Origin of the sequence: Dysosmobacter sp. Marseille-Q4140, assembly GCA_018228705.1 — a bacterium.
Taxonomy (GTDB): domain Bacteria; phylum Bacillota; class Clostridia; order Oscillospirales; family Oscillospiraceae; genus Oscillibacter.
In genome coordinates this window covers 1,644,015-2,097,122 of record CP073694.1, presented here as the reverse complement: position 1 = coordinate 2,097,122, position 453,108 = coordinate 1,644,015, and the positions used below count along the sequence as shown (strand labels likewise).

The window sequence follows — 453,108 nt, the reverse complement described above, 5'->3', positions numbered from 1 at the left end:
ACAAAAGCTGGACGTTCCTGCTGGAACACCACAACTCCCCCCTGGCAGACGAGGGCTCCACCCTCTATTTTGCCAGCATTGACGCCCTGCCCGGGGAGCGGCGCCGGCAGCTGCTGGCGGCTCTCACGGAGATGGACGTATGCCGCCGCAACCGGGTCATCTTCTCCTGCGTGTGTCAGCCGGGAGAGTATACCTCCGCCGCAGGCTCATTGTTTATGGACAGGCTGTGCTGCCTGTCGCTGTTCCTTCCGCCCCTGCGGTCGATGGCCGAGAAGATCCCCGCTCTGGTCAACCGGTCTTTGAGCCATCTCAACGCAGATCTCCCCCGGCAGCTGGTAGGCGCGGACCCGGAGGCCATGGCCCTGCTGCAATCCTTTCACTGGCCGCACAATTACACCCAGTTCCGCCGGGTCGTGGGCGAGCTGGCGGTGGTTGCCGCCGGTCAGATGATCTCAGGAGATGACGTGCGCCGCATCCTCCGCAAAGAGCGGCACATGGGCGCATTTTCTCCCCGGGCGGAGAACGCCTCCGCCCCTCTGGATCTGAACCGGACGCTGGAGCAGATCAGCCGGGACGTGGCCGTGCGGGTGCTGGAGGAAACCGGCGGCAACCAGACGGCAGCCGCCAAACGGCTGGGCATCAGCCGCACGACCTTGTGGCGCCTGCTGCAAAAGAAGGACTGATCGCTCCATAGCGCAGCACCCCCCGGCGGGAGATTCCCGCCGGGGGGTGCGATGCAATGGGCTGTGCTCCCATCAGGATGCCTCTACCAGATACGTCTTCAGATCCTGTGGCTGAGCCTGCAGCTCCGGCACAAACGTTTCGCCGCCCGCCGCCGTCACGGCATCGGACAGTTCCTGGGCCTGAGCGGCAATGGTCCGGGCATAGATCCGATCCGTCAGGGGTGCGATCTCCGCCAGCACCAGTCCCGCCGTCTCATCCCGGCCGGTGAGGATCGTCTCCGCCGGCAGTTCCACCGACAGCAGCACATCCTCGTACCCAGCCTGGTCCAAAGCGGCGCGCAGGGCCGTCAGCAGCCCGCTGAGGCTGGCCTCCATGCCCTCCTCCGGGTACTGGATCTTGTCCAGCTTGCCCACCGTGGGGAAGGAAACATCCGTCAGCAGGATCTCGTCAAAGCCCAGGGCGGCGCATTCCACCGCCAGCTGGCCCACATACGTCCGGGTCCCCTCCTTGGACGGATCCAGCCAGTTGAGGTTGTTGCCGTCATAGAAGATATAGCCGCCGGTGTTCTTCAGCCCCCGGCCCTCCACATCGGCGTTGGCGGCCCGGCTGTCCAGCAGGCAGGAGAGGCGCGCAATGGTGTGGACGCCGCTGCCGGTCAGGTCCGCCAGGGCCTTCGCCGTGGTATCGGCCGTCTTTCCGGCGGCGGGCAGCGCCGCCTGGGAGTCGTAGTACACGCTGCCAGAGCTGTCCTTCATAGTGACGGCCACGGCGTCATATCCGCTCTCCTCCAGACCCGCCGGGGCAGAGGCCGCCGTCAGGGGCGTATCCGTCAGCCACAGGACCTTGGCCCCGGCCGGAGTCTCCGGCTCCTGAATGACGATATCCACCTCTCCGGGCTCCTGGGGCAGTTCCTCCGTCTGTTCCGTGTCCTGCTGCCAGGGCAGTTCCAGCCGGGCGTTGCCGTCGGCGTCGTAGACCATGTACTCCTGCAGCACGATCACGGCCACAGCCGCCACGATCACCAGCACCAGCACCACGGCCAGGGCGATCTTCCCCTTGGGCGGACGGCCCCGGTAGCTGCGGTATCCCTTTGCGGCCCACATGGCGGCTCACCTCACTTCCGGTAATCTCGGCTTCCGCGGCGCGGAAGCTCAGGGCTGAATGGCGTTGAGCTTATCCACCCGGCGGGCGTGGCGCCCGCCCTCGAACTCGGTGGTCAAAAAGACCTCCACCATCCGCTCGGCCATGTTCTTGCCGGTGAAGCCCGCGCCAATGGCCATCATGTTGGCGTCGTTGTGGCGGCGGGTCATCTCCGCCTGAAGGGAGTCGGCGCAGTGGGCGCAGCGGATGCCCTTGACCTTGTTGGCGGCGATGGAGATGCCGATGCCGGTGGTGCAGATCACGATGCCCCGGTCACAGGTCCCGGCGGCCACGGCCCGGGCCGCCGCCTCGCCGAAGTCGGGGTAGTCGCAGCTCTCCGTGGAGTGGCAGCCGAAGTCCTCCACCTGGTGGCCCAGCTTCTCCAGCAGGGCCTTGATGTCGCATTTGAGGGCGTATCCGCCGTGATCGGAAGCCAGAGCGATCTTCATAGTATCCTTCTCCTTTTTTATGTCAGATGATGGATGAACGCGCCGCCCCGGCGGGCGGCGCAGGGTGCTCATGGGCCTATTATAAATCCTTCCGGGGGAAAATGCAAATCACAGGTCGTGCCAGACCGGCTGCCGCCGGTCAAAGGTGCAGAAGCGCCGGAAGCCGCATGCCCGCAGCAGCGCCTGTCCCTCCCGGATGGCGCAGCCCACGCCGTCGGTCCGGTGGGCGTCGGAGCCCAGGGTGATGATCTCGCCGCCCAGAGCGCGGTACATCCGCAGCCACTTTTCGTCCGGCAGGGGGGTGTTGCCGTGGTTGGTGTTGACCTCGATGCCCAGGCCCTGCTCCACCACCAGCCGCAAAATCGCCTCCAGCCGGTCCTCGAACCCGTCGAAGGTCAGGTGGAAGCCACGGCGCTCGTTGAGATACCGCAGAGGCAATGTCAGGTGGCCCACCACCTGGAACTTACCCCAGCGGACCATCCGCTCCACGCTGTCCAGGTAGTCCGCGAGGCCCGCCCGGGCCTCCGTCTCGTCGGCGGGCGGAAACAGGGCCAGGTTGCAGTCCGCCGGCGGGGGCAGGCTGTGGACGGAGCCGATGATAAAGTCCAGCTCCGGCGCCCGCTCCAGCTGCCGCTCCACCCAGTCGATGTTCCAGATGGCGTCGCCGATCTCGATGCCCAGCCGCAGCTGCACGCTCTCCGGCGCGGCGGAGCGGGCCTCGGCAAAGGCCCGCTTCAGGGGCGCCCAGTCGTGGTCCCCGGCCTTGGGCACGGTGCAGTTCCACTCCAGAGGCTCCACATGGTCGGTGAAGCAGATCTCCTGGAGCCCCGCGGCAGCGGCCGCGGCGGCCATCTCCGTCATGGTGTTCCGGGCATCCGGAGAGCAGGTGGTATGGGTGTGATAGTCCGCAAGGTACATGGCGGTCCCTCACTTCTTGAATTTCTTGAAGAATTTCTTCTGTTCCTCGTAGTTGTTGTCGCCCATGGTGTCGGCGAACTTCTTCAGCGCTTCCTTCTGCTCCTTGTTCAGGTTCCGGGGCGTCTCGATATAGACGGTGACGTACTGGTCGCCCCGGCCCCGGCCGTTGAGGGAGGGGATGCCCTTGCCCTTGAGGCGGAAGGTGGTGCCGGACTGGGTGCCCTCCGGCAGGGTGTACTTGACCTTGCCGTCGATGGTGGGGATCTCCAGCTCCGCGCCCAGGACCGCCTGGGCGAAGGTGATGGGCGCCTCGCAGAGGACGGAAGTACCCTCCCGCCGGAACAGCTCGTGGGGCCGGACGGTGATGGTGATGAGCAGGTCGCCGGCGGGGCCGCCGTTCTTGCCGGCGTGGCCCTGGCCGCGAATGGAGATGGTCTGGCCGTTGTCGATGCCGGCCGGGATGCTGGCCTGGATGGTCTTGCGCCGCCGGGTGAAGCCGGTGCCGTGGCAGTCCTTGCAGGGCTGGTGGATGATCTTGCCCTTGCCGCCGCAGCGGGCGCAGGGGGAGGAGGTGGCGAACACGCCCATGGGAGTCTGCCGCCGGACCTGGACGGTGCCGGTGCCGTGGCAGTCGGGACAGGTCTCCGGCGAGGTGCCGGGGGCGCAGCCGTTGCCGTGGCAGGTGTCGCAGGGCTCCATCCGCTCCACGGTCACGGACTTCTCACAGCCGAAGGCCGCCTCCTCAAAGCTGATGGCCACGGACAGCCGGATGCTCTCGCCCCGCTGGGGGGCGTTGGGGTTGGTGCGCCGTCCGCCGCCGAAGCCGCCGCCGAAGAAGCTGCCGAAGATGTCGCCCAGGTCGCCGAAGTCAAAGCTGCCGTCGAACCCACCGCCGCCGGCGCCGAAGTTGGGGTCCACGCCGGCGTGGCCGAACTGGTCGTACCGGGCCTTTTTGTCGGCGTCGGAGAGGACCTCGTAGGCCTCGTTGATCTCCTTGAACCGGGCCTCGGCATCCTTGTCGCCGGGGTGCAGATCCGGGTGGTTGGCCTTGGCCAGCTTCCGGTATGCCTTTTTGATCTCATCCTCAGAGGCGCCCCGGCCAACGCCCAGGACCTCGTAATAATCGCGTTTTTGCTCTGCCATAATGATACTCCTATCAGTCGGGAATCAGGGATCAGGACCGGGCCCCGGCGCCGGGGCCCCGTCCTCATATCTGATTTTCCGCCAAACGGTCCCAATGGGGCGGGGAAGCTCCCCGTCCCATTGGACCGTTTTGTTCGTTACTTCTTGTTGTTGTCGTCCTCGTCCACGACCTTGTAGTCGGCGTCGTAGTACTGGCCGCCCTGCTGGGCGTCGGGACCGGGGCCGGCCTGGGGGCCGACGTTCTGGGGATTGGCCTGCTGGTACAGCTTCTCGCTCACGGCGTAGAAGGCCTGGGTCAGCTCGTCGGTGGCGGCCTTGATGGCGGCGGTGTCCTGGCCCTTCAGGGTCTCCTTCAGCTTGTCGATACCGGCCTGGACCTTGCTCTTGTCATCGGCGGGGATCTTGTCGCCCATCTCGGAGAGGGTCTTTTCGCTCTGGTAAACCATCTGGTCGGCCTGGTTGCGGACCTCGACCTCCTCCTTCATCTTCTTGTCCTGGGCGGCATACTGCTCGGCCTCCTTGACGGCCTTCTCGATGTCCTCCTTGCTCATGTTGGAGGAGGAGGTGATGGTGATGTGCTGCTCCTTGCCGGTGCCCAGATCCTTGGCGGAGACGTTGACGATGCCGTTGGCGTCGATGTCGAAGGTCACCTCGATCTGGGGCACGCCGCGGCGGGCCGGGGCGATGCCGTCCAGGTGGAAGCGGCCCAGGCTCTTGTTGGCGGCGGCCATCTCACGCTCGCCCTGGAGGACGTTGACCTCAACGGAGGTCTGGTTGTCGGCGGCGGTGGAGAAGATCTGGCTCTTCTTCACGGGGATGGTGGTGTTGCGGTCGATCAGCTTGGTGAACACGCCGCCCATGGTCTCGATGCCCAGGGACAGCGGGGTCACGTCCAGCAGCAGCAATCCCTTGACGTCGCCGGTCAGCACGCCGGCCTGGAGGGCGGCGCCCATGGCCACGCACTCATCGGGGTTGATACCCTTGAAGGGCTCGTTGCCGGTGAAGTTCTTCACGGCCTCCTGCACGGCGGGGATCCGGCTGGAGCCGCCCACCAGCAGCACCTTGCTCAGGTCGCTGGGCTGCAGGCCGGCGTCGGACATGGCCTGGCGCACGGGGCCCATGGTGGCGTCCACCAGATGGGCGGTCAGCTCGTTGAACTTGGCCCGGGAGAGGGTCACGTCCAGGTGCTTGGGGCCGGTGGCGTCGGCGGTGATATAGGGCAGGTTGATGTTGGAGGTGGTCACGCCGGAGAGCTCGATCTTGGCCTTCTCGGCGGCCTCCTTCAGCCGCTGCATGGCCACCTTGTCGCCGGAGAGGTCCACGCCGTCGCTGCGCTTGAACTCATTGACCAGCCACTTCATGACGCACTCGTCGAAGTCGTCGCCGCCCAGGCGGTTGTTGCCGGCGGTGGCCAGGACCTCGATGACGCCGTCGTCGATCTCCAGGATGGAGACATCGAAGGTGCCGCCGCCCAGGTCGTAGACCATGATCTTCTGGCTCTGCTCCTTGTCCACGCCATAGGCCAGGGCCGCGGCGGTGGGCTCGTTGATGATGCGCTTGACGTCCAGGCCCGCGATCTTGCCGGCGTCCTTGGTGGCCTGGCGCTGGGAGTCGGTGAAGTAGGCGGGGACGGTGATGACCGCCTCGGTGACGGTGGAGCCCAGGTACGCCTCGGCGTCGGCCTTGAGCTTCTGGAGGATCATGGCGCTGATCTCCTGGGGGGTGTAGTTCTTGCCGTCGATGCTGACCTTGTGGTCGGAGCCCATCTCCCGCTTGATGGAGGTGATGGTGCGGTCGGGGTTGGTGATGGCCTGGCGCTTTGCCACCTGGCCCACCATGCGCTCGCCGGTCTTGGAGAAGGCCACCACGGACGGGGTGGTGCGGTTGCCCTCGGCGTTGGGGATGACGACGGCCTCGCCGCCCTCCATGACCGCCACGCAGGAGTTGGTGGTGCCCAGATCGATACCAATAACTTTAGACATAATGATTGCCTCCTAAAATCTATGGAAAAATTTTTATTACAAACAAATGGATCTTTGGAAATCCCAAATTCAAACCGGGCCAAAGGCCGCGGTCCCTGCCCGAGGGCCTCAGTTTGCCACCTGGACGATGGCGTGGCGGATCACTTTTCCGTTCATCTCAAAGCCCGCCTGGAACACCTGGGCCACTACGTTCTCGCCGTAGGCCTCGTCGTCGATGTGCATGACGGCGTTGTGCTTTTCCGGGTCGAAGGTCTCGCCCAGGGCCGGGATCTCGGTGACGCCCAGCTTGCTCAGGATCTCCTGATACTGGTGGAAGATCATCTCCAGCCCCTTCTTGTGGGGATCGTCCTCACCGCCCTCGGCGGCCGCGGCCCGCTCCAGATTGTCGTACACCGGCAAAAACGCCTTGATGGTGTCCAGCTGGGCGTCCTGGTAGATGGTCTCCTTCTCCTTGGCGGTGCGCTTGCGGTAGTTGTCGTACTCCGCCGTCAGCCGCACGAACTGGTCCTTGACGGAGTCCAGCTGCTTCACCGCCAGCTCCATCTGCTCCACCTGTTCCCGGGTGAAGGTGTAGCCCTTCTCCTTCTTCTTTTTGGCCTTGGGCGCCTTCTCCGGCTCCTGGGCGGCGGCTGCCGCCGCCGCCTGCTCTGCGTCTTTCTGCTCCTCCTGAGGGGCCTCCTGGGGCTCCTGGTCGGGCAGCTTGGTCTCTTCGCTCATTCCTCTGGTTCCTCCTTGGGCGGTAATTCCTGTTGTTTTCCGAACAGCCGCGTCAGCCCCTCGGCAAAGCCGGTGAGGCGGGCGGCCACTGTGGCGTAATCCATCCGGGTGGGGCCCACCACGCCGATCAGGCCCCGCATATCGTCGCCGATGTCATAGCTGGCCACCACCACGCTGGTATCCTTCAGCGCGTCGCTGACGTTTTCGGGCCCGATCAGGATCTTCATGGGGCCCTCCTCCGGCATGGGGAGACTCTCCTTGCTGTCGGTGAGGAAGCTCATGAGCTGGTGGGCCTTGTCGGCGTCCCGGAATTCCGGCAGCTTCAAAAGCTCCTTGGTGCCGGCGGTGACGATCTCCCGCTGGCCGGCCTCCTCCAGCGCGTCCACGGCGTAGGCCACGGTCTGGCTCAGCAGCAAAAACAGCTGCGGCGGCACCTGGTCGGCCACGTCCATGAGCCGCTGGTTCATGGTATCGGTGCCCACGTTGGTGAAGTGGGTGTTCAGCAGATTCACCAGGGTGGGCATCTGCTCCAGATCCACCTTCAGCTGCATCCGCAGCAGCTGGCTGCGCACCCGGTTGTCGCCCAGCATCATCACCACGATGCAGCTGCGCTCATCCACCGGCAGCAGGTCGAAGCGGCGGGCGGTGATCTTTTTCTTCCCGGCGGCGGCCACATAGGCGGGGTAGTTCACAAAGGAGCTGACCGCCCGGCCCGCCTGAGAGATCACCCGGTCCAGCTCCTCCATCTTCAGCTGGAGGGACTGGTTGATCTTCTCCGTCTCGGCCAGAGTCAGCCGCTGGCGCTCCATCAGCTCGTTGACATAGAGCCGGTAGCCCTTGGGGGAGGGAATGCGCCCGGCGGAGGTGTGGGGCTGCTCCAGATAGCCCAGCTCCACCAGATCCGCCAGCTCGTTGCGGATGGTGGCGGAGCTGACCTTGCCGCCCATCTCGCTGGCGATGCTGCGGGAGCCCACCGGCTCGGCGGTCTGGACGTAGTCCTCCACCACGATCTTCAATATCTGTTTTTTCCGGTCCGTCAGTTCCACAGTCCGCACCTCTGACGCTTCCGCGGGATGTTGTAAATTGGTTTAGCACTCTCTTTCCCGGAGTGCTAAAAGGAGTTTACCACCGTGCCCTCTCAATGTCAACGGGTGGATATAAACATTTTGTAAACAAAAGGAAACTGTTTTGAGAATCTTTTTCCCCTGGCAGCTGCTGCCCGCCCCAAACGCAAAAACGCGGGCTTTTCGCCCGCGTTTTTGAAACGATCCAGCTGCCGCGCCATGTCTCTCAGGATTCCGCGCCGTAGTTCAGCGCCGCTGCCGCCTGCCGGACGGCGCCGGACATATACAGCGAACCCAGGGCGCACACGGCGCCGCCGGGGCCCGCCGCCATGGCGGCCAGCTTCACGCCCTCCTCCACCGTGAGGCATGCGCAGCCGGGGGTGCCGTAGGGCAGCCGCCGGCGCAGGGCCTCGGCGTCCAGGGCCCGGGGGCTGGGCGGCGTCACGGTGACCACCGCCTCCGCCAGGGGCACCACCGCCTCCAGCACGCCCTCCACGTCCTTGTCCGCCAGCATCCCCAGCAGCAGCACGATCTTCCGCTCGGGGAACAGGGCCCGCAGGGTCTCCGCGGCGGCCGCGGCCCCCTGGGGGTTGTGGGCCCCCTCCAGCAAAATCACCGGGTCCGCCGGGCGGATCACCTCCATGCGGCCGGGCCAGCGGGCCTGCGCCAGTCCGCGGCGGATCGCCGTCTCCGGGACGGCCCAGCCCTTGTCCCGCAGGACCTCCGCCGCCGTCACCGCCAGTGCCGCGTTGTGCAGCTGATACCGGCCGATCAGGCCCAGGCGCAGCGGGCCGTAGGGGGTGAGGTCAAACTCCGTGCCGGAGAGGGTCACCCGACTGCTTCCCAGGCGGGCAAAATCCACCTCGGTCAGGACGGCGCCCCGCTCCCGGCAGACCCGGCGGAACACGGCGTCCGCCTCCGGGCAGTCCCCCAGGCTCACCACGGCGCCGCCGGGCTTGATGATGCCGGCCTTGGCAATGGCGATATCCGTCAGGGTGGGGCCCAGCACCGCCGTGTGGTCCAGGCCCATGGCCGCCAGCACGGCCGCCTCCGGCGTGTCGATGACGTTGGAGGCATCCAGGGCGCCGCCCAGACCCACCTCCAGCACGGCGATGTCGCACTGCTCCCGCCGGAAGTGCAGCAGGGCGATGGCGGTGATGAGCTCAAACTCCGTGGGGTGGTCCGCCATGGCCTCGGCGGCGGGGCGGATCTCCTCCACCAGGGCCGCCAGGGCCGCCTCCGGGATCATCTCGCCGTTGATCTGGATGCGCTCCCGGAAGTCCTCCAGATAGGGGGAGGTGTTCAAGCCCACCCGGTAGCCGGCAGCCTCCAAAATGGCGGCAATCATGGCGCAGGTGCTGCCCTTGCCGTTGGTACCGGCCACGTGGACGAACTTCATGCCCCGCTGGGGGTCTCCCAGGGCATGGAGCAGCGCCCGGATCCGATCCAGACCCGGCGCGTGGCACTGCCACTGAAAGCTGTGGATGTAGGCGACGGCCTCCTGACCGGTCATGGGCGTTCCCTCCTCAAAAGGTGATTCTGCCGTCGGTCAACTGCTGGGGTACCAGCCCCTGCCGCCGCAGAGCCGGCAGCACACAGCGCAGCACCAGAGCCAGCATCAGGATCTGAATCGGCAGATAAATGAGGTTCTTTACTGCGCTGGTAGTCATGTAATATAGGTAGCCCTTGCTGTACAGCATGGCGCTCCACAGGGATCCCAGAAAAACGTTTTGAATGTTGGTGAGCGTTTTAGCCAGGATAATCCGCCGCCAAGTGATCCTGGCTCGGTAAAAAAACAGCGCATAGGTCAGGCAGCCCAACAGAGTCGTCAGCGCATAGCCGGGAAAATAGGGATAACCGCCGGATGAGAGAAAAAAGCTGAGGGTATCCTCCGCCACGGCAAACACCATGGCCACAAGGGGGCCGCACACCAGGGCACACAAAGCCCGGGCCAGGAAGGTAACGCTGAGCGTCAGAGACTCATGGAGCGGAATATAAAAGCGTGAGAGGACGATGCAGGCGGCAATCATCACTGCCGAAAACACCACGGATCGCAGGCTGCGGAAACTGCGCAGCGTCTCCCGCCAATATCCGGGGACAAGAGGATGGGGGTACAGGGACATAAAAATACCTTCCTTCTGTGTATTTGGCAGTCCGTGACCGGAGATGCCGCACAGAGGAAGGGTTATTCTCGCTCCCATATGCGGCAGCGGGATGCGGAGCGCACACTGCGGGACTGAGCCCTTTCGTCCGGAAAACAACTCCCCGTTTTTCCGGCACTGGATGGACACGTGCGTTCCTACTCTGCCTGTTGGGTCCATTATATGCCTGCGGAGCAAAAATGCAAGCCCCCGGGAAAAAGTTCATAAAAAAGGCCCCGGACACACGGTCCGGGGCCTTAAACGGGATCGTTACTGGGGAGCGGTCTCGGCCTTTGCGGCATCAGCCGCAGCCTTGGCCTTCTCGGCCTGGGCCTTCTTGATGGCCTTGTACTTCTCCTTCTCCTCAGCGGTGGCGATGGGCAGAATGGCGTCTCTCGGGCAGACCTTGGTGCACAGCTTGCAGCCCTTGCACTTGTCGTAGTCGATGACGGCCACACCGTTCACCACATGGATGGCGTCGAACTTGCACTCCTTCTGGCACAGGCCGCAGCCGATGCAGGAGCTGGAACAGACGCTCATGGCGGCCTTGCCCTTGTCCTGGTTGGCGCAGGCCACATGGACCTTCTTGGAGGCGGGGACCTCCACGATCAGGTGGCGGGGGCAGGCGGCGGCGCAGGCCATGCAGTCGGTGCACTTTTCGGGATCCACCACGGCGGTGCCGTTGGGGCCGATGCTCATGGCGCCGAACTGGCAGGCCTTCACGCAGGAGCCGAAGCCCAGGCAGCCGAAGGCGCACTCCAGGGGGCTGCCGGCCACCTTGGTGGCGGAGATGCAGTCCTTGACGCCGCGGTACTCAAAGCGCTTGACGGCGTTGGTACCGCCGTTGCAGCGGACGAAGGCCACCTTCCGCTCGCCGGTGGGAGCGGCCTGGCCCATGATCTCGGCAATGGCAGCGGCGTTCTCAGGGCCGGCGGGAGCGCAGGCGGTGACAGGGGCCTCACCGGCCACGATGGCGGCGGCGCAGCCGGCGCAGCCGGGGTAGCCGCAGCCGCCGCAGTTGGCGCCGGCCAGGTGGCCCAGAATGGCCTCCTCACGGGGGTCCTTTTTCACCTCGAAGATCTTGGAGGCCACGGCCAGAACCAGACCGAACACGCCGCCCAGGATACCGAGGACCAGAATTGCAGCTAAAATATTCATATTCCCGGTTCCTCCTTACCAGACCTTCAGGCCGGAGAAGCCCATGAAAGCAAGGGCCATCAGACCGGCGGTAACCAATGCGATGGGGAAGCCCTCGAAGGCCTTGGGATAGTCGGCGAACACCAGGCGCTCCCGGATGCTGGCGAACAGCACGATAGCCAGCAGGAAGCCCAGGCCGCCGGTGATGCCGTAGACCACGGAGGAGATGAAGTTGTAGTTGTTCTGCACGTTCAGCAGCACCACGCCCAGCACGGCGCAGTTGGTGGTGATCAGAGGCAGGTAGATGCCCAGCGCGGTGTACAGGGAGGGCATGGACTTCTGCAGGAACATCTCGATAAACTGCACCAGGGAGGCGATGACCAGGATGAAGGTCACGGTCTGCATGTACTCCAGGTCAAAGCGGACCAGGACGAACTGGTTGACAGCGTAGCACACGGCGGAGGCCAGGCCCATGACGAAGGTCACGGCGATGCCCATGCCCACGGCGGTGTCGACCTTCTTGGAGACGCCCAGGAAGGGGCAGATGCCCAGGAACTGGGAGAAGATGAAGTTGTTCGCCAGAATGGCGCCCAGCATGATTGCCAGGAGTTCATAGATCTGATCCATTATTTGCTCTCCTCCTTATTCTTCTTGGGTCTGGACAGGGCCCACTGCATCAGGGCGATCAGGCAGCCCAGCACCAGGAAGCCGCCCACAGGCAGGGTCAGCATGCCGGCGGGGAACTGGGAGGGCAGGATCTGGATGCCCTTGAGATCGGGACCCAGGATGCCGCCGCCGAAGGTGCCGGCGCCCAGGAACTCGCGGATGATGCACATGACCAGCAGCACCAGGGTGTAGCCGATGCCCTGGAAGATGCCGTCAAAGAAGGAGGCACCGATGCCGTTCTTGTAGGAGAAGGCCTCGGCACGGCCCAGGATGATGCAGTTCACCACGATCAGGGGGATGAACACGCCCAGGGACGAGGACAGAGCAGGCACGAAGGCCTGGATCAGCAGGTCCACGCAGGTGACGAAGCCGGCGATCACCACGATGAACATGGCGATACGGATCTTGTCAGGGATGATCTTGCGGATGGCGGCGATGATGACGTTGGACAGCGTCAGGATCACGGTGACGGCCAGGCCCATGCCCAGGCCGTTGAAGAACGAGGTAGTGATGGCCATGGTGGAGCACATGCCCAGCACCTGCACCAGCACGGGGTTCTGGGTCAGCAGACCCTCCACAAACTGTTTTTTCAGATTCATAAAGCGTGCATCCTCCCTTCTCAGCCGATGGCGCCGGCCACGGCCAGCGCGGCGTTGACGCCGGTGGTCACGCCCTTGGTGGAAACGGTGGCGCCGGAGATGGCGTCCACGTTGGTGCCGACGGCCAGAGCGCCGTCCGCGGCGGACTTGCCGATGAACTGGTCCAGAACGCCGGTGCCGCTGGACAGAGGCTCATTGTTCATGACCTTGGAGCCGATGCCGGCGGTCTCGGCGTTGTCCACGATGGACACGCCGGTGACGGCGCCTTCGCCGTCCACGCCGACCATCATCTCAATGCTGCCCTGGGAGCCGGAGGCCACGACCTTGATGGCGTAGCCGGCGTTCTCGCCGCCCACCAGGACCTCATACACGGAGTCCAGGGTGCCGCCGGCGGAAGCCGCGGCGGCGGTCATGGCCTCGGTGTTCTCCAGCGCCTCGGAAAACTCGGTGCTGTCGGGATCGGCCACCACGGCCTTCATGGCGGTGACGGTGTTCTCCCAGTTGATGGCGGCGATCTTATCCTTCGTGATGGCGTTGACCCCGCCCAGCGCGGCGGCTACCACCAGGCAGCACAGCAGCAGCGTGACGGTCAGTTTGATGATGTACTTGGGGTCCATATCGACCTTTTCCTTGGTCTTGACTTCGGTGCTCATTTCGCGGCCGCCTCCTTCTTATCGGATTTTACGACGCCAAAACGAGCGGGACGGGTGTTCTTGTCGATCAGAGCCACGCACAGGTTCATGACCATGATGGAGTAGCACACGCCCTCGTTATAGGAGCCGAAGTAACGAATGAATACGGTGAACAGGCCGCAGCCGATGCCGAAGATCAGCTGGCCCTTCTTGGTGACGGGAGAGGTGGCGTAGTCGGTGGCCATGAAGAAGGCGCCCAGGAACAGTCCGCCGCCGGAGATGCTGTACAGCATCCACTCCAGGTTGGAGGCGCCGGCCTTGGGGAACAGGAAGGTCAGCACGGCCACGGTCAGGATGTAGGCCACGGGGGTATGCCAGTTGATGACCTTGCGCCAGAGCAGGTACAGCCCGCCGATCAGCAGCATCAGCACGGAGATCTCACCCAGGGAGCCGCCGATGTTGCCGATGAACATATCTCTGATGGAATAGTTGGCCAGCAGGCCCTCCATATCGCCGGTCTTCATGTAGGCCAGCGGGGTGGCGGCGGTGACCACGTCCACGGTGGAGCCGATCACGGGCACCTTGGTGCCGGGAGCGGCCCAGGAGGTCATGACGCCGGCGTAGCTGCCCAGCAGGAACGCACGGCCGGCCAGAGCGGGGTTGACGAAGTTCTTGCCGATGCCGCCGAAGAGCTGCTTGACGACCACGATGGCGAAGAAGTCGCCCACCAGGATCATCCAGTGGGGAGTGGTAACAGGGCTGACGAAGGCCAGCAGCATGCCGGTGACCACAGCGCTGAGGTCGCCCACGGACTGGGGCTTCTTCATGAGCTTGCGGTAGCCCCACTCGAAGAACACGCAGCCAGCCGCGGACACGGCGGTGAGGGTCAGGGCCTTAAAACCGAACATCCACACGGCCCAGGCCAGTGCCGGCAGCATGGCGATGATCACGTCCAGCATGATGGACCGGGTGTTCTCCGCTGCACGGATGTGGGGAGAAGAGGTGGCGATCAGCTTGAGATTCTTATAGTCAGTCATTACTTTACGGCCTCCTTCTTCTCTTCTGCGGCCTTTTTCTTTGCCTCGGCAGCGGCCTTGTCAGCGGCCGTCTTGTCCTTGACCAGCTGCTTGCCGGTCTTGAACATGTGGGTCAGGTGGACCCGGGCGGGGCAGACGTACGCGCAGGCGCCGCACTCCATGCAGTCCATGATGTGAGCGTCGTTGAGCTCATCCACCATGCCCTTGGAGGCGTACTGGTACATGAACAGGGGCTCCAGGTGCATGGGGCAGGCGGCCACACACTTGCCGCAGCGGATGCACTGGGGATTCTCAACGGTCTGCTCCTCATTCTCGCAGAAGGCCAGCATAGCGCCGGTGCCCTTGCCCACGGGAATATCGGCGGTGTACTGGGCCATGCCCATCATGGGGCCGCCGCACACCAGCTTGTAGGTGCCGTCCTTCAGACCGCCGCAGGCGTCGAACAGCAGGGAGACGGGGGTGCCGATGGGGCACTCGATGTTCTTGGGCTCCACCACACCAGAGCCGGAGACCGTGACGATCTTCTTCACCACGGGCATGCCCTGGGTGATGGCCCGGTAGATGGCGCAGGTGGTGTTGATGTTGAACACGGCGCAACCGATGTTGGAGGGCAGCCCTCCGGGAGGCACCTGCTTGCCGGTGATGGCCTGGCAGAGCTGCTTCTCACCGCCCTGGGGGTAACGGCAGCGCAGGGGCTCCACCACCACGGGGGCCTTCTTCTCGGCGATGACCTTGTTCATGGCGTCGATGCCGTTTTGCTTGTTGTCCTCCACGCCGATGATGACCTTGTCCACACCGAACATCTTGGCCAGATACACGCAGCCGCCGATGATCTCCTCGGGGCGCTCCAGCATGGTGCGGTGGTCGCCGGTGATGTAGGGCTCGCACTCGGCGCCGTTGATGATGACGGTGTCCACCTGCCCGATGCCGCCGGAGATCTTCACGTGGGTGGGGAAGGTCGCGCCGCCCATGCCGACGATGCCGGCGTTCTTCACGATCTCCACCATCTCCTGGACGCTGAGGGCGTCAGGATCGGCGGGGGCCTGGACCTCCTCGCTGAGGGTGTCCTGGAAATCGTTGTCGATCACCACGGACATCATGTTGCCGCCCATGGAATAGGGGCGGGGCTCCACTGCCTTGACCGTGCCGGAAACGCTGGCGTGGATCGGGGCGCCGAGGCCGCGGAATTCGCCGATCTTCTGGCCCACCTTCACATGATCGCCCACTTTGACCAGTGGCGTGCAAGGTGCGCCGAAGTGCATCGACATGGGAATGACCACCTGGGCCGGGGGTGCCAGCTGTTCGATGGCCTTCTCATTGGTCGCGGCCTTCATGTCATGGGGATGAACGCCGCCAAAGAAAGCTTGTGCCATTGTCTTCACCTCATTTTTACTCCTTGATAGCGGCCATAACATGGGGACGGTCCCATCCGCCGGCGGGGAGGGACCTCATGCCGTGGCGCATACTACCACATACTGCGCTTCATTCTACACCCAAAATTGAAAAATGTCCAGACTGTGAACGACGTTTTTTGCGAAAATTCGCCGGTTGTACTCTCCTTTTTTTGTGATTTTCCACATCTTTTGCAAGTCCTTCACGGCCTGCCGCTCTCTCCGGACCGCCCTTGTCTTTTCGTGGAAAACATGGTATGCTGTCTCCATAGCGGCCCGCTCCGGCGGGACTTCATGACACGGAGGCACGACTACCATGACGCCAAGACAGATCGACAGACCGCAGCTGAAAGCGCAGACGAGGGAGCTGCTGCGCTCCGCCCAGGTACGCCCCAAGGCCATGGCGGCGCTGTATCTGGGCCTGATCGCAGTCCTGAATCTGGCCGACACCCTGGCGGGCAGTGTCAGCCTCAGCCTCCTGGGCACCTTTGTGACCGTTCTGACCATGCTGCTGGGGACCGTCCTCAATGTGGGCTTCGTGCTGTACTGCATGGCCATCCGGCGGGGCGAGCGGGCGGAGTTTCTGACGCTCTTCGACGGGTTCTCCTTCGTGGGGAAGATCATTGGCCTGAGCATCCTGCAGTCGGTGTTCATCTTTTTGTGGTCGCTGCTGTTCGTCATCCCCGGCATCATCGCCGCCTACCGCTACCGCTTCGCCATGTACAATCTATGCGAGAATCCGGATTTGAGTATCGTGGAAGCGCTGGACATGAGCAAGCGCCAGACCGAGGGCTACAAGGGCCAGCTGTTCGTGCTGGACCTGAGCTACCTGGGCTGGGGAATCCTGGCGTCCCTGCCCTCCACGGTGGAGTTCTTCTATCTCTATCTCCAGATCCTTGAGGATCCCGCCGTCTTCATGGCAGACCCCACCCGGCTGGTGCCGCTGATCGGCTCCGGCCTCCTCATGTCGCTGATCATCTGGCTGTGGTCCCTGGCGGTACAGCTTTTCTACCTGCCCAACTATCAGTGCGTGGAGCTGGGCTATTTCGACATCGCCAAGGAGACCTCCGGCGTGGGCGCCGGTGCCCGGCCGCAGGAGGGCGGCTGGAGCGGCTGGAACGGCGGCCAGGACGGCTGGGGCGGCGGCCCCGACGACCTGGGCGGCTACTGAGCCCCCGCCCGCATATCCGCAGCAAAAGGCGCCCCGCGGACGATCGTCCGCGGGGCGCTTTTTGATGTCCGCCTCACAGGTGGGGGAACTCCCGGCACACAAAGGCGCTCTTCCGCAGGGCCGCCGCCAGCAGGGCGGAGGCCGCCGCGCCGAAGGCCGCCTGGACCAGATTGCCGGGGATGCCCGCCGCGGCGCCTGCCAGGGCCAGGGAGAAGTCCCGGCCCCCGAAGGACGCCAGCAGAGCGTCAAACAGCCAGTAGCCCAGCACCATGGGCACCTCCGCCGCCGCGCCGCACACCGCAAAGGTCCATCCGCCCCGGCGCCCCAGCAGCCGGTACAGCCCTGCCGCCAGGGCCGCCATGACCGCCTTGATGACCAGGGTGGCGGGCACGTACATGGGATAGCCCCCCAGCAGGTCCGCCAGAGCGGAGCCGATGCCCGCCGCCGCGGCGCCCCAGCCGGGGCCCAGCAGATAGGCCCCCAGCAGCACCACTGCGTCCCCCAGATTCACATATCCCCCGGTGGGGGTGGGCACCCGGATCGCCATGGTGGCCGCGCAGGCCATGGCCGCCAGCAGCGCCGTCAGCACCAGGGCCCGCACCTGCCGGGCGGACCGGTCCTCCCGCCGCTCCACTGTCTTTTCCATCGCTGTCGCCTCCTGTTCCGCCGGAGCGTTGCCCCGGCTGACTGTTGCCATCATACGGCGGATATGATATGATTGAAATACTCAATTTCGATCTTTTTTATAAGGTCAGAAGGAGGCGCGCCGTGCTGACCTACGCCATGGAGCAGCGGGGAGATCTGTCCCTGTACGAATATCTGTACCGGTGCATCCGCCGGGACATCCTCTCCGGCGCCCTGGCCGCCGGGGAGCGGCTGCCCTCCAAGCGGGCGCTGGCGGAGCATCTGCACCTGTCCGTCATCACCGTGGAGGGAGCCTACGCCCAGCTGGAGGCCGAGGGCTATGTCCACACCCTGCCCCGGCGGGGCTTTTTCGTCTCGCCGGTGGAGCGGACCGCCCCGGCCCCGGCGGTCCCGGCCCCGGCGGCGGAGCCGGAGGAACGGGCCTGGCGGCTGGACCTCAAGCGCAACCGGGTGGACATGGCCCGGTTCCCGGTGTCCACCTGGGCCCGGCTGACCCGGCGGGTGCTCTCCGAGGACGGGGCGGCGCTGCTGCGCCCCGTCCCTCACCAGGGCCTGCCCGCCCTGCGCCAGGCCATTGCCGACGACCTGCGCCACTTCCGGGGCATGGCGGCGGACCCGGCCCAGATCCTGGTGGGGGCCGGAGCGGAGTATTTGTACCTGCTGCTGGCCCAGCTGCTGGGGCGGGAGGCGGTAGTGGCCGTGGAGGACCCGGGCTATCCCAAGATCCGCCAGGTCTACGGCAGCCTGGGGCTGCCCTGCCGCCCGGTGCCCCTGGACGGCCAAGGCGTGGACCCTGCCGCTTTGGCGGCCTCCGGGGCCTCCGCGGCCCATCTGTCTCCCAACCACCACTATCCCACCGGCCTGGTGACCCCCATCGCCCGGCGGCAGGCCCTGCTGCGCTGGGCAGAGGACACCGGGGGGTATCTCATCGAGGACGACTACGACAGCGAGCTGCGCTTCACCGGCCGGCCCATCCCCACCCTCCAGAGCATCGACCGCGGCGGACGGGTGCTGTACATGAACACCTTCTCCCAGACCATCTCCCCCTCCATGCGGCTGGGGTTCGTGGTACTGCCGCCGGCGCTGCTGGCGGAATACCGCCGCCGGCTGGACTTTTACGCCTGCACCGTGCCGGCCCTGGAGCAGCACGTGCTGGCCCTGTTCCTCTCGGAGGGCCACTACGAGCGCCACCTCGCCCGGATGCGCAAGGAGTACCGCCTGCGCCGCGGCGCGGTGCTGGCGGCCTTCCGCGCCAGCCCCTTTGCCCATCGCATCGCCATCTCCGAACAGGGGGCGGGGCTGCACTTCCTGCTGCGGCTGGAGACAGGCCGGTCCGACGAAGCCCTGCGGCAGCGGGCGGAGGGCCTGGGGGTGCGGCTTGGCTTCCTCTCGGAGTACGCCGCGGTGCCGGACGGCGCCCACGCCCACACCCTGGTGGTCAACTACGGCGGGCTGGAGCCCGCCGCCCTGCCGGAGGCCATGGCGCTGCTGGCGGAGGTCTTTGCGGAATAAGGCGGGCGCCGGGCCCGTCCAAAAGCATTTTCCGGCGCTCCTGACAAGGGTTTTCAGCAGAGCCTGTGATAAAAAAACGAGAGGACCCCGGAGGGGCCCTCTCGTTTTCTCTTTCTGCCGCGCAGGATCCTGCTGTCAACGGAAAACACGGGCGCCCGGGCCATCTGGTCCGGGCGCCCCTTTCGTTGATACCGTTGATGCTCAGATGTCCCGGCGGCCCTCCAGCGCCCGCATCAGCGTGGCGTCGTCGGCGAACTCCAGGTGGCCGCCCACGGGGATGCCGTAGGCCAGGCGGGTCACCCGGACGCCGAAGGGCTTTAACAGCCGGGCAATGTACATGGCCGTGGCCTCGCCCTCGGTGTCGGGGTTGGTGGCCATGATGACCTCCTCCACGCCGCCCTTGGCCACCCGCTCCACCAGGGGTTTGATGGCCAGATCGTCGGGCCCCACATGGTTCATGGGGGAGATGACGCCGTGGAGCACGTGGTAGCGGCCATTGAACTCCCGGCTGCGCTCGATGGCGGCCACGTCCCGGGGGTCCGCCACCACGCAGATGACGGAGCCGTCCCGCTTGGGGGAGGCGCAGATGGGGCAAAGGCCCCCGGCGGTGAAGTTCTGGCACTCCGGGCAGCAGGTGACGCTGCGCTTGGCGTCCAGGATGGCCTCGGCGAATTCCCGGGCCTCCTCCTCCGGCAGGCCCAGCACATGGAAGGCCAGCCGCTGGGCGGACTTGCCGCCGATGCCCGGCAGCCGGGCAAACTGCTCCACCAGCTTTTCAAGGGGTGCGGGGAAGTATTCCATGGGTACGGTACGCTCCTTTTAGTTCGATGCTTCCGGCAGGTCCATGGCGAACAGGGCCGCGGCGCCGCCGGTGTGGAAAAAGACGATGTCACCCTCGCCCTCAAAGCCCCCGGCCTTCACCTGGGCCAGCAGGCCCGCCCAGGCCTTGCCGGTGTAGACCGGGTCCAGCAAAATGCCCTCAGTCCGGGCCAGCTCCAAAATGGCGGGGGTGGCCGCCGGATCGGGCACGGCGTAGCCGAGTCCGGCACAGTCCAGGATCTGAAGATCCTTCTCCTGGGGCTGGAAGGAGGCCTCCAGCAGCGCGGCGGCGCCGGCGGCCAGGTCCAGCACCGTCTCCCGGAAGGGCTGGGGATCCACCGCCATGCCGGTGACCCGGGCGCCGGGCAGGAACAGCCCCGCCCCCAGCAGCAGTCCGGCGGTGGTGCCGCCGGAGCCGGTGGCGCTGACCAGATGGCCCACCCGGATGCCGGCGGCCATGGCCTGGACGGCGCACTCCCGGGCGGCGGCGGCATAGCCCAGGGTCCCCAGAGGCGTGGACCCGCCCAGGGGGATCCGGCAGCAGCGGTGGCCCCGGGCCTCCAGCCCGGCAGCCTCCGCCTCCATCTCCCGGTAAATGTCCTGATAGTCGTCGGTGTCCACCAGCCGGACGGGGGCGCCGTAGATCTCATCGAGCACCAGGTTGCCCCGGCGGCCGGTGACACCCCGGTCCTTCAAAAACAGCTTGCAGTCCATGCCCAGCCGGGCGGCGCAGGCGGCGGTCAGCATGGCGTGGTTGGACTGGGCGCCGCCGGTGGTGAACACCGTGTCGCAGCCGTCGGCCTGGGCCTGGGCCAGCAGAAACTCCAGCTTGCGGACCTTGTTGCCGCCCAGGGCCACGCCGCACAGGTCATCCCGCTTGATCCAGATGTTCCGGCCGTACCTGGCGCTGATGGCCTCCAGCTTGTAAAAGGGGGTGGGGAAGAGGCCCAGGGAGACCCTGGGCACGCTGGCGATGTTCCGCATGGCCGTCCCTCAGCCCCGCAGAGCGGCGATCCGGGCGGGGATGTCCGCCGCCTTGTACACGGCGCTGCCCGCCACCAGCACGTTGGCCCCGGCGGCGATGCAGGTCTTGCAGGTCTCCGGGTCCACGCCGCCGTCCACCTCCAGTTCGCAGGCGGGGTTCTTCTCGTCGATCCAGGCGCGGATGGCGGAGACCTTGGGCATCATATCGGCCATGAACTTCTGGCCGCCGAAGCCCGGCTCCACCGTCATCACCAGGATCAGCTCCACCTTCTCCAGGTACGGCAGGGCCGCCTCGGCGGGGGTCTTGGGCTTGAGGACGATGCCCGCCTTCTTTCCCTTGGCGTGGATCTTGTCGATGGCGGCGTGGATGTTCTCCGGCGTGTCGGACTCCACATGGACCGTCACCAGGTCGGCGCCGGCATCGCAGAACTGCTCCACATACCGCACCGGCTCCACGATCATCAGATGCACGTCCAGCGGCAGCGCGGTGGTGGGCCGCAGGGACTTGACCACGGGGATGCCGATGGTGATGTTGGGGACGAACATGCCGTCCATCACGTCCACATGGACGTAATCGGCTGTGGAGATCCGCTGGATATCCCGCTCCAGATTTGCGAAATCGGCGGAGAGAATGCTGGGTGCGATCTTTACCATGGAAAACCCCTCTTTTCTTGAGATGGGAAGAGATGCCGCCCCCGGGACGGGCCGCCCGGGCCTGTGGCGGCGGAGAGCCGCGCCGCATAGGATACCCCAAGCGGCAGGCGCCCCCCAGTTGACTCTTCCGCGCAGCGTCCGCCCCTGGAGCGGAGCGCCGCCGCTTTTTTGAATAGGGGGCCGGTGGGATCTCCGCCGGCCCCCATTTGCCGTATAGGGCAAGTGTATCAAACTCCGGCGGCAAAAGCAACCGCCCGGGCCCCCTTTGCCGGGGATTTTCCCCCGCGGCGGAACCTCCGCCTGCTTTTGTCGTCTCCCTTTCCAGAATACTTCTCACAGAAGAGAGGGGATGACAGATATGCGCAGACGGCTGGTGCTCCTGGCATTGGTGCCGGGGCTGCTGTTCGGGCTGCGGCAGATCCGCAGCCTGCCCGCCACGGAGACCGACTACCCCTCCGCCCTGATGTGGAACGGCACCATCTACTATGCGTCCGTCCAGGCGGTGGACGAGCTCCCGGCGGACGCCGCCGTTGGGACCGTGTCCTCCGAGACGGACACCTTTCCCCGGAAAAACGGACAGGCCAATTTCTGCCCGCCGGGCACCCCCGTGGCGCAGACGGAGGAGGGAATGGCAGTCCTGCTGGACGGCGTGTGGTATCTGTGCAGGCCGAAAGAGATGGAAGTCGCCCAGGCGGACAGCTGACCCACTAAAAAATTTTTGGTTTTGTTGCAAAAACCACTTCTAAAATGAGAACATTATGATAATCTAATATTGAAAACACGATCAACACAGCAGGAGAGGACGGTGCGGCGAATGGATGTACAAATTGACTACGAGGAGCGGGCGGAGCTGCTGAAGGCCCTGTCCAACCCGGTCCGGCTGCGGATCGTCCACGGGCTGCTGCGCCGGGGCTGCCACAACGTCTCCTGCATGGAGCGGTCCACGGGCATGTCCCAGTCCTGCATCTCCCAGCACCTGCAGAAGCTGCGGGCCGCGGGGGTGGTGTCCACGGAGCGGTGCGGCAACGAAGTCATTTACCACGTCTCCTCGCCGGTGGCCGCCGGCCTGGTGGCGGTGTTGATGGAAGAGGAGGCGTCCAACTATGTCCTGTGACATTCTGGTGATCGGCGGGGGTCCCGCGGGCCTGTCCGCCGCGGTGAACGCCCGGGCCCGTGGCCGCAGCGTCCTGGTGGTCTCCAACCCTCTGGAGGAGAACCCCCTGTGGCCGGCGGAGCGGGTGGACAACTATCCGGGCCTGCCCGCCGTCTCCGGCGCGGAGCTGCTGACCCAGCTGCGCCGCCACGCGGAGCGCTCCGGCGCGGAGTTCCTGACGGGACGGGCGCTCACCTCCGTGCGGATGGGGGACGCCTGGTACGTCAGCGTGGGGCCCGACATGTACAACGCCAAAGCCGTGGTCCTGGCGGCGGGCGTGGCCCGGGGGAAGAAGTTCCCCGGCGAGGCGGAGTTTTTGGGCCGGGGCGTCAGCTACTGCGCCACCTGCGACGGGATGCTCTACCGGGGCAAGGCCGTGGCGGTGCTGGGATACAGCGACTCCGCCCGGCAGGAGGCCGAGTTCCTGGAGCGAATCGGCTGCCGCGTGACCTACTTCGACCGGCCCCGGACCTGCGAGATCCACGGGGAGGAGACGGTCCGCTCCGTCACCTGCGACGGGCAGAGCACCGATGTGGACTGCGTGTTCATCCTGCGGCCCGCCCTGGCCCCCACGGATCTGTTCCCGGGCCTGGAGACGGGGAAGGGCTTCGTGGCGGTGGACCGCCGCATGGCCACCAATCTGCAGGGCCTCTTTGCCGCCGGGGACTGCACCGGCGGACCCCTTCAGGCGGCCAAGGCCGCCGGAGAGGGCCTGATCGCCGGCCAGAGTGCCGCCGCCTATGTGGCCGATCTGGAGCGGCAGGCCCGCCAGGGATGAAATCCCGCCGGCGGGGCACCCTTTCAGCAGGGTTTTATGCACATACCGTGATTTCAAAATAAAAATATAAAGGAGAAATGAATTATGGCGATCCAGCATTTCAAGACTTCCGAATTCGACGCCGCCGTGGAGGCGGCCCCCCTGGCTATGGTGGACTTCTGGGCCTCCTGGTGCGGCCCCTGCAAGATGCTCTCCCCGGTGGTGGAGTCCATCGCGGAGCAGTTTGACGGCAAGGTCCTGGTGGGCAAGGTGAACGTGGACGAGGAGCCGGACCTGGCCCGGCGCTTCGGCGTCATGAGCATCCCCACCGTGGTGTTCCTGAAGAACGGCCGGGAGTTTGACCGCAAGGTGGGCGTCATGCCCCCCGAGGCCTTCACCTCCGTGCTGAACAGCAACCTGTGACGTCCCGCGGGCGCCCGGCGAAAGCTGGGCGCCTTTTCTTGCCCGGGGCAGAAGAAACTGGTATGATAAAGGGGAGATCGAAACTTGATCAAGGAGGTCTTTTCCATGGAAGAAGTGCTGGAATTTCTGAGAAAGTGCGGGACCTACTACCTCGCCACGGTGGACGGCGGGCAGGCCCGGGTGCGGCCCTTCGGCACCATCGACCTGTTTGACGGCCGCCTGACCGTCCAGACCGGCCGGAAGAAGGACGTGTCCCGGCAGATCCTGGCCAACCCCAGGGTGGAGCTGTGCGCCTTTGACGGGGAGCGGTGGCTGCGGCTGGCGGCCGCGGCGGTGGAGGACCCCCGGATCGAGGCCCAGGCCCATATGCTGGAGGCGTACCCCTCTCTCCAGGCCATGTACCAGCCCGGGGACGGCAACACCCAGATCTTCGCCCTGACGGAGGTCACGGCCACCTTCTCCTCCTTTACGGAGGCACCCCGGACCCTCACCTTCTGACGGACCCGGAAACGCCCGCGGACAGAGAACCGTCCGCGGGCGCTTTTATGGCCGCTTCGCCTCTTTTCCCGGGGAAAACCGGGGGCAGGCGGGGGCGTCCGCAGTCCGGTCCTTGAGCCGGGGGTGGACGCAGTGGCCCTGGGCGATGGGGGCATAGCCCCGGCCGCTCTTCACGTAGTGGCGGCGGAAATACCGGCATTCGGCACAGGTGTCTGTCATAATTTCACCTCCCCTTTCTATTTTAGATAATTTTTATCTAAAATGCAATAGACAATTTTTATCTATGCTACATTGATCCCGGTGATGGATATGACATTTGGTGAACGCCTGCGCTGTCTGCGGGAAGAACAGGAACCCCGCCTGACGCAGACCCAGCTGGCCTTGGAAACCGGCATTTCCCAGCGGAAGATCTCCTATCTGGAGCGGGGGGAGCTGGAGCCGTCTCTGGACGAGCTGCGGCGGCTGTGCCGGTATTATCAGGTGTCGGCGGACTACCTGCTGGACCTGCCGGCGGGGTTGTCCCGGCCCGAGCGGTGAATTTTTCGGGACGAGGTGAGGATATGCTCGGCCATTTGCGCGCCCTGCGGGAGGACCAGTCCCTGTCCCAAAAGCAGCTGGCGGACCTGCTGCAAGTCCACCAGACCACGTACTCTGACTACGAACGGGGCAATCTCAACATTCCCGTATCCGCTCTGATCCAGCTGGCGGCGTTCTATCACACCAGCATCGACTATCTGGTGGGATACACGGACGATCCGACGCCCTACCCCAGATCCCGTCCCCGGCGCTGAAACTGCGCAAAAGAGGACCCCGGCCAATGGCCGGGGTCCTCTCAGCGTGTCAAAAAGACCTTTTTGACACGCTGAGCAAGTTTTTTGAACCTCAAAAAGGTTCAAAAAACTCATGATTAAAAACGAAAGACACCCTTCCTGGGTTTCTTTCGTAACTATCTTCCTTCCCGTTGCGGAAGATTTCCACTTTTTCAACAAGAAAAAGAGGACCCCGGCCAATGGCCGGGGTCCTCTCGGTTTCTCAGGGATGTTCAGCAGGTGCTCAGCACTTCTCGAACACGGTGGCAGTGCCCTGGCCGCCGCCGATGCAGAGGGTAGCCAGGCCCTTCTTGGCGTCGGGCCGCTTCTGCATCTCGTGCAGCAGGGTGACGATGATGCGGGCGCCGGAAGCGCCGACGGGGTGGCCCAGGGAGATGGCGCCGCCGTTGACGTTGACCTTGCTCATGTCGAAGCCCAGCTCACGGGCAACGGCGATGGACTGGGCGGCAAAGGCCTCGTTGGCCTCCACCAGGTCGATGTCGTCGATGGTCACGCCGGCCTTGGCCATGGCCTGACGGGAGGCGGGCACGGGGCCCACGCCCATGATCTTGGGATCCACGCCGCCCTGGCCCCAGCCGATCAGCTTGGCCATGGGCTTCAGGCCGTACTTCTCCACGGCCTCGCCGGAGGCCAGGATGATAGCGGCGGCGCCGTCGTTGATGCCGGAGGCGTTGGCGGCGGTGACGCGCTGGGTGCCCTTGTCGGCGGTCTCCTTCAGACCCTTGGGCTCAAAGGTGTGCACGACCTCGGGGTTGGGGGACTCGGGGCCCACGGGGAAGGCGCCGCGCAGCTTGGAGATGCCCTCGGCGGTGACACCGGCGCGGGGGAACTCGTCCACCTTGAACTCCACGATGTCCTTCTTGACCTTCACGGGCACGGGAACGATCTCGTCCTCGAACTTGCCGGCCTTCTGAGCGGCCTCGGTCTTCTGCTGGGAGGAGGCGGCGAACTCGTCCATCTCCTGGCGGGTGATGCCCCAGATATCGGCGATGTTCTCAGCGGTGGTGCCCATGTGATAGTTGTGATAGGCGTCCCACAGACCGTCCTTGATCATGGTGTCGATCATCTGGGTGTGGCCCATCCGGGCGCCGTAACGACCGGTGGGAACGGCATAGGGAGCGGCGCTCATGTTCTCGGTGCCGCCGCAGACGATCACGTCGGCGTCGCCGGCCAGGATGGCGCGGGCGCCCTCGATGACGGACTTCATGCCGGAGCCGCAGACCATGCCCACGGTGTAAGCGGGAACGGAGTAGGGGATGCCGGCCTTCACAGCCACCTGGCGGGCCACGTTCTGGCCCTGGGCAGCGGTGAGGATGCAGCCGAACATGACCTCGTCCACCTGCTCGGGGGCGACGCCGGCGCGCTTGAGGGCTTCCTTCACCACGATGGCACCCAGCTCAGTGGCGGGGGTGTTCTTGAGGCTGCCGCCGAAAGAGCCGATAGCGGTTCTGCAGCAATTCACGACATAAAGATCTTTCATGATGTTCCTCCGTTTTTATAAAATGTAAGTCAGGTCTTGCAGCGGTCTGTGGACACCGGCCAAAGACCGCTGCCGCAGATGCCAACACACAATGACGGGAGGTGATACAGAAGTTGTCAAAAAATAAACAGGATTGCTAATTTTTTGACAAACGCCTGTCTGCCTCCCCTCGCAAGTTTGATTATAGTGGGTTTATCCGCCCCCGTCAATGGCAAAATGGCCGTTCGTCCCATTTTTGTTAAATCTTTGACAAAACCCCATCCAATTTCGTCACCTTGACGAAATTGGATGGGGCCGTCTCCCGGCGGTCACGTTTGCGGAGCGTCCTCCGCATCCATCAGGGCGCTCCAGAATTCTCCGGCGTCCAAGTCCTCCAGGGTGGAGGTCCACTTTACCTCCGCCGCTTCCGCAGCGGACTGGAGCCGCCAGTCGAACCACTCGGCAGCGGTGGCGGAGGCGTCCAGCGGCAACCGCAGCAGGATATAGAAGCTGCCGTCAGCCTCCACGATGCCGCTCCACTGGCCCTCCTCCAGGTCCAGGGCCGCCTCCTCCGCCGCCGCGGGCAGGGTGCCCTCCCCGGCGCGGAAGGTCCGGCCGTGGGGGTACTGGTCCCGGTCAGGGTCGTCGCTGTACGTGGCGGCCAGGACCGCGAAGTCGTTCTCCGGGGCGGCGGAGCCGTTGAGCTTGGAGAAGGCCTCTCCGGCCCGGGCACGGGCGGCCTCGGCGTCGTCCCCGGCGTCCACCCGGATGAAGTCCAGGGTAAGATAGCCGCTGTCGGCGCCGAAGGCGGCCAGGTCCTCCGCCGTGGGGTAGGCGCCGCTCTCCGGGTCACCGGCGCTCTGCCGCAGCCGGTCGTAGAGGTAGGCGGTAGCGGCCAGGGTCTCCGCCCGGGTCCGGTCCAGGCCCAGCCGTCCCAGATCGGTGAGGTAGGCGTCCTCGCCTCCGGCGGCCTCCGCCGCGGCGGTCCAGTCGGCCTCCATGGCGGCCCGGTCCTCCTCGGTCAGGGCGCAGTCCTGGTCCTCCGCCATGTTTTCCACCACGGCGTAGAGCACCGTGTCCGCCAGGGCCTGCTCCGCGGCGTAGTCCGCCAGGGTGCCCTCACCGAAGGCGGCGTCCCAGTCCAGCTCTGTGCCGGCGTCATCGTAGGCGGTCTGGATGCTGTCGCAGGTGTAGGCCAGCCAGTAGAGGTACCGCCAGGCCTCCACCTCCCGGCCGTCCACGGTCAGGCCCGGCTCATCGGAGGGGGTGCCGGAGGCCCGGGACAGCAGGTCGTCCCCCGGCGGGGTCCCTTTGCCGCCGCAGGCGGCCAGGGTCAGCAGCAAAGCGCAGGCGAGGGCAGCGGTGATGATCCTTCTCATGTACAAGGCTCCTCCCGTAGGATGTCCCTTCATCCTATGGGAGGAGCCGAACACATATGCCTTATTTTTCCGCGGCCAGGGTCAGGTCCTCCACCAGGGTCCTGGCGGCCTCCAGCACGTCCTCGCCGGGTTTGAGGGTCAGGGACAGGGCGGGCACCTCCCCCGCTGCCAGGGTCAGGCGGCGGCGGTACTTGGCCAGGCCGCACACGGCCGCCAGGGCCGCCGGGTGGAACAGGCCCAGCTGGAGACGCAGGACATTGCCCTTCTGGGAGATGTCCGACACGCCGGCCTTGGCGGCGGCGGCGCGGAGCAGGGCCACGTCCAGCAGCGCCAGCACGGCCTTGGGGGCCTCGCCGTAGCGGTCCAGCAGCTCGTCCAGCAGGTCCGAGGCGTCCTCGTCGGTGCGGATGGCGGCAATGCGGCGGTAGAGGTCCATCCGCTGCTCCGGGGAGGGCACGTACCGGTCGGGGATGTGGGCGTTGACGGTCAGGTCCGCGGCGCACTCGGTCTCCACCTGCTTCTCCTGGCCCTGCTCCTCCAAAACAGCCTCCTCCAGGAGCTTGAGGTACAGGTCGTAGCCCACGCTCATGAGGTAGCCGGACTGCTCCGGACCCAGCAGGTTGCCCGCGCCCCGGATCTCCAGGTCCCGCATGGCGATCTTGAAGCCGGAGCCGAACTCCACGTACTCCCGGATGGCGGCCAGGCGCTTGGCGGCGGTCTCCTGGAGGACCTTGCCCCGCCGGAAGGTGAGATAGGCGTAGGCCCGGCGGGCACTGCGGCCGATGCGGCCCCGGATCTGGTGGAGCTGGCTGAGGCCCATCTTGTCGGCGTCCTCGATGATGAGGGTGTTGACGTTGGGGATGTCGATGCCGGTCTCGATGATGGTGGTGCACACCAGGATGTCCGCCTCGCCGTCCACCATGGCCTGCATGACGGAGGACAGTTCCTGCTCGCTCATCTTGCCGTGGCCGGTGACGATGCGCGCCTCCGGCCCCAGTATCTTCTGGAGCCGGGCGGCGGTGAGGTCGATGGTCTCCACCCGGTTGTGGAGGTAGTAGACCTGGCCGCCCCGGCTCAGCTCCCGGCGAATAGCGTCCTCCAGGATGGCCCAGTCGTGCTCCAGCACATAGGTCTGGACCGGCTGGCGGTCCGCCGGGGGCTCCTCCAGGGTGGACATGTCCCTGAGGCCCGAGAGCGCCATGTTCAGCGTCCGGGGGATGGGGGTGGCGGAGAGGGTCAGGACGTCCACCTGGCGGCTGATCTCCTTGAGCCGCTCCTTGTGGGTGACGCCGAAGCGCTGCTCCTCGTCGATGATGAGCAGCCCCAGGTCCTTGAACTCCACGGTCTTTTGCAGCAGCTTGTGGGTGCCGATCAAAAGGTCCACCCCTCCGGCCTTCAGGGCCCCCAGGATGCGCTTTTGCTCCTTGGCGGTGGTGAAGCGGGAGAGGACCTCGATCTTCACCGGGAAGTCCCGGAACCGGTTCACCGCCGTGGCGTAGTGCTGCTGGGCCAGGACCGTGGTGGGCACCAAAATGGCGGATTGCTTACCGTCCAGCACGCACTTCATCACCGCCCGGAGGGCCACCTCGGTCTTGCCGTAGCCCACGTCGCCGCACAGCAGCCGGTCCATGGGCCGAGGCCGCTCCATGTCGGCCTTGATCTCGGCGATACAGCGGAGCTGGTCGTCGGTCTCGGCGTAGTCGAAGGCCTCCTCGAACTCCCGCTGCCAGGGGGAGTCCGGGGAGAAGGCGAAGCCCGGCCGCCGCTGCCGCTCGGCGTAGAGCTGGGTGAGGCCCTTGGCCAGGTCCTTCACCGCCTTTTTGGCCTTGGTTTTCTGCTTGGCCCACTCGGTGCCGCCCAGCTTGTTGAGGCGGGTCCGCTCCTGGTCCTCGCCGCCGCCGATGTATTTGCTGACCAGGTCCAGCTGGGTCACGGGGACGTACAGGCAGTCGCCCCCGGCGTAGTCGATCTTGATATAGTCCTTTTCCACGCCGTCCACCGGCATCCGCTGCAGCCCTGAGAACCGGCCCACGCCGTGGTGGACGTGGACCACCAGGTCCCCGGGGGAGAGGTCGGTGTAGGACTGGAGCTTCTGGCGGTTGGAGTCGGTTTTCAGCTTCTGCCGCCGGCGGACCGCCGGGGCGGACAGCTGTCCCTCCGTCAGCACCGCCAGGTGCAGCGCCGGCCACTCGCTGCCTGCGGAGAGGGCCCCCAGGGAGATCCGGACCTCCCCCGGCGCCGGCATAGCGGCGCCCTTGAGGTCCAGCGTGGCCGGAATGCCCCGGTCCTCCAGCATCCGCAGCAGGTTTCGGGCCCTCGTCTCCCCGCCGCAGAGCATCAGCACGGCGCTGCCGGCGGAGCGGTAGTGCTCCAGGTCCGTAACGGCGGTCTCCAGGCTTCCGCCGTAGGAGCTGAGCTGCTTGGCGTTGACGGCGGTGAGGTCCCTGGGCCGCAGGGGATAGCGGGAGGTAGGCAGGGCGTTTTCCATAATGACGGGGAAGTCCTCCAGCGCAGCGTAGAACTCCTCGGCCCCCAGGCACAGCCGGGCGTACTCCCCGGTCATCAGCCCGGCCTCCAGCAGCGCCTCCGTGTCCTGCTTGAGCCGCAGGAGGGTGTTTTTCACCCGCTCGTCCACCCGGCCGCTCTCGCTGAGGAACACCACCGCGTCGGCGGGCAGATAATGGACGCCGGCGGTGACCTCCTTGTACACGGCGGCCAGATACCGGTCCATGCCGCCGGGGACGGCCCCGGCCCTCAGCCGCTCGGCGTCCTCCCGGAGGGTCCGGACCTGGGCCTCCGCCTTCTGTTTTTTTTCCAGCCTGGCGGCCAGAGTCTCCAGGGCCTCCGCCAGGCCGGTAAGGCCCCCGGGGGCCGCGTGGGGCAGCACCTCCGCCGCCGGCAGCAGCAGCGCCGTCTCCAGGTTCCGGGTCCGGCGCTGGGTACCGGGGTCGAAGGCTCCCATGGAGTCGATCTCGTCGTCGAAGAACTCGCAGCGCACCGGCTGGTCCATCAGGGGGGAGAACACGTCCAGGATGCCGCCCCGCAGGGCGAACTGGCCCACGCCCTCCACCTGGTCGCAGCGGGCGTAGCCGCCGCGGAGCAGGCCCTCGGTCAGGGCCTTCAAATCCACCCGCTTCCCCGGCTCCAGCGTCACCGCCAGACCTTTCAGCAGCGCCGGCGGCAGCGTCCGCTCCAGCAGGGCGTCCGCCGTGGCCACCACCGTCTCCGCCCGGCCGGAGGCCAGGGCGTACAGGGCCGCAAGACGCCCCCGCTCCCAGTCCCGGGAGGCCACGGCGCCGGGGCGCAGCTGCCACTCCCGGCCCAGCAGGGTCACCGGACGGCTGCCCGTCAGGGTCTCCAGATCGGCGCAGAGGGTCTGGACCTCCCGCTCGTCGCCGCAGACGAACACCGCCGGACGCCCGGCGGCCCGGGCCACAGCGGCGCCCACGCAGGCCCGCTGCACCGGCTGCAGGCCGGTCACCGCCGCCGGGCAGCCGCCGGACTCCACCAGCTGCGCCAGCTGGGCCACCTGGGGGAGCGTATTGAGTGTTTCCAGAAAACGTTCCATAGGGTCCTCGCTATCTGTAAAAATATGGAAGCCAACGCCCCAATGCCCCCGCGCCGTCTGGCGGGGGGCCGGGATGGTCCGTGTCATATGGAGGGTATGCGCTTTCGGGCGGGAACTTTCCCGCCGGGGGTCAGTTGAAGTCGTTCATGGCCTTCTGGCAGCCGTTTTCAATGATGCACGCCGCCGCCTCGATGGCCCGCTCAAAGCTCTCCAGCAGGATCTTCCGGTCCGCCTGGGAGGGCACGCCGATGACCCAGTCGATCATGTCGCCGTCCTGGCCCGGGGCGCCGGTGCCGATCTTGATGCGGGGGAAGTCCTGGGTGCCCAGATGGGCGATGATGTTCTTGATGCCGTTGTGGCCGCCGGCGGAGCCGGTGGGCCGGACCCGCAGCTTGCCCACGGGCAGGGACACGTCGTCGTAGATCACCAGCACGTGGTCGGCGGGGATCTTGTAGAACTGGGCCGCCTCCCGCACCGCCTCGCCGGAGAGGTTCATATAGGTCTGGGGCTTCATCACCAGACACCGGGCCCCGGCGAAGGAGAGGATATTATAGGCGGACTTGAACTTGACCTTGTTGAGCTTCACGCCCTTTTGCTCCGCCAGCAGGTCCACGGTCAGAAAGCCCATGTTGTGGCGGGTGTTGGCGTACTTCTGGCCCGGATTGCCCAGGCCCACCACCAGCCACTCCGGGCCGGCGGTCTTGCTTGCAAACAGCAGGGGAACTCATCCTTTCCCAACGTCAGCCAAGGCGGGAAAGTTTCCTTCCCCGCCTGGCAGCGTATGCGATTTTGATTTCGGCGCAGAAAGAAGGCGCGCTCCGTATCAGCGGAACAGCTTGGAGATGGAGATCTCCTGATAGATGCGCTCGATGGCCTCGGAGAACATGGGGGCCACGGACAGGTACTTGATCTTGGGGCACTTGACCGGGTCCACGGCGGGGATGGTGTCCAGCAGAGCCAGCTCCTGGATGACGCTGTTGTTGACCCGCTCCAGGGCCGGGCCGGAGAGGACGCCGTGAGAGGCGCAGGCGTGGACGCTCTTGGCCCCGCCCACTTCGATCAGGGCCTGGGCGGCGTTGCACAGAGATCCGCCGGTATCCACCATGTCGTCGAAGAGGATGCAGTCCTTGTCCCGGACGTCGCCGATGACGTTCATGACCTCGCAGCTGTTGGCCTTCTGGCGGCGCTTGTCCACGATGGCCAGGTTCATGTGCAGCTTCTGGGCGAAGGCGCGGGCACGGGCCACGGAGCCCACGTCGGGGGAGACCACCATCATGTTCTCACACTCGGCGCCGAACTTCTTGGCGTAGTAGTCCACAAAGATGGGGTTGCCGGCCAGGTTGTCCACCGGGATGTCGAAGAAGCCCTGGATCTGGGCGGCGTGGAGGTCCATGGTCAGCACCCGGTCGGCGCCGGCGGCGGTGATCATGTTGGCCACCAGCTTGGCGGTGATGGGGTCGCGGGCCTTGGCCTTGCGGTCCTGACGGGCGTAGCCGAAGTAGGGGATCACCGCGGTGATCCGGCCGGCGGAGGCCCGCTTCAGGGCGTCGATCATGATGAGCAGCTCCATCAGATTGTTGTTGACGGCGCCGCAGGTGGACTGGACCACGAACACGTCGCTGCCGCGGACGGTCTCATACAGGGAGACGAATACCTCGCCGTCGGAGAAGGTGCCTACCTCAGCCTCACCCAGCTTGGTGCCCATGAGCTTGCAGATCTCATCCGCCAGTTTGGGGTTCGCGTTGCCGGAGAAAATTTTGACATCTTTGCCGTGAGAAATCATTTTCCAACGCCTTCTTTCTGTAATCTATCAATTTTTGTTTGTCTTTTCATTCAGGCCGGCGCTTATTTTCCGTGCATCTGCCGCCGGCGGCGGGCCCAGCCCTCTTTGTTCTCCTGCTTGGCCCGGGCCACGGCCAGGGCGTCCGCGGGGACATCTTTGGTGATGGTGGCGCCCGCGGCGATATAGGAGCCCTCGCCCACGGTCACCGGCGCCACCAGATTGGTGTTGCAGCCGATGAAGGCGTTGTCCCCGATGACGCAGCGGTGCTTTTCAAAGCCGTCGTAGTTGGTGGTGACGGTGCCGCAGCCGAAGTTGACGCCGCTGCCCACGTCGGCGTCGCCCACGTAGGTCAGGTGGCTCATCTTGGTGCCCTCGCCCAGCACGCAGTTTTTCAGCTGGACAAAGGCGCCCACATGGCACTTGGGTCCCACCTGGCAGCCGGGACGCACGTGGGCATAGGGCCCCACGTCGCAGCCGTCGGCCAGGGTGCTGCCGGTGACCTGGGAGGCGTTGATGGTCACGCCGTCGCCCACCTGGCAGCCGTCCACCATGGCCTGGGGCCCGATCTCGCAGCCGCAGCCGATGGCGCTCTCGCCCCGCAGAATGGTGCCGGGCAGCAAAGCAGTCCCCCGGCCCACCCGGACCCGGGGATCGATATAGACGGCGGAGGGATCCAGGATCCGGACGCCGTTTTGGATGTGGCGGCGGACGATCCGCTCCCGGAACAGGGGCTCCAGCTCCGTCAGGGTCTCCAGGCCGAACACCGGCAGCCAGCCCGGCAGCAGCCGGGCGCCGGAGACGGCGTTGGTCATCTTCTCCCGCCAGACCTCCGCCAGCTCATGGCCGGAGGCGGCATAGGCGAAGCCGGGGCCGGCCTCCGCCGCGGGCAGGGCGGCGTGGACAAAGACCGCCGTCTCCTCCTCCGTGTCCAGGAAGTCCAGCAGGTCCCGCTGCTGCTCCGACACAGTGACCGGAAGATCCTCCGGCAGGCAGGCGCGGGCCTCCCGGGCGAAGCGGGGTCCGCAAACGACAAAAAACCGCTGCACGCCATCGGCCAGCAACTGGTCACTCATCCATCTGAGGATCGGGCAAAACAGAACGGCTTCCAGCATCAGCGGTTTGGAGTGCGCCGGAACGGAAGAATCCTCCTCCAAAAAGAACACGGCGCGCTGCGGATGATCCATGGGTGATTTCCTCCTTAATGGTTCGTACGTTTATTATAACAAAGTTCTTAGGAAAATCCAGTGGTTCCAAAGAAATTATTGTGAAATTTTCCCCGAAAACGTTCCGGCTTTTTCCGGTTCTTTTGTGGCAGACGGCGGATTTGACGCCCCGCCGCGCAAATTTTTTCGTTTTTTTCGGCATTTTGCAGAAATTCCGCTTCTTTTGTCGTAATTTTTTCTGAAAATCCGAATTTCTTTACACATTACGGTTGAATTTGTGTGGGCAAAGGATTACAATAAACCCTGTTCGTATGAAAAAGGGGGGCAGTGGGCCATGCTGAATATCGTACTGGTGGAACCGGAGATCCCCCAGAACTGCGGAAACGTGGCCCGCACCTGCGCCGCCACCGGCAGCCGCCTCCACCTGGTCCGGCCTCTGGGATTCGACATTTCGGACCGGGCCGTGCGCCGGGCGGGGCTGGACTACTGGCACCTGGTGGAGGTCACCGCCTACGACAGTCTGGACGACCTCTTCGCCCGGCACCCTGAGGCCGCGGCGGAGGCCTGGCTCACCACCACCAAGGCCCCCCGGTCCTATGAGGCCGCCCGCTTCACGCCGGACAGCTGGCTGTTCTTCGGCAAGGAGACGGCGGGGCTGCCCCTGGACTTCCGGGAGCGGTTCCGCGACCGGTGCATCCGCCTCCCCATGATTTCCCAGGCAAGGAGCCTGAACCTCAGCAACACCGTGGCGGTGTGCGTCTACGAGGCCCTGCGGCAAACCGGCTTCCCCGGCCTGCAGGACACCGGCGAGATGGCGCTGCCCCGCGATCCCAACACAACTGACAAAACGGAGGAAACCCAATGAACTACAACAAAAAGACCGTTCGTGACGTGGATGTGGCCGGCAAGAAGGTCCTGCTGCGCTGCGACTTCAACGTGCCCCTGGCCAAGGACGGCAGCGGCGTCATCACCGACGACAAGCGCATCCGCGCCGCCCTGCCCACCATCCAGTACCTGCTGGACCAGGGCGCCGCCGTTATCGCCTGCTCTCACCTGGGCAAGCCCGCGGCCACCTTCGAGTCCTACGCCAAAAAGCAGGCGGAAAAGGGCAAGGAGGCCACCAAGGAGGCCTGGGAGAAATCCCTCAAGGCCCTGTCCCTGGCCCCTGTGGCCCAGCGTCTGAGCGAGCTGCTGGGCAAGCCCGTCATCATGGCTTCCGACGTGGTGGGCCCCGACGCCCAGGCCAAGGCCGCCGCGCTGAAGCCCGGCGAGATCCTGCTGCTGGAGAACACCCGCTTTGAAAAGGGCGAGACCAAGAACGACCCCGCCCTGGCAAAGGCCATGGCCGACATGGCGGAGGTCTATGTATCCGACGCCTTCGGCGCCGTCCACCGGGCCCATGCCTCCACCGCGGGCGTTGCCGACTACCTGCCCGCCGTCTCCGGCTTCCTGATCCAGAAGGAGCTGGACTTCGTCGGCGGCGCCCTGGCCAATCCCAAGCGGCCCCTGGTGGCCATCCTGGGCGGCAGCAAGGTCAGCTCCAAGATCGGCGTCATCAACAACCTCCTGGAGATCGCCGACACCATCATCATCGGCGGCGGCATGGCCTACACCTTCTCCGCCGCCCAGGGCGGCAAGGTGGGCGACAGCCTGCTGGAGGCCGACTGGGAAGACTACGCCAATGACATGGTGAAAAAGGCCGCCGACAAGGGCGTCAAGCTCCTGCTGCCGGTGGACACCGTCTGCGCCGACGCCTTCGCCCCCGACGCCAAGAGCCAGGTGGTCAAGGCCGGTGAGATCCCCGACGGCTGGCAGGGCCTGGACATCGGCCCCGAGACCGTGAAGCTGTACTGCGGCGCCGTGGCCGACGCCGGTACCGTCATCTGGAACGGCCCCATGGGCGTGTTTGAGTTCCCCGCCTTCGCCAAGGGCACCGAGGCCGTGGCCGAGGCCCTCAGCAAGACCGGCGCCATCACCATCATCGGCGGCGGCGACAGCGCGGCTGCCGTGCAGCAGCTGGGCTACGCCGACAAGATGACCCACATCTCCACCGGCGGCGGCGCCAGCCTGGAGTTCATGGAGGGCAAGGAGCTGCCGGGCGTGGCCTGCCTGCTGGACAAGTAAATTCCCCGGCCGCCGCCTATCCACCGTCGCGGCAAAACGATTCCCGGTCCCTGCCGGGACCGCCAATCGTGCCGCTTCCTCGACACAGCCTCGCTTCATCCGCCGCCGGCGGCGCTTCGGCTGTGTCCAGCGGCGCCAGAGGCGGAGTTCATGGAGGGCAAGGAGCTGCCCGGCGTGGCCTGCCTCCCGGACAAGTAAGTTCCCCGGCCGCCTATCCACCATCCCGGCAGCGCGATCCCCGATCCCTGGCGGATTTCCCGGATCGGTGCAGCCCGGATTTTTACCCTCGGCGCCCGTTTTTTCCGGATTTTTCCCGAAGGCGGCGTTATGCTTGACAAAGCGGGCGAAATCTTGTATAAATGAGTGGTTTTCTCCGTAAAAAACCGGATTTTCTTCAGCTCATCCCCCCCTATGGGTGTTTGAAGCAGATCTCTTTTCCAGAGAACGTACAGATCGGACCATCAGATATATAAAAGGAGACGAGAAAATTATGAATCGCAGATATCGCAAGACCGTCATCGCCGGCAACTGGAAGATGAACATGACCGCCACCGAGACCAAGAAGTTCGCTGAGGACATGAAGAAGATCATGCCCCGCGCCAAGTGGTGCGAGACGCTGATCTGCGTCCCCGCCTGCAACATCCAGACCGCCGTCAAGGCCTTCAAGGACCTGCGGATCTCCGTGGGCGCCGAGAACGTCTACTTCGAGGAGAAGGGCGCCTACACCGGCGAGGTCTCCGCCGACATGCTCAAGGACCTGGGCGTCAAGTACGTCATCGTGGGCCACAGCGAGCGGCGGCAGTATTTCTGCGAGACCGACACCACCGTCAACAAGAAGGTCCACGCCGTGCTGAACGCCGGCATGAACCCCATCATCTGCGTGGGCGAGAGCCTGGAGCAGCGTGAGACCGGCATCACCAACGAGTGGATCGCCCTGCAGGTCAAGAGCGCCCTCAACGGCGTGCCCGCCGACAAGCTGCGCCGCTGCATCATCGCCTATGAGCCCATCTGGGCCATCGGCACCGGCAAGACCGCCACTGCCGAGCAGGCCGGCGAGGTCTGCGGCAACATCCGCGCCACCATCCGTTCCCTGTACGGCGCCCGGGTGGCCCGCTCCATCACCATCCAGTACGGCGGCTCCATGAATCCCAAGAACGCCGCGGAGCTGCTGGCCCAGCCGGACATCGACGGCGGCCTCATCGGCGGCGCCGCCCTGAGGCCCGAGCAGTTCGTGGAGATCGTCAACGCCGCCAATCAGGACTGACCTGCGCGGCGCCCGCCCTGCCGGCGGGAGTCGATTGAAATGTGACCGAATCGAGGTTTCTATGAACAAAACACCCACTACACTTATCATCATGGACGGCTTCGGCATGGCGGGCTCCGGCCTGGGCAACGCCGTCCGCGCCGCCAAAACGCCCCGGCTGGACCGGTTCTTTCAGGAGTTCGCCCACACGGAGCTCCAGGCCTCCGGCCTGGACGTGGGCCTGCCGGAGGGGCAGATGGGCAACAGCGAGGTGGGCCACACCAACATCGGCGCCGGCCGGGTGGTGTTCCAGGACCTGCCCCGCATCACCAAGTCCATCGCCGACGGGGACTTTTTCACCAACCCCGCCTACTGCCACGCCATGGACGCCTGCAAGGAAAACGGCACCTCTTTGCACCTGATGGGCCTGCTGTCTGACGGCGGCGTCCACTCCCACCTCAGCCACCTATTCGCCCTGCTGAAAATGGCCAAAGAGCGGGGACTGGAAAAGGTCTACATCCACGCCTTCCTGGACGGGCGGGACGTGTCCCCCACCTCCGGCGTGGACTTTGTGTCCGAGACGGTGGAAAAATGCCGGGAGATCGGCGTGGGCAAGATCGCCACGGTCATGGGCCGGTACTACGCCATGGACCGGGACAAGCGCTGGGACCGGGTGGAGCAGGCCTATGACGCCATGGTCTACGGCGAGAGCGCCTCGTTCAACCCCGTGCCGGTGGCCGCGGTGAAGGACTCCTATGCCGCCGGGATCACCGACGAGTTCATGGAGCCGGTGGTCTGCGACGCCGACGGCACCATCTCCGACAACGACAGCGTCATCTTCTTCAACTTCCGCCCCGACCGGGCCCGGGAGATCACCCGGACGCTGGTGGATCCGGACTTTGACGGCTTCACCCGCCAGACCTTCCCTCTGACCTTCGTGTGCAACACGGAGTACGACGCCACCATGCCCAATGTGGAGGTGGCCTTCCCCCGGGTGTCCGTCCGCAACGGCCTGGGCGAGTACCTCAGTCAGATGGGCATGACCCAGCTGCGCATCGCCGAGACGGAGAAGTACGCCCACGTGACCTTCTTCTTCAACGGCGGCAGCGAGACCGTGTTCCCCGGCGAGGACCGGGTGCTGGTGCCCTCCCCCAAGGTGGCCACCTACGATCTCCAGCCGGAGATGAGCGCCCCGGAGGTCACCGCCAAGTGTGTGGAGCGGATCGAGTCCGGCGCCTATGACGTCATCATCCTGAACTTCGCCAACTGCGATATGGTGGGCCACACCGGCGTCTATGACGCTGCCGTCAAGGCCGTGGAGACCGTGGACACGTGCGTGGGCAAGGTGGTGGACGCCACGCTGAAGATGGGCGGCATCGCCATGATCACCGCCGACCACGGCAACGCCGAGCAGATGGCCGAGCCCGACGGCTCTCCCATGACCGCCCACACCACCAATCCGGTGCCCTTCATTCTCTGCGGCGCCGGCAGCGAGCTGCGCTCCGGCGGCCGTCTGGCGGACATCGCCCCCACCATCCTGGACGTGATGGGCCTGGCCTGTCCCGAGGAGATGGACGGCAAATCCCTCATCATCAAATAAGACCCCAAACGCCGGGAGGCGCTGCGGATAGCAGCGCCTCCCGTTTTTTATGTGGTTTTTCTTCCCCGCAGCGCATCCACCGTCAGAAGGACCAGCACCGCCATCGCCCCCCAGAGGATCTGCCGCAGAGGCGTCACTGTGTAGTCGGCCAACCCAAACACCGGATCCGCCAGAGCAAAGGGCAGCACCGCCGCCATGGTCAGCGCCGTCAGGATACCCAGACAGCTCAACTTTTCCCGGAGCGGCACCGGCCGCTCCAGCCGCAGGGCCATCGCCGCCAGCACCACCACCGCCAGCCAGGCGATCACCAGGGATAATCCCTCGGCTTTTTCGCTTAGCTCCGCCAAAAGCCGGTGCTGTTCCCAGACCTTCTGCATGCCCGCCTGTATCTGCCCCTCCTGTATGGGAAAAAAGCGGCTGGCGGTCCAGCGCAGTCCAGCCCAGAGGGCGTTGCATATCGGCAGGACCGCTCCCACCGTCCAGGCCGCCCGGCGCAGACGTCGGAGCTGCCGTTCCGAGCGGCTGCCGCCGTACAGGATCTCTTGGAGGGAGACGCCGTAAACCTCCCCATAGCGCGCCAGCGTCTCCAGATCCGGCTGGGTCCGACCGGACTCGTGGCTGGAAACAGCCTGCCGGGTCAATCCCATCTGACGGGCCACCGCCTCCTGGGTCAGCTCCCGAGCCCGGCGGAGTGCTTTCAAATGACTGTGAATATCCGTCATGCCACGTCACCTCTCTATCAGCATATCGGCAATCTCCGGAACCTGTCAAGCAAGGATCTGTTGCGGCGGGATTTTCCCGCCGGTTCTGTAAAATTTCCGGTGAATTCTGGAATAAACCCCGGAAAAACCGCCCATACTTCCCCCAGACCCAAACTTGAGGGAGGTATCCTTACATGGCAGACAAATTCAGATCCCTTCCGGGCGGTCCCGGATTTTACGCCGCGCTGGTGCTGTGTCTGGCGGTGGCGGGCGTGGGCGGCTATTTCCTGCTGATGGACCGGACGCCGGAGCCCGCGGTCCAGGAGGAACCGGCAGTCCAGAAAGAGGCCGCCGCCCCGGTGACGGACCTGCCGGCCCAGCTGCCGGAGCCGGAGACGGAGCCGGAGAGTGAGCCGGAGGCGGAGGAGGCAGAGGAGCAGCCGGTATCCATGCCGGAGACGGAGGTGGCCGTCCAGGCCCCGGTGACGGCGGAGGAGCCCCTGACAGTGGTCTCCCCCCTGGAGGGAGATGTGGTGGCGGCCTTTTCCATGGACCAGCTGCTCTATAACCCCACTTTGGAGGACTGGCGGACCCACGACGGCGTGGACATCGCCGCGGCGGAGGGGTCCTCTGTGTTGGCCGCCAGCGCCGGGACTGTGGTTGCGGTGGACGACGATGTGCTCATGGGCACCACTGTGGTCATCGAGCACAGCGGCGGCTACCACACGCTGTACGCCAATCTCCAGTCGCCGCCGGTGGTAAAGGCGGGCGACACCGTCTCCGCCGGGCAGCTGATCGGCACCGTGGGCACCAGCGCCGCAGCCGAGGCGGCCCAGGGGCCCCACCTGCACTTCTCCGTCACCCTGGACGGCGAGCCCGTGGACCCGGCCAGCTTTCTGAAAAAATAATCGCTGCGGAAAACGTGCGCCGGCGCGCAGATCCCGCCTTCGTATTCGCTTCCCATGGATGTTCGCCGGCCGGCAAAAAGGGGCAAGGTCTGTTTCGGCCCTGCCCCTTTTTGCCGATCCCTTCCGCACATTGGCATTTACTTGATCGGGGGAGCGGACGGGTTCCTTACCTCATAATAATGGCCGCCGGTGATCAAATACGCTTCGCCGCCCCTGTCCTCATAGGTAAACGCATCCTCTCCTTTCACCTGGAAGCTGTAGCTTTCCGCGCCCTCCACCGCCTCCGGCTCATCGCAGGCAGTGACCTCCAGGTTATAGAACCACACGATAACAGGTGCAGTGGACAAGTCCTTTGGGTCATAGTCCTCTGAGCCAATTTCAAATGCGGTTTCTTCTCCTTGAGAGCAGACAGTACCTGTAATCAGCATGGTCGGTTCCGGAAACGCGTACAGTTCTGAACCGCCAATGGTCTTTTTGCACCCGGCAAGGCACAGCACACAGGCAAACGCAAATACGGCGCACCTTCTCATATGAGTTCCCTCCTTTTAGATGATGGTTCTGCCTCTCAAGACGAAAAAAACAGAGAGGAGGGTTCGCCAGCGGCCGCGTCAGGATGATTTTATGCCCGCGCAAATTGCCTGTATGTTCTTCACCCCCTATTCAGCACAGAGGCAAAAAACAAAGCGGAGGCAGCTGCCTCCGCTTTGTTTCCGTTCGTCTCAGGCCTCCTGAGGAGGCAGCTGCTCCGCCTGGACGGCGCCCACCCGGGCCTCCGCCGAGCGGATGGTGCGCCGCAGGAACACGGCGCTGAGGGTCAGGGACATCAGCTCCGCCACCGGGAAGGCCACCCACACCAGCTCCAGCCGGCCCGTCTGGGACAGCAGCCACGCTACCGGCAGCAGCACCACCAGCTGACGGGCCACGGCCACGATCAGGCTGTAAAAGGGGTTGCCGATGGCCTGGCACACGGAGCCGGCGATGATGCAGAAGCCCGCCAGCAGGAAGGAGATGCTGATGATCCGCAGGGCCACGGAGCCGATGCGGAGCATCTCCTCCGAGGCGTCGAAGAAGCCCAGCAGCATCTCCGGGAACAGCTGGAACACGGCCAGGCCAAAGGCCATGATGCAGATGGCGGCGCAGACGGCCAGCTTCACGGTCCGCTTCACCCGGTCCATGCGGGCCGCGCCGAAGTTGTAGGCCACGATGGGCACCATGCCGTTGTTCAGGCCGAACACCGGCATGAACACGAAGCTCTGGAGCTTGAAGTAGGCGCCGAACACAGCGGTGGCGGTCTTGGTGAAGCCGAAGAGGATCTTGTTCATGCCGAACACCATCACCGAACCGATGGACTGCATGACGATGGAGGGCAGGCCCACCCGGTAGATCTCCCCGGCCACCTTGCCGTTCCAGCGAATCTCCCGCAGGCGGATGTTGACGTCGGGGTTGAACCGGAAGTTCATGAACACCGCCAGGGCCGCGGCAATGATCTGGCCCATGACCGTGGCGGCGGCGGCGCCGGCCACCTCCATCCGGGGTGCGCCCAGCAGGCCGAAGATCAGGATGGGGTCCATGATGATGTTGATGATGGCACCGGTGAGCTGGGTGACCATGGCCAGGGTGGTCCGGCCGGTGGACTGCAGCAGCCGCTCAAAGCAGAACTGGCTGAAAATGCCGATGGACAGCCCCAGGCAGATAGTGGCGTACTGGGTGCCGTACTCCACAATGACCGGCTCGCCGGCGGCCTGGACCTCAAAGAAGGGCCGGGAGAGGAAAATGCCGATCAGGGCAAAGACCACGAAGCTGCACAGGGACAGGAAAATGCCGGTGTTGGCGGCCCGGTCCGCCATGGCCTGGTTCTTCTCGCCCAGAGACCGGGACAGCAGGGCGTTGATGCCCACGGCGGTACCCGCGCCGAAGGCGATCATCAGGTTCTGCAGGGGGAAGGCCAGAGACACCGCGTTGAGGGCATCCTCGCTGAGCTGGGCCACGAAGATGCTGTCCACGATGTTGTAAAAGGCCTGTACCAGCATGGAGATCATCATGGGGATCGCCATGCCGGCCAGCAGCTTGCCTACGGGCTGGACACCCATTTTGTTTTCACGGGGGGCGGAGGGTCTCCGTTCCATTCTCTCGTTCATCCTTTCTTGTCTCTCTATGAATAACAAAAGCGCCTTGTTTTTTCCGCAAAAAGGACGTGGCTCCTGGCCACGCCTTTTTGTGAATCGTTTACTTCTTCAGTTCGCCGGTGGCCAGCTGGGTCAGATAGGCATTGATGAACCCATCCAGGTCGCCGTCCATCACATTGTCGATGTTGCCGGTCTCGTAGCCGGTGCGGGTGTCCTTGACCATTTGGTAGGGCATGAATACATAGGAGCGGATCTGGCTGCCCCACTCGATCTTCATCTGGACACCCTTGATATCGGAGATCTTCTCCGCGTGCTGCTGAGCCTTGAGCTCCATCAGCTTTGCCCGCAGCATCTTCATGCAGTTCTCCCGGTTCTGGACCTGGCTGCGCTCCTGCTGGCTGGCCACCACCACGCCGGTGGGCTTGTGGATCAGGCGGACGGCGGAGGAGGTCTTGTTGACGTGCTGGCCGCCGGCGCCGCTGGCCCGGTAGACCTGCATCTCGATGTCCTCCGGCCGGATCTCCACGGAGTTGTCGTCCTCGATCTCCGGCATGACCTCCACCGCGGCGAAGGAGGTCTGGCGGCGGGCGTTGGCGTCGAAGGGGGACACCCGGACCAGCCGGTGGACGCCGTTCTCGCTCTTCAAGAAGCCGTAGGCATTCTCACCTTCGATGGAGATGGTGGCGGACTTGATGCCGGCCTCGTCGCCCTCCTCATAGTCCAAGGTCTTCCACTCGAAGTCGTGGCGCTCGGCCCAGCGGGTGTACATTCGGTAGAGCATCTGGGCCCAGTCCTGGGCCTCGGTGCCGCCGGCGCCGGCATGGAAGGTCAGAATGACGCTGTTGGCGTCGTACTCGCCGGAGAGCAGGGTAGTCAGGCGGGTCTCCTCCACCTTCTCCTCCAGGGCGGCATAGCCCTCCTTCAGCTCGGCCAGCAGCTCCTCGTCCTCGGCCTCCTGGCCCATCTCGCACAGGGCGGTCAGATCCTCCCACTCGGCCATGAGCTTTTTGTGCCGGGCGATCTTGTTTTGCAGCTGCTTGAGCCGCTGCTGCACCTTCTGGGACCGCTCCAGGTCGTTCCAGAAGCCGTCCTGGGCGGTCTCGTCCTCCAGCTTGGCGGCCTCCGCCTGGGCGCCGTCCATGTCCAGGGCGGCGGAGAGCTTGTCCAGCTCCGGCCCCAGGTCCCGCAGTTTCTGCTTGTACTCGTCGTATTCGATCAAGGCCATGGCGATTTCTCCATCCGATAGATTTTCATTAGCCATAGTATTATACAGGAACCTTCGGCATTTGTAAAGAAAAACGCAGAAAATTCCGCCGAAACATACCGTTTTTTTCTTGCGGACAGATGCGGCCGGGGAGCGGAACGCATTTTTCCGCGGAAAGCGCTGTCCGGTCATGTTTTATTCACAATTTGTTCATGATTTACACAGGGCTTTTCGATATGTTACAAGAAGAGAGTTTTTGGTTTCCATAACGCCACTTACGCGTGATCGATGGAGGGAAGTATCATGAAGAGATTTTTCCACAAACGGCTGCCGGCCATGCTGCTGGCCCTGGTTTTGATGCTGGGGGCAGTGCCCCTGGCCGCGGCGGATGAGACGGGACAGCCGGGACACCAGCATACCTATCTGGATTCCTGGGTCGCGGACGGGGCGGAGTATCACTCCCGCACCTGTACCACATGCTCCACCAAGGAGTCCCAGCTTCACCAGTTCGGGCCGTGGGTCCCCGAGCGGCAGGCGACCTGTACTCAGCAGGGTCTGAATGTGCAGACCTGCAGTATCTGCGGCTACCGCAATGAGCAGCCCATCTCCAAGCTCAGCCATCGGTTCGGCCCATACAGCTACCGGGACAACACCTACCACGCACACACCTGCATCTCCTGCGGCACCTCCGAGACCCAGAAGCACTCCCCCAACGGGGCAGGCGCTGTCACCATCAGCCCCACCTGCACCACCGCCGGGCAGCAGACCTTCACCTGCGCCACCTGCAGCACACCCTACACAACAACGCTGGCTGCCCTGGGTCATATCGACGCTGACAACAACGGCGTGTGCGACCGCTGCGGCCTCACCACCGGCACCGGCACCCGGTTCACCGTGACGTTCTACACCCTCTCCGGTGCCACCTCCCAGTCCGTACCCATGGGCAGCTATCCCACGGTGCCCTCCATCCCCACCACCGTCGTCTCCGGCGGCAGGACCTACATCTTCCGGGGCTGGACCCGCGCCTATACCAGCGACTATATCTACACCAACCAGCAGTTGGTGACGCCCTCCAGCATCCCTGTCACCAACGGCAGCTATTCCTATTACGCCGTGTACTCTGTGAACGGCACCTCCGGCAGCTCCTTTACCTACTCTGTGACGCCAGGCGGCGTGAAATCCTTCAACGCCAGTGACTTCCTCAATGGCCTGGGCACTTTGTACTATGTGGAGTTCAGCACCAGCTCCAACGCATACTCCTCCTTTACGGGCTACGTTTATCTGGGCAACCGGATCCTCTCTGTCAATGAGTTGACCGGCTACCGCTTCTACGTCTCCAATTCCGGCTACGGCAGCTACGCCCTGTCTGATCTGACCCTGGCGGCGTACACCAACGCCCGGGAGAGCTCCGTGTCCCTGTCCTACACAGCCTACGGCAGCAACGGCACCGCCAGCGGCACGCTGACGCTGTCCGTCAGCAACAACGGCAACGGCGGCAGCATCTCCAAGGAGCTGGCCCCCGGCGGCACGCTGAAGCTAGACCAGGAGGATTTCGAGTCCTTCTTCCGCAAGGCCTATCCCGGCTATTCCCTTCAGTATGTGACCTTTGGCCTGCCTGCCCCCTCCGCCTTTAATGACGTCACCCTCTACTACCTGTACGGCAGCTGGGGCCAGACCACTCTGACTCGCTCCAACCTCAGCAACTACACCTTCTACTACGGCAATGTCAACTCCAGCCTCTACCGGCTGGACAGCCTGACCCTGGTAGCGGACAGCGACTTTGACGAGGAGATCCAGATCCCCTTCCGGGCCTCTTACAACTCCCAGTACTATGTGGACGGCACCCTGGTCATCAAGCCCACGGAGGTGGTCAAGGCCAACCTCTCCGGCGACATCCGCTACGCCGCCACCTACAACTCCAAAGTCCAAATCAACGCCTACGACATCGCCCGGTATTTCAACAAGAGCTATCCCGGCTACACCCTGCAATACGTGGTTCTGGGCGGCGTCCCCACCACCGGCAGCCTGTACTACAATTACTACGGCGCCAGCAAGTACGGCACCGCCAGCCCCTTGCAGCTGACCTCCTCCAACTATAACAGCCAGGTCCTGTATTTCAGCCCCTCCTCCACCGCCCAGTATGCCCTGACGGAGCTGACGTACGTCACCAGCGGCTACAACTACTGCGCCGCCATTCCCTTCACCGCTTACGGCAGCAACGCCCGCTCTGTCACCGGCACCATCCTGATCAGCGTGAACCCCAGCACTGTGTCGGAGGTCTACGGCGTGACCCAGCGCAACAACTCCGTGACCTTCCCCGCCAGTTCCATTTACAGCGCGGTGTCCACGGCCACCGGCGTCTCTCTCAGCAGTATCCAGCTGCTGAGCCTGCCCGCCGCCTCCAAGGGCACGGTGTATGTGGGGACCGGCACGGCCACCCGGGCCACCACCGACACCCTCTATGGCTACTCCACCGGCACCCAGCGGATGAGCCAGCTGCGCTTTGTGCCCGCCAGCACCTTCACCGGCTCTGTGGAGATCCCCTATGTGGCTTACAACAGCAGCGGCACCGCCTTTGCCGTGGGCCTGTTCTCCCTGGGCGTCCTCAATAATCCCAGAACCTTCAAGGACGTGTCCTCCTCCACCTGGTGCTACAAGTATGTGGTGGAGCTCAGCGACGCCAATGTCATCGACGGCTATGCCGACGGCTCCTTCAAGCCTGACAGCACCGTCACCTACGGCGCAGCGCTGAAGCTGATCATGCTGGCCGCCGGGTATCCCGAGCAGGCGCCGGTGAACGCCAACGTGTTCAGCGGCTATCTGGCCAAGGCCCGGGCCGAGGGCATCATCACCCGCAGCGACGTGGACCTGAGCAAGCCCATTACCCGGCTCCAGGTGGCCCAGATCGCCACCGGCGCCATGAAGCTCAACACCACCAACCTCACCAGCGTCCAGCCCTTTACCGATACCACTGATCCCGCCGTGCGGGCACTGAACGCCGCCGGCATCGTGGAGGGCTACTTCAACAACGGCACCAGCACCTACAAGCCCGGCAACACCCTGACCCGGGGTCAGCTGTCCGCCATTGTCTGGCGGATGGAGCAGTACCGCAAGTAACCATCTGAAAAACAGCCAGGGCGCGCCGCAAGGCGCGCCCTGGCTCTCTTATGCTTGAGGCGGATCCGCTCTCACACGCCGGCAGGACCGGCGTCCCTGCCGTCAAATGAGGAATTCCCGGATCCCGTCGTAGGGCCGTCCGAAGCCCTTCTTTTGATACACATGATTCTGCGCCATCCGGATCAGCACCCGCACCACGCAGAACAGCACAACGTCGTACAAAATCCACATCACTTCATGGTATATCCGGAAATACACAACATTTGCTGTGCCCAGCAGGAGCAGCCCGAACAGGATCTGGAGCCACAGCGCCTCCAGTCTGGCCTTGTCTCTCATGTCTCGCACCGCCTTCCGCGCACCGGCCCGCAGCCGGCCATTGTGTCTGTCTCAGCACTTCTTTGCATCTCCAGTATAGGCCGTCCACTTGTCTGTTGTCAATATATCACCGTTTTGTTCTCTCTTATTTTTTGTGCACTTTGACAGGTTCCGCATAGTTGCTTCTCTTCGGCGGGCCGTCAGAGCCGGCGCAGCCTCCGGGCGGCAGGGTTGAAAAAAAGGACACGACGGATGTCGTGTCCTTTTTCTGGAGCGGCTGATGGGAGTCGAACCCACCTATGCAGCTTGGGAAGCTGCCGTTCTACCGATGAACTACAGCCGCGGGTCTAGTGTATGATACCACACCCCTTTGTAAAATGCAACCGAAAAATTGCCGCCCCGGCATGAATGTCCCCCCGGAGACATACAGTATAGCAACGCTGCAAAGGGGGATCACCATGAAACGATTGATCGCGCTGCTGTGGGCGGTGGCGGTGCTGGCCACCAGCGCCGGGGCTCTGGAGGTGGAGGCGCCCTCGGCGCTGCTGATGGAGAAGGAGACCGGCACCGTCCTCTTCGCCAAGGACGAACATGCCAAGCTGGAACCCGCCAGCGTCACCAAGGTGATGACGCTGCTGCTGACCATGGAGGCCATTGACGCCGGGACCCTTCATTACGACGACATGGTCACCGCCTCCGCCCACGCCTGCTCCATGGGCGGCAGCCAGATCTGGCTGGAGGAGAACGAGCAGATGAGCGTGTCCGATATGCTCAAGGCGGTGTGCGTGGTCTCCGCCAACGACTGCGCCGTGGCCCTGGCGGAGGCCGTGGCCGGCAGCGAGGAGGCTTTTGTGGACCGGATGAACCAGCGGGCGGCGGAGCTGGGCATGGCGGACACCGTGTTCAAAAACGCCACGGGCCTGCCCGCCGAGGGCCACGTCACCTCCGCCCACGACATCGCCCTGATGAGCCGGGAGCTGATCCTCAACCACCCGGACATCCGCCAGTACACCACCATCTGGATGGACACCCTCCGGGACGGGGCGTCCTCCCTGGTGAACACCAACCGCCTGATCCGCTTCTACGAGGGGGCCACGGGCCTCAAGACCGGCTCCACCGACAGCGCGCTGTACTGCCTGTCCGCCACGGCGGAGCGGGACGGCATGGAGCTGATCGCCGTCATCATGAAGGGCTCCACCTCCGCCCAGCGCTTCGAGGACGCCCAGGCGCTGCTGAACTACGGCTTCGCCACCTACGCCCTGGCCTCCGCGGCGCCCCAGGCGCCCCTGGCGCCGGTGCCGGTGTCCCTGGGGACCCAGGCCACCGTCCAGCCGGTGCTGGGAGCAGGGGACCGGCTGCTGGTGGAAAAGGCCCAGGCGGGCAGCCTGACCCAGACCGTAGAGCTGGCGGAGTCGGTGGAGGCCCCGGTGGCCGAGGGCGATCCCCTGGGCACCATGACCGTTACCTGCGGGGAGGAGACCATCGCCCAGCTGCCCCTGGTGGCCGGGGAGGCGGTCCCGCGGATCACCTTCGGCCAGATGCTGCTGCGGATGCTGCGCATGGCGCTGCTGAGCGCCTGAGCCAATGCGGCGGATCCCGGTAAAGACAAGCGGCGCCCAAGGGCGCCGCTTTTTCCGCGAAGCGGAATCTTCGGCAGGAATTTCCAGAAATACCGTCAATGGATAATCTGAACAAAGTTTTTCTTTCAGTTTTTCCATTGTATTTTACCGGATCTTATGCTATGCTGAACATAACAGCCAACCGTTTTTCCCCGGCAATTCTAATTGACAGGAGTGATTTGATATGGTCAGATTGATTATGGGCGTGAAGGGCTCCGGCAAGACCAAGCAGCTCATTGAACTGATCAACAACGCGGCGAAGGATGAACCCGGCAACGTGGTTTGCATCGAGGCCAACCGCAATATGACCTATGACATCCACTACCACATCCGCCTGATCGACGCGCAGGAATATAAGCTGAACAACTACGATCTGTTCCGCGGCTTTATCAGCGGCCTGTACGCTGGCAACTACGACATCTCTCACGTGTTTATCGACAATCTGTGCAAGACCATCGGGCAGGACGTGGGGAAGGAGACCGAGGACTTCCTCCACTGGCTGGATGTGTTCGGCGAGCGCAACAACATCAAGTTCACCGTCACCATCAGCGCCGACATCTCCTCCGCCACCGACGGCATGCAGAAGTATCTGTAAATCCGTCCGCCTCACCGGAGGTATTTTTCAGAAAAAAAGAACCGCTCCCGTATACCGGGAGCGGTTCTTTTTTCTCTCAGGACAGGGCCTCCAGAACGGAGTAGCCCTCGTAATCGGCCACGGAGCGCAGATCGCTCAAACACACCTGGCCCACGCCGAAAAAGGCCGCCATCAGGACCCGCTGGGCCACGGACTCCTGGTCCAGGTACCACACCACCCGCTCCGCGGAGGCGGAGGCGTCCGTCAGGTAGGAGCAGGCGTACCGGCCGGAATAGTACGTCTCCGTGAAAATGGACTTGCGCAGAGTCTGGATCTGGGCCGCGGTCAGCGTCCCCTCCAGTCGCTTCTGGAGCCAGGAGGTGCCGGTGGTAGTCAGCATCAGGCTCAGCTTGCCGGGGTCCACCAGGCTCTTGATCTGGGCCAGGGCGTAATAGACCGCCTCCATGGGCTCCGGCGGCGCCACGGGGAAGCCGTCGGCGCTGTCCTCGCCCGCCGCCACCCGGACCACCAGCGTATCCGCCGCGGTCCCCAGAACGGCGTAGTCATAGCCGTTGGCCCTGCCGCCCTGGACCGGCGCCTCCGCCGTCAGGTACAGCAGCTTGCCCTCCATAGCCTCGTCCAGGGCCCGGGCCAGAGCGGAGAAGTCCTTTTTGTCCGTGCCGGTCAGGCCCGTCACATCCAGGAACAGCCCTGCGTAATCCCCGGCGTCCACCGCCTGGCGCAGCAGCGCGGCGGTGGTGTCTGCGTCTCCCCGGACTGAGGAGGCGGTGCCGGAGACATACAGCAGCGGCTGGACTCCGGCCTCTTCCGCCTGGGCCCGCAGGGCGGCGGCCTCCTCCGCCGGAGTGGTCTCCACCAGCCGGATCTCCCCGGCGTAGATCAGCTTGTAGGCAGCCACCGCCGCCGCGGCGCAGCCGGTCAGGACGGCCTCGTCCTCGCCGGGAGCCAGGATGCCGCTCCGGATGGGGGCGTCGGCGTGGCACTTGTCATACAGCCGCATCAGCATCACCGCCGCCTGCTCCCGGGTGGCCGCCTTGTCGGGGGAGAAGGCGGTCTTGGAAGTGCCGCTGACCAGGCCCAGGGTGTAGGCCATGGCAATATAGCCGGTGTTGGTCCGCACGTCCGTGAAGGGCATGGCCTGCTCCTGGGACAGCCCTGCCAGGGAACTGTACCCCAGGGCACGGATCAGCATGACGGCGATCTCCTCCCGGGTGACGGCGTCATTGGGGCGGAAGGTGTCCGTCTGGCCGGTGATGGCCCCGTGGGCGTAGGCGGTCTCCACGGCGCCGTAGTACCAGGCCGAGGGATCCTGGTTGTCGGTGTAGGAGCCCGTCTGGGGCTTGACGATCTCCCACTCGAAGAAGCGGCACAGCACCACCACAAAGGCGGCGCGGGTCATGGGCTTGCCCAGGCCGAAGCGGCCGGAGCTCTCCCCCTGGAACAGCCCCAGATCCACCGCCCGGCGAATCTCCTCCGCCGCCCAGTGGGAGGCGGGCACATCGGAAAAGCCGGTGGAGGCGGCCGCCGCGGGGGCGGGCAGCACCGTCAGCAGCAGGGCGCACAGCAGGGCACAGGAACACAGGCGTTTCAACTGTCGTTTCATATCTGTTTCACTTGCTCCTTTATCGTCCGTTTCATGTCTTTTTTCAGGGGTGTTTTCGGCCCGTTTGGGGTAAAATCCGTCATAGACGGCGCCGCAGAGGCCGATACACAGCGGCTATTGTACCAGAATTCCCCTTTCGCGTCAAATTATCCCCGTCGAATCCCGCCGCAAAGGCCGCTCCGCCCTGAAAGAAGGAGAATTTTTCTTTACCTTTTCCCCCGGCCCTGCTATAATAGTTTAGTTATTATGGCTTATTATGGCTGTCCGGCCGCAGAAGGGAGGAGGGCGCCCATGAAATTCAAAAAGTGGAACATCGGCGCCCCGGCGGAGCGGGATGTGGAGCGGCTGCGCGCCGCCGGATACCCCTATCTGCTCTCCACCGTGCTGGCAGCCCGGGGCGTGGTGACGGCGGAGGACGCCGCCGAGGCCCTGGAGCGGGAGCGGAGCCTGTCCCTGTCCCCCATGCTGATGCGGGACATGGACAAGGCCGTGGACCGGATCCAGCGGGCGCTGAACCAGGGGGAGACCATCGCCGTGTTCGGCGACTACGACGTGGACGGCATTACCTCCACAGTGCTGCTGATGGACTACCTGCGCCGCTGCGGCGCCCGGTGCCTGCGCTATATCCCCCGCCGGGTGGAGGACGGCTACGGCCTCAGCCGCGACGCCATCCAGTCCCTGCGCAACCAGGGGGCCACGCTGATGATCACCGTGGACTGCGGCATCACCGGCAACGAGGAGGTGGCCTTCGCCGCCTCGTTGGGCATGGACGTGGTGGTGACGGACCACCACGAGTGCAAGTCCGAGCTGCCCGCCGCCGCCGCGGTGGTGGACCCCCACCGGCCGGACTGCCCCTATCCATTCAAGCATCTGGCCGGCGTGGGCGTGGCGCTGAAGCTGGTGCTGGCCCTGGGGGGGCGCAGCCGGGAGGAGGCTCTCTTCGCCCGGTACTGCACCCTGGCCGCCATCGGCACCATCGCCGACGTGATGCGCATGGAGGGGGAGAACCGGACCATCGTCTCCTGCGGGCTGGAGGCCCTGCCCCACACGGACTTTGTGGGCATTCACGCCCTGCTGCGGGAGGCGGGCCTGGCCGGCAAGCCCATCTCCTCCATCCAGATCGGCTTCGTGCTCTCGCCCCGGATCAACGCCGCCGGCCGCATGGGCGCGGCGGATCTGGCCGCCGACCTGCTGGAGACCGACGACCCCGCCCGGGCGGAGGCCCTGGCCCGGCAGCTGTGTCAGCTCAACCGGGAGCGGCAGATGGTGGAACAGGCCATCTGCGCCGACGCCGTGGAGAAGATCGCCCGCCTGCCCGGCGACGAGCGCAGCGCCCTGGTGCTCTCCAGCGAGCGCTGGCACCAGGGGGTGGTGGGGATCGTGGCCTCCCGCCTCAGCGAGAAATACGCCTGCCCCAGCTTCATGATCCACCTGCGGGACGGCACCGGCAAGGGCTCCTGCCGCTCCTACGGCGGGTTTAACCTCTTTGCCGCCCTGGAGGCCTGCTCCGATCTGCTGGAGGGCTTCGGCGGCCACGAGCTGGCCGCGGGCTTCACCATCCAGGAGGGCAACATCGACGCCTTCCGTACCCGTATGAACCGCTATGTCCGCTCCGTCTCCGGCGGGGAGCGGCCGGTGGCCGCCCTGGACGTGGACGCCGCCATCACCGTCCCCGGCGCCGTGACGCTGCCGGAGGTGGAGCAGCTGGACCAGCTGGAGCCCTACGGCGCCGGCAACCCCCGCCCCGTGTTCGCCCTGCTGGGCGCCACGGTGGACGCCATCCAGAGCGTGGGCCAGGGCAAGCATCTGAAGCTGCGCCTGTCCAAGGGCTCCGCCCGGTTCGACGCCATCTTCTTCTCCATGACGGAGCAGGAGTGCGGCGTCATCGCCGGGATGCGGGTGGACGCCGCCTTCTACCTCCAGGCCAATACCTTCCGGGGCGCCACCACGCTGCAATTGCAGCTGATCGACCTGCGCCCCTCCCTGACCCCCAGCCGCCACGAGGCGGCGGATCTGGAGCTGATCGATCGCCTGGTGGCGGGCAGGGGCCTCTCCGCCCAGGAGATGGCCCGGCTCCGGGCCTCCCGGGGCCAGTTCGCCGCCTGCTGGACCGCTCTGGAGCGGCAGCTGCGCCACGGAAAGGCGGAGGAGAACACCCTGCCCTTCCTGCGGCGGCTGTCGGTGCTCTCCGGCGGCTGTGAGAGCTTTCTCCGCTCCGCCCTGGCCCTGGCCGTGTTCCACGAGCGGGGGCTGATCTCCCTGAACCGGGAGGGGGACCGGATACAGCTTTGTCTGATCCCCACCCAGGGGAAGGTGGACCTGTTCGCCTGCCCCTATCTCTCCCGGCTGCGGCCAGCTGCCGGGGAATCGAGAGGTGACCGCTGATGACCATTCAGGAACAGTACGAAAACCTGGAAAAGACCGTGCGGGGCTACAATCCCGCCGCCGACTTTGACCAGATCCGCGCCGCCTTTGAATTTGCGGAAAAGGCCCACGAGGGCCAGAAGCGCAAGAGCGGCGAGCCCTATATCATCCACCCCCTGGCGGTGGCCCAGATCGTGGCGGAGGAGCTGAAGCTGGACTCCGAGTCCATTATGGCCGCCCTGCTCCACGATGTCATCGAGGACACCGCCGCCACCCACGAGCAGATCAGCAAGCTCTTTTCCCCCACCATCGCCGACCTGGTGGAAGGCGTCAGCAAACTGACCCGGATCCAGTACGCCACCAAGGAAGACGAGCAGATGGAGAACCTGCGGAAAATGCTCATCGCCATGAGCAAGGACATCCGGGTGATCCTCATCAAGATCTCCGACCGGCTCCACAACATGCGGACCATGGAGTATCAGTCTCCCGCCAAGCAGAAGCAGAAGTCCCTGGAGACCATGGAGATCTACGCCCCCATCTCCCACCGGCTGGGCATGCAGCGGATCAAGTGGGAGCTGGAGGACCTGTCGCTGAAATACCTGGACCCCATCGGCTACCAGGAGATCGTCTCCAAGCTGGATGCGAAGCACCAGGAATACGAGGCCTTCATGCAGCGCACCCAGATCCAGATCGACGACCGGCTGACGGAGCTGGGCATCGGACACATCGTCTACGGCCGCATGAAGCACCCCTATTCCATCTACCGCAAGATGTTCAACCAGAACAAGTCCCTGGACGAGATCTTCGACCTGTTCGCCTTCCGGGTGATCGTGGAGAACGTGGGCGACTGCTACAACGTCCTGGGCGTGATCCACGACATCTACAAGCCCATCCTGGGCCGGTTTAAGGACTATATCGGCACCCCCAAGCCCAACGGCTACCAGTCCCTGCACACCACCGTCATGGGCACCGACGGCATCCCCTTCGAGGTGCAGATCCGCACCCGGGAGATGCACGAGATCGCCGAGTACGGCGTGGCCGCCCACTGGAAATACAAGCAGGGGGGCCAGGGCGCCGGCACCGAGGGCCGCTACGAGTGGGTCCGCCGCCTGCTGGAAAACCAGGAGGGCGCGGACGCCGAGGACTATATCCACTCTCTGAAGGTGGATATGTTTGCCGACGAGGTGTTCGTGTTCACCCCCAACGGCGACGTGCAGAACCTGCCCGCCGGCGCCACCCCCATCGACTTCGCCTACGCCATCCACTCCGCCGTGGGCAACCACATGGTGGGCGCCAAGGTCAACGGCCGCATCGTCACCTTTGACCATGTGCTCAAAAACGGCGACATCGTGGAGATCATGACCTCCAAGTCCGCCAAGGGCCCCAGCCGGGACTGGATGAAGATCGCCAAGTCCAGCGAGGCCCGCAGCAAGATCCGCCAGTGGTTCAAGAAGGAGAAGAAGGAGGAGAACATCGCCAACGGCCGCTCCGCCTTCGAGGCCGAGCTCAAGCACTGCGGCATCCCCATGAAGGATGTGCTGGATCCGGAGAACCTGCCGGGCCTTTTGAAAAAGGTGGCCTATGGCTCCCTGGACGATATGTACGCCGCCATCGGCTACGGCGGCTTTACCGCTCAGAAGGCCGTGAGCCGGATGCACGGGGAGCTGCAGCGGATCGCCAAGCAGCACCAGGTGGAAAAGCAGGCCACCGTGGCCCTGGAGGGCAAGCCCGACCAGACCCGGCCCGCGGTGCCCAAGCGGGTCAAGAGCGAGCAGGGCATCGTGGTGGAGGGCCTGGACAACTGCCTGGTCAAGTTCTCCAAGTGCTGCACCCCGGTCCCCGGCGACGAGATCATCGGCTTCATCACCCGGGGCTACGGCGTGTCCGTCCACCGGTGCGACTGCCCCAACGCCTCGCCGGAGCGGCGCTCCGCCCCCGGCCAGGAGGGCCGGTGGATCAAGGTCTCCTGGGGTGCCGACACCCTGGACAGCTATCCCACCTCTCTGGAGGTCATCTGCAAGGACCGGCGGAACCTGCTGCTGGACATCTCCGCAGCCCTGTCCACCACCAACACCAGCGTCACGGCGCTCAACTCCCGCAGCACCGAGGACAACTTCGCCATGATCCACCTGGAGATCAAGATTCGGGACAACTCCCAGCTGCTGACGGTCATGAACAAGCTCAACCAGATCTCCGGCGTGTTGAAGGTGAACCGGCCCGCGGGATGACCCCCCCTCGAGGGGGAGCAGGCTGGCACCGTTGCGGCATTGCGATTCCCGGCCCCGCTGGGGCCGCCAATCGCGCCGCTGCCTCGAAAGCGGCTTGCTGCATCCGCCGCAGGCGGCGCTTCGCCGCTTTCTCCTCGAACTCCCCTACCACCTCGTCAGAACAAGCTGCGCTTTCTTCGGCCCCGCTGGAAGCGAGGCCTCACCCCGCTCCGCTTGTTCTTCCTCTCCCCGCCAAAGCCGCTTTGCGACTTTGGCGGAGGCCCCGGTGCCGCTCACTGGTGTGTGCGCCCCAAGGGCGCACAGGTCGGGGAATTTTCGGCAAACACAGAAGGTGAATTGCCCCGCAGGGGCAAGAGAGGCCCCTCTGGAGGGTGTCCTGCCGAAAATGATTGGAAATGGTTGATTTGCCTGCGGCAAATCAACCGGGAAAACCTTAGGTTTTCCCTAGCCCCTTACCTCTTTTTCCCCAGACCTTTTCTTTTTTCCTAGGCCTTTTCCTCTTTTTCGCTGGCCCCCTTCCGCTTTTTTTAGAGGGGCTTTGCTACTTTACCTTTGAAAGGAGTGCCGCCCATGCGCGCAGTCGTGACCCGGGTGTCCCGGGCATCCGTGACCATCGGCGGAGAGGTCTCCGGCCGGATCGGCCGGGGCTTCCTGGTGCTGCTGGGGGTGGGTCCCCAGGACAGCGAGGAGACCGCCCGGAAGCTGGCCGAGAAGATCTGCAACCTGCGGGTCTTTGAGGATGAGAACGGCAAGATGAATTTGAGCCTGGAGCAGGCGGGCGGGGCGCTGCTGGTGGTAAGCCAGTTCACCCTCTACGCTGACACCTCCTCCCGCCGGCCCGGCTTCTCCGGCGCCGCCAAGCCGGACCTGGCCGTCCCCCTCTATGAGCACTTCATGACCTGCTGCCGCCAGCGGGGCTTCGAGGTGCAGCATGGGGAATTCGGCGCCGACATGCAGGTGGACTCCTGCAACGACGGCCCTGTGACCATCCTCTTTGACACCGATCAGCGCTGACGGAGCGGGAGGTGCTTGCCCATGCTGTTTTTCCACAAAAAGAATCCACCCGCCCGGCCCGCGGGCCTGAACTGGTACTGGACGCTGACGGTGGACGGGATGCCCGCCGCCGACTTTGACTGGCCGGACCTGCTGCGGGGCCTGGACCGGCTGCGCCCGGACCGGGACAGCTACGTGGCTCTGGAGCGGATGGATCCCAACGACCCCCGGGAGGCGGGGTTCCTCCAGTGTACCGCGACCCCGGAGGGCCGGTATCTGCTGGAGTGCGGCTATCCCGATCCGGAGGGACCGGTGCTGCGGCAGCGGGAGGTAAACTCCTCCGAGGCGGTCCGCGCCGCGTTCGAGACTGTATACCGGCAGAAGGGGACCGATTTCCCCGGCTTTTCCGACCTGTCCGACGCCCTCGGGCAGGACTGACCGTGAGGTGATACCATGAAGATCAAAACGCTTTGCGTGGGCCCCATCGGCACCAACTGCTACATTCTCTGCGACGAAGCGGCCAAGGTCTGCGCCGTTATCGATCCCGGCGGGGACGCAGAGGCGGTGGCCGCTGCCGTGAAGGAGACCGGCTGCACCCCCTGTTCCATTCTCCTGACCCACGGCCACTACGACCACACCGGCGCCGTGGCGGAGCTGCGGCAGCTCTGGCCGGAGATCCCCGTCTATCTCAACCGCCGGGACCGCTATGACGGCGATCCCTACATGGCCCAGCTGTTCCCGCCTGTGCCCAAGGCCGCGGACTACGACGAGGGGGACACCCTCTCCGTGGGCGGCCTGACGGTGGAGGTCCTGGCCACCCCCGGCCACTCCGAGGGGTCCGTGACCCTGCGCTGCGGCGAGGTCCTCTTCTGCGGGGACACCCTCTTCGCCGGCTCCTGCGGCCGGACGGACTTCCCCGGCGGCTCCTCCCGGAAGATCCTCCGCTCTCTGGCGCGGCTGGGCGCCCTGGGCGGGAACCCGGCGGTGTATCCCGGGCACATGGAGTCCTCCACTCTGGACCGGGAGCGGCGGAGCAATCCCTTTATGCTCCAGGCCCTGGCGGGGGACCGCCCATGAAGCTGGAATTTCACGGCCACGACGAGCGCTACGTGGTGGAGCAGAGCCTCATGAACCTCTTTCCCGGTGAGCTGCCCGTCTACGAGCCCATCGTCCCCGGCGACGGCGCCTGGGCAAAAATCACCTGCGACGAGGCGGGGGACTACCTGGTGGTGACCACCGATCTCTTTTTCCACGGTCAAAGCGGCGTCTACACCTACGGCGCCCCCCTCTCCGGCACGGACTTCGACCGGGAGGGCCAGCGGCGCCACGCCGTGGGCGCCTGCTTCTACCTGGCCCGGCGGGAGATGGGGCTGCCTGATCTGCCCTGGGGGATGCTGACCGGCGTCCGGCCCGACAAGCCCGTCACCTGGGCCCTGGAGCAGGGAAAGACGCCCCGGGAGGCTCAGGCGTTCCTGGAGAACGAGTATTTCGTCACGCCGGAGCGGGCGGCCCTGGCGGTGGAGACCGGCTCCGTGGCGGCTCAGGCCGCGGCGGGGCTGGGGGAGCGGGACATCGCCGTGTACGTGGGCATCCCCTTCTGTCCCACCCGCTGCGCCTACTGCTCCTTCGTGAGCCAGTCGGTGGAAAAGAGTTTTTCCCTGGTGCCGCCCTATGTGGACACCCTGGTGGATGAAATCCGCGCCGGCGGCGCCATGGCCCGGGAGCAGGACCTGCGGGTCCGGGCCTTCTACATGGGCGGCGGCACCCCCACCACCCTGACCGCGGAGCAGATGGACCGGGTGCTGACGGCCTTTGAGACCGCCTTCGACACCCGCTGGTGCAGCGAGATCACCGTGGAGGCCGGCCGCCCCGACACCATCACCGCCGAGAAGCTGGAGGTATTGAAGCGCCACGGCGTCACCCGGGTGTCCGTGAACCCCCAGACCATGGAGGACCACGTGCTGCGCGCCATCGGCCGCCGCCACAGCGCCGCCGAGATCGAGGACACCATGGCCCTGGTGGCCAAATACGGCTTCCCCCACGTGAACATGGACCTGATCGCAGGACTGCCCGAGGACACGGAGGCGGGCTTCCACCGGTCCCTGGAGCGGTGCCTGGACTTCGGCACCGACAACATCACCGTCCACACCCTGGCGCTGAAAAAGGGCAGCCGCATTCTGACGGAGGGCCTGGCGGTGCCGGAGGCCGAAGCGGTGGCCGCCATGCTGGGCTTCGCAGAGGGCGCCCTCCGGGGCGCGGGCTACGGGCCCTACTACCTCTACCGGCAGAAGTACATGTCCGGCAGCTTTGAGAACATCGGCTGGACCCGCCCCGGCGGCGTGTGCTGGTACAACGTGTATATCATGTCGGAGCTGTGCTCCATCTTGTCCTTCGGCGCCGGGGGCTCCACGAAAATGGTGGTGCCCGGCGCCAACCGCATCCAGCGGGTGTTCAACCTGAAATATCCCAAGGAGTATACGGAGCGGCCGGAAAAGGCCCTCGCCAACCTGGAGGCCTTTGCCGCCTTCTACGACCAGCTGTGAAAGGAGCGCGCTGTCCATGTCCTATTCCCTGAAAGCACTCAACGACGCTGTCCGCAGCGATCCCAAGGGCTACGCCGAGGAATGCGACGCCATCTTCGCCCAGAAGGTGGAAAACGCCGCCAAGCGCATCGCCGACCACCGGAGTGAGTCCCACGTGATTTTGCTCTCCGGCCCCTCCGGCTCCGGCAAGACCACCACCGCGCTGAAGATCGAGGAGGTCCTGGAGCGCATGGGGATCCAGACCCACACCATCTCCATGGACAATTACTTCAAGACCATCGACCCGGACACCGCGCCCCGGAACCGGGAGGGGCAGATCGACTACGAGTCCCCCTTCTGCCTGGACGTGGACCTTTTGAACCGGCACTTCTCCATGCTGGACCGGGGGGAGACCATCCACGTGCCCAAGTATGAGTTTGCCCGGCAGATGCGCTCCGACATCCTCTCCCAGCCCCTGCGGCTGGGCTCTGACGAGCTGGCCATCTTCGAGGGCATTCACGCCCTCAACGACATCATCGTGGGCAAGAACCCCCACGCCTTCAAGCTCTACATCGCCGCCCGCAGCAACCTGGTGGACGAGGACGGAACCGTGGTGTTTCAGCACGCATGGCTGCGGCTGTGCCGGCGGATCGTCCGGGACCACCTGTTCCGGGGCAGCGACGCCGCCTTCACATTGAAGATGTGGCCCAATGTTCACCGGGGCGAGCGGCTGTACATCTCCCCCTACAAGGAGAGCGCCGACATCATGTTCGACTCCTGCCTGCCCTTTGAGTTCTCCGTCCTCAAGCCCATCGTCACGCCCCTGCTGGAGGCCCTGCCCGCCGGCAAATTCCCGGAGGCCGACGCCATGCTGGCCGCCTTCCGGAAGATCGAGCACATGGACGAGGCATACGTGGCGCCGGAGTCCCTGGCCCGGGAGTTCATCGGCGGCAGCACCTACGACAACCACTGACCCCGCCGTCCCTTGGATCTGGCCGCGCACAGCGGCGGAAATGGAGGATTTTTCATGAACGAGAAAGTACAGGACCTGCTGGACAGCGTCCAGCGCACCGCCGTCCAGGTCAGCGACGCGGCGGTGGACGCCGCCTACGGCGTGGGGAAGAAGGCCGGGGAGCTGCTGTCCGTGGCCAAGCTGAACATCCGCCTGGTGGACCTGCGGGCGGAGGTGAACCTCCAGCTGCGGGAGGTGGGGGAGATGATCTACGCCACCCACACCGGCAGCCCCACCGAGTCCGAGGCCCTGCTGGCAAAGCTCCAGGAGATCGACGGTCTGAAGGAGCAGATCGCCGCCCTGGAGGCCGAGATCGGCCGCCAGCACGCCGCCGCGGGGGAGTGCCCCGTCTGCGGCAGCGAGGCCCGGGAGGGCGACCAGTTCTGCCGCCAGTGCGGCGAGAAGCTGTAAGGAGGCCCCGACATGGAATACACCTATGAACAGTATCAGGAAAGCGCCCGGGCCCTGGCGGACCGGCTGAGCGGCTTCCGTCCCCGGGTGCTGCTGATTTTGGGCTCGGGCCTCGGCTCCCTGGGCGAGGCGGTGGCGGACCCCATCGCCGTCCCCTATGACCAGGTGCCCCACATGAAGCGCTCCACCGCCCCGGACCACGCGGGCCGCTTTGTGTTCGGCCGTCTGGCGGGCCGGGAGGTGGCCGTCATGCAGGGCCGGCTCCACACCTACGAGGGCTGGTCCTTTGAGGACGTGACCTATCCGGTGCGGGTGCTGCGGCTGCTGGGGGCGGAGACCCTGGTGGTCACCAACGCCGCCGGGGCGGTGAACACCGCCTTCTCCGCCGGCGACATCATGCTCATCACCGACCACATCAAGCTCTTCGGCATGAGCCCCCTGCGGGGCCCCAACCTGGACGAGTTCGGCCCCCGGTTCCCCGACGTGAGCCACGTCTACACCCCGGCCCTCCAGGCCGTGGCCCGGCAGACGGCGGCGGAGCTGTCCATCCCCCTGCGGGAGGGCGTCTATATGTTCTTCCCCGGTCCCCAGTACGAGACCCCCGCCGAGGTCCGGGCCGCCCGGGTCTTAGGCGCCGGCGCGGTGGGCATGTCCACCGTGCCGGAGGCCATCGTGGCCGCCCACTGCGGCATGGCGGTGCTGGGCTTTACCCTGTGCACCAACATGGCCGCCGGCGTGCTGGATCAGCCCCTCAGCTCCGACGAGGTGCTCTCCGCAGCCGCCGAGGCCGGTCCCCGCTTCTCCGCCCTGGTCAAGGGCTGCCTCAGCCGGTTATAATGGGCCCGGCCCCGCCATAGGTATTTCTGTGGGGGGCCGGTCTTTGCCTCTCCGAATGAGGGCTCTGCGTATTTTTTTCAAGGATTCGAGGTATTCTTTTCATGTCCAACCAATCCAAAAAGTCATCCTTTATGGGCGGCGCGGCCATCCTGGCCTCCGCCGTGGCCATCGTCAAGATCCTGGGCGCCGTTTACAAGATCCCCTTCGGCAATATCGTCGGCAGCGAGGGCCAGACGTATTTCGACGTGGGCTACCGCATCTATAACATCCTGCTGACGGTGTCCACTGCCGGCCTGCCCCTGGCGATCTCCCGGCTGACCAGCCAGGCCCAGGCCCAGGGCCGGGAGAATGAAAAGCGCAAGATCTTCCGCACGGCCATCTGGCTGTTCTTCGCCCTGGGTCTGATCGGCTCGCTCCTGATGTACTTCAAGGCGGACTGGCTGGCGGGCCTGATGAACGAGCCCCTGGGCTTCTGGCCCATCCGGGCCCTGGCCCCGGCGGTGTTCTGCGTGTGCGTGCTGGCCTGCATCCGGGGTTACACCCAGGGCCAGGGCAACATGGTGCCCACCGCAGTCTCCCAGATCATCGAGGTCGTGTGCAAGCTGTTCGTGGGCCTGGCCCTGGCATGGCTGATCCTGCAGCAGTGCCAGCAGCCGGAGATCGCGCAGCAGCTGGCCCTGGCGGGAAGCACCGGCACGGAATACGTGGCCGCCGGCGCCATTTTAGGCGTCACGGTGGGCGAGGTGGCCGCGCTGATCTTCCTGCTGATCTATCTGTTCACCCACCGCACCCCCTCCGAGTCCCTGGATGTGCCTGAGAGCAGCGGCGCGCTGATCAAAAAGGTCCTGGCCATCGGCATCCCCATCACCCTGAGCAACTCCGCCATGAGCATCATCAACGTGGTGGACACCTCCATCGTCCTGGGCCGCCTCCAGGACATTCCCCAGCTGGCGGACGAGGCCGCCACCCTGTACGGTCAGTACTCCTTCGGCATGAACCTGATCAACCTGCCCCCGTCCTTTGTCTTTCCCGTCACCATGAGCCTGATCCCCTTCGCGGCGGCGGCCATGGCCAGGCACGACAACGCCCAGGCCAACCGCATCGTCTCCTCCGCCTTCCGGCTGATCGCCGCGCTGACCATTCCGGCGGGCGTGGGCCTGAGCGTTCTGGGCGGGCCCATCCTGGTGATGTTCTATCCCATGCAGCAGGAGGACGCCCTGGCTGCCGGCCCCCATATGCAGCTGCTGGGCATCGCCTGCATCTTCATCTGCCTCATGACCCTCACCAACGTGATCCTGCAGACCTACGGCAGGGAGATCATCCCCATCTGCACCGTCATTGCCGGCGGCGTCACCAAGGTGGTGTCCAACTATGTGCTGGTGGGCAATCCCGACATCAACATCTACGGCGCCCCCATCTCCACGCTGCTGTGCTACATGGTGATCGTGCTGCTGAACCTGTTCTTCGTGTGGAAATACTCTGCGGAAAAGCCCCGTTACCTGCAGCTGTTCACCAAGCCGGTGATCGCCTCGGTCCTGATGGGCGCCGCCGCCTGGGCCTCCTACGGCTTCCTGGACCGCGCCCTGGAGGGCAGCCTCTCCGCCTACAAGGCCAACGCCATCGCCGTTTTCGGCGGCATCCTGGTGGGCGTGATCGTCTACTTTGTACTGGTCATCACCATGCGGATCCTGCGGGCGGAGGACCTCAAGGGCGTGCCCCACGGGGGCAAAGTGATCCGGCTGCTGCACCTGAGATGAGCCGGAGAGGCCTCCAAATTCCCAAAAAATAAAAAAACCCTTGTTTTTCAAGGAGTTGCCAACGAATTTTCTTGCAAAGGCAGGCGCGTTATGGTAGATTTTCAATATAAGCCGCGTTACGGCTACGAGGACTTTCTGGAGATCATGCGGCTGCTGCGCGCCCCGGGGGGCTGCCCCTGGGACCGGGAGCAGACCCACGCCTCCATCCGCCGCAATTTTCTGGAGGAGACCTACGAGGTGCTGGACGCCATCGACCGGGACGATCCCCACGCCATGTGCGAGGAACTGGGGGACGTGCTGATGCAGGTGGTGTTCCACGCCCAGATCGAATCTGAGGCCGGCCGCTTCACCATGGAGGACGTGGTGGACGGCGTGGCCCAGAAGCTGGTCTACCGCCACCCCCACGTCTTTGGCGGCACCATGCAGGCCGACACCTCCGAGCAGGTGCTGGTGAACTGGGAGGCCCTCAAGCGCAAGGAGAAGGGCCAGCGGTCCACCGCCGACGCGGTGGAGGCCGTGCCCCACACCCTGCCCGCCCTGTGGCGGGCGGAGAAGATCCAGAGCAAGACCGCCAAGGCCGGCTTCGACTGGTCCGGCGTCCTCAGCGCCCTGGACAAGCTGGAGGAGGAGGTTCGGGAGCTGCGGGAGGCTCTGGAATCCGGCGCCGGCGCGGACAGTCCCCACGGCGTCCGGGAGGAGGTGGGCGACGCCCTCTTCATCGCAGCCAAGATCGCCCAGATGTCCGGCGTGGACCCGGAGGACGCCCTCCACCGCGCCTGTGACAAGTTCGACAGCCGCTTCCGCAAGGTGGAGCAGCTGGCGGACAAGCCCCTGGGAGAATACTCCGAGCCGGAACTGGTGGAGCTGTGGAAGGCCGCCAAGGAACAGGACCCGTCTTAATCGCGGAACTGACGCGCGTTAAGAAATAGAGCGAACTATCTTATTATTTCATAGGAGGACAACATCCATGAACAAATCCGAACTGATCAACGCCGTGGCCGTTTCTGCCGAGGTTTCCAAGAAAGAGGCCGAGGCTGTCATTACCGCCGCTCTGGACGCCATCACCGCCGCCCTGAAGGAGGGCGACAAGGTCCAGCTGGTGGGCTTCGGCTCCTTCGAGGTCAAGAAGCGCGCCGCCCGCGTGGGCCGCAACCCCAAAACCAAGGAGACCATCGAGATCCCCGCTTCCGTGGTGCCCGTGTTCAAGGCCGGCAAGGCCCTGAAGGACGCCGTCGGCCAGTAAGGCGGTCCATTTCCCGCTGAGGGAAAACTTCAGCGAGCACAGAGCTGCCGGCACGCACGTGCCGGCAGCCTTTTTCCCGCAGAAAGGAACTCATTTCTATGCGTCTGGACAAATATCTCAAGGTCTCCCGCCTCATCAAGCGGCGGACCGTGGCCAATGAGGCCTGCGACAACGGGCTTGTCACCGTCAACGGAAAGCCCGCCCGGGCCTCCTACGAGGTGAAGGTGGGAGACCAGATCTCCCTGCGCTTCGGCGTGCGCACCGTGACGGTGGAGGTGCTGTCGGTCCAGGAGACCGTGCGCCAGGCCGACGCCGCCGCGCTGTACCGGGAAGTGGGCCGGGCATAATCCGGTCCTCCCGCCCATATAGTGGGGACAGGGAGGGATCGGCACTATGAAAGACGACTACAACACCATGCCCCTGTCCGCCCACCGGCTGGAGCTGACGGGCCGGGAACGGCTGACGGTCTCCGGCGTGGAGGACGTGGAGCGCTTTGACGAGACCGGCATCGTCATGTCCACCGGCGCCGGCATGCTGGTGGTCACCGGGGAGAACCTGCACATCGGGAAGCTCTCCCTGGACGGCGGAGAGCTCCACGTGGACGGCCGCATCGACTCCATCTCCTACGAGGACGGCGGCGCCGAGCGGGGCGGCTTTTTCCAGCGGCTGTTCGGGTGAGCGGCCATGGAAAGCACCGTCTCCCAGCAGCTGCTGACCTTTCTCTGGTCCATTTTACTGGGCCTGGCGGCGGGATTGCTGTATGATCTGCTGCGTCCCTTCCGGCTGCGGCTGCCCCGGCTCACGGCGGCACTGGACCTGCTGTACTGCCTGACGGCGGGCAGCGCGGTCTTTTTGTTTCTGCTGCGCCGGACAGGGGAGCTGCGGCTGTACCTGCTGCTGGGCATCGCCGGCGGCGCGGTGGTGTTCTTCTGCGCCTTTTCGGCGGCGCTGCGGCCGGTGTGGGATTTTTGGGTGGATACCCTGGCCCAGCTGATCGCCCTTGGGGCGCTTCCGCTGCGCTGGCTGAAAAGTTTTTGCAAAAAAATCCGGATCCGCGGAAAAAATCTCTTTTATTTTGCGGCCAAATGTTATACAATAAGAAAAATCCCAGGAAAGCGGCATTTTTACAAAGGAGGGCGGTACCATGGCGGCACGCAAGGAAAAGACGCGCACCCGCGCAAGCCTGTTCACCAAGGTGCTGCTGGTGGTGCTGCTGGCGGCCATGGGGCTCCAGCTGCGCAGTCTCCACGCTCAGGTGCAGGAGGCCGAGGCGGAAAAGGACCAGCTGGCACAGCAGGTCCAGCTTCAGCAGCAGGAAAACGACGCCCTGTCCCAGGACATCGCCGAGGGAAACACCCGGGAAAAGATGCTGGAGATCGCCCGGGATGAGTTGGGCTATGTGGCACCCAACGAGATCGTCATTTACGATGTGAGCAACTGACCGGTGCCGGGCGGCGAGGGAGGTGCGTCCCGCCTCTCCCGCTTGCGCCAAGCCCCGGTCTTTTCCATTGTCTGTGTTCCGCCCCCGCGGGGCGGTGAAAAAATTACCCGGAAGGAGAAACATTACACCGTATGGAGCTTCAGGTTGGGAGCATTCTGGAAGGCAAAGTGACCTCCATCACCAAATTCGGCGCCTTTGTGGCGCTGGAGGGGGGGAGGTCCGGGTTGGTACATATCTCCGAGATCGCCAACACCTTTGTCAACGACGTACACGACTATTTGCAGGAGGGGCAGACCGTGAAGGTGCTGGTCCTCTCCACGGAGAACGGGAAGATCAACCTCTCCATCAAGCGGACCCTGCCCCAGCAGGAGCGGCCCGCCCCCAGAGGCCCCCGGCCCGGCGGCCCCCGTCCGGGTGCAGGCAGCGCGCCCCGGCCCGCCCAGGCGCCCCGGTTCACGCCCCGGGGCCAGCAGCCTCTGCCTCCCTCCGGGGACCAGTCCTTCGAGGACAAGCTCAAGCAGTTCCTCTCCTCCTCCGAGGGGAAGATGGCGGACCTCAACCGCAGCATTGACGGCAAGCGGGGCGGCCGCAGACGCAAATAAAGCCCTTCAGCGGAGACGCCGGTGCGTCTCCGCTTTTATCATAAAAAGGAGCCGCCCGGCGCGTTTCGCGCCACGGCGGCCCAAGCGGGTGGGATATTGGAAAGCTTCCTCAATTATCATACACCCGCCGGAGCATCCTTGTAAACAGGAGCTTTTGCCGCTTTTTCTCTCCTTTTGCCGAAGGGCGTCGAAGCCACTTTTGAACATTTTGCAAATCCGGCGCCGGACCCTTTTCAAAAGGGTCCGGCTGTGGTATACTAAATTAAAGAGAGGTACCCCGCACTCTCTTTCACACGAAAGGAGCGATTTCGATGAAGTGTACCTTCGCCTGCAAGAAAGTTCCCATGAACGATTCCATCAAAGCCTTTGCCGAGAAGAAGATCTCCAAGCTGGACCGTTATTTCCGGGAGGATACCACCGCATTTGTCACATTCTCGGTGGAGAAAGACCACTTGTGCACGGTGGAGATCACCATTCGCGGCGGCGGCACGCTGCTGCGGGCTCAGACGGAGGCTCCTGACGGAGATATGCGCGGCGCCATCGACGCCGCTGTCGGATACATCGAGCGCCAGATCCTGAAGAACAAGACCCGCCTGGCCAAGCGACTGCGCAGCGAGGGCTTCCCGCCGCCCGCTCCCACCGACGACTTTGAGGTCACGGAGGAGAAGGAGTTCCAGATCGTCCGCACCAAGCGCTTCGCCGTCAAGCCCATGAGCGCCGAGGAGGCTATTTTGCAGATGAACCTGCTGGACCACAGCTTCTTCGTGTTCCGCAACAGCGACGACGACAGCCTCTCCATCGTCTACCAGCGCAAGAACGGCGGCTACGGCCTGATCGTCACCGACGAGGAAGAATAAATCACCATCTCCGGGGGACCGCAGAGCGGTCCCCCTCAGCCTGTCGAAAGGGCGTTTCGACAGGCTGAGCAAGTTTTTCAGACCTTTAAAAAGGGCTGAAAAACGGATTATTGAAAACGAAAGACACCCCTCCTGGGTTTCTTTCGTAACTATCTTCCTTCCCGTTCCGGAAGGAGCCCTTCTCTTTCAGAGCGTCTCCGGGGGACCGCAGAGCGGTCCCCCTTTTTTCCGCTCCGCCTCCCCTTGTGCGTTTGGGAAACATCTGTTATACTAAAACCGGTCTTTGCGGAGGCAACGGCTAAAAACAACGAAAGAAAGTACAATTTCCATGAAAATGATTTTTTTGGTGGACGGCGACAACAACATCGGCACCGGCCTTCAGGGCATCGAGCTGCTGACGGAAGAGGACTCCGTCCTGGTCTTTTACGGCAGGGGCCAGTCCCTGGCCGGCATCCAGAAGCTCTGCGCCAACACCCGGGCCAAGGTCCAGTATCTGGAGAGCGTCAAGGGCGGCAAGAATTCCATCGACTTCCAGATCATCACGGAACTGGGGGTCCTGGTGGGCCGGGGTGAGGCGGACTTTGCCTATGTCATCAGCCAGGACAAGGGCTATGAGGCCGCCATCAGCGCCCTGTGGGTCCGCTACGCCGACACCTTCCGGGAGGTGGCCCTGCGTCCCTCCATCCAGAGCTGTCTGCGCGCGTCCTTCCTGATGCGCACCGCCAGCCGGGAGGAGCTGGCCCAGGCCCTGCGGCTGGAGTTCGGGCAGGTCCAGGGGGACCTGGCCTACGCCCATCTGGAGGAGCTGTTCGCCCCGCCGGCGCCGGCGGAGGAGAAAAAGCCCGCCGTCCGCCGCCGCGGCCGGTCCAAGGCCGCCAAGGCGGCCCAGAGCGAGGCGCCCGCCGCCGAGGTCCCCGCCGCGCCTGCGGAAAAGGCCCCGGCCGACCAGCCGGAGACGCCCCCCGCACCGGCCAAGTCCCGCTCCCACCGGGGCGGACGCCGCCGGAAAAAGCCGGCGGAACCGGCGGCCACCTGAGAAAAAAGCACGTCCTGTAAGGACGTGCTTTTTTGCGCTCGGTTTCAATCTCCGCTGTCCACGGCGTGCATGTGGGCCATCAGATCCAGGATCTTGTTGGTATAGCCCCACTCGTTGTCATACCAGGCGATGAGCTTGACGAAGTTGTCGTCCAGCATGATGCCCGCCGTCTCGTCAAAGATGCAGGTCTCGGAAAAGCCCGTCAGGTCCGAGGAGACCACCTGGTCGCAGGTGCAGGTGATGATGCCCTTCATGCTGTTCTTGGCGGCGTTTTCCATGGCCACGCACACGTCGTGGTAGCTGGCGGGCTGGATCAGCCGGGCCGTCAGATCCACCACGGAGACGTCGTTGGTGGGCACCCGGAAGCTCATGCCGGTCATCTTTCCCTTCAGCTCCGGGATCACCACGCCCACGGCCTTCGCCGCGCCGGTGGTGGAGGGGATGATGTTGCCCAGGACGCTGCGGCCCGTGCGCCAGTCCCGGCCCGCCCGGGCGTCCACCGCCTTCTGCTTGGCAGTGGCGGCGTGGATGGTGCTCATCAGTGCCTGGGAGATGCCGAAGGTGTCGTGGATGACCTTGGTCATGGGAGCCAGACAGTTGGTGGTGCAGGAGGCGTTGGACACCACGTCCATGTCCGTGGTGTACTTTTTATGGTTCACACCCATGACAAAGGTGGGCGTCACGTCGTCCTTGGCGGGGGCGGAGATGATGACCTTTTTTGCCCCGTGGACCAGATGGGCCGAGGCCCGCTCCGTGGTGCAGTAGGCGCCGGTGGACTCGATGATGTATTCCGCGCCGCAGTCGTCCCAGGGGATGTCGGCGGCGTTTTCCTCACTGTATACCCGGATCTTCCGGCCGTTGATGATCAGGTGGCGGTCGTCCCGCTCCACCGCGCCGGTAAAGGTGCGGAACACCGAGTCGTATTTCACCTGATAGACCATGTAGTCCAGGTCCGCGCTGCGCAGGTTGATGCCCCGGATGTCATAGCTGCCGCAGCCCCGCTCCACCATGCACCGCAGCGCCACCCGCCCGATCCGGCCAAAGCCGTTGATGCCCACTTTGATCGCCATACCGTTCCTCCAAATTCATGATCTTCGCCGTGGGATGCCCCCAACCGGCGGTGGCCCCATTATAGCATGTCTGAGAAAATTTTCTCATGTTATTTACGTAAAATTTACGTACTGTTTCGTAAATTTTCTTGTGAGTTTATCCAAGCGGTCCGCCGACACGATTCGACTTCATCTTCCAAAATTCGACAAACTTCTTGTTTTCCAGAGGGTTTTTTGCTATGCTGATGGTGCCGGAGCCAGGCTTTTCCACGATTTTGGGCCTATCCTCCGGCACATGCTACACCCATCGCGCCTCCGGCGCGGGAAAGGAGCCGCCATGGAACAGGACGAGCGCCAGCAGGCGCTTTTGTTTGCCAATATCGCCGCCCAGCTGCGGGGCGCCCTGAGCAACCTGCGCCTGGCGGCGTCTCAGCTGGTGCCTCCGGCCCAGCGGGAGCAGGACCCGGAGCTGGACGCCCGGGCGGCCCTGCTGGACCAGAGCTACTACCAGCTGCTGCGGCTGGTGAACGATCTGTCCGCGGCATCCCAGTACCTGGGCGGCGGCCAGCCCCTGCCCCTCCAGGACCGGGACATCGTGGACACCGTCCGGGAGCTGTGCGTTCAGGCGGAGGGCCCCGCGGCACTGCTGGGCCTGGAGCTCCGGTTTGTCTGCGCCGCGGACCAGCACGTGTGCGCCTTTCATCTGCCGGGCTTGGAGCTGCTGGTCCACCAGCTGCTATCCAACGCTCTCAAGTTCACGCCCGCCGGCGGCACCGTCACCGTGGAGCTGAAGTTCCACGCAAAGCGGGTGCTGCTGTCGGTGGAGGACACCGGCCGGGGCATTGCCCCGGAGCATCTGGAGGCCCTGTTCGACCGCTATCTCCACGGGGAGCCTCTGGCGCCCGCCCCCCAGGGCCTGGGCCTGGGCCTGCCCCTGTGCCGCCGCATCGCCGAGGGCCACGGCGGCACCATCATGGCCGAATCGTCCGTGGGGAAGGGCTCCCGGTTCACGTTGTCCATCCCGGACCGGCAGACCGGCACCCCGGGCCTGTCCGACGTGGCGCTGGACTACTCCGGCGGCTTCAACCGGACGCTGCTGGCCCTGGCGGACGCCCTGCCGGCCAAGGCCTTTCTGCTGCGCAATCAGGGCTGATCCCTCCGGTTCCGCTGCCCGGCGGACCGGGGGTTTTCTTTTGCCCGGAAATAGGGTACAATAAGGCGATTGACCAGAGGAGGTGGTTCCATGGCGAAGAAGGGGACCGTGGCCGTGGCCATGAGCGGCGGCGTGGACAGTGCCGCCGCCGCGCTGCTGCTGGCGGAGGCGGGATACGACGTGTGGGGCGTGACGCTGCGGCTCCAGAGCTGCCCCGGGGCGGTGGAGACCGCGGAGGCGGAAATCGCCTCCGCCCGCCGGGCGGCGGAGGCTTTGGGCATCCCACACCGGGTGCTGGACCTGCGGGAGCGGTTCCGCACCGCCGTCATGGACCGCTTCGTGTCGGAGTACCTGGCGGGCCGGACCCCCAACCCCTGCGTGGACTGCAACCGGGAGATCAAGTTCGGCGCCCTGCTGGACTGGGTCCTGGAGCAGGGGGCGGACTTCCTCTCCACCGGCCACTACGCCCGGGTGGACCGGGCGGAGGGCCGCTGGCGGCTGCTGCGGGGCGCCGACCGGCGCAAGGACCAGAGCTACGTCCTCTACCAGCTGACCCAGCGCCAGCTCTCCCACCTGCTGCTGCCCCTGGGGGACTACGACAAGCCCGCCATTCGGCAGATGGTGGAAGCCCGGGGCCTCGCCAACGCCCGGAAGGCGGACAGCCAGGACATCTGCTTCATCCCCGACGGGGACTACGCCGCCTTCCTGGCCGCCAGCGGCGCGGAGCTGGTGCCCGGGGACTTCGTGGACGAGACCGGCCGGGTGCTGGGCCGCCACAGGGGCCTGCCCTGCTACACTCCGGGCCAGCGGAAGGGCCTGGGCGTCAGCGCCGGGGAGCCGGTGTACGTGCTGCGCAAGGAGGCGGCGGGCAACCGGATCGTCCTGGGGCCGGACAGCGCCCTGTACACCACGGAGCTGACGGCCCAGCGGGTCAACTGGCTCTCCGTGCCTGCGCCGGAGGGCCCCCTGGCGGTGACCGCCAAGACCCGGTACACCCAGAGAGAGGCCGCCGCCATGGCGGAGGTCCTGCCGGACGGGCGGCTCCGCGTGACCTTTGCGGAGCCCCAGCGGGCCGTCACCGCCGGGCAGGCGGTGGTGCTGTACGTGGGAGAGGCGGTGGCCGGCGGCGGCACCATCTGCTGAGATACGCAAAAGGACGCCGCGAAAAGCGGCGTCCCGGGTCCTCAACGCTGGCTGATGCACCACGTGTCCTGAAAGATCAGATCGTCCACGTCGCCGCCGGCGGAAGGCTGTGTATGCATATGGGTTCCTCCTTTGCAAATGGGCTCCCCGCCAGTATACGCGGCAGAGGGCGAAAACTTGCGCGAAAGTCCGGCCCCGGCGGCGGAAAATTTCTCCCCCCGCCGGGGCGCCGTAAAAAATCCCGGAAAATCAAAAGAAAACAGTTGACAAACGGGTTTGTTTCGTGTATTTTATATATGTTCCGCTTCGGACGATTAGCTCAGCTGGCTAGAGCACCTGCTTGACGTGCAGGGGGTCACAGGTTCGAGTCCTGTATCGTCCACCACCGACAGCGCCTGCAACAGCAGGTGCTGTTTTTTTCTGCCGTGAGAAAGGAGACGCCCTTGAAAAAGCTGCTGAAAAAGCTGGTGCCCCTGGCGCTGCTGTGCTGCGCCGCCCTGACCGCCTACACCCAGCGGGACCTGTTCCTGCCCGCCCAGTCCTTTTCGCTGGAGGACGTGCCCGCCTTCTCCGGCGAGCCTTACGTGGTCCTGGAGGACAACCAGCCCTCCTTTGACCGGGAGGACCTGCCCACGGCCTCCTACGAGACATACAGCCCCCTGGACCTGCTGGGCCGCTGCGGCCCGGCGGAGGCCAATGTGGGCACCGACCTGATGCCCACGGAGGAGCGGGGGGAGATCGGTCAGGTGAAGCCCTCCGGCTGGCAGACAGTCAAATACGACTCTGTGGACGGCAAGTACCTCTACAACCGCTGCCACCTGATCGGCTACCAGCTGACCGGGGAGAACGCCAACGAAGAAAATCTCATCACCGGCACCCGCTATATGAACGTGGAGGGGATGCTGCCCTTTGAAAATGAGGTGGCGGACTACGTACAGGACACCGGCAACCACGTGCTCTACCGGGTGACGCCCGTCTTTTCCGGGACGGAGCTGGTGGCCCGGGGCGTCCAGATGGAGGCGCTGTCCGTGGAGGACGGCGGCGAGGGCGTTTGCTTCAACGTCTACGTCTACAACTGCCAGCCCGGCATCACCATCGACTACGCCACCGGGGACAGCTGGCTCACCGGGGAGGCGCCCAATACCTCCGACGCCGCCCCCTCCGACAGCGACGCCGACGCCAACTCCGGCGCCGCGGAAGCCGGGGAGGAGACCTACGTCCTCAACACCAGCTCCATGAAGTTCCACGACCCCGACTGCGCCGGCGCCGCCTCCATCAAGGAGGAGAACCGGCAGAGCTACACCGGCAGCCGGGAGGACCTGATCGCCGAGGGCTATGCCCCCTGCGGACAGTGCAATCCCTGATTTTCCGGCACCAGATCCCCTTTTTCGGGACGGAGCGGCACCATCCGCCTCCGTCCCGTGTTTTTTCCCTCGCTCCCTCCATTTTTTTCAAATTGTCGAGCTTCTCGACAAATTCAGACAGAATCTCTCCGAGCGTTTGTGTATGATATGGAAAGTTCCTACATCTTGTGCCGTATCAGAAAGGACGGATACCAAATGCTGAATATTCCGAGAGAATACTTGCTCCTCTTCAACGCCATCACCGACGCGGAGGAATCCCTGCGGCGGCTGCAGGTCAGCCTGATGGAGACCCAGAGGCGGGCGGAAGAGCTGTTTATCGAGGAGGAGGACGTCCCCGCGCACCCCACCCATCACCCTTGAGCGGCGCTGCGCCGCTTTTCTGCCTGTTCTCCCCCAGGGGCGGACCGGCTGTTGCATTTGCCGGTGACAGGGACGGCCGCCTGTGGTATGCTGAAAAAAACACCAAGGGAGGCCTGCCTCATGCACATCGGCTGTCACCTCTCCAGCTCCAAGGGCTTTGCCGCCATGGGCCGCCAGGCTCTGGAGCTGGGCGCCGACACCTTTCAGTTTTTCACCCGCAATCCCCGGGGCAGCCGGGCCAAGGACCTGGACGAGGCCGACGCGGCGGCGCTGACGGCGCTGATGGCGGAGCACCGCTTCGCCCCGGTGGTGGCCCATGCGCCCTACACCCTGAACCTCTGCGGCGCCAGGGAGGAAAACCGCGCCTTCGCCCTGGAGACCATGGCCGACGACCTGCGGCGGCTGGAGCACCTGCCGGGGCAGCTCTATAATTTCCACCCCGGCAGCCACGTGGGCCAGGGGGAGGAGACCGGCACGGCGCTGATCGCCGCGGGGCTCAACGCCCTGCTGCGGCCGGACCAGACCACCACCGTGCTGCTGGAGACCATGTCCGGCAAGGGCAGCGAGGTGGGCGGCAGCTTTGAATCGCTCCGCGCCATTTTGGACCGGGTGGAGCTGGGGGAGAAGGTGGGGGTCTGCCTGGACACCTGCCACGTCTGGGACGCGGGCTACGACATCGCCGCCGACCTTGACGGCGTGCTGGCGGAATTTGACCGCATTATCGGCCTGGACCGGCTTCGGGCCATCCACCTCAACGACAGCAAGAACCCCCTGGGCAGCCGCAAGGACCGCCATGCGTGCATTGGGAAAGGCTGTATCGGCCTGGAGGCCCTGGTGCGGGTGGTGCGGCACCCGGCCCTGCGGGACCTGCCCTTCTGCCTGGAGACCCCCAACGACCTTGCCGGCTACGCCCGGGAGATCGCCCTGCTGCGCCGGGCGGCGGAGGACTGACCCCGTCGCGCAGACCGCGCAGACCCGTCTCAAAACACAACAGCGCCGCCCCTTTCGGGGCGGCGCTGTGTCGTTCAGACCCTTGCAAACGCTCAGGGGATCTCCTTGAGGTGCTCCATATTCTTGCGGACGCCGTCGCAGCAGGCGTGGAATTTGGCCTGCTCCTCGGGGGTGAGGGGCAGCTCCACCACTTCCTCCACGCCGTTCTTGCCGATGACGCAGGGCACGCCCACGAACAGTCCGCTCTCTCCGTACTCGCCGCACAGCTCCGCGCTGGCGGGCATGATGGCCTTCTCGTCGTGGAGGACGATGCTGACCATCCGGGCGGCAGTGGTGGCGATGCCGTACTCGGTGCAGAACTTGCCGGAGAAGGTGACCCAGCCGCCGCCGATGGCCTCCTTCTGGAGGGCGTCGCCGTCAAAGCGGAACTTCTCGTCGGTCTTGGCCCAGTCGGCCAGGGGCTTGCCCCGGAAGCTGACGCAGGACCAGGGGGCGAACTGGTCGTTGCCGTGCTCGCCCAGCATGTAGGCGGTGATGGACTTGTGGTCGATGCCGGTCTGCCGGGCCAGGGCGGAGAGCAGGCGGGAGGTGTCCAGGCCCGTGCCGGTGCCGAAGACCCGGCCCTTGGGCAGGCCCAGACCCAGGCTCAGCTCCCGGGTGACGATGTCGCAGGGGTTGGTGATGTTCACCAGCACGCCGTCAAAGCCGCTGGCCTTGATCTTGTCCACATAGCCCCGGACGGCCCGGATGGTGAAGTCCATCTCGTCCACCCGGTTCTGGTTGGCCCGCAGAATGTCGATCTTGCCGGTGGAGTTGACGATGACGTCGCAGTCGCCCAGGTCCGCGAAGTCGCCCACGGCCACATGGACCCGGTGGGGCAGGTACGCGGCGGCGTCCCGCAGGTCCTGGCACTCGCTGGCCACCTTCTTCGCGTCCATATCCACCAGCACCAGCTCATCCGCGATGCCCTGGACGGCCAGGGCGTACGCCACGTGGGCACCCACATGGCCCAGACCCACAACGCCGACTTTTCTCGTTTTCATATCGCATTTCCTCCTGTTTGGGCGGGGGACCGGTCCGGTCCCCCGCGCCGCTTGAATTGTGTTGGTTTATCAGACAGAGGAGGCGGCTCTCCGTTGATGCCTCCGCGGCCCGCGGCCCCGGGATGGACCGCGGACCGCATCGGCGGAGAGAGGTCCGTCTCCAGACGGGATCACATGCCGAAATTGGGGAACAGGACCAGAGTGTAGAGCATGGCAAGCACCATGTACTCCACCAGGATCACGGCGAAGGCCACCAGGGTCTTGCGCATGACCTTGTTCTCGTTGCCCACCTCGCCCACGGTGGCGCAGGCGGCCACGGTGTTGTTGGGGCAGATCAGGTTGCCCAGGGAGGCGCCGGCGTTCTGCCCGGCGAACACGGTGATGGGGTTCATGCCCAGGGTCGCCGCGGCCTCGGTGTGCATGCCGGCGAACATGATGTTGGAGCCCAGGCCCGTGCCGGTGATGAAGGAGCCCAGGGAGCCGATCAGCACGGCGGCGGCGGGATAGAGGGTGCCGGCCAGGGCGGCGATGTCGCCGGCGATGAGGCTCATCATGCCGGTGCTCTCGGCCTGCATGATGTAGGCCAGGACCAACAGGCTGCCCATGGTGATCAGCACGGGCATCACATTGCGTGCGGTCATGCGGAAGACCTCGAAGAGCTCATCCTTCTTGACCCGCAGGGTCAGGGCGCCCAGAATGGCGCAGATGAAGATGACCACGTCCACCCAGACGATGTAGCCGAAGGTGCACAGCAGGGCGAAGCCGTTTTCCACGAACATGGGGACCAGATAGCGGACCGCCGGCAGCATGATGAGCATGTAGATGTAGGGAGACATGGCGCGGAAGGCGCTGTACTGCTGCCGGGCGTCCTTGTGGAACTGGTAGCGGTACTCCTCGGGCGTCTTGATGGGCACGAACTTCACATAGACCACGCTCAGCAGGATGGACAGAAGGCCGGTGCCCATGGAGGTGATCTCCGGACCCACGAAGTTGCTGATGAGGAACATGATGGCGCCGGAGGTGATGCCGGAGTAGAACAGATAGGGCACGATGCTGCGGAAGCCCTTGCGGCCGAAGGCCAGCGCCACCATCAGGAAGGGGATGATGAGCACGCCGAACATGTGGATGCGGCCCACCATGGCGGAGTTGAGGGCGTTGGTGGAGATCCCGGCCTCCACCAGGGCCGCGCCGCCGTTGATGGTGGTCAATCCCGCGCCGCCCCAGGAGCAGGGAGTGGCGTCGCCCAGCAGGGCCACGGCGATGGCGGTGATGGGGTCAAAGCCCAGAGCCACCAGGAAGGGGGCGGCGATGGCGGCAGGGGCGCCGGCGCCGGCGGCGCCCTCCAGGAAGATGGGCACCATCATGCCCACCACGATCAGCTGGACCCGGCGGTCCTGGCCGCTGACCCGGGCCACGGTGTTCTTCACGTCCTCAATGGCGCCGGTGCGCTTGAGGGTGTTGAGGATGACGAAGGCGCCAAAGACCATGGCCACGATCTTCAGGCCCTCCTTGATGCCCTTCCACAACAGGCCGTCCAGGACCACGACGTTCTCCTGGAAGGTCAGACCGCTGATGTTGAAATACGTGAACGCCAGCAGCATCGTCCACACCAGCGCCAGCGGCGCCACCTTCATGGCGGGCTTTTTGAACGCCAGGATGCCCACCAGCACGAATGCGATGGGGCTGATTGCCAACACGAAATTGATGAAACCCATAATGCAGACCTCTCTCTCCTTTGCTTTATACAAAAAGAAGGGGGCTCCGTCTGAAAGACGGGGCCCCCTTCTCTGTATACGAACGTATCAGCGAAAACGGGAACGCCGGTCTCTCGGACGGCGGGGCAGCGCCAGCAGCACTACCAGGGTAATCAGCAGCAGGCCAATCAGGCCCAGCAGGGAAACGGACAAAATCCCCAGAATAACAATAATGGACGCCATAATGATGGCGTCCAGCAGGATGGCGGTATGAGCGGCGCAGGAGGCGCCATTGGCACGGGCGCAGGAGAAGGCCTCCCCAGCGAATGCTGCGGCGGTCATGGGGGCAGCGGTAGCAACCTGACGCATGATCCCTTCTCCTTTCTCGTTGGCGTGTGTTTGTGATATTTACCATACGGGAGCGGCAGAAAAAAGTCAACCCGAAATCGTTGTCTGCAAATTTTTTTGGACCACCCGCAGAAATTTTTCCAAATGCTTTTTTTATTTTCTGTAAAAAACAGACAAAAAGGGGAGCAGACATCGCCAAGGCGTTGTCTGCTCTCCTTTATAAAGGTCATACAGCCGACCGGGTCCGGCGCAGGGCGTGGACCCCCAGACACAGCGCCACCGTCAGCACCATGTCCGCCAGGGTATAGCCCAGGAGGATGTCCGCCCGCATCAGCAGGCGATAGGCGGCGAAGCCCACCAGCCAGATGCCCAGGTTCCACCCGTCCACATCCTGCCGGAAGTGATCCTGCCGCAGAAGGAAGGTGTCGGCGATCTGAATGGCGATCATGGGGGCGAACACGGAGCCGATCAGATAGAGAAAATCGGTGATGTCGTCCATGGGGAAGAGGATGGCCCCCGCCACGCCGATCACCGTCACCGCCACGGCAGTCCACTTGCCGCTGAGCTTTTTGGACAGGGACTCGGCGGAAATGCCGGCGGACCAGGCGTCCAGGAAGGTGGTGGTCACGGTGGAGAGAATCAGAATCACCAAAGCCGCGATACCAAGGCCTGCCTTCACCATGATGGCGGCGATGTCGTACTCGCCGGTGTAGATGGCGGCGCCCATGCCGATGACGTACATCCAGCAGGACACCAGGCCGTACACCACCACGCTGGCTACGGTGGCCCGGACGGGCTTTTCCGCCTCCCGGGTGTAGTCGGAGATCAGCGGCAGCCAGCTCAGGGGCATAGCCACTGCCAGCTCCACCGCGGCGCCGAAGGTCATGGCCTCCCCCAGATCGCCGCCCGCCGGCGCGCCGGAGAAGAAGATCACCCTGCACAGCACCACCGTCAGGACGAGCAGCGCCGCCATGGCGATCTTGTTGAGAAGTCCCAGGTTGGTGACGCCCACCAGGATCCACACCACGATGAGCCCGCCGATCACCAGGCACCAGACCCAGCGGCCCACGTTGAAGATGCCGCCGATGGCCAGGGCCCCGTCGTAGATCATGATGGCGGTCCAGCCCAGCAGCTGCAAAACGTTCAAAAAGGCGAAGAGCAGTCCGCCCTTCTGACCGAAGGACATCTTCACCGTCTCCATGGCGCTGCGGCCGGTGCGGCCGCCGATGAGGCCCGCCAGCAGCATCATGGCGCAGCCGATCACATGGCCGACCACCACGGCGGCCAGACCCCTGGCCATGCCCAGGGGGGCGAAGTAGGTGCCGGTCAGGATCTCCGCCAGGGAGACGCCGGCGCCGAACCAGATGAGTGCGTTTTGAAAGGTCGAGGTCTTTTTCATATCTGCTCCTTTCTCCGCGGGCCGCTCAGTCCCGCTCCTCCCAGGCCATGTCCCAGAAGGATGCCTCGTACCGGGAACAGGCGGTGAAGATCTCCTCCAGACGGCGGAGCTGGGCTTCGGTGTAGTCCGCCGTCAGCCGCTCCAGCATGTCCTTCAGGATCACGTTGTTGCCGGTGTAGCGCTCGGTGATGTAGCCCCGGACCCACCGGCCGTACAGGGGGTGGTTGGGGGCGTCGGGCCGCTCGGCCACGATTTTGCGGGCGATGACCTCGTAGCTGTACGCGCAGGAGAAGATGGCGGTGAGCACCTCGGCCTCGCCGCCCTTGTAGGCCACGCTGAGCATGTAAGCGGTATAGGAGCGGTTGTCCTGGGCGATGGGCGTCCGGTCCAGTTCCTCCTGGGTGATGCCGAAATCGGCCATGTAGCCGTTGTGGACGTTGACCTCGCCGTCCAGAATGGCCTGGATGTACTTGGCGAAGAGCTTCATGACCTCCACGCTGTGGCTCTTGGCCACGCCCACGGCAAAGACCTTGGTGTAGTCCATGAGATACCAGTAGTCCTGGATGATGTAGCGGCGGAACTTCTTTACGTCCAGGGTGCCGTCACCCAGTCCCCGGACGAAGGGCTTGTCGTGATACCCCGCCCAGATGTCCTCCGTGGCCTTCAGCAGCCGTTCCACAGTGCTCATGCCGCACCTCCTTCTCTCAGCATGGTCCGCCGCAGCACCCGCAGCGGCAGGACCGATACGATCACGATGCTCAAAATGCCCTCCACCAGGCGGGGAGAGTTGTACACCAGGCTGTATCCCCAGGCACCCCAGCCGTCCCAGGCGTTCTGGGAGTAGAAGATCACGCCGCTGAGCACATGGCCCGCGCAGCGGATCGCCACGGCCAGCGCCATACCGCACACGGCCTTCCACCGCTTGTCCCCGCCGAAGACCCCGGCGTAGCCCAGGCAGGAAAAGCACACCAGCTGCTGCACGAAGATCTGGGCCCAGTGGACCGCCTCCCAGCCCGGAATAAGGATCATAGCCAGGATGCCGCACACCCAGCCCGTCACCATGGACAGGCGGTAGTCGTACACCAGCGCCGCCAGCATCAGGGGGATCCAGGACCCACAGGTGATGTTGGACCCGGTGGGCAGGGGGATGCGGATGGTAGCCAGCACCAGCGTCAGAGCGCAGAGCACGCCCCCCAGGCACAGCGCCCGGGCGTTCAGCCGCAGCCCCCGGCACAGCCACACCGTCACCGCCAGATAGACCACGGCGAACACCGCGGTGATGACAAGGGCGGTCATTCCACGAACGCCCCTTTCAGGTCAAACATGTGGTTCATGGGCCCCGCGCCCCTGCCCAGGTCCAGCTGGGCGCTCAGGGCGCCGGAGATGTACTCCTTGGCCCGCTCCACGGAGGTGTCCAGGTCATGGCCCTTGGCAAGGTTGGAGGCGATGGCGCTGGAGAGGGTGCAGCCGGTGCCGTGGGTGTTGGGGTTGTCGATCCGGCGGCCCCGGAACCACTTTCCGGTACCGTTGCGCCAGAGCAGGTCGTCGGCGTCGTTGATCTGGTGGCCGCCCTTGCACAGCACGGCGCAGCCGTAGCGCTCGCTGATGGCCCGGGCGGCGGCCTCCATCCCCTCGGGGCCGGTGATGGTCATGCCGGAGAGCAGCTCCGCCTCCGGAATGTTGGGGGTCAGGACTGTGGCCAGGGGCAGCAGCCGCTCCTTCAGCGTCTCCACCGCCGTCTCGGAGATCAGCCGGGCGCCGGAGGTGGCCACCATCACCGGGTCCACCACGATCCGCTCCGCGCCGTACTGGCGGAGTTTGTCGGCGATGACCTCGATCAGGGCGGAGGAGGAGACCATGCCGATCTTCACGGCGTCGGGATAGATGTCGGTGAACACCGCGTCCAGTTCCGCCGCCAGGAAGGCCGGGGTGGCCTCCAGGATGTCTGTGACGCCGGTGGTATTCTGGGCAGTGAGAGCCGTGACGGCGCTCATGGCGTATACGCCGTTGGCCGTCATGGTCTTGATGTCTGCCTGGATCCCGGCGCCTCCGCTGGAATCGCTTCCAGCAATGGTCAATGCTGTTTTCATATTCGTTTCTCCTTTCTTTTCAACAGCACAGTTTTATAAGGCGATACAAGGTGGTGCCCCCAATGTACCGCGCGTCGGAAATTTCCCTTCCCTCGACCGCGGAACGCTCCGCCGGACGGGAAATTTCCTCCTTCTCCGGCGAAAGCGATCTTTCGCCGGGTTGGGACAACTTCAGTTCCGGGCCATCTCCTCGGACAAGGCCAGCAGCTCCCTGGCCGCAGCCTTCACATCCGGTTGGGCGAACAGGGCGGAGACCACCGCCACGCCCGCAAGGCCGCAGCCGGAGAGCTGGGGCAGGTTCTCCCGGGTGATGCCGCCGATGGCCACCGCCGGGATGTCCACCGCCGCCGTGACGGCGCGGATGGTCTCCCGGGTGATGGGCTTGGCGTCGGTCTTGGTGCCGGTCGAAAAGGCGGCGCCCACGCCCAAATAGTCGGCTCCCGCCGCCTGGGCCGCCAGGGCCTCGGTCACATTGTGGGCGGAGACGCCCACGATCTTGTCCGGCCCCAGGACCTCCCGGGCCCGGCCGGCGGCCAGGTCCTCCTGGCCCACGTGGACGCCGTCGGCGTCCGCCGCCAGGGCGATGTCCACATCGTCGTTGATGATGCTGACGGCGCCCTTCTCCCGGCACAGCGCCACAAAGCGCTTCGCCTCCTTTAAAAAGGCATCGTGGTCCAGGTGCTTTTCCCGCAGCTGCACGATGCCCGCGCCGCCGTCGATGGCGGCGGCGATCTGGTCCATGAGGGCGTCCTCGTCCGCCGCCCAGGCCCGGTCGGTGACGGCATACAGCCGCAGCTGGCTTCCGTTGAGTTTCATATGGCTCCTCCTTATGACGCAAAAAACCGCGGACACACCAAAATCGGTCGTCCGCGGCGATACGCCCCATGATTTCCCTACGTTGGCATGATCCAAATCAGGTCAGGTCGGGACCTTGACGGTCCCCTCTCAGCCCGGCGATACGGACTCCCCTTTGTTTACTTATTGTTTAATATACGCCTCTTTTTTCCACATTGCAAGGGCAGTCCGTGGATTTTTTCACGATCTTTTTGCCGCCGCCCTTGACAACCCCGGTTGGCGGTGCCATAATAGACCTCGTAAAAACACAGGGGAGCCATTCGGCTGAGAGGAAGCGACCGCTTCGACCCTCCACCTGATGTGGGTAATGCCACCGTAGGAAGTCATCATCCGAGCTGACGCGGCGGGCGGCCCAGGTGGGTCCCCGCCGTTTTTTCCACTCTTTTGAGAAAGGAGCGTGGAGAGAAAACCGTTTTCCGGCGCCCCGGGCCATCCGGGAGCGGGCCGAGGGGGAGCGCCCTGGGTCCGGGCCGGCCAAGCAGCGATGGGAAGCCGTGTTCCGGCGTGAGAGGAGGCCAGTGAGCCTCGACCGCATTTCTCCGCAGGCGGAGGTGTATCCGCCTGTGCCTTGCCCTGCAAGGGGGAGACGCTGCCTTGGATCGCCGTTTTCTCCCTGCCATTCTTTCATCAAAGGAGTTTTTTGTCATGAGAAGCATTTCCACCAAGAAGCTGGCCCTGGCCGGCGTGCTGTGCGCCGTGGCCGTCGTGGGGAGCCTGTTCTCCTTCCCCGTCTTTTCCAGCAAGTGCGCCCCGGTGCAGCACATGGTGAACGTCCTGTGCGCCGTGTTCCTGGGTCCCTGGTACGGCGTGGCCGTGGCCTTCGTGGCCAGCCTCCTGCGCAACCTTCTGGGCCTGGGGTCCCTGCTGGCCTTCCCGGGCAGCATGTGCGGCGCGCTGCTGTGCGGCCTGGTGTACTGGAAGTCCAAGAACCTGCTGGGCACCCTGTGCGCCGAGGTGTTCGGCACCGGCATCATCGGCGGCCTGCTGTCCTACCCCATCGCCATCGCCTTCATGGGCGTGGTGGCCGGCTCCATTGGCTACACTGCCTATGTGGTGCCCTTCCTGGTGTCCACCGTGGGCGGGTCCATCATCGCCGGCGTGCTGGTGACCGCCCTGAAGAAGAGCGGCGCCCTGCACTCCATGCAGGCCACCCTGAGCCGCTGAGGCATTCTCTCCCAAGGAGCGTGTATCCATGATCGATTTCACCCGGCTGGAGGAGGTCCGGCAGCGCCGTCCCCTCATCCACTGCGTCAGCAACATCGTCACCGCGGGCGACTGCGCCAACCTTGCCCTGGCGGTGGGGGCCAGCCCCATGATGGCCCACGCGCCGGAGGAGATGGCGGACATCACCGCCCTCTCCGACGCCACGGTGCTCAACACCGGCACGCCGGATGAGATCCGCTTCGAGGTCTGCGCCCTGTGCGCCAAGGCGGCGGGCGCCGCTTCCCAGCCGGTGGTGCTGGACCCGGTGGGCGTGGGGGCCTCCCCCTGGCGCCTGCGGCGGGTCCGGGAGCTGCTGCACCTCGCCACGCCCTCCATCCTCCGGGTGAACCTGGGGGAGGCCCGGGCCCTGGCCGGGGAGAGCGGCCGGGAGCAGGGGGTGGACAGCCCCGATCCCGCCAGCCGGGACGCCCGCCTGGCCGCGGCGAAAGCCCTGGCCCTCCGCCGCCACACGGCGGTGCTGCTGAGCGGGCCGGAGGACATCGTCACCGACGGCGCCGCCGCCTGGTGCCTGCCCGGCGGCAGCGATCTCATGGCCTTTGTCACCGGCACGGGCTGTATGCTCTCGGTGCTGTGCGGCGTGTTCGCCGCTGTGGAGCCGGACCCCGCCAAGGCCGCCGTGCTGGCCTCCGCCTTCTGGAAGGTCTGCTCCCGCCGGGCGGAAGAGGCCGCCGCGGGAAGGGGCCCCGGCACCTTCCGCGCCGCCCTGATGGATGCCGCCGCCAGCCTCACCCCCGCCGACTTCGCCGCTCTGGCCCGGATCGAGCAGCTGTAAATCCCATCTTGTCCCAAACGGGAGCGCCTGCGGCGCTTCCGTTTTTTCCGGTCTACTTTGCCCCGGCGGCGCATAAGGTTGTCCCAGAGGTGAGACGAATGAAGCGACGGGCTTTTTTCTCCGGCGCCCTGCGGCGGGGCGGAGCGGTGTGCCTGGCGGCGGGAACGCTGTGGGCAGCGGCGGTCACCGCCGGCAGCGATACCTTTTCGGAGGCCTGGACGGCCCTGCGGGCCTCCGCGCCCCAGGGCATCCTCCACTGGGAGCTGGGGGACCTGTGGCAGGCCGACCAGCTCTCCGCCGCCGCGGCCCTGGCCATCGGGGAGTCGCCCCTGCTGCTGTCGGCCCGGCCGGCGGTGGCGGAGCTGTGGTCCTCGGACCGGGAAGAGCGACCGGAGGCGGAGGGGGAGACAGAGGAGATCGTCACCGAGCCGGTGACGGAGACGCCCCTGGAGGCCCCGGAGGCCGCCGACAACGGCGTGGCCGCCCGGACATTGGTCCCCACGGACCCCAGCGGCTACACGGTCTGCGGCTCCGTGTACATCAGCAACAGCACGGACCACGCCCTGACCGTGTCGGAGCTGACAGAGCCCTTTGACGCCCGGCTGGTGGACGGCTCGCCCCAGATCCTGATCCTCCACAGCCACGGCAGCGAGTCCTACACTCCCGCCGGGGACACGGAGGTGGTCTGGTCCGGGGACCACCGGACCACCGACACCCGCTACAACGTGGTGAAGGTGGGGGACGAGATGGCGGAGGAATTCACCGCGGCGGGGATCTCCGTCCTCCACGACCGGACCCTGTACGACTACCCCTCCTACTCCGGGGCCTACGACCGGTCCCTGGCGGCCATCGAGAGCTACCTGGCCCAGTACCCCTCCATCCGCTTTATCCTGGACATCCACCGGGACGCCATCGCCGACAGCGAGGGCAACCAGTACAAGGTGGTCTCCACCGTGGAGGGGGAGGGCACCGCCGCCCAGCTGACATTGGTCATGGGCAGCGACGGCAGCGGCCTTGCCCACCCGGACTGGATCGAGAATCTGAAGCTGGGAGTAGCCCTCCAGAGCCGGGTGCTGGAACAGTATCCCACGCTGATGCGGCCCATGCTGCTGCGCAACTCCCGGTACAACCAGCACGCCACCACCGGGTCGCTGCTGCTGGAGGTGGGCGCCGCCGGCAACTCCCCGGAGGAGGCCGCCCTGGCGGGCCGCCTCTTCGCCCGGCAGATGGCCCAGCTTCTGATCGAGCTGGGGAAGTGAGGGCGTCAGCCCCGGCCCGACGGGCCGGGGCTGACACGCGCTGTGGGCAGGGGAGCGGTCCGGCAGGGCGCCTTTCGTCTCCCGCGCCTCATCCCGTTCCCCTTGCGGGAAGCGGTGTCTCACGGAGTTCTGCCGCCCGAAGCCTCTTTTCCGCCGCCCACAGGCGGCGGAATCTTTTTGATCCCGTCATTTCCAGGGAAATCGAGTCCGCTTTGCCATGAAATCTTTCGTCTGAAAAGGCCATGGGCCTTTTCAGACGAAATAAAAATCCCGTCCCAAAAGCGGGACGGGATTTTTTAAGTGATTTACTCGGTCACGTAGGGCAGCAGAGCGATCTGACGGGCGCGCTTGATGGCCTCGGTCAGCTGGCGCTGATGCATGGCGCAGGTACCGGTGGTCCGGCGGGGCAGGATCTTGGACCGCTCGGACACGAAACGGCGCAGCTTGGCGGCGTCCTTGTAATCGATATACTCGCACTTGTCCGCGCAGAACTGGCAAACCTTACGGCGCTTGCCGCGGGCAGGGCGCGCGGGTCTGGCTTCACGATCAATGGCCATGTGAGGGTTCCTCCTTTATCAAAGTGTGATCAGCTTCCCGTAAAGGCGGGGCTGAGGAAAAGTGCCGGCAAACGGCACAGAAAATCAAAACGGCAGCTCGCCGTCCTCCTCGCCGATCTCGGCGAAGTCGGACATGCCTCCGGCGGGGGCGGCGCCGCGGCCAGCGGCGGGCGCTCCGTAGGAAGCGGGGGCTCCGTACGCGGGGGGCGCGCCGAAATCGCTGCCGCCGTCCCGCTTGGAATCACCGAAATAGACGTTGTCGGCCACGACTTCGGCGCTTCTGCGCTTTCCGCCGTCCCGGTCCGTCCAGTCGCGGATCTGCAGCCGGCCCTCCACCACGGCCATGCGGCCCTTGGTGAAGTACTTGCTGACGAACTCCGCGGTGCTGCGCCAGGCCACCACGTCGATGAAGTCGGTCTCCTTCTCGCCGCTCTGGGACTTGAAGTCCCGGTCCACGGCCAGGGAGAAGGACGTGACGGGGGTGCCGCTTCCGGTGCGGCGCAGCTCGGGGTCACGGGTCAGGCGACCCATGAGGATGATTCTGTTGAGCATGAGCCCGGCCTCCTTACTCGCCCTTGCAGACGATCAGGGACCGCATGATGCCGTCGGTAATGCCCAGAACACGATCCAGCTCCTTGGGGAAGGAAGGCTCGCTGGTGAAGCTCATGAGCACGTAGTAACCCTCGGACTTGAAGTTGATGGGATAAGCCAGCTTGCGGCTGCCCCACTCCTCCACCTCAACGGCGGAAGCGTGCTGCTCGGCCAGGGTACGGAACTTCGCCACCAGAGCGGCGATGCCCTCCTCACCCTGTGCAGGGTCGATGATATACACGACCTCATAATTGGCAGAAACCTTTGCCATGTTTGCACCTCCTTTTGGACAAATGGCCCTCATTCTCAGATGAGAGCAAGGATAGCCCGCAGACTGCGAGCCTTATTATTATACAGCAAGGGAGAAAATTGTCAAGAAAAATTTCCGTTTTTCCCCTGTTTTTTTGATTTCCCCCGGTTACGACCACCGGCCCGTGTCCAGATACCGCCCGGCCCGGCGGCGGGCACGGTCCACCACGTCCGCCTCCACCCCCATGATCCGCAGCAGCTCGATGGCGTTGCGGGTGACGGCGGGGCCGGGGCGGAGCCGGTAGTCGAAGAAGATGGCGTCCCCCTCCAGCTGCTCGGTGAAGTGGCCCTCGGCGTAGCGTCCGGCGAGCAGGGGGCCCAGCTCGCCGTCGTGGGTGGCGGCCAGGCACAGCGCGCCCCGGTCCGCCAGGGTCTCCAGCACGGCGCTGGCGGCGGCAATCCGCTCCACGGTGTTGGTGCCCCGCAGCACTTCGTCCACGGCGCAGAGGACCGCCCCCTCTTCCGCCGCCGCATCCAGGATGCGCTTTAGGGACCGGGTCTCCACGATATAGTAGCTCTCCCCGGCGCGCAGGTCGTCCTGCAATGCCATGGAGGTGTAGATCCGGAAGGCGGAGGCGGCGTACCGCTCCGCCGGGCAGGTGCAAAGGCTCTGGGCCAGGACCGCGTTCCAGGCCACGGCCTTGAGGTAGGTGGATTTGCCGGAGGCGTTGGACCCGGTGATGAGCAGGGGCCCCCCGGCGGCAAAATCGTTGGGCACGGCCTCCTCCAGCAGGGGATGGATCATTCCCTCCGCCTCCAGATGGGCGCGGCCGCCGGAGAAGTCCAGCTCCGGCTCCGTCCACCGGGGGAGGCTCTCCCGCCAGGAGGCGGCGGCGATGGCGGCGTCCAGCTTGCCCAGGGCCTCGTGGACCGAAAAGACCGCCTCGTGGCAGCGGCCCAGCTTGTTCTTCAAAAACTCGTAGGCGATGAGGTCCAGCAGCAGCAGCGTGGTCAGCAGGTCCCCGGCGCCGCCGTTGTCGGTCATGGCGGGCAGAGCCCCCACCCGCAGCACGGACCGCAGCTCATCCAGAGCCGCGTAGCTGCCGCCCAGCCACCGGTCCAGCTCCGGCCGCCGCAGCTTTCGGATGCGCTCCAAAGTCTGGACCATGCCCACGGTGTAGTTGACCGTGGCAAAGTCCCGCTGGATGCGCCGCAGGCGGAATTCGTGGAGCCCGGCATTGGCGGAGAGCAGCAAAATCAGCGCCATGGCCGCCTGGCCCTTTCCGAAGGGCAGGGCGCAGGCCGCGGCGATCACTGCAATCACCATCGCCAGATACACCAGCAGCCACCCCGGTCCCCGCTCCGACGGGTAAAAGGCGCCGCACAGGTCCGCCCGCCGGGCCCGGCCCAGGCGGGAGAGCAGGAGCTGCAATGCCAGCCGCAGCTCCCCGTCCCGGCCAATAAGGCCGATCAGGGCCCGGCGGCCGGTCCAGGTGCCCTCGTCCCGGGCGGGGCTGCGGAGCATGTAGTAGAGATACTGCTCCCCGGAGGTGGTGAGCCCGGGGTTGATGCGGCGGAACACCTCGTCCCCCTCCAGGTCGTTCCAGGTGATCTCATCCAACAAAAAGCCGTCCCGGCCGGTGTCCCGGCGGAAGTCGAAGTAGGACCGGATGTGGCCCATATCCCCGGGGAAGTAGTTCACCTCCGGCACCGTGCCGAACTGGCGGCGCAGCCGCGCCGCCGTTTTCCGTCTGCTCGTTCTCACCGGCCTCGTCTCCTTTCCGGCGGTGTGCCGTCAGTCCGCGATGTACTCCCGGACCCGGTAGGTGGCGCCGATCTCCTCCTCGCAGATCTTCCGGCAGGCCTCGATCTCCTCGGCGGGGATGGTGTCCACCACGGTCATCATGACGGTGGGGACGTACTTGCGGACCTCGCGGGTGAAGTCCTTCATGGCCTGGTAGGCGTTCTCCTGCTGGGGGTGGCAGAGGGCGTTGTACTTCTCCGCCGTGTCGGTGTTCAGCGACACGGACACCATGTCGAACCGGCCCGCGAACTCCGGGGCGATGTCCCGGCCGTTGATGAGGGAGCCGGTGCCGTTGGTGTCCATGCGGGTGAAGATCTTGGTGCCGTGGGCCTTCATCTGGTCGATGACCCAGCAGATGTCGTCAAAGCGGTAGGTGGGCTCGCCGAAGCCCACGAACACCAGCTGCTTGTATTTGGAGAGGTCCCTGCTCTCGATGGAGGAGAGGATCTCCTCCTTCGTGGGCTCCCGCTTGAGCCAGAGATTGTGAGTGTAGATGCTGCCGCCGGAGTTCTGGTTGTGGCGCAGGCAGAACTCGCAGTTGAAGTTGCAGCGGTTGGTGGGGTTCACATACAGGTTGTCCCCGTATTCATAGGTGATGGTAAAGCCTTTTTCCATGCAGATCGCTCCTTTTTTCACTCGATCCCGTCCAGATGGAGGCCGGACAGGGTAAACATACCGTTTTCATATTGGACGCAGGCGGAGAGATCCGCCGCGTACCAGGCCGTGGGCGGGTAGTCCTCCCCCTCCAGCCAGGCGCTGCCGCGGAAGCGGATGGGGACCCCATAGGGGTCGTCCGGGTCCACGTCAAACCCAACGATGCTCCCGGCGGCCAGCCCCTGGGGCGGGGTTCTGCCCTCTGTCAGCTCCGTGATCTCCAGCAGCTCCCGGCCCAGGACCGCGAAGGTCCGGCCCTCCACGGTCTCCACCCGGAGCGCCGCCGTCAGCTGTCCGCCGCAGAGGTCGTCCTCCGGCAGGCGGTAGTCCGTCAGGGTGCCGTCCTCGTTCTTCTCCACGATGTGCAGCTGCTCGATGGAGACCCCGGTGCCGCTGCCGTAACAGCAGACCACCGCCAGTTCCTCCGCGCCGTCGCCGTCGGCGTCCACCTGCCGGAGCCGGGGGGCCACGGTGCGGGGCGTCCGGTAGGGTCAGTCGAACTCCGCCAGGGTATCTCCCCACCGGAGCAGCAGCCGGTCCTCCTCGCCGGCCAGGCCGTAGAGGGCCGCGTCCTCCGTCCGCGCCAGCAGGGCCGCCGGCTCCGCCGTCTGGTCCCACTCTGCCAGCCGCCTCACTTCCTCCGGCAGGTCATAGGCCGTCTCCGGCGTTCGCCCCTCCGTCACCACGGCGGGGGCGGAGAGGACGGGCAGGTCCTCCGTCTCCGGCAGGGCGGTGGAAACGGCAGCTTCCGTCCCGGCATCCGCCGGGTCAGAGATGTCCGCCGCCGGGGCGGCGCAGCCCGCCAGCAGCAGGCACAAAAGAGAACCTGCCAACAGCCGTTTCATGCCTTCCCCTCCAGCCCGAACAACCGCAGGCCGTTGCGCCAGGTGATGCCGATGATCTCCTCTGTGGTGACGCCCTTCCACTCCGCCAGTTTTTCCGCCACGAAGGGAAGATAGCGGCTGTCGTTCCGCTCACCCCGGTGGGGCACCGGCGTCAGGTAGGGGGAATCCGTCTCGATGACCATGCGGTCCAGGGGGGTGATGGCCGCCACCTCCGGGGCCCGTTTGGCGTTTTTATAGGTGATAGGCCCGTCGAAGCCCAGGTACCAGCCCCGCTTCAAAAGCTCCGCCGCCATCTCCGGACTGCCGGAAAAGCAGTGGAACACGCCCCGGAGGGCCGGGTACTCCAGCACGATCCGCAGACTGTCCCCGTGGGCCTCCCGGTCGTGGACGATGACGGGCAGGTCCAGCTCCAGGGCCAGGTCGATCTGGCGGCGGAACACCTGCTCCTGGAATTCCTTCGGCGGGTTCTCCTTCCAGTAGTAGTCCAGGCCGATCTCCCCGATGGCCACCACCTTCTCGTGGGCGCACAGGGCGCGGACGGCGTCGAAGTCGGCGTCGGTGCAGCCGGCGCAGTCCTCCGGGTGGAGGCCCACGGCGGCGTAGACGTGGGGAAATTTCTCCGCCAGAGCGACGGCCGCCCGGGAGGAGGGCACGTCGCACCCCGGGTCCACCACAAGACCCACTCCGGCCTCCGGCAGGGCGGCGAGGACCGCCTCCCGGTCGGCGTTGAAGGCGCCGGAGTCATAGTGGGCATGGGTATCAAAAATGGGCATGAGAACACCTCGTATCCTTGATATAGGGCTATTTTATCACGGTCCCTGCAAAAGAAAAGGGCCAGGGTGTGAATTTTCCCTCCGGCCAGGGGTTTTCAGGCAGCAAAAAAGGACATCCGGAGCGGATGTCCTTTTGAGTCACAACCATCAGCCGATCTTGTTGAGCTTCAGGGTCATGGCGCTCTTGCGGTGAGCGGCCGTGTTCTTGTGCAGAACGCCCTTGGCCACAGCCTGGTCGACTTTCTTCACAGCAACCTTGTACGCGCCATCGGCCTCGGTGCGATTGCCTTCTGCGGCAGCAGCCTCGAACTTCTTGATGGCGGTCTTCAGTTCGGACTTCGTGGCCTTGTTGCGGGCGTTTCTCGCCTCGGCGATCAGAACGCGCTTCTTGGCAGACTTGATATTCGGCAAACCAAACACCTCCCTTTGGCAAAATCATTCGGCGGAATTTCCCACCGTGCAGGATGATATTTTAGCAGGGAAGTTTCCAAAAAGCAAGACTTTTTTCACATTTTCTGTTCAAATTTTGTATATTGTATGGCTGGACGCAAAACCTATGGCCGGAACCACAATATTTTGTGTTGGGAGGCGGCAGATTTTGTTTCAAAAACGCACGGATCTGGCCCTGGAGGCCCGGGAATTGTGGCAGGAATCGGCCCAGAGGACCAGCCGGCTTTCCGGCGTGAAGGCCGTCAAGACCCGCCAGGAGGGCTATCCCGTCACCCGGGTGGACATTCTGGACCAGCGGGGGGAGGAGGCTCTGGGCAAGCCGGTGGGCAGCTATCTGACCATTGACCTGACCACCTTCTGGCAGCGGAAGGCGGACTTTTTCGAGCGGGCAGTCCGGGTGGTGGGGGGCCAGCTGAAGGCCCTGCTGCCGGCAGAGGGCAGCGTGCTGGTGATCGGTCTTGGCAACGCGGCCATGACGCCGGACGCCGTGGGGCCCCTGACCCTGGACAGCGTTCTCATCACCCGGCACCTGATCGCCGCCATGCCCCGGCAGTTTGCGGGCTTTCGCCCCGTGGCGGTGCAGCGGACCGGAGTCCTGGGCACCACCGGCGTGGAGTCGGCAGAGGCGGTGCGGGGTATGGTGGAGCAGGTAAAGCCCGGCCTGGTCATCGCCGTGGACGCCCTGGCCTCCCGGCGGATGGGAAGGGTCTGCGCCACGGTGCAGCTCAGCGACACCGGCATCGTCCCCGGCTCCGGAGTGGGCAACCACCGCGCGGCGCTGAATGCCGAGACATTGGGCGTGCCGGTGATCGCCCTGGGGGTGCCCACGGTGGTGGATGCCGCCACGCTGGCGGCGGACCTTTTGGAGGAGTCCGGCGTGGAGCAGGTGGACGAGGACAAGCTCCGGGAAAACGGCACCTTCATGGTGACCACCCGGGATATCGACCAGCAGGTGCGGGACCTTGCCAAGGTGGTGGGCTACGGCATCAACTGGGCCCTCCAGGACCTGGAGATCGAGGAAATCAACGCCCTTTTGAGCTGAGCGGGGCAGAAAAAAGCGGCCGCCCGCGGAATTCTCCGCGGGCGGCCGTCTCTCTTACTGGAACTTGGGCAGGGTGTTGGCACCGTGAGGCATCAGCGTGGCCCGCAGGTCCCTGCCGCCGTTGAGCCGGCGGGACAGCTCCAGGGCCTCGTCCAGGGTCTTGACCGCATGGATCTTCGCGCTGCCGAAGGCCGCCTGGTCCATGCCGGTGACCACGATCATATGGTACTTCTCCGCGCTCTCCGCGAAGAGGTAGCCGATGAAGGCGCCGATGGAAAAGTTCTCCCGCAAGTCCTTCTCCCGCTCCAGCATGGTGGAAAAGCCCGCGATCTGCCGCTCCGTGTCGGCGTTGCCGAAGCCCTCCTGAGAGCGGGTCACCAGGATGATGGTGCCGTCCTTTTCCACCACCTCCAGGGCATTGCACAGGGTCTTGATGGTCTGATAGAAGTTCAGATCCTTGGGATAGCCGCCGGCGCTGGCGATGACCAGGGGCGTCTTTTCCCGGGCGGGGACGCCGTATATCCGGTCCACCAGGTCGCAGGCCGCCCGGTGGGCGGTGATCCAGTTGCCGGCAAAGGCGGCGATGATCTCCTGGTCGTCATTGACCACCACATTCACCAGGAAGGTGGGGTTGACCATGGAGCAGGCCTCTATCATGTCCGCATGGACCGGGTTGGACGCGTTCATGTTGGCGCTGCGGACCTCCGGATTGGATCCGGCGCCCAGGCCCGGATTGAGGGCCAGGTTGTGGTTTTTCATGATGGTCTCCCGGCCGGAAATGCCCGGCAGGATGCTCTTGCGGCCGCCGCCGAAGCCCGCCATGAAGTGGTAGACCACGCCGCCGGTGAGGATGATCTTGTCGCAGGCCAGGGCCCGCTTGTCCAGCCACACCGGGGTGCCCCGGGTGGTGGTGCCCACATAGGCCAGGTTCTCCTCGTCGGTACACACATGGTCCACCAGGGTGATGCGGTCGTAGACCGCCTGGGTCACCAGGCCCGCGTGCTCCTCCGGCGTCTGGCGGCGGTGGGTGCCGGTGGCGGAGATGATGAGCATGTCCTCATCCCGCACGCCGGCGGCCTCCAGCTCCGCCACCAGGACGGGGATATACGTCTCCGGGGACTGCCAGCGGCGGGTCACGTCGGAGATGACGATGCACACCTTGTCCCCGGCCTTTACCAGCTCCTTCAGCGGGGCGGAGTCCACGGGGTGATCCAGGGCCCAGCGGATGTGCTCCGCCGCCGTCCGCTGGGGCAGCTCTACCTTGTTGGGCTCCAGCTCCGCCGCGATCAGCTCCGCAGGCAGGTGGACCTCAAATTCCTGTTCGCCGCACTTCATCGCTTCTGCCATAATGGGATCGTCTCCTTTTTTGTGCACATTCCGGCTCCGCGGAGCCGGTTCATTCGCTCCCTGTTATACACGCTCCAGCGGGAAATGTCCAGTATCAGACCGCCGAACCGCCTTTGGATCTCACACGTCCAGCTCCAGCATCACCGGGCAGTGGTCGCTGCCCAGCACCTCGCTCCAGATGTCGGCGTTTCGGATCTTCTCTTTCAGCCGCTCCGAGACGAGAAAATAGTCGATCCGCCACCCGGCGTTGTTCTTCCGGGCGTTGAAGCGGTAGCTCCACCAGGAGTAGGCCCCGGTCTTGTCGGGGTACAGATAGCGGAAGGTGTCCACGAAGCCGCTGTCCAGCAGCCTGGTCATCTTCTGGCGCTCCTCGTCGGTGAAGCCGGGGTTGCGGCGGTTGGGGCCGGGGTTCTTGATGTCGATCTCCTGATGAGCCACGTTCAAGTCCCCGCAGTAGACCACGGGCTTTTTCCCGTCCAGCTCCAGGAGATAGTCCCGGATGTCGTCCTCCCAGGCCATGCGGTAGTCCAGCCGGGCCAGCTGGTCCTTGGAGTTGGGGGTGTAGCAGCACACCAAGAAAAACGCCGGGTACTCCGCCGTGATGACCCGGCCCTCGTGACGGTGCGCATCGATACCGAAGTCATAGGTGACGGCCAGGGGCTCCTCCTTGGTAAAGACGGCGGTGCCGGAGTAGCCGGCCTTGTCGGCACTGTTCCAGTAGCGGTGAAAGCCCGGCAGGTCGAACTCGGCCTGCTCCGGGCGCATCTTCGTCTCCTGGAGGCAGATCACGTCGGCGCCGGAGACGGCGCAGAAGTCCAGAAAGCCCTTCCCCAGGCAGGCCCGCAGGCCGTTGACGTTCCAGGATACCAGTCGCATATACAGTTCCTCCGCGTTGTTTTTTCCCATTGTAGCGGATTTCCCGGGAAAAAACAATATTGCCCTGCGGGGGCAAAACGTGTACAGTAAAGATAAGAAATTCCGGAAGGGAGGCGGACGCCATGGCGCATCAGTCCGGCCTGCGGAACATGACCGCCGGCGGCGTGGCCGGCCATATCTTTGCCTTTGCCCTGCCCCTTCTGGCGGGGAGCTTCCTCCAGCAGCTGTACAACATGGTGGACAGCTGGGTGGTGGGCCAGTACGTGGGGGACTCGGCCCTGGCCGCCGTGGGCGTGGGGTTCTCGGTGATCTTCATGTTCACGTCGCTTTTTATGGGACTTTCGGGCGGCGGCACCGTGGTCATTGCCCAGTTCTACGGCGCCGGGAAGCTGGACCGGGTCCGGGACGCGGTGGACACCATCTACACCGCCTTCGTCTGGGCTGCCGTGCCGGTGACGGCGCTGGCCCTGCTGGCGGTGGAGCCCATTTTGTGGCTGCTGCGGGTGGACCAGAGCGCTTACCACGACGCCTGGGTGTATCTCATGGTGGTCTGCGCCGGGCTCATCGGCACCATCGGCTACAACCTCAACGCCGGCATCCTGGGCGGCCTTGGCAACAGCCGCTCCACACTGCTGTTTCTGGCCACCGCCGCCGTGCTGAACATTATCCTGGACCTGACGCTGGTGCTGTGGGCGGGGCTGGGGGTCCTGGGCGTGGCGCTGGGCACCATCATCTCCCAGGCCTTCTCCTGGCTCTTCGGCCTCTTTTACATCAACCGCCGCTATCCCCAGATCGCCATTCACCCCTTCTCCCGCCGGTTCGACCGGCAGCTGTTCCGCCAGATCATGGGCATCGGCCTGCCGGCGGGCATCCAGATGTCGCTGGTGGCGGTGGGGTCCATGGTCATCATGAGCAAGGTCAACTCCTACGGCGAGGCCTACACCGCCGGGTACAACGTGGGCTACAAGGTGGACCAGATGGCTTTTCTGCCGGTCCAGAGCCTGTCCAACGCCCTGACCGCCTTCGTGGGCCAGAACATGGGCGCCCGGCGGGAGGGCCGGGCCCGGAAGGGCGTCCGGGTGGGCGTCGTGTCGGCGGTGGCGTGGTCCGTGATCATGGCGGCGGTGCTGATCCCCCTGGGCCCCGCCCTGATCGGCTTTTTCTCGGAGACCGGCGCCGTGATCCAGGCCGGAACGGCGTACCTGCGAGGCATCATGCCCTTCTACGTGCTCTTCGCCGTGTTCTTCACCCTCAACAACGCCATGCGGGGCGCGGGAGAGAGCGTATTTCCCATGGTGAACACGGTGCTGTCCCTGATCTTGCTGCGGGTGCCCTCCGTGTATCTCATGGCCAACCGCTTCGGACCGGAATTCATGTACTACGGCTTCGGCGTGGGCTGGGCCGCGGGCTTCGCCGCCACGGTGATCTACTACCTCTCCGGCCGGTGGAAGCGCCGGGGCTCCCTGGCGGACCGGGACGCGCCGCCCACGGGGGACCCATTGTAATTTCCCGGCGAAGCGTGTATAATAAATATGTTGTCAATACCGGCCCTCTTCCATTCGGAGCGGCCGTGAAAGAAGGAGAACCCCATGGACAAGAAGAAATTCTATCTCACCACCCCCATCTACTATCCCTCCGACAAGCTCCACATCGGCCACACCTACTGCACCGTGGCCACCGACGCCCTGGCCCGGTATCACCGGCTCAAGGGCGAGGACGTCATGTTCCTCACCGGCACCGACGAGCACGGCCAGAAGATCGAGGACAAGGCCAAGGAGGCCGGCGTCACCCCCAAGGAATTTGTGGACCGGATCGTGGAGGGTCCCGCCGGCGTGCTGGACCTGTGGAAGCTGATGAACATTTCCAACGACCGCTTCATCCGCACCACCGACGACTACCATGTCGCCTCCGTCCAGAAGATCTTCCGGAAGATGTACGAGAAGGGCGATATCTATAAGGGCACCTACAAGGGCAAGTACTGCAAGCCCTGCGAGTCCTTCTGGACCGAGAGCCAGCTGGTGGACGGCAAGTGCCCCGACTGCGGCCGGGAGGTCCAGGACGCCGAGGAGGAGGCCTACTTCTTCCGGCTGAGCAAGTACGCCGACCGCATCCAGGACCTGCTGGAGAACACCGACTTCCTCCAGCCCCGGTCCCGGGTCAACGAGATGGTCAACAACTTCATCAAGCCGGGTCTTGAGGACCTGTGCGTGTCCCGGACCAGCTTCACCTGGGGCATCCCCGTGGACTTTGACCCGGGCCATGTGGTCTACGTGTGGGTGGACGCCCTGTTCAACTACACCACCGCCCTGGGCCTCTTCAACGACAAGTACGACGACTACGACCACTACTGGCCCGCCGACGTCCACATCGTGGGCAAGGAGATCGTCCGGTTCCACTCCATCATCTGGCCCGCCATGCTGATGAGCATGGAGATGCCGCTTCCCAAGCACGTGTTCGGCCACGGCTGGCTGCTGCTGGACGGCGGCAAGATGTCCAAGTCCAAGGGCAACGTGGTGGACCCCTACATTCTCGCGGAGAAGTTCGGCGTGGACGCCCTGCGTTTCTTCCTGATGCGGACCTTCCCCTTCGGCTCCGACGGCAACTTCTCCAATGAGCTGCTGATCCAGACCATCAACACCGACCTTGCCAACGACCTGGGCAACCTGGTCAGCCGCACCACCGCCATGGCGGGCAAGTACTTCGGCGGACAGCTGCCCGCCGGCTGCAAGACCTGTGCCGCCCCAGAGCCCTACGACACGGAGCTGATCTCCCTGGCCTCCGGTCTGCGGAACCGGTACGAGGAGGCCATGGAGTCCTTCGCCCCCCACAAGGCATTGGACGAGGTGTTCAAGGTCATCCAGCGGGCCAACAAGTATATCGACGAGTGCGCCCCCTGGGTCCTGGCCAAGGACATGGAGAAAAATGGCGCCCGTCTTGCCCACGTGCTCTATAACCTCCTGGAGACCGCCCGGATCTGCGGCGTGCTGCTGAGCCCCTTCATGCCGGGCAGCTGCGACAAGCTCTTTGCCCAGATCGGCGCCCCCGCTGAGATCCGCACCTGGGACAGCGCCGCCGCCTGGGGCAGCCTCAGCGAGACCGCCGCCGTCACCAAGGGCGAGAACCTCTTCCCCCGGATCGACGTGGACAAGGCCATCGAGGAGCTGGAGGCCGCCGCGGCCGCCGCCAAAAAGGCCGCCCTGCCGGACATCGAGCTGGAGCCCCAGCTGACCGAGACCGTGGACTTCGACACTTTCTGCAAGTCCGACTTCCGGGTGGTGAAGGTCAAGTCCTGCGAGGCGGTGAAGAAGAGCGAGAAGCTGCTCAAGTTCATCCTGGACGACGGCACCGGCACCGACCGGCAGATCCTCTCCGGCATCCACAAGTTCTATGAGCCGGAGGACCTCATCGGCAAGACCCTGGTGGCCATCGTGAACCTGCCGCCCCGGAAGATGATGGGCCAGGAGAGCCAGGGCATGCTGATCTCCGCCGTCCATACGGAAAAGGGCGAGGAGAAGCTGCACCTGCTGATGGTGGATGATTCCATCCCCGCCGGTGCCAAGCTCTGCTGAGTGCGCCGGTCCCTCCGGTACAGCCCCCACCGTCGCGGCAGGACGATTCCCGGGCACCTGCGATGCCCGCCAATCGTGCCGCTTCCTCGAAACAGGCTCGCTGTTTCCGCCCCCGGCGGCGCTTCGCCTGTTTCCCCGCGGGCGCCAAGCTCTGCTGAGTGCCGCAGCGCCATAAAACACCGCGCGGGCGGGACCGAAGGGTCCCGCCCGCGCTTTCTTTTCTCAGTTTACAGTCTGACGGAGAACGCCTCCGTGTAGATGAGCCGCCCGTCCACCCGGTCCGAGCGCATGAGGCTGATCCGCTCCGCTGTCATGGCCGCCGGGGCCACCTGCGTCTCGGGAACGGGCCCCCGCCACCGGCGCACCAGGGTCACGTGGGGCCTCCAGGCCCGGCGCTCGATGGGAAAGCCCGCCGCCCGCAGGGCGGTCTGGGCCGCCCCGGCCAGGGCCTCCAGCGCCGGTCCGCCCCGGATGCCGGCCCACCAGAGATCCCCGAACCGGCCCAGGGGGCCGCCTGCCTCCAGCGGGACGGGCCCACTGCCCGCCAGGGCCGCCAGGGCGGCCTTTACCTCTGCCAGCCGGTCCGTCTCCCCGATAAAGGCCAGCGTCAGGTGCAGGTTCTCCCGCCGGGTGAAGGTGCCCGCGCCCCGGCATCGCAGGTCTCCCATCGCCGCCCAGAGGGCCTCCTCCACCGCCGGAGAGAACCGGATGGCCGCGAACAGCCGCATGGGACCGCCTCCTTTTTTCGTCTTTTCATTGCCTTTTATGGTAGCACAGTGCTACAATGGATGCAATGTCTGGAGACGGTACGGAAAGAAAGGAACCATTTCATGAGACTGCAAAGCGCGATTTTTGATATGGACGGAACGCTGCTGGACTCCATGCCCATGTGGCAGGGGCTGGGGACAGGACTGCTGCGGCACTTCGGCGTGGAGCCCGCGCCGGACCTGCTGGAGCGGCTCAAGCCCATGACGCTGCGTCAGGGCGTCGTCTACTGCCGGGAGACCTACCACCTGGACGCCTCGGAGGAGGAGCTGATGGCCATGCTGGAGCGGCGGGTGGACGACTTCTACCACAGTGAGGTCCAGGCCAAGCCCGGCGTGCAGAAATTTTTGTCCCTGCTGAAGATGGAGGGGGTGTGGATGTACGTGGCCACCGCCACGGACCGCCACCTGGCCCAGGCCGCCCTGCGCCATGCCGGGATCGACGGCTACTTCCGGGGGATCGTCACCAGCGCCGACGTGGCCCGGGGCAAGGAGGAGAGCCCGGAGATCTACGAGCGGGCCATGCGGCGGCTCCAGTCCAACAAGAAGGACACCGTGATCTTCGAGGACGCCCTCCACGCCGTCCGCACCGCTAAGGCCGCCGGGTTCCGGGTGGCGGCGGTGTACGACCCCGCCGCCGAGGACGACCAGGCGGAGCTGCGGCAGCTGGCGGACTACTACATCCGCTCCTTCGACGAGATGTTCGAGGCCACGGCTCTGGAGTGAGCCTCCGCGCCGGACGGCGTCCGGTGTGTCTTTGCATACAGCGCCCTTCCGGCATCTCCCGGAGGGGCGCTTTTCAAAAAATTTTTGCGCCGGTGTAACGAACCGCCCCCGCCGGGGATACATGGACAGAAGGGAGGGAGGACCGCCGTGGAACCCATGGACGACATCTACCGCCGCCACGCCGCGACGGTGTACAAATACCTGCTCTCCCTGTGTCACGACCCCCACACGGCGGAGGAGCTGACCCAGGAGACCTTTTACCAGGCGGTCCGGTCCATCGGCCGCTTTGACGGGTCCTGCCAGGTGTCCACCTGGCTGTGCCAGATCGCAAAGCACCTCTTTTACCAGCACCTGCGCAAGCAGCGGCGGGAGACGCCCCTGCCGGAGGAGGAGGGGGCCCTGCCGCCCCTGCCCTCCGCCGAGGAGGAGGTGCTGGACCAGTCCGGGCGGCTGGACCTCCTGCGCCGGGTCCACGGTCTGCCGGAGCCGGGCCGGGAGGTGGTGTACCTGCGGATCTTCGGAAATCTCAGCTTCCGGGAGATTGGAGCGGTGCTGGGCAGGACCGAGACCTGGGCCCGGGTGACCTATTACCGCTGCAAGGAGCGGCTGAAAAACGGAGGTGAATGGGATGAAGAATGATCTGACCTGCGCCGTGGTGCGGGACCTGCTGCCCGCCTACGCCGAGCATTTGACGGCCCCGGAGACCAATGAGGCCGTGGAGCGGCATCTGGCCGGCTGTCCGGACTGTGCCGCCCGCCTCGACGCCATGCGCGCCCCGGAGCCGGAGCAGGAAGCGGAGACCGCCAAGGAGGTGGACTACCTCAAAAAGGTGAAGCGCCGCAGCTGGAAGCGGGTGGTGCTGGCGGTGCTTTTGACGGTGTTGGTGCTGGCGGGGGCCCTGGCGGCCAAGGTGTTTGTGATCGGCTCTCCCGCCTCGGCGGATACCATGGCCATGGGTGTCTGGGACGACGGCGGAACCTTGCATGTGGAGGTCGCCTCCGCGGTCTCCGCCAACACCTACTGGGGCTGGAAAACGGAGACAGCGGACGGCATCGCGACCATCACCGCCCGGGAGGGGCTGGTGTCCCCCCTCCATCACGCCGCTTCCGCCAAACTCAGCGTACCGCTGGAGGGGGTGGAGGAGGTGTACCTCTGCGGCCGCCTGATCTGGCAGGATGGGACCAACATTGACGCCTGCACAACCGCCCTCTTTTCCAAAAAGACCCCCTATGTGGGGAATGCCTCCGCCGTGGGAGCGCTGCTCAGTGACCTTTCCTTCTGGTACGGTCCTCTGGACACCTACACCCTCTCTCTTCAGACCAGCAGCCAGCCCTACGGCCTGCTGATGGACTTTTCCCAGGGAACAGTAAACGCCGCGGAGCTTCGCCAGCAGATGCGCACGGTGTCGGTGCTTCTTTTGGCCCTGGTCGAAAATCTGGAGCAGGTCTCCTGGCGCTGCACCGTTGACGGCGTGGTCCAGACCCACACGGTATCCCTGGAAGAAACGAATGCCATGGTGGGGGAAATGGCGAAAGCGTACAGCACCGCTCTCAATATCAACATGGAGCCTCTGGAGAGCGTCAAAGACTATGCCGCCTCCGCCGCAGCGCTTCAGCAGCTGTGCCATCTGCTGGAAGAATGACCGTTTTCCCATAAATCGGCATCAAACGCCGGCGCCCCCGCCTTTCGGCGGGGGCGCTGGCCTCTATTTTTACACACACAAAGGGAATGCACGCACAGTTGGGAACCGCGGTCTCACCGGACGAAGAACCGGTAGCGGATGGTCTGGCGGTACTCCGCCCCGGCCCGGAGGACGGGGGAGGGGAAGTTCGCGTGGTTCACTGCGTCGGGGAAGAACTGGGGCTCCAGGCACACCGCGTGGCCGGGGCCGTAGACGGCGCCGGACTTGCCGGTCCGCTCGGTCAGAAAGCCCGCGGTATAGAGCTGCATGCCGGGAAGAGACGTGGAAAGTTCCAGGCCGATGCCGGTCCGGGGGCACCACAGCTCCGCCGCCGGAGCGCCGCCCCGGTCCAGCACGTAGTTGTGGTCATAGCCCCGGCTGGCCGCCAGGAAGGGATCACCCAGCCGGTCGCCCAGGACCGCGCCGCTGCGCAGGTCCAGCGGCGTGCCCGCCACCGGAGCGATCTCCCCGGTGGGGACGTTGCCCGCTCCCGCGGGGGTGTAGGCCTCGGCGCGGACCGTCAGCGTATGGTCCGACACCGGTCCGCCGTCGTGGCCGGCCAGGTTGAAGTAGGCGTGGTTGGTGAGGTTCACCACCGTGTCGGCGTCGCTGACGGCCCGGTAGTCCACGGTCAGGGTGTCGCCGGAGAGGGCGTAGGTGACCTCCGCGTGGACATTGCCGGGGAAGCCCTCCTCCCCGTCGGGGGAGTCCAGCGCAAAGGTGACGGCGCCGGGGGCACAGGTGAAGCGCCAGAGCTTCTTGTGAAAGCCCACCACGCCGCCGTGGAGCTGGTTGGCCCCCTCGTTGGCGGTCAGGCGGAAGGTCCGGCCGTTCAGGGTGAAGGCGGCCCCGCCGATGCGGTTGGCGCAGCGGCCGATGGTGCCGCCGAAGCAGGCGTCGCGGTCCCGGTAGTCCTCCACACGGTCATAGCCCAGGCAGATGTCCGTGGCCCGGCCCTGCCGGTCGGGGACGCGGATGGCCCGGACGGCGGCCCCGAAGGGCAGCAGCTCCACCTGGATGTCTCCCTTCCGCAGGCGGATCAGGGGGATATCCTGTCCCTCCAGGGTGCCGAAGGGCGTGGTCTCGCACATGGCTCAGCCCTCGTAGCCATTGGGATGGCTGGAGTGCCAGGCCCAGGCGTCGGCGATGATCTCCTCCAGGCCCCGCTTGGGCGTCCAGCCCAGGACCTCGGCGGCCTTGTGGTTGGAGGCGATCAGCACGGAGGGGTCGCCGGCACGGCGGGGCTCCACCACGGCGGGGATCTCTTTGCCGGTGACCTTGCGGGCGGTGTCGATGATCTCCTTAACGGAGTAGCCGTCGCCGCTGCCCAGGTTGAACGCGCCGCTCTCGCCGCCCTTCTCCAGATACTCCAGGGCCAGCAGGTGGGCCTCCACCAGGTCGCGGACGTGGATGTAGTCCCGGATGCAGGTGCCGTCGGCGGTGGGATAGTCGTCGCCGAAGATGCCGATGTGGTCCCGCTGACCCAGGGCGGTCTTGAGCACCAGGGGGATCAGGTGGGACTCGGGGTTGTGGTCCTCGCCGATGCCCACATCGGTGTTGGCGCCGGCGGCGTTGAAGTAGCGCAGGGCGGCGTAGCGGATGCCGTAGGCCTTATCGCACCACTTGAGCATGCCCTCGATGGCCAGCTTGCTGGCGCCGTAGGGGTTGGTGGGCTCGGTGCGGTCGGTCTCCTCGATGGGCTGCTTCTCCGGCTCACCGTAGGTGGCGGCGGTGGAGGAGAACACGATGCGCTTCACGCCGTGGTTCTTCATGGCGGTCAGCATGGACTGGGACCCGGCCACGTTGTTGCCGTAGTACTTCAGAGGGTCGGTGACGCTCTCACCCACCAGGGAGAAGGCGGCGAAGTTGATGACGCCGTCGATGTCGTTCTCAGTGAAGATGCGGTCCAGGAAGGCCGCGTCCCGCAGGTCGCCCACGTACAGCTTCACGCCGCCCTTGACGGCCTGCCAGTGACCGGTGCGCAGGTTGTCCGCCACCACGGTGTTGATGCCCCGCTCCTTGAGAAGCGCCACCATGTGGCTGCCGATGTAGCCGGCGCCGCCGGCGACAAGGATCGTTTTCATATCGTACTCCTCCTTATTTCACGCTGTTGATAAACCGCTCGAAGGCCAAGCGGCCCTCGGAAGTGCACTTGTAGACGCCGGCGTCCTCCAGCACCCGGGCGAACACCCGGCCCACCTCGGTGTGCAGGATGTCCATGACGTTGTCCGCCGTGAAGGTGTAGCGCTTCTTGAGCTCCTCCGCCCAGTCGGCGTGCTTGGCGATGGCCTCGTCGGCGCGGAGGTCGCCGCCCTGCACCAGCACGTCCGCCAGCTGGGAAAGCTCGCTCTTGAGGCGGGAGGGCAGCACGGCCAGGCCCATGACCTCGATGAGGCCGATGTTCTCCTTCTTGATGTGGTGGAGCTCCTGGTGGGGGTGGAACACGCCCAAGGGGAACTCCTCGGTGGTGAGGTTGTTCCGCAGCACCAGGTCCAGCTCATACTGATCCCCCCGCCGCCGGGCGATGGGGGTGATGGTGTTGTGGGACTCGCCGTCGGTCTCGGCGTAGATGCCGGCGGCCGGGTCGGAGTAAGCCCGCCAGGCGGTGAGGATCTTCTCCGCCAGGTCCACCAGGCGCTTGTCGTCGGCGCAGCGCAGGCGGATGACGGACATGGGCCACTTGACGATGCCGGCGGTCACGTCCTCAAAGCCGGGGAAGGAGACGGCCTTTTCGATCTCCGCCCGCTCCATGGCGAAGGTGTAGTGGCCGCCCTGGAAGTGGTCGTGGCTCAGGATGGAGCCGCCTACGATGGGCAGGTCCGCGTTGGAGCCCACAAAGTAGTGGGGGAACTGGACCACGAAGTCCAGGAGCTTGCGGAAGGCGGAGCGGTCGATCTTCATGGGCACATGGCGGCCGTTAAAGACGATGCAGTGCTCGTTGTAGTAGACGTAGGGGCTGTACTGGAAGAACCAGTCCTGCCCGTCAATGGTGATGGGGATGATGCGGTGGTTCTGCCGGGCGGGGTGGTTCATGCGGCCGGCGTAGCCCTCGTTCTCCCGGCACAGCTGGCACTTGGGATAGCCGCTCTGGGCCGCGGTGCGGGCGGCGGCGATGGCCTTGGGGTCCTTCTCCGGCTTGGAGAGGTTGATGGTGATGTCCAGGTCGCCGTAGGCCGTGGGGGTGACCCACTTCACGTCCCGGGCGATGCGGTAGCGGCGGATGTAGTCGGTGTCCTGGCAGAAACCGTAGAACCAGTCGGTGGCGGCCTTGGGGGACTGGGCCAGCTTTTCCTTGAATTCCCCGATCACCTGGGAGGGGCGGGGGGTGAGCCGGCCCATGAGCTCCGTGTCCAGCAGGTCCCGCTCAGTGACGCCGCCGGAGATGACGCCCCGGGCCTCGGCGTCGTCCAGCAGGGTCTTTAGGATCTCCTCCAGCTCCATGGCCGGGACGGTCTCCGGCCGGTCATACGCGCTGATGCCCAGAGCCCCCAGCACCCGGTTTTCCGCCCAGGTGCGGTCGCACTCCTCGATGAGCCCCTTGTCCACGGCGTACTGGACCAGGGCCGCAACGCTTGCATCGATCATGTCGTTCTCTCCTTCCTCTCAGCCAAGGCGGACGCCGCCCACCGGGCGGATGGTCACCACATGGCAGCTGCCCTGACCCAGGACCGCCTCGGTCCGGGTCTTGAATTCCTCCAACAGATCCAGGGGCACGTAGGCCTGGGCGGTGCCGCCGAAGCCGCCGCCGTGGACCCGGACGGCGCCCCGGCCGTTCAGAATGGCCTCGCACAGCGCCAGGGTCACCATCAGCTCCTGGTGCTCCGCGGCGCCGGTGGGCACCACGTTCTGCAAATACATGGCGGAGGACCGGCCGGACTGGCGGACCAGATCCAGGTAGCCCTCGAAGTCCCCCTTGCGCAGGGCCTCGGCCTGGGCCGCCGCCCGGCGGTTTTCGGCGTAGACGTGGAAGGCCCGCAGCACGCCCCGGTCCCCGGCAGTCTGCCGCACCCGGGGCAGCTCGGCCAGGAACTCCGCCTCCGGCACCTCCCGGAGGACCTCCTTTCCGAAGCACCGGCACACGGCCTTGAGCTCGTCGGTGATGGCGGCGTACTCGCCGGTCAGGTCCGCGTGATCCGCGCCGGAGTCCAGAATGCACAGGGCGTACCCCTGGGCGTGGAGGTCCAGGGCGATGCTGTCCACCACGGGGCTGGCGGTGTCGGCGAAGTCGATGGCCACCACGCCGCCCACGGAGGAGGCGGTCTGGTCCATGAGGCCGCAGGGCTTGCCGAAAAAGACGTTTTCGGCGTACTGGCCGATCTGGGCGATCTCCACGGCGGAGCACTTGCCGTCCCAGAACAGCTCACCCAGCATAGTGCCGATCAGCACCTCAAAGGCGGCGGAGGAGCTGAGGCCGCTGCCGCCGGGCACGTCGGAGATGACGTAGGCGTCCAGGCCGGCGTTCGTCAGGGGGCAGCCCAGGGCGGCCATCCGGGCGGCCACGCCCCGGATCAATGCGGCGGAGGTGTTCTCCTCGCCGCTCTGGGGAGTCAGCTCCCGCAGGTCCACCACGATCATGGGGTAGCCCTGGGACTGGATGCGCAGCATGCCGCTCTGGTTGGGGGCGGCGGCGGCCAGGATGTCCAGGTCCACGGCGGCGGCCAGGACCCGGCCGTGCTGGTGGTCGGTGTGGTTGCCGCCCAGCTCCGTGCGGCCGGGGGCGGAGAAAAATGCCTCCGGCAGGCTCTCAAAGGTCTTGGTGAAGCCTGCGGCGGCCACGGCGCACCGCTCCTTGGCGGCGGCCAGTCCCTCAGCGCCGTACACGGCGGCGAGCCGCTGGTCCAGGGCGCCGGAGCGCAGGGACTGTTCCAGGGTCTGATGTTCCATAGCGTTGCCCTCCTGTTGTCGTTCTTTCTGCTCTTAAGCTATCAAATGCCGGGGGGATTTTCCATTCATTTCCGTGTCTCCTTTATGGATTTTTGTTGCAAAGCGCCCCAAATGGCGGTATGCTGTCCCCAGAGGATATCACAGGGGAGGCATGCAGCCATGACACGGGATTTCAAGCACTCCTTCAAGACGGCCCAGCGGCCGGAGCTGTCCCTGGCGGTGTACAACGCGGGCTTTCAGAAGTGCCCGCCGCTCTACGGCTGGGGCCCCGGCATCCGGGACCACTACCTGATCCACTACATCCTCTCCGGCCGGGGCACCTGCCGGATCGGGGAGGGGCAGTGGGGGCTGCAGGCCGGGGACGCCTTCCTGGTGCGGCCGGAGCAGACCGCCCACTACCAGGCCGCGGCGGAGGATCCCTGGGAGTACTACTGGGTGGGCTTTGCCGGGCCCAGCGCGCCGCTGCTGCTGTCCGCCACGGTGTTCGCCGCAGGGCCCGTGGCCCGGCCCAAGGCCGGAGACCGGCTGCGCCAGGCGCTGCTGGAGATCTACAAGGCCCGGGGGTCCGGCTACTCCAGCGCGGTGCGGATGGCGGGCTACCTTCAGGCGGCCCTGGGCCTTTTGATGGAGGAGGAGCCCGCCCGGCCCGAGGAGGCCCTGGCGGACTACGCCCGCCGGGGGGCGCAGTTCATCCAGCGCAATTACTCCCGGCCCATCGGGGTGGAGGAGGTGGCCCGGGAGGTCCGGCTCAGCCGCAGCCATCTCTACCGGGCCTTTCAGGCGGTGTACGGGTGCTCCCCCAGCGAGTATCTGACCCGCTGCCGGCTCCAGCGGGCCCGGCAGCTGCTTGCCTCCACGGCGCTGCCGGTGGGGGCGGTGGCGGCGTCGGCGGGATTCGAGGACCCGCTGTACTTCTCCCGGCTGTTCCGCCGGCGGACCGGACAAAGCCCCTCCGCCTGGCGGGAGGCCCGCTTCGGCGGAGGGGCGGCCACGGGGCTCACGCCTCCGGCAGAAAGTCCTCCAGATTCTCCTTTGTGACGGCGGTGTATTCCAGCCACACGTACTTCCCGTCCTCCAGCGCCACAGCGGAGGCGGCATCCTGCCCTCCGGCCAGGGCGCAGCACAGGTCCAGAATGCTCTCCGCCTGACCGGCGGCGTCGTTCTGAACGGTGCCCTTCAGCGTCCCGGCGGCCACAGCCTCCAGGGCCGGGGGCGTGGCGTCCACCCCCACGATGAAGGGCAGCTCCGCCTCCGTCATCCCGGCGGCCAAACACGCGTCGATGGCCCCCAGGGCCATGTCGTCATTGTTGGAAAACACCACCTCGATGGTGTCCCCAAAGGTCTCCAGCCACTGCTGCATCCGCAGCGTGGCCTGACCGCGGACCCAGTCGGCGTTGTTGCTGGCCAGCTTTTCCACCGCCACGCCGGCCTCTGTCAGGGTCTTGACGCAGTACTCCGTCCGCAGCAGGGCGTCCTGATGGCCGGGCTCGCCCTCCAGCATCACATATTGCAGCACACCGTCGCCGTTGCGGTCCAGGGCGGCGGTGTTTTTCTGCCAGGCGTCCAGCACGATCTGGCCCTGGAGGATCCCGGCCCGGTCCGCCTTGGACCCCACGTAGTAGGCCTGGTCCCAGCGGTCCAGATCCTCCTGCACCGGCTGGCGGTTGAAAAAGACGATGGGCACCCCGGCGGCCTGGGCCTTGTCCACGATCACCGCCGCGGCGGTCCGGTCCACCAGGTTCACACAGATCACGTCGCAGCCCTGCTGCAAAAACCGGTCCACCTGCTCGTTCTGGGAGGCCTGGGAGCTGCGGGCGTCGGCGATGTTGAAGTTCAGCTTGACGCCCAGGGCCTCCTCCCGGGCGCGGGCCAGCTGTTCCAGGTTCTGGACCACGGTGGAGAGGAAGGTGTCCTCCTGGAGGTACAGTGCCACGCCCACCCGGATGGTGGGGGTCTCCCGGCCCGGTGCGCAGCCGCAAAGGGCCAGCAGCAGCGCCGCCAGGACCAGCAGGGAACAGGGCCGTCTCATCCGTCTACTCATGGGGGACCTCCTTGTCTCAAAAGATCCGCAGGGAGCCGTCTCAGCGGGTCACCGGGAACAGCAGCTTCTGGTTTTCCGGCTCGTACATGTTCTCCTGGCGCACCAGCACGAATTCCAGCGGCTCCACCTGGAAATAGCTCTGGCCCTGGATGGCCCGCACGGCGGCGCCCACGGCCAGGTAGCCGGCGGCAAAGTCGTTCTGAGCAGCGATGGAGAGGATGGTGCTCTGCTCCAGATAGGCGGCCACCGTGGCGGTGGAGCCGGCGCCGTAGAGCAGCGGCGCATCCTCCCGGCCCGCCAGAAAAGCGGCGGCCTGCTCCAGGTCCGCGGCGTCAAAGGCCACCACCGCCGCGGCGCTCATGGCGGAGAGCGTCCGCTCCATGGCCACGCTCAGCGTCTCCGTGCCCACGGGGCTGCACCGGTAGACCCGGCGGCCCGCCGCCTTGAGCAGGATCTCGGCGGCCCGGATACGGTCGTTGATCCCGTTATCCTCCGCCGTGTCCAGCAGGATCACCAGCGATCCCTCCGGTGCGCCGTTGAGGGCGGCGGTGCCCATGGCCTCGCCCAGGGCGGTGTTGTCGGCGCCGATACAGGCGCGGGCACCGGCGTCGGACAGGTCGGTCTCCAGCGTCACCACCGGAGTGCCGGCGGCGGTGATCTCCCGCACCGTCTCCGCCAGGGCCGCCCGGTCCGACGGGATCAGCAAAATGGCGTCCGTTCCGGTCTCCGCTTCCCGCTCCAGCAATTCCCGCTGCTCCGCCGGCACATCCTCCCCGGCGGGGGTCAGAAAGCGCAGCTCGGCGCCCAGATCCACCGCCGCCTGCTCCATCCCCTGGCGCACCACGGACCAGGCGGACGCGTCGCTCTGGCGGTAGAGCACGGAGATCTCCAGCAGCCGCTGGGGCTGGCCGGAGCGGACCGGATCCACGGTCAGCAGCAAAAACAGCACGCACAGGCTCAGCAGGGGCACCACCAGCTGCAAAAGGACCTTTCGCTTCATGGCTTCCCCTCCTTCCCCTGATCCGGCACCTTCTCCAGGGCCGGCAGGCGGATCTGCACCCGGGTCCCGGCGTCGGGTTCACTGTGGATGGTGAGGCCGTAGCGCCGGCCGAAGCTCAGCTGGATCCGCTGGTGGACGTTGCGCAGCCCGATGCCGGAGCCCTTGGAATTGGTGTTGGCCCGGGGCGCGTCCGGGTCCAGCAGCCGCTCCACCACCTCCTCCGGCATGCCGGGGCCGTTGTCCGTGACGTCGATGACCACGTCGTCTCCCTCCCGGCGGGCGGAGATGCGGATTTCCCCGTCCCCGTCGGCGTAGGCCATGCCGTGGTAAATGGCGTTTTCCAGGATGGGCTGGACGATGAGCTTGATGGTATACAGCTTCTCCACGCCGTCCTCCGCCTCGATGACGGCGGAGAACTTGTTTTTGTAGCGCATCTTCTGGATGGTGAGGTAGTTGCGGGCGTGCTCCAGCTCGTCGGCGATGGGGATGATGTTGCTGCCCCGGCTCAGGGAGATCCGGAACAGCCGGGCGAGGCTGGTCAGCATCACCGTGGCCTCCTCCGTGCGTCCGTTTTCCGTCATCCACACCACGGAGTCCAGCGTATTGTAGAGGAAGTGGGGGTTGATCTGGGACTGGAGCACATCCAGCTCGCTACGGCGCTTTTCCGCCTCCTGCTGGACGATGTCCGCCATCAGGTGGCGCATGGTGGAGACCATGGAGCGGATGGAGTGGCTCAGGTGCTCCACCTCATAGGGCCCGCCCACATCGAAGTCCACCTGCTGCACGCCGGCCTCCAGCTCCTTGACGGCCCGGTCCAGCTTCTTCACCGGGGCGGTGATCCACTCGGACAGGCGCAGGTTCACGAAAATCAGCAAAAACACGGAGAACAGCACGATGAACAGGAAGAACAGCATCAGCTGGCCGTAGTTGTCCAGCAGCTCCTCCGCCGGCACCACGCTGACTAGCTTCCACCCCGTGTAGCCCACGGTTTTGACCGTCACCTGGCGGTGCTCGCCGTTGAAGGTCTCGGTGTGGGTGCCGTCGGTGTAGGCGGCGGCCGCCCGGTTGTTCTCCTCCAGCAGCCCCGCGTAGATCAGCTGCTGACGGGGGTGGTAGATCAGCTCCCCGGCGTCGTCGGTCAGGTAGAGGTAGCCGCCGGAGGCGGACAGGTCCACGTCCTTGCAGATCTGCTCGATGCCGGCGAAGCTCATGTCCACCAGCAGCACGCCGCCCTGGATGCTGCCGTCCCAGGTCAGCTCCGTATAGCGGCTCAGGGACACCACCCAGCGGTAGCGGTAGTCCGGGTCGTCGAAGAGGTTCTGCACATGGGGCGTGGAAAAGTGGAGGTTCTCGATCCGCTCCGTGGCGGCGGTGAACCAGCTCTCCCGCTCCGGGGAGACGCTGTTTTTCAGCACCCCCATGGGGCTGGCGGCCAGGAGCCTGCCCTCCTGGGAGAACAGGGCGATGGACACCAGGGAGTCCCGGTTGCTCTCATAGAGCAGCTCCAGCTCGGAAGAGGGGTCCTCCTCCGCCAGGTCCAGATCCTTGATGACGTGGTAGTAGGCCGCGTCGGACACCCGCATCATGCTGCGCAGGTAGCTGTCCAGGTTCAGATTCACCTGGGCCAGGACCCGCTGGCTGTTCTCGGACTGCTGGGCGTTGGAGGTGGCGGAAAAGCGCAGGAACAGCGTCAGTCCCATGAACACCATGCCCAGCACCGCCACCGCCGTGAAGGACGCCGACAGGATCATCTGGATGCTGGTGCTGCGGTAGGCGCTCTGCCAGCGCCGGGCAAGGCCGGCGATCTTCTCCCGCATGGGCGTTCCTCCTCTCCTGGTATTCCCGCGGCGCGCCGGAGGCGGCCTGGCCGTCCCGGCGTGCGGACGCGCTGCCTCAGCCGGAGCGGAACTTAGTGGGGCTCATGCCGAAGTGGCGCTTGAACACATAGCTGAAATAGTTGGGGTCCTCATACCCGCAGCGGCGGGCGATGAGGTAGGTCTTGTCCTCGGTGTTCCGCAGGGCGGCGGCCGCCGCCTCCATCCGCACCACAGTGACATAGGCGGTGAAGCTCATGCCGGTCTCCCGCTTGAATAGGGTGGAGAAGTACGCGGGGGAGAGGTGCAGGTGCTCGCACAGGGCCTCCACCGAGAGCGTACTCTCCCCATAGTGGGCGTGGATGAAGTCCTTGGCCCGCTCCACGGCCCGGCCCGCCGAGTCCGTGCGCCGGTTGCGCAGCTGGGTCCGGATCCGCAGGCACTTGTCCAGACACCACTCCTCCAACGCCTCCGGCGAGTCGAAGTCCGTGGCCTTCATCAGTCCCGTGAACCCGGCGCCGAACACGCTCTCCGTGTCCAGATCCGCCTCCCGGGCCACCTTCAAAAGGCAGGTCAGCAGTTCCAGGAAGAACAGCTGCCACTGGGCCGGGGAGAGGCCGGAGGGACGCAGCTTGTCCGTCAGCCGGTCCAGCACCGCCCGCAGCTCCTCGTCGCCGCCCAGCTTCAGCGCGCTGGTCAGCTCCTGCTCGTCGCTCTCGGTGAACATCAGCCGGGCGCCGCCGTCGGGCTCCAGGTCTCCGATGTAGATGGCCTGGCCCCGGCCCACCATGCCCCGGTACTCCAGGGCGCTGCGGGCGCCGTCGGCGGAGCGGGGCAGGTCCTCCGGCGCCGGGACCGGGGCCCCCACGCCGGCGGTCAGGGTCAGGTGGAGGTAGCTCTCCGCCAGGGCGCAGACCCGGTTGAGCTGGGCGATCAGCTCGTAGACGGCGCCCCCGCTCTCCAGGGACACCACCAGGGCCACGGACTCGTTGTAGGGGAAGGGGCGGCACACGCACCCGGCGGGGTGCAGGTGCTCCTCCAGCAGCTGCTGGACCAGCAGGGCCGTCAGCTCGCTCTGGTCCGCGGCGCCCACGTGCAGCAGCGCCGCCACCAGGTCCCCGCCGCCCAGCTCCACATCGTACCGCTGGGCCAGCTCCGCCATTCGCTCCCGGGGCACGTGGCCATCCAGCAGGCGGGACAAAAAGAGGTTGCGCAGCAGGGGCAGGCTCTCCTCGTAGCGCTGGCGCAGCTGCTCGGCGTCCCGCCGCTCGGTCCGCTCCCGGTCCAGCTGGCCGTGGATCCGCTCCAGCACGGCGGTCAGCTCCGGGGCGTTGATGGGCTTGAGGATGTACTCCGACACGTTCATCTGGATGGCCTGCTTGGCGTACTCGAAGTCGTCGAAGCCGGAGAACACCACGAACTTGGACGCCGGCAGCCGCTCCGTCAGGATGCGGCACAGCTCCAGCCCGTCCATGAAGGGCATCTTGATGTCCGTCAGCACCACGTCGGGCTGCAGGGTCTCCGCCAGCTCCAGGGCGTCCTGGCCGTTTTCCGCCTCTCCCACCAGGGAAAAGCCCAGGCCCTCCCAATCCATTTTGCGGCTGATGCCGACCCGGATGTCCTCCTCGTCGTCCACCAGCAGCACCCGATACTGCTCCATGGGGTCCTCCTCCCTTTCCTTTGATTCAGTATACCACGCCCCGGCGGGAAAACAAAGGGGGCGCGCATCCCGAAGAAGATGCGCGCCCTCCTGCGGGACGTTGCCGTTATTATCTCTTGACCAGATACTTGCGCATATCCAGGGCGCAGGCGAAGAGGATGATGCCGCCCTTGATGATGTAGAACAGGTCCTGGTTGATGCCGATCATATTCAGGCCCACGAAGATCAGGCGCAGCATCAGAACGCCGATGACGATGCCGCGGATCTTGCCGATGCCGCCGACGAAGGAGACGCCGCCGATGACGCAGGCCGCGATGGCGTCGGACTCGTAGTTGAGGCCGGTGTTGGCGGTGTTGGAGGCCACGCGGGCACCCTCGATGAAGCCGGTGACGGCGTACATGGCGCCGGCCAGGGCAAAGACCATGATGTTGGTGGCAAACACGTTGACGCCGGACACGCGGGCGGCCTCTTCATTGGCGCCCAGGGCGAACATGTTCTTGCCGAAGGTGGTCTTGTTCCAGATGAACCACATGAGGGCGGTGCAGATCAGGGCGATCCACACGTAGTTGGGAATGGGCGTGCCGCCGATCTTCAGCAGGGAGCCGGTGATAAAGCCGGAGTAGCTCTTGTCAAGGCCCGAGATGGCCATGCCGTTGTTCTCGCCGGCCTTGACGTACAGCAGCAAAATGGTGTAGATGATCAGCTGGGTAGCCAGGGTGACGATGAAGGGGTGCAGCTTGTACTTGGCCACAAAGAAGCCGTTGAAGGCGCCGATGGCACCGCCGATGACCATGGCCAGCAGCAGCACCAGCAGAACCGGCGGCGGGGTCAGGTTGGGCCACATCTTGCTGGCGGCGTCCACGGCCTGGAGGAGGGACGCGGAGATGCAGGCGGTCAGGCCCACGATGCGGCCGGCGCTCAGGTCGGTACCGGTCAGCACGATGCATCCGCCGACGCCCAGGGCCACCGGCAGGTAGGCGCAGGTCTGGGCCAGGATGTTGATGATGGAAGCGGGCTTGAGGAAGTTCTGGTTGACGATGGCGATGTAGATGACGGCGATCACCATGATGATGATCAGGGCGTTGTTGAGAACGGTGTCCAGCACGCGCTGGGCAGTCCAGGGCTGCTTGGCCGCAGCTTTGGCCTTAGCCTCTTTCTCCATGGTTTTGGATTCCTTGCTCATAGGTGATATCCCCCTCTATTACACATATTTGGCGGCCAGGGTAAGGATCTCCTCCTGGCTGGTGTTCTTGGCGTCCACTTCGCCGGCCAGCAGGCCGCCGGACATGACCAGGATCCGGTCGCACACGCCCAGCAGCTCCGGCATTTCGGAGGAGACCATGACCACGCCCTTGCCCTCTTTGGCCAGGTTGATGATCAGCTCGTAGATCTCGTACTTGGCGCCCACGTCGATGCCGCGGGTGGGCTCGTCCAGCAGCAGCACCTCCGGCTTGGTCAAAAGCCACCGGCCGATGATGACCTTCTGCTGGTTGCCGCCGGACAGGGACCGGATCTGGGTGTCCTGGCTGGGCGTCTTGATGCGCATGGCCTGGATGGCCCACTCGGTATCCTGGCGCATCTTCTTGTCGGACAGGCAGATGCCGCCCATCAGATAGCTCTTCAGGTTGGAGATGACGGTGTTGTCCAGGATGCTGCGGATGCCGAAGATGCCGGTGGCCCGGCGCTCCTCGGTCAGCAGGGCAAAGCCGTTTTTGATGGACTCCCGGGGAGAGCGGTTCTTGATCTCCTTGCCGTGGAGGCGGATGGTGCCGCCGCCCTTGGTCATGGAGCCGAACAGGTTCTCCAGCACCTCGGTGCGGCCGGAGCCGTCCAGACCGGCGATGCCCAGGATCTCACCGGCGCGCAGCTGGAAGCTGGCGTCCTTGAGGCGGGTGTACTTGCCGCTGAGGTGCTCCACGTCCAGGATGACCTCGCCGGGGACGTTCTCCTTGGGGGGGAAGCGATTGGTGAGCTCGCGGCCCACCATGAGGCGGATGATCTCCTCCATGGTCAGCTCGCTGGCGGGGCGGGTGGCCACGTACTGGCCGTCGCGCATGATGGTGACGTCGTCGCTGATGCGGAGGATCTCCTCCATCTTGTGGCTGATGTAAATGATGCCGCAGCCCCGGTCACGCAGCATGTTGATGATGCGGAACAGGTGCTCCACCTCGGTCTCCGTCAGGGAGGAGGTGGGCTCGTCAAAGACGATGACCTTGGCGTTGTAGCTGACGGCCTTGGCGATCTCCACCATCTGCCGCTGAGAAACGGGCAGGGTGGACATGATGGCCCGGGGATCCACATGGACCTCCAACTCATCGAAGATCTCCTTGGTGCGCTTGCGCATGATGCTCTCGCTGACCATGATGCCGCCCACCTTGGGGTAGCGGCCCAGCCACAGGTTGTCGGTGACGGTGCGGGTCAGGGCCTGGTTGAGCTCCTGGTGTACCATGGCCACGCCGTTTTCCATGGCCTCCTTGGAGCTCTTGAAGTTGACCTCCTTGCCCTCCAGGGTGATGGTGCCGCTGTCCTTGGCATAAATGCCGAAGAGGCATTTCATCAGAGTGGACTTGCCCGCGCCGTTCTCGCCCATCAGGGCGTGGACAGTGCCGGGGCGGACCGTCAGGGACACGCCGTCCAGGGCCTTGACACCGGGGAATTCCTTGGTGATCCCCCGCATTTCCAGCAATGCCGGCTGTTCCATATCTGTTTCCTCCTTTACACACAAATTTTCGCTGAAGCTTCTGCCTCGGCCGCGTCCGGAGGGCGCGGCTCAGGCAGAGGCTCCATCCCGTCATAGAAAAAGGCCCCTGTTTTGAGCCGTGGGGGAGCGGGGCTGCCGGTGTTCGACAGCCCCGCTCGTCACATCACTCAGCGTTGGGGCAAGGTGTTCAGACCGAATCAGGCCGTGACCATGGCGTAAGGCACGCGGATCTTGGCGCAGTCGGCGTCCACATTGTAGCTGTCGGTGTTGTCCATCAGGGCGGCACCGGAGCCGATGTTGTTGATCAGGGTCAGGATGGTGTTGGCCATGCCCTCGGCGTCCTGCTTGACGGTACCGGTCATCTGGCCGTTCTGGATCTTCTGGACGGCGGAGTCCATGGCGTCGACGCCGTAGACGGGGATGGTGGTGGAGCCCTCGTCGCCGGTGTTGTAGCCGGCGGCCTGCAGCGCGGCGATGGCGCCCTCGGCCATGCCGTCGTTGTTGGCGATGACCAGCTCGATCATGTTGTTGGAAGCCTCAGAGTAGGAGGCCAGGATGGTGGTCATGTAGTCGGTGGCGGCCTGAGAGGACCAGCTGCCGGTGGTATCCACCAGGTACTTGGAGGAGTTGTTGGCGTCATAGAAGGACAGGGCGGGCTTGCCGGCCTCGGTCAGCAGGGCGTCGGCGTCCTCCACGGCGTACTGGGTGCGGTACTCGGCCTCGGCGTTGCCCTCCTGGCCCTTGAACAGGACGTAGGAGATGGTGCCGTCGCCGTTGAGATCCACGGCGTCATAGTTCTCCAGCAGGTAGGTGCCGATCATCTCGCCCTGCATGTGGCCGGCCTCGGCGGCGTCAGTGCCGACGAAGGCGCAGTTCTCATAGCTGTCGACGACCTCGTTGGCAACCTCGCGGTTGAAGAAGATGATGGGGATGCCGGCGTTCTTGGCGGCATCGCAGGCCTGCTGGGCAGCGTCGGGAGAAGAGGTCTCCACGATGTTCACCACCAGCAGGTTGGCGCCGTTGGTGATGGCGGTGTTGATCTGGTCCAGCTGGGTGGCCTGGTTGTTGGCACCGTCATAGTTGTTGTAGGTGATGCCGGCACCCTGCAGCAGGCCGTCCATGGCGCTGCGGACAGTGGTGATGTAGGCATCGGCGAAGTTGTAGTAGAACACGCCCACGTTCAGGGCGCTGCCGGTGGTCTCCTCGGTGGCGGTGTCGTCGGTGGTCTCCTCAGTAGCGGTGTCGCCGCCGCAGGCCACCAGGGACAGGCTCATGACCAGAGCCAGGATCAGGGCAAGAAATTTCTTCATGATGTTCCTCCTGTAAAAATTGACTTCTTTTCTCCGCGGAAGGGCGGTTTTCCCCTCCGTCCTCCGAAGTTGGCTTTATTTTAATGCTTCTTTTGGAAAAAAACGATAGAATTTTCTTCGCACTTCTAGGGCAATACCGCACAGAAAAGTAGGCGCGATACTGCCAGGAGTGATATAATAAGACCATGGATAAACAGATGACAATGTCTGCGCTTAGTGATGAGTTGGCGCAGGTACGGACAAAGAAGAAAGAATTTCTAGCCCAGATCGAGCGGATCGTCCCGTGGAAGGAATGGCTTACGCTGATCCAGCCGTGCTATTACAAAGGAGAGCGCGGCAATAAACCCTATCCACTGGAGACCATGCTGCGGTTGTATCTGCTGCAAAATCTGTATGACCTGAGTGATGAAGCAACAGCGGCGGAGGCAATCGACAGCCGGGCATTTTCAGATTTCTGCGGCGTTGATTCCAGCAATCAGGTGCCGAACGGAGATACCATTGGCCGCTTTCGGAACCTGCTGGTGAAGAATGGACTGCAGGAGAAACTGTTTGCACAAGTTGTTACCGCGCTCACTGAACAGGGCCTTATCCTGAAAAAGGGAACGATCGTAGATTCCACCATTATTTCCGCGCCGTCTTCCACCAAGAACAAGGAGAAAAAGCGGGATCCGGATGCACATCAGGTCAAGAAGGGCAACACATGGCACTTTGGCTATAAAGCCCATGTTGGGGTGGATAAGGACAGCGGACTGGTACACACAGTGGAGGCGACACCAGCCAATGTCCATGATGTGACGCAGACTTCATCCCTGCTGACCGGTGAGGAAGATGTCGTTTACGGCGACAGTGGCTATCTTGGAGCCGGGAACCGTGAGGACGCGATCGTTCGGAACAAATCCGGACGCAAGATCAAATACAAAATTAACCGACGTCCATCTCAATTAAAAAAGCTGAGCAAGAGCGGCCAGTATGCCGCAAAGAAAGTAGAACACGCAAAGTCTTCTGTTCGGGCAAAAGTAGAGCACGTATTCGGTGTCGTCAAGAAACAGCTGCAATTTCGAAAAACGCGATACCGAGGGCTCGAAAAACAGCGAGCCAAATTCAATATCATGTTCGCATTGGCGAATCTGCTTCTGGCTGACAGGCCCTGCCTGGCGGCTTGAAGTTGTGCGCTCTCGCGAAGAAATGCGCCGGGAAGCCTATGGTTTCCTGCCTGATAGGTGATTCGACAGCGCTTGCCTCAGCAATTGTGCGGTGCTGCCCTAGGAAAAAACTTTGGTTCTTACTTTTTTTCTACGTAAGCTTTCCGAAAACCATATTAAATTTACACAAAACGAGTTCAAAAAAATGTGAGAATTTCCATATTGACAAAATCAAACACGTTTGTCCTCCCGCGAAGGACACATGGCCTCCAAAAAAAGTCCCCGCCGTTTCGGCGGGGACTTGGGTCTGATCAGCGAACCCGGATAACCGGCATGCCGGAAAGCGGGATCACTCCTCCACTTCTTTCAGACGGTTCAGATAGGGGCTCTCGGTGCTGCTGGCGGCGGCCGCCTGCTGCTTGAACTTCTCCACGTTGACGGCGCTCTCCTTCACGGGGGTGACGGTGCCGGCGCCGGCCACGCAGCCGCCGGGGCAGCCCATGCCCTCCAGCAGATAGCCGTCCCGCTTGCCGGCCTTGGCCATCATCAGCATCTTGCGGCACTCCTTCAGACCGTCGCCGTACTCGATGAGGACCTCCCGGTCGGGGTCGATGTGCTTGATGGCCTCCACCACGGCGGCAGCCACGCCGCCGCCCACGGCAAAGCCACGGCCCATGGCCGTGCCCTCCACCATGTCGTCGGCAGGGTCTCCCTCGATCTTAGTGAAGTCGATGTCCTTGGCGTCGAACATGCCCTGGAGCTCCTCAAAGGTCAGCACGAAGTCCACGTCGGAGCGGACGGAGCGGCGGTTGGCCTCCAGCTTCTTGGCGGAGCAGGGCCCGACAAAGCAGATCCGGGCGTCGGGATGGTCCTTTTTCACCATGCGGGCGGTGATGACCATGGGGGTCAGGGCCATGGAGATATAGTCCTTGAACTGGGGGAAGAGCTTCTTGGCCATGACGGACCAGGCGGGGCAGCAGGAGGTTCCCATGAAGGGCTGCTTGGCCGGCACGTTCTCCAGGAAGTCCTGGGCCTCCTCCACGGTGCAAAGGTCCGCGCCGATGGCCACCTCCACCACGTCGGCAAAACCCAGGGTGCGCATGGCGGCCTTGAGCTTGGAGGGCGTGGCGTCCTTGCCGAACTGGCCCACGAAGGCCGGGGCCACGCAGGCGATGACCTGCTCCTGCTTTTTCATGGCGGTGATGACCTGGAAGATCTGGCTCTTGTCGGCGATGGCGGCAAAGGGGCAGTTGACCAGGCACATGCCGCAGGAGACGCACTTGTCATAGTCGATCTTGGCCCGGCCCAGCTCGTCGGAGCCGATGGCGTCCATGCCGCAGGCCGCGGCGCAGGGCCGCTCGATCTTGCTGATGGCCCGGTAGGGGCACTGGTTGAAGCACTTGCCGCACTTGATGCACTTGTCCTGATCGATGTGGCAGTGCTTGTCCTTGTCCAGATAGATGGCGTCCTTGGGACACACGTTCATGCAGGGGTGGGAAAGGCAGCCCTGGCAGCTGTCGGTGATGCGGATCTGCTTGGGGGGGCAGGCGTTGCAGGCAAAGGGGATGATGTTGACCAGGGGCTCCTCGAAATACTTCTGGTCCGTGGCGGCCTCGTGGATGCTGGCGGAAATAGGCATCTGCTCCGCTGCCCGCTGGAGGTTCATGCCCAGGGCCAGCCGGACCCGTTCCTGCACGATGGCCCGTTCCAGAAACACGTCGTGGCGGTGGTGGGCCACCTCGCCCTGGATCATCTTGTAGGGGATCTCGTCCACCCGCTTGAGGTCCCCACCCTCATAGGCCAGGCGGGCCACCTCGGTAAAGACATTGCGGCGGATATCGTCCACCGCGCTGTGTACGCCTCTCATGTCCTTTTTTCCTCCGTCTTTCCCCGGGCGGTCGCATTCCGTCCCGGTGATGTGATTTGTGAGTTTTTTCGCAATTTGCGCATTTATTATATAGGAGGCCCGCTTTCTTTGCAAGAAAATCTCGCTGGAAATTCCCAGAAAAGAGGAACTTTTCACGCTTTCTTGCCGCCGGACCGAAAAGGTCCGGTTTTTTGTCCCCTCTTTCAGTTCGGTTTCAGATTTCCGGTCTATACTGCCCAGCGTTGACGGGAGGGGCCCCTGTGCGCCCGCTCCCAAAAGGAGGTTTGCTTTGTGATCGAGGTCAAAAACCTGGTGAAGCGGTACGGCGACCACTACGCGGTGGATCACCTGAGCTTCACGGTGGAGGACGGCCACGTCTTTGGCTTCCTGGGGCCCAACGGCGCCGGAAAGTCCACCACCATGAATATCATGACCGGATACCTGGCCGCCACGGAGGGTCAGGTGCTCATCGACGGCCACGATATTCTCGACGAGCCCGAGGCCGCCAAGGCCCGGATCGGGTATCTGCCGGAGATCCCGCCCCTGTACGGGGACATGACGGCGAAGGAGTACCTGTGCTTTTGCGGGCGGCTCAAGCGCATCCCCAAGGGCGAGCTGGAGGACCAGCTCCAGCGGGTGCTGACCCTGACCCATCTGGAGGACATGGCGGATCGTCTGATCCGCAACCTCTCCAAGGGCTACCGCCAGCGGGTGGGGCTTGGGCAGGCCATTCTGGGCTTCCCGGGCACCATCATCCTGGATGAGCCCACCGTGGGCCTGGACCCCAAGCAGGTGGTGGAGATCCGGGACCTGATCCGCCAGCTGGCAAAGGACCACACGGTGATCCTCAGCTCCCACATCCTCTCGGAGATCCGGGCGGTGTGCGACCAGGTGCTCATCATCCGCAAGGGCAAGCTGGTGGCCTGCGACACCCCGGAGGCCCTGGAGGGCAAGCTCTCCGCCGGCGGGGCCCTGGAGCTGGAGGTCCGGGCGGACGCGGACCAGGCGGCGGCGGTGCTGGAGACGGTGCCCGGCATCACCGGCTGCGCCGTGCTCAGCCGTGTGGGCGACACCGCCCGGCTGTCGGTGTCCTGGGACCGGGACGTGCGGGAGGCGGTGTTCTACGCCCTGGCCGACGCCCAGTATCCCATCCTGGAGATGCGGCCCCGGACCGCCTCCCTGGAGGAGGCCTTCCTGGACCTGACCGACGAGGACGACGCCGTGGCGGCCAGGGCCGCGGCGGCGCTGTCCGGCGCCGCCGCGCAGCCCGCGCCGGAGGACGCGGAGACGAGAGAGGAGGCAGACCATGACGGCAATTTATAAGCGGGAGGTTGCCTCCTACTTCAACTCCATGACCGGGTGGCTGTTCACGGCGGTGCTGACGGTGTTCATCGGCATCTACTTCTTTGTATACAACCTGTTCAACGGCTACCCCTATTTTTCCATGTCCCTGAGCTATACGCTGTTTGTGTTCATGGTGGTGGTCCCCATCCTCACCATGCGGTCCATGGCGGAGGAGCGCCGCAGCAGGACCGACCAGCTGCTGCTGACGGCGCCGGTCAGCGTCACCGGCGTGGTGATGGGCAAGTACCTGGCCATGCTGACGGTGTTCGCCCTGCCCACGGCCATCGCGTGCCTGTGCCCCCTGATCATCGCCCTCAACGGCTCGTCCTTCCTGCTGGCGGACTACGGCACCATCCTGGCCTTCTTCCTGCTGGGCGCCGTAGAGATCGCCGTGGGTCTGCTGGTCTCCGCCCTGACGGAGAGCCAGCTGATCGCCGCCGTGGGCACCTTCGGCATCTTGCTGGTGCTGTACCTGTGGGACGGCCTGGTCAGCTTCCTGCCCACCAGCGCCTCCGGGTCCCTGCTGGGCCTGCTGGCGGCGCTGATCCTGGTGTGCTTTTTGCTCAACGCCCTGTCCGACAACTGGAAGATCACCGCCGGCACCCTGGCGGTGGGCGCGGCGGTCATCGCCGGGTTCTACATCAAGGACTCCTCCGCCTTCGCCGGCCTGCTGCCGGACGTGCTGGGCAAGTTCTCCCTGATCACGGCCTTTGACAGCTTCGCCTCCGACCACGTCTTTGACCTGCGGGGCGTGCTGCTGTATCTGTCCCTGTGCGCGCTGCTGGTGTTTCTGACCGTTCAGGTGGTCCAGAAGCGCCGCTGGAATTGAGGGAGGTGACGGCAATGGAACGGAAAAACTGGAAAACCGCCCTGCGACTGGCCGCGGGCCGTCACGCCTCCCGCCGGGGGGCCTTCGCCGCGGGGCTCATGGCCCTGGCCGTGGCCGCGGCGGTGGTGTTCAACCTGCTGGCGGCGCAGCTGCCGGAGAGCTGGGCCCAATGGGACTTGACGAACAGCGGCATCTATGATATCACCGATACGTCGGTGGAATACCTCGCCGCCCTGGATCAGGACGTGGAGATCCACATTCTGTCCGATCAGGACAGCGTGGACAGCCGCATCGTCCGCTTCCTGGACAAGTACGCCGCGCTCAGCGACCGCCTGAGCGTGGAGTACATCGACCCGGTTGTCTACCCCTCGGTGCTGAGCACCTACGGCGTGGACGCCGGCACGGTGGTGGTCACCTGCGCCGCCACCGGCCAGCAGGAGTCCTTCGCCATCGACGACATCATCGGCTACGACCTGATGACCTACTACTATTACGGCACCAAGAGCGAGACGGACTTCGACGCCGAGGGCCTGCTGACCTCCGCCGTGGACGCGGTGGTGTCCGAGGCGTCCCGGACGGTCTACGAGACCACCGGCCACGACGAGACCGCCCTGCCCCTCAGCGTGACGGAGCGGCTGGACAAGGCCCACGTGGCGGTCTCCTCCGTGAACCTGCTGACCGGCGGCGGCATCCCCGCCGACTGCGACCTGCTGCTCATCAACGCCCCCACCCGGGACCTGGCCGACGACGAGCTGGGCATGGTGCTGGAGTACCTCTCCACCGGCGGCCAGGTGGTCTACACCATGGCCGGCCAGCTGGAGGACCTGCCCAACTTCGAGGCCATGTGCGCCGCCTACGGCATGACCGTGGCCGACGGCCTCATCGCCGACGCCGGGCGCTACTATCAGAACATCCCCTACCTGTTCTTCCCCCTGGTGGACACCTCCGTGGACGCCGCCTCCGCCCTGACCAGCGACTCCATGGTGCTGATGTACAACGCCCGGGGCGTGACGCTGACGGATCCGGAGCGGGACACCATCACCGTCCAGTCCTTCCTGACCACCTCGGAAAACGGCTTCGCCATCCTGGACGCCGACCACCAGACCCAGGGCACCTACGCCGTGGGCGCCGTGGCCACCGAGGAGATCGACGACGGCCTCTTCACCCGGCTGACCGTGTTCGGCTCCGCCTCCCTCACCGATGAATCCATCACCTCCAGCTTCACCAACCTGGACAACACCGACTTGTTCGTCTCCGCCGTGCTGGCGGGCTTTGACGACATCTCCGCCATCTCCATCGAGCCGGTGAGCCTGTCCGTTCCCATGAACACCGTCACCACCGCCGGCATCTGGGGGCTGCTGTTCATCCTGGTGATCCCGGCGGCGCTGCTGATCTGCGGCTTCCTCCGCTGGATGCGCCGCCGCAAGCTGTAAGGACCCCCGGCGGGGTCCCACGGAAATCCCGCGCGGGCCCCGCCCGCCGCTGCAACAAAGGAGAATACGCCCATGAACCGATCCCAGAAAAAGACCCTGCTGACCCTGGTCGTCGTGGTGGCGGCGCTGGCCGCCGTGCTGCTGATCGTCCGCACCCTGAAGGACCGCAGCGCCCGCCAGGCCGAGGAGGAAGCCGCCGCGGCGGAGGCCGCCGGCGTTATCACGGAGGAGGCGGCCTACTCCGCCCTCAGCTATGACAACGGCACCACCGCGCTGTCCTTCGCCCTGGACGAGAACGGGAACTGGACCTGGGCCGACGACCCGGAGTTCCCCCTGGACGACTCCACCGTCACCGCCATCGTGGACCTGCTGACCGCCCTCAAGCCCCAGCAGACCATCACCGACGGCGACACCCTGGAGGCCTACGGCCTGGACGATCCCTTCGCCACCCTCACCGCCACCACCCCGGAGGGGGAGACATTGACCCTCGCCCTGGGCAACGCCACCACCGACGGCACCAGCTACTACATGCTCATGAACGGGCAGGAGAGCCCCGTCTACATCATTGCGGACACCCTGTACACCTACATGTCCAAGGCCATCTACGACATGTGCGCCCTGCCGGAGCTGCCCCTGCTGACCGAGGAGCGGATCCTCTCCGTGACCCTCTCCGGCACTGAGACCGTGACCCTGACGCCGGACCAGGACGAGGACGCCGACGGCAACGTCACCGTCACCTGGAAATCCGGCGGGGAGGACGTGACCGACGCCGCCGCGGACCTGATCGGCGAGCTGGAGGCCCTGAGCATCACCAAGTGCGTGGACTACAAGCCCACCGACGAGGCGGTGAGCATCTGCGGCTTTGACGAGCCGGTCACCGTCACCATGACCTACCTCACCGACAGCGGCACGGAGCAGACCCTGACGCTGGCCTTCGGCACGGAGAACCTGGACGGCGACGGCCGCTACGTCCGCGTGGACGACGACACCACCATCTACCAGATGGATCTGGACAGCGTGGACGCCCTGTTTGCCGCCGCCCAGAACGGCCTGACGGCGGCGGACGCCGCCCAGAACGGCCTGACGGCGGCGGACGCCGCCGCGGAGACCGCCGATGCGGCGGACGACACCGCGGCGTGACCTTGCCAGGCCGTCCGGCCCATGGTACAATCAGGGGGAGCCGAAGGCTCCCCCTGATCTGTCAAAAAGAATTTTGACAGATCAGGTAGCTTTCAAAGCGTTTTCAACGTTTTGAAAGCTCTTTATTGAAATTGTGCAGGAAACCCTTCCTGGGTTTCCCGCACACACTCTTCCTTCCCGTTTATGGGTATTTTCCGGAATGGAGGCATGGTGCATGCGGGTACTGGTCATAGAGGATGAGGTACGGCTTGCGGAGACCCTGCGGGATCTGCTGGAGATGGACGGCTATGCCGTGGATGTGTGCCACGACGGCGAGACGGGCCTGGACAACGCCCTCAGCGCCATCTACGATGTGATCCTGCTGGACGTGATGCTGCCCAAGCTGGACGGGTTCACGGTGCTGCGGCGGCTGCGCGCCGCCGGGGACGCCACGCCGGTGCTGATGCTGACGGCCCGGTCCGAGGTCTCTGACAAGGTCCAGGGCCTGGACTGCGGCGCCGACTACTATCTCACCAAGCCCTTCGAGCCCCGGGAGCTGCTGGCCTGCGTCCGGGCTCTGATCCGGCGGCAGCCGGAGCTGCGCACCGGTACCGAGGGCCTCACCTGCGCCGACCTGCGGCTGGACCGGAGCACCTTTTCCCTGTCCTGCGCCGAGCGGAGCGTGCGCCTGAGCCGCAAGGAGTTCGACATGATGGAGCTGCTGATGCTCAACCAGAAGCAGGTGCTCACCAAGGAGACGCTGCTGCTGAAGATCTGGGGCTACGAGTCCGACGCCGAGGACAACAACGTGGAGGTCTACATCTCCTTCCTGCGGCGCAAGCTGGAGCATCTGCACTCCGCCGTGAAGATCCGCACCATCCGCATGGTGGGCTACTGCCTGGAGGCGCCGGAAACCTGACCCGGCCGGCCAAATTTCCACTTTTCCACATTTTTTTCGACAAAAAGGGGGTGTTCTGCCCATGATCCGTAAATTGCAGGTAAAATTTGTGGCCATGTGCATGGTCATGGTGACGGCGGTGCTGGCGGTGGTGTTCTTCTCCGCCTACGCCTCCGCCCAGCAGAACATCCAGATCATCAGCCGGGAGGTGCTCCAGCGGGTGCTGCGGGAGAGCGCCTCCAACGCCCTGTCCCGGCCGGATATCGGGCTGGACCTGGGGGACCGGGTGGTCCAGCTGCCCTACTTCACCGTGGAGGTATGGCAGCGCAGCAGCGGCATGTACAGCGCCTATGTCACCGGCGGTACCTACGCCAATCTGGAGGACACGGAGGAGCTGACCGCCATCATCACCGACTGCCTCTCCCAGGACCGGACGGAGGGCACCGTCGACAGCTACAACCTGCGTTATCTCCGCCAGGACAACGGACTGTATCAGAAGCTGGCCTTTGTGGACATGTCTATGGAGCAGGCCACCCTGCGGGAGATGATGGGCTCCTACTTCCAGATCGGCGCGGCGTCGCTGCTGCTGCTTCTGGGCGTGTCCATCCTCCTGGCCCGCTGGGCCACCCGGCCGGTGGAGCGGGCCTGGCGCCAGCAGCGCCAGTTCCTCTCCGACGCCTCCCATGAGCTGAAAACGCCTCTGACGGTGATCCTCTCCAACGCGGAGATGCTCCAGTCGGCGGACCTGCCCGACCGGCCCGCCCGGTGGAGCGACAACATCCGCTCCGAGGCCGGGCGCATGAAATCCCTGGTGGAGGAGATGCTGACACTGGCCCGTGCGGACAACGCCGTCCGCACGGCGGTGATGGAGACGGTGTCCCTCACCGACGTGGCGGCGGACTGCGCACTGTCCTTCGAGCCGGTGGCCTTTGAGGCGGGCAAGCCCCTGCGGGAGGACCTGGCCGGGGACGTGACGGTGCTGGGAGACCGGGAGAAGCTGCGGCAGGTGATCGCCATTTTGCTGGACAATGCCGTCAAGTACGGCGCCGCCGGCGGCATCATCACCCTGACGCTGCGAAAAACCGACCGGCAGGCCCGGCTGACCGTGGCCAACCCCGGCGCGCCCATCCCCCCGGAGCAGCTGAGCCGCCTGTTTGAGCGGTTCTACCGGGCGGACGATTCCCGGGGGGAGCAGTCGGGCTTCGGCCTGGGGCTGCCCATCGCCGCCGCCATCGCCGCCGAGCACAGGGGCACCCTGAAGGCCGAGAGCGACGCATCCTCCACCCGCTTCATCCTGACGCTGCCGCTGAAAAAATGAAGCTGCCGGAAAAGGGGCGCGGCCCCTTTTCCGGCCGTATCGGGGACCGGAAGGCCCCCGTTTTTTGTAAGAAATCCGTAAGAGATTTCCCCACACCGCTGTAAGAATTGTGTGGGACACTGACCTTGGCTCAAGGAGGGACGCGACATGAACGAATGGATTCTGGTGGTGGACGACGACGCCGAGATCGCCGGGGCCATCGCCATCACCCTGGAGCGGGAGGGCTACCGGTGTCTGAAGGCCGCCGACGGCCTCGCCGCCGTGGACCTGGCGCTGACGAAGCCGGTGGACCTTATTTTGCTGGACATGATGATGCCGAAGCTGGACGGCCTCACCGCCCTGCTGCGGATCCGGGAGAAGCGGAACCTGCCGGTGATCGTCCTGTCCGCCAAGAGCGAGGACTCCGACAAGATCCTGGGGCTTTCCATGGGGGCCGACGACTACGTCACCAAGCCCTTCAACCCCCAGGAGCTGGCGGCCCGCGTCCGCAGTCAGCTGCGCCGGTACACCCAGCTGGGGGACATCCACGCCCGCTCCCGGGCGGGGGTGCTGGTCAACGGCCGCCTGGCCTACGACCCGGAGAGCCGCCAGCTCACCGCCGACGGCGAGCCGGTGCGCCTCACCGCCACGGAGACGAAGATCGTGGAGCTGCTGATGAATCACCCCGGACGGGTGTTCCCGGCAGAGGAGATCTACCGCCGGGTGTGGGGGGAGGAGACGGCCTACGCCTGCGAGAACACGGTGATGGTCCACATCCGGCGCATCCGGGAGAAGGTGGAGCTGAACCCCAGCGAGCCAGATTACATCAAGGTGGTGTGGGGAATTGGATACAAAATGGAACGGCATGGAGCATGACCCCGGCGAGGAGCTGGAGTACTACGTGGCCGCCCGGGTGGACGAGGCGATAAACGGGGCGGAGGAGGCCCCCGGGGTCCTTCGGGTGGAGCCGAAAAAGCACCCCCGGATCCGGGCCTGGACCGGCGTGGCCGCCCTGCTGCTGGGCTTCGCCCTGACGGCGGGGAGCCTGCTCTCCGGCCTGGGGCAGTGGGTCACCGGCAGCGATCTGGAGTGGTGGAAGGACGACTGGCAGGAGACCCGGGCCTTTGCCTCCGAGGTCAGCGGCTATGTCCGGGACTTTCTGACCCTGGGGGCCGGGGGAACGCTCACGTGGTACGACACGGTGCTGGAAGGCGATTCCGGATGGACCTCCGGCGGCTGGTACTCGGACACCGCCTCCGACAGCGCCATGGCCTCGGAGGAGTCCGGACACACGGCGCCGGACGCGGCCTATCAGGCGGACAAGAACGTGCTCTACTGCATCCGCAAAAACAACCGCGTCCTTTACCGCAACACCAGCCGAGCTCTGGCCGATACCTCGGACATCCCGGAGGGATACAACTTCCTGCTGATCTTCAAGGACGGCAAGGCCCAGGCCTGGAAGGACGGGAAGGAGGTGGACCTCTACGGCAGCGGCATCTACACCGAGGACCGGAGCTGGTATCTGCCCGGCTACGAAAACTTCACCGCCGGAGAGGGCGTGGAGGGCGTGGAGGTCCGCATGGCGGTCCGGAAGACCCCCATCCGCTACCTCCAGGGCCAGTACGACAGCGGCTACATCTCCCGCAGCAGCCCCATGTACGGCCTGTATGAGGAGCTGCGCGGCTTCTACACCTTCTATCTCAGGGCCGCCCTGGCCCTGGCAGCGGGACTGGGCCTGCTGTCTCTGGCCTGTTTTCTCCGGAAGGACCGGAGGCGGGCGGAGGCGGCCATCGCCGCCAAGACCGTGTACGTGTGGACGGAGCTGCGGTTCCTGGCGGTGGCAGCGTGCCTGCTGTCGCTGCTCTTCGGCTATACCGATCAGGGCGTTCCCTTCTGGCTGCTGTTCCATATCCTCACCAATATCAGGGGTCTCTCCTGGGCCATTGTGACACAGGAGTATCTCCCCATCGGCGTCTGGATGCTTCTGGAAAACCTGCCCCTTTTGCTGCTTTTGTGCCTGCTTCTGTGGCTGATCCGGATAGACCACCGCTATCATTCCAAGGAGCAGCGGCGGAGCTGGCTGCGGAGCCTCCGCCGCCTCCTGCGGGACCGCTCGCTCCGCCTGCCGGTGCAGCAACGGCTGCGGCGGTGGGCATTGGCCCTGCCGGCGGCCATGGTGGGCGGCACCGCGGCGGCCGCCGTGCTGCTGGTGATCGGCATGGAGCTCTACTGGTGGAACCTGTACTTCGCCTGGGTGCTGCTGACGGTGCTGGGCTTCCTCCTGGTGCTGGCGCTGTGCATCCTCTCCTCCCGGCACCAGCTGTCCCTGGCCCGGGATCTGGGGCGTCTGGCGGATCAGGCGGCGGCCATCCGGGCCGGAAACCTGGACGCCGCGGCGGAATTGCCCGCGGACACGGACCTGCACCAGATCGCGGAGGACCTCAGCCACATTCAGTCCGGCCTCCAGCAGGCCCTGGCGGACCGGACCCGCAGCGAGCGGATGAAGGTGGAGCTGATTGCAAACGTCTCCCACGACCTGAAAACGCCCCTGACCTCCATCCTCTCCTACGCGGAGCTGCTGCGGCAGGAGCCCCTGGAGGGGACCGCGGCGGACTACGCCCGGATCATCGACGAGAAGGCCCAGCGCCTCAAGGCCATGGTCCAGGACGTGTTCGAGGTCAGCAAGGCCGCCTCCGATCAGCTGCCGGTGGATCTGGAGCGGCTGGACCTGGGAAAGCTCCTGCGCCAGACCCTGGCGGACATGGCGGACCCCATCGAACAAAGCGGCCTGACCGTGCGCACGGACCTGCCGGAGGGGGAGGTTCCCATCGTGGCCGACGGCAAGCGGCTCTACCGGGTGTTCCAGAACCTGATCCAGAACGCCTTGCAGTACTCGCTCCCCGGCAGCCGGGTCTACCTCCAGCTGACGGCGGGGGAGGGAAGGGCGGAGGCCAGGGTCCGCAACACCTCCAGCCGGGAGCTGCCGGAGGGCGTGGACTTCACCGCCCGGTTCGTCCGGGGGGACGAGAGCCGCACCGACGGCGGCAGCGGCCTGGGCCTCTCCATCGCCCGCAGCTTCACCGAGGCCTGCGGCGGGGAGCTGACCGTGGAGACCGTGGCGGACCTGTTTACCGTCCGGGTGTCCTTCCCCCTGGCGCCGGACGCCCCGGCGAAGCGCTGAATACGCATAAGAACGCCCCCGCGCCTGTCGGCGCGGGGGCGTTTTCCGCAAGGCTTATTCTTTTGGGGCCTTCTGGTCCATCAGGGCCTTGTCCACGCAGAAGAAGGTGAACTCCCCGGTGGCCAGGAGCTTGCCGTCCTCGCCGGTGATATCCACCGCCGTCAGCACCGTGGACTTTCCCCGGTGGCGGACCCAGGCCGTGGCCCGGACAGTACCGCTGGCCTGGTTGCGCAGGAAGTGCAGGGCGCTGGTCTGGGTGACATAGTAACGGCCGTCGGTGTGGGCGGCGGTGCCGGTGGCATTGTCCGCCATGGTATAGATGGCGCCGCCGTGGACCATACCGTAGGGGTTGCGGCTCTCCGGCCGGATGTCCAGCCGGAACACCGCCCGGTCCGGCTCCACGGACTCCAGCTCGATGTGGTTGTGCAGCATGAAGGCGTTTTTCTGCAAACGCTGCCGGGTGTTCTGCTCCAGTTCGCTCATGAATCGCTCTCCTTATCTGTGGCCGGAACGGACCGGCAAAGTCAACATGGGATTTATTTTACAAGAATACAGGGGATTGTCAACCAGTTTTCCCGGAAAAACGCCCCGGCAGCGGGAGGGCAAAAAATTTTTTCCAGAGGGGTTGACATTTTATTTTTCCTTTATATAATGAACATATGAACAGATATTCATATGAAAGGAGGCGGACCATGGAGGACCGCTACAATGTGGAGTGCTGTGACTTTATCCACGCCCACGAGGCGATCGTGGAAAAGGTCCGGGACAAGATCCCGGGGGAGGACACCCTGTACGACCTGACGGAGCTGTTCCGCATCTTTGCCGACTCCACCCGCATCCGCATCCTGTACGTGCTGCTGGAGTCGGAGATGTGCGTGTGCGACATCGCCGCTCTGCTGGGCATGACCCAGTCCGCCATCTCCCATCAGCTGCGGGCTCTGAAAAACGCCCGGCTGGTGAAGTCCCGGCGGGAGGGCAAGACCGTGTTCTACTCCCTGACCGACGACCACGTGAAAACCATCATCGACCAGGGCCTGGAGCACGTCAGCGAGTAATTCCGGATCGTTATATTCCTATTTTATTATACTGGGAGGACTGCATCATGAAAAAGCGTTTCAACCTCACCGACCTGGACTGCGCCAACTGCGCCGCCAAAATGGAGACCGCCATCAAGAAGATCGACGGCGTCCATGACGCCACCGTCAGCTTCATGACCCAGAAAATGACCATCGACGCCGAGGACGACCGCTTCGACGCCATCATGAAGGAAGTCGTGGCCGTGTGCAAAAAGGTGGAGCCGGACTGCGTCATCAACCTGTGAGCCCGAGGCCGCCGTTTCCGGCGGCCTTTTTCCCGCTGTTTTTCCACAATCTCTCCCTCTCTTTGGAAAAGGAGGCTCTGTTATGAGCAAACTCTCCCGCAAGCAGAAAAAGATGCTGCGGCGGATCGTTGTCTCCGCCGTTCTTCTGGTCCTTTTGAAGCTGCTGCCCCCCATCCCCATCCCGGCGGCGCTGTCTCTCCTGGCGGACCACAGTATCAACGGGGAGGGGGGACCCTTCCTGTCCCTGTGGCCCCTGTACCTGATCCCCTACGCCGTCATCGGCTGGGACGTGCTGTGGAAGGCCGTGCGGAACATCGCCCACGGCCAGGTCTTTGACGAGAACTTCCTCATGGCCCTGGCCACGGTGGGCGCCTTCTTCACCGGCGAGTACGCCGAGGCGGTGTTCGTGATGCTCTTCTACCAGGTGGGCGAGCTGTTCCAGGACTACGCCGTGGGCCGGTCCCGGGCCTCCATCGCCGCCCTCATGGATATCCGGCCGGACATCGCCAATCTGGAGCAGGCCGACGGCTCCACGGAGGAGGTGGACCCGGAGGACGTGGCCGTGGGCGACACCGTGGTGGTCAAGCCCGGCGAGCGGGTGCCCCTGGACGGCGTGGTCCTCACCGGCAGCTCCTCCCTGGATACCGCCGCCCTCACCGGCGAGTCCGTGCCCCGGGACGTGGGGCCCGGCGAGGCCGTCATCAGCGGGTGCGTGAACCTCAGCGGCGTGCTGCGCTTTCGGGTCACCAGGCCCTGCGGGGAGTCCACGGTCTCCAAGATCCTGGATCTGGTGGAAAACGCCAGCGAGAAGAAGTCCTCCAGCGAGGCCTTCATCACCCGCTTCGCCCGGTACTACACCCCCTGCGTGGTGATCGCAGCGGCGGCGCTGTTCCTGCTGCCCACGCTGGCCCTGGCCCTGGTTCCGGCGGCGTCCCTGCCGGGCTTCCTGGCGGGCACCGACTGGAGCGGCTGGCTCCACCGGGCGCTGATCTTCCTGGTGATCTCCTGCCCCTGCGCCCTGGTGATCTCCGTGCCGCTGAGCTTCTTCGGCGGCATCGGCGGCGCCAGCAAATGCGGCATCCTGGTCAAGGGCGGCAACTATCTGGAGGCCCTGGCCAAAACGGACACCGTGGTCTTTGACAAGACCGGCACCCTGACCCGGGGCGTGTTCACCGTCACTGCCATCCACCCGGCGGAGGGCTTCACCGAGGCGGAGGTCCTGGAGCGGGCCGCCCTGGCGGAGCACTGGTCCGACCACCCCATCTCCTTGTCCCTGAGGGCCGCCTACGGCCTGCCCATCGACGTGTCCCGGGTCCGGGACGTGGAGGAGATCGCCGGCCACGGCGTCCGGGCCATGGTGGACGGCGGGGAGGTCTGCGTGGGCAACGCCCGGCTCATGGAGCGTCAGAACGTGGTCTGGCGGGACTGCCACCTGCCCGGCACCATCATCCATGTCACGGTGGAGGGCCGCTACGCCGGTCACATCGTGATCGCGGACCTTCCCAAGGAGGACGCCAAGGCCGCCATCGCGGACCTGAAGGCCGCCGGGGTGCGGCGGACCGTCATGCTGACCGGCGACGTGGAGGCCGTGGCTGCTTCGGTGGCAAAGGACCTGGGCGTGGACGACTACCGCGCCCAGCTGCTGCCCGCCGACAAGGTGGACTATGTGGAGTCCCTGCTGGAGAAGCGGGACCGGACCGGGGCCCTGGCCTTCGTGGGCGACGGCATCAACGACGCGCCGGTGCTGACCCGGGCGGACATCGGCATCGCCATGGGCGCCCTGGGCTCCGACGCCGCCATCGAGGCCGCGGACATCGTGCTGATGGACGACAAGCCCTCCAAGATTGCCCTGGCCATGCGGATCTCCCGCAAGACGCTGCGGATCGTCCGGCAGAACATCGTCTTTGCCCTGGGGGTCAAGGGACTGGTGCTGGTGCTGGGCGCCTTCGGCTGCGCCACCATGTGGGCGGCGGTGTTCGCCGACGTGGGCGTGGCCTTCCTGGCGATCCTCAACGCCATGCGCTGCCTGCGGGTGAACGCCTGACCGGGCATCTGCCATGCAGCCCTTCCCCGGAGGCGCCGCCTCATCATCGCGATCAAAGAGCCCCCGGAGGGTGGACCTCCGGAGGCTCTTTTTCTCTCACGCATACTGATATTTCTTTCTGCCCCACAGCAAAAACACCGCCGATACCAGAAGGCCCAGGACCTCCGCCGCAGGGACCGCCAGCCAGATGCCCGTCCGCCCCAGCAGCTGCGGCATGATCAGCAGCATGCCCACCAAAAACACAAAGGTGCGGGCAAAGGAGATCACGGCGGAGACCAGCCCGTTGGAAAAGGCGGTGAACAGGGAAGAGGCAAAAATACTGACGCCCATAACCAAAAAGCTCGCCGCATACAGGGGAAACCCCTCCATGGTGATCTCATACACAGGGGTGCCGGGATCCGTAAACAGGATCAGACTGGGCCCGATCAGGAGCCTTGCCAGCAGATAGGCCCCCAGAGAACACGCCAGGATCACACACAGACAGATCCGGACGATCCGGCGCAGCTGGCCGGTATCCTCCGCGCCGTACTTATAGCTGATCACCGGCGCCACACCCATGGAAAAGCCGAAAAACACCGCGGTGAACACAAACTGGAAATACATGGCGATGGTGATGGACGCCACGCCGTCCTCTCCCCAAAAGCGGAGAAAGATGATATTGAACAAAAAGGTGGTCAGGGCATTGGCGATGTTGCTGACCATCTCCGAAGAGCCGTTGCCGCAGGTGTGCAGCAGCATCGCCCACCGGGGACGGAAGGAGACGAACCACAGGGCACTGTCCCGGGGGCGGAGGAAATAGTACAGTCCCGCCGCGGCGGGGATACAATAGCCCACGCCCGTGGCCACGGCCGCCCCGGCCACCCCCATCTCCAGGGGGCCCATGAACCAGTAGTCCAGCACCATGTTGGAAACCCCGCCCAGCACCGTGGTGCCCAGACCCAGCCCGGGTTTTCCCGCCGTCACAAAGAGGACCTGAAACACCGTCTGCAAAAACAGCGCCGGCGCGAACCACAGCAGGATTCTGGTATAGGTCTCCGCGTAGGGCAGCTGCAAAGCGCTGGTGCCCAGCGCCTCCAGGATCGGCTCCAAAAGGGCGTTCCCCGCCAGGGCAAACACGCCGCCGGCCGCCGCGGCCACAGTCACCACGCAGGAAAAGTCCCGCCGGGCCAGCTCGGCCTCTCCCGCTCCCATCTCCCGGGCGATGACGGCGCTGGCGCCGGTACCCAGCATGATCCCCAGCGCCAGCTCCAGGCTGTTGAGAGGATAGGACATATTCACCGCGGACAGCGCCAGCGTCCCCACCAGACGGGAGATGAACATTCCGTCCACAATGGTGTACAGGGACAAAAAGATCATCATGACCACATTGGCCGCGGAAAACCGCAGCAGGGAGGCGGCGGTGAAGCGCCGGGACAGGGCGTTACGCTCCATGGGATACCTCTGCGGAAAAGGCCTCGGTAAAGGCCCGGTTGGCCGCCACCATCTCCCGGAACCGCGCCTCGCCCATGGCCTTTACGGCCCGTTCCTCCGTCTCGTACAGCTCCCGCAGTCCCTCCGCCGCGAACGCCTTCCCGGCGGGAGTGAAAAAGACCAGCTTTTCCTTCTGATCCCGTCCGGCGCGCAGCTCCACATATCCGCTCCGCTCCAGTTCCTTCACCACGGTGTTCACCGTCTGCTTGGGGATCATCCAGTTTTCCGCGATCTGCTTCTGGGTGCAGCCCTGGTCCTGATCCAGCGCGTACAGGGTCATGGCCGTGTGATAGCTCAGCCCCTGCCGGCGGGCCAGGGCGGCGTACAGCTCATCCTGACGGCACAGGCAGGCGCACAGCTCTTTCATCTCTTGCCTGATGTTCATTCCGCTCCTCCTTGGTCCGAAATCGGACTATCTACGCAGGCTATTATAGTACGAAATCAGACTATTGTCAAGTGTGCCGGGCGCGGAGACGTAGGCTGGAAAGGGGGAGAGCCGTCATAGCCGGCTCTCCCCCTTTTGATGAGACAATATACAAACGTTTCCTCGCTCCGCTCCCCGCAAACTCTCCGATTTTGCGGGGGCCCCGGGTTGGCGGCTGGCGGGGGATGATTTTTGCTTCATCCAGTCCCTCCAGCTCCTCCTGCCACAGTGCTGCCACCGCGTCGCTGGGCATCCGCCGCGTCGGAGCAAAGTCCGCTTGTCTCTGTTTCCGCCTCCGGCGAAAACGCCGTCCGCTCCCTTGCTCCTCCTTTCCCCGCAAAATCGAAGAGTTTGCGGGGGCCCCGATATGGCGACTGGCGGGGGGATGGTTTTTGCTTAATCCAGCCCCTCCAGCTCCTCCTGCCACAGTGCTGCGACAGCGTCGCTGGGCATCCGCCAGTCGCCGCGGGGGCTGAGGGCCACGGAGCCCACCTTGGGGCCGTCGGCCAGACAGCTGCGCTTGAACTGCTGGGAGAAGAAGCGGCGGTAAAAGCTCCGCAGCCACTTGAGCAGCACCCGCCGGTCGTATCTGCCGGCAAAGGCCTGTTCCGCCAGCCGCAGCACCTTCCGGGGACTGAAGCCCCAGCGGATGATATAGTACAGGAAGAAGTCGTGGAGCTCGTAGGGCCCCACCAGGTCCTCGGTCTTTTGGCTGATCTCCCCCTGGACGGCGGGCAGCAGCTCCGGGGACACGGGGGTGTCCAGAATGTCCGTCAGGACCGTGGACAGCTGGGGGTCCTCCGCCTCCTTGTCGTCGGAGATGAAGCTGACCAGATGCCGCACCAACGTCTTGGGGATGCCGGCGTTGACGGCGTAGTTGCTCATGTGGTCGCCGTTGTAGGTGCACCAGCCCAGGGCCAGCTCACTCAGGTCCCCGGTGCCGATGACGAGGCCACCGTTGGCGTTGGCGATATCCATGAGCACCTGGGTCCGCTCCCGGGCCTGGGCGTTTTCATAGGTGACGGAGTGGTCCTCCGGGTCGTGGCCGATGTCCTTGAAGTGGCTGCGGACGCTGGCCGAGATATCCACGGTCCGCAGGGTGGTGCCCAGCCGCTCCGCCAGCAGCACGGCGTTGGACTTGGTCCGGTCCGTGGTGCCGAAGCACGGCATGGTGACGGCGATGATGTCCGTGGCGGGCCGGTCCAGCATCTGCATGGCCAGCGCCGTGATCAGCACCGCCAGCGTGGAGTCCAGGCCGCCGGAGAGCCCCACCACCGCCGTGCGGGCGCCGGTGTGCTCCAGCCGCTTCTTGAGACCCAGGGCGGCGATGCACAAAATCTCGCTGCACCGGGCCTCCCGGCTCTCCGCGTCCTCGGGCACGAAGGGGGTGGGGGAGACGGGCCGGGTCAGCCGGGTCTTGGTCACCGGCAGGTCAAAGCTGATCCGCCGGACGTCCTTTCCGCCGGCAGGGGGGGTGAAGGTGTTCATCCGGCGGCGCTCAGCCGCCAGCTTGGCCACGTCGATCTCGCTGATGGTCAGCCCCGTGGCGAACCGCCGCTCCGCCAGGATGGTGCCGTTTTCCGCGATCAGGTTGTGGCCCGCGAACACCAGGTCCGTGGTGGACTCGCCCTCCCCGGCGTCGGCGTAGACGTAGCCGCACACCAGACGGCCGGACTGGCCCGTCACCAGGGAGCGGCGGTAGGCGGCCTTGCCCACGGTCTCGTTGGAGGCGGAGAGGTTCAGAATCAGGGTGGCGCCCCGGCGGGCCAGGGAGGTGGAGGGCGGCTCCGGCGCCCACAGGTCCTCGCAGATCTCCACGCCGATCACCAGATCCGGCACGCTGTCACAGGCAAAGATCCCATTGCTGTTGAGGCACACCGACTGGCCGCACAGCTCGAACTCGTCCTCCAGCTCGTCGGGGCCTTCTGCGGAGGCGAACCAGCGCTGCTCGTAAAACTCCCCGTAGTTGGGCACGTGGGTCTTGGGCACCAGGCCCAGGATCTCTCCTTTTTGTATTACAGCAGCGCAGTTATACAGTTTGTTATGCCACCGGTCCCGGACCGGCAGGCCCACGGCCGCGATTAGATCCAGATTTTTCGTGGCCTCCAGAATGGTGCGGAGGCCCTCCTCGGCGCCGTTCAGCAACGTCTCCTGCAAAAACAGGTCGCCGCAGGTGTAGCCGGTCAGGCTCAGCTCCGGCAGCGCCAGGACCTTGACGCCCTGCTTGTCGGCCTCCCGCATGAGGGTAAAGATCTGCTCGGCGTTGTAGCGGCAGTCGGCCACCCGGATCCGGGGAGTGCCGGCGGCCACGGTGATAAAGCCGTCTTTCATGGGTAAAAACCTCCTTGTGGAACCAAATCCCATACTGGGGCTATTTTACACCGCCGGCCCACCATTTACAAGGCGAAGGGCGGAGGCCCGGATAAAAAAGGACACAAAAAAGACCGCCGGAGGCGGTCCTTTTTGCTGTGTGTGTTTTAGGAGGGAGAAAACGCATCGGGTTTGGGAGGACCCTTTGCTTGAGTATAAGATACCGGATAATTTTGGCCGAATTATGTTTATCTTATGAACAGTTTGTGAATCTTCGGTAGGAAAACGATTGCGTCTCCCTGAGAAACACTCAGTTTTTTACTTCTCTGACATACTCCGCAGCATGCCGCAAACACTTATCTGAATTTCCGGCTCTCCAGCACCGCCAGCTCGTCGCAGCGGTTGTTGTACTCGTTCTCCGCGTGGCCCTTGACCCAGTGGGTGCGGACGGTGTGGATCTCGCACAGATCCAGCAGCCGCGCCCACAGGTCCGGGTTCAGAGCGGGCTTCTTGTCGGACTTGATCCAGCCCTTGGCCCGCCAGCCCTTGGCCCAGCCCTTGTCCAGGGCGTCGATGACGTACTTGGAGTCGGACCAGAGCTCCACGGCGCAGGGCTCTTTCAGCAGCTCCAGGGCGGAGATGACCGCCGTCAGCTCCATGCGGTTGTTGGTGGTGGAGGCCTCTCCGCCGGAGAGTTCTTTTTTGTGGGCGCCGTACATCAAAATGGCGCCCCAGCCCCCGGGGCCGGGGTTGCCGGAGCAGGCGCCGTCGGTGTAAATGGTAACGGTTTTCATCTTCTGTTGTTTCCTTTGGATGATTTTTTTCAATCGCCGGACAGGTGCCGTCAAAAGCCGTTCAAAAAATGCGCAGGCACAATTAAGTCGCGTCCAGTAGCCGCCGTAGAGCATGGATGTGATCGTCATGCATATGATAACATAAAAAAGGGGAATCACCACGATCCACGCAGCGATTTTTTCCAGTAGCGCCACAATACCACCCCACAGGTGGTATTATAACATAAATTATTTATAAATACACATAAATAGTGTGTATTTACAATTATTCTGTTTGCTAACTTCCCCGCACATTGTGGTTAGAATAATTCCAGAGGTGGTCTCATGGATATTCGCCACTATAACGAGTGGATTCAAATTGGACTGAACATCCTGCACTATCGGAAGGAACAACGTCTGACCCAGGAACAGCTGGCAGATGCCTGCGGGGAAGATGGGGTCAGCCGAAACTATATCCAGCGGATCGAGACCGGGGTCAGCTCGTGCAGTCTGGACACACTGATCGACATTGCCAAGGCCCTGGACGTTCCCCTGTACAAGCTATTCGTATTCAAAGAATGAGAGCGTGGAATTCCACGCTCTCAACTTTTTTTTGCGTCCGGCCCGGGTGCGCATGGAGGAGGGTTTCATGCATCTCTCTCCCTCTCTGGTTCTTGCGGCCCCTCATCCGCCCCAGTGTGCCCACTGGGGCACCTTCCCCCAAGGGGGAAGGCTTTGGGGCTTTCACCGCCGGAGCCTTTTTCTCTCTTTGCAGAAAGGCAGCCGGCCGCAGGCCAGACGGATGAGGGGGACCGTCTGCGGTCCTTTCCCGGACAGCAGCGGACGGACGAGGGGAACCCGTCACCGGGCTCCCCTCTTTCTCAGGCAGTTACTCCTGGACCGGCGCCTCCGGTGCGGTCTCCGCAGCCCCTGCCGTCTCCGGGGAAGCCGTCTCCTCGGCGGTCTGGTCCTCGTGGTCCGTCAGGGCCATGGAGATCACCCGGTCGCCCTCCTCCTTAAAGCGCATGACGATAACGCCCTGGGTGGAGCGGCCGGCGGAGCGGATGTTTTCCACAGGCGTGCGGATCAGGATGCCGCCCTCGGTCACCAGCAGCAGGTCCTCGGACCCGTCCACCACCTTGATGCCTACCACGGGGCCGGTCTTGTCGGTGACCATGTAGTTGCGGATGCCAAGGCCGCCGCGGCCCGTGATGCGGTACTCCTCCACCGGCGTCCGCTTGCCGTAGCCCTTCTCCGTGATGGAGAGGACGGTCTTTCCGGCTCTGGCCCGGGCAGCGCCCACCACGTAGTCGCCCTCCCGGAGCCGGATGCCCCGGACGCCCACGGCGCTGCGGCCCATGGGCCGGACGTCGTTCTCGTCGAAGCAGATGGCCTGGCCGTCGTGGGTGGCGATGAGGATCTTGCGGGTGCCGTCGGTCTCCCGGACGGAGATCAGCTGGTCGCCCTCCTCCAGCGTGATGGCCCGGATGCCGCTGGCGCGGATGTTCTTCAGGGCCGTTACCGGCAGACGCTTCACCGTGCCGTTCCGGGTGATCATCACCAGGAAGCGGTCCTCGTCGTCCAGGGCGCGGGTGTGGATCATGGTCTGGATCTTCTCGCCCTGCTCCACCTGGAGGATGTTGACGATGTTGGTGCCCTTGGCGGTCTTGCCGGACTCGGGGATCTGGTAACCCTTCTTGCGGTAGACCTTGCCGGTGTCGGTGAAGAAGAAGAGGTAGTCGTGGGTGGAGGCGGTGAACAGGTCCGTCACCACGTCCTCCTCCCGGGTGGTGATGCCCTTCTTACCCATGCCGCCCTTGCTCTGGGCGGTGTACTCGCTGACCGGGGTGCGCTTGATATATCCGGCGGCGGTGAGGGTAAAGACGCAGTCCTCCTCCTCGATCAGATCCTCGATGTCGATCTCGTCCTCCACGTCCTGGATCTCGGTGAGGCGGTCGTCGCCGTACTTGTCGGCGATGGCAGTCAGCTCCTCCTTCAGGATCTGGCGGACCAGGCTCTCGTCGCCCAGGACCTTGACGTACCAGGCGATCTTGGCCTCCAGCTCCTTGTACTCGGCCTCCAGCTTCTCCCGGTCCAGTCCCTGGAGGGCCTTGAGCCGCATGTCCAGAATGGCCTGGGCCTGAACGTCGCTGAGGGAGAATCGCTGCATCAGGTTCTCCTTGGCGTTGTCGTAGCTGGAGCGGATGATCCTGATGACCTCGTCGATGTTGTCCTGGGCGATCAGCAATCCCTCCAGCAGGTGGGCCCGCTCCCGGGCCTTTTTCAGATCGTACTTGGTCCGGCGGACGATGATCTGTTCCTGGTAGGCGATGTACTCGTCCAGGATGTGCCGCAGGGACAGGATCCGGGGCTGGAGCTTGCCGTCCACCTCCACCAGGGCCAGCATGTTGATGGCGAAGGAGGTCTGGAGCTGGGTCTGGGCGAACAGGCGGTTCAATACCACCTGGGGGTTGGCGTCCCGCTTGAGCTCAATGACGATGCGCATGCCGTTGCGGTCGGACTCGTCCCGGATGTCGGAGATGCCCTCCAGCCGCTTGTCCTCCACCTGGTCGGCCATGTTCTTGATGAGCATACGCTTGTTGACCTGGTAGGGGATCTCGGTGATGACGATGCGGGTGCGGTCCTTGCCGAACTCCTCGAACTCATGCCGGGCCCGGATCACCAGCCGGCCCCGGCCGGTGGCGTAGGCCGCCCGGATGCCGCTGCGGCCCATGATGATGCCCTTGGTGGGGAAGTCGGGGCCCTTGACGTGCTGCATCAGGTCGGACAAGGTGGCGTTGGGATCGTCCAGCACGCAGATGACGGCGCCGATGACCTCCCGCATGTTGTGGGGCGGGATGTTGGTGGCCATGCCCACGGCGATGCCGCTGGAGCCGTTGACCAGGAGGTTGGGGAACCGGGAGGGGAGGACCTTGGGCTCCTTGCGGGTCTCGTCGAAGTTGGGGTCCCAGTCCACGGTCTCCTTGTCGATGTCCCGGAGCATCTCGTCGGCGATACGTGACATGCGGGCCTCGGTGTACCGGTAGGCCGCCGGGGGATCGCCGTCCACGGAGCCGAAGTTGCCGTGGCCGTCGATGAGCATATAGCGCATGGAGAAGTCCTGGGCCAGGCGGACCAGGGCGTCGTAGACGCTGCCGTCGCCGTGGGGGTGATACCGGCCCAGCACGTCACCGACGGCGGTGGCGCACTTGCGGAAGGGGTGATCGTAGGTCAGGTTATCCTCGTACATGGCGTAGAGGATGCGGCGGTGGACGGGCTTGAGGCCGTCCCGCACGTCCGGCAGGGCCCGGCCCACGATGACGCTCATGGCATATTCAATATAGGATTTTTCCATTTCAGGGACCAGAGGAGAGATCTCGATCTTCTGATCGGGATACCGGATCTCCTCCGGATCGTATTGGGGTTTTTTACTCATAACGCTTTTCCTTCCGCATCGAGATGTTTTTCAGACTTCGTCGGCTGTGCTATCCCCGCCAAAGCCATGAGATGGACTTTCCACAGGCGGTTGAACACCGCCACCACCCGGCCGATGAAGATCATGGCCAGCACTGTGCCCAGGCCCACGCTGATCAGCCGGCGCCTTGTCACCAGGTCAATGACTGCCGCAATAGCCACACAGATAAAATCCAGCATGTTCTTGGCAAAGCCCATATTCCGCTTCATGGCCACGCTCATGGTCTGGGCCAGGCCGTCCGGCGGGTTGGGGACCAACTGCATATTCACCGTCAGAACAATACCCATGCCGGTGAGGATCACGGACACCGCCACCAGCAGCAGATTCTTCCACATGTTGGAAAAAGAGACGTGGATCACGCTCTCAAACCAGCCCATCATCGCGCTGAACCCCATGTTCACCGGCAGCTGCAGCAGGTCCCGCCACTGGCGGTTCTTTCCCTTGATGAAAAACTGCAGCGCGATCATCACCAGATATGTGACAAACACCAGAAGGGAGAGGGGGATGCCCGTTGGTTCGGAAATAGCGTAGGGGATAGCGGTGGTGGTGGAAACGCCCAGCTCCGTCTTGGTGCTGAGAGTAACGCCCAGGGCCAGCACCACCATGCCGGACATGTACAGCGCACCTCGCCACAGAGTTTGTCTTGTTTGCAACTTCATCGCCGCCCTCAGTAGTCCAGGTTCACCGCGTACTTGGCGTTGCGCTCGATGAACTCCTTCCGGGGCTCCACCTTCTCGCCCATGAGGATGGTGAAGATCTCGTCGGCGGCCACGGCGTCGTCCAACGTGATGCGGCGCAGGGTGCGCTTTTCCGGGTCCATGGTGGTCTCCCACAGCTCGTGGGGGTTCATCTCGCCCAGGCCCTTGAACCGGGAGATGTCCACCTTGGCGTTGGGGTTGTCCCCCCGGAGCTCCGCGGAGATGGCGTCCCGCTCCTCCTCGGAGAAGGCCAGGCGGGTGGTCTTGCCCCGGGTCAGCTTGAACAGGGGCGGCACGGCGGAGTACACGTATCCGTGCTCGATCAGCGGCCGCATGAAGCGGAAGAAGAAGGTCAGCAGCAGCGTGCGGATGTGGGAGCCGTCCACATCGGCATCGGCCATGATGATGACCTTGTGATAGCGGAGCTTGTTGAGGTCGAACTCCTCCCCGATGCCGGCGCCCAGAGCGGTGATGACCGGCTGGAGCTTGTCGTTGCCGTAGACCTTGTCGGCCCGGGCCTTCTCCACGTTGAGCATCTTGCCCCACAGGGGGAGGATCGCCTGGAACCGGCTGTCCCGGCCCTGAGTGGCGGAGCCGCCTGCGGAGTCGCCCTCGACGATATAGATTTCCGTCAGTTCGGGGTTATTTTCGTTGCAGTCCCGGAGCTTGTCCGGCATGGCGGCGCCGCCCAGGGCCGTCTTGCGGCGGATGGACTCCCGGGCCTTCTTGGCGGCCTCTCTGGCGCGGCCCGCGGTCAGGGCCTTGTCCAGGATCATCCGGCCCACCTGGGGGTTCTCCTCCAGGAAGGTCTCCAGCTTGTCGGAGACAATGTTGTTCACCAGGGTGCGGATCTCGCTGTTGCCCAGCTTCGCCTTGGTCTGGCCCTCGAACTGGGCGTCCGTCAGCTTCACGGAGATCACGCAGGTCAGGCCCTCCCGGCAGTCCTCGCCGGAGACCTTCTCGTCGTCCTTGAGCATCTTGATCTTCCGGCCGTAGGCGTTGAGCACGTTGGTGAGAGCCCGCTTGAAGCCCTCCTCGTGCATGCCGCCCTCGGGGGTGTGGACATTGTTGGCGAAGGACAAAATGGTCTCATTGTAGCCGTCGTTGTACTGGAAGGCCACCTCCGCCATGGAGTCGTCCTTCATGCCGGACATATAGACCACCTGGGGATGGAGGGCGTCCTTGCTCTTGTTGAGCCAGGTGACAAACTCCCGAATGCCGCCCTCGTAATACATGGTATCCTCCTGCTCCTTGCCGGGACGCAGGTCCACGGTGCGGATCCGGAGGCCCGCGTTCAGGAAGGCCTCCTCCCGCATGCGGGTGTGGAGGGTGTCATAGCTGTACACCGTGTCCTCGAACATCTCCGGGTCCGGCTTGAAGGTGACGGTGGTGCCGGTGCGGTCCGTGGTGCCCACCACGGTCATGGCCTGGGTCACGTGGCCCCGGGAGAACTTCATCTCATAGATCTTGCCGTCCTTGTGGACCTGGACCTCCAGCCACTCAGAAAGGGCGTTGACCACGCTGGCGCCCACGCCGTGGAGGCCGCCGGAGACCTTGTAGCCGCCGCCGCCGAACTTGCCGCCGGCGTGGAGGATGGTGAACACCACCTCCAGGGCGGGCTTGCCGGTCTGGGCCTGGATGTCCACGGGAATGCCGCGGCCGTTGTCCACCACGGTGATGGTGTCGCCGGGGTTGATCTGCACCAGAATATCCGTACAGTATCCGGCCAGGGCCTCGTCGATGGCGTTGTCCACGATCTCGTAGACCAGGTGGTGGAGGCCCGAGGTGGAGGTGGAGCCGATATACATGCCGGGCCGCTTGCGCACGGCCTCCAGCCCCTCCAGCACCTGGATCTCCGAGGCGTCGTACTCATTTTCCGCGTCCACCGCCGTGGAGCGCAGGATCTCGTTTTCTTCCATAAATCGAATAACTCCTTCCGTGACAAGGCAAGAAGAGCCGGGCCGGAACCGTTTCCGGCCCGTTTCTCCTTGCCCTGAAAAAAACATGAATGGGGTCTTATGAACCGCGCGTCCTCCTCCGGACGGCACGGACCGCCGTGACGGCGGCAACGCCCAGTAATACCGCCAGGCACAGCCACCACCCGAACAGGGGCAGCAGCAAATCCCAGCCGGTGATGGTCTGGCAGCCGATCTCCCCGGCCAGCAGGCCCAGGACCAGCAGTCCCGGCAGCACCCAGGCCGCCCAGCCGCTCCGGGCCTTTTTCAGCACCAGCCACTGGAGCAAACCCCCGATGGCAAAAAAGGCCCAGAAGATCCAGCACAGGACCTCCCACGGGAAAAAGGGAACCTGGAAAAGGCCCACCTCGGCGGCCTGAACAATGGCAAGCTGCACGGCGTACCTCCTCTCAAAGCTCCAGCTTTCCGCTCTCCGCCCGGTTTTTCAGCGTGGCGGGGTTCAGCTGGCTCAGGTACACGATCTGCCGGTGGTAGGGGTGGTCGCAGACCACGAAGGACTTGGGCAGGTCGCCGGACACGTCCAGCACGACCCCCTCCCGCTCCGCCGCGGCCAGATAGTCCCGGGTGCGCTTTTCATAGCTGCACTTGTCCAGGTCGAAGATGCCGATGACCCGGTCCTCCGGCACGATCTCGTTTTGTCCCAGATGCAGGTACATGGCGCCCTCACTTTCTCACCAGCGTATACAGGCGGTACAAAAGTACGCTAACTGCCCAACCCAGCAGCAGGGCCCCGCCGTATCCGCCCCAGAACAGCAGGATGAACGGCAGATCCACGGGGTAGATCCGCATCATCAGCGTCATCAGAACTCCCACGGCGCCTGCCAGCAGAGGCACCAGCGACAGCCACCGGCGCCGGCGGCAGGTCAGGCTCACCACCAGCTGCACGCCAAAGGCCGCAGACCAGAATACCAGCATGACTGTCATCGCCAGGGCCGCCGCCTTGCCGAACGCCGTCAGCGCGGGCAGCTCCATGAGAAAATGAAGCATAGCGTTCCTCCCAAGCGGAAAAATACCGCCGGAATCTCAACAATTTTGGGGGATTTGTGAAAAAACGCGGGAGATTTTCACACCAGCGATCCGCCGTGGACGTGCAGCACCTTGCCGCCCAGCATGGCCGGCAGCCGGTCGTCCTCACAGCAGGTGATGAACACCTGCCCGCCGGCGATGCGGTTGAGAACAAACTCCTGCCGCCTGGGGTCCAGCTCGCTGAGCACATCGTCCAAAAGCAGCACCGGGTACTCCTCCGTGGCGTTTTTGTAGATCTCCCGCTCCGCCAGCTTCATGGCCAGGGCCGCCGTCCGGGTCTGGCCCTGGGAGGCAAAGCTCTTGGCCTCCCGCCCATCGATGAAAACCAGCAGATCGTCCTTGTGGGGACCGGACAGGCACATCCGGGACGCCCGCTCCGCCGTCTGGTGGGATTCCATGTGAGATCGCAGCTGTTCGGTGACGGCGGCCATGTCCGCCGCCGGGTCCGTGACCGAAGAGACGGTCTGATACCGGATGGACAGCTGCTCCTTTCCGCCGGAGCACTCCCGGTGGTGGATGGCGGCATATTGATCCAGGGCCGCGGCGAACTGGCTGCGGTAGTGGATGAGCACCGCGCCGAAGCGGATCAGCTGCTCGTTGAACTCCGGCAGCATCTCCAAAAGGTCCGGCCGTTCCTCGCTGTCCCGCAGGATCCGGGTCTTGTGGTCCAGGGCCCGGCCGTAGGAGGACAGGGCGGCGGCATACCGGGGCCGCAGCTGGCACAGCGCCGTGTCCATGAACTTCCGCCGGGCGGCGGCCCCCTCCCGGATCAAAAACAGATCGTCGGGGCAGAAGAACACCGTGTGATACACCTGGCTCAGGGCGGCGGCGTTTTTGGCTGCCACCTGGTTGACGGAGAGCTTTCTCCGCTGTCCCCGGTACAGCTCCGCCCGGACCCGGAATTCCCGCTGCCGGGCCAGGACGCTGGCCTCCAGCAGGGCCGAGGCGGCGTCGAAGGCGATCATCTCCCGGTCCGCTCTGGCCCGGGGGGATTTTCCACAGGAGAGGTAGACAACGGCCTCCAGCAGGTTGGTCTTGCCCTGGGCGTTCTCCCCGAAGATCACGTTGCAGTCCGGGTCGAAGTCCACCAGCGCCTCCCGATAGTTGCGAAAATCCCGCAGCTCCAGGCGCTCAAGCCTCATAGGCCACCGTATAGTGTTCGCCCTGGAAGCACACGTCGTCTCCCGGGCGGATCTTCTTGCCCCGCATGGTGCACACCTCGCCGTTCACCGTGACCTCGCCGGCCTGGACCCGTTCCTTGGCCTCGCCGCCGGTTTCCACAAGGTTGGCAAATTTGAGAAGATCCTGGAGCTTGATAAACTCCGTGGTAATGATGATGGTTTTCATAGGTCTCCTATCCGTTTCGTTTTCGCCGCAGACACATTCCGGCCGCCAGCAGCGCCGCACCCAGCAGCAACAGGGTCAGCGCGGCCGCCGCCATCCACTTTCCCGCGGCCTCCTGCCGGATCAAACATCCAAGATCCAGCATCAGATTATACGCGTCCACCAGAAAATCCCGCCGCCCGTGTCTCCGGATATGGTCCGGCGACGGCGTGAGCCGGGCGGCATACAGGCTCATGACCGCCAGCAAAAGCCCGCCCAGCACCAGGAAGATCCTGGAAATCTGTATCAGGGCCCGGGCTATCCGCTCCCGGCGGTCCATCTCACTCCGCGCTCTTGAGGCGCACGGGCAGCACCATGTAGAGGAAGTTCTCCTCCCCCTCGGTGGGGACGATGATGGCCGGGGACACGCCGGTGTTCAGCTCGATCTTCACCGTGTCCGCCGGGGCGTAGCGCAGCGCCTCCATCAAATAGCGGTTGTTGAAGCCGATCTCCAGGCCCGCGCCGTCGCCGCTGATGCGGCAGACGTCCTTGGCCTCGCCGTTGCCGGTCTTGGCGGAGAGGATCACCTTGTCGTGGTCGAAGAAGCACCGGACCGGGCTCTTCTGCTTTTCAGAGATCACCACGGAGACCCGGTCGATGCTCTCGATGAGGCTCTTGGTGTCGGCCATGAGGGTAATGGGGTTTTTCCGGGGGATGGCGTTCTTGTAGTCCAGGAACTCGCCCTCCAGCCGGCGGCAGATCAGTTCCGTGGCGCCCACCTCAAATAAGATGTGGCTCTTGCCCAGGGTCACGGAGGCCAGGTCCTCGCTGTCGGCGCAGATGCTCTTGACCTCGTTCAGAGCGGCGCCCGGCGCCACGAAGGAGAAGGCGCCGCCGTCAATTTTTTCCAGAGGCTCCCGCCGCACCGCCAGGCGGAACCCGTCCACGGCCACCATGGTCAGTCCCTTGTCGCTGATCTCGAAGAGGGCGCCGGTGTGGATGGGGCGGCTCTCGTTGGTGGAGACGGCAAAGGCCACCTCCTCGATCATGGCCCGCAGGGTCCGCTGCTGGATGGAGACGGCGAAGTCGTCCTCCACGGCGGGCAGCTCCGGGTAGTCTGCGGCGGACAGGCCCAGGATGTCGAAATCCGCGTCGCCGCAGCTGAGGTGGACCACCTGGCGCTCGTCGGCGGAGAAGGTGACCACGTCGTCGGGCATCCGGCGGATGATGTCGCCGAAGAGCCGGGCGTTGAGGACCAGCTCGCCCTGGCCGGTGACGTCGGCGGCCACCTTGGTGCGGATGCCGGTCTGCAGGTTGTAGCCGGAGACGGTCAGCTCCGTGTCGGCCCGCAGCAGCAGGCCCTCCAGGGCGGGAATGGAGCTCTTTTGCGCCACGGCCCGGCTGGTGACGGCGATGGCGCTTTGCAGCAGGGCCTTTTCGCAGGAGAATTTCATCATAGGAACGCTTCCTCTCTGTACATGGGATGGCGGCGGGCGGCCGCGCTCTTCAAAAGAAAAGGATTATTTTTTTAGAAAAAGCAGGGGTAGGAAAAAAAGATGTGGAAAAGAGGAGAAGGCCATTGAAATCAGGGGATCGGCGTCTCCACGGGGCGAGTGGAAAAGTTGCACGCCTTTTCCACGGCTGTTTTGAAAGGGCAGTTTTCCACAGGGAAGTTTTTCTTTTCCACAGGAAGTGTTGGAAAACTCCGCCCCTTACCGCTTGGAGTTGATGTTGGTCTTGATCTCCTTGACGGTCTCGGCAAAGGCCGGGTCCTTCTTCATCTTTTTCTCGATCTGCTGGATGGAGTAGAGCACCGTGGAGTGGTCCCGGTTGTCAAAGACCTTGCCGATCTCGTCCAGGCTCAGGTTGGTCATGGACCGGATCAGGTACATGGCGATCTGACGGGCGGACACGGCGTCCCGGATCCGCTGCTGGCCCCGGATGACGGATTCCTCCAGGCTGTAATACTTGGAAATGTACTCCAGGATGGACTCCGGCGTGGGGATGTACTCGTTGCTGCGGCGCAGCATGTCCTGGATGGCCCGGGTGACGGTCTCCTCGTCGGTGTCGTTGCCCAGCAGGTCCTTGTAGGCCAGGATCTTGTTGATGGTGCCCTCCAGCTGGCGGACGTTGGCGGTGACGTTCTGGGCGATATAGGTGGCGATCTTGTCCGGCAGCTCCATGCCGAGCAGTGCCGCCTTGTTCTTGATGATGGCCATGCGGGTCTCGAAGTCCGGCGGCGTCACGTCCGCCAGAAGGCCCCACTCGAACCGGGTCCGCAGCCGGTCGTCCAGCAGCGTCATCTCAGAGGGGGGACGGTCCGAGGTCAGCACAATCTGACGGCCGGACTCGTAGAGGGTATTGAAGGTGTGGAAGAACTCGTTCTGCACCTGCTCCTTGCCGGCCACGAACTGCACGTCGTCCACCAGCAGCAGGTCCGCCTCCCGGTACTTGGCCCGGAACTCGTTGCCCCGGCCGGCCCGGATCAGCTCGATGAACTCGTTGATGAAGTCGTCGCCCTTGATGTAGACGATCTTGGCCCGGGCGTCGTTGCGGCGGATGACGTTGGCGATGGCATAGAGCAGATGGGTCTTGCCAAGGCCCGAGTCCCCGTAGATCAGCAGGGGGTTGTAGTTCTGGGCCGGGTGCTCCGCCACGGCCATGGAGGCGGCGTAGGCCAGCTTGTTGGAGGGGCCCACCACGAAGGTATCAAAGGTGAACTCCGCGGAGGTGAAGCGGTCGCTCTGGCGGTGGGTCTGGCCGCCGCTGAACTCCGCGAAGTCCGCATCGTCCAGGATCTGCACTTCAAAGTCCGTGGAGAAGATATCGTGGAGGGAGGCTTTGATGTTTTTCATGAACAGGGATTCGATGTATCCCTTCTTGAAATCGTTGGAGCAGTGGAGCAAAAAGGTATTGCCCCGGATATCCACCGCCTCCAGCTCGTCGAACCAGGTGGCGATGGTGGTCTCCGATAGTTCGCCCTTCAGCTGCTGAAGGACGTTGTCCCACACGTCGGCGACGGAATTCAAAAAGAACACCTCTCTCTAGTAAAAAATAGACAAAATCACATAGCATAAGTATAACAAAAAGACGAGACGATTACAACACTTATTCTAATATATAAAGATCGTTTTTTTGCAGAGCCAGGGGAAACAAGATATAGAGGAGAAAGCCGCCCGGAGACACCAGATTTTGAAAAGTTTCCGGTTTTTCCGCCGATGGAAAAGAAAAAGAGCCTATTTTTCAGGAATTTTCAAGTTATTCTTGACACATTTTGAAAAAGTCTGTATACTATTCTCTGCGTCGCAGGACGCGGACAAGTTTACTGCGTCCGCCCGTCAGGGCGGATGTCGAGTAAGCGGCGCCCGAAAGGACGACCGCAATTCTGACAGGAGGTGTCTTAGATATGGCAACGAAGCGTACCTATCAGCCCAAGAAGCTGCATGGCCAGAAGGTCCATGGTTTCCGCAAGAGAATGGCTACTGCCAACGGCCGTAAGGTCCTGGCCCGTCGCCGCGCCAAGGGCCGCGCCCGCCTGTCCTATTGATTCGGAACGCAAGCGCGGGAGACACTTGAACAGACGCCTTCAGGGACGGCGGGAATTTGTAAGGATTCCTCCGTCCCTCATCGAGTTTCTGTTCCATTTTGCAAGGCGGGTTTGACATGAAGCGAGCGGTGACTCTGAAAGAAAATCACGAGTTCCGGCGGCTGTACCAGAAGGGGACGTCGGCGGTGAGCGGCTGCATGGTCGTCTACTGCCGGAAAAACCGCCTGGGCCACAACCGCCTGGGGCTGACGGCCTCGGTGAAGCTGGGCCACGCGGTGGTCCGCAACCGCTGCCGCCGGCGCCTGCGGGAGGTGTACCGCCTCCACCAGGGCCAGCTGCGCCAGGGATACGACATCATCCTGGTGGCCCGGGGCAGGACGGCGAACGCCTCCTGGCAGGAGCTGTGCGACACCTTCGGCCGGCTGTGCCGGAAGCTGGATCTCTGGGAGGGACGGTCATGAAGCATGTGTTCAAGGCTCTGATCCGGTTTTATCAGGTGGCCATCTCCCCCTACCGGCCCCGCTGCTGCAACTACATTCCCACCTGCTCCCAGTACGCCCTGGAGGCCATTGAAAAGTACGGCGCCCTCAAGGGCGGCTGGTTGGCCTTCCGGCGGATCCTGCGCTGCAATCCCTTTCACAAGGGCGGCTACGACCCGGTCCCCTAGCGGCCGGAGCGGGGTGCATCCGCCCCGTCGGGCCATTTCACTTTGGAGGAAACATTTATGCTGTCAACCATTGGATACTATATTTGTGTCCCCTTTGCCGCGCTGATGCGCCTGTTCTATAATCTGACGGGCTCCTACGGCGTGGCGATCATCCTCTTCACCCTGGTCATCAAGCTGATTCTGCTGCCCTTCCAGATGAAGTCCAAAAAGAGCATGATCCGCATGAGCCGGATGTCCGGAAAAATCCAGGAGATCCAGAAGAAGTACGCCAACAACCAGGCCAAGATGAACGAGGAGATGCAGCGGTTCTATCAGGAAGAGGGCATCAACCCCATGAGCGGCTGCCTGTGGAGTTTCATCCCCTTCCCCATCCTGCTGGCTCTGTACTATATCATTCGGGAGCCCATCGTCTACTTCATGAACTTCGGCGGCCGGGCCGCCGGACAGGCTGTGGTCGCCGCCGCCAAGGAGCTGATCCAGGGCGCCGGCATCGAGCTGACCGCCAACGCTGCCTATGAGCAGATCGAGATCGCGAAGATCATCAACAGCCAGTTCCCCGACTTCATTGCCCAGCATGAGGGCTGGGTCAATGTGGACTACCACTTCCTGGGCCTGGACCTGACCGCCCAGCCCAGCAGCGCCTTCGGCCAGCTCAGCGGCGGCGTGTCCTGGATGCTGATCGGCCTGATCCTGATTCCCATTGTCTCCGGCGCCCTGAGCTTCCTGCTCAGCAAGGTCACCATGAGCCAGAACAAGATGGAGGGCTCCGCCGCTGCCAGCGGCAAGATGATGATGTGGATGATGCCCCTGATGTCCATTTACATCGCCTTCATCATGCCCGCCGCCCTGGGCGTGTACTGGATCGCCCAGAGCGCCCTGTCCATCGTGCAGGAGGCCGTCATGGGCCGGTTCTACACCAACAAGCTGGAGGCCGAGGAGGCCGCGCGGTATGAGGCCCGGGAGGCCGACCGCAAGCGCCGCCAGGAGGAGGCCCGCGTCCTTCAGGAGCAGCAGCGCCAGCAGGCGGCCCAGAAGCAGAGCCTGAAGGAAAAGCGCAAGGCCGCCCAGGAGGCCAAGGCCGCCAAGGCCAAGAAGGCCGCCACCAGCACCACCGAGGCCGGCCGGGTGGGCGACCGCCCCTATGCCCGGGGCCGTTCCTACAAGGCCGACCGGTACGACAGTGAACAGGAATAAGGAGCTTGTTACGCCATGAGAGAATTTATTGATGTAACGGGCAAGACCGAGGACGAGGCCATCCAAAACGCCCTGCGTCAGCTTGGCCTGGACCGGGACGATGTGTCCGTTGAGATCCTGGAGCGCGCCAAATCCGGCTTCCTGGGCCTGGGCAGCTGCCCGGCCAAGGTCCGGGTGTACTACGGCGAGGAGACGGAGCCCGCCCCCGCGCCGGTGCCGGAGGCCCCCAAGCCCCCCAAGGCCGCCCCGGAGAAGAAAGAGGAACCCAAAGAGGAGCGGAGCGCCCCTGCGCCGAAGCCCCCCAAGGCGCCGAAGCCCCCCAAGGCCCACAAGGTTCAGCCGGAGACCCCCGCTGAGGAGGTCCCCGCCGCCCCCGCCGCGGACTACGGTCCGGAGGTGGACGATGAGAAGGCCCAGGCCATCCGCACCTTCCTCACCGGCCTGCTGGAGCAGATGGACAGCGCCGCCGACATCCGGGTCTATCAGCCGGAGAAGGGCCGCTACAAGGTGATTCTGGAGGGGAAGAACCTGGGCGCCCTGATCGGCCGCCGGGGCGAGACTCTGGACGCCATCCAGCAGCTGACCAGCTACGCCGTCAACCGCAGCGGCAGCGGCCGGGTCCGGGTCCAGCTGGACGCCGAAGGCTACCGGGAGAAGCGGGAGCAGAGCCTCCAGCATCTGGCCCGGAAGGTGGCCGCCAAGGTGGTCAAGTACCGCCGCAACTTCACCCTGGAGCCCATGAACGCCTACGAGCGCCACGTGATCCACACGGCGCTGCAGGACGTGCCGGGCGTCACCACCTACTCCACCGGCACCGAGCCGGGCCGCCGGGTGGTCGTGGCCTACGACCGGGACAAGAAGTAAATCCCAGAAAGAGATCCGTCCGGTTTTCCGGGCGGATCTTTTTTGTGACAAAGCCGGGGCCGGGATCATATGGAAAGTGAATGCATTCAATCATAGACGGGGAGGGAGCCCATGGAGCGAGCGATCTTTGAACAGGCTGTCCGGGAGCACCGGGATATGGTGTTTCGGGTGGCCCTCCACGTGACCGGGCAGCGCCAGGACGCGGAGGACGCGGTGCAGGAGGTGTTTCTCCGGCTCTATACCCGGGAGCGGGACTTTGAGACGCCGGAGCATCTGCGGCGCTGGCTGATCCGGGTGACGGTCAATCTGTGCAGGGATACCCTGAAAAGCCCCTGGCGCAAGCGGCGGGTGTATCTGGAACAGCTTCCGGAGCCGTCCTTTCACCAGGTGGAGCAGCGGGAGCTGTACCGGGAGGTCATGGCCCTGCCGGAGAAGTACCGGACAGTGCTGGATCTGTTCTACTACGAGGAGCTGTCCACCCGGGAGATCGGGGAGGTGCTGGGGATCCGCCAGTCGGCGGTGACCACCCGGCTGACCCGGGCCCGGGAGCAGCTGAAAAAGCGGCTGAAGGAGGCATGGCGGGATGACGAATAAGGAATTTTATCAGGAGACCTTTTCCCAGCTCCGCTCCTCCTGTGACATTCGATGGGAGGATATGGAGATGCGGACGAGCAAACGGCACATCAGCAGACATCTGGTGACGCTGGCGGCGGTGATCGCCCTGATGGCGGTCCTGTCCGCGGCGGCGGTGGCGGCGGATCTGTTCGGCCTGCGGCGGATGCTGCTGCCCCAATGGGGACAGACGCTGAGCCTCAGCGGATACGCGGAGAGCCCGGAGAGCCGGGCCCTGGCGCAGTGGCGGACCTGGCTGGCGGAGCAGGGCCTTGGCGCCGCGGCAGAGGACGGCGGGACGGACCCCTGGTTCCAGATCGATCAGATCTACACCCCGGAGATGGAGGAGGCTCTGACGGAGATCGCGGAGAAATACGGCCTGACCCTCCACCCGGCGGCGGTGGACGCCGCGGCTTTTCCGGGGGTTTTTGACGAGACCTTCCTGGGGGAGAACAACCGGGCCTATCACGTCCGGATCTGCGAGAACGGGACGTTCTTCTTTGACGGCGAATACGACCTCAGCGGCGGGGAGACCCTGTCCTACCAGTTTATCCGCTGCGTCCGCGGCAGCTTTACCGACGGACTGCTGGAGGTGGGAGACGTCTCCCAGTATCAGGAGTGGACCTATGAGACCGCCTGCGGCCGGACGGTGACCGCGGCGCTGGCAGAGGACCGGGGCGTGCTGATCGCGGACCTGGAGGACTGCCTGGTGACGGTCAATGTGCCCCGGGCGGAGCTGGAGAGGCAGGACCTGGAGGCTCTGGCAGACAGCATCGACTTTGGCCGCTTGACCCCCGTGACGGCGCCGGATCTCTCCGGCCAGGGAGCGGACACGCAGCTGAACACCGGCAGCGGGCTGGAGACCGGGGCCATCCGGACATTCGCGGCGGAGCTGCTGGATCTGCTGGAGCGGGACGACCGGGCGGCGGTGGCGGAGCGGTTTTCCTATCCCTGCACCGTGACCACGGCGGAGGAGGAGACCTCCCGGGCCGACACGGCCCAGGAGCTGCTGGACCGCTGGGACGAGGCCGTGGCGCCTATGACCGGAACTCTGAGCGAGGCCCTCATGGGCGGGGACTTCTTCTCCCACGACGGACTGGTGGGCACGGCGGACGGCGCGGTCTGGTTCGGCCTGACCGGGGACGGACAGATCCGTATTTTTACCCTCCAGACCCCCGAGGGGGCCGGAGTCCGTCCCGTCTCCCTCGGTATCGGCGCCGGGCCGTCCCCGGCGCCGGAGGCTTGACATTCCGGCAAAAACATGGTACAGTACGCACGATACCCAACAAAAGCGCAACAGGGAACAGTATCCCGGTTTTGCCGGTCAAGAGAGAGGGCGGTCGGTGCGAGCCCTTCCGGAGGAGCGGGAGAAGGCCCCCTGGAGCTGCGGGGAGGAAATGCCCCGCCGGCGTCCGCCGTTACCGGAGAAGGAAGTGCGCATCAGCCAGATGCGAATTCAGGTGGGACCACGGACAATGCTTTGTTCGCCCTGAGCCGAAAACCGGCTCAGGGCGTTTTTTGCCGTCTTGGGCCAAGAATTTAGGAGGAAGCAATGAAGAACACCGAAAAGACCATGGAGAAGATCGTGGCCCTGTGCAAGGGCCGGGGCTTTATCTTCGCCGGCAGCGAGATTTACGGCGGCCTCGCCAACACCTGGGACTACGGCCCCCTGGGCGTGGAGCTGAAGAACAACGTCAAGAAGGCCTGGTGGAAGAAGTTCGTCCAGGAGAACCCCTACAACGTGGGGCTCGACGCCGCCATCCTCATGAACCCTCAGACCTGGGTGGCCTCCGGACACCTGGGCGGCTTCTCCGACCCCCTGATGGACTGCAAGGAGTGCAAGGAGCGCTTCCGGGCCGACAAGCTGATCGAGGACTGGGCCGGAGACAACGGCGTGGACCTGGGCAAGCCCATCGACGCCTTCTCCCAGGAGGAGATGAAGGACTTCATCGAGTCCCACAACATCCCCTGCCCCAGCTGCGGCAAGCACAACTTCACCGACATCCGGCAGTTCAACCTGATGTTCAAGACCTTCCAGGGCGTCACCGAGGACGCCAAGAACACCGTGTACCTGCGGCCCGAGACCGCCCAGGGCATCTTCGTCAACTTCCAGAACGTCCAGCGCACCACCCGCCGGAAGCTCCCCTTCGGCGTGTGCCAGATCGGCAAGAGCTTCCGCAACGAGATCACCCCGGGCAACTTCACCTTCCGCACCCGGGAGTTTGAGCAGATGGAGCTGGAGTTCTTCTGCAAGCCCGGCACCGACCTGGAGTGGTTCCAGTACTGGCGCTCCTTCTGCAAGGACTGGCTGCTGGGATTGAACATGCGGGAGGAGGACCTGCGCCTGCGGGACCACAGCCCCGAGGAGCTGTGCTTCTACTCCAAGGGCACCACGGACTTTGAGTTCATGTTCCCCTTCGGCTGGGGCGAGCTGTGGGGCGTGGCGGACCGCACCGACTACGACCTGACCCAGCACCAGAATACCTCCGGCAAGGATATGACCTACTTTGACCAGGAGACCAACGAGCGGTATATCCCCTACGTGGTGGAGCCCTCCCTGGGCGCCGACCGCGTCACCCTGGCCTTCCTGATCGAGGCCTACGACGAGGAGGTCGTGGACCCGGCCAAGAACGACGTGCGCACCGTCATGCACTTTCACCCGGCCCTGGCCCCCTTCAAGTGCGCCGTGCTGCCCCTTAGCAAGAAGCTCGCCGACAAGGCCCGGGAGGTCCAGGCGGAGCTTTCCAAGGAGTGGATGGTGGACTATGACGACACCGGCTCCATCGGCAAGCGCTACCGCCGTCAGGACGAGATCGGTACGCCCTACTGCGTCACCGTGGACTTCGACACCGTGGGCGACGCCGAGAAGGCCGGCGACGACTGCGTCACCGTCCGTGACCGGGATACCATGGAGCAGGTCCGCATGCCCATCAGTGAACTGAAGGCGTATCTGGCCGAGAAGCTGGCCTATTAAACACAGACCGGCCCTGCTCCATATCGCCGCGGAGGCGGCGTCCAAGCGTTTTGCCCGTGGGGGCAAAACCTTGATGCCGGGCGGATTCACTCCGCCCGAGCAGATAAAATAGGACGGGGTCCCCATGAAACAGCGTTTCATGGGGAGGCAGGTCCGCATGCCCATCAGTGAACTGAAGGCGTATCTGGCCGAGAAGCTGGCCTATTGATCTAACGGTAAAAAAATTTGGGCCGCGGAGGAGTTCCGCGGCCCAAATGGCGAAGCGGGGAGAACATGAACAAGCGACTCTTACAAACAAAGCGGGTTCCAAGGACCCTGGGTCCGGTGTGGCTGCGGTGGGTATTGTTCGCGGCGGCGTCCGGGTGCATGGGCCTGGGTGCGGCTGTGGCAGTCCAGTGGGTGGTCACCGGGTCCCTCTCCATCGTGTGGGAGTGGTTTATGAAGTGGCCCGCCTATCTGCTGCTGACAGCGGTTGGCCTGGGAACCGTTACCGCGGCCCTGGGCGCCCTGCTGGGACGGCTGTGGATCGCTGGGGCCCTGGTGGGCGCCGTGTCCCTGATTTTGTCCCTGGTGGACTACTTCAAAAACGCCATCAACGGCACGCCGCTGTCCCTGGCGGACTTCGGCCTGGCCACCCAGCTGGGCCAGGTGGCCGGGGTGGCCGGAGAGCTGAAGCCCCCTGTGGATTTCTGGATGGCCCTGGTGGCCGTGGGCATCTGCGTGGGACTGCTGGCCCTGACCGCGCCCATCATCCGCATCTCCGGCCGGGGCCGATTCGCGGCTTTTGCCCTGGCGTTTTCAGCGGCGGTGGGATTGTGCACGCCCGCCGGGGCCGCCCGGGCGGCGGAGGGCTTCGGTGTGGACATCGTCACCCGCCTGGACACCACCTCCAGCCACGACACCTACGGCCTTGTGCTGAGCCTGTGGCGGGACGCCTTCCTCCAGGCCAAGGAGAGCCCGGAGGACTACGGACCGGAGTATATGGCCGCCGTGCTGGACCGGATCGACGAGATCCTGCTGGCGGACGCGGAAAATGAAGAGACGCCGGAGACGGCGCCCAACATCATCATGGTGCTCTCCGAGTCCTTCTTCGACCTGACGAGGCTGCCGGACCTGACCTATGAGCGGGACCCGCTGGAGAACTTCCACGCCCTGGAGGCCGAGAGCATCAGCGGTGATTTCCACAGCCACTACCTGGGCTACGGCACCGGATACATCGAAATGTCCATGCTCTACGGCGTCAACAGTCTGGATTTTGGCCCCGGCACCAACATCTGCTTTTTGGAGGACGGCCTCTATGAGCGGTTCGACTCCCTGACAGAGCAGTATACCGGCGGCGGGGACTACCGGGCGAAGCTGCTCCACGGCTATGACGACAGCCTCTACAACCGCACTGTCACCTACCCGCTGCTGGGCTTTTCCAATCTGCTGTTCTCCGCGGACATCCAGCAGCTGGGCTTCGACTGGCAGGGCGGCGTCTACGGCGGCTACTACATGAAGGACAGCTACTTCTTCGCCGCCATGCTGGACCGGATGGCGGACATCAACGCCGCCGGGCAGCGGGCCTTCCTCTACGGCATCACTATGGAGAACCACCAGCCCTTCGACGCGGAGAAGTTCGGCTACGAGTGCCAGATCGGCGTGGAGAGCCAGACCCTCAGCGACGAGGACATGGCCATCGTGCGGGTCATGCTGGAGGGCATCACCCGGGCGGACCAGGCCCTGGGCCAGCTGACCGACGCCCTGCGGAATTCTCCGGAGCCCACCATTGTGGTGTTCTTCGGGGATCACCGGCCCAACCTCTTCATGACCGACGGGGACACGGTGTATACCAAGCTGGGCCTGTGCCCGGAAAACGACACCACGGAGTGGACGGCGGAGCAGATCTGTGACCTCTACTCCACGGATTATCTCATCTGGGCCAACGACGCGGCCCTCCTGAACGGCCGGGCCGGCACCCGGCGCGACAGCAGCATCACCGCCATCGGCCCCCAGCTGCTGGAGCTGACCGGACAGCCCATCTCCCGGTACTGGGCCCTGCTGGACAAGGTCAGCAAGGTGTGCCTGACCAACACGGAGCTGTACTTCGTGGACGGGGAGGGGGAGCCCTCTCTGTCCGGGGAGGAGGCGGATCTGTCAGAGCAGGACCGGGAGCTGCTGGCCCTGCGGGACGCCGTACTCTACGACGCCCTGTACGGCAAGCAGTACATCACCGCCGCCATGAATGAGCCGGCGGGCACGTGACGTGTAAAAAGCCGCGCGGAGTTTTCCGCGCGGTCTTTTTTGCCGCCGGATGTCTGCTTGGGGGAGACAGACCGGTAAAAGCGTTATTCTTTTAAGAGAATATTGAAAAATCACCAAATATCAGCTATGATATAAAGACAGGATTTGTCTACATATACAAAGGTTGACCAATCTGCATTGAGAGAAAAGAGGGAGTAAAACATGGAAAAGATCTTTCAGCTGCAAAAGAACGGCACCACTGTCCGCACAGAGATCCTGGCAGGTCTGACCACCTTCATGACCATGGCGTACATCATCGCACTCAACCCCAACCTTCTCACCAACTTCGACACCGGCTCCGCCCTTTGGAACGGCGTGTTCCTGGCCACCTGCATCGCCTCGGCCCTGGCTATGTTCTGCATGGCGTTCCTGGCCAACAAGCCTTTCGCCCTGGCCCCCGGCATGGGACTCAACAGCTTCTTCGCCGTGGTGGCGTCCAACATCGCCGCCCTGACTGGGCTGAGCTATGTGGCCTCCTTCCAGGCGGCCCTGGTCATTATTCTGATGGAGGGCATCGTGTTCCTGATCCTCTCCGTGCTGAACATCCGGGAGAAGATCGTGGAGGCCATTCCTCTGGGCGTGCGCCTGGGCATTGCCCCGGCTATCGGCCTTATGCTGATGAACATTGGCCTGGGGTCCAACGTGGGCGTGTACTCCGAGACCGGCGGCCCCTTCTACGTGATGCGGGACTTCTTCGGCACCCTGACGCCCAGCGTGGCGCAGACCACCATGGGCAGCGGCTACTCCACCATGGTGCTGACCGTGGTGACCATGTTCATCGGCCTGTTTGTCATCGTGATCCTGGCCAAGAAGGGCGTCAAGGCGGCCGTGCTGCTGGGCATGCTGGTGGCGTCCATCATCTACTGGATCGGTGACTTCGTGGTGCTGGGCGTGAATCCCTTTGCATCCCTCTCCACCGCCTCCTTCGTGCCGCCCTTCGCCGACATGATGGAGACCACCTTCTTCAAGTTCAACTTTGAGGGCTTTTTGCAGATCGGCTGGTTCACCGCCGTGACGCTGATCATCACCTTCTGCATGATCGATATGTTCGACACCATCGGCACCCTGGTGGGCACCGCCTCCCGGGCCGGCATGGTGGATAAGGACGGCAATATGCCCAACATGAAGGAGGCCCTGATCTCCGACGCCATCGGCACCGTGGCCGGCGCCTGCACCGGCACCTCCACCGTCACCACCTTCGTGGAGTCCGCCTCCGGCGTGGAGGCCGGCGGCCGCACAGGCCTCACCGCCCTGACCACCGGCGTGCTGTTCCTGGCCTGCATCTTCATCGCCCCCATCGCCGCCATCATCCCCGCGGCGGCCACCTCCGCGGCGCTGATCTATGTGGGCGTGCTGATGCTGATGGGATTGAAGAACGTCAACTTCGACGACCTGGATCAGATGGTCCCCGTGTCCCTCATGCTGATCGCCATGCCCATCTCCAGCTCCATCGGCCACGCCATCGGCATCGGCCTGATCTCCTACACCGTCATCAAGGTCTTTACCGGCAAGGCCAAGGACGTCTCCGTCCTGACCTATGTGATCTCCGCGCTGTTCCTGGTGAAGTTCTTCCTGATCGTGTGAGTATGTCGCAAAAGGCCCTTGGGCCTTTTGCGATAGAGGGCTGCATGACGGACGGGGTTCGATTTCTTTGGAAATTGTCACCCCATCCGTCATGAGAAGTGTCATTTCCGAGGCGCATGTCCTCGGAAATGACGGTATTGGATTGGATTCCGCCGTCTGCGGACGGCGGAACTCTGCGAGGCTTTTTCCACAGCAAAAGGCGCGGCCCATTGGGCCGCGCCTTATTTTATCCGTCCATGAACTGGGCGAGCAGCTGCCGGGCCGGGCGGGTGTAATCCTCCCGCCGGAAGGGATAGGCGGCCACCGCTGCCCGCCGGACCGGGGAGATGTGGCAGTAGCCCCGGGGGTGCTTTTCCAGGTACCGCTGGTGATATTCCTCCGCCGGGAAAAAGTTCTCCAGGGGCTTGAGCTCCACGGCGAAAAAGGGCACCGCCGCCGCCTCCAGGGCCGCGGCGGCCCGGACGGCGGCCTCCTGGTCCGGGTGGGTCCAGTAGATGCCGCTCTGGTACTGGGTGCCGATGTCGGCCCCCTGGCGGTTGGGCAGTTCCACGTCCACCACGGCGAAAAAGGCGAAGAGCAGCGCCTCCAGGCAGGTGCGGGAGGGGTCCCAGGTCACCTCCACCGCCTCCCGGAAGCCGGTGATGCCGGTGCAGACGGAGTCGTAGTTGGCGTGGTCCGGGCTGTCGCCGTTGGCGTAGCCGCAGCGGACGCCGGTGACGCCGGGCAGGGCGCGGTACAGGGCCTCCATGCCCCAGAAGCAGCCGCCCGCAAGGAAGATGCTGTGTTGGTCCATGGCGCCGCCCTCAGAAGAACATGCCCATGAAGCCGTCGGGCCGCTCCGCCGCCTGGTCCCAGACCTCCCGGAAGATCCCCGGGGCGATGGTCCGGGCGGTCACCTGACCCGGGACGTTCAGCTCCCGGATGTCGTCGGGGAAGGGGACGGGGTTCAGCGCCTCCTCCCGGCCGTGCTCGTCGCCGTAGGCGAACCACAGACCACCGGGGTACAGCTCCACCCGCCGGGTCTCCCTGTTCTCCCGGTCCAGCTCCGAGTACACCCGCTGAGCCTCGTCCTCCTGGGGCTCCGCGTATTCCAGCATGATATAGCGCATGGGTCTCCACCTTTCAGTCCAAGTTGTTGAAGAAAGCCCGGATCGACGCCTCGTCCGCCTGGACGCTGCCCTGGGCAAAGCCGCTGCGGCCGCCGCCCCGTCCCCGGAGGGCACTGTTCAGGGCCTTCACCAGCGGGGCGATGTCGGCCCCGTCGGCGCGAAGCAGGGCGTAGTTCCAGTGTCCGTCCTCCCCGGCGAACACCGCCGCAAGGCCCGTGCAGGCGTGGCCCAGGGCGTCCGCCAGACGGCGCACGCTGTCGGGCCGCAGGGCCGGCTGGAACACCAGGGCGTCTGTTTCCCCGGCGTGCTCGGCGGCGATGCGGCGGAAGAGCTGGTCCTCCATGGCGGCCTCCCGGGCCTTCAGGGCCGCCTGCTCCTCCTCCAGCCGCTCCAGGGCGGGGAGGATGGCGTCGGGCTTCACGCTGAGATGCTGGCCCACGGACCGGGCCTGGTCGTAGACGCGGCCCAGATAGGCAAGGGCCCGCCCGCCGCAGAGGATTTCCATGCGGACGCCCTCCCGGAACTTCTGGCAGGAGAGGACCTTCACAAGGCCCACCTGTCCGGCGCGCAGCACGTGGGTGCCGCAGCAGGCGCAGCAGTCCGCCGCCGGGAAGGTGACGATGCGGACCTGGCCCGTCAGGGCCTTTTTGCTGCGGTAGTCCAGCTCCTCCAGCTCCGCCGGGGAGGGGAACGTGATCTCCACGGGGGCGTCGGCCCAGATCACCTCGTTGGCCTTCCGCTCGGCGTCCAGGGCCTGCTCCCAGGTGATATCGGCGTTGTAGTCGATGGTCACCGTGTCGGCCCCCAGGTGGAAGCCCACGTTGTCGCAGTGGTAGTCATGGCAGAGGATGCCGGAGAGGATGTGCTCCCCGGAGTGCTGCTGCATGTGGTCGAACCGCCGGGCCCAGTCGATGGCGCCGGTCACGTTTTCGCCAATTTCCACCGCCTTTTCGACAGTGTGGACAACGATGCCGTCCTTTTCGTGGACATCGGTGACGGCGGCGCCGTTCAGCGTGCCGTGGTCGGCCGGCTGGCCGCCGCCCTCGGGGTAGAAGGCGGTGCGGTCCAGCGTCACCAGATACCCGCCTTTGCCCGGCTCACAGGTCAGGACCGTGGCGGTGAACGTCCGCATAAAGGCGTCGGCGTAGTATAGCTTTTCCGTTTCCATGTGGAAAACTCCCTTTCGTTTACAGGATGGATTGGATGAAGGTCCAGACCGGCTCGATGGCAAGGAAGCCCAGCACGGCGGAGAAGAGGTTGGCCAGGAAGCCGTAAGCGGCGGAGCGGGACCGGGGCTGTCCCCGCAGCAGCAGGGCGTAGGCGGCCATCTCCGCCGGGAAGATCACCAGCTCCGCCGGGAGAAGGGCCAGGACGGACCAGGCGCCCAGGCCGTGGAGCAAACAGGTGCGGGCGGTCCAGAGAGCGAGCCCGCCCTGGGTCACCAGGTTTACCAGCAAAAATACCAGCCAGTTCCGCCTCTGCCGCCCGAAGCCGAAGAGCGCCAGCACAACGCCTTCGATGACCAGCGTGGTCAAAAGGGTGGTGAGCAGCTGCACGGCGTAGGCCCTCCATACCGGCGGCACCGTCACGGTTTTCGCCCCATAGTCCACAGTGACGGAGGACTGGAGACTGGTCCGCTCCAGCACGTCCGAGACCCAAGGTTCGCCGTCCGCCGGAGCGAGAATCACGCGGTAGGTGTCTGGCACGCCCAGGTAGCTGAAGGTGTGGAGCCGGAGGCCCTCACCGGCGTCCTCCCCCATGAGATCGCCCCAGATGGGGGCGCCGTTGGTGTGGTCCAGGGTGCAGGCGTGCCAGCCCTCCGGCACGGCGGCCAGCAGAGCCTCCGTCAGAGCCGGGTCCAGGGGCTGGTCCTCGTCCTCCCGGCGGCTGTTGTCATAAGAGGCGCCGCCGGCCATGTCGGGCTCCAGCAGGTCCAGGTAGTAAAGCCCCTCCGGGGCGTTGGCCACCTTCACCGTCAGCATGGGCTTGGGCCCCGTGTCTGCCAGGGCGGTGACGGTCAAAAGGCACGCGGCCAGGGCCGCCAGGGTCAGTGTCCGCAGTTTGCGTTTCATGGGGACCTCCTTTTCGTCTGGTTTTCAACAGCAGGTTTCAAAACAGGGACGAAAAACAGGGGGTTCCGGTTTCACAGCAGGCCCAGCGCTTGTTTCCAGGTCAGCACCCGGCGGCAGGCGGTGTCGATGGTGTCCATGGAGAGGGTGCCGTTTTCCACCGCCTCCAGGACCTTGGGGATCTGGGTGCGGTAGTCGGTGGTGATGATGAGATCATTCCCGGCCTCCAGGGCCATCACTGCCACGGCACCGTCCTGGGAGTAGGCGGCCACGGCGTCCATGGCCAGGTCGTCGGTCATGACCACGCCGGTAAAGCCCAGCTCCTCCCGGAGCAGGTCATGGACCGCCGGGGACAGGGAGGCGGGCAGGTCCGGGTCCACGGCCGCCATGATGTTGTGGCTCACAAGCACGGCGGTGGTGCCCGCCCCGGCCTCGATGCCGGCGGCGAAGGGCAGGAAGTCGCTCTGGCGGAAGGTCTCCAGGCTCCGCTGGTCCAGGGCGATGCCGGTGTGGGTGTCGGCGTTGCTGCCGTAGCCGGGGAAGTGCTTGAGGACGCTGCCGATCCCGCTCTCCCGCATGGCGGTGACCACCTGCGCCACATAGTCCGCCGTGGCGGCGGCATCCTGTCCCAGAGCCCGGTCGTAGATGAAGTCGGCGGGGTCGGTGGACACATCCGCCACCGGGGCCAGGTTCACGTTGATGCCCAGGGCCAGCAGGGCGCTGCTTTTCTCCCAGGCGTCCTCGGAGAAGATGCTGCCGTGCTCCGTGGCCTGGGCCGCCAGCTTCTGGGGCGAGGAGAAGGGCTTTTCGAAGAGATTGGGGTTCCGGCTGGCCCGGGTGACGGTACCGCCCTCCTCGTCGGAGCCGATCAGCAGGGGAATGCCGGTGTCGGCCGCGGCAGCGTCCTGGTAGCTCTGGACGGCGGCAGTGAACTGCTCCCTGGTGAGCCAGGCGCCGGCAGCGTCCTGGAAATCCCGGCCAAAGAGGACGTAGCCGCCCAGGTGGTAGGCGCTCACATCCTCCGCGGCGCCGCTGTCAGGACAGCGGACGAAGAACAGCTGCCCCACCTTCTGCTCCAACGTCAAGGAGGCCAGCAGGTCTTCGATCTCCGCCGCCGCCAGCTCCTCCGGCGTGGGCTCGGGCTCGGGAACCTCCGGCTCCTCGGCGGCGGGCGGCGCCTCCGGCGCCTGCTCCGGCTCATCGGAAGAGGCGCAGGCGGTCAGAGACAGCAGGGACAGCGCGGCCAGGGCCGCGGCGAAAAGGCGTTTCATGGGACGCACCTCCCGGGAAAGTTTTCACCAGTATACCATGATTGGCGGGGAAACTCCACCGTCTCTTTTGGAGGGGCCATTTCTCTTGCGGACCGCGCCGCCCCGTGGTACAATCGTCCTACCATAGAGAGTGCGCGAGAGACAAGCTCGTTGACCGCACAGCAACCTGCCGGGAGGTAAGGTGCTAAGGCTTGAACGATGGGACGAACCGATTCCGCGCCCATTGGACGATGGGGGCGGTTTTTTCGCGCTTTCTGTGGAATTTCAGGAGGTGCGAGCCATGAAAACCAACCTTTACGTCACCTGTGCCACAGACCGGGAGCAGCTGGAACTGCTGGACCTGCTCCGCCGCCGGGGCTACCGCTTCCCCGGCGGGAGGCCCCTGCCCGGGGACGACCTGCCCCGCCGGGACGGACGGCCCGACCGGCTGCCCTGGGCCCTGGACACGGTCTGCAGGGAGGCGGCCCACACCAGCGCCGCCGCGGTCGGATATCTCAGCCGCCTGCGGGGCCTGTCCCCGGTGCCCTTTTCCCGTCTAAATCGGGAGGCGCTGTAAGAAGCGGAACAGCCTGGGGAAGGGGTCCCCCTCATCCGTCATTTGCTGCGCAAATGCCACCTTCCCCCCGGGGGGGAAGGCTTTCCGGGCGCCGGGAAAGCGGCGGGCGGATACAGGATCCGCCCCTACGGTCTGAGGGGGTACCCACAGAGACCGCCGCGGCAGCGCGCAGGGGAAGGGGTCCCCCTCATCCGTCATTTGCTGCGCAAATGCCACCTTCCCCCCGGGGGGAAGGCTTTCCGGGCGCCGGGAAAGCGGCGGGCGGATACAGGATCCGCCCCTACGGCCCGATGGGGCACCCACAGGGACCGCCGCGGCAGCGCGCAGCGAAGCGGAGAGCGCGGAACGAGAAGCAGGGGCAGATCCGACAACCACCCCGGCCATTCACCGCACGGTCTGTGCGGCTCCAGGTTTTTTCGACTGCCGGGGTCCGGCGCAGGGACGACGGGGCCGCCGACGCCCGCCGGACCGATTCGCCCGACCCCCACAGCACGAACAGGAGGACCCGGAAACGGGTCCTCCTGTTCGTCAAAGCGGTTTTCTCTTCCACCGGGCGCGGCGCATTCTCTTTTGTCAAGACAAAAGAGAATGGGGGGCGCATCCTCCGCGGGGACCCGCGCCCCCGGCGGGACGTCAGTTCTTTCTGGGATAAGGTGCGGCCTCGTCGGTCAGCCCCGCCAGGTAGTCCATGCTGGTCTCCAGCGCCAGGGCGATCCGCCGGCACTGCTCAAAGGTCATGTTCCGTTTCCCGGTCTCGATCTTGGAGTAGTCGCTCTGATCGATGCCGGTGAGCATCTGCATCTTCACCTGGGAGTATTTCCTCTCCTTTCGGAGCTTCCGCATGGGGGTCATACCATCACCTCAAGGAAATTATGCCCGTATGACCTATTGAAAATAGGGTGATTTTGACCTATTATGAAAGCGGAGGTGATGGAATGCCCGATTATAAGGAACTCTATTTACAGCTGATGCGGGCCACGGAGAAATCCATACGGATTTTGGTGGAGGCGCAGCAAAGCTGTGAAGAAGAAATTCTGCGGGAAGCGGACCAAGAACAAAAAGAGAGCCGGACGTAATGTCCGGCTCTCCTTGTTTTGCTGTTTACTCCTGGGGCTTCACCAGGGCGATATGCAGCTCGTCCAACTGCTTCTGGGTGACGGCGGACGGCGCGTCCATCATCACGTCCTGGGCGTTCTTGTTCATGGGGAAGGGGATGATCTCCCGGATGGAGTCCTCGCCGGCCAGCAGCATGACCATCCGGTCCACGCCCGGGGCGATGCCCGCGTGGGGCGGCGCGCCGTAGGTGAAGGCGTTGTACATGGCGGGGAACTTGGCCTTCACGTCGGCCTCGCCGAGACGCACCATCTCAAAGGCCTTGATCATGATTTCCGGGTCGTGGTTCCGCACGGCGCCGGAGGAGAGCTCCACGCCGTTGCACACCAGGTCGTACTGGTCGGCGGTGATGGTCAGGGGGTCGATCTCGCCCCGCTCGGCCTTCAGCAGCACCTCCAGCCCGCCGGAGGGCATGGAGAAGGGGTTGTGGCAGAACTCCAGCTCGCCGCTCTCCTCGCCGATCTCGTACATGGGGAAGTCCACGATCCAGCAGAAGGCGTACTGCTCGCGGTCCATGTGGCCGGGAACGGCGGCGCCCAGGGTCTTGACCAGCACGCCGGCGGTCTTTTGGGCCTGGCCCAGCTTGCCGGCGGAGAGAGCCACGAAGTCATTGGGCTTCAAATTCAGGGCGGACACCACGGCGTCCTTGATGGGGGCGACGAACTTGGCGATGCCGCCCACGATCTCGCCGCTCTCGTCGAGGCGGAACCAGTAGGGCTTGCCGCCGGAGACGACCTCCACATCCGCCAGGGTCTTGTCGATGAACTTGCGGGTCTCGTGGAAATCGCTGACCACCACGGCCTTGACGCGGTTGCCCTCAAAGGGTCCGAAGCCGCAGCTGCCCAGGATGTCCGTCGCGTCTGTGACCGTCAGGTCGATGCGCAGGTCCGGCTTGTCGGAGCCGTATTTCTCCATGGCCTCGGTGTAGGGGATGCGCAGGAAGGGGGCGCCGCTGGCCCGGTCGTACTTGCCGTACTTGGCGAAGATGGGCGGCAGCACGTCCTCCAGCACGGCGAACACGTCGTCCTGGGAGGCGAAGGCCATCTCCATATCCAGCTGATAGAACTCGCCGGGGGAGCGGTCCGCCCGGGCGTCCTCGTCCCGGAAGCAGGGGGCGATCTGGAAATAGCGGTCGAAGCCGGAGGTCATCAGCAGCTGCTTGAACTGCTGGGGGGCCTGGGGCAGGGCGTAGAACTTGCCGGGGTGGTTCCGGGCGGGCACCAGGTAGTCCCGGGCGCCCTCGGGAGAGGAGGCGGTGAGGATGGGGGTGGTAATCTCCAGGAAGCCGTGCTCCGTCATGGCCTGGCGCAGGGCGGAGACCACGTTGCAGCGCAGGATGATGTTCTTCTTGACCTCCGGGTTCCGCAGGTCCAGGTAGCGGTATTTCAGCCGCTGGGCCTCGTCGGCCTCCCGGCTGCGGTTGATCTGGAAGGGCAGCTCGTTGTGGACGCAGCGGCCCAGGACCTCCACCTTGGCGGGAACGATCTCAATGTCGCCGGTGGCCATCTTGCTGGACTTGCTGTCCCGCTCCCGGACGGTGCCCTCCACGGAGATGGTGGACTCCTTGTTGATGGCCTTGAAGGTGTTCACCATCTCCTCGGTCTCCGCCACCACCTGGGTGGTGCCGTAGAAGTCCCGGACCACCACGAAGGCCAGGGCGGCGCTGACGGTCCGGACGTTCTCCATCCAGCCGACGATCTTCACCTGCTTGCCGGCGTCGGAAAGGCGCAGCTCTCCGCAGGTATGGGTACGATTCTGCATCATGGTCGAAATTTCCTTTCTATCTGTTGAAACTGAGAAGTTTGTGCGCTTGGTTATTCAGACAGTGCCTGGGCGATGGCCGCCACGTCCAGGGCCTCACAGGCGGGGGAGAGCACGGCCTTGGCCGCCTCCGCCCACTGGGTCAGCTGGGCCTGGGCCGCCAGGGAGCCCACGGTGTCCATCAGGTCGGCGTCCTCCGCCGGGTCCAGCCTGATGACCACCATGTAGCAGTTCTCCTCCTCCAGCACCGGGGAGACCCGGCCCACAGGCAGGGCCTTCAGGGTCTGGAAATTGCTGTTGGACAGGGCGCTGATGGGCAGCAGCTCCGGGGCGGTGGCGTAATCCTCGCTGTATTTCCAGATGAGGAACTCCAGATACTCCGGGTCGTCCAGGTGGGCGGAGAGCTTCTGCCGGACCTCCTCAGCGGCGGCCTTGGCCTCCGCGTCGCTGGCGTGGTAGCCCTCTTCGCCCCGGTAGATGGTCACATACTGGCCGTAGAGGTAGCCCTCGTCGGCCAGGAGGCTGCTGAGTTCAGAAGAGGACAGGTGGCTCTGGACCGAGAGGTTCTCCCCCAGGGCCGCGGCGGTCAGGATCTCCCGGGCAAAGTCCGCGGAGAAGCCGTAGGGGGCGCCGTAGGCCTCCAGGTCCTCTTCGATCTGGGTCTTCTGCTGGGCGGTGAGGGGGTACTGGCTCTGGCGGCTCATCAGCGCCGCCAGCTCCTCCGCGTCCGCCTGGGTGTCCTGGAGGACCTTCTGGGCCGGGGTCATGCCGCCCTTGTCCGGGGCGTCCCAGTCCACCGGGGCGCTGACGTCGATGCCGTGGACCTCCAGGAGGTAGTCGGCGAAGTCCCCGTCGAAGTCCTCGTCCATCCAGTAGTCCTCATAGTATTCCTGGTAGGTGTCGTAATAGCCGTAGGCCTGCTCCGCCTCCATGGCCGAGATGTTCAGCGCCAGGAAGCAGAGATAGGCTTCGGCGGTGATGTCGTAGCCGTCCGCCGTCAGCATCACCGTGTCGGGTTCCACGCCCAGGATCTCCCGGGCGTAGCTGGGCACCGTCAGGGTGAAGGACATCCGTTTGGCCGGGTCCGCGATCCGGGCCAGCATGGCCGCCGCCTGGCCCCGGTTGATAAGGTCCAGGCCGTTGAAGGTGCCTTCGCTGTCGCTGCCGGTGAGGATGCCCGCCCGGTAGAAGCGGAGGATGTCGCTGTCGGAGGTGTCCGGCAGGGAGTCGATGTCGTTGATGGGGGCCAGGGCCTCCTCCGGCAGCACCGCCGCCAGATACCACACGAAGTCATATCGGTCGCAGGGCTCATCCGCGCGGAAGTCCAGATATGTGAGATCGTCCAGCAGATACGCCGCCGCCTCGCCGTCGCTCTCCTCCACGGAGGCGGTCAGGGCGTCCACGGCGGGCTGATACCAGGCCTCGCCGGAGGCCGCGGGGCCCAGGTCGCCGTCTCCGCCGGCAAGCAGGTCCTGGAGCCGGGCGGCGATCACGGTGATCTGGGCGTAGGTCAGGCTGCCCTGGATGTCGAAGCGGGTGTCGGTCCTGCCGTTCATCAGGTCGGTCTCATAGACGGCGATGGCCTCCTCCCGGCACCAGGCGCCCTCCAGGTCCGCGAACTGACCGGTGTAGGTCCGGGCATCCGGCAGCAGCGGCTGCGTCTCCGCCGCGGCGGCGGGCAGGGTCAGGGATAGGGCCAGGACCAGAGCCAGGAAAAGGGCGGTCCAGCGGGGCTTGGCGCGGGTGTGTGTTGTGAACATGACCATGCTTCCTTTCCTATCATGTCTCCCATTTGGGAGCGGTGTCCGTCAGAACTTCCACAGGGGGAAGGGGAGTCCGGCAGCCGCTGGTCCACGGCGGACAGGCCCGGCTCTTTTCTGCCTGCGGAGCCTGAAAGGGGCGCTGCAACAGCGCCGGGGGCAGCAGGGAACACAGGGATCCGAGGCCCGCGATGGGCTCCTGCGATATTCCAGTGCGGAATATTTTTATCATAAATTACAAATAGGACTTATCCTTTCTGTCCGGCGGCGCCGGTGTCCGTACTGCCAGAGAGATGAAAAGTAGGCCGATCAATAACAATTTGTTTATTTACAATCAGATTATACGATTTGTAAAGATTTACGGAGCCTGCTCTGCGCCCCGCCGCCGGATATGCGGGGCCGCCTCCCGGATCACTCCAGGATGACAGCGCCCTTCTCCCGCTCGGCCAGGCCCGCCTTGATGCGGTAGACCGTGGCGGCGGGGGAGAGCTTGGTCTGCTCGCCGGTGACCATGTCCTTGCAGGCGGCCACGCCCTGGGAGATCTCGTCCTCGCCCAGGAAGATCACGTAGGGGATGCCCAGCTTGTCGGCGTAGGAGATCTTCTGCTTGAACTTCTTGTCCTCGCAGTGGAGCTGGGTGCGGATGCCGTTCTCCCGCAGAAGGGTGGCGAGAGAAATGGCGGCGGACAGGTCCTCCGTCATGGGCAGGATCAGCACGTCCGCCGGGGCGGTGGGCAGGTCCGGGTTCAGCATGCCCTGCTCGCCCAGGACATAGAACAGGCGGGTCAGGCCGATGGAGATGCCGGCGCCGGGCAGCTGGCGGTCGGTGTAGTATTCGGCCAGGTTGTCGTACCGGCCGCCGGAGCAGACGGAGCCGATCTCCGGGTGGTCCAGCAGCGTGGTCTCGTAGACGGTGCCGGTGTAGTAGTCCAGACCCCGGGCGATGGTCAGGTCCACGGCGAAGTTCTCCGCCGGGACGCCGAAGTCGGCAAGATAGCGGGTGACGGTTTTCAGCTCGCTGAGGCCCTGGTCAAAGGTCTCGTTGCGGCCCTGGTAGCCCTCCAGGGCGGAGAGGACCTCGGCGTTGGTGCCGGTGATGGCGATGAACCGGAGGATCTCCCCGGCCTGGGCCTCGGTGAGGCCGCAGTCCTCCCCCAGAATGGTCCGCACCTTCTCGGGGCCGATCTTGTCCAGCTTGTCCACGGTGCGCATGATGTCGCCGGACCGCTCGGTCAGGCCCTCCATGGCGTAGAAGCCGTTCAAGATCTTGCGGTTGTTGACCCGGATCTGGAAGCGTCTCAGGCCCAGGGCGGAGAATGTCTTGTAGATGATGGCGGGGATCTCCGCCTCGTTGACGATGGAGAGCTTGCCGTCGCCGATAATGTCGATGTCGGCCTGGTAGAACTCCCGGAACCGGCCCCGCTGGGCCCGCTCGCCCCGGTAGACCTTGCCGATCTGGTAGCGGCGGAAGGGGAAGGTCAGGTCGTTGTAGTGCAGGGCCACGTACTTGGCCAGGGGGACCGTCAGGTCGAACCGCAGGCTCAGGTCCGCGTCGCCCTTGGTGAAGCGGTAGATCTGCTTTTCCGTCTCACCGCCGCCCTTGGCCAGCAGCACCTCACTGGACTCGATGACCGGGGTGTCCAGGGGGGTGAAGCCGTAGAGGGAGTAGGTGCGGCGGAGGATCTCCATGATGCGCTCCATCTGCTGCTGGGGCGCCGGCAGCAGCTCCATAAAGCCGGACAGAGTCCGGGGGGTCATTTTCGCCATGATGCAATGTCTCCTTTATCTCGTAAACAGTGGTCCCGGACCGCCGTCCGGGGAAAAATAAACGCTCTCGTCCCCTTGCTTTGGGACGAGAGCGAATCTTTCGCTTCGTGGTGCCACCCAAATTCAAGGCCCCGCAGGGCCTCCTTTTGCCTCCTTTGGTACGGGGAGGGTGCCGTGGGCGTCTCCGCCCCCGCTCCGCCGCTGTCCTTCCTCCAGTCCGGCCGGGGCGCTCTCAGCGCCGCGCCCCTCTCTGTGGGGCCGGGAAGTTGGAGTACTGCTGCGGCATCCGCGCGGATGTCAGGGAAGGTGCTCAGGCGATGGGCTTGGTGGAGGGGTTGACGATGCACCGCCAGTCCAGATCGCCCCGGGCCAGGCCCAGCACCAGCATCTCCGCCGTGGCGATGTTGCTGGCGAAGGGGATGTTGTTCTGGTCGCACAGGCGGGAGATATAGGACACGTCCCCGGCCATAGCCTCGTTGGTGGGATCGTTGAAGAACAGCACCATATCGAACTCATTGTAGGCGATCCGGGCGCCGATCTGCTGGCTGCCGCCGTGGGCATAGGATAAAAAGCAGTGGACGCTGAGGCCCGTGGCGTCGGCCACCATGTGGCCGGTGGTGTTGGTGGCGTACAGGTGATGCCGGGAGAGAATGCCGGCGTAAGCGGTGCAGAACTGCACCATCAAGTCCTTCTTATTGTCATGAGACATCAGGGCAATATTCATGCAGGGGCTCCTTTCTATCTGATCCGCAGCAGAGGGACCCGCTCCCCCTGGATGCGCTTGGCGATATTTTGATAGGCTGCCGCGGCGGGAGAGCCGCCGGCCAGCAGCAATGGCGTGCCGCGTTCCAGGCACAGGGGCAGGGCGTCGTCCTCCGGCACCACCCCCAGCAGGGGCAGGCCCGCCTTGTCAATGGCGTCGTCAATGGTGGCGTGGAGCTGGCGCATCATCTTCTGCCGGACCCGGTTCACCACCAGATGCAGCGCCCCGGCGGGGAAGCGGTGGAGCTCCATGACGGTCCGCTGGGCGTCCCGCAGGGAGGAGGCGTCCGGATTGGTGACCACCACGGCCCGGTCCGCGCCATACACCGCCAGTTGAAAGCCGCTCCCCAGGCCCGCCGGCGCGTCCAGCAGGCAGTAGTCGTATCGCTTCCGGATCTCCGCCAGCAGGTCCGCCATCTGGGTCTCCGTCACCGGACGGCCCTGGATGCGGACCGGTGCCGTCAGCAGGTGGAGCCCCGGTACCCGGGGGTGCTCCGCCACGGCGTCGTCCAGAGAGCAACGGCCCTGGATCACGTCGGAGAAATCCATCAGAGCCCGGTCACTGAGCCCCAGGGCCAGATCCAGGTTCCGCAGGGCCGTGTCGCAGTCCAGACACAACACCCACTGCTTGCGCAGCGCCAGAGCGGTCCCCACCCCGGCGGCGAAGGAGGTCTTGCCGGTGCCGCCCTTGCCGGACACCACGGCGATGCACTGTCCCAGCCGCATGGCGGCACCCTCCTCTCAAACTTTCTTCGTATTTTCTATTATAAGGGATTCTTCTTGATCTTTGCAAATATTCTGGGGTATTTTTCCGGGGTTTTTCGGATTTTTTTTATGATGACCAAACGGTGGCGCACGTCGGTGCCCGGGATCCCATAGTCCCGCAGGGCCTCCACCCGGCCGCCCAGGGTCTCCAGGGCCCGTTTGGCCTCCGCCAGCTCCGCCTCGCTGTCCACGGATTTCATGGCCAGGAAGGCGCCGCCTACCTTTACCAGGGGCAGGCACAGCTCTGCCAGGACCGGCAGGGCCGCCACCGCCCGGGAGGTGACCAGATCAAAGGACTCCCGCCGGTCGGCGGCAAATTCCTCCGCCCGGCCGTGGACGCATTCCACGTCCGTGAGCCCCAGCTCGGCGCACACCGTCTCCAGGAACCGCACCCGCTTGCCCTGGGCGTCCAGCAGCGTCAGGCGGATGGAGGGCTCGGCGATCTTCAGCGGCAGGCCGGGAAAGCCCGCGCCGGTGCCCACGTCCGCCACGGATTTCTCTTTGAAATCCGTCAGCGTCAGCAAGGCCGCGCTGTCCAGAAAGTGCAGCGCCGCCACGTCCGCCGGATCGGTGATGGCGGTGAGGTTCATGACCTGGTTGGTCTCCAGCAGCAGCGCTCCGTACCGGGCCATGGCCGGTGCCGCCGTCTCCGGCAGTCCCAGGTCGCCAAGACCCCGGTGCAGCAGGACTTCCATCTCGTCCATCAGGTTTTCTCCTTCAGAAGGTCCCGGATCTCTGTCAGCAGCACTTCCTCATTGCTGGGCTTGGGCGGTGCCGGAGGCGCGGCCTCCTTCTTGCGGTGGAGGCTGTTGACCGCCTTCACCAGGCAGAACACGGCGAAGGCCATGATGAGGAAGTTCAGCACGGCGTTGAGAAAGCTGCCCACCATCACCTCGCCGCCGCCGGGGACGGTGAAGGACAGGTTGGACAGGGCGCTGTTGCCGCCGGCGAAGATGCCCAGGACGGGGTTGATGATGTCGTTCACCAGGGAGTTGGTGATGGCGCTGAAGGCGCCGCCGATGATGACGCCCACCGCCAGGTCCAGGACGTTGCCCCGGGCGATGAACTGCTTGAATTCGGAAATAAAGCCTTTGCTTTTGGACATAAATCGATTACCTTTCCTTTGTGTCGCGCCCGCTGGACCCTCAGCCCTCCGCGGACACCCGCTGAGCGGGGTCCAGCAGCCGGGCCAGGATCACGGCGAACTGGGCCCGGGTCAGCGTGCCCTTGCCGTTGAAGGTGCCCTGGTCGTCCGTGCCGGTCAGGATCCCCGCCTGATAGAGGGCGGTCACATCCGCCCGGTCTGTATCCGCCGGGACGGCGCTGCTGAGAGGAGCGAGCAGATCCTCTCCCGCGATGAGGGCCATGACCGCCGCCGCATCGTAGCGGGTGGCCTGCTCCGTCAGCGTGTCCGGCAGGGCGGCGTCCATGGCGCCGGGGAGGCTGCGCAGATAGCAGTCTCCGCTCCAGTACCAGGCGCCGGCGCTGGCGCCGTCGCTGTCGGAGAAGGTGTTGATCCGGACCATGGGGTCGTGGGCGCCGTAGTCCGCCCCCTGGATGTGGTAGCGGTACATATAGAAGAGGGGATCGTAGCTGTTGGCCCGGTCCTGGTTGGCCCGGAAGGTGAGGCTCCCGTCCACCGTCACTGTGACATAGGCGGGGGACTTGCCGTCCAGATAGTCCCCGGCCAGCGTGATAATGAAGTCGCCCCGGGGGATGGCCGCGCCGCCCAGGCCTGTATTGTTGACCTGAACGAAGGAGGCGGCGTCATAGACAGTGCCGTCCGGCAGGGTGATGGACACGGCGCCGGTGTCCGCCGGTACGGCGGGCAGGTCGCCGGTGTTTCCCTCCAGCCGCCACTTTACCCGGGCGGCCAGCACCTCCAGCTGGGCATTGGTGAGCCCCGCCTGGGGGGAGAAGGCGGTGTCGGAGGTGCCGTTAAAGACGCCGGTCTCATAGCACAGCTTCACGGCGTCCGCGTACCACGCCCCGGCCGGAATGTCGGAAAAGGGGGTGTAGGTCCGCTCCGCCGCCAGGAGGGGAGCGGCTGTATCCGCTGCGGCGCAAGGGATTGCCAGCATGGACAGGAATACAGCCGATAAAATGGCGCAAAGGGTACGCTTCATGGTCCCGACCTCCTTGTATTGGCTGGAAACGGGTTTCACTATTTGTATTTTACTATTGGAATAATACGAATTGTATTACATCAAACGGCTGGGGGGCTTATTTTTTGGGCACCAGCTTCTCCGTGCCGCCCATGTAGGGCCGCAGGACCTCGGGGATGACCACGGTGCCGTCGGCCTGGAGGTTGTTCTCCAGGAAGGCGATCAGCATGCGGGGCGGAGCCACGCAGGTGTTGTTGAGGGTGTGGCACAGCTGCATCTTGCCGTTCTCATCCTTGTAGCGGATCCGCAGGCGCCGGGCCTGGGCGTCACCCAGGTTGGAGCAGGAGCAGACCTCAAAGAACTTCTGCTGGCGGGGAGACCAGGCCTCGATGTCGCAGGACTTGACCTTCAGGTCCGCCAGGTCGCCGGAGCAGCACTCCAGCTGCCGCACGGGAATATCCAGGGAGCGGAACAGCTCCACGGAGTAGCGCCACAGCTTCTCATACCAGTCCTTGGACTCCTCGGGCTTGCAGACCACGATCATCTCCTGCTTCTCAAACTGGTGGATGCGGTAGACACCCCGCTCCTCGATGCCATGGGCTCCTTTCTCCTTACGGAAGCAGGGGGAGTAAGAGGTCAGGGTCTGGGGCAGGCTCTCCACCGGCAGGATCTGGTCGATGAACCGGCCGATCATGGAGTGCTCGGACGTGCCGATCAGATACAGGTCCTCGCCCTCGATCTTGTACATCATGCCCTCCATGTCGGTCTGGGACATGACGCCCTCCACCACGTTGCCGTGGATCATGAAGGGGGGGATGCAGTAGGTAAAGCCCTTGTTGATCATAAAGTCCCGGCCGTAGGCCAGCACGGCCTCATGGAGCCGGGCGATGTCGCCCAGCAGATAGTAGAAGCCGTTGCCGGAGACCCGGCCGGCGGCGTCCAGGTCGATGCCGCCGAAGGACTCCATGATCTCGGTGTGATAGGGGATGGGGAAGTCGGGCACCTTGGCCTCGCCGAAGCGCTCCACCTCCACGTTGCAGGAGTCGTCGGGGCCCAGGGGCACGGAGTCGTCGATCATCTGGGGGATCAGCAGCATATCCTTGTGCAAAGCGGCCTCCAGCTCCGTCTCCTGCTTCTCCAGCTCCGCCAGGCGGTCCGCCTGCTCCTTGACCTGGGCCTTCACGGCCTCGGCCTCCGCCAGCTTGGAGGGGTCCTTCTTGGCCTGGCCCATCAGCATGCCGATCTGCTTGGAGAGGGTGTTGCGGTTGGAGCGCAGCTGGTCGGCCTCGGCAATGGCGGCGCGGCGCTTGGCATCCAGTTCGATGACCTCATCCACCAGGGGCAGCTTGGCGTCCTGGAACTTTTTCTTGATATTTTCCTTGACAGCGTCGGGATTCTCCCGGATAAATCGAATATCCAGCATGGTATTCTCTCTCCTCTGATCTGAAATAAAGTCGTGTTTCACGTGAAACATGGCGGATGTGCATTGCTGCGGGGCGATCCTCAGCCCGCCTGGCCCTCCACAGCCTGGCGCAGTTCCTCGAACCGCTGGGCGGGGGAGGTGACCCCCTCCTCCGGTGCCTCATTGGACAAAAGCCGGTCATAGCCGGCGCTCTCCATCTCCCCGATGGTGGCGCGGCAGGCATCCAGATCTCCGGCGGCGTACTGCTGCTGCAGGGTGTACAGTCCCAGCAGCGCCTGCTCCTGGGCCTGGGCATCGTCCAGCTCCTGCTGGAGATCCTGTTCGGTTTCCTTCAGGTCCTGCTGATCCTCCTGGACCTGGGCCAGCTCCTCCTGGAGCTCAATGATTTTCTCCTGAGTGGCCTGGACCTCCTGCATGGCGGTGACGGAGTGCTGCAATTCGCCCAGCGCCTCCGTGTTGCTGCGCTGGTGCATAAAGAAGGACAGCGCCATCAGCAAAAAGGCCGCGATAAAGAGGATCATGATATAGACCACGACGGGCTTTTTCCCGGTGGGCACCGTCTCCGGCTGCCGATCGGGATTGGGCTCGCCCTGCCCGTCGCTGCGTTTTTCCAGTTTCATCATGCTTTGGTTCCTTTCAGGGGTTGGAGTTCCGCTTCTTCATCCGCAGGAGAGCCAAGGCCTCCAGCAGATCGTTCAGGTCGTCCATCCCGTAGTATTCCAGCTCAATACGGCCCTTTTTCCGGCCGGTGACGATCCGGACGCCCCGGCCCAGCCGGGAGCTCAGGTCCTTCTGGGCCTCGGCGGTGTAGTCCGGGCCATCCGGAGCCGGTTTCGGCTCCTTTTTCTCAGCGGACAGGCGCTTGACCAGGGCCTCGGTCTGCCGCACGGACAGCCCGCCGCTGACCACTGCCTCCGCGGCCCGCTCCTGAAGAGCAGGGGAGAGGGGCACCAGGGCCCGGGCGTGGCCGGCGGAGAGCTTGCCCTCCTCCACCAGCTTGGCCACCGGCGCGCTCAGAGACAGCAGCCGCAGGGCGTTGGCCACGGCGCTGCGGGACTTGCCCACCTGGGCGGCGGCCTCCTCCTGGGTCATGTGATAGGTGTCGATCAGCACCTGGAAGCCGGCGGCCTCCTCCATGGGGTTCAGGTCCTCCCGCTGGAGGTTCTCGATCATGGCCAGCTCGGCGGCCTTGCGGTCGTCGGCCTCCACCACCACCACGGGCACCTCCCGCAGGCCGGCCAGTCTTGCGGCCCGCCAGCGGCGCTCGCCGGCGATGATCTGATAGTAGCCGGAGGCCAGCTTCCGGACGGTCAGGGGCTGGATGATGCCGTGGAGGCGGATGGACTCCGCCAGCTCCGCCAGGGCGGCCTCGTCAAAATACTTCCGGGGCTGGGCGGAATAACTCTCCACCTGGGAGATGTCCACATACAGACTGCCGGCGGCCTCGCTTTTCAGCGCCTCGTCGCCCAGCAGCGCGCCCAGGCCGCGGCCCAGGCCGGAGGGTTTTTTGGATGCCATACGCACCCTCCTTTCCAAAGATCAGCCCTTTTGCCGCTTCAAAAATTCCGCGGCAAAGGCGGTGTACGCCTCGGCGCCCCGGGAGGAGCGGTCGTAGGCGGTGATGGGTTTTCCGTGGCTGGGGGCCTCGCTGAGACGGACGTTCCGGGGGATCACCGTGGCGTAGACCTTGCCGGGGAAGTAGTGCTTGACCTCCTCCGCCACCTGCAGCGCCAGATTGGTGCGGCCGTCAAACATGGTCAGCAGCACGCCCTCCAGCTCCAGCTTGGGGTTGAGGGAGCGGCGCACGATGCGCACCGTGTTCATCAGGTCGCTGAGGCCCTCCAGGGCGTAGTATTCCCCCTGAACCGGCACTAAAATCGCGTCAGCGGCGCAAAGCGCGTTCAGCGTCAGCAGCTCCAGGGAGGGCGGGCAGTCAATGAGGATGAAATCATAGTCCTCACGCAGCTGGTCCAGGGCATCCCGCAGCAAAAACTCCCGCTTGTCCATGCCGATCAGCTCAATTCCGGCGCCGGCCAGGGCCTTGTTGGAAGGAAGCACATCCCCGAAACGGGTGCGCGCCACAGCCTCCCGGGCCTGGATCTCGCCGATGAGGACCTGATAGACACCCTTGGAAACGGTTTTGTCCACGCCCATGCCGGAGGTGGAGTTGGCCTGGGGATCAAAGTCGCACAGCAGCACCTTCTGCCCGGCTTCCGTCAAGGTGGCGGCCAGGTTCACGCAGGTGGTAGTCTTGCCGACGCCGCCCTTTTGATTGACGATTGCAATGGTTTTTGCCAAAGGGACACCTACTTTCTCAAATCCTTGCGTTCAATGCATTATTATATCAAGGTGTATCGACACTTGCAAGGGCAAATCAAAAAAACACGAAGGCCGTCACCAGGGTGTTTCACGTGAAACATGCTGCCGAAGAACAAACAAACGCCCCGGATGTTTCACGTGAAACATCCGGGGCAGAGAGGCGATCAGCTCAGCAGCAGCCCCGTCCGGGGCGGCAGGGTCAGGGTCAGCAGCCCGTCTCCGGCGGGATAGATCCGGCCGGTCAAAAGATCTCTGGGCGGCGCCCAGTGCCAGGGCAGGGTCAGCGTCCGGGTCTCGGCTCCGGCGTTGACCACCGTCACTGCCCGCTCCGACTCCGTCTCCCGGGCGAAGGCCAGCAGGGGTCCGGAGGCGGACAGCCACCGGAACCGGCCCCGGGACAGGGAGGGGCGGGTCTGGCGCAGGCGGCTGAGCCGGGCAAAGCGCTCCAGCAGGTCCCGGCGTTCGCTGCCCCAGGGGTAGCCGCCCCGGTTGAAGGGATCCTCAAAGCCCTCCATGCCGGCCTCGTCGCCGTAGTAGATCATGGGAGCGCCGGGGAAGGAGAACAGCATCAGCACCGCCAGCCGCAGCAGGGCCTCGCCACGCTCCCGCTCGGCGGGGGAGAGGCAGTAGGCTGCCCGCTCCTCCTTGGTCTGGGGCACATGGTCGGCGCCCAGCACCGTCAGGATGCGGGGGGTGTCGTGGGTGCCCAGGAAGTTCAGAGCGGAGTAGAAAGCAGAGGGGGGATAGTTCTCCCGGATGGTCTCCATGGCCTCCTGGAAGGCGGCGGCGTTCCCGCCCTGGAGATAGGCCAGCAGGGCGGTGCGGAAGGGGTAGTTCATGACGCCGTGGAGCTCCTGGCCCAGGAGATACCGGCGGCGCTGGGAGTAGGCGATCTTGTTGCTGGCGTCCTCCCAGACCTCGCCCAGCAGGAAGCTGCCGGGCTTGGTATCCTCCATGGCCTCCCGGATCTTCTCAATGAACCAGTCGGGCAGCTCGTCGGCCACGTCCAGCCGCCAGCCGTCCACGCCGCAGCGCAGCCAGCGGCGGATGATGGAGTTGGGAGCGCCGATGATGTAGTCCACATAGCCGGGGTTCTCCTCCCGGACCGCCGGAAGGGTGCGGATGCCCCACCAGGAGTCGTAGTCCTCCGGCCAGGGGTGAAAGGAGTACCAGCCGAAGTAGGGGGACTCCCGGCTCTGGGCCGCGCCCAGGGAGGGGTAGAAGCCATCGGCGTTAAAGTAGATGCTCTGGGAGCCGGTGTGGTTGAACACGCCGTCCAGGATCACCCGCATCCCCCTGGCGTGGGCCGCGTCGCACAGGTCCCGCAGGTCCTGCTCCGTGCCCAGCATGGGGTCGATGCGGGTGTAGTCGGCGGTGTTGTAGCGGTGGTTGGAGGCGGACTCAAAGATGGGGTTCAAATACAGCGTGGTCACGCCCAGGTCCGCCAGATACGGCAGCTTGGAGGTGATGCCCCGGAGAGAGCCGCCGAAGAAGTCCCGGTTGCGGATCTCCCCGTCCGGGTCCGGCCGCCACTCCGGCGTGTCGGACCACTCCTGATGGACCCAGCGGCTGCCCACCAGGCCCGCCGGGTCCGCCTTGTCCGACGGCAGGCGGCAGAAACGGTCTGGAAAAATTTGGTATACAACGCCGCTGCCGAACCACCCTGGTGTGCGGCTCTCCCGGTAGACCGTCAGCTGCCAGGGATGGACCTGCCCGTCGCTGCGGTAGCCGGTTTTGTCCAGGTCGCAGCCGGAGCCGTCGTCCCGCCAGAAGCGGAAGTGGTACCACACCAGCTCCGGCTCCGCCGGGGCGGTGAAGTTCAGGGAGAAGCGGATCCGCTCTCCGTCCACGCCGTCCTGGTAGAGCTCCCGCTCCTCCTGCTGGCCGGAGAACTCCCGGCGCATCACCAGGGCGCAGTGGGTAAAGCCCTCGGAGGCCAGGGGACGGCAGTGCAGAGATACGGTGGTCCCGCAGACGGCGGCGCCGAAGGGCGACTTACACAGGCCGTAGCGGGGGTCAAAGACAAAGGGTTCGCTCATGGGAGGCGATCCTCCTTACTCAAGCAGTTGGTGTTCGCCGATCACGGCGGTGCCGACCTCGTCGGCGGTGAAATAGGCGTTCAGGATCTCCACGGCGGTGGAGGCCAGGTTGGCGCCGGCGGAGCCGTGCTCGATGGCGATGGACACCACGATCTCCGGGTCGTCATAGGGGGCGAAGCACACGAACACGCCGTTGTTGGTCTGGTCGCCGCCCAGCTGGGCGGTGCCGGTCTTGGCGCCGGCGGTGACTACGCACTGGGTGAAATAGGTGTACAGCTGGCCGCCCGGCTGGGTGTAGCCCAGCATGCCCTCCTTCGCGGCCTCCAGGGTGGAATCCGCCATTTTCACAGTGTTCAGGGCCTCGGTGTTGCCGGTGGCCAGGACCTGGGAGTTGTCATAGGACTTGACGGCCTTCAGGAGGTGCGCCTCGCAGTGCTTGCCGCCGGAGACCAGCGTGGCCACATAGTTGGCCAGCTGCAGCGGGGTGTACTCCTGGTTGGCCTGGCCGTAGGCGGCCCAGGGAGCCAGGTTCTGGCCCGGCGGGTTTTCAGGCAGGGTGCCGGCGGCGTCGCCGATCTCGATGCCCGTGGGGGAGCCCAGGCCGAAAGCCGACAGGTACTCCACGAAGGTATCCATGCCCATGCGGTAGCCCATCTCGGCGAAGAAGTAGTTGCAGGAGTTGGTGATGGCGCCGGTGACGTTCAGCAGGCCGTGGCCGCTGGTTTTCCAGCAGTTGGTGTAGCTGTTGGGGTCGCCGGGATAGTACCAGCGGCCCGTATCCCGGATCTTCTCCGTCAGGGTGGTGGCGCCGGACTCCAGCGCGGCCACGGCGGTCAGGGGCTTGAGGGTGGAGCCGGGGGCATAGGGGGTGCTGGTGGCCCGGTTCCAGAAGGGGTTGGCCTTGTCCGCCGACAGCTGGGCGTACACATCGCTGCGGCGCCAGGTGGACAGGTCATAGGTGGGATAGGAGGCGATGGCCAGGATCTCCCCGGTGCCCACCTGCTCCACCACGGCGGCGCCGCCCCGGGTCTCGTCCGGGTCCTGCTGATTCATCCGGGTGATGGTGGCCGCCAGGGCATCCTCCACGGTCTTTTGCAGATCCAGGTCGATGGTCAGCTCCACGGTGTTGCCGGGCTCCGGCTCCTTGGAGTAGTACTCACCGGTGATCTTGCCGTCGGCGTTGGTGGAGACGATGCGCACGCCGTCCCGGCCCCGGAGATATTCCTCAAAGGCGGCCTCCACGCCGGTGCGGCCGATCTTGTCGTCGGAGTTGTAGCCCTTCTCCCGCAGGGCTTCCATGTCGTCGCCGGACTGAATGCCGGTGGTATACCCCAGGATATGGGCGGCGTAGGCGGTCTGATACTCCCGGACGCTGGAGGCGCTGACCTTGGCGCCGGCGAAATTGCCGTCACTGAGCATGGAGACAAAGGCGGTGTCGATGTCCTCCGCCATCACGTAGGAGGGGATGTTGTCGATCAGGGACCGCAGCTTCAGCTCGTACCGGACCCCCAGCACCAGCCGGGCCTCGTTGAGGGAGTAGATGGCAGGCAGTTCAAAGCTGGCCCGCATGAGCTCCACCAGCTTGTGGGCGGAGATGCCGATGGCCGTCAGCAGCTCCTCCGTCAGGGCGGAGGAGGGCAGCTTTTCCGCCAGCTTCGCCCCCTTCTGCTGGTCCGTGAGGGTGGCGTCGGCCAGGATCTCATCGGCGGCGTTGGTGACGGTGCCGTCCTCATCCGTCTGCTCCAGCAGCCCGGAGTGCTGGAGCAGATAGGACCCCAGGGGCTCCGCCACATCGTCCAGGCTGAGGAGATACGTGAGAAAACGGCCTCGCTGGATGGAGTCCAATCCCTCCAGCGTGTAGGAAAAGGGAGCGGTCTGGGAGATGGGCAGGTTGTCCACCCAGGTGACCTCCTGCTTCTGACACAGCCGCACCAGGCGCAAAATGGCCTCGTTGACATCCTCGCCGGATTTCAGCAGCGAGGTGCTGAAGGTGAGGCTGTATGTGGACCGGTTGGAGACCAGCACCTGGCCGTTCCGGTCCGTGACGATGCCCCGGGAGGCCTCTACGGTCTCCGGCTGGGTAATGGTGCGGATGGACTGGGCCAGGTAGTCCTCGTGGTCGTTGACCTGGGTGTCGTACAGTACCCCCAGATAGATCAGAAGGACCAGCAGCACGAAGCCGCCCAGGATGTACAGCCGCAGATTTGGAAATTCTCGTCGCTCCATGGAAACTCCTTTTCAGGGATCAGTCGTATAGATGGACCCGGCGGTGGACGGCGGAGAACAGCGGCACCGCCAGCAGCAAAAAGGGTGCGGTGGCCGCGAACTCCCGGACCATCACCCACAGGCCCGCCCCCCAGGCGGGCTTGCTGGCGGCCCACAGCAGCAGGCAGCGGAACAGATCCGTCAGCAAAAAGCCCGCGGCGGCGGACACCAGGGCGCACAGCCACCCGGCCTTCAGCAGGCTCTTGGAGATCAGGGCGCCGCTGAGGGCCGCCAGGGGAAACACCAGGGTATACAGACAGGGGATGGGGCCCGGCAAAAGCAGGTCGCACACCACGCCCAGCCCCAGGCCGAAGATGGAGCTGGGCACCGGGTTTTCATAGTTGCCCAGCACCGCCGCCAGAGCGGGGTACAAAAAGGGGATCACGCCCCAGAGGGTGATGCGCTGCAGCAGGGACCCCTGCAGCAGCAAAAGCAGCACGGTGGCCCCGGCGTACAGGGACCACTTGAAGATGATCTCATTTCGGGCCAGCACGGCGGGACCTCCTCTCCAAAAAGCCGCATCGGCCTCAGGGCACGATGTCGAAGGATTTGATGATGAACACCTGGTTCAGGCTGTCAAAGTCCACCTTGGGGACCAGGACGGCATAGGAGGTGGCGCCGGAGTCGTCCACCTGGACCTCCTCCACGGTGCCGATCACCAGGCCGGAGGGCAGATACTCGCCCAGGCCCGAGGTCTCCACCAGGTCGCCGGCCAGCAGCTGGCAGTCGGCGGGCAGGACGCCCAGCCGCAGGCGGCCCTGGCGCATCAGGGCGAAGTCGCCCTCCGCCAGACCCAGGTCCTTGGTCCGGAACACCTGGGCGCCGATGGAGGTGTCCGTGTCCACGATGGTCAGGACCCGGCACCAGTTGTATCCGGCCTTATCCACCAGGCCCACCAGGGCGCCGGTGGCGTCCATGACGCAGTCGCCCACCTCCACGCCGTTGGCGGTGCCCTTGTTCAGCGTCAGGGAGGAGGTCCAGTTGGTGACCTCGTGTTCGATCACGTAGGCGGACTCCATGTCGCTGGTCAGGTCCCGGTGGGCCTGCTGCAGGTTCAGCAGATCCCGGTAGTTGGCGTTTTCCTCCTCCAGCTTCTCCGACCGGCGGACGGCCTCCTCCATCTCGGCGATCTGCTGTTTCAGCGCCGCGTTTTCCTCCTCCAGGGCCGTGTAGTCCTCATAGTACTTCTGCTTGTCGCTGATCCAGTCCGCCACCGCCGTGTAGGCGGCCCGGAAGGGGGAGGCGATGATCCCCGCCAGGTTGGTCAGGGGCGCCGAGTTGGCGGAGAAAAAGGACATGCAGGCCAGGGCCACGGCGATGACTGCCGCGGCAAAGAGGACCCACAGGCCGTGTTCTTTCAGAAAGTTTTTCAAAGGGGACCCCTCCCGACTGTCAATTCACGCTCATACCAGCAGATGCACGCCGAAACGGCTCAGCATCCGGCTCAGCCGCAGCACCGGCAGGCCCATCACGTTGAAGTAGTCGCCGCGGATCCCTTCCACCAGCAGCGCGCCCACGCCCTGGATGCCGTAAGCGCCGGCCTTGTCCATGGGCTCGCCGGTGGCGATGTAGGCCAGGAGCTCCTCCCGGCTCACCGGGCGGAAGTATACCTCCGTGGTCTCAGCCTCGGTCTCCATGCGGCTGCCCAGGCGGACGGTGACGCCGGTGCAGACCGTGTGGTGGCGGCCCTGGAGGGCCGTCAGCATGGCCAGGGCCTCCGATTCGTCCGCGGGCTTGCCCAGCTTCTGCCCGTCCAGAAACACCATGGTGTCGGCGGTGATGACAATTTCATCCTCCGCGGCGTCCACGGCCTGGGACTTCTCCCGGGAGATGTATTTCACCGTCTCCTGGGGGCTCAGCCCCTCGGGAAAGGCCTCCTCCACGTTCGGCACCCGGACGGTGAAGTCCGTGAGGCCGATGCGCCGCAGCAGCTCCTGCCGCCGGGGGGAGGCGGAGGCCAGTACGATCCTTGCCATGGCGCGCCTCACTTTCCCGTGGAGCCGAAGCCGCCCCGGTCCGGCCCCTCCAGCCGCTCCACCCGCACGAAGCGCAGGGGCGGCTGGTTTTTCACGATGCGGAACTGGCAGATCCGGGCGTTTTTCTCGATGGTCACGTCCCGGGTGGCGTAGGCGGGCATCCGCCACTGGTCGCCGTCGCCCCGGTAGGTGTAGTCCACCACGCCCATGGAGTTGGTCTGCAAAAGCCCGTAGTTTTTGAAGGTGGAGCTGCGGGGGACGATGTGGGCCTCATACCCCTCCGGCAGCGCGATGGCTACCCCCAGGGGGATCAGCCGGAACTCCCCGGCCTTCATGGTCACGTCCTCCGCCGCGTGGAGGTCGATCCAGTCGGATTTGCCGTCCACGTAGCACAGCTCGTCGATATCGTCCACAAAGTATTTTACCTTGATCTCTTCCATATGAAACTCCAAAAGTAAATACAATTCGTAGAATTTAAATGATATATTACGGATAGGAGCGGATTTTCTCCGCCGGAGCCCTCATTCCACACCCCGCTCGTAGAGGCCCCGGGTAAAAGTCCCCTCCGGCGCGGCGCCGGTCAGGTAGTCCCGGAACACCCGGACGCACTCCGCCGCCGTCTCGGTGGTGAAGCGCAGGCGGGCGTGGGCCAGGCCCAGGCGGCGCCAGTCGGTCCGGTCCGCCAGCCACAGCGGGCGGCTGTTCTGGATCTCCGTCCGGCGGCCGAAGGCGCTAAGCAGGGGGAACTCCGCCCCGGTCCGGTCCCGCAGGGCCGTGACGCCTCCGGCGGTGAGGTCGTGCTCCGTGATCATCAGGGGCAGGCGGCCGTAGACGATGGCCTCCGCCGGCAGGCACTTGGCGAGATCCCGGATCTGGGAAAAGCGCAGCTCAAAGGACACGCAGGCGCCCTGCAGCCCCTTGCGGCGGAGATACTCCAGGGAGCGGCTGTTGAACACGTTGAGGCCGAAGTCGCCGTACCGGGTCAGGCCCAGCCCCTCGGTCAGGGGCACATGGCCGATGTTGCCCAGCAGCGCACCGGTGACGCCCAGCTCTCCGGCCCGCTCCAGCCAGGACCGGAGCGTCTCCTCGTCCCGGTCCCGCCACACCCGGGGCAGCGCGGCGCACCACTCCGTCCGGCCCGCCGGCAGGGCGTCCATGTCCGCCAGAACCTCCAGGGGCACATACACCCGGGCGGGGCCCAGGGAGAGAAGGTCCTCCGTCAGCTGGTCCCGCCGGGCCACCGACACGGTCAGCGCCGGTTCGGCGGCGGAGCAGGTGTCCTCCGGCGCCGGGGGCTGGGGCAGCAGGCGGCGCGCAGGCGGCGCGGTCCGGGCCTCCGTCAGGGCCGCCAGGGCGTCGCGGCGCAGGCCGTTGACGGCGCTGGCGGAGAGGGACAGGCCCTCGTCCACCGCCGTCACCACCGTTTCGCAGCGGTAGGCGGTGCCGCCGGTCTTGCGCAGGCGGGCCTCCAGGTCCGCGCCGGTGAGGGCGCGGGTCCGGGCGGCCTCCGGCACGGGACCGGTGACGGTGACGGCGTGGCCGTCCCGGTCGGCGGCGGTCAGGGTACAGGGGACTCCGGCGGCGACGGTGCAGGACAGGTCCACGCCCACGGTCCGCATGTCGCCCTTCTCATAGGCGGCCTTGGCCGCCTCGAACAGCTCTCTGGGGTCCGCGGCCCCGGCGGGCCGGGTGCCGAACATGTCCTTTCCGGTATGGCCCTGCCAGTACCCGTCGGTGAAGCCGGAGCGGGAGAAGGCCGCCTCCAGCTCCGCCGCCTCGGCGGCGGTGGGGCCCCGGCCCTCCGCGAGCAGCCGGTCATAGATCCGCGTCACCACGGCCACGTACTCCGGCCGCTTCATGCGGCCCTCCAGCTTCAAACAGGAAACGCCCATCTCCGCGGCCTCCTCCAGGGAGGCGGCCATGCAGTTGTCCTTCAGGCTCAGGGGGTAGGGATTGCCCTTTTTCCCGCCCACCGCCGCGTAGGGCAGGCGGCAGGGCTGGGCGCAGCGGCCCCGGTTGCCCGAGCGGCCGCCGATCAGGGCGCTCATCTCGCACTGGCCGGAGTAGCACATGCAAAGGGCCCCGTGGGCAAAAATCTCGATCTCCGCCGGGCAGGCGGCGCAGATGGCGGCGGTGTCCGCCGCGGAGCACTCCCGGGCCAGCACCACCCGCTCGCACCCGTCCGCCGCCAGGAGCTTTGCGGCCCCGGCGGTGAAGGCGCTCATCTGGGTGCTGGCGTGGACCGGCAGGTCCGGCAGCATCTGCCGCAGCAGCAAGAAAAGCCCCCAGTCCTGGACCAGCACGGCGTCCACGCCCAGGCGGGCGGCGGCCGCGGCGGTGTCCAGGGCCCGGGGCAGCTCCCGGTCCGTCACCAGGGTATTGAGGGTCAAAAAGACCCGCACGCCCCGCTCGTGACAGTAGAGCAGGGCGTCGGCAAATTCGGCGTCCGAAAAATTCTTGGCGCCCTGGCGGGCGTTGAAGGTCCCCCAGCCCAGGTACACCGCGTCGGCCCCGTTCTGCACGGCGGCGCGCAGGGCCTCCGGCGAGCCGGCGGGGGAGAGCAGCTCCGGCCTCATCCCTTGTTCCGGTTGTCCAGCCGCTGCTGCAGGCGGAAGATCTCCCGCTTGAGTTCGCTGACCTCGCTCTGGGCCTTGGAGGCCTCGTCCAGATAGCCCTTGATCTGGCTGCGCAGCTGCTCCGCCGCGGCCTGGGCCTTGAACAGCTCGTCGGCGATATTGGCGGCGGTGAGGACGGCGGCGTCGGTGCGGCCCACCTTGGTGCCGCTGAGGACCTCATTCATCTTGTCGCCCACATAGGCGCCCACCCGCTGCATATAGGAGGCGGACTCCTCCGCAATGAAGGTGTATTCCTCGCCGCAGATATTGACGACTACCCGATTGGCCATAACAGGGCCCCCTCTTTCGTGTGATTTGACGGCCGGAGCAAAGCGTGCCGGCCCGGATCCCGGCCCATGGCCATAAGATCGCTCTCAGTATACCATACCATGGGCGAAAGCGCCAGAAAAAACCCCGGAATTTGAAAAAAATTCACAGCCCCGGTGGGATTTTCCCCCTTGGCGGGAAAGGCCGCAGGAAAAAAGGGGGACTTGTTCTGCCGGGGAATTTCGTGTAGAATAGGGAGGACTTGAGACGAGGGGAGGCGGGACCATGGCCGGATGCCTGATCGAGACCGGAGACGAGGGCGTCACCCTCTCCGGCGGGGCGGTGAAGCGCCTGCTGGAAAAGGGCGACGGCGACGCGGCGCTTTTATATCTGGCGCTGCTGCGGCGGCGGGGGGCCGTGGCGCCCCGTTCCCTGGCGGGCGAGCTGCGCTGGGACCGGGAGCGGATCGAGGCGGCGGAGGCCGCCCTGCGGCAGCTGGGCCTGGTGGCCGCCGCGGAGCCGCCGCCGGAGCCGGCGGAGGAAAAGCCCGACTACCAGCGCGCCGACGTGGCGGAGCGGCTGGAGCGCAGCGCCGAGTTCCGGGCCCTGACGGACCAGGTGGAGCGGAAGCTGGGCAAGCGGCTGACCACGCCGGACGTGGCGGTGCTGCTGGGGCTCACGGACTACCTGGGGCTTCCGGCGGACGTGGTGTACTTACTGGTCTGCCACTGCGTGGAGCGGGTCCGGCGCCGGTCCGGCGAGGGCCGCCGCCCGGGTATGAAGCAGATCGAGAAGGAGGGCTACGCCTGGGCAAGGCTTGGGATCGACACCCAGGCCGCCGCGGCGGAGTACCTGCGCAAATACGCCCAGCGCCAGGACCTGCTGCCCCGGTACATGCGGGCCCTGGGCCTGGGGGACCGGTTCCCCTCCCCGTCGGAGGAGAAGTATCTGCTCGCCTGGCAGGAGATGGGCTTCCCGCCGGAGACGGTGGCCATCGCCTGCGACAAGACGATTTTGAAGTGCCACGAGCTGAAGTGGGCCTACTGCAACGGGATTCTGCGCCGCTGGCACGAGGCGGGCCTCCACACGGAGGCGGAGATCCGGGCGGGAGACCGTCCGGCGGCCCGGCCCGGTCCGGCGGCGGCTGCCGCCGACGTCCAGGACGTGGCCTGGATGAAGAAGTACATCGATCAGCGGGACAAGGGGGTGTGAGCATATGGCCTATGACGGACGGGTCCTGCGCCGGGCCATCGCGCGGTTCGAGGAGGACCGGCAGGAGCGGGAGACCCGCTTTCAGGAGCGGCGGGAGACGATCTTCCGCCGCCAGCCCCGGCTGCGGCAGATCGACGCCGAGCTGCGCTCCACCACCAGCCGCATCATCTCCTCAGCCCTGCGGCGGGGCACGGACCCCATGCCCGCCCTGGAGGTGCTGCGGGACGAGAACCTGAGCCTCCAGGAGGAGAAGCGGGCGCTGCTGGAGAAGATGGGCCTGCCTCAGGACTGCCTGGAGAACAAGCCCGCCTGCGCCCTGTGCGGGGACAGCGGCTACCGGGGCGGCGAGATGTGCCGGTGCCTGCGCAATTACTACGCCCGGGAGCAGCAAAAGGAACTCAGCCGGATGCTGGACCTGGGCGGCCAGAGCTTTGAGAACTTCTCCCTGGACTGGTACTCCACGGAGACGCTGTATCCCCTGGGCATCTCCGCCCGGAAGAACATGGAGCGGGTGTACGGCATCTGCAGGGAGTACGCCGAGACCTTCGCCGCGCCGGGCAGCGGCAATCTGCTGCTCACCGGGCCGCCGGGCCTGGGCAAGACCTTCCTCTCCGCCGCCATGGCCCGGGAGGTCAGCGGCGACGGCTGGTCCGTGGTCTACGACACCGCCGCCCACATCTTCCAGCGGTTCGAGGACCGGAAGTTCGGCCGGGAAGAGGGGGAGGCCGAGGGAGACGTGAACCGGGTGATGACCTGCGACCTGCTGATCCTGGACGACCTGGGCACGGAGATGACCACCGCCTTCGTCCAGAGCGCCCTGTACCAGATCCTCAACACCCGCCTCATGGAGCGGCGCTCCACCATCCTCAGCACCAACCTGAAGGTCGTGGAGCTGGCCGGGCGCTACGGCGCCCAGACCGCCTCCCGGATCGAGGGGGAGTACCAGATCCTGCCCTTCTTCGGAAAGGACATCCGCATCCAGCGCAAGGAGCGGGAATAAGAAAAAGGACCTCCGTCCGCGGTTTCCGCGGACGGAGGTTTTTTACGGCTCCAGCAGCTCCATGTACAGCAGGGGATAGGGCCGGCCCTGTTCGTCCAGCGGCGTCCGCCGGACCGTCCGGAAGCCCAAATGCTCGTAAAAGCCCCGGGCCGCGATGTTCTGCTCGTTGACGGTCACCTCCCGCAGGGAGTAGGCGTCCAGGGCGTACCGGACCAGGGCGGTGCCGATCCCCCGGCCCCGGGCCTCCGGCTCCAGAAAGAGCATCTCCAGCCGCCGTCCCTCCGCCCCCAGAAAGCCCAGCGGCGTCTCCCGCTCCCAGGCGATCACCAGATGGGGCACCTGGGTCAGGGCGCCGGGCACATCGGGCCGGATGGCGGCGATCTCCGCCGGCGACAAAAAGGTGTGGCTGGCGCGGACGGACCGCTCCCACAGCTCCAGGAGCTGTTCCAGCAGGGCGCCGCTCCGGCGCCGGACTTCCAGGATCTCCATGGCGGCCTCCTTGACGGGGTTTTTCCCAGGATACCACGGCACGGCGGGCCGCGCAAGGGTCTCAGCGCCGCCGCAGCCGCCAGAGGGCAAGGGCCAGGGCCGTCAGGCCGCCGCCCACGGCCAGGGAGATCCAGAACCGGGGGCTGCCGGGACTCCACAGGGCGGCGCCCAGCACCGTGGCCGCTGCCACCCGGGGCGCCGCCCCCAGCAGCCCGGCGGAGAGATAGGTGCCGTAGGGCACCCCCGCCGCCCCCAGCAGCAGGCTCACCAGATCCCCGGGGCTGGCGCCGCCCAGCCGCAGCAGAAAGACCGACTGCCACCGCCGACCCGGCGGCGGGCGGCACAGCGCCGCCGCCTTCGGGTACTTCCGGCCCAGGGCCTCCAGATCCCCCTGCCGCCGCCGGCCCAGGAGGAAGGGGGCCGTCTGGGCCGCCGCCGCGCCGCACAGGTTCACCGCCAATGCCGCCGGCAGGGGGAACAGCAGCCCGCCCGCCGCCGTCAGGGCCGACATGGGCACACAGAAGGTGACGCTTTTGAGCACATACAGCCCCAGCAAAAAGGCCGCCGCCAGCGCCGAGCCCTCCGGAGACCGGCGGGCGATGGCCTGGGCCGTCAACTCCCGCCGCAGGGGCCACAGCGCCGCCAAGGCCAGCACCAGCAGGGCCGGGCCCAGCCATCGCCGCCACCGGCGCTCCTTCTCCACGGCCATCCCTCCTTTTTTCGTCACACAGCCCTAGTATGCGCCGAAAAACGACCGGCATGAGCGCGCCGGATAGGAAAAGGCAGACGTGATCGTTTCACGTCTGCCTTTTGTGTATTTTCCAAAAATCGCCGTCACAGGAAGGGGGCGTCCTCCGGCAGCACGTCCGCAGGCAGGCCGCCGCTGTCCGTAGTGCCGCCGGTACTGCCGTTCTCCGGCGGCAGGATGCTGGTGCCGGGGTCGGTGACGGTGCCCGGATCAGTGGCCGTGCCGGGGTCTGTCGCGGTGCCGGGACCGGTGCTGGTGCCCGGGTCCGTGGCGGTGCCGGGGTCGGTGGCCGGGGCCTCCGGCAGGGCCGGGCCCCGGAGGATCACCTTGTTGCGGGATTTGTAGTCGCTGGTGGCCTCATAGGCGGAGGAGATCAGCGTGCCGTCGGCGGCGTACACATGGCGGTAGGTCTTGTACTTGTAGCCGGTGTAGGGCGTGGTCTTGACCTTCTCCGTGCCGGGGGCCAGGGTGGGATCGTCCTCATAGACCACTTCATAGGGGGTGGTGGAGAGGTACTCGTTGGTCACCTTGGCATAGGTCCCGTCGATATTGGTGCCCAGGATCTTCACGGTCAGGGTGCTGTTTGCATATGTCGTGACGACCTTGATGGGGTAGTCGGTGTTGTTGGTGAACTTGTAGTCCGGACCGCCCCAGGAGACGGTGGCGTCCATGCCGGCGGGGATGTAGGAGGGGATGTAGCGGTGGGCGTAGCGCTCGGTGATCTCCAGATTGGACCGCAGGCACGCCAGGTACAGCGTGGAGGAGGTCTGGCAGATGCCGCCGCCGATCTCGTCCACGGTCTCGCCCTGGACGTAGGCGGGGGCGGGCTTGTAGCCTCTTGCGGCGGTCCGCTGGCCCACGGCCTCGTTATAGGAGAAGGTCTCCCCGGCGTTGAGCACATACTCGTCGATGGTGGCGGCGGAGAGCTGCACGTTGGACTTGCGGGCGGAGGTGCCGCCCACCTTGGTCTGGGCGGTGCCCAGCACGTCCCGGAACAGCAGGTCCTTCAGCGCCTCGGCGGTGACGGTGGGCTGCTGTACCTGGGCGGGGACGGTGATGGTCTCGCCGGGCTCCGCCGCGTCCAGGGCGATCTGGGCGGCGGCCACGTCGAAGTCCGCGCCCACCTGCTCAGGGACGATGGTGTCGGTCTCGGCGTCGTAGGAGGCGTTCTTCACCTCGCCGGAGGTCTCGTCATAGATCTCCTGGACGGTCAGGATCTGGGCGGGGATGGTGGTGAAGGAGACATAGAGCTTGACGGAGGCACCGTCAAGCTGCGCCAGATACTGGCGCAGGGCGTCCTGGCTCACAGAGCGGCCGTCCCGGGGCTTGGTGATGGAGATGCTGTCCTCGCCCAGCTCGTAGGCGGCGTCCACCGCCTCCTGGTCCAGACGGTCCGCCAGATCCGACACGGCGGCTTCTATATCGCCGCTGAGGGGGAAGCCAAACCACATGCCGTCCCCCCGGACCAGGCTGCTGAGATAGGAAAAGCCCTTGACAAAAAAGGACATCCCGCGCTGGCTGTCCAGCGCCTCCTGCGCCCAGTCGGAGAAGGGAATACCGACGCTCTCACCGGCCGACTCCGGAGTAAAGCCCAGCTGGGCCAGGGTCAGGATGAGGAGCGGCTCCTCGTTCTCCGTTCCGTGCGGATCGGTGCCGTCAGGGGTCTCATAGATGGGGACCTCCCGCTCCGGCAGCTCCTGCGTCAGTTTTTCCTGGGCCTGGGCCGCAGTCAGCCCGCCCACGTCAATGCCGTTGATCTGATAACCCTGAAAAAAGGTATCCAGAGAACTGGCCCAGGCGCAAAGGCCTATGTAGGCGGCGATCAATACCGCCAGAACTGCGCCCGTTATGATCAGCGGCCCTTTGCCGCCCTTTTTCAGCCGTTTCGGCGCCATGGCCTGTGCGGTGTTCTGCTCCATGATGCCCCTCCTGTTGCCGGGAATTGAAATGCGCCTCGCCCCGGGGACGGTGCCATTGATTATGAATTTTAGCACAGTTTTTTGGGAAATGCATTACAATCCCGTAACAACTGCCCTTCAGGCCCGTTTTTCCCGCCGCTTGGGGATGCGGATGGTGAGGATGATGTCCTCCTCCGTCTCCTGCCGCTCCGTTCGGGCGTCCACGCCGGCGTCCCGGATCAGCCGCACCCCCCGGTCCACGCTGTTGAGGAACAGCCGCACGTCTTTGATGATGTAGGCCCGCCGCCCCGCGGGGGGCGTGGACTGGAGCACCTCCAGCCGCCGGTCCACGTACCGCTCCGCCTGGGCCACGTTCAGCCCCGCGGAGACGAAGTGCCGCGCGGCGGCAAGGCGCTCTTCCTCGTCCTCCAGCCGCAGCAGGCACCGGGCGTGGCGCTCGGTGAGGCCGCCCTCCGTCACGGCGGCGCGGCAGGCGGCGCTCAGGCGCAGCAGCCGCAGCTTGTTGGCCAGGGCCGAGGGGGACATCCCCAGCTGCTCCGCCGCCGCCTCCTGGGTCAGACCCGACCGGTGGAGGAAGGCGGCGATGGCCTCCGCCTCCTCCAGATAGTGCAGGTCCTGGCGCTGGAGGTTCTCCACCAGGGCCAGGGCCGCCGAGGACTGGTCGTCCGCCGTCCGCTCCAGGCAGGGCACGCGGCTCTGCTCCGCCAGCACCGCCGCCCGCAGCCGCCGCTCTCCCGCCACCAGCTCCCAGCCGCCTTCCGTCCGCCGCACCGTCAGGGGCTGGAGCACGCCGTGGGCGCGGATGGAGTCCGCCAGGCCCTCCAGCTCCGCCTGTAAAAAGGTCCGCCGGGGCTGGGCGGGATTGGGCCGGATCTCCTCCGGCGCCAGCCACAGCACCCTCTGTTCCTGCGCCATGGGATCACCTCCTGTTCATTTCCTCCATTTTACAAAGACCGTCCCAAAAAGGCAGGGGGAATCTGTCGAGAACCCCTGCGCGCAAAAAAAGGAGGCCGCCGCAGCGGCCTCCCGGGAGGCAGGGAAAAACGCTCAGATGCCCTCTCCGGCGGTCTCCAGGGAGCGGCGGTACGCCGCCTCGTCGGCCCGGCCGGGCTTGGTGGCCCGGAGGGCACGGACGATGAAGGCCGTGGTGGCCTGCAAAAACACCGGTGAGAAGGCCACGGGGAACAGCACGTCGGCGGGGAAGAAGGCCATGGCCAGCACGGCGCCGGCGCTGATGTTGCGCATCCCGCTGTTCAGGGCCACGGTCTGGACGGTGGCAAAGTCCAGCTTTAAAAGCCGCCCGGCCCAGTAGCCCAGGAAGAAGCCCAGCAGGCACAGGAAGAAGGCCGCCGCCATCACCGTCACCAGGGTGGGGGTCAGGTTCCGCAGGAAGGGGGCGCAGCCGGTGGCGTTGGCCAGAATGATCATCAGCAGGGCCAGCTTGGCGAAGGGGGCCAGCCGGGGCTTGAGGGTGCGGGCCACGGCGCCGCCGGTGGTCTGGAACAGCACCATGGCAGCCAGGGCCGGCAGGGCCACCATCACCATCAGATCGCCCATCATGCCCCAGGTGTCCAGCTCCACCACGGACCCCACCAGCAGCCGCATGGTCAGCGGCACCACCAGGGGGGACAGCAGCGTATCCAGCAGCACCACCGACAAACACAGCGCGGTGTTGCCCCGGTTCATGCCCACCCACATCAGCGAGGCCACGCCGGTGGGGATGGCGTACTCCAGCACCAGTCCCGTGGTGAACAGGGGCGCCTGGGGGAAGAGCACCGTCCCCAGGCCCAGGGTGATCAGTGGCATCACCACGTGCAGCAGGACGAAGATCACCGCCACCGGCAGGGGCCGGCGGATCTCCTGCCACAGCTCCCGGAACCCGCCGCCCAGGCTGTTGGCGAAGGTCATGAAGGCAAACAGGGCCACCGTCACCGTGTTGATCCGGGAAAAGACCTCCGGAAAGGCGATGCCCACCGCCACGCAGCACAGCACCACCGGCGCCATGTGACGGCTCACGAAGCCGTCGATCCGATACAAGGTTTCCAAAGCCACATCTCCGTTTTCATCAGAATGGGGAAGGCGTCCTCAGCGGCAGAGATAGGAGAACCACCCCTCGGCGTCCCGGGTCTCCAGGATCTCCAGCCCGGCGGCGGTCAGGGCCGCCGCCACCTCCTCCGCCCGGTCGTCGATGATGCCGGAGCAGAGGAACAGCCCGCCCGGGGCCAGAAAGAAGCGGACCATGGGCGCCAGGGCCTTGATGACGTCGGCCACGATGTTGGCCACCACGATCTGGTAGCCGCTGCCCACCCGGGCCCGGAAGGTCTCGTCGGAGAGCACGTCGCCCACCAGCACGGTGTAGGTGTCGGCGCCGATGCCGTTGAGGGCGGCGTTGTCATAGGCCACGGTCAGGCACTTGTCGTCGATGTCTGTGGCGGCAGCTTCGGCGGCCCCCAGACGCAGGGCGGCGATGGAGAGGATGCCGCTGCCGCAGCCCAGGTCCAGCACCCGCTCGCCGCCGCGGATGTGCCGCTCCAGGGCGGTCAGGCACAGCCGGGTGGTGGCGTGGCTGCCGGTGCCGAAGGTGAGGCCCGGGTCCAGGATCAGGGGCACCCGGCCCTGGGAGAGCAGCGCTTTCACCTTGGGGTCCTCCTGGAGCCACTGGGGGATCACCAGCAGCCGCTCCCCGATCTCCATGGGCTTGTAGTACTGCTTCCAGTTGTTCTCCCAGTCGGCGTCCTCCAGATCCTCCAGGGTCATCAGCAGCGTGCCGCAGTCCGTCCGCTGCTGCTTGAGGGCCTCCAGGGCGATGCGGACCTCGCCCATTTTGGCAAAGCCCGTCTCGTCCGCCGGCAGATAGAAGGTCACCCGGGACCGGCCCCGCATGGCCTTCTCCAGGTCCTCGTCCACATAGTCCCAGTACTGGCGGTTGTTCTCCAGAAAGTCCTGGAACTCCTCCTCGTCGTCGATGACCAGACCGTCGATGTCCAGGGACGAGAGCAGGGCCTCCACGGTCTCCAGGCCGCTGTGATTGGTGTCGATGTGCAGTTCCAGCCATTTCATGGCGATCTCTCCTTCTGTCCGCCGGAGCGGAAAATCGGCTCCCGCCGGGAGCGAAACAGGGCGCCTCCGCCCGGGAACGGGGGAGGCGCCGGGGATTTCAGCGCTTGGTGCCCAGGAAGAACAGCGCCAGGGTGCCGGGACCGGAGTGGTTGCCGATCACGGGGCCCACGTAATTGAGCCGGATGTCCCGGGTGCCGAAGCGGCGGGTGATCTCCCCCGCCACAAACAGGGCGTCGCCCTCGCAGTCGCCGTGGCTGATGAACACGGTCTGGCTGGCCGGGTCGATGGCGGTGGCCTCCATCTGGTCCACCAGGGCCAGCAGGGAGGACTTGCGGCCCCGGGCCTTGCTGACGGGGACCAGGTGGCCGCCGTCGTCCACGTGCATGACGGGCTTGATGGAGAGCATGGTGCCGAAGAGGGCTGTGGCGGCGCTGATGCGGCCGCCCCGCTTGAGGTGGTTGAGGTCATCCACCGTGAACCAGTGGCAGACCTTTCCCTTGGTCTCCTCGGCGAAGGCGTGGACCTCCTCCAGAGAGCGGCCCTTGCGCCGCTCCTGGGCGCACAGGTATACCAGGAGCCCCTGGCCCAGAGAGGCGCACAGGGAGTCCACCACCAGGATCTTCCGGTCGGGGAACTCCTCGGCCAGGTCCGCCGCGGCAATGGTGGCGGACTGGTAGGTGGCGGACAGGGCGGAGGAGAAGCTGATGCACAAAATGTCCTTTCCGGCGGAGAGGATCTTCCGCATCTCCGCGGCAAACTCGCCCACGCTGACGGCGGAGGTGGTGGCCAGCTGGCCGGAGCGGATCTTTGCGTAAAACTCCTGGAAGCCGATCTCCCGGCCGTCCAGCCAGTTGCGGTATACCGCGTCTCCCATGTGGAGGCTCAGAGGCAGCACGCTCAGCTCCAGCTCCTCCGCCAGAGCGGAGGTCATGTCGCAGCAGCTGTCCGTCATGATCACATAATCAGCCATGGCTCAGTCCCTCTCCTTGTCCTTTTTGGATTTCTCTTTCCCCCGGGGGGAGGCCTCCGCCTCCTGGGCCTGCTTGCGCTGGCGCAGCAGGCTCACATACCGGCTGCTGGCCACGCCGGCGGCGTAGCTCATCAGGGCGAAGTGGATGGCCGCGTCGGCCAGCTCGTCGTCCCCGGTCCGGTCCTCCATCTCGTCGGCGGCGATGTTGAGGGCCTTGTCCAGGCTGGCGCAGAAGGCGGCGTAGCCGTCGGCGATGGGCCGGTCCCCCTGGAGCTCCTCCTTGATGAGCAGGTCCATGTCCCGGGTGGACATGACCCGCTTGAGCACGCAGATGGCGGTGAGATAGGCCAGGTGGTCCCGGCCGTATTTCTTTCCGTCGGCCCGGGGCACCAGGCCGCTTTTGGTGTAGTTGTTGACCATGGCGGCGGTGAGGCCGTCGTCCTCGTCGAACCGGATCACCTGCCGGTCCATGTAGCTGAGCACCTGGTCCATATACAGGGAGAAGTCCGGCAGCTGCTCCCAGGGCACCGGCCGCTGCTTCCGCAGCCGCTCCCGCAGAACGGTCAGATCATACATGTGTCTCACTCCTTTGCCCGTCCGGCGGGGACTCGGTCAGGGGTTCACGCCGGTATGCGCACATATTTTGGCAGTTAAGAAGTATAACACAGGAATGTGATTTTGTAAACCGCGTTTTGAAAAGCTGGGAACTATTTTTGCCGAAAAATGAACTATTTCCCCACGCAGAACCGCTGGAAGATCCGGGAGACGATGGCCTCTCCGGCGGTGCGGCCGGTCAGCTCGCCCAGGGCGGAGAGGGCCTCCTCTGCGTCGGTGAGGACGGCGTCCGGCGTCATGCCGCTCTCCAGGGCCTCCGCAGCCCGGGAGATGGCCCGCCGGGCCCGAAGGGCCGCTTCCTGCTGGCGCTCGTTGGTGAGAACGGCGCCGTCGGCCCCGTCCCCGGCGGGGAAGAGGGACGCCACCGCGTCCTCCAGCAGGGAGATACCCTCCCCGGTCCGGGCGGAGAGGCGGATGGCGGCGGAAGGGCTGCCGGTGCCGTCCACCAGGGCGTCCGGCGCGGCGCCCAGGTCCAGCTTGGACAGGATCACGATGACGGGAGCCCCGCTTTTCCGGGCCAGGTCCAGCACCGCCCGGTCCTCCGCCGTCGGGGCGGCGGAGCCGTCGATCACCGCCAGGATCAGATCGGCGCTCTCCAGGGCGCGGCGGCTGCGCTCCACACCCAGCCGCTCCACGGTGTCGGCGGTGTCCCGGATGCCGGCGGTGTCGGTCAGCCGCAGCCGCACCCCGCCGCAGAGCACCGATTCCTCCACGGTGTCCCGGGTGGTGCCGGGGATATCGGTGACGAGGCAGCGCTCATACCCGGCCAGGGCATTGAGCAGGGAGCTCTTCCCGGCGTTGGGGCGGCCGATGATGGCGGTGCGGACGCCGCTTTTGAGTACCCGGCCCCGGTCGCAGGTGGCCAGCAGCCGGTCCAGGATGGCGGCGCAGTCCCGGAGGGAGGCGGCCAGTTCCGCCGGTCCCAGGTCCTGGATGTCCTCGTCAGGGTAGTCCACCACGGCGTAGAACTGGCTGGTCATGTCCAGCAGACGGTCGTAGACCGCCTCGAAATCCCGGCGCAGGCTCCCGCCCAGCTGGGCGGCGGCGTTGCGGGCGGCGGCAGCGGTCTCCGATTCGATCAGGTCTGCCACGGCCTCCGCCTCGGTCAGGTCCAGGCGGCCGTTGAGGAAGGCCCGCTTGGTGAATTCTCCGGGCCCGGCCTGCCGGGCGCCGGCGGCGAACAGGGCGGAGAGCACCTCCCGCAGCACCACCGGTGAGCCGTGGCAGTGGAACTCGGCGCTGTCCTCGCCGGTGTAGCTGTGGGGGCCGGGAAAGCGGACCGCAAGACCGCGGTCGATGCACCGGCCCTGCCGGTCCAGCAAGCTCCCGTAGGTCATCTTCCGGGGCTCCAGAGCGGCAAAGGACTGCCCGAGCGCCGGTGTGAACACGGCGGCGCACAGATCAAAACACCCCTGGCCCGACACCCGCACCACCCCGATGGCGGTGGGAGCGGCGCCGGTGGCGATGGCGGCAATGACGTCCATGGAATCAAGTCCTTTCAGTGTGCATCCGCAGGATGCGGACATACAGATGTTGGAAAAAGCGGGGGGAGAAATATGCGGCGGCTTTGAAAGTAAGGCTTGCGTTTTTCCACCGCGTCCGCTAAAATCGACCCTAAGATACCGGTGGGCCGGCCCACTGTTCCTCATTATAGAAGGAGCGGGGGTCCATTGCAAGCCCGGCGGGAAACAGGGACACTCCCGACGGCCTCGCCGGCCGGCGGCTGGTCATATTTTCAATACAAAAGGAGACTGGACCATGAAAAAGCGTATTGCATCCCTGTTACTGGCTCTGGTGTTGTGCCTGGGGCTGACGGTGTCTGCGGCCGCTGCCGAGGAGCAGAAGATCACCGTGGGCGACAAGACCTATGGCGCCCTGTTGGAGGCGATCATGTCCGAGACCAAGGCTGACTCCGTCACCGCCCGTCTGGACAGCGACGTGACCCTCACTGCCGCCGTGGTGATCGGCTCCAGTGATTATAACGGACAGTTCAAGGAGCCCATGACCGTCACCGCCAAGAACGTCACCATCGATCTCAACGGCCACACCCTGACCGCAGCCAAGGACTGCGCCGTCTTTGAGGTCCAGAAGGACTACACCCTGACCATCGTGGATGGCTCCGAGGCCAAGACCGGCAAGCTGGACTGCGGCGCGGAAGAGGCCGTGGTGGTGGCTGAGGGCGCCACCTACAACGCCCTGCCCGCCGCTGAGGAAAAGCCCGCTGAGGAGAAGCCTGCCGAGGAGAAGCCCGCCGCGAACCCCTTCACCGACGTGGCGGAGACCGCCTACTATTATGAGGCCGTGCTGTGGGCCGTGGAAAACAACATCACCACCGGCAAGACGGAGACCACCTTCGTTCCCGGCGAGACCTGCACCACGGCGCACATCCTGACCTTCCTGTGGCGTGCCAACGGCTCTCCCGAGCCCACGATCACCGAGAACCCCTTTACCGACGTGAAGGAGACCGACTATTTCTACAAGGCCGCCCTGTGGGCCGCTGAGAAGGAGCTGGTGTCCGGCAATGTGTTCACTCCCTCCGCCCCCTGCACCCGCGGCCAGACCATGCTGTACCTGTATCTGCTGGCCGGCTCTCCGGACGCTGAGCTGAGCACCTTCACCGATGTGCCCGCCGATTCCGTCTATTCCAAGGCCATCTCCTGGGCCGTGACCCAGGGCATCACCACCGGCAAGACGGAGACCACCTTTGCCCCTGACGAGATCTGCACCCGCGGTCACATCGTGACCTTCCTGTATCGCGCCGACAAGGCCGCCACCGAGGCGGCTTCCGCCACTGCGACGGAGACCCCCGCGTAAGAACCCCTCTCCCGGAAACCAACAGGAGGCCGCCCGAACGGGCGGCCTCCGTTTTCTCAGACAGCCCGAGGCCGGGGGCTCCAATGCGCCGGAAAGGCGTCCGGTGCCTTCGGGAAAGGGGCCGGCAGAGACAAAAAAGGACCGGACGCAGCTGCGTCCGGTCCTTTTGCCGGTAAATGGGATGGGGGATCTCACTTGATCCGCTCGCCGGCGGCCTCCTTGGCCCGGATCTCCTTGACGGCGTCCTTGTGAGAGAGGTTCACGCGGCCCTTCTCGTCGATGTCGGTGACTTTGACCCACATCATGTCGCCGATCTTGCAGGCGTCCTCCACCTTCTCGATGCGGTGGTCGGCCAGCTTGGAGATATGCACCAGGCCGTCCTTGCCGGGGGCCAGCTCCACGAAGGCGCCGAAGGTCATCAGGCGCACCACGCGGCCGTAGTACAGCGCGCCCACCTCGGGCACGAACACGATGTCGTCGATGCACTTCTTGGCGGCGTCGCAGGAAGCGGCGTCCACGCCGGCGATGAAGATGGAGCCGTCGTCGTTGATGTCGATCTTGGCGCCGGTGTCGGCCACGATCTTCTGGATGACCTTGCCGCCGGAGCCGATGACCTCCCGGATCTTGGAGGGGTCGATGTGCATGGTCAGCATCTTGGGGGCGTACTTGCTGACCTCCTTGCGGGGCTGGTCGATCACGGGCAGCATGATCTGGTCCAGGATCTGGCAGCGGGCGTCGTAGGTGGTGTCCAGGGCCTCCTTGATGATCTCCATGGTGAGGCCGTCGTTCTTCAGGTCCATCTGGATGGCGGTGATGCCCTTCTTGGTGCCGCCCACCTTGAAGTCCATCTCGCCGTGGAAGTCCTCCACGCCCTGGATGTCGATGAAGGTGGTGAAGGAGCCGTCGTCGTCCTGGATCAATCCGCAGGAGATGCCGGCCACGGGGGCCTTGATGGGCACGCCGGCGTCCATCAGGGCCAGGGTGGAGCCGCAGATGGAGCCCTGGGAGGTGGAGCCGTTGGAGCTGAGGACCTCGCTGACCACGCGGATGGCGTAGGGGAACTCGTCCACGCTGGGGAGAACGGGCAGCAATGCCCGCTCGGCCAGGGCGCCGTGGCCGATCTCACGACGGCCGGGAGAGCGGGCGGGCTTGGCCTCGCCCACGGAGTAGCCGGGGAAGTTGTAGTGGTGCATATAGCGCTTCTCCGTCTCCTCCCAGATGGTGTCCAGCTTCTGGCAGGCGGAGAGGGTGTCCAGGGTGCACACGGAGAGCACCTGGGTCTGGCCGCGGGTGAACAGGCCGGAGCCGTGGGCCCGGGGCAGCACGCCCACCTCGGCGCTGAGGGGACGGATCTCGTTCTTCTGGCGGCCGTCCACGCGGTGGCCCTCCAGCAGCCAGGCCTTGACGATCTTCTTCTGGAACTTGTAGGTGAACTCCTCCAGGTACTTGTCCATGTCGGGGTACTGCTCCAGGTACTTCTCGTGCCACTTCTCGATCATGGCGTTCCAGCGGGCCTCGCGGACGTTCTTGTCGTCGGTGTCCATGGCGGCCTTGGCCTCGTCCATGAAGTTGGCGACGATGTCGTCGAAGAGCTCCTGGTTGAAGTCGGCGTGGGGATAGTCGAACTTGGGCTTGCCCACCTCGCTGACCATGCGGTCGATCAGGGCGATGACCTTCTGGTTCTCCTCGTGGGCGGACTTGATGGCCTCGAACATGACGTCGTTGGGGACCTCGTTGGCGCCGGCCTCGATCATGACCACCTTCTTGCGGGTGGAGACTACGGTCACGTCCAGGTCGCTGACCTTACGCTGCTCGCTGTCGGGGTTAAAGACCAGCTTGCCGTCCACCAGGCCCACCTTCAGCGCGCCCACGGGGCCGTTCCAGGGGATGTCGGAGATGGCGAGAGCCGCAGAGGTGCCGATCAGGGCGGCAATCTCGGGAGAGCAGTCGTGGTCCACGCTCATGACCGTGGCCATGATAGAGACGTCGTTGCGGAAGTCATAGGGGAACAGGGGGCGGATGGGCCGGTCAATGACACGGCTGGTCAGGATGCCCTTCTCGCCGGGGCGGCCCTCCCGGCGGTTGAAGCTGCCGGGGATGCGGCCCACGGAATAGAGCTTCTCCTCAAAGTCCACGCTCAGGGGGAAGAAGTCGATGCCGTCCCGGGGCCGGGGAGCGGCGGTGGCGCACACCAGCACACGGGTGTCGCCGTAGCCCACCATGACGGCGGCGTTGGCCAGCTCCGCCAGCTTGCCGACCTCCATGGTCAGCGGCCGGCCGGCCAGCTCCATTTCATACTTGCGGTAGTTGGGATACTGTCTGTGGGTGATGATGGTTGACATGGCTTGTCTCCTTTTCATTTGGTCTGGAGCCGCGCGCGAAAGCCAACCCATTTAGCACTTGAAACCGCCTCCGGACCGCATTCCGGGGGTGCTTTCAACTGCTAAAGGATTTGTGCGGCTTCCGCACGGGCGGGGCGGATGGTCACGCGGGAAAAAATGTGAAAGAAGGGTGGTGCAGGGACGCCCACACCACCCTATTTCAGCGCTTACTTACGGATGCCCAGCTTGGCGATCAGGGCGCGGTAACGCTCGATGTCCTTCTTCTGCAGGTAGTCCAGCAGACGGCGGCGCTTACCGACCATCTGCAGCAGGCCCCGGTTGGAGTGCTTGTCCTGGGGGTTCTTCTGCATGTGGAGGGTCAGCTGGTTGATCCGCTCGGTCAGAATGGCGATCTGGACCTCGGGAGAACCGGTGTCGCTCTCGTGGGTGCGGTTGGCGCCGATGATGGCAGTCTTCTGTTCTTTGCGCAGCATGGATGGTTTCCACCTTTCATATAATGTTGCCCGCTGGCTGCGTTCAGGGCCGGTGAATCTCCGCCGGACGAAGCCCAGGGGCGAGGCACGATTGCCGTGCCTAACGAAATATATCACAGAAATTCCCGGTTGTAAAGGGAAATCTGCGGGTTTTTCCGGTTGTCCAGGCAAAAAAAACCGGCAAAAAAGCGCTGATACGGAGGTGTTGACAGGGGGAGAGGGGGTGTGTTATATTAACTGTACTAGTACAGTTAATACGGCGGCGGAGACGGCCGCCGCGGAAGGAAGGTGACACGATGATCAGCCTGAACTATCGGGACTCCCGACCCATCTATGAGCAGATCAAGGATGGATTGAGAAAGCTGATCGTCACCGGTGCCCTGCGGACAGATGATAAGCTGCCCTCTGTCCGGGCGCTGGCGCAGCAGTTGTCCATCAATCCCAACACCATCCAGCGGGCCTACAACGAACTGGAGGGAGAGGGATACATTTACTCTGTTCCGGGTAAGGGAAGCTTCGCTGCCGCCGTGGCCGGAGCCGATACCGAGCGCAAGCGGGAGCTGCTGGCCCGGGTGCGGGAGATGCTGTCGGAGCTGCGGTATCTGGGCGTGACCCGGAAGGAGCTGCTGGCGCTGCTGGATGAGAAGGAGGTGGAGCGGGCATGATCGAAGTGAAGGATCTGGTCAAGCGGTTTGAGGGCTTTGCGGCCCTGGACGGGGCCACGCTGTCGGTGCCCGCCGGCTCTGTCTACGGACTGGTGGGGCCCAACGGGGCCGGCAAGTCCACCCTGATCCGGCATCTGACCGGCATCTGCCGCCAGGACGGCGGCACCGTCCGCATGGGCGGGGAGGACGTGTGGGAAAACGCCGGATTGAAAAGCCGCATCGCCTCCATCCCGGACGACTGGTACTATTTCCTCCAGTCCTCCATCCGGGATATGATGCGCTTTTACCGGGGATTTTATCCCCATTTCTCCATGGAGCGGTACGAAAAGCTCAAGGAGGTCTTTCAGATCGACGAGCGGCGGCTGCTGCGCCGCCTGAGCAAGGGCATGCAGAAGCAGGCCGCCTTCTGGCTGGCTCTTTGCTGCATGCCGGAATATCTGATTTTGGATGAGCCGGTGGACGGGCTGGACCCGGTGATGCGGCGGCAGGTGTGGTCGCTGGTGCTGGGGGATGTGGCCCAGCGGGGCACCACGGTGCTGGTCAGCTCTCACAACCTGCGGGAGCTGGAGGATGTGTGCGACCACGTGGGCATCATGGACCACGGCAGGGTGCTGCTGGAGCGGAGCCTGGCCCAGCTCCAGGACAACATGGTGAAGATGCAGGTGGTCTTCCGGGAGGGGGAGGACCAGGTGCCCCCCGGAGTGCCGGTGCTCCATGCCTCCCGGGTGGGCCGCATCCACACCCTCATCATGCGCATGAGCGCGGAGGAGGCCCAGAGATGCCTGGCGCCCTACGATCCGCTGCTGGCGGACGCGGTGCCGCTGACACTGGAGGAGATCTTTATTTACGAGCTGGGAGGTGCGGACTATGCAGTCAAAGACATCGTGCTTTAACGGCGCGCTGCTGCGCAAGAACCTGACCCGGTTCTGGCCGCTGTGGGCGGTCTATGCGGTGGCCTGGCTGCTGGCGGGGCCGGTGGCCCGGTTCGTCAACGCCTTCGGCCGCTACGCCGAGCCGGACCGGATTTTCCGGGCGGCGGAATTGACCCGGGACCTGCTGAGCACCTGGAGCGGTTTCGGCCTTTTCTGCGCCGTTGTGGCCGGCATCCTGTTTGCCATGGCTCTGTTCTCCTATCTGACGGTTCCCAGAGCGGTGGGCCTGTTTCACAGCCTGCCCGTCCGGAGGGAGGGCCTGTTTCTTACCAATTACCTGACCGGACTGCTGGTGGCCGTTGCGGTACAGGTGACCTGCGCTGCGCTGGAGGCGCTGGTGCTTCTGAGCGCCGGGGCCCTGAACGGCACCGCGCTGCTGAGCGCCCTGGCCTGCGGCCTGGGGCAGATGCTGTTTTTCTACTCCTTTGCCGTGCTGTGTGTGACGTTCACCGGGCAGATCCTCATGGCGCCGGTGCTCTACGGCGTGCTCAACGCGCTGGTGATGGGCCTGTGCGGCCTGGTCCAGCAGATGGCCCAGGCGTTCTATTACGGATTCGACTACTCGGCTCCTGCCTGGGCCATATGGCTGACGCCGGTCATAGGACTGAGCGAGAAGCTGTCGGTCGTGGGTACTTACGATGAGGCCCTGGAGCGGACCCTGAACTGGCACCTGGAGGGCCTGGGCACTCTGGCCATCTATGCCGCTGTGGGTGCGGCGCTGGCCCTGGCGGCGCTGGCCGTCTACCGCCGCCGGCCCAGCGAGACCGCCGGGGACACAGTGGCCGTCCGGTGGGCGAAGCCCGTGTTTTTGTGGGGCGTGGCCCTGTGCGCCGCCCTGTCGCTGGGACAGGGCCTGTACTATCTGGTCCTGGACCCCATGCTGGGGAGCTGGAAGGTCTGGTTCCCGGGGATGATGGGCTGTGTGGTGGCCATGGGCCTGCTGGGCTACTGGGGCGCGGCCATGCTGATGCGCAAATCCTTCCGGGTCCTGCGCGCCACCTGGAAGGGAGGCGTGCTGTGCGCCGCGGTAGTGGCGGCACTGTGTCTGTGCGTCCGGGCGGACGTGCTGGGCGTGGAGGGGTATGTTCCGCCGCTCCAGGAGGTGGAGAGCCTCACCTTTGAGATCGACGGACAGAACACCTACTATTACGGTGAGCTGAAGGCGCCGGATGAGATCCAGCGGTTTCTGGACATCCAGACCGCCGTCCTGGCGGAGAAGGAGCATCTGCGCCGCAATGAGAGCGGCAATGGACCGCAGGCTTCCGGAGACAGTGAACTCCGCCTGCTGTGGGGACGGCTGGATCTGCGCTATGAGCTGACGGACGGCACCACTCTCCGCCGCTCTTACGGGCTCAATTATTACGTCTCAGAGCTGGATCAGCCGGACAGCGCCATGGCCCGGCTGGCGGAGCTGGCTGCGGACCCCGTGGTCCAGCGGCCCCAGCTGGAGATTGACTCCCTGCTGCGGTTCACCGGCGGTGATTTCATTCAGGGCAGCCAGGGCGTCAGCCTGAGCGCCGCAGACGCGCAGACCCTCTATGCCGCCATTTTGAAGGATATGGAGGCGGGGCGATTCGGCCGCAACGCCTTCAGGCCGGACCGGTGGGACCAGGAGACCTACACCAACCGCCTGGCGCTCTACTACATCCGCGAACTGGACAAAACAGGCGAGCCCATCACAGACTCCCTGGACCTGGACTTCTCCGTCAACGCTACGGAGCTGCTCTCCGCTCTGGAGGAGCTGGAGCTGACAAAGGAGATTCCCCTGGTGACCTATGCCCAGGAGGACCAGCAGTTCGAGTCCCGGAACTGGACGGAAGCGGTGGGGTGAGCCATGGAGGAGACCGTCTATGAGATGCCCCGGCGCCGCCGGTCTCACCGGCACCGGCGGCGCCGGGCCCGGCGCAAGCGCAGGCCGCTGACGCTGGTGGTGCTGGCTGCGGCGCTGGCCGGTGCCGTCTTGTGGCTGAACCGGGACACGGGGCTGCCGGGAGAGCATGTGGCGCTTCCGTCGTATGTGGAGCAGGATCTGCTGCCCATCAACGAGTGGTCCCGGCCGGGCACGGAGCTGGAAGAGATCCGCGGCGTGGTCATCCACTACGTGGGCAACCCCGGCACCGCCGCCCGGGCCAACCGCAACTACTTCGCGTCCCTGGCCGATGGAACGGAGGGGACCTACGCCTCCAGTCACTTTATCGTGGGCCTGGAGGGGGAGGTGATCCAGTGCGTGCCCCTGACGGAGATCGCCTATGCCTCCAATGAGCGCAACGACGACACGATCGCCATTGAGGTCTGTCACCCTGATGCGGCGGGGCAGTTTTCGGATGTCACCTACTGGCGGACCGTGGAACTGACCGCCTGGCTGTGCCACACCTTTCATCTGGACCCGGAGCGGGACGTGATCCGTCACTACGATGTCACCGGTAAGCGCTGCCCCGTCTACTACGTGGAGCATCCCGAGGCCTGGGAGGATTTCCTGGTGGATGTGGCCGCCGCGGCGGAGAGCCAGGCGGCGGAGGATGCCGCCTGAAAAAAATTTCTTTTGCGTGAAACAAAACCCATTGTTCAATCGTCTTATAAGTATACGCGCCATGGGCGCGTGAGCTTGAAGAAGGGAGCCTTTCGATCATGGAACAGAACACCGGCGTCGTGACATTGTGGCGTATGTGGGTGGATACCCAGCGCCGCATCGTATCCTTCCACGAGGAGGAAGGCTGCCAGCTGCTGGAATTCCGCAGCCGGGAGATGTTCCTCCGGTGCGTGGACCAATACTCCGGCAGACAATACCGCTATCAGTGAGGCGAAACAGACGGTGAGAGCGAAACTGGCGTTTCAGATGACCTTTTTGCTGGTGGGCTTTCTGACGGTCCTGGAGTTCGTGGCCCTGCGGGGCCAGTTCGCCTGGGTGGTGATGGTGGGGGCCACGGTGGCCTTCGGCCTCATCAACATCCTGCTGTTCTGCCGGGACCGGGAGTGGCTGCCGGCCCTCCACTACTTACTGACCACCATTGCCCTGTGCATGGGCTATTTCGTGCTGGCCGCCTGAGAGGCGGCCGGAAGGAGCGATCCCTATGGCACTGCGCAAGCGGGCGTCGGGGCTGATCTGCCTGCTGCTGGTCACAGCGGCGGCGATGCTGCTGGCCGGACGCCCCACCTCCGCCAGGCCCATTCCCCCGGCGCAGGAGGAGCAGGATACCGCCCAGACCCTGGAGGACGATGCCCTCCAGTACGAGGAACCATCCCCGGTGCGGATCATCTCCCTGAAGGAGCTGGAGCCGGTGGATACCGCGGCGAAGAACCGCCTCTGCTGGGGAGCGGAGGGACTGTTTATCCCGGCAGATGCGGCGGAGATGGCGGATATCCTGGCGGAACTGAATTTGGATGACGGCACGTGCATCAGGCTCTACGCCACGGCGGAGGGCCTGGTGTACGGCGCCTTTTTGCGTCCTGAGGGCCAGTGGATCCGCTTCATCCAGCTGTATGACGGCCGGGGGAGGATGCCCGATTACACCCAGGGCGTCACCCTCACAGCCTTCTCCGGTGTGCTGGGGGAGGACGGGTTTTTGCTGCGGACCGGCGATCCTCCCGGCGCGGGGATCTACCGGTATCGCTTCTACTGGTTCGACAGCGCCGGGGAGCTGCGGGTGGTGGAGCCCTGCCTGGACCCGGTATCCCTGGATCTGGACGGCGGCGGGGAGCCGGAGCTGGTCTACGAGGTGGCGGAGTGGTGGAGCGGCCTGACCTTCTTCCACCGGGCGGCGGACGGCAGCGTCTATCAGGTGAGTCCCGGCCAGTATATCGGCGGCGGGAGCGCCGTCCTGGAGGCAATGGAGGCCGAGGGACCCGGCCCGGTCCGGCTGATCTTCCGCTATCGGGAAACGGACGGAGGAGAGTGGAAGTTCTGCGCTGCGACCCTGGAGGACGGGGCGCTGAAGCTGGAGATGGACATTGTCTATGTGCCGGCGCAGATCCAGCCCGCGCCGCTGCCTGCTGATCCGACCGACGGGAGGACCCGCTCCTGCCGTCTTTCGGTGACCGGCCCCGGCGGACAGGGCGTGGAAGATGCCGGCGCGGCGGCGGAGGAGGAATTCTGGGCCATGCTGTGGTCCGGCTCCGGGTCTGGGAGGGAAGGCGCCGTCCTGATCCCCACGGACGCGCCCCTGGACGAGGCCGCGGCCTACACGGTGACCTTCACGCCGGAGACGGGAACGCCCTTGTCCTGGACCCTGGACGGCCAGGGCGTATGCCGCTTCAGCGGCCTGGAGGGCAATTACCGCATGGCCTCCACCGGCTGGGGATCCCTGCCGGAGTGGTGCTGGGACACCATGGCCCTCTATTGCAGGGCTGCCGCATAGGGCGGCGAAGGCGGTTTTTGCAAAAACCGCCTTGACAAACCGGAAAAATGTGATACGATAATCGGGTAAAATGAAACATTTGGCGTGGAAAAGGACGAGTAACCCCTCAGTTTCCGCAAAGAGAGCCGCCGGTTTGGTGCAAGGCGGACGGAAGCGCCGGGCGAAAATCACCTTGGAGCCTCCTGCTGAAAGACGACGCGAGTAAGCGTGGACGCGTGGTGCCCGTTACAGCACCGGCCCGTGACGGCGGGCAGCGAGCGGCCGCGCCCCGCAAGGGGACGGCAACCGAGAGTGGTACCGCAGAGTGTTTGACCAAACGCTTTGTCTCTTGAGAAAGAGGCAAAGCGTTTTTTGTATTTCATCAACAAAACCATTTCAGGATAAAAGGAGACACGGCAATGGACTACAACAAGACCATCAATCTGCCAAAGACCGACTTCCCCATGCGGGCGGGCCTGCCCAAGCGGGAGCCGGAGATGCTCAGGCGCTGGCAGGAGCAGGACGTGTATAACGAACTGCTCAAGAAGAACGAGGGCAAGCCCCGGTTCAACCTCCACGACGGCCCTCCGTTCTCCAACGGCGCCCTCCACATGGGCCACGCCCTGAACAAGGCCATCAAGGACTTCATCACCCGGTCCTACGCCATGCGGGGCTACTACACCCCCTATATCCCCGGCTGGGACAACCACGGCATGCCCATCGAGTCCGCCATCATCAAGCAGAACAAGCTGGACCGCAAGAAGATGTCCGTGCCCGAGTTCCGCTCCGCCTGCCAGGACTTCGCCCGCCACTATATGGGCGTTCAGAGCGAGGGCTTCCAGCGCATGGGCGTCATCGGCGACTGGGAACACCCCTACGCCACCATGGACCCGGGCTTTGAGGCCGAGGAGGTCAAGGTGTTCGGCGAGATGTACAAGAAGGGCTATATCTACAAGGGCCTCAAGCCCGTGTACTGGTGCCCCCATGACGAGACCGCCCTGGCCGAGGCCGAGATCGAGTACCAGGACGACCCCTGCACCACCGTGTACGTGAAGTTCCCCATGCACGACGACCAGGGCAAGCTCTCCGCCTACGACAAGAGCAAGCTCTTCTTCGTGATCTGGACCACCACCATCTGGACGCTGCCGGGCAACCTGGCCATCGCCCTGCACCCCGACGAGTCCTACGCCCTGGTGAAGGCCTCGGGCGGCGAGGTCTATATCATGGCCGAGGCCCTGGTGGAGAAGGTCATGAGCCTGGGCGGCTTTGACAGCTGGGAGGTCGTGGAGACCCACCCCGGCGCCTTCTTCGAGAACATGCTGGCCGACCATCCCTTCCTGCCCAAGACTTCCCGCCTGCTGCTGGCGGACTACGTCACCATGGACTCCGGTACCGGCTGCGTCCACACCGCGCCGGGCTTTGGCGCCGACGACTATGAGACCTGCAAGCGCTACGGCATGGACATGGTGGTGCCCGTGGACGACCAGGGCCGCCACACCGACTACGCCGGCAAGTACGCCGGGCTCAAGACTGAGGAGTCCAACCCCGTCATCCTCCAGGACATGAAGGACAGCGGCATGCTCTTTGCCCAGGAGGAGATCGTCCACAGTTATCCCCACTGCTGGCGCTGCAAGGGCCCCATCATCTTCCGGGCCACGCCCCAGTGGTTCTGCTCCGTGGAGTCCTTCAAGGACGAGGCCTGCGCCGCCTGCGACGACGTGCGCTGGGTGCCCGGCTGGGGCATCGACCGCATGAAGTCCATGGTCCGGGAGCGCACCGACTGGTGCATCTCCCGCCAGCGCAAGTGGGGCCTGCCCATCCCCGTGGTGTACTGCAAGGACTGCGGCAAGCCCATCGTCACCGACGAGACCATCGCCGCCATCTCCGCCCTGTTTGAGAAGGAGGGCTCCAACGCCTGGTTCGCCAAGACCGCCGAGGAGATCCTGCCCGCCGGCTTCACCTGCCCCCACTGCGGCGGCAAGAGCGGCTTCGAGAAGGAGGAGGACACCCTGGACGGCTGGTTCGACTCCGGCTCCACCCACTTCGCCGCCATGAAGCGGGACCAGGGCTGGTGGCCCGCCAACATGTACCTGGAGGGCCTGGATCAGTACCGCGGCTGGTTCCAGTCCGCGCTGCTGACCGCCGTGGGCGCCTTCGGCAAGGGCGCGCCCTTCCAGGAGTGCGTCACCCACGGCTGGACCGTGGACGGCGAGGGCAAGGCCATGCACAAGTCCCTGGGCAACGGCATGGACCCCTATGAGATCATGGACAAGTACGGCGCGGACCTGCTGCGGCTTTGGGCCGCCAGCGCCGACTACCACGCCGACGTCCGCTGCTCCGACGCCATCTTCAAGCAGCTGAGCCAGAACTACCTGAAGTTCCGCAACACCGCCCGGTACTGCCTGGGGAACCTGGACGGCTTCGACCCCGACCAGCTGGTGGCCCCGGAGGAGATGGAGGAGCTGGACCGCTGGGCCGTCACCCGCCTCAACGCCCTGATCGAAAAGTGCGCCAAGGCCTACGACGACTATGAGTTCCTGGTGGTCACCCACGCCGTCAACGACTTCTGCGTGGTGGAGCTCTCCAACTTCTACCTGGACATCATCAAGGACCGGCTGTACTGCGAGGAGGCCGACGGCACCAAGCGCCGCAGCGCCCAGACCGCCCTGTTCCTGATCCTGGACACCATGACCAAGATCATGGCCCCCATCCTGGCCTTCACCTGCGACGAGATCTGGCAGTCCATGACCCACCGGTCCGGCGACGACGGCCGCAACGTGGTGTTCAACGACATGAACCAGCCCTTCCAGGAGTACGACCTGGGGGACCTGGTCTCCTGGGGCACCATGATCCAGCTGCGGGACGGCGTGAACGCTGCCCTGGAGGCTGCCCGGAACGAGAAGAAGATCGGCAAGAGCCTGGAAGCCCATGTCTCCATTGTCACCGGGGAGGAAAAGCCGCCGGTGGACCTGTCCGATCTGCGGGAGCACTTCACCCAGCAGTGGTGGGCGGACTTCTTCATTGTCTCCGGGGTGGACTTCGTCACCGATCCCACCCTCTACAGCCAGGCCGCCGGCACCCCCCTCAACGGCGTACGGGTGGTGGTGAGTCAGGCCAAGGGTGAGAAGTGCGAGCGCTGCTGGATGCACAGCCCCACCGTGGGTGCCGACGCGGACCACCCCACCCTCTGCGCCCGCTGCGCCCAGGTGGTCCGCAAGCTGCCCCAGTTCTGATCGTTCCCGCTCACCGGAAAGGGCCCGGAAGCCGTCGGCTTCCGGGCCTTGTGTTTGCCGGAAAAAAGGAAAGGCTTGCGCGGCGGGGAGGAAGGGTGTGCGCGTGAAACCCGGGAGGGGTGTCCCGCGCCATTTGGATCGCTCGTTTTCAGCCCGCTTCAAGGGGCTGAAAAACGCGGACAGCCTGCCGGAAAGTCCTTCCGGCGGGCTGCCGCCCGGAAGCCGATGGCTTCTGGGCCTTTTTCCGCGGGGCGGTTGCTTTTTGGCGGCGGAGCGTGTAAACTGAGACCCATCCAACGAAACCGGGGCGCCGCCCCGAAAAGGAGTATCGCATGCTGTACGCCCTGTTTTCCATTGCCGCCCTGGGCCTGCTGGCTCTGGACCAGTGGGTCAAGCACTATGTCACCCTCTATATCCCCCTGGGGGACGCCCGGCCCCTGTGGCCGGGGGTGGTGGAGCTTTGCACCGTCCACAACTACGGCGCCGCCTGGTCTAGCTTCTCCGGGATGCGATGGGTGCTGGTGGCCGTCACGAGCGTGATCGTGCTGGCGGTGCTGGCCCTGCTGCTGCGCCGGACCGTGCGCCATCCCCTGGGCCTGGCCGCCTGCTTCCTGGTCATCGCCGGGGGCGTGGGCAACATCCTCGACCGGGTGCGGCTGGGGTACGTGGTGGATATGTTCCACTTCGAGTTCTGGCCCAGCTACCCGGTGTTCAACGTGGCGGACATCTGCATCGTCTGCGGCGCGGCGCTGGGCGTGATCTACTACCTGTGGCTCTATGAAAAGTACGACAAGCGGGAGCGCCGCCATGGATGAGCGGATCCTGACCGCCGCCCCGGAAGACGCCGGCAAGCGGCTGGACGCCTTTTTGGCGGAGACTCTGCCGGAGCTGACCCGCTCCGCCGCCGCACGCCTGTGCCAGGAGGGGCAGGTGACCGCCGGGGGCAAGCCCCTGGCGAAAAACGCCCGTCTCAGCGGGGGAGAGACCATCGCCGTCACCCTGCCGGACCCGGAGCCCATGGAGGCCGTGGCCCAGGACATCCCGCTGGACGTGGTGTACGAGGACGCCGACGTGATCGTGGTCAACAAGCCCAAGGGGCTGGTGGTCCACCCGGCCCCCGGCCACCCGGACGGAACGCTGGTCAACGCCCTGCTCCACCACTGCGGGGACTCCCTCTCCGGCGTGGGCGGAGCGCTGCGGCCCGGCATCGTCCACCGGATCGACCGGGACACCTCCGGCCTCATCATCGCCGCCAAGAACGACTTCGCCCACCAAAAGCTCTCCGCCCAGCTCCAGGACCACACCCTTGCCCGGATCTACCGCTGCATCGTGGCGGGGAAACTCCGGGAGGATACGGGCACCGTGGACGCCCCCATCGGCCGCTGCCCCACGGACCGGAAGAAGATGGCCGTAGTGGCAAACGGCCGCAGCGCCGTGACCCACTGGACCGTGCTGGAGCGGTTTCAGGGCTTCACTTATGTGGAGTGCCGCCTGGAGACCGGCCGCACCCACCAGATCCGGGTCCACATGGCGAGCATCGGCCACCCCATTCTGGGCGACACGGTGTACGGCGCCAAAAAGGCCGTCCCCGGCCTCCAGGGCCAGTGCCTCCACGCCGTGGGCCTGCGGTTCCTCCACCCCCGGACCGGGGAGGCGGTGGAGCTCTGGTGCGACCTGCCGGAGGAATTTCAGGCCCAGCTGCGAAAGCTGGAAAAACGGACGTAAGATCCGGGGCGCAGCCCCGACATTGGAATGACCGACGAAAGGGGAGCAGACCATGCTGGACGCCATTTTGTGGGACTACGACGGCACCATCGCCGATACGCCGGTGAAGAACCTGGCGGTGACCAAGGCGGTGCTCTTCCGGCTGGACCCGGCCCTGCTGGACCCCGTGCCGCAGGCCCTGCGGAGCCTCGCCGCCTATCGGGAGGCCAACTACCGCTGGAACAACTGGCGGGAGCTGTACGTCCGGGCCTTCGGCGTCCCGCCGGAGCGGCTGGACGAGGCCGGGCGGCTGTGGGGCCCCTGCCAGCTGGCGGACGAGACCCTGCCGCCTCTCTTCGAAGGCCTGCCGGAGGCCCTGGCGCAGCTGGGGTCCGTGCCTATGGGCATCTGCTCCCAGAACGACCCGGACAACATCCGCGCCGCCCTGGCCGCCCACGGAGTGGGGGACCGGTTCGCCGCCGTGGTGGGCCACGCCGACGTACCCTTTGATTGCCAGAAGCCCCACCCCGCCGCCTTCCTGGCCTGCCTGGACCGCCTGGGCATCCGCTCCGGGCGCTTTGCCCACATCGGGGACCACGCCGCCGACGTGGTATTCGGCCGCCGCGCCCAGGCCGCGCTGGAGGCACAGGGGCGCCGGGCGTCCGTGTTCTGCGTCACCGCCGCCTGGGGCGGCGTCGTCGCCCCGGAGGAGACCGGCGCCGACGCCGTGGCCCGCACCCCGGCGGAGCTGGCGGAACTGCTCCTGCGCCGATAGAAAAAACGAGCCGCCCCGCGAGGGGCGGCCTGTTTTTCAACTTGTGCTTTTTGCCTTGGTATGGTATTATAAATTAGTTAAAGTATCTGAATTTGGAGGAACTGATTTGGAACGGCAGAACGTACTGGTGCACCAGGAGGACCTGGACCGCCAGCGGACATTTGAAGAGAAGATCCGGGCGATGTTCGCCGCCCGGGAGGCCCACCCGATGGCCTGCGTGGATACCTTCGGCTGCCAGCAGAACGTGGCCGACGGCCAGAAGCTCATGGGCATGCTGGCCGCGTGCGGCTTCACCTTCACGTCGGACCCCGCCGAGGCGGACCTGGTGATCCTGAATACCTGCGCCGTTCGGGAGCACGCCGAGGACCGGGTGTTCGGCAACCTGGGCGCCCTGACCCACACGAAGAAGGAAAACCCCGAGCAGGTCATCGCCCTGTGCGGCTGCATGGCCCAGGAGCCCCGGGTCTCCGAGCGGGTGAAAAAGTCCTATCCCCATGTAAATCTGGTGTTCGGGCCCCACGCCCTGTGGAAGTTCCCGGAGCTTCTCTGGCAGGTCTATGAGGGCCGCAAGCGGGTCTTTTCCGTGGCGGACGAGCACGGCACCATCGCCGAGGGCATCCCCGTGGTGCGGGAGAAGGGCGTCAAGGCCTGGGTCTCCATCATGTACGGCTGCAACAACTTCTGCTCCTACTGCATCGTGCCCTACGTCCGGGGCCGGGAGCGGAGCCGGGACCCCCAGGCGGTGCTGGCGGAGGTCCGGGAGCTGGTGGAGGCCGGATACCGGGACATCACCCTCCTGGGCCAGAACGTCAACTCCTACGGAAACGATCTGGACCTGGACTATCACTTCCCGGACCTGCTGGCGGACATCGATCGGATCCCCGGGGACTACTGGATCCGCTTCATGTCCAGCCATCCCAAGGACGCGACGCAGCGCCTCTTTGACGTGATGGCGGCCAGCCGCCATGTGGCCCATCAGCTGCACCTGCCCTTCCAGTCCGGCAACGACCGGGTGCTCCGGGAGATGAACCGGCGCTACACCCGGCAGCAGTATCTGGACCTCATTCACTATGCCAAATCCGTCATGCCGGACCTGGTGCTGACCTCCGACGTCATCATCGGCTTCCCCGGCGAGACCGAGGCCGAGGCCATGGACACCGTCTCCCTGGTGGAGGAGGTGGGCTTCGACGCCCTCTTCACCTTCATCTACTCCCCCCGCCCCGGCACCAAGGCCGCCGAAATGCCGGACCCGGCCACCCGGGCGGAGAAGCAGCAGTGGTTCGACAGGCTCCTGGAGGTCCAGAACGCCATGTCGGCCTCTCTCCACGCCGCCTACGTGGGCAGGACCGTCCGCGTCCTGGTGGACGGGGAGAGCGACGATGGGGACTACCCCCTCTCCTCCCGGACCGAGGGCAACCGGCTGGTGCGCCTCAAGGGGGACAAGGCCCTGATCGGCCAGTTCCTGGACGTGGAGATCACCGGCAGCAACACCTGGGCGCTGTACGGCGTGCCGGTCTAACGGAAGATGGTCCGGCCCAGCAGAAAGGCCTGCCGGGCCAGGGCGTCCTGGTAGTGGGCGGCGCTGTCGTTGCGGCAGTCCTCGTAGGTGAGGAACAGCGCCCGCTGCTCCGCCGTGAAGGTGGCCTCCAGCGCCCGGAGGGCGTCGCTCTCCCGGGCCATGGCCGCGTAATAGCCGCCGGGCAGAAAGGACGGGGCCCGGTCCTCCAGGTCGTTCAGCAGCACCGTGATGTAATCGTCCATTTCGATCACCGCCAAAATCAATTTGACATTCCAGAACAGGAACCTTATGATGACAGTATAATATTCCTGTTCAGGAATGTCAAGAGAGGCTGGAGAGACGTATGAACTTTTCAGAGCATCTTGTGTTCCTGCGGGAAAAGAGAAAAATCTCCCAGAAGGAGCTTGCCAAAGCCATTGGCATCAGCGTCCACGCCTACCAGCGGTTCGAGTACGGGGAACAGGAGCCCCGGCTGTCCGTGCTGGTGGCCCTGGCCGATTTTTACGGCCTGACCCTGGACGAGCTGGTCTGCCGGGAAAGGAGCCAACCATGAAGATCGTGACCCTGCTGGAAAACACCGCCTGCAAGGACGGGCTCTGCGCCGCCCACGGGCTGAGTTTGTACATCGAGACGCCCCGCCACAAGATTCTCTTCGACATGGGGCCCAACGACGGCTTCCTGACCAACGCGAAAGCCCTGGGGGTGGACCTGGCGGCGGTGGACACCGCCGTGCTCTCCCACGGCCACTATGACCACGGCGGGGGGCTTGCCGCCTTCTGCGAGGCCAACTCCCGGGCGGAGGTGCTGATCCACATGGACGCCTTCGGGGACTTTTACGCGACCAATGAGGGGAGGGAGCCCCGGTACATCGGCCTGGACCCGGAGCTGTGGCAGATCGAGAGCCGGGTGCTGCCCACCGGCGGCCTCCTGCGGCTGGACGACGAGCTGACCCTCTTTGCCGACGAGGGGGAGGACTTCCCGGCCCTGGCGGCCTCCGCCGCCCTCCAGGTGCGGACGGAGGAGGGCTTCCGGCCCGACGACTTCGCCCACGAGCAGAACCTGCTGATCCAGGCAGGGGGGAAGGCGGTGCTGATCTGCGGCTGCGCCCACCGGGGCGTGGTGAACATCCGGGACCGGGCGGCGCAGCTGCTGGGCCGGATGCCGGACGCGGTGATCGGCGGGTTCCACTTCTTTGAGCTGACGCCGGGGCCCGACGCCGACCGGCTCATCGACGACACCGGCCGGGCCCTGCTGGCGGGGGAGACGGTGTACTACACCGGCCACTGCACCGGGGCCTACGCCTATGAGCGCCTGTCCGCCATTCTGGGCCAGCGTCTGCGGCCCCTGAGCGGCGGCGCGGTGGTGGAGATCTGAGGGACCCACAAAAAGCAGTTGAATAAGCACGTTTGGGTAGCTATACTATAACATGCCCGTTTGTGCTTGTCAATAGAAATGAGGGCACATGAAATTTCATGAGAACCTTTTGCGGCTGCGGGCGGAGCACAAGCTGACCCAGCAGCAGGTGGCGGACGGCGCGGGGCTGAGCCTGCGGGGGTATCAGAATTACGAGCGGGGCCTGCGGGAGCCCGGCCTTTCGGCCCTGGTGGGCCTGGCGGACTTCTACGGCCTCAGCGTGGACGCCCTGATCTGCCACGAGCCGAAGCCCCGGGGCTGACGGCGACAGAGCCTTCCCCCACGGGGGGGGAGGTGGCATTTGCGCAGCAAATGACGGATGAGGGGGCCGCAGGGAACCGTCCTTCCGTCAGCGCACCCGCAGGGGCGGATCCTGCATCCGCCTGCTCCGGCTCTGTCAGGTGCTGGTATGGCGGCTTTTTTCCCGGCGGGCTGGGAGGATACCGGGAGGTTCCCGGGGAATCCGCCCCCCATTCTCTTTTGTCTTGACAAAAGAGAATGCGCCGCGGCCGGTGGAAGAGAAAACCGCCGGATGCCAAACCTTGCGCATACTGCGCAAGGTTTGGCAGATACGGGGGTCGTGCGAATCGGCCTGCCCCTGACCGGCGGCCCCGCCGACCCTGCGCCGGAAACGGTCCCGCGCAGAACTGCGCCCCCGCATCCGATGGTGCGGGGGAGGGACGTGGGTGCAAAAGGGAACTGGCGTATTTTGACTCCCGCGCGTTCCGCTTTGCTACGCGCTCCCCTGGCGAGTGCGGGAGTTTCCAACAACCGCAGCTGCTACGCGCTGCCGGGGCGCTTGCTGGTGACCTTCTGGTTCGAAGAGGAGCGGATGGAGGCTCCGCCCGTTGCTCCGGTGGGCGCTGCACCCAAAAGCCTTCCCCCTTGGGGGAAGGTGGCTGGCCGGAGGACAGACGGATGAGGGGCCGCCTGCCAACCGACCTGTGCGGCCCGTCCCCTCATCAGCCGCGCTGCGCGCGTCAGCTTCCCCCAGGGGGAAGCCTTGAAGAGCGTGAGATATAGACAAGGCGTAGAATACCGCCGGGCCAGCGCGTAACGCGCGGAGATAGAAGCAGGGGCAAATACGATCTTGCACCCCGGTCATCCGCCGCAGTTGTTATGCGGAGGCCGGGTCTTTCGACCGCCGGGGGGCGGCGCAGGGACGACGGGGCCATCGACTCCCGCCGCACCGATCCGCACGACCCCCGCACATACGAACAGGCGCCGCGCCTGTTCGTCCCAAGCGCTTTTTCTTTTGACCGTCCACGGCCGTTTTCTTTTTGGCGCGCCAAAAAGAAAATGGGGGTGGAACTCCCCCGCGCCGCACCACGGCGCAGATCCATTCCGCCCCCGCCGGGGGCAAGACGAGGTGAACCTCCCCATGGCAGAACTGACCCCCATGATGAAGCAATATCTGGAGATCAAGCGGGACAACCCGGACTCCATTCTCTTTTTCCGCCTGGGCGACTTCTACGAGATGTTCGCCGACGACGCGAAGCTTGCCTCCAGGGAGCTGGACCTGACGCTGACCTCCCGGGACCACGGCAAGCACCAGAAGCCCGCGGAGGAGCAGATCCCCATGTGCGGCATCCCCTACCACGCCAGCGAGGCCTACATTGCCCGGCTCATCGCCAAGGGCTACAAGGTGGCCATCTGCGAGCAGATGGAGGACCCGGCCACGGCCAAGGGTCTGGTGAAGCGGGACATCATCCGGGTGGTGACCCCCGGCACCGTCATGGACGCCGCCTGCCTGGAGGACAAGGCCTCCAACTTCCTCTGCGGCATCTATATCGACGAGCGCTGCGCCGGCGCCGCCTTCTGCGACATCACCACCGGCAAGGCCCACCTGACCGGCTTCACCGGCAAGGAGCGGGTGGAGCACGTGGTCAACGAGCTGGGGCGGTTCTCCCCGGCGGAGGCCGTGGTCAACGACGGCGCCGCCGCTGAGAGGAGCCTCACCGACGCTCTGCGGGAGAAGTTCCGCTGCCGGGTGGAGAAGAGCGGCGAGGGCCGCTTCCGTCTGGCGGAGGCGGAGAAGAACATCCGCCGCCAGTTCGGGGAGGAGGCCCTGGCCGCCCTGCCCAAGTCCAACCCGGCGGCGGCCATGGCCCTGGGCGGCCTTTTGAACTACCTGTACGAGACCCAGAAAACGGACCTCAGCCACATCAACGACCTGGACTACTACGAGCAGGGCGCCTTCATGGAGCTGGACCTGACGGCCCGGCGGAACCTGGAGCTGACGGAGACCCTGCGCAGCAAGGAGAAGAAGGGAACCCTCCTGTGGGTCCTGGACAAGACCCGGACCCCCATGGGCGGGCGGATGCTGCGAAGCTGGCTGGAGCGGCCGCTGCTGACCGTCACCGCCATCTGCAAGCGCAGCGCCGCCGTGGCGGCATTGGTGGAGGACACCGTGGCCCGGGAGGAGCTGACCGCCGCCCTGACGGGCCTGGGGGACATGGAGCGCCTCATGGGCCGCATTGTCTACGGCACCGCCGGCGGGCGGGACATGGCCTCCCTGCGCTCCGCCATGGAGCGCCTGCCCGCCATCCGCGTCCAGCTGGAGCGGTTCCAGGACCGGCGGCTGACGGAGCTGCTGGCGGCCCTGGACCCCCTGGAGGACCTGGCGGCGCAGATCGCCGATGCCATCTGCGACCAGCCGCCCTTCTCCGTCCGGGAGGGAGGCTTCATCCGGGACGGCTACAACGCCGAGGTGGACCGCCTGCGGCAGATCCTCACCGGCGGAAAGGGCATCATCGCCCAGATGGAGGCCCAGGAGAAGGAAAAGACCGGCATCCGCACCTTGAAGATCGGCTTCAACAAGGTGTTCGGCTACTATATCGAGGTGTCCAAGTCCTTTGCTGGCCAGGTGCCGGACACCTACATCCGCAAGCAGACGCTGGTCAACGGTGAGCGGTACATCACCCAGGAGCTCAAGGACCTGGAGCACGAGATTTTGACCGCCTCGGACCGGGTGACGGCGCTGGAATACGAGCTGTTTACGGCCCTGCGTCAGGCCGTCACCGCTCAGAGCGAGCGGGTCCAGCGGACCGCCGCCGCCGTGGCGGAGGTGGACGCGCTGGTGTCGTTGGCCGCCGTGGCGGTGCGGAACCACTACTGCCGCCCCACCGTGGACGAGTCCGGGGTCCTGGAGATCCACCAGGGCCGCCACCCGGTGGTGGAGCAGATGCTCCGGGACAGCCTCTTCGTCCCCAACGACACCTTCATGGGCGCCAAGGAGGACCGGGTGGCCATCATCACGGGACCCAACATGGCGGGCAAGTCCACCTATATGCGGCAGGTGGCCCTGATCGTCCTCATGGCCCAGATCGGGTCCTTTGTCCCGGCGGCCAGCGCCCGGATCGGCGTGGTGGACCGGATCTTCACCCGCATCGGCGCCAGCGACGACCTGTCCGCCGGACAGTCCACCTTCATGGTGGAGATGACGGAGGTGGCGGACATCCTGCGCCACGCCACGAAACACTCCCTGCTGATCCTGGACGAGATCGGCCGGGGCACCTCCACCTTCGACGGCATGTCCATCGCCCGGGCGGTGCTGGAGTACTGCGCCGACCGCAAGCTCCTGGGGGCCAAGACCCTCTTCGCCACCCACTACCACGAACTGACCGAGCTGGAGAACACCCTGCCCGGGGCGGTGAACTACAACATCGCCGTCAAGGCCCGGGGGGACGAGATCGTGTTTTTGCGCAAGATCCTGCCCGGCGGCGCCGACCGCAGCTACGGCATCGAGGTGGCGTCTCTCGCGGGATTGCCGGACAAGGTGATCCAGCGGGCCAAGACGGTGCTGCGTGAGCTGGAGGAGGAGAACGGCGTGCAGTACGTGGCGGCCCGGAAGGAGGACGACCAGGTGTCCCTGACCGCCATTGGCGAAGGAGAGGTCCTGGACGCTCTGCGCCGCTGCCAGCCGGACACGCTGACGCCCATCGAGGCCATGAGCCTCATCTACGAGTGGAAGCAGAAGCTCCGCTGACCGCCCGGCGCACGCCGGGGAAACCTGATATGAGTGTTTGGAGGCGCATCCATGGCAAAACGAGGCCACAGCGCGTATATGTCCCCGGGGGAGCAGATCGCCGGCACCGTGTTTTTTGTGATCTATCTGCTGGTGCTGCCCTTTGCGGCGGGGCCCATGTTCCGCCTGGCGGCGGAGCTGCTGGGAACCAAGATCGACCCCAGGTTCCAGAACGCCCTATACTATTACATCCTCTTTGCCGTGACCCTCATCATCTTTCACGGCTTCCTGGGCCGGACCTCCCGGCAGCTGGCGGACAACCTCGTCGCCTGCAAGACTTTGGCGGCGGGCCTTGTGGCCCTGTACGGCCTCAACGAGCTGGTGTACCGGCTGACGAGGCTGGTATCCGCCGCTCCCACCAACCTCAACGACGTCTCCATCTCCGCCCAGATCGACGACGCGCCCCATATGACGCTGCTGATCGTGGTGTTTCTGGCGCCCTTTGTGGAGGAGACGCTGTTCCGGGGCCTGGTGTTCGGAAACCTGCGCGGCAAGAGCCGGACGGTGGCGTACCTGGTGTCCTGCCTGCTGTTCGCCCTGCTGCACGTGTGGCAGTTCGCGGTGGTGAACCGGGACCTGACGTACTTTTTGCTGATGGTCCAGTATCTGGTGCCGGGACTGGTGCTGGCCTGGGCTTACGATCACAGCGGCACCCTCTGGACCTCCATCGCCCTCCACGCCGCGGCCAACGCCCTGAGCGCCTGGGTGCTGCTGGGGTGAACGTGTGTGTAAAAATTTTTAGGATAGAGAGAAGAGCGAAACGATGAATTTTTTTGACGTGCTGGGCGAGATGCTGGTGATCCTCTTTGCCATTGTGGCGGGCTTTGCCGCCAAACGGCTGGGCTATCTGGGCGGCGAGACGGACCAGAAGCTCAGCAAGCTGCTGCTGAACATCACCATGCCCTCTATGATCCTGGCCTCGGTTATCACCGGCGACGAGCTGCCGGAGGCGGGGGTGATCCTCTCCGTGCTGGAGGTAGGGGCGGTCTTTTACGTGCTGTCCTTTGCCGTGGCGCTGGCCGTGCCCCGCTTTCTGCCGGGCACGCCCGCCCAGAAGGGCGTGTGGCGCTATGCGCTGTCGTTCCCCAATGTGGGCTTTATCGGGTACCCTGTGGCGATGGCCCTGTTCGGCCGGGAGGCCCTCTTCTACGCCGTGGTCCTGGCGCTGCCGTTCAATGTGCTCTCTTACAGCCTGGGTCCCCTGATGCTGGCGGGCATGGCCCGGTTCCGCTGGAAGCAGCTGCTCAGCCCCTGCATCGTGGCCTCCGTGGGCGCTCTGGTGCTGGCTCTGACCCGGCTGCGTCTCCCCGCTCTGGCGGGCGAGATGCTGGACTTCGTGGGCTCCATCACCGTGCCGCTGTCCCTGCTGGTGGTGGGCTCCTTCCTGGCGGACATCCCGGCAGGGCAGGTGTTCCGCTCCGCCAAGCTGTGGCTGCTGTCCATTCTGCGGCTGCTGGTGCTGCCGGTGGTGCTGTGGGCCATCCTGCGGACCATGGGCACCGACGATCTGGTGCTGGGCATCGCCGTGACCCAGATCGCCATGCCGGTGGCCGTGAACGGGACTCTTCTGAGCATGGAGTACGGCGGCGACACCGCCTCCATGGCCCAGATCACCTTCCTGACCACCCTGGGCTCCATCCTGACCATTCCGATGATCGCGGCGCTGCTGCTCTGAGAGAGCGGGGGAGGCGCCCCCGCGGCGCGGCTGCCGCTCCGCCCGAAAGGAGAGACCTATGCCTCACATTCAACAACTGGACAGCCATGTGGCTGACTTGATCGCCGCCGGCGAGGTGGTGGAGCGGCCGGCCAGCGTGGTGAAGGAGCTGGTGGAGAATGCCATCGACGCCGGCAGCTCCGCCGTGGTGGTGGAGATCCGCCGGGGCGGCATGGCCCTGATCCGGGTGACGGACAACGGCTGCGGCATCGCGCCGGAGGAGCTGCCCACGGCCTTTTTGCGCCACGCCACCTCCAAGCTGCGCACGGAGGAGGACCTGGGGAAGATCGGCACCCTGGGCTTCCGGGGCGAGGCCCTGGCCGCCATCTCCGCCGTGAGCCGGGTGGACATCGTCACCTGCCGCCCCGGGGCGGCGGAGGGTGCGTCGCTGCACCTGGAGGGCGGCGAGCCCGCCGCCGTGGAGGCCGCCGGCGCGCCCCAGGGCACCACCATCGTGGTCCGGGACCTCTTTTACAACACCCCGGCCCGGCTGAAGTTCATGCGCAAGGACAGCGCCGAGACGGCGGCGGTGGGGGGCCTCATGCAGCATCTGGCCCTGTCCCACCCGGACATCTCCTTCAAATTCATCAAGGACGGCCAGGAGGCCCTTCACACCCCCGGCGACGGGAAGCTGGACTCCGCCGTCTACGCGGCCCTGGGCCGGGACTTCGCCCACGGCCTGGTCCCCGTGGAGGGCCGGGGCGGGGAGACGGCTGTATCGGGTTTCGTCACCGGCCCCCTCCAGGGCCGGGGCTCCCGGTCCATGCAGGTGTTCTTCGTCAACGGCCGGTTCATCAAGTCCCAGCTGCTGACAGCGGCCCTGGAGGAGGGCTACCGAAACCAGATCATGAAGGGCAAATTCCCCGGCTGCGTATTGTCCGTGACGCTGCCGGTGACGGCGGTGGACGTCAACGTCCACCCGGCCAAGACCCAGGTGAAGTTCGCCCGGGAGCGGGAGGTGTTCGACGCCGTGTACCACACGGTGCTGGACGCCCTGGACAGCCGGGGCGCCGCCAACGCCCCCGCCGCCCGGCGGGAGACGGTGCCCGCGGCGAAACCGGATTTCTTCCAGACCATGGACGCCAGGACCTTCCGGGAGCAGGCGGCCAGGCAGGCGGAGCGTCCTGCGGCCCCTGCCCGGCCCGCCTGGAACACAGAGCAGCGGACGAGCGCCCCGGTGGCGGACAGCGGAACGGGCGGCGTTTACCGGAGTGCCCCCCAGGAGCGGAAAGTCCCCGCCGCGTTTCAGCGCACCCCCATCCGCCCCCTGGGCGGAGCCTTGGGCCAGGCGCCGTCCTCGGTGACGGCGGAGCGGCGGGAGGCGGCGCCGGTTCAGCGGCGGGAGACGGTCTCCGCTCCGGCGGAGACGAAAGAGCGGGCCCCGGAGACCCGGACGGCGGCACCGGAGCCCTCCGTGCGGCCCTTCGTGCCCGCCATCCCCGAGATGGCGCCCCAGGCGCCGGAGCAGGTTCCGGGCCAGACCGCCCTGGACGCCGGAGAGGCCCCCTGGCGCATCGCCGGGGAGGTGCTCAACACCTACATCATCTGCGAGGACGGGAGCGGAAACGTGTGGCTCATCGACAAGCACGCCGCCCACGAGCGCATCAACTTTGACCGCCTGATGGCGGCCCAGGAGCCCCCCATGCGGCAGACCCTGCTCTCCCCCGTGGCGGCGGAGCTGGGGAGGGAGGACGGCGCACTGCTGCTGGAGAACCTGCCTCTTCTGGAACAGCTGGGCTTTTCCTGCGAGGATTTCGGCGGCGGCGCCGTGCTGGTGCGGGAGGTGCCCGCGGACATAGACCCCTGCGACGTCTCCGCCACTCTGGAGGAGCTGGCGGAGTGCCTGCGCACCGGCCGCTCTCCCGACGAGCGCCGGGAGAATCTGCTCCACACCATGGCCTGCAAGGCGGCCATCAAGGGCGGCTGGAAGAGCGACCCGGCGGAGCTGCGGGTGCTGGTGGAGAAGGTGCAGAGCGGCGCCGTCCGCTTCTGCCCACACGGCCGCCCCGTTGCAGTGAGGTTGACGAAATACGAATTGGAGAAGATGTTCAAGAGAGCGTGAGCATTTTAGGGAGCAGCGGCCGTGAGGGCATAGAATTGAAATAACCGCGCCTGCGGCGCGATACGGCCGCCCCGTTGCGGTGAAGCTGACGAAGTATGAGCTGGAGAAGATGTTCAAGAGAGCATGAGCGCCGGGCCGCATGGCGGCGGGGCAGCCGGGGAAACCTGTTTCGGAAAACGGTTCGCTTTTGTGAGAGGAGAGATGCGGTATGGCCAAGGACCGCTTTGTGAAGATCTACAACCAGGGTACGTTGAACATCACGGAGATCTGGGTGGACCGGGAGACCGGCGTCAACTACGTGTTCCACGCCAGCGGCTACGCCGGGGGCCTGACGCCCCTGCTGGACCGGCAGGGGAACCCCGTGGTGACGGCGGTATATGACGAGGAGTGATTGAGATGAGACTGCTGATCGTGGATGGCTGCATCAGCCAGCGGCGCGGGGATTCCCGCACGAAACAGCTGCTGTCGGCCTATGCGGAGGCCTTCCGCCGGACCCATCCGGAGGCGCAGACCGAGACTGTGACGCCCCAGGCGCTGCTGGCCCTGCGGCCCTTCGATCCCGCCATGCTGGACGAGCGGGACGCCCTGGCCGCCGTGGGCGCCTGGGACGCGCCGGTGTTCGCCCTGGCCCGGCAGTTCCGCGCGGCGGACGCCGTGGTGGTGGCAGCCCCCTTCTGGGATCTGAGCTTTCCGGCGGCGCTGCGGACCTACATCGAGTACATCAGCGCCAACGGCCTGACATATCATTACGAGGCGGACGGCTGCCACGGCGACTGCCGGGCGCAGCGGCTGGTCTACCTCACCTCCGGCGGCGACGTGGAGCGGGAGGACAGCCTGGGCGTGCTGTACTGGCGGCAGCTGGCCGCCATGTTCGGCATCCCGCAATTCGACTATGTGTTTGCCGGGGGAGTGGATCTGGACCCGGCAAAGGCGCCGGAGCTGGTGGCCGCCGCCGCGGAGACGGCCCGCCGCCTGGCAGAGGAAGTGTGAGGCGCCCCCGGGTAAGCCGGGATCAGGATAGGAGACCGACATGAAAAAGGAGGAGAACGCAATGTTGTTATTCGTGGATTGCTGCATCAGCTACCGGGGAGACCGCTCCCGCAGCCACGCCCTGTGCCAGGCGTTTCTGGAGGAGTACAAGCGTACCCATCCGGCTGAGGACATCGAGACGGTGAACCTCCAGCGGATGGCCCTGAAGCCCTTTGACCAGTTCACCACCGATGACCGCAACAGCCTGCGCAACGTCAAGGCCTTCGATTCCCCCATTTTCAAGCTGGCCCGGCAGTTCAAGCGGGCGGACCGCATCGTCATCGGCGCGCCCCTGCGGGATCTGACCTTCCCGGCCATGCTGCGGGTGTACATCGAGTACATCTGCGTCCGGGAGCTGACCTACCACTATGAAAACCAGGTCTGCGTGGGCGACTGCATGGCCGAAAAGCTGGCCTATCTCAGCGTCAGCGGCGGCCCGGAGACCGAGGAGAACCTGGGTGTGGACTACTGGCGCCAGCTGACCCAGCGCTTCGGCATCAAGGAGTTCTACCATGTGGACGCCTACGGCCTGGACTTTGAGCCGGAGCGCACCGAGGAGATTATGGGCGTGGCCTGTGACAAGGCCCGCGCACTGGCCCGGGATTTCTGAGTTCATTCATTTCCGTCAAGGGGAAGGAGGGAGACCATGGCGGCGAAGATCGTCTGCGTGGTGGGACCCACGGCCTGCGGGAAAACCACCCTGGGCGTCTTGCTGGCAAAGAAGTTCAGCGGCGAGGTGGTCTCCGCCGACTCCATGCAGATCTACCGGGGGATGACCGTCGGCACCGCCGCCCCCACGGCGGCGGAGATGGACGGCGTGCCCCACCATATGATCGCCGTGGCGGACCCGGCGGAGCAGTGGTCCGCCGCCCGGTATGCCCGGGAGGCCATTGCAGTGGTGGATGACATCCTCTCCCGGGGGAAGCTGCCCATTCTGGTGGGCGGCACGGGACTGTGGCTGGACGCGGTGGTCCGGGGGCGGGATTTCGCCCCCGGCGCCGCCGGCGGCCAGGTGCGGCGGCAGCTCCAGGCGCGTCTGGAGCGGGAGGGCATCGCCCCGCTGCTGGAGGAGCTGCGGCAGGTGGATCCGGAGGCCGCGGCGAGACTGCACCCGGCGGATGAAAAACGCATCCTCCGGGCGCTGGAGGTCTACGCCGAGACCGGGGAGACCATCTCCGCCCACAACGCCCGGACCGCGGCCCTGCCGCCCCGGTACGACGCCGTGTGGATCGGATTGCAGTTTGCCGACCGGGCGGACATGCGGGCCCTCATCGACCGCCGGGTGGACGCCATGACGGCGGCGGGCCTTCTGGAGGAGGTCCGGGCCCTGGTGCGCAGCGGCGTCCCCCGGGAGTCCACGGCGCTCCAGGCCATCGGCTATAAGGAACTGCTGGACGTGGGGGAGGACGGACAGGGCCTGGAGGCGGCGCTGGAAGAGGTGAAGCTCCGCTCCCGGCAGTACGCCAAGCGGCAGCTGACATGGCTGCGGCGCAACCCGGACATCCACTGGATCACATGGGGAAAGGAGCGGGATTTTGCCCGCGCCCTGCAGGTTTCGACAGAAATCCTGGCCGCCGCTGGCGTATGCTAGCCGTGGGCGGACGGGAGAAAATGGAAATCGTCCGACTCAACAAAGAAAAAGGAGCGGACGAAATATGCAGACAAAAGCCAACTTACAGGACCTGTTTCTCCTGCGGGCGAGACGGGACAAACTGCCGCTGACGTTGTTTTTGATGAACGGGTTTCAGATGCGGGGCGTTATCACGGGCTTCGACGCCTTTGTGGTGGTGCTGGACAGCGACGGCCGGCAGCAGATCATCTACAAGCACGCCATCTCCACCATCGTGCCGGTGCGGCCGGTGGACCTGACAGGGGAGGAGGCCGCCGCGGAAGCGTGAGCGGCCCGCCGCGGCCGGCAGAGCTGGCGAAGGCTGCCGGGAAGGATGAACCGGCTGCCGGAAAGGAAGAAAGAGAGGACCATGAAGGATCGGGCACTGGGAACCAAATTTCTGCTGGCGCTGGTCACCCTGGGGGTGCTGGCCTATTTCGGCATACAGGCCTTCCGCTATTTCACGGACCCGCTGGCCACCACCGCGGCCTACGCCTATTCCGTGGACCGCAGCGTGTCTTTGTCAGGATACGTGGTGCGGCAGGAGCTGGTGCTGGAGGACAGCGGCGGGCTGCTGCGGCTGCAGCGGACCGAGGGAGAGCGGGTCAGCGCCGGAGGTACGGTGGCGCTGGTGTACAGCGATCAGGCCAGCCTGGACCGGCAGACGGAGCTGGCCAGTCTGGAGGCTCGTCTGGAGCAGCTGCAGTTCGCCCAGCAGGCGGCCCAGGGAGCGGAGGTGTCATTGAAGCTGGACACCCAGATCCTTCAGGGGATCCTGGACCTGCGGGGCGCCTTGGCGGCAGACCGGCTGGACAAGGCGGAGACCTACGGCCAGGACCTGCGGTCTCTGGTGCTCAAGCGGGACTATACATACAGCGAGACTGAGGACCTCTCCGGCCAGATCACGGAGCTCTCCGGCCAGATCAGCGCCCTGCGGGCACAGGCTGCCTCCTCCACCCGGCGGATCACCGCCCCGGAGGCGGGGCTGTACTCCGCCGCGGTGGACGGTTATGAGCGGGTCCTGACGCCGGACATGCTGGAAAGTCTGACGCCCTCGTCTCTGACCGCTCTGCAGGCGGACGAGAGCGTGCGCTCAGAGGTGGGCAAGCTGATCCTGGGAGACGCATGGTACTATGCCGCCGTCGTCTCCGAGGCGGACGCCCAGACCCTATCAGAGGGAAAGTCCCTGCATCTGCGGTTTTCCAAGAGCGTGGAGCAGGATCTGCCGGTGAGCGTATACCACGTCAGCGCCGCGGAGAGCGGCCGGGTGGTGATCGTGCTGCGTGGCACCAGCTATCTGCCGGAGCTGACGCTGCTGCGCCAGCAGAGCGCGGAGGTGATCCTGGGCAGCGTCAGCGGCATCCGGGTGCCCCGGGAGGCCCTGCGGGCGGAAAAGACCACCCTGGATGAAAACGGACAGGCCGTCACCACGGAGCAGGCCGGCGTGTACTGCCTGGTGGGCATGGAGGCCCGGTTCAAGCCGGTGGAGGTGGTATACAGCGGAGACGGCTTCGCCCTGGTTCGCTCCGCCTACGACACCGCCGCCGGGGACCTGACCGGCTCTCAGGAGGTGGCCCGCCTGCGCGCGGGAGATCAGGTCATCATCGCAGGACGGGACCTGTACGACGGAAAGGTGCTGGGCTGAGGACCGGCACGAAAGATCAAACAAGAAAGAAGTTGGAAAGCATGTCCATTGCGGAAAATATCGCCCGTGTCCGGGAGGAGATCGCCCGGGCCGCCCGGGAGACGGGCCGGGACCCCGGCGAGATCGTGCTGGTGGGCGCCAGCAAGATGAACGATGCCGGCGCCTGCCGGGCGGCCATCGCCGCCGGCATCGACGCCCTGGGGGAGAACCGGGTCCAGGAGATGGTCCAGAAGCTCTCGGAAAACGCCTATGAGGGCGCGCCGCTGCACTTTATCGGCCACCTTCAGCGCAACAAGGTCAATAAGGTGGTGGGCCATGTGGATCTCATCCAGTCCGTTGGCTCGCTGCCGCTGCTGGAGGAGATCGAAAAGACCGCCGCTGCCCGGGGCCTGGTGCAGGACATTCTGCTGGAGGTCAACATCGGCCGGGAGGAGGCCAAGAGCGGCTTTTTGAAGGAGGACCTGCCCGCCGCGGCCCAGGCTGCCCTGTCCATGGAGCACGTGCGGGTGCTGGGACTGATGACCATTCCCCCGGCGGACGCCCAACGAGAGGAGAATATCCGGTATTTTCAGGAAGTTCAGGCACTTTATGTTGACATAAACATAAAAATGTTCCATAATGGGCTAAAGTATCTCTCCATGGGCATGAGCGGCGACTACGCGGACGCCATCCGCGCCGGCGCCACCATGGTCCGGGTGGGCACCGCCATCTTCGGTGCCCGGGATTACAGCAAGTGAAATACGGAGCGCTGCTCCGACGGGAGGCTATGTCATGAGCATCATCGACGAACTGAAAAAGTGGACCCACCCCTACGAGGATGAGGACGAGGAATACGACGACTTTGAAGAGCCCGTCCGCCCCAGCGGCTTTGAGGACCGCCGCAGCAAGGTGGACGACCGGCGCAACAAGGTGGTCAACATCCACGCCACCACCCAGCTGAAGGTGGTGCTGGTGAAGCCGGAGCGTTTTGAAAACGCCTCCGAGATCGCCGATCACCTCAAGGACAAGCGGACCGTGGTGCTGAACCTGGAGTCCACCAACAAGGACATCGCCCGCCGCCTGATCGACTTCCTCTCCGGCGTGGCCTATGCCGGCGAGGGCAAGATCAAGAAGGTGGCCGCCAACACGTACATCATCACGCCCTACCACGTGGACATCGAGGGCGACCTGATCGACGAGCTGGAGAACAACGGACTGTACTTTTAAGCGGACGAGGGGGTAACGGGCGCTATGCTGACACCGCAGGAAGTTTCCACCCACGCCTTCACCAAGGCGGTCATGGGCGGCTACAATATGGCCATGGTGGACGAGTTTCTGGACGAGCTCACCGATGACTATACCAACCTTTATAAAGAGAACGCGGCATTGAAGGCCAAGCTGAAGGTGCTGGTGGAGAAGGTGGAGGATTACCGCGCCACCGAGGACTCCATGCGGGCCACGCTGCTCACCGCCCAGAAGATGGCGGACTCCATCGTCCACGAGGCGGAGCAGAAGCGGGACCAGATGCTCTCCCAGGCGGAGGCGGACGCCCAGGCCAAGATCGGCCGCCTGCGCCAGGAGACCGAGGAGGCCCAGGCGCGCCTGCGCCAGGGACAGCAGGAGCTGGCCCGGTTCATCGCCTCCGTCCGGGAGGTGTGCAGCCAGGAGCTGCGGTATCTGGAGCAACTGCCTCAGCTGCCGGTGGATGCCCCCGCTGCCGCTCCGGCGCCGGAGGAGAGTGCCGTCAGCGAGATCGAGGAGAAGGTGCTGGCCGCCTTTGCCGCGGAGAAGGAGACGCCGGCGGAGCCTGCTCCGGAGGAGTCCGCCGCCCCGGCCGACCCCTATCCGGAGGGTGATCCCTTTGCCACCGCCGCGCCGGACCCGGCGCCGGTGGACGAGCCCACCCGCCGCATCAATCTGGACGATCTGAAATTCGGCCGGAACTACACGGGCATCGATTGACGAAAAGGCGGCTCTCAGAGCCGCCTTTTTTATTCCATGGGAACAAGGGAGGAGCGGCTATGGCCCAGCAGCCCATCGTGGCCTTTTTATACGACTTCGACAAGACCCTCTGCACCACCGACATGCAGAACTATGCCTTCATCCCCTCCCTGGGCATGACCCCGGCGGAGTTCTGGAAGGAGGCCAATGAGTTCGGCCGCCGCAACCGGATGGACGGCATCCTGGCCTATATGTACACCATGCTGCGGGAGGCGGAGCGGCGCAAGATTCCTCTGACCCGGGCGGACCTGGTGGAAAAGGGCCGGGGCATCGTGCTCTTTCCCGGGGTGGAGGACTGGTTCGGCCGGATCAACGCCTTCGGCGCGGAGCAGGGGGTCCGGGTGGAGCACTATGTGATCTCCTCGGGATTGCGGGAGATCATCGAGGGCAGCTCCATCTCCGGCGCCTTCAAGGAGATCTACGCCAGCGAATTCTACTACGATGAACAGGGCGACCCGGTGTGGCCCAAGCTGGCGGTGAACTTCACCGCCAAGACCCAGTTTGTCTACCGGATCAACAAGGGCGTGCTGGACGTGTCCGACGACAAAACGCTCAACGACTCCATGCCCGACGACAGCAAGCGGGTGCCCTTCCACAATATGATCTATGTGGGCGACGGCCTTTCCGACGTGCCCTGCATGAAGATGATGCGGGCCTACGGCGGCCAGGCCATCGCCGTGTACCAGGAGAGCAACCGCCCCGGCGTGGAGGACCTGCTGGCCAAGGGCCGGGTGGACTTCATCTTCCCGGCGGACTACTCCGAGGGCACCGTGCTGGACACCACCGTCAAGGACATCATCCGCAAGATGGCGGTGACGGACCGGCTGTGGGAGGAGAACGCCCAGCAGCTGCGCAGCATCGGCGGGGACGTGCTGCCCAACCAGGTGGGACTGTTCTGAGAGCCGGAGGGGAGGCGGGACCGTGGGCCGGAAGCGGGACTATATCGATCTCCAGCGGCAGTGGCAGGAAAAGCAGTATACGCCCTGGGAGTACGGCGGCACACCGCCGCCGGGGATGCTCTATGGAAATGAGCGGCGGCTGGCCATCTACTACGGGACGGGAGGCACCGTGTGCCTGGTGTTCGCGGCCGCCGGATTCACCGGGACCGGCGAGTGGCCCATGCTCTTTTTCGCGGTGCCGGGTCTGGTGTTCTTCTGGGTCTGCGCCCGGTATGTCCGGAAGTTCCGATCCAGAAAGCGGAGCCGCCGCCTCTCCCATGAGCGCCGCCACCGCAAACGCAGATGAGCCGCAGGGCCGCTTTTCGCGGCCCTGTGGTTTTTCGCCGGCAGGACCGGGGATCCGGCAAGATTTTTCTTTACTTTCCGTATCGTTTTTGCTAAACTATACCCTGCGTATTTGAGGCGCCCCGCCGGGCGCCCTGTGTGAAAACGGAAAAGAACCCCCTAAAGGAGAGAGATACCATGGCTTCCACCACTGAATTTTCCCGCACGCTGTCGCTGCTGCGGCAGGAGCGGGGCGTGTCCCAGCGGACTGCCGCCGCGGATCTGGGCATCTCCCAGGCGCTGCTGAGCCACTATGAAAACGGCATCCGGGAACCGGGCCTTTCTTTCGTGGTCCGGGCCTGCGACTACTACCACGTCTCCGCCGACTTTATCCTGGGCCGCACGCTGTCCCGGGAGGGCAACATGCTGACCGAGCAGGAGGTGCTGGAGGCCGCCGAGCCCGGCAGCGTGCTCCAGGGCAGCGTCCTGGCCACCCTCCAGAGCAAGCTCCTCTCCGGCGCCACCGACGTGCTGTTCGGCCTGCTGGGCAAGCTGGGGGACAAGGCTGCCATCAACGCCGCCGCGGCGTATCTGAGCGCCGGCGTCTATCAGCTCTACCGGCACCTGTACCGCTCCGCCGGGGCCAACGAGGCGTACTTCTCCCTGGACCCCGCCGCCTGCACCCTGGGTGCCGCCGACGCCGACCGCAAGCTCTCTGAGCTGCGCTACACCCGTTCCCTCCGGGCCCTGAACGCCCGGAAGGCGGAGTTCCCGGACCTGGGCGCCCAGGCCCTCTCTGCCGCCTACCCCGGCCGGTGTCAGAGCCTCACCCAGGTCCTCAGTACCACCGACGCCCGCCTCAGCGGCCTGACGGAGAAAGAGGCATGAGCTTTCAGTCTCTGTCCTTTTTCGCCTTCCTGGCGGTGACGCTGGGGGTCTGCCTGACGCTGCGGAAAAAGAGCGCCCCCTCCGCCCTCATGGCCCTGGAATTGGCCTGCCTGGTGTTCTACCTGATCGGCGGCGGCTGGAAGGGCCTGATCGTCCTGGCCGCCAGCGTGGCGGTGACCCGGGCGGCGGCGCTGCGGCTGGGGCCGGAGGCCCCGAACCGCCGCCGGACGCTGGTTCTCGCCTGCGTGTGGCACGTGGGGGTGCTGCTGGTGTTCAAGTACACCGGCTTCCTCACCGGCGGGGCCTTCTCCGTTGGGTGGGTGCCTCTGGGACTGAGCTTTTTCACCTTCCAGCAGCTGTGGCTTTTGAAGGAGCTCTACACCGGCCAGACGGCCCTGGAACCCGACGTTCCCCTGGCCCTCTATGCTTTTTTCTTCCCCACCGTCACCTCCGGCCCCATCCTGCGGCCCGGGGCCTTCTTCCCCCAGCTCAAAAGCGAGCGCTTCCTGCGGCCCGACTGGTCCGATGCCGCCGCGGGGGTCTACGCCATCTGCTGCGGCACGATCAAGAAGGTGCTGCTGGCGGACGGCTTCGGCGCCGTGGTGGACAACGGCTGGGCCCGGCTGGGGGACCTCAGCGCCCCGTCGGCCTGGCTGGTGATCCTGGGCTATACCCTCCAGCTGTATTTCGACTTCTCCGGCTACTGCGACATCGCCTCCGGCGCCGCCCGGCTTCTGGGGCTGCGGCTGCCGCTGAACTTCAACTCCCCCTACCGGAGCTTGTCCGTGGGGGAGTTCTGGAAGCGCTGGCACATCACGCTGACCACCTTCCTCCGGGAGTGCGTCTACTTCCCCCTGGGCGGCAGCCGAAAAGGCGCCGGGCGCACCTATTGGAACATCCTGGTGATCTTCCTCATCAGCGGCTTCTGGCACGGGGCCGGCTGGACCTTCCTGGTCTGGGGCGCGCTCCACGGCCTGGGACAGGTGGCGGAGCGGGCCTGGGGAAGCGGCCGGGACCGGCTGCCCCGGGCGCTGCGGTGGGCGCTGACGTTTTTGTTCGTCAACCTGGCCTGGGTGTTCTTCCGGGCGCCGGACCTGGCTGCCGCCGGGGAGCTGCTGCGCGCCGCCGTCACCGGCGGACTGGCGGCGCCCCAGGACTGGCTGCTGGAGGGGCTGTTCTCCAAGGAGACCGGCGCCCTGCGGCTGCTGGTGCCGGCCCTGACGCCCTGGGAGGACGCGCTGCGGCTACTGGTGCTGTACGGCGCGGGCCTCGCCGCGGCCCTGTGGCCCCGGAACGTCCAGGAGCGGATGGACACCTTCCGCCCCACGGTCCGGCTGGGCCTGGGGCTGGGGCTCCTGACGCTGTGGTGCGTGCTGTCCTTCAGCGGCGTCACCACCTTCATCTATTCTAACTTCTGAGGAGGGGCCTATGAAACGAGCATACCGCCGCTGGGTCTGCGGCCTTCTGGCCGGGGTCCTGGCGATGCTGGCCCTGTGCGCCGCCGTGGTGTATGTGGTGGACCCCTGCCTCTATTACCGCATCCCGGACCGCTGGCAGCCGGTGTTTTTCAGCGAGCGCTACCAGATGGCGGGCCTGGCCCGGAACGTGGAGGCGGACACGGTGCTGGTGGGCACCTCCATGGCGGCCAACTACCGCGCCAGCCAGATCCAGGAGGTGTTCGGCACGCCCTCTGTGCGCCTCACCATCCCCGACGGCTATTACAGCGAGTTTGACCGGGTGATGGACGTCCTCTTCCGGGCCCAGACGCCGCAGCGGGTGATCTTCGGCCTGGACGTGAACACCCTGATCCGGGACGAGAGCGGCGTCACGGACGCCATGCCGGACTATCTCTACAACCGCAGCGCCCTGGACGACATTCAGTATCTGGTAAACAAGGACACGCTCTATTACAGCGTCTACACCCTCATGGCCAACCGCTGGGGCCAGGGGGAGACTGTGGACGAGGGCTTCACCTGGGATGACCGGGAGTGGTGGAACCACCTGACCGCCCTGGACAACTACACCCGTCCGGACCCCACCGGCGAGGTCCTGCCCGCCGACGCCTACCTGGACCACGTGGACGCCAATCTGGCGGTGGTGACAGGCTGGGTGGAGGCCCATCCAGACACGGAGTTCGACTTCTTCCTGCCGCCGTACAGCATCCTCTACTGGGACAAAATGGTGCGGCTGGGGGAGGTGGACGCGGTCCTCTCCGCCGTGGAGCGGGCCTGCCGGGTCCTGACGGCCTATGACAACGTGAAGCTTTACGGCTACCTGCTGGACCGGGAGATCGTGGAGAACCTGGACAACTACTGCGACTACATCCACCACTCGGGCGGCGTGTGCGTGGAGATCCTGCACAGGATCAAGGCGGACCAGGGACGCCTGACGGCGGAAAATATCGCCCCCACCCTGGCCGGCTGGCGGGAGTTTGTGGTACACTATGACTATGAGAAATTCTGGGACGAGGATTTCTGGATCGCCTGGAACGAGGCCCACGGCATCGACATGTCGGACGCCTGACCGGGCCCCCGCCGGAATACACGGCGCGCCGCCCCGCCTGTGGCGGGGGAGCATGGATGTGTCTACTCTGCCCACATCGACCACGGCAAGTCCGATTCCCACAAAATCCGGAGGATTTTGCGGGAGCCCTTTTGATGGAAAATCCTCGGGCGAAATGAATTCGCCCTGCGGCAAGGTTTTGGCTGCGCCAAAACACTTGGACGCGCGTCCGCGCGGAGCAGCGTGGACTTGCCCAAGGAGGTTTTACGAAATGATCAAGCAAAGCAACATCCGAAATTTCTCCATTATTGCCCATATCGACCACGGCAAGTCCACGCTGGCGGACCGGCTGCTGGAGAAGTGCCAGGCCGTCAGCCAGCGGGAGATGGAGAGCCAGTTGCTGGACAACATGGACCTGGAGCGGGAGCGGGGCATCACCATCAAGGCCCGGGCCGTCCGGCTCAACTACACCGCCCAGGACGGGGAGGTCTATCAGCTGAACCTGATCGACACCCCGGGCCACGTGGACTTCAACTACGAGGTCTCCCGGTCCCTGGCTGCATGTGAGGGCGCGGTGCTGGTGGTGGACTCCACCCAGGGCGTGGAGGCCCAGACCCTGGCCAACACGTACCTCGCCATGGAGCACGACCTGGAGATCCTGCCGGTGTTCAACAAGATCGACCTGCCCGCCGCGGATCCCGCCAAGGCCAAGCAGGAGGTGGAAGACATCATCGGCCTGCCGGCCATGGACGCGCCGGAGATCTCTGCCAAAATGGGCATCAACATCGACGCCGTGCTGGAGGACATCGTGAAAAATGTCCCGCCCCCCACCGGCGACGTGAACGCCTCCCTGAAGGCCCTGATCTTCGACAGCCAGTACGACAGCTACCGGGGCGTTATCGTCTACATGCGCATCATGGAGGGCAGCGTCCGCACGGGCCAGACCGTAAAGATGATGGCCTCCGGCGCCACCTATCAGGTCATCGAGTGCGGCCACCTGCTGCCCCTGGGCATGGAGCCCTGTGACGCCCTGGAGGCCGGCGAGGTGGGCTACTTCACCGCCTCCATCAAGAACGTGCAGGACACCCGGGTGGGCGACACCGTCACCGACGCCGCCAGCCCCGCGGCGGAGCCCCTGCCCGGCTACCGGCCCGTGCAGCCCATGGTCTACTGCGGCATCTACACCGAGGACGGGTCCAAGTACCCGGACCTGCGGGACGCCCTGGAGAAGCTCCAGCTCAACGACGCGTCATTGAGCTTTGAGCCGGAATCTTCCGTGGCGTTGGGCTTTGGCTTCCGGTGCGGCTTTTTGGGGATGCTCCACATGGAGGTCATTCAGGAGCGGCTGGAGCGGGAGTTCGACCTGGATCTGGTGACCACCCTTCCCTCCGTCATCTACCACGTCTACAAGACCGACGGCACCATGGTGGCCGTGGACAACCCCCACAACTACCCGGACCCCGCCGCCATCGAGCGGGCGGAGGAGCCTTACGTCAAGGTCAACATCATCGCCCCCAACGAGTTCGTGGGCAATATCATGCCCATGTGCCAGGACCGGCGGGGCGAGTTCAAGGACATGCAGTACCTGGACACCCACCTGGTGGAGCTCCACTACCAGATGCCCTTGAACGAGATCATCTACGACTTCTTCGACACCCTCAAGGCCAACACCAAGGGCTACGCCTCCCTGGACTACGAGCTCTCCGGCTACCGGCCCAGCGAGCTGGTGAAGGTGGATATGAAGCTCAACGGCGAGGGCGTGGACGCCCTGAGCTTCATCGCCCACAAGGACAAGGCCTATCCCCGGGCCCGGCGGCTGTGCGAAAAGCTCAAGGAGAACATCCCCAGACAGCTCTTTGAGATCCCCGTCCAGGCGGCCATCGGCGGCCGGGTCATCGCCCGGGAGACCGTCAAGGCCATGCGCAAGGACGTGCTGGCCAAGTGCTACGGCGGCGACATCACCCGAAAGAAGAAGCTGCTGGAAAAGCAGAAGGAGGGCAAGAAAAAGATGCGCTCTCTGGGATCGGTACAGATCCCGACGGAGGCGTTTTTGGCGGTGCTCAAGCTGGACGAGTAAGGACGTGGCTCCGGCGGCGCCGGGTCCCCGCTGAAGAACAAAAAATCCCCGCGGACAGAACCTCTGTCCGCGGGGAGTTTTATATGGGAGGCGCCCAGGTCAGCACCAGCTCCGCCTCGCCGGTGGCCGGGTCGATCTGCCTGTGCCGGAAAACGAAGCCCTGGCGGAGGTAGAAGCGGCGGGCGGCGGTGTTCTTTTCATAAACACACAGCCGCAGGGGCAGGCCCAGGCTCTGGACCGCGCGGATCAATTCCCCGCCGACTCCCCGGGAGCGGGCGCCGCGCCGGACGAACAGCCCGGCAATCTCGCCTTCCACGAGCCCTGCAAAGCCGGTCACGACATTGTCCTCTGCAAAGACCCATACCGACGCCAGGGGGATCTGCCGGGCGGCCAGGGGCAGATTGGACCGCCAGTAATCCGGTGAGATGAAGGAATGGGCGTCCAGATTGCCCTGGAGCCAGATGTCCAGCACCTGCGGCAGGTCCCCGGGCTGAAAGGGGCGGATCACAGGAATCCCTCCGCAGGGGCCAGGGGTGTCCGCTGGCCCGTCAGCAGCAGCACGCCGCCGGGCTGGTCCAGCCACGACCAGCGCAGCAGCAGGGGAGGGCCCTCCAGCAGGGGGGCGGAAAATTCATACACCGGGGCGTGAGCCAGCTGCTCCGTCACGGTCTCCATCCGCAGCGCCGCCCGCAGGGCGGTGCGCTGCCGGGAGGAGGGGACCTCTGTCTGGAGATACCGGGCCAGCAGAGGCCGGAAGGACGTGCCGGGGGGAATGGTATCCTGAAAGCGGCCGTAGGCCCGGCAGAGGCCGGAGGCGGCATCCACCGTCAGAAGGATCTCATAGTCCCGCCGGGCCAGGACCTCCAGAACGGCGTCCCGGCGGTGCCGGTCCGTTTCGTCGGTCACGGTGCAGAAGGCGGCGGTGTGGCCGGAGTCCGGCTCCTCCGTCAGCTCCACAGTGGTCCTGGCCCAGGAGACGGTGCTCTCGGAAGAGCGGAGAGGGTGCGCCAGTTCCTGCCGGTCGACCCCCTGGCGGAAGGCCTCCAGCAGCGGCTCCCGGCGAAACAGCACGTCGAACCGGCCTAGGGCGGCTTCCTCGGGCACGTTGTCCCGCAGATGGCGCAGGCAGGCGTCGGCGGTGTTGCCGAAGAGGGCCTGGGTCAGATGGCGGCTGGCGGCCTTGACGTCCAGGATGCGGTCGGCGGTCAGGTCTAGCCGCATGGTGGCCAGGACCCCGGGGGCCAGCTTTTTCTGCCGGGCCGTCAGACGGCGGTAGCGGAGCGCCGCGGCCTTGGAGCGGTCCACATTCTCCACCTTGCCCAGCAGGCGGCTGACGCTGCCGGCGTGGTCCAGCAGGCAGCTCCAGGAGATCCGGTGCCACCGCCAGCCACAGCCGTCGTAATCGCCCCGGTATTCCAGGGTCTCCGGCGCGGAGCGGGACAGGGCCCGGCGCATGGCGGCGGCCAGCTTTTTCCGGTCATCGGGGTGGATGGAGGCGGCGTCGGGCAGTCCGGCCAAATACCCGGATACCGTTCTGGAGACTTTGGCGCCGGCAGCGGTGTACCGCTCGATCCGGGCCAGGTCCTGGGCCGGGTCGTAGTCCATGATCAGCACCCGGGACCGGTCCAGCAGCAATTCGCACAGCTGGGAGCGGAACTGCTGCTGAGCGGCGGTCTCCGTGGCCTCCGTGGCATCGGTGCAGAAGGCGCAGATCAGATGGCTGCCGTCGGACTGGGGCCGCCACAGGGCCTCCACCGACAGCCAGCGGTTCCCGCCGCTCTTGGGGCGGACCTGGACCAGCCGCCGCAGCGGCGTTCCCTGGCTCCGGGCCAGGGCGGCCTGCTCCAGTAGGGCGTCCTTTCCGGCGGCGCTGATTCGCCAGAGAGGGTCGACTGTCAGGCGGCGCAGCAGCTCTGACTCCGAATAGCCCAGAAGGTCCTGGAGCCCCCGGTTGGCCTGGAGAGCCTCCAGCCGCCCGTCCTGGTCCCGCCGCAGCAGGCAGCAGCCGCCGGGCAGGTGGTCCAGCAGCTCCTCCATCAGCGACCGGTCCGTCTCCGCCTGGCGCAGGCGGGCCTCCATCCGCAGCCGCTGACGGCGCTGGGCGTCGATGTCCGAGAGCACCGTGTAAAAAGCGGGCACGCCGGAGGGGGTGGCCAGGGGCTCTGCCCGCAGATTGACCCACAGGGGTTCCGCGTCCCGCCGCAGCAGGCGGACGTCCCGGTCCGCCGGGCGTTTCTCCCGGGCGGCGTCCAGCAGGGATTGCAGCAGCTCCGGCCAGTCCTCCGGCTCCACCAGGGAGGCAAGGTCCTCGGCGTGGCGGTCCAGCAGGGTCTTGCGGTCCAGGCCGGTCCACTGGCACAGCCGCTGGTTGAAGGACAGGCACCGCACGCCGGTCCTGGTCAGCTCCACCACCGCCGCCGCCAGGGGCATGTGCTCGCCCAGCAGCTGACCGGTTTGCAAAGAGGGACCCGGCGTGTCCAGGATGCAGCTGACCAGGCCGTACATGGGCTGGAAGCAGGTGACCCGCAGGGTCTGGCCCAGCAGGGTGGTGTAGGAGAAGGTGGCGCAGGAGCCGGAGAAGGCCACGGTCCCCAGGGCGGCCAGGCCGCTGAGCCGCTGGGCGGGAAAGGTCCGGGTGAACCGTCTGCCCCGCAGCTCCTCCACCGGCAGGTTCAGCGCCGAGGCCGCCGCCTCGTTGGAAAAGCGGCACACCACGTCCACCATCTCTCCGGCGCCGTTGGTGATGACCTCTGCCAGCAGAAAGGGGATGCGGCTGTCGGCAAAGGGCTTTGTGAACTTGTCCAGCAGCTTGGCCACGGCGATCCCTCCTTGTTCGTGCCTCCATTATAGGGGAAGAAGCGCCGCCTTGCAATGGGGGAACGGGTGGGACTGAAAGGGCTTTGTATAAAAATGCACAAAAAGTAATACCTATTTTGCCGGTAAAGTCTACTTCCGGCTGGGGCGGAAACGATTGACTGTTGCGGCAAAATCTCGCATAATAACTAAGAATACAAGAAAATTGACGGACTGCGGTCCGGGGCGGGAGGACGCTATGAAAACAGGCTATCTGGTGCTGCAGGACGGCCAGGTGTTTGAGGGCTACCGGTTCGGTGCCCCCGGGGACACCGTGGGCGAGCTGGTGTTCACCACCGGCATGTGCGGCTACATCGAGACACTGACGGACCCCAGCTACGCGGGGCAGATCGTTTTGCAGACTTATCCCCTGATGGGCAACTACGGCATCATCCGGGAGGACTTTGAGGGCGCGTGCTGCGTCAAGGGCTACGTGGTACGGGAGTGGTGCGAGGCGCCGTCCAACTTCCGGTGCGACTGCGATCTGGACACGTACCTGAAGGAGCAGGGGGTCCCGGGCCTCTGGGGCGTGGACACCCGGCAGCTGACGAGGATCATCCGGGAGCACGGCGTCATGAACGCCGCGATCTGCGACGAGGTCCCGGCGGACCTCACGCCGGTCAAGACCTACGCCGTCACCGGCGTGGTGGAGGCCGTCACCTGCGGCGCGGCGGCAGAGCTGCCGGCGGAGGGGGAGGCGAAATTCCGCGTCAGCCTCATCGACTACGGCGCCAAGCGCAACATCGCCCGGGAGCTCCAGAGGCGGGGCTGCGCCGTGACGGTGGTGCCCGCCACCGCCTCGGCGGAGGAGATCCTGGCGGCCGGGCCCGACGGGGTGATGCTCTCCAACGGCCCCGGGGACCCGGCGGAGAACACCTATCAGATCGACCAGATCAAAAAGCTCCTGGGCAAGGTCCCGGTGTTCGGTATCTGCCTTGGGCACCAGCTGACGGCCCTGGCCCTGGGCGGGACCACCTACAAGCTCAAATACGGCCACCGGGGGGTCAACCAGCCGGTCCGGGATCTGGCGGGGACGCGGACCTACATCACCAGCCAGAACCACGGCTACGCCGTGGACTCCGACAGCGTGAAGGTGGGCAGGGTCCGCTTCGCCAACGCCAACGACGGCACCTGCGAGGGCATCGACTACCCGGAGCTGAACGCCTTTACGGTCCAGTTCCACCCGGAGGCCTGCACGGGCCCCAAGGATACCAGCTTTCTCTTTGACCGGTTTGTGGAGATGATGAAGGGAGGTGACCGGTAATGCCCCTGGATAAGCGCATCAAAAAGGTCCTGGTGATCGGCTCCGGTCCCATCGTCATCGGCCAGGCGGCGGAGTTCGACTACGCCGGCGCCCAGGCCTGCCGCATCCTCAAGGACGCCGGGGTGGAGGTGGTCCTGTGCAACTCCAACCCCGCCACCATCATGACCGACCAGGCCATGGCGGACGAGATCTATTTGGAGCCTCTGACGGTGGAGACCGTCAAGCGCATCATCAAGAAGGAGAAGCCCGACTCCATCCTGGCGGGCCTGGGCGGCCAGACGGGACTGACGCTGGCCATGCAGCTGGACAAGGAGGGCTTTCTGGAGGCCCAGGGCGTCAGGCTCCTGGGCACCGACGCCGCCGCCATCTCCCGGGCGGAGGACCGGGAGCTCTTTAAGGAGGCCATGGCGGAGATCAACCAGCCGGTCATCGCCTCGGACATCGCCGAGACCGTGGAGGGCGCATTGGAAGTGGCGGAGCGCATCGGCTATCCCGTCATCGTGCGGCCCGCCTTCACCCTGGGCGGCGCCGGCGGCGGCGCGGCCAACAACGCCGACGAGCTGCGCATCATCGCCGGCACCGGCCTGGACGCCTCCCCCATCACCCAGGTGCTGGTGGAGAAGGCCATCTTCGGCTGGAAGGAGATCGAGTTTGAGACCATGCGGGACGGCGTGGGCAACGTGATCGCCGTGTGCTCCATGGAGAACCTGGACCCGGTGGGCGTCCACACCGGCGACTCCATCGTGGTGGCTCCCACCCAGACCCTGGCGGACAAGGAGTTCCAGATGCTGCGCAAGGCCTCCCTGGACATCATCACCCACCTGGGGATCGTGGGCGGGTGCAACGTGCAGCTGGCATTGAACCCCGACAGCTTCGAGTACGCCGTCATCGAGGTCAACCCCCGGGTCAGCCGGTCCTCGGCCCTGGCCTCCAAGGCCACCGGCTACCCCATCGCCAAGATCACCACCAAGATCGCCCTGGGCTACACCCTGGACGAGATCAAAAACGACATCACCGGCAAGACCTGCGCCTGCTTCGAGCCCACCCTGGACTATATCGTGGTGAAGATGCCCAAGTGGCCCTTCGACAAGTTTGCCGACGCCAGCCGCACCCTGGGCACCCAGATGAAGGCCACCGGCGAGGTCATGGCCATCGCCCCCGGCTTCGAGATGGCGTTGATGAAGGCCGTCCGGGGCGCCGAGATCGGCATGGACACCCTAAACCGCAAGGCCGACGATGGCGCTCCCATCCGGGAGCGTCTGGAGCGGGTGGACGACCACCGGCTCTTCACCGTGTTCGAGGCCCTCAAGTCCGGCGTCAGTGTGGAGGAGATCCACGCCATCACGAAGATCGACCCCTGGTTCCTCTCCAAGATCAAGCATCTGGCGGACTTTGAGGCGACCCTCTCCGGGGATCTGACGGAGGTGCAGTACGAGACCGGCAAGCGCCTGGGCTACACCGACGAGGCCCTTGCCCGCCTCTCCGGCGGGAAGCTCCCCGCCCACCGGGACGCCGTTTACAAGATGGTGGACACCTGCGGTGCCGAGTTCGACGCCGAGACCCCCTACTTCTATTCCTCCTACGACCGCTTCTGCGAGTCCCGGACCTTCCCACGGTCCGGTCGGCCGGTCATCATGGTGCTGGGCTCCGGTCCCATTCGCATCGGCCAGGGCATCGAGTTCGACTACTCCTCCGTCCACTGCGTGTGGACGCTGAAGGAGCTGGGCTACGACGTGGTCATCGTCAACAACAACCCCGAGACCGTCTCCACCGACTACGATACCGCCGACCGGCTGTACTTCGAGCCCCTCTGCCCGGAGGACGTCATGCACATCATCGCCGTGGAGCAGCCCATCGGCGTGGTGGTGGCCTTCGGCGGCCAGACGGCCATCAAGCTGACAAAGTATCTGGACAGCCACGGCGTGCGCATCATGGGCACCTCCGCCGAGTCCATCGACATGGCGGAGGACCGGGAGCGGTTCGACGCCCTGCTGGAGCGCTTTTCCATCAAGCGGCCCCAGGGCCGGGGCGTCCTGGGCATGGACGAGGCTCTGGCGGCGGCCCATGAGCTGGGCTACCCCGTGCTGCTGCGGCCCTCTTACGTCATCGGCGGCCAGAACATGGTCATCGCCCACAACGACGAGGACGTGCGCACCTACATGGAGGTCATTCTCTCCGGGAAGATCGAAAACCCCGTGCTGGTGGACCAGTACCTGATGGGCAAGGAGCTGGAGGTGGACGTGATCTCCGACGGCACCGACGTGCTGATCCCCGGCGTCATGCAGCACATCGAGCGCACCGGCGTCCACTCCGGCGACTCCATCGCCGTGTACCCGCCCTTCTCCATCGGCGACAAGATGCTGAAGGTCATCATCGACTGCTCCGAGAAGCTGGCCCTCTCCCTGGGCACCCGGGGCCTCATCAACATCCAGTACCTGATCTACCAGGGCGAGCTGTACGTCATCGAGGTCAACCCCCGGGCCAGCCGCACCGTGCCCTATATCTCCAAGGTCACCGGCGTGCCCATGGTGGACCTGGCCACCCGGGTCATGGTGGGCCAGAGCCTCAGGTCCCTGGGCTACGGCACCGGCCTCTACCGCCAGCCGCCGTATGTGGCGGTCAAGGTGCCCGTGTTCTCCTTTGAGAAGATCACCGACGCCAACGCCTCCCTCTCCCCGGAGATGAAGTCCACCGGCGAGGTGCTGGGCCTGGGCAAGAACATGCAGGAGGCATTGTTCAAGGGCCTGGTCTCCGCCGGCTACAAGGTGGAGAAGGAGACCCGGGGCGGCGTGCTGATCTCCGTCAACCGCCGGGACCAGCCGGAGATCGTGGGCATCGCCCGGAAGCTGGACGAGATGGGCTACAAGCTCTATGCCACCGAGCGCACCGCCTTTGAGATCTCCCGCCTGGGCACCGACGTGGAGGTGGTGGGCAAGCTGGGCCAGGACAACCGGGTGTTCCAGCTGCTGGAGGACGGGAAGATCGACTATGTGATCCTCACCGGTTCCACGGAGCCCAGCTACATCCGGGACTTCATCCGCCTGAACCACCGCTGCGTCCAGCTGGGCATCCCGTGCCTGACCAGCCTGGACACGGCGGGCGCCCTGACGGACATCCTCCAGAGCCGCTACAACCAGACCAACACGGAGCTCATCGACATCTGCCACCTGCGGACGGAGCGGCGGAAGCTGCGCTTCGCCAAGATGCAGACCTGCGGCAACGACTACATCTTCCTGGAGAACTTCGACGGGGACATCACCTGCCCCGAGTCCCTCTGCGTCACCTTCTGCGACCGGCACTACGGCATCGGCGCCGACGGCATCATCCTCATGGAGCACTCCCGGAAGGCCGACGCCCGGATGCGGATGTTCAACGCCGACGGCTCCGTGGGTGCCATGGCCGGCAACGCCCTGCGCTGCATGGCCAAGTACCTCTATGACTTCGGGTTCGTCCGCAAGGAGGCCATGACCATCGAGACCGACACCGGCGTCAAGTCCGTGGAGGTCTACACCGCCGACGGCAAGGTCACCTCCGCCTGCGTGGACATGGGCTACGCCACATTGGACACCACGGCGCTGCACCTGAACCTGCCGGAGAAGAAGATCGTGGACTATCCCGTCTCCATCGGCGGGGAGAAGTACTCCATTACCTGCGTGGACATGGGCAACCCCCACTGCGTGGTGTTCTGCCCCCGGGTGGACGGCGTGGACGTGGAGCACGTGGGCCCGCAGTTCGAGCACGCCCCCTATTTCCCCGACCGGATCAACACGGAGTTCATCCGGGTGGTGAACCCCAGCACCATCAAGATGCGGGTCTGGGAGCGGGGCAGCGGCGAGACCCTGGCCTGCGGCACCGGCGCCTGCGCGGCGGTGGTGGCGGCCACGGCCAACAACCTCTGCGCCAAGGACAGCGACGTCACCGTCCGTGTCCGGGGCGGCGACCTGATCGTCCACTACACCGATGAGCATGTGACCCTCACCGGCGACGCCAAGCTGGTCTACACCGGTGAGGCCGAATACTGACAGGACCGACCGGAGGCCGGCGCCCCGCAAGGGGCGCCGGCCCGTGTGCGGAAAAGAGAAGATCTGTGTTTGACAACGGGAAGGAAGATAGCTGCGAAAGACTGCGCCCGCAGGCGCGTTTCGAAGCGCAACCGCCGCTGAAAGCGACGGCTCTTGGCGCGAAGATAACCCAGGAGGGGTGTCTTTCGCTTTCAATCCGAAGTTTTCGGGCCTTTCAAAAGGTCCGAAAACTTGCCCAGCCCATCAGATTTAACTGATGGGCTGGGCCGGCGCCCCGCAAGGGGCGCCGGCCCGTGTGCGGAAGAAGGAGGTTCCCTATGGAAAAAACCATGCGTCAGCCCTCGGACACCTTTGCCGTGGCGGCGCTGCTGGCGCTGGCCGGCGGCTTTCTGGACGCTTACACCTACCTCTGCCGCGGCGGCGTGTTCGCCAATGCCCAGACCGGCAACATGGTGCTGCTGGCTCTGCGGGCGGCGGAGGGCCGCTGGCAGGAGGCGGCGGCCTACCTTGCCCCCATTCTGGCCTTCGCCCTGGGTGTGCTGGTGACAGAGGGCGTGCGTACCCGCTACCGGGGCCAGGGCAGGTTTCACTGGCGTCACTGGGTGCTGGGCGTGGAGATCCTGGCCCTGGGCGCCGCGGCCCTGATTCCTGTGGGCCCCTGGAACGGCGTGGTGAACGTGACCGTGTCCTTTGTCTGCGCGCTGCAGGTGGAGGCCTTCCGAAAGGTCCGGGGCTATCCCTTTGCATCCACCATGTGCACCGGCAACCTGCGCAGCGGCACCGAGGCGCTGTACCACGGTGCTGTGAACCACGACCCGGCTCTGCTGCGGCGGAGCGGATGCTACTTCGGGGTCATCCTCTGTTTTTTGCTGGGGGCGGCCCTGGGCTGTCGGATGGCGCCGCTCTTTCCGCAGCAGGCGGTGCTGGCGGCGGCGCTGTTCCAGCTGGCGGCCTTTGCGCTGATGTGCGCGGTGGATGCGGCGTAAACCGGAAATTTATACAAAAAAAGAATAAATTTGCGGAATCCCCTTGAAATATGCAGAGAACATGCTACAATAGAGGCGCTGTGTTCCAATATTTTCCGGGAGGGATCCCATGCTGTTCAAACGCCCGTACCATTTCCCCAGCGTGGGGCTGCGAAACATCAAAACAGCTCTGGCAGCCACGCTGTGCGCCCTGGTATATTACTTTCTGGACCGCAGTCCGGCCTTCGCCTGCATTGGTGCCATCTTCGGCATGGGCAGTGACTACGGCACCAGCAAGCTCCACGGCGGCAACCGCTTTTTCGGCACCCTGGTGGGCGGCTTCATCGGCATGGGCCTCTTTGCCATTTACGCCGCGATCTTTCCCAATGGCGGCAGCCGCTGGTTTTTGATTCCTCTGACCTTTGTGGGCGTGGTCATTTTGATTTTGGCCTGTCAGATGATCTGGGTAGGCGGCGTCCAGCCGGGCGGCGTGGTGCTTTGCATCATCCTGTTCAACACCCCCATCGACAGCTATGTCTCCTACGCGCTCAACCGTATTCTGGATACCGGCGTGGGCGTGGTGGCGGCACTGTTCGTCAACGGAATGCTGCCCGGCGGATTCACCTTCGGGTTTATGCACCGCTTTTATCTGCGCATGGGCATCCGGGATGATGTCTGACCGCTCAAGCAAAAAAATGACAAGGGACCGCCTCTTTTTAAGAGGCGGTCCCTTTTGCTTTGGGGATGGCCGCGGCGCATTTTGCCGGCGTGCCTGCGCATCCGGAGCGGAGATCCGGGGGCTTCTTGGGGAGTGCCCCGGCGAAAAGCGGCTCTCCGGCCGCCCGATAAAGGGGGCGGACGCGCAGCGAAGGTCCCGCTGCGCGTCCGCTGAAGGGAAAGGGATTGCGTGCATCAGCCTTTTTTGGCCAGGGCCCGCTTGGCATTCTGCTTGGCGACCCAGGCGGCCAGGAAGGGGGTCAGCAGGCAGGTGACGATGGAGGCCGCCGCGATCTGGGCCGCCGCCACGCCTGCAATGCCGGACAGGGCCGGGTCCACCTCCGCCAGAGCGGCGGGCGTGGCGATGGCGTTGGCTGCCACACTGGAGATGGCCGCGCCGGCAATGCCGCTGCCGCCGGTGAGCCGGTCGGCCGCGATGCAGATGAACCCGGCGGGGATCAGGGCCAGGAAGCCCAGCAGGATGCCGGACAGACCGCCCTCCACCACCTGGCGCAGGCTCAGAGTGCAGCCCACGGCAAAGGCCAGCACCAGGATGACGGTCTCCATGCCGTTGGTCAGGCAGGCGCGCATCTTGGGATCCAGATTGCCCAGGATGATACCCAGCACCAGGGGGGCCAGGGCGGCAACCAGGCTCATGTAGGGAATGGAGGCCGCGCCGGCGGCGCCCATGACGATCATGGTCAGGAAGGGGCCGTCGTTGAAGGAGATGATGGCGGTGGCGCCCTGGTCGCTGGCGGTGCCGTACTGGCCGGTGAGGGTGGCGTACATGGCGCCGTTGGAGTTGGAGACGGCGGCCACGATGGCCAGCATGCTCAGGCCCAGCAGACTGTCATTGAAGAGCTTGGCTGCCAGCAGGCCGATCAGCACGCCGGCCAGCAGCTTGGCGATCAGCAGGGTGAAGCCGGTTTTGAGGGCCTGGGGCGCGCACTTGACATTCAGCTGGGCGCCCAGGCAGATGAACAGCGCGCCCATGAGGCTGGAGGTGCCGGTGGCCAGTCCTGTGGTGAAGCTGCCGATCTGCAGCACTGCCGGGCAGAAGGTATTCAGCAGGCAGCCGATCAGCAGGGGGATGATAATGATGCCGCCGGGGAATTTATCCAGAAAGTTTTTGATGGGGACCGTTCGCATGGAAATGCCTCCTTTTTCTCTTGGTCATCTTCCGCCTGTGCAGATGCTCAGGGGTACAGGATCATCTTGCCGGGGACGCCGCTTTGGATCTGATCGATGGCGGTCTGGAACTCCTTCATGGGGAAGCGGCCGCCGATGACCCGGTCCATCTTGTAGTAGGGGCTCTTCATGACCTTGGCGAAGTCCTCCCAGGTCTCCCAGATCTTCCGTCCGGAGACGCCGGTCAGCTCGATCTCCCGGTAGATCAGGTCGTCGGCCATGTCCACCAGGGTCACCGGCTTGGTGGGCAGGCCCACGCAGACCATGCGTCCGGCGGCCCGGAGGCATTTGAGGTCGGTGTTGATGGCGGCGGCCGCGCCGGTGATGTCGATGGCCGCATCCGCGCCGGCGCCGCCGGTGAGCTTCTTGACCTCGGCCACCAGATCGCACTTGCCGCTGTTGAATACCTCGTCGGCGCCCATCTCCCTGGCGATCTCCAGCTTTTCGTCGATCAGGTCGCAGGCGATGACCTTGGTGGCACCGAAGGTCTTGCAGCCGCTGATGGCGGTCAGACCGATGGGGCCGCATCCGCTGACCAGGACCACCTTGCCCTCCACCTGAGCCGCTTCCACACCGTGGATGCCGGCGCCCATGGGCTCGAACATGCAGGCGGCCTCATAGGAGATGCTGTCGTCCAGCAGGAAGGTGCAGTCGGCGCGGATCTTGGCGTATTCAGCATAGGCGCCGTTCTGGGTGCAGCCAAACAGCTCCACGTTCTTGCAGATGTGGGGCATGTCATGCTGGCAGAAATAGCAGGTTCCGCAGGGGATGTGGGACTCGCAGGAGACACGGTCGCCCACCTTGCGGTCCTTGACGGCGCTGCCCACGGCCACGATGTCGCCGGCGGTCTCATGGCCCAGGGTCACCGGAGCCTTGATGCGCTTCTGGGACCAGTCGTCCCACTCCATGATATGGAGATCCGTGCCGCAGATGGCAGTGCAGTGGATCTTGATGAGGACCTCGTCGTCGCCGATCTGGGGGACCGGCAGGTCCGTGCGATAGACCAGCCCTCCCGGGCCGTTCAGCGCCTTGACAATACCGCACATGGTCTCTTTCATGTGGGTTTCCCCCTTTCCCGATATTTAAAATACGAAAATCGCGGAGCGTGCCGCCCGCTTTCTTTTCATGGTAGAGGAAAGAAATCCGGCAGATTGTAACAAATGATACAATTTCCACTTGCTTTCCAGCCAAAAATCTGGTAAGGTTTTTGGCAATAATGCGAGGATCGCTGGCAGGAAGGGATGAATTTTTGTGCAGAAAAGACGCCTGATTACGTCCCGGGTAAGGGACCTTTTCGTACAACACGGTGTCAAGCGAAGTATGGGGCCCAGAGAGCTGCTGGTGGAAAAGGGAAACCGGGCGGACCGGGTGTTTTTTCTGACCAAAGGAAAGGTCCGCACCTTCTGCCTCAGTCCCTCGGGGGATGAGATCTCCCTGTTTTACCTGGGACCGGACAGCCTGATCGGAAATGAGGCGCTGATGATGAGCCCTCATGTCATGGTCAGCGTGGCGACGATTTCCCGGTCTGAGGTCTATATTCTGCCTCCGGAACGGTTTCTCCGGCTGTGGAAGGAACAGGATCTGCCCTTGCAGGATCTGATCGCCCATTACGTACAGCGGATCGCCCTGCTGTCCGATTATATCTGCTGCTCCCATTTTCAGGATGCCGACAAGCGGGTGGCCTATTTTCTCTACGCCTGCTGCGACAGCACCGGTCCCGTGATCGGGTATACCCACGAGCAGATTGCAGCCATCACCGGCGTCAGCCGGGTCTCCGTCAGCAGAATCCTGGGAAAGCTCCGAAAGGAGGGGATCATCTCCCAGAATTACCGGCGGATCGAGGTGCTGGATCCGCAGGGGCTGACCGGTGTATTTTCTTCCCTGGGATACTTTCTGGACTGAGTCCGGGACAAATAGGAACAGGAGCCTGCCCCGAATGGCAGGCTCCTGTTTGATTGCGGATAGAACCGGGATTACTGGGCGTCCTTGATGGCAGCCTGCGCGGCGGCGAGGCGGGCGATGGGCACCCGGAAGGGAGAGCAGGACACGTAGTCCAGGCCGGTGCGGTGGCAGAACTCCACGCTGGAGGGGTCGCCGCCGTGCTCGCCGCAGATACCCAGGTGCAGATCCGGGTTGGTCTTGCGGCCCAGCTTGCAGGCCATGTCCACCAGACGGCCCACGCCGGTCTGATCCAGCTTGGCGAAGGGATCGTTCTCGTAGATCTTGCGGTCGTAGTAGGCGTCCAGGAACTTGCCGGCGTCGTCGCGGCTGAAGCCGAAGGTCATCTGGGTCAGGTCGTTGGTGCCGAAGGAGAAGAAGTCGGCCTGCTTGGCGATTTCGTCGGCGGTCAGGGCGGCGCGGGGGATCTCGATCATGGTACCCACCAGGTACTTCATGTCGGAGCCGGCCTCCTTGATGAGCTTGTCGGCGGTCTCCACCACCACGCTCTTGACGTACTTGAGCTCCTTGACCTCGCCCACCAGGGGGATCATGATCTCGGGGACCATGTTCCAGTCAGGATGCTTGGCCTGGACGTTCAGTGCGGCCTTGATGACGGCGCGGGTCTGCATAGCGGCGATCTCGGGATAGGTGACGGCCAGACGGCAGCCGCGGTGACCCATCATGGGGTTGAACTCGTGGAGGCCGGCGATGATGGCCTTGATCTCGGTCACGGTCTTGCCCATGTCGGCGGCCAGCTTCTCGATGTCGGCCTCCTCGGTGGGAACGAACTCGTGCAGGGGGGGATCCAGGAAGCGGATGGTGACGGGCAGGCCCTCCATGGCCTCGTAGATGCCCTCGAAGTCGCCCTGCTGCATGGGCTCCAGCTTGGCCAGGGCCTTCTCGCGCTGCTCCACGGTGTCGGAGCAGATCATCTCACGGATGGCGGGGATGCGGTCCTCGTCGAAGAACATATGCTCGGTGCGGCACAGGCCGATGCCCTCGGCGCCGAAGGTGCGGGCCTGAGCGGCGTCGTGGGGAGTGTCGGCGTTGGTGCGGACCTTCAGGCGGCGATACTTGTCGGCCCAGCCCATGACCCGGCCGAACTCGCCGCCGATGGAGGCGTCCACGGTGGGGATGGCGCCGTCGTAGATCTTGCCGGTGGAGCCGTCCAGGCTCAGCCAGTCGCCCTCGTGGAAGACCTTGCCGCCCAGCTCGAAGCACTTGTTCTCCTCGTCCATCTTGATGGCGCCGCAGCCGGACACGCAGCAGGTGCCCATACCGCGGGCCACCACGGCGGCGTGAGAGGTCATGCCGCCGCGGACGGTCAGGATGCCCTGAGCGGCCTTCATGCCCTCGATGTCCTCGGGAGAGGTCTCCAGGCGGACCAGGACCACCTTCTCGCCCCGCTCGGCCCAGGCCTTGGCGTCGTCAGCGGTAAAGACGATCTTGCCGCAGGCGGCTCCGGGAGAGGCGGCCAGGGCGCTGCCGATGACGGGGGTCTTCTTCAGGACCTCGGCGTCGAACTGGGGGTGCAGCAGGGTGTCCAGGGACCGGGGATCGATCATGGCCACGGCCTGCTTCTCAGAGATCTGACCCTCGTCCACCAGATCGCAGGCGATCTTCAGAGCGGCGGCGGGGGTGCGCTTGCCGTTGCGGGTCTGCAGCATGTAGAGCTTGCCGTTCTCCACGGTGAACTCCATGTCCTGCATGTCGTGATAGTGGTTCTCCAGCAGCTGGCAGACGTTCTGGAACTGGGCAAAGGCCTCGGGGAACTTCTCGGCCATCTGGCTGATGGGCATGGGGGTCCGGACGCCGGCCACCACGTCCTCGCCCTGGGCGTTGGTCAAAAACTCGCCGAAGAGCTTCTTCTCGCCGGTGGCGGGGTTGCGGGTGAAGGCCACGCCGGTGCCGCAGTCGTCGCCCATGTTGCCGAAGGCCATGGACTGGACGTTGACGGCGGTGCCCCAGGAGTAGGGAATGTCGTTGTCGCGGCGATAGACGTTGGCGCGGGGGTTATCCCAGGAGCGGAACACGGCCTGAACGGCGCCCATCAGCTGCTCCTTGGGATCGGTGGGGAAGTCGGTGCCGATCTTGGACTTGTACTCGGCCTTGAACTGGCCGGCCAGCTCCTTCAGATCCTCGGCGGTCAGCTCCACGTCCTGGGTGACGCCGCGGGCTTCCTTCATCTGGTCAATGAGCTGCTCAAAGTACTTCTTGCCCACTTCCATGACCACGTCGGAGTACATCTGGATGAAGCGGCGATAGCAGTCCCAGGCCCAGCGGGGGTTGCCGGACTTCTTGGCCATGACCTCCACCACGTCCTCGTTGAGGCCCAGGTTCAGGATGGTGTCCATCATGCCGGGCATGGAGGCACGGGCGCCGGAGCGGACGGAGACCAGCAGGGGGTTCTCCAGATCGCCGAACTTCTTGCCGGTGATGCCCTCCATCTTGGTGATGTACTCCATGATCTCAGCCTGGATCTCGGGGCTGATCTTGCGGCCGTCCTCGTAGTACTGCGTGCAGGCCTCGGTGGTGATGGTGAAGCCCTGGGGCACGGGCAGGCCGATGTTGGTCATCTCAGCCAGGTTGGCGCCCTTGCCGCCCAGCAGCTCGCGCATGTTGGCATTGCCTTCGCTGAACAGGTACACGTACTTTTTGCTCATAATCCCTTGTTACCTCCGTTTTGTCTCTGCCTCCAGGGCAGTGCACTGATCGCCCGTCTTTACGTAAACGATTAATTGATTGAACTCTTATATTATAGAAGAATGATAAAAAAAATACAATACATAAATAAGCTAAGAAAAATCGTTTAAACTGGCAGGAATACACAAAATTTTGTGAAAATCAGCCAAAAGAGGAAGCGGGTGCCGCAGCCGGGGCGGGCAGAGTGCCGGGGCCTTCGAATCGCCTTTTCTTTTGGGAAAAACCGTGTTAAAATGAAAAAAACGATGCAGACGCCCCGGAAAATGGCGGGGCGGGAGGAGGCGCCGTTCCATGAATCCCTTTGATCTGTCCCCGTTAGACCCCGCCGTCCTCCGCATCCGGGAGGCCGCCCGCCGGGGAACGCTGTCCCACGCCCTGCTGTTCACCGGCTCCGGCGCGCGCTCCGCGGCCCGCTGCGCCGCGGCGGCCATGGAGTGCCAGGGCGCGGCGGACAAGCCCTGCGGGGTCTGCCCCGCCTGCCGGAAGGTCCTGGCGGACATCCATCCGGACGTGACCACGGTCCGGGATCCGGAGCACAAGAATATCGCCGTGGAGGTGATCCGGTCCATCCGCGCCGACGCCTATATCCGCCCCAACGAGGGGCAGCGGAAGGTATATCTCTTCCCGGACTGCGCCCTTTTGACCGAGGCGGACCAGAACATTCTGCTCAAGGTGGTGGAGGAGGGGCCGCCCTATGCGGCCTTCCTCTTTTGTGCCGACAGCGCCGGGCAGGTGCTCCAGACCCTGCGCTCCCGGTGTGTGGAGCTGATGACCCGTCCGGCGGAGACGGCGGAAACAGCTCCAGCTGCCGGTGCGGAGGAAGGGGCGGCGCTGCTGCTGGAGGCCCTGCTGGAGCGCCGGCGGGGCGCCGCGGCCGAGGCAGCGGTGGAGCTGGAGCGGCGCAAGCTCAGCCGGGAGGATCTGGCGGCGGTGCTGGAGCGGTGCCGGGCGGTGCTCTCGTCGGCCCTGCTGCTGCTCTACGGCGGCCAGATCCCGGAAGAGGACCGCAAAACGGCCCTTTCGGCGGCGAAAACCTTGACAAAAGCCCAGATCATGGGCACAATAGAACTGTTGCAGAAGTATCGCGGAGACTGCGCGTACAACGTGGGCGCCGGACATGTGCTGGGCGCCCTGGCAGTGGAATTGGAGGGTATCCTTTGACAGAAGTGATCAGCGTCCGCTTTCGGGGCGGATGCAAGAATTATTATTTTGACCCCAGAGGGCTCCAGGTGCGGATGGGGGACCAGGTGATCGTGGAGACCGCCGCGGGCATGGAGTTCGCCACCTGCACCGAGGGCAACCACGAGGTGGAGGACGCCGCCATCGTCAAGCCCCTGAGCCCGGTGGTACGGATGGCCACGGACAACGACCGCCGCACCGTGGAGCACAACAAGAAGAAGGAGCGGGAGGCCTTTGACATCTGCGAGAAGAAGATCGCGGACCACGGCCTGGAGATGAAGCTGGTCAACGTCTCCGCCAGCTTTGACGGCAATAAGATCGTCTTTTACTTCACCGCCGACGGGCGGGTGGACTTCCGGGAGCTGGTCCGGGACCTGGCCGGCGTGTTCCGGGCCCGGATCGAGCTGCGGCAGATCGGCGTCCGGGACGAGGCCAAGATGATTGGGGGCTTGGGTATCTGCGGGCGGCCCTTCTGCTGCTCTCAGTTCCTGGACGGGTTTCTGCCCGTGTCCATCAAGATGGCCAAGACCCAGAACCTCAGCCTGAACCCCGCCAAGATCTCCGGCACCTGCGGGCGGCTGATGTGCTGCCTGAAATACGAGCAGAACGCCTATGAGGACGCCGTCAAGCGGATGCCTAAGGTGGAGTCCTTCGTTCAGACCCCCGACGGTCCCGGCAACGTCAAGAGCGTGGACCTGCTGCGGGAGACCATGAAGGTGGCCCTGGACAGCGCGGGCCCCAACGAGCCGCTCAAGTGCTATCACAACTGCGAGGTCTGTGTCCTGCGCAACGGCAAGGGCAGCCGGGACGGCATCGCCATTCCGGAGCGGCCTGCCCGGTATGTGGAGGAGAAGGAGGAAGAGGTATTCGACACTCCGATCCTGGCCACGCCCTTCTATATGGACACCAAGCTGGAGGACGCGCCCGTCCGTGAGAAGATGGGCCGGGAGAGCAGCGACGGCAAGCCTCGCCGCAAGCACCGGGGCGGCCGCCGCAGCCGGAATAAATCCGGCGCGGAGACCGCCGCCCAGCAGCCGGCACCCAAGGCCGAGGCCAAGCCCCAGGAGGAGAAGAAGGGCGGCCAGAAGCCCCGTCCCCCCAAGGCGCCCAAAGCCCAGCAGCCCGCCCCCCAGCCCAAGGGCGGAGAGGCCCGCGCCGCCGAGGGCGGCGAGAGCGGAGAGGCCAAGCGCCGCCGTCCCCGTCACCGGGGCGGCCGCCGCCGGAACAAGGGCGGCGGAGAGGGTGCGGCCCCCAAGAGCGAATGAACACGACGCCCCGCCGTCCGCTTTGCGGGCGGCGGTTTTTTTGAGGGGGAATATGGAAAAAGAGGATTTTCTGACGGCATATATGGTAATTGGAGCAAGTACGGTACTGAGCCTGCTCCTGCTGTACGTTGTACATCAGGATGGGATCCTGACCATTGCGTTTCTGGGCAACGGTGCGGTGTGTGCGACGGTGGGAGCAGTCTATCTGAAAAGACTCCGCCGCCACTGGAAAAAGACAGATCCCGAGGCATATTCCCGTTCCTTTGCCCCGTGGGGCGGCAGCTGGCGGCTGTGGGTGGATCCCAGCTATCCCTATCGTCCCGGGGCCCGGGAGCTGATCGCGGCCTGGCGGCGGCTGGGCATCATCCAGATGAGCTCCATGGCTGTGGTGTTTGCGTCCATGGTTTTACAGGGCGTTATATAACGGCGTTTTAAAAAGATGATGAGAGATCGAGAGAGGAGAAAACCCATGGGAAGATTTGACGGTGTGCTGCTGGCCAGCGATTTTGACAATACCCTCATCTACACCGAGGACGCCCTGCGCAGCGGGGCGCCGGTGCCGCCGCTGTCGGCGCGGAACCGGGAGGCCCTGGAGTGGTTCATGGCCGAGGGCGGCCGCTTCACCGTGGCCACGGGCCGGGCCCTGGCGGCCTTTGTGAACTACGCCGGCGGCGTGCCCATGAACGCCCCGTCGGTGGTGTGCAACGGCGCGGCCATCTATGATTTTGATAAGAGGGAATACCTGGATTACGCCCTGCTGGACGAGGACGCCCGCCGCCGGGGGCAGATCATCCTGGACCGCTTTCCGGATCTGGCGGTGGAGGCCTACCACATCGACAATGTCATCCACGCCGTGCGTCCCAACGCCATCACCCGTCAGCACGAGCACCTGACCAAGGTGGCCGTGACGGAGGCCCCGTCCCTGCTGGAGGTGCCCATGCCCCTGGGAAAGCTGCTGTTCGAGGCGGAGCACGACGTGCTTCAGGGGGTCCTGAACCAGCTGACGGCGGAGGGCTGGGACAAGGACTACGAGCTGATCTTTTCCGGCAAGGTGCTGCTGGAGATGACCGCCAAGGGCGCCAACAAGGGCGGCATGATCCGGCGCCTGGCGGAGCGGCTGGGCATCGGCATGGACCATGTCTACTGCGTGGGCGACGAGGCCAACGACATCCCCATGCTCACCGCCGCGGCGGAGGGCTTCGCCCCGGCCAACTGCGTGGAGGCTGTGCGGCAGTGCGGGGCCACGGTGGTCTGCGACGCCCGGGAGGGCGCCCTGGCGGATGTGGTGGAGCGTTTGGCAAAGAAGTACATATAAAGCAGAAACATGGCTTCCGCAACCGCTGGTTGCGGAAGTTCCAGCTTTCATCGCTGGCGGCGGCAGGGCCGGATCTGATATCCTGAGGCCATCAAAAGACAGGAGGAACAGCCCTATGACCTTTGGAGAGAAGCTGCAGACGCTCCGGACCCGGGCGAGCCTGAGCCAGGACGCCCTGGCGGAGGCCCTGGACGTGAGCCGCCAGGCGGTGAGCAAATGGGAGCGGGACGAGGCCATGCCGGAGGCGGAGAAGCTGGTGCGCATCAGCGACCAGTTTTCCGTCACCATCGATTCGCTGCTGCGGCCGGACCGGGAGCCGGAGGCGCCCATGCCGTCCGGCCGCCGGGCACAGGCGCTGCCGGAGCTGGAGGAAGTCTGGCGCAAGTACGGTCGGGTGCTGGCCTGGGCCCTGGCGGCCTGGGGCGTCTGGCGCTGCATCCGCGTGATCCCCGTTCTGTCGATGTTTGCCAATGCGGCCGCGGACAGCTGGACGCCGATGGCCGCTGCGGTGGTCTACTATCTGGTGCCGGGCTTGTCCGTGGCGCTGTGCGGCGTGCTGACGGTGTGCCTGTGGCGGCGGGCGGGAGCTCTTCGCCGCCGGCATGTGGGCGCGGCACTGACGCTGTGGAGCGCCCTGAACCTGGCCGGGCGCGGCGGCCTGGCGCTGGCGGTCTGGCGGACACGCAGCGGGGTGGACGCAACGGTGAGCCAGCAGGAGCTGGGCGTGGGGGTCCTCTGGCTCTACGGCGCGGTCCTGGCAGCGGGTGTGCTCCTGCTGTGCTGGCACCGCCCGGACAAGCGCGCGTAGACTGCCCTGCGAAAAGAGACGAGGCTGCCGCAAGGACGGCACCGACAACGAGAACGCCCCGGAGGGTTTCCTCCGGGGCGTTTTTATCCGCTGCAAAAAAATCGGGTGGCCCTCTTGACAAACGGAGGAAATGTGTTATTGTATTAATTGCTTAGTACAACAACACAAAAACAGGAGGTGCTTTCGTGAAGTGGCAGTTTTCCAACGACGCGCCGATCTACTCCCAGCTGATCGATCAGATCCAGGTGGGGATCGTCTCCGGCGCGTTTCCGCCGGGAGAGCGGCTGCCATCGGTGCGGGACCTGGCCACGGAGGCCGGGGTGAACCCCAACACCATGCAGCGGGCACTGGCAGAGCTGGAGCGGGACGGCCTGGTGTACAGCCAGCGGACCGCGGGCAGATTCGTAACGGAGGATCAGACCATGATCGACCATGTGAAGCGGAGCCTGGCGCAGCGGCATATCCAGGCGTTTTGGGAGGCCATGACCCATCTTGGCTATGACCGGGAAGAGGTCCTGGCGCTGATGCGCCAGGAGGTGTCCGAGGAGGAGAATGACAATGGCAGTTCTGGAATGTAAGGACCTGAGCAAGCAGTACGGGCCCACGCCGGCCCTGACCCATGTGGACCTGGCTATCGAGCCGGGGCGGATCGTGGGGCTGCTGGGCCCCAACGGCAGCGGCAAGACCACCCTCATCAAGCTGGCCAACGGCCTGCTGACCCCCAGCGCCGGGGAGGTGCTGGTGTGCGGTGCGGCGCCGGGGAAGGAATCCCACGCCGCCGTCAGCTATCTGCCGGAGCGCACCTGCATCCCCACGTGGATGTCGGTGAAGCAGCTGATGGACTTCTACGGCGATTTTTACGCCGACTTCCGCGCCGAGGCGGCGGAGGAGATGCTCTCCCATCTGAACATCCGCCACGACCAGCGGATCAAGCAGATGAGCAAGGGCACCCGGGAGAAGGTGCAGCTGATCATGGTCATGAGCCGGGCGGCGAAGCTGTATCTGCTGGATGAGCCCATCGGCGGCGTGGACCCGGCTACCCGGGACTACATCCTCTCCACCATCATCGGCAACTACAACCCTGAGGCGGCGGTGGTGCTCTCCACCCACCTGATCGCCGACGTGGAAAAGATCCTGGACGAGGTCATTTTCATCAACCAGGGCCGGGTGATGCTCCAGTCCTCCGTGGATCAGATCCGGGAGGAAAAGGGCATGAGCGTGGACGCGCTGTTCCGGGAGGTGTTCAAATGCTGAGGAAACTGTTGAAGCACGAGTTTCGTGCCACGGCCCGGATCATGGGGCCGCTGTATCTCATCCTGCTGGTCACCGCCATGGGCGCCAACTTCTCCGCCCGGGTCATGGACCGGGCCGACAGCCGGCTGCTGAACGTCCTGGGCGCCCTGGTGGTCATGGCCTTCGTGGTCGCCATCATCGGCGTGTGCTTCATGAGCTTTTTCCTGATGCTCCAGCGGTTCTACCGCAATCTCCTGCGGGACGAGGGCTACATCATGTTCACCCTGCCCGCCTCCGTCCACCAGCAGGTGTGGAGCAAGCTGATTGTCTCCACAGTCTGGTATGTGCTCACCGCGGCGGTGGTGGTCCTGTCCTTCCTGGTGGCGGTGTTTGAAGTGGGTCTTGTCAGCGCCTTTTTCCGGGGGATCGAGCAGGTACTCCAGGCCATGACCGCCTACTACGCCCTCAACGGCACGGCTTTCGCCCTGGAGCTGGCCGCTCTGTGCTTTGTCAGCTGCGTGGCGTTCGCATTGCAGTTTTACGCCGCCATGGCCGTGGGCCACAGCTTTTCCAATCACAAGCTGCTCTTGTCCGTGGCCTTCTACTTCGCCTTCCAGTTTGCCAGCCAGATCATCGGCACGGTGCTGCTGGTGGGACTGGCGGACTCCCCGCTGGTGGCCTTCCTGTCCACCCTGGACATCCACTTCACTGCCATGAGCGCCGTCCACATCACCATGTGGCTGCTTTTGGCGGGCACGGCGGTCTACGGAGCCATCTTCTACTTCTTAACAACTTATTTCTTGAAAAAACGGCTGAACCTGGAGTAAACTAGACCATACGCCATCCGGGGCGGAGGCCTCTGCCCCGGATGGCCCGTCTGAATGCTGGGAGGATGCCGGATGTCTCTGGAGACCATGTTCCATGAATTGCTGCTGACCTTTTTCGCCGCCATGGTGCCGGTGCTGGAGTTGCGGGGCGCCATCCCCGTAGGCGTGGCGGCAGGACTGCCGCCCGCCGCGGCCTGCGCGGCTGCCATTCTGGGAAACATGGTGCCGGTGCCCTTCATTTTGCTGCTGGTCCGCCGGGCCTTTGCCTGGCTGCGGAACACGAGGCTGCTGGGCGGAAAGATCACGGCCCTGGAACGCCGGGCCCATTTGAAGGGCCGGGTGGTGCGGAAATACCGCCTGCCGGGCCTGGTGATCTTGGTGGCCATCCCCCTCCCGGGCACCGGCGCCTGGACCGGCGCCCTGGTGGCGGCCCTGCTGGACATCCGGATGCGCCACGCCCTGCCCGCCATCTTTCTGGGCGTGGTCATCGCCGGGGTTATCATCACGGCGCTGACCATGGGCGTCGTGCATCTGTTCTGAGGGCGCGGGATTTCACAAAAGACCGGGCGTCTCCCCTGGGGGAGGCACCCGGTCCGTTTTATCCGAAGTCGTGCCGCCCGCCGCAGGAGAGGCCCAGATCCTCCAGAAGGGACACGATGGTTTCGATCTTTCCAAAGCACTCCCGGTCGGACAGCGTCTCGTCGGCCACGATCTCCTGGATGCGCCGCAGGGCACGGGCAGCGGCGTCGGAGGCCAGGCACCGGTAAAATTCCTGCTCGCTCTGCATAAAATCACCTTATCTGGACGATATATAGACCGTTGTATCATATATAGTCCATTCAAAACAAGCCTTTTCGGTACAGTAAGAAAAAGGACTTCTTTTGGAAAGAGGTGGGGAGATGGACACCAGAGCAGCGGTCGCAAACCGCCTGGTGGCGCTGTGCGGCCAGCGGGGCTGGACGGTCCACAAGCTGGACACGGAATCCGCCGTGCCGCCCTCCACGGTGAAGAGCATCCTCTACGGCAACAGCAAAAATCCCGGCGTTGTGACCATCAAGATGCTCTGCGACGGCCTGGGGATCACCCTGGAGGAGTTCTTCTCCGGCGAGGAGTTCGCCGGGCTGGAGCAGGAGATCCATTGAGGTCATGGGCGGGAAGATCAAAGACGCGGTGGCGGCCAGGTTCGTGGAGATCTGCGCCCAACGGAGCATCAAGTACAACGAGCTAGCGGTGCGCGCCGGCGTGACGCCCTCCACGGTGTACAGCATGATGGACCCCCGCCGCAGGGACGTGTCCATCGTGACCATCAAAATCCTCTGCGACGGCCTGGACATGACGCTGGAGGAGTTCTTCTCCGGCGCGGAATTTACGGACCTGGAGCAGGAGATCCAATAAACCATAAACCCCGGGGCGGACCGTTCGGTCCGCCCCGGGGTCTGTTCATGTTCGGGAGAAGATCTTTCTTCCGGCGCTCCACACCGCCCGGATGGCGTCCTTCTGCCGCAGGTACACCGCCCGCTCCAGCCGCTCCGCCGCCGTCAGGGGGTGGGGCTGGGGCAGGTCGCTGTCCCGCAGCACCAGGGCGTGGAGGGGATTGCCCGGGGCGAAGCCGGGAGCCTCCCCGAAGTAGGCGGCTCCGGCGGAGGTGCCCAGATACCAGCCCTCCGCCACGGTGAGGAAGTCCGTCTCCCAGCCGTCCAGGATGCGGCGGGCCTTGGAGGCCCGGATGGCCGAGGCCACCACGTCGAACATGTGCAGCTGGTCGCCGCCGGCGATGTCGCTGCCCAGGGCCACCTTCAGCCCCTCCCGGAGCATGGCCCGCACCGGCGCCACGCCGGAGCAGATGTTCTGATTGGAGTCAGCGCAGTGGACCGCGGTGACCCCGGCGTCACGCATGGCCGCCCGCTCCCGCTCGTCGGACCAGACGCAGTGGGCCATGACGGTGCGGTCGTTCCAGAGGCCGTACTTGGCGTAGGTCTCCCAGTACTGTTTGCAGTCCGGGTGCAGCTCGCGCACCCACTGGATCTCCTTGTCGTTTTCCGACAGGTGGGACTGGACCGGCAGGGTCCGCTCCGCTGCCAGCTTCCCTAAAAATGCCATCAGCTCATCGGAGCAGGAGGGGGTGAACCGGGGGGTCAGCATGGGCTTCACCAGCCGGAAGTCCCCGCAGGCCTCCAGCCACCGCAGCGTCTCGGACATGGACTGCTCCGTGGTCTCCTCCAGTACGCCGGGCAGGCTGTTGCGGTCCATGTTCACCTTGCCCACATAGCCGGTGATCCCGGCTTTTTCCAGCTCCTCCATCAAAATCAGCGTGGCGTCGGTGTGGAGGGAGGAGAACATGCACACCCGGGTGGTGCCGTTTTCCGCCAGCTCCGCGGCCAGGCGGCGGTAGATGGTCCGGGCGTAGTCCGGGTCGGCGAAGCGGGCCTCCAGGGGAAAGGTATAGGTGTTCAGCCAGTCCAGCAGCGGCAGGTCCATGCCCATGCCCAGCATGGGGTACTGGGGGGCGTGGAGGTGCAGGTCCGCGAAGGACTGGACGATCAGGTCGTCTCCGCAGTCCTCCACGGCGGCGCCGGCGTACTGCTCCGGCAGCACCGGGAATACCCCTCGGATCACGCCGCCCTCTGCCACCAGATAGCCGTTCTCCGTGGCCTCCAGCTTTCCCGGGGCCGGAGCGGAGACGACGGTTCCCTTCAGGATCGTCAAGCTCATGAGTCCATCTCCTTTTATATATACTGGACACAGCAAAAAAGCGCCCGCCGGGACAGGGAAATACACCCTCCGGCAGACACTCATAGTGAAGCCTTGGGCGGCTCCGTAGAGACGTTCGCGCCATAGTCAGCGAACCTATATGAGTCTTTGACTGGTCACTTACACCTTATCATACCGCCGCCGGAATTGCAAGACCCCGTCACGGGACGGGGCCCTGCCGCCTATACTGGCGTACGGGCGGGTCTCCGCCCAGTTCCGGAAAGGCGTTGATGTACATGTTGCGATCCCTTTACTGGGCGGCTCTCGGCACCGGGTTCACCTTTTTGATGACCACGCTGGGCGCCGCGCTGGTGTTCTTCTTCTCCGGGGAGCCCCATCCCCGGTCCCAGCGGACGCTGCTGGGCTTTGCCGCCGGGGTCATGACGGCGGCCTCGGTCTGGAGTCTGCTGCTGCCGGCCATTGACCGGGCGGCAGGAGGCGCTCTGCCCGCCTGGCTGCCCGCTGCCGCCGGGATGCTGGCGGGCGTGGTGTTTTTGGCAGTGCTGGACGCCCTGCTGCCCCGTCTCCGGCGGAGCCGGACGGACCGGGGGGCCTCCTGGCGGCAGACCACCCTGCTGGCCACGGCCATTACATTGCACAACGTGCCGGAGGGCATGGCCGTGGGCCTTGCCTTCGCCCTGGCGGGCACCGGGGAGGGCTTTGCCGGCGCGGCGGCTCTGGCCCTGGGTATCGGCATCCAGAATTTTCCCGAGGGCGCCGCCATCGCCCTGCCGCTGCGGCAGGGGGGATGGTCCCGGAGGAAGGCGTTTTTCGGGGGGATGCTCTCCGGCGTCGTGGAGCCCATCTTCGGCGTGCTGGTGGTGCTGGCGGCGGCGGGAGTAAACACCCTGATGCCGTGGCTTTTAAGCTTTGCTGCCGGGGCCATGCTGTATGTTGTGGTGGAGGAGCTGGTACCCCAGGCCCACAGCCGCTCCGGCACCTGCGGCTTTGTGGTGGGGTTTCTGGTGATGATGGTGCTGGATGTGGCCCTGGGCTGAGGACCGGACAGAGAACGGGGAGACCGCGAAAGCGGCCTCCCCGTTTTTGTTTCGAAATGTGCGGATCAGGCGTCGTCCCCGCCCCGGAGACCCAGGATCACCATAGTCATGGTGCCGTCTCGGGTGGCGGCGCTGCTGTTGACATTGAGCGTCAGCGTGGTAGCCGCCGGCACTTCGGCAATAAAAGAACTGGAGCCGGAGACGGTGACATTGTCGTCGGCAGTACGGCCGTAAACACCGTAGGGAAGCTGGCCCTGACCGTTGTAAGAGGGGGTCACCTGCAGATAGCCGGCGGTCTCCAGCACGGCTTCCACATTGTAGTGGATGAGATAGGTCCCCGGAGACAGGGACACCTGGGTGCCGCTGTTCTGGGTGATATGACCTGTGGGGTCCGCCACTGCGGTTTTAAAGGAAATCGGCTGGCCGTTGACAAATTGCTGCATAAAGGTGGAGAAAGAGGTGTATTCATCAGGCGTACAGGTGCCGGGTTTGCCTTGGGGGCCCTGGGGACCTTCCGGTCCTTGCGGCCCTTCCGGGCCCTGGGGGCCTGCGGGACCCTGCTCGCCCTGGAGGCCTGCGGGACCCTGCTCACCCTGGGGCCCTGCGGGACCCTGCTCACCCTGGGGCCCTGCGGGACCCTGCTCACCCTGAGGGCCTGCGGGACCCTGCTCACCCTGGGGCCCTGCGGGACCCTGTTTGCCCTGAGGGCCTGCGGGACCCTGCTCGCCCTGGGGGCCTGCGGGACCCTGCTCGCCCTGGGGGCCTGCGGGACCCTGCTCGCCCTGGGGGCCTGCGGGACCCTGCTCGCCCTGAGGGCCTGCGGGACCCTGCTCACCCTGAGGCCCTGCGGGACCCTGCTCACCCTGAGGCCCTGCGGGACCCTGCTCGCCCTGGGGGCCTGCGGGACCCTGCTCACCCTGGGGGCCTGCGGGACCCTGCTCACCCTGGGGGCCTGCGGGGCCCTGCTCGCCCTGGGGGCCTGCGGGACCCTGCTCGCCCTGGGGGCCTGCGGGACCCTGCTCACCCTGGGGGCCTGCGGGACCCTGCTCACCCTGGGGGCCTGCGGGGCCCTGCTCGCCCTGGGGCCCTGCGGGACCCTGCTCGCCCTGGGGGCCTGCGGGACCCTGCTCGCCCTGGGGGCCTGCGGGACCCTGCTCACCCTGGGGGCCTGCGGGACCCTGCTCGCCCTGGGGGCCTGCGGGACCTTGCGGGCCCTGGGCACCTTGGGCGCCCCGGGGGATGAAGAAGCTGAGCTCCGTGCCGCAGGGAGTGGGTGTGGCAGTTACCCGGGCGTTGGTGCCGGGCTGCGTGGTGACGGTGGTGCCAACGGTGATCTCCGCCCGGCATGGGCAGGGAGGAGGACAGCCGTGGTCGTGACAGCAGGGATCAAAGCAGTCGGAATCGCTGCGATGGGAGGACGGGAAACAGGGATCGTCCTGAAAATGTCGCATATACATGGATCTCCTTTCTGAGGGTTCAATCCAGTATATGCCGCTGCCTTCCCGGCTGCCCCATCAGGGGCGCAGGCCCGTCAGATACCGGCGCACCATGTCCAGGGCGTGGTTGGCCGCCAGGTCCTGGATCCGGTCCCGGCGCCGCCGGCCCGACTCCGTCCGGCGGCAGAAGGTGCCGTCAGGGGTGGAAAGGCCGATGAACACCAGCCCCACCGGGTTGTTCCGCTCGTCCGGATCCGGGCCCGCCACACCGGTGACGGACACGCCGATCTCCGCCCCGGTGACGCGGCGGGCGCCCTCGGCCATGGCCCGGGCGGTGGGCTCCGACACGGCGCCGTAAGTATCCAGGACCTCCTGGGGAACCCCCAGCACGGCGGCCTTCACCTCCGTCCAGTAGCTGACCACGCCGCCCCGGTAGACCCGGGAGGCTCCGGGCAGGGCAGTGATCCGTCGGGCCACGAGACCCCCGGTGCAGCTCTCGGCGGTGGAGAGGGTCAGGCCCTTTTTCAAAAGCTCCTCCATGCACACCTGGGCCAGGTCCTGTACGTCCACACCGTAGACATACTCCCCCAGGGCCTCGCGCACCTGCGCCACCACCGGGGCGAGCAGGGCCTCCGCCTCCGGGACGCCGGCGGCCTTGGCGGTGGCCCGCAGGCGCACCTCGCAGGGTTTGGCGTAGGTGGCGAGGGACGGGTTTTCCATCCGGGCCATCCGCTCGTGGAGCAGCTCATCCACATAGGATTCCCCCAGGCCGAAGGTCATGATGTCGTGGGAGACGATGACCTCTTGGGAGAGGCCCCGCAGGTACGGCTCCACCCACCGGTGAAGCATGGTCTCCATCTCGTGGGGCGGGCCGGGCAGCATCAGCACGTGGACGCCGCCGGCTTCAAAGGCGCAGCCCGGGGCGGTGCCCACGGGGTTGTCGAAGATCACGCAGCCCTCCGGCAGCTCCGCCTGCTGGCGGTTGTTCTCCGGCATGGGGGCGTGGAGGTTCTTGGTGTAGAAGTCCCGGATGTCCTCCAGAATGTCCGGGTGGAACACCAGGGGCTTGCCGAAGGCGGCGCAGATGGTCTGCTTGGTCAGATCGTCATAGGTGGGCCCCAGGCCTCCGGTGGTGATGAGGATGTCGGCCCGCCGGCGGGCCACGGACACCGCCTGGGCCAGCCGCTCCGGGTTGTCGCCCACCACGGTGTGCCAGAACACGTTGACCCCCAGGCCGGACAGGCTCTGGGACAACACCTGGGCGTTGGTGTTGGCAATGTTTCCCAAGAGCAGCTCGGTGCCGACGGCGATGATCTCAGCGGTATGGGACATAAGTATCAGACCTCCGATCGCCAACGCCAACTCGGCGGCCAGTGCCGCCGCAAATACGGAGCGTCAGCGCAGTATTTCCGCAAGGGCGGATTCACTCCGCCCGAGGATATCAAATGGACAGGGCTCCCGCAGGGTCAGAGACCCTGTGGGACGTTGGCAATGTTTCCCAAGAGCAGCTCGGTGCCGACGGCGATGATCTCAGCGGTATGGGACATGGATAAAGACCTCCGATCGCTGGCGCCGCAGATGCGGAGCGTCAGCGCAGTATTTCCGCGGAGGCGGATGGTTTATGGCGGTGTATATGCAAGGTCCCGCAGGGGCGCGGGCCCTGCGGGACCAGTTGTCAGATCCGGGGGGCGTCGCCGGGCTTCACCCACACCCACTGGCGGCCCGCCAGGGCCTCCGCCACCAGGGCGTCCACATCCAGCGCCGCCTCGGCGGAGCGGACGTCCTCCACCTTGGGCCGGGTGCAGGGGTGCCGGGGGGTGAACACGGTGCAGCAGTCCTCATAGGGCAGGATGGAGGTGTCATAGGTGCCGATCTCCCGGGCCATGCGGATGATCTCCACCTTGTCCATGCCGATCAGGGGCCGCAGGACCGGGATCTCACACACGTCGTCGGTGGTGCCCAGGGCCAGCATGGTCTGGCTGGCCACCTGGCCCAACGACTCGCCGGTGACCAGGGCGCCGGCCTTGCACCGCGCGGCCACCGCCTGGGCAAGACGCATCATGAACCGCCGCATGATGAGGGTGAAGAACTCCTCCGGGCAGTTCTTGCGGATCTCCTCCTGGATGTGGGTGAAGGGGATGATGTGGACCATCATCTTGCCGCACCAGCCCGTCAGCAGGCGGGCCAGCTCCAGGACCTTCTCCTGGGCCTGGGGGGAGGTGTAGGGCGGGGAGACGAAGTGGACCATCTCCAGCTCCACGCCCCGGCGGGCCATCATCCAGGAGGACACGGGGCTGTCCAGCCCGCCGGAGAGCAGGCTCACCGCCCGGCCGCCCATGCCGATGGGGAGCCCTCCGGCGCCGGGGACGGCGGGGGCGTGGACGTAGGCATACTTCTCCCGGATCTCCACGTATACGGTCAGGTCCGGGTCGTGGACGTCCACGGTCACGGCGGGGAAGGCCTCCGCCAGCTCGCCGCCCACCTCCTGGCTCAGCTGGATGGAGTTGAGGCGGAAGGTCTTGTCGGCCCGCTTGCTCTCCACCTTGAAGCTGCGGGCGGCGGCAAAGGCGTCGGCCAGGTAGATCTTGGCGGTCTCCACGATGGCCTCCACGGTCTTTTCGCAGGGCACCGCCCGGGCCACCGCCACCACGCCGAACACCTGCCGGCAGGCGGCGAAGGCCGCCTCCATATCGCAGTTGTCGGCGGTGGGCTCCACGTAGATGGTGCTCTGGCGGATGTAGACCTGGAAGCTGCCGCAGCCCTTCAGACGGCGGCGGACGTTGTTCACCAGCTTGTCCTCAAAGGAGTGGCGGTTTTGGCCCTTGAGGACCACCTCGCCCAGCTTCAGCAGAAGCATCTCTTGGCTGTTCATAAGGGTTTTTCCTCCCGGTTCTTGAAAATGATTACAACACTTTATTATACCGCAGATCGCGCCAAAGAAAAAGTCCTATTTTCCGTTGCTGCGTCCTGCTACAATAGGAGGGAACCAAGCCCCGGAAGGGGAATCTTGATACGGAGGGGAAAGTTGTCATGAAAATCGTCGCCATCAACGGAAGTCCCAGAAAGAACGGAAATACCGCCCAGCTGCTGGAGGTGGTCCGCCGGGAGGTGGAGGCCGCCGGCGTGGAGTTCCAGGTGTTCCAGCCGGGGCCCAAGGTCCGTCCCTGCATGGCCTGCTACCACTGCCTGAACACCGGGTCCCTCCGGTGCGTCCAGACCGACGATATGGTCAACGATATCATCGCCGCCTGTATTGAGGCCGACGGTATCCTGCTGGCCTCCCCGGTGTACCACGGCGGCATCGCCGGCGGCATGAAGTGCGTGCTGGACCGGCTGATGCTGGCGGCGGGCTGCGGGGACAATCAGCTCTGCCGCAAGGTGGGCGGCGCGCTGTGCACCCTGCGCCGCAGCGGCGGCATGGAGACGTACCAGCAGCTGCTGGGCACCATGGACGCCATGGAGATGATCCTGGTCACCTCCGACTACTGGGGCGCCGTCCACGGCGCGGACCCCGGCGAGGTGATGGGGGACACCGAGGGCCTGGAGGTGGCCGCCAAGCTGGGCCGCAACATGGCCTGGACCGTGAAGGCCCTGGCCATGGCAAAGGAGACGCTGCCGCCGCCGGAGAGCCGCAAGCGGACCTTCACCAATTTCATCCGGTGAGGCCGGTAAAATATTTTATAATTCGTCCGTTGACATATTGAATCGCTTTATATATAGTGGGCTTGTAAGAACTTTGCCCGGGACATAAAAGGGAGGACGGCCCATGGAGATGCGGCAGCTGAAATATTTCATGGCGGTGGCCAAGGCGGAGAGCTACTCCGCGGCGGCGGCGGAGCTGGCGGTGGCCCAGCCCACGCTGTCCATCGCCGTGCGGAACCTGGAGCAGGAGCTGGGCGTGCAGCTGTTCTATACCTTCGGCCGCCGCCAGCGCCTGACCGACGAGGGACAGCGGCTGCTGGAGGGCGCCCAGCGGATGATGGAGGAGTACCGCCGCACGGTGGAGGAGGTCCAGAACACCGGGGACACCGCCGCCGGTACCCTGACGGTGGGCCTGCCGCCGCTGCTGGGCACCTGTTATTTCGCCGCCCTGATCCCGGAATTCGCCCGGAAGTATCCCAACGTCCGCATCCAGGTGGTGGAGCAGGGCTCCTATGTGATCGACCAGATGATCGTGGACGGGGAGCTGGACATCGCCCTGACGCTGAACACCGAGCAGGTGGAGCAGTTCGAGTCCCTGCCCTTCACCTGCCAGCGGGTGGGGGTGATCGTGAACCGGAACAACCCCCTGTCGGAGCGGGCGAGCCTGTCCTTTGCCGATCTGAAGGGCCAGCGGTTCGCCATTTTCAATCAGGATTTCGCCCTCCACTGGCAGACTGTCCGGGCCTGCCGCAACGCCGGGTTTGCCCCGCAGATCGTGCTGCTGTCCTCCCAGTGGGACTTCCTGGTGGAGGTGGCGGCCCAGAACCGGGCCATCACGATCCTGCCCAAGCCCATCTATGACAAGTACCCCGTGACCGCGGTGCGGTGGGTGCCCCTCAGCGACGGGCCCCGGGTGTGGGATGTGCGGGTGGCCCGGAACAAAAAGCGATATATGTCCAACGCCTGCAAGGCCTTCCTGCGGCACATCGAGGACCGCCGTCCGCCGGACGACCTGCTGTAAGGGAACCATTCCGGTTGTGAAAGGAGCGGGTGATCGTGCAGCCGTTTTTTGGAAGCATCCTCTCGGATGAACAGGGCTGGCGGACGGTCCTGGTGGCGTTTCCGCTGATCTGCCTGGCCCTCTGGGGCCTGAACGCCTTCAGCCTGAACCAGCTGAAAAAGGGCAAGGTCGACTATTCCAAAAAGGGATTTCGCAGGCGGGGACGGCTGGTCGGCGCGGCGGTGGTGGTGTTTATCATTCTGGCGGCGATTTTGCAGCACCTGGTCTTTGACTGAGCACGCCGCGTCTTGATGCGGCCATTTTGGAGATTCGGAAAAGAGATAGGCGGCGCCCCGCATGGGGCGCCGCCTGATTGTTTATCCCTTGAGGATATCGGTGTTGCGGTACTGGATGGCCTCGGCCAGGTGCTCCGGCCCGATGGCCGCCGCCCCATCCAGGTCCGCGATGGTCCGGGCCACCCGGAGGATCCGGTCGTGGCTGCGGGCCGTGAGGCCCATGCGGTCGAAGGCGCTTTTCATCAGAGCCTCCCCGGCGGCGTCCAGGGCGCAGAACTGCCCGATCTGAGCGGGGGCCATGTGGGCGTTGCAGGATACGGTGGTGCCGGCGAAGCGCTTTTCCTGAATGGCCCGGGCCGCGTCCACCCGGGCCTTCACCGCGGCGGAGGACTCCGGCTCCGACTTGCGCCGCAGGGCCTCGTACTCCACCGAGGGCACCGATACGTGGAGGTCGATCCGGTCCAGCAGGGGGCCGGAGATCTTCTCCACGTACTTGGCCACCTCCCGGTCCGAGCAGGTGCACTTCCCGGAGGGATGGCCCCGCCAGCCGCAGCGGCAGGGGTTCATGGCACACACCAGCTGGAACCGGGCGGGCAGGTGCAGCGTGCCTCCGGACCGGGCCACGGTGACCTCCCCCTCCTCCAGGGGTTGGCGCATGGCCTCCAGCACGTCCCGGCGGAACTCCGGCAGCTCGTCCAGAAACAGCACGCCGTTGTGGGCCAGGGAGATCTCCCCGGGCCGCAGGGTGGGTCCGCCGCCGGTGAGGGCCGCGGCGGAGGCGGTGTGGTGGGGGCTGCGGAAGGGCCGCCGGGTCAGCAGGGGGTGCCGGGGGTCCGCCAGGCCCGCCACGGACCAGATGCCGGAGACCTCCAGGGCTTCCTCCCGGGTCAGATCCGGCAGGATGGAGGGCAGGCGCTTTGCCAGCATGGACTTGCCGGCGCCGGGGGAGCCGATCAGCAGCAGATTATGGCCGCCCGCCGCGGCGATCTCCAGGGCCCGCTTCACGTTCTCCTGGCCCATCACGTCCCGGAGGTCCGGCAGTTCCGCTTCCTCCGGCTCCGCCTCCCAGGCCGGGGCGGGGGAGAGGGGCGACTCTCCCTTCAGATGGGCCACCAGAGCTTTCACATGGTCCACGCCGTAGACGGTGAGACCTCCCGCCAGAGTGGCCTCGGCGGCGTTCTCCGCCGGGACGTACAGCTGCCGGATGCCGTGCTCCCGGGCCGCCAGGGCCATGGGCAGCACGCCGGACACCGGCCGCAGCGCCCCGGTCAGGGACAGCTCTCCCAGGAAAGCCGCCTCCGCCGGCGGCGGGGGCAACTCGCCGGAGGCCGCCAGCAGCCCCACGAAAATAGGCAGGTCGTAGACGGTGCCCGCCTTCTTCTGGCCCGCCGGGGCCAGGTTCACGGTGATGCGGCTGACGGGGAATTTGGCCCCGCAGTTTTTCACCGCCGCCCGGACCCGTTCCCGGGCCTCCCGGACCGCCGCGTCCGGCAGTCCCACGATGTCGAAGGCCGGAAGGCCCCCGGACAAAAAGCACTCGGCGCTGACGGCATAGCCGGCAATGCCGCTGAGCCCCAGAGACCGCACAGTAACAACCAAAGCGCAGCACCTCCCACGCACCTCCGGTCCACAGCCGGAGGCAGACCGGTCAGACCGGTCCGTTTTTAGGAAAGTTTACCACACAATCCCCGATTAGGGAACACGTTCCCGGAAAAAGGCCCTGAAATGTCAAAGTTGTCGGGAGCTTTGGGCAAAAACTATAAAATTTGTGCAAAAAATAACAAAGCCGCCATTTACACCGGAAAACACAAGTGGTATAATAAGAACGCATGAGCACACGGGGGTGTGTATCCGGGTTCATGTTTTGGTTAAGATTGCTGCATGGGGCAGCAGATTATAGGAGGTAAGTATATGGCAAGAAAGTTCAAGTCCATGGACGGTAACAACGCCGCTGCATACGTCAGCTACGCGTTTACCGAAGTGGCGGGGATCTATCCCATCACCCCGTCCTCTCCCATGGCAGACTTGGTCGACCAGTGGTCCGCCGCTGGCCAGAAGAATATCTTTGGGACCACCGTCAAGGTGATCGAGATGCAGTCTGAGGCCGGTGCCTCCGGCACGGTCCACGGCTCCCTGGCTGCCGGCGCCCTGACCACCACCTACACCGCGTCTCAGGGCCTGCTGCTGATGATCCCCAACATGTACAAGATCGCCGGTGAGCTGCTGCCCTGCGTGTTCCACGTGTCCGCCCGGACCGTGTCCACCCACGCCCTGAACATCTTCGGCGACCACTCCGACGTCATGGCCTGCCGCCAGACCGGCTTCGCCATGCTGGCTGAGGGCAATGTCCAGGAGGTCATGGACCTGGCGCCCGTGGCCCATCTGGCCGCCATCGAGGGCCGCGTGCCCTTCCTGAACTTCTTCGACGGTTTCCGTACCTCCCACGAGATCCAGAAGGTCGCCGTGTGGGATTACGAGGACCTCAAGGAGATGTGCGACATGGACGCCGTCGCCGCGTTCCGCAAGCACGCCCTGAACCCCGAGCGCCCCAATATGCGCGGCTCTCACGAGAACGGCGATATCTTCTTCCAGCATCGTGAGGCCTGCAACCCCTACTACGACGCCCTGCCCGCCGTGGTGGAGAAGTACATGGCCAAGGTCAACGAGAAGCTGGGCACCGACTATCAGCTGTTCAACTACTATGGCGCCGCCGACGCCGACCGCGTCATCATCGCCATGGGCTCCATCTGCGACGTGGCCGAGGAGGTCATCGACTACCTCAACGCCAACGGCGAGAAGGTCGGCCTGATCAAGGTCCGCCTGTATCGTCCCTGGCGCGCGGACAAGCTGCTCGCCGCCATCCCCGCCACCTGCAAGAAGATCGCCGTGCTGGACCGCACCAAGGAGCCCGGCTCCCAGGGCGAGCCTCTGTACATGGACGTCGTCACCGCGCTGGCCAACGCCGGCCGCACCGACATCCAGGTCATCGGCGGCCGCTATGGCCTGGGCAGCAAGGACACCCCGCCCGCTTCCGTGTTCGCCGTGTATGACGAGCTGAAGAAGGACGAGATGAAGCGCCAGTTCACCATCGGCATCGTGGACGACGTCACCCACCTGAGCCTGGAGGAGAAGCCCGCTCCCGGCGTGGCTCCCGCCGGCACCATCGAGTGCAAGTTCTGGGGTCTGGGCGGCGACGGCACCGTCGGCGCCAACAAGAACTCCATCAAGATCATCGGCGACCACACCGACAAGTATGTCCAGGCGTACTTCCAGTACGACTCCAAGAAGACCGGCGGCGTGACCATCAGCCACCTGCGCTTCGGCGACAAGCCCATCAAGTCCTCCTACTACATCAACAAGGCCGACTTCGTGGCCTGCCACGTGCCCGCCTACATCACCAAGAGCTTCCCCATCGTCCGTGACGTGAAGCCCGGCGGCACCTTCCTGATCAACTGCCAGTGGAGCGACGAGGAGCTGGGCCACCACCTCGACGCCGCCTCCAAGCGCTACATCGCCAAGAACAACATCCAGGTCTACACCATCGATGCCATCGACCTTGCCAAGGAGATCGGCATGGGCAAGCGGACCAACACCATCCTGCAGTCTGCTTTCTTCTCTCTGGCCAAGGTCATGCCCGAGAGCGAGGCCATCGGCTACATGAAGGACGCCGCCACCCACTCCTACCTGAAGAAGGGCCAGGACATCGTGGACATGAACCACAAGGCCATCGACGCCGGTGCCACCGCCTACAAGAAGTTCGACGTGCCCGCCGACTGGGCCGACGCCGTTGACGAGAACGCCGCCGTCAAGCACACCGGTCCCGCCGCTCTGGTGGAGCAGGTGTCCACCATCCTGGATCCCGTGGGCCGCATGGACGGCGACAGCCTGCCCGTGTCCGCCTTCGTCAAGCACGTGGACGGCCAGTTCGAGCTGGGCGCCTCCGCCTATGAGAAGCGCGGCGTGGCCGTGACCGTCCCCACCTGGGACGCCGCCAAGTGCATCCAGTGCAACAACTGCGCCTATGTCTGCCCCCACGCCACCATCCGTCCCTACGCTCTGACCGAGGAGGAGGCCGCCAAGGCTCCCGCCGCCGCCAAGATCGTGGACATCAAGGCCGGCAAGGGCAAGGGCGTGTACAAGTACACCATGGCCGTGTCTCCTCTGGACTGCATGGGCTGCGCCGTGTGCGTGGGCCAGTGCCCGGTGGGCGCCCTGACCATGGTGCCCCAGGAGGACGAGGCCGCTCAGCAGGATGTGTTCAACTACTGCGTGGCTGAGGTCTCCGAGAAGAAGGACATGCAGGACAACACCGTCAAGGGCAGCCAGTTCCGCCAGCCCATGCTGGAGTTCTCCGGCTCCTGCGCCGGCTGCGCTGAGACCAGCTATGCCCGCCTGATCACCCAGCTGTTCGGCGATCATATGTACATCTCCAACGCCACCGGCTGCTCCTCCATCTGGGGCGGTCCTGCCGCTACCTCTCCTTACTGCACCAACAAGGAAGGCCACGGCCCCGCCTGGTCCAACTCCCTGTTCGAGGATAACGCCGAGCACGGTCTGGGCATGTTCCTGGGCCAGCAGGCCACCCGCAGCCGTCTGGCTGACCAGATTCGTGAACTGGCCGGTGTGACCGAGAGCGCCGAGAAGAAGGCTGCCTGCGAGGAGTACCTGGCCACCATGGAGGACTATGAGGCCAACAAGGCCGCCATCGCCAAGCTCCTGCCTCTGCTGGAGGCCGATCCCGACTGCCCGTACTCCAAGACCATCCTGGCCGACAAGGAGTACCTGGGCAAGAAGTCCATGTGGGTCTTCGGCGGCGACGGCTGGGCCTACGACATCGGCTTCGGCGGCGTGGACCACGTCCTGGCCTCCGGCAACGATGTGAACATCTTCGTGTTCGACACCGAGGTCTACTCCAACACCGGCGGACAGGCCTCCAAGGCCTCCAACATCGGCCAGGTGGCGCAGTTCGCCGCCTCCGGTAAGGAGATCAAGAAGAAGTCCCTGGCGGAGATCGCCATGAGCTACGGCTACATTTATGTGGCCCAGGTGGCCATGGGCGCCAACCCCGCTCAGACCCTGAAGGCCATCCAGGAGGCCGAGGCCTATCACGGCCCGTCCCTGATCATCGGCTACGCCCCCTGCGAGATGCACTCCATCAAGGGCGGCATGATGAACTGCCAGAAGGAGATGAAGAAGGCCGTCGAGTGCGGTTACTGGAACCTGTTCCGGTTCAACCCCGCCGCCGAGGGCGCCAAGTTCACCCTGGACTCCAAGGAGCCCAAGGGCGGCTATCAGGAGTTCCTGATGAACGAGGCCCGTTACAGCCGTCTGACCCGCGAGTTCCCCGACCGCGCCAGCGAGCTGTTCCAGCGCAACGAGAAGGCCGCCATGGACCGCTACGAGCACCTGCTCAAGCTCAAGGCCATGTACGAGGGCTGAGCCGCTCCCGGACAGCATCCCTTTCCGTAAAGCGCGCCCATCGCAACCAAGACCCCGGAGGCATTTGCCTCCGGGGTCTTTTTCGTCGTTTTGGCGGAAAATTGCGGTGAAAAGAAAATGTTAAGAAAAAGGGGTGGAATCTCCGGCAAGGACGGACTATAATGTTTGCGCCTGCTGGGCGGATGGACCCGTCTTGCAGAGCATGAGCGCCGCTTCCGGGAGGGGAGGGACTGCATATGCCTACATCGACACGCCCCCGGCGGGGGCAGGCCCTGGCGGCCGGAGGCCGCACACTGCTGCGGCTTGCCCTGCTGGCGCTGGGCAATACGCTGGTGGTGGAGCTGTTCAACCACAAGGCCTTTACCGATGGACCGGGGAGCTTCTGGACGTTTCTGACCGGGGCGCCGCTGGCGTTCGCGGTGGATGTGCTGCTGGTGCTGGCATCGCTGATTCCCGGCCTGTTTCTGCGCAGGCGGGTGTTCTGGTATACGCTGATTTCCACCGTGTGGCTGGCGGCGGGCGCGGTCAACGGCTTCATTCTGCTCAACCGCATGACCCCCTTCACCATGGCGGACATCACCGTGCTCAACAGCGGTCTGGACACCCTGCCCAACTATTTGTCCAAGGGGGCCATCGTGCTGCTGGCCCTGGGGGTGGCGGCGCTGGCGGCCGGGCTGGTGCTGCTGTTCTGGAGGGGGCCCCGCTGTCCCCAGCCCTGGGGCGCCCGCTGGCGGCCGGCCCTGGCGTCGTTGGTCCTGTGCGCCGCCGTTTTGGGCGGCACCTGGGCCCTGGCCTTTCGTACGGACCAGCTCAGCACGGTCTTTTCCAACCTGGCATATGCCTATGAGGACTACGGCTTCCCCTACTGCTTTTTTCAGACCTGGCTCAACAGGGGGATCCGCCGGCCCTTCAATTACGGCCGCACCGTTATGACGAACCTGGGGGATAAGATCGAAGCCGCTCGGGCGGAGGCTCCGGCGGAGCCGCTGAGCGATGTCAATGTGATCTTTATTCAGTTGGAATCCTTCATCGACCCGGAGGAGATCCGGGGACTGGAGCTCTCCCGGGACGCGGTTCCCAACTGGCACGCCCTGAAAGAGACCAGTTCCTCCGGCGTGCTGACGGTGCCGGTGGTGGGTGCCGGCACCGCCAATACCGAGTGCGAGGTCCTCACCGGCATGAGCACCCGGCTCTTCGGACCGGGGGAGTACCCCTACGAGACCTGCCTCCAGGACCAGACCGTGGAAAGCATCGCCTATCTTCTGCAAAAGCAGGGCTGCGCGACCCATGCCATCCACAACCACGCCGCCACCTTCTATAACCGCGACCGGGTGTACCCCCATCTGGGATTTGACGATTTCATCCCGCTGGAGTATATGCCCGCCGCCGGGACCACGCCTCAGAACTGGGCCAAGGACGCCGTGCTGGAGGGGCAGATCCGCAAGGCCCTGGACGCCACACCGGACCAGCCGGACTTCGTGTTCACCGTCACCGTCCAGGACCACGGCAAGTACCCCGACGAGCCGGTGCTGACCGACCCGGCCGTCACCGTCACCGCCTGCCCGGAGGAGGACCGCCGCTGGGCCACGGAGTACTATGTCAATCAGCTCTATGAGACGGACGCCTTCATCGGCCGTCTGGTGGAGGACCTGGAGCAGCGGGAGGAAAAGACCGTCCTGGTCCTCTACGGGGACCACCAGCCCGCCCTGGGGCTGGAGAGCGGCGATATGGCCGGAGACAGCCTTTTTTATACGGAGTACATCCTTTGGAGCAATTTCGGTCTGGAGCAGCGGCAGGAGGATCTGACCTCCTATCAGCTCTCCGCCTATGTGCTCCACTGTCTGGGGATCACCGACGGGATCCTGGGCGCCTTCCACCAGTTTTTCCGGGAGGAGCCGGGATACCTGTCCAACCTGCGGCGCATCCAGTATGACACCCTGTACGGCCGCCGCTATCTCACCGGCGGCCAGGCGCCTTACGCGCCCACGGAGATGGAGATGGGAGTGGAGCCCATCACCGTCACAGACCTGTACCGCAGCGGAGAGGTGTGGTGCATTGCCGGAGAGAATTTCAGCCCCTACTGCCGGGTGTACGCCGACGGGGAGGAGCTGGAGACGGTGTATCTCTCGTCCGCCCTGCTGTGTTTGAAGCAGGATCCCGGGGAGCTGCGGCCGGCGGATCTGGAGATCCGGGTGGTGGATCAGGATGGAACGCGCCTCAGCCCGGAGGAATAAAGAAACAGCGCCCGCCCCGACAGGGGCGGGCGCTGTTCTTGCAGGCAGCAAGTGGCGCAGCTTCCAGATGTTGTCCGTTGTGGGGAGACAGCCGTGCTGGTACAATGGAGTCCCGGGCTGTCTGCCCGAGAGATGACATTTGCAAGGAGAACATACCATGAACCACCCACGGATCAAACGGGCGGCGGCGTGGCTGCTGGCCCTCTGTCTGATCGGGACCCTGACGGGTCTGAAGCCCGCCGGGGCCGCCGCCGCGGAGACTGCGGGGGAGGTGGTGGGCTACTATGCCGCCTGGGCCGCTGCCCGGGGCTACGGCCCGGAGAAGATCCCGGCGGGCCGGTTTACCCAGATCAACTACGCCTTTGCCGCCATCGACGGCGCCACCGGCAAACTGGTGCTGGAGGACGCCGCCCGGGACCGGAAGAACCTGGCGGGCCTGACGGCCCTGCGGAAAAAGGACCCGGCGCTGAAGATCGTGCTGTCGGTGGGCGGCTGGGACCACTCCACCTACTTTTCTGACGTGGCTTCCACCGCCGCCCGGCGGGAGACCTTCGCCCAGAGCTGCCTGGAATTGATCCTGGCCCACGACCTGGACGGGGTGGACCTGGACTGGGAGTATCCGGTCTCCGGCGGCGCCGGGGTTATCCACCGGCCCCAGGACCGGGAGAACTTCACCCTGCTGCTCAAGGCCATCCGCCAGAAGCTGGACCGGCAGGCACAGAAGGACGGCCGGGACTACCGGCTCACCGTGGCCGGCGCCACCGGCAGCTGGTATCTGAACAACATCCAGCCCCAGGCAGTGGCGGAGGTGGTGGACCACATCTTCCTGATGACCTACGACTTCGCCGGCCCCTGGAGCAGCCGCTCCGGGTTCAACGCGCCCCTGTACGGTACCTCCAGCGTGGACAGCGCGGTGGACGCCTGGCTGAGCCGGGGCGTGGCGGCGGAGAAGTTGGTGCTGGGGATGCCCCTGTACGGGTACATATACCAGGGCGTCTCCTCCGCGGACAGCGGCCTGAACAGCACCTTCACCTCCGCCCGGTCCGTCACCTACGACGCACTGAAGAGCACCTATCTGAGCAGCAGCACCTACCGGCAGCTGCGCCACGCGACCGCTCAGGTGCCCTGGCTCTACGGTCAGCGGACGTTCATCTCCTATGACGATCCCGTCTCCATAGCCGCCAAGGCCCGTCTGGCCCGGGACCGCTCCCTGGGCGGCATCGGCTTCTGGGAGCTGTCCCAGGACAGCGCCGGGGAGCTGGTCGCCGCGGCCCGGACCGCCTGGGGCGCCGGGACGGAGAGCGGCGCCTTCCGGGACGTGCCGGCGTCCGCCTGGTACGCCGAGGCGGTGGCGGCGGTGTCCGCCGCCGGCCTCATGCAGGGCACCGGAAACGGCCTGTTCTCTCCCGGCGGCAGCGTCAGCCGGGGCATGGCCGCCGCCATTTTGTACCGGCTGGCGGGAGAGCCGGAGACGGCGGGAGCACCCTTTTCCGACGTGTCCGCCAGCGCCTATTACGGCCCTGCCGCCTCCTGGGCGGCGGAGACGGGCATCGTCACCGGCTATGCCGACGGCACCTTTCGGCCCCATCTGCCGGTGTCCCGCCAGCAGCTGGCGGCGATGCTGTGGCGGTACGCCGACTGGGCGGAGATCGCCATGGTCCGACCGGCGGATCTCTCCGGTTACCGGGACGCCCACCAGGTATCGGCCTACGCCGTGGAGCCCCTGGGCTGGGCGGTGAAGGCCGGCCTGCTTCAGGGCACGGCGGAGGGAGACCTGCTGCCCCAGGGCGGCGCCCTCCGGGGCCAGACGGCCGTGATCCTCTGGCGGTTTGCGGAACTGCTGGAGGCGTAAGGTCCTTGCAGCCAAAACAAATCGGGCGGGGCAAATGCCCCGCCCGGGTCATTTTATTTGCCGCAGCGCAGCCGCAGCTGCTCTTCCGTGATGGCGTAGCCCTGCTCCGTCCAGGCGTCCAGGGGCCAGGTCTCCGGCTCCGGCGCGCCCCGGCGGCGGAGGATGGCGGACACCACCGTCTCCAGGAGCTTGGGGTTTTTAAGCAGGATGGGCCCCGTCAGCTCCGAGGCGAACACGTTGTCCCGGCGGAAGCCCTCCGGCCCCTTTTCCGCCTCGTTGCCGTAGCCCAGGTCCAGGGCGGTCAGCAGCGGCGTCTCCACGCCGGAGATGTTGGCGCACTTGTTCATGAAGCCCACCACCGGCTCAGGAAACAGGTCCGTATGGCCGTAGACGTCCTCCACGAACCGCTGCTTGCCCTGGACGGCGGTGAATTCCGCCAGGCCGATGCCGGGACGGACCGTACCGGCGGCGTCGGTGACGGAGGCGCCCAGCAGCTCCATGGCGGTGCCGGCGAAGAGCATGGCGCAGCCGTCCGCGGCCAGGGCCTTCACGTCGGCGCCGAAGCGGGCAAAGTCCGCCTGGGCGAATCCCTGCCGCCGCTCGGTGCCGGCGCCCATGAAGAGGAAGTCCGCGCCGGAGAGGGCGGCGTCCTGACCCGGCGCCACGGTCTCCACGGCGACGGTGTGGCCCAGCCGCTCCAGCAGCCGCCTGACCGCGCTGACGTTGGCATAGCTGCCGTAGAGGTTCATGAGATCGGGGTAGAAGTGGATGATCTTCACGTCCATGTCACAGCGCCTCCTTTTTCACGGCGGGCAGGTCCAGCAGCTTGTCCCGGTCGGAGAAGCAGGTGACCACGTACAGCTCCCCGCTGCCCTGGGACGCCAGCTGCTCCGCAGCCTCCGGGATGCCGGGGCAGACCTGCCACGCCTCCCGGGGCAGGCCGGTGAAGCTGAACCGCTCCGCCAGGTCGTTGCAGTACCGGCCGGAGAGGATGACCTTCTCCACCTGGGGGCAGTTCAGAAGGTCGAAGTCGATGTCCCACAGCCAGCTGGTCTCGCTGGTGAAGTACTTGCGGCTCACCGCGTCCACGATCACCAGCACGGTGCAGGGGGCCTTGGCCTCCTGGCGGATGTAGCGGAGGTTGGTGTCGTAGGCGATGGAGTTCTCGTGCTTGCTGGTCAGGAGCGTGCCGTGGCGGCCGCCCAGGGTGAAGGTCTGCATCCGGCCGTTTTTCAGGATGTAGTTGCTGACCGTGTGGACGATGGTCTCCCCGTCCACCCCCGCCAGGCGGCAGGCGGCGTAGGCCGCCAGGATGTTGTAGACGTTGTAGATGCTGCGGAAGGCCAGGGAGACGGTGTACTGCCCGTCCAGGGTCAAGGTGCCGCCGGTCAGGTCCAGGGCCGTGGCGGTGAAGTCCGTCCGCTCAGGGCGGTGGTGGCCGCACTTGGCGCAGCGATAGGCGCCGATGTGGTTGTAGTGGACGAAGTCATAGGTCATGGGCCCGCCGCACACGGGGCAGCAGGCGCCGTCGTGGTACACGCCGCCGGGGGCGTCCCGGTCGCTGGGGCAGCGGTCCAGGCCGAACCAGCGGACCTTCTCATGTCCCCGGGCAAAGCAGGAGGACAGGGGATCGTCGGCGTTGAGGACCAGCTCCGTCTCCGGGTGGATGGCGGGCAGGAGGGCGTCGTAGACCCACTCCGGGTGGCCGTTGCGGGTCAGCTGGTCCCGGTAGAGGTTGGTGACGACGAAGTGGGTGGGGTGGAAGTAGCGGAAGCTGTGGGCGGCGTAGCGCTCATCGGACTCGATCAGCAGCACGTCGGAGCGGACCTTGCCGCCCAGGGTGGCGTGGGTCAGCACCGTGGTGGTGACGCCCTCGATCTGGTTGGAGCCCTCGGCGTTGTAGACCACGGTCTTGCCGGCATCGCGCAGCACGGCGGCGATCATCTCCACGGTGGAGGTCTTGCCGTTGGAGCCGGTGACGGCGATGACGGCAGCGGGCAGCTGTACCCGGCGGAGGATGTCCGGACAGATCTTCAGGGCGAACTTGCCGGGCAGGGAGCTGCCCTTGCCCACCAGCTTGCCGGCCAAGCGGCCCAGCTTGCATACCAGGATGGCGAAAAACGCTCTCACGCCTGCTCCATCTCCTTTTCAAAAGGGTCCCCGCCCAGCTGGGCCACCGCCCGGACCGGGGCGCCGTCGGCGTGCTCGTACTTCAGCGGCAGGGCCATCAGCATGAAGTCTGTCCGGCCCACCACCTTTTTCAAACACAGGTTCTCCAAAATCACCAGACCGCCCCGCAGCAGGATCTTGTGGGCGGCCAGGTCGCCGCTGGCCAGCCGGTCCACGCCGAAGGCGTCGGTGCCCACGCCCTTGAGCCCGCAGGAGACCAGATACTTGGCCGCCTCCGCGTCCAGCACCGGGAAGGTGTCCTCAAAGAAGGCCTCCGTGTTCCAGCGCTGCTCCCAGCCGGTGTAAAAGAGGGCAAAGTCCGCCGTGCGCAGGGTGCCGTTCTGGGCGCGCAGATAGTCGGCGGTGATGACGCCCCCTTCCAGATGGGTCACGTCCAGCGCCACCGCCCGGCCGTAAAACTGGGAGGGGGGGAGCTGATCCAGGGTGGAGCCGTCCGCCAGGATGTGGGCGGGGGCGTCCATGTGGGTGCCGCTGTGGGAGGAGATGGCGAGGCGCGTCTCCCGCCAGCCCCGGTTGGCCAGAGTGCCGGCGCTCTCCAGAACGGGAGGGACCGTGCCGGGATAGACGGGCATCTCCGGCGTAATGGTGTGGGTGAGGTCAATGATCATAGGACATTCCTTCCTTGTGGGGGATTTTGGCTCAGCAGTTTGCTGGCGGGAGGCGGCCCGGAGGGGGGCGCCCCGAAACCGGCGGGCAGCTCCGCCGGGAAAGCGACGAAAAGAGGGGGGCTTATTTTTCCAGCCAGATCATCAGCGCCGCCATGTCCGCGGGGCTGACGCCGCTGATGCGGCCGGCCTGGCCGATGTCCGCCGGGCGGACGGCGGAGAGCTTTTCCCGGGCCTCCAGCCGCAGACCGGAGATGGCGTTGTAGTCCAGGTCCGGCGGCAGCTTCCGGGACTCCATGCGGCGGAAGTCCTCCACCTGCTTTTGCTGGCGACGGATGTAGCCCTCGTACTTCACGGAGATCTCCACCTGTTCCCTTACGTCCGGCGGCAGGTCCGGCCGGCCGGGGTCGAAGGGGGCCAGATCGGCATAGTGGAGCTGGGGCCGCCGCAGCAGAGCCACCAGGGGGCAGCCGTCGGGGGCGTCCGACGTGCCCCGCTCCGTCAGCAAAGCGGTCAGGGCCGCCGAGGGAGCGGCGCCGGTGTGAGTCAGCCGGGCGATCTCCCGGTCCACGGCGGCGTACTTTTCCTCCACCTGCGCCAGACGCTCCCGGCTGACCAGGCCGATGTCATAGCCCCGGCGGGTGAGGCGCTGGTCGGCGTTGTCCTGGCGGAGCAGGAGCCGGTACTCGCTGCGGGAGGTCATGATCCGGTAGGGCTCATTGGTGCCCTTGGTGACCAGATCGTCGATGAGGGTGCCGATGTAGCTCTCCGACCGGGAGAGGACGAAGGGGGACTCCCCCCGGAGCTTCCGCACGGCGTTGACCCCGGCGCAGAAGCCCTGGACAGCGGCCTCCTCGTAGCCGGAGGAGCCGTTGAACTGTCCGGCGCCGTAAAGGCCGGGCACGGCCTTGATCTCCAGGGTAGGTTTCAGAGCCAGGGGGTCGATGCACTCGTACTCGATGGCGTAGGCGGGCCGGGTCATCTCCGCGTGGGTGAGGCCCGGCACGCTGTGGAGCATCTGCAGCTGCACCTCCTCCGGCATGGAGGAGGAGAAGCCCTGGATATAGAGCTCCTCCGTGTCCAGCCCCATGGGCTCCACGAACAGCTGGTGGCGGAGCTTGTCCGGAAAGCGGACGATCTTGGTCTCAAAGGAGGGGCAGTACCGGGGGCCCACGCCCTCGATGACGCCGCCGTAGAGAGGCGAGCGGTCCAGATTCTCCTGGACGATGCGGCGGGTCTCCTCCGTGGTCCAGGTGAGATAGCACACCGCCCGGTTCTCCGGCGGGTCCGCTGTGGCGTAGGAGAAGGGCACCGGCAGCGCGTCCCCCTCCTGCAGTTCCATTTCGTCAAAGTCCACGCTGCGGCGGAGGACCCGGGGCGGCGTGCCGGTCTTGAACCGGCGCAGGGGCAGGCCCAGGGCCTTGAGGGACTCCGTCAGCCGCCCGGCGGCGTGCATCCCGTCGGGGCCGGAGTCCTCCACGCACTCGCCCACGATGGTCCGGCCGGAGAGGTAGGTGCCTGTGGCCAGGATCACCGCCCGGACGGCGAACACCGCCCCGGTGGAGAGGACCACGGCGCTGACCGCGCCGTTTTCCGTCCGGATCTCCACCACCTCTCCCTGGCGGACGGACAGGTGTTCCTGCCGCTCCAGGGCGTACTTCATGTACGCCTGGTAGCGCCGCCGGTCCGCCTGGGCCCGGAGGGACCACACGGCGGGGCCCTTGCCCTTGTTCAGCAGGCGGTACTGGATGCAGCAGGCGTCCGCGGCCCGGGCCATCTCGCCGCCCAGGGCGTCCAGCTCCCGGACCAGGTGGCCCTTGCCGGTGCCGCCGATGGCGGGGTTGCAGGGCATGTTGCCCACGGCGTCCAGGTTGATGGTAAAGACGATGGTCTCCATCCCCAGCCGGGCGGCGGCGAGAGCCGCCTCGATGCCGGCGTGTCCGGCGCCGATGACGGCGATATCAAATTGTCCGGCCTGGAATTCGGTCATAAAGCGGATTTCCTTTCAGCGGTGTGCGTGGGGATCGTCCGTGCGGTCCATGAGCCAGTCCACGGAGACGTCGTAGAAGTCGGCGATGTGCAGGAGATTGTCGAAGGTGGGCTTGGCGCCCAGCTCCAGGTCCTGGTAGCCCCGCATGGACATTCCCACCTGCTCCCCGACAGCTGCCTGGGAGAGTTTGCGCTCCTTCCGGAGCGCGCGGATCTTCTCAGAGAACAGATTGCCCACCTCTTGACATACACTCGAGTGTATAGTGTAGTAGCGTTAACAGCACACTCGAGTGTATAAAATGGTTCGATCAACTTATGTCGTGGGAGGTATCAGCCCATGCGTTATCCCAACGAGATTCCCGACATCATCGACCTGCTGTATCACGCCTGGATCCCCAGCCCGGACCCCCGCCAGTGGCCGGAATATCTCCGCCAGGACCCGGTCCGGGGGTACGGCCTCTACTGCTTTTACCAGGGGATCGCCCTGGGCCTCCAGCTGGAGGAGGCCTGCCGGGAAGTTTAAGCCCGGTGCAGCGTCACCACCGCCACCTCCGGCCGGTTGAAGAGACGGAAGGAGGGACCGGAGTTGCCCAGGCCCCGGGTGACGAACAAGGCGGAGCCGTTTGCCTCGTAGAGCCCCGCCGTATAGGAGGGGAAGAGGGTCCGGTCTGTGGAGAGCAGGCCGTCGGTGAAGGGCAGGCGGATGATACCGCCGTGGCCGTGGCCGGAGAGGACCAGGTCCGCGCCCAGCAGGCTGTACTGCGCTTCAAAGTGGTCGTTGCGGTGGGCCAGCAGCATCCAGAAGGGATCGCCGCAGGCGGCGTACACCTCCGCCGCCACCGTCTCCGGGGGCTTTTGGTCAGCGTAGCCGTTGGGGTCGTCGATCCCGGCCAGGACCACCGTGTCCCCGTTCCGCTCCAGCGTCACGAAGCTGTTGGAGAGGACGGTGACGCCCTGGGCCTCCAGCCGCTCCTTCAGCTCCGGCACGTCCCCGATGGCCCACTCGTGGTTGCCGGTGACGTAGTAGGTGGGGGCGATGGCGGAAAGGCCCGCGGCCACCGTCTCGGCGTAGCCCGGCTCCGGGCCGCGGTATTTGTCCTCCAGGTCCCCCAGGTAGAAGATATATTCCGGCGCCTGCTCCGCCACCGTCTCGAAGAGGTCGGCGTTGTCCTCGCCGAATTCGGCGCCGTGGAGATCGCTGAGGACCACGATGCGGCAGCCGTCAAAGCCCGCGGGCAGATCGGAAAACGCCGGGGCGAAGCGGTCCACCTCCAGCGAGGTGTTCTCCCACCGGGCGAACAGCACCAGGGCTGCCGCCAGTGCCGCCAGGACGGCCAGACGCCGGAGGGGATGTTTTTTGGTATGCTTTTCCATGGAACGGGGCCCTCCTTGAAAGCCGGGGCGTCCTGCGCCCGGCGGGCAAAAAAACATGTCAGCCGTGCCGAAACCGGCACGGCTGACATTATACCATAGGAGAGCCTCTCCTGGCGAGAGAAAAAATATACAAAGAAGTGTCGGGAGTGCGGTTTATTCCGCACTTTTCAGGGATTCCACCATGTCGATGCCCTTCATCTTCCGGTGGGCCAGCAGGCTCACCGCCGCCGAGAACAGCGCCGTCAGCAGCGCCGCCCAGACATAGGCCGTGGGGTCTGTGTCCCGGCCGAACATCATCAGGTCGATCTCCACGGACTTCACCAGCCATACGTGGAGGAAGTGGCCCAGCACGCAGCCCAGGACGATACCCACCGCCGTCAGCACAACGTTCTCCCGGTTGACGTAGGCGGAGACCTCCCGGTCGTAGAAGCCCAGCACCCGGATGGTGGCCAGCTCCCGCTTGCGCTCGGTGATATTGATGTTGCTGAGGTTATAGAGCACCACCATGGCCAACGCCGCGGCGGAGAGGATCACGATGACCACCACGAAGTCGATCCGCTCCATGGAACTGAGGTAGGTGTCCCGGGTGGTCTCCATGCGGGTGGCGGACTGGACCCCCTGGAGGCTCATCAGGTCCGAGAACACCGCGTCGCACAGCGCCTGGTCGCTGCCGGTCAGGGTCAGCAGATAGGCGGTCTCCCGGTAGTCCTCGCCGAACACCTCCTCGTAATAGGCGGGGGAGAGGTAGATGAAGTGGCCCAGGTAGTGCTCCGTCACCGCCGCCACGGTGACCTCCGCCCGGGTGTCGCCGTCCACGGTGATGGAGTCCCCGGGGCCCACGTCCAGCAGCTCCGAGAGCTTCTGGTCGATGACGGCGCCGTCCTCCGGCACGGTCAAAGGCTCGCCGTCCATGGTACGCAGCGTCACAAAGTCCCCGATCCGGCCGGGGTCCGCCGCCTCCAGATAGGCGGTGGTGGAGTAGGTGTCCGTCTCCGCCGTGACGCTGGTCAGGTAGCAGGGCAGGGCGGCCACCACGTCGCCGCTGCCGGAGAGATAGCCTTCGATGGCCTCCCGCTCCGTGTCCAGCAGGTTGTCCGCCACCGCCACCTGGGCGGTGTAGTGGTAGATCTCCTCGTACTGGCGGCTCATGGTGCTCAGCAGGGAGGCGCGGATGCCGAAGCCCGCGATGATGAGGGAGGTGCACCCGCCGATGCCGATGACCGTCATCCAGAACCGCTTCTGATAGCGCAGCAGGTTCCGGGCCGTGACCTTGTGGTTGAAGCTCATCCGCCGCCACAGGGGGCGGATGTACTCCAGCAGCACCCGCTTGCCGGCCTTGGGGGCCCGGGGCCGCATGAGGCTCGCCGGGGTGTCCGCCAGGGAGGCCAGGCACGCCGCCAGAGTGGAGACGGTGGTGCAGGCTGCCGCCGCGCCCACCGCCGCGGCGCTGATGCCGGGGTAAAACGTCAGCTCAATGTCCGGTACGTCGTACATGATCTGATAGGCAGTGAAGATCATCTTGGGGAACAGGGTGAAGCCGATGGCTAGGCCCAGCGCGCCGCCGATCAGGGCCGGCAGCAGCCCGTAGCCCAGGTACTTGCGGGAGATGGTCCAGCGGGTGTAGCCCAGGGCCTTGAGACAGCCGATCTGGACCCGCTGGTCGTCCACCATGCGGGTCATGGTGGTCAGGCACACCAGCGCCGCCACCAGGAAGAACAGCACCGGGAACACAGAGGCCAGATTGCCCATTCGGTCCGCGTCCTGGCCGAAGCCAAGATACCCGGGGTTGGAGTCCCGGCTGAGGATGTACCACTCGCTGGAGCCGATGTCCGCGATCTTCCGCCGGGCGTCGGCCAGCTCGTTTTCCGCGTCGGCGATCTTCTCCTCCGCCTCCGCCTTGCCGTCCAGGTACTCCTGGTAGCCGTCGGCGTATTCGGCCTCGCCGTCCCGCAGCTCCGCCAGAGCGTCGTCCAGCTCCCGCTGGCCGTCGGCGCGCTCGGCCTCCAGGGTCACCTTTCCATCCTCCAGCTCCTGGAGGCCGTCGTAGTATTCCGCCCAGCCGTCGTCCAGCTCCTGCCGGCCGTCGGCAAGCTCTGCCTGGGCGTCGTCCAGCTCGGCTTTGGCGTTGTCCAGCTCCTTCTTTCCGTCGGCCAGCTGGTCCTCTGCGTCGTCCAGCTCCGCCTTGGCCTCCTGAAGCTGCTTCCAGGCGTCGTTCAGCTCCGCCAAGCCCGCCCGGTAGTCCCACCAGCCGCTGTCCAGCTGGGCCCGGCTGGAGGCCAGCAGGGCATAAGAGGACCGCACCGCCTCGGCGCTGGCGGGGATTTGGTCCCCCGCGGCGGCGATCTGGGCGTAGGCGGCCTTCACATCGTCCCGGGTGGCATCAGGGCCCATCTGCGCCGCGATGGCGGCGTCGATGGCGGCCAGATTGGTGTTCACCTTGTCCAGCTGGTCCTGGAGGCCGTCCCGCTGGTCCTGGAGCTGAGCCAGCTGGGCCCGCAGGGCGTCCAGCTCGGCGGAGGCGTGAAGAAGCGCCATGGACAGCATCTGAGCCGTCTCGCCCTCCTGGTCGGAGCCGCCCTCTTCACCGGAGCCGCCCTCCTGGCCGGAGCCGCCCTCTTCGCCGGAGCCGCCGGCGCCCTCCTGGGCCTCCAGGTCGGCGATCTGCTGCTTCAGGGCCTCAATCTGCGCGTCCAGCTGACCGATGGCGCCGGTCAGCTGGGCCTGGGAGGCCTCCAGGGTCTCCAGGTTTTCCGCCAGAGTCTTGAGGGCGCTGATCCGCGCCAGGGCGGCCTCCACCGCCTGATGGGCGCTGCCGGTGCCGCTGCTCTCCGCCAGCAGGGCCTGGGACAGGGCGTCGGCGGAGGCGTAGCCGCTGCCCGGCAGCACGAAGCTGGTCACGAAGCCGTCCAGCTTCTGCTTGCCGCTGGCATACTGGGCCTCGCCGGACTGAAGCTTTCCGTAGGCGTCATCCAGCTGCCGCTCGCCGGCGCGGTACTCCGCCAGGCCGTCGTTGTACTCGTCCCAGCCGTCGTCCACCTTTTTCTTGTTTTCCTCATACTCCGCCAGGCCGTCCTCATACTCCGCCAGGCCGTCCAGGTACGCCTGGTAGCCGTCGGCGTACTCGGCCTCGCCGTCGGCCAGCTCCGTCAGGGCGTCGGCGAGTTCCTGCTCGCCGTCGGAGAGCTCCTGCTCCGCGTCGGCGATCTCCCGGCGGAAGGTATCCAGTCCGTCGTAGTATTCCGCCCAGCCGTCGTCCAGCTCGGCCCGGGCGTCGGAGAGCTCCGCCTCCGCGTCGGCGAGCTCCTGCTCCGCCTCGGCCTTGGCGTCGTCCAGTTCCGCCTGGGCGTCGTCCAGCTTCTCCGTGGCCTCGTCCACCAGGCTCTCCCGGCGCAGCTTCGCCCGCTCCTCGCCTAGAGGCTCCAGCGCGTCCACCACGCCGTCCACCAGATCGTCATATTCCTCTGAAAAGGCGGTGGTCTCCGCCGCGCCCTCCACGGTCAGGTACAGAGCGGTGTAGTAATCCATGGCGAAGGCGGCCCGGGGCAGGTACAGATACGCTGCCACCTGGCCGGTGCCCAGGGTGGAGGTGCCCCGCTCCACGCTGATGTACAGGGGGCTGATGACCACGCCCACCACGGTGACGGTGTCCACGGCCAGGGCGTCGGCGTAGTCCCCGGAGGTAGACAGGGTCAACTGATCCCCGATCTCCAGATTCAGCAGCTCCAGCAGGTGCTCCTCCGCCACACACTCGTCCGCCGCCCGGGGCATCCGACCGTCGGTGAGGGTGATCGTGTTCAGCTCCTGGGGCAGGGAGTGGACCTTGGCCACGATGTCCAGGTCCGGGGTCTGGGCGTAGGCGTCCACGGTCCAGCCGATCTCGCCGCCGGACACGCCGGGCTGGTCCAACAGGACCTCCAGGTCCTCCTCCGTCAGCCCCAGGGTGGACAGGACCTGGATGTCCATGAAGTTCTGCTGGTCCAGATAGCTGTCGCAGGTGTTCTTCATGTCCGGCGCGGTGCACCGCAGACCGGAGAGGAAGGCCACCGCCAGGGCTACCAGGATCAAAATGGACAGAAAACGGCTGCGGGTATACCGGATCTCCCGCCAGAAGTCTTTTTGGATGGCTTTCACCCGCTCACCGCCTCTCTTGCGCAAAATGGATCATACAGAAAAAACAGGGAGACCGCCGGCCCGGCTCACCACTCGATCTGCTCCACCGGCGTGGGATGGTCCTGGAGGATCTCCTCGGCCACGGTACCGTTGCGGATGCGGATCACCCGGTCCGCCATGGGGGTCAGGGCGCTGTTGTGAGTGATGACGATGACCGTCACGCCCTTTTCACGGCAGGTGTCCTGGAGCAGCTTCAAAATGGCCTTGCCGGTCTGATAGTCCAGGGCGCCGGTGGGCTCGTCACACAAAAGGAGCTTGGGGTTTTTCGCCAGGGCCCGGGCGATGGCCACCCGCTGCTGCTCGCCGCCGGAGAGCTGGGCGGGGAAGTTGTCCTTCCGGTCGGAAAGGCCCACCTCGTCCAGCACCGTGGCGGCGTCCAGGGGGTCCCGGCAGATCTGAGCCGCCAGCTCCACGTTCTCCAGAGCCGTCAGGTTCTGGACCAGGTTGTAGAACTGGAACACGAAGCCGATGTCATGGCGGCGGTAGCCGGTGAGCTGCCTGGCGTTATAGCCGCTGATGACCGCTCCGTCCACAGTGATGGTGCCGCCGGAGCAGGCGTCCATGCCCCCCAGCATGTTCAGCACCGTGGTCTTGCCGGCGCCGGAGGGCCCCACGATGATGACAAACTCCCCCTTGCGGACGGAAAAGGTCACACTGTCCGCCGCCCGGATCTCCACCTCGCCGGTGCGGTAGACCTTAGACACATTTTCAAAAGAGACGAAGGCGTCGGTCATTGTCCCATCACCTCCACACACCGGTGGATCAGGGCAATGAGGGTCCTGGCGTCATCCTCGCCCAGTCCGTCCAGCATCTTATCGAAATAGGCCTCCATCCGCTCCAGCTTGCCGGCAATCTGCTCCGCTCCCTGGTCGGTGATGGACACCTGGACCCGGCGGCGATCCGCCTGGGAGTGATGGGTGGACACCAGCCCCTTCCGGGCCAGGGAGGTCAGGGCTCCGGTGATCCGGGACCGGGACAGGTGCAGCTCCCGGCTCAGGTCAGAAGGAAACACCTCCTGTCCCCGGTGCTCCAGCAAAAAGGTCAGGGCCAGGGACTCCCCCTGGAGCAGATCGGCCAGGGCGCCGAAGGCCTCCAGATCATAAATGCTCCGCAAAGACGCAATCAGCTGATGGCGCAGGGCGTCGGTGGACATGCGCGCTCCCTCCTCTCAGAGTAATTCACACCACTAATTATTCGTACTATGTATTATATCGGCAGACGGAAGGGCACTCAAGGCCGTGCAAAATAAAAAGTACACAAAAAATTAACATCTGTTTTATATAAACTGCCGATAAAACCCTTGACAACCGCAGATGCCCGTGCTATACTGTGTTTACATAAAACGAAAGAAGGGAGGGACGCCGATGCTGAATATGGAGTGGATCGCGCCCGGAGACGTGGACGATCTGATTTTCATGGATTCCCAGTGGAATTCCAGTGAGCGGTAAAAGACCGGAAGACGAGGCCACGCCGTAGGGCGTGGGTTTTTTCTTTTTTCCGGCCGTTTGTATCCGGCTGCTTTCCGGTCTTACAGACCGTTTGACGATAAGGATATCCGCGACCCCGCCGCCCGGTGACACCGGGCGGCTTTTTTCTTGCCCGGCCCGGAAAAGCCGGGGGAAAATTTGCCGGAAAAATGGAAAAAAACGTGGAATTTTACGGGAAAATATGATACGCTCAATTTAGATAAAACGTATGATTTCCCGTTGGAGCGGGAGGCGGGGGGAGGCCCGCCGCAAAAGGAGAGAGTGCGGATGAAAAAACGGAGTGCGCTGCTGGCGCTGCTGATGCTGCTGGTTTTGACCGGCTGCGGCGCGCCCTCCGCCGCCGATGCGGCGGAGAGGGGATCTTCAGAGCAGGAGACGCTGGGGGCGGCCCTGGTGGAGGAGGAGCCGCGTCCTCTGACGCAGATGGAGGTACTCAGCGCCTATGAACGGGCCATGACGGCATACGGCTGGTTTGAGCTGGCTCCGCTGCCCTGCGGGCCGGAACAGGAGATCGTGGACGGGCGGCTCTACCGGAAGGTGGATTATCCCGGCATTGAGGACATGGCTGATCTGCGGACTTACCTGAGAGTGGTGTTTTCCCCGGAACTGACGGAGCGGCTGCTGGAGCAGGGTGACTACCCGGTGTACCGGGATGTGGATGGCGCGCTGTACGCCTTTGACGGCACTGGCCCGGGCAGAGACAGGGACAGCGGCAAGGGGGCTGTGGAGATTTCCGTAGAGCAGGAGAGCGAGGGCGCCTATTCCGTGGAGGTGAGCGTGGAACTGCTGGACAGCGCCCGCAATGCCGTCATCGGCGTGGAGACCTATTCCTTCCCCTATGAGTTTGTGGAGGGCAGCTGGGTGTTCACCGACTTCCAGATGGTGTATTGAATACGCAAAAATTAACGCAAATTTTATAAAAAACATGTGCAAAATTTGCGGACCGCGGCAGCAGGCCGGAAACCACTGTTTCTGACCTGCTGTTTTTGTAGAGAAAATGCTATTTTTTGCGCTATAAAATCGCAAAAAACACGAAAATTTGCATGGACTTGGGAAGAAAATTGCTAGTTTTCTCTGAATTTTTTTGGTTAAAACGTAAAAATTACAACGTTTGCGTAAAAAAATACGTGAAGGTTACTTGAAAAAACCTTTGCATGTGCTAGAATGATTAAGCACTGTACAACACAAAAAGGAGTGGAGAAAAATGCAAATCCAAAGCCTGTTCTGGATCGGGTTCGTGGGCGCCGTCATCGCCCTCGCATTCGCCAAATTGCAGCAAAGCAAAGTCATGTCCTACTCTGAAGGCAACGAGAAAATGCGCAAGATCGCGGCGTCCATAAGAGAGGGCGCCAATGCATACCTCAAGCATCAATACACAACCGTTGCAAAGGTCTTTGTGGTGGTGTTCATCATTCTGCTGGTCATCGCCTTCGGCTCCGGCGGAAAGATGCTCTCCCAGTTCACTCCCTTCGCCTTCCTCACCGGCGGCATCTGGTCCATGCTGGCGGGCTTCATCGGCATGAAGATCGCCACCAACTCCAATGCCCGCACCGCGCAGGCCGCCTCCGAGAGCCTGAACAAGGGCCTGCGGGTGGCTTTCTCCTCCGGCTCCGTCATGGGCTTCACCGTGGTGGGCCTGGGCATGCTGGACATCACCCTCTGGTTCTTCATCCTGCGCTACGGCTTCGGCGTGGAGGATCCCATCCAGCTGGGCAACATCATGGTCATGAACGGCATGGGCGCCTCCTTCATGGCGCTGTTCGCCCGTGTGGGCGGCGGCATCTACACCAAGGCCGCCGACGTGGGCGCCGACCTTGTGGGCAAGGTCGAGGCCGGCATCCCCGAGGACGATCCCCGCAACCCCGCCACCATCGCCGACAACGTGGGCGACAACGTGGGCGACGTGGCCGGCATGGGCGCCGACCTGTACGAGTCCTATGTGGGCTCCATTCTGGCCACCTTCGCGCTGGGCGCTGTGGGCGGCTACGGCTGGGGCGGCCTGCTGCTGCCGGTGGCCCTGGCTGTGACCGGCATCATCTGCTCCATCATCGGCTCCTTCCTGGTCAAGACCAAGGAGAACGCCTCCCAGGAGTCCCTGCTTAAGAGCCTGCGCACCGGTACGTACACCGCCGCCATCCTGGCAGCCATCCTGGCGGCGCCTCTGACCTATTTCATCCTGGACGGCCATATGGGCGTGTATGTGGCCATCCTCTGCGGCCTGATCGGCGGCTGCGCCATCGGCTACTTCACCGAGTACTACACCTCCGACACCTACAAGCCCACCCAGGAGCTGGCGGCCGCCTCTGAGACCGGCTCCGCCACTATCATCATTGGCGGTATCTCCCTGGGCCTCAAGTCCACCATGACCTCCATCCTGATCGTGGCTGTGGCCGTGCTGCTGAGCTACTTCTGCGCCGGCGGCTCCACCGTCATCGTGGACGGTTCCGGCGCCTTCACCGAGGCCTTCAACAAGGGCCTGTACGGCATCGGCATCGCCGGCGTGGGCATGCTGTCCACCCTGGGCATCACCCTGGCCACCGACGCCTACGGCCCCGTGGCCGACAACGCCGGCGGCATCGCCGAGATGAGCGGCCTGCCGGAAGAGGTCCGCGAGCGCACCGACGCTCTGGACTCCCTGGGCAACACCACCGCCGCCACCGGCAAGGGCTTCGCCATCGGCTCCGCCTCCCTGACTGCTCTGGCCCTGCTGGTCTCCTACGTCAACATCGTCCAGGAGAACACCACCGAGACGCTGAACTTCACCCTGACCAGCCCCACCGTTCTGGTCGGTATGTTCATCGGCGCCATGCTGACCTTCGTCTTCTCCGCCTTCACCATGAGCGCGGTGCAGAAGGCGGCCCAGTCCATCGTGGTGGAGGTCCGCCGTCAGTTCAAGGAGATCGCCGGCATTATGGAGTACAAGGCCGATCCCGACTACGCCTCCTGCGTGGCCCTGTGCACCAAGGGCGCCCTGCATGAGATGGTCGCCCCCGCTCTGCTGGCCATCATCGTGCCTCTGGCCACCGGTTTGATCCTTGGCCCCACCGGCGTGGTGGGTCTGCTGGGCGGCGTGTCCGTCACCGGCTTCGCCATGGCTGTGTTCATGTCCAACGCCGGCGGCGCCTGGGACAACGCCAAGAAATACATCGAGGGCGGCCACCACGGCGGCAAGGGCTCCGAGCAGCACAAGGCCGCTGTCGTGGGCGACACCGTGGGCGATCCCTTCAAGGATACCTCCGGCCCGTCCCTGAACATCCTCATCAAGCTGTGCTCTACCGTGTCCATCGTGTTCTCCGGATTGATCCTGGCCTTCAACCTGATGAACGTGCTGTAAGCAGACTGCACTCCCTTCGCCGCCCCGGCGCCTGCCGGGGCGGCGTTTTTTATCTGTTCCGGGGAAAAGCTGCGGTTTTTGGCAATTTCCACAGGAAACCGTCCCAAAATTTGAGAGGAAAAGCAGGGATGGGTCCGGAGCCTCTCGCTTGACAAGGTAATCGTTTACCGATATAATAGGCAGGTAAAATCCACGGGCTTTCCTGCCGAGAAGGGGGCCTGCGGGCCGCTTTCCCGATTTTTTGTCAATCAATCACAAAAGGAGCAGTGTGTCATGAAACAAATTCTTGAGATCGTCGACGTCCTGGGCCGGGAGATCCTGGACAGCCGCGGCAACCCCACCGTTGAGGTCGAGGTGTACCTGGAGGACGGCACCATGGGCCGCGCCGCCGTGCCCTCCGGCGCCTCCACCGGCATCTATGAGGCCTGCGAGCTGCGGGACGGCGACAAGGGCCGCTACAACGGCAAGGGCGTGGAGAACGCCGTGAAGAACGTCAACACCGAGATCGCCGAGTGCCTGATCGGCATGAACGTGCTGGACCAGGTGGCCATCGACAAGGCCATGATCGAGCTGGACGGCACCCCCAACAAGTCCCGCTTGGGCGCCAACGCCATCCTGGGCGCCTCCCTGGCCTGCGCCAAGGCCGCTGCCGAGAGCCTGGGCACCAGCCTGTACAACTATATTGGCGGCGTCAACGCCAAGCAGCTGCCCGTTCCCATGATGAACATCCTCAACGGCGGCGCCCACGCCACCAACAACGTGGAGATCCAGGAGTTCATGATCATGCCCGTCTCCGCCCCCTCCTTCCGGGAGGCCCTGCGCCGCTGCGCCGAGGTGTTCCACGCCCTCAAGACCGTCCTGAAGGAGAACGGCACCCCCGCCGCCGGCGTGGGCGACGAGGGCGGCTACGCCCCCAACCTGAAGAAGGACGAGGACGCCCTGAAGGTCATCGTGGCCGCCGTGGAGAAGGCTGGCTACAAGCCCGGCGAGGACTTCATGATCGCCATTGACGCCGCTTCTTCCGAGTGGTGGGATGAGGAGCAGAAGCTCTATATCCAGCCCAAGTCCGGCCGCAAGCTGACCCAGCAGCAGCTGGTGAACATGTGGAAGAAGTTCGCCGACAACTATCCCATCATCTCCCTGGAGGACGGCATGGCCGAGACCGACTGGGAGGGCTGGGCCATGCTGACCAAGGCCATCGGCAGCCGCGTCCAGCTGGTGGGCGACGACCTGTTCGTCACCAACGTGGAGCGCCTGGCCACCGGCATTGAGAAGGGCGTTGCCAACTCCATCCTGATCAAGGTCAACCAGATCGGCACCCTGACCGAGACCCTGGACGCCATCCAGATGGCCAACCGTGCCGGCTACACCGCCATCGTCTCTCACCGCTCCGGCGAGACCGAGGACGCCACCATCGCCGACATCGCCGTGGCCCTGAACGCCGGTCAGATCAAGACCGGCGCTCCCAGCCGCACCGACCGCGTGGCCAAGTACAACCAGCTGCTGCGCATCGAGGAGGAGCTGGGCGACGCCGCTCAGTATCCCGGCAAGAAGGCCTTCTTCAACCTGAAGTAAGACATTTCCAGGAAGCAGACAGGACCGCCCTCGGGCGGTCCTGCTTTTCCCTGTCGCCCAGCTCCGGGGCCCCCATCCGGGCCCAGCGGAGCGGGCCGGATGGGGAAAGGAGGGGCAAGGGAGCGGAGCGAGGGATGCCCGAACACGGGCGTCCCGAGGGGGAGCGGACTTTGCGCCGACGCGGCGACGCCGCTCAGTATCCCGGCAAGAAGGCCTTCTTCAACCTGAAGTAAGACGTTTTCAGGAAGCAGACAGGACCGCCCGAGGGCGGTCCTGTTTTTCCATCACCCGGCGGATTGGATTGCCCGAAGAACCGCCAGGAATTAGGGGGCTGCAATATGAAAGACCATAACAAAAGACCCGGTGAAGATGCGCGGGACGAACAGATAAAGACGAAAGCGAGAAGCTATGCGCTGGAGTGGGTAACTGCTGTTGCCCAAATACTCGATCTGTTGACAAAGTAGCCCACCGGCGAAAACCATGGTAAAATGGAATCGGAGGTGGGGTGGATGCAACTGAAGCTGCACATGGTGACCATCGAGGACCTGGTGCCCCAGGAACACTTCCTTCGAAAATTGGAGGCGGCACTGGACCTTTCCTTCCTATATCGTGAGACGGAAAAGCTGTACAGCCGCCGGTACGGCCGGCCACCCATCGACCCGGTGATGCTGGTAAAGTACCTGCTGGTGGGATACCTGTACGGCATCCCGTCGGAGCGGCAGATCGAGCAGCGCATCCAGACCGATGTGGCCCTGCGGTGGTATCTGGGACTGGATCTGCTGGATCGGGTTCCGGATCACAGCACCATCTCGCAGCTTCGCAGACGGAAACCATCCTTCCGGAAGGTGTTCCGGCGGCTGTTTGAGGAAGTGGTGGAGCAGTGCGTGAGCAAAGGTCTGGCAAGCGGGCGGCTGGTGGCGACGGACTCCACCCACGTGAAGGCAAACGCGTCCCCGGCCTCGGAGCACCTGGTGGAGGCGGTGCAGAAGCCGGGGGCGTATTGGGAGCGGCTGGACGCGTATGAGGAAGAAGCGCTGGAGGAACTGGACCGGAGGACCCAGGCGGGAAAGACGGGCAGGAAACGGAGACAGAAGGGACGGAGCAGGCAGGTCAAAAGCCCTCTTCGGTACGACCGGAAATGGGCCAGCCGCACGGATCCGGAGTCGGGGCACTTGAACCGTCCCGGAAAGCCAAAGGGGCCCCATTATCTGTCTCATCAGACGGTGGACTGCGATCACGGCATCATCCTGGATGTGGCGGTGACCTCCGGGGAAGTGAACGACGCGGTGCCATATCTGAGGCAGATCGAGCATATCCATCGGGAGATCCTCCCCGTCCGGGCGGCCGTGGCGGATGCGGCCTACGATCTTCCGCTGTTCCACCGGGTGCTGCGGGACCACGGCATCCGCTTTTATGTCCGGCCCATGCCCCGCTCCGCGGCGGCCCTGGGCGGAGCTCCCGGGTCTCCCTTTCTCTACGATGAGGAGAACGATCTCTATACCTGTCCCGGCGGAAAGGCGCTGCGGCTGCGGAACCTCAACCGCAGCGTGGGCGGACTGCACTGGGTGTATTTCGCGGACAGGAGCGACTGCGCCGCCTGTCCCTTGAAAGAGCAATGCGTGGGAAAGGGACGGGCCAAACGCCTGGAACGCAGCTACTTCTGGAGAGAGATCCGGGAGGATCTGAGGGAGTTGGACAGCCCGACGTACCAGAGGGCCTTGCGCAAGCGGCAGATCTGGAGCGAGGGGACTTTTGCAGCACAGAAGTGGGGGCACAGGTTGGGGCGGCTCCTGCGGCGAGGACGAGAGGCAGCGGAAGACCACTGCCTCTTGTCAGCGACCGCATTGAACCTGAAGCGGATGATCAAATGGACCGTGTGACGCCGTGAGGCGTCTTTTTTGCTATCACTGCCTGCTTCCGTTGCTCTGGGGGATCTACTTTGTCAACAGGTCGAAATACTGACCATCATCTGCATCGCAAAGGGAAATCCCGCGTGGAAGGGAACCTTGTCGATTTTGTTTTTTGGAATTGCATTCACGTTCTTTTACCGATTTGAGCAGGGGGGAGAGCGGCCGTTCAAGCAAGCGGGCGCCGTGGCCTTTGCCGTAGGGATCGGCCTGCTTGTCTGGTTCGGGATAACCGGATAAAAGCGCAGCCGAGCGGCGGTGTTTTGAAAAAGCGAACAGCTGCATGGTCGTTTTTTGAACGACCATGCAGCTGTTTCCTTCGTTTATAAAAATGCGGGTAAACAGAGTTGAACCAGTCCGCACCCAGGAGAAGCGGTTTGATTTTGCAGAGCAAAGAAGCGGCAAAATGAGCGGGCCGAGATTTATAAAATAAATCGGAGCAAGCGAAACAACGCTTGCTCCGATGTGGCGGAGAAGGAGGGATTCGAACCCTCGAGACCCTTTAGGGGCCTACATGATTTCCAATCATGCGCCCTCGACCAACTAGGCGACTTCTCCATGTGGTCCAGAACCAAGAAACGGTTTGATTGTAACTGCTGTAAAACGACAGCGATATTATTATAGCAGAGGTTTTTATAAAGTCAAGCCCCAGGTGAAAAAAGTTCAAGAAAAAAGGGCGGAGGGTCTGCGCCCTCCGCCCTGCGCGCTTCAGCGCATTTCGGAAACGATGTTGTCCACAGCGTGATCCACGGCGAGACCCAGCTTCTGGATGCTTTTTCCAACCTGCGTTTTCATGGGATCCCGGCTGCTGGCCGCCACCATTCCCAAAGCGGCGCCGGCCATCATCCCGGCGCCCATGCCGACCCAAAATCCGGCACACATCTTCATGCTTCACTCAACTCCTTTTCGCCACACCGCTAGTATGGCGCGTCCTGAGGAAAAAAACCGCCCCGCCGTTTGCCAAATTCCGCCGTCTGCCGTATAATACAACAAAACAATGAAACAAGGGGCAGCTTCATGCCCCGATGGAGGGACCATGACCAGCATCTATCTCATCCGCCACGCCGAGGCGGAGGGCAATCTCTACCGGATCGCCCAGGGCCAGTACAACAGCATCCTCACCGACCGGGGCTGGCGGCAGGTGGCCGCCCTGGCCCGGCGCTTTGCGGACATTTCTGTCGACGCTGTCTATTCCAGCGACCTCTACCGTACCTGCGCCACCGCCAGCGCCATCTACAAGCCCAAGGGCCTGCCCCTGCACCGGGATCCGGCGCTGCGGGAGATCTGCGTGGGCGTCTGGGAGCAAAAGACCTGGGGAGAGATCGCCCGGGAGAGCCCGGAGCAGCTGGAGTACTTCACCCACCAGCTGCACCTGTGGCACGTGGAGGGGGCTGAGACCCCGGTTCAGGTTCGGGACCGGGTCCTGGCGGCGGTGCGGGCCATCGCCGCGGAAAACGACGGGAAGACTGTGGCGGTATTCTGCCACGGCTGCGCCATCCGCATCCTGCTGGCGACCCTCCAGGGCATCCCCCTGGAGGAGCTGGGCACCACGCCCCACGGGGACAACACCGCCGTGTCCCTGCTGCAGGGGGACGGGGAACACCTGGCGGTGCTCTGGCGGGACGACAACAGCCACCTGCGCACGCCGGAGTTCCTGGCCGGCGAGGGCGGCGGCGCCCATGCCAACGCCCTGGAGCCGGGGCTGTACTTCGAGCCCCTGCGTCTGCCGGAGGAGCAGGCGCTGCTGGACCGGGCCCTGGCGGAGGCCGGGGCCGCGCCGGGCGGCCCGGCGCAGCCGGTCCTGGTGGGCCGCCGCCTGTCGGACGGCCGGGGTGTGGGCCTGGTGCGCTTTGACCCGGCGCGGGAGGAGACGGACGGCCGGGGCTGGGTGGATCTGCTCTGGATCGACGCGGACAGCCGCCGCCGGGGCTACGGCACCCAGCTGCTGGGTCAGGCCGTGGCCTATTACCGGCACCGGAGCCGGTCGGCCCTGCGGACCGCCGGTCCGGCAGAGCTGCCCTTCTTCCGGCGGCGGGGCTTTGTCCCGGCAGGAGAGCCGGATATTTTGGAGAAGAATATCGGCTACGACCCGGAATTCCTGAGTGAGACGGCGCATACCCTCTAACAGACAAGGCGTCCGGGCCCCATACCGGCGCCGGAGAGGGGAGCGTGCCGGTGTTGACAGGTGTGTGGGTGTCCGTAGCGCTGTTTCTGGCGGGACTGGTGCTGATCGTCAAGGGCGGGGACTGGTTCCTGGACGGGGCCGTGTGGATGGCGGAGGCCTCCGGCGTGCCCCGTTTTCTCATTGGCGCCACGGTGGTCTCCCTGGCCACCACCCTGCCGGAGCTGACCGTGTCCCTGACCGGGGTGCTCCGGGGGGCCCGGGACCTGGCGGTGGGCAACGCCGTGGGGTCCGTGGCGGCCAACCTGGGACTGATTTTGGGCATCGGCGTTCTGTGGGCCCCCGGCACCGCTGCCCGGCGGCAGCTGGCGCCCAGGGCGCTGCTGATGACCGCTGCGGCGGTGTGCCTGGCGGCGCTGTGCCGGGGCGGAGAGCTGGCTTTTCCCGGCTGGCTGGTTCTGGCGGCCATCCTGGCGGCCTATCTGGCCGGCAGCATCCGGGAGGCCCGGCGGGGCATGGAGCAGCGGCGGCAGACCATGCCCCAGGGACGCACCGTCTCCCGCCGCCGGATGGTTCGGGAGCTGGGGCTGTTCGCCCTGGGCGCCGGCGCCGTGGCTTTGGGCTCCCGGCTGCTGGTGACCCACGGCAGCCGCCTGGCCCTGCTGCTGGGGGTGCCCGCCGGGGTGGTGGGCTCCACGGTGGTGGCCGTGGGCACGTCGCTTCCGGAGCTGGTCACCACGCTGACGGCGGTGGCCCGGCGGGAGACGGCTCTGTCCGTTGGGAACATCGTGGGCGCCAACATCATCGACCTGGCGCTGATCCTGCCGGCCTGCGCCGCCGTCTCCGGCGGGAGCCTTCTGATCGGCCCCCAGACCACGGGGCTGGACCTGCCGGCCTGCCTGGCGCTGTGCGCGGCGGCGGTTGCGCCGCCGCTGCTGACCGGCCGCTTTCACCGCTGGCAGGGGGCTGCACTGTTGGGGCTGTATGCCGGGTATCTGCGGCTGCTGCTGCGATAACACAAACGCAAACGGGAGCCCGCGCCAGAAAGGCGCGGGCTCCCGTCTGTTTTTTCAAATCTGTTCGGTCCGGATCAAATCCCGGACCAGCCGGGCGGTCATGCCCCAGACGGCATGGCCCTGCCAGTACCACACCGGCACCTCCACCCGGCCGTGGGCCCAGGGGTAGTCGGCGGGGATGCCCACGGGGCCGTATGGGAAATCCGACGGCACCTGGGGGGCCAGGTCGTAGGTGTAGACCTCCGGCGGGGTCTGGCGGAAGAAATCCAGGGGGGCGGTAAAGGCCTCCGCCACCTCCGCCGGGGAGGGGGACATGGCGGCAAATCCGGCGGGGGACACCAGTCCCAGCACCGGCTGGAGCAGGAATCCCCGCTGGTTGCAGATGAAGTCCGGGGTACCCAGCACCGTCACCTGCTCCGGCGGGATGGCCAGCTCCTCCGCCGTCTCCCGCAGGGCGCACTGCTCCACGGTCTCGCCGGCCTCCATCCGCCCGCCGGGGAAGCACACCTCCCCCTGCTGGCGCAGTCCGGCGGCCCGGACCTCGAACAGCAGGTGCAGCGCTCCGTCCCGCTCCACCAGGGGACAGAGGACCGCGTAGCTGTGCCGGGCGCCCAGCAGGCCCGGCCGGTGGCCGCCGTATCGGCGGCGCAGATAATCCAGCTCTTTCACAGCAGCATCCGCAGGGCGCCCCGGCAGTTGACAATGTCCACGGCGGGGACGCTGGGGGCATATTCCCCGTCCAGGGACCAGGGCAGGTCCTCCTTCGTCTCCAGGTGGAGCTGGGAGACGTGGCGGAAGATCAGGCCCTGGCCGTCGTAGTTCTGATTCAGCAGATCCATCACCAGATTCTGCAGGTCCATGGCGTTTTTGGGGTTGGGGATCAGAAGCAGTTCGAATTTGCCGTCATCCAGCACCACCCGGCCCGGGTCCAGCTTCATGAGCCCGCCGATGGAGGTGGAGTTGCACACGGCGCCGAACAGATACTCACCGTCCAGGGTTTCCCCATCGGCAGTGATCTTCACCCGATAGGGACGCAGAGAGTTGAGGTCCTTCATGCCCTCCAGGATATAGGCAAAGTGGCCCAGGGCGTTCTTGGCGGCCTGGGGGGCGGAGTAGGAGGTCTTGGTAAAGGCGCCGAAGGAGGCCACGTAGGCAAAGCATCGCTGGTTCCACCGGCCGATGTCCAGCACCTGGACCCGCTGCTGCACAATGGCGGCCGCCGCCTGCTCCGGATCGCCGGGGATGCGGAGGCTGGCGGCGAAGTCGTTGGTGCTGCCCTGGGGCAGATAGCCCAGCAGAGGCGGATGCTCCAGCCGGGACAGGCCGGAGATCACCTCGTTGAGGGTGCCGTCTCCGCCGGAGGCCACCACCAGGTCGTAGTCCCCGCCCTCCCGGGCGGCGGTCTCGGCGGCGTCCCCTGCGGCAGTGGTCCGGTGGATGCGGACCAGGTATCCGTTTTCGGACAAAAGCGCCAGCGCATCGAACAGGGGGCCGCGGGGCTTGCTGCGGCCCGCCTTGGGATTGAAGATCAGCAGCAGTTTTTTGGAGTGTGTGTCCATCAAAAATGCGCCTCCCGCGCGAAAAAAGCAAAAGTGATTCGTTAAAATCGTGTAAGAGACAGTATATCACGGTAAAATGAGGATTGCAATTCCCATGGGGGGTGTGTAGAATGAAAATAGTGTCGAACGCACTCCGCCAAAGCGGAGGAGAAGGAGGAGCCATGAGCCGGAAGAGCAGTTATGTGCGGATGGGACTGACGGTGTTTCTCACCGTCTGCGCCATTTTGCTGTTTTATGACACGCTGTTCGGCAGCCGGGCCGCCGTCATCTTCGGACGGCAGTTCATCAAGGCCCTCCAGCCGGTGTTTCTGGGTGCGCTGATCGCTTACCTGCTGGCGCCGGTGGTGAATTTTTTTGAGCGGAAGCTGTTCCAGAGCCATCTGAGCCGCATCCGCCGGCAGGGGAAGCTGTCGTCCCGCCGGGTGCGGGCGGTGAGCCTGCTGATGACGTGGATCATCGTGTGCGCTGCCGGGTATCTGCTGGCCTCGTTCCTGCTGCCGGAGCTGTACAAGAGCGTGGTGCAGCTGATCTCCAGCGCGGAGTCGTACTATCTCACGGTCCGGGGCTGGGTGGAGCGGCTGCTGGAGTCCAACCCTCAGGTGGAGTCCTGGGTTACGGAGCAGCTGAACATTTATTATAAGGATATCCAGACCTGGCTGACCCGGGAGGTGCTGCCCCAGGCCACCACGTTGATGACGGCCCTCTCCGGCGGCATTGTCAGCGCGCTGAACTTCCTGCTGGACCTGCTGGTGGGCATCATGGTGTCGGTCTATCTGCTGGCCACCAAGGAGCGCTGCGCCGCCAGCGCCCGGAAGATCGTGTGCGGCCTGTTTTCCGGGGCCAACGCCGGATGGGTGCTCCGGGCCGTGAAGAAGGTGGACGAGATCTTCTCCGGCTTTGTCCGGGGGAAGCTGCTGGACTCCCTCATCATCGGCATTTTGTGCTTCATCTGCTGCAGCATCTTCGGCTTTCCCTACACGCCCCTGGTGTCGGTCATCGTGGGCGTCACCAATGTGATCCCCTTCTTCGGCCCCTTCCTGGGCGCCATCCCCAGCATCTTCCTGATTTTGCTGGTTTCGCCGCTCCAGGCGGTGTACTTCGCCCTGTTCGTGCTGGCCCTCCAGCAGCTGGACGGCAACGTCATCGGCCCGCTGATCCTGGGGGACAAGACCGGCATCTCCAGCCTGTGGGTCATCATCGCCATTTTGGTGGGCGGCAGCTTCTTCGGCGTGGCGGGGATGTTCTTCGGCGTGCCGGTGTGCGCGTGCCTGCTGAGCCTGGTCAACTTCATCGTGGAGACGCGGCTGCGCCGCCGGGAGATGCCGGTGGAGACCGAGGCGTACAGCGGTGTCGTCGGAAAACCGGAGGAGCGGGAGGAAAAACCGGACGGAAAGCAGCCGTGATTTTCGGAAAACCCCTTGCAATCAGGGGACCTATCGTGTACAATACAGCCTTGCGGAAGAGTTGGTTACGAAAATAACAAACCTTTCCGCAGGGCTGTTCTTCCAGCCTCATCAATTCTGCCGGGCGGACAGTTTCCGCTCAACACTGACCCGAGAACGGGCAGTGATTGCAAAGGAGCATATCATGAAGAAGAGAACCTTGTCGCTTCTTCTTCTGGTCAGTCTCCTGGGCGCCGTACTCACCGGATGCGGAGGCGGCAGCACAGAGGAGACGCCGGAGGAGGGCGCGGCGGCCAACGCCATCACCGTTGGCATTGCCCAGGACCTGGACAGCAGCCTCGACCCTCACAAGACCGTGAAGGCGGGGACCCGGGAAGTCATGTTCAATGTGTTCGAGGGCCTGATGAAGCCCACGCCGGAGGGAGGCCTGATCCCGGCTGTGGCGGAGAACTATACCATTTCCGACGACGAGACCGTCTATACTTTCACCATCCGGGAGGGCGTCAAGTTCCACAACGGCGACACCGTGGACGCTGACGACGTCGTGTATTCCCTGGAGCGGTGCATCGACCCCCAGGAGGCCGACATCGTGCCGGTGGACGGGTTTGCCATCATCGATTCTGTGACGGCTGCGGATGAAAAGACCGTGGTCATCACCCTGACCGAGCCCAGCAACGAGTTCGTGTCCTACCTGACCACCGCCGTCATCCCGGCGGACTACGATCAGCAGGACACCGCCCCCGTGGGCACCGGCCCCTTCCGGTTCGTCTCCCGCACCGCGCAGGACTCCGTGGTCCTGGAGAAGTTCGACGGGTACTGGGGCACCCCCGCCTATCTGGACACGGTGACCTTCAAGATCATCGAAAACGCCGACAGCCTGCTCATGAGCCTCCAGAGCGGGGCCATCGACCTGTGCGCCCACCTGACCAGCACCCAGACCGCCCAGCTGGGCGATGAGTTCCAGATCCTGGAGGGTACCATGAACCTGGTCCAGGCCCTGTACCTCAACAACGCCGTGGCGCCCTTTGACAACGAGCTGGTGCGCCAGGCCCTGTGCTATGCCGTGGACCGCCAGCAGATCCTGGACCTGGCCTTCGACGGGTACGGCGCCCTGATCGGTTCCAGCATGTATCCGGCCTTTGCCAAGTATTTTGACGACAGCCTCACCGATTACTATACCTACGACCCCGACAAGGCCGTGGAGCTGCTGGCCCAGGCCGGCTATCCCAATGGCTTCGACATGACCATCACCGTGCCCTCCAACTACCAGCCCCACAGGGACACCGCCACGGTGCTGGTGGAGCAGCTCAAGGCCGTGGGCATCAACGCCACCATTGAGCCCATCGAGTGGGAGAGCTGGGTGGCCGACGTGTACACCGGACGGCAGTTCCAGTCCACCGTGGTGGGCGTGGACGCCTCCAACATGACCGCCCGGGCGCTGCTGGAGCGGTTCACCTCCGACTATGACCGGAATTTCATCAACTACAACAACGCCGACTACGACGCCCTGTTCCAGCAGGCCATCGCCTGCTACGACGACGCCGAGCAGACGGCGCTGTACAAGCAGATGGAGCGCAACCTGACCGAGCATGCCGCCAACGTCTACATTCAGGACCTGGCGGACCTGGTGGCCCTGCGGACGGGGCTGGAGGGGCTGCAGTTCTATCCCATTTACGTGCTGGACCTGTCCACGGTCCGCTACGCCCAGTAATATGAGAGGCGGCCGATTTTATGCCGCCGGCCCGAGAGGGGGACGAGGACGATGAAGTATGCTCTGCGGCGGATCGCCATGCTGCTTCTGACCATGGTCATCGTCTCCCTTTTGGCGTTCGTGGCCTTTGATCTGATTTCCGGCGACCCTGCCACCGCCATGCTGGGTACCCAGGCCACCGAGGAGAACGTGGCCGCCCTGCGGGCCCAGCTGGGGCTGGACCGGCCCCTGCTGATCCGCTACGGGGAGTGGCTGCTGGGCTTTTTCACCGGAGACCTGGGCACCTCTTACAGCTATTTTCAGCCCGTGTGGGAGCTGATCGCCTCCAAGGTGGTGCTGACGCTGACCCTGAGCCTTTTGAGCTTCGTGCTGATCGTGGCGGTGTCCGTGCCCCTGGGGGTGTGGTCGGCCCGCAGCGCCGGCGGCGTCCGGGAGGCCGGGCGCACCACCGTCAACCAGCTGTGCATGGCGGTGCCGCCCTTTTTCACCGGCATTTTGCTGACGTGGGTGTTCAGCACCGTGCTCCATGTCTTTACCCACGGCCAGTTCCCGGGTCTGGACACGGACCTGTGGGGGTCCTTGGGGTATCTGGTGTTCCCCGCCGTGTCCCTGGCCATCCCCCGCATCGCCATGACGGTGCGGATGCTGCGCAGCACCATCCAGGCCGAGATGGGCAAGGCCTATGTCCGCACCGCCATCTCCCGGGGCAACGACCGCCGGGGCGTGCTGCGCCGGCATGTGCTGAAAAACGCCCTGGTGCCGGTGGTCACCTTCCTGGCCCAGACCATGGCCGAGATCGTGGCCGGCAGCATCGTGGTGGAGCAGGTGTTTGCCCTGCCGGGCCTGGGGCGGATGCTGGTGGCGTCCATCTCCAACCGGGACTATCCGGTGGTCCAGGCCATCGTGGTGATTTTGGCCTTCTGGGTGGTGCTCTCCGGTACCGCCGCGGACCTCATCAACCAGCGGATCGATCCGCGCCTGCGGCTGGGAGGTGACCTATGAGACGGGGCAACGGCTATCTCTGGGCCGGCGCCATCCTGGCGGCGGCCATGGGGCTGGTGATCCTGGTGGGCTTTTTCTGGACGCCCTACGATCCCACTGCCATCTCCGTGGGGCCCAAGTTCGACCCGCCCTCCTGGCAGCACCTGCTGGGCACCGACAACTTCGGCCGGGACATTCTCAGCCGGATCATGAAGGGCGCCGGCACCACCTTCGCCATTGGCGCGGCTACCGTGGCCATCGGCGCCGTGTGCGGCACGGCCATCGGGGCTCTGACCGGCTACTTTGGCGGCATCGCCGACGAGATCCTCATGCGCCTGGGCGACACCCTCACCGCCTTCCCCAGCATCCTGCTGGCCCTGGTGGTGATCTCCCTGCTGGGCCCGGGCAACAAGTACAACGTCATCCTGGCGCTGGGGCTGGTGTTCATCCCCAGCTTCGCCCGGGTCACCCGCACGGCCTTCGCCGGCCTGCGGGACGTGAACTATGTGAAAAGCGCCCGGCTCATGGGCGCCGGCAGCGGCCGCATCCTGGCGGTCCACATCCTGCCCAATACCCTCTCCGTGCTGCTGCCCGCCGTCACCATCGGCTTCAACAACGCGGTGCTGGCGGAGGCCTCCATGAGCTTTCTCGGCATCGGCGTCACCCCGCCGGACGCCTCCCTGGGCTATATGCTCTCCGAGGCCCAGAGCATGATGGGCGCCGCCCCCTGGTACGCCGTGAGCACCGGCCTTGCCATCGTGGTGATGGTATTCAGCGTGGGCCTCATCGGCGAGGGACTGCGCCGGGGCGGGGAGGAGGATTGAGATGCTGACCATTGAAAACCTCCATGTGAAGTTCCACAACCGCGCCCGGGAGGCCGTGGCCGGGGTGTCCCTCTCCATCGCGGACGGGGAGATCCTGGGGCTCGTGGGCGAGTCCGGCTCCGGCAAGTCCGTCACCGCCATGAGCGTAGCGGGACTGCTGCCCCGGAAGCAGTGCGATTACAGCGGCAGCGTGTACCTGGACGGCGTGGAGCTGCTCCACGCGGACCGCGCGCTGCTGCGCAAAGTCCAGGGAAAATCCATCGGTGTGGTGTTCCAGGAGCCCCAGACCTACATGGACCCCCTGATGAAGGTGGGCCACCAGGTAGAGGAGGTCCTGCTGATCCACACGGATCTCACGCCCCAGGCCCGGCGGGACCGGGCGCTGGAGGCCCTGGCGGCGGTGGAGCTGCCGGACCCGGAGACGGTCTATGAGAGCTATCCCTTTCAGCTCTCCGGCGGCATGTGCCAGCGGGCCATGATCGCCGCGGCCATCGTGGCCCGGCCGGGACTGCTGCTGCTGGACGAGCCCACCACCGCCCTGGACGTGACCATCCAGGCCCAGATCCTGGCGCTTTTGAAAAAGCTCAACCGGGAGAGCGGCATGTCCATGCTCTTCATCTCCCACAACCTCAATGTGGTGCGCAAGCTGTGCACCCGGGTGGCGGTGATGCAGCGGGGCGTGCTGGTGGAGGAAGGGGACATCGACCAGGTCTTTTTCCACCCCCGGCACGACTACACCAAGCGGCTCATCGCCGCCATCCCCACCCGGCACCGGAAGGAGGACGCCCCATGAGCGAGGAAAAATTGGCCCTCTCCGTCCGGCACGTCACCAGCGGCTACCGGGACGGCGGCGTGTTCCAGCGGCGCAAGGGCCCCTATCAGGAGGTCCTCCACGACGTGACCTTCGACGTGCGCTACGGGGAGATCCTGGGGCTGGTGGGCGAGTCCGGCACCGGTAAGTCCACTCTGGCCCGGACCATCCTGGGCATGGTGCAGCCGGAGTCCGGTGAGGTGATCCACTACACCAAGCGGCCCCAGATGATCTTTCAGGACCCGTACAGCTCCCTGAACCCCGCCTACACGGTGGCGTGGATCCTGGAGGAGCCCCTGCGGATCTACGGCAAGTACGACCGGGCCGAGCGGCAGCGCCGGGTCCGGGATATGCTGGAGCGGGTGGAGCTGCCGGAGGAGTGCCTGGCGGCCCGGCCCTCGGAGCTCTCCGGCGGCCAGCGCCAGCGGGTGTCCATCGCCACGGCCCTGATCCAGCGGCCCAAGTTCCTCATCGCCGACGAGCCGGTCAGCGCCCTGGACGTGACCATCCAGGCCCAGATCCTGAAGCTGCTGAAGAATCTGCGGGACGAGCTGGAGCTCAGCTACCTCTTTATCTCCCACGATCTGGGTGTGGTCTATCAGCTCTGCGACCGGGTGCTGGTCATGAAGGACGGCCGGGTGGTGGAGCAGGGGACCGTGGACGAGATCTTCGACCATCCGCAGCAGGACTACACCCGGCAGCTGCTGGCCGCGGCGGAGTGAGCCTATGAGACGATTCTTTCAAGCCTATCAAAAGCGGCATCTGTGGCTGCTGGCGGACCTGGCGCTGCTGGCGGCATTCCTGCTGGCCCGGCACCAAAAAGCGTGGATGAACGCCCTGGCAGACCACGTCACCACCCCCCTCAAGACCGCCCTGGGGCGGCTGTGGGGGGCGGTGCCCTTTTCCGTCATGGAGGTGCTCTACACCCTGGCGGCGGAGGTGGCCATCGGGTACATCCTCTGGAGCGTGATCTCCGTGGTCCGGACCAGGGGGCACCGTGGCCGCCGGGCCTACGGCGCGGCCCTGGGCGCCGCCTGTACCGCCTTGACGGTGTATCTGGCCTTCTGCCTGCTGTGGGGCGTCAACTACTGGACCGACAGCTTCCAGGACCGCTCCGGCATTCACGGGGAGGCGGTATCTCTGGAGGAGCTGACGGCGGTGACGGCGTGGTTCGCCGACCGCCTGATCGAGACGGCGGACGCCGTGCCCCGGGACGGGAAGGGCCTCTTCGCTGTCTCCACGGAGGACATCCTGGCGGACTATGCCATGGTCTACGACGGGGCGGAGGCGCTGTTTCCCTTCCTGGAATTCGAGAGCCAGCCCCCCAAGGCCATGTTCTACTCGAAATTCATGAGCGCCATGAATTTCACCGGCGTCTACTGCCCCTTCACCGGGGAGACCAACCTCAACGTGGACGCCCCGGCCTGCCTGCTGCCGGCCACGGTGGCCCACGAGCTGGCCCATCAGCGCAGCATCGCCTCGGAGCAGGAGTGCAACTTCCTGGCGGTGCTGGCGTCCACCACCTGCGGCGACCCGGTCTACGCCTACTCCGGCTGGCTCATGGGCTACATCCACCTGGGCAACGCCCTGTACGCCGCGGACCGGGAGGCCTGGCGGGCCGTCCGGGACAGCCTGCCGGAGGCAGTGCTGGCGGATCTTGCTGACAACAACGCCTATTGGGCACAATACAAGGGCGCGGCGGCCGCTGCCGGGCAAAAGGTCTACGACACGGTGCTCAGGGCCTACGGCGAGGCCGACGGTATCCGGTCCTACGGCACCGTGGTGGACCTGCTGACGGTGTACTACCGGGATGCGGCCCTGGAAGCGTGACAAAGGAGGAGCTATGAACATTCTGGTGACGTTGGACCGCAACTATCTCCCGCCCCTGCGGGTGATGCTGGGATCCCTGTTCCTCAACAATCCCGGCGAGACCTTTTCGATCTATCTGGTGGGCGACGGCCTGACGGAGGGGGACTGGGCGGAGCTGGAGAGGATCTGCGCGCCCCACGGGCGGCTGTGCCCGGTGAGCGTGCCGGAGGACCTGTTTGCCGCCGCGCCGGTGGTGCGGTACTACTCCCGGGCCATGTACTACCGGCTGCTGGCGGCCCAGCTGCTGCCCGCCGGTGTGGACCGGGTGCTGTACCTGGATCCGGACATCCTGGTCATCAACGCCCTGCGGCCCCTGTACGACACGGACCTGGAGGGCAAGCTCATGGCGGCCTCCATCCACCGGGGACTGACGGACCTATCCAGCCGGGTGAACCGGCTGCGGCTGGACACCCCGGAGGCGGAGGGCTACTTCAACTCCGGCGTGCTGGTCATGGACCTGGCCGCCATGCGGCGGCGGATGGACCCGGCGGAGATCTTCGCCTACGCCCGGGACCACGCCGACACGTTGATCCTGCCGGACCAGGACATCCTCAACGGCCTGTACGGCTCGGAGCTGTATCCGGTGGAGGAGAGCCTGTGGAATTACGACGCCCGGCGCTTTGACCGCTACCAACTGGCCAGCCAGGGGGAGATGGACATGGACTGGGTCATGGACCACACGGCGGTGCTGCACTTCTGCGGCAAGCGCAAGCCCTGGCACAAGACCGCCCGGGGCCGGTTCTCCGCCCTGTACAAGCACTACCAGCGGCTGCTGGAGCGGCTGGAGATCATCTGAGAACACAAAACGAGCGGGACCGCGCTGCGGTCCCGCTCGTCGTTTGTCTGCTTATTTCATCAGCCCGCACACCAGGTCCGTGTAGCCGGCGGGGTCCTCCAGGGGAAGACCCGCGATCAGCAGCGCCTGGCTGTACAGCAGCTGGGCGTACTGCTTCGCCTTCTCCGGGTCCGCCGCCACGGCGGTCTCCAGGGCGGCGAAGGCCGGGTGCTCCACGTTCAGCTCCAGGATCCGGTCGGCGTGGATGCCGCTGTCCGGCTGGACCGCCTGGAAGTACTTCTCCATCTCGAAGGAGAGGCCCTCCCCGGCGGTGAGGCACACTGGGTGAGACTTGAGGCGGGCGGAGGCCCGGACCTCCTTGACCTTGTCGCCCAGGGTCTCCTTCACGAAATCGAAGGCGGACTTGTGGGCGTCCGCGGCCTCCTGGGCCTTCTTCTCGTCGCCCTCGGCGATCTCCTGGTCCAGCACGGAGCGGAACTCCTTGTCCTGATACGCGTGGAGGATCTGGGCACAGAACTCGTCCACCTCCTCGGTGAAATACAGGATCTCCGTGCCGCTCTCCCGCAGGCCCTCGGTCTGGGGGAGACGATCGATCTTCTCCAGGGACTCGCCGGCGGCGTAGTAGATGAACTTTTGGCCCTCCTTCATCCGGGAGACGTACTCAGCCAGAGTGACGGGCTTTTTCGACCTGGAGGAGTAGAACAGCAGCAGGTCGGAGAGCAGGTCCTTGTGGGCGCCGTACTCGCTGACCGCGCCGTACTTGAGCTGACGGCCGAAGTTCTTCCAGAATTTCTCGTAGCCCTCCCGGTCGTCCTTGAGGAGCTTTCCAAGCTCGCTCTTGATCTTCTTCTCCAGGTTGGCGGCGATGACCTTCAGCTGCCGGTCGTGCTGCAGCAGCTCCCGGGAGATGTTCAGGGACAGGTCGGGGGAGTCCACCACGCCCCGGACGAAGCGGAAGTGATCCGGCAGCAGGTCCGCACACTTGTCCATGATGAGCACGCCGTTGGAATAGAGCTGGAGGCCCTTCTCATACTCCTTGGTGTAGAAGTCAAAGGGGGCGGCGCCGGGAATGAACAGCAGCGCCTTGTAGGTGACGGCGCCCTCGGCGGAGACGGCGATGACCTTCTGGGGGTCGGTGTAGTCGTGGAACTTGTCCCGGTAGAACTTGTTGTACTCCTCCGGCTTCACGCTGGACTTGCGCCGCTGCCAGATGGGCACCATGGAGTTGAGGGTCTCCTCCTCCTGGTAGGTCTCATATTCCGGCTTGTCGTCGGGGCTGCCCTCCTTCCGGCGGGTCTTGGAGACCTCCATCCGGATGGGGAAGCGGATATAGTCGGAGTACTTGCGCACCAGCTCCTGCAGTCTCCAGGACTCCAGGAACTCGCTGTACTTCTCGTCGTCGGTGTCGGGCTTGATGTGCATGATGATGTCGGTGCCGACGCCCTCCCGGCCGCCCTCGGTGACGGTGTAGCCGTCGGCGCCGGAGGAGGTCCAGGTGTACGCGCTCTCCGCGCCGTACTTCTTCGTCACCACGGTGATCTTGTCCGCCACCATGAAGGCGGAGTAGAAGCCCACGCCGAACTGGCCGATCACGTCGGTGTCCTTGGCGTCGTCCCCCACCTCCTGCTTGAACTTGTAGGAGCCGGAGGAGGCGATGACGCCCAGGTTGTTCTCCAGGTCCTCCTTGTCCATGCCGATGCCGTTGTCACTGACGGTGAGGGTCCGGCTGTCCTTGTCCGCCCGGATCTCGATTTTGAAGTCCTTGCGGCCCATGCCCACGGCGTCATCGGTCAGCGCCTGGTAGCACAGCTTATCGCAGGCGTCGCTGGCGTTGGAGATGATCTCCCGCAGGAAGATCTCCTTGTGGGTATAGATGGAGTTGATCATCAGGTCCAGCAGACGCTTGGACTCCGCCTTGAATTGCTTTTTTGCCATGGAAAACCACTCCTTGCGTTTCATTTTTCACAACAGGCCCAGTATAGCACTTCCACTGCCGCAAATAAATGACCTTTTTGTAAATTTAACTGGGAAATGGTTGTGTATTTTGCTGATTGCGAGTAAAATAAGGGAAAAAATAAGCCGCCCGGTGCGCTGTACCGGCGGATAAAGGAGCGCGTCCCATGGGATTTTTTCAAAAGCTCAGAGCCGGACTGATCCGGTTCATGTATGGCCGCAACGGTATCGATCAGCTGGGGCTGACGGTGGTATGGACCTGCCTGATTCTGGATATCCTGACCATGGTCCTCTCCCGGCGGCTGCCGCTGCTGGGGACCATTTTGTACTGGCTGTCCATGGCGGCGTGGGTGTATGCACTGTTCCGGGTATTCTCCAAGAACCTGGGCAAGCGCCGCGCGGAGAACCAGCGGTTTGTGAACTGGCTGTGGAAGATGAAGAGCAGCCGCGGCGCCGCCAAGGCCCGCCATGCCGACAAGGATCACAAGTACTTCACCTGCAAGGGCTGCGGCGCCATCTGCCGGGTGCCTGCCGGGAAGGGCAAGATCATCATTACCTGCCCCAAGTGCGGCGCCCAGATCCAGGGCAAGAGCTGAGGGGGAAACGGAGGACACGGCGTGGAGACGGAAACGCTGTTGAATTTCAGCTGTGAAATGGGACGGCAGCTGCTGCAGAACGGGGCGGAGATCTACCGGGTTGAGGAGTCCATTCACCACCTGCTGGCGGCCTACGGCCGCACGGATACGGAGGTGTTCGCCATCCCCTCCTGCATCATTCTGAATATCCAGGAGGGGGAGCGGAACTACACCAAGTCCATCCGCATCAAGACGGTCAGCAACAATCTGCGCCGGCTCAGCAACCTCAACGCCCTGTGCCGGGACATCTGCCGGGAGCCCCCTCCGGTGGAGGAGTGCCGCCGCCGCATGGAGCAGATCCTGGAAGAGCCGGTCTATTCCGTGCAGATAGGTTTTCTGGCCTACGGCCTGGTGGCCTCGCTGTTCACCCTTTTCTGGGGCGGGGACCTCTTGGACGCGGCGGCCGCCTTTCCCTGCGGACTGGTGGTGCGGGTGGTGCTGGTGTATATGCGCCGCCTCCACGCCAATGAGTTTTTCTCCAATCTGGCCGCGGCCATGCTCTCGGCCCTGGAGCCGCTGGTGCTGTCCTGGGCCGGGGTGCCGGTCAATACGGACAAAATGATCATCGGCACCATCATGCTGCTGGTGCCGGGCATCGCCATCACCAACGTCATGCGGGACGTGCTGGCCGGGGACTTCCTCACGGCCCTGACCCGCCTGGCCGAGGTGCTGATCGTGGGCATGGCCATTACCGTGGGCGTGGCCATGGCCATTACCCTGACCCGCTTTCTGGCGGGCTGGGCGCTGTGAGGGAGGGACGGATATGGAATGGTTCCTGCCCTGCCTGTACGCCTTTCTGGGCTGCGGCGCCTTCTGCTTTATTTTTGAGCTGCGCCGGTGGTGGTATATCGTCAGCGCCGCCGCCACCGGGGCGGTGGCCTGGCTGGTGTATCTGAGTCTGCCGGGTCTCACCGACGTGAACCGCTACCTGCTGGCCACCATCGCCGCCGCGGCACTGTCGGAGATCTTTGCCCGGCTGTACAAGACCCCCGCCACGGTATTCCTCATCATCGGCATCATCCCCCTGGTGCCCGGCGGCGGCATCTACTACACCATGGAGGCACTGATCAACGGGGATCTGTCCCTGTTTGTCCGCCACGGTATGGAGACCGCCGCCAGTGCCGGCGCCATTGCCGTGGGGTGCTCCCTGGTGTCCTCGGTCAGCCGCCTTACCACCGCCGCCCGGCGCCGCCGGTGGATTCGCCAGGGCGCTTCCGCAGCAGGCAGCGGCCGCGCCGCCGGGGAAGCGAAGGACAAAAAAGGTCACGAATGATAGAATGAAGCGCCCGCCTCGAAAGAGGCGGGCGCTTTGCTATGGCGGATACTCAGGCGTTGCAGACGGGGACGATCCAGCCCTTGGTGTCGGGCAGCTTGCCCCACTGGATGCCGGTCATGGTGTCGTACAGCTTCTGGGTCAGGGGGCCGATCTCGCCGTTGTTGATGAAGGCGCTCTGGTCCTCGTAGTCCAGCTGCTTGACGGGGGAGACCACGGCGGCGGTGCCGGAGCCAAAGACCTCCTCCAGCTTGCCCTCCTTGGCGGCGGACATGATGGTGTCGATGGCCAGCTTGCCCTCGATGACCTCGTAGCCCCAGTCCTTCACCAGCTCGATGATGGAGCGGCGGGTGACGCCGGGCAGGACGGTGCCGTCGGTATCCAGAGCGGCGGCGGTGTAGATCTTGCCGTCGATCTTGAAGAAGATGTTCATGGCGCCGACCTCTTCCACATACTTGCGCTCCTGGCTGTCCAGCCACAGCACCTGGCTGTAACCCTTCTCCTCAGCCTTGTGGCCGGCCAGCAGGCTCACGGCGTAGTTGCCGCCGCACTTGGTGAAGCCGGTGCCGCCCGGGCAGGCGCGGACATAGGTGTCCTCCACGTAGATCTTGATGGGAGCCAGGCCCGCGGCGTAGTAGGCGCCGGAGGGAGAGCAGATGATGATGAACTGGTAGCTGGTGGAGGCGTGGACGCCCAGCTGGGCCATGGTGGCGATGGTGAAGGGACGGATGTACAAAGAGGCGCCCTCAGAGTGGGGGACCCAGTCCTTCTCCACTTCCACAATGGCCTTCACGGCCTGAACGAAGTCCTCCACGGGGATCTCGGGGATGCACAGGCGGTCCTGGGTGTTGTTCATGCGGCGGGCGTTGCAGTCCGGGCGGAACAGCTGGATCTTGCCCTCAGCGGTGCGATAGGCCTTCATACCCTCGAAGCACTCCTGAGCATAGTGGAACACCACGGCGGAGGGATCCAGGGCGATGGGGGCATAGGGGACGATCCGGGCATCATGCCAGCCCTGGCCCTCGTCATAGTTCATGATGAACATGTGATCGGTGAAAACTTTGCCGAACCCCAGCTTGCTCTCGTCGGTGGGCTTGGCCTTGGGCGTCGTGGTCTTGGTGATCTTGATATCCAGCATCTCGATACGCTCCTTCTCTAAATTGGATTAAATTGGATTTTGAAGTTTTCCCGTATGACAAAAAAGACCTCCGCGCAATCCCGCATACGCAGGAGAGGCGAAAGTCAAACTTCCGTGGTACCACTCTCGTTGCCGCCCGATAAGGCGGCCACTCGTGCGCCCCGATATCGGAGGGCAGCCGGTTCGGCGTACTGCTTTCAGAATAAGGTTCCGCCCACAGCTCCCGGGTGAGGCCGGCGAAGGCGTCCCCGCTGCCTCGCACCAAACCGGCAGATCTCTTGGGAGGGCGGATCTTCGCGGTATGTCCCGTTCATCGCATCTTGACGTATTCGCCAAATGGATTAATTCCTTTATACGCTGATGGGGAGGGAAAGTCAATGGGTAAAATGCACAGAATGAACCACCGCCCACGGGGGAGCGGCGGAGCCGGCCGCTTGGGACCGGCTCCGCCGGAAAGGGATTTTGGGTGTTCAGCCCACGCAGGCCATGCCCCGGCGGAAGGCCTCGATGTTCAGGGGAATGAACTTGGCCTTGGGACCGGCGAACATCTCCTGGATCATGGTCTCGATGGTCTCGGGCTTGAGGATCTTGGTGCCGGCCACATAGGCACCCAGCATCACCATGTTGCTGACCTTGGCGTTGCCGACCTCCTCGGCGATCTTGGAGCAGGGGATGTAGTAGGCGGTCAGATCAGAGCGGGAGACCTTGTCGGTGACCACATCGCTGTTGACGAAGACAGAGCCGCCGGGCACCACGCCGGCCTCGAACTTGGCGAGGGACGGCTCGTTCAGGGCGATCAGCTCCGTGGGATGGGCAAAGACCGGGGAGCCCACGGGCTTGTCGGAGAGCACCACAGAGCAGTTGGCGGTGCCGCCCCGCATCTCAGGGCCGTAGGAGGGGGCCCAGGTGACGTTCAGGCCCTCGGCCATGCCGGCCTCCGCCAGGTTCTTGCCGATGGCCAGGCCGCCCTGGCCGCCGAAACCGGAAATGATGATCTCTTTTTTCATCTTACTTCACCTCCGCAGCCTCAGGCTCCACGTCTTTGATGACACCCAGGGGATAGTAGGGGATCATGTTCTCCTTCAGCCAGTCCACGGCCTTCAGAGGCGTCATGCCCCAGTTGGTGGGGCAGGTGGAGAGCACTTCGATGAAGGTGAAGCCCTCGCCCCGCATCTGCTTTTCAAAGGCCTTCTTGATGGCGCGCTTGGCCTTGTTGATGTTGGCGATGTCGGTGACGCACACCCGCTCGGCGTAGACGCAGCCGTCCAGGGTGGAGAGCATCTCCGCCATGCGGATGGGCATGCCGGCCTGCTCCTTGGTGCGGCCGGTCTGGCAGGTGGTGGCCCGCTGGCCGATCAGGGTGGTGGGGGCCATCTGGCCGCCGGTCATGCCGTAAATGGCGTTGTTGATGAAGATGGTGGTGAACTTCTCACCGCGCATGGCGGCGTGGACGATCTCGGCGGTGCCGATGGAGGCAAGGTCGCCGTCGCCCTGATAGGTGAACACCGCCTGATGGGGATGGGTGCGCTTGATGCCGGTGGCCACAGCCGGAGCGCGGCCGTGGGCGGCCTCCTGCATATCGCAGTTGAAATACTTGTAGGCAAAGACGGAGCAGCCCACGGGGCACACGCCGATGGCGTCATCCAGCAGACCCAGCTCCACCAGGGACTCGGCTACCAGCTTATGTACGATGCCGTGGTTGCAGCCGGGGCAGTAGTGCAGCTCCACATCCGTCAGGCCCCGGGACTTCTCATATACAATCGCCATATCACTTGACCTCCTTCAAGGCCTTCTTGGCCGCTTCAACCATCTCTTCCACCGTGGGCATCACGCCGCCGGCATGGCCCAGGTAGTGGATGGGCTTCCGGCCCTCCACGGACAGGCGCACGTCGTCGATCATCTGGCCGGTGGAGCTCATCTCCACATCCACAAAGGCCTTCACATGGTCGGCCTTGGACAGCTCGCGCAGGGGCTCCTCCGGGAAGGGCCACAGCGTGACGGGGCGGAACAGACCCACCTTCAGGCCCTCGGCGCGCAGGGCCTCAATGGCCGTCAGAGCGATCCGGGCGGGGGTGCCGTAGGCCGTGATGATGACCTCGGCGTCCTCGCAGTCGGTGGTGGTCCAGCGGACCTCGTTCTTTTCCATCTCGGCGTACTTTTCCGCCAGGTGGTCATTGTGGCGGTCGCACTCCTCGGGATCCATGTACAGGGAGTTGATGATGTTGTTGTGATCCCGGTCCTTGCGGCCGGTGGTGGCCCAGTCCTTGGGCTTGAGGTCCCGCTTGGGCACGGGATGCCACTCGATGGGCTCCATCATCTGGCCGATCAGACCGTCGCAGACGATCATGACGGGGTTGCGGTACTGGTCGGCGATGTCAAAGGCCTCCTGGACGAAGTCCACGGTCTCCTGCACGTTGGAGGGGGCCAGGACCACGGTCCGGTAGTCGCCGTTGCCGCCGCCGCGGGTGGCCTGGTAGTAGTCGCCCTGGCCCGGCTGAATGGTGCCCAGGCCCGGGCCGCCGCGCATGCAGTTGACGATGACGCAGGGCAGCTCCGCGCCCGCGATGTAGGTGATGCCCTCCTGCTTGAGGCTGATGCCGGGAGAGGAGGAGGAGGTCATGGCCCGCATGCCGGCGCCGGCAGCGCCGTACACCATGTTGATGGCGGCCACCTCGGACTCGGACTGGACGAACACGCCGCCGGCCTTGGGCAGGTGAGCGGACATATACTCCGGGACCTCGCTCTGGGGAGTGATGGGGTAACCAAAGAAGCAGTCACAGCCGGCGCGGATTGCCGCCTCGGCGATGGCCTCATTGCCTTTCCAAAGTTCCTTTTCCACAGTTGACGACCTCCTTCTTCAGAATTTTTCCACGGTGATGATGGAATCGGGGCAGATCTTCGCGCAGCTGGCGCAGGCGATGCACTGCGTGATGTCCGTCACATGGGCAGGGTGATAGCCCTTGCGGTTGATGACGGACTGATCGATGGCCACGATGTGCTTGGGGCACACGGTGGTGCACAGCTCGCATCCTTTGCACCGATCGGAGTTGAACGTTACCTTTGCAGTCATATCAGTGACTCCTCCTTTCCCCTGAGGCCTCCCGCCTCAGAGCTCCCACGGTTTTTTCATTTTTATGGTGATGGGGAACACGGGTTCCCGCAGGTCCGACAGTTCAGGGACGAAACGCTCCTCCGCCACATGGCACAGCACCGGAATGCCGGTCCGGCGGGAGACCTCCTCCGCCAGGGCCGCGCCCTTGCGGATCTGCTCCGGTGTGGTCTCGCCGCACAGGTGGGTATTGTTCACGAGACCTGTGCATGCAAGGCCGGTCGTGGCCTCGATGGCCCGCAGATAGGACTCCGCGTCCTCGGGTGCGCGGACCTCGGGCCGGTTGGCGTTGATGACGCAGATCAGCTGGTAATCCTCCAGAACGATCTTGGGCTGGAACCGGGCCAGCACCCGGGCGCCCACCGGGTCGCCGCCGATATCCAGCACGCCCCGGATTTCCTGGTTTTCCAAAATGGTCAGAAGCTCCGCCGGCAGGGCGGGCACATCGGCGTCCGAGCACTCCTGAGAGGAGGAGATCACCCGCACGCCGGCCTGCTCCAGCAGAGGCCGCCGCTCCCGGGAGCGGAAGTAGGGGTTGACGATGTCCAGGTCCGCCAGCATCACCTGACTGCCTTCGGCGGCCAGAGCCAGGGCCAGGTTCACCGCCAGCTCCGTTTTGCCGGTGCCGTAGTGGCCGGTGATGATGGAGATGCGATGGGGGAACATGCTCGCAGCAGTCAAAAATAAATCACCTCGCAGACGGTTGTCAGAAAATAGGGGGTTGTATTATTTCTTTTTCTGTTGTATGATGTCATTGTACTCCAATTGAGATGTGATGTCAAGGGACATTGCCTGGAAAGAGAAAATGCCGCCGCCGCGGCCGGGCTCCGGCGGCGCCTGCGGAGAACCGGGCCCCGGTCCGGCTGTGGAGGGAACGGTATGGAGGAAAAACGAAAAGTCAAGCTGTCGGAGCAGACGGCGGACCGCCTGTACGAGATGATCGTGGAGGAGCGCCAGTACGCCCCCGGCAGCAAACTGCCCAATGAGAACGATCTGAGCCGGCGGCTGGATGTCAGCCGCACCACCCTGCGGGAGGCGATCTCCTTTTTGGTTGCTCAGGGGATCCTGGAGATCCGCCGGGGCAAGGGCACCTATGTGTCGGAGGAGCTGCCCGCCGTGGGGCTGGATATGACGGCCCTGGCCGGAGTGCGGTCCCGGGTCCGGGCCAAGGACCTCTTTGAGATGCGGCTGATCTTTGAACCGGCCACGGTGGCGCTGGCCTGCCAGCGGGCCACCGACGAGGAGCTGCGCCAGATCGCCCGGAAGGCCGACCGGGTGGAGCGGATCGCCGCCGAGGGCGGCGACTGGCCCCTGGCGGACCAGGAGTTCCACTGGGCCATCATCAAGGCCTCCCACAACGAATATATGAGACGGCTGTATCCCATCATTAACAGTGCAGTCAACGAGATCCTGCAAATCACGGAAAACCGTCAGCATATGCAGAATATCGCCCTCAGCGACAACCGGATCATTATGGACTTTCTGATGAAGCGGGACGAGGCGGGAGCCCGTCACGCCATGAGCATCCATATGAAGCATCTGATCAATACGCTCCAGGAATAAATTAATTGATAAATATTCAAAAAAGACGTCTGTTTACAGAAACAGACGTCTTTTTTTGCTGCAAAGGAGGGAAGGGGCGAGATATTTAGCACGCGAAAAGATATGGACGTTTTGCATAAAGAAACTGTTAAATTTTCGGTAAGAATCGCTTTCGGTTTGGGGGATTTGCTCTGCGGCCTGTCTGAAATGAACAATTTATAAGGGGTTGTTCACAAATTGTACACAAATTTTACGGAACCCTCTTAACAAAATCTGAACATCAGTGTATAATGTTTCCCGATGAGCGGTTACGGGAAAAGATCACGCAAAAGGAGAACTCATGGAAATGACTTTACAGGAGCGCCTGGATAAACTGCTGGACGCCTATTCCTACCACTACGAGGTGGAAAGGGATGTGGAGGTGGACGGCGGCCGGTTCCCGGCCGCGGCGGAATTCTTTCTGCGGGACGAAAACCGCCTGCTGACCAAGGAGCATATCTATTACGCCATGGAGCAGCATGAGTACGTCTACTTCTACGTGACCGAGCATCTGGACGCCGCGGCCCTGCGGGAGCAGATCGCGCTGTCCCAGAAGGCGGGGCTCGCCCGGGTCCGGCCCCATAAGGAGCATATGTGCTCCTTTGTGGCGCTGGTGATCCTGGCGGACACCATCGATCCGGAGGCCAAGGAGATCCTGAAAAAGACCCGGCTCCGGAAAACCTATCGGCTGATGCTCCACGGCTGGATGGAGTATCGCATTGCGGCAATGGAATGTTCCACGGTCAGCTTCCTGTCCAATCCAGCCGGGAAGGAAGCGCGCAGGACACTGGAAAACAATTTCGCCAAAAAGGCAAACTAAGAAGGGAGAAAGCATCAATGAACGGTTTGGTACTTCTGATCATCTGCGTCGCCATTCTGCTGCTGGGCTATGTGTTCTATGGCCGCTGGCTGTGCAAGCAGTGGGGCGTGGGTGAGAACGACGAGCAAACCCCCGCACACACCATGGAGGACGGCATTGACTACGTCCCCGCAAAGGCCCCCATCCTGATGGGCCACCACTTCTCTTCCATCGCCGGCGCCGGCCCCATCACCGGCCCCATCAGCGCCGCGGGCTTCGGCTTCGGCTGGCTGGCCTGCGCGCTGTGGATCGTCATCGGCGGCATCTTCTTCGGCGGCGTCCATGACTTCGGCGCCCTGGTGGCCTCCGTCCGCCACGGCGGCCGGTCCATCGGTGAGATCATCTCCGCCAACATGAGCAAGCGCGCCAAGCGTCTGTTCATCATCTTCGCCTACCTGACCCTGATCCTGGTGGTCGCCGCCTTTGCCTCCATCGTGGCCGGCACCTTCGGCGCCACCTTCGATGAGACCGGCGCTGTCAACGTGGCCGCCTCCACCAGCCAGGCGCGCGTGGCCATGGTCTCCATCCTGTTCATCGTCATCGCCATCATCTTCGGCTTCCTGGTTTATCGCCGGAACGCCCCCATGGGCGTGGCCTCTGTCATCGGCGTGCTGGCCATCGTGGCCATCATTGCCATCGGCATGAACTTCCACCCCCTGTACCTGTCCACCAGCACCTGGATGTGGATCGTGGGCCTGTACATCGTCATCGCCTCCGTCACCCCCGTGTGGATCCTGCTGCAGCCCCGTGACTACCTGAGCTCCTTCCTGCTGTACGCCATGCTGGCCCTGGCTGTGGTCGCCGTGTTCATGGCTCATCCCAGCATGGACAGCCTGCCCGTCCTGCAGTCTGAGAACGCCACTTCCCCGGTGTTCCCGGTGCTGTTCACCACCATCGCCTGCGGCGCCATCTCCGGCTTCCACTCCCTGGTCTCCTCCGGCACCACCTCCAAGCAGCTGGATAAAGAGACCGACGCGAAGCCCATCGCCTACGGCGGCATGCTGCTGGAGTGCGTGCTGGCCATCCTGACCCTGTGCGCCGTCGCCTATGCATACAGCTGGAACGCCGCCAACCCCGACGCCGCTCTGACCGGTGCCACTGCCATCTTCGGCGGCGGTATCGCCGGCATGATCGATCCCAGCCGCGGCGCTGCCTATGACATCCTGTACACCCTGCTGGTGCTGACCTACTCCGCTTTCTGCCTGACCTCTCTGGACACCGCCACCCGTCTGGCCCGGTTCATGTTCCAGGAGTTCTGGCTGGACGGCTCCAAGGGCGAGACCCCGGAGAACGTCACCGGCTACAAGAAGGTCCTGGCCAATCCCTATGTCGCCACCATCATCACCGTGGTGCTGGGCATCGCTCTGGGCATGAACGGCTACGAGAAGATCTGGGCTCTGTTCGGCTCCGCCAACCAGCTGCTGGCCGCCCTGGGCCTGCTGGCTGTCGCCACCTGGCTGGGCCGCATCGGCAAGAACAACAAGATGTTCCTGATCCCCATGGCCTTCATGCTGGTGGTCACCATCGCCTCCCTGATCCTGAACACCAAGAGCCAGATCGCTCTGATCTCCGCCGGCGGCGCCGACTGGGGTCCCTATGTCCAGGCCATCGTGGGCGTGCTGCTGGTGATCCTGGCCGTGGTTCTGGCCATCGAGGGCGTTGCCACCATCTCCAAGCAGTACAGCAGCAAGGCTGCGAAATAAACACGGTCCTTCCTACGACCGGAAACATTGCCACAAAAAAAGGACTGCCGCGCAAGCGGCAGTCCTTTTTTCTGTTTTCCCGGGAAACGGCGTCACGATTGTCCCTGCCGCTCCCACAGCAGCCGCAGGGCCTCCAGATAGCCGGGCAGGCCCTTGCCCTTGATAGTAGCCACGCAGGCGGAGCGGATGTAGGAGACGCGGCGGAAGTCCTCCCGCCCGTCGGGGTCGGAGACGTGGACCTCCACCGTGGGGATGCCCACGGCCTTCACCGCGTCCAGCAGCGCCACGCTGGTGTGGGTGTAGGCCGCCGGGTTGATGATGATGCCGTCCACATGGTCGAAATAGGCCTGCTGGATGGCGTCCACCAGGGCCCCCTCGTGGTTGGACTGGAAGAAGGAGACGCTCACGCCCAGCCGCTCCGCCTCCGCCCGGATCATGGCGCACAGGTCCTCGTAGCTCTCCCGGCCGTAGATCTTGGGCTGGCGGATGCCCAGCATGTTCATGTTGGGGCCGTTAATCACCAGAATGTTCACAAAAATCCCTCCAGATGGCGGCGGCGGTGTCCTCCGCCGGGCCGCTGTTGTCCATGGTCACATCCCGGAACCGCCGGTACAGCGGCTCCCGCTGCCGCCACATGGCTTGAAGGTCCGCCCCCTGGGACAGGGGCCGCCCGTCGGTGGGCAGGGTCCCCAGGTCCCGCAGCAGGTGGTAGATGCGGCCGTTCTGCCGCAGAGCGCCGTAGTTTGCCGGCGTCTTAACGGCGCCGCCGCCGGTCAGGAGGATCTTTCCGGTCAGGGCCCCGGCCCTGGCCGTCTCCTCCCGCTCCAGCGCGCGGAATTCCGCCTCCCCGCCCCGGGCGAAGATCTCCGGGATGGAGCAGCCCGCCCGCAGGGCGATCTGCTGGTCGATGTCCACGGCCTCCCGGCCCGTCAGGTCCGCCAGCAGCCGCCCCACGGTGGATTTGCCGCAGCCGGGCATGCCGATCAGGACGATGTTGCCCATCTCCCGGCGCAGCTGGCTGAGGATGCGCTCGTTCTCGCTGTCGGGGATGGCCCGGCCGGTAAAGTGTTCCTCCGCCCGCTTGGCCTGGGCCACCAGCATGGGCAGGCCGTCGCAGCAGGGGATGCCCAGTTCCTCCGCCTGGAGCAGCAGGGCGGTGCGCCGGGGGTTGTAGACCACGTCCAGCACGCCCCGGCACTGGGGAAAGGCCGTGAGGTCCACGGGCGCGGCGCCGTTGCCCGGGTACATGCCCACCGGCGTGGTGTTCACCAGGACCTCCGCGTCGGCGTGGCGGTGGAGGTTGCCGTAGTTATCCGGCCCGGAGCGGGAGATCACCGCGATCTCCCGGGCTCCCGCCCGCCGGGCCGCCGCCTGGGCGGTCAGGGATGCGCCGCCGGTGCCCAAAACGACCACCTTTTTTCCGGCCAGCGTGATGCCCGCCCGCCGGGCCATGTAGATGAAGCCGTCGATGTCAGTGTTGTAGCCCCGGAGGACGCCGTCCGCCCCCCGGACGATGGTGTTGACGCTGCCGATGTCCGCGGCGGCGGGGTCGATCTCACCGCACAGGGGCATCACGTCCCGCTTGTAGGGGATGGTGACGTTCAGGCCGCCGATGTCCGCCCGGCGGAGGAAGGGGGCCAGTTCCTCCGGCTCCAGCTCAATGAGGCGGTAGCCCTCACAGCCCAGGGCTTCGTGGATGGGGACGGACCAGCTGTGGCCCAGCTTCCGGCCCAGAAGGCCGTAGACACGCTCCCCCATGTCACACTTCCGCGTAGCTGCCCAGGAACTGGAAGCTCTGGCAGCTGCGCTCCAGCTCCTCCAGCATGGGCAGGACGCCGGGCTCGTGGACGGAGGCCTCCAGCTCCAGGAAGAAGATGAACTCGAAGTTCCGGCCCGTGACGGGGCAGGACTCCAGCTTGGTCATGTTGATGCCCAGGGCCGCCAGCTTGGAGAGGATGTCGTACAGGGCACCGGGCTTGTTCTCACAGGCGATGATGAGGCTGATGCGGTTGGCGCCGGCGTAGATCACCGGGTCCTTGGCCACGCAGAAAAAGCGGGTGTAGTTGTTGTCGCTGTCCTGGATGTCGTCCTTCAGGCACTCCAGGCCGTACAGGGCGGCGCAGGGGTGGGAGGAGATAGCGGCCACGTGCTTGTCGCCCCGCTCGGCCACCATTTGGGCGGCTGCGGCGGTGTTGTCACAGGGCACCACCCGCACGCCGTTGAGGCCTGTCAGGAAGCGGCTGCACTGGCCGATGGCCTGCTCGTGGGAGTAGATTTCCGTGATGTCGGAGAGCTTGGCGCCGGGCAGGGCCAGCAGCTCGTGGCGGATGCACAGGCGGGTGGAGCGCACCACGGACAGCTTGTGGTCCTGGAGCAGCTCGTAGACCGCTCTCACGGAGCCGTTGGAGCTGTTCTCGATGGGCAGAACGCCGAATTTGCACAGGCCCGACTCCACGGCGGAGGCCACGGCCTGGAAGGTCTTGACGTAGACGATGTTGCCCCGGGGCAGGATGCGGTCGCAGGCCACCTGGGAGTTGGCGCCCTCCACGCCCTGGCAGGCCACCAGGCCCGTCTGGGGGAACACCTCGCCGCCGGCGGCCAGGGAGGCCTTCACCTGGGCCTCCACATGGGTGGGGGCGTCGATCAGCTCCGCCTGCCGGGACCGGGCCAGCTCAAAGAGGGTGGAGAAGAGATGGTAGGCGTAGCGCTCCTTGTCGCCGGACTTCTCCGTGACCTTGGCCAGGATCTCCCGCTCCCGCTGCTTGTTGAGGATGGGCAGACGGTGCTCGTTCTTGTAGGCGGCCACTTCGTCGGACAGCTGCATCCGCTGGAGGAACAGCTCCAGCAGCTGGTCGTCCACGGCGTCGATTTTCGTGCGGATCTCAGAAAGTTCCATGATTACCCTCCAATAATAAATCTAACAGCACGGCGGCGGTGACCGCCTCCACCACCGGGACGGCCCGGTGGGCGATGCAGGGGTCGTGACGGCCCCGGATCTCCAGATCGGTTTCCTCCGTGGTGGACAGCCGCACGGTCCTTTGCGGCCGGGCGATGGACGGCGTTGGCTTGAAGGCCGCCCGCAGAAGGAGCGGCATCCCGGTGGTGATGCCTCCCAGGATGCCCCCGGCCCGGTTGGACTCCGCAGCCACAGCGCCGTGGTCCAGGACAAAGGGGTCGTTGTTCTCGGAGCCCCGGAGCCGGGCGGCGTCAAAGCCCGCGCCGAACTCCAGCCCCTTCACGGCGGGGATGCCGAAGAGGGCCGCCGCCAGGCGGTTCTCCACCCCGTCGAACATGGGATCTCCCAGCCCGGCGGGCAGGCCGGTGGCGGCGCACTCCACGATGCCGCCCACGGAGTCCAGGTCCTCCCGGGCCGCCAGGATGGCGGCCCGCATCCGCTCTCCGGCGCCGTCGTCCAGCACCGGGAAGGCCTTGGCGGCCACCTCCTGAAACAGCTCCGCCGAGGGACGCAGGGGGAAGGGCGCGTCGGGGATCCCGGCCACTTCTTTTAAGTGGGCGCCCACGAAAACGCCCCGGCGGGCCAGGATCTGCTTGGCGATGCCGCCCGCGATGCAAAGGGGCGCCGTCAGCCGGCCGGAGAAGTGGCCGCCGCCCCGCATGTCCGCGTGGCCGCCCCACTTCACGGCGGCGGTGTAGTCCGCGTGGCCGGGGCGGGGAGTGTCGGTGAGCCCGGCGTAGTCCCCGGAGTGCTGGTCGCCGTTTTGGATGACGGCGCACAGCGGCGCGCCGCAGGTCATCCCGTTTTCAAGACCCGATAAGAACGTGGGTGCGTCGGCCTCCTTCCGGGCGGTGGAGAGGGGGTTCTTCCCCGGTTTCCGCCGGTCCAGGAAGGTTTGCAGCTCGGTGAGGTCCACGGCCTCGCCCGCGGGCAGGCCGTCCACCACCACGCCGATGGCCGTTCCGTGGGACTGGCCGAATACGCTGATCTTCAAAAGGTGTCCGAACTCAGAGGACATGGATCTCACCTCCCAGGGATTGGTAGACCTCCCAGAAATCCGGGTAGGATTTTTTCACGCACTCCGCGCCCAGCAGCGTCACCGGGCCCGTGCAGCCGGTGGCGGCGATGGCCGCCATCATGGCGATGCGGTGGTCGCCCGCGCAGTCCACGGTGCCGCCGGGCAGGGAGGGCTTTCCGATGATGATGAGCCGCTCCGGCTCCTCGGTCACGTCGGCCCCCAGGGCCCGCAGGGCGGCGGTGATGGTGGCCAGCCGGTCGCTCTCCTTGATCCGCAGCCGCCCGGCGTCCTTGAGATAGAGGTCCCCGTTGAGCAAGGCGCCCCAGGCCGCAAGCGGCGGCGCCAGGTCCGGGCAGTGGGTGAGGGGCAGGCTGACGCTGCCAACGCAGGGAGTGGACCAGCCGGGCCGCGCCGGGATCTGCCGATCCGGCCGTGCGGGCGCGGCGGAGGCGGGCCCCCAGATGGGCGCCGTGACGCCATGCAGAGGCTCGCCCCGCAGCATTTCGGCAAAGCTGGCCATGACCCGGTCCCCCTGGATGGATTTGGGGTTCAATCCCGCAATGGTCACGGCGTTGCCCAGGCCCTGGGCGGCGTACCAGAAGGCCGCCTGGGACCAGTCGGCCTCCACCGCCGCCTCAAGGGGCTGGTAGCGCTGGTTCCCGGGGATGAACAGGGTGTTGCCCTCCCGCCACTGGGTGCGGACACCGGCCAGCGCCATGGCCTCCCGGGTCATGTTGATGTAGCCCACGCTCTCCAGGCGCGTGGTGGGGATCAGAACGGAGTCCCCCTCCAGCAGGGGCAGGGCGAACAGAAGGCCGGTGAAGAACTGGCTGGAGACGTTGCCCGCCAGGCGGTACTCCCCCGGAGTCAGCCGGCCCCGGACGGTGAGGACGCCGTCCTTCCGCTCAAAAAAGATGCCCTTTTCCCGGAACAGGTCAAAGTAGGGGCCCTGGGGCCGCTCCATGAGCCGGCCGCGGCCGGTGAACACGCCGCCGCCCGTCGCCGCCAGGGCGATGGGGATGAAGAAGCGCAGGGTGGAGCCGCTCTCCCCGCAGTCCAGCAGGGGCAGGTCCGCCCCGGTCCGGCGGCCGCCGGTGCCGGTGATCTCCAGCACGCCGGGGGCGGTCTCCCGCCAGCGGCCGCCCAGGGCCGTCAGGCACCGGAGGGTGGCCTCCACGTCCTGGCTCATGGCCACGCCCCGGACGGTGCTGATTCCGTTCGACAGGACGGCGGCGATCGCCAGCCGGTGGGCCTGGGATTTGCTGGGCGGGGGCGTCACGGTGCCGGAGAGCTTTTTCGGAGTGATCTGAAGGTCCATTTACGCCTCCCATCCCGCCTGGATCACCGGCAGCAGGTCCTCCACCGGCATCTTCCGCAGGCCGCAGTTTCCGATGCGTCGGGGGATCACCAGGGTGATCTCACCGCCGGCGCGCTTCTTGTCGGCCAGGGCCGCCTCCGCCAGGGCCTGGGGCGGATAGGCCGTGCCCGTGGGCAGGCCGTTTTTCGTCAGACATGCGGCGATGCGGCCGGCGATGGGGCCGTCGGTCCAGCCCAGACGCTCGGCGGACCGGGCGATGACGGCCAGGCCCGCCGCCACGGCGTGGCCGTGGGGAATGGCGTACTGGCTGCACTTTTCAATGGCGTGGCCCACGGTGTGGCCCAGGTTTAAGAGCTTCCGCTCTCCCTGCTCCTTCTCGTCCCGCTCCACCACGCCGGCCTTGTAGGTGACGCACCGGGCGATGACGGCCGCCGGGTCGGCGGTGAGGGTGCCGTCTTCGAAGAGGGCGAAGAGGGACTCGTCGCACAGGACCCCGGTCTTGATGGCCTCGGCGGCGCCGTCGGCAAAGACGTCGGCGGGCAGCGTGCACAGGCAGTCCGTGTCGCAGAGCACCGCGGCGGGCTGGAGGAAGGCCCCGGCCAGGTTCTTTCCGGCGGCCAGATCGATGGCGGTCTTGCCGCCCACGGAGGAGTCCACGGCGGCCAGCAGGGTGGTGGGGATCTGGACGTACCGGATGCCCCGCAGGTACACGGCGGCGGCGAAGCCCGCCATGTCGCCCGCCACGCCGCCGCCCAGGGCCACCACGCAGTCGGTCCGGGTCAGATGCTCCCGGGCCAGGAAGTCCAGGATGTCCGACAGGGTGGAGAGGTTCTTCCGGGCCTCCCCCGCCGGGAAGGTAAGGGTGCTGACGGCGAACTCCGCCTGGCGCAGGCTCTCCGTGACGGTGCGGAGGTACAGGGGCGCCACGGTGGTGTCGGCGACGACCGCGGCGCGGCAGGGGGGCAGCACGTCCCGCAGACGCCTGCCGCACTGGGCCAGCAGGCCCGGTCCGATGGTCACCTGATAGGGCGGGACCGTGCCCACGGGGATCACTTGGATGGTATCAGCCATGGGAAAACTCCCTTTCTCATTCTTGTGGGGTCAGTTGCCGCCGGCGGTGGCCTTTTTCTCCCGGCCCTCCCGCAGGAGCCGCCGCAGGGCGTCGGCGTCTCCGGCTTTCAGGGCGTCCAGATACTCGGTCAGGTGCCGGATCAGCACCTCCAGCTCGCCGGTGAGGTAGTCGGCATCGTCCAGAAACAGCTCCGTCCACATGTCCTCGTCCAGCCGGGCCACACGGGTCATGTCCTGGAAGCTGCCGGCGGAGAAGCCGCGGCGCTTCTGGGCCTCCGGGGACTTGACGTAGGCGCTGGAGGTGATATGGGCCAGCTGGGAGGTGAAGGCGATGATGCGGTCGTGCTCTTCCGGGGTGGAGAAGGTGAGCCCGGCGAAGCCGATGTCCAGGAAGAAGGCCTTCAGCGTCTCCAGCAGCATCATGTCCGTCCGCTTGTCGGGGGTCAGGATCATGGACGCGCCCACGTACAGGTCGTCGCTGGCGGCGGTGAAGCCGCCCCGCTCTTTGCCCGCCATGGGGTGGCCCCCGATGTAGGCGAAGCCGTGGGCCTCGGCGATGGGGGCCAGGGCCTCCACCACCGTGCGCTTGACGCCGCACAGGTCCACCAGGATGGCGCTCTTGGCGATCTTGTCCGCGTGGGCCTGAACCCACGCCACGGCGGCGCCGGGCCGGATGGCCACCAGCACCAGGTCGCACGCGGGCAGATTCTCATCCGTCAGGGACGCATCGATGGCGCCGCACATCCGGGCCATGGTCATGGTCTCGTGGTCTAGGTCGATGCCGTAGACCGTGTGGGCGGTGCGGGTCTTGATGCTCTTGGCCATGGACCCGCCGATGAGGCCCAGGCCGACGATGCCGACTTTCATGGCTTATCCCTCCAGTTCCTTCATGGTGGCGTGAAGCTTCAAAAGCTTCTTGGCCAGGGGATCGAACACCTCGGGCCGCAGGGACTGAGGACCGTCGCACAGGGCGTGGGCCGGGTCGTTGTGGACCTCGATCTGGAGGCCGTCGGCGCCGGTGGCCACGGCGCCCAGGGCCAGGGGCTCCACCAGCCAGCTCTTGCCGGTGGCATGGCTGGGATCGATGATGATGGGCAGGTGGGTCAGCTTGCGCAGCACGGGAATGGCGGCCAGGTCCAGCGTGTTGCGGGTGTAGCTCTCGAAGGTGCGGATGCCCCGCTCGCAGAGGATGACGTTCTCATTGCCGCCGGCCATGACGTACTCGGCGCTCATAAGCCACTCCTCATAGGTGGCGGACATGCCCCGCTTGATCATGACGGGCTTGTCCTGATGGCCCACGGCCTTGAGAAGGTCAAAGTTCTGCATGTTCCGGGCGCCGATCTGGATGACGTCCACGTCCTTGAACAACGGCAGCTGGCTCAGGTCCATCAGCTCGGTCACGATGGGCAGGCCCGTCTCCTGCCGGGCCACCTTCAGATACTCCAGACCCGTGGCGCCCAGGCCCTGGAAGGAGTAGGGGGAGGTGCGGGGCTTGAAGGCGCCGCCCCGCAGCATGGTGGCGCCGCTGGCCTTCACGGCCTTGGCGATGGCCACCACCTGCTCCTCGCTCTCCACGGAGCAGGGACCGGCCATGATGGTCAACGTGCCGCCGCCGATCTGGGTATCGCCAACCTTCACCACGGTGTCCTCCGGGTGGAACTTGCGGTTGGCGTTCTTGTAGGGCTCCTGGACCCGCTTGACGTCCTCCACGATGTCCAGCGCGGCGATCAGGTCAATGTCCAGAGCAGAGGTGTCGCCCACCAGGCCCAGGATGGTGTGGGCCTCGCCGATGCTGGTGTGGATGGTGATGCCCTTCTCCTGGAGCCAGGCGATCAGGCTCTCCAGCTGGTCACGGTTGGGGTTGTGTTTCAGTACGACGATCATGGTGTGTTTCCTCCTAAACAAATACAATGTATCAATGGGATCGGAATGAAAAAAGACCCGCAGCCGGTCCGGCTGCGGGTCGTGATGCACTGACAGTTTCTGACAATGCCCTTGTTACGCGCCCACGTGTTCAGCCAAACCGAAATAAGCCTTACCGTAAAAGTAGGTAAAGCTAAAGTAGCGGTATTCGGCTGCGCGGGCGATCATGGTCATGGCGTTGTCCTCACTGGTCTTTAGATGTTTAAAGCATAACACTTCCCAAAAGAAATGGAAACTGTAAATTCCTACAAAATCCAATTCTGCCCGGCTGGGCTGATTAGGCAGCCTGCTGGACCTGCGCCGGGGCCAGCGCCGCGCCGGGCAGGCAGCCGGCCATGAGCAGGCTGGTGGCCTCCAGAATGAACTGGACGTCCATCCGCTGATCGGCGGCGGACTGGCGGTAATAGTCGTGGAGCTGGGCAATGGACTCGGCCACGTTGGCCCGGAACTGCTTGCGCCGCACCGTCCGCTCCGCCAGGTACTCCTGAAGGTAGGCCCGCAGGTCCGTCTCGTACTGGTGGTGGCACAGGAGCGGGTCGGGGTAGTGCTCGTTATGGGGATAGGTGAAGGCGTCGGCCAGGTAGTGGGTGAGCTTGCCCAGGGTATAATACTGCCACATGGTCCAGCGGCGGCGGGCCTGGAGGCGGCGGATACGCCGCTCGATGTACCGGCGGGAGTTGGAATAGTTATGTCCCCGGAACTTGTAGGCCCGGATGGAACCCTTGAGATAGGTCAGGGGGTTGCAGTCCGGCTGAAAGGAACCAAAGAGAAAGGCGAGTTCGAATCGCCGGGCCCGGAAACCATCCACGCTCTCCAGGAGAGAGGAGGCCAGGAGCTTGTGGCTGCGTTTTTGCAAGGCGGCACCTCCAGAAAGTACTTCAACGGGCACAGTATAGCACGCTCATAGGGCGGGATGCAAGGGAAAATATGAAAAAAATCCGCAAAATTCGGGCAAAACTGTTGCAGAAATGTCAGGATATGGGTTAAAATGAGCAGGCATGTGAAAATCAGACAGCCGGGACGCCCGGCGGAAAGGATGTATCATGGAAGAGTTGAGGCCCCGCCGCCGGGGCCGCTGCGCCGGCCGCGGCACCTGGCGGGAGCAATATCGGGCCCTTCAAATGACCGGGGCGGAGGCCGCCGCCCTGATCCGGGACGGGGACGTGCTGGCCTTTTCCGCCATGGCCAACTGGCCCCGGGAGCTGGACGCCGCCCTGGCTGAGCGCCTGCGGACACAGGGGGGTCACGTTGAGGTGGACGCCCACTTCATTCCCGCGGGCACCCGGCTTCTGACACCGGAGTGCGCGGACCATGTGACCTATAACACCAACTTTTTCGGCGTGGAGCGGACGCTGGCCCCTATGGGCAACGTCCACTATGTGCCCACCCATCTGAGCCAGACGCCGGATTGGCTTCTCTCCCGGCATCCCCGGGCGGCAGTGCTCACCTGCTCGCCGCCGGATGAGAACGGCTGGATGAGCCGGTCCATCTGGGGCACCTGTCTGAACCGGCGGCTTCTGGAGCAGTGCGAGCTGGTGCTGGCGGAGGTCCATTCCGACATGCCCTATATCGAAAGTGACGGGCCCTTCCACACCAAGCTCCACGTCTCGGAGGTGGACGGCATCATCGAGACCTCCGGCCCTCTGGTGGAGACTGCCGCCGTCCCCGGCAATGAGGCGGACCGGCGCATCGCCGGATACATCGCTGACATGGTACCTGACGGTGCCTGCCTGCAGCTGGGCCTGGGGGGCCTGGCCAACGCGGTCGGAGAGAATCTGGTCTATGCCGGGAAGCGGGACCTGGGAGTGCAGACAGAGGTGCTGAGCACCGGCATCATGGAGCTGATGAAGGCCGGGGTGGTGAACAACAGCCGCAAGGAGGTCTGCACCGGCCGCACCGTCTGTGCCCATCTGGTGGGGGGACAGTCCCTGTGGGACTTTGCCCGGGAAAACGCTGCCTTCTGCCAGAAGGAGATCGACTTCGTCAACGACTCCCGGGTCATCGCTCAAAACCGCAATGTGGTGTCCATCAACAACGTACTGGAGATCGACTTGACCGGCCAGGCCAACGCCGAGACCGTGGGCAGCCGTCAGTACTCCGGCACCGGCGGTCAGCTGGAGTGGGTCATCGGCTCTCAGTGGTCCCCGGGGGGCAAGAGCATCCTGGCCCTGCGCTCCAGCTACAAAGACAAGGCCGGACAGCTCCACTCCAAGATCGTGCCGCAGCTGGCTTCCGGCAGCGTGGTCACCACGCCCCGGACCTGGGTGCAGTACGTGGTGACAGAGTACGGCGTGGCGGACCTGAAGTACAAGAGCGCTCTGGAGCGTGCCCGGGCCCTCATCGCCATCGCCCACCCGGACTTCCGGGCGGAGCTGGCTGCCGCTGTAAAGAACCTGTAAAAAAGTGGACAAGACCGCCTCCCGTGCCGGAGGCGGTCTTGTTGTCTTTTGCCAAAAGTGGGGGAGGGGGACGCCGTTGTGTTTGACTTCCCGGGACCGGGTCCGTAGAATGGGAGAAAATGACCGCAAAAAGGAGTGGAGTACCCATGAAAATCCTGCTGCAGATCGGCGTGGTGTTCGGACTGTACTGGGTGAGCCAGTGCATCGAACAGGTGCTGCCGATCCCCTTTCCCGCCAGCGTCATCAGCCTGCTGCTGTTGCTGTTGCTGCTGCTGACCCGGGTCATCAAAGTGGACCATATCCGGGAGAAGGCGGACTTTCTGCTGGGGAACCTGGGCTTTTTCTTTGTGCCGGTGTCCGTCAGCATCATGAATTACGCCGGGATCATCTGGGAGAACGCTGCCGCCTTCTTCACCATCTGCGTGGTATCCATGGTGCTGACCTACGGCGCCACCGTGGCCGCCGTGCGGCTCACCGTCCGGCTGATGGGCCGGAGAGAGGAGGAGCAGGGATGAGCGCACTGTTGGAGTCCCCCTTCTTCGGCATCGCCTTGACGGTGCTGGCCTACTGGCTGGGCGTCCAGGCTCAGAAGCGGACGGGCCTGGTGATCTGCAACAACATGATCGTCTCCGTGGCGCTGCTGATCGCGGTGCTGACGCTGTTCCATATCCCCTATGAGGCCTATTACGAGGGCGGCAGCGTCATCAATATGTTCCTGGGGCCCGCCACTGCCTGTATGGCGGTGACGGTCTACGCCAAAAAGGACCTGCTCAGGCGCAACTGGCTGCCGGTGCTGGTGGGGTGCCTGACCGGCGTGGTGGTGTCCGTGGGCAGCATCCTGGTCATGTGCCGGATGTTCGGCCTGGACGCGGCCATGACCGCCTCCCTGCTGCCCAAGTCCGTGACCACCCCCATCGCCACCGCGGTGTCCGAGGGCCACGGCGGCATCGTCTCCATCACCGTGGCGGCGGTGATCGTCACCGGTATCCTGGGGAACCTGACGGCCCCCTTCCTGGTGAAGCTGTTCCGGGTGAAGGATCCGGTGGCGGTGGGATTGGGCATCGGCGCGTGCAGCCACGCCATGGGCACTGCCAAGGCTCTGGAGATGGGCGAGACCGAGGGGGCCATGAGCGGCCTGGCCATCGGCATGTGCGGCATCATCACCGCCGTGGCGGCATTGTTTTTCGAGGCGCTGCTGTAAGGCGGCGAGCTCCGGTTCCATAGAAAATCAGATCAGACAGGGCCCCGGCCAAATGGCCGGGGCCCTGAAGTCTGCCGGAAAAGGGAAAAACTTGCGCGGCGGGAAGGAAGAGAGCTGCGAGAGGAACCCAGGAGGGGTTCCTCTCGTTTTCAATCATCCGTTTTTTGAGCCTTTTTGAAGGGTCAAAAAACTTGCTCAGCGTGTCGAAACCGTCTTTTCGACACGCTGAGGGCCCCGGCCATTCGGCCGGGGCCCTGTTGCGGATATTGCGGGATCAGACGTAGAACATCAGATCGCTGTACACGGGGAAGGGCCAGTAGGAGGCGTCGGTCAGCGTTTCCAGCTTGTCGGCGGCGGCCCGGGCCTCGGCCATCAGGGGGATGATGGTCTCGTGGCAGTAGACCATGGCCCGCACGGTCTCGGCGGGCACTTGGGCCACGGCCTGCTCCAGCCGGCCGCAGGCGTCGGCCAGGGCATCGGTCAGGGCGCCGACCTTGGCGGCGGTGTCCTTTTCGAACTGGCAGCTGACGCCGCAGGAACTCTTCTCCGAAGCCCGGCGGCACAGGTCCGCGCCGTACCGGGACACGGCGGGGAGGATCTGATGCCGGATCATGTCCGCCATGGTGTTGGCCTCGATGGAGATGACGGTGGTGTAATTCTCCATGTGGATCTCCGCCCGGGCGGCGATCTCCTCCTTGGTGTAGATGCCGTGCTTGGTGAACAGCGCCACGTTCTTGGGCGCGGTATAGGCGGGCAGGGCGTCCACGGTGGACACCAGGTTGGAAAGGCCCCGCTTCTCCGCCTCGGCGATCCAGGCGTCGTCGTAGCCGTTGCCGTTGAAGATGATGCGCCGGTGCTCCGTAAAGACCCGCTTGATCAGCTTCTGCAGATCCGCCTGGAAGTCCTGGGACTTCTCCAGCTCGTCGGCGAACTGCTGGAGCTGCTCGGCCATGATGGTGTTCAGGGCGATGTTGGGGCCGGAGATGGACTGGGAGGAGCCCAGCATCCGGAACTCGAACTTGTTGCCAGTGAAGGCCATGGGGGAGGTGCGGTTGCGGTCGGTGTTGTCGCTGCGGATGGCGGGAAGTACGTCGACGCCGATCTCCAGGGTCCGGTTGCCGGCCTCCTTGAACTCCGTGCCGTGGATGATGGACTCCACCACCGCGCCCAGCTCGTCGCCCAGGAAGATGGACAGCACAGCCGGCGGCGCCTCCTGGGCGCCCAGGCGGTGGTCATTGCCCGGGAAGGCCACGGTGGCCCGCAGGAAGTCCTGATAGTCGTCCACGCCCTTGACAAAGGCCGCCAGGAACAGCAGGAACTGGGCGTTCTGCCGGGGGGTGGAGCCGGGCTTGAAGAGGTTCTTGCCGGTGTCGGTGGATATGGACCAGTTGTCGTGCTTGCCGGAGCCGTTGACGCCGGCAAAGGGCTTTTCATGGAGCAGGCACACCAGACCGTGGCGGTCGGCCACCTTCTTCATGACCTCCATGGCCAGCTGGTTCTGGTCGCAGGCGCTGTTGGCGTCGGAGTAAATGGGGGCCATCTCGTGCTGAGAGGGAGCCACCTCGTTGTGCTTGGTCTTGCTGAGCACGCCCAGGGCCCACAGCGTCTCGTCCAGGTCCTTCATGTAGGCGGCCACCCGGGGGCGGATGGCGCCGAAGTAGTGGTCCTCCAGCTCCTGGCCCTTGGGGGGCTTGGCGCCGAAGAGGGTCCGGCCGCAAAAGCGCAGGTCCTGGCGCTGCTTGTAGAGCTCCTTGTCGATGAGGAAGTACTCCTGCTCGGGGCCCACCTGAGCGGTGACCCGCTTGGTCTCCGTGTCGCCGAAGAGCCGCAGGATCCGGATGGCCTGGCGGCTCAGCTCATCCATGGATCGCAGGAGAGGGGTCTTTTTGTCCAGGGCCTGACCGGAGTAGGAGCAGAAAATGGTGGGGATGCACAGGCTCCCCTCCTTGATAAAGGCGAAGGAGGTGGGGTCCCAGGCGGTGTAGCCCCGGGCCTCAAAGGTGGCCCGCAGACCGCCGGAGGGGAAGGAGGAGGCGTCGGGCTCGCCCCGGACCAGCTCCTTGCCGGAGAACTCCATGATGATCTTGCCGCCGCCCACGGGGGAGATGAAGCTGTCGTGCTTCTCCGCGGTGACGCCGGTCATGGGCTGGAACCAGTGGGTGTAGTGGGTGGCGCCCTTTTCCACGGCCCACTGCTTCATGGCCTCGGCGATCTCATTGGCGGTGGAGATGTCCAGGGAGGTGCCGTCCACGATGCACTTCTTCCACGCCCGGTAGGACGCGGTGGACAGGCGCTCCTTCATGGTCTCCTCGTTGAAAACCAGGCTGCCGAACAGCTCGGGAAGCTTCAGAGTGGTACTCATAGTTGATTCCTCCTATTGTTCTAATGGTATCCTATCATAAAATCGCCGGAACGCAATAGGTAATACTTCCGAAAATCAGCCTCTTACAGGCCGCTGGCTCCGTAATTGGACAGCACCCGGGCGGAGGGGTCCGCCACGTCGCAGCCCTTCCAGGCCCGGTTGGGCATCCAGAAGTCCCGGATCATGGCCGCCTGGCCGGGGTAAACTTGCTCGAACAGCTCCCGGTACAGCAGGCTCTCCTTGGTAAAGGGCCGGCAGTAGCCGTACTTCCGGGAGAGCTGCTCAAACTGGGCGTCGGTGTAGTACTGCTCGGCGTAGGCCTTCAGATCGTCCACCATGGAGTGGCCCACGGCGTCGGAGAAGGCGGCCTTCTGGCGCCAGAGGATGGCCTCCGGCAGCAGATGGTCCTTCTCGAAGGCCCGGCGCAGCAGGTACTTGCCCATGTGGTAGGTGTTCATCTTCAGCGCCGGGTCGATGGACATGACATACCGCACGAAGTCCAGATCGCCGAAGGGGACCCGGGCCTCCAGGGAGTTGACGGAGATGCACCGGTCCGCCCGCAGCACGTCGTACATGTGCAGCTCGGAAATCCGCTTTTGGGCCTCCTGCTGGAAGGCGGCGGCGCTGGGGGCGAAGTCCGTGTACTTGTAGCCGAAGAGCTCGTCGCTGATCTCACCGGTCAGCAGCACCCGGATGTCGGTATCCCGGTGGATGGCCTTGCAGCACAGGTACATGCCCATGCTGGCCCGGATGGTGGTGATGTCCCAGGTGCCTAAGAGCTTGATGACCTCCGGCAGCGCGGCGATCACCTCGTCCCGGGTCATGTATACCTCCGTGTGGTCGGCGCCGATGAAGTCGGCGGCTTCCCGGGCGTACTTGAGGTCGATGGCGTCGGTGTCCATGCCGATGGCGAAGGTGCGGATCTTCTTGCCCAGAATGACGGAGCTGATGGCGCAGACCAGGGAGGAGTCCAGCCCGCCGGAGAGCAGGAAGCCCAGGGGGGCGTCGGCGTCCAGCCGCTTATCCACGGCGGCAATCAGCCGGTTGCGGATCTCACGGCAGATGGTGTCCAGATCGCCGGTCACATAGTCCCCGGCCACGGCGGCGGGGTCGGCGTAGCGGACGAACTTGCCCTGGGCGTAGTAGTGGCCCGGAGGGAAGGGGAAGACTTTGCGGCACAGGCCTACCAGGTTTTTCGGCTCGCTGGCGAACACGATGGCCCCGGCGCGGTCGTAGCCGTAGTACAGCGGGCGGATGCCGATGGGGTCCCGGGCGGCCACCAGGGAGCCGGTGGCGCCGTCGTAGAGCACCAGGGCGAACTCTGCGTCCAGCCGGGCGAACATCTCCAGGCCGTATTCCCGCCAAAGCGGCAGCAGGATCTCGCAGTCGCTGCCGCTGCGGAAGGTGTAGCCCTGCTGCTCCAGCTGCCGCTTCAGGGGGCGGAAGCCGTAGAGCTCGCCGTTGCACACCACATAGTCCCCGCCCAGCTGGAACGGCTGCATCCCCGCCTCGGTCAATCCCATGATGGCCAGCCGGTGGAAGCACAGGTACCCGTTGGGGGTCTCCACGATCCGGGACATGTCGGGGCCACGGGAGAGGGTGCGGTCGAAATAAGGGCGGATCTCCTCGGGGGTCAGGGTCTTGCGGGAAAAACCCATGATGGAACACATAAACAGCACCTCCAAAAACAAAAAGCGCAGCTACATCCTAAAAATTTTAGGACGAATAGCTGCGATCCGCGGTGCCACCTAATTTGTCCCCCAGGGGGACCACCTTCAAGGCTCCAACAAGCCCGTGTGAGGTAACGATCACAACTCGTCGCACTTACTGGCGGAGGTCCCGCGTTCAGATTGCAGCTACGGAGTGTTCTTCCCACGGATTCTTTGTTACGGGGTTTCCACTGTCCCCCGCTCACTGAAACGGAACGTCCGCGGTACTTTTCTCCATCGACGCCTTTGCCGAAAATGAAATTATGGATGGAGTGTACCATCGCGGACCGCCCGCTGTCAATGACAGATCCGACAAAATGAAACGGCTGCAAAATGAAAAAGTTCTCTGCCAATTCCAAAAAATAGGCGAAAACCGCCGGGGACGGCTGTCTTTCCGAGAAAAGCAGCCGTTCCCGGCGGGCATACGGACGGGAGAACTCAGAGGTTGATCTCCGCCTTCTCCGCGGAGGCGCCGGCAAGCAGGGGCTCCACCCGGGCGAGGAAGGCGTCCACCTGCTCCGGGCAGCGGCCGATGTAGGCGGCGGGGGTCAGCACCGCCGCCATTTCCGCCTCGGTCATGCCGAAGGCGGGTTGGGCGGCCAGGCGGGAGAGCAGGTCGCACTTCTCGCCCTCCTTCATCCGGGCGGTGGCGGCCATGGAGCACTGGCGGATGATCTCGTGGAGCTCCTGGCGGTTGCCGCCCCGCTTGACGGCCTCCATCATTAGGTTCTCCGTGGCGATGAAGGGCAGGTACTCCCGCACGGTGGCCTCCACCACCTTCTCGTTGACGTGGAGCCCGTCGGTGACGTTCTGGGCAAGACGCAAAATGGCGTCGGCGCAGAGAAAGCCCTCCGGCAGAGAGATCCGGCGGATGGCGGAGTCATCCAGCGTCCGTTCCAGCCACTGGACGCAGGCGGTGAAGGGGGCGTTCAGGGCGTCGGTCATCAGGTAGCGGGACAGGGAGCAGATCCGCTCGGAGCGCATGGGGTTGCGCTTGTAGGCCATGGCGGAGGACCCAATCTGGTTCTTCTCGAAGGGCTCCTCCACCTGCCGGTCGTGCTGGAGCAGGCGGATGTCGTTTGCCATGCGGTAGCAGCTCTGGGCGATGGAGGAAAGGCAGTTGAGGATGCGGCTGTCCATCTTCCGGGGGTAGGTCTGGCCGCACACCGCAAAGCACCGGTCGAAGCCGAACTCGGCGGCGATCATCCGGTTCATCTCGTCGATCTTGTCCCCGTCGCCCTCGAACAGGTCCATAAAGCTGGCCTCGGTGCCGGTGGTGCCCCGGCAGCCCAGGAAGGGGATGCTCTCCAGCACGAAGTCCAGCTCCTCCAGGTCGCTGACGAGGTCCTGCATCCAGAGGGTGGCCCGCTTGCCCACGGTCACCAGCTGGGCGGGCTGATAGTGGGTGTAGCCCAGGGTGGGGGTGGCCTTGTACTGCCGGGCGAACTTGGCCAGGTTCGCCATCACGGACAGCAGCTCTCCCCGCAGGTACCGCAGGCCCTCGCGGTAGAGTACCAGGTCCGCGTTGTCGGTGACATAGCAGCTGGTGGCGCCCAGGTGGATGATGCCGGCGGCGGAGGGGGCGGCCAGGCCGTAGGCGTACACGTGGGCCATGACGTCGTGGCGGACCTCCTTCTCCCGGCGGGCGGCGGCGTCGAAGTCAATGTCGGTGACGTGGGCCTCCAGCTCTGCCACCTGCTCCGCGGTGACGGGCAGGCCCAGGGCGTGCTCCGCCCGGGCCAGAGCCACCCACAGCCGCCGCCAGGTCTGGATGCGCATATCGGCGGAGAACAGGTGCAGCATGTACTCCGAGGCGTACCGGGATGCCAGGGGGGACTCGTAACGGTCTTTGGACATGGAAAGATCCACCTTTCTTGTGTTCAAAAGTAAGGAGGCACCCGGTCGGGTGCCTCCAGAGAGTGCGTTGCATTTCGCCGGAGGCGAAAGAAAGTTGAATTTGTTTTCGGCAGGACACCCTCCAGAGGGGCTTCTCTTGCCCCTTGAGGGGGCAATTCACCTTCTGCGCCTGCCGAAAACTCTTTGACTCAAGCGCCTTGGGCGCGTTCACCAGTGACCGATGTCACTGGTGGTGGGCGAGTTGGAGGGGGAGCCTGCTCCCCCTCCAATCATTACCGGATGATGATGGCCTCCCGCTCCGCGCCCACGGACACGTAGGTGATGCGGCATCCGATGGCCTGCTCCACGTACTCCACATAGTCCCGGGCGGCCTGGGGCAGATCCTCCCACCTGCGCACGCCGGAGATGTCGCACTTCCAGCCGGGCATGGTTTTCATCACCGGCTTGGCGTCGGGCAGCAGGGTGGGGAAGGGGAAGTCGTCGGTGACCTGTCCGTTCAGCTCGTACTGATCGCAGATGGGGATTTCATCCATATAACTGAGCACGTCCAGCTTGGTCAGGGCGATGTCGGTGGCACCCTGGCACTGGATGCCGTACCGGGTGGCCACGATGTCGATGGGGCCCACCCGGCGGGGGCGGCCCGTCTTGGCGCCGTACTCGCCGCCGGCCTCGCGGAGCTTCTCCGCCTCCTCGCCGAACCACTCGCAGGTGAAGGGGCCCTCGCCCACGCAGGAGGAGTAGGCCTTCACCACGCCCACGACCTTCTCGATCTTGGCCTCCGGGTAGCCGGAGCCAACGGGGGCGTAGGCGGCGATGGGGTTGGAGGAGGTGGTCATGGGATAGATGCCGTAATCCAGGTCCCGCAGGGAGCCCAGCTGGGCCTCGAAGAGGATGGACTTGCCGTCCTTGTTGGCCTTGCGCAAGAAGGCGCCGGTGTCGCAGATGAAGGGCTTGATCTTCTCGCCGAACTCTGCCACCCAGGCCTTGAGGTCGTCCATGGTGTAGGGCTTGGCGCCGTAGACCTTGGTGAGGGTCAGGTTCTTCCACTCCAGAATGCCCTCCAGCCGGTCCCAGAGCTTGTCGGGATAGAGCAGCTCACCGGCCAGGACGGTCTTTTTCTGGTACTTGTCGGAGTAGAAGGGGGCGATGCCCTGCTTGGTGGAGCCGTACTTCTTGTCGGCCAGGCGGGCCTCCTCCAGACCGTCCAGATCCCGGTGCCAGGGCAGCAGCAGCGACGCCCGGTCGCTGATTTTCAGATTCTCCGGCGTAATGGACACGCCCTGGGCGGTGATCTCGGAGATCTCCTTCCACAGGTTCTCGCAGTCCAGCGCCACGCCGTTGCCCAGAATGTTCACCACGCCGGGCCGGAAAATACCGGAGGGCAGCAGGTGAAGGGCAAACTTCCCGAATTCGTTGACCACGGTGTGGCCGGCGTTGCCGCCGCCCTGATACCGGACCACCACATCATAGTCGGCGGTGAGCAGGTCCACCATGCGGCCCTTGCCCTCATCGCCCCAGTTGATCCCAACAATGGCGCAATTTGACATACTTCAAAACCCTCCCGGTTGATTTTAACAGTTCCTCCGGTCAGGCATCTCAAGCGCAGGGAGCCTAACCTTTGTTATTATATAGGTTGATCTTTCATAAGTAAAGCAAAAACTTGTAATATCCAGTATCATTTTTTCTAATCCCGCCGTGCGCGGCGGTTTTTCCTTTTCAAAGGGGGAGGGGATGTGATATAATATCTCCCATGTTTGAGCGCCGGCCCCGGGCCGGCTTACAAAAGATAGAGAGAGGTCGAGGGTCTATGGCAGCCATTGGGTTTGACAATCAGCAATATCTCAAAACGCAGTCGGAGCAGATCCGCAGGCGGATCGCCCAGTTCGGCGGCAAGCTGTATCTGGAATTCGGCGGGAAGCTGTTCGACGATTACCATGCCTCCCGGGTCCTGCCGGGCTTTGAGCCGGACAGCAAGGTGCGGATGCTCCAGCAGCTGCGGGAGGACGTGGAGATCGTCATCGCCATCAACGCCGCGGACATCGAAAAGAACAAGGTCCGGGGAGACCTGGGAATCACCTACGATGAGGACGTGCTGCGGCTGATCGACAGCTTCCGGGGCATGGACCTGTACGTGGGCAGCGTGGTGCTGACCCGCTACAGCGGCCAGGGGGCGGCGGACGCCTTTTTGCGCCGCCTGACGGCCCTGGGCATCCGCTGCTACCGCCACTATCCCATCGCCGGATATCCTTCGGACGTGGCCCACATCGTCAGCGATGAGGGCCTGGGCAAGAACGACTACGTGGAAACCAGCCGGCCCCTGGTGGTGGTGACGGCCCCCGGCCCCGGCAGCGGCAAGATGGCCACGTGCCTGAGCCAGCTCTACCACGATTACAAGCGGGGCATTTCCTCCGGTTATGCCAAGTTTGAGACCTTCCCCATCTGGAACCTGCCCCTCAAGCACCCGGTGAACCTGGCCTACGAGGCCGCCACGGCGGACCTGGACGACGTGAACATGATCGACCCCTTCCACCTGGAGGCCTACGGCAAGACCGCCGTCAATTACAACCGGGACGTGGAGATCTTCCCGGTGCTCAGCGCCATCTTTAAAAAGATCCAGGGCCAGTCTCCCTACCAGTCTCCCACGGACATGGGCGTCAACATGGCCGGCAACTGCATCGTGGACGACGCGGTGTGCTGCGCCGCCTCCCGGATGGAGATTTTGCGCCGGTACTACACCGCCGGTGTGGAGCACGTCCAGGGCAAGTGCGAGGAGAACACCGTCCGCAAGCTGGAGCTGGTGATGCAGCAGGCGGGCGTGACGTCGGAGATCTGTCCCGCGGTGTCCGCCGCGCTGACCAAGGCCGAGGCCACCGGCGGCCCCGCCGGCGCCATGGTCCTGCCGGACGGACGGGTGGTCACCGGCCGCACCTCCGACACCCTGGGCGCCGCCTCCGCCATGCTGCTCAACGCCCTGAAGGCCCTGGGCGGCATTGCCGACCACTTCGAGCTGATCTCTTCCCAGGTGCTGGAGCCGGTGTGCCGGCTGAAAACGGAATACCTGGGCCACAAGAACCCCCGCCTCCACACCGACGAGGTGCTCATGGCCCTGACCATCTCCGCCCTGACCAATCCCCTGGCGGAGCTGGCCCAGCAGCAGCTGCCCAAGCTCCGGGGCTGCGACGCCCACTTCACCGTCATCCTCAGCGAGGTGGACGAGACCCTCTTGAAGCGGCTGGGCATCAACGTCAGCTGCGAGCCCCGGTACGAGACCAAGAAGCTGTATCACCGGTAAACCGGAGTCATTCCCGAAAGGAGACCCTATGGACCCCATCATTCAACAGATCGCATCGGAACTGAACAAGCGGCCGGACCACGTGGAGAACGTGGTCCGGCTTTTGGACGAGGGCAACACCATCCCCTTCATCGCCCGCTACCGCAAGGAGCTCCACGGCGCCATGGACGACACTGCCCTGCGGACATTGGAAGAGCGCCTCCAGTACCTGCGGGGCCTGGAGGAGCGGAAGGAGACCGTGAAAAAGGCCATCGCCGACCAGGGCAAGCTGACGGAGGACCTCTCCGCCGCCATCTCCGCCGCCGCCACATTGGCGGAGGTGGAGGACCTGTACCGGCCCTACAAGCAAAAGCGCCGGACCCGGGCCACCATTGCCCGGGAAAAGGGGCTGGAGCCCCTGGCGGCGCTGCTCTTCGCCCAGGGACCCGACTGCCCGGACCCTTTGACCGAGGCCGCCAAATACATCGACCCGGAAAAGGGCGTGGAGACGGCGGAGGAGGCCCTGGCCGGGGCGTCCGACATCGTGGCGGAACGCTTGAGCGACGACGCCGCCCTCCGGGGCAGGCTCCGGGAGCTGGTGCGGAGGAACGGACGCCTGCGCAGCGAGGCCGCCACGGAGGAGGACACCGTCTACCGCCTGTACTACGACTTCTCCCAGCCCATCTCCCGGCTCCAGGGCCACCAGGTCCTGGCTATCAACCGGGGTGAGCGGGAGGAAAAGCTGAAGGTCGCCCTGGAACTGGACCGGGAGCTGGGCCTCCGGGCCGTCCGGCGCCACGCGGTGGTGCCCGGCAGCGCCGCCATGGACTTCGTCAAGGCCGCGGCGGAGGACGCCTGGGACCGTCTGATCTTCCCCTCGTTGGAGCGGGAGGCCCGGGCGGATCTGACGGAAGCCGCCAGCGAGGGCGCCATCGGCCAGTTCGCCCTGAACCTGCGGCCCCTTCTGATGCAGCCCCCCGTCAAGGGCAAGGTCACCATGGGCCTGGACCCGGGCTACCGCATGGGCTGCAAGGTGGCGGTGGTGGACCCCACCGGCAAGGTGCTGGACACCGCCGTGGTCTATCCCACCTACGGTGAGCGGCAGAAGCAGGAGGCCATCACGACCCTGGGCAAGCTGATCCGCAAGGACGGCGTGGCGCACATCGCCATCGGCAACGGCACCGCCAGCCGGGAGACGGAGCAGATGGCGGTGGAGCTGATCCATAAAATGGCCGCCGAGGGCATCTCCGTCAGCTATATGATCGTCTCCGAGGCCGGGGCCAGCGTCTACTCCGCCAGCCCCCTGGCGGCGGAGGAATTCCCCCAGTTCGACGTGAACCTCCGCTCCGCCGTGTCCATCGCCCGGCGGCTCCAGGACCCCCTGGCGGAGCTGGTGAAGATCGACCCCAAGGCCATCGGCGTGGGCCAGTACCAGCACGACTGCCCCCAAAAGCGCCTGGACGAGGCCTTGGGCGCCGTGGTGGAGGACTGCGTCAACGCCGTGGGCGTGGACGTGAACACCGCCTCTCCCTCTCTTTTGCAGCGGGTGGCGGGCCTGGGACCCGCCACGGCCAAGAACGTGGCCGCCTACCGGGAGGAAAACGGCCCCTTCACCTCCCGCAAACAGATCTTGAAGGTGCCCAAGCTGGGCCCCAAGGCCTTTGAGCAGTGCGCGGGCTTTCTGCGGGTGCCGGAGAGCCGAAACGTCCTGGACAACACCGCCGTCCACCCGGAGAGCTACGCCGCGGCAGAAAAGCTGCTCGCCCTCACCGGCCACACCCTGGCCGACGTGAAAGCCGGTGCCCTGGGGGACCTGCGCTCCCAGGTGAAGGCCTACGGCGAGGAGCGGGCCGCGGAGGCGTGCGGCGTGGGCGTGCCCACGCTCATGGACGTGACGGCGGAGCTGATGAAGCCCGGCCGGGACGTCCGGGAGGATCTGCCCAAGCCCATCCTCCGCACCGACGTGCTGGAGATGAAGGACTTAAAGCCCGGCATGGAGCTGACCGGCACCGTCCGCAACGTCATCGACTTCGGCGTGTTCGTGGACATCGGCGTCCATCAGGACGGCCTGGTCCACATCTCCCAGGTGGCGGACAAATTCATCCGGCACCCGTCGGAGGTGGTCTCCGTGGGCGATGTGGTGAAGGTGGTCGTGCTGGACGTGGACGAGAAGAAAAAGCGCATCAGCCTCAGTATGCGCCAGGCCAAGAGCTGAGAGGAGGAACCGTGATGATCCTGACCATCGACCAGGTCAACGACGCGCTGGACGAGATGGCGGAGGGCTTTCCGCAGGTGCTCTTTGAGGAGCTCAACGGCGGGGTGAACCTGCTGGAGGAGGCCCTGCCGGATCCCCAGTTCCCGGAGGGGGAGATGTATATTCTGGGGGAGTACTGCGAGGATGTGCTGGGCCGGTATATCAATCTGTACTACGGCTCCTTTGCCGCCCTGGCGGAGCGGGAGAACTGGGACCGGGACACCTGGGCCGATGAGCTCTACACCACCCTTTCCCACGAGCTGACCCACCATATGGAGAGCCGGGGCGGCCTCCACGCCCTGGATGATCGGGACGCCGAGGAGTTGGCCCAGTGGCGGGCGGAGTACGCCGCCCGGGAGGGCGAAGCGCCCTGAGAGCACTCCGGCCGCATCACCATCCAAAAACCCCGGCCCGGGACAGCGTCCCGGGCCGGGGCTCTCTTTTTCCCGCGTTGGATCACCGGACCTGCGCCAGGCGGGCGCGGACCTCCGCCTCCCGGGGGATGGAGGGCTCCGCCCCGGGTCGGGTCACGGCGATGGCGGCGGCCATGGCCGCCATGGCCAGGGCCTCCTCCAGGGGTTTCTCCCGGGCCAGCATGGCCAGGAAGTACCCGGTGAAGGTGTCACCGGCGCCGGTGGTGTCCACCGCCCGGGCCGGGAAGCTGGGCTGGAACAGCCGCCGCCCGCCGCTGCGGCACCATGCGCCCTCCCGGCCCAGGGTCAGCACCACGCCCATGGCCGGGTAGCGGGCTTCCAGCGCGTCCAGAATGGCCCGGGGCTCCTCCGCCCCGGTGAGCTGGGCACCCTCCAGCCGGTTGATGAGCAGCCAGGCAAGGCCGCCGAGGTCCGCTTGCAGCAGGGCCTCGTCCACCGGGGAGGCGTTGAGGCACACCCGGTGGCCCCGCGCCGCCGCCAGGGCCAGCAGGTCGGCGAGGCCCGACGTCTCGTTCTGGGTCAGCACATAGGCCGGGGCGGGGAGCCGGTCCAGGACCTGCCGGATGTATCCGGCGGTGACGGCGCCGTTGGAGCCCCGGCAGAGCAGGATGCAGTTCTCCCCGGTCCCGGAGACCTGGATCACCGTGTGGCCCTGGGGCAGGGGACAGTCCGCCAGCAGGGTGGTGTCCGCGCCGCTGCGCTCCAGCACCGCCCGCAGCGCCTCCCCGCCTGCGCCCAGCATCCCGGCGTGGCGGACCGCCGCCCCGGCCCGGGCGGCGGCCACGGACTGGTTGAGGCCCTTTCCGCCGCAGTAGACGGCCCGGCTCTCCACGGCCAGGGTCTCCCCGGGGCGGACGAAGTCCGGCACGGTATACACATAGTCCAGGTTCATGGACCCGAAATTGACGATCTCCATAGGCTGCCTCCCGGTGCGGTTTTCCTCAGTATAGCGCGGCGGGCGGAAAAAGGGAAGGGGAGCGGCGTTCGCCGCTCCCCTGTTTGATCATATTACGGCCCCGTCCCGGTGCCGTCGCAGCGCCAGCCGTCATCGGAGAGGTACATGGGTCCCATCTGCCGGTTCATGAAGGCTCCCTCCGGGGCCTCGCCGTAGGCGCCGGTATAGTTTTCGGTGTTCCCGGCCATGTTCCAGCTGAGGGACGCCTCGTTTTCCGGCACAAAGATGCGGTAGTAGTGGAAATAGAAGTGCTCCGTCTCCAGCATAAAGGGCTGGTACCAGCTGTCCATGGCCTCCTCGTCCAGCTCCACCACATTGCGCACGTAGGTCAGGGCGTACTTGCTGCCCGGCGTCACCTGGAGACCGACTGCCTGCACCGCGTCCACCCAGGCCTGGGCGACGGCCAGGTGGTCCTGCCCGGTGTCCGGGATCACGATGTCGCCCCGGAGGACATCCAGCTCCACCTCGTCGTACCAGAACCGCAGGTGGTCGAAGATGCTGCCATAGGACATCGCGTCCGCGCTCTCCGCCCGGAGCCAGTAAGTCTGGCCGCTGTCGGTGCAGCGGACCAGGTCGCTGCCGGTCCAGACCTGGATGGCGTACCGACCATCCGGGGAGGAGAGGATCAGGGAGGCCTCCGGCTCCGGAGAGGACGGCAGGCCTTCCTCCGCCCGGGACCAGTTGAAGGCGTAGGGGGAGGAGAAATGGAGGGCGGTGTACTGGGCGTTGGCGGTGCCCCCGGGCGTGGTCACATACCGTCCGCCGCCCACGCCGTCGGCCCGGAGCATCTCCATGACCAGCGTCTCATTGCTGCGGATGGCGTCCATCAGCATCCCGGCCTGGACGTCGGCGGTGAGCGGTGCGTCCGACTGCTCATCGAACCAGGCCCGGATGGCCTCTGCGGCCCCGCCGCCGTGGACAGCGGTCACCTGATAGATGGTGCTGCCGCCCTTGTCGGTATACTGCACGTAGGGGCTGCCGAAGAACACCCGGAGCATATAGAGCTCGTCGGGGTCGTGGAGGGTGAGGAAGTAGTCCCCCTCCTCCTCTGAGGCCCAGGGGTCCGTGGTGATGGGCCAGGTCCAGCGGGTGTCCACCCAGCTGTACCCGTCGCCGGTGAGCCTGTTCAGCAGGACCCGGACCGTCGGGTCCGAGGTGGAGACGGACAGGGCGTCCGTCTGCCAGGTGCCGCCGCTGTTGTAGTCCAGGTTCACCTCCAGCCGCCCGGTGAAGTTCTGGAGCACCTGCGTCAGGTCCTTGGCGGCCTGGTCGTTGGCGCTGTATGGGGCGGAGGAGTAGACCTCGCTGAGTGCAAAGCTCTCTGCCGCGGCGTTCAGATGGCCGCCCTCCAGGGAGTGGGCAAAGCGCAGGCACACCTCCATGGGATCGGCGGCCCAATCCGCCTGTCCCGCGTCCGCCTGGGACTGGAGGTCGGCGTAGTAGTCCGCCATGGGCAGGTCCGTGTCGGGCCGGATCACCTGGCGCTGGGGAATTTCTCCGTCGTACCACAGCTGCTCCACGCACCAGACGCCGCCCTCTCCCTGGGTGACCGGCTGAGAGAGGATGAAGGACCAGGTGATCTCCCGGCTGCCGTTGACCGCGTAGTAGGGGTAGTAGGTGGCGGTGATGTGGTCGCCAGCAAACTGATAGGACTGGCTGCGCATGGCCTGGACGGTCTCCTCCGGGAAGGGCTCCACGCCCGCCACGGCCAGCACCGCCGCCTCCGCCCAGTCCATCAGGGCGGACTGGACGGCCTGGTAATCCTCAGCGTTTTCCGGGGAGAAGTTGACATCCGTGGGGAAGTGGACGGCGTAATAGTACCCGTCGGTGTCTTTAGCAAAGCAGGAGACGCCGCTGGTGTCCACGGCGCACAGATGCCGCTCAAAATCCGCCTGGTCCCAGCGGTTGACCCCGAACAGCCAGCCGCCGTAGTCGCTGTCGTAGTCCGGGGCGTAGTAGTAGGCGAAGCGGAATGTCCCGCCCTCCTCCGCCGGGGCCTCCACGACCACCTGGTCCGCGTATGCCTCCGGCACTTGGGCAAGTGCCGCCCGCACGGCCGCGGCCCGCTCCTCCGCCGTCAGGACGGGGCCCTCCGTCTCCGGAAATTCCACGGACCGGGCAAAGTCCACGGCATCCTCCCGGGTAAAGTTTTTGGCGTTGAGGCTCAGCAGGATGCCGGTGTCATCGCCGGGCTGGGCCAGAAAGACGTACCAGTAGGCGGAGGTCGTCTCCACCGCGGATAGGTCTGTGCCGGAGAGCTCCAGCTCGCCCAGTTCCGCGGCGGTGTAGAGGTCGTGCTCCGCGTACAGCAGCGCCGCCGGGGCGGCCAGGCCGGACAGGGACTCCGACTCTCCGCAGTCGGTGTGGTTCCAGGTGGGCAGGGCCTCCCGGATGGTCTCCCCTTCCCAGGTGAGCCAGCTGGCGGGAAAGACGCCCGCCATGCCGGCGGCGGTCCACTGGGGCGGCGTGCCGTCCACAAAGTCGGAATAGACGTCGGGGGAGAACCGGTATCCGCCGCCGTAGCCCAGAGTGTCGCTGTACGCCTCCAGCGTCAGCCCCTCCGGCAGCACCAGGGAGATGCCCAGCTCCGGCAGCTCCACGGCGGCGGAGCGGTCGGCCCGGGCGCCGGTAAAGGTAGCTGCCGCGGCGATGGCCACCACGGTCACCAGGCACAGTGCCGTCACCGCCAGCATCCGGGGCTTTTGGGCGATCAGGGCGACGCGCTCTTTCAATCCGCTCTTGCCGCTGCGCATGGTGGTGGCGGTCTGGAGAAGGCTCCCTGGAGACACTCCGGCGGCCACCAGCCCCACCAGTGTCCGGCCGTAGGCGATGCGCTCCGCCTCGCCCAGGCGGCGGATGGCCCCCTCGTCGCAGGCAAGCTCACAGTCCCGCCGGGACAGCGCCGCCGCCCACCACACCAGGGGGTCGAACCAATACAGGCACAGACACGCTGCCCGGACCAGAGACCACCAGGGATCCCCCTGGCGGCGGTGGGTCAGCTCGTGGGCCAGGACGTGCCGCAGCCGTACTGGGTCCGCTTCACAGGCCGGCGTCACGTAGATCCGCTGTCGGACAAGGCCCAGCAGGCAGGGAGAGGGCACCGCCGCCGACACGTACACCGGCACCGGGCTCTCCGCCCCCTCCAGACGCCGGGCGCCCTTCCGGGCCCGGGCGGAGAAGGCCAGGTTCACGGTCAGGAACCAGAACGCCATCACCGCGGCGCCGCAGAGCCACACGGTCCGCAGCACCGCGCCCAGATCGAAGATCTGCTCCGCCGGGACGGTGGTGTAGTCCGTGCCCGCCGGCGGGGCCTCCCCCACCGGATAGAAGTGGCGGATGCCGGAGCCGTCATAGTAGATGGCGACCTCCTGATTGTCGGCGGTGGTCCCGGTCTCCGGCGCCGGGGCGGAAGTGGTGATCCCGTGAGAGGAGACGTACACCGTGGTGTCCGGCCCCTCCGGCGGCAGGGCGTTGAGCACGCTGAGCCCCGTTCCCGGCAGGGACAGGGGCACCAGCAGCCGCACCGCCGCCAGCAGCCACAGGGCGTACTGGACCCGGGGGCGGATCCGTCCCCGCAGCAGATACCGCAGGGCGATCAGCACCAGGATCAGCAGGCTGGAGGTAAGAAGGATCTCTCTCATGACCGTCCCTCCTCCGCTCTGCGCAGCACGGCGTACAGCTCGTCGATGTCCGCCTGGCTCAAGCTCTCCCGCTCTGCCAGGGCGTTGACCAGCAGTCCCACGCTGCCGTGGTAGGCCCGGCTCAGCAGGGAGTCCGTCTCCGCCGCCGCCACTGCCTCCCGGCTGACGGCGGGGCGGAACACCTTGGCCCGGCCGGACTGCTCATAGGCGATCAGGCCCTTTTCCTCCATCCGCCGGACCATGGTGGTGACGGTGCTCTTGGCCCAGCCGGCGGAGACACCCAGCTCCCGCACCAGCTCCATCAGGGTCTTGGGGCCGGTCCACAGCGCCTCCATCACCCGCCACTCGCTGGCGCTGAGGGTCACAGACGCCTTGTCCATGCATCTCGCCTCCTTTTGGCTTACTTTTGTAATCCAATTCTAACACGGGGGACTACGGCTGTCAACCAATTTGACGGGGCAGCCCGGCGGGGAATTGACATTCCCCCGCCGGAATGTTACCCTTTTCGGGAAAGGAGGCGGCGCCATGTACCGTATTTTTCTGGTGGAGGACGACGAGGTGATCGCCGGCGCCGTGGCCCGCTATCTGGAGGGCTGGGGCTACACGGTCCGCTGCGCCCGGGAATTTGACCGGGTGCTTCAGGAGTTTACGGACTTCGACCCCCAGCTGGTGCTGCTGGACATCTCCCTGCCCTTTTTCAACGGCTACCACTGGTGTCAGGAGATCCGGAAGGTCTCCAAAGTGCCCATTTTGTTTCTGACCTCCGCCGGGGACAGCGTCAACACCGTCATGGCCATGCAGCTGGGCGGTGACGACCTGCTCTCCAAGCCCTTTGACCTCCAGGTCCTCTCCGCCAAGGTCCAGGCCATGCTGCGCCGGGCCTATGACTTCGGACCGCCTGCCCAGCTGCTGCGGTGCGGCGGCGCGGTGCTGAACGTGTCCGACGGGACACTGACGGCGGGTGGGCAGCGCCTGGAGCTGACGCGGAATGAGCTGCGCATTTTGCAGATGCTGCTGGAGCGCAAGGGACAGATCGTCAGCCGGGAGGCGCTGATGACCCGGCTGTGGGAGTCCGACAGCTTTGTGGATGAGAACACCCTCACCGTCAACGTGGGCCGTCTGCGGCGGAAGCTGGAGGCGGCGGGGCTGCCGGACCTGATCCGCACCCGCAAGGGAGAGGGGTATCTGGCGGAGGAGCCGGTATGATGCTGCTGGCCTATCTGCGGCGGCAGTGGAAGCTGCTGGTGCTGCTGGCGGGGATCGCCGCCGTGTTCGCGGCGGTATTCTCCCTGTACGATCTGCCGGTGGAGGCGGTGGGCTATGCGGCGGCGCTGTGCCTGGCGCTGGGGGCAGTTCTGTTCGGCTTGGGCTTCCGGCGCTTTTGCGCCCGGCACCGGGAGCTGCGGCGGCTGCTGGACCGGGCGGAGGAGCCGGTGCTGCCCCTGCCGCCCGCAGGGGATCTGCTGGAGGAGGACTATCAGGCCCTGCTGACGGCGGTGGCCGCCCACCGCACCCGCCTGCTGGCCCGGGAGCGGGACAAGCTGGAGGACATGACCGACTACTACACCCTCTGGGCCCACCAGATCAAGACCCCTATGGCCGCCGCCGGCCTGCTGCTTCAGGAGGATCCGCCGCCCCGGGAGCAGCTGGAGGCGGAGCTACTCAAGATCGGCCAGTATGTGGACATGGTGCTGGGGTATCTGCGGCTGGACAGCGACTCCACGGACTACGTCTTTTGCGACACGGACCTGGACGCGCTGCTGCGCCAGGCGGTGCGGAAGTTTGCCCGGCTGTTTATCCTGAGGCACATCGCCCTGGATTTCCGGGAGACGGGCCGCGCGGTGCTGACCGACGGCAAGTGGCTCTCCTTCGTGGTGGAGCAGCTGCTGTCCAACGCGCTGAAGTACACGCCATCCGGCGGCACCGTCCGCATCTACGCCGACGGGGAGACGTTGGTCATTGCCGACAGCGGCATCGGCATCCGGGAGGAGGATCTGCCCCGGATCTTTGAAAAGGGCTTCACCGGCTACAACGGCCGCACCGGGCAGAAGTCCACCGGCATCGGGCTGTACCTCAGCCGCCGGGTGACGGAGAAGCTGGGCCATGACCTGACCATCGTCTCCCGGCCCGGCCGGGGCACCATCGCCCGGCTGGACCTGAGCCGCCGGAAGCGGACCATGGAGTAAACCTTACGAAACTGTAAGATACGGAGCCGGACTGTAAGCCAGGACCATGGCGGACAGCCCGGCTCCCCTGTTATACTGGGGCCAATCCAAGCAAGGAGGCGTTTGCCTATGGCACTGCTGGAAGTGCAGCATTTACAGAAGATCTACACCACCCGCTTCGGCGGCAATCCCGTCCAGGCCCTGTCCAACGTGAATTTTTCCGTGGAGCCGGGGGAGTACGTGGCCATCATGGGCGAGTCCGGCTCCGGCAAGACCACCCTTTTGAACATCCTGGCGGCCCTGGACCGGCCCACCGCCGGGGAGGTGTTCCTCAACGGCAAGGCCCTCTCGGACATCCGGGAGCGGGATCTGGCGGCCTTCCGCCGGTCCCACCTGGGCTTTGTGTTCCAGGACTTCAACCTACTGGACACCTTCTCCCTCCGGGACAATATCTTCCTGCCCCTGGTGCTGGCGGGGACCGACTATCCCGCCATGCAGAAAAAGCTCCAGCCCATTGCGGAGCAGCTGGGCATCGCCGACATCCTCTCCAAGTACCCCTACGAGGTCTCCGGCGGCCAGAAGCAGCGGGCGGCGGTAGCCCGGGCCCTCATTACGGACCCCCAGATCGTTCTGGCAGACGAGCCCACCGGCGCCCTGGACTCCCGGGCCTCGGACAACCTGCTGGACCTGTTCGGCCAGGTCAACGCCGGGGGCCAGACCATTTTGATGGTAACGCACTCGGTGAAGGCGGCCAGCCACGCGGGCCGGGTGCTGTTCCTGCGGGACGGGGAGGTGTACCACCAGATCTACCGGGGCGGCGAGAGCCGGGAGAGCCAGTTCCGCCGGATCTCCGACACGCTGACGGTCCTGGCGGAGGGAGGCGGCCCCCATGCGTAAGTCCGGATTCTTTCCCCGGCTGGCCCTGGTGAACCTGCTGCGCAACGGCCGGTACTACGGGCCGTACCTGCTCTCCTGCGGCGGTACCGCCGCCATGTTCTATATCCTCCGCTACCTGACGGAGAGCGACATCGTCTCCTCCGTCCGAGGGGGCGCGTACCTCCAGAGCCTGATGTACCTGGGGTGCATCGTGGTGGCCCTGTTTTCCGTGGTGCTGCTGCTTTACGCCAACAGCTTCGTCATGAAGCGGCGGCAGCGGGAGCTGGGATTGTACAACATCCTGGGGCTGGAGAAGCGCCACATCGCCCTGCTGTGCCTGTGGGAGACCCTCTATTGCGCTCTGGCGGCCATTGCGGGCGGTATCGCCGCCGGCATCCTCTTCAGCAAGCTGACGCTGCTGCTCCTGCTGCAGATCGCGCGGCTGCCGGTGGAGTTTGGCTTTGAGATCAGCGTGCCGGCCATTTTCTCCGCCGCCTCGCTCTTTGCCGTCCTCTTTGCCCTGACCCTGGTGTGCAATCTCTTTCGGGTGGGCCGGGCCCGGCCGGTGGAGCTGCTCCACAGTGAGGCGCAGGGAGAGCGGGAACCCAGGACCCGGAGGCTGCTGGTGGTCCTGGGCCTCATGACCCTGGGCGGCGGCTACTTTCTCTCCTGGAAGGTGCAGAATCCCACAGAGGCCCTGGTCCTGTTTTTCCTGGCGGTGGTGCTGGTGATGATCGGCACCTACTGCCTGTTCGCCGCCGGGTCCGTGGCGGTCCTCAAGGCCCTGCGGGCCAATCCCGGCTACTACTACCAGACCCGGCACTTCACCGCCGTGGCAGGGCTTTTGCACCGGATGAAGCAAAACGCCGTGGGCCTTGCCAACATCTGCATCCTCTCCACCATGGTGCTGGTGACGGTATCCACCACCGTCAGCCTCTACACCGGCATGGAATCCTCCTTGGACCAGATGTTTCCCCACGATGTGGACATCATCCAGTACCTGACCGACCGCGGCGACGAGGAGGCATTGCTCACACAGGAGGAGCTGATCGCCCAGGTGGAGCGGAACCTGTCCGCCGCCGGCCGAAAGGCAGAGCAGATCCAGTGGTATACCCGGACGGACACCGTGGGCTATTACTCCGGCAATACCTTCTCCCTCAATTTCCAGGAGGGCATCAGCACCCGGCTGGAACTGCTGACGGCAGAGGCGTACGGCCGCCTCACCGGCAGGGCTGCGGCCCTGGAGCCGGACCAGGTCCTGGTCCAGACAAAGAACCTGACGCTGCCGGAGACCTTTTATATTGAGAACCTTCCCTTCCATGTGGCCGGGACTGTGGCGGACTTTCCACGGCGCAATACCACCGCACTGGTCTCCGGCCAGTCGGCGGACGTCTTTTTGGTGGTGGCGGATGAGAGCGTGATCTCCGCCATCGGCGCCCAGAGCCGCAATGGCCTGGACCGGGAATTCCGCATCCAGATGGACCTGGACGGAACGGAGGCGCAAAAGCTGGCCTGCGTGGATCTGCTCCTGAACGGGACCGGGGGCGGAACCGCCCTCAACAGCCGGCAGGACAACGCGGCAAACCTCTACGCCATGTACGGCGGGTTCCTGTTTCTGGGCATTTTCCTGGGCCTGCTGTTCCTGCTGGCTACGGCCCTCATCATCTATTACAAGCAGATCTCCGAGGGGTACGAGGACCAGCGGCGCTATACTATTTTGCAGCAGGTGGGCATGACGGACCGGGAGGTCCGCTCCTCCATCCACAGCCAGATCCTGCTGGTGTTTTTCCTGCCGCTGGTCACGGCGGGCATCCACACGGCGGCGGCCTATCCCATGGTCTCCAAGCTGCTGGCCCTGTTCCAGCTGACCAGCACCGGCCATTATGCTCTGTGCACGGCGGGGACCTTCGCGGTGTTCTGCGCCGTCTACGCCTTGGTCTACGGCCTGACGGCCCGGGCCTACCGGCGGATCGTGGCGTGATCCCCATTTATCAAAACGGCGCCGGGAGCTTTGCCCCGGCGCCGTTTCGGCGGACGGGGAGTTGACAGCCGGGGCGCGGGCAGGGTAACATGGGAAAAAACGCGGCGGGAGGCGGGATGCGCATGGATATCCGGCAGATCACCTATTTCGTGGCAGTGGCCCAAAACGGCAGCTTCTCCAAGGCGGCGGAGATGCTGTCGCTGTCCCAGCCGGCGCTGTCCCTGGCGGTGAAGAAGCTGGAGGAGGAGCTGGGGGCCAAGCTGTTCTACTCCTTCAACAAGCGCCAGGAGCTCACCGACGAGGGCCGGGCCCTGCTGGACAGCGCCCGGGAGCTGCTGGACGCCTACCAGCGGACCGTGGAAAACGTGCACACCAGCCGCACCAGCCGCTCCGGCACCTTCACCCTGGGCCTCTCGCCCCTGTTCGGCGCCTGCTTCTTCGGGGACCTGATCCCGGAGTTTTACCGGGAGTATCCCGATATCCACATCACCGTCATCGAGGACGGCGCCAACAAGATCGACGAGCGGATCGCCGGAGGGCAGGTGGACCTGGCCGTGACGCTCAAGACCGAGCGGCTGGCCACCTTTGCCAGCTGCCACTTCACCACCCAGCGGAACGTGGCCCTGCTCCACAGGAGCCACCCTCTGGCCGGGGAGAAGGAACTGACAGTGGCCCAGCTGCGGGAGGAGCCCTTCGCCATCTTCAACCAGGACTTCATCCTCCACCGGCAGATCCTCTCTGCCTGTCACAGCGCCGGGTTCCGGCCCAAGATCGCCCTGCTGAGCAGCCAGTGGGACTTCATGGTGGAGCTGGTGGCCAAGAACCACGCCGTGTCCATCCTGCCCAGGCCCGTGATGGACAAGCACCCGGACCCCAACGTGGCCTGCGTCCCCCTCAGCGACAGCATGAAGTACTGGGACATCGCCCTGGCCTGGAACAAGGAGCGGTATATGTCCAACGCCTGCCGGCTGTTTCTGGACTTCGTCCGCGCCCACCTGCCGCCGGACGACCTGTGAGCGTTTTGCCTTATTTATAAGTTTTACAAATAATTATTCAAATATTATATAAATGAGTTTGTAGGCTACGTGAAAAAGGGCGGCACAGTTTCTGGCAGAATCATCATTGCATTTTGCGCCTTGTTTTTCTAAGATAGAGGGGAAAAGACAGCCGGGGAAGCCAATGCCCGGCGGGAGGTCGGGCCGCGGGCCCGCCCCGGAAAAAAGGAGGAAGTCGTTATGACCATGAAATCCGCTCTCATCACCGGCGCCGCATCCGGCATCGGCAAGGCCTGCGCCGAGAGAATGGCCCGGGAGGGCTACGGCGTGGTGGTGGCTGACGTGAATATGCCCGCCGCCGAGGAACTGGTAAAGGAGCTGACCGCCCAGGGCCTCAGCGCCATCGCCGTCCACATGGACGTGTCCAATGAGGAAGAGGTGGAGGCCGGGTTCGACAAGATGGTGGAGACCTACGGCTCCTGCGATCTGGTCATGTCCAACGCCGGCGTCCAGATCGTCCATCCCTTCGACGAGTATCCCTTCGCCGACTGGAAGAAGATGATGGCCATTCACGCCGACGGCGCCTTTCTGGTGTCCCGGGCGGCCTTCCGCCGCATGAAGGCCTCCGGCAAGGGCGGCCGCATCGTGTTCACCGGCTCCGTCCAGTCCTTCGTGGGCTCCAAGCTGAAAGAGCCCTACAACTTCGCCAAGCACGGTGTGGCGGGCCTGGCCAAGGCCATCGCCCGTGAGGGCGCCGACTACGGCATCTACACCTACACCATCTGCCCCAGCTTCATCAAGACCCCGCTGGTGGAAAAGCAGATCCCCGAGCAGGCCGCCTCCCTGGGCATCACCGAGGAGGAAGTGGTGAAGAACATCATGCTGCGGGATACCGTGGACGGCGTGTTCACCACCGTGGAGGACGTGGCCAACACCCTGGCCTTCCTGGCAAACGACCAGGGCGCCCTCACGGGCCAGTCCCTGCGGCTGACCCACGGCTGGGCCATGATGTAAGGGGGCGGTTCCATGGAGAAGATCGCAGTCTACGGCTCCGGCACCATCGGCTCCTGCCAGGCCACGCTGGTCATCGGCCACAGCCTGCCCTGCACGGTGATCGGCCACTCGGAAAAGGGCCTGGAGCGCTGCCGCAAAGCCATCGCCCAGAACTGGGACGATCTGATCGCCGAGGGCCTGGCCACCGCCGCCAACAAGGAGGCGGCCATGGCGCTGCTGACCGTCACCAACGACCCCGCCGCCCTGGAGGGCCACACCTTTATCTTTGAGGCCGTCACCGAGGGCGCGGCGGAGAAGCGGGCCGTGTACGAGGCTGCCGCCCAGTACGCGGCGGAGGACGCCATCGTGGCCTCCTGCTCCTCCTCCATGGACGCGGAGGTGCTGGCGGGGCTGTCCCCCCGGCCGGAGCATCTGCTGATCGCCCATCCCTTCCAGCCGGTGCACATGCTGCCCCTGGTGGAGGTGGTCCGCCATGAGCGGACGGAGCAGGCGGCCATCGACCGGACCCTGGCCCTGCTGGAGACGCTCCACCGCCAGGTGGTGGTGCTGAACCGCAGCGTGCCGGGCCTGCTGGTCAACCGCTTCGCCCAGGCGCTGTTCCGGGAGTCCATCTACCTCATCGAGCAGGGCGTCACCACCGCGGCCGACATCGACAAGGCGGTGAAGTACGCCATGGGCATGCGCTATGCCTCCATCGGATTGCTGGAGTATTTTGACGCCGTGGGCTTCCAGCTGGAGAGCACCATCGCCCAGAACGTGTACCCGGACCTGTGCGGCACCCGGGAGCTGCAAAAGACCGTCACCGACGGCCTGGCCTCCGGCAAGACCGGCCAGGCGGCGGGCCAGGGTCTGTACGACTGGTCCCAAAAGGACGGCGACGACTTCCGCCGCCGCAAGCAGAGCCCCTATTTCGAGGGCGTCCGGGAGTGGACCATGCCCGGCTGACAGAGATCCTCAGAGCCCCGGCGCACTGCGCGCCGGGGCTTCCTCTTTGCCCCGGCGGGCAGTCCGGGCACTGTGGCGAAAAGAGAGAAACTGTGGATCAGCGATTGACGAAAAGCGGTATATGGCGTATCATTATCCATGCAAATCGCCCGGCGGGCGGGGGAATCTCCGCTGAAATGGGCGGGAAAACCAATGACGGACCGGGAGGATCCCGCCGGGCGGGACCCCCAGGAGAGGAGCGGAACAGCATATGGCAAGCCTGTGGGGCGGCAGATTTGAAAAGGACATGGATGAGATCGTGAAGCGGTACAACGCATCCATCTTCTTCGACCAGCGGATGTACAACGAGGATATTGACGGCAGCGTGGCCCACGTGACCATGCTGGCCAAGCAGGGCATCGTCACCGAGGCCGAGCGGGACCAGATCATCGCCGGGCTGGAGGGCATCCGGGCGGACATCGCCGCCGGGAAGATCACCTTCACCGTGGAGGACGAGGATATCCACATGGGCGTGGAGAGCCGCCTGATCGCCCGGATCGGCGAGGTGGGCAAGAAGCTCCACACCGCCCGCAGCCGCAACGACCAGTGCCAGGTGGACGGCCGGCTGTATCTGAAAAAGGAGATCCGGGAGATCCTGGAGAGCCTTTGCTGCCTGGAGGACGTAATATTGCGCAAGGCGGAGCAGTACGCCGACGCCATCACCGTGGGCTTCACCCACCTCCAGCACGCTCAGCCCATCACCGTGGGCTTCGTGTTCATGGCCTACTTCCAGATGTTCAAGCGGGATATCCAGCGCCTGCAGGACACCCTGGCGCGCATGGACTACAACCCCCTGGGCTCCTGCGCCCTGGCGGGCACCACCATGCCCATTGACCGCCGCTGCACCAGTGAGCTGCTGGGTTTCGCCGCTCCCTGCGAGAACGCCATGGACGGCGTCAGCGACCGGGATTACAGCCTGGAGTTCCTCTCCGACGCGTCCATCTCCATGATGCACCTGTCCCGCTGGGCGGAGGAGTTCGCCTGGTGGAATTCCTCCGAGTTTGCCTATATCGCCATTGACGACAGCTTCTGCACCGGCAGCAGCATCATGCCCCAGAAAAAGAACCCGGATATGGCGGAGCTGATCCGGGGCAAGGTGGGCCGGGTCTACGGCGACCTGATGCAGCTGCTCACCGTCATGAAGGGCACGCCCCTGGCCTACAACAAGGACTTCCAGGAGGACAAGGAGAGCCTGTTCGACGCCATTGACACCTGGAAGGCCTCCATCGACATCTTTGCCCGGATGCTGGACAAGACGGAGTTCCGCATGGACCAGATCCAAAAGCAGCTGGGCAAGGGCTTCCTCAACGCCACCGACATCGCCGAGCACCTGGCCAAGCAGGGCATCCCCTTCCGGGAGGCCCACTCCATCGTGGGCCGCATGGTCAAGACCTGCGAACACAAGGGCTGCGACTTCGAGGATCTGACGGCGGAGGACCTGGCCGCCATCGACGGCCGGGTGACCCCCGATTCCCTGGGAGACATCAGCATCAGCGCCTGCGTGGACGCCCGGACGTCCTTCGGCGGCACCGCTCCGGCGGAGGTCCGGCGGCAGATCGCCGTGGGCCGGGAGTGGCTCAGCAGCCTGGAGCGGCAGTGACAGCCCTTCGCTGGATGCGGATTCAAAACGGTTTTCCGCCGCCTGCACCGGCGGGAAACCGAAACAGCGCCCTGAGATCACAGATCTCGGGGCGCTGTTTGCCGGCGCTGCAAAAAACGCAGCTGCGGCCGGAGCGCTTTGCCGGACGGAGAGATCCAATGCTCCGGAGCTCTTGAAACTGTGCGGGAAAACGAATATAATTGCTGTGTCAGTTTTTTGTTGCGGGGAGATGCTATGGAATATATCACGGTGCGGCAGGCGGCCCGGAAGTGGAAAGTTTCAGAGCGGCTTGCACAGCAATACTGCGCCAGCGGGCGTATTCATGGTGCGGAAAAGTTTGGGGGGGCCTGGGCCATCCCAGCTGACAGCCGGAAACCGGCAGATCCACGGAAGAAGCAGAGACAGCCTGCCCCGACACGATTGGCGCCCCGGCCTGCTCCGTCGGAGCCTGCCGCCGATCTGATGCCCATGCCGCTGATGAATGGGGCGTTTGTACCGGGACATTGCAGGGAATATGTGGAGGAGATCGCAGATACCCGCCTGCGGGATATTGCACGGGCGGAATACTATTATTTCAGCGGGCGGCCGGAAGAGGCGATTCGGGAGGCGGAGCGGTATCTGAGCCATGAGAATCTGTCGCTGCGTCTGTCGGCCTGCCTGATCTATGCGTACTCCAATCTCTCCGTGGGTCAGATCCGTCGGGCGCAGTACACGCTGGCGGAGGTGCAGGGCGTCCTGGCAGCCGCCGATGAACACACCCCTCCCCAGATGCGGGCGTTGGCTGCTTTTACGGTTACCGCCGCGGCGGTGCTGCTGCACCTGCCCCCGCCGGAGGGAACGGGAGATCTGCGGGAGTATATCCGCTTCCTGCCGCCGGGGCTGCGGATGTTTGCGCTCTACGTACAGGCCCACCACACGTATTTGCAGGGAGACTACGGGAAGAGCATCGGCATTGTGGAGACGGCCTTTGCGGTTCAGGGAGAGGAATTTCCCATTCCCGCCATTTACATGCATCTCGCGGCGGTGATGGATTACATGGGCCTCAAACAGCCGGAGCAGGCGCAGGCGCATTTGATGGCCGCCTGGGATCTGGCCCGGCCGGACGATCTGATCGAGGGATTTGGCGAACATCACGGCCTGCTGGGCGGGATGCTGGAGGCGGCTTTGAAAAAGGACTGGCCGGAGGATTTCAAGCGGATCATCTCCATCACCTACCGGTTTTCTGCGGGATGGCGAAAGGTCCACAACCCGGCCACCGGAGAACAGGTGGCGGACAATCTGACGACCACGGAGTTTGCCACCGCCATGCTGGCCGCGCGGGGCTGGACGAATCAGGAGATCGCCGCCCATCTGGGGATCTCTCTCAACACCGTCAAACAGTACATCTCCACGGTTTTGCAAAAGCTGAATATCAAGCAGCGGAAGGATCTGAAACGATACATGCTGTGCTGAGAGCCATGCCTGCGGAATTCCGCAGGCATAGTCCTTTTTTCCGTGGAAACGGGTGATTGCAAAAAAAGCGTTTCATGCTAAATTGAATTTAGCATACGGAGCCCGTAGGAAATAGGAGACGGAAAACTTGCGCCCTTTTGAAAGGGCGCGGGGCAGGGAGGAGATGACGAGCCATGAAGAAAGAACCGGTATGTGAGATCACGGTCACCGGAGTGGAGAACCGGGAGTGGCAGGGCTCGGTGTACTTTCCTGCTTCAGAAAAACGTGTGGCGTTTCAAAGCGTGTTGGAATTGATCAAAGCGGTGGAGGATGCGGCAAAGAGCGAATAGGGAAAGCCGCCGGCTGAGCGCGTTCCGCCTCATACAGCAAACAACAGGCACCTGATTCATTTGGCGAATCAGGTGCCTGTTTCGTTTGAAAGGGGTCTCTGTGGGGAGAGAGCGGTAGAAAATTTCGTGAGGCGCCGGGTGGCTTTTCGATGATAAGATCGCTTTTCGGCGGCGATTGGCGAAAAGCTGTGGGGCGGCGCTCAGGAGCCGGGTTTGCTCCGCAGCTTCCCCAGGAGAGGGGATATCAGCTTTGCCGGAAATCCCGGGCGGACATGCCGGTGCACTTTTTGAACAGCTTGCTGAAATAGTTCTGATTGCTGTATCCCACTTCAAAGGCAATGTCGCTGGTGCGCATCTGGGTGGTTTTCAGCAGAGTTTTTGCCTTGTTGATGCGCAGCAGGGTCAGGTATTCAATAAAGCACTGGCCGGTCTCCTGCCGGAACAGCGTGCTGAAATAGGCTGGGTTGACGTTGACCTGACCCGCCACCACGGCCAGATCCAGGTCCGGTTCGGAAAAGTGCGCCATCATGAACTCCCTGGCCTGGCGGATGACACTGTCGTTTTTGCCGCCTTTGCGCTGATCCCGGAGAAGGATCGTCTGGGTGGCCAGATCCCGCAGGGCTGTTTGAAAACTGGAGAGATCCTGGCTGCTGCCGAATAGCTGGACCACGCTGGGAATGGAGAGGTTCGGCGTGGCGTCCGCCTCGTAGCCAAGCTCCTTCAGAAAGTCCGATACGGCCGTCAGAATGTCCAGACAGACATAGGTCAGATACAGGTGGCTCATCTGCATCCGCTCCAGCTTTTCCACCATGGAGGCTGCGAAATTGGGCACATCCTTTACGCTTCCGCTGGCCAGCAGATTCCGGAACATCTCTTTTTCCAGGGAGGTATACTGTACGTTGGCGGGCAGATCCCGGCAGTCCCCGGCCAGCACCACGGTGCTCTCCGCCGTCTGGGGCAGGAGCTCCAGCGTCACGTTTGCCGACAGCATGGAGCTGTACAGATCGCCTATGTGGCCGCAGGGGTTGCCGACTGCCGCAGTGATCCGGGACAGTCCGCATTTTTCCGTGAGCAGCATCACCAGCCGGCGCATGCATTGGACGGCCTTGTCAGAGACGTCGCTTTCACTCTCCCCCAAGAAAATGAAGCGGAATTGATCGATCCCGTTTGAAAACCAGAAAATATCCTCCCTGTTTGCGGCAAAGTCCCGGAACGTCTGGGAACAGTCCAAAAAGGTAAGATAGCTCTCCTCGTCGTTTTCCGAGTCCCCGGGAAAATGGACCGCCATGACGCAGCCGGTGTAGGCGCCGGCCGCCAGGCGCAGCTGCAGCAGCTGCGCTTTGCTGTCAATGACCCGCTGGGGAAAGAAGCCGCTGCAAAGCTGGGAGAGGAAGCGGTGCCGGTTGAGCTCCAGAGATTCATCCGCCATTTTCTGAAGCTCGCTGATGGACTGCTGTTGGCGGCGCTCCTCGTCAATCATCCTGGCGGCACGGCCCAGGGTTTTGCGCAGGTCGTCGGGCTTGAGCGGCTTGAGCAGGTACTCGGTGGCGCCCAGGGAGAGGGCCTGCTTGGCGTAGGCGAAGTCGTCATAGCCGCTGAGTATGATGATCTTGATTTCCGGCCGGTTGGCCCGGACCAGCCGGGACAATTCCAGTCCGTCCATGAAGGGCATTTTGATGTCTGTGACAAGGATATCCACATTCGTGGCCTGAATGTCCTCCCAGGCGTCCTCGCCGTTGGAGGCGTCTCCGCAGAGCGTATACGGACCATCTTTCCAGATGGCGTTGGATTTTACATATTCCCGCAGCATATATTCGTCTTCGACGAGATAAACGTTATAACCCATTGTCCTCCTCCTCTGTCAGCGGTACGCGGATAATGACTTGGGTGCCGCAGCCCTCCTGGCTGCGAAGCGTGAGGGTATAGCCCTCCCCAAACATCAGACGCAGCCGCATGTTTACATTGATCAGACCGTAGCTCTGGCCGGACCGCAGGACCCCCTCGTCGATTTTCCGGCTCAGGGCGGCCAGAGCCTCCGGGCTCATGCCGATTCCTGTGTCCGAAACGGTGATTTCCAGCAGGTTTTCGGGGATCTTTCTGGCGCGGACTTCCACATGGCCCGTTTCCCCACGGCGGTAGCGGCGGTTCTTGATGCCGTGGTAGATGGCATTTTCCACAATGGGCTGCAAAATGATCTTGGGGAAGCGGGCCCGCAGCGTCTCCGGGGCCACATCCACATGGTAGCTCAGGATGTCCTGATAGCGCATCTGCATGATGTGGAGATAGCAGGAGACGTGGTTGACCTCGGTTTCAAAGGGGATCACATCCATTCCGCTGCGCAGCGAAAGCCGGTAAAAATCAGAGAGGGAGGCGATCAGGTCCACAGCCTCCTCATTTTTGTTGCTCTCCGCCGCCCATACAGCGCTGTCCAGGGTGTTGTACAGGAAATGGGGGTTGATTTGGGACTGGAGCGCCGTCAGCTCGGCTTTCTTCAGGTTCTTTTGCTCCTCTACGATGCGGGCCAGAAGATTTTTGGTCTCCCGGAGAAGGGCCGCGAAGCTGCGGTATACTTCCTCGATCTCCACCTGCCCGTGGATTTCCGGGATCTCCACATCCAGGTTGCCGGAGGTGGCGGAGCGCATCAGCGACTTGAGCTGCGAGATGGGATGGGCGATATAGCTGGAGAGCAGAATGTTGACTGCCACGATCAGGAGGATCGACACCAATACCATCAAAACCGTGCTGGCCCGCAGCTGATACACGGAGGAAAAGACCTCGCTGGTGGGGGCCACAGACACGATGGTCCAGCCGGTGGAGGGCAGTTCAGTGTAGACCACCAGCGCTTGATTGCTCTTGATGGTGCCTGAGGTGCCGTCCTCCAGAATGTGCCGGACCGTGCCGGAGGAGAGCCTGACGCTGCCTTGGGACGGAAAGAGGTCCACGCCGCTGCCGTCCATCACCAGTGTTTGCCCGCCGGGGCTGGGCTTGGCGTTTTTCAGAATATCCACGATGAAATCCTTGCTGACAGATACCCGCAGCAGTCCGCAGACCTCGTTGGTGCTGATTTTGAAAACCGCCGCGGATACCGTCAGGGCATTGTCCTCCCAGGGCTGTCCCCGCAGAGACTGGGCCGAACCCTGCACATGCACTGTTCTGGGAAGGGAGACCACGGCTTGAAAGTCCTCGTAGCTTTCAAAGGGGCGTTCCAGATTGAAATAGCCGTTCCGCTCGCTGAAGCACCGGCCGTTGATGCCGATGACGCTCATGTCCAGAATGTAGGAGTTGCTGGATTGCGTCTGCCGGATGATACTGAAAAGCTCGCCCAGCGCCTTGGCGTTTTCATACCGGGCTTCCGGCGTGCTGCTGCTGAGAAAGTTGGAAATGGTGTACGAGGAGGAATAATTCATCAAACGGGATGCCTCGTTGATCACCATGTTCAATTCGGAGTTCACGTGCTGGGCGGTCTGTGAGACCTGGACGGAGATTCTTTCCTCCGCCTGCCCTGCTGCCACCCGGTAGGCGAAGAGGCTCATGACCAGGGAGGGCAGCAGGGAAAACAGCACTACCAGCAGGGCGATCATTCGTTTCAGGGGCATATGTCTGAATCCGGCAGGGATACGCATGGCGGCCTCCTTTGGAAAATCAGGGTATCTTCATTATAAGGTACTTTTTGCACTTTTCTAGGTGGATTTGAAAACGTCCAAAAAAAAGGAACGTTTTTCAAAAGAATAGACGTATCGCAAAAAAAGAGATTCTGCTAGAATGCGAAGCACAGAGAACCGAAAGGCAACGCAACAAACAAGGAGGAACGACAAGATGAAACTGAAAAGAAGACTGCTTTCCTGCCTGCTGCTGGGCTGCATGATTTTCTCTCTCGCAGCCTGCGGACAGACCTCCGGCGACACGGCCGCCAGCGATGAGGACCAGACCACGGAGGAGGCCCAGGGGACCGAGAGCTCCGACGAGGGCCGCACCTTTGCCATTGTCTATCCCATCGTGCACCCCTTCTTTGAACCCATCGGTGAGGACGCCGAGGAGTATGCGGCCACCAAGAACTGCTCCATCATCACCAAGGCGCCGGACTCCTCCAATGCGCAGCAGCAGATCGAGATTATGGAGAATCTGATCGCCATGAACGTGGACGGCATCGCCATCGGCCCCACCGACACCACTGCGCTGGTTCCCACCATTGACAAGGCCATTGACAAGGGCATCAAGGTGATCTGCTTTGAGTCCGAGGCGTCTGACAGCAAGGCGCTGGCCTTCATCGGCACGGATAACTACAAGGCCGGCCGCCACATGGGCGAGGTCATCGGCAAGAACCTCAACGGCCAGGGCAAGATCATGATTCTGACCGGCCTTCCCACTCAGTGGAGCCTGAACGAGCGCATCCGCGGTATTGAGGAATATCTGGCGGAGAAGTATCCCGACATCGAGATCATCGACACCCAGTCCAGCGAGGGCGATGCCCAGAAGGCCGTCACCTGCACGGAGAACATGATCCAGGCCCATCCCGACTTTGACGCCATCGTCGGCATCGACGCCACCGCCGGTCCCGCCGCCGTCTCCGTCTGGAAGGCCAAAGGCTGGCAGAATGACGACGAGCACATGATCCTGACCTTTGACGATATGCCCGACAACCTGCAGGGTGTCCGCGACGGCTACGTGAAGGCCCTGGTGGCCCAGCGGCAGGCGTCCTGGGGCGTGGCAGTGGTTGATATGCTCAATGCCCTGTGCGACGGAGAGAGCGTGGAGGCCTACACCGACACCGGCTCTATTGAGATCACAATTGATAACATCGACACCTATGTTGATGAGCCGTCTTACGTGGAAAAATAATATGGCATGACCGGCTGCAGCAGACGAGTGTACGGACGCTTGTCTGCTGCAGTTCCGTTAAGGAGGATACATATGGTCCAAAAAAGCAAGGAAAAACTGGGGGATGTGAAGCAGTCCGGCCTGCGGGCGCTGGCCAACCGGCGGGAGAGCTCCATGATCCTGATTCTGATCGTGATTTTCATCGCCATGTCCATCGCCCGGCCGGACACCTTTATGACCCGGGAGAACATGTTCAATCTGCTCAAGCAGATCAGCCTGGTCAGCATCGTCGCCATCGGCCAGACCATGGTCCTGGGCACCGGCGGCATCGACCTGTCGGTGGGCTATTCCCTGGGCCTTTCCGGCATCGTCATGGCGAAGTTCTTTGAGATGGGGATGAACTCCTGGCTGGCCATTTTGCTGGGCGTCCTGACCAGCGTGCTGATCGGCTTCGTCAACGGCGCCATCATCACCACCTTCCAGCTGCCGCCCTTCATCGTGACGCTGGGCATGGCCAACGTGACCCGGGGCCTTTCCTATATCATCACCAAGGGCTTTCCCATCGCTGTGGAGAATCCGTTCGTTCTGGAACTGGGCAACGGCTACTGGGGCCCGGTCCCCATCATGGCCGTCATCATGATCGTGCTGGTGGCCATCGCCGTCTATCTGCTGGGCAGCACCCGGTTCGGCACCCGCATCATCGCCATCGGCGGAAACGAAACTGCCGCCGTTCTCTCCGGCATCAATGTCCGGCGCTACAAGACCATGGTCTACACCCTCACCGGCCTGCTGTGCGGCATCACGGCGGTGATCATGGTGGGCCGCCTGAACGCCGGCAACGCCACCGCCGGCCAGAACTTTGACATGGACTCCATTGCGGCGGCGGTGGTGGGCGGCACGGCCATGGCCGGCGGCGACGCCACCATCGTGGGCACCTTCCTGGGCGCGCTGCTGCTGGGCCTGATCAAAAACGCGCTGGTGATGCTGAACGTTAACATGTACTGGCAGACCGTGGTGGTGGGCGCCATCATCGTGGTGGTCTGCATCTTTGACAACTACGCCCGCTCCAAGCGGAAGTGAGGAGGCGTGCGCTATGACTGACACGATCCTGAAAATGAAGGGCATCACCAAGCGCTTTCCGGGCGTTGTGGCGCTGGACCATGTGGATTTCGAGCTGCGGCGCGGTGAGATGCACGCGCTGGTGGGCGAGAACGGCGCCGGCAAGTCCACGCTGATGAAGGTCCTGGGCGGCGTCTATCCCCCTGACGAGGGCGTGATCGAGATCAACGGCAAGCCCACCGTCATCGAACGGCCGCTGGACGCCATTGCCAACAAGGTGGGCGTCATCTACCAGGAGTTCAACCTGGTGCCCACCCTGAATGTGGCGGAGAACATGTTCCTGGGCCGCGAGAAGGTTCGGGGCCTGGGCCACCTGTGCAAGAGCGAAATGGAGCGCCGGGCCGGAGAGGCCATGGCCCAGCTGGGAGTCCGGGATTTCAACCTGCGCACCAAGGTCAAGTACATGAGTGTCGCCATGCAGCAGCTGGTGGAGATCGGCAAAGCGGTATTTGACGATATCGACATCCTGGTCATGGACGAGCCCACAGCCGTGCTGACGGAGAAGGAGACCGAGGGCCTGTTCCGGATCGTCCGGAGACTGAAGGAAAACGGTATGTCCATCATCTATATCTCCCACCGGCTGGAGGAGGTGATCGCCCTGTGCGACCGCATGACCATCCTGCGGGACGGACAGATCGTAGAGACCATTGACAATCACAACCACGATACGGAGAAGGACCACATCGTCAGCAAGATGGTGGGCCGGGAGCTGGGCAACTACTTCCCGCCCAAGAGCACGGTGCCCGGAGAGGAGATCGCCCTGGAGGTCCGGCACCTGACCAAGAAGGGGATGTACAGCGACGTCAGCTTCGCGGCGAGGAAGGGGGAGATCCTGGGGATTTCCGGCCTGGTGGGCGCCGGCCGCAGCGAGATCATGAAGAGCATCTTCGGCGCCATCCGGCCGGACAGCGGAGAGATCCTGCTGGAGGGCGCTCCCGTGACGGTGAAAAATCCCAACCAGGCGAAAGAATCCGGCATTGCGCTGGTGCCGGAGGACCGCAAGCGGGAGGGCGTGGTTCTGGGCATGAGCCTCCGGGAGAACATCTGCATGGCCAGCCATGACCAGCTCAGCCGCCTGGGGCACATCCAGAAGCGGAAAAAGGACGCTCTGGCGCAGAAATATATCCGGGATCTGCAGATCCGACCCGCCGATGCCGACCGGCAGATCAAGAATTTCAGCGGCGGCAACCAGCAAAAGGGCGTCATCGCCAAGTGGCTGGCCACGTCGCCGAAGGTCATGATCCTGGATGAGCCCACCCGGGGCATCGATGTGGGCGCCAAGGTGGAGATCTACAACATCATCAACCAGCTGGCGGCCGACGGGACGGCGGTCATCGTGGTCTCCTCGGAGCTTCTGGAGCTGCTGGGGATCTGCGACCGTATTCTGGTCGTCAACAACGGCCGGATCTCCGGCGAATTCGACAGAGAACACTTCAGCCAGGATGCCATCATGCAGGCGTCCTTCGATATGGGAGGTATGGAACATGAAAGAGTTTAAACTGTACATCAACGGCCAGTGGATCGATTCCGAGGACGGCAAGACCTTTGTCTCCTATCACAAGGCCAACGGTCAGGAGGTCAACCGCTTCGCCGCAGCCACGGTGAACGATGTGGACCGCGCCTGCCGTGCGGCCCGGGCCGCCTTCCCGCTGTGGTCCGGCCTGGACGGGGAGACCCGCAGCGACTACCTGCGCAAGGCCGCTGCCATCATGCGCCGCCGCCAGCGGGAGATGGCCGAGGTGGAGGCCATGGAGACCGGCAAGCCGGTATTCGACACCTACGGCTTTGACACCCGGGTGTCCATCTGGGCCTTTGAGTATTTTGCCGACCTGTGCCGGGAGATCAAGGGCGAGGTCATCCCCCTGGGCGAGATCAACCAGCGGGACTTCGACTTTGTGACCTACGAGCCCTACGGCGTGGCCGCCATCATTGCCCCCTTCAATTTTCCCCTGCACCTGCTGACCCGCAGCCTGGCGCCCGCCCTGGCTGCCGGAAACACCTGCGTGATCAAAGCCTCCTCCATCACCCCCACCACCGCCGCCATCATGGGCGAGGTGTTTGAGGAGGCCGGCTTCCCGGCCGGCGTGGTGAACGTGATCCACGGCCAGGGCAGCCTGGTGGGCAATGCCCTGGTGAGCCACAAGGAGGTGGACGTGGTGGGCTTCACCGGGTCCGAGGCCGTGGGCCGCCAGCTGATGCACCTGTCCGCCGACTCACCGGTGATGAAGAAGCTGGTCCTGGAGCTGGGCGGAAAGGGCGGCGTCATTGTGGAGTCCGATGCCGACATCGACATTGCCACCACCTGCCAGATCGAGGGCTTTACCTTCAACCAGGGCGAGGTCTGCTGCGCCATGACCCGGGTGATTGCCCACGAGGACGTGTACGATGATTACCTGGCCATGCTGAAGGCCAAGTGCGAGCAGATCCGCATCGGCGATCCCCTGGACTATGAGACCCGTATGGGCGTGCTGATCAGCGAGGAGCACCTTCAGGAGGTGGATGCGCTGGTCAGACGCGCGGTGGAGCAGGGTGCCAAGATCTACTGCGGCGGGTGCCGGTACACGGAAAACGGCTGCGCCGGCGCGCCCTATTACACCCCCACCATCCTGACCGACGTGACGCCGGACATGGAGATCTGGCGCACCGAGGTATTCGGACCGGTGCTGTGTGTTTGCAAGTACCGGGATACCGAGGATGCTGTCCGGCTGGCCAACGATACGGAGTTCGGCCTGGGCGCCAATGTGTTCAGCCGCGATCTGGTAAAGGCCTACAAGATCGCCCAGCGCCTCAATGCCGGCTCCGTCTGGGTCAACCTGCCCAACGGCATGCACATGGCCTGCCCCTTCGGCGGCAACAAGAACAGCGGCAGCGGCCGGGAGTACGGCACCTACGGCCTCCACGAGTATCTGAAGGTCAAGAACAACATGTGGCGGATGCACTGACGCCATGAAGAGAGAACGGCTGGGGATGATCGGCTCCTGCGCGGTGGAGCGGATCGTCCTGGAAAATCAGCGCCTGTCCGCGGCGATCCTCAGCTTCGGAGGGGTGATCCAGAGCCTGCGGGCGCTGGATGCGGCGGGAGCATACCGCGATGTGGTACTGGGTTTTTCCGACTGGAAGGACTATGTGGACCAGGGCTATTACATCGGCACGGTCATCGGCCGGTGTGCCAACCGGATCAGCGGCGCCTCCTTTGCTATCGGAGAGCGGACCTATACGCTGGAGGCAAACGAAGGAGAAAACCACCTGCACGGCGGATCCCGCGGCTTCTGGAACACGCCCTTTTCCGTGGAGGCGGCGGGGGAGGACTTTGTCACCCTGCGCTGCGTCAGCCCGGATGGGGCCGGCGGCTATCCAGGGACGCTGGATACCCGCATCACCTATTCCCTCTCTGAGCGGGCCCTGCGCATCGACTATACCGCCGTCAGTGACCGGGACACCATCGTGAACCTGACCCATCACAGCTATTTCAATCTGGAGGGCCGCCACGACGGAACCATTCTGGATGAGACGCTGACCGTGTATGCAGATGCCTTCACGCAGATCGATGACGCCTGCGCCAGCACGGGGCAGATCCTGCCGGTGGAGGGGACGCCCTTCGACTGCCGGAAAGGCGTCCGCATCGGACAGCGAGTGGGAGCAGAGGACGAGCAGATGAAAAAGGGCTCCGGCTTCAACCACAATTTCGTCCTGTCCAAGCCCGCCGGCGTCTTTGGGCCGGTGGCGCAGCTGACCTCTGCGGACGGGCAGCTGACCATGCGGGTGGAGAGCGATCAGCCCGGCGTCCAGGTGTACAGCGGAAACTATCTGGACGGCTCCCTGACCGGAAAGCGGGGAGAGCGGTATCAACGATTCTCCGGCCTGTGTCTGGAGACACAGGACTATCCGGACGCCGTCCATTTCCCCCATTTCCCGCCGGTCGTGCTGAAAGCAGGGCAGATGTACCATCGGCAGACGCGGTTTGCCTTTTGACCTGCCTCTGCCGGCCGGCGGCGGGAGCACGGGTGCTGCGCAGCTTCCGCACATCCAAAAAGAGAAAGCACCCCCGGTATCCTGAGGGATACCGGGGGCAGCGTACATTTGGGGGCCTCCGCAAGACGGTGCGGAGTCCAGATGAATCCCGGCGGGCCGGCAGCAGACCGGAAGCGGCGAGCCCCCAGGAGACAGCGAGGGGGAGGGGCATGGAACGCCCGCCTGCTGAAAACAGCGGGAAAGGGGAGGGGGCTCTCGCCTCCTCCTCTCAGCGTGTTGAGCCGCAATGCGGACGTCCCGCTTTGGCTGCGCTGTTCAGCGGCGGTCCTCCACGGCCCGGAGGATGGCCTGCACCATCTCTTCCACGCGGCCAGCGGGAGAGGGGGCCTTCACAATGCCGGAGGTGGAGCCGGTGCCGTCGGCGCCCAGATATACCACTTTGTAGCAGTCCTCGGCGGTGGTGATGCCGGAGGCGATCATCACCTTCACCTCCGGATCCACGGCCTTGATGGCCTTGGTGGTCTCCACGGTGTAGCTGTCGTCAGCGGTGGTGCCGGTGCCGATCAGGGCGGTGGGCTCCGCCAGAATCACGTCCACCCCCAGCTGGGCCACGGCCTGGGCCTCCACCGTGGAGTCGGCGCAGACGATGGTGATAAGCCCCAGCTCCTTGGCCCGGTTGATGCAGGCGTACAGCTCTGCCAGGGTCTTTTGGTTCTCCGCGTGGTTCAGCACCACCGCCTTGGCGCCGGCCTCCACCAGGGACTCCGGCAGCACGGCGCCCATGCCGCGGCCGGGGTGCAGGGCGTCCATGTTCTGGGCGGTGACGGTGACGTGGCTGGTGTGCTCCGCGATCAGCCGCAGATCCGCGTAGGGGCAGGTGAAGAAGATCTGGACGCCGGTCTCCGCGGCAATGCGGTCCGCCGCCTGGGCCAGGGCCAGGCTCTCCTTCCCCCAGAGATAGGACTTGGGGTTTACGAACAGAAACGGGGTGGAAACTCGGTTCATTCTGCATTCCTCCTGTTGGAGCGCGCCGCCGCGCGCTGCCGTTTTTCGGAATCATCCTAGCATACTCGCTTTCCAAAAACAAGCGCACCAGTCTTTGCCATGCGCTTTTTCCTGAAAGCCGTTTGGCCGAGAGACTTCCGCTTTTTGTTTGAAATGTGCATATTGGAGAAATGTTTTTCGCTGTTTTCTACAAGCGGTCGTGTAATACGCTGAATCAAATGTGTTTATTTTTTGTCAATTTAGAAAAAGTGCATAAATTATTTTCTTGAATTTGGAAGGGCTGTGGATTGACATTTTGGACGGATTGGATACAATGTAGTTAAAGATTGGATCCAATATCCAACATCCAATCAAGGGTCCGGAGCCAACACAACCGTTATGAACCGGAAGGAGACCGCATCATGGAAAACACTCAGAAGACAAGCATTTTCGCTCTCATGCGCAAGATTCCCGGCGGCATCATCATTGTTCCCCTGTTCATCGGCGTCATCATCAACACCATCGCTCCCAATGCGCTGAAGATCGGCGGCTTCACCACCGGCCTCTTCAGCAGCGGCACCTCCTGCCTGCTGGGCCTGTTCCTGCTGCTCAACGGTGCCTCTATTAACGTCAGAAAGATCGGCATGCCCTTCTACAAGGGCTTCGTGCTGACCGCCATCAAATTTGTTCTGGGCGTCGCCCTGGGTCTGCTGGTCAGCGCGCTGTGCGGCCCTGCCGGCCTGCTGGGTGTGACCCCCATGGCCATCATCGCGGCCATCACCAACTCCGCCGGCGGCGAGTACCTGGCCATTGCCCAGCAGTACGGTGACGACACCGACGCCGGCGCCATCTCCATCCTGTCTCTCAACGACGGACCCTTCTTCACCATGATCGCCATGGGCGCCGCCGGCATGGCCTCCATTCCCTTCATGACCTTCGTGGCCACCCTGGTGCCCCTGATCGTCGGCATCGTCTGGGGCAACCTGGACAGTGAGTTCCGCAAGCACGCCAGCAACGCCCTGCCCATCGTCACCTTCTTCATGATGATCCCCATTGGCGCCGGCATGAGCCTCAGAGGCCTGGTCAGCGGCGGCATCGGCGGCGTGGTTCTGGCTCTGATCTCCGCTCTGTCCGCTTTCGTGTTCTACGCTGTGTATCAGATCTTCCTGCCCAAGAAGAAGCGCAACGCCATGGGCGCCGCCATCGGCACCACCGCAGCCAACGCCACGGCCGTCCCCTCCTATATGGCCGAGGTGGACGCCTCCTTTGCTCCCGTCGCTTCCGCCGCCACCGCTCAGGTGACCATCGCCGCCATCGTCACGGCCTTTACTTGCCCGCTGATCACTGCTATGCTGGATAAGAGAATGCGCCGGCTGAAGAAGGGCATCTACTCCGACGAGGCTGTGGCCGCCCAGGCGGAAAAGTGATCCGGCGTAAAGCGCTGCCCCTGTTCCAAAGGTAATTCCAGACAACTCTGTGATTTTAGAAAGGAAGACATCACTATGAACTACAAGATTCGTCCTCTCAACAGCGGTTACATCCCCACCAAGCCTCTGGAGTACTGGTATCACTTCTCCTGCAGCAAGTACATCGAAAAGTACGGCCTGACCAACGAGCTGGATCAGCTGCCCGACTTCACCTTCCTGATCGAGGGCGGTGACAAGCTGATCCTGGTGGACACCGGCATGTCCTGGGATGAGCACGCCGACAAGTACCATCACGGTCCCTCCACCCAGCGCCCCGGTGTGGACGACATCGAGTCCCGCCTGGCCCAGGCCGGCTACAAGCCCGAGGATGTGGACATCGTCATCTTCACCCACCTGCACTGGGACCACGTGTTCTACATCGAGAAGTTCGTCAACGCCCGCTTCATCGTCAACGAGGTGGAGTGGAACTACGCCCACAATCCCGTGTCCCTGCACTTCAAGAGCTACTGCCGCCCCATCATCTGCAAGGACGGCGACGTGACCTACAAGGATCAGTTTGTCGCTCCCTATGACATCGTGGATGAGGCCGCCGGCATCAACGTGCCCGCCCGCTTTGAGACCGTCCGCGGCGAGGTGGAGATCGTCCCCGGCGTCACGGTGTTCGAGAGCTTCGGCCACAGCCCCGGATCCATGTCCGTCATGGTCCAGACCGAGAAGGGCCCCTACTTCTGCGTGGGCGATGCCGTGTTCGTCATGGGCAACATCGACGCTCCCCAGGACATGGTGGAGAAGCTCCACTACGACATCTGCCCTCCCGGCCGCTATGTGGACATGGTCGCCGCCTGGGAAGGCATCCGGGAGTTCCTGCGCCGCTGCAACCGCGCCGGCGTGGATCCCTACAAGCACCTGCTGCTGGCCCACGACGTGATCCTGTCCGCCGCTGTGGAGGCCTATGAGGCCGATCACAACAACCAACTGCCCGTCATCGGCACCAAGGACAGCGATTTCGACTTCGACAAGTACTCCAAGGCCATCATCGCCAAGGAGTCCGCCGCCAAGGGCACCACTCCCGAGTCCGTGGAGCGGAAGTACTTCGGCGCCAAGGCCGATTCCAAGCCCTGGGCCGAGCGCGCCAAGGAGATCGGCGGCATCGAGCTGTAAACCGAAAAACGAATCCAGCGGAGTCCTGTAAAGAAACTGCCGTCGGCCGGGTAAAGCCGGCCGACGGCATGATTTTTATGAAAGATGCGGTGCTGACAATGAAAACGATTGCCATTATCGAAAGCTGCGATACCAAATATACGGAAACCGCCTATATGAAGGAGTGCGTGGAGAAGGCCGGCCTGAAGGCCCTGGTCCTGAACACGGCCACCGGCCCTGTGGAGTGCGCCAACCCCGACGACAACGGCCGGGTGGTGGACGTCTCCCGGGGCGAGATCGTCGCCGCCTACGGCACGCCCTGGTCGGAGCTGGAGGACAAGACCAAAGGTGAGAAGATCGAATTCATGCGCAAGGCGGTCACCGCCTACGTGGAGAACCTCTACAAAGAGGGCAAGATTCACGGCATCATCTCCGTGGGCGGCCTGCAAAATACCACCATGGCCACCGCCGCCATGTCCGTCCTGCCCATCGGCTTCCCCAAGGTCATGGCCACCACCGTGGCCAGCGGCACCAAGCAGTTCAGCCTGGTGGTGGGCGACAAGGACATTGTGGCCATGCCCACCATCTGCGACTGCACGGGTCTGAACCTGATCACCCGGAAGGTCATCGCCAACGCCTGCGGCTGCGTGATCGGCATGGTCCAGACCGCCGGCGAGGTCATTGCCAAGGGCGACAAGCCCGTCATCGGCCTGACGCTGATGGGCGTCACCAACAACGGCTGCATGGCCGCCGTGGAGGAGCTGGAGCGCAACGGCTACGAGGTCCTGGGCTTCCACGCCACCGGCGTGGGCGGCGCCGTCATGGAGCAGATGGCCGCCGACGGCCTCATCGACGGCGTTTTGGATCTGACCCAGCATGAGATCACCTCTGAGTATTTTGGCGGCGGCTTCTCCTACGGCCCCGGCGCCGCGGTCCGCCTGCTCAAAACCACCGCCAGCCGGGTCCCCCTGGTGGTGAGTCTGGGCGGCATCGACTTCGTGGACTACAACAAGAAGGAGGCCCATGTGGTCCCCAATCTGGACAGCCGCAAGACCTATGACCACAACGCCGACACCGTCCACATCAAGATCACGCCGGACGAGGCCCGGGATATCGCCAAGATCATGGCAACCCGCCTCAATACGGCCGATTATCCCGCCAGCTGCCCGGTGAAGGTGCTGATCCCCACCGACGGCATGCGCCACAACACCACCATCGGCGAGGCGCTGTACGATCCCGAGACGGACAAGGCTCTGATCGATACGCTCAAGGCCAATCTGAATCCCAACATCGAGGTCATCGAGGTGGAGGGAAACCTGGACACGCCGGAGTGGGGCGTGAAGGCGGCCAAGGTCATGCTGGAGGTCATGGCGGCTGCGAAAAAGTGATCCGCTGCGGAATTTCAGCCGACTCGCCGGTGCCAGAAGCGGAAGAAAGGTGAGACAAATATGAATAAAGACATCCTGATGACGGCAAAAGACCTTGTTATTGCCTGCGATCGCGTATATAATAGAAAGTTACAGACAGGAAGCGGCGGCAACGTCAGCGCCCGGATCCCCGGCACGGAGTGGATGCTGGTCAAGGCCAGCGGCGGCTCCATGGGCGACTGTGTGGTGGATGTGGAGAAGGAGATCGTCAAGGGCTTTGTGGTCTGCGACTTCGACGGCAATCTGATTGAGGGCGAGGACCTGCCCAAGGGCAAGCCCACTAAGGAGGCCACGCTCCACGGCTACATCTACAAGATCCAGCCCACTGCCAACGCCGTGGTCCACGTGCACTCCCCCTATGCCATCGCCTGGTCTTCCACCAAAAAGCCCCTGCCCCTGGTCACCTGGCACTCCCAGCTGAAGTTCAAGGGCCCGCTGCCCAATCTCAACGTCCAGGCCGCCATGGTCCGGCAGGAGGACGTCCCCATGGTCGAGGAGATGTTCGCAGCGCAGCCGGATCTGGACGCCTTTTTGCTGGCCGATCACGGCGCTGTTGGCATCGGCAAGACCGCAGTGGCTGCGGAGCATGTTGTGGAGCTGATCGAGGAGACCGCCCAGGTGGCCATCCTGGAGAAGATGATGGGCACGCTTTCTCTGTAATCTGATCATTACAGGAGATTTAAAACAGCCATGACAAAAAGTGGGAGCCGCGGAGTGGAAAAGCAGGAGATCATTTTGCAGCGCAGCAAGCTGGCCGATCAGGTGCTCAAGTGCCTGATGGATTGGATCATGGACGGCACGCTGCAGATGGGCGACAAGCTTCGTACCGAGCAGATCTCGGCGGAGCTGGGCGTCAGCCGGATGCCGGTGCGGGAGGCACTGAACACCCTGGAGCGGAAGGGCATCGCCGTGTCGGAGCCCTATGTGGGCGTGCGGCTGGTGAGCCTGAAAAAGGATGAGATCTCTGAGATTTACCGCCTGCGGCAACTGCTGGAGTCCGAGGCGGCCTACGCCGCCTGCCGGAACATCACCCCGGAGCAGCTGGAAAACATCAAGACGCTGCACCGGGAGTATCGGGAAATTTTGATGGCACCGACCTTGAACGCCAAGAGCGTGCATCTGAAAAACCGCGAATTCCACTTTGCCATCTACCAGGCCTCGGGTCTGACCCGGACCTGCACGCTGATCGAGAGCCTGTGGGATATCCTCTCCTTCTTCAAAATGCTCTACGGCGAAACGCTGCTGGAGACGCCGGAGGGGAAGGAGAAGATGCTGGCGGAGCACCAGTCCTACATCGACTTTCTGGAGCAGGGCGAGGCGGAAAAATTCCGCGCCGCCACCAAGCGGAACATCGCCAACAAGTGGAAGCGGTATGAGCGCTCGCTCAAGGAATCTGCCGACGAAAAATAAACGGAGGGTTCATCTTTATGAAAATTGCAATGGGCTGCGATCCCAACGCGGAGGCCTTCAAGCAAGAAATGATCGAGTTTGTCAAGGGGCTGGGCCATGAGGTCACGGACTTTGGCAGCGAGGATACCATTTACGCCCACGTGGCCATCGAGGTGGCCGAGGCGGTGGCCGCCAAGAAGTACGACCGCGGCATCCTCTTCTGCGGCACCGGCATCGGCGTGATGCTGGCAGCCAACAAGGTCAAGGGCGCTTACGCCGCCAATGTGCTGAACGTGTACTCCGCCAAGCGGGCGTGCCTGTCCAACAACTGCAACATCATCACCCTGGGCAGCCAGGTCACCGGCAACATGCTGGCCAAGGAGCTGATCGAGGCCTACCTGTCCTGCACTTACGAGTACAACGAGCGCTCCGGCAAGAAAGTGGACGCCATCGTGGAGTACGAGCAGGCGCACTGATCTTCGGGAAAAATTGAAAAGGGGGACGGAATTCCGTCCCCCTTCTTTTTTGTGTTCCGCGGTCCCTCCGGCGGAAAGACGGCTGCTTTTCAGCGGCGCGAAACCATGTGTATGGCCCGGCCCTCCGCATCCAACGCAGCCTCCCGCATGGTTTCGGTGACCGTCGGGTGGCTGTGAATGGTGGAGATCAGCTCGTCCAGAGTGGCCTCCACGCTGATGGCCAGGGCGCCTTCCGCGATGAGATCGGTTGCCCGCGGGCCGATGATGTGCATGCCAAGGACTTCGCCGTACTGCTTTCCGGCAATGATTTTGACAAGCCCCTCTCCGCCGTTGAGAATGAGTGCCTTTCCGTTTGCGGACATGGGGAATTTACCGACGGTGTAGTCGATCCCGCGGGCCTTTGCCTGCTCCTCCGTGAGCCCCACGGACGCCGCCTCCGGCTCCATGTACACGCAGGTGGGATTTGTGCGTTCGTCGTATGCGGCGGAAAGACCCATAATATTCTCCGCGGCGACCTCCCCCATGGCGCTGGCTGTATGGGCCAGCTGGGCGTAGCCCTTCACGCAGTCGCCGATGGCATAGATGCCGGGCACGCTGGTCTCCATCTTTTCATTGACCAGGATACGGCCCTTTTCATGCTTGATGCCGCCTGCATCCAGACGCAGGGAATCTGTGTTGGCATGGCGTCCCACAGCCACCAGCACCTTCTCCGCCACGAAACGGATCGTCTGGTTGTCCTTGCTCTTGCACACGACCTCCGCGCCCGCCGGATTGGCCGCCACAGACTGAACGGGGCACTCCAGATAAAACTCGATCCCCATTTTTTTCATGTGGGCAACGCCGATTTTGGTCAGATCGCCGTCCAGCATGGGCAGCATATGGTCCATGGCTTCCACCACGGTCACCTTGGTGCCGAAAGCGGCGTAGGCGCAGGCCAGCTCCAGGCCGATGACGCCGCCGCCGATGACCACCATGGACTTGGGCAGTTCTTTCAGGCTCAGCGCACCGGTGGAATCGATGCAGTTGGGATTATCCTTGATGCCGGGGATGGGCGGCACGGAGTTCGCGGAGCCGGTGGCCAGAATATATGCGTCCGCATCCAGCGGCTCCTCGGTGCCGTCGTTTTTCAGAACGCTCATTTTCTTGGCGCCCAGGAAATACGCTTCGCCGTCGATTTTTTTGATCTTGTTGGCTTTCAGCAGGCTTGCGATTCCGCTGGTCAGCTTTTTGGAGACCTCATTCTTGTGCTGAATGACCTGGGGGAAATTTATCCGCACATCGGACGCCTCGACGCCGATCGCTTTTCCCTGCTCCTTGATATCCGCTAAAAGCTCCGCGCTGTGGAGCAGGCACTTGGTGGGGATGCAGCCGATATTCAGGCAGGTTCCGCCGAGATGCTGCTTTTCCACCAGCGTTACGCTTGCCCCCAACTGGGCGGCCCGGATGGCGGCAACATAGCCGCCGGGACCGCCTCCAACAACAGCAATTTTCATGATATGTATTCCTCCGCGATTAAGCCAAAATCATCTCCGGATGCTCGATGTAATACTGGATGTCCTTAAGGATCCGGCCCACTTCCAGGCCATCCAGGACCTGATGGTCAAATGTCAGGAATACGTTCATCATGGAACGCGGGGCGATGGTGTCGTCCATCATGATAACGGCCCGCCGCACGGTGCGCCCGAATCCGCAGATCACCGTCTGAGGGGGATTGATGACCGGGGTGCCGATGTCAATGGGGAACATGCCCACGTTGGTGATGGTGCAGGTGCCGCCGCTCTGCTCGTCCGGCAGCAAGGACTTGCTCTTGGCCCGGGCGGCCAGGTCTCTTACCTTTTTGCTGATCTCACACAGGCTCAGCTGATCCACGTTTTTGACCACCGGAACCATCAGGCCATCCTCTGCGCCCACCGCCACGGAGAGATGCACGTGCTTGTGCGTATAGAGGGTCTTGCCGTCAAAGGTGGCGTTTGCCAGAGGGTGTCTCGGCAGGACCTTGCCCAGCATCTTGCAGAGAAGGTCGTTTACGGTGATCTTGCAGCCAAGCATATCCTGATCCGCCACCAGCTCTGCCCGCAGCGCCAGCAGCTCCGTCGCGTCGACTTCACAGACACAGGTGCTCTGCGCCATCTGCTGCATGCTGTTGAACATGTTGCGGGCGATGGTTTTGCGCACGCCGACCCAGGGGATCGCCGTGACCTCATCCGCGTCAGAAGCCGCGGCGGGAGCGGCGGAGACTGCCTCTGCCGGCTTTGCGTTCTTCAAATACGCCTCGATGTCCTTTGCAACGATGCGCCGGCCGTTGGGGCCGCCCGTGGGCGCGACGGCAGCCAGATCAATGCCGGCCTCCTTCGCCATCTTCTTGGCCAGGCCCGAGGCGCTGATGCGGCCCTTGACGGGGGCGGCATCCGGAACGGTGCTGCTGTGGACGCAGGTGGGGCAGTTTCTGGCGCAGCCCTTTTCCTCCGGCTCGGCGGCCGCCGCGGAAGCGCCGCCGCTCACCAGCTGGTCGTACTGCTCTTTGGTGTCCGTTACGTAGGCGATGGGGGCGCCTACCTTTACGGTTTCTCCCTCCTGCGCCACGATGTGGAGGAATCCGCCGTGCACGATCTCGTAGGCAATGGAGTTTTTCTCGTTTTCATATTCCATGACGGCCTGTCCCTTGGACACCTGCGTGCCCTCAGCGACCTTCCACTCTGTGATCGTGCCTTCGACCATGGTCAGTCCCGCGCGGGGCATTTCGATCTCAACGACGCCGGCGGAAGGCGCGGAGCTGGCTGCGGCAGGCGCGGCCTCGGGTGCGGGCGCAGACGCAGCGCCGCCCTTGACCAGGGCGTCGTATTCCGCCTGGCTCTCAGCCATGATGCCGATCGGGTCACCGACCTTGACCGTGTCGCCCTCCTGGGCAAGAATGTGCAGGATCCCGGAGGTCAGGGCCTCGTAGTCGATCATGTTCTTTTCGTTTTCATATTCCATGATCACGTCGCCTTTGCTGACATGGGAACCCTCAGCAGCTTTCCAAGTGCCGATCGTGCCTTCCACCATGGTGAGACCGGCTCTTGGCATGACAATTTCAACACTCATAGTCTGATGTTGTTAAGGCTCTGTGGAGGCCTTAACATGCTCCTCCTTTTCAAAATGATGCGTTTCGGTCAGAACATCTTGCGGATGGACGCAACGATCCGATTGACGTCCGGAATGGAATAGTGCTCCATCGGAATGTTGTAGGGCATGGGAACATCCAGCGCGGCGATTCTGACCACCGGGCCATCCAGTTCGTCATACAGCTCTTCCTGGAACAGCGCGGCCAACTCGGCGCCGATGCCGGCGGTCTTGTTGCTCTCTTCTACGACCGCCGCCCGGTGGGTCTTCCGGATAGAGGCAAAGATGGTATCCTTGTCCAGAGGCGCGATGGTACGGGGATCCACCACCTCCACCTCGATCCCTTCGGCAGCCAGCTTCTGGGCGGCTTCCATTGCCCGGGGGACCATGAGGCCCACTGCCACCAACGTCACGTCCTTGCCCTGGCGCTTTACGTCCGCCTGACCCAGGGGGATCGTGTAGTCGCTGTGATAGATCTCGTCGGGGATCTCCTGCTTGGACTGGTAGAGCAGCTTCGGCTCGCAGAACAGCACCGGGTTGTCCGAACGGATGGCGGACTTCAGCAGGCCCTTGGCGTCATAGGCGCAGGAGGGAGTGACCACCGTCAGGCCGGGGGCGTGCATGAACAGGCTCTCCACGCAGTTGGAGTGCTCGGAGCCCGCGCCGTTGGCGCTGCCGGAGGCGTTGCGGATGACCAGGGGCAGCTTGTATTCCGGGCCGTGCATGTATCTCCACTTTGCCACGCAGTGGAAGATCTCGGCAAAGCAGACGGTCGTGAAGTCGGAGTACATCAGCTCCACGCAGGGACGAAGGCCGGTCTCCGCCGCGCCGATGGCGCTGCCGATGATCGCCGTCTCTGTGATGGGCGTATTGCGGACCCGCTTCGGGCCGTACTCCTCCAGCATCCCCCGCGTCAGGCCGAAAATGTTGCCGAACTCGGCAATATCCTCTCCGTAAAGCACGACCTTGCTGTCTCTGCGCATCTCCTCGTTCAAAGCGTCGGTGATCGCTTTGCCAAATGTGACTTTCATAATTCGCATCCTCCCCTATCAGACATAAAGGAAATCGTAGATCTCATCAGCTGTCATCTCAGGAGCAGCCTCTGCTCTTGCAATGGCCTCTTCCATCTCCCGGTCGAAGTCCTGGCGCATTTTGCCGATCTGCTCGTCCGTCAAGATGCCCTGCTTGACCAGGTCCTGTTCAAAGTTCTTCACGCAGTCCCGCTCCTGCATCCACTTCTCCGTAACGGATTGATCCCGGTATGCGCACTGGTCGCCCTCAAAGTGGCCTCTCCAGCGGTAGCATTTGCACTCGATCACGGCGGGACCGTTGCCGGCGCGGACGCCCTCCACGATCTTGGAGGCGCCCTCGTAGGTGTCCAGAACGTCGGTGCCGTCCACGATCACGGCGGGCATATTGAAGCCCGCCGCCTTGTCGGCCATGACGTTGGGCACGGGGGAGGCATATGTGATGGGGGTGGAAATGGCGAAGCCGTTGTTGATGCACACAAAGACCACCGGCAGCTTCCAGTCCGCGGCCAGGGTCATGGCCTCGTAGACGGGGCCGCGGTTGGTGGCGCCGTCTCCCACAAAGAAGAATGCCACGTTGTCCCGGCCCTCCGCCTCGATGGTCATGGCCGCGCCCACGGGGATGGCTGCGTCGCAGCCCAGGGTGCCCGACATGCCGAGGACGCCGTCGCAGAGCCTGCCCAGGTGGTTGATGCCGCCGCGGCCGCCGGAGTTGCCGGTCTTTTTGGCCAGGATCTCGCCAAAGAACGTATCCAGCGGATCGCCGACCAGATACGCGGAACTGACGACGCGGTGCGGGAGCTTGAAATAATCGCCGGGTTTTCTCGTGGCCAGCACGCCGACAAAGGCGGCCTCCTGGCCCGTGCCGCTGTGAATGTGGCCGGGGACCCGGCTCTCGGCATAGAGATCCGTCATCTTGATCTCCAGCAGCCGCGTCTCCAGAAGATCCTTGTACAGTTTCAGCAGAAAGTCGTTTTCGTATTTCATAGTAATCTCCCCAATTTTCATAAATGTTCTTCCGTCTAAAATTGGATCGGATATCATTCAGCAAAAGAGGCGCTCAGTTAAAAAAGATGCAGAATTCCGACCGAGAGCTGCGGGATAAACGTAAGCAACAGCAGAATAATGGCGCCGCCGATTACAAAGGGGCCCACCTTTTTCACCAGGCTGGAGACGCTGACGCCCGCAATGCCCGCGCCCACATAGAGGTTGATGCCGATGGGCGGCGTCACCAGACCGATGGCCAGGTTCACGGTGATGAACACGCCCGCCTGCACCAAATCCACATTCAGTGCCTGCAAAATGGGGAGCACCACGGGCATGAAGATGTAATATGCAGAGCTGCCGTCCAGGAAGCAGCCGGCGATCAGAAAGACCACGTTCACCAGCAGGAGCAGCACCACCTTGTTGCCGGAGATGGCCAGCATGGCGTTGGAGAGGTCCGTAGCCACATGAGAGGTGGTCAGGATCCAGGCGAATACAGAGGCGCAGGCGACCACGTACATGACCGTGGCGGAAGAGACCGCGGCGCTCCGCAGCACGGTCAGGATGTTCTTCATCGTGATCTTCCGATAGATGAAAATGCCCACGATCAGGCCGTAAATGACGGCCACGGCCGCAGCCTCCGTCGGGGTGAAGATACCGCCGTAGATGCCGCCCAGAATAATGACGGGCATCAGCAGGCCCCAGATCGCGTCCTTGAACGCGGCCCATCTCTCCTTGCCGCTGGCGGGCTCCCGGTGGATGATCTCGTGATTGCCGCGGGACATCCACACTGCCACCACGATATAGGAGATGCCCAGCAGAATGCCGGGGATGATGCCAGCCAGGAACAGGTCGCTGACGGAGACGTTCACGATGGAGGCGTATACCACATAGCCGATGCTGGGAGGGATGATGATGCCGATGGCGCCGGAAGCGCTCACCAGGACGGTGGACATCCCCTTGTCATACTTGGCGTCGGCCATGGCCGGGATCAGGATTCCGCCCAGAGCGGCCACGGCGGCCGCGCCGGAACCGGAGATGGCCGCGAAGAAGCAGGACGTCACCACGACCACCGTGATCAGGCCGCTTTTGCGGTGTCCCACGCAGGTATCCGCGAAGCGGATCAGCTTTTCAGAAATGCCGGCATACTCCATGATGGCGCCGGCCAGGACAAAGAAGGGCACCGCCAGAAGAGCATACTTGCAGACGGAGGCATAGATCGTGTCCGGGAGCATGCCCAGATCAAAGCCGCTGGCCAGCAGCCCCACAACGGAAGAAAGGCCCAGGGAAACGCAGATGGGCACACCCAGTACCAGCAGCACGGCAAAAGAGCCGAACAGCAAAATTCCACTCATACTTCACTCTGCCTCTCTTTCTTCAGAGTTTCCAAAAAGCCCTCAACAGAGCGAATGATCATAAAAAATGCACCGACGGGGACGGCCGCTCCCTGGATCGCCTGGGGAATGTGGAGCGTGGGCAGAATGCCGTTGAAAGAAATCTGGTTGAGCATCATCTTCACACCGGTGACCATGACCAGCACGCTGAACAGGACATTAAAGATCAGGACCGCCGTGGCCAGTATGATGTGCCGCGTTTTTCCGCCGGACTCCGAGAGCAGGCCCATGTTGAAATGGCTTCCCCGCTTGAAGGCAATGGCGGCGCCCATCATGGTGGCCCACAGGAACAGGAGCAGGGTCAGTTCGTCTGCCCAGGCCAGAGAATGTTTCAGGGCGAATCTGCCCACAACGTTCATGAAATTGATGATGGCCATGATCAAAATGATGATCGCGGCGATCGTTTCCTCAAAGTGATCCCATATGTATTTCGGACCGTGTTGTTTCACACACATCTCCTCCTTTTTCTTTTCTCTGCACACTTGTTTGGATGTGTTTGGAAATGGGGCTGCTGCAAATCTTACATTCGCAACAGCCCCATCAAGATTTGGCTCAGATCATAAGAGTTCTTGAAAAAGCTGATGGAACATTCCGTCCAAGAACGCCGAGATTATCAGCTAAACTCGTAGCCAAAGGCGGCGTAGACATCTTCGCCAATGACATCCTTATATTTTTCGTACACGGGCGCGCAGGCCTCCTTAAAGGCCGCCTGCTGCTCGGCAGTCAGATCCGTGATCTGTACGCCGGCGTCCTCAACGGTCTTTCTGAAGCCGTCGTCGGCTTCGCGGGAGGCGACCACCTCGGCCGCGCAGGCCTCCTTGCCGCACTCGTCAAAGATCGCCTTGTCCTCGTCGCTCAGGCTGTCCCAAACCTTTCCGCTGGCGTTGAGCACAAAGATATCATAGGAGTAATTCCACATCGTGACGTATTTCTGCACTTCCTCGAACTTGCCGGTCACCATGGCGCTGAGCGGGTTCTCCTGGCCGTCAATGGTGCCCTGCTGCAGAGCGGTATACACCTCGGAGAAGCTCATGGGGGAGGCGCTGGCGCCCATCGCGTCAAATGCATCGATCAGGATGGCGGTCTGAGGCACGCGGAACTTCATGCCCTTGATATCCTCGGGGGTCACGACCTCCTTCTTGGAGTTGGACAGCTGCCGGAAGCCCTGCTCCAGAATGCCCAGGGTGTGGACGCCCTTTTCGGCCAGCCAGCCTTCGATCAGCTGATAGCCTTCGCTCTCAGGATCCAGGACCAGCTTGTCGGCATCCTCATAGCTGGAGAAGAGGAAGGGCGTGCTGACTACCTGCATCTGAGGCACATAGGTTCCCCACAGGGAGCCGGCGTGCATTTCGATGTCGATGGTATTGTTCATGCCCATCTCAACGGCCTTCATCTGGTCGCCGGAGGAGAGCTGGTCGTTGGTGTAGATTTCGATGACATACCGCCCATCGGTGCGCTCCTCCACCAGCCGCTTAAACTCGGAAAGAGCGATATACGTAGGAGAGGTTTCGTTGCCGCTCATGCCGGCCTTCAGCGTAATGACTTCCCCGCTGGCCGAGGTATCCCCGGAGTCTCCGGCGCTTCCGGCATCGTTGGAATTGCCGCCGCAAGCAGTGAGCGAAAGCGCTGTGATGCAAGCCAACATCATTGCTAAGAGCTTTTTCATAAGTATCCTCCGTTCATGGTGTGTTTTCGGGCAATTGCAAAAGCTGCACTGCCGATTTCTTGTCTAATCTATCATGTTTTTTTATTTTGATTTGTATAATTTTATTCAAAACTACATAAAAATACTATTTATAATCAAGTAAAAACGAAAGGAGAAGAACTGTATGGGAGAGTCGCCGGAGAATAACAGCCTCTTTTTTAAAAACATTTTCCTGTCATATGGATCCAAACGATTCCTGGAAAAAAACTCATATTTGCTGGAACGCGGGAGCCCTGCCAATGAGCTCTGGTATATCACGCAGGGAACCGTTCGAGCTTTTTGCACAGGCTATGACGGGGAGGATATCACCCTGTTTTATGTGTCGGAAAACAATATCATATATTTGGAGTCGCTGATTCCAAACTCCGTGATTATCCAGGATGCGCAGGCAATCACTCCTGTTAGCTTTTACGCGCTTTCCTCGGAAAAGTTTTTTCAGTTTGTAAAGCCGGATATGCCGGCTTTTCAAAATATGTTTTCTCATATGCTCAGCCGCATTATCCTGCTTCATGAATATATTCTTTGTTCTCATTTTAGGGAGAGCAGCAAACGAGTGGCCTATCTTCTCTATGCACATTACAAACGGTCCGGTCCTGTTATCCCTTACACGCACGAGCAGATAGCCGCTATAACCGGTATCAACCGTATTTCTGCGAATCGCATTTTGAACGGATTTGCAAAGGAAAAGATCATTTCCTTGGGTTATCGACATATTAAGATCCTTTCGCCATCCCAGTTATCTGAGATTTTCAATTCCATTGGATCCTTTTCCCGGAGCCAGGAATAGTGCTTTTGAGCACTGCACCGCAGTCTTGTGCGTCAGTAGGGACAGGACGGCTGAGGCAGGTGCTGGCCGGGGCCATCTAAGAACGGCAAAAAATCAAAAGAAAAGAAGGGGACACGGGCGCGGGAAAACCGCGCCCGTGTCCTGTATGGGGCCTAATCTGGGTCACTGCTCGGAGAGACCGGAGACTGTGATTGCATAGAATTATGCGTAACTGTGGCACGAATACCGCCGCAGGCGAAAACAATGATTTCGCCCTACTGGTAGACATTTTCGCTCCTCTCCCGTAAAATACAAATAGAATGGGTGCCTTTCCCAAATGTAAATACGCAGGACAGCTTTTAAAATCCCGTGGTCAGGGGGACGCCGTTTTTGCCTGATCGGTTAGGTGCATTGCCGGAAGAGGAGGCTGATCAGAATGCGGAAGATCCCCCAAAAAGGTATGGGTCATTTGCGCTGCGATGGTCGTGGCGCTGTCCCTGGGCTTCTGGATCTGGGGCTGGGGCGGTGGCGCCATCGATGTGTTGGACTTTGACGCGGGATCGGTGTCCCGGATCGACCTGTACAGCGCTGACCAGGTGTTTGATTGCAGTACCGTCTCCGTGACGGAGAAGGAGGACATCCAGATACTTATCGATTTGGTGAATTCCTTTCGGTATGCGGGAAATGAGCGGAAGTGCGTATTGAAAGGAGAAATCGGCATGGGCGGTTCCGTTGTGTATGAGTTCAATGTCTTTTTCACAGACGGAGAGACCTTTCCTCTCGCACTTTTCAGCAACGATACACGGGACCAGTCGGATATGGAACTGGCTTACCGGCTTTCCAGCCAGGATGACCAGCCTCTCGTTGGCCCTCTGTACTGGGGGCCCCTGGAGCGGTTCTATACGATGCAGGGAAAATACGCTTGAACAGTTGGAACGGGACTGCCGTTGCTGTGCAAAAAGAGAGGATGATCTTGCTGATGCGGAATGACTTGCAGAGAGCTGCAATGGCCTATAGTTTCATTATTTTTGCGGAAGAAAAATGACTTTGTTCATGGCTTCCAACTATACAATTCAATCCAATTTGCGACATAGCTGCTGTGTGATCCATACTCGAATTTGTGCGATTGGTCGTTTGAGAGAAGTCCTGCTGCTTTTCTGGAAGCGGGCCCGGTTTCCAGCAGGAACTTGAAATTGCATCCGCTCGGAAAAATTTGAGGGGCAGGCAAAATGCGCCAGCAGGAGGAACGCATTAACAAGAAAACGAATGTACGCAAGCAGGCTTTTCATAGAGCTTTGATTTCACTTTTGCTCTGCGCAGGCTTGCTCAGGGGACTGCCTCCCATTTGACGTGGACCAGACTGAAAAAGTTCGTTAAGATCTCGTTCTGAGCTGTGAAATTCCCAACAAGCACGATGCCGCAGGGGCAGAAAAACGCCCCTGCGGCACAAAATCGAGGGGGGAGTGTATGGGACTGTTGCTTTGTGTCATCCTGACGCTGTTTCTGCCATCCTGCGCGGCGGAGCCGTCCGATCAAATCGAACCGGCGACTTTTGAAATCGAGCCGCAGTACATCTATGCGTCGGATTTCTCTCACGGTATTGCCGTCGTTGAAGATGCAGACGGCAATTTCTCTTTCATTGACCGATGCAGCAAGAATGTATTTGGGAAGACCTTCTTCTCCGCAGAAATTGTCAATGACAACCGTACCATGTTTGATACCTTTTTTCCCTCCGTGAAGGAAAGAGAAAATTCAGAAGCCTATCGCATCAGAGCGGATGGGTCACCGATCCCGCCGCCTTCTCCGGAGGCATTTGTGAATTCGGGACCATTTGGACTGTTACCTGCGTACAACGGATATCGCTGTGCGTCGGATGCAAATGGGAATATGGGACTTTTGAATCAAGAGCAGCAGTGGGTCATTGAACCGAAATACGGACAAGTGTATCAGACCAGCGGCGGACAGATACGCATTGTGGATGGAAACGACGTCGGATTTTTTGACAAAGACGAGGAAAAAGTGGTATTTGTTGAAGATGCGGTGGACATTGATGACTTCGAAGAAGGGCTTGCATCTGTAGCGCTTATCAGCAAGGATCCTTCACGGGTGGAAGGCCCTCTCTATAATTTTATTGATGAAGAGGGGAACTGTCTGCTGCAGCAGTCTTTGTCGGGAACGAAACCGCAGCTTTCAGAGGGCATCATTACATTTGCTTTTCGGCGTAATATTGAGCCTTGCAGACAAGATAAAGTCGCTGCTGGTTGGCCGTCAGGTCTTTCCATGCGGGTGATAACAACATGCTCATATAAACATTGGCGGAGGTGTCCGAGCTTGCGCCGGTGCTTTCAAACGCCTTTTTCTGGTAGGGTTGTTTCCGGCGGCTCATGTACGATTACACCCCTTCCAAGTCGTCCAGGGCAACTTGCCCCTCCAGCCCATCAAGGGCCTCTCGTGCTGTTTTCAGCGCCCGAAGGGTATTCAATGCTCTTGCTCTCAACGTCGCCACAAAGGCGGCGATCTCACGCTTTCCCATTTCTCCGTCAGATGGTAGGAAGTAACCACCACCTCCTCGACAAGTGGACAGAATCAACGCTCCAGCCTCCCGTTCCTGCGCAATAATTAGTTGCAATTCACGGACAGACTTAACTCCGGTCATGCTGACAAGGTCACTGGATGGAATGGCGTTTGCTTCACCCTGGAGCAACAGCGATTCAATCAGCCCTTGTTTCCTGGTAACAGAAGTGGTAAAATCATTACAAGGGATCTTGCCCGTCAAAGCAGTTCCCACCTTTGCCTGTCCTGCTGCGCTACCAGCAGGGCGGGCTTTTCTTTTTGTGTTCACTCTGCTTTCACCTCCATGCTGTCTCGGTTGAGTTTTTCGACCAAAAGGGGATAGTTGACCTTGAACCGTGTCCCGGCATAAATTCCGGGGAGTTCATTCCGCTTTGCCATAAGGCGGAGGTGGTGTTCTGACAAAATACCGGTTGCAGCAGTTTCCCTGATAGTCATAAACTGAGGAATGTTTGTTTGTACCATTTTGTTTACGCTCCTTTCGTATTTTGGGGCTTGCACATCGTCTCGCCCTATGGTATTATCATAATGTAAAATTCATAAAATGTACAGTACTATTTAACTTTTAATTCAATTCAAAAGGAGTGTGAATATGGCCAAAACAAAGCAGAAAATTAACCCTAAAAGCGCAGAACGGTTGAAACAGTTGTATATTGAACATGATGTCACGCAATTTTGGCTCTCACAGGAGACTGGTATATCGCAAAATACACTATCACGCATAGCAAATAGGAAAACGGCTTTAAGTTATAAAGTGGCTTGCGATATTGCTAAGGCTATCCCTGGTGTCAGTCCTTATTGGCTTATGGGAGAAAGCGATTATCCGTCAGGCAAAGATGAAATGATTGCTAAAGTAAAAAAAACTCACAATAGCGCGAAAATTCGATATGATTTTATGCAATATATATTCGAAAATAGCGGTTACAATTTTAAGTACCTGTCAAAAAGTAGTGAGATACCAGGAGTTAAACTGGAGGAAGATTTCTATGGTACTATGGAGGGCGACTTGGTCGTATCTTGTATAACCATTGGTGAGTTCAGAAACTTGGTAAGTGAAATGGAAAACTACGCATCTTACCTTGTTCAAAAGACTGTTGAGCAAGGCAAAAGCCGCGTTGCCCAGCCGTTTCGCTTACCCAAAGATACAGAGGGGGGCTGACAATGGCTAACATTCAAGAGCGCCGGGACAAGTCCGGGAAGTTGGTTTCCTATTCCATCCGGGTACATCGTGGCCGGGGAATGGACGGTAAGCAATTGAAACCCTGGACGGCCACTTTTGAGGTGTCTCCCACCTGGACAGAAAAGAGCGCAAGAAAAAAGGCCGAGGCTTTCGCCGCGACCTTTGAGAAAGAATGCAGGGAGGGCGTTACCTCTGACAGCCGCCAAAAGTTCGCCGCTTACTGTGATTATGTAATTGGATTAAAAGAACAGCGTGGTGCAAAGCACTCCACCATCGTGAGATACAAGGAGCTGACAGGCCGGATTTATCCGCAGATAGGACATATCAAGCTGCGGGAACTGCGGGCCGACCACCTGAATGATTTATATACCCAACTTGCCAAACCGGGAGCAGGAAAAGGAAACAGCAGGGCCACAGCAAAAGTGGATCTTGCAGCACTGCTAAAGGAAAAGAAACTCACTCGCTCGGAGCTATCCCAGCGGGCGGGTGTTCCGCTCCGCGCCGTTTACTCCGCCGTGAAAGGTGAACAGGTCAGCAAAGAGGCGGCGGAGGCCATTTCTAACACCCTGGGCGTGAACGCTTTCAAAGTGGAGGAAAGCACCCGTTCCCTCTCTGCAAAAACCATCCTGGAGCATCACAGGCTGATCTCCACAGTGCTGGAGCAGGCGGTGAAGGAGGGCCTTGTCCCGTTCAACGTCGCCAGCCGTGCCACACTGCCGAAAGCAGAACATAAGGAAGTGAATTACTTCCAGCCGGAACAGGTGGCGGCGATCCGGGACGCATTGGAGCAGGAATCCATAAAGTGGAAAATGCTTGTCCACCTGCTGCTTATTACCGGCGCACGGCGTGGGGAAGTGCTGGGGCTGAAATGGGACAAGGTGGACTTTGAAGGGAACAGGATCTATATTTGCAACAGCATCCTTTACTCCCCGGATATTGGCATCTATGAGAGTACGCCTAAAACGGAACGATCCCGGCGGTACATCACTCTGCCTGTGGAGACCATGCAGCTGCTCCGCCAATATCGGGCCTGGCAAGCAGAGGAGCGGCTGCGGTTGGGGGAGTATTACCAGAATCAGGACTTTGTATTTTCACAGGACAACGGCAAGCCCATACACCCGGACAGCGTGACCGACTATCTCAAAAAGTTCAGCAAGCGCCACGGACTCCCGCACATCAACGCCCATGCCTTTCGGCATACAATGGCCTCCATGCTGTATTTTAATGGGGTGGACTCTGTGAGCATTTCCAAACGGCTGGGACACGCCCAGGTCAGCACCACGGCCAACATTTACGCCCATGTGATGGAGGAGGCCGACCAGCGCAACGCCGACATTCTGTCCAGCATCTTTTTGAAAAAGGCTTGAATTTGAGAGGCGAGTTGAATTAAAGTTGAATTTCTCGACACGCCTCATTTTTAAAAATGGCAGAAAAGTAATAAAAGACACCTGATTCTTGTGGAATCAGGTGTCTTTTCTGGTTGCGGGAGGAGGACTTGAACCTCCGACCTCCGGGTTATGAGCCCGACGAGCTACCAACTGCTCTATCCCGCGATATTTCGTTTTGTGGTGCCGGTGACCGGACTCGAACCGGTACAGTATCGCTACCGGGGGATTTTAAGTCCCCTGTGTCTACCAATTCCACCACACCGGCAGCTGTCGGCAACGATTAGAATACCATAGTTGCAGGGCTCTGTCAAGAGATTACAGAAAAAACTTTTTGAATTTTTTTCAAAAACAATGCAAAAAAATGATTTGGAAGGCTTGACAAGGCGGCGATCCTTTGTTACAATACGTCTTGTTCTCGCGGGCATAGCTCATCTGGTAGAGCGCCACCTTGCCAAGGTGGAGGTAGCGAGTTCGAGCCTCGTTGCCCGCTCCAAAAGCCTCATCCGAAAGGATGAGGCTTTTTTGCTGCTGAAATTTAAAAGCTCAATGCCTTCCGGCTGCATGAGCTGTGTAGCCTTGAGCCATTGGGACAGCGGGCCTGCCGGGAAAACCGCGGAAGAACGCGTGAATTTTCACAAAGTTTACGGGCTGTCTCTGTACAATTCCGGGAAGAATTGGTATAATGATGTTCAATATTTTGTCGAAAGGAGGGAGATCCCGTGAAGCTGCGGCGAAAAGCGGCGCCGGAGGCGCAGACCGTCCCGGACAGACAGGAGATGCCCCTCCTGCAGCCCTCGGCCGAGAAGGGGCTTACCTCCGCCCAGGCCAGGGCCCTGGCGGAGGCCGGATGGGACAACCGCCCCGTGGAGTCTCCCACCAAGTCTGACAAGCAGATCATCCGGGAGAACATCCTCACCTATTTCAACCTGATCTTCGCGGTGCTGGCGGTGTGCCTGGCATTGGTAGGCGACTGGAAGGACATGACCTTCCTGGTGATCGTGGCCGCCAACGCCGGCATCGGCATCGTCCAGCAGCTGCGCAGCAAGCGGACCATTGAGCGGCTGACACTGCTGGCGGCGGCCAAGGTGCGCACGGTCCGGGACGGCGCGGTGAAAGAACTGCCCACCTCCGCTCTGGTGCGGGAGGACGTGGTGGAGCTGACCGCCGGATGCCAGATCCCGGCGGATGGACCGGTCCTCACCGGCCAGGTTCAGGTGAACGAGTCCCTCATCACCGGCGAGGCTGACGCCATTATGAAGAAGAAGGGCGACCAGCTGCTCTCCGGCAGCTTCGTCATCTCCGGCAAGTGCCGGGCCCGGATGGAGCAGGTGGGCGCGGACTCCTACGCCTCCCGGCTGACCCTGGCGGCCAAGAAGGACGCCGGCCCCGGCAAGGGGGAGATGGTCCGGTCGTTGGACCGGGTGATCCGGTTCATCGGCGTGCTGCTGATCCCCATCGGCGCCGCGCTGTTCTATAACCAGTACGCCGCCCAGGACCTGGGCCTGCGGCAGTCCGTGGTGTCCACGGTGGCGGCGCTGATCGGCATGATCCCGGAGGGGCTGTTCCTGCTGACCTCCGTGGCGCTGGCGGTCAGCGTGGTGCGCCTGGCCCGGAACCGGACGCTGATCCACGAGATGAGCGCCATCGAGACCCTGGCCCGGGTGGACGTGCTGTGTGTGGACAAGACCGGCACCATCACCAGCCCGGAGATGGTGCTGCGGGAGGTGGTGCCCCTGGACCCGGAGGCCTACTCCGAGGCGGACATCGCCGACACCCTGGGCGCCTTCTACCGGGTGCTGGAGCCGGACAACGACACCGCCAAGGCCATCGCCCAGCGGTATTCCTACGGTCCCGCCTGGCCCCACCGGGAGGCGGTGCCCTTCTCCTCCGCCACCAAGTGGAGCGCCGTTAACTTCCCGAACCGGGGCGCCTATGTGATCGGCGCGCCGGAGTATGTGCTGCGGGGGGACTTCGGCCCCCTGGAAAAGCAGACCCAGGAGTACGCCCGGAAGGGCTGCCGGGTGCTGCTGCTGGCACAGTGCGACGGGGCCGAGCCGGGGAAGCTCCACGGCTTGATTCTGCCCATGGCATTGCTGGTGCTGGAGAACCCCATCCGCACCTCCGCGCCCAAGGTGTTCTCCTACTTCCACAGCCAGGGCGTGGCGGTGAAGGTGATCTCCGGCGACAACCCGGTGACCGTCTCCGCCGTGGCGGCCCAGGCCGGCATCGAGGGAGCCGAACAGTGGGTGGACGCCCGGGAGCTGAAAACCGACCAGGACATCGCCAAGGCTGTCCGGCAGTACACGGTGTTCGGCCGGGTAGTGCCCAATCAGAAGCGTAAGATCGTCCGGGCCCTTCAGAGCCAGGGCCGCACCGTGGCAATGACCGGCGACGGCGTCAACGATGTGCTGGCGCTGAAGGACGCCGACTGCGGCGTGGCCATGGCCTCCGGCGCCGACGCTGCCTGTCAGGTGGCACAGCTGGTGCTGCTGGACAGCGACTTTGCCGCCATGCCCAAGGTGGTGGCGGAGGGCCGCCGGGTCATCAACAACATCCAGCGGGCCTCGGCGCTGTACCTGGTGAAGAACATCCTGTCCTTCTTCCTGGCCATCATCACGCTGTTCGCCGCCTTCCCCTATCCCTTCGTGCCCATCCAGCTGACGCTGATCTCTACGCTGACCATCGGCGTACCCTCCTTTTTCCTGGCTCTGGAGCCCAACCACGACCTGGTGAAGGGGAAGTTCCTCCACAACGTGTTCCGCCGGGCCTTCCCGGGAGGCCTGACCGCCATCTTCGTGATCCTCTTCGCGGAGCTGTTCGTCTACACCTTCGACCTGACCCTGGACGAGCTGTCCACCATCTGCGTGGTCCTCATGGCCATCAACGGCCTCATGGTGATCTACTACGCCGCCCGGCCCCTGGACTGGAAACGGATGGCGCTGCTGGTGCTCATGGGCGTGGGAATGTTCATCGCCATTGTATTCTACGGCGGCGTGTTCGCCATGTCGGCCCTGAGCTTTGCCGCCTGGCTGGTGCTGGTGGCCCTGGCCCTGCTGGTGGTGCCCATCCAGATGGCCCTGGAGAAGCTCTTCGACCGGTGCGCGGTTGTCCTGGCCCGCCGGGCGGAGTACAAGGCCCGCAGACGGGCCGCCCGGGCATCCCGCTCCCGGCGGTGAGAGAGATTGCGTCCCCCGCATGCAAAACGCGCGCAGGCGTCGCCTGCGCGCGTTTTTTGCCGCTCTATTTCGCCGGGCCGGCGTGGAAGCTGTAAGAAGCGGTGCCGCCCCAGTGCTCCGGTGAGGACCAGAGCGCCGCCACCTCGTAGACGCAGCCTCCCTCCGACAGGGTGATGATCCCATCCTCTACGGCCACCTCCTCTGCGGGCGCGCCGGTATCGCCCCAGAGGGTGTCGCTCCAGCGGCGGACCGTTACCGTGTCCGGGGGTGTGTCCCACTCCAGGGAGGCCGCCGGGGCCTCGCTGCCGTCCGGCGGGATCAGCCGGGGCGTCAGGTCCCGGGCGGCCTCGTCCATGGGATGGAGGCTGTCGGCTTCAAAAGCCGTCTGGGTACCGTCGCCGTTGTCGTAATACCAGGAGGTTGTGCCCCGGAGGGCCTCCACCGCTGTCTCGCCGCAGCGGACCGTCAGGGCCGGGGGTTCGGTCAGGACCTCCGGCGCCGGTCCGGCGCAGCCAGCCAGCAGAGCCAGGGGCAGCAGAGCCAGGCAGAGGTATCGTTTCATAAAGCGCCTCCTTTTTGCGATCGGATGTGGCGGGCCTTCTGCCTGGATAGACGAAAAAAACGGGAGGCGGGTTTCAAATGGGCGTCAAAAAAGCGGCGGAGCCAATTGCTCCGCCGCTTTGGGCAGGTCAGGACGAAAGCCGCCGGAGGAAGTTGCCGTAGATCCGGGTGCCCTCCTGGGCGGTGATGAAGGCGTGGGGATCGATGCTGTGGACCGTGTGGAGCAGTTCCTCAATCTCGTACTTGGAAAGGCACACGCACAGCACGTGGACGTTCTCGCCGGTGTAAGCGCCTACGCCGGTCCAGAAGGTGACGCCGCGGCCCAGCTTTTCCATGACGAAGCTGGCCAGGGCCTTTTCGTCTCCCCGGGTAAAGATCAGGGCCTGAACGCTGACGTTCTGCTGGTGGACCCGGTCCAGCACCAGGGCGGTGAAGAAGTTGTAGATGACGGAGTAGATGGCTACCTCCGGGCTGAACAGGATCAGGCAGGAGGTGTACAGCACGGCATTGAAGCCGATGGAGAACTTGCCCACGGTAAAGCTGCTGCCACGCTTGCTCAGGCACAGGCCCACCACGTCCAGTCCGCCGCCGCTGCCGCCGCAGGTCAGCACGATGCCGCTGCCGATGCCCACCAGAATGCCGCCCAGGAGGCACGCGGTGAGATAGTCGCTGACAATGGGAGAGGAGGGGATGGGGATGATGCTGTAAAAGAGCGAGTAGGACACGGTACACACCAGGGTCTTGAGAACCAGGTGTCGGCCCAGGGTCCTGTAAGCCAGCAGCAGGATGGGGATATTCAGCAGGAAGTAGAAAATGCCGGCCACGTCGTAGGCACCGAAGCTGATGTGCAGGTAGGTCTGCATCAGGGTGCGCACCACCTGGCAAAAGCCCAGCAGGCCGCCGGTGTAGAGGTTCAGCGGCACAATAAAGATGTTCAGCGCCGCGGCGGAGATCAGTTCGCCCACCACGCAGGCCACCAGCCGCAGCCAGCGGTTGTGCAGAGTGTTGTACAGCATGGTACGTCCTCCCCTATGATCAGGTTCGATATGTAGGATGCCCGTCTCCTTTCGATTATACGGGGTCCCGGGGAAAACCGCAAGGGGAAAATCAAAGTCCGTACCGCAGGTGCCGGTACAGCCGCTCCCGGGCCCGGCGCAGCGTCCGGGAGACCGTGGAGCGGTTCACCCCCAGCCGCCCGGCGATCTGGGGAATGGTGAGGCCCCGGTCGTAGTACAGGGCCAGCACCTGCTGCTGCCGAGGGGTCAGCTCCTGCTCCCGGGCCCGGCGCAGGTTTCGCCGCAGCCGCTCCAGCTGTTCGGCATTGTCGGGGTCGTTCTGCCGCTTCCAGACGGTCAGATCCCCGATCCACTCGCTGCTGCGGGTGTCAAAGCGTGTATCTCTCATGTTTGTGATAGCTCCTGTCGTAATACCGGGCGGTCAGCACCGTCAGCTCCCGCATCTCCCGCAGCAGCGGCAGCAGCTCCTCGATCCGCAGCCGCAGCTGCCTGGCCGTGTCCGTGTCCGCGGCCGCCGCGGCCAGCCGCAGCTCCGCAATCCGGAGGCCAATGGCCTCGGCGCTCTGGGCGTACGATAGGGACATTTCCGTCAGTGTCACAGTTCCGCCTCCCTTCCCCGGATCTGCCGGTAGGGCGCCAGCTCGCCTCTGGCAAAGTCGCAGAAGCATCGCTCGCAGACGCTGGCGCCGTTGAGATACCAATAACTCTCGCCCTCGGTGATCTCCCCGCCGCACAGGGAACACAGAAGGCACCGCCGCGGACGGCGGCGCAGGGGATTGCGCAAGAGAGCCCTCCTTTCTCCGCCGGTTTCAGGCGGAAAGGCGCTTCCGGAAAAAATCCGGAAAAAGCCGCAAATTCTTGTTGACAAAACGGGTTCCATCTGGTAATATAAATCCTGCTGTTGGAACTGCTGGTGTAGCTCAGCTGGTAGAGCAGCTGATTTGTAATCAGCAGGTCGGGGGTTCGAATCCGTCCACCAGCTCCAAATTGAATATGGGGGAATTCCAGAGCGGTCAAATGGGGCAGACTGTAAATCTGTTGTCACTGACTTCGGTGGTTCGAATCCACCTTCCCCCACCAAAAAGCGCCTGCAAATGCGGGTGCTTTTTTATGCCTGCGGGTGGGAAGAAACTTGTGGCACGCATAAAAAATTACAGGATTCTTGTGAACAAGCATAGCGTAACACAAGATACTTGTAATGTCAAGGGTAAATTTACAAGTTTCATGTAAATAATCGTTGACAAAGGCCAAAGAATCCGGTATGCTGAAGAAAACAGCGAAAGGGGCGTGTTACTGTGCGTCTTGGGGACCGCATCCGGGAGCGGCGGGAGCAGCTGGGGCTGAGCCGGCCGCAGCTGGCACAGCGGCTGGGCGTCTCGCCCTCCGCCGTCAGCAATTACGAACTGGGCGGCAGCTTTCCAAAGGAGGACATCCTGCTGCGGCTGTTTGACTGCCTGGAGACCGAGCCCAACGATCTGTTCCGGGACAGCTTCCGTGCCGGGGGACAGGTGCTCTCCCAGGGGGAGCGGGCGCTGCTGGAGCAGTACCGGAGCCTGACTGCCCTGGGGCGGGAGACGGTACGCTCCGTGACGCGGGCTCTGTGCGACTACCGGGACGATCTGGAGCGGGGAAAGCCGGACCGGGAGGCCCGGGTGATCCCCCTGTACCGCAGCCCCGCCGCCGCCGGCTATGCCGCGCCGGTGTTCGGGGAGGACTTTGACTATATTCCCGTCACGGAGGAGGTGCCCCAGGGGGCGGAGTTTGCCGTGCGCATTCAGGGCGATTCCATGGAGCCCTGGATCGCCGACGGTTCCGTGGCATATGTGAATCGGGATCCCTTGGCCGCGGGAGACGTGGGTATCTTCTGGGTGGACGGGGACATTTTGTGCAAGCAGTACTACAAGGACCCGGCGGGGACGGTGTATCTGTTCTCCCTGAACCGGGCCCGCGCCGACGCCGACGTGGTGCTGACCGCCGCCAGCGGCCGGGGCCTGGCCTGCTTCGGCCGGGTGATCTGCCACGCGCCGGCCCTGCCGGGCAGAGGCTGAAAGGAACGCTGGCATGGCGGTGCACGCGTTCGGCATCCTGCCCCGCTCTCCGGCGTCCGGAGAGCGGTATGACACCTATGAGCCGGAGCGGTATGGCTGCGTGGCGGTGGACGACCAGTGGGTGGAGCCTCTTGCGGAAAAGCTGCGGGAGGTGCCTGTCTGCCGGCACTCTCTGGACCTGCCGGGGAAGGGGCTGGATGACTGCGGCATCACCCTGATCCCGCCGGCGTCCATCCCGGCGGTCCTGGCCGCCCTGGACGCGTCTGAGGTGTGGGCCACGCTGGGGGGCCTGCTGGAGGAGGCCGGGGCCGGTTCGTGATCCACTTCGGGCTGTGAATCCGCAAAAAAGAGGAAGGGGAAACCGATCCGGTTTCCCCTTCCTCTTTCACTGTCCGCTCACACGATAAAGCCGCCGTCGGCCCCCAGCACCTGGCCGGTGATGAAGGAGGCCTTGTCCGAGGCCAGGAAGGCCACGGCGTGGGCGATGTCCTCCGGCCGCCCCAGGCGGCCCAGGGGAGTCTGCTCCGCCAGGTCCCGCAGAGTCTCCTGGCCCAGGACCTGGACCATATCCGTGTCGATGACCCCGGGGGCCACGCAGTTGACCCGGATGCCCGAGGGGGCCAGCTCCATGGCCAGCGACCGGGTCAGGGCGATGATGGCCGCCTTGGTGCAGGCATAGGCCACCTCGCAGCTGGCGCCCCGGAGGCCCCAGATGGAGGAGATGTTGACGATGGCGCCCCGCTTCTCTGAGAGCATATGGGGCAGCACCGCACGGATGGTGTTCCGGGCGCCGCCTAGATTCACCGCCAGATAGCGGTTCCACATTTCGTCGGTGATGTCCTGGAACTGGGCCTGTCCGGCCACGCCGGCGTTGTTGACCAGCAGCGTCACCGGGCCCAGCTCCTTTTCCGTCCGGCGGACCATCTCCGCTACGGCGGCGCCGTCGGCCACGTCCGCCCGGAGGGCAATGGCGTCGCTGCCCCCGGCCCGCAGGGCCTCCGCTGCCTGCCGGGCGGCATCCTCGCTGTTCAGATAGTTGACGCACACGGCGTAGCCTGCCCGGCCCAGTTCCATCGCCACGGCCCGGCCGATGCCCCGGGAAGCCCCGGTGACCAGTGCGACTTGTCTCATGGATGATTCCTCCTTTTCCCCGCCCGGAGGCGGGACCGGCGGAGCCAGAGGCTCCGCCGGATATCTGCAAAAATTTCAGCCCGGGCGGATTACGCGCCGGGGTTTGCCCCGGCATCGGGCTCCGGAGTGTCCGCGCCGTCGGCATCGGCTCCAGAGGTGGACTGGGAGGGAATATCCGCCTCGCCTTCATCCGGCACCATCACGAATTCCACCAGGCCCACCGGGCCCTGGGCCGGATAGTAGGAGATGGTCCAGGGAGGGGCTTCCGTCAGGCCCCGGTCCTGGCGCAGCTGCTCTGCGATGGAACTCACACGCTCCTGGCCGTCCTCGCTCCAGTAGCCGATGCGCACCGCCAGCTCTGTCCGCCCTTCGGTCAGGGCGCTGTCCAGCAGGGCGTACAGCGCCTCGATGCTGGTGGCGTTCACCACCGCCTGGATCTGCTCGGCGGTGCGGCGGTAGCCGATCTGAATGGAAATCTCGTGATAGCCCCGCTGGGCCTGGGCGGTGGTGGCGATGTACTCCACGGCGTAGGCCCCCAGGGGCGTCTCCTGCTGGATCTCCGCCGCGGCCATCTCCAGCGTGTCCGCCACGGTGATCTCATCGCGGTAGTTGTACAGCCGGACGGTGGCGCTCTCGGTGTGCTGGCCGATGAGGATCAGCAGGTCGTTGACGATGTCCTGGTAGTTCTCGGCCCGCAGCGTACCGGCGGCCTCGCTCTCCCAGAATTTGCTGGAGTGGGGCTCTGCCGTGTGGTACTCCCGCTCCAGCAGGGAACTGCACCCGGTCAGCAGGCACAGGCTCAGGACAAAGGGGATCATCCGGCGTCCGGTCACGGCGGCGCCTCCTCTCCGCTCAGATGCCCCGCCGGCGGCGGGGATAGGAATTACATGCCCAGGTCCTGGTCCACCAGGATCACTTCCGCCTCCATGCCCATCATGGGACCCCACAGCGTCACCAGTCCCCGGCAGATGCGGTCCGGGCTCTTGCAGTCATAGCAGCGGTCGCCCTTGACGGCGCAGGGGGTCTTTTTTCCCAGCCGCCGGGCGTTCTGGGGCCCGGCGATGTTCCGGGCCCGCCACAGTGCCTCCTCACAGGTGGGGGCCAGTTTGTTGCGGCCGATGACGAAGTAGACCTTCTCGTGGCCGAAGAGGGTGGAGGCCACCCGGTTGCCGGCGCCGTCGATGTTGAGGATCTCGCCGGTCTCCGCCAGGCCGTTGGCGGAGGCAAGGTAGATCTGGGCCGCCTGGGCGCTTTTCCGGGCGGCGTTGGGGTCGTCGGACTTCCAGTGCCAGGCCACGGTGTTGTGGCGGCTGAGCAGGTCATACAGGCCCATGGCGTCCAACGTCACGGAGCCGCCGAAGCCCACGGTCTTGCCGTCGATCTCACTGTCCAGATACGCCGCCGCCTCTTCGGCGGTGGCGAAGGTCTTGACGCAGTAGCCCCGCGCCTTCAGGTTCTGTTCTACCGTCTCGAAAATCTTCATGGGTCAGTCCTCCTTTTGATAATCCCCGAATCCCTCGCCCAGCACCTCGTGGGCGTTGCAGACGATCATGAACGCCTGGGGGTCCAGGCTGTGGACCGTGCGCCGCAGCTGCACGATGTCCCGCTGGCGGAAGGCCACCATCAGCACCTGCTTGTCGGCGCCGGAGTAGGCCCCCTGGCCCCGCAGGATGGTGACGCCCCGGTCCTGCTCGGTCAGCAGCACGTCGGCGATGGCGCGCCAGTTGTCCGAGATGATGTAGGCGGTCTTGCAGGTGTCCAGGCCGTAGAGCACCGTGTCCATGACCCGGGCGGTGACGAACAGGGCCACCGCGCCGTACAGCGCCGCGGACACCTCACCGAAGGCCAGGGCCGCCGCCGCCAGGACCACGCCGTCCGGCACCAGCAGCAGCTGGCCCATGGGGAGCCACGGGAACTTCAGCTTCAGGAGCCTGGCCACGATGTCCGTGCCGCCGGTGGTGGCGCCCTGGGAGAACACCAGCCCCAGCCCCAGGCCCAGCAGGGCCCCGCCGCAAAGCGTCGCCAGCATGGGGTCCATGGGCGGGAACTCCCACACCAGGGCGATCAGGTCGATGGCGGCGGAGCTGACGGCCATGGAGAACAGCGACGATGCCAGCAGGTGGAAGCCGATGAGCCTCCAGCCCGCGATAAACAGCGGAATGTTCAGCACGATGGTCAAAACACCCACCGGCAGCGCCGGGATCAGGACGTTGATGACCTGGGCCGCGCCGGTGATGCCGCCGATGGCCACCTGGTTGGGGGCAAAGAACCAGTCGAAGGCCAGGGCGAACAGCAACGAGCCCACCGCGATCACGGCGTAGCTCTTCAGGGTCTTTTGGATCATGCATTTCCTCCCATATCGTCCAGCAGGCCGATCTGCCGTTCCTCGGTGTCCTCCTGCCGCAGCAGCGCGCCGGCGGCGGGCACGGCCCGCACCCGGTAGCGGCTCTGGTTGGCGATGGGGGTCTCGTCCAGGTAGGCGGCGGTGTCCAGCCGGTATTTGGGCTTGAGGGTCATCACCGCCACGCCCTGGGTGGAGCGGGTGGTCTTGGGGGAGAGCAGGGCGGTGTGGAAGATCAGGCACCGCGGCTCCGTGGAGTAGACGGCCACCTCCCGGTCCTGGTCGATCCGCAGGATGCACTTGAGGGGCGACTTGTCGGAGTAGGCGCCGGTGAGCTTGCGGCGGTTGGAGGTGGTCTTGTAGGCGGTGAGGTCCACCCGGGCCGCCTTGCCGTTTTCAAAGAAGAACAGCAGCGCCCCGGCGTAGTCGGTACCGGGCAGCACCGCGTAGATCACATTCTCCCCGGCGTCCATGCCCAGCTTGGCGGGCAGGTAGTCGCCCAGGACGCTGGCCTTGGTGTCGTCGAACTCGCTCAGACGGGTCTTGTAGACCTGGCACTGGTCGGTGAAGAACATGATCTCGGCGTTGGAGACGGTCTCGAAGCTCTGGCGCAGGCCGTCGCCCTCCTTGAACTTCTGCTCCCCGCTCATGCGCAGGGACTGGGGGGTGATCTTCTTGAAGTACCCCTCTCGGGACAGGAACAGGTGGACCGGATAGGCCTCCGTCTCCTCTTCCTCCTGGTAGACCTCGATCTCGTGGCCGTAGACGATGGAGGTCCGGCGGGGCTCGCCGTACTTTTTCGCAACGGCGTCCAGCTCCTCCACGATGATCTTCTTCACCCGGCGGGGGTCGTTGAGCGTGTCCTCCAGGTCGGCGATCTCGTCCTGGAGAGCGGCGGTCTCGTTGACCCGCTTTAAGATATACTCCTTGTTGATGTTCCGGAGTTTGATCTCCGCCACGTACTCCGCCTGGATCTGGTCGATGCCGAAGCCGATCATCAGGTTGGGGATGACCTCGGATTCCTCCTCGGTCTCCCGGATAATCCGGATGGCCTTGTCGATGTCCAGCAGGATCCGCTTGAGGCCCTTGAGAAGGTGCAGCTTGTCCTGCTTTTTCTTCAGCACGAAGTACACCCGCCGCCGCACGGACTCGGTGCGCCAGGCGGTCCACTCCTCCAAAATCTGCCGCACGCCCAGCACCTTGGGGGTGCCGGCGATCAGCACGTTGAAGTTGCAGGCGAAGGCGTCCTCCAGGGGGGTGAGCTTGTAGAGCTTGGTCATCAGCTTGTCGGGGTCCGTGCCCCGCTTGAGGTCGATGGCAAGCTTCAGGCCGGAGAGGTCCGTCTCATCCCGCATGTCCGCGATCTCCTTGGCGCGGCCGGCCTTGATGAGCTCCGCCACCTTGTCCAGAATGGCCTCCACGGTGGTGGAGTAGGGGATCTCGTAGATCTCGATGAGGTTTTCCTCTTTCACATAGCGGTATTTGGCCCGGACCCGGACGCTGCCCCGGCCGTTGTCGTAGATCTCCCGTAATGCCGCGCTGTCGCAGATCAGCTCGCCGCCGGTGGGAAAGTCCGGCGCCAGCAGCGTCTCCGTCAGGTCGCAGGCCGGATTTTTCAGATAGGCGGCGGTGGTCTCGCAGACCTCCTTGAGGTTGAAGCCGCAGAACTGGGAGGCCATGCCCACGGCAATGCCGCTGTTGGCGGAGACCAGGATGTTGGGGAAGGTGGTGGGCAGCAGGGTGGGCTCCTTCATGGTGGAGTCGTAGTTGTCCACGAAATCCACGGTGTCGCTGTCGATGTCCCGGAAGAGCTCCGCGCAGATGGCCGTGAGCTTTGCCTCGGTGTACCGGGGGGCGGCGCAGGACATATCCCGGGAGTAGGACTTGCCGAAGTTGCCCTTGGAGTCCACAAAGGGAGTCAGCAGCGCGCCGTAGCCCCGGCTCAGGCGCACCATGGTGTCGTAGATGGCGGCGTCGCCGTGGGGGTTGAGGCGCATGGTCTGGCCCACGATGTTGGCGGACTTGGTCCGGGCCCCGGTCAAAAGCCCCATCTTGTACATGGTGTACAGGAGCTTGCGGTGGGAGGGCTTGAACCCGTCGATCTCCGGGATGGCCCGGGAGACGATGACGCTCATGGCGTAGGGCATGTAGTTCAGTTCCAGGGTATCGGTGATGGGCTGCTCCACCACCGCGGCGTGGAGGCCGATGACGTTGGAGGCGTCTACCTTATGCTTGTTGTCGTCAGTTTTTTTCTTCTTGGGCAAGTGTGATCAGTCCTTATCTTGTGTGCGTTTGGGGAAACTCGTTTTATGCCTTTCCCCATTCAGGGCCACCGGTCGTTGTTTCCGTCAAGACCCGATAATGTTCCAGCGGGACATCCTCCGTCAGATTGTTGTATGAAATTTCAAAAATCTGCGGGTACTCCGCCGAGACAACGACGATTAGGCAGGATTCTGGGGTGCCTTTTCGATATGCCCAGAAATACAGGCCGTATTTCTGACATGCGGCTCGTGTCTCAACCGAAAACAGCATCGGGTCCGACGTGTCCAACAGCACCGGCGTGAATTCCGCCACATTACGCAAAACGCCTCGATACCCCGGCTTTCCATATCCTTCCGGAGGAAAACTCACATCCGACAAAACATATTGGACATATTTTCTATAGTATTTCTTCTTCAGTCTCCTTTTCATGCCGTTGCTCCTCTAGTCTTCGTCAGTTGTCGTTATATCCATAGGCCCGACTTTGAAGGATTTCTTTCCACCATGCCTCTCGTTTCAGCACAAAGTCATCGCTGACCTTTGCGTTGTAATTTTCTAAGATGCTATACTGAAAATAGTTTTTGATGTGGTCTTCTCCCTTTTCCTCCACTATCCGTCTGAGTTTTTTATTGCCGCCGTGCAGTGTTTCAACATAGCTCTTCCACCGTGCCAAAAGCATTCTGTTCTGGCTCGTTGCTGAGCCAACATATAATTTCCCATTGCTTGTATCGGTGATCAAGTAAACCGCTTTCTGATTTTCAAGGGCATTGATCCAGTCTGCCGGTCTCTGCTCCACGATCCGCTTCAATTTCCACCAGGAGAGTCTCACCTGGTCATAACCGGGAAATCCTTCCCCTGTATAAACGGCAGGCAGGATCTCGTCCACAACGAGTTCCCCATGAATTATCTTGAAACGCCGCACCGGTGCCTGTTGTGTTTTATGGTAACGCACCACCGTGCGGCCAAAGTACGGCGCATACTGTTCCAGCTCGCTTGCCTCGTAGGCGATGACTCCTGTTTCACTCACGACATCCAGAGCTTTTGTGATTCTTTTGATCGTGGTCAGCAGCCACCGCCCTTGATCATCCAGCCGCACAAGAGCGACTGCGATCTCTCCTTCTTGAAAAAATCCCTTTTTCTTTTTTGCCAGAAGCCATTCCGTATTTACTTTTTCGTGATTTTCAAGATAAAGTTCCATAGGATCCTGGCCGCCTTTTGGCTGCAAATTAAAGCGGACCTTGACCCTTTCCATTTCTTCCCGCGAAAATCTCAAAAGATCATTTAAATATAGTTCGTCCATTTGCGTTGCGCCTCCGCCGCTGATTTTCATGAGTGTTGCCTCCGGATACCTGTCCTTTTATTTTTCCGTGACAGAGTTTGGGTCAGGGATGCGTTCCTCGATGTTTCCCACACATATTTATCACAGAATAATAATAGTTGTCCATATATCGTTTCGTCGGGTCTTACGGCTTATAGCGGTTGTTGTTGCAGACTTTTCACAGTGGCAGGCAAAGTGGAATTGTCATTCCTGGTGAAACCGTGATCCTGTATGTTTTCCCGTCTGTGGGGGCGCTTTCCCTTCTACCCCATATTTCACCAAGTGTCACGATCCCATCCTCTCACGAGATATCCGCCATCTCCAGGTACTTGTATCCGTTCTCCGCGATGTGATCCTTCCGCCCCTGGAGGTTGTCGCCCAGCAGCAGGTCAAAGACCGCCGCCGTGCGCTCCACGTCCTCCGGCATCACCCGGATCAATCGCCGGGTCTCCGGGTTCATGGTGGTCAGCCACATCATGTCCGGCTCGTTCTCGCCCAGGCCCTTGGAGCGGTCCACCTTGAACTTCTTGCCCTCCAGGGTCTTGACGATGTCGTTTTTCTCCTTGTCGGAGTAAGCGAACCAGGTTTTCTCGCCGCTGTTGATCTCAAAGAGGGGGGTTTCGGCGATATAGACGTACCCCTCCCGGATCAGGGTGGGGGTCAGGCGGTAGAGCATGGTCAAAATCAGCGTGCGGATCTGGAAGCCGTCCACGTCGCCGTCGGTGCAGATGATGACCTTGTTCCACCGCAGGTTCCCCAGGTCAAAGGCGGCCATGTCCTTGACGTGCTTGTTCTGGACCTCCACGCCGCAGCCCAGGACCTTGATGAGGTCCGTGATGATCTCGGATTTGAAGATGCGGGCGTAGTCGGCCTTCAGGCAGTTCAGGATCTTGCCCCGGACCGGCATGATGCCCTGGTACTCCGCGTCCCGGCTCTGCTTGACGCTGCCCAGGGCGCTGTCGCCCTCCACGATATAGATCTCCCGCTTGTCCGGGTCCTTGGACCGGCAGTCCACGAACTTCTGGACCCGGTTGGCGATGTCGATACTGCCGGAGAGCTTCTTCTTGATGTTCAGCCGCTGCTTCTCCGCGCTTTCCCGGCTGCGCTTGTTGATGAGCACCTGCTCGCCGATCTTCTCAGCGTCGAAGGGGTTCTCGATGAAGTAGATCTCCAGGTTGGACCGGAGGAACTCCGTCATGGCCTCCTGGACGAACTTGTTGGTGATGGCCTTCTTGGTCTGGTTTTCGTAGCTGGTCTGGGTGGAGAAGTTGTTGGACACCAGCACCAGGCAGTCCTCGATGTCCGCCCAGGTGACCTTGCTCTCGTTTTTCTGATACTTGCCCTGGTCCCGCAGGTACTTGTCCACCGCGGAGACGAAGGCGGATTTGGTGGCCTTCTCCGGGCTGCCGCCGTGCTCCAGCCAGCTGGAGTTATGGTAGTGCTCGATGACGTTGACCTTGTTGGAAAAGCAGACAGCCGTACTGAGCTTTACCTTATACTCCGGCTTGTCCGCCCGGTCCCGGCCCTTCTTCTCCGCCTGCCAGAACACCGGCGCGGTGAGAGCGCCCTCGCCGGCCAGCTCCGAGACATAGTCGGCGATGCCGTTTTCGTACAGGAACTCCGTCTCCTCGAACTGGCCCGGCTCCGTCTCGTTGCGCAGGCGGAAGGTGATGCCGGCGTTGACCACTGCCTGGCGCTTCATCACGTCGGCGAAGTACTCCGCCGGGATGGCGATGTCGGTGAACACGTCCAGGTCCGGCAGCCACCGGGTCCGGGTGCCGGTCTTTTTGACCTGGGACTTGGGCAGGGGGGTCTTTTCCAGCTGGCCCACCAGCTCGCCCCGCTCGAAGTGGAGGTGGTACTCAAAGCCATCCCGCCAGACGGTCACATCCATGTAGCGGGAGGCGTACTGGGTGGCGCAGGCGCCCAGGCCGTTGAGGCCCAAGGAGTACTCGTAGTTGTCGCCGGAGAGGTTGTCGTACTTGCCGCCGGCGTAGAGCTCACAGTACACCAGCTCCCAGTTGTAGCGCTGCTCCTTCTCGTTCCAGTCCACCGGGCAGCCCCGGCCCATGTCCTCCACCTGGATGGAGCGGTCGGCGAAGCGGGTGACGGTGATGGTCTTGCCATGGCCCTCCCGGGCCTCGTCGATGGAGTTGGAGAGGATCTCGAACACCGCGTGCTGGCAGCCGTCCAGCCCGTCGGAGCCAAAAATGACGCCGGGCCGCTTGCGCACCCGGTCCGCGCCCTTCAGGGCAGAAATGCTGTCGTTGCCGTAATCCTGTTTCTTGGTTGCCATTGGTTCCTCCGTGAAAGGCGCAAATGCGCCTAAGATTCCATAATATCGCTATTGTAGCACAACGCCCCCCGGGGTTCAAGGGCGCCGCCAAAAAGCCGCCCCTTCCGCCCGGTTTCTGTTTCTTTTCCGGTTTTCCCGGAAAAGGTTGTTGCGTAAAATTTCCCATAACAGGGCCGTCACCCGGGGAAGGGGTTGATTATCAAGGTTTTGCACAGTTTCCACAGAGTTATCCACACCGTTATGTCAACTACACAACTGCGGAAAAAAGTTCGACCTCTTTTTTCGGAGACTTTTGGGCGGATGTTGCATTTGCCATCTTGTAAAACGGCGAAAGCGTGGTATCCTATCATCAAAGAGAGACGGGAGTTCCGAAAGGGACTCTGCAATAAAAGGGAAAAACAGGAAAAAGGAGAATTGCCATGAAATTCTATATCTGCCGCCGCTGCGGAAACATCGTCACCAAGCTCACCTCCTCCAAGGTGCCCCTGCACTGCTGCGGGCAGCCCATGGAGCTGCTGGAGGCCGGCGTCACCGACGCCGCCGTGGAGAAGCACGTCCCTGTGGTCACCGTGGAGGGCAATCTGGTGAAGGTGGCCGTGGGCTCTGTGGCCCATCCCATGGTGGAGGAGCACTTCATCCAGTGGGTAGCCGTGGAGACCGAGCGGGACGCTCTGGTCCACTGGTTCCACCCCGGCGAGGCCCCGGAGGCGGTGTTCGTCCTGGCTCCCGGCCAGCAGGTGAAGGCGGTCTACGAGTACTGCAACCTCCACGGCCTGTGGAAGAAGGAACTGTAAGCCTGTAAGCAAAAAGCGCCCCCGGTGCACAGCACCGGGGGCGTGTTTTCACGGCTGGGAAGAGGCGTATTGGGAGAAGGGGGTGACGTCCAGGTCGGCCCGGGCGAAGCCCACCCCGTCCAACAGGCCGTCGGCCGTTCCCTCCCAGGACCAGAAGGGATTGACCAGAATATTGTAAGCCAGCAGGTCGGAGCCCTCGTTTTTCCAGTGCTCCGGATCGGCCTGCCGGGCGCTCAGGGCCTCCCGGTAGGCCTCCAGCAGTGACGGATAGGGATCCTCCGCTGCTTCCTGCGGCGGTTCAGAGACGGCGCCGGACGGGGGCGGCTCCTCTGGCGCGGCATCTGTTCGGGCGGTTCCGCAGGCACAGCACTGCCAGCACCATCGCCAGCAGCGCGGCCAGGGTCCGCCGCGGGGCGGAGGGGAGGGAATGGTCTGATTTGGCCGTGTGCAAAGATTTCATAGGCGCCTCCCGGTCGAATTGAGATCACCCTCAGTGTAGCACGGCAAAAGACGGCCGGCAAGGGCTCGGACAGGAAAAAGCCCGCCCCGGGAGAGGGCGGGCAAAGGGGCATCAGCCCCGGCCCAGCAGCATCAGGATCACGCCGTACACCACGCTGGCGGCGGTGCCGAACACGATCACCGGCCCCGCCACCAGGAACATCTTGGCTGCCATGCCGGTGATGAGTCCCTCGCTCTTGAAGTCGATGGCCGGGGATACCACGGCGTTGGCAAAGCCCGTGATGGGCACCAGGGTGCCGGCGCCGCCGAACCGGGCCAGCTTGTTGTAGAGGTTCAGCCCCGTCAGCAGGGCGGAGAGGAACACCAGGGAACAGGAGGTGGCGGTGCCCGCCGCCTCCTTGTCCAGCCCGGCGGCGGCCCAGCCGTTCTGGATCAGCTGGCCCAGCACGCAGATGGCGCCGCCGATGCAGAAGGCCAGGACCGTGTCCCGGAGGATGGGGGACTTTTTGGCTTTCTGCTTGACGTAGGCCTTGTATTCCTGGGGAGTCATATCCATGAAAACGCCCTCTTTTCAAGTGTTTTCCATAGGGTGTCCGGGGCCGGAGAAAAATATGCGCCTTGCAAAGCCGGGCGGATGGGGGTATCATGGTGGGCGATCAACAAGGGAGGACACCGCTATGAGACAAGCCGCGCCGGAGAAAAAGCCCCTGGGGCTGTATATCCACATCCCCTTCTGCAAGCGCAAGTGCGCCTACTGCGACTTCTACTCCCTGGCGGGGGCGGAGGGCCGGATGGACGACTATGCCGACGCTCTGTGCGCCCACCTGACGGAGCAGGCCGCCTACCTCACCGGCTACCGGGTGGACACGGTGTACTTCGGCGGCGGGACGCCCAGCTATCTGGGCGCCAAGCGGCTGGAAAAGATCCTCAGGACCGTGTTCAAGCGGTTCGGGGTGGCGAAGGACGCGGAGATCACTCTGGAGGCCAATCCGGACTCCGCCGGGGACCGGCGGGAGCTGAAGCGGCTGCGGAAGGCCGGGTTCAACCGGCTGTCCCTGGGGATGCAGTCCGCCGACGGGGCGGAGCTGGAGGAGATCGGCCGGATCCACACTCCGGAGCAGACCGCCGCTGCCGTGGAGGCGGCGAGAAAGGCGGGCTTTGACAATTTGTCCCTGGACCTCATTTACGGCCTGCCCCACCAAACCGGGGAGCGGTGGATGGAAAACCTCACCGCCGCCGCGGATCTCTCGCCGGAGCACCTTTCCTGCTACGGCCTCAAGGTGGAGGAGGGCACGCCCCTCTATCTGCGCCGGGACACGGCGGACCTGCCCGGGGACGAGACCCAGGCGGAGATGTACCTGCGGACCGTGGAGGTCCTGTCCCGGCGGGGATACGCCCAGTACGAGATCTCCAACTTCGCAAGGCCCGGACGGGAGTCCCGCCACAACCTGAAATACTGGACCCTGGGGGAGTACGCGGGCTTCGGGCCCGGGGCCCACTCGGACCTGGGCGGCGTCCGCTACGCCTACGCCCGGGATCTGGAGGGATACATCCGGGGCGTCCGGGCCGGGGCGCCCATGCTGTCGGAGCGGGAGGCCATCCCGCCCATGGACCGGGACACGGAGTGGGTGATGCTGGGGCTGCGCACCGTCCGGGGGCTGGACCCGAGGGAGTTTGAAAACCGCTTCCGCCGCCGCTTCTCCTGCTTTGCGCCGCTGCTGGACCAGTGCGCCCGGGCGGGCTACGCCGTGGAAACCGAGGGGCGCTGGCACCTGACGCCGGAGGGCTTCCTGGTGTCCAACCAGATCATCGGCCGGATGCTGGAGCTTCTCGCGGAGGACAAGCGCCGCCGGGCGGAGGCCGCCGCCAGGGGAGACTTCCGGGTGCAGCTGGACTGAGAGGAAAAAACAGGGAGGGCAGCGCCCTCCCTGTTTTTTTACCGCTCCGCCGAAATGGCGTTGACCGGACAGCCGTTGGCGGCGTCAAAGGCCCGGTTCTCCTCCGCCCTGGAGGACGGCTGGGCGATCACCACCGACGCGCGCCCCTCCACCCGGAACACCCCCGGAGCTGCCGCCGCGCACATGCCGCAGCCGATGCAGCGGCCGGGATCCACCGTGACGACCATGGAACTCCTCCTTTCCCCGCCGGAACCGCACCGGGTCCGGGGGACTTCTGAGCCCATTGTAATACACCGGCGGCCCTACTCCAAGTGCTTTTTTTCAGAAGTGGAAACTTTTTTCTGCCCTTCTCCGTCGGAAAGAGCGGGCGGAGCCTCTGGGAGATCCCGCCGAAGCTGGGGATTTTTTGTTTCCGGTTTGGCATTTACTTTCCAATCGCTTTGTGCTATTCTGTATAGGATTATGTAGACCAACCCCTTTTTCAAGATTTTGGAGGCACGCTATGAAACGATTTCTGCGCAAGACCCTTTCCCTGTTTTTGGCGGTCACCTTGCTCTGCTCCCTTGGGATCAGCGCCGCCGCATCCGAGGCTCTGGGCGAGGACCTGACCGCCAAGGACACCCTGCTCAACCAGCAGACCCAGCTGTCCACCAACGTGTTCTGGAGCTCCGCCTATTCCGATCTGCGGACGGAGAACCTGGTGACCTACATGCCCAACGCTGCGGTAACGCCCATGATCACCTTCGGCGGAACCCTGACCTCCCGGTCCACCGTCTCCTCCGCCGCCAAGGGGCTGGAGGCCCAGGGCTGCCGGGTGGTGGCCGGTATCAACGGCGACTTCTACAACACCTCCACCGGCCTGCCCATCGGCATTGTGGTCTCCCAGGGCAAGCTGATCAGCAGCGACGCCGGGTATTACGCCATCGGCTTCCGCGCGGACGGCACCGCCATCCTGGGCAAGCCCGGCGTAAAGATCAGCGCGGACCTGGGCTATACTTTGGACGACGGTACCGGCTTCGCTACCCAAGTGATCCGCAGCGTCACCGGCGTCAACAAGGCCCGGGTCTCCACCGGCGGCATCTACCTCTATACCTATGAGTTCAACGACCGCCATACCACCGGAAATACCGAGGCCGGTGTGGACGTGCTGTGCACCATCGTGGACGGCGCCCTCTCCATCGGCTCCACCGCCACGCTGCGGGTGGATCAGGTGATCGAGGCGACTGCTGCCACCGCCATCGGTCCCGACCAGGTGGTCCTCTCTGCCAACAACCTCTCCGACGTCTATTATACCAACGCCCTGCGCAACGTTCCCGTTGGCAGTACGGTCACCCTGACCCTTACCGGCAACAGCGGCTGGGAGGAGGTACAGTACGCAGTGGGCGCGCTGTACTCCCTGGTGGAGAACGGCTCCGTGGTCTCCGGCCTGCCCAGCGGCGTGAATCCCCGGACCGCCGTGGGCGTCAAGGGAGACGGTACCGTGGTGTTCTACACCATTGACGGGCGCAAGTCCGGCCACTCCATCGGCGCCTCCATGACTCAGGTGGGCCAGCGGATGGTCGAACTGGGCTGTGTCACGGCGCTGTGCCTGGATGGCGGCGGCTCCACCACCCTGGCCGTCACCGCGCCGGATGAGACCACCGCCTCCACGGTCAACGTTCCCTCCGACGGCGGCGAGCGCTCCGTCACCAACCACCTGTTCCTGGTGGCTCCCAGCCAGCCCTCCGGCCAGCTGAGCCATTTCTATGTCAGCGCCGACAACGACTATGTCCTGGCGGGCAGCAAGGTCACCATCTCTGCCGCCGCCATTGATACCAACTACATCCCCATGTCCGGCAGCTACGCCCTCAGTGCCTCCGCCGGCACGGTGGAGGGCGATGTTCTCACCACGCCCGCCTCCGGCGGCGATGTCACCGTCACCGCCTCCAGCGGCGGCAAAAGCGGCTCCACGGTGGTCCACGCCATCACCACGCCGGACAGCATCACCGTCCGGGACAGCAAGTCCAACGCCGTCACGGCGCTGAACGTGGCGCCCGGCTCCGCCACCACCCTCACCGCCTCCGCCGTCTACCGGCACCTGGCCCTGAAGGCGGATCCGGAGGCCTTCACCTGGACCGTCACCGGCAACATCGGCACCGTGGACGCCAAGGGCGTCTTTACCGCCACCGCCCCCGGCACCGGCACCATCACCGTCTCCGCCGGCGGCAAGAGCGCCACGGTGAACGTCACCGTCTCCACGCTGACGCTGCAGACCGTGGAGGACTTTGAGGGAACCACCACCATCTTCCGCGGCAGCGGCAGCAACATGGACTTCAGCCTCAACCACAGCGCCGACACCGTGAAGCTGGGCCGGGGCTCCGCCAAGGTGGACTACACCCTGGCTGACGACGGCACCGGCACCTATGTTGCCCGGTGGCAGGCGGGCAACGCCACGGAGATCTCCAACCAGGTCTACACCGCTTTGAGCATGTGGGTCTACGGCGACGGCTCCGGCAATACCCTGTCCCTGCTGTACAGCAGCGGCGCCCAGGGCGACCTGGCCCAGGACATCGCCGTGCTGGACTTCACCGGCTGGAAGCAGGTGATGGTCTCCACCGCCGGAGAGGACTTCGCCATTCAGGGCCTGCAGGTCCGGGGCGCTGCGGCCGGCACCGGCACCGTGTACCTGGATCAGATCGTGGCCACCTTTGACAACGTGCTGGACAACGCCGTGCCTCAGATCACTCTGACCCCCGGCGGCGAGACCCTGACCGCCGCCATCTCCGACGCCGTGGACGGCGTGCTGCCCCAGTCCAGTATCTCCGTCACCTGGGACGGAGCGGCCCAGAACTTCACGTACAGCGCTGACAGCGGCGTCCTGACCACCTCCGTCGTCTCCGACGGCAAGCCCCACCGGATCACCGTCACCGCCCGGGACGCCTCCGGCAACATCGGCCGGGCCTCCTACGATGTGCCCACCGCCGCCGACTGGACGCCGGTGTTCACCGACACCCAGGGCTACTGGGCGGCCGCCTACGTGGATTACCTGTACAACGCCAACATCACCACCGGCTACGCCGACGGCACCTTCCGCCCGGACCAGAACATCACCCGGGCCCAGTTCGCCGCCATGCTGTACCGGTATCTGGGTCTGGAGGAGAGCGCCTACGCCGACGTGACGCTGCCCTTCGCCGACCTGGCCTCCATCCCGGACTATGCCCTGGCGGCGGTCAAGGCCCTGTACACCGAGGGCATCATCAACGGCTCCACCGGCTCCGACGGGCGGTTGTACTTCAACCCCGGCTCCAACCTGACCCGGGCCCAGGCGGCCACCATGATCGGCCGCACCCAGGCCAAGGGCTACGCCACCGTGGAGCTGACCTTCACCGACGCCGGATCCATCCCCGCCTACGCCACCTACTACATTCAGACCATGGTGGCCCAGGGGGTCATCAGCGGCTACGCCGACGGCAGCTTCAAGCCCCAGGCCAACATCACCCGGGGCCAGATGGCCAAGATCCTCTACAACCTCATGTGACCCGCGTTTTACAAAGGCCCGCCGTCTCCGGACGGCGGGCCTTTTCCGGCCGCTTCGGAGAAAAGGGCCTCTTTTCACAACCTTTACTTGCATTTTGACCGGGGGTGTGATATGATGCATTTCAATTACACGGCCCAATGCGGCCGGGAAGGGAATCGTGAGCGCGCGTGGACCAACCTCCGCCTGCACAGCCTCGAATATGTGTGAATGTTGAAAGGACAGCCGGACCTCTAAGGGGGTAGACTGCCCTTTTTCGCGTTTCCCTGAAATTTTGATCGTTTTGGAGTGATGATTTCCCCCATGGACAGTTCCAGTATCAGCATGATCGTGGCCATCGCCCTGCTGGTGATGATGTCGGCCTATTTCTCCGCCACGGAGACGGCCTTTTCCTGCATGAACAAGATCCGAATGAAGAACCGGGCGGACGCCGGGGAGCGCAAGGCCGTTCTGGCCCTGGCCCTGGCGGAGGATTTTGACCGCCTGATCTCCACCATCCTTATTGGCAACAACATCGTCAATATCACCGCCACCACCATCGGCACGGTGCTCTTCACCAAGCTGTTCCGGGAGTATGGCCCCACGGTCTCCACGGTGGTATTGACATTGGTGGTGCTGATCTTCGGCGAAATCTCCCCCAAGAGCATCGCCAAGGAAAACGCCGAGTCCTTCGCCATGTTCTCTGCGCCGCTGCTGCGGGTGCTGCTGGTGATTTTGCGGCCGCTGAACTTCCTGTTCACCCAGTGGAAGCGGCTTTTGAACCTGGTGTTCCGCCCCTCCGGGGATACAGGCATCACCGAAGAGGAGCTCATCACCATGGTCTCCGAGGCGGAGAACGAGGGCGGCCTGGACCAGCACGAGAGCCAGCTGATCCGCTCCGCCATCGAGTTCGGCGACCTGGAGGCCGGGGACATCCTGACCCCCCGGGTGGACATCGTGGCGGTGGAGGACTCCGCCACCATGGACGAGATCGCCGCCACCTTCGCCGAGAGCGGCTACTCCCGCCTGCCGGTGTATCATAAGGACGTGGACGACATCGTGGGCGTCATCCATGAAAAGGACTTCCACGCCGCCCGTTACCGGGGCCAGAGCGATATCTCCGGCTGTGTCGCCCCGGTCCACTATACGACGGGCAACGCTGAGCTGGGTGACCTCTTGCGGGTCCTTCAGAAGAAAAAGACCCACATGGCCATCGTGGTGGATGAGTACGGCGGCACCGAGGGCCTGGTGACCCTGGAGGACATCCTGGAGGAGCTGGTGGGCGAGATCTGGGATGAGCACGACGAGGTCATTGAGTCCTTCCGCAAGCAGGAGGACGGGACCTATCTCATCGCCGCCGGCGCCGACCTGACGGATCTGTACGATCTGTTCTCCCTGTCCGGTGACTGCGACGCCAGCACCGTCTCCGGCTGGGTGATCCAGGAGCTGGGCCGCCTGCCCCAGGTGGGGGACCACTTCCGCGCCCAGGGTCTGGACGTGACCGTCACCCGGGTGGACCACCGCCGGGTGCTGGAGATCCGGGTCCGGGTCCTGCCGGAGGAGGAACTCCAGGAGGAGCTGGCCCACAGCGGCGAGGAACACTGAACATAGAGGAGCCCGCCGCCTTTCCGGCAGCCCGGAAAGGGCGGCGGGCCTTTTTCTGAAAGGAGCGCATATGCACGTCTATTCCGCGGGACAGTGGGTCCTGCTGTTTTTCCTCTATTGCTTCCTGGGCTGGGTGTGGGAGAGCTGCTATGTCTCCGTCTGCCGCCGCCAGTGGGTGAACAGGGGGTTCCTCCACGGGCCGCTGCTGCCCATCTACGGCAGCGGCGCCATTCTGATCCTGTTTGTGACGCTGCCGGCGGAGGAGAACCTGTGGCTGGTGTGGCTGCTGGGCATGATCGCCGCCACGGCGCTGGAGTATGTGACCGGCGATGTGATGGAGCGGCTGTTCAAGGTTCGCTACTGGGACTACTCCAAAAAGCGGTTCAACCTCAACGGACATATCTGCCTGAGCAGCTCCATCGCCTGGGGCTTCTTTTCCATTCTGCTGGTGCGCTTTCTCCACCCGCCGGTGAGGCGGCTGCTGACCAGCGTACCTGCCTTCCTGGTGGACCCGGCGGCCCTGGCCCTGACGGCGGCCTTCACCGTGGATGTGGTCCGCTCCACCCAGGCCGCTCTGGACCTGCGGGAGATCCTCACCCGGCTCACCGAGGAAAACGAGGAGCTGCGGCGGATCGCCAAGCGCGTGGAGGTGGTCTCCGCCTTTGCCGAGGATGACCTGCGCCGTTTCCGGGAAAAGACCGAGGTGGAGAAGCTGCTGCTCCAGGAGCGCCTGGAGAGCGCCCGGACCCAGCGGAAGCTGCGCCGCCGGGAGGCCCTGGAGGAGTCCCTGCGCCGCCGGACCTCGGCTAAGCTGAAGGCCCTGCGCAACATCGCCCAGGCCCTGGAGGCCTATCAGGCCCGGCTGGAGAGCGAGCTGACCGGCGAGGCCCTGGAGCGCCGCCGGGCGGAGATCAGCGAGGCCCTGGAGAAGCTCCGGGACCGGGAGGCCGCCGTCCGGGCCCGGACCGAGCGGACCTACCGCCAGGCCGTGCGCATCCTGCGGGGCAACCCCACCGCCAGCAGCGGCGGGCGGCTGTCCGAGGCTCTGGAGTCCCTGCGCAGGCTGAGCGACGGGGACCGGGACTGATGGATCAAAAAAATCCGTTTCCGCGAAAGCGGAAACGGATTTTTTCATGCTCACAGGCCGGAGAGGTCGAAGTCCGGCGTGTACTCCTCCTTTGCGGAGGTGCGCTCCTGGGTGTAGCCGTCGGTGATGCCGCAGTTTTCCATGTAGGCCACCGCGGCCCGGTACTCCGCCTTCGTCACGTGGCGGCGGAGGTTCCCCTGGGCGCCGGGCTGAGGGGTGTACTGGCTCATGAGGGAGAAGAGCACCTGTCCCGGCGCAAAGGTCTCCGCCACCCAATCGATGCAGCGGCGGGTGTTCTCCAGCTCGCCCGGCAGCAGCAGGTGGCGGATCAGCACACCCCGCTTCAGCTGCCCGCCCTCCATCACGTAAGGGCCGGTCTGGCGGAACATCTCCAAAATGGCCGCGCTGGCCCAGTCGAAGTAGTCCGCCGCGCCGGAGTATTTCCGGGCGGGTTCCGCCAGGGCGTATTTCAGGTCCGGCAGGTACACCTGGACCTTGCCCGTAAGCAGCCGCAGGGTCTCGGGCTTTTCGTAGCCGCTGCTGTTCCAAACCACCGGCACCGGCCATTCCCCGTCCCCCAGGGCCTCCGCCACGGCGGGCGTGAAGTGGGTGGGGGTCACCAGGTCCAGGCAGGCGGCGCTCCGGTCCACCAGGGCCTGAAACACCGCCCGCAGCTCCGGCACGGTCAGGGGCTTGCCGAAGCCCTCCTGAGAGATGACGCCGTTCTGGCAGAAGCGGCAGCGGAGGTTGCAGCCGGAGAAGAACACGCAGCCCGCCCCATGGCTGCCCACCAGGCACGGCTCCTCCCACTGGTGCAGCATGGCCTTGGCCGCCACGGGGGCTGACGGCATGGCGCAAAGGCCCCCGGCCTGGTCTGCGGTCCGCTCCGCACCGCAGCTTCGCGGGCACAGACGGCAGATCATAGGCGGTCTACGTCGAAGTCCGGGCCCAGGTCCCCGGCCATCCAATGCCGGCGGCACAGGCCGATGTACTGGTCGTTGGCCCCCAGGACCACCTGCTCGCCCTCCTTGAGGACCTTGCCGCTGCGGTCGAAGCGGGCGTTGAAGGTGGCCTTTCGGCCGCACCAGCACACGGTCTTGACCTCCTCCAGCTTGTCCGCCATGACCAGCAGGGCCTCGCTGCCGGGGAACAGGTCCCCCTTGAAGTCTGCCCGCAGGCCGTAGCAGATCACGGGGATGTCCAGGTCGTCCACCAGACCCACCAGATACATGACCTCCTCACGGGTGAGGAACTGGGCCTCGTCCACGATGACGCAGGCATTTTGCTGCAATTCCATGACGGACAGGGCCCGGAGTTCGTCGAAGTAGATGCAGGGGTAGGTGAGGCCGATCCGGGAGACCACCATGTGGTCCCCGTCCCGGGTGTCGATCCGGGGCTTCACCAGGAGCGTCTTTTGGCCCCGCTCCTCATAGTTGAAGCGGGTCATCAGGGCGTTGGCGGTCTTGCTGGAGCCCATGGCTCCGTATTTGAAATAAAGCTGTGCCATCGGTCAGTCTTCTTCCTCTCTCATATTTGCCTGGTCCGCGTACCGGCGGAGCTCTTCTTCATATGCCGCCTGGAGTGCGTCCTCATTCGCTTCCTCCGGCAGGTCCAGTACCAGTTTCCGGCAGGCTTTGCAGGTCCAGGCGATCTTGTAGTCGCACCAGAAGGTGCCGTCGCCCTGGAGGTACAGGGTGTCCTCCGGGTCCATCAGGCGCAGTCCGCCGGGGCGCCGGCGCACCAGGCGGACGGCATCCCGTCCGCCCACCAGATAGCCCGGCTCCATCTCTCCTCCGCACCAGGGGCAGGGGATGGGCGCCGGCGGCGTCTCCCGCAGGGCCTTTTCCGCCTTCCGGTTCTCATTCCAGATCCGCAGGTCCTCCAGAAGCCCCGTGTCCGGGTCCCGGTCCTCCGTATCCGGCTGCGGCGCGGGGCGCCGCTTCTCCGGGTCAATATCCCAGGGGTCCTCGCTCTTTTTCCAAAAGGCCATCTTACTTCCGTCCTTTCGCCTGCTGGGCATACCGCAGGAACTCGTCCCGGCACTCCTCCGTGGACGGGCGGGCCTCCTCAGACAGCTGGGCCACCAGGCGGCGGCAGGAGGGACAATACCAGCAGCGCTTGTACGCCGTGGTGATGCCCTCGTCGCTGACGTACAGCTCCTTCCCGGCGGACAGAGCCCCCAGGATGGCGCCGGGCCTGCGGTCCACCCAGCGGATACTGTCTCCGGAATAGAGGTAGCCCGGCTCCATGTCCGTTTGGCACCAGGGGCAGGTCAGGGCATCGGCCGTCTCCCGGGAAGCGTCGTTTGCAGCGGTCATCGTTCTTCCTCCTCACTCTGATCCGGCTCCTCCCGGGCCTGGCGGACGTGGTCGGAAAAGAGGGTTCCGCTCCGCCGGGGCAGGAAGGGGATGGGCTCCGGCGTCTTGCGGCCGCGGTAGTAGCACCACAGCCACAAAAAACACCAGATCAGCTTGCGCACCAGCAGCGCCAGCAGGGCGATGCCCAGGATGTTGATGAGCTCCACGACCTCACCCCTCCCGGCCGTTCCCGCCCTCCGGCGGCTGGTCCTCCTCCACGTCCTCGTAGTCCACGGTGTACACCGGGCCGTGGAACGTGGGCTCCTTGGGGGGCCTCTGCCCGCCGGAGGGACCGCCGCCCCGGCGGCTCCGGCGGATCAGCCAGATCACCAGCAGGATCAGCAAAATGGGCAATATGAGACGCAAAATAACCATTATCATGCGTAAAAGCATCAGCGGCAGGCCTACCAGCAGACCCATTGGTCACTCCTCCTTCCAGCCGTTCGGACGGCACAGCCACCCGGTGGACGGCGGATATGGTGTTTCAAATCTGGGGTCCACGCCCCAGGCGGCGGCGATGTCCAGCACGTCCTCCTCGCCGGGCTGGCGGTCCGCATCCTGCCCATCTTGCGCAGGAAAGGCGCCGAAGCCCAGCGCCTGCTCCTCCGGTGTCAGGGCGCCGGTATTGCGGAGGACCCTGCCGTCCTCCGTGCAATACGCCCGCAGGCAGCGGCCCGCCTTGTACCGGGCCCAGCAGTAAGAGGAGGAGACCCGGTGGCTGGCAAAGTACTGCACCTCCGAAAACTGCGCCGCCAAGGCGTTCAGTTCCTCCTGGCGCTCTGCCAGCGCAAAAAGCCCGTCTCCCACGGCCAGCACGAAGCCGTCCAGCACCGGGGAGACGAAGACCCATCCCCCGGACTGCGCCTGGGACGCCGCCAGCCCGGTGGTCCAGTTGGCGCTTTGCCGCAGACCGGGCCGGAGGGCGGAGATGACCGGCTCCGGGCTGCCGCAGCGCAGGGCCAGCCAGGCGGTCTTGCAGCCGAAGGGCACCGGTCCGTCCGGCTCCCGGCAGGGCGCCGGAACGGGCGGCGCCGGGCGGTCGCTTTTGGAGCGGTCCGCCGTGATAGTCCCGCCGTAGACGCCCAGGTCCCGCAGCTGGCGGACCAGCTTCCGGTGCCGCCGCCATGCCCGGACCTTTTCGGCCAGCCGCCGTGCCGGCCGGAAGAGAAGCAGGACCAGCAGGATCCTCATGGCGCAGCCTCCCTCAGGATCTCCATGGCCTGGGCGTAGTACCGGGCGAAGGCCGAGGGCACCGCGTGGGCCGCCAGGGCCGCTTCGTCCGCCCAGAAAAAGTCCTCCGGCCCGTCTCCGGACACCTCCAGAGCGTAGCCGGTCATGTGCCACTCCACGTGGGTGAAGATGTGCTTTGCCGTCAGACGGCTGCGCCAGACCCGGGGCGTCAGGCCCCAGGCGGAAACCGCCGCTCCGGCGGCGGGCTCGTCCAGCGCGCCCTCGGCGTTGGGAAACTCCCAAAGGCCCGCCAGCAGCCCTTCGCCCGGCCGTTTCCGCAGGGCCACCCGGCCCTGCCGCAGCAGCAAAAAGACCGTTTTCTCCTCCGTGCGGCGGGCCTTCTTGGCCCGCTTTACCGGCAGGGCCTCCGCCGTGCCCCGCATTCGACCCAGGCACAGCTCCCGCACCGGGCAGGCCTCGCACCTGGGCGGCCCGTTCGGGACGCAGACCGTGGCGCCCAGCTCCATGGTGGCCTGGTTGAAGATGCGGATGTCCTCTGCCGTCTCCGGCATCACCGCCTGGAGGGCGTCCCGGACGGTCCGCTTGACCCTGGGGTCCGCGATATCGTCATGGCAGTCCGTCAGCCGGGTGAAGATCCGCAGGACGTTGCCGTCCACCGCCGCCTCCCGGGCGCCGAAGGCCGCCGAGGCGATGGCGCCCGCGGTGTACTCCCCGATGCCCGGCAGGGCCAGCAGGCCCTGGAAGGTGTCCGGAAAGGCGCCTCGCTCCGCCACGATCCGGGCGGTTTTCTGGAGGTTCCGGGCCCGGCTGTAATACCCCAGGCCCTCCCACAGCTTCATCAGCCGGTCCTCCGGCGCGGCGGCCAAAGCCTCCACCGAGGGGAAGGCCGCGAGAAACCGGGCATAGTAGCCCAGCACCGCCGCCACCCGGGTCTGCTGGAGCATGATCTCCGACACCCAGATCCGGTAGGGGTCCGCCGTCCGGCGCCAGGGCAGGTCCCGGGCGTTTCGGCGGTACCAGGCCAACAGGGGGGCGGGCAGGGCTGGCAAAATCTTTTCGGTTGTCAGCTTCGTGTCGCACATGCTATGATTGTACCACATCCCGCCGCCGCTTCCCACCCCCTGGCGGGAAAATTTCTGAAACCCCTTGACTTTCCCCTTTGTGGAAGGTATACGATAAGCACGGAAAGGGGGCGAGAGCCCTTGAAAATTAATGAGGTGGAGGCTCTGGTGGGCATCACCAAGAAGAACATCCGCTTCTACGAGGCCGAGGGTCTGCTGGCGCCCCGGCGCAACAGCGAAAACGGCTACCGGGACTACGGCGAGGCGGAAGTGGAGGTCCTGCGGCGGATCAAGCTGCTGCGCAAGCTGGGATTGCCTCTGGAGGAGATCCGGCAGATGCTCTCCGGCACCCACACCGTGGGAGACGGGATGCGCCGCCATCTGGTGACGCTGGAGCGGGAGCAGAAGAACCTGGAGCAGTCCATGGCCCTGTGCCGCCGTCTGAAAGACCGGGAGGAGCCTCTCGCCGCCCTGGACGCCCAGGCGCTGCTGTCGGAGATGGAGGCTTTGGAGCACCAGGGCGCCACTTTCCTCAACCGGCAGACCGGCGACGCCCGGCGGCTGCGCTACGTGGCTCCGGCGGTGGTGACGGTCATCATGGTGGCCTTTATGGCCAGCTTGATGGCCCTGATGATCTGGGGCTTTACCACCGATGCCGACCAGGCCCCGCCGCTGCCCCTGGTAGTGGTGCTGGTGGCGATTCCCGGGATCGTCATTCTGGGGGTGCTGCTGGCCCTGATCCAGCGGGTCCAGGAGATCGAGAAAGGGGAGATCGACGATGCGCGGAAATACTGACCGGCGCCGGGGCGCCCTGGGGGCGGTGATTGCCGCCACGGGCACGGCTTTGGTTGTGGTGCTGTTCATCGGCTCGCTGCTGTGGGTCATGCTGGAGGAGGGACCGGTCCCCGCCGCCGTGGGCATCATGATCGTCTACGGCCTCTTCGGCGCGGCGGTGGTGATCGGCGTGTTCGCGGCCATGTTCCAGCGGCTGCGGGAGATCCGGAAGGGGGAGGAAGAGAATGCCCGAAAGTATTGAAGCGAAGCAGGCCCGCCGAAAGCGGGAGGCGGTCCGGGGCGTGGTGCTGTTCGCCGTGCTCCAGGCGGCCTGCGTGGCGGGGTTCGCGGCTCTGTGCTGGATCCCGGACCTGCCCCGGTGGCTTTTTTATCTGTTTGCGGTCCTGGCCGTATTATGCGTGGTTCCCGTGCTGATCGCCCTGGCGGCGCTTCGGCAGAGGTTCAAAGAAATCGAAGGAGGAGAATTAGATGCTGCTGGTCAATATTGATTACATTCCCGGAAAGGAATTCGAGGTTTTGGGTCTGGTGAAGGGCACCGTGGTCCAGTCCAAGAACTTCGGCAAGGACTTCATGGCGGGCATGAAGACTCTGGTGGGCGGCGAGATCACCGGCTACACGGAGATGCTCAACGAGGCCCGTCAGATCGCCGTCAAGCGGATGGTGGACGAGGCGGAGGCCCTGGGCGCCGACGCCGTTATCAACATCCGCTACGGTTCCTCCTCCGTCATGCAGGGCGCGGCGGAGGTCATCGCCTACGGCACGGCGGTCAAGTACCGGTGATGCGCGTCACTTATCTGGGCCACAGCGGCTTTCTGGCGGAACTGGAGGGCGTGAGTCTGCTCTTTGACTGGTGGAAGGGGGAGCTGCCGGCCCTGCCGGTGGGAAAGCCCCTGGCGGTCTTTGCCAGCCACCGCCATCCGGACCACTTCGATCCCCGGATCTTCTCTCTGGACGGGCCGGACACCCGTTTCCTCCTGGGCAAGGGCATTCGCCTGACGGACCGGAACCGGAGCCGCTGGGGCCTGGACGCGGCCGCCGCAGGGCGGTGCCGCGTCCTCTCCGGCGGCGAGACGGCGGAGATCTTCCCCGGCGTCAGCGTGGAGACCCTGCCCTCCACCGACGAGGGCGTGGCCTTTCTGGTGACTGCGGAGGGACAGACCGTCTTTCACGCCGGGGACCTGAACTGGTGGCACTGGGAGGGGGAGGACCCCGCCTGGAACCGGAACATGGAGGCGGATTTCCGGCGGTACGCCGAGCCCCTTCGGGGGCGGCGGATCGACCTTGCCATGCTGCCCCTGGATCCCCGGCTGGGGGAGGACGGCTTCCGGGGTCCCAGGTACTTCCTGGACCTGGCGGACATCCGCCGGATGCTCCCCATGCACCAGTGGGACGACTACGGCTTCACCGCCGCCTTCCTGGCCCGGTATCCGCAGTTTGCGGACCGGACCGTGCCGGTCACGGGACCGGGCCAGGTTATTTCCCTGTGACGGAAAAAGCACCCCTGACGCAGCTGCGTCAGGGGTGCTTTGGCTTATTTCACCGCCGGCTCCAGTCCGGCGGCCTTGAGCCGGGCGTCAAAGGCGCCGCCCCGGTAGGCGAACACCAGCAGCCGCACCTGGTCGTGGCTCAGGTCGATGACGTCGCCGTTGCCGGCGGGGTCGCTGCCGTCGCCCTGGATGACGCCGGCGTTCATCAGCGCCTCGATCACTGACCGGAACTTGGCCGGAATGTCGCTGAGATGGGCATATCGAACCACGGTTTCCTCCTCCTCTTCCTCGTATCGGGGACGGACAGCCCCTGCCACCAGCCGCAGGGACCGGCTCCGCCGCATGACCATGCCGCCGTTTGCGTCGTTGCCCTCGGCGGTGTTGCCCTCGATGGCGGTGAGTGTCTCTGCCTCCGCGGTCTCCACGATGCCGCAGTGGTCCGTGGCAGCGCCGCCGGGGAAGTCGTAGATCACCAGGTCCCCGGGGCGGTAACCGTCGGTGACCCACAGCCCCGCGGCCTGGGCCGCCCGCATCATCGTCCCGCAGGAGGCGGTTTTGACCGGCAGCAACGCCGCAGCGTCCGCCTGGTGGAACAGCCACTGGAGAAACATCATGCACCAGGGCTGGCCGTTGAGTCCGAACCAGATGCCGTATTTCGTCTTGTTGGACCCGGCGGGGGACTCGCAGTAGCCGATCTCCCCCCGGGCCAGTTCCAGCACATCTTTACAGCTGGCCATCGTCCGCCGTCCAATCCACCGCGTCCTGGATCTTCTGACTCTGGGTGCCGAAGTAGAAGGCGATGATCACCGCGTAGATGGTCATGAAGTCCTGGCTGATGGTGCCGGCCACCGCCATCCAGGCAAAGATCCCGGTGAGGGTCAGCGTCACCAGGGATTTCACCGACAGCAGCGCGGCCAGCCGTTTATAAATGGTTCTCTGCAATCAAAGGTCTCCTTCCTGGTTCAGGGCGGCGTCATAGACGATGCCGCCTCTGGTGTTCTCTGCTTTTGATTTGCTGAAATAGGCCCCCAGAACCACCGCCGCGGCCGCCTGGAGGGCGCCGATCAGGGCGGTGAGATAGGGCAGGCTCCCGGTGAACTGGCACCGGATCGACAGCCAGCAGAGATACAGTACAATATATGTGGCGCTGGCATCCACCGCCAGCAGCCCCAGAGCGATCAGCTTGGAGGCGGTCCACCGCTGCCCCGCCGGCCGCTCCAGCCGCTTTCCTCCCATGGCCCGCCCCCCTTTCTCAGGGAACGGGCCGGTGGAAGTCCTCCAGATCGCCGATCCGATGGTTGATGACCTTGATCTGCTCCTCCACCACCGGCAGCCGCCGGGCAAAGTTGTTGTGCTCCCGCACCTCCCGGGTCAGCTCCTCCATCCTGGCATCCGCCACCGCCTGGTGCTTGTTGTTGGAAATGATGACGCCCAGCAGCGTCAGGGCGCCGGTGACTAGGGCGGTCAGCAGACTTTCTGTCATGCCTCCGATGCCTCCGGTGCGCCCAGGTCCTCCCAGCCCGTTGGGTAGGCGTCGGGGGCCCAGGAGTTGCTGTCGATTTTGGACTTCCATACATGGCCGCCGTACAGACAGCATTCGCCGGTCTGGTACAGACCCCGGCTGCCCTGGGGGGCCTGATAGGGCTTTGCGGCGGCAGGGTCGGTTGTGTGGCAGATGTCCCAGAGGCTCACCGCCTGGTCCGGGGTCCAGTCGGGCTGGTCTGTGGCGTCATGCTGCTGCCACAGCTTGTACACCTGCCCCTGCCACTTATAGGGGGTGCCCACCGCCACGGCGGAGTAGTCCCGCTGGCGCCAAGTGGGGACCTGGTTCTCTCCGGCGATCAGGGCAGTGCCGTCGGCATCGCCGGAAACGGCCCTGGCAGCCAGAGCCGCGGCGTCGGCGGCGCCCCGGGCCCGCAGTTCCTCACGGGCCATGGTCACGATCTCAGCCATTGCTCTCCACTCCTTCCTCATAGGCCTGCTCCAGAGATTCCACCATGGCGGTGCCGCTGTCGGCCTTCAGCGCCTCGATCTGCTGCGCCTGGGCCGCAATGGTCTCATCCTTTTGGGCCGCCTGGGCCTGGGCGTCCGCCACCTGCTCCTCCAACGCCGCCACCTGGGCCTCATAGCCGGTCACGTCGCCCAGGTACTGGGACGCCACCTGCACCGTCACGGTGTAACTCTTGTTGCCATGATCGTAGGTGATGTCTACTACGGTGAAGCCGTAGCCCTCCGGCAGGCCCAGAACGCCCGTAATGTCCGTGCGCAGCAGCTCCACGGTGGGATGTTCCCAGCGGATGGCCTCGATGTCCGCCAGCTCTGCCAGACTCCGTTCGAACAGCACCCGGTACTGACCGTTGACCGGGCCCCGCGTGATATAGGCGGCGGTGACGCCGTCGATCCGCCAGATCTCGCCAAAGTTGCTCAATGCTCTCGCCTCCTTTTAAATTGTCCCCGGAGAGGGGGAAAAACGGACCGGGGACAAACTGGGCGGAAAACAGGAAAAAGTTGCACGAAACCGTGCAACTTTTTCTTCGGCGGCCGCCTGCCTGTATGAGAAAACAATATGTCCTCAATATAAAGACATATTGTAAATTTTATGTATTTGATTGAAAAACATTTGGAGGATTCGTCCATTGTAATCCCCCGAGGGCGGGCATATAATCAAAGCGAAAACGAGACAAGAGGAGGGGGACCCATGCTGACATTGGATATGGTGCGGGAGGCCCAGGAGGCCCTGCGGGGCATCGCCAGGCGCACACCTCTGGATCCGGCCCCGCGGCTGGGCGAGAACATTTACATCAAGGCGGAGAATCTGCAGCTGACCGGCGCGTTCAAGCTGCGGGGCGCCTACAACAAGATCCGCTCCCTGACCCCGGAGGAGGCGGCGCGGGGCGTGGTGGCCTGCTCCGCGGGCAACCATGCCCAGGGCATCGCCCTATCGGCCACCCGGCTGGGCATCAAGTCCGTGATTTGCATGCCCGCCGGGGCGCCCATCAGCAAGGTGGAGGCCACCCGGAACTACGGCGCCGAGGTGGTGCTGGTGCCCGGCGTCTACGACGACGCAGCGGCGGAGGCAGAGCGGATGGTCCGGGAGGAGGGCTACACCTTCGCCCATCCCTTCAACGACCCCCTGGTCATTGCCGGCCAGGGCACCATCGGCCTGGAGATCCTGGAGCAGCTGCCGGAGGTGGAGCAGATCGTGGTGCCCATTGGCGGCGGCGGGCTCATCAGCGGCATTGCCTTTGCGGTCAAGAGCCTCAGACCCGACTGCCGGATTGTGGGCGTCCAGGCGGCGGGGGCCGCCTCCATGTATCTCTCCCGCCACGCCGGCGGCCCCACGGAGCTGCGCAGCGTGTCCACCATCGCCGACGGCATCGCCGTGAAGAAGCCCGGCGATCTGACCTTCGCCCTGTGCCAGCAGTATGTGGATGAGATCGTCACCGTCAGCGAGGACGAGATCGCCTCCGCCATCCTGGCGTTGATGGAGGTGCAAAAGACCGTGGCCGAGGGCGCCGGCGCCACCAGCGTGGCGGCGGTGATGTTCGGCAAGGTGGATACCTCCAGCCGCAAGACCGTGTGCCTGGTCTCCGGCGGCAATGTGGATGTGACCACGCTGTCCCGGATCATCACCAAGGGCCTTTCCAAGGCCGGGCGCATCGCGGAGATCACCACCAAGGTGGTGGACAAGCCGGGCAGCCTCCTGCAGCTTTTGAAGGTGGTGGCCGACAGCGGCGCCAACATCCTCAGCATCGACCACTCCCGGGAGGACCAGCACTCCGACGTGGGCGCCTGCATGGTGTCCATGGTCCTGGAGACCCGGGACGCCGCCCATGTGGAGAAGATCCGCCAGCAGCTGACGGCCATGGGCTATCATCTGGACGACTGAAAGGAAAACGAAAACCGGGCGGACGCCATCGGCGTCCACCCGGTTTTTGCGTGTTTTCAGTTGCCTGTCTCCAGGGAGATCTTGTTGAACATGGCAAGCAGATCGTCCATGGAGGTGGCGGCCTTGTCGGCCCCGGCCCGGTCCAGGACCACCTGGCCCTGGCGCATCATGAGGATGCGGTCGCCGTACTCGGCGGCGTAGCGGAGATTGTGGGTCACCATCATGGCGGTCAGCTGCTTCTCCCGCACCACCTTGTCGGTGAGGGCCATGATGACCTCGGCGGTCTTGGGGTCCAGGGCGGCGGTGTGTTCGTCCAGGATCAAAAAGCGCAGGGGGGTCATAGTGGCCATCAGCAGCGCCACCGCCTGCCGCTGGCCGCCGGAGAGGGCGCCCATGCGCACGTCCAGCTTATCCTCCAGCCCCAGGCCCAGGGAGGCCAGCTGGTCCCGGTAGTCCGCCACCCGGCGGCGGTTGACGCCCCGGCCCAGACCGAAGGGCTTTCCCTTGTTGTCCGCCAGGGACAGGTTCTCCAGCACCGTCAGGTTGGGGCAGGTGCCGGCGGAGGGGTCCTGATACACCCGGCCCATGGAGGCGTAGCGCTGGTAGTCCTTCAGCTTGGAGATGCTTTTGCCGTCCATGAGGACGTCGCCGCCCTCGATACCGATGGACCCGCAGATGATGTTCAGCAGGGAGGTCTTGCCGCTGCCGTTGCTGCCCACGATGGAGACGAACTGGCCGTCCTCCACCGTCAGAGAGAAGCGGTCGAACAGCGTCTGCTCCGTGACGGTGCCGGGGTTGTAGATCTTGGTGATGTCACGCAGTTCAAGCATGGATGATCTCCTCTCCCTTCCGGCCGGAAACGACCAGCACCAGCAAAAACAGCACGGCGGTGACGAATTTCATCATATTGGCCGGGAACCAGCTGAGGCTCAGGGCCGTCTGGATGCACAGCTTGTAGAGCACGCTGCCCACGATGACCGCCGTGGTCCCTGTGGGGGCGCCCAGCCACCGCAGGCCCTTATGTTTGCGCAGGGCCCGGGCCAGGGGGGAGTGCTCGTAGAAGCGGAAGAGGGAGATGCCGATGATGACGGCCGCCAGGCCGTACACCAGCTGGCCGGTGCCCATGGTGGAGGAGAAACTCCGCAGCTCGTGGCACACCACGCACCCGCCCAGAGCCACCAGGGCGTTGGCGATCACCAGGCCCAGGATCTTCACCCGGCCCCGGTCCTTGGCCAGGGCGGTGACCAGGGAGGCGTTGTCGCCCACGGCCCGCAGCAGCAGGCCGGACTTGGTCTTGAAGTACAGGTCCAGGGCGATTTTCACCACCAGCACCAGCACCGCGGACACCACCAGCTTCCGCCCCGTCAGGGTCAGTCCGCCCAGCAGCGCCATGGTGGGCCCGGCGGAGAAGATGGTGTCCACCGCCCGCTCCACCGTCAGGTTGGACCCGGCGATCTGGAGGTTGATGGAGAACAGGGCCGTCATGGTGATGATGCCGGCCAGGAGGTTGCGCACCCGCAGCCGTACATGGATGAGGCCCGTGACCAGGCCCGCCAGAGCTCCGGCCACCATGGCCAGGGGCAGCGTCAGATAGGGGTCCACGCCCTTTGTCAGCAGCACGGCGGTGACGGCGGCCCCAAGGGGGAAGGTGCCGTCCACCCCCAGGTCCGGGAAGTCCAGAATGGAGTAGGTGATGTAGACGCCGAAGGATACCAGGGTGTAGATCAGGCCCTGGATCAGGGCGCCTGCCAGCAGATCTGCAAGGTTCATGGAAATGCGCCTCCTCGAAGGGTCCGCCTCAGCGGACGGTGTTGCGGATGGAGCCGATGCCCTGAATGGTGCACTCCACCACGTCCCCCGTTTTGAGAAACTTGGGCGGGTCGAAGCCCATACCCGAGCCGGCGGGGGTGCCGGTGGCGATAATGGTGGCGGGCAGCAGCGTCATGCCGGAGGTCAGCTCCTCCAGCACCTCCTGGATGGAGGTGAGAAACAGGGCCGTGTTGGACTTCTGCCGGACCTCGCCGTTGACCGTGGAGCCAATGTCCAGGGCCGGGGGAAAGGGGATCTCGTCGGCGGTGACGATCCAGGGACCCATGGGGGTGAAGCCGTCCAGACCCTTGCCGAAGTACCACTGCTTGTGGCCGGTCTGTACGTCCCGGGCGGAGACGTCGTTGATGATGGTATAGCCGAAGATGTAGTCCCCGGCCTCGGCCGCCTTCACGTTCCGGGCGGTCTTCCCCAGGATCACCGCCAGCTCGCTCTCGTAGTCCAGCCGCTCCACCAGCCCTGCGTGGCGGGGGATGTCGCCGCCGGGAGCCACGGCCTCCGTCACCCGCTTGGAGAAGTACACCGCCACGGGCTTCTGCTTTTCAAAGGCGTCGGCGTTGTAGCGGGCGGCCTCCTCCAGATGGGCCCGGTAGTTCATGCCCAGGCAGATGATGTCCTGCCGGGGGCGGGGAATGGGGGCCAGCAGCTCCACAGCATCCAGGGGGACGGAGGCGCCGGTCCGCTCCGCCGCGTCGGCGGCGGAGCGGAGGTCGGAGAGGGAGGCGGTCTCGATCAGGGTATTCATGTCGGGATAGGGCAGGGACAGGACGGTCTTGCCGTCCCCGGTCAGGGCACCGACGGCCTGTCGGCCGCCCAGACGATAGGTGAGCAGCTTCACGATGGGATCTCCTTTGCCTTTTATCGTTGGGGGGAAATGCGGGTACAGAGGGAGCGGACTTCAGGCCGCGTTGACCTCGACTGCTGTCTGGGCCACGTCCTCGGGCACGGCCAGCCCCATGGCGTCCAGAGCCTCGCTGTTGATATACAGGTCGTAGTCCTCGATGATCTCATAGGGCAGGTCCTCGCAGGTGGCCTCGCCGGTGAGGACCTTGGCGGCCATGAGGCCCGTCTGGATGCCCAGCTTCACATAGTCCAGGCCCGCGCCGGCCACGCACCCCAGCTTCACCTGCTCCACTTCGGAGCCGTAGACGGGGATGCCGGCCTCGTTGGTCTTTTCCAGGATGGCGGGCAGCACGCCCACCACGGTGTTGTCGGTCAGGTTGGACAGGCAGTCCACGCCCCGGGAGATCAGAGTGTCCACCGCCTGGGTGACCTCGGACTGGGCGGTGACGCCCACGGACTCGATGGCAAAGCCGTAGTCGGCGGCCAGTTCCTCATACACGCCGATGGAGTACACGGAGTTGGCCTCGCTGGTCATATAGACGATGCCGATGGTCTTGGCGTGGGGCTGCAGCTCCCGGATCAGCTCCAGCTGGCCGGCCACCGGCAGCACGTCGGAGGTGCCGGTGATGTTGCTGGCGTCCAGGTGGGCGCCCACGGGGTCGGTGATGGCGGTGAAGATCACGGGGATGTTTTTGTCCTCGGCGGCGGCGTAGCAGGCCACGGCGGAGGGGGTGGCGATGCCCACCATCAGGTCCACGCCCTCGGCGGAGAAGGTCTGGCCGATCTGGGTGGCGATGGAGTCGTCAAATCCGGCGTTCTCATAGTGGATCTCAAAATCGGTGCCCTCCACCAGGCCCGCCTGCTCCAGACCCTGGAGGAAGCCCTCCCGGCAGTTGTCCAGGGAGCCGTGCTCGCCGTACTGGGAAATGCCGATCTTGTACATCGTGGCCTCACCCTCGCCGGAGCCGTCGCCCTCGGCGGCGGTGTCGTCACTGGCGCCGCCGCAGGCGGCCAGGGACAGGGTCATGGTCAGGGCCAGCAGGGCCGCGAAAAACTTCTTGAACGGTTTCATGGTCAATTCTCCTTATCAATTTTCATATATGGCCGATCGTTGATGTGCGGTCCCGTCATGCCGGGACGGCACGGGTTCAGATGCGCCGCAGGCGCCATCGTCTCGTGTCTTTCTTCATGGTGAAAACTCCTTTCCGGGGAGCGGCGGTCCAAGGCGGGCAAACAAAAAAGCCCTGCCCCATCATTGGGACAAGACTTGCATCCTGCGGTACCACCCAAGTTGGCGCATGGCGCCCCCTCTCTCCGCGTACTTCATACGCGCCGCCATGGTAACGGGTGCGGGTCCCGTCAGTCGCTACTGAGGATCAAAGGACCCCGTTCGCTCTGCCCTCGCAAGTCCATTCACCGGAGTGTCCGCCGCCGTGATCCCACCATCCACGGCTCTCTGAAAGGGGACTGGACCGGGTACTTCTCTTGCTCACAGGTTTCACTGGATTGTCTGCATTATACGCAGGGGGCGCCTGTCTTGTCAAGGGGCAAAATCCACAAATTACATCAGCGCAGTAAAGGAATAAACTGTTCGGCTCGGGGGACCGGAGCGCACGGAGTCCTTTGATCAAAGAAGCCCGGAGGGAAGTGAATTCCCTCCGGATCAGAATTTTCAAAAAAGCGAATTTTCCACTTTTTTGAAAAGTTTCACCCCACTGCGCGCAGGATTTGCACACCTTTGGCGCACAAATCCCACACTTGTGGGGCGAGAGGTGTTTTCGTCCACGTACATGCCGCGGCCGAAAACAGATTTTACTGAATTCGAACCTCCCGATGCGAACTCTGTGAGACTGTTTTGAAAAAATGAGCCCGGAGGGAAGTGAATTCCCTCCGGGCCAAGGTTTTCCTGCGGAAAACCGCTTGACGCGCGCCCCGCTGTGCGGGGCCCCGGGTCAGCGGCATTAGGACAGCAGCATCTTGTCGTCGGCTTCGTCGCTGCCGCTGACCTTGCTGAACAGCTCCAGCAGCTGGGGCACCGTCAGCTTCTTCTTCTCCTCGCCGGACACGTCGATAACGATGTGTCCCTCGTACATCATGATGAGCCGGTTGCCGTGGGCGATGGCGTCCTTCATATTGTGGGTCACCATCATGGTGGTCAGGTGGTTCTCCTCCACGATCCGGTCGGAGAGTTCCAGCACCTTGGCGGCAGTCTTGGGATCCAGGGCGGCGGTGTGCTCGTCCAGCAGCAACAGCTTCGGCCGCTTCAATGCGGCCATCAGCAGCGTCAGCGCCTGGCGCTGGCCGCCGGAGAGAAGGCCCACCTTGCTGGTGAGCCGGTCCTCCAGACCCAGGTCCAGGTCCCGCAGCAGCTCCCGGTAGTCGGCCCGTTCCGTTTTGGTAATGCCCCAGCGCAGGCCGCGGCGCTGCCCGCGGCGGGCCGCCAGAGCCAGGTTTTCCTCGATCTGCATGGTGGGGGCAGTGCCCATCATGGGGTCCTGGAACACCCGGCCGATGAACTTGGCCCGCTTGAATTCCGGCAGGTGGGTCACGTCGGTGCCGCCGATGAGGATCTGGCCGGCGTCCACGGCCCAGGTGCCCGCCACGGCATTGAGCATGGTGGACTTGCCGGCGCCGTTGCCGCCGATGACGGTGACGAAGTCTCCGTCATTGAGCGTCAGGTTCAGCCCCGCCAGGGCCCGCTTTTCATTGACCGTACCGGCGTTGAAGGTCTTGTAGATGTTTTTCAGTTCAAGCATGGCCGTTTCCTCCCGTTTGCACACCGGTGCGGACGTTGGCGTGAATGTACTTGCCCTTCCAATAGGGAATGGACAGGAAGACGGCCACCACCACCGCGGAGAGCAGCTTCAGATAGTTGGCGTTGAGGCCCATGGCCAGCACCGCCTGAATGACGATGTAATACAAAATGGCGCCAATGGACACCGCCAGCAGCTTCAGTGCGAAGTTGTGGAAGACCTTGGAGAAGGCCACCTCGCCGATAATGACGGCGGCCAGGCCGATGACGATGGCGCCGCGGCCCATGTTGATCTCGCTGGCGCTGTTGTACTGGGCCAGCAGGGCGCCGGACAGGGCCACCAGGCCGTTGGAGATCATCAATCCCAGGACTTTGGTGAAGTCAGTGCTGATGCCCTGGGCCCGGGCCATGTTCTGATTGGAACCGGTGGCCCGCAGGGATGCGCCCAGCTCCGTGCCGAAGAACCAGTACAGCAGGGCGATCAAAACCACCGTCAAAAGACCGACTACCAGAATGGGGTGACGGTAGAAGGGGCGGGTGCCGTTGGAGGCGTCCTGCACGAAGCGAAGAGACACCAGCAGGCCGTCCAGCATATCAGCCTGTGTGACATTGATGGCCACCGTGGCCTTCATGTCCATAATGGCCATATTGATGGACCACAGGCCCAGCTGGGTCAGAATGCCGGCGAGGATGGCGGGGATGCCGCAGAAGGTGTGCAGCAGTCCTGTGACCAGGCCGGCCGCCATGCCTGCCAGAATGGATACCAGCATGGCCAGCCACAGGTTGGTGCCGGTGGTGTAGAGCATGACGAAGGCGGCGGCGCCGGTGCAGAAGGAGCCGTCCACCGTCAGGTCTGCGATGTCCAGGATCTTGTAGGTGATGTAGACGCCGATGGCCATAATGCCCCAGATCAGGCCCTGGGACACAGCGCCCGGCAGCGCGTTGACAAAATTCAGCATATGGATGCGTTCCCCCAGTCGAAAGTCGGTAAGGTTTATTCGTATAGCGGGAAACAGCGGAAAAGGAGATCCCTTTTCCGCTGTCCGCTTAAAAATCGGGAGGGAGTTACTCGATGACGATTGCCTCGTAGCCCTCGGGAACAGTCAGACCCAGGTCGGCGCAGATGGTTTCGTTGTATTTCTTGGTGAACTGGGGGGCGTACTCAATGGGCATCTCGGACACGTCGGCCTCGCCGGTGAGGATCTTCACAGCCATCTCGCCGGTGGTATAGCCCAGATCATAGTAGCTGATGGACAAGGTGGCCACGCCGCAGCCGCCGCAGATACCTTCCTCGCCGCAGATGATGGGGACGCCGGCGGGACGGCAGATGTTGTCGATGACGCCGGTGTTGTTGGCGCAGGTATTATCCGTGGGGACATAGAGCACGTCGCTGTTGTCGGCGGCCTGCTGGGTGACGGAGGCCATGTCGTTGGTGTCGGAGAAGGAGTACTGGGTGCAGGTATAGCCCAGCTCCTCCAGATAGGCCTGGACGTTGTCCACCTGATACTGGCTGTTGGGTTCGGCGGAGCAGTACAGCAGACCCACGGTCTTGGCGTCGGGGAACCACTCCTTCACCATGGCGGCCTGCTGGTCCAGCGGCGCCAGGTCGGAGGTGCCGGAGACGTTGGTGCCCACGGTGCCGGTGAAGCCGTCGATGCCCAGGGCCACACCGTACTCAGTGACGGAGGTGCCCAGCACCGGGATGGTGGCGGTGGCGGCGGCAGCGGTCTGCAGCGGCGCGGTGGCGTTGGCCAGGATCAGATCCACATTGGCGGAGACGAACCCGTTGATGATGGTGCCGCAGGTGGGGCTGTCGCCGGCGGCGTTCTGGTTATCGATGTTGACGTTTTCAGCGCCCAGAGCTTCCGTCACAGCGTCGATGAAGCCCTCGGTGGCGGCGTCCAGAGCGGGGTGGGGCGCCAGCTGGCAGATGCCGATGTTGTAGACCTGGCCGGAGGCTTCAGCGGTTTCGGCGGCTTCGTCCTCGGCAGCTTCCGTATCGGTGGAGGCGGTGTCGCCGCCGCAGGCGGCCAGGCTCAGCGCCATCAGGGCGGCGAGCGTCAGGGCAAGCAGTTTCTTTTTCATCACAATTCTCCTTTTCTACAATGGGATCGCAGAGACAATTATAAAAAGCGGCTCCGTCCCGGTAGGAACAGAGCCGCCTCTCATACGATGATAGGGAAGCGCATTTTCTGTTTCAGCCGGCCGGAGAGATCTGGGCGTGGTAATAGCGGCCCGCGTAGCGGGCCTTCATAAAGGAGAAATGAGCGTTGGCCTGGACGGTAAAACGAACGGTACGACCCATGGCGGACTCCTCTCTGCCTTTCGGCTGCCTCAAATTACTTTTTCAATATATAGCTTTAAAGGGATAAAGTCAACCGTCATTTTCCACAAAAACAGGCGCCGCCTTTTTTGAAATGATCGCTTTTTGCCGGAATGGCGGCAGAGCGGCGCGCCGCGCGCTTTTGCGTTTGTGGGAAGCCGTTTGACAGCTGCCCGGTATAACAGAGCGCGAAAATTTGCCCCGTTGACTTTTGCGGGAGGCGGTGCTATATTGGGAAAGTATTTTTGGAAACGCTTTGGTCAGCGGTCCGCGGCGATGCCGCGGGGCCACAATCGAACACACAGCGACACCGTGGATCGCAGCTGAACGTCCCGAAAAGGCCGGGACTTTTCGCCGCAAAAGGGTCCAGTGGTGCCGCTTTTTTTGTGGAGAGCTCCGGCAGAAATACGGGCATGATAGGAAAAAGGAAAGGTGAGGTGAGCGGTGTGACCACCAAGTTTGTATTTGTCACCGGCGGCGTGGTGTCCGGCCTGGGCAAGGGGATCTGCGCGGCGTCCCTGGGACGGCTTTTGAAGCAGCGGGGCGTCCGGGTGCGCAATCAGAAGTTCGACCCCTATATCAATGTGGACCCCGGGACCATGAGCCCCTATCAGCACGGGGAGGTGTTCGTCACCGAGGACGGCGCCGAGACGGATCTGGACCTGGGTCACTACGAGCGGTTCGTGGACGAGGACCTGACCGGCAACAGCTCCGTGTCCTCCGGCAAGATCTACTGGTCCGTGCTGAACCGGGAGCGCCGGGGCGACTACCTGGGCGCCACGGTGCAGATCATCCCCCACATCACCGACGAGATCAAAAACCGCATCTACTCCATGGCCGGGGAGGATGTGGACGTGGTCATCACCGAGATCGGCGGCACCGTGGGCGACATTGAGTCCCAGCCCTTTCTGGAGGCCATCCGCCAGGTGGCCGTGGAGCGGCCCCGGGGCGACGTGGTGTTCATCCATGTGCCCCTGATCGTCCAGATCCCCGGCTCCGGGGAGCTCAAGAGCAAGCCCACCCAGCACTCCGTGAAGGAGCTTTTGTCTCTGGGCATCCAGCCGGACATCCTGGTGTGCCGGTGCGACGCCCCCATCACCGAGGACATCCGCCGGAAGATCGCCCTGTTCTGCAACGTGGAGCCGGACTGCGTCATCCAGAACACCACCGCCCGGACCCTCTACGAGGTGCCTCTGCTGATGGCGAAGGAGGGCCTGGACGAGGTGGTCTGCCGGAAGCTGGGCCTCATCACCCACCAGCCGGACCTGCGGGAGTGGAAGGCCATGGTAAAGCGGGAGCTGGCGGCGGAGCGCCATGTGACCATCGCCCTGGTGGGCAAGTACACCCAGCTCCACGACGCCTACCTCTCCGTGGTGGAGTCCCTGCACCACGCCGGCACCGCCAACGACGCGGTGGTGGACATCCGGTGGGTGGACTCCGAGACCGTCACCGATGAAAACGCGGCCCAGGTCCTCTCCGGCTGCGCCGGGGTGCTGGTGCCCGGGGGCTTCGGCGACCGGGGCATCGAGGGCATGATCGCCGCCTGCCGCTACGCCCGGGAAAATATGGTGCCGTACTTCGGCATCTGCCTGGGGATGCAGATGGCGGTGGTGGAGTTTGCCCGCCACGTGATGGGGCTGGAGGACGCCAACTCCTCCGAGTTCGCCGCCACCAGGCACCCGGTCATCGACCTGATGCCGGATCAGGTGCACATCACCGACAAGGGCGGCACCATGCGCCTGGGGCGGTATCCCTGCCGCCTGACAGAGGGCAGCCGGAGCCGGGCGCTGTACGGCGCGGCGGAGATCTCCGAGCGTCACCGCCACCGCTATGAGTTCAACAACGACTACCGCGCCGCCGCCCGGTCCGCAGGCCTGACCCTGGCGGGCCTGTCCCCCGATGAGAGGCTGGTGGAGATCGTGGAGCTGGAGGACCATCCCTGGTTTGTGGGCGCCCAGTTCCACCCGGAGTTCAAGAGCCGCCCCGACCGTCCGCATCCGCTGTTTTACGGGTTCGTGAAGGCGGCGCTGGAGCAGGGCGCAGAAGAGAGATAAGCACAGAGGGGCGGCTCTCGCGCCATCTCCGCCGGTTGCCGCGGCAGCGGCGAGGCGGAGGGCGATGCCCTGCGGTCGCCCCCGAAGGGAGCGATCCGCCCCGACCGTCCGCATCCGCTGTTTTACGGATTCGTGAAGGCGGCGCTGGAGCAGGGCGCAGAAGAGAAATAAGCGCAGAGGGGCGGCTCTCACGCCATCTCCGCCGGTTGCCGCGGCAGCGGCGAGGCGGAGGGCGATGCCCTGCGGGCAGACCCGTCCGGATTCCTTTGATGGCTTCGGAAAGACCGCCCCGGCGCGGGCGGACATATACAAATAAGGAGGAACGTCAGTGAACCACTTTCAGAAGATCGCGGCCCGATTGGAGGCCGCGGGCCTGGACGCCATGCTGCTGACCGGCGAGGCCAACCGCTTTTACGCGGCCGGCTTCCACTCCGCAGGCACCGACGGCGTGGCCCTGGTGACAAAGCATCGCGCCTGGTATTTCACCGACGCGCGGTACATTGAGGCCGCCGGACGCTACGTCCAGGGGGCGGAGATCCGGGAGACGGGGCCTGGCCGGGGCTATGCCGTACTGCTGGAGGAGGTGCTCCGGGAGCAGGCGGTCAGCCGCCTGGGCTTTGAGGACGCCTATATGACCGTGCAGGAGTGGGAGCGCTACCGCAAGGCTCTTCCCTGCGATCTGATCCCCGCTTCAGAGCTGCTGTGGGACCTGCGGCGCACCAAGGACAGCGAGGAGCTGGAGGCCATGGTAGCAGCCCAGCGGATCGCCGAGCGGGCGCTGGAGGACATCCTGGGCGAGATTCGCCCGGGCATGACGGAGAAGGAGGTGGCCGCCCGGCTCCAGTACCGGATGCTCCACTACGGGGCGGAGAATATGTCCTTTGATCCCATCGTGGTATCCGGCCCCAACAGCAGCCTTCCCCACGGCGTGCCCTCAGAGCGGGAGATCGGACGGGGAGAGTTTGTCACCATGGACTTCGGCTGTATCTATCACGGCTACTGCTCCGACATGACCCGCACGGTGGCTGTGGGCTTTGCCACCGAGGAGATGCAGCAGGTCTACCAGACGGTGCTTGCCGCACAGGCCGCCGGCATCGCCGCTGCCCGGGCCGGAGTGACCGGCCGGGAGGTAGACGGCGCCGCCCGGGCCGTCATCACCGCCGCCGGCTACGGGGACTATTTCACCCACAGCTTCGGTCATGGGGTGGGCGTGGAGATCCATGAGAGCCCCAGCGCCTCGCCGCTCAACGACCAGCCTCTGCCCGCCGGTGCTGTGATCTCTGCGGAGCCGGGGATCTATCTGCCGGGCCGCATGGGCGTGCGGATCGAGGACGTGATCCTCCTGACGGAGGAGGGCTGCCGGAACCTGACCAAGGCGCCCAAAGAGCTGATGATTCTGTGATCTGCGGGAAAAGGAGGAGCCCATATGTCTGCATACATCGGCGCAGGAGAAGAACAGATCTCCGCGGACGCCATTTTGGTGGAATTTGCCGCGGAGGCGAAAAAGGACGATCCGTCCAGTCCCGAGGCCCGGGCCCTGGTGCTGCGCTGGCAGGACCACATCGCCCGGTTCCACGGCAGCTGCGACACGGAAAAGCTGCGCCGTCTGGCGTATCTCTACGGCGCGGACGACCGCTTCGCCGAGCATCTGGACAGCTTCGGAGACGGCACCGCCCACTTTATGGGAGAGGCCATCGAGGCCTACCTGGAGACCTTGTGACAGATGCCGCCCGGGGAGGCCCCGGGCGGCATTTTTCTGGCTGGGCTGACGGTTGACAAAGACCCGCCTGGGCCCCATAATGGAAACGAGAACCAGCGGATGCCCCGCATCCGGCGGAAGGGAGTCTTTCATGGATACTATTTATATCACTGGACACCGGAACCCCGACACGGATTCCATCGTCTCCGCCATGGCGTACGCCGCGCTGAAAAACGCGCTGGGCCAGCGGCAGTATCAGGCCGCCCGGCTGGGTCAGGTCAGCGATGAGACCCAGATCGTGCTGGACAAGTTCGGGTTCCAGCCGCCCCGTCTGCTCAGCAACGTCCGCACGCAGGTGCGGGACCTGGACTACGACACGCCGCCCACCCTGTCCGCCGCCGCCACCATCAGCCGGGCCTGGCAGACCATGCAGGCTGACAAGATCTTTGTGATTCCGGTGGCCAATGACGACGGGACACTGTTCGGCATGCTCTCCGCCGGAGATGTGGCCAGCTATGATATGTCCTCCGTCCGAAATCCCCGGCTGGGAGAGGTGCCCATTTTCAACCTGCTGTCGGTGCTGGAGGGTAAGATCCTCAACGAGGGGGAGCAGCTGCGTGATGTGATCTCCGGCGAGGTCACCATCGCTCTGCCGGCCAGCCGGGAGAACCTGGTGTTCTCCGATCCGGAGAGCATCGTGGTCTGCGGCGACCAGCCGGATATGATCCGCCGGGCGCTGGATGTGGGCGCGGCCGGCGTCATCGTCTGCCAGGCCGAGGTGGATCCGGTTCTGCTGGAAGAGGCGGCGGGGAAGGGGACGTGCATCATCTCCACCCCCTACGATGCCTACCGGGCGGTGCGCCTGCTGTACCATGCCCTGCCCATCAGCAGTATCTGCAAAAATCAGGACCTGGTCAGCTTCCATCTGGACGACTATATCGACGACGTGCAGGACACCGTGCTGGAGAGCCGCTTCCGCGCCTACCCCATTCTGGACGAGAACGAGCGGGTGGTGGGTACCCTGTCCCGGTTCCATCTGCTGCGCCCCCGCCGCAAGCAGGTGGTGCTGATGGACCACAATGAGAAGGCCCAGTCGGTGATGGGCCTGGAGCAGGCGGAGATCCTGGAGATCATCGACCACCACCGCCTGGCGGACATCCAGACTAAGAATCCCATCGCCGTGCGCAATGAGCCCGTGGGCAGCACCACCACCATCGTGGCCGGCATGTATCAGGAAAAGGGCCTCATGCCCACAGCCAAGATGGCGGGCCTCATGGCTGCCGCTATTGTCTCTGATACCGTCATGTTCAAATCCCCCACCTGTACCCAGCGGGATATCGATGTGGCCAACCGCATGGCCCGGATTGCCAATGTCTCCCTGGAGGAGGTGGGCAAGGCCATTTTCTCCGCCACCAGCGGCGACGACAAGTCCGTGGAGGACATGCTGCGGACCGACTATAAGGAGTTCCACATCGCCGGCCATGACCTGGCGGTCAGCCAGATCACCTGCATGGACTCCGACCGGCTGCTCCAGAGGCAGGAGGAGTTCCTCTCCGCCATGGAGAACATTCGGAAAAAGCAGAAGCTGCACACGGTGGTCCTCATGATCACCGACGTGCTGAAGGAGGGCACCCACCTGCTGTTCGTGGGAGAGGCCGACACCATCCGCCAGGCCTTCAACATCCGCACCAACGACGCGGCGCCCTTCCTGCCCAAGATCATGTCCCGGAAAAAGCAGGTCATCCCCATGCTCTCCGCCCTGTGGGGCTGAGCGCCGGAGACCGGACAAAAAGCGAACCGGAGGAGCCCGCTCTGCGGGTTCCTCCGGTATTTTCACGGCTGTTTTTCCGCCTCCGGCGGAGGGACCAGCCCCTCCAGCAGCAGGGCCTGGCCCAGCAGCCACAGTCCGGCGGCGATGTCCGCGGCGGTGGGCTCCGCCGCAGGAGGCGCGCCGGCACTCATGCGCGCCTCCTGCGGTACAGCCGCAAAGACAGAGGGATGGACACGGCCGTCAGCACCACCGCCGCCAGCGCCGCGGCCGGCAGGGCCAGGGACAGGTAGTAGCCGCCGTCCAGGCTGTCGCTGGAGATGCCGGTGAGGACGCCGGTGCTGCCGCACACCAGGAAGATGATCAGAAACATCACCAGCCGTCCCTTTTCCACGCCGAAGCGGAACATCAGGGGCAGTGTCAGCGCCAGGACGCACACGCCCACACATACGGCCAGAGGGATCGTGGAGAGGGGGGAGAGGTTGTCGGAGGCCCGGTCCCAGAACAGAGTCAGCGCCGTCTGGATCACCAGGGAGAGCCCCGCCGCCACGGCGATGGACAGATATCCGAAAAGATACTTGCCAAGCACAATGTCCCGGTCGGCATAGGGCAGCATGCCGGCCAGCTGGTCCCACTTGCTGCGCTCGTCGTAGGCCATGGCGGAATAGGGCAGGATGGCGGCGTATATCACCGCGAAGGTGGGATAGAAAGCGCCCGGCAGGCAGGAGAACACCAGAATGATGATCAGCAGCACCTTGGTCTGCTTCCACATCACGTAAAAATCCTTCAGGATCAGCGCACTCATGCGTTTTTCGCTCCTTTCACCAGAAAGAGGATGATGTCCTCCACCGTGGGCCGCTCCAGCTCCAGCGTGGCGGGAACCAGATCCCGCCGCACTAGGCACCGCACGCCGCCCATGCCGCCCGCCTCCCGGCCGGCCACGGCCTCGGGCAGGAGGCTGTCCGCCTGCTCGGCGGTGCCCACGAAGATGCCGTACTGCTCCAGCAGCGCGTCCTTCTCCTCGCAGAACAGCAGCTGCCCCTGGTGGAGGAAGGCGATGTAGTCGCACAGCTTTTCCAGGTCGCTGAGGATGTGGGAGGAGATCAGGATGGAGTGGTCCTCGGCCCGGGTGAACTCGTTGAAGATTTCCAGTACCTCGTCCCGGACGATGGGGTCCAGGCCGGAGGTGGCCTCGTCCAGCACCAGGAGCTTGGGATCGTGGCTCAGTGCCACGGCAATGGCCAGCTTCATCTTCATGCCCCGGGAGAAGTCCTTGAACATCTTCTTCTCCGGCAGGGAGAAACGGGTGAGATACCCCTGGTATGCGGCGCCGTCCCACCGGCGGTAGGTTTTGGCCATGACCTTCCCCACCAGTTGGGGGGTGAGGACCTCGGGGAAGTAGGCCTCGTCCAGCACCACGCCGATGTCCTCCTTGGCCTCCAGGAACTCCGGCGAGGCGGCGTCCACCCCCAGGGCGGAACAGGTGCCGCTGTCGGGCCGCAGGGCGCCCATCAGCAGGCGGATGGTGGTGGACTTTCCGGCACCGTTCTCACCCACCAGGCCGCAGATGGTGCCCTGGGGCACCGAGAGCGTCAGGTCCCGGAGGGTGAAGCCGGGAAATTCCTTGGTCACATGGTTCAGTTCGATGGCATTCATAGATTGTGCTCCTCCAACAGCGTGCGCAGCGTCTCCAGCACTTCCTCCGCGGTGACGCCGCAGCTGACCGCCAGCTCCGCGGCGGCGGCCAGGTGTTCCTCCAGCTCCCGCAGGCGGCCCTCACGGACCAGCTGCAAATTCTTCTCCGCCACAAAGCAGCCCTTGCCGGCCACGGTATAGAGAAAGCCCTCGGCCTCCAGCTCGTCGTAGGCCCGCTTGGTGGTGATGACGGAGATCCGCAGGTCCTTGGCCAAGCTGCGGATAGAGGGAAGGGCCTCCCCCGGAGACAGCTTCCCGGCGATGATCTGGGCCTTGATCTGGGCGTAGATCTGCTCGTAGATCGGTTGATTGGTGGTGTTTCGGATGATGATTTCCATGGAGCTCCTCCGTTCGTACTGTACATGTACAGTATATACAGTATAAACAGTTTGTCAAGGGGAAACCACAAATTTTTCAAAATTTCTTTTCCAGACGTCTGCCCTAGGCAGGAGGGCGGAAGTGTGGTATACTGCGAAAAGCGAGAAAACAGCGGGAGGAAACGGCTTTGGAGACCATGGCAGGCGCCAACAACTGGAAACTGACGGTCCGCCGGGAGGCGGCGGGGGTGACGGTCCTGCGGGCGGCCACCTGCGATACCCGGGCGGCCCTGCCGGATACCCTGTGGGGCCTGCCGGTGACGGCCCTGGGGAACCACGCTCTGGCACCCGGCGCCGCCGAGGTGCCCGGCGAGGCGGTGGAGATCACCTGCGGCGCCCCGGCCGATGCGGCCTGGGACAACCGCCGCCTGGAGGAACTGGCCCTGCCGCCTGCCCTGGAGGCCATCGGGGACTACGCCTTTTTGAACTGCGGCGCGCTGCGGAGCCTGTCTCTCTGCGACAGCATCCGCCGGTGGGGCGGCGGGGCGCTGATGAACTGCCGCAGCCTCCGCGTCTTTCACCTGACCCGGCCGGGAGCCGAGGGGGATACCCTGGCCTACTTTGCCGATGAGTTGAGCCGGGAGCTGGATGTGACGCTGGCGGGGCCGGAGGGAATCCTTGCCCGGCTGATCTTCCCGGAGTACCGGGAGCTGTACGAGGAGAACTGCCCCGCCCACCACTTCGACTACAACATCAGCGGCGCAGGCTACCCTTATCACCACTGCTTTGTCCGGCGGCGCCTGGACCTGCGGAATTACGACCGGCTGTGGAAAGCCTTTCTGGGTATGGAGCACGAGGCGGACTGCGCGCTGCGCCTGGCCTTCTGGCGGCTGCGCTACCCGCTGGATCTGACGCCGGAGGCGGAGAAGGCCTATCTGGATTACCTCCGCGCACAATCGGAGGCGGCCCTGGCCTGGCTGCTGGCGGAGCGGGACACGGAAAGCCTGCACTTCCTGCTGGAGCGGGTGAGGCCGGGACCGGAGGCCCTGGCGGGAGGCTGCGCCCTGGCCCGGGAGCTGGAGGCGGCCGAGGCCCTGGCGCTGCTGCTGGAGGCCCGGCACCGAGCGGGAGCGGGCGCCCGGCGGCGCTTCGATTTGTAAGACGACGGAGAGGAGGGCGGACATGGAGGAGACGAAAAAGGACCTGAGCGACGTGGGGCTGGACATCCTCCATGCCGCCCGGAACGAACTGTATATGAACCTGCCCTATCTGGACGCGGCGCTGTGCGCCCTGGCCTTCCAGCCGGGCGGGGAGGTGACGGTGTCCATCGCCACCGACGGCGAGACCCTCTATTACAGCGGCGCCTGGCTTGCCGAGCGGTACCTCCGGTCCCGGACGGCGGCCAACCGGGCCTACCTCCACGTGATCCTCCACTGTATGCTGCGGCACCTGTGGAAGAAGCGGGGGAAGGACCCGGTGCTGTGGGACCTGAGCTGCGACGCGGCGGTGGAGAGCATCCTGGATGAGTTGGACTACCCCTGCCTCACCGGCACGGCCATGCCGGCGCGGCAGAAGTTCTACGGCCAGTGCCGGGCCGAGATGCCGGTGCTGACGGCGGAGGGCATCTACCGCCACCTGCTGCGGACGGCACCCTCGGAGTACGAGCTGGCCCGGCTCCAGCGGGCCTTTCTGGAGGACGACCACGGCCTCTGGGACCCGGAGAAGCAGCAGGACCAGGAGCAGCGCCAGCGGCAGGATGAGCGGTGGAAGAGCCTCTCCGAGCGGACCCAGACCGGCATGGAGACGGTGCTGGCCGCCCAGGCCACCGGCGGCGAGGCGGTGCTGGAGCAGGTGCGGGTGGCCGTCCGGGACGATGTGGACTACCGGGCCTTCCTGCGGCGGTTCGCCGCCCCCCGGGAGGTGCTGGCCGTGGACGACGACGCCTTCGACTACATCTTCTACACCTACGGGCTCCAACTCTACGGCAACATGCCTCTGGTGGAGCCGCCGGAGACCCGGGAGGAACACCGCATCCAGGACTTCGTCATCGCCGTGGACACCTCCATGTCCACCTCCGGCGAGCTGGTCCGGGCCTTCCTGGCCTGCACCTACGCCATTTTGCGCAGCACCCAGACTTTCACCCGGCAGGTGAACATCCGCATCCTCCAGTGCGACGACCAGATCCGGTCCGACACCCCCATCCGGGACCTGGACCAGCTGAAGGAGTATATGGAGAACTTCCAGCTCACCGGCGGCAGCGCCACGGACTTCCGCCCCGTGTTCGACCACGTGGCGAAGCTCCGGGAGAAGGGGGCCTTTTCCGACCTGCGGGGCCTCGTCTACTTCACCGACGGCATGGGCATCTACCCAAAGACCCGGCCCCCCTATGAGACGGCCTTCATCCTGCTGGAGGAGCCGCCGCTGTCGGTGCGGATGCCCCCCTGGGCCATCCGGCTGGTGCTGCCGGTGCCTGCCCTGGAGCGGGCGGTGCAGCAGGCGGCGGAGGACGACGGGCTGGACCTGGACGAGCTGCCCCAGCTGTGAATGAGATGACCGATCCCCCGGCCGGGACCCGGCGGGAGGCTGTGTAAGGAGTGTACCTATGAATATCAAACAGGCCAAACAGGAGATCACCAACACCCTCCGGGCGTATCTGGCCCGAGACGGGCTGGGGAACTACCTCATCCCCTCCGTCCGCCAGCGGCCGGTGCTGCTGATGGGCCCTCCGGGTGTGGGTAAGACCCAGATCATGGAGCAGATCGCCGCGGAGACCGGCGTGGGCCTGGTGGCCTACACCATCACCCATCACACCCGCCAGAGCGCCGTGGGCCTGCCCTTCATCGAGCACCGCACCTACGGCGGGGAGGAATTCTCCGTCACCGAGTACACCATGAGCGAGATCCTGGGCTCCGTGTACCGGCTGATGGAGTCCACCGGATTGAAAGAGGGCATCCTCTTTCTGGACGAGATCAACTGCGTCAGCGAGACCCTGGCGCCCATGATGCTCCAGTTCCTCCAGTGCAAGACCTTCGGCAACCAGCGCCTGCCGGAGGGATGGCTGATCGTGGCGGCGGGCAACCCGCCGGAGTACAACCGCTCCGTCCGGGAGTTCGACGTGGTGACGCTGGACCGGGTCAAGCGCATCGACGTGGAGGAGGACTTCGCCGTCTGGAAGGAGTACGCCCGGCGCAAGGGCCTCCACGGGGCGGTGGTGTCCTACCTGGACATCAAGAAGGAGAACTTCTACCGCATCGAGACCACGGCGGAGGGCCTCCAGTTCGCCACTGCCCGGGGCTGGGAGGACCTGAGCGAGCTGCTCTGCGCCTATGAGCAGCTGGGCATCCGGGCGGACCGGGGCGTGGTGGGGCAGTACATCCAGATGCCCCGGATCGCCAAGGACTTCGCCAACTACCTGGATCTTTACTACAAGTACCAAAAGACCTACCACGTGGAGGACATCCTCCGGGGCACCTGGGAGACGATCACCTCCCTGGAGCTGCGGGAGGCCCCCTTTGACGAGAAACTCTCCGTCATGGGGCTGGTGGTGGCCCGGCTCTCCGAGATGGCCCGGAACACCCGCCGCCAGGACGCCCTGGCGGAGACGGTCCACGGCGACCTGACCGTGTTCCGTGAGCAGATCGCCCAGGCGGCGCCGGGGGACGTGCTGAGAAATCTGATCTGGAAGCGGCGGGAGAAGATGCGCCAGGCCCGGGAGGCCGGCCAGCAGGACAAGGAGCGCCGGGATCTGGACCAGCGGGCCATCAACCTGCTGGAGGACTACCAGGCGCGCCTTGCCCGGGAGGGGATCGACACTGGCGACGCCGCCATGGAGGCGGTGCGGACGTGGTTTGCCGCCGAGGCGGACCGGCGGGAGACCCTGGGCGCCGAGGCCGGCGCGGCCTTCGACAACGCCTTCCGCTTCCTGGAGCAGACCTTTGGGGACAGCCAGGAGCTGGTGCTGTTTGTCACGGAGCTGACCGCCGGGTACGACACCTCCTGGTTCGTGGAGAACTTCGGCTGCGACGCCTACTTCCGCCACAACCGGGAGTTGCTCTTTGACGACACCCGGCACCGGATCCGGCAGGACATCATGGCCGCCAAGGCGGCGGAGAGGGAGGAACGAGACCATGGAAGAGACCCTGAAGAGAATTGAGGACGTGCTGGAGCGGGAGGTGCGCCCCTCCCTCCGGGCCCACGGCGGCGAGATCGCCATTGACCACCTGGAGGACGGCGTGCTGTATGTGAAGCTGTTGGGCCAGTGCGCCGGGTGCCCCTCTGCGGACCTGACCAACGAGACCATCGTGGAGGCGGAGGTGGTGAAGGCCCTGCCGGAGCTGGTGCATAAGGTCGTGGTGGTCCAGACCGTCAGCGACGAGCTGTGGGAGCAGGCCAAGCGCCTGCTGCGGGACCATCACCTGTAAAAGGAAAAATGCGAAAAGGAGCCCCGGGCTTTGGCCCGGGGCTCTTTATGTTCGCTCTGTTTACCAGCGGTGCTGGTTCCACGACTGGGTGGGAGTCATGGCGAAATAGCTGTAATCCGGCTGGGCGCCGCTGTCGCCCCAGGTGGTGTCGATGTGGTACTGGACGCCGTCCAGGGTGGCCACGGTCCAGATGTGGGAGCTGTTGGAGAGGGCGGTGCAGTCGATGCCCTCCAGCTTCAGCAGCATGTTGTAGGCGCCGGTGTATCCGTCGCACACGGCGGTGCCGTCGTGGAAGAGACTGTACGCGATGTGGCTGAGGGAGTCGTCTCCGGCGTCGTAGTCGTAGACGCAGTTGTCGCAGATCCAGGTGTAGTACACCCGGGCCTTGTCATACTCCGACATGCCCGGCGTGATCTGTCCGGAGGACCACAGCTCGTCGTGGACGGCGATGGCCGCCGCCATGGCCTCCTCCCGGTAGGTCTGGATGGCCGTGCCCGCGCTGGAGGCGGAGAAGGTCAGTGTGAGGGCGCCGCTGGTATCAAAGGTACAGGTGACGGTGTTGTAGCACTGCTCCACATAGGTCTTGACCACCGCCAGGGTCTGCTCCATCACCTTCCGAGCGGCCATGGCGGAGATGGTATCGTATTGCAGCTGCAGAGTGTTTTGATTGGAGGCCAGCATGTAGCGGACGCTGGAGTCGATCTCCTCCTCCGTGGTGGGGGCGGCCACATAGGTGCCCGCCGTCACCAGGTCGCCCAGGGTGGTGCCCGCGGCGCTCCAGACGCTGTCCAGATCCCAGTCGGGGGTCAGCCGCAGGGAGGGGTCCACCATGCGGGTCAGCATGGCCGCCGCCGCGCCCCGGGTGATGGGGTCCTGGGGCAGATAGGACCCGGTGGCGTCGGAGCCGACGGAGATGCCGGCCCGGTACAGGAACAGGATGTCCCGGTAATAGTCGGTGTACTCGGTGACGTCGGTGATGAAGTGGCGGCTGGCGTAGCCCTCGGTCACGATCTCGTCGTTGA

The 453,108-nt window shown here is 64.5% G+C and carries 430 protein-coding genes, 8 tRNA genes, 1 pseudogene, 4 riboswitches and 2 other annotated features (2 of these 445 running past the window's edge); of the genes and pseudogenes, 215 read left to right on the top strand and 224 right to left on the bottom strand.

The window, feature by feature from the left end; genetic code table 11:
- Positions 1-683 carry the end of a PrpR N-terminal domain-containing protein gene (locus tag KFE19_10505; protein QUO36853.1) on the top strand. Its footprint begins 1,114 nt before the window's first position, so the window shows 683 of its 1,797 coding nt (coding positions 1,115-1,797); its start codon lies off the left edge, out of view; its stop codon occupies positions 681-683.
- A 72-nt stretch (positions 684-755) separates the two neighbouring features.
- Here the strand turns inward: KFE19_10505 and KFE19_10500 are convergent, their stop codons facing one another.
- From KFE19_10500 to rsxC, 15 genes are all read right to left on the bottom strand, one after another.
- A complete protein-coding gene (locus tag KFE19_10500; protein ID QUO36852.1) occupies positions 756-1,787 on the bottom strand; it encodes a hypothetical protein in 1,032 nt (343 codons plus the stop codon).
- A gap of 48 nt (positions 1,788-1,835) precedes the next feature.
- Positions 1,836-2,273 (bottom strand): ribose 5-phosphate isomerase B, encoded by a 438-nt coding sequence (rpiB, locus tag KFE19_10495; protein QUO36851.1) that lies wholly within the window; start codon positions 2,271-2,273, stop codon positions 1,836-1,838.
- Between the two features lie 108 nt (positions 2,274-2,381).
- A complete protein-coding gene (locus tag KFE19_10490) occupies positions 2,382-3,191 on the bottom strand; it encodes a histidinol-phosphatase HisJ family protein (GenBank protein QUO36850.1) in 810 nt (269 codons plus the stop codon).
- A 9-nt stretch (positions 3,192-3,200) separates the two neighbouring features.
- Positions 3,201-4,334, bottom strand: a complete 1,134-nt coding sequence (gene dnaJ / locus KFE19_10485) for a molecular chaperone DnaJ (protein QUO36849.1) — start codon at positions 4,332-4,334, stop codon at positions 3,201-3,203.
- Between the two features lie 137 nt (positions 4,335-4,471).
- Positions 4,472-6,316, bottom strand: a complete 1,845-nt coding sequence (gene dnaK / locus KFE19_10480; GenBank protein QUO36848.1) for a molecular chaperone DnaK — start codon at positions 6,314-6,316, stop codon at positions 4,472-4,474.
- Positions 6,317-6,424: 108 nt separating this feature from the next.
- Positions 6,425-7,033 carry a nucleotide exchange factor GrpE gene (grpE, locus tag KFE19_10475; protein ID QUO36847.1) on the bottom strand — a complete coding sequence of 203 codons (609 nt, stop codon included), beginning with the start codon at positions 7,031-7,033 and terminating at the stop codon, positions 6,425-6,427.
- Entirely contained in the window at positions 7,030-8,079 is a 1,050-nt protein-coding gene (hrcA, locus tag KFE19_10470; GenBank protein QUO39594.1) for a heat-inducible transcription repressor HrcA, read from the bottom strand. The genes grpE and hrcA overlap by 4 nt, the downstream gene beginning before the upstream one ends.
- Before the next feature lie 244 nt (positions 8,080-8,323).
- A complete protein-coding gene (locus KFE19_10465) occupies positions 8,324-9,610 on the bottom strand; it encodes a bifunctional folylpolyglutamate synthase/dihydrofolate synthase (protein ID QUO36846.1) in 1,287 nt (428 codons plus the stop codon).
- A 13-nt stretch (positions 9,611-9,623) separates the two neighbouring features.
- Entirely contained in the window at positions 9,624-10,220 is a 597-nt protein-coding gene (locus tag KFE19_10460; protein QUO36845.1) for a folate family ECF transporter S component, read from the bottom strand.
- Positions 10,221-10,508: 288 nt separating this feature from the next.
- Positions 10,509-11,396 (bottom strand): RnfABCDGE type electron transport complex subunit B, encoded by an 888-nt coding sequence (locus KFE19_10455; protein QUO36844.1) that lies wholly within the window; start codon positions 11,394-11,396, stop codon positions 10,509-10,511.
- A 15-nt stretch (positions 11,397-11,411) separates the two neighbouring features.
- Positions 11,412-12,002, bottom strand: a complete 591-nt coding sequence (gene rsxA / locus KFE19_10450) for an electron transport complex subunit RsxA (GenBank protein ID QUO36843.1) — start codon at positions 12,000-12,002, stop codon at positions 11,412-11,414.
- Positions 12,002-12,640, bottom strand: coding sequence for an electron transport complex subunit E (locus tag KFE19_10445; protein QUO36842.1), 639 nt, complete (start codon positions 12,638-12,640; stop codon positions 12,002-12,004). The genes rsxA and KFE19_10445 overlap by 1 nt, the downstream gene beginning before the upstream one ends.
- 20 nt (positions 12,641-12,660) lie before the next feature.
- Positions 12,661-13,293 (bottom strand): FMN-binding protein, encoded by a 633-nt coding sequence (locus KFE19_10440; protein ID QUO36841.1) that lies wholly within the window; start codon positions 13,291-13,293, stop codon positions 12,661-12,663.
- A complete protein-coding gene (locus KFE19_10435; protein ID QUO36840.1) occupies positions 13,290-14,309 on the bottom strand; it encodes an RnfABCDGE type electron transport complex subunit D in 1,020 nt (339 codons plus the stop codon). Before KFE19_10435 ends, KFE19_10440 begins: the two co-directional genes overlap by 4 nt.
- Entirely contained in the window at positions 14,309-15,682 is a 1,374-nt protein-coding gene (gene rsxC, locus KFE19_10430) for an electron transport complex subunit RsxC (protein ID QUO36839.1), read from the bottom strand. The genes KFE19_10435 and rsxC overlap by 1 nt, the downstream gene beginning before the upstream one ends.
- A gap of 334 nt (positions 15,683-16,016) precedes the next feature.
- Here rsxC and KFE19_10425 point away from each other — a divergent pair, with 334 nt between their 5' ends.
- Positions 16,017-16,871, top strand: coding sequence for a DUF975 family protein (locus tag KFE19_10425; GenBank protein ID QUO36838.1), 855 nt, complete (start codon positions 16,017-16,019; stop codon positions 16,869-16,871).
- Positions 16,872-16,944: 73 nt separating this feature from the next.
- On the opposite strand, the gene KFE19_10420 is transcribed toward KFE19_10425, so the two are convergent.
- The gene (locus KFE19_10420) at positions 16,945-17,517 is read right to left on the bottom strand and encodes an ECF transporter S component (protein QUO36837.1); all 573 of its coding nucleotides are present in this window, start codon (positions 17,515-17,517) and stop codon (positions 16,945-16,947) included.
- Between the two features lie 122 nt (positions 17,518-17,639).
- On the opposite strand from KFE19_10420, the gene KFE19_10415 reads away from it, so the two are divergent.
- Entirely contained in the window at positions 17,640-19,028 is a 1,389-nt protein-coding gene (locus KFE19_10415) for a PLP-dependent aminotransferase family protein (GenBank protein QUO36836.1), read from the top strand.
- A 201-nt stretch (positions 19,029-19,229) separates the two neighbouring features.
- Here KFE19_10415 and recR read toward each other — a convergent pair whose 3' ends face one another.
- From recR to KFE19_10400, 3 genes are read right to left on the bottom strand one after another with little or no spacing between them, the layout of a single operon-like run.
- On the bottom strand, positions 19,230-19,829 hold the full coding sequence (gene recR / locus KFE19_10410) for a recombination mediator RecR (GenBank protein QUO36835.1): 600 nt from the start codon (positions 19,827-19,829) through the stop codon (positions 19,230-19,232).
- Between the two features lie 18 nt (positions 19,830-19,847).
- On the bottom strand, positions 19,848-20,831 hold the full coding sequence (locus KFE19_10405; protein QUO36834.1) for a pyridoxal-phosphate dependent enzyme: 984 nt from the start codon (positions 20,829-20,831) through the stop codon (positions 19,848-19,850).
- A 9-nt stretch (positions 20,832-20,840) separates the two neighbouring features.
- Positions 20,841-21,485, bottom strand: coding sequence for a ribulose-phosphate 3-epimerase (locus KFE19_10400; protein ID QUO36833.1), 645 nt, complete (start codon positions 21,483-21,485; stop codon positions 20,841-20,843).
- A gap of 358 nt (positions 21,486-21,843) precedes the next feature.
- Here KFE19_10400 and KFE19_10395 point away from each other — a divergent pair, with 358 nt between their 5' ends.
- The 5 genes from KFE19_10395 to KFE19_10375 all read left to right on the top strand — a co-directional run bounded on the left by KFE19_10395 (position 21,844) and on the right by KFE19_10375 (position 24,316).
- Positions 21,844-22,188 (top strand): hypothetical protein, encoded by a 345-nt coding sequence (locus tag KFE19_10395; GenBank protein QUO36832.1) that lies wholly within the window; start codon positions 21,844-21,846, stop codon positions 22,186-22,188.
- 111 nt (positions 22,189-22,299) lie between these two features.
- Positions 22,300-22,599, top strand: coding sequence for a winged helix-turn-helix transcriptional regulator (locus KFE19_10390; GenBank protein ID QUO36831.1), 300 nt, complete (start codon positions 22,300-22,302; stop codon positions 22,597-22,599).
- Entirely contained in the window at positions 22,589-23,416 is an 828-nt protein-coding gene (locus KFE19_10385; GenBank protein ID QUO36830.1) for an NAD(P)/FAD-dependent oxidoreductase, read from the top strand. Before KFE19_10390 ends, KFE19_10385 begins: the two co-directional genes overlap by 11 nt.
- Positions 23,417-23,500: 84 nt before the next feature.
- A complete protein-coding gene (gene trxA, locus KFE19_10380; protein ID QUO36829.1) occupies positions 23,501-23,818 on the top strand; it encodes a thioredoxin in 318 nt (105 codons plus the stop codon).
- A gap of 105 nt (positions 23,819-23,923) precedes the next feature.
- Positions 23,924-24,316, top strand: coding sequence for a pyridoxamine 5'-phosphate oxidase family protein (locus tag KFE19_10375; GenBank protein ID QUO36828.1), 393 nt, complete (start codon positions 23,924-23,926; stop codon positions 24,314-24,316).
- A gap of 45 nt (positions 24,317-24,361) precedes the next feature.
- On the opposite strand, the gene KFE19_10370 is transcribed toward KFE19_10375, so the two are convergent.
- Positions 24,362-24,535 (bottom strand): hypothetical protein, encoded by a 174-nt coding sequence (locus KFE19_10370; GenBank protein ID QUO36827.1) that lies wholly within the window; start codon positions 24,533-24,535, stop codon positions 24,362-24,364.
- A gap of 84 nt (positions 24,536-24,619) precedes the next feature.
- Here KFE19_10370 and KFE19_10365 point away from each other — a divergent pair, with 84 nt between their 5' ends.
- Both KFE19_10365 and KFE19_10360 read left to right on the top strand, forming a co-directional pair.
- Positions 24,620-24,853, top strand: coding sequence for a helix-turn-helix transcriptional regulator (locus tag KFE19_10365; protein QUO36826.1), 234 nt, complete (start codon positions 24,620-24,622; stop codon positions 24,851-24,853).
- Positions 24,854-24,876: 23 nt separating this feature from the next.
- Positions 24,877-25,107 carry a helix-turn-helix transcriptional regulator gene (locus KFE19_10360; GenBank protein QUO36825.1) on the top strand — a complete coding sequence of 77 codons (231 nt, stop codon included), beginning with the start codon at positions 24,877-24,879 and terminating at the stop codon, positions 25,105-25,107.
- A gap of 262 nt (positions 25,108-25,369) precedes the next feature.
- On the opposite strand, the gene KFE19_10355 is transcribed toward KFE19_10360, so the two are convergent.
- From KFE19_10355 to KFE19_10325, 7 genes are all read right to left on the bottom strand, one after another.
- The gene (locus tag KFE19_10355; GenBank protein QUO36824.1) at positions 25,370-26,626 is read right to left on the bottom strand and encodes an acetyl-CoA C-acetyltransferase; all 1,257 of its coding nucleotides are present in this window, start codon (positions 26,624-26,626) and stop codon (positions 25,370-25,372) included.
- A gap of 308 nt (positions 26,627-26,934) precedes the next feature.
- The gene (locus tag KFE19_10350) at positions 26,935-27,984 is read right to left on the bottom strand and encodes a peptidyl-prolyl cis-trans isomerase (GenBank protein ID QUO36823.1); all 1,050 of its coding nucleotides are present in this window, start codon (positions 27,982-27,984) and stop codon (positions 26,935-26,937) included.
- A 61-nt stretch (positions 27,985-28,045) separates the two neighbouring features.
- Positions 28,046-31,552 (bottom strand): transcription-repair coupling factor, encoded by a 3,507-nt coding sequence (gene mfd, locus KFE19_10345; GenBank protein ID QUO36822.1) that lies wholly within the window; start codon positions 31,550-31,552, stop codon positions 28,046-28,048.
- Between the two features lie 130 nt (positions 31,553-31,682).
- Complete coding sequence (gene pth / locus KFE19_10340) at positions 31,683-32,270, bottom strand: aminoacyl-tRNA hydrolase (protein ID QUO39593.1); 588 nt, start codon at positions 32,268-32,270, stop codon at positions 31,683-31,685.
- A gap of 105 nt (positions 32,271-32,375) precedes the next feature.
- The gene (locus tag KFE19_10335; GenBank protein QUO36821.1) at positions 32,376-33,335 is read right to left on the bottom strand and encodes a ribose-phosphate pyrophosphokinase; all 960 of its coding nucleotides are present in this window, start codon (positions 33,333-33,335) and stop codon (positions 32,376-32,378) included.
- A gap of 62 nt (positions 33,336-33,397) precedes the next feature.
- Positions 33,398-34,519, bottom strand: coding sequence for a glucosamine-1-phosphate N-acetyltransferase (locus KFE19_10330; GenBank protein QUO36820.1), 1,122 nt, complete (start codon positions 34,517-34,519; stop codon positions 33,398-33,400).
- Entirely contained in the window at positions 34,401-34,700 is a 300-nt protein-coding gene (locus tag KFE19_10325) for a hypothetical protein (GenBank protein QUO39673.1), read from the bottom strand. The genes KFE19_10330 and KFE19_10325 overlap by 119 nt, the downstream gene beginning before the upstream one ends.
- Positions 34,701-34,832: 132 nt before the next feature.
- Between KFE19_10325 and KFE19_10320 the strand changes: the two genes are divergently transcribed.
- The 4 genes from KFE19_10320 to gpmI all read left to right on the top strand — a co-directional run bounded on the left by KFE19_10320 (position 34,833) and on the right by gpmI (position 39,465).
- Positions 34,833-35,363, top strand: a complete 531-nt coding sequence (locus tag KFE19_10320; GenBank protein ID QUO36819.1) for a tRNA (cytidine(34)-2'-O)-methyltransferase — start codon at positions 34,833-34,835, stop codon at positions 35,361-35,363.
- A complete protein-coding gene (locus KFE19_10315; GenBank protein ID QUO36818.1) occupies positions 35,360-36,622 on the top strand; it encodes a phosphoglycerate kinase in 1,263 nt (420 codons plus the stop codon). Before KFE19_10320 ends, KFE19_10315 begins: the two co-directional genes overlap by 4 nt.
- A 490-nt stretch (positions 36,623-37,112) precedes the next feature.
- Positions 37,113-37,886: a triose-phosphate isomerase gene (gene tpiA, locus KFE19_10310; protein QUO36817.1), complete on the top strand. Its 774-nt coding sequence runs from the start codon at positions 37,113-37,115 to the stop codon at positions 37,884-37,886.
- A gap of 61 nt (positions 37,887-37,947) precedes the next feature.
- Positions 37,948-39,465, top strand: a complete 1,518-nt coding sequence (gene gpmI, locus KFE19_10305; GenBank protein QUO36816.1) for a 2,3-bisphosphoglycerate-independent phosphoglycerate mutase — start codon at positions 37,948-37,950, stop codon at positions 39,463-39,465.
- A gap of 47 nt (positions 39,466-39,512) precedes the next feature.
- On the opposite strand, the gene KFE19_10300 is transcribed toward gpmI, so the two are convergent.
- Positions 39,513-40,187 carry a helix-turn-helix transcriptional regulator gene (locus tag KFE19_10300; protein ID QUO36815.1) on the bottom strand — a complete coding sequence of 225 codons (675 nt, stop codon included), beginning with the start codon at positions 40,185-40,187 and terminating at the stop codon, positions 39,513-39,515.
- A 173-nt stretch (positions 40,188-40,360) separates the two neighbouring features.
- Here KFE19_10300 and KFE19_10295 point away from each other — a divergent pair, with 173 nt between their 5' ends.
- Positions 40,361-41,074 carry a M23 family metallopeptidase gene (locus KFE19_10295; protein ID QUO36814.1) on the top strand — a complete coding sequence of 238 codons (714 nt, stop codon included), beginning with the start codon at positions 40,361-40,363 and terminating at the stop codon, positions 41,072-41,074.
- A 137-nt stretch (positions 41,075-41,211) separates the two neighbouring features.
- Here KFE19_10295 and KFE19_10290 read toward each other — a convergent pair whose 3' ends face one another.
- The 3 genes from KFE19_10290 to prfB all read right to left on the bottom strand — a co-directional run bounded on the left by KFE19_10290 (position 41,212) and on the right by prfB (position 44,425).
- Complete coding sequence (locus KFE19_10290) at positions 41,212-41,604, bottom strand: hypothetical protein (GenBank protein QUO36813.1); 393 nt, start codon at positions 41,602-41,604, stop codon at positions 41,212-41,214.
- Positions 41,605-41,793: 189 nt separating this feature from the next.
- Positions 41,794-43,200, bottom strand: a complete 1,407-nt coding sequence (locus KFE19_10285) for an MATE family efflux transporter (protein QUO36812.1) — start codon at positions 43,198-43,200, stop codon at positions 41,794-41,796.
- 100 nt (positions 43,201-43,300) lie between these two features.
- On the bottom strand, positions 43,301-44,425 hold the full coding sequence (gene prfB / locus KFE19_10280) for a peptide chain release factor 2 (protein QUO39592.1): 1,125 nt from the start codon (positions 44,423-44,425) through the stop codon (positions 43,301-43,303).
- Between the two features lie 282 nt (positions 44,426-44,707).
- On the opposite strand from prfB, the gene KFE19_10275 reads away from it, so the two are divergent.
- Positions 44,708-47,521 carry an S-layer homology domain-containing protein gene (locus KFE19_10275; GenBank protein QUO36811.1) on the top strand — a complete coding sequence of 938 codons (2,814 nt, stop codon included), beginning with the start codon at positions 44,708-44,710 and terminating at the stop codon, positions 47,519-47,521.
- Between the two features lie 102 nt (positions 47,522-47,623).
- Here the strand turns inward: KFE19_10275 and KFE19_10270 are convergent, their stop codons facing one another.
- Positions 47,624-47,857, bottom strand: coding sequence for a hypothetical protein (locus tag KFE19_10270; GenBank protein QUO36810.1), 234 nt, complete (start codon positions 47,855-47,857; stop codon positions 47,624-47,626).
- Positions 47,858-48,105: 248 nt separating this feature from the next.
- Positions 48,106-48,179 (bottom strand) — tRNA-Gly (locus KFE19_10265).
- A gap of 115 nt (positions 48,180-48,294) precedes the next feature.
- Here KFE19_10265 and KFE19_10260 point away from each other — a divergent pair.
- Entirely contained in the window at positions 48,295-49,416 is a 1,122-nt protein-coding gene (locus KFE19_10260) for a D-alanyl-D-alanine carboxypeptidase (GenBank protein QUO36809.1), read from the top strand.
- 223 nt (positions 49,417-49,639) lie between these two features.
- Complete coding sequence (locus KFE19_10255; protein ID QUO36808.1) at positions 49,640-50,050, top strand: hypothetical protein; 411 nt, start codon at positions 49,640-49,642, stop codon at positions 50,048-50,050.
- A gap of 76 nt (positions 50,051-50,126) precedes the next feature.
- On the opposite strand, the gene KFE19_10250 is transcribed toward KFE19_10255, so the two are convergent.
- Positions 50,127-51,653 carry an S-layer homology domain-containing protein gene (locus tag KFE19_10250; GenBank protein QUO36807.1) on the bottom strand — a complete coding sequence of 509 codons (1,527 nt, stop codon included), beginning with the start codon at positions 51,651-51,653 and terminating at the stop codon, positions 50,127-50,129.
- 291 nt (positions 51,654-51,944) lie between these two features.
- Here KFE19_10250 and recJ point away from each other — a divergent pair, with 291 nt between their 5' ends.
- From recJ to KFE19_10180, 14 genes are all read left to right on the top strand, one after another.
- The gene (recJ, locus tag KFE19_10245) at positions 51,945-54,038 is read left to right on the top strand and encodes a single-stranded-DNA-specific exonuclease RecJ (protein ID QUO36806.1); all 2,094 of its coding nucleotides are present in this window, start codon (positions 51,945-51,947) and stop codon (positions 54,036-54,038) included.
- A complete protein-coding gene (locus KFE19_10240) occupies positions 54,038-56,245 on the top strand; it encodes a bifunctional (p)ppGpp synthetase/guanosine-3',5'-bis(diphosphate) 3'-pyrophosphohydrolase (GenBank protein QUO36805.1) in 2,208 nt (735 codons plus the stop codon). Before recJ ends, KFE19_10240 begins: the two co-directional genes overlap by 1 nt.
- A 570-nt stretch (positions 56,246-56,815) precedes the next feature.
- Positions 56,816-57,259, top strand: coding sequence for a D-tyrosyl-tRNA(Tyr) deacylase (gene dtd / locus KFE19_10235; GenBank protein QUO36804.1), 444 nt, complete (start codon positions 56,816-56,818; stop codon positions 57,257-57,259).
- Positions 57,260-57,280: 21 nt separating this feature from the next.
- Positions 57,281-57,676 carry a hypothetical protein gene (locus KFE19_10230; protein QUO36803.1) on the top strand — a complete coding sequence of 132 codons (396 nt, stop codon included), beginning with the start codon at positions 57,281-57,283 and terminating at the stop codon, positions 57,674-57,676.
- Between the two features lie 15 nt (positions 57,677-57,691).
- Positions 57,692-58,315, top strand: a complete 624-nt coding sequence (locus KFE19_10225; GenBank protein QUO36802.1) for an MBL fold metallo-hydrolase — start codon at positions 57,692-57,694, stop codon at positions 58,313-58,315.
- On the top strand, positions 58,312-59,781 hold the full coding sequence (hemZ, locus tag KFE19_10220) for a coproporphyrinogen dehydrogenase HemZ (protein ID QUO36801.1): 1,470 nt from the start codon (positions 58,312-58,314) through the stop codon (positions 59,779-59,781). Before KFE19_10225 ends, hemZ begins: the two co-directional genes overlap by 4 nt.
- A gap of 16 nt (positions 59,782-59,797) precedes the next feature.
- On the top strand, positions 59,798-60,733 hold the full coding sequence (locus KFE19_10215) for an adenylyl-sulfate kinase (protein ID QUO36800.1): 936 nt from the start codon (positions 59,798-59,800) through the stop codon (positions 60,731-60,733).
- 54 nt (positions 60,734-60,787) lie between these two features.
- Complete coding sequence (locus KFE19_10210; protein QUO36799.1) at positions 60,788-61,183, top strand: zinc ribbon domain-containing protein; 396 nt, start codon at positions 60,788-60,790, stop codon at positions 61,181-61,183.
- Between the two features lie 12 nt (positions 61,184-61,195).
- Positions 61,196-62,020: a purine-nucleoside phosphorylase gene (locus KFE19_10205; protein QUO36798.1), complete on the top strand. Its 825-nt coding sequence runs from the start codon at positions 61,196-61,198 to the stop codon at positions 62,018-62,020.
- 101 nt (positions 62,021-62,121) lie between these two features.
- Positions 62,122-63,777: a polysaccharide biosynthesis protein gene (locus tag KFE19_10200; GenBank protein ID QUO36797.1), complete on the top strand. Its 1,656-nt coding sequence runs from the start codon at positions 62,122-62,124 to the stop codon at positions 63,775-63,777.
- A gap of 90 nt (positions 63,778-63,867) precedes the next feature.
- Positions 63,868-64,677: a nucleoside triphosphate pyrophosphohydrolase gene (mazG, locus tag KFE19_10195; protein ID QUO36796.1), complete on the top strand. Its 810-nt coding sequence runs from the start codon at positions 63,868-63,870 to the stop codon at positions 64,675-64,677.
- Between the two features lie 67 nt (positions 64,678-64,744).
- Entirely contained in the window at positions 64,745-65,020 is a 276-nt protein-coding gene (locus tag KFE19_10190) for an HU family DNA-binding protein (GenBank protein ID QUO36795.1), read from the top strand.
- 98 nt (positions 65,021-65,118) lie between these two features.
- Entirely contained in the window at positions 65,119-65,367 is a 249-nt protein-coding gene (locus tag KFE19_10185) for an RNA-binding S4 domain-containing protein (GenBank protein QUO36794.1), read from the top strand.
- Between the two features lie 46 nt (positions 65,368-65,413).
- On the top strand, positions 65,414-65,698 hold the full coding sequence (locus tag KFE19_10180) for a YabP/YqfC family sporulation protein (GenBank protein QUO36793.1): 285 nt from the start codon (positions 65,414-65,416) through the stop codon (positions 65,696-65,698).
- A gap of 54 nt (positions 65,699-65,752) precedes the next feature.
- Here KFE19_10180 and KFE19_10175 read toward each other — a convergent pair whose 3' ends face one another.
- Positions 65,753-66,166, bottom strand: coding sequence for a hypothetical protein (locus KFE19_10175; GenBank protein QUO39672.1), 414 nt, complete (start codon positions 66,164-66,166; stop codon positions 65,753-65,755).
- Between the two features lie 76 nt (positions 66,167-66,242).
- On the opposite strand from KFE19_10175, the gene KFE19_10170 reads away from it, so the two are divergent.
- The 4 genes and pseudogenes from KFE19_10170 (at position 66,243) to KFE19_10155 (ending at position 68,767) form a co-directional block, all read left to right on the top strand.
- Entirely contained in the window at positions 66,243-66,461 is a 219-nt protein-coding gene (locus KFE19_10170) for a septum formation initiator family protein (GenBank protein ID QUO36792.1), read from the top strand.
- 131 nt (positions 66,462-66,592) lie between these two features.
- Entirely contained in the window at positions 66,593-67,063 is a 471-nt protein-coding gene (locus tag KFE19_10165; protein ID QUO36791.1) for a S1 RNA-binding domain-containing protein, read from the top strand.
- Between the two features lie 311 nt (positions 67,064-67,374).
- Complete coding sequence (raiA, locus tag KFE19_10160) at positions 67,375-67,920, top strand: ribosome-associated translation inhibitor RaiA (protein ID QUO36790.1); 546 nt, start codon at positions 67,375-67,377, stop codon at positions 67,918-67,920.
- Between the two features lie 328 nt (positions 67,921-68,248).
- A pseudogene (locus KFE19_10155) lies at positions 68,249-68,767 on the top strand (iron ABC transporter substrate-binding protein).
- A gap of 233 nt (positions 68,768-69,000) precedes the next feature.
- Here KFE19_10155 and gap read toward each other — a convergent pair.
- Positions 69,001-70,026: a type I glyceraldehyde-3-phosphate dehydrogenase gene (gap, locus tag KFE19_10150; GenBank protein QUO36789.1), complete on the bottom strand. Its 1,026-nt coding sequence runs from the start codon at positions 70,024-70,026 to the stop codon at positions 69,001-69,003.
- A gap of 316 nt (positions 70,027-70,342) precedes the next feature.
- Between gap and KFE19_10145 the strand changes: the two genes are divergently transcribed.
- The 6 genes from KFE19_10145 (at position 70,343) to KFE19_10120 (ending at position 74,976) form a co-directional block, all read left to right on the top strand.
- Positions 70,343-71,158: a HAMP domain-containing histidine kinase gene (locus KFE19_10145; GenBank protein QUO36788.1), complete on the top strand. Its 816-nt coding sequence runs from the start codon at positions 70,343-70,345 to the stop codon at positions 71,156-71,158.
- A gap of 90 nt (positions 71,159-71,248) precedes the next feature.
- Positions 71,249-72,301 carry a tRNA 2-thiouridine(34) synthase MnmA gene (mnmA, locus tag KFE19_10140; protein ID QUO36787.1) on the top strand — a complete coding sequence of 351 codons (1,053 nt, stop codon included), beginning with the start codon at positions 71,249-71,251 and terminating at the stop codon, positions 72,299-72,301.
- A 308-nt stretch (positions 72,302-72,609) separates the two neighbouring features.
- Positions 72,610-72,686, top strand: a tRNA-Val gene (locus tag KFE19_10135).
- A gap of 70 nt (positions 72,687-72,756) precedes the next feature.
- Positions 72,757-73,665 carry a DNA/RNA non-specific endonuclease gene (locus KFE19_10130; protein ID QUO39591.1) on the top strand — a complete coding sequence of 303 codons (909 nt, stop codon included), beginning with the start codon at positions 72,757-72,759 and terminating at the stop codon, positions 73,663-73,665.
- A gap of 195 nt (positions 73,666-73,860) precedes the next feature.
- Positions 73,861-74,025, top strand: coding sequence for a hypothetical protein (locus KFE19_10125; protein ID QUO36786.1), 165 nt, complete (start codon positions 73,861-73,863; stop codon positions 74,023-74,025).
- A 120-nt stretch (positions 74,026-74,145) separates the two neighbouring features.
- Positions 74,146-74,976 (top strand): deoxyribonuclease IV, encoded by an 831-nt coding sequence (locus tag KFE19_10120; protein QUO36785.1) that lies wholly within the window; start codon positions 74,146-74,148, stop codon positions 74,974-74,976.
- 92 nt (positions 74,977-75,068) lie between these two features.
- On the opposite strand, the gene KFE19_10115 is transcribed toward KFE19_10120, so the two are convergent.
- From KFE19_10115 to thiE, 8 genes are all read right to left on the bottom strand, one after another.
- On the bottom strand, positions 75,069-76,019 hold the full coding sequence (locus tag KFE19_10115; GenBank protein QUO36784.1) for an L-lactate dehydrogenase: 951 nt from the start codon (positions 76,017-76,019) through the stop codon (positions 75,069-75,071).
- Positions 76,020-76,189: 170 nt separating this feature from the next.
- Positions 76,190-77,734, bottom strand: a complete 1,545-nt coding sequence (locus KFE19_10110; protein ID QUO36783.1) for an L-lactate permease — start codon at positions 77,732-77,734, stop codon at positions 76,190-76,192.
- Between the two features lie 87 nt (positions 77,735-77,821).
- Positions 77,822-78,082 (bottom strand): hypothetical protein, encoded by a 261-nt coding sequence (locus tag KFE19_10105; GenBank protein ID QUO36782.1) that lies wholly within the window; start codon positions 78,080-78,082, stop codon positions 77,822-77,824.
- 205 nt (positions 78,083-78,287) lie between these two features.
- Entirely contained in the window at positions 78,288-79,460 is a 1,173-nt protein-coding gene (gene cytX / locus KFE19_10100; protein ID QUO36781.1) for a putative hydroxymethylpyrimidine transporter CytX, read from the bottom strand.
- 25 nt (positions 79,461-79,485) lie between these two features.
- On the bottom strand, positions 79,486-80,148 hold the full coding sequence (gene tenA, locus KFE19_10095; GenBank protein ID QUO36780.1) for a thiaminase II: 663 nt from the start codon (positions 80,146-80,148) through the stop codon (positions 79,486-79,488).
- Positions 80,145-80,756, bottom strand: a complete 612-nt coding sequence (locus KFE19_10090; protein ID QUO36779.1) for an energy-coupled thiamine transporter ThiT — start codon at positions 80,754-80,756, stop codon at positions 80,145-80,147. Before KFE19_10090 ends, tenA begins: the two co-directional genes overlap by 4 nt.
- Positions 80,753-81,550 (bottom strand): bifunctional hydroxymethylpyrimidine kinase/phosphomethylpyrimidine kinase, encoded by a 798-nt coding sequence (gene thiD / locus KFE19_10085; protein QUO36778.1) that lies wholly within the window; start codon positions 81,548-81,550, stop codon positions 80,753-80,755. Before thiD ends, KFE19_10090 begins: the two co-directional genes overlap by 4 nt.
- 171 nt (positions 81,551-81,721) lie before the next feature.
- Positions 81,722-82,366: a thiamine phosphate synthase gene (thiE, locus tag KFE19_10080; GenBank protein QUO36777.1), complete on the bottom strand. Its 645-nt coding sequence runs from the start codon at positions 82,364-82,366 to the stop codon at positions 81,722-81,724.
- A gap of 56 nt (positions 82,367-82,422) precedes the next feature.
- A riboswitch (TPP riboswitch) is annotated at positions 82,423-82,530 on the bottom strand.
- A gap of 114 nt (positions 82,531-82,644) precedes the next feature.
- Positions 82,645-82,744, top strand: a riboswitch (TPP riboswitch).
- A gap of 306 nt (positions 82,745-83,050) precedes the next feature.
- Between thiE and thiW the strand changes: the two genes are divergently transcribed.
- From thiW to KFE19_10065, 3 genes are all read left to right on the top strand, one after another.
- Positions 83,051-83,569 carry an energy coupling factor transporter S component ThiW gene (gene thiW / locus KFE19_10075; GenBank protein ID QUO36776.1) on the top strand — a complete coding sequence of 173 codons (519 nt, stop codon included), beginning with the start codon at positions 83,051-83,053 and terminating at the stop codon, positions 83,567-83,569.
- A 28-nt stretch (positions 83,570-83,597) separates the two neighbouring features.
- Positions 83,598-84,401, top strand: coding sequence for a hydroxyethylthiazole kinase (thiM, locus tag KFE19_10070; protein QUO36775.1), 804 nt, complete (start codon positions 83,598-83,600; stop codon positions 84,399-84,401).
- Positions 84,402-84,499: 98 nt separating this feature from the next.
- Positions 84,500-85,660, top strand: coding sequence for a stage II sporulation protein P (locus tag KFE19_10065; GenBank protein ID QUO36774.1), 1,161 nt, complete (start codon positions 84,500-84,502; stop codon positions 85,658-85,660).
- A gap of 305 nt (positions 85,661-85,965) precedes the next feature.
- Here the strand turns inward: KFE19_10065 and rpsR are convergent, their stop codons facing one another.
- The 9 genes from rpsR to rpsT all read right to left on the bottom strand — a co-directional run bounded on the left by rpsR (position 85,966) and on the right by rpsT (position 91,544).
- On the bottom strand, positions 85,966-86,217 hold the full coding sequence (gene rpsR, locus KFE19_10060; protein ID QUO36773.1) for a 30S ribosomal protein S18: 252 nt from the start codon (positions 86,215-86,217) through the stop codon (positions 85,966-85,968).
- An 84-nt stretch (positions 86,218-86,301) separates the two neighbouring features.
- Positions 86,302-86,769 (bottom strand): single-stranded DNA-binding protein, encoded by a 468-nt coding sequence (locus KFE19_10055; protein QUO36772.1) that lies wholly within the window; start codon positions 86,767-86,769, stop codon positions 86,302-86,304.
- Between the two features lie 13 nt (positions 86,770-86,782).
- The gene (rpsF, locus tag KFE19_10050; GenBank protein ID QUO36771.1) at positions 86,783-87,079 is read right to left on the bottom strand and encodes a 30S ribosomal protein S6; all 297 of its coding nucleotides are present in this window, start codon (positions 87,077-87,079) and stop codon (positions 86,783-86,785) included.
- Positions 87,080-87,226: 147 nt separating this feature from the next.
- Positions 87,227-88,822, bottom strand: a complete 1,596-nt coding sequence (locus tag KFE19_10045; GenBank protein QUO36770.1) for a hypothetical protein — start codon at positions 88,820-88,822, stop codon at positions 87,227-87,229.
- A 30-nt stretch (positions 88,823-88,852) separates the two neighbouring features.
- Positions 88,853-89,476, bottom strand: a complete 624-nt coding sequence (locus KFE19_10040) for a TatD family nuclease-associated radical SAM protein (GenBank protein ID QUO36769.1) — start codon at positions 89,474-89,476, stop codon at positions 88,853-88,855.
- 17 nt (positions 89,477-89,493) lie between these two features.
- Positions 89,494-89,985 (bottom strand): hypothetical protein, encoded by a 492-nt coding sequence (locus tag KFE19_10035; protein QUO36768.1) that lies wholly within the window; start codon positions 89,983-89,985, stop codon positions 89,494-89,496.
- A 21-nt stretch (positions 89,986-90,006) separates the two neighbouring features.
- On the bottom strand, positions 90,007-90,360 hold the full coding sequence (locus KFE19_10030) for a hypothetical protein (protein QUO36767.1): 354 nt from the start codon (positions 90,358-90,360) through the stop codon (positions 90,007-90,009).
- Positions 90,357-91,133: a TatD family hydrolase gene (locus KFE19_10025; protein ID QUO36766.1), complete on the bottom strand. Its 777-nt coding sequence runs from the start codon at positions 91,131-91,133 to the stop codon at positions 90,357-90,359. The genes KFE19_10030 and KFE19_10025 overlap by 4 nt, the downstream gene beginning before the upstream one ends.
- A gap of 147 nt (positions 91,134-91,280) precedes the next feature.
- Entirely contained in the window at positions 91,281-91,544 is a 264-nt protein-coding gene (rpsT, locus tag KFE19_10020) for a 30S ribosomal protein S20 (protein ID QUO36765.1), read from the bottom strand.
- A 187-nt stretch (positions 91,545-91,731) separates the two neighbouring features.
- On the opposite strand from rpsT, the gene gpr reads away from it, so the two are divergent.
- Complete coding sequence (gpr, locus tag KFE19_10015; protein QUO36764.1) at positions 91,732-92,625, top strand: GPR endopeptidase; 894 nt, start codon at positions 91,732-91,734, stop codon at positions 92,623-92,625.
- Between the two features lie 54 nt (positions 92,626-92,679).
- Here the strand turns inward: gpr and larA are convergent, their stop codons facing one another.
- A complete protein-coding gene (gene larA / locus KFE19_10010) occupies positions 92,680-93,975 on the bottom strand; it encodes a nickel-dependent lactate racemase (protein QUO39590.1) in 1,296 nt (431 codons plus the stop codon).
- Between the two features lie 117 nt (positions 93,976-94,092).
- A complete protein-coding gene (gene xth, locus KFE19_10005) occupies positions 94,093-94,848 on the bottom strand; it encodes an exodeoxyribonuclease III (GenBank protein ID QUO36763.1) in 756 nt (251 codons plus the stop codon).
- A 122-nt stretch (positions 94,849-94,970) separates the two neighbouring features.
- On the opposite strand from xth, the gene KFE19_10000 reads away from it, so the two are divergent.
- The gene (locus KFE19_10000; GenBank protein ID QUO36762.1) at positions 94,971-96,353 is read left to right on the top strand and encodes an MATE family efflux transporter; all 1,383 of its coding nucleotides are present in this window, start codon (positions 94,971-94,973) and stop codon (positions 96,351-96,353) included.
- An 84-nt stretch (positions 96,354-96,437) separates the two neighbouring features.
- Positions 96,438-98,417, top strand: a complete 1,980-nt coding sequence (metG, locus tag KFE19_09995) for a methionine--tRNA ligase (protein QUO36761.1) — start codon at positions 96,438-96,440, stop codon at positions 98,415-98,417.
- 227 nt (positions 98,418-98,644) lie between these two features.
- Here the strand turns inward: metG and thpR are convergent, their stop codons facing one another.
- The gene (thpR, locus tag KFE19_09990; GenBank protein QUO36760.1) at positions 98,645-99,145 is read right to left on the bottom strand and encodes an RNA 2',3'-cyclic phosphodiesterase; all 501 of its coding nucleotides are present in this window, start codon (positions 99,143-99,145) and stop codon (positions 98,645-98,647) included.
- 102 nt (positions 99,146-99,247) lie between these two features.
- Between thpR and KFE19_09985 the strand changes: the two genes are divergently transcribed.
- The 3 genes from KFE19_09985 (at position 99,248) to KFE19_09975 (ending at position 101,549) form a co-directional block, all read left to right on the top strand.
- A complete protein-coding gene (locus KFE19_09985) occupies positions 99,248-99,907 on the top strand; it encodes an HAD family phosphatase (protein ID QUO36759.1) in 660 nt (219 codons plus the stop codon).
- Positions 99,908-100,054: 147 nt separating this feature from the next.
- Complete coding sequence (locus KFE19_09980) at positions 100,055-100,546, top strand: sigma-70 family RNA polymerase sigma factor (GenBank protein QUO36758.1); 492 nt, start codon at positions 100,055-100,057, stop codon at positions 100,544-100,546.
- Complete coding sequence (locus KFE19_09975; protein QUO36757.1) at positions 100,536-101,549, top strand: DUF4825 domain-containing protein; 1,014 nt, start codon at positions 100,536-100,538, stop codon at positions 101,547-101,549. The genes KFE19_09980 and KFE19_09975 overlap by 11 nt, the downstream gene beginning before the upstream one ends.
- Before the next feature lie 113 nt (positions 101,550-101,662).
- Here KFE19_09975 and KFE19_09970 read toward each other — a convergent pair whose 3' ends face one another.
- The 4 genes from KFE19_09970 to KFE19_09955 are packed head-to-tail and all read right to left on the bottom strand — an operon-like array spanning position 101,663 to position 106,472.
- Positions 101,663-102,679, bottom strand: a complete 1,017-nt coding sequence (locus KFE19_09970) for a galactose mutarotase (protein ID QUO36756.1) — start codon at positions 102,677-102,679, stop codon at positions 101,663-101,665.
- Positions 102,680-102,682: 3 nt separating this feature from the next.
- Positions 102,683-103,672, bottom strand: coding sequence for a UDP-glucose 4-epimerase GalE (gene galE / locus KFE19_09965; GenBank protein QUO36755.1), 990 nt, complete (start codon positions 103,670-103,672; stop codon positions 102,683-102,685).
- Between the two features lie 13 nt (positions 103,673-103,685).
- Positions 103,686-105,173, bottom strand: a complete 1,488-nt coding sequence (gene galT / locus KFE19_09960; protein ID QUO36754.1) for a UDP-glucose--hexose-1-phosphate uridylyltransferase — start codon at positions 105,171-105,173, stop codon at positions 103,686-103,688.
- Between the two features lie 18 nt (positions 105,174-105,191).
- The gene (locus KFE19_09955; GenBank protein ID QUO36753.1) at positions 105,192-106,472 is read right to left on the bottom strand and encodes a galactokinase; all 1,281 of its coding nucleotides are present in this window, start codon (positions 106,470-106,472) and stop codon (positions 105,192-105,194) included.
- 159 nt (positions 106,473-106,631) lie between these two features.
- Here KFE19_09955 and KFE19_09950 point away from each other — a divergent pair, with 159 nt between their 5' ends.
- A complete protein-coding gene (locus tag KFE19_09950; protein ID QUO36752.1) occupies positions 106,632-107,510 on the top strand; it encodes an AraC family transcriptional regulator in 879 nt (292 codons plus the stop codon).
- Here KFE19_09950 and KFE19_09945 read toward each other — a convergent pair.
- The 7 genes from KFE19_09945 to KFE19_09915 form a co-directional block, all read right to left on the bottom strand.
- Positions 107,470-108,513: a galactose ABC transporter substrate-binding protein gene (locus KFE19_09945; protein ID QUO36751.1), complete on the bottom strand. Its 1,044-nt coding sequence runs from the start codon at positions 108,511-108,513 to the stop codon at positions 107,470-107,472. The two genes, KFE19_09950 and KFE19_09945, sit on opposite strands and share 41 nt — an antisense overlap.
- A 40-nt stretch (positions 108,514-108,553) precedes the next feature.
- The gene (locus tag KFE19_09940; protein QUO36750.1) at positions 108,554-109,513 is read right to left on the bottom strand and encodes a substrate-binding domain-containing protein; all 960 of its coding nucleotides are present in this window, start codon (positions 109,511-109,513) and stop codon (positions 108,554-108,556) included.
- A complete protein-coding gene (locus KFE19_09935; protein QUO36749.1) occupies positions 109,510-111,330 on the bottom strand; it encodes a sensor histidine kinase in 1,821 nt (606 codons plus the stop codon). The genes KFE19_09940 and KFE19_09935 overlap by 4 nt, the downstream gene beginning before the upstream one ends.
- A 76-nt stretch (positions 111,331-111,406) precedes the next feature.
- On the bottom strand, positions 111,407-112,987 hold the full coding sequence (locus KFE19_09930) for a response regulator transcription factor (GenBank protein ID QUO36748.1): 1,581 nt from the start codon (positions 112,985-112,987) through the stop codon (positions 111,407-111,409).
- Between the two features lie 109 nt (positions 112,988-113,096).
- Positions 113,097-114,149, bottom strand: coding sequence for a beta-methylgalactoside transporter (locus KFE19_09925; protein QUO39589.1), 1,053 nt, complete (start codon positions 114,147-114,149; stop codon positions 113,097-113,099).
- Positions 114,150-114,188: 39 nt separating this feature from the next.
- A complete protein-coding gene (locus KFE19_09920; protein QUO36747.1) occupies positions 114,189-115,688 on the bottom strand; it encodes an ATP-binding cassette domain-containing protein in 1,500 nt (499 codons plus the stop codon).
- A 197-nt stretch (positions 115,689-115,885) separates the two neighbouring features.
- A complete protein-coding gene (locus KFE19_09915; protein QUO36746.1) occupies positions 115,886-116,998 on the bottom strand; it encodes a galactose ABC transporter substrate-binding protein in 1,113 nt (370 codons plus the stop codon).
- A gap of 197 nt (positions 116,999-117,195) precedes the next feature.
- On the opposite strand from KFE19_09915, the gene KFE19_09910 reads away from it, so the two are divergent.
- Complete coding sequence (locus tag KFE19_09910; GenBank protein QUO39588.1) at positions 117,196-118,161, top strand: IS5 family transposase; 966 nt, start codon at positions 117,196-117,198, stop codon at positions 118,159-118,161.
- 328 nt (positions 118,162-118,489) lie between these two features.
- On the opposite strand, the gene KFE19_09905 is transcribed toward KFE19_09910, so the two are convergent.
- A complete protein-coding gene (locus KFE19_09905) occupies positions 118,490-120,007 on the bottom strand; it encodes a 4Fe-4S dicluster domain-containing protein (GenBank protein ID QUO36745.1) in 1,518 nt (505 codons plus the stop codon).
- A gap of 291 nt (positions 120,008-120,298) precedes the next feature.
- On the opposite strand from KFE19_09905, the gene KFE19_09900 reads away from it, so the two are divergent.
- The 8 genes from KFE19_09900 (at position 120,299) to KFE19_09865 (ending at position 130,108) form a co-directional block, all read left to right on the top strand.
- On the top strand, positions 120,299-121,330 hold the full coding sequence (locus KFE19_09900) for an ABC transporter ATP-binding protein (protein QUO36744.1): 1,032 nt from the start codon (positions 120,299-120,301) through the stop codon (positions 121,328-121,330).
- The gene (locus KFE19_09895) at positions 121,314-122,180 is read left to right on the top strand and encodes an ABC transporter permease subunit (protein ID QUO36743.1); all 867 of its coding nucleotides are present in this window, start codon (positions 121,314-121,316) and stop codon (positions 122,178-122,180) included. Before KFE19_09900 ends, KFE19_09895 begins: the two co-directional genes overlap by 17 nt.
- 14 nt (positions 122,181-122,194) lie before the next feature.
- Positions 122,195-123,613: a Gldg family protein gene (locus tag KFE19_09890; GenBank protein QUO36742.1), complete on the top strand. Its 1,419-nt coding sequence runs from the start codon at positions 122,195-122,197 to the stop codon at positions 123,611-123,613.
- Between the two features lie 72 nt (positions 123,614-123,685).
- A complete protein-coding gene (locus tag KFE19_09885) occupies positions 123,686-124,753 on the top strand; it encodes a DUF4340 domain-containing protein (protein QUO36741.1) in 1,068 nt (355 codons plus the stop codon).
- Positions 124,754-124,967: 214 nt separating this feature from the next.
- The gene (locus KFE19_09880; protein ID QUO36740.1) at positions 124,968-125,651 is read left to right on the top strand and encodes a response regulator transcription factor; all 684 of its coding nucleotides are present in this window, start codon (positions 124,968-124,970) and stop codon (positions 125,649-125,651) included.
- A gap of 61 nt (positions 125,652-125,712) precedes the next feature.
- Complete coding sequence (locus KFE19_09875; GenBank protein QUO36739.1) at positions 125,713-126,948, top strand: HAMP domain-containing histidine kinase; 1,236 nt, start codon at positions 125,713-125,715, stop codon at positions 126,946-126,948.
- A 147-nt stretch (positions 126,949-127,095) separates the two neighbouring features.
- Positions 127,096-127,803, top strand: a complete 708-nt coding sequence (locus KFE19_09870; GenBank protein ID QUO36738.1) for a response regulator transcription factor — start codon at positions 127,096-127,098, stop codon at positions 127,801-127,803.
- Complete coding sequence (locus KFE19_09865) at positions 127,772-130,108, top strand: HAMP domain-containing histidine kinase (GenBank protein ID QUO36737.1); 2,337 nt, start codon at positions 127,772-127,774, stop codon at positions 130,106-130,108. The genes KFE19_09870 and KFE19_09865 overlap by 32 nt, the downstream gene beginning before the upstream one ends.
- A 54-nt stretch (positions 130,109-130,162) precedes the next feature.
- On the opposite strand, the gene KFE19_09860 is transcribed toward KFE19_09865, so the two are convergent.
- Positions 130,163-130,591 (bottom strand): PaaI family thioesterase, encoded by a 429-nt coding sequence (locus tag KFE19_09860; protein QUO36736.1) that lies wholly within the window; start codon positions 130,589-130,591, stop codon positions 130,163-130,165.
- Between the two features lie 209 nt (positions 130,592-130,800).
- Here KFE19_09860 and KFE19_09855 point away from each other — a divergent pair, with 209 nt between their 5' ends.
- The 3 genes from KFE19_09855 (at position 130,801) to cadA (ending at position 133,473) form a co-directional block, all read left to right on the top strand.
- Positions 130,801-131,163, top strand: a complete 363-nt coding sequence (locus KFE19_09855; GenBank protein ID QUO36735.1) for a helix-turn-helix transcriptional regulator — start codon at positions 130,801-130,803, stop codon at positions 131,161-131,163.
- A 47-nt stretch (positions 131,164-131,210) separates the two neighbouring features.
- A complete protein-coding gene (locus KFE19_09850) occupies positions 131,211-131,429 on the top strand; it encodes a cation transporter (protein ID QUO36734.1) in 219 nt (72 codons plus the stop codon).
- Positions 131,430-131,511: 82 nt separating this feature from the next.
- The gene (cadA, locus tag KFE19_09845; GenBank protein QUO36733.1) at positions 131,512-133,473 is read left to right on the top strand and encodes a cadmium-translocating P-type ATPase; all 1,962 of its coding nucleotides are present in this window, start codon (positions 131,512-131,514) and stop codon (positions 133,471-133,473) included.
- A gap of 96 nt (positions 133,474-133,569) precedes the next feature.
- Here cadA and KFE19_09840 read toward each other — a convergent pair whose 3' ends face one another.
- The 4 genes from KFE19_09840 to rnhA form a co-directional block, all read right to left on the bottom strand.
- Positions 133,570-134,904 carry an MATE family efflux transporter gene (locus KFE19_09840; GenBank protein ID QUO36732.1) on the bottom strand — a complete coding sequence of 445 codons (1,335 nt, stop codon included), beginning with the start codon at positions 134,902-134,904 and terminating at the stop codon, positions 133,570-133,572.
- Complete coding sequence (locus KFE19_09835; GenBank protein ID QUO36731.1) at positions 134,894-135,328, bottom strand: MarR family transcriptional regulator; 435 nt, start codon at positions 135,326-135,328, stop codon at positions 134,894-134,896. The genes KFE19_09840 and KFE19_09835 overlap by 11 nt, the downstream gene beginning before the upstream one ends.
- Before the next feature lie 435 nt (positions 135,329-135,763).
- Positions 135,764-137,698: an NAD(+) synthase gene (locus tag KFE19_09830; GenBank protein ID QUO36730.1), complete on the bottom strand. Its 1,935-nt coding sequence runs from the start codon at positions 137,696-137,698 to the stop codon at positions 135,764-135,766.
- Between the two features lie 335 nt (positions 137,699-138,033).
- Positions 138,034-138,471 (bottom strand): ribonuclease HI, encoded by a 438-nt coding sequence (gene rnhA, locus KFE19_09825; GenBank protein QUO36729.1) that lies wholly within the window; start codon positions 138,469-138,471, stop codon positions 138,034-138,036.
- 324 nt (positions 138,472-138,795) lie between these two features.
- On the opposite strand from rnhA, the gene KFE19_09820 reads away from it, so the two are divergent.
- Positions 138,796-139,032 (top strand): helix-turn-helix transcriptional regulator, encoded by a 237-nt coding sequence (locus KFE19_09820; GenBank protein QUO36728.1) that lies wholly within the window; start codon positions 138,796-138,798, stop codon positions 139,030-139,032.
- 307 nt (positions 139,033-139,339) lie between these two features.
- On the opposite strand, the gene gyrA is transcribed toward KFE19_09820, so the two are convergent.
- The 11 genes from gyrA to dnaA all read right to left on the bottom strand — a co-directional run bounded on the left by gyrA (position 139,340) and on the right by dnaA (position 149,977).
- Entirely contained in the window at positions 139,340-141,886 is a 2,547-nt protein-coding gene (gene gyrA / locus KFE19_09815) for a DNA gyrase subunit A (protein QUO36727.1), read from the bottom strand.
- Positions 141,883-142,539: a hypothetical protein gene (locus KFE19_09810; protein QUO36726.1), complete on the bottom strand. Its 657-nt coding sequence runs from the start codon at positions 142,537-142,539 to the stop codon at positions 141,883-141,885. The genes gyrA and KFE19_09810 overlap by 4 nt, the downstream gene beginning before the upstream one ends.
- Positions 142,540-142,592: 53 nt before the next feature.
- A complete protein-coding gene (gyrB, locus tag KFE19_09805) occupies positions 142,593-144,542 on the bottom strand; it encodes a DNA topoisomerase (ATP-hydrolyzing) subunit B (GenBank protein ID QUO36725.1) in 1,950 nt (649 codons plus the stop codon).
- 97 nt (positions 144,543-144,639) lie between these two features.
- The gene (locus KFE19_09800) at positions 144,640-144,975 is read right to left on the bottom strand and encodes a hypothetical protein (protein QUO36724.1); all 336 of its coding nucleotides are present in this window, start codon (positions 144,973-144,975) and stop codon (positions 144,640-144,642) included.
- 13 nt (positions 144,976-144,988) lie between these two features.
- Positions 144,989-145,255, bottom strand: a complete 267-nt coding sequence (locus KFE19_09795) for a DUF370 domain-containing protein (protein QUO36723.1) — start codon at positions 145,253-145,255, stop codon at positions 144,989-144,991.
- 7 nt (positions 145,256-145,262) lie between these two features.
- Positions 145,263-145,586 (bottom strand): hypothetical protein, encoded by a 324-nt coding sequence (locus KFE19_09790; protein ID QUO36722.1) that lies wholly within the window; start codon positions 145,584-145,586, stop codon positions 145,263-145,265.
- Between the two features lie 77 nt (positions 145,587-145,663).
- Positions 145,664-146,767, bottom strand: a complete 1,104-nt coding sequence (gene recF / locus KFE19_09785) for a DNA replication/repair protein RecF (GenBank protein ID QUO36721.1) — start codon at positions 146,765-146,767, stop codon at positions 145,664-145,666.
- Positions 146,757-146,972 carry an RNA-binding S4 domain-containing protein gene (locus tag KFE19_09780; GenBank protein QUO36720.1) on the bottom strand — a complete coding sequence of 72 codons (216 nt, stop codon included), beginning with the start codon at positions 146,970-146,972 and terminating at the stop codon, positions 146,757-146,759. The genes recF and KFE19_09780 overlap by 11 nt, the downstream gene beginning before the upstream one ends.
- A 7-nt stretch (positions 146,973-146,979) precedes the next feature.
- Positions 146,980-147,288 carry a hypothetical protein gene (locus KFE19_09775; GenBank protein QUO36719.1) on the bottom strand — a complete coding sequence of 103 codons (309 nt, stop codon included), beginning with the start codon at positions 147,286-147,288 and terminating at the stop codon, positions 146,980-146,982.
- Between the two features lies 1 nt (position 147,289).
- Entirely contained in the window at positions 147,290-148,402 is a 1,113-nt protein-coding gene (gene dnaN, locus KFE19_09770; protein ID QUO39587.1) for a DNA polymerase III subunit beta, read from the bottom strand.
- A 258-nt stretch (positions 148,403-148,660) separates the two neighbouring features.
- Positions 148,661-149,977 (bottom strand): chromosomal replication initiator protein DnaA, encoded by a 1,317-nt coding sequence (gene dnaA, locus KFE19_09765; protein ID QUO36718.1) that lies wholly within the window; start codon positions 149,975-149,977, stop codon positions 148,661-148,663.
- A 377-nt stretch (positions 149,978-150,354) separates the two neighbouring features.
- Between dnaA and rpmH the strand changes: the two genes are divergently transcribed.
- The 10 genes from rpmH to KFE19_09715 all read left to right on the top strand — a co-directional run bounded on the left by rpmH (position 150,355) and on the right by KFE19_09715 (position 160,673).
- Positions 150,355-150,495 (top strand): 50S ribosomal protein L34, encoded by a 141-nt coding sequence (rpmH, locus tag KFE19_09760; GenBank protein ID QUO36717.1) that lies wholly within the window; start codon positions 150,355-150,357, stop codon positions 150,493-150,495.
- A gap of 116 nt (positions 150,496-150,611) precedes the next feature.
- Positions 150,612-150,956: a ribonuclease P protein component gene (rnpA, locus tag KFE19_09755; GenBank protein ID QUO36716.1), complete on the top strand. Its 345-nt coding sequence runs from the start codon at positions 150,612-150,614 to the stop codon at positions 150,954-150,956.
- A complete protein-coding gene (yidD, locus tag KFE19_09750; GenBank protein QUO36715.1) occupies positions 150,953-151,162 on the top strand; it encodes a membrane protein insertion efficiency factor YidD in 210 nt (69 codons plus the stop codon). The genes rnpA and yidD overlap by 4 nt, the downstream gene beginning before the upstream one ends.
- A gap of 57 nt (positions 151,163-151,219) precedes the next feature.
- Positions 151,220-152,356, top strand: a complete 1,137-nt coding sequence (locus tag KFE19_09745) for a YidC/Oxa1 family membrane protein insertase (protein QUO36714.1) — start codon at positions 151,220-151,222, stop codon at positions 152,354-152,356.
- 15 nt (positions 152,357-152,371) lie between these two features.
- Positions 152,372-153,220, top strand: coding sequence for a protein jag (locus tag KFE19_09740; protein QUO36713.1), 849 nt, complete (start codon positions 152,372-152,374; stop codon positions 153,218-153,220).
- A 111-nt stretch (positions 153,221-153,331) separates the two neighbouring features.
- Positions 153,332-153,814, top strand: a complete 483-nt coding sequence (locus KFE19_09735; protein QUO36712.1) for a sigma-70 family RNA polymerase sigma factor — start codon at positions 153,332-153,334, stop codon at positions 153,812-153,814.
- Positions 153,804-155,078: a hypothetical protein gene (locus KFE19_09730; GenBank protein QUO36711.1), complete on the top strand. Its 1,275-nt coding sequence runs from the start codon at positions 153,804-153,806 to the stop codon at positions 155,076-155,078. Before KFE19_09735 ends, KFE19_09730 begins: the two co-directional genes overlap by 11 nt.
- A gap of 39 nt (positions 155,079-155,117) precedes the next feature.
- Positions 155,118-155,327, top strand: a binding site (T-box leader).
- A 57-nt stretch (positions 155,328-155,384) separates the two neighbouring features.
- The gene (locus tag KFE19_09725; protein QUO36710.1) at positions 155,385-156,806 is read left to right on the top strand and encodes a glycine--tRNA ligase; all 1,422 of its coding nucleotides are present in this window, start codon (positions 155,385-155,387) and stop codon (positions 156,804-156,806) included.
- A 273-nt stretch (positions 156,807-157,079) separates the two neighbouring features.
- A complete protein-coding gene (locus tag KFE19_09720; protein QUO36709.1) occupies positions 157,080-159,050 on the top strand; it encodes a sulfatase-like hydrolase/transferase in 1,971 nt (656 codons plus the stop codon).
- 201 nt (positions 159,051-159,251) lie between these two features.
- Positions 159,252-160,673, top strand: coding sequence for an NCS2 family permease (locus KFE19_09715; GenBank protein QUO36708.1), 1,422 nt, complete (start codon positions 159,252-159,254; stop codon positions 160,671-160,673).
- A gap of 226 nt (positions 160,674-160,899) precedes the next feature.
- Here KFE19_09715 and msrA read toward each other — a convergent pair whose 3' ends face one another.
- The 5 genes from msrA to KFE19_09690 all read right to left on the bottom strand — a co-directional run bounded on the left by msrA (position 160,900) and on the right by KFE19_09690 (position 165,122).
- Positions 160,900-161,466, bottom strand: coding sequence for a peptide-methionine (S)-S-oxide reductase MsrA (msrA, locus tag KFE19_09710; protein ID QUO36707.1), 567 nt, complete (start codon positions 161,464-161,466; stop codon positions 160,900-160,902).
- A 10-nt stretch (positions 161,467-161,476) separates the two neighbouring features.
- On the bottom strand, positions 161,477-161,782 hold the full coding sequence (locus KFE19_09705; GenBank protein ID QUO36706.1) for a hypothetical protein: 306 nt from the start codon (positions 161,780-161,782) through the stop codon (positions 161,477-161,479).
- A gap of 13 nt (positions 161,783-161,795) precedes the next feature.
- A complete protein-coding gene (locus KFE19_09700) occupies positions 161,796-162,950 on the bottom strand; it encodes an alanyl-tRNA editing protein (protein QUO36705.1) in 1,155 nt (384 codons plus the stop codon).
- 19 nt (positions 162,951-162,969) lie between these two features.
- Entirely contained in the window at positions 162,970-163,854 is an 885-nt protein-coding gene (locus tag KFE19_09695; GenBank protein ID QUO36704.1) for a hypothetical protein, read from the bottom strand.
- 71 nt (positions 163,855-163,925) lie between these two features.
- The gene (locus KFE19_09690) at positions 163,926-165,122 is read right to left on the bottom strand and encodes a beta-hexosaminidase (protein QUO36703.1); all 1,197 of its coding nucleotides are present in this window, start codon (positions 165,120-165,122) and stop codon (positions 163,926-163,928) included.
- 118 nt (positions 165,123-165,240) lie between these two features.
- A riboswitch (SAM riboswitch) is annotated at positions 165,241-165,359 on the top strand.
- A gap of 43 nt (positions 165,360-165,402) precedes the next feature.
- On the opposite strand from KFE19_09690, the gene KFE19_09685 reads away from it, so the two are divergent.
- On the top strand, positions 165,403-165,678 hold the full coding sequence (locus KFE19_09685) for a hypothetical protein (protein QUO36702.1): 276 nt from the start codon (positions 165,403-165,405) through the stop codon (positions 165,676-165,678).
- Positions 165,679-166,311: 633 nt separating this feature from the next.
- On the opposite strand, the gene KFE19_09680 is transcribed toward KFE19_09685, so the two are convergent.
- Positions 166,312-166,530 (bottom strand): helix-turn-helix transcriptional regulator, encoded by a 219-nt coding sequence (locus KFE19_09680; protein ID QUO36701.1) that lies wholly within the window; start codon positions 166,528-166,530, stop codon positions 166,312-166,314.
- A 53-nt stretch (positions 166,531-166,583) separates the two neighbouring features.
- Here KFE19_09680 and KFE19_09675 point away from each other — a divergent pair, with 53 nt between their 5' ends.
- Positions 166,584-166,754 carry a hypothetical protein gene (locus KFE19_09675; GenBank protein QUO39671.1) on the top strand — a complete coding sequence of 57 codons (171 nt, stop codon included), beginning with the start codon at positions 166,584-166,586 and terminating at the stop codon, positions 166,752-166,754.
- 25 nt (positions 166,755-166,779) lie between these two features.
- Here KFE19_09675 and aspS read toward each other — a convergent pair whose 3' ends face one another.
- The 20 genes from aspS to KFE19_09575 all read right to left on the bottom strand — a co-directional run bounded on the left by aspS (position 166,780) and on the right by KFE19_09575 (position 188,638).
- Complete coding sequence (gene aspS, locus KFE19_09670) at positions 166,780-168,555, bottom strand: aspartate--tRNA ligase (GenBank protein ID QUO36700.1); 1,776 nt, start codon at positions 168,553-168,555, stop codon at positions 166,780-166,782.
- A 50-nt stretch (positions 168,556-168,605) separates the two neighbouring features.
- Complete coding sequence (locus KFE19_09665) at positions 168,606-170,312, bottom strand: S-layer homology domain-containing protein (GenBank protein ID QUO36699.1); 1,707 nt, start codon at positions 170,310-170,312, stop codon at positions 168,606-168,608.
- 411 nt (positions 170,313-170,723) lie between these two features.
- Positions 170,724-172,079: a histidine--tRNA ligase gene (gene hisS, locus KFE19_09660; GenBank protein ID QUO36698.1), complete on the bottom strand. Its 1,356-nt coding sequence runs from the start codon at positions 172,077-172,079 to the stop codon at positions 170,724-170,726.
- A 310-nt stretch (positions 172,080-172,389) separates the two neighbouring features.
- On the bottom strand, positions 172,390-172,803 hold the full coding sequence (locus KFE19_09655) for a methylglyoxal synthase (protein QUO36697.1): 414 nt from the start codon (positions 172,801-172,803) through the stop codon (positions 172,390-172,392).
- A 14-nt stretch (positions 172,804-172,817) separates the two neighbouring features.
- On the bottom strand, positions 172,818-173,567 hold the full coding sequence (gene minD, locus KFE19_09650; protein QUO36696.1) for a septum site-determining protein MinD: 750 nt from the start codon (positions 173,565-173,567) through the stop codon (positions 172,818-172,820).
- A gap of 38 nt (positions 173,568-173,605) precedes the next feature.
- Positions 173,606-174,301, bottom strand: coding sequence for a 16S rRNA (guanine(527)-N(7))-methyltransferase RsmG (gene rsmG / locus KFE19_09645; GenBank protein QUO39586.1), 696 nt, complete (start codon positions 174,299-174,301; stop codon positions 173,606-173,608).
- An 8-nt stretch (positions 174,302-174,309) separates the two neighbouring features.
- Positions 174,310-174,711: a large-conductance mechanosensitive channel protein MscL gene (mscL, locus tag KFE19_09640; protein QUO36695.1), complete on the bottom strand. Its 402-nt coding sequence runs from the start codon at positions 174,709-174,711 to the stop codon at positions 174,310-174,312.
- A gap of 40 nt (positions 174,712-174,751) precedes the next feature.
- A complete protein-coding gene (locus tag KFE19_09635; GenBank protein ID QUO36694.1) occupies positions 174,752-175,732 on the bottom strand; it encodes an S-layer homology domain-containing protein in 981 nt (326 codons plus the stop codon).
- A 97-nt stretch (positions 175,733-175,829) separates the two neighbouring features.
- Positions 175,830-177,134 (bottom strand): serine--tRNA ligase, encoded by a 1,305-nt coding sequence (serS, locus tag KFE19_09630; protein ID QUO36693.1) that lies wholly within the window; start codon positions 177,132-177,134, stop codon positions 175,830-175,832.
- Positions 177,135-177,214: 80 nt separating this feature from the next.
- Positions 177,215-177,757: a hypothetical protein gene (locus KFE19_09625; GenBank protein ID QUO36692.1), complete on the bottom strand. Its 543-nt coding sequence runs from the start codon at positions 177,755-177,757 to the stop codon at positions 177,215-177,217.
- Positions 177,758-177,770: 13 nt separating this feature from the next.
- Positions 177,771-178,652, bottom strand: coding sequence for a ParB/RepB/Spo0J family partition protein (locus KFE19_09620; protein ID QUO36691.1), 882 nt, complete (start codon positions 178,650-178,652; stop codon positions 177,771-177,773).
- A 21-nt stretch (positions 178,653-178,673) separates the two neighbouring features.
- Positions 178,674-179,432, bottom strand: a complete 759-nt coding sequence (locus tag KFE19_09615) for a ParA family protein (GenBank protein QUO36690.1) — start codon at positions 179,430-179,432, stop codon at positions 178,674-178,676.
- A 185-nt stretch (positions 179,433-179,617) separates the two neighbouring features.
- Complete coding sequence (locus KFE19_09610; GenBank protein ID QUO36689.1) at positions 179,618-181,492, bottom strand: alpha-glucosidase C-terminal domain-containing protein; 1,875 nt, start codon at positions 181,490-181,492, stop codon at positions 179,618-179,620.
- Positions 181,493-181,507: 15 nt separating this feature from the next.
- The gene (locus KFE19_09605) at positions 181,508-183,718 is read right to left on the bottom strand and encodes a penicillin-binding protein A (GenBank protein ID QUO36688.1); all 2,211 of its coding nucleotides are present in this window, start codon (positions 183,716-183,718) and stop codon (positions 181,508-181,510) included.
- 19 nt (positions 183,719-183,737) lie between these two features.
- The gene (locus KFE19_09600; protein QUO36687.1) at positions 183,738-184,250 is read right to left on the bottom strand and encodes a hypothetical protein; all 513 of its coding nucleotides are present in this window, start codon (positions 184,248-184,250) and stop codon (positions 183,738-183,740) included.
- 34 nt (positions 184,251-184,284) lie between these two features.
- The gene (mreC, locus tag KFE19_09595) at positions 184,285-185,130 is read right to left on the bottom strand and encodes a rod shape-determining protein MreC (GenBank protein ID QUO36686.1); all 846 of its coding nucleotides are present in this window, start codon (positions 185,128-185,130) and stop codon (positions 184,285-184,287) included.
- A 30-nt stretch (positions 185,131-185,160) separates the two neighbouring features.
- Positions 185,161-185,733, bottom strand: coding sequence for a septum formation protein Maf (gene maf, locus KFE19_09590; GenBank protein QUO36685.1), 573 nt, complete (start codon positions 185,731-185,733; stop codon positions 185,161-185,163).
- An 8-nt stretch (positions 185,734-185,741) separates the two neighbouring features.
- Entirely contained in the window at positions 185,742-186,173 is a 432-nt protein-coding gene (locus tag KFE19_09585; protein QUO36684.1) for a dUTP diphosphatase, read from the bottom strand.
- Positions 186,174-186,254: 81 nt separating this feature from the next.
- The gene (locus tag KFE19_09580; GenBank protein QUO36683.1) at positions 186,255-188,309 is read right to left on the bottom strand and encodes a U32 family peptidase; all 2,055 of its coding nucleotides are present in this window, start codon (positions 188,307-188,309) and stop codon (positions 186,255-186,257) included.
- Positions 188,306-188,638, bottom strand: a complete 333-nt coding sequence (locus KFE19_09575; GenBank protein QUO36682.1) for a cell division protein ZapA — start codon at positions 188,636-188,638, stop codon at positions 188,306-188,308. The genes KFE19_09580 and KFE19_09575 overlap by 4 nt, the downstream gene beginning before the upstream one ends.
- A gap of 262 nt (positions 188,639-188,900) precedes the next feature.
- On the opposite strand from KFE19_09575, the gene KFE19_09570 reads away from it, so the two are divergent.
- The gene (locus KFE19_09570; GenBank protein ID QUO36681.1) at positions 188,901-189,827 is read left to right on the top strand and encodes a DnaD domain protein; all 927 of its coding nucleotides are present in this window, start codon (positions 188,901-188,903) and stop codon (positions 189,825-189,827) included.
- A 4-nt stretch (positions 189,828-189,831) separates the two neighbouring features.
- Positions 189,832-190,827 (top strand): ATP-binding protein, encoded by a 996-nt coding sequence (locus KFE19_09565; protein ID QUO36680.1) that lies wholly within the window; start codon positions 189,832-189,834, stop codon positions 190,825-190,827.
- Between the two features lie 42 nt (positions 190,828-190,869).
- Here KFE19_09565 and KFE19_09560 read toward each other — a convergent pair whose 3' ends face one another.
- The 9 genes from KFE19_09560 to mnmE all read right to left on the bottom strand — a co-directional run bounded on the left by KFE19_09560 (position 190,870) and on the right by mnmE (position 200,112).
- On the bottom strand, positions 190,870-191,316 hold the full coding sequence (locus KFE19_09560; protein QUO36679.1) for a GNAT family N-acetyltransferase: 447 nt from the start codon (positions 191,314-191,316) through the stop codon (positions 190,870-190,872).
- A gap of 61 nt (positions 191,317-191,377) precedes the next feature.
- Positions 191,378-192,019: a TVP38/TMEM64 family protein gene (locus KFE19_09555; protein ID QUO36678.1), complete on the bottom strand. Its 642-nt coding sequence runs from the start codon at positions 192,017-192,019 to the stop codon at positions 191,378-191,380.
- 131 nt (positions 192,020-192,150) lie between these two features.
- Positions 192,151-193,983, bottom strand: coding sequence for a VanW family protein (locus KFE19_09550; protein QUO36677.1), 1,833 nt, complete (start codon positions 193,981-193,983; stop codon positions 192,151-192,153).
- Positions 193,984-194,100: 117 nt separating this feature from the next.
- Entirely contained in the window at positions 194,101-194,898 is a 798-nt protein-coding gene (locus KFE19_09545; protein ID QUO36676.1) for a ParB/RepB/Spo0J family partition protein, read from the bottom strand.
- A gap of 132 nt (positions 194,899-195,030) precedes the next feature.
- Positions 195,031-196,029 carry a bile acid:sodium symporter family protein gene (locus KFE19_09540; GenBank protein ID QUO36675.1) on the bottom strand — a complete coding sequence of 333 codons (999 nt, stop codon included), beginning with the start codon at positions 196,027-196,029 and terminating at the stop codon, positions 195,031-195,033.
- A gap of 39 nt (positions 196,030-196,068) precedes the next feature.
- Positions 196,069-197,043 (bottom strand): 50S ribosomal protein L11 methyltransferase, encoded by a 975-nt coding sequence (gene prmA / locus KFE19_09535; protein QUO36674.1) that lies wholly within the window; start codon positions 197,041-197,043, stop codon positions 196,069-196,071.
- 97 nt (positions 197,044-197,140) lie between these two features.
- A complete protein-coding gene (locus KFE19_09530) occupies positions 197,141-198,013 on the bottom strand; it encodes a DegV family protein (protein QUO36673.1) in 873 nt (290 codons plus the stop codon).
- 3 nt (positions 198,014-198,016) lie between these two features.
- A complete protein-coding gene (locus KFE19_09525) occupies positions 198,017-198,589 on the bottom strand; it encodes a DUF1836 domain-containing protein (GenBank protein ID QUO36672.1) in 573 nt (190 codons plus the stop codon).
- Positions 198,590-198,741: 152 nt separating this feature from the next.
- Positions 198,742-200,112 carry a tRNA uridine-5-carboxymethylaminomethyl(34) synthesis GTPase MnmE gene (mnmE, locus tag KFE19_09520; GenBank protein QUO36671.1) on the bottom strand — a complete coding sequence of 457 codons (1,371 nt, stop codon included), beginning with the start codon at positions 200,110-200,112 and terminating at the stop codon, positions 198,742-198,744.
- A gap of 274 nt (positions 200,113-200,386) precedes the next feature.
- On the opposite strand from mnmE, the gene KFE19_09515 reads away from it, so the two are divergent.
- Positions 200,387-201,442 carry an S-layer homology domain-containing protein gene (locus KFE19_09515; GenBank protein ID QUO36670.1) on the top strand — a complete coding sequence of 352 codons (1,056 nt, stop codon included), beginning with the start codon at positions 200,387-200,389 and terminating at the stop codon, positions 201,440-201,442.
- A gap of 191 nt (positions 201,443-201,633) precedes the next feature.
- Here the strand turns inward: KFE19_09515 and KFE19_09510 are convergent, their stop codons facing one another.
- Complete coding sequence (locus tag KFE19_09510; GenBank protein ID QUO36669.1) at positions 201,634-203,784, bottom strand: polyribonucleotide nucleotidyltransferase; 2,151 nt, start codon at positions 203,782-203,784, stop codon at positions 201,634-201,636.
- Between the two features lie 206 nt (positions 203,785-203,990).
- Complete coding sequence (gene rpsO, locus KFE19_09505; protein QUO36668.1) at positions 203,991-204,257, bottom strand: 30S ribosomal protein S15; 267 nt, start codon at positions 204,255-204,257, stop codon at positions 203,991-203,993.
- Positions 204,258-204,553: 296 nt separating this feature from the next.
- Between rpsO and KFE19_09500 the strand changes: the two genes are divergently transcribed.
- The 12 genes from KFE19_09500 to miaB all read left to right on the top strand — a co-directional run bounded on the left by KFE19_09500 (position 204,554) and on the right by miaB (position 217,419).
- Complete coding sequence (locus KFE19_09500; GenBank protein ID QUO36667.1) at positions 204,554-204,922, top strand: GntR family transcriptional regulator; 369 nt, start codon at positions 204,554-204,556, stop codon at positions 204,920-204,922.
- Positions 204,919-205,815: an ABC transporter ATP-binding protein gene (locus KFE19_09495; GenBank protein ID QUO36666.1), complete on the top strand. Its 897-nt coding sequence runs from the start codon at positions 204,919-204,921 to the stop codon at positions 205,813-205,815. The genes KFE19_09500 and KFE19_09495 overlap by 4 nt, the downstream gene beginning before the upstream one ends.
- On the top strand, positions 205,790-207,685 hold the full coding sequence (locus KFE19_09490; protein QUO36665.1) for a hypothetical protein: 1,896 nt from the start codon (positions 205,790-205,792) through the stop codon (positions 207,683-207,685). Before KFE19_09495 ends, KFE19_09490 begins: the two co-directional genes overlap by 26 nt.
- Before the next feature lie 24 nt (positions 207,686-207,709).
- Positions 207,710-208,384 (top strand): N-acetylmuramoyl-L-alanine amidase, encoded by a 675-nt coding sequence (locus KFE19_09485; GenBank protein QUO39585.1) that lies wholly within the window; start codon positions 207,710-207,712, stop codon positions 208,382-208,384.
- A 98-nt stretch (positions 208,385-208,482) separates the two neighbouring features.
- Positions 208,483-208,653: a hypothetical protein gene (locus KFE19_09480; protein QUO36664.1), complete on the top strand. Its 171-nt coding sequence runs from the start codon at positions 208,483-208,485 to the stop codon at positions 208,651-208,653.
- A 13-nt stretch (positions 208,654-208,666) separates the two neighbouring features.
- Positions 208,667-208,900, top strand: a complete 234-nt coding sequence (locus tag KFE19_09475; protein ID QUO36663.1) for a hypothetical protein — start codon at positions 208,667-208,669, stop codon at positions 208,898-208,900.
- A gap of 25 nt (positions 208,901-208,925) precedes the next feature.
- The gene (locus KFE19_09470) at positions 208,926-210,209 is read left to right on the top strand and encodes a hypothetical protein (protein QUO36662.1); all 1,284 of its coding nucleotides are present in this window, start codon (positions 208,926-208,928) and stop codon (positions 210,207-210,209) included.
- 398 nt (positions 210,210-210,607) lie between these two features.
- Positions 210,608-213,421, top strand: coding sequence for an isoleucine--tRNA ligase (gene ileS / locus KFE19_09465; GenBank protein ID QUO36661.1), 2,814 nt, complete (start codon positions 210,608-210,610; stop codon positions 213,419-213,421).
- A gap of 332 nt (positions 213,422-213,753) precedes the next feature.
- Entirely contained in the window at positions 213,754-214,236 is a 483-nt protein-coding gene (lspA, locus tag KFE19_09460) for a signal peptidase II (GenBank protein ID QUO36660.1), read from the top strand.
- Positions 214,229-215,146, top strand: coding sequence for an RluA family pseudouridine synthase (locus tag KFE19_09455; protein QUO39584.1), 918 nt, complete (start codon positions 214,229-214,231; stop codon positions 215,144-215,146). Before lspA ends, KFE19_09455 begins: the two co-directional genes overlap by 8 nt.
- A 52-nt stretch (positions 215,147-215,198) precedes the next feature.
- A complete protein-coding gene (locus KFE19_09450; GenBank protein QUO36659.1) occupies positions 215,199-215,900 on the top strand; it encodes an HAD family hydrolase in 702 nt (233 codons plus the stop codon).
- 106 nt (positions 215,901-216,006) lie between these two features.
- Positions 216,007-217,419, top strand: coding sequence for a tRNA (N6-isopentenyl adenosine(37)-C2)-methylthiotransferase MiaB (gene miaB, locus KFE19_09445; protein QUO36658.1), 1,413 nt, complete (start codon positions 216,007-216,009; stop codon positions 217,417-217,419).
- On the opposite strand, the gene KFE19_09440 is transcribed toward miaB, so the two are convergent.
- On the bottom strand, positions 217,416-217,676 hold the full coding sequence (locus KFE19_09440; protein QUO36657.1) for a hypothetical protein: 261 nt from the start codon (positions 217,674-217,676) through the stop codon (positions 217,416-217,418). The two genes, miaB and KFE19_09440, sit on opposite strands and share 4 nt — an antisense overlap.
- A gap of 113 nt (positions 217,677-217,789) precedes the next feature.
- Here KFE19_09440 and KFE19_09435 point away from each other — a divergent pair, with 113 nt between their 5' ends.
- The 22 genes from KFE19_09435 to lepA all read left to right on the top strand — a co-directional run bounded on the left by KFE19_09435 (position 217,790) and on the right by lepA (position 239,588).
- Positions 217,790-217,972, top strand: a complete 183-nt coding sequence (locus KFE19_09435; GenBank protein ID QUO39583.1) for a helix-turn-helix transcriptional regulator — start codon at positions 217,790-217,792, stop codon at positions 217,970-217,972.
- Positions 217,969-218,793, top strand: a complete 825-nt coding sequence (locus tag KFE19_09430; GenBank protein QUO36656.1) for an MBL fold metallo-hydrolase — start codon at positions 217,969-217,971, stop codon at positions 218,791-218,793. Before KFE19_09435 ends, KFE19_09430 begins: the two co-directional genes overlap by 4 nt.
- Before the next feature lie 88 nt (positions 218,794-218,881).
- Positions 218,882-219,094: a helix-turn-helix transcriptional regulator gene (locus tag KFE19_09425; protein QUO36655.1), complete on the top strand. Its 213-nt coding sequence runs from the start codon at positions 218,882-218,884 to the stop codon at positions 219,092-219,094.
- Between the two features lie 1,119 nt (positions 219,095-220,213).
- On the top strand, positions 220,214-222,820 hold the full coding sequence (gene mutS / locus KFE19_09420; GenBank protein ID QUO36654.1) for a DNA mismatch repair protein MutS: 2,607 nt from the start codon (positions 220,214-220,216) through the stop codon (positions 222,818-222,820).
- A gap of 51 nt (positions 222,821-222,871) precedes the next feature.
- On the top strand, positions 222,872-223,579 hold the full coding sequence (locus KFE19_09415; GenBank protein QUO36653.1) for a CPBP family intramembrane metalloprotease: 708 nt from the start codon (positions 222,872-222,874) through the stop codon (positions 223,577-223,579).
- 43 nt (positions 223,580-223,622) lie between these two features.
- Positions 223,623-224,534 carry an AEC family transporter gene (locus KFE19_09410; GenBank protein QUO36652.1) on the top strand — a complete coding sequence of 304 codons (912 nt, stop codon included), beginning with the start codon at positions 223,623-223,625 and terminating at the stop codon, positions 224,532-224,534.
- Between the two features lie 58 nt (positions 224,535-224,592).
- Entirely contained in the window at positions 224,593-226,635 is a 2,043-nt protein-coding gene (gene mutL / locus KFE19_09405) for a DNA mismatch repair endonuclease MutL (GenBank protein ID QUO36651.1), read from the top strand.
- 208 nt (positions 226,636-226,843) lie between these two features.
- Positions 226,844-227,026 (top strand): xylan 1,4-beta-xylosidase, encoded by a 183-nt coding sequence (locus KFE19_09400; protein ID QUO36650.1) that lies wholly within the window; start codon positions 226,844-226,846, stop codon positions 227,024-227,026.
- Between the two features lie 5 nt (positions 227,027-227,031).
- Positions 227,032-227,625 carry an NAD(P)H-dependent oxidoreductase gene (locus KFE19_09395; protein QUO36649.1) on the top strand — a complete coding sequence of 198 codons (594 nt, stop codon included), beginning with the start codon at positions 227,032-227,034 and terminating at the stop codon, positions 227,623-227,625.
- Positions 227,626-227,686: 61 nt separating this feature from the next.
- Positions 227,687-228,274, top strand: coding sequence for an NAD(P)H-dependent oxidoreductase (locus KFE19_09390; GenBank protein ID QUO36648.1), 588 nt, complete (start codon positions 227,687-227,689; stop codon positions 228,272-228,274).
- A 36-nt stretch (positions 228,275-228,310) separates the two neighbouring features.
- Positions 228,311-229,255: a tRNA (adenosine(37)-N6)-dimethylallyltransferase MiaA gene (gene miaA / locus KFE19_09385; protein ID QUO36647.1), complete on the top strand. Its 945-nt coding sequence runs from the start codon at positions 228,311-228,313 to the stop codon at positions 229,253-229,255.
- A gap of 64 nt (positions 229,256-229,319) precedes the next feature.
- Positions 229,320-229,562 (top strand): RNA chaperone Hfq, encoded by a 243-nt coding sequence (gene hfq / locus KFE19_09380; protein ID QUO36646.1) that lies wholly within the window; start codon positions 229,320-229,322, stop codon positions 229,560-229,562.
- An 81-nt stretch (positions 229,563-229,643) separates the two neighbouring features.
- Positions 229,644-230,918: a hypothetical protein gene (locus KFE19_09375; protein ID QUO36645.1), complete on the top strand. Its 1,275-nt coding sequence runs from the start codon at positions 229,644-229,646 to the stop codon at positions 230,916-230,918.
- Between the two features lie 41 nt (positions 230,919-230,959).
- Positions 230,960-231,655, top strand: a complete 696-nt coding sequence (locus KFE19_09370; GenBank protein ID QUO36644.1) for a YggS family pyridoxal phosphate-dependent enzyme — start codon at positions 230,960-230,962, stop codon at positions 231,653-231,655.
- A gap of 34 nt (positions 231,656-231,689) precedes the next feature.
- A complete protein-coding gene (locus KFE19_09365) occupies positions 231,690-232,124 on the top strand; it encodes a cell division protein SepF (GenBank protein ID QUO36643.1) in 435 nt (144 codons plus the stop codon).
- A gap of 24 nt (positions 232,125-232,148) precedes the next feature.
- On the top strand, positions 232,149-232,859 hold the full coding sequence (locus tag KFE19_09360) for a DivIVA domain-containing protein (GenBank protein QUO36642.1): 711 nt from the start codon (positions 232,149-232,151) through the stop codon (positions 232,857-232,859).
- Positions 232,860-232,918: 59 nt separating this feature from the next.
- Complete coding sequence (locus KFE19_09355; protein QUO36641.1) at positions 232,919-233,797, top strand: haloacid dehalogenase-like hydrolase; 879 nt, start codon at positions 232,919-232,921, stop codon at positions 233,795-233,797.
- 22 nt (positions 233,798-233,819) lie between these two features.
- Entirely contained in the window at positions 233,820-234,143 is a 324-nt protein-coding gene (locus KFE19_09350) for a hypothetical protein (GenBank protein ID QUO36640.1), read from the top strand.
- A gap of 176 nt (positions 234,144-234,319) precedes the next feature.
- Entirely contained in the window at positions 234,320-235,009 is a 690-nt protein-coding gene (locus KFE19_09345; GenBank protein QUO36639.1) for a helix-turn-helix transcriptional regulator, read from the top strand.
- Complete coding sequence (locus tag KFE19_09340) at positions 235,006-236,427, top strand: MBOAT family protein (GenBank protein QUO36638.1); 1,422 nt, start codon at positions 235,006-235,008, stop codon at positions 236,425-236,427. The genes KFE19_09345 and KFE19_09340 overlap by 4 nt, the downstream gene beginning before the upstream one ends.
- Positions 236,428-236,437: 10 nt before the next feature.
- A complete protein-coding gene (locus KFE19_09335) occupies positions 236,438-237,532 on the top strand; it encodes a hypothetical protein (protein ID QUO36637.1) in 1,095 nt (364 codons plus the stop codon).
- A gap of 250 nt (positions 237,533-237,782) precedes the next feature.
- Complete coding sequence (gene lepA / locus KFE19_09330; GenBank protein QUO36636.1) at positions 237,783-239,588, top strand: translation elongation factor 4; 1,806 nt, start codon at positions 237,783-237,785, stop codon at positions 239,586-239,588.
- 79 nt (positions 239,589-239,667) lie between these two features.
- Here the strand turns inward: lepA and KFE19_09325 are convergent, their stop codons facing one another.
- Together KFE19_09325 and KFE19_09320 are read right to left on the bottom strand one after the other, a co-directional pair.
- Positions 239,668-240,096, bottom strand: a complete 429-nt coding sequence (locus KFE19_09325) for a GNAT family N-acetyltransferase (GenBank protein ID QUO36635.1) — start codon at positions 240,094-240,096, stop codon at positions 239,668-239,670.
- Positions 240,093-242,405, bottom strand: a complete 2,313-nt coding sequence (locus tag KFE19_09320) for a PAS domain-containing protein (protein QUO36634.1) — start codon at positions 242,403-242,405, stop codon at positions 240,093-240,095. The genes KFE19_09325 and KFE19_09320 overlap by 4 nt, the downstream gene beginning before the upstream one ends.
- A gap of 235 nt (positions 242,406-242,640) precedes the next feature.
- Here KFE19_09320 and KFE19_09315 point away from each other — a divergent pair, with 235 nt between their 5' ends.
- The 4 genes from KFE19_09315 to KFE19_09300 all read left to right on the top strand — a co-directional run bounded on the left by KFE19_09315 (position 242,641) and on the right by KFE19_09300 (position 249,371).
- Entirely contained in the window at positions 242,641-243,705 is a 1,065-nt protein-coding gene (locus tag KFE19_09315; GenBank protein ID QUO36633.1) for a carbamoyl phosphate synthase small subunit, read from the top strand.
- A complete protein-coding gene (gene carB, locus KFE19_09310) occupies positions 243,705-247,727 on the top strand; it encodes a carbamoyl-phosphate synthase large subunit (GenBank protein ID QUO36632.1) in 4,023 nt (1,340 codons plus the stop codon). Before KFE19_09315 ends, carB begins: the two co-directional genes overlap by 1 nt.
- Before the next feature lie 317 nt (positions 247,728-248,044).
- Positions 248,045-248,713 carry a DUF1275 domain-containing protein gene (locus KFE19_09305; GenBank protein QUO36631.1) on the top strand — a complete coding sequence of 223 codons (669 nt, stop codon included), beginning with the start codon at positions 248,045-248,047 and terminating at the stop codon, positions 248,711-248,713.
- 109 nt (positions 248,714-248,822) lie between these two features.
- On the top strand, positions 248,823-249,371 hold the full coding sequence (locus KFE19_09300) for an FUSC family protein (protein ID QUO36630.1): 549 nt from the start codon (positions 248,823-248,825) through the stop codon (positions 249,369-249,371).
- Positions 249,372-249,604: 233 nt separating this feature from the next.
- Here KFE19_09300 and KFE19_09295 read toward each other — a convergent pair whose 3' ends face one another.
- Positions 249,605-250,558 (bottom strand): 2-keto-3-deoxygluconate permease, encoded by a 954-nt coding sequence (locus KFE19_09295; GenBank protein QUO36629.1) that lies wholly within the window; start codon positions 250,556-250,558, stop codon positions 249,605-249,607.
- 47 nt (positions 250,559-250,605) lie between these two features.
- A complete protein-coding gene (locus KFE19_09290) occupies positions 250,606-251,655 on the bottom strand; it encodes an alcohol dehydrogenase catalytic domain-containing protein (GenBank protein ID QUO36628.1) in 1,050 nt (349 codons plus the stop codon).
- Positions 251,656-251,917: 262 nt separating this feature from the next.
- Here KFE19_09290 and KFE19_09285 point away from each other — a divergent pair, with 262 nt between their 5' ends.
- Entirely contained in the window at positions 251,918-252,499 is a 582-nt protein-coding gene (locus KFE19_09285; protein ID QUO36627.1) for a Crp/Fnr family transcriptional regulator, read from the top strand.
- A gap of 71 nt (positions 252,500-252,570) precedes the next feature.
- Here KFE19_09285 and ppdK read toward each other — a convergent pair whose 3' ends face one another.
- The gene (gene ppdK, locus KFE19_09280; GenBank protein QUO36626.1) at positions 252,571-255,201 is read right to left on the bottom strand and encodes a pyruvate, phosphate dikinase; all 2,631 of its coding nucleotides are present in this window, start codon (positions 255,199-255,201) and stop codon (positions 252,571-252,573) included.
- 331 nt (positions 255,202-255,532) lie between these two features.
- Between ppdK and KFE19_09275 the strand changes: the two genes are divergently transcribed.
- The 9 genes from KFE19_09275 to KFE19_09235 all read left to right on the top strand — a co-directional run bounded on the left by KFE19_09275 (position 255,533) and on the right by KFE19_09235 (position 262,408).
- Positions 255,533-256,402, top strand: coding sequence for a DNA polymerase III subunit delta' (locus KFE19_09275; protein ID QUO36625.1), 870 nt, complete (start codon positions 255,533-255,535; stop codon positions 256,400-256,402).
- Positions 256,399-257,685: a hypothetical protein gene (locus KFE19_09270; GenBank protein QUO36624.1), complete on the top strand. Its 1,287-nt coding sequence runs from the start codon at positions 256,399-256,401 to the stop codon at positions 257,683-257,685. The genes KFE19_09275 and KFE19_09270 overlap by 4 nt, the downstream gene beginning before the upstream one ends.
- An 82-nt stretch (positions 257,686-257,767) precedes the next feature.
- Complete coding sequence (locus tag KFE19_09265; GenBank protein ID QUO36623.1) at positions 257,768-258,109, top strand: hypothetical protein; 342 nt, start codon at positions 257,768-257,770, stop codon at positions 258,107-258,109.
- A gap of 45 nt (positions 258,110-258,154) precedes the next feature.
- Positions 258,155-259,000, top strand: coding sequence for an HAD-IIB family hydrolase (locus KFE19_09260; GenBank protein ID QUO36622.1), 846 nt, complete (start codon positions 258,155-258,157; stop codon positions 258,998-259,000).
- Positions 259,001-259,115: 115 nt separating this feature from the next.
- Positions 259,116-259,808, top strand: a complete 693-nt coding sequence (locus tag KFE19_09255; protein ID QUO36621.1) for a helix-turn-helix transcriptional regulator — start codon at positions 259,116-259,118, stop codon at positions 259,806-259,808.
- Between the two features lie 185 nt (positions 259,809-259,993).
- Complete coding sequence (locus KFE19_09250; GenBank protein ID QUO36620.1) at positions 259,994-260,386, top strand: GntR family transcriptional regulator; 393 nt, start codon at positions 259,994-259,996, stop codon at positions 260,384-260,386.
- Entirely contained in the window at positions 260,367-261,062 is a 696-nt protein-coding gene (locus tag KFE19_09245; GenBank protein QUO36619.1) for an ABC transporter ATP-binding protein, read from the top strand. The genes KFE19_09250 and KFE19_09245 overlap by 20 nt, the downstream gene beginning before the upstream one ends.
- Entirely contained in the window at positions 261,056-261,868 is an 813-nt protein-coding gene (locus KFE19_09240) for a hypothetical protein (GenBank protein ID QUO36618.1), read from the top strand. The genes KFE19_09245 and KFE19_09240 overlap by 7 nt, the downstream gene beginning before the upstream one ends.
- A gap of 123 nt (positions 261,869-261,991) precedes the next feature.
- A complete protein-coding gene (locus tag KFE19_09235) occupies positions 261,992-262,408 on the top strand; it encodes a small multi-drug export protein (protein ID QUO39582.1) in 417 nt (138 codons plus the stop codon).
- Positions 262,409-262,466: 58 nt separating this feature from the next.
- Here KFE19_09235 and KFE19_09230 read toward each other — a convergent pair whose 3' ends face one another.
- Positions 262,467-262,655 carry a hypothetical protein gene (locus KFE19_09230; GenBank protein QUO36617.1) on the bottom strand — a complete coding sequence of 63 codons (189 nt, stop codon included), beginning with the start codon at positions 262,653-262,655 and terminating at the stop codon, positions 262,467-262,469.
- Between the two features lie 112 nt (positions 262,656-262,767).
- Here KFE19_09230 and KFE19_09225 point away from each other — a divergent pair, with 112 nt between their 5' ends.
- Positions 262,768-263,010 (top strand): helix-turn-helix transcriptional regulator, encoded by a 243-nt coding sequence (locus KFE19_09225; protein ID QUO36616.1) that lies wholly within the window; start codon positions 262,768-262,770, stop codon positions 263,008-263,010.
- A 4-nt stretch (positions 263,011-263,014) separates the two neighbouring features.
- A complete protein-coding gene (locus tag KFE19_09220) occupies positions 263,015-263,263 on the top strand; it encodes a helix-turn-helix transcriptional regulator (GenBank protein QUO36615.1) in 249 nt (82 codons plus the stop codon).
- Between the two features lie 45 nt (positions 263,264-263,308).
- Here the strand turns inward: KFE19_09220 and KFE19_09215 are convergent, their stop codons facing one another.
- A complete protein-coding gene (locus KFE19_09215; GenBank protein ID QUO36614.1) occupies positions 263,309-264,580 on the bottom strand; it encodes an amidohydrolase family protein in 1,272 nt (423 codons plus the stop codon).
- Positions 264,581-264,643: 63 nt separating this feature from the next.
- A riboswitch (purine riboswitch) is annotated at positions 264,644-264,743 on the bottom strand.
- Positions 264,744-264,855: 112 nt separating this feature from the next.
- On the opposite strand from KFE19_09215, the gene KFE19_09210 reads away from it, so the two are divergent.
- Positions 264,856-265,617, top strand: a complete 762-nt coding sequence (locus tag KFE19_09210) for a ZIP family metal transporter (protein ID QUO36613.1) — start codon at positions 264,856-264,858, stop codon at positions 265,615-265,617.
- Between the two features lie 65 nt (positions 265,618-265,682).
- Here KFE19_09210 and KFE19_09205 read toward each other — a convergent pair whose 3' ends face one another.
- The 3 genes from KFE19_09205 to thiI all read right to left on the bottom strand — a co-directional run bounded on the left by KFE19_09205 (position 265,683) and on the right by thiI (position 269,925).
- Complete coding sequence (locus KFE19_09205) at positions 265,683-267,068, bottom strand: collagen-like protein (protein QUO36612.1); 1,386 nt, start codon at positions 267,066-267,068, stop codon at positions 265,683-265,685.
- Positions 267,069-267,131: 63 nt separating this feature from the next.
- On the bottom strand, positions 267,132-268,385 hold the full coding sequence (locus tag KFE19_09200) for a competence/damage-inducible protein A (protein QUO36611.1): 1,254 nt from the start codon (positions 268,383-268,385) through the stop codon (positions 267,132-267,134).
- A gap of 343 nt (positions 268,386-268,728) precedes the next feature.
- Positions 268,729-269,925, bottom strand: a complete 1,197-nt coding sequence (gene thiI / locus KFE19_09195; GenBank protein ID QUO36610.1) for a tRNA 4-thiouridine(8) synthase ThiI — start codon at positions 269,923-269,925, stop codon at positions 268,729-268,731.
- A 158-nt stretch (positions 269,926-270,083) separates the two neighbouring features.
- Between thiI and KFE19_09190 the strand changes: the two genes are divergently transcribed.
- From KFE19_09190 to KFE19_09180, 3 genes are all read left to right on the top strand, one after another.
- A complete protein-coding gene (locus KFE19_09190) occupies positions 270,084-270,716 on the top strand; it encodes a flavodoxin family protein (GenBank protein ID QUO36609.1) in 633 nt (210 codons plus the stop codon).
- A gap of 103 nt (positions 270,717-270,819) precedes the next feature.
- Positions 270,820-271,716, top strand: coding sequence for a LysR family transcriptional regulator (locus KFE19_09185; protein QUO36608.1), 897 nt, complete (start codon positions 270,820-270,822; stop codon positions 271,714-271,716).
- A gap of 35 nt (positions 271,717-271,751) precedes the next feature.
- Entirely contained in the window at positions 271,752-271,991 is a 240-nt protein-coding gene (locus tag KFE19_09180; protein ID QUO36607.1) for a hypothetical protein, read from the top strand.
- An 81-nt stretch (positions 271,992-272,072) separates the two neighbouring features.
- Here the strand turns inward: KFE19_09180 and KFE19_09175 are convergent, their stop codons facing one another.
- The gene (locus tag KFE19_09175; GenBank protein ID QUO36606.1) at positions 272,073-273,590 is read right to left on the bottom strand and encodes a YifB family Mg chelatase-like AAA ATPase; all 1,518 of its coding nucleotides are present in this window, start codon (positions 273,588-273,590) and stop codon (positions 272,073-272,075) included.
- A gap of 312 nt (positions 273,591-273,902) precedes the next feature.
- On the opposite strand from KFE19_09175, the gene nifJ reads away from it, so the two are divergent.
- The 3 genes from nifJ (at position 273,903) to KFE19_09160 (ending at position 281,516) form a co-directional block, all read left to right on the top strand.
- The gene (nifJ, locus tag KFE19_09170) at positions 273,903-277,430 is read left to right on the top strand and encodes a pyruvate:ferredoxin (flavodoxin) oxidoreductase (protein ID QUO36605.1); all 3,528 of its coding nucleotides are present in this window, start codon (positions 273,903-273,905) and stop codon (positions 277,428-277,430) included.
- A 236-nt stretch (positions 277,431-277,666) separates the two neighbouring features.
- A complete protein-coding gene (locus KFE19_09165; protein ID QUO36604.1) occupies positions 277,667-279,664 on the top strand; it encodes an LTA synthase family protein in 1,998 nt (665 codons plus the stop codon).
- 157 nt (positions 279,665-279,821) lie between these two features.
- Positions 279,822-281,516 carry an S-layer homology domain-containing protein gene (locus tag KFE19_09160; GenBank protein ID QUO36603.1) on the top strand — a complete coding sequence of 565 codons (1,695 nt, stop codon included), beginning with the start codon at positions 279,822-279,824 and terminating at the stop codon, positions 281,514-281,516.
- A 53-nt stretch (positions 281,517-281,569) separates the two neighbouring features.
- On the opposite strand, the gene KFE19_09155 is transcribed toward KFE19_09160, so the two are convergent.
- The 5 genes from KFE19_09155 to KFE19_09135 all read right to left on the bottom strand — a co-directional run bounded on the left by KFE19_09155 (position 281,570) and on the right by KFE19_09135 (position 286,538).
- The gene (locus tag KFE19_09155) at positions 281,570-282,301 is read right to left on the bottom strand and encodes a hypothetical protein (protein ID QUO36602.1); all 732 of its coding nucleotides are present in this window, start codon (positions 282,299-282,301) and stop codon (positions 281,570-281,572) included.
- Position 282,302: 1 nt separating this feature from the next.
- A complete protein-coding gene (locus KFE19_09150; GenBank protein ID QUO36601.1) occupies positions 282,303-283,646 on the bottom strand; it encodes a DUF1727 domain-containing protein in 1,344 nt (447 codons plus the stop codon).
- Positions 283,643-284,314, bottom strand: coding sequence for a cyclase family protein (locus KFE19_09145; protein ID QUO36600.1), 672 nt, complete (start codon positions 284,312-284,314; stop codon positions 283,643-283,645). Before KFE19_09145 ends, KFE19_09150 begins: the two co-directional genes overlap by 4 nt.
- Positions 284,315-284,435: 121 nt before the next feature.
- Positions 284,436-286,301, bottom strand: coding sequence for a tRNA uridine-5-carboxymethylaminomethyl(34) synthesis enzyme MnmG (gene mnmG / locus KFE19_09140; protein ID QUO36599.1), 1,866 nt, complete (start codon positions 286,299-286,301; stop codon positions 284,436-284,438).
- Positions 286,302-286,316: 15 nt separating this feature from the next.
- A complete protein-coding gene (locus KFE19_09135; protein ID QUO36598.1) occupies positions 286,317-286,538 on the bottom strand; it encodes a helix-turn-helix transcriptional regulator in 222 nt (73 codons plus the stop codon).
- Positions 286,539-286,637: 99 nt separating this feature from the next.
- Here KFE19_09135 and KFE19_09130 point away from each other — a divergent pair, with 99 nt between their 5' ends.
- Entirely contained in the window at positions 286,638-286,823 is a 186-nt protein-coding gene (locus KFE19_09130) for a hypothetical protein (GenBank protein QUO36597.1), read from the top strand.
- Here the strand turns inward: KFE19_09130 and KFE19_09125 are convergent.
- The 4 genes from KFE19_09125 to KFE19_09110 form a co-directional block, all read right to left on the bottom strand.
- Positions 286,820-287,674, bottom strand: a complete 855-nt coding sequence (locus tag KFE19_09125) for a metallophosphoesterase (GenBank protein ID QUO36596.1) — start codon at positions 287,672-287,674, stop codon at positions 286,820-286,822. The two genes, KFE19_09130 and KFE19_09125, sit on opposite strands and share 4 nt — an antisense overlap.
- 153 nt (positions 287,675-287,827) lie before the next feature.
- Positions 287,828-291,805 (bottom strand): ABC transporter permease, encoded by a 3,978-nt coding sequence (locus tag KFE19_09120; protein ID QUO36595.1) that lies wholly within the window; start codon positions 291,803-291,805, stop codon positions 287,828-287,830.
- Positions 291,806-291,870: 65 nt separating this feature from the next.
- Complete coding sequence (locus tag KFE19_09115) at positions 291,871-292,578, bottom strand: ABC transporter ATP-binding protein (GenBank protein ID QUO36594.1); 708 nt, start codon at positions 292,576-292,578, stop codon at positions 291,871-291,873.
- Positions 292,575-292,997, bottom strand: coding sequence for a MarR family transcriptional regulator (locus tag KFE19_09110; GenBank protein QUO36593.1), 423 nt, complete (start codon positions 292,995-292,997; stop codon positions 292,575-292,577). The genes KFE19_09115 and KFE19_09110 overlap by 4 nt, the downstream gene beginning before the upstream one ends.
- Before the next feature lie 601 nt (positions 292,998-293,598).
- Here KFE19_09110 and KFE19_09105 point away from each other — a divergent pair.
- From KFE19_09105 to KFE19_09090, 4 genes are all read left to right on the top strand, one after another.
- Positions 293,599-294,222: a hypothetical protein gene (locus tag KFE19_09105; protein ID QUO36592.1), complete on the top strand. Its 624-nt coding sequence runs from the start codon at positions 293,599-293,601 to the stop codon at positions 294,220-294,222.
- A 319-nt stretch (positions 294,223-294,541) separates the two neighbouring features.
- Positions 294,542-296,665 carry a sodium-translocating pyrophosphatase gene (locus KFE19_09100; GenBank protein QUO39581.1) on the top strand — a complete coding sequence of 708 codons (2,124 nt, stop codon included), beginning with the start codon at positions 294,542-294,544 and terminating at the stop codon, positions 296,663-296,665.
- Between the two features lie 273 nt (positions 296,666-296,938).
- A complete protein-coding gene (gene eno, locus KFE19_09095) occupies positions 296,939-298,240 on the top strand; it encodes a phosphopyruvate hydratase (protein QUO36591.1) in 1,302 nt (433 codons plus the stop codon).
- 488 nt (positions 298,241-298,728) lie between these two features.
- Complete coding sequence (locus KFE19_09090; protein QUO36590.1) at positions 298,729-300,120, top strand: IS1182 family transposase; 1,392 nt, start codon at positions 298,729-298,731, stop codon at positions 300,118-300,120.
- A 54-nt stretch (positions 300,121-300,174) separates the two neighbouring features.
- Here the strand turns inward: KFE19_09090 and KFE19_09085 are convergent, their stop codons facing one another.
- From KFE19_09085 to KFE19_09075, 3 genes are all read right to left on the bottom strand, one after another.
- The gene (locus KFE19_09085; GenBank protein ID QUO36589.1) at positions 300,175-300,453 is read right to left on the bottom strand and encodes a hypothetical protein; all 279 of its coding nucleotides are present in this window, start codon (positions 300,451-300,453) and stop codon (positions 300,175-300,177) included.
- A 160-nt stretch (positions 300,454-300,613) separates the two neighbouring features.
- Positions 300,614-300,705, bottom strand: a tRNA-Ser gene (locus KFE19_09080).
- Positions 300,706-300,855: 150 nt separating this feature from the next.
- Entirely contained in the window at positions 300,856-301,035 is a 180-nt protein-coding gene (locus KFE19_09075; GenBank protein QUO36588.1) for a hypothetical protein, read from the bottom strand.
- 148 nt (positions 301,036-301,183) lie between these two features.
- Between KFE19_09075 and KFE19_09070 the strand changes: the two genes are divergently transcribed.
- Together KFE19_09070 and KFE19_09065 are read left to right on the top strand one after the other, a co-directional pair.
- Positions 301,184-302,272 carry a GNAT family N-acetyltransferase gene (locus KFE19_09070; protein QUO36587.1) on the top strand — a complete coding sequence of 363 codons (1,089 nt, stop codon included), beginning with the start codon at positions 301,184-301,186 and terminating at the stop codon, positions 302,270-302,272.
- Between the two features lie 44 nt (positions 302,273-302,316).
- Entirely contained in the window at positions 302,317-303,285 is a 969-nt protein-coding gene (locus KFE19_09065; protein QUO36586.1) for a calcium/sodium antiporter, read from the top strand.
- Between the two features lie 54 nt (positions 303,286-303,339).
- On the opposite strand, the gene KFE19_09060 is transcribed toward KFE19_09065, so the two are convergent.
- Together KFE19_09060 and KFE19_09055 are read right to left on the bottom strand one after the other, a co-directional pair.
- A complete protein-coding gene (locus KFE19_09060; protein QUO39580.1) occupies positions 303,340-303,945 on the bottom strand; it encodes a CoA pyrophosphatase in 606 nt (201 codons plus the stop codon).
- A gap of 5 nt (positions 303,946-303,950) precedes the next feature.
- A complete protein-coding gene (locus KFE19_09055) occupies positions 303,951-304,844 on the bottom strand; it encodes a diacylglycerol kinase family lipid kinase (protein QUO39579.1) in 894 nt (297 codons plus the stop codon).
- Between the two features lie 161 nt (positions 304,845-305,005).
- On the opposite strand from KFE19_09055, the gene KFE19_09050 reads away from it, so the two are divergent.
- From KFE19_09050 to KFE19_09015, 8 genes are all read left to right on the top strand, one after another.
- A complete protein-coding gene (locus KFE19_09050) occupies positions 305,006-306,247 on the top strand; it encodes an AI-2E family transporter (GenBank protein QUO36585.1) in 1,242 nt (413 codons plus the stop codon).
- A gap of 184 nt (positions 306,248-306,431) precedes the next feature.
- Positions 306,432-307,958: an ABC transporter substrate-binding protein gene (locus tag KFE19_09045; GenBank protein ID QUO36584.1), complete on the top strand. Its 1,527-nt coding sequence runs from the start codon at positions 306,432-306,434 to the stop codon at positions 307,956-307,958.
- A gap of 51 nt (positions 307,959-308,009) precedes the next feature.
- Complete coding sequence (locus KFE19_09040) at positions 308,010-308,960, top strand: ABC transporter permease (GenBank protein QUO36583.1); 951 nt, start codon at positions 308,010-308,012, stop codon at positions 308,958-308,960.
- Positions 308,957-309,763, top strand: a complete 807-nt coding sequence (locus KFE19_09035) for an ABC transporter permease (protein ID QUO36582.1) — start codon at positions 308,957-308,959, stop codon at positions 309,761-309,763. The genes KFE19_09040 and KFE19_09035 overlap by 4 nt, the downstream gene beginning before the upstream one ends.
- A 1-nt stretch (position 309,764) precedes the next feature.
- Positions 309,765-310,556, top strand: coding sequence for an ABC transporter ATP-binding protein (locus tag KFE19_09030; protein QUO36581.1), 792 nt, complete (start codon positions 309,765-309,767; stop codon positions 310,554-310,556).
- Positions 310,553-311,296 (top strand): ABC transporter ATP-binding protein, encoded by a 744-nt coding sequence (locus KFE19_09025; GenBank protein QUO36580.1) that lies wholly within the window; start codon positions 310,553-310,555, stop codon positions 311,294-311,296. Before KFE19_09030 ends, KFE19_09025 begins: the two co-directional genes overlap by 4 nt.
- 4 nt (positions 311,297-311,300) lie before the next feature.
- Complete coding sequence (locus KFE19_09020; GenBank protein QUO36579.1) at positions 311,301-312,404, top strand: DUF3810 domain-containing protein; 1,104 nt, start codon at positions 311,301-311,303, stop codon at positions 312,402-312,404.
- Between the two features lie 13 nt (positions 312,405-312,417).
- A complete protein-coding gene (locus KFE19_09015; protein QUO36578.1) occupies positions 312,418-313,239 on the top strand; it encodes a glycosyltransferase family 8 protein in 822 nt (273 codons plus the stop codon).
- Positions 313,240-313,290: 51 nt separating this feature from the next.
- On the opposite strand, the gene htpG is transcribed toward KFE19_09015, so the two are convergent.
- Positions 313,291-315,174 (bottom strand): molecular chaperone HtpG, encoded by a 1,884-nt coding sequence (gene htpG / locus KFE19_09010; GenBank protein QUO36577.1) that lies wholly within the window; start codon positions 315,172-315,174, stop codon positions 313,291-313,293.
- A 185-nt stretch (positions 315,175-315,359) separates the two neighbouring features.
- Here htpG and KFE19_09005 point away from each other — a divergent pair, with 185 nt between their 5' ends.
- From KFE19_09005 to KFE19_08995, 3 genes are read left to right on the top strand one after another with little or no spacing between them, the layout of a single operon-like run.
- Entirely contained in the window at positions 315,360-315,788 is a 429-nt protein-coding gene (locus tag KFE19_09005; protein ID QUO36576.1) for a hypothetical protein, read from the top strand.
- A gap of 21 nt (positions 315,789-315,809) precedes the next feature.
- A complete protein-coding gene (locus tag KFE19_09000) occupies positions 315,810-316,577 on the top strand; it encodes a threonine/serine exporter family protein (GenBank protein ID QUO36575.1) in 768 nt (255 codons plus the stop codon).
- Between the two features lie 13 nt (positions 316,578-316,590).
- Positions 316,591-317,100: a threonine/serine exporter family protein gene (locus KFE19_08995; GenBank protein QUO36574.1), complete on the top strand. Its 510-nt coding sequence runs from the start codon at positions 316,591-316,593 to the stop codon at positions 317,098-317,100.
- A 52-nt stretch (positions 317,101-317,152) separates the two neighbouring features.
- Here the strand turns inward: KFE19_08995 and KFE19_08990 are convergent, their stop codons facing one another.
- From KFE19_08990 to KFE19_08965, 6 genes are all read right to left on the bottom strand, one after another.
- Positions 317,153-318,238, bottom strand: a complete 1,086-nt coding sequence (locus tag KFE19_08990; GenBank protein ID QUO36573.1) for a branched-chain amino acid aminotransferase — start codon at positions 318,236-318,238, stop codon at positions 317,153-317,155.
- Positions 318,239-318,708: 470 nt separating this feature from the next.
- The gene (locus tag KFE19_08985; GenBank protein ID QUO36572.1) at positions 318,709-319,245 is read right to left on the bottom strand and encodes a 2-oxoacid:acceptor oxidoreductase family protein; all 537 of its coding nucleotides are present in this window, start codon (positions 319,243-319,245) and stop codon (positions 318,709-318,711) included.
- 1 nt (position 319,246) lies between these two features.
- Positions 319,247-320,005: a 2-oxoglutarate oxidoreductase gene (locus tag KFE19_08980; protein QUO36571.1), complete on the bottom strand. Its 759-nt coding sequence runs from the start codon at positions 320,003-320,005 to the stop codon at positions 319,247-319,249.
- A 1-nt stretch (position 320,006) separates the two neighbouring features.
- Entirely contained in the window at positions 320,007-321,077 is a 1,071-nt protein-coding gene (locus tag KFE19_08975; GenBank protein ID QUO36570.1) for a 3-methyl-2-oxobutanoate dehydrogenase subunit VorB, read from the bottom strand.
- An 18-nt stretch (positions 321,078-321,095) separates the two neighbouring features.
- Positions 321,096-321,308 (bottom strand): 4Fe-4S dicluster domain-containing protein, encoded by a 213-nt coding sequence (locus tag KFE19_08970; GenBank protein ID QUO36569.1) that lies wholly within the window; start codon positions 321,306-321,308, stop codon positions 321,096-321,098.
- 36 nt (positions 321,309-321,344) lie between these two features.
- Entirely contained in the window at positions 321,345-322,013 is a 669-nt protein-coding gene (locus KFE19_08965) for a hypothetical protein (protein QUO39578.1), read from the bottom strand.
- A 213-nt stretch (positions 322,014-322,226) separates the two neighbouring features.
- On the opposite strand from KFE19_08965, the gene KFE19_08960 reads away from it, so the two are divergent.
- The 3 genes from KFE19_08960 (at position 322,227) to KFE19_08950 (ending at position 325,490) form a co-directional block, all read left to right on the top strand.
- Entirely contained in the window at positions 322,227-322,910 is a 684-nt protein-coding gene (locus KFE19_08960; GenBank protein ID QUO36568.1) for a FadR family transcriptional regulator, read from the top strand.
- 325 nt (positions 322,911-323,235) lie between these two features.
- Positions 323,236-323,748: a hypothetical protein gene (locus KFE19_08955; protein QUO39577.1), complete on the top strand. Its 513-nt coding sequence runs from the start codon at positions 323,236-323,238 to the stop codon at positions 323,746-323,748.
- A 17-nt stretch (positions 323,749-323,765) separates the two neighbouring features.
- Entirely contained in the window at positions 323,766-325,490 is a 1,725-nt protein-coding gene (locus tag KFE19_08950; GenBank protein ID QUO36567.1) for a carbon starvation protein A, read from the top strand.
- Between the two features lie 92 nt (positions 325,491-325,582).
- Here KFE19_08950 and aroQ read toward each other — a convergent pair whose 3' ends face one another.
- The 9 genes from aroQ to KFE19_08905 all read right to left on the bottom strand — a co-directional run bounded on the left by aroQ (position 325,583) and on the right by KFE19_08905 (position 334,632).
- Entirely contained in the window at positions 325,583-326,023 is a 441-nt protein-coding gene (aroQ, locus tag KFE19_08945; GenBank protein QUO36566.1) for a type II 3-dehydroquinate dehydratase, read from the bottom strand.
- Positions 326,004-327,248, bottom strand: coding sequence for a shikimate kinase (locus KFE19_08940; protein QUO36565.1), 1,245 nt, complete (start codon positions 327,246-327,248; stop codon positions 326,004-326,006). Before KFE19_08940 ends, aroQ begins: the two co-directional genes overlap by 20 nt.
- Before the next feature lies 1 nt (position 327,249).
- Complete coding sequence (locus KFE19_08935; GenBank protein ID QUO36564.1) at positions 327,250-328,386, bottom strand: chorismate mutase; 1,137 nt, start codon at positions 328,384-328,386, stop codon at positions 327,250-327,252.
- Positions 328,373-329,464, bottom strand: a complete 1,092-nt coding sequence (gene aroC, locus KFE19_08930) for a chorismate synthase (protein QUO36563.1) — start codon at positions 329,462-329,464, stop codon at positions 328,373-328,375. The genes KFE19_08935 and aroC overlap by 14 nt, the downstream gene beginning before the upstream one ends.
- Positions 329,454-330,782, bottom strand: a complete 1,329-nt coding sequence (locus tag KFE19_08925; GenBank protein ID QUO36562.1) for a 3-phosphoshikimate 1-carboxyvinyltransferase — start codon at positions 330,780-330,782, stop codon at positions 329,454-329,456. The genes aroC and KFE19_08925 overlap by 11 nt, the downstream gene beginning before the upstream one ends.
- Positions 330,783-331,853, bottom strand: a complete 1,071-nt coding sequence (gene aroB / locus KFE19_08920; protein QUO36561.1) for a 3-dehydroquinate synthase — start codon at positions 331,851-331,853, stop codon at positions 330,783-330,785.
- Positions 331,854-331,883: 30 nt separating this feature from the next.
- Entirely contained in the window at positions 331,884-332,720 is an 837-nt protein-coding gene (locus KFE19_08915) for a prephenate dehydrogenase (protein QUO36560.1), read from the bottom strand.
- A 3-nt stretch (positions 332,721-332,723) separates the two neighbouring features.
- Entirely contained in the window at positions 332,724-333,737 is a 1,014-nt protein-coding gene (gene aroF, locus KFE19_08910) for a 3-deoxy-7-phosphoheptulonate synthase (GenBank protein ID QUO36559.1), read from the bottom strand.
- Positions 333,738-334,053: 316 nt separating this feature from the next.
- The gene (locus tag KFE19_08905; GenBank protein QUO36558.1) at positions 334,054-334,632 is read right to left on the bottom strand and encodes a zinc dependent phospholipase C family protein; all 579 of its coding nucleotides are present in this window, start codon (positions 334,630-334,632) and stop codon (positions 334,054-334,056) included.
- A 187-nt stretch (positions 334,633-334,819) separates the two neighbouring features.
- Between KFE19_08905 and KFE19_08900 the strand changes: the two genes are divergently transcribed.
- From KFE19_08900 to KFE19_08890, 3 genes are all read left to right on the top strand, one after another.
- Positions 334,820-336,175, top strand: a complete 1,356-nt coding sequence (locus KFE19_08900) for a hypothetical protein (protein ID QUO36557.1) — start codon at positions 334,820-334,822, stop codon at positions 336,173-336,175.
- A 146-nt stretch (positions 336,176-336,321) separates the two neighbouring features.
- On the top strand, positions 336,322-336,690 hold the full coding sequence (locus KFE19_08895; protein QUO36556.1) for a CidA/LrgA family protein: 369 nt from the start codon (positions 336,322-336,324) through the stop codon (positions 336,688-336,690).
- The gene (locus tag KFE19_08890; protein ID QUO36555.1) at positions 336,687-337,376 is read left to right on the top strand and encodes an LrgB family protein; all 690 of its coding nucleotides are present in this window, start codon (positions 336,687-336,689) and stop codon (positions 337,374-337,376) included. The genes KFE19_08895 and KFE19_08890 overlap by 4 nt, the downstream gene beginning before the upstream one ends.
- A 274-nt stretch (positions 337,377-337,650) precedes the next feature.
- Here KFE19_08890 and KFE19_08885 read toward each other — a convergent pair whose 3' ends face one another.
- The 4 genes from KFE19_08885 to KFE19_08870 form a co-directional block, all read right to left on the bottom strand.
- The gene (locus tag KFE19_08885) at positions 337,651-339,738 is read right to left on the bottom strand and encodes a glutamine synthetase III (protein QUO36554.1); all 2,088 of its coding nucleotides are present in this window, start codon (positions 339,736-339,738) and stop codon (positions 337,651-337,653) included.
- Positions 339,739-339,821: 83 nt separating this feature from the next.
- Positions 339,822-341,408 (bottom strand): asparagine synthase B, encoded by a 1,587-nt coding sequence (asnB, locus tag KFE19_08880; GenBank protein QUO36553.1) that lies wholly within the window; start codon positions 341,406-341,408, stop codon positions 339,822-339,824.
- A 44-nt stretch (positions 341,409-341,452) separates the two neighbouring features.
- Positions 341,453-341,697: a binding site (T-box leader), on the bottom strand.
- Between the two features lie 188 nt (positions 341,698-341,885).
- Positions 341,886-343,304, bottom strand: coding sequence for an adenylosuccinate lyase (locus KFE19_08875; GenBank protein QUO36552.1), 1,419 nt, complete (start codon positions 343,302-343,304; stop codon positions 341,886-341,888).
- A gap of 272 nt (positions 343,305-343,576) precedes the next feature.
- Positions 343,577-344,851 carry an adenylosuccinate synthase gene (locus KFE19_08870; GenBank protein ID QUO36551.1) on the bottom strand — a complete coding sequence of 425 codons (1,275 nt, stop codon included), beginning with the start codon at positions 344,849-344,851 and terminating at the stop codon, positions 343,577-343,579.
- Between the two features lie 260 nt (positions 344,852-345,111).
- Between KFE19_08870 and KFE19_08865 the strand changes: the two genes are divergently transcribed.
- From KFE19_08865 to KFE19_08855, 3 genes are read left to right on the top strand one after another with little or no spacing between them, the layout of a single operon-like run.
- Positions 345,112-346,596, top strand: a complete 1,485-nt coding sequence (locus tag KFE19_08865) for a DUF1846 domain-containing protein (GenBank protein ID QUO36550.1) — start codon at positions 345,112-345,114, stop codon at positions 346,594-346,596.
- Positions 346,597-346,624: 28 nt separating this feature from the next.
- A complete protein-coding gene (locus tag KFE19_08860) occupies positions 346,625-348,790 on the top strand; it encodes an RNA-binding transcriptional accessory protein (GenBank protein QUO36549.1) in 2,166 nt (721 codons plus the stop codon).
- 14 nt (positions 348,791-348,804) lie between these two features.
- The gene (locus tag KFE19_08855) at positions 348,805-349,203 is read left to right on the top strand and encodes a metallopeptidase family protein (protein QUO36548.1); all 399 of its coding nucleotides are present in this window, start codon (positions 348,805-348,807) and stop codon (positions 349,201-349,203) included.
- An 82-nt stretch (positions 349,204-349,285) separates the two neighbouring features.
- Here KFE19_08855 and KFE19_08850 read toward each other — a convergent pair whose 3' ends face one another.
- The 3 genes from KFE19_08850 to KFE19_08840 form a co-directional block, all read right to left on the bottom strand.
- The gene (locus KFE19_08850) at positions 349,286-350,179 is read right to left on the bottom strand and encodes a ribokinase (GenBank protein ID QUO36547.1); all 894 of its coding nucleotides are present in this window, start codon (positions 350,177-350,179) and stop codon (positions 349,286-349,288) included.
- A gap of 92 nt (positions 350,180-350,271) precedes the next feature.
- The gene (locus KFE19_08845; protein QUO36546.1) at positions 350,272-353,859 is read right to left on the bottom strand and encodes a M56 family metallopeptidase; all 3,588 of its coding nucleotides are present in this window, start codon (positions 353,857-353,859) and stop codon (positions 350,272-350,274) included.
- Positions 353,856-354,239, bottom strand: coding sequence for a BlaI/MecI/CopY family transcriptional regulator (locus KFE19_08840; protein QUO36545.1), 384 nt, complete (start codon positions 354,237-354,239; stop codon positions 353,856-353,858). Before KFE19_08840 ends, KFE19_08845 begins: the two co-directional genes overlap by 4 nt.
- Before the next feature lie 145 nt (positions 354,240-354,384).
- On the opposite strand from KFE19_08840, the gene KFE19_08835 reads away from it, so the two are divergent.
- The 10 genes from KFE19_08835 to KFE19_08790 all read left to right on the top strand — a co-directional run bounded on the left by KFE19_08835 (position 354,385) and on the right by KFE19_08790 (position 365,255).
- Positions 354,385-355,065 carry a response regulator transcription factor gene (locus KFE19_08835; GenBank protein QUO36544.1) on the top strand — a complete coding sequence of 227 codons (681 nt, stop codon included), beginning with the start codon at positions 354,385-354,387 and terminating at the stop codon, positions 355,063-355,065.
- Positions 355,062-356,045: a sensor histidine kinase gene (locus KFE19_08830; protein QUO36543.1), complete on the top strand. Its 984-nt coding sequence runs from the start codon at positions 355,062-355,064 to the stop codon at positions 356,043-356,045. The genes KFE19_08835 and KFE19_08830 overlap by 4 nt, the downstream gene beginning before the upstream one ends.
- A gap of 108 nt (positions 356,046-356,153) precedes the next feature.
- On the top strand, positions 356,154-356,921 hold the full coding sequence (locus KFE19_08825; protein QUO36542.1) for an ABC transporter ATP-binding protein: 768 nt from the start codon (positions 356,154-356,156) through the stop codon (positions 356,919-356,921).
- On the top strand, positions 356,914-358,881 hold the full coding sequence (locus KFE19_08820; GenBank protein ID QUO36541.1) for an FtsX-like permease family protein: 1,968 nt from the start codon (positions 356,914-356,916) through the stop codon (positions 358,879-358,881). Before KFE19_08825 ends, KFE19_08820 begins: the two co-directional genes overlap by 8 nt.
- A gap of 122 nt (positions 358,882-359,003) precedes the next feature.
- Complete coding sequence (locus tag KFE19_08815; protein ID QUO36540.1) at positions 359,004-359,897, top strand: LysR family transcriptional regulator; 894 nt, start codon at positions 359,004-359,006, stop codon at positions 359,895-359,897.
- Between the two features lie 219 nt (positions 359,898-360,116).
- Positions 360,117-360,890, top strand: coding sequence for a 3-hydroxybutyrate dehydrogenase (locus KFE19_08810; protein QUO36539.1), 774 nt, complete (start codon positions 360,117-360,119; stop codon positions 360,888-360,890).
- A 12-nt stretch (positions 360,891-360,902) separates the two neighbouring features.
- Complete coding sequence (locus KFE19_08805; GenBank protein ID QUO36538.1) at positions 360,903-361,835, top strand: 3-hydroxyacyl-CoA dehydrogenase family protein; 933 nt, start codon at positions 360,903-360,905, stop codon at positions 361,833-361,835.
- Between the two features lie 250 nt (positions 361,836-362,085).
- Positions 362,086-363,474, top strand: coding sequence for an argininosuccinate lyase (argH, locus tag KFE19_08800; protein QUO36537.1), 1,389 nt, complete (start codon positions 362,086-362,088; stop codon positions 363,472-363,474).
- 516 nt (positions 363,475-363,990) lie between these two features.
- On the top strand, positions 363,991-364,926 hold the full coding sequence (locus KFE19_08795; protein QUO36536.1) for a helix-turn-helix domain-containing protein: 936 nt from the start codon (positions 363,991-363,993) through the stop codon (positions 364,924-364,926).
- Positions 364,927-365,099: 173 nt separating this feature from the next.
- Positions 365,100-365,255 carry a hypothetical protein gene (locus KFE19_08790; protein ID QUO36535.1) on the top strand — a complete coding sequence of 52 codons (156 nt, stop codon included), beginning with the start codon at positions 365,100-365,102 and terminating at the stop codon, positions 365,253-365,255.
- 244 nt (positions 365,256-365,499) lie between these two features.
- On the opposite strand, the gene KFE19_08785 is transcribed toward KFE19_08790, so the two are convergent.
- Together KFE19_08785 and KFE19_08780 are read right to left on the bottom strand one after the other, a co-directional pair.
- Complete coding sequence (locus KFE19_08785) at positions 365,500-367,101, bottom strand: response regulator (protein ID QUO36534.1); 1,602 nt, start codon at positions 367,099-367,101, stop codon at positions 365,500-365,502.
- Complete coding sequence (locus KFE19_08780) at positions 367,091-368,851, bottom strand: sensor histidine kinase (GenBank protein QUO36533.1); 1,761 nt, start codon at positions 368,849-368,851, stop codon at positions 367,091-367,093. Before KFE19_08780 ends, KFE19_08785 begins: the two co-directional genes overlap by 11 nt.
- Positions 368,852-369,071: 220 nt before the next feature.
- Here KFE19_08780 and KFE19_08775 point away from each other — a divergent pair, with 220 nt between their 5' ends.
- The 5 genes from KFE19_08775 (at position 369,072) to KFE19_08755 (ending at position 375,164) form a co-directional block, all read left to right on the top strand.
- Entirely contained in the window at positions 369,072-370,094 is a 1,023-nt protein-coding gene (locus tag KFE19_08775; GenBank protein QUO36532.1) for a substrate-binding domain-containing protein, read from the top strand.
- Positions 370,095-370,166: 72 nt separating this feature from the next.
- Positions 370,167-371,153, top strand: coding sequence for an ABC transporter permease (locus KFE19_08770; protein QUO36531.1), 987 nt, complete (start codon positions 370,167-370,169; stop codon positions 371,151-371,153).
- A gap of 13 nt (positions 371,154-371,166) precedes the next feature.
- The gene (locus KFE19_08765) at positions 371,167-372,690 is read left to right on the top strand and encodes a sugar ABC transporter ATP-binding protein (protein ID QUO36530.1); all 1,524 of its coding nucleotides are present in this window, start codon (positions 371,167-371,169) and stop codon (positions 372,688-372,690) included.
- Complete coding sequence (locus tag KFE19_08760) at positions 372,677-374,134, top strand: aldehyde dehydrogenase (GenBank protein ID QUO36529.1); 1,458 nt, start codon at positions 372,677-372,679, stop codon at positions 374,132-374,134. The genes KFE19_08765 and KFE19_08760 overlap by 14 nt, the downstream gene beginning before the upstream one ends.
- A gap of 4 nt (positions 374,135-374,138) precedes the next feature.
- Positions 374,139-375,164, top strand: coding sequence for a galactose mutarotase (locus KFE19_08755; protein QUO36528.1), 1,026 nt, complete (start codon positions 374,139-374,141; stop codon positions 375,162-375,164).
- A gap of 315 nt (positions 375,165-375,479) precedes the next feature.
- On the opposite strand, the gene KFE19_08750 is transcribed toward KFE19_08755, so the two are convergent.
- The gene (locus KFE19_08750) at positions 375,480-376,169 is read right to left on the bottom strand and encodes a triose-phosphate isomerase (protein QUO36527.1); all 690 of its coding nucleotides are present in this window, start codon (positions 376,167-376,169) and stop codon (positions 375,480-375,482) included.
- Positions 376,170-376,570: 401 nt separating this feature from the next.
- On the opposite strand from KFE19_08750, the gene KFE19_08745 reads away from it, so the two are divergent.
- The 6 genes from KFE19_08745 to KFE19_08720 all read left to right on the top strand — a co-directional run bounded on the left by KFE19_08745 (position 376,571) and on the right by KFE19_08720 (position 382,007).
- Positions 376,571-377,575, top strand: coding sequence for a 2-keto-3-deoxygluconate permease (locus tag KFE19_08745; protein ID QUO36526.1), 1,005 nt, complete (start codon positions 376,571-376,573; stop codon positions 377,573-377,575).
- 75 nt (positions 377,576-377,650) lie between these two features.
- Positions 377,651-378,736 carry an N-acyl homoserine lactonase family protein gene (locus KFE19_08740; protein ID QUO36525.1) on the top strand — a complete coding sequence of 362 codons (1,086 nt, stop codon included), beginning with the start codon at positions 377,651-377,653 and terminating at the stop codon, positions 378,734-378,736.
- A gap of 98 nt (positions 378,737-378,834) precedes the next feature.
- Entirely contained in the window at positions 378,835-380,103 is a 1,269-nt protein-coding gene (locus KFE19_08735) for a Tm-1-like ATP-binding domain-containing protein (protein ID QUO39576.1), read from the top strand.
- A 60-nt stretch (positions 380,104-380,163) separates the two neighbouring features.
- Positions 380,164-380,802: a class II aldolase/adducin family protein gene (locus KFE19_08730; GenBank protein QUO36524.1), complete on the top strand. Its 639-nt coding sequence runs from the start codon at positions 380,164-380,166 to the stop codon at positions 380,800-380,802.
- A 30-nt stretch (positions 380,803-380,832) separates the two neighbouring features.
- Complete coding sequence (locus tag KFE19_08725; GenBank protein ID QUO36523.1) at positions 380,833-381,552, top strand: GntR family transcriptional regulator; 720 nt, start codon at positions 380,833-380,835, stop codon at positions 381,550-381,552.
- A gap of 17 nt (positions 381,553-381,569) precedes the next feature.
- Entirely contained in the window at positions 381,570-382,007 is a 438-nt protein-coding gene (locus tag KFE19_08720; GenBank protein ID QUO36522.1) for an RpiB/LacA/LacB family sugar-phosphate isomerase, read from the top strand.
- Positions 382,008-382,096: 89 nt separating this feature from the next.
- On the opposite strand, the gene lpdA is transcribed toward KFE19_08720, so the two are convergent.
- From lpdA to KFE19_08685, 7 genes are all read right to left on the bottom strand, one after another.
- Positions 382,097-383,500 carry a dihydrolipoyl dehydrogenase gene (gene lpdA, locus KFE19_08715; GenBank protein QUO36521.1) on the bottom strand — a complete coding sequence of 468 codons (1,404 nt, stop codon included), beginning with the start codon at positions 383,498-383,500 and terminating at the stop codon, positions 382,097-382,099.
- Between the two features lie 19 nt (positions 383,501-383,519).
- Complete coding sequence (locus KFE19_08710; GenBank protein QUO36520.1) at positions 383,520-385,091, bottom strand: 2-oxo acid dehydrogenase subunit E2; 1,572 nt, start codon at positions 385,089-385,091, stop codon at positions 383,520-383,522.
- A 68-nt stretch (positions 385,092-385,159) separates the two neighbouring features.
- On the bottom strand, positions 385,160-386,140 hold the full coding sequence (locus KFE19_08705; protein QUO36519.1) for an alpha-ketoacid dehydrogenase subunit beta: 981 nt from the start codon (positions 386,138-386,140) through the stop codon (positions 385,160-385,162).
- Positions 386,141-386,158: 18 nt separating this feature from the next.
- The gene (locus KFE19_08700; protein QUO36518.1) at positions 386,159-387,124 is read right to left on the bottom strand and encodes a thiamine pyrophosphate-dependent dehydrogenase E1 component subunit alpha; all 966 of its coding nucleotides are present in this window, start codon (positions 387,122-387,124) and stop codon (positions 386,159-386,161) included.
- Positions 387,125-387,201: 77 nt separating this feature from the next.
- The gene (locus KFE19_08695; GenBank protein QUO36517.1) at positions 387,202-388,476 is read right to left on the bottom strand and encodes a TRAP transporter large permease; all 1,275 of its coding nucleotides are present in this window, start codon (positions 388,474-388,476) and stop codon (positions 387,202-387,204) included.
- Positions 388,473-388,964 (bottom strand): TRAP transporter small permease, encoded by a 492-nt coding sequence (locus KFE19_08690; GenBank protein QUO36516.1) that lies wholly within the window; start codon positions 388,962-388,964, stop codon positions 388,473-388,475. The genes KFE19_08695 and KFE19_08690 overlap by 4 nt, the downstream gene beginning before the upstream one ends.
- 164 nt (positions 388,965-389,128) lie before the next feature.
- Positions 389,129-390,181 (bottom strand): DctP family TRAP transporter solute-binding subunit, encoded by a 1,053-nt coding sequence (locus KFE19_08685; protein ID QUO36515.1) that lies wholly within the window; start codon positions 390,179-390,181, stop codon positions 389,129-389,131.
- A 163-nt stretch (positions 390,182-390,344) separates the two neighbouring features.
- On the opposite strand from KFE19_08685, the gene KFE19_08680 reads away from it, so the two are divergent.
- The 3 genes from KFE19_08680 to KFE19_08670 all read left to right on the top strand — a co-directional run bounded on the left by KFE19_08680 (position 390,345) and on the right by KFE19_08670 (position 393,605).
- Positions 390,345-391,007: a Crp/Fnr family transcriptional regulator gene (locus KFE19_08680; protein QUO36514.1), complete on the top strand. Its 663-nt coding sequence runs from the start codon at positions 390,345-390,347 to the stop codon at positions 391,005-391,007.
- A 458-nt stretch (positions 391,008-391,465) separates the two neighbouring features.
- Complete coding sequence (locus KFE19_08675; protein QUO36513.1) at positions 391,466-391,912, top strand: hypothetical protein; 447 nt, start codon at positions 391,466-391,468, stop codon at positions 391,910-391,912.
- Positions 391,913-392,453: 541 nt separating this feature from the next.
- The gene (locus tag KFE19_08670) at positions 392,454-393,605 is read left to right on the top strand and encodes a hypothetical protein (GenBank protein QUO36512.1); all 1,152 of its coding nucleotides are present in this window, start codon (positions 392,454-392,456) and stop codon (positions 393,603-393,605) included.
- Between the two features lie 219 nt (positions 393,606-393,824).
- Here KFE19_08670 and KFE19_08665 read toward each other — a convergent pair whose 3' ends face one another.
- Complete coding sequence (locus KFE19_08665) at positions 393,825-394,022, bottom strand: hypothetical protein (GenBank protein QUO36511.1); 198 nt, start codon at positions 394,020-394,022, stop codon at positions 393,825-393,827.
- 127 nt (positions 394,023-394,149) lie between these two features.
- On the opposite strand from KFE19_08665, the gene KFE19_08660 reads away from it, so the two are divergent.
- Positions 394,150-394,716 (top strand): helix-turn-helix transcriptional regulator, encoded by a 567-nt coding sequence (locus tag KFE19_08660; GenBank protein ID QUO36510.1) that lies wholly within the window; start codon positions 394,150-394,152, stop codon positions 394,714-394,716.
- Positions 394,717-394,757: 41 nt separating this feature from the next.
- Positions 394,758-396,104: a tyrosine-type recombinase/integrase gene (locus tag KFE19_08655; protein ID QUO36509.1), complete on the top strand. Its 1,347-nt coding sequence runs from the start codon at positions 394,758-394,760 to the stop codon at positions 396,102-396,104.
- 110 nt (positions 396,105-396,214) lie between these two features.
- On the opposite strand, the gene KFE19_08650 is transcribed toward KFE19_08655, so the two are convergent.
- Positions 396,215-396,290: transfer RNA gene (locus KFE19_08650), tRNA-Met, on the bottom strand.
- A 13-nt stretch (positions 396,291-396,303) separates the two neighbouring features.
- Positions 396,304-396,390 (bottom strand) — tRNA-Leu (locus KFE19_08645).
- 152 nt (positions 396,391-396,542) lie between these two features.
- Here KFE19_08645 and KFE19_08640 point away from each other — a divergent pair.
- Positions 396,543-396,618, top strand: a tRNA-Gly gene (locus tag KFE19_08640).
- A gap of 283 nt (positions 396,619-396,901) precedes the next feature.
- Positions 396,902-399,301 carry a cation-translocating P-type ATPase gene (locus tag KFE19_08635; protein ID QUO39575.1) on the top strand — a complete coding sequence of 800 codons (2,400 nt, stop codon included), beginning with the start codon at positions 396,902-396,904 and terminating at the stop codon, positions 399,299-399,301.
- 64 nt (positions 399,302-399,365) lie between these two features.
- On the opposite strand, the gene KFE19_08630 is transcribed toward KFE19_08635, so the two are convergent.
- The 5 genes from KFE19_08630 to KFE19_08610 all read right to left on the bottom strand — a co-directional run bounded on the left by KFE19_08630 (position 399,366) and on the right by KFE19_08610 (position 401,662).
- Positions 399,366-399,863 (bottom strand): hypothetical protein, encoded by a 498-nt coding sequence (locus KFE19_08630; protein ID QUO36508.1) that lies wholly within the window; start codon positions 399,861-399,863, stop codon positions 399,366-399,368.
- Positions 399,864-399,990: 127 nt separating this feature from the next.
- A complete protein-coding gene (locus KFE19_08625; protein QUO36507.1) occupies positions 399,991-400,878 on the bottom strand; it encodes a YitT family protein in 888 nt (295 codons plus the stop codon).
- 91 nt (positions 400,879-400,969) lie between these two features.
- Entirely contained in the window at positions 400,970-401,266 is a 297-nt protein-coding gene (locus KFE19_08620; GenBank protein ID QUO36506.1) for a sigma-70 family RNA polymerase sigma factor, read from the bottom strand.
- Positions 401,247-401,477, bottom strand: a complete 231-nt coding sequence (locus tag KFE19_08615; protein ID QUO36505.1) for a hypothetical protein — start codon at positions 401,475-401,477, stop codon at positions 401,247-401,249. The genes KFE19_08620 and KFE19_08615 overlap by 20 nt, the downstream gene beginning before the upstream one ends.
- Positions 401,474-401,662 carry a hypothetical protein gene (locus tag KFE19_08610; GenBank protein QUO36504.1) on the bottom strand — a complete coding sequence of 63 codons (189 nt, stop codon included), beginning with the start codon at positions 401,660-401,662 and terminating at the stop codon, positions 401,474-401,476. Before KFE19_08610 ends, KFE19_08615 begins: the two co-directional genes overlap by 4 nt.
- 125 nt (positions 401,663-401,787) lie before the next feature.
- Between KFE19_08610 and KFE19_08605 the strand changes: the two genes are divergently transcribed.
- The 4 genes from KFE19_08605 to KFE19_08590 all read left to right on the top strand — a co-directional run bounded on the left by KFE19_08605 (position 401,788) and on the right by KFE19_08590 (position 403,245).
- A tRNA-Thr gene (locus tag KFE19_08605) sits at positions 401,788-401,863 on the top strand.
- Between the two features lie 10 nt (positions 401,864-401,873).
- Positions 401,874-401,958: transfer RNA gene (locus KFE19_08600), tRNA-Tyr, on the top strand.
- Between the two features lie 215 nt (positions 401,959-402,173).
- Complete coding sequence (locus KFE19_08595; protein QUO36503.1) at positions 402,174-402,926, top strand: LexA family transcriptional regulator; 753 nt, start codon at positions 402,174-402,176, stop codon at positions 402,924-402,926.
- A gap of 13 nt (positions 402,927-402,939) precedes the next feature.
- The gene (locus KFE19_08590; GenBank protein ID QUO36502.1) at positions 402,940-403,245 is read left to right on the top strand and encodes a hypothetical protein; all 306 of its coding nucleotides are present in this window, start codon (positions 402,940-402,942) and stop codon (positions 403,243-403,245) included.
- Between the two features lie 77 nt (positions 403,246-403,322).
- On the opposite strand, the gene fabG is transcribed toward KFE19_08590, so the two are convergent.
- The 8 genes from fabG to KFE19_08550 all read right to left on the bottom strand — a co-directional run bounded on the left by fabG (position 403,323) and on the right by KFE19_08550 (position 412,271).
- A complete protein-coding gene (gene fabG, locus KFE19_08585; protein ID QUO36501.1) occupies positions 403,323-404,057 on the bottom strand; it encodes a 3-oxoacyl-ACP reductase FabG in 735 nt (244 codons plus the stop codon).
- A gap of 89 nt (positions 404,058-404,146) precedes the next feature.
- Positions 404,147-404,890, bottom strand: coding sequence for a hypothetical protein (locus KFE19_08580; GenBank protein QUO36500.1), 744 nt, complete (start codon positions 404,888-404,890; stop codon positions 404,147-404,149).
- A 50-nt stretch (positions 404,891-404,940) separates the two neighbouring features.
- Positions 404,941-405,540, bottom strand: a complete 600-nt coding sequence (locus tag KFE19_08575; protein QUO36499.1) for a lactate utilization protein — start codon at positions 405,538-405,540, stop codon at positions 404,941-404,943.
- A 3-nt stretch (positions 405,541-405,543) separates the two neighbouring features.
- Positions 405,544-406,401, bottom strand: a complete 858-nt coding sequence (locus KFE19_08570) for a YitT family protein (protein ID QUO36498.1) — start codon at positions 406,399-406,401, stop codon at positions 405,544-405,546.
- On the bottom strand, positions 406,398-408,662 hold the full coding sequence (locus KFE19_08565; protein QUO36497.1) for a topoisomerase IV: 2,265 nt from the start codon (positions 408,660-408,662) through the stop codon (positions 406,398-406,400). The genes KFE19_08570 and KFE19_08565 overlap by 4 nt, the downstream gene beginning before the upstream one ends.
- 43 nt (positions 408,663-408,705) lie before the next feature.
- Positions 408,706-409,089 (bottom strand): hypothetical protein, encoded by a 384-nt coding sequence (locus tag KFE19_08560; GenBank protein QUO36496.1) that lies wholly within the window; start codon positions 409,087-409,089, stop codon positions 408,706-408,708.
- A 22-nt stretch (positions 409,090-409,111) separates the two neighbouring features.
- Positions 409,112-409,561 carry a GIY-YIG nuclease family protein gene (locus tag KFE19_08555; GenBank protein QUO39574.1) on the bottom strand — a complete coding sequence of 150 codons (450 nt, stop codon included), beginning with the start codon at positions 409,559-409,561 and terminating at the stop codon, positions 409,112-409,114.
- 715 nt (positions 409,562-410,276) lie between these two features.
- Entirely contained in the window at positions 410,277-412,271 is a 1,995-nt protein-coding gene (locus KFE19_08550; GenBank protein ID QUO36495.1) for a DNA topoisomerase, read from the bottom strand.
- Between the two features lie 413 nt (positions 412,272-412,684).
- Between KFE19_08550 and KFE19_08545 the strand changes: the two genes are divergently transcribed.
- A complete protein-coding gene (locus KFE19_08545) occupies positions 412,685-413,065 on the top strand; it encodes a desulfoferrodoxin (protein QUO39573.1) in 381 nt (126 codons plus the stop codon).
- Between the two features lie 298 nt (positions 413,066-413,363).
- On the opposite strand, the gene KFE19_08540 is transcribed toward KFE19_08545, so the two are convergent.
- Together KFE19_08540 and spoVAC are read right to left on the bottom strand one after the other, a co-directional pair.
- Entirely contained in the window at positions 413,364-413,525 is a 162-nt protein-coding gene (locus KFE19_08540) for a hypothetical protein (protein QUO36494.1), read from the bottom strand.
- A 111-nt stretch (positions 413,526-413,636) separates the two neighbouring features.
- A complete protein-coding gene (gene spoVAC, locus KFE19_08535; protein QUO36493.1) occupies positions 413,637-414,080 on the bottom strand; it encodes a stage V sporulation protein AC in 444 nt (147 codons plus the stop codon).
- 121 nt (positions 414,081-414,201) lie between these two features.
- Here spoVAC and hemW point away from each other — a divergent pair, with 121 nt between their 5' ends.
- The gene (hemW, locus tag KFE19_08530) at positions 414,202-415,422 is read left to right on the top strand and encodes a radical SAM family heme chaperone HemW (GenBank protein ID QUO36492.1); all 1,221 of its coding nucleotides are present in this window, start codon (positions 414,202-414,204) and stop codon (positions 415,420-415,422) included.
- Between the two features lie 38 nt (positions 415,423-415,460).
- Here hemW and KFE19_08525 read toward each other — a convergent pair whose 3' ends face one another.
- On the bottom strand, positions 415,461-415,649 hold the full coding sequence (locus KFE19_08525; protein QUO36491.1) for a ferredoxin: 189 nt from the start codon (positions 415,647-415,649) through the stop codon (positions 415,461-415,463).
- Between the two features lie 275 nt (positions 415,650-415,924).
- On the opposite strand from KFE19_08525, the gene KFE19_08520 reads away from it, so the two are divergent.
- The 3 genes from KFE19_08520 (at position 415,925) to KFE19_08510 (ending at position 421,607) form a co-directional block, all read left to right on the top strand.
- Entirely contained in the window at positions 415,925-418,939 is a 3,015-nt protein-coding gene (locus KFE19_08520) for an S-layer homology domain-containing protein (protein ID QUO36490.1), read from the top strand.
- 300 nt (positions 418,940-419,239) lie between these two features.
- On the top strand, positions 419,240-420,520 hold the full coding sequence (locus KFE19_08515) for an HlyC/CorC family transporter (protein QUO36489.1): 1,281 nt from the start codon (positions 419,240-419,242) through the stop codon (positions 420,518-420,520).
- Between the two features lie 70 nt (positions 420,521-420,590).
- Positions 420,591-421,607: a hypothetical protein gene (locus KFE19_08510; GenBank protein QUO36488.1), complete on the top strand. Its 1,017-nt coding sequence runs from the start codon at positions 420,591-420,593 to the stop codon at positions 421,605-421,607.
- A 50-nt stretch (positions 421,608-421,657) separates the two neighbouring features.
- Here the strand turns inward: KFE19_08510 and KFE19_08505 are convergent, their stop codons facing one another.
- The 8 genes from KFE19_08505 to mutY are packed head-to-tail and all read right to left on the bottom strand — an operon-like array spanning position 421,658 to position 426,237.
- Positions 421,658-422,530, bottom strand: a complete 873-nt coding sequence (locus KFE19_08505) for a 4Fe-4S cluster-binding domain-containing protein (protein QUO36487.1) — start codon at positions 422,528-422,530, stop codon at positions 421,658-421,660.
- Positions 422,527-423,114: a thymidine kinase gene (locus KFE19_08500; GenBank protein ID QUO36486.1), complete on the bottom strand. Its 588-nt coding sequence runs from the start codon at positions 423,112-423,114 to the stop codon at positions 422,527-422,529. Before KFE19_08500 ends, KFE19_08505 begins: the two co-directional genes overlap by 4 nt.
- A gap of 3 nt (positions 423,115-423,117) precedes the next feature.
- Entirely contained in the window at positions 423,118-423,597 is a 480-nt protein-coding gene (locus tag KFE19_08495) for a hypothetical protein (GenBank protein ID QUO36485.1), read from the bottom strand.
- 1 nt (position 423,598) lies between these two features.
- Positions 423,599-423,925 (bottom strand): hypothetical protein, encoded by a 327-nt coding sequence (locus KFE19_08490; GenBank protein QUO36484.1) that lies wholly within the window; start codon positions 423,923-423,925, stop codon positions 423,599-423,601.
- Positions 423,922-424,131: a hypothetical protein gene (locus tag KFE19_08485; GenBank protein QUO36483.1), complete on the bottom strand. Its 210-nt coding sequence runs from the start codon at positions 424,129-424,131 to the stop codon at positions 423,922-423,924. The genes KFE19_08490 and KFE19_08485 overlap by 4 nt, the downstream gene beginning before the upstream one ends.
- A gap of 4 nt (positions 424,132-424,135) precedes the next feature.
- Complete coding sequence (locus KFE19_08480) at positions 424,136-424,384, bottom strand: hypothetical protein (GenBank protein QUO36482.1); 249 nt, start codon at positions 424,382-424,384, stop codon at positions 424,136-424,138.
- 3 nt (positions 424,385-424,387) lie between these two features.
- A complete protein-coding gene (locus KFE19_08475; protein ID QUO36481.1) occupies positions 424,388-425,155 on the bottom strand; it encodes a hypothetical protein in 768 nt (255 codons plus the stop codon).
- Positions 425,152-426,237 (bottom strand): A/G-specific adenine glycosylase, encoded by a 1,086-nt coding sequence (mutY, locus tag KFE19_08470; GenBank protein QUO36480.1) that lies wholly within the window; start codon positions 426,235-426,237, stop codon positions 425,152-425,154. Before mutY ends, KFE19_08475 begins: the two co-directional genes overlap by 4 nt.
- A 120-nt stretch (positions 426,238-426,357) precedes the next feature.
- Here mutY and KFE19_08465 point away from each other — a divergent pair, with 120 nt between their 5' ends.
- From KFE19_08465 to KFE19_08445, 5 genes are read left to right on the top strand one after another with little or no spacing between them, the layout of a single operon-like run.
- Complete coding sequence (locus KFE19_08465) at positions 426,358-427,011, top strand: MerR family transcriptional regulator (GenBank protein ID QUO36479.1); 654 nt, start codon at positions 426,358-426,360, stop codon at positions 427,009-427,011.
- The gene (locus KFE19_08460) at positions 426,995-427,252 is read left to right on the top strand and encodes a hypothetical protein (GenBank protein QUO36478.1); all 258 of its coding nucleotides are present in this window, start codon (positions 426,995-426,997) and stop codon (positions 427,250-427,252) included. The genes KFE19_08465 and KFE19_08460 overlap by 17 nt, the downstream gene beginning before the upstream one ends.
- Positions 427,236-427,499 carry a hypothetical protein gene (locus KFE19_08455; GenBank protein QUO36477.1) on the top strand — a complete coding sequence of 88 codons (264 nt, stop codon included), beginning with the start codon at positions 427,236-427,238 and terminating at the stop codon, positions 427,497-427,499. The genes KFE19_08460 and KFE19_08455 overlap by 17 nt, the downstream gene beginning before the upstream one ends.
- Entirely contained in the window at positions 427,480-427,791 is a 312-nt protein-coding gene (locus KFE19_08450; GenBank protein ID QUO36476.1) for a YbjQ family protein, read from the top strand. Before KFE19_08455 ends, KFE19_08450 begins: the two co-directional genes overlap by 20 nt.
- Positions 427,791-428,498 (top strand): MBL fold metallo-hydrolase, encoded by a 708-nt coding sequence (locus KFE19_08445; protein ID QUO36475.1) that lies wholly within the window; start codon positions 427,791-427,793, stop codon positions 428,496-428,498. Before KFE19_08450 ends, KFE19_08445 begins: the two co-directional genes overlap by 1 nt.
- Positions 428,499-428,542: 44 nt before the next feature.
- Here the strand turns inward: KFE19_08445 and KFE19_08440 are convergent, their stop codons facing one another.
- The 6 genes from KFE19_08440 to KFE19_08415 are packed head-to-tail and all read right to left on the bottom strand — an operon-like array spanning position 428,543 to position 430,926.
- The gene (locus KFE19_08440; protein QUO36474.1) at positions 428,543-429,235 is read right to left on the bottom strand and encodes a CHAP domain-containing protein; all 693 of its coding nucleotides are present in this window, start codon (positions 429,233-429,235) and stop codon (positions 428,543-428,545) included.
- A complete protein-coding gene (locus tag KFE19_08435) occupies positions 429,222-429,428 on the bottom strand; it encodes a hypothetical protein (protein ID QUO39572.1) in 207 nt (68 codons plus the stop codon). The genes KFE19_08440 and KFE19_08435 overlap by 14 nt, the downstream gene beginning before the upstream one ends.
- Before the next feature lie 12 nt (positions 429,429-429,440).
- Positions 429,441-429,734: a hypothetical protein gene (locus KFE19_08430; GenBank protein QUO36473.1), complete on the bottom strand. Its 294-nt coding sequence runs from the start codon at positions 429,732-429,734 to the stop codon at positions 429,441-429,443.
- A gap of 16 nt (positions 429,735-429,750) precedes the next feature.
- On the bottom strand, positions 429,751-429,981 hold the full coding sequence (locus KFE19_08425; GenBank protein ID QUO36472.1) for a hypothetical protein: 231 nt from the start codon (positions 429,979-429,981) through the stop codon (positions 429,751-429,753).
- Positions 429,978-430,451 carry a hypothetical protein gene (locus KFE19_08420; GenBank protein ID QUO36471.1) on the bottom strand — a complete coding sequence of 158 codons (474 nt, stop codon included), beginning with the start codon at positions 430,449-430,451 and terminating at the stop codon, positions 429,978-429,980. The genes KFE19_08425 and KFE19_08420 overlap by 4 nt, the downstream gene beginning before the upstream one ends.
- Positions 430,444-430,926 (bottom strand): hypothetical protein, encoded by a 483-nt coding sequence (locus tag KFE19_08415; protein QUO36470.1) that lies wholly within the window; start codon positions 430,924-430,926, stop codon positions 430,444-430,446. The genes KFE19_08420 and KFE19_08415 overlap by 8 nt, the downstream gene beginning before the upstream one ends.
- A 270-nt stretch (positions 430,927-431,196) precedes the next feature.
- Between KFE19_08415 and KFE19_08410 the strand changes: the two genes are divergently transcribed.
- Complete coding sequence (locus KFE19_08410; GenBank protein QUO36469.1) at positions 431,197-432,387, top strand: threonine ammonia-lyase; 1,191 nt, start codon at positions 431,197-431,199, stop codon at positions 432,385-432,387.
- Positions 432,388-432,443: 56 nt separating this feature from the next.
- Here the strand turns inward: KFE19_08410 and KFE19_08405 are convergent, their stop codons facing one another.
- The 7 genes from KFE19_08405 to KFE19_08375 form a co-directional block, all read right to left on the bottom strand.
- Positions 432,444-433,217: an ATP-binding cassette domain-containing protein gene (locus tag KFE19_08405; protein ID QUO36468.1), complete on the bottom strand. Its 774-nt coding sequence runs from the start codon at positions 433,215-433,217 to the stop codon at positions 432,444-432,446.
- Positions 433,210-434,157: an ABC transporter permease gene (locus KFE19_08400; GenBank protein ID QUO36467.1), complete on the bottom strand. Its 948-nt coding sequence runs from the start codon at positions 434,155-434,157 to the stop codon at positions 433,210-433,212. The genes KFE19_08405 and KFE19_08400 overlap by 8 nt, the downstream gene beginning before the upstream one ends.
- Positions 434,158-434,185: 28 nt before the next feature.
- Entirely contained in the window at positions 434,186-434,959 is a 774-nt protein-coding gene (locus KFE19_08395; GenBank protein ID QUO39571.1) for a fumarylacetoacetate hydrolase family protein, read from the bottom strand.
- Between the two features lie 153 nt (positions 434,960-435,112).
- Entirely contained in the window at positions 435,113-436,129 is a 1,017-nt protein-coding gene (locus tag KFE19_08390; GenBank protein ID QUO36466.1) for an ABC transporter substrate-binding protein, read from the bottom strand.
- An 889-nt stretch (positions 436,130-437,018) separates the two neighbouring features.
- Positions 437,019-437,813 carry an ABC transporter ATP-binding protein gene (locus tag KFE19_08385; protein QUO36465.1) on the bottom strand — a complete coding sequence of 265 codons (795 nt, stop codon included), beginning with the start codon at positions 437,811-437,813 and terminating at the stop codon, positions 437,019-437,021.
- A complete protein-coding gene (locus tag KFE19_08380; protein ID QUO36464.1) occupies positions 437,806-438,768 on the bottom strand; it encodes an ABC transporter permease in 963 nt (320 codons plus the stop codon). The genes KFE19_08385 and KFE19_08380 overlap by 8 nt, the downstream gene beginning before the upstream one ends.
- Before the next feature lie 106 nt (positions 438,769-438,874).
- Entirely contained in the window at positions 438,875-439,894 is a 1,020-nt protein-coding gene (locus KFE19_08375) for an ABC transporter substrate-binding protein (protein QUO36463.1), read from the bottom strand.
- A gap of 651 nt (positions 439,895-440,545) precedes the next feature.
- On the opposite strand from KFE19_08375, the gene KFE19_08370 reads away from it, so the two are divergent.
- The 4 genes from KFE19_08370 to KFE19_08355 all read left to right on the top strand — a co-directional run bounded on the left by KFE19_08370 (position 440,546) and on the right by KFE19_08355 (position 445,656).
- Positions 440,546-442,186, top strand: coding sequence for a CTP synthase (locus KFE19_08370; protein QUO36462.1), 1,641 nt, complete (start codon positions 440,546-440,548; stop codon positions 442,184-442,186).
- A gap of 328 nt (positions 442,187-442,514) precedes the next feature.
- Complete coding sequence (locus KFE19_08365; protein ID QUO36461.1) at positions 442,515-443,588, top strand: aminopeptidase P family protein; 1,074 nt, start codon at positions 442,515-442,517, stop codon at positions 443,586-443,588.
- 24 nt (positions 443,589-443,612) lie between these two features.
- On the top strand, positions 443,613-443,906 hold the full coding sequence (locus tag KFE19_08360) for a TipAS antibiotic-recognition domain-containing protein (GenBank protein QUO36460.1): 294 nt from the start codon (positions 443,613-443,615) through the stop codon (positions 443,904-443,906).
- Between the two features lie 130 nt (positions 443,907-444,036).
- Positions 444,037-445,656 carry a putative manganese-dependent inorganic diphosphatase gene (locus KFE19_08355; GenBank protein QUO36459.1) on the top strand — a complete coding sequence of 540 codons (1,620 nt, stop codon included), beginning with the start codon at positions 444,037-444,039 and terminating at the stop codon, positions 445,654-445,656.
- Positions 445,657-445,843: 187 nt separating this feature from the next.
- Here KFE19_08355 and KFE19_08350 read toward each other — a convergent pair whose 3' ends face one another.
- The 3 genes from KFE19_08350 to KFE19_08340 are packed head-to-tail and all read right to left on the bottom strand — an operon-like array spanning position 445,844 to position 447,686.
- Entirely contained in the window at positions 445,844-446,458 is a 615-nt protein-coding gene (locus KFE19_08350; protein QUO36458.1) for an ABC-2 transporter permease, read from the bottom strand.
- Entirely contained in the window at positions 446,455-447,309 is an 855-nt protein-coding gene (locus tag KFE19_08345) for an ABC transporter ATP-binding protein (protein ID QUO39472.1), read from the bottom strand. Before KFE19_08345 ends, KFE19_08350 begins: the two co-directional genes overlap by 4 nt.
- On the bottom strand, positions 447,306-447,686 hold the full coding sequence (locus KFE19_08340) for a GntR family transcriptional regulator (GenBank protein ID QUO39471.1): 381 nt from the start codon (positions 447,684-447,686) through the stop codon (positions 447,306-447,308). Before KFE19_08340 ends, KFE19_08345 begins: the two co-directional genes overlap by 4 nt.
- A gap of 167 nt (positions 447,687-447,853) precedes the next feature.
- Here KFE19_08340 and KFE19_08335 point away from each other — a divergent pair, with 167 nt between their 5' ends.
- Genes KFE19_08335 through KFE19_08320 form a run of 4 tightly spaced genes read left to right on the top strand, consistent with a single transcriptional unit; the run spans position 447,854 to position 452,086 of the window.
- Positions 447,854-448,825: a leucine-rich repeat protein gene (locus KFE19_08335; GenBank protein QUO39470.1), complete on the top strand. Its 972-nt coding sequence runs from the start codon at positions 447,854-447,856 to the stop codon at positions 448,823-448,825.
- A 22-nt stretch (positions 448,826-448,847) separates the two neighbouring features.
- Positions 448,848-450,209, top strand: coding sequence for a hypothetical protein (locus KFE19_08330; protein QUO39469.1), 1,362 nt, complete (start codon positions 448,848-448,850; stop codon positions 450,207-450,209).
- A gap of 58 nt (positions 450,210-450,267) precedes the next feature.
- Positions 450,268-451,818, top strand: a complete 1,551-nt coding sequence (locus KFE19_08325; protein ID QUO39468.1) for an AAA family ATPase — start codon at positions 450,268-450,270, stop codon at positions 451,816-451,818.
- Positions 451,793-452,086, top strand: a complete 294-nt coding sequence (locus KFE19_08320; GenBank protein ID QUO39467.1) for a NifU family protein — start codon at positions 451,793-451,795, stop codon at positions 452,084-452,086. The genes KFE19_08325 and KFE19_08320 overlap by 26 nt, the downstream gene beginning before the upstream one ends.
- Before the next feature lie 60 nt (positions 452,087-452,146).
- Here the strand turns inward: KFE19_08320 and KFE19_08315 are convergent, their stop codons facing one another.
- A protein-coding gene (locus tag KFE19_08315) for an S-layer homology domain-containing protein (GenBank protein ID QUO39466.1) crosses the window boundary here: on the bottom strand, positions 452,147-453,108 show its 3' portion. Its footprint extends 475 nt past the window's final position; the window shows 962 of its 1,437 coding nt (coding positions 476-1,437); its start codon lies off the right edge, out of view — the gene reads right to left on this strand; it ends in the stop codon at positions 452,147-452,149.

Coding starts and splice junctions, on each gene's coding strand:
- KFE19_10350 (QUO36823.1), bottom strand. CDS start 27,984: ATGAGAAGGATCATCACCGCTGCCCTCGCCTGCGCTTTGCTGCTGACC.
- KFE19_10205 (QUO36798.1), top strand. CDS start 61,196: ATGGAATACACCTATGAACAGTATCAGGAAAGCGCCCGGGCCCTGGCG.
- KFE19_10370 (QUO36827.1), bottom strand. CDS start 24,535: ATGACAGACACCTGTGCCGAATGCCGGTATTTCCGCCGCCACTACGTG.
- KFE19_10120 (QUO36785.1), top strand. CDS start 74,146: ATGCACATCGGCTGTCACCTCTCCAGCTCCAAGGGCTTTGCCGCCATG.
- KFE19_09390 (QUO36648.1), top strand. CDS start 227,687: ATGTTGTTATTCGTGGATTGCTGCATCAGCTACCGGGGAGACCGCTCC.
- KFE19_08340 (QUO39471.1), bottom strand. CDS start 447,686: ATGGAAATCATCATCCGAAACACCACCAATCAACCGATCTACGAGCAG.
- KFE19_09225 (QUO36616.1), top strand. CDS start 262,768: ATGGACACCAGAGCAGCGGTCGCAAACCGCCTGGTGGCGCTGTGCGGC.
- KFE19_10215 (QUO36800.1), top strand. CDS start 59,798: ATGTCCTATTCCCTGAAAGCACTCAACGACGCTGTCCGCAGCGATCCC.
- KFE19_08380 (QUO36464.1), bottom strand. CDS start 438,768: ATGCTGAATTTTGTCAACGCGCTGCCGGGCGCTGTGTCCCAGGGCCTG.
- KFE19_09680 (QUO36701.1), bottom strand. CDS start 166,530: ATGACCCCCATGCGGAAGCTCCGAAAGGAGAGGAAATACTCCCAGGTG.
- KFE19_08865 (QUO36550.1), top strand. CDS start 345,112: ATGGCAGCCATTGGGTTTGACAATCAGCAATATCTCAAAACGCAGTCG.
- KFE19_08970 (QUO36569.1), bottom strand. CDS start 321,308: ATGACTGCAAAGGTAACGTTCAACTCCGATCGGTGCAAAGGATGCGAG.
- KFE19_09255 (QUO36621.1), top strand. CDS start 259,116: ATGACCTTTGGAGAGAAGCTGCAGACGCTCCGGACCCGGGCGAGCCTG.
- KFE19_09575 (QUO36682.1), bottom strand. CDS start 188,638: ATGGCCAATCGGGTAGTCGTCAATATCTGCGGCGAGGAATACACCTTC.
- KFE19_09165 (QUO36604.1), top strand. CDS start 277,667: ATGCCTACATCGACACGCCCCCGGCGGGGGCAGGCCCTGGCGGCCGGA.
- KFE19_09550 (QUO36677.1), bottom strand. CDS start 193,983: ATGGAGCAGAACACCGCACAGGCCATGGCGCCGAAACGGCTGAAAAAG.
- KFE19_10200 (QUO36797.1), top strand. CDS start 62,122: ATGTCCAACCAATCCAAAAAGTCATCCTTTATGGGCGGCGCGGCCATC.
- dnaK (QUO36848.1), bottom strand. CDS start 6,316: ATGTCTAAAGTTATTGGTATCGATCTGGGCACCACCAACTCCTGCGTG.
- KFE19_09045 (QUO36584.1), top strand. CDS start 306,432: ATGAAGAAGAGAACCTTGTCGCTTCTTCTTCTGGTCAGTCTCCTGGGC.
- KFE19_10185 (QUO36794.1), top strand. CDS start 65,119: ATGCGTCTGGACAAATATCTCAAGGTCTCCCGCCTCATCAAGCGGCGG.
- KFE19_08460 (QUO36478.1), top strand. CDS start 426,995: ATGCGCGGAAATACTGACCGGCGCCGGGGCGCCCTGGGGGCGGTGATT.
- aroC (QUO36563.1), bottom strand. CDS start 329,464: ATGTCCTCTGAGTTCGGACACCTTTTGAAGATCAGCGTATTCGGCCAG.
- KFE19_08560 (QUO36496.1), bottom strand. CDS start 409,089: ATGAAAAGGAGACTGAAGAAGAAATACTATAGAAAATATGTCCAATAT.
- KFE19_08845 (QUO36546.1), bottom strand. CDS start 353,859: ATGAGAGAGATCCTTCTTACCTCCAGCCTGCTGATCCTGGTGCTGATC.
- KFE19_10125 (QUO36786.1), top strand. CDS start 73,861: ATGCTGAATATTCCGAGAGAATACTTGCTCCTCTTCAACGCCATCACC.
- thiM (QUO36775.1), top strand. CDS start 83,598: ATGATCGATTTCACCCGGCTGGAGGAGGTCCGGCAGCGCCGTCCCCTC.
- KFE19_10465 (QUO36846.1), bottom strand. CDS start 9,610: ATGACCGGTCAGGAGGCCGTCGCCTACATCCACAGCTTTCAGTGGCAG.
- KFE19_08355 (QUO36459.1), top strand. CDS start 444,037: ATGGATACTATTTATATCACTGGACACCGGAACCCCGACACGGATTCC.
- KFE19_10165 (QUO36791.1), top strand. CDS start 66,593: ATGGAGCTTCAGGTTGGGAGCATTCTGGAAGGCAAAGTGACCTCCATC.
- KFE19_09450 (QUO36659.1), top strand. CDS start 215,199: ATGCTGGACGCCATTTTGTGGGACTACGACGGCACCATCGCCGATACG.
- carB (QUO36632.1), top strand. CDS start 243,705: ATGCCCCTGGATAAGCGCATCAAAAAGGTCCTGGTGATCGGCTCCGGT.
- recF (QUO36721.1), bottom strand. CDS start 146,767: ATGAGGCTTGAGCGCCTGGAGCTGCGGGATTTTCGCAACTATCGGGAG.
- KFE19_09285 (QUO36627.1), top strand. CDS start 251,918: ATGGGGCCCAGAGAGCTGCTGGTGGAAAAGGGAAACCGGGCGGACCGG.
- KFE19_09395 (QUO36649.1), top strand. CDS start 227,032: ATGAGACTGCTGATCGTGGATGGCTGCATCAGCCAGCGGCGCGGGGAT.
- KFE19_08980 (QUO36571.1), bottom strand. CDS start 320,005: ATGGCGATTGTATATGAGAAGTCCCGGGGCCTGACGGATGTGGAGCTG.
- KFE19_09870 (QUO36738.1), top strand. CDS start 127,096: ATGAACGAATGGATTCTGGTGGTGGACGACGACGCCGAGATCGCCGGG.
- KFE19_08830 (QUO36543.1), top strand. CDS start 355,062: ATGATGCTGCTGGCCTATCTGCGGCGGCAGTGGAAGCTGCTGGTGCTG.
- KFE19_08395 (QUO39571.1), bottom strand. CDS start 434,959: ATGAATACCCTGATCGAGACCGCCTCCCTCTCCGACCTCCGCTCCGCC.
- KFE19_10365 (QUO36826.1), top strand. CDS start 24,620: ATGGATATGACATTTGGTGAACGCCTGCGCTGTCTGCGGGAAGAACAG.
- KFE19_08685 (QUO36515.1), bottom strand. CDS start 390,181: ATGAAAAAGCTCTTAGCAATGATGTTGGCTTGCATCACAGCGCTTTCG.
- rpmH (QUO36717.1), top strand. CDS start 150,355: ATGGCAACGAAGCGTACCTATCAGCCCAAGAAGCTGCATGGCCAGAAG.
- KFE19_09410 (QUO36652.1), top strand. CDS start 223,623: ATGAATTTTTTTGACGTGCTGGGCGAGATGCTGGTGATCCTCTTTGCC.
- KFE19_09715 (QUO36708.1), top strand. CDS start 159,252: ATGGAAAAGATCTTTCAGCTGCAAAAGAACGGCACCACTGTCCGCACA.
- KFE19_09625 (QUO36692.1), bottom strand. CDS start 177,757: ATGATGAAACTGGAAAAACGCAGCGACGGGCAGGGCGAGCCCAATCCC.
- rsxA (QUO36843.1), bottom strand. CDS start 12,002: ATGGATCAGATCTATGAACTCCTGGCAATCATGCTGGGCGCCATTCTG.
- KFE19_10090 (QUO36779.1), bottom strand. CDS start 80,756: ATGACCGCCCTTGTCATCACCGCGGTGTTCGCCGTGGTCTATCTGGCG.
- KFE19_09205 (QUO36612.1), bottom strand. CDS start 267,068: ATGCGACATTTTCAGGACGATCCCTGTTTCCCGTCCTCCCATCGCAGC.
- KFE19_10320 (QUO36819.1), top strand. CDS start 34,833: ATGCTGAATATCGTACTGGTGGAACCGGAGATCCCCCAGAACTGCGGA.
- KFE19_08820 (QUO36541.1), top strand. CDS start 356,914: ATGCGTAAGTCCGGATTCTTTCCCCGGCTGGCCCTGGTGAACCTGCTG.
- gap (QUO36789.1), bottom strand. CDS start 70,026: ATGGCGATCAAAGTGGGCATCAACGGCTTTGGCCGGATCGGGCGGGTG.
- KFE19_08925 (QUO36562.1), bottom strand. CDS start 330,782: ATGGACCTTCAGATCACTCCGAAAAAGCTCTCCGGCACCGTGACGCCC.
- KFE19_08635 (QUO39575.1), top strand. CDS start 396,902: ATGCCCCTCCTGCAGCCCTCGGCCGAGAAGGGGCTTACCTCCGCCCAG.
- KFE19_10490 (QUO36850.1), bottom strand. CDS start 3,191: ATGTACCTTGCGGACTATCACACCCATACCACCTGCTCTCCGGATGCC.
- KFE19_09485 (QUO39585.1), top strand. CDS start 207,710: ATGCCCCGGCGCCGCCGGTCTCACCGGCACCGGCGGCGCCGGGCCCGG.
- KFE19_10040 (QUO36769.1), bottom strand. CDS start 89,476: ATGGAAAAAGGCTTTACCATCACCTATGAATACGGGGACAACCTGTAT.
- KFE19_10385 (QUO36830.1), top strand. CDS start 22,589: ATGTCCTGTGACATTCTGGTGATCGGCGGGGGTCCCGCGGGCCTGTCC.
- KFE19_09580 (QUO36683.1), bottom strand. CDS start 188,309: ATGAGGCCGGAGCTGCTCTCCCCCGCCGGCTCGCCGGAGGCCCTGCGC.
- aroF (QUO36559.1), bottom strand. CDS start 333,737: ATGATCGTCGTACTGAAACACAACCCCAACCGTGACCAGCTGGAGAGC.
- KFE19_10180 (QUO36793.1), top strand. CDS start 65,414: ATGAAAGACGACTACAACACCATGCCCCTGTCCGCCCACCGGCTGGAG.
- ileS (QUO36661.1), top strand. CDS start 210,608: ATGGACTACAACAAGACCATCAATCTGCCAAAGACCGACTTCCCCATG.
- KFE19_09275 (QUO36625.1), top strand. CDS start 255,533: ATGAATCCCTTTGATCTGTCCCCGTTAGACCCCGCCGTCCTCCGCATC.
- KFE19_08780 (QUO36533.1), bottom strand. CDS start 368,851: ATGCCCCTGAAACGAATGATCGCCCTGCTGGTAGTGCTGTTTTCCCTG.
- KFE19_10295 (QUO36814.1), top strand. CDS start 40,361: ATGGCAGACAAATTCAGATCCCTTCCGGGCGGTCCCGGATTTTACGCC.
- prfB (QUO39592.1), bottom strand. CDS start 44,425: ATGGCCTTGATCGAATACGACGAGTACAAGCAGAAACTGCGGGACCTG.
- KFE19_09105 (QUO36592.1), top strand. CDS start 293,599: ATGAAAAAACGGAGTGCGCTGCTGGCGCTGCTGATGCTGCTGGTTTTG.
- KFE19_09910 (QUO39588.1), top strand. CDS start 117,196: ATGACAATGTCTGCGCTTAGTGATGAGTTGGCGCAGGTACGGACAAAG.
- KFE19_09860 (QUO36736.1), bottom strand. CDS start 130,591: ATGAGCGAACTGGAGCAGAACACCCGGCAGCGTTTGCAGAAAAACGCC.
- KFE19_08955 (QUO39577.1), top strand. CDS start 323,236: ATGACTTTACAGGAGCGCCTGGATAAACTGCTGGACGCCTATTCCTAC.
- thiI (QUO36610.1), bottom strand. CDS start 269,925: ATGAACAGCCAAGAGATGCTTCTGCTGAAGCTGGGCGAGGTGGTCCTC.
- recR (QUO36835.1), bottom strand. CDS start 19,829: ATGGAATACTTCCCCGCACCCCTTGAAAAGCTGGTGGAGCAGTTTGCC.
- KFE19_09360 (QUO36642.1), top strand. CDS start 232,149: ATGCTGACACCGCAGGAAGTTTCCACCCACGCCTTCACCAAGGCGGTC.
- KFE19_10315 (QUO36818.1), top strand. CDS start 35,360: ATGAACTACAACAAAAAGACCGTTCGTGACGTGGATGTGGCCGGCAAG.
- KFE19_10030 (QUO36767.1), bottom strand. CDS start 90,360: ATGAAACGGCTGTTGGCAGGTTCTCTTTTGTGCCTGCTGCTGGCGGGC.
- KFE19_08770 (QUO36531.1), top strand. CDS start 370,167: ATGGTCCAAAAAAGCAAGGAAAAACTGGGGGATGTGAAGCAGTCCGGC.
- KFE19_08765 (QUO36530.1), top strand. CDS start 371,167: ATGACTGACACGATCCTGAAAATGAAGGGCATCACCAAGCGCTTTCCG.
- KFE19_09295 (QUO36629.1), bottom strand. CDS start 250,558: ATGCGAACGGTCCCCATCAAAAACTTTCTGGATAAATTCCCCGGCGGC.
- KFE19_08835 (QUO36544.1), top strand. CDS start 354,385: ATGTACCGTATTTTTCTGGTGGAGGACGACGAGGTGATCGCCGGCGCC.
- KFE19_08790 (QUO36535.1), top strand. CDS start 365,100: ATGAAGAAAGAACCGGTATGTGAGATCACGGTCACCGGAGTGGAGAAC.
- raiA (QUO36790.1), top strand. CDS start 67,375: ATGAAGTGTACCTTCGCCTGCAAGAAAGTTCCCATGAACGATTCCATC.
- KFE19_09490 (QUO36665.1), top strand. CDS start 205,790: ATGCAGTCAAAGACATCGTGCTTTAACGGCGCGCTGCTGCGCAAGAAC.
- KFE19_09415 (QUO36653.1), top strand. CDS start 222,872: ATGGCAAAACGAGGCCACAGCGCGTATATGTCCCCGGGGGAGCAGATC.
- KFE19_09930 (QUO36748.1), bottom strand. CDS start 112,987: ATGGAGCAGTATCGGGTGCTGCTGGTGGACGACGAGGAGGACATCCGG.
- KFE19_09915 (QUO36746.1), bottom strand. CDS start 116,998: ATGAAGAAATTTCTTGCCCTGATCCTGGCTCTGGTCATGAGCCTGTCC.
- KFE19_09495 (QUO36666.1), top strand. CDS start 204,919: ATGATCGAAGTGAAGGATCTGGTCAAGCGGTTTGAGGGCTTTGCGGCC.
- KFE19_09305 (QUO36631.1), top strand. CDS start 248,045: ATGGAAAAAACCATGCGTCAGCCCTCGGACACCTTTGCCGTGGCGGCG.
- rpiB (QUO36851.1), bottom strand. CDS start 2,273: ATGAAGATCGCTCTGGCTTCCGATCACGGCGGATACGCCCTCAAATGC.
- KFE19_10025 (QUO36766.1), bottom strand. CDS start 91,133: ATGCCCATTTTTGATACCCATGCCCACTATGACTCCGGCGCCTTCAAC.
- KFE19_08890 (QUO36555.1), top strand. CDS start 336,687: ATGAGCGCACTGTTGGAGTCCCCCTTCTTCGGCATCGCCTTGACGGTG.
- KFE19_09400 (QUO36650.1), top strand. CDS start 226,844: ATGGCCAAGGACCGCTTTGTGAAGATCTACAACCAGGGTACGTTGAAC.
- KFE19_08855 (QUO36548.1), top strand. CDS start 348,805: ATGATCCTGACCATCGACCAGGTCAACGACGCGCTGGACGAGATGGCG.
- KFE19_09905 (QUO36745.1), bottom strand. CDS start 120,007: ATGAGAGGCGTACACAGCGCGGTGGACGATATCCGCCGCAATGTCTTT.
- KFE19_09780 (QUO36720.1), bottom strand. CDS start 146,972: ATGAAAACCATCATCATTACCACGGAGTTTATCAAGCTCCAGGATCTT.
- KFE19_09190 (QUO36609.1), top strand. CDS start 270,084: ATGAAAATCGTCGCCATCAACGGAAGTCCCAGAAAGAACGGAAATACC.
- KFE19_10405 (QUO36834.1), bottom strand. CDS start 20,831: ATGCGGAACATCGCCAGCGTGCCCAGGGTCTCCCTGGGCCTCTTCCCC.
- hemZ (QUO36801.1), top strand. CDS start 58,312: ATGAAGCTGGAATTTCACGGCCACGACGAGCGCTACGTGGTGGAGCAG.
- KFE19_08430 (QUO36473.1), bottom strand. CDS start 429,734: ATGGGAGGAAAGCGGCTGGAGCGGCCGGCGGGGCAGCGGTGGACCGCC.
- mscL (QUO36695.1), bottom strand. CDS start 174,711: ATGTCCAAAAGCAAAGGCTTTATTTCCGAATTCAAGCAGTTCATCGCC.
- KFE19_08985 (QUO36572.1), bottom strand. CDS start 319,245: ATGAAAAAAGAGATCATCATTTCCGGTTTCGGCGGCCAGGGCGGCCTG.
- KFE19_09240 (QUO36618.1), top strand. CDS start 261,056: ATGCTGAGGAAACTGTTGAAGCACGAGTTTCGTGCCACGGCCCGGATC.
- KFE19_10115 (QUO36784.1), bottom strand. CDS start 76,019: ATGAAAACGAGAAAAGTCGGCGTTGTGGGTCTGGGCCATGTGGGTGCC.
- KFE19_10440 (QUO36841.1), bottom strand. CDS start 13,293: ATGAGCACCGAAGTCAAGACCAAGGAAAAGGTCGATATGGACCCCAAG.
- KFE19_08370 (QUO36462.1), top strand. CDS start 440,546: ATGATAGGAAAAAGGAAAGGTGAGGTGAGCGGTGTGACCACCAAGTTT.
- KFE19_09035 (QUO36582.1), top strand. CDS start 308,957: ATGAGACGGGGCAACGGCTATCTCTGGGCCGGCGCCATCCTGGCGGCG.
- KFE19_08475 (QUO36481.1), bottom strand. CDS start 425,155: ATGAGGATCCTGCTGGTCCTGCTTCTCTTCCGGCCGGCACGGCGGCTG.
- prmA (QUO36674.1), bottom strand. CDS start 197,043: ATGAAATGGCTGGAACTGCACATCGACACCAATCACAGCGGCCTGGAG.
- KFE19_10255 (QUO36808.1), top strand. CDS start 49,640: ATGGTCAGATTGATTATGGGCGTGAAGGGCTCCGGCAAGACCAAGCAG.
- asnB (QUO36553.1), bottom strand. CDS start 341,408: ATGTGTTCCATCATGGGTTTTTCCCGCAAGACCCTGACCCCCGAGGAG.
- KFE19_08550 (QUO36495.1), bottom strand. CDS start 412,271: ATGGCAACCAAGAAACAGGATTACGGCAACGACAGCATTTCTGCCCTG.
- KFE19_09300 (QUO36630.1), top strand. CDS start 248,823: ATGCTGTTCAAACGCCCGTACCATTTCCCCAGCGTGGGGCTGCGAAAC.
- KFE19_09720 (QUO36709.1), top strand. CDS start 157,080: ATGAACAAGCGACTCTTACAAACAAAGCGGGTTCCAAGGACCCTGGGT.
- KFE19_09085 (QUO36589.1), bottom strand. CDS start 300,453: ATGGTCGTTCAAAAAACGACCATGCAGCTGTTCGCTTTTTCAAAACAC.
- KFE19_09810 (QUO36726.1), bottom strand. CDS start 142,539: ATGTCCGGCATGGTGGTGCTGGCCCTGGGCGTTACTCTCAGCACCAAG.
- KFE19_08860 (QUO36549.1), top strand. CDS start 346,625: ATGGACCCCATCATTCAACAGATCGCATCGGAACTGAACAAGCGGCCG.
- galT (QUO36754.1), bottom strand. CDS start 105,173: ATGATCGATGCAAGCGTTGCGGCCCTGGTCCAGTACGCCGTGGACAAG.
- KFE19_09470 (QUO36662.1), top strand. CDS start 208,926: ATGGCACTGCGCAAGCGGGCGTCGGGGCTGATCTGCCTGCTGCTGGTC.
- KFE19_08785 (QUO36534.1), bottom strand. CDS start 367,101: ATGGGTTATAACGTTTATCTCGTCGAAGACGAATATATGCTGCGGGAA.
- argH (QUO36537.1), top strand. CDS start 362,086: ATGGCAAGCCTGTGGGGCGGCAGATTTGAAAAGGACATGGATGAGATC.
- KFE19_08815 (QUO36540.1), top strand. CDS start 359,004: ATGGATATCCGGCAGATCACCTATTTCGTGGCAGTGGCCCAAAACGGC.
- thiW (QUO36776.1), top strand. CDS start 83,051: ATGAGAAGCATTTCCACCAAGAAGCTGGCCCTGGCCGGCGTGCTGTGC.
- KFE19_10390 (QUO36831.1), top strand. CDS start 22,300: ATGGATGTACAAATTGACTACGAGGAGCGGGCGGAGCTGCTGAAGGCC.
- KFE19_09725 (QUO36710.1), top strand. CDS start 155,385: ATGAAGAACACCGAAAAGACCATGGAGAAGATCGTGGCCCTGTGCAAG.
- KFE19_09545 (QUO36676.1), bottom strand. CDS start 194,898: ATGGCGCAGGAACAGAGGGTGCTGTGGCTGGCGCCGGAGGAGATCCGG.
- KFE19_09830 (QUO36730.1), bottom strand. CDS start 137,698: ATGAAAGACGGCTTTATCACCGTGGCCGCCGGCACTCCCCGGATCCGG.
- KFE19_10250 (QUO36807.1), bottom strand. CDS start 51,653: ATGAAACGACAGTTGAAACGCCTGTGTTCCTGTGCCCTGCTGTGCGCC.
- KFE19_09050 (QUO36585.1), top strand. CDS start 305,006: ATGAGCCGGAAGAGCAGTTATGTGCGGATGGGACTGACGGTGTTTCTC.
- KFE19_08540 (QUO36494.1), bottom strand. CDS start 413,525: ATGAAATCTTTGCACACGGCCAAATCAGACCATTCCCTCCCCTCCGCC.
- KFE19_08660 (QUO36510.1), top strand. CDS start 394,150: ATGGCCAAAACAAAGCAGAAAATTAACCCTAAAAGCGCAGAACGGTTG.
- KFE19_08775 (QUO36532.1), top strand. CDS start 369,072: ATGAAACTGAAAAGAAGACTGCTTTCCTGCCTGCTGCTGGGCTGCATG.
- KFE19_09290 (QUO36628.1), bottom strand. CDS start 251,655: ATGAAAGAGACCATGTGCGGTATTGTCAAGGCGCTGAACGGCCCGGGA.
- KFE19_08455 (QUO36477.1), top strand. CDS start 427,236: ATGCCCGAAAGTATTGAAGCGAAGCAGGCCCGCCGAAAGCGGGAGGCG.
- KFE19_10210 (QUO36799.1), top strand. CDS start 60,788: ATGAACGAGAAAGTACAGGACCTGCTGGACAGCGTCCAGCGCACCGCC.
- KFE19_10000 (QUO36762.1), top strand. CDS start 94,971: ATGGCGCATCAGTCCGGCCTGCGGAACATGACCGCCGGCGGCGTGGCC.
- KFE19_09055 (QUO39579.1), bottom strand. CDS start 304,844: ATGGACACACACTCCAAAAAACTGCTGCTGATCTTCAATCCCAAGGCG.
- KFE19_08400 (QUO36467.1), bottom strand. CDS start 434,157: ATGAACCTTGCAGATCTGCTGGCAGGCGCCCTGATCCAGGGCCTGATC.
- KFE19_09850 (QUO36734.1), top strand. CDS start 131,211: ATGAAAAAGCGTTTCAACCTCACCGACCTGGACTGCGCCAACTGCGCC.
- spoVAC (QUO36493.1), bottom strand. CDS start 414,080: ATGGATATGACTCCCCAGGAATACAAGGCCTACGTCAAGCAGAAAGCC.
- KFE19_10455 (QUO36844.1), bottom strand. CDS start 11,396: ATGAATATTTTAGCTGCAATTCTGGTCCTCGGTATCCTGGGCGGCGTG.
- KFE19_08695 (QUO36517.1), bottom strand. CDS start 388,476: ATGAGTGGAATTTTGCTGTTCGGCTCTTTTGCCGTGCTGCTGGTACTG.
- miaA (QUO36647.1), top strand. CDS start 228,311: ATGGCGGCGAAGATCGTCTGCGTGGTGGGACCCACGGCCTGCGGGAAA.
- lepA (QUO36636.1), top strand. CDS start 237,783: ATGATCAAGCAAAGCAACATCCGAAATTTCTCCATTATTGCCCATATC.
- KFE19_08990 (QUO36573.1), bottom strand. CDS start 318,238: ATGCTGGATATCAAGATCACCAAGACCACGACGCCCAAGGCCAAGCCC.
- rpsO (QUO36668.1), bottom strand. CDS start 204,257: ATGCTGCGCAAAGAACAGAAGACTGCCATCATCGGCGCCAACCGCACC.
- KFE19_08825 (QUO36542.1), top strand. CDS start 356,154: ATGGCACTGCTGGAAGTGCAGCATTTACAGAAGATCTACACCACCCGC.
- KFE19_09375 (QUO36645.1), top strand. CDS start 229,644: ATGAAGGATCGGGCACTGGGAACCAAATTTCTGCTGGCGCTGGTCACC.
- KFE19_08630 (QUO36508.1), bottom strand. CDS start 399,863: ATGAAACGATACCTCTGCCTGGCTCTGCTGCCCCTGGCTCTGCTGGCT.
- KFE19_09570 (QUO36681.1), top strand. CDS start 188,901: ATGGCCGGATGCCTGATCGAGACCGGAGACGAGGGCGTCACCCTCTCC.
- htpG (QUO36577.1), bottom strand. CDS start 315,174: ATGGCAAAAAAGCAATTCAAGGCGGAGTCCAAGCGTCTGCTGGACCTG.
- KFE19_08680 (QUO36514.1), top strand. CDS start 390,345: ATGGGAGAGTCGCCGGAGAATAACAGCCTCTTTTTTAAAAACATTTTC.
- KFE19_10395 (QUO36832.1), top strand. CDS start 21,844: ATGCGCAGACGGCTGGTGCTCCTGGCATTGGTGCCGGGGCTGCTGTTC.
- gpmI (QUO36816.1), top strand. CDS start 37,948: ATGAACAAAACACCCACTACACTTATCATCATGGACGGCTTCGGCATG.
- mutL (QUO36651.1), top strand. CDS start 224,593: ATGCCTCACATTCAACAACTGGACAGCCATGTGGCTGACTTGATCGCC.
- mutS (QUO36654.1), top strand. CDS start 220,214: ATGGCAGAACTGACCCCCATGATGAAGCAATATCTGGAGATCAAGCGG.
- thiE (QUO36777.1), bottom strand. CDS start 82,366: ATGAAACTCAACGGAAGCCAGCTGCGGCTGTATGCCGTCACCGACCGG.
- KFE19_09655 (QUO36697.1), bottom strand. CDS start 172,803: ATGAATATTGCCCTGATGTCTCATGACAATAAGAAGGACTTGATGGTG.
- KFE19_09525 (QUO36672.1), bottom strand. CDS start 198,589: ATGTATGATCTGACCGTTCTGCGGGAGCGGCTGCGGAAGCAGCGGCCG.
- KFE19_09245 (QUO36619.1), top strand. CDS start 260,367: ATGGCAGTTCTGGAATGTAAGGACCTGAGCAAGCAGTACGGGCCCACG.
- rpsR (QUO36773.1), bottom strand. CDS start 86,217: ATGGCCATTGATCGTGAAGCCAGACCCGCGCGCCCTGCCCGCGGCAAG.
- KFE19_09685 (QUO36702.1), top strand. CDS start 165,403: ATGAAAACCAACCTTTACGTCACCTGTGCCACAGACCGGGAGCAGCTG.
- KFE19_09210 (QUO36613.1), top strand. CDS start 264,856: ATGTTGCGATCCCTTTACTGGGCGGCTCTCGGCACCGGGTTCACCTTT.
- KFE19_10355 (QUO36824.1), bottom strand. CDS start 26,626: ATGAAAGATCTTTATGTCGTGAATTGCTGCAGAACCGCTATCGGCTCT.
- KFE19_08525 (QUO36491.1), bottom strand. CDS start 415,649: ATGGTCGTCACGGTGGATCCCGGCCGCTGCATCGGCTGCGGCATGTGC.
- KFE19_09885 (QUO36741.1), top strand. CDS start 123,686: ATGAACCGATCCCAGAAAAAGACCCTGCTGACCCTGGTCGTCGTGGTG.
- KFE19_08320 (QUO39467.1), top strand. CDS start 451,793: ATGGAAGAGACCCTGAAGAGAATTGAGGACGTGCTGGAGCGGGAGGTG.
- KFE19_09075 (QUO36588.1), bottom strand. CDS start 301,035: ATGAAGATGTGTGCCGGATTTTGGGTCGGCATGGGCGCCGGGATGATG.
- KFE19_09610 (QUO36689.1), bottom strand. CDS start 181,492: ATGAGCGAACCCTTTGTCTTTGACCCCCGCTACGGCCTGTGTAAGTCG.
- mfd (QUO36822.1), bottom strand. CDS start 31,552: ATGGAACGTTTTCTGGAAACACTCAATACGCTCCCCCAGGTGGCCCAG.
- hfq (QUO36646.1), top strand. CDS start 229,320: ATGCAGACAAAAGCCAACTTACAGGACCTGTTTCTCCTGCGGGCGAGA.
- KFE19_08875 (QUO36552.1), bottom strand. CDS start 343,304: ATGTCCAAAGACCGTTACGAGTCCCCCCTGGCATCCCGGTACGCCTCG.
- KFE19_08700 (QUO36518.1), bottom strand. CDS start 387,124: ATGAAATACGAAAACGACTTTCTGCTGAAACTGTACAAGGATCTTCTG.
- KFE19_10270 (QUO36810.1), bottom strand. CDS start 47,857: ATGAGAGACAAGGCCAGACTGGAGGCGCTGTGGCTCCAGATCCTGTTC.
- KFE19_08575 (QUO36499.1), bottom strand. CDS start 405,540: ATGAAGATTTTCGAGACGGTAGAACAGAACCTGAAGGCGCGGGGCTAC.
- KFE19_09970 (QUO36756.1), bottom strand. CDS start 102,679: ATGTGCGAGACCACGCCCTTCGGCACCCTGGAGGGACAGGATATCCCC.
- KFE19_10460 (QUO36845.1), bottom strand. CDS start 10,220: ATGTCCCTGTACCCCCATCCTCTTGTCCCCGGATATTGGCGGGAGACG.
- KFE19_08900 (QUO36557.1), top strand. CDS start 334,820: ATGGAAGAGTTGAGGCCCCGCCGCCGGGGCCGCTGCGCCGGCCGCGGC.
- KFE19_09110 (QUO36593.1), bottom strand. CDS start 292,997: ATGTCCACCGACGCCCTGCGCCATCAGCTGATTGCGTCTTTGCGGAGC.
- KFE19_09500 (QUO36667.1), top strand. CDS start 204,554: ATGATCAGCCTGAACTATCGGGACTCCCGACCCATCTATGAGCAGATC.
- KFE19_10375 (QUO36828.1), top strand. CDS start 23,924: ATGGAAGAAGTGCTGGAATTTCTGAGAAAGTGCGGGACCTACTACCTC.
- KFE19_08500 (QUO36486.1), bottom strand. CDS start 423,114: ATGGCACAGCTTTATTTCAAATACGGAGCCATGGGCTCCAGCAAGACC.
- KFE19_08360 (QUO36460.1), top strand. CDS start 443,613: ATGTCTGCATACATCGGCGCAGGAGAAGAACAGATCTCCGCGGACGCC.
- KFE19_08670 (QUO36512.1), top strand. CDS start 392,454: ATGGGACTGTTGCTTTGTGTCATCCTGACGCTGTTTCTGCCATCCTGC.
- KFE19_09340 (QUO36638.1), top strand. CDS start 235,006: ATGAGCTTTCAGTCTCTGTCCTTTTTCGCCTTCCTGGCGGTGACGCTG.
- grpE (QUO36847.1), bottom strand. CDS start 7,033: ATGAGCGAAGAGACCAAGCTGCCCGACCAGGAGCCCCAGGAGGCCCCT.
- KFE19_09945 (QUO36751.1), bottom strand. CDS start 108,513: ATGAGTAGACGGATGAGACGGCCCTGTTCCCTGCTGGTCCTGGCGGCG.
- KFE19_10170 (QUO36792.1), top strand. CDS start 66,243: ATGGGGCTCCAGCTGCGCAGTCTCCACGCTCAGGTGCAGGAGGCCGAG.
- KFE19_09510 (QUO36669.1), bottom strand. CDS start 203,784: ATGTCAACCATCATCACCCACAGACAGTATCCCAACTACCGCAAGTAT.
- KFE19_10425 (QUO36838.1), top strand. CDS start 16,017: ATGACGCCAAGACAGATCGACAGACCGCAGCTGAAAGCGCAGACGAGG.
- KFE19_08810 (QUO36539.1), top strand. CDS start 360,117: ATGACCATGAAATCCGCTCTCATCACCGGCGCCGCATCCGGCATCGGC.
- KFE19_09160 (QUO36603.1), top strand. CDS start 279,822: ATGAACCACCCACGGATCAAACGGGCGGCGGCGTGGCTGCTGGCCCTC.
- fabG (QUO36501.1), bottom strand. CDS start 404,057: ATGAGACAAGTCGCACTGGTCACCGGGGCTTCCCGGGGCATCGGCCGG.
- ppdK (QUO36626.1), bottom strand. CDS start 255,201: ATGAGCAAAAAGTACGTGTACCTGTTCAGCGAAGGCAATGCCAACATG.
- KFE19_09705 (QUO36706.1), bottom strand. CDS start 161,782: ATGCGCTATATCATGCTGGAATACGCGGAGCCCCAGGAGGACGAGGCT.
- KFE19_09745 (QUO36714.1), top strand. CDS start 151,220: ATGCTGTCAACCATTGGATACTATATTTGTGTCCCCTTTGCCGCGCTG.
- KFE19_09040 (QUO36583.1), top strand. CDS start 308,010: ATGAAGTATGCTCTGCGGCGGATCGCCATGCTGCTTCTGACCATGGTC.
- tpiA (QUO36817.1), top strand. CDS start 37,113: ATGAATCGCAGATATCGCAAGACCGTCATCGCCGGCAACTGGAAGATG.
- nifJ (QUO36605.1), top strand. CDS start 273,903: ATGGCAAGAAAGTTCAAGTCCATGGACGGTAACAACGCCGCTGCATAC.
- dnaN (QUO39587.1), bottom strand. CDS start 148,402: ATGAAATTCTCCTGCGAAAAGGCCCTGCTGCAAAGCGCCATCGCCGTC.
- KFE19_10445 (QUO36842.1), bottom strand. CDS start 12,640: ATGAATCTGAAAAAACAGTTTGTGGAGGGTCTGCTGACCCAGAACCCC.
- KFE19_09425 (QUO36655.1), top strand. CDS start 218,882: ATGAAATTTCATGAGAACCTTTTGCGGCTGCGGGCGGAGCACAAGCTG.
- KFE19_08445 (QUO36475.1), top strand. CDS start 427,791: ATGCGCGTCACTTATCTGGGCCACAGCGGCTTTCTGGCGGAACTGGAG.
- hemW (QUO36492.1), top strand. CDS start 414,202: ATGAGACAAGCCGCGCCGGAGAAAAAGCCCCTGGGGCTGTATATCCAC.
- KFE19_08375 (QUO36463.1), bottom strand. CDS start 439,894: ATGAAAAAGAAACTGCTTGCCCTGACGCTCGCCGCCCTGATGGCGCTG.
- KFE19_09145 (QUO36600.1), bottom strand. CDS start 284,314: ATGATCATTGACCTCACCCACACCATTACGCCGGAGATGCCCGTCTAT.
- mutY (QUO36480.1), bottom strand. CDS start 426,237: ATGTGCGACACGAAGCTGACAACCGAAAAGATTTTGCCAGCCCTGCCC.
- yidD (QUO36715.1), top strand. CDS start 150,953: ATGAAGCATGTGTTCAAGGCTCTGATCCGGTTTTATCAGGTGGCCATC.
- KFE19_08950 (QUO36567.1), top strand. CDS start 323,766: ATGAACGGTTTGGTACTTCTGATCATCTGCGTCGCCATTCTGCTGCTG.
- KFE19_08325 (QUO39468.1), top strand. CDS start 450,268: ATGAATATCAAACAGGCCAAACAGGAGATCACCAACACCCTCCGGGCG.
- KFE19_09335 (QUO36637.1), top strand. CDS start 236,438: ATGAAACGAGCATACCGCCGCTGGGTCTGCGGCCTTCTGGCCGGGGTC.
- KFE19_08480 (QUO36482.1), bottom strand. CDS start 424,384: ATGGGTCTGCTGGTAGGCCTGCCGCTGATGCTTTTACGCATGATAATG.
- KFE19_10335 (QUO36821.1), bottom strand. CDS start 33,335: ATGATTTCTCACGGCAAAGATGTCAAAATTTTCTCCGGCAACGCGAAC.
- KFE19_09585 (QUO36684.1), bottom strand. CDS start 186,173: ATGGAAGAGATCAAGGTAAAATACTTTGTGGACGATATCGACGAGCTG.
- KFE19_09130 (QUO36597.1), top strand. CDS start 286,638: ATGCGTTATCCCAACGAGATTCCCGACATCATCGACCTGCTGTATCAC.
- mazG (QUO36796.1), top strand. CDS start 63,868: ATGGTAGATTTTCAATATAAGCCGCGTTACGGCTACGAGGACTTTCTG.
- KFE19_09935 (QUO36749.1), bottom strand. CDS start 111,330: ATGCGGGAGAAGATCGCCGGCCTTGCCCGGCGCTGGCAGAGCGCCTAC.
- mnmA (QUO36787.1), top strand. CDS start 71,249: ATGGCGAAGAAGGGGACCGTGGCCGTGGCCATGAGCGGCGGCGTGGAC.
- KFE19_10260 (QUO36809.1), top strand. CDS start 48,295: ATGAAACGATTGATCGCGCTGCTGTGGGCGGTGGCGGTGCTGGCCACC.
- rsmG (QUO39586.1), bottom strand. CDS start 174,301: ATGGAAGTCCTGCTGCACCGGGGTCTTGGCGACCTGGGACTGCCGGAG.
- KFE19_10300 (QUO36815.1), bottom strand. CDS start 40,187: ATGACGGATATTCACAGTCATTTGAAAGCACTCCGCCGGGCTCGGGAG.
- KFE19_08995 (QUO36574.1), top strand. CDS start 316,591: ATGGAATGGTTCCTGCCCTGCCTGTACGCCTTTCTGGGCTGCGGCGCC.
- gyrA (QUO36727.1), bottom strand. CDS start 141,886: ATGAGTAAAAAACCCCAATACGATCCGGAGGAGATCCGGTATCCCGAT.
- KFE19_08850 (QUO36547.1), bottom strand. CDS start 350,179: ATGGAGATCGTCAATTTCGGGTCCATGAACCTGGACTATGTGTATACC.
- KFE19_09895 (QUO36743.1), top strand. CDS start 121,314: ATGACGGCAATTTATAAGCGGGAGGTTGCCTCCTACTTCAACTCCATG.
- KFE19_10110 (QUO36783.1), bottom strand. CDS start 77,734: ATGGGTTTCATCAATTTCGTGTTGGCAATCAGCCCCATCGCATTCGTG.
- tenA (QUO36780.1), bottom strand. CDS start 80,148: ATGAGCACTGTGGAACGGCTGCTGAAGGCCACGGAGGACATCTGGGCG.
- rsxC (QUO36839.1), bottom strand. CDS start 15,682: ATGGCACAAGCTTTCTTTGGCGGCGTTCATCCCCATGACATGAAGGCC.
- rpsF (QUO36771.1), bottom strand. CDS start 87,079: ATGGCAAAGGTTTCTGCCAATTATGAGGTCGTGTATATCATCGACCCT.
- KFE19_08960 (QUO36568.1), top strand. CDS start 322,227: ATGGAGGAAAAACGAAAAGTCAAGCTGTCGGAGCAGACGGCGGACCGC.
- KFE19_09200 (QUO36611.1), bottom strand. CDS start 268,385: ATGTCCCATACCGCTGAGATCATCGCCGTCGGCACCGAGCTGCTCTTG.
- KFE19_10360 (QUO36825.1), top strand. CDS start 24,877: ATGCTCGGCCATTTGCGCGCCCTGCGGGAGGACCAGTCCCTGTCCCAA.
- KFE19_09790 (QUO36722.1), bottom strand. CDS start 145,586: ATGCTTCATTTTCTCATGGAGCTGCCCGCGCTGACGGCGTTCGGCAAG.
- KFE19_08935 (QUO36564.1), bottom strand. CDS start 328,386: ATGGAACTTTCTGAGATCCGCACGAAAATCGACGCCGTGGACGACCAG.
- KFE19_09890 (QUO36742.1), top strand. CDS start 122,195: ATGGAACGGAAAAACTGGAAAACCGCCCTGCGACTGGCCGCGGGCCGT.
- rnpA (QUO36716.1), top strand. CDS start 150,612: ATGAAGCGAGCGGTGACTCTGAAAGAAAATCACGAGTTCCGGCGGCTG.
- KFE19_10325 (QUO39673.1), bottom strand. CDS start 34,700: ATGCCGAAAAAAACGAAAAAATTTGCGCGGCGGGGCGTCAAATCCGCC.
- KFE19_09565 (QUO36680.1), top strand. CDS start 189,832: ATGGCCTATGACGGACGGGTCCTGCGCCGGGCCATCGCGCGGTTCGAG.
- KFE19_09700 (QUO36705.1), bottom strand. CDS start 162,950: ATGGAAACGGAAAAGCTATACTACGCCGACGCCTTTATGCGGACGTTC.
- recJ (QUO36806.1), top strand. CDS start 51,945: ATGAAATTCAAAAAGTGGAACATCGGCGCCCCGGCGGAGCGGGATGTG.
- KFE19_10400 (QUO36833.1), bottom strand. CDS start 21,485: ATGGTAAAGATCGCACCCAGCATTCTCTCCGCCGATTTCGCAAATCTG.
- xth (QUO36763.1), bottom strand. CDS start 94,848: ATGCGACTGGTATCCTGGAACGTCAACGGCCTGCGGGCCTGCCTGGGG.
- KFE19_08745 (QUO36526.1), top strand. CDS start 376,571: ATGGAAAACACTCAGAAGACAAGCATTTTCGCTCTCATGCGCAAGATT.
- KFE19_09315 (QUO36633.1), top strand. CDS start 242,641: ATGAAAACAGGCTATCTGGTGCTGCAGGACGGCCAGGTGTTTGAGGGC.
- maf (QUO36685.1), bottom strand. CDS start 185,733: ATGGCAAGGATCGTACTGGCCTCCGCCTCCCCCCGGCGGCAGGAGCTG.
- KFE19_09875 (QUO36739.1), top strand. CDS start 125,713: ATGATCCGTAAATTGCAGGTAAAATTTGTGGCCATGTGCATGGTCATG.
- KFE19_09515 (QUO36670.1), top strand. CDS start 200,387: ATGAAAAAGCGTATTGCATCCCTGTTACTGGCTCTGGTGTTGTGCCTG.
- KFE19_10275 (QUO36811.1), top strand. CDS start 44,708: ATGAAGAGATTTTTCCACAAACGGCTGCCGGCCATGCTGCTGGCCCTG.
- KFE19_10290 (QUO36813.1), bottom strand. CDS start 41,604: ATGAGAAGGTGCGCCGTATTTGCGTTTGCCTGTGTGCTGTGCCTTGCC.
- KFE19_08510 (QUO36488.1), top strand. CDS start 420,591: ATGCACGTCTATTCCGCGGGACAGTGGGTCCTGCTGTTTTTCCTCTAT.
- serS (QUO36693.1), bottom strand. CDS start 177,134: ATGCTGGATATTCGATTTATCCGGGAGAATCCCGACGCTGTCAAGGAA.
- KFE19_09530 (QUO36673.1), bottom strand. CDS start 198,013: ATGGCTGATTATGTGATCATGACGGACAGCTGCTGCGACATGACCTCC.
- KFE19_09560 (QUO36679.1), bottom strand. CDS start 191,316: ATGGAGATCCTGGAAGTCCGGCGCCGGAGCGGCGCCCTGCTGGAACAG.
- KFE19_08590 (QUO36502.1), top strand. CDS start 402,940: ATGGCGGTGCACGCGTTCGGCATCCTGCCCCGCTCTCCGGCGTCCGGA.
- KFE19_09920 (QUO36747.1), bottom strand. CDS start 115,688: ATGGAACAGCCGGCATTGCTGGAAATGCGGGGGATCACCAAGGAATTC.
- KFE19_10240 (QUO36805.1), top strand. CDS start 54,038: ATGACCATTCAGGAACAGTACGAAAACCTGGAAAAGACCGTGCGGGGC.
- KFE19_09235 (QUO39582.1), top strand. CDS start 261,992: ATGGTGCCGGTGCTGGAGTTGCGGGGCGCCATCCCCGTAGGCGTGGCG.
- KFE19_09155 (QUO36602.1), bottom strand. CDS start 282,301: ATGGACGTGAAGATCATCCACTTCTACCCCGATCTCATGAACCTCTAC.
- KFE19_09090 (QUO36590.1), top strand. CDS start 298,729: ATGGAATCGGAGGTGGGGTGGATGCAACTGAAGCTGCACATGGTGACC.
- KFE19_10055 (QUO36772.1), bottom strand. CDS start 86,769: ATGCTCAACAGAATCATCCTCATGGGTCGCCTGACCCGTGACCCCGAG.
- cytX (QUO36781.1), bottom strand. CDS start 79,460: ATGAAAAAGACCTCGACCTTTCAAAACGCACTCATCTGGTTCGGCGCC.
- KFE19_09480 (QUO36664.1), top strand. CDS start 208,483: ATGGAACAGAACACCGGCGTCGTGACATTGTGGCGTATGTGGGTGGAT.
- KFE19_09070 (QUO36587.1), top strand. CDS start 301,184: ATGACCAGCATCTATCTCATCCGCCACGCCGAGGCGGAGGGCAATCTC.
- aspS (QUO36700.1), bottom strand. CDS start 168,555: ATGATGCAGAATCGTACCCATACCTGCGGAGAGCTGCGCCTTTCCGAC.
- KFE19_09020 (QUO36579.1), top strand. CDS start 311,301: ATGAGACGATTCTTTCAAGCCTATCAAAAGCGGCATCTGTGGCTGCTG.
- KFE19_09265 (QUO36623.1), top strand. CDS start 257,768: ATGGTAATTGGAGCAAGTACGGTACTGAGCCTGCTCCTGCTGTACGTT.
- KFE19_08705 (QUO36519.1), bottom strand. CDS start 386,140: ATGAAAGTCACATTTGGCAAAGCGATCACCGACGCTTTGAACGAGGAG.
- KFE19_08720 (QUO36522.1), top strand. CDS start 381,570: ATGAAAATTGCAATGGGCTGCGATCCCAACGCGGAGGCCTTCAAGCAA.
- KFE19_08840 (QUO36545.1), bottom strand. CDS start 354,239: ATGGACAAGGCGTCTGTGACCCTCAGCGCCAGCGAGTGGCGGGTGATG.
- KFE19_10285 (QUO36812.1), bottom strand. CDS start 43,200: ATGGAACGGAGACCCTCCGCCCCCCGTGAAAACAAAATGGGTGTCCAG.
- KFE19_08620 (QUO36506.1), bottom strand. CDS start 401,266: ATGAGAGATACACGCTTTGACACCCGCAGCAGCGAGTGGATCGGGGAT.
- KFE19_08390 (QUO36466.1), bottom strand. CDS start 436,129: ATGAAACCGTTCAAGAAGTTTTTCGCGGCCCTGCTGGCCCTGACCATG.
- KFE19_09370 (QUO36644.1), top strand. CDS start 230,960: ATGTCCATTGCGGAAAATATCGCCCGTGTCCGGGAGGAGATCGCCCGG.
- KFE19_08755 (QUO36528.1), top strand. CDS start 374,139: ATGAAGAGAGAACGGCTGGGGATGATCGGCTCCTGCGCGGTGGAGCGG.
- KFE19_10330 (QUO36820.1), bottom strand. CDS start 34,519: ATGGATCATCCGCAGCGCGCCGTGTTCTTTTTGGAGGAGGATTCTTCC.
- gyrB (QUO36725.1), bottom strand. CDS start 144,542: ATGGAAGAAAACGAGATCCTGCGCTCCACGGCGGTGGACGCGGAAAAT.
- KFE19_10225 (QUO36802.1), top strand. CDS start 57,692: ATGAAGATCAAAACGCTTTGCGTGGGCCCCATCGGCACCAACTGCTAC.
- KFE19_09030 (QUO36581.1), top strand. CDS start 309,765: ATGCTGACCATTGAAAACCTCCATGTGAAGTTCCACAACCGCGCCCGG.
- KFE19_08345 (QUO39472.1), bottom strand. CDS start 447,309: ATGAATGCCATCGAACTGAACCATGTGACCAAGGAATTTCCCGGCTTC.
- KFE19_08710 (QUO36520.1), bottom strand. CDS start 385,091: ATGAGTGTTGAAATTGTCATGCCAAGAGCCGGTCTCACCATGGTGGAA.
- KFE19_09940 (QUO36750.1), bottom strand. CDS start 109,513: ATGAAGCGAAAGGTCCTTTTGCAGCTGGTGGTGCCCCTGCTGAGCCTG.
- hisS (QUO36698.1), bottom strand. CDS start 172,079: ATGGCGAAAATGACCCCCCGGACTCTGTCCGGCTTTATGGAGCTGCTG.
- KFE19_08520 (QUO36490.1), top strand. CDS start 415,925: ATGAAACGATTTCTGCGCAAGACCCTTTCCCTGTTTTTGGCGGTCACC.
- KFE19_08760 (QUO36529.1), top strand. CDS start 372,677: ATGAAAGAGTTTAAACTGTACATCAACGGCCAGTGGATCGATTCCGAG.
- KFE19_08675 (QUO36513.1), top strand. CDS start 391,466: ATGGTCGTGGCGCTGTCCCTGGGCTTCTGGATCTGGGGCTGGGGCGGT.
- dtd (QUO36804.1), top strand. CDS start 56,816: ATGCGCGCAGTCGTGACCCGGGTGTCCCGGGCATCCGTGACCATCGGC.
- KFE19_08570 (QUO36498.1), bottom strand. CDS start 406,401: ATGATCCAAAAGACCCTGAAGAGCTACGCCGTGATCGCGGTGGGCTCG.
- aroB (QUO36561.1), bottom strand. CDS start 331,853: ATGGCTGATACCATCCAAGTGATCCCCGTGGGCACGGTCCCGCCCTAT.
- thpR (QUO36760.1), bottom strand. CDS start 99,145: ATGCGGCTGTTCGCGGCCATCCGGTTCTCTCCGGCGGTGGAGGAGGCC.
- cadA (QUO36733.1), top strand. CDS start 131,512: ATGAGCAAACTCTCCCGCAAGCAGAAAAAGATGCTGCGGCGGATCGTT.
- KFE19_10065 (QUO36774.1), top strand. CDS start 84,500: ATGAAGCGACGGGCTTTTTTCTCCGGCGCCCTGCGGCGGGGCGGAGCG.
- KFE19_09695 (QUO36704.1), bottom strand. CDS start 163,854: ATGAAACGCAAACTGCGGACACTGACCCTGGCGGCCCTGGCCGCGTGC.
- KFE19_10435 (QUO36840.1), bottom strand. CDS start 14,309: ATGACTGACTATAAGAATCTCAAGCTGATCGCCACCTCTTCTCCCCAC.
- minD (QUO36696.1), bottom strand. CDS start 173,567: ATGCGGCTGGGACAGTGCATCGCCGTGGTGTCCGGCAAGGGCGGCACC.
- KFE19_08450 (QUO36476.1), top strand. CDS start 427,480: ATGCTGCTGGTCAATATTGATTACATTCCCGGAAAGGAATTCGAGGTT.
- rnhA (QUO36729.1), bottom strand. CDS start 138,471: ATGAAAACCGTTACCATTTACACCGACGGCGCCTGCTCCGGCAACCCC.
- KFE19_09005 (QUO36576.1), top strand. CDS start 315,360: ATGGGATTTTTTCAAAAGCTCAGAGCCGGACTGATCCGGTTCATGTAT.
- thiD (QUO36778.1), bottom strand. CDS start 81,550: ATGAAAACAGCATTGACCATTGCTGGAAGCGATTCCAGCGGAGGCGCC.
- KFE19_08915 (QUO36560.1), bottom strand. CDS start 332,720: ATGAAAGTCGGCATCGTCGGCCTGGGCCTCATCGGCGGGTCCATGGCC.
- KFE19_09950 (QUO36752.1), top strand. CDS start 106,632: ATGACACGGGATTTCAAGCACTCCTTCAAGACGGCCCAGCGGCCGGAG.
- KFE19_09835 (QUO36731.1), bottom strand. CDS start 135,328: ATGAACATCAGGCAAGAGATGAAAGAGCTGTGCGCCTGCCTGTGCCGT.
- eno (QUO36591.1), top strand. CDS start 296,939: ATGAAACAAATTCTTGAGATCGTCGACGTCCTGGGCCGGGAGATCCTG.
- KFE19_08495 (QUO36485.1), bottom strand. CDS start 423,597: ATGGCCTTTTGGAAAAAGAGCGAGGACCCCTGGGATATTGACCCGGAG.
- galE (QUO36755.1), bottom strand. CDS start 103,672: ATGAAAACGATCCTTGTCGCCGGCGGCGCCGGCTACATCGGCAGCCAC.
- KFE19_08740 (QUO36525.1), top strand. CDS start 377,651: ATGAACTACAAGATTCGTCCTCTCAACAGCGGTTACATCCCCACCAAG.
- KFE19_09730 (QUO36711.1), top strand. CDS start 153,804: ATGACGAATAAGGAATTTTATCAGGAGACCTTTTCCCAGCTCCGCTCC.
- trxA (QUO36829.1), top strand. CDS start 23,501: ATGGCGATCCAGCATTTCAAGACTTCCGAATTCGACGCCGCCGTGGAG.
- KFE19_09635 (QUO36694.1), bottom strand. CDS start 175,732: ATGAAGCGTACCCTTTGCGCCATTTTATCGGCTGTATTCCTGTCCATG.
- KFE19_10145 (QUO36788.1), top strand. CDS start 70,343: ATGGAACAGGACGAGCGCCAGCAGGCGCTTTTGTTTGCCAATATCGCC.
- KFE19_09365 (QUO36643.1), top strand. CDS start 231,690: ATGAGCATCATCGACGAACTGAAAAAGTGGACCCACCCCTACGAGGAT.
- KFE19_09620 (QUO36691.1), bottom strand. CDS start 178,652: ATGGCATCCAAAAAACCCTCCGGCCTGGGCCGCGGCCTGGGCGCGCTG.
- KFE19_09220 (QUO36615.1), top strand. CDS start 263,015: ATGGGCGGGAAGATCAAAGACGCGGTGGCGGCCAGGTTCGTGGAGATC.
- KFE19_09735 (QUO36712.1), top strand. CDS start 153,332: ATGGAGCGAGCGATCTTTGAACAGGCTGTCCGGGAGCACCGGGATATG.
- KFE19_09925 (QUO39589.1), bottom strand. CDS start 114,149: ATGGAGAAAGAGGCTAAGGCCAAAGCTGCGGCCAAGCAGCCCTGGACT.
- KFE19_09690 (QUO36703.1), bottom strand. CDS start 165,122: ATGAAACGCCTTTTCGCCGCGGCCCTGGCCGCGCTGTCCCTGCTGTCT.
- KFE19_09975 (QUO36757.1), top strand. CDS start 100,536: ATGAAGAATGATCTGACCTGCGCCGTGGTGCGGGACCTGCTGCCCGCC.
- KFE19_09775 (QUO36719.1), bottom strand. CDS start 147,288: ATGGACCGCCGGGAGCGGATAGCCCGGGCCCTGATACAGATTTCCAGG.
- dnaJ (QUO36849.1), bottom strand. CDS start 4,334: ATGGCAGAGCAAAAACGCGATTATTACGAGGTCCTGGGCGTTGGCCGG.
- lspA (QUO36660.1), top strand. CDS start 213,754: ATGCTGTACGCCCTGTTTTCCATTGCCGCCCTGGGCCTGCTGGCTCTG.
- KFE19_10230 (QUO36803.1), top strand. CDS start 57,281: ATGCTGTTTTTCCACAAAAAGAATCCACCCGCCCGGCCCGCGGGCCTG.
- KFE19_09855 (QUO36735.1), top strand. CDS start 130,801: ATGGAGGACCGCTACAATGTGGAGTGCTGTGACTTTATCCACGCCCAC.
- KFE19_08505 (QUO36487.1), bottom strand. CDS start 422,530: ATGATCTGCCGTCTGTGCCCGCGAAGCTGCGGTGCGGAGCGGACCGCA.
- KFE19_08725 (QUO36523.1), top strand. CDS start 380,833: ATGACAAAAAGTGGGAGCCGCGGAGTGGAAAAGCAGGAGATCATTTTG.
- KFE19_10105 (QUO36782.1), bottom strand. CDS start 78,082: ATGCGTCAGGTTGCTACCGCTGCCCCCATGACCGCCGCAGCATTCGCT.
- KFE19_09985 (QUO36759.1), top strand. CDS start 99,248: ATGAGACTGCAAAGCGCGATTTTTGATATGGACGGAACGCTGCTGGAC.
- KFE19_08895 (QUO36556.1), top strand. CDS start 336,322: ATGAAAATCCTGCTGCAGATCGGCGTGGTGTTCGGACTGTACTGGGTG.
- KFE19_08730 (QUO36524.1), top strand. CDS start 380,164: ATGAATAAAGACATCCTGATGACGGCAAAAGACCTTGTTATTGCCTGC.
- KFE19_09605 (QUO36688.1), bottom strand. CDS start 183,718: ATGGAGCGACGAGAATTTCCAAATCTGCGGCTGTACATCCTGGGCGGC.
- KFE19_08965 (QUO39578.1), bottom strand. CDS start 322,013: ATGTTCCCCCATCGCATCTCCATCATCACCGGCCACTACGGCACCGGC.
- KFE19_08405 (QUO36468.1), bottom strand. CDS start 433,217: ATGCTTGAACTGCGTGACATCACCAAGATCTACAACCCCGGCACCGTC.
- KFE19_09025 (QUO36580.1), top strand. CDS start 310,553: ATGAGCGAGGAAAAATTGGCCCTCTCCGTCCGGCACGTCACCAGCGGC.
- lpdA (QUO36521.1), bottom strand. CDS start 383,500: ATGAAAATTGCTGTTGTTGGAGGCGGTCCCGGCGGCTATGTTGCCGCC.
- KFE19_08420 (QUO36471.1), bottom strand. CDS start 430,451: ATGGCTGAGATCGTGACCATGGCCCGTGAGGAACTGCGGGCCCGGGGC.
- KFE19_09740 (QUO36713.1), top strand. CDS start 152,372: ATGAGAGAATTTATTGATGTAACGGGCAAGACCGAGGACGAGGCCATC.
- KFE19_08665 (QUO36511.1), bottom strand. CDS start 394,022: ATGGTACAAACAAACATTCCTCAGTTTATGACTATCAGGGAAACTGCT.
- KFE19_08490 (QUO36484.1), bottom strand. CDS start 423,925: ATGACCGCTGCAAACGACGCTTCCCGGGAGACGGCCGATGCCCTGACC.
- KFE19_09230 (QUO36617.1), bottom strand. CDS start 262,655: ATGCAGAGCGAGCAGGAATTTTACCGGTGCCTGGCCTCCGACGCCGCT.
- KFE19_09880 (QUO36740.1), top strand. CDS start 124,968: ATGCGGGTACTGGTCATAGAGGATGAGGTACGGCTTGCGGAGACCCTG.
- KFE19_09665 (QUO36699.1), bottom strand. CDS start 170,312: ATGTTCACAACACACACCCGCGCCAAGCCCCGCTGGACCGCCCTTTTC.
- KFE19_09215 (QUO36614.1), bottom strand. CDS start 264,580: ATGAGCTTGACGATCCTGAAGGGAACCGTCGTCTCCGCTCCGGCCCCG.
- KFE19_08385 (QUO36465.1), bottom strand. CDS start 437,813: ATGCTTGAACTGAAAAACATCTACAAGACCTTCAACGCCGGTACGGTC.
- KFE19_09840 (QUO36732.1), bottom strand. CDS start 134,904: ATGGAGCGTAACGCCCTGTCCCGGCGCTTCACCGCCGCCTCCCTGCTG.
- KFE19_09125 (QUO36596.1), bottom strand. CDS start 287,674: ATGGAAAAGCATACCAAAAAACATCCCCTCCGGCGTCTGGCCGTCCTG.
- KFE19_09955 (QUO36753.1), bottom strand. CDS start 106,472: ATGGAACATCAGACCCTGGAACAGTCCCTGCGCTCCGGCGCCCTGGAC.
- KFE19_10500 (QUO36852.1), bottom strand. CDS start 1,787: ATGTGGGCCGCAAAGGGATACCGCAGCTACCGGGGCCGTCCGCCCAAG.
- KFE19_08440 (QUO36474.1), bottom strand. CDS start 429,235: ATGGCCAGCTGTAAAGATGTGCTGGAACTGGCCCGGGGGGAGATCGGC.
- KFE19_08805 (QUO36538.1), top strand. CDS start 360,903: ATGGAGAAGATCGCAGTCTACGGCTCCGGCACCATCGGCTCCTGCCAG.
- KFE19_08885 (QUO36554.1), bottom strand. CDS start 339,738: ATGAGTACCACTCTGAAGCTTCCCGAGCTGTTCGGCAGCCTGGTTTTC.
- KFE19_10175 (QUO39672.1), bottom strand. CDS start 66,166: ATGGTACCGCCCTCCTTTGTAAAAATGCCGCTTTCCTGGGATTTTTCT.
- KFE19_08425 (QUO36472.1), bottom strand. CDS start 429,981: ATGACAGAAAGTCTGCTGACCGCCCTAGTCACCGGCGCCCTGACGCTG.
- KFE19_09355 (QUO36641.1), top strand. CDS start 232,919: ATGGCCCAGCAGCCCATCGTGGCCTTTTTATACGACTTCGACAAGACC.
- KFE19_09430 (QUO36656.1), top strand. CDS start 217,969: ATGAAGATCGTGACCCTGCTGGAAAACACCGCCTGCAAGGACGGGCTC.
- KFE19_08330 (QUO39469.1), top strand. CDS start 448,848: ATGGAGGAGACGAAAAAGGACCTGAGCGACGTGGGGCTGGACATCCTC.
- KFE19_09260 (QUO36622.1), top strand. CDS start 258,155: ATGGGAAGATTTGACGGTGTGCTGCTGGCCAGCGATTTTGACAATACC.
- KFE19_08870 (QUO36551.1), bottom strand. CDS start 344,851: ATGTCAAATTGCGCCATTGTTGGGATCAACTGGGGCGATGAGGGCAAG.
- KFE19_08625 (QUO36507.1), bottom strand. CDS start 400,878: ATGCTGTACAACACTCTGCACAACCGCTGGCTGCGGCTGGTGGCCTGC.
- KFE19_08515 (QUO36489.1), top strand. CDS start 419,240: ATGGACAGTTCCAGTATCAGCATGATCGTGGCCATCGCCCTGCTGGTG.
- mnmG (QUO36599.1), bottom strand. CDS start 286,301: ATGACCGAATTCCAGGCCGGACAATTTGATATCGCCGTCATCGGCGCC.
- KFE19_09115 (QUO36594.1), bottom strand. CDS start 292,578: ATGACCGACGCCTTCGTCTCTTTTGAAAATGTGTCTAAGGTCTACCGC.
- msrA (QUO36707.1), bottom strand. CDS start 161,466: ATGGACCAACACAGCATCTTCCTTGCGGGCGGCTGCTTCTGGGGCATG.
- KFE19_08940 (QUO36565.1), bottom strand. CDS start 327,248: ATGGGGGAGCGTGTCTACGGCCTTCTGGGCCGGAAGCTGGGCCACAGC.
- KFE19_09345 (QUO36639.1), top strand. CDS start 234,320: ATGGCTTCCACCACTGAATTTTCCCGCACGCTGTCGCTGCTGCGGCAG.
- KFE19_09820 (QUO36728.1), top strand. CDS start 138,796: ATGGATATTCGCCACTATAACGAGTGGATTCAAATTGGACTGAACATC.
- KFE19_08410 (QUO36469.1), top strand. CDS start 431,197: ATGCTGACATTGGATATGGTGCGGGAGGCCCAGGAGGCCCTGCGGGGC.
- KFE19_09455 (QUO39584.1), top strand. CDS start 214,229: ATGGATGAGCGGATCCTGACCGCCGCCCCGGAAGACGCCGGCAAGCGG.
- KFE19_08350 (QUO36458.1), bottom strand. CDS start 446,458: ATGAGTGCGCTGATCCTGAAGGATTTTTACGTGATGTGGAAGCAGACC.
- KFE19_09795 (QUO36723.1), bottom strand. CDS start 145,255: ATGTACCTGCATCTGGGACAAAACGAGATCGTGCCGGAGGACCGGGTC.
- KFE19_08750 (QUO36527.1), bottom strand. CDS start 376,169: ATGAACCGAGTTTCCACCCCGTTTCTGTTCGTAAACCCCAAGTCCTAT.
- mnmE (QUO36671.1), bottom strand. CDS start 200,112: ATGGACGTCATTGCCGCCATCGCCACCGGCGCCGCTCCCACCGCCATC.
- metG (QUO36761.1), top strand. CDS start 96,438: ATGGACAAGAAGAAATTCTATCTCACCACCCCCATCTACTATCCCTCC.
- KFE19_08735 (QUO39576.1), top strand. CDS start 378,835: ATGAAAACGATTGCCATTATCGAAAGCTGCGATACCAAATATACGGAA.
- KFE19_09185 (QUO36608.1), top strand. CDS start 270,820: ATGGAGATGCGGCAGCTGAAATATTTCATGGCGGTGGCCAAGGCGGAG.
- KFE19_10190 (QUO36795.1), top strand. CDS start 64,745: ATGAACAAATCCGAACTGATCAACGCCGTGGCCGTTTCTGCCGAGGTT.
- KFE19_09015 (QUO36578.1), top strand. CDS start 312,418: ATGAACATTCTGGTGACGTTGGACCGCAACTATCTCCCGCCCCTGCGG.
- KFE19_10420 (QUO36837.1), bottom strand. CDS start 17,517: ATGGAAAAGACAGTGGAGCGGCGGGAGGACCGGTCCGCCCGGCAGGTG.